Raw genomic sequence first — 458,467 nt, 5'->3', positions numbered from 1 at the left:
GGTTTTGGAAGGAAGCTCTGTCTGTAACGACGATCTGTTGTTTGAGGGACTTGTCCTTCATCTGACGGATGCGTTGGATTGATGCGCCTGACCGCACATCATCGGACATTATCTCGAGAAGCTGGTCTAAAAAGACGAATGTCTTTTTAGTTCTTTTATCGCTCACGGATGAGCGGCCCTTCGGGCCTATCCTCCGCGGGGGCGCCGGATTTCCGGCGACGCGCGCTTGCGCTACGAAGAACGAAAAGAAACATTCAGTCTTGAAAATGAGGACTGCCGACTTTGTTGGGTCGGTGGTCAGATCGTGTTGATGGCATCGGCCGGGGTTATACAAAAGGCCCGGTGTTTGTTCTCATAAAACCTGCGAAAGACGTTGCGAGGGACTTCCCGTAGACCGAAAGGTCGTCGGCGATCGTTCGCCGCCCCGTCCGGAGCGAAGCAGCGCAAGCTGCGGCAGCGTGAGGACAAGAAAGAGATGAACATCAGCAATGAGAACGATCAAGTGTCTTAAGGGCATTTGGTGGATGCCTTGGTATGCACAGGCGATGAAGGACGTGATACGCTGCGAAAAGCCGTGGGGAGCTGCGAATAAGCTTTGATCCATGGATATCCGAATGGGGAAACCCACCTTAGATATCTAGAAAATCATTCCGGTTGGAATGATTTGTCTGGAATTATTTGATCTCACGCCCCGTACCGCAGGTCTTCGACCTGCTGGGGCTGCGATGGCGCGCCGCATCAGCGGCGACGGCCGGTCGGCCTTGCGGTGCTTAGCACCGAATTCTTTTTCCACGTTGGTTTGGGAAATGAAATCCGAAGGAGCCACGCTCCTGAGGCAAGCGCGACTGCGCGTCGGCCATTTTTGGCCGCCCCGTCCGGAGCGAAGCGATCGAAGATCGCGACAGCGTGAGGACAAAACAGATCAGTCGGGTTGCCGATAGGCAACCGGAATGGTTTCTAGATATCGCTAAAAGGTATCTTAATCTGAATACATAGGGTTAAGAAGCGAACGCGGGGAACTGAAACATCTAAGTACCCGTAGGAAAGGACATCAATCGAGACTCCGCAAGTAGTGGCGAGCGAACGCGGATGAGGCCAGTGGCAATGATGAATGAAGCAGAACAGGTTGGGAAGCCTGGCGAGATGGGTGATAGCCCCGTATGCGTAGAACAGTCATTGTCCTTGAGTAGGGCGGGACACGTGAAATCCTGTTCGAACATGGGGCGACCACGCTCCAAGCCTAAGTACTCGTGCATAACCGATAGCGAACCAGTACCGTGAGGGAAAGGTGAAAAGCACCCCGACAAGGGGAGTGAAAGAGAACCTGAAACCGGATGCCTACAAACAGTCGGAGCCCGTTCTTCAAATTCTTCGAATTTGAGAACGTTTTTTATGTCTCGCGCCCCGTACCGCAGGTCTTCGACCTGCTGGGGCTGCGACGGCGCGCCGCATAAGCGGCGACGGCCGGTCGGCCTACGGGCGCCAATTGGCGTCGTTGTAGCGCGACCGCGCGTCGGCCATTATTGGCCGCCCCGTCCGGAGCGAAGCGATCTAGGATCGCGACAGCGTGAGGACAGAAGATACGGCGAACAAATGCGAAGCATTTGATGAGCGGGTGACGGCGTACCTTTTGTATAATGGGTCAACGACTTAGTGTATCTAGCAAGCTTAAGCCGGTAGGTGGAGGCGCAGCGAAAGCGAGTCTTAATAGGGCGATTGAGTTAGATGCATTAGACCCGAAACCGAGTGATCTAGCCATGAGCAGGTTGAAGGTTGGGTAACACCAACTGGAGGACCGAACCCGCATCTGTTGCAATAGATTGGGATGACTTGTGGCTAGGGGTGAAAGGCCAATCAAACTCGGAGATAGCTGGTTCTCCGCGAAATCTATTTAGGTAGAGCGTTGAATGAATACCCTCGGGGGTAGAGCACTGGATGGGCTATGGGGACTCACCGTCTTACTGATCCTAACCAAACTGCGAATACCGAGGAGTACTGTTCAGCAGACACACGGCGGGTGCTAACGTCCGTCGTGAAAAGGGCAACAACCCTGACCTCCAGCTAAGGTCCCCAAGTCATGGCTAAGTGGGAAAGGATGTGAGGATCCCAAAACAACCAGGATGTTGGCTTAGAAGCAGCCATCATTTAAAGAAAGCGTAACAGCTCACTGGTCTAAATAAGGGTCTTTGCGCCGAAAATGTACCGGGGCTCAAGCCATGCACCGAAGCTGAGGATGTGGATTTATCCACGTGGTAGCGGAGCGTTCCGTAGGCTGATGAAGGGAGACCCGTGAGGGCTCCTGGAGGTATCGGAAGTGCGAATGTTGACATGAGTAACGATAAAGAGGGTGAGAGACCCTCTCGCCGAAAGACCAAGGGTTCCTGCTTAAAGTTAATCTGAGCAGGGTTAGCCGGCCCCTAAGACGAGGCGGAAACGCGTAGTCGATGGGAACCACGTTAATATTCGTGGGCCAGGCGGTGGTGACGGATTGCACAAATCGTACATTCTTATTGGATTGAGTGTGCGGTGGAGCGGTTCCAGGAAATAGCCCCGTCGTGAGACCGTACCCGAAACCGACACAGGTGGTCAGGTAGAGTATACCAAGGCGCTTGAGAGAACTGCGTTGAAGGAACTCGGCAAATTGCACGCGTAACTTCGGAAGAAGCGTGACCCTTTGATACGCAAGTATCGGAGGGTGGCACAGACCAGGGGGTAGCGACTGTTTATCAAAAACACAGGGCTCTGCGAAGTCTTTAAGACGACGTATAGGGTCTGACGCCTGCCCGGTGCTGGAAGGTTAAGAGGAGATGTGCAAGCATTGAATCGAAGCCCCAGTAAACGGCGGCCGTAACTATAACGGTCCTAAGGTAGCGAAATTCCTTGTCGGGTAAGTTCCGACCTGCACGAATGGCGTAACGACTTCCCCGCTGTCTCCAACGCAGACTCAGTGAAATTGAATTCCCCGTGAAGATGCGGGGTTCCTGCGGTCAGACGGAAAGACCCCGTGCACCTTTACTATAGCTTTACACTGGCATTCGCCAAGGCATGTGTAGGATAGGTGGTAGGCTTTGAAGCAGGGACGCCAGTTCTTGTGGAGCCATCCTTGAAATACCACCCTTATCTTCGTGGATGTCTAACCGCGATCCGTGATCCGGATCCGGGACAGTGTATGGTGGGTAGTTTGACTGGGGCGGTCGCCTCCTAAAGAGTAACGGAGGCGCGCGATGGTGGGCTCAGACCGGTCGGAAATCGGTCGTCGAGTGCAATGGCATAAGCCCGCCTGACTGCGAGACTGACAAGTCGAGCAGAGACGAAAGTCGGTCATAGTGATCCGGTGGTCCCGCGTGGAAGGGCCATCGCTCAACGGATAAAAGGTACGCCGGGGATAACAGGCTGATGACCCCCAAGAGTCCATATCGACGGGGTTGTTTGGCACCTCGATGTCGGCTCATCGCATCCTGGGGCTGGAGCAGGTCCCAAGGGTTTGGCTGTTCGCCAATTAAAGCGGTACGTGAGCTGGGTTCAGAACGTCGTGAGACAGTTCGGTCCCTATCTGCCGTGGGTGTAGGAATATTGACAGGATCTGTCCCTAGTACGAGAGGACCGGGATGGACGTATCTCTGGTGGACCTGTTGTGGCGCCAGCCGCATAGCAGGGTAGCTATATACGGAATGGATAACCGCTGAAGGCATCTAAGCGGGAAACCAACCTGAAAACGAGTGTTCCCTATCAGAGCCGTTGTAGACGACAACGTTGATAGGCCGGGTGTGGAAGCGCAGCAATGTGTGAAGCTTACCGGTACTAATCGCTCGATCGGCTTGATCGTTCTCATTGTTCATGTTCATCGCAACGCGATGAACACGATCTTTTTGTCCTGACGCTGTCGCGGCTTCGCCGCTGCGCTCCGACGGGCCGCTTCGCGACGCAGGCAAGCTGCTGAGGGTCGTCCCTCGACAGGCATTGCGACTGCTGACTGACGAAGCGCCAATACAACAACAGACCTCACGTCCTTGTATCCTTGCTCCTGCATCGCGGGGGAAGGCCGAAGCCAAAGGCTTCGCAAGGCCGACCGGCCGCCGGCGCTCATGCGCCGCCCCGTCCGGAGCGAAGCGGCGCAAGCCGCGACAGCGTGAGGACAAAACAAACCCTTCCAGCTTCTCGAAAACATGCTGCATTTGGCCGACCTGGTGGCTATGGCGGGGTCCTTAACACCCGTTCCCATTCCGAACACGGCCGTGAAATGCCCCAGCGCTGATGGTACTTTGTCTTAAGGCACGGGAGAGTAAGTCGCTGCCAGGTCTGCCAAATGCAACATTGTTTATGTGTTCACGCTATCGTGGCCTTCGGCCACGCTGCACACGGCGCGCCGAACAATCGGCGACGCGCGGTCGCGCTGAGCAAAGAATATCTTCTCACAACAATACGGCGACTGCCGATAACAAGCCGCCGCAAAAGGCGGCTTTTTTGTTGCCGCAAACATAACGCGGGGTGGAGCAGCCCGGTAGCTCGTCAGGCTCATAACCTGAAGGCCGCAGGTTCAAATCCTGCCCCCGCAACCAACAAGACAAACAAACCCGTCGCAACAGCGGCGGGTTTTGTCGTTCTTCTAGACTCGCAAAGAGCTTGCCGCAGCGCATAAGGTCAATCGCGAAAACAGCCCAGTCACCCCGAGGACCGCACCCGAGCATAGCTTGTTTAATACCAGAGGAATGTCCTAGAGTATCCGTTTTGATCAAGCGTGTTTTGGCTTCTATTTTCCGTCCTGCTTGATGAGGGTGTTTGCGCGTTCGATGAGCTTCCTCAGTAAAGCAATTATTGCGACTTTGGCTGGCTTCCCGGCTTGGCGCATCGCATCGTATTTCTGCTTCATGTCTGGATTGAACCGGATTGCGACGAGTGCGGGCATGTAGAGCGCGTCGCGCAGGAATTTGCGTCCGCCCTGAATGAAGGCCTTGCCGCGCCATTGGCCCGATTGGCGTGTCATGAGGACGAGCCCAGCGAGACTGGCGATTTGTTTGCGGTCCATGGTCCCGATCTGCGGACACTCGATGAGGATGGTGGCCGCCACAAAGGACCGGAGACCTGGAATGGATTGGAGGATTTCCAGTGCGCGGGCCTGATCTCGTGACAGCCTGTCGGCGATCTCGGCGTCGATGGCTTTAAGCTGCCTGTCGAGTAGCGCCATTTGCGCTTTCGCCTGACGTCTGAGCAGACAGAGCGTCCGGGTGTCGAGCCGGTTCTTCAGCCACGTACGCGCCTTGATCATGGCGGTACGGGCAACCTGAAACTGTTTGAGACATAATTGTTGCTCAGAGACTGCACAGGCTTTCGCGCTGAATTAGAACGGGTTCGAAGGCTTCGGGGCGCGGGAAGTCGGGTGTGGTGGCAGCCTGCATGGCGGTGGCGACGATGTGCTTGAGGTCGATCCGGATTGTCGTGAGGGGAGGGATGGCGTATTTGACCTCGTCCATGTCGTCGCAACCGACGACTGAAACATCATGGCCAACGCGCCGCCCAGCGGCGTGGCAGGCTGCTAGCACGCCCATCGCGATAAGGTCGGAGAAGCATAGAAATGCGATCTCTCCTCTGTGTGTGGCAAGGAGTTCGGTGGCCTTGGCGAAGCCGTAGGCGCGTGAGGTGGGGCCGGGATGGAGGCCTGGAGGCGCGAGACCGGCCTCGATGATCTCGGCCACTGCGCCCGATTGACGTTGGAACGCGGCGCTCGTTTGCCGGCCACCGCCGATCCAGTGAAGGTTGCGGTGGCCGGCATCAATGGCTGCACGCGCGGAAAGGCGACCGCTGCGGACCTCATCCATGACGATCTGTGGGGCATCGAAGCCCTCTACCGAGCGAAAGAACAGGACGGTCGAGATGGCGAGAGTGTCGCCGACGCGCAGGATCGCGTCCAGATCTGTGCAGGTGGTGCCGTAGGCTGGGCAGAGTAGCAGCGCCTCGCAGCCGACCTGAAGCGCTTGGTGAAGGAAGTCGGCTTGACGCGCGCGATTCTCACGGGTGATGCCAAGAAGCAGGCGCTTGCCGCGGCTCTCAATTTCGGTCTCGGCCTCAAGGAGCATGTCGTTGAAGATAGGGTTGGTAAGATCGCCGAGACAGACGGCGACCTGGTTGGTGCGTGACATGCGAAGATCGGCCGCTGCCTGATTGTAGACATATCCGAGCGACGTGGCGGCGTTACGGATACGGGCGATCGTATCGGCCGGAAAGCGGGTGTCCCCGCGCAAGGCGAGCGAGACTGAACTGACCGAGAGCCCGGTTTCGCGGGCGATATCCTTTAGGGTGACGCGAGCGCGCATGGGATCTCCTTTCGCACGATTCTGTCTGAAGTGAGCGTTAAACGTCAAGTAGAACGTTTTAGTAAAACGTTCTAGTAAAACGATTGACTAGCGTTTTCTTCCGTGTCATCTTCCTTCCATGCTGGTCTTGAGGAGGCCACGCATTTCACGCTGGCCCCCGAGGGGCCGCACAATGTCTGGGAGGACACCATGAACAAAGCGATTTTCTCCGCTGCGATCCTCGCGGCTACCGGGTTCGGCCATGCAGCCGTTGCGCAGGACTGCAACTGGGTGCCCGAGCGCCCGGTGAGCGTCATCGTGCCGTGGGGCGCGGGCGGTACGACCGACGCCAATGCGCGCCAACTCGCGACCGCCTTGCAGGAGCGGTTCGGCGTTCCCTTCAATGTGGTAAACCGCACCGGCGGCAACGGCGTAACAGGTCATACTGCGATCTCTCGCGCGCGGCCCGACGGCTATACGATCGGCGCGGCGACGGTCGAGATCGATACGATGCATTGGTTCGGGCTGACGGATCTGACCTATGAGGACATCACGCCCATCGCACTGATGAACATGCCGGCGGCGGGTGTCATCGTGAACGCAGATAGCCCGTTCGAGAGCCTGACGGAGCTTCTGGATTACGCGCGCGAAAATCCGGGCGAGTTGACCGCATCGGGCACTGCTCTGGGGGGGATATGGCATCTGGCGCTCGCGGGAATGCTTGAGGCCGAGGGCATGGATCCTCAGGCGATCCGCTGGGTCCCCTCGCAGGGTTCGGCGAGCGCGTTGCAGGAACTGTTGGCGCACGGTGTCGACATGGTGACGCCTTCGCTGGAAGAGGGTAAGTCGCTGATCGATTCGGGTGAAGTGCGGGCGCTGGCCTATATGAGCGACACGCCGAGCGAGGCGTTTCCGGACGTGCCGCTGACGGCTGACGAACTCGACAGCGGATGGACGCTGGCGGCTTTCACCAGCATCTCGGGGCCGAAGGATCTGCCCGAGAACATCACCTGTAGTTATGAGGCCGCTCTGGAGGAAATCGTGGCGTCGGATCGCTGGACCGAATTCCGTGCGAGTCTCGGCGCGCCGGTCGTCTGGGGCGATGCCGCACAATTGAGATCGGTGATGGAGGCCTACGACGAGAGCCTGGGAGCCACGATTGAGGCCATCGGCATGAAGAAAAATGACTAAAATTCGCGTGACCAGCGATTTCGTGACAGGCGGGGCCCTGGTTCTTGCTGGCTCCGCCATGTATCTGGGCGCGCGCGGGTTCTCCGCGCCGCCCACCATGAGCTACGGCGCGGGGTTCTTTCCGAAGATCGTAGCCGGGGGCATGGCGATTTCCGGCTTGCTGATCGTACTGGCCGATTTGCGCGCGCGGCTGAGTGAGCAGGCCGCGTTCGATGTACGCGGGGCGGGGAGGGTCGCCCTGCTGGCCGCAATGATCGCGGCCTATGCGCTGGCGCTCAATCCGCTCGGCTTTCATCTGGCGACGGTCTGCCTTCTCTTCCTGGTGACGCGGTTTTACGGCGGCGGGTGGATCTCGGCGGGTGTGCTGTCAGTCGCGGCGACGCTGATCCTGCATTTCGTCTTCTATTCGGTGATGCGCGTCTCGCTCCCCTGGGGCGTGATGTTGCCCTTCGCGTGGTGAGGTGACGTCTTGGAACTGATGAACATCCTGAGGGGGCTGACCGACCCCACACTTCTGGCAACCATCGCTGTTTGCACGCTCTACGGTGCTCTGGTTGGCGCGCTGCCGGGGCTCTCGGCGACGATGGCGGTGGCGCTTCTGGTGCCCTTCACATTCTACATGGATCCGGTGACAGCGGTGGCGGCAATCGTGGCCACGACCACAACGGGCATTTTTGCAGGCGATATAAGCGGCGCGCTTTTGCGAATACCGGGTACGCCGGCTTCCGCCGCCTATGTCGCCGACAGTGCGACCATCGCGGAGCGGGGGCAGCCGCGTACGGCGCTGTTCGTGTCGCTTTTTGCCGGCGTCTGCGGTGGGATCATCGGGGTCTGCGCATTGGCGCTGGCTGCACCGCTCCTGGCGGATTTTTCCAAAAACTTTTCGAGCGACGAGATGTTCTGGCTCGCTGCCCTCGGCCTCAGCTGTGCCGTTTTCGTGGCCGATGCACCGCCCGCCAAGACCTTTGCGAGCTTGTTCATCGGCCTTGCCGTCGCTTGCGTAGGCATCGATATCGCGGTGGGCGAGCCGCGCTATACATTCGGTCTCTACGATCTGTTCGACGGGGTAGAGTTCATCTCGGCCATGATCGGGTTCTTCGCGTTGACCGAGTTGTTCAAGGCAGCGGCGGTGCGGCGCGATCCGGCGACCAGGATCCAAGCACCGAAGATGGAGCCGCTGGGTGAGGCTATTGGAAACGCATTGCGCGAAATTAAGGCACGATGGAAGAACATCGCGCGATCGGGTCCCATGGGCGTGTTAATCGGCGTGCTGCCGGGCGCGGGCGCGGATGTTGCTGCTTGGATCGCCTATGCGGTGTCCCGGAAGTTCTCGCGCACGCCAGAGAAATACGGGCACGGCCATGCCGAGGGACTGGTCGACGGGGGGGCCGCCAATAACGCGGCCGTCAGCGGCGCTTGGACGCCCGCTCTGGTCTTCGGGATACCGGGCGACAGCGTGACGGCCATCGCCATTGGCGTGCTGATGATGAAGGGCCTCAACCCGGGCCCAGACATCTTCGAGCGCAGTGGCGAGATCGTCTATACGCTTTTCGGCGCATTCCTGATGGCGAACATATTTATGATCCTCACCGGAGGCATCGCGATCCTGCTGGCGAGCCAGCTTCTTCGTATGCCCAAGCATATGCTGATGCCGTTGGTGCTGGCGCTTTCGCTGATCGGGGGATTTGCAGTCCTGAACTCGGTCTTCTCGATCTGGATCATCCTGGTTCTGGGGTTTGTGGGCTATGCGATGATCCTGGGCGGCCTGCCCATCGCGCCGGCAATCCTCGGGGTCGTTCTGGGCCCTGTGGTCGAGCAGAACTTCATGACCTCAATGATCAAATCGCAAGGCGCGCTAATGCCGCTATTCGATCGCAACATTTCCATGGTGTTGGGGGGCGCGACGATCTTGATATGGTCGCTCTGCCTCTATCGCGCGATCCGCACCATCCTCAAACCCAATGAAATCAATGACGCAAAGGACGACATCTCATGAGTAATGCCCTGAAGGAACGGATCGCCAGGGGCGAGATCGTGACCGCCGCATGGATCGATACCGGATCGCCGGAGGTTTGCGAGATCGTGGTCAACGCCGGCTGGGACGTGGTGGTCATCGACTGCGAGCACGGTGCGGCGCCACTTGAGGATGGATTGAGCCTCATCCGTGCGGTGCAGGCGGCGGGCGGCGAAGCGGTGCTGCGCGTGCCCGACGGCAGCGACACGACTTTGAAGCGCGCACTGGACCGCGGCGCTCGCTCGATTCTCGTGCCAATGGTCAATTCGGTGGAGCAGGCCAAGAGTATCGTGTATTCGTGCCTTTATCCGCCCAGGGGCGGGCGGGGCTATGCCGCGCCCATCGTGCGCGCCTCGCATTACGGCCGCTGGACCGACTACGCGAAGCAAGCGCATGACGACCTGCTGCTGATGGTGCAGTGCGAGCATGTCGATGCGGTCGCTCACGTCGCCGAGATCGGCGCGATCGATGGGATTGATATGGTCTTCGTCGGGCCGAACGACCTTTCTGGATCCCTCGGCCTTCTGGAACAGCTCGATCATCCTGATCTTCTCAAGTGCAAGGAAGAAGTCGAACGTGCTGGTCGCGAAAGCGGCGTGAAGCTTGGTACGATCCTGGGAGGCGGGCGGAATTACAGCCAAATCCGGGACGCGGGATACAGCTTCATCGTGGGGCCGGCCGATGTGGGGCTGCTCTATGATGCCGCGCGGGCCGCGCGTATTGAGATGGCGGACGATCTCGACCTTGTTGCTGATGCCGGCGGCACGACGCGCGACTACTGAGGGGAAGTACGAAGAGATAAAGAAGATCCTGAACGATCCGAACGATTACGTTTCGGAGATGCTTGACGGGCTGGTTGCGGCGCATCCCGAAACCTATCGGTCTGCGGGCCACCGCGTCATTGTGCACGCGGGCAAGAAGAGGCCGGGCAAGGTCGTTATCGTAACCGGCGGGGATCGGGACATCTGCCGGTCTTCACCGGCTACTTGGGGAACGGGTTGCTCGACGGTTGTGCGATTGGCAACGTCTTTGCCAGCCCCTCCGCCGAGCAGATGGCCAACGTGATCCGTGAAGTCGATGCAGGGGCGGGGGTTCTCTGCCTCTACGGGAATTACGGCGGCGACGTCATGAATTTTGACATGGCCGTCGAGACGCTCAAGTTCGGCGACCTCCGTACCACCGCCCATGCGGTGGCCGAGAAGCGACACGGCGTAGCAGGCATGATCTATGCCTTCAAGATCGCGGGCGCGGCGGCGGAGCGGATGGACGACCTCGACGAGGTCACGCGGCTCGCCGTCAAGGCCTCGTGCACGGTGCGTTCGATAATCTTCAAACGAGGAGAGGTTTACAGACCCTATGGGGTGTCCGCTTGACAAGGGGTCGCCTTCCGAAGGCCGCCTCGCCTCGGCCGCTCGGCCGCTCGGCCGCTCGGCCGCTCGGCCGCTCGGGCGTAAGCGTGTTTTCTTCCGTTGTTTCAGGCGCGGCCCTTTCCGTTGACATGAGTCAGCGCGCATATGCGCAGAAGCGCATAAATATCGGCTCATGCAAGAGCTACTGGTCGCCATCTCCGATCCGACACGCAGAGCGGCCCTTGCCGTGCTCTGGAATGATCAGGAACACCAGCATATATTCCCGGCAAGATCATGCCGACGCCTCGGCGCGGACGCCCCCGGTTTTACCTGAATGCCGATTGCATTGGACCTTGGCAATGCCCCTAGTGCGCCGCTGCAATTCCCAATATGGAACCGTCGTCGGGAATACGGTTCGTTCGTCCTTCGTCGTGACGGAAAAACGGAAGGAATGGGAGATCGCGCTCCGCCATTTCCCGGACGTGCCTGCTTCAGATGCCGATGAGGAAAGGCGCAGCAGCGTTTGGCGCCGGTCCACGTTTCCGTGAAACGGATCTAGCGCATCGGCCCGAAAACCGGAATCGATTTTCGGAAAGCACGATGCGTAGATTCAATAGGTTGGAGCATCCTTTGTGCGTCCGAATGGAGGCACAAAGGATGCTCTAGCGGAGCATTTCGAGCACCGACGCCAGGAACATGCGGGCGCCCGCGATGCTGTCTTCGGTCTTGACGAATTCGGCTTCGTTATGGCTCAGGCCATCACGGCAGGGGACGAAAATCATCGCCGAGGGGGCATGGCCCGCCATGAACAGCGCGTCGTGAAAGGCCCCCGAGACCATCGAAAGGGTCCTAAAACCGGCCTTTTGCGCCGCGACCTGCAATGCTGCAACCACGTCTTCCGCAAATGTCACCGGCGCCATATCCGCGGTTTTGCGGATGGAGGCGGAGACGCCCTCCGTTTCCGCGGCCTTCGCCAGTCGTTCCCGGACATCTGCTTCCAGCCGGTCGAGAACCGTGGCTTCGGGATGACGAAGGTCGATCGTGCAGGACGCCTGCGCGGGAATGGCATTGATGCTGCCGGGCGTCACCGTAATCCGGCCGACCGTGAAGCGGGCGCCGGCGTTTTCCGGCATCACGGTTGCATAAAGCGCTGCAAGCCCCGCCGAAAGTGCCTTCAGAGGATCGCGACGGTATTCGAGTGCGGTGGTGCCGGCATGCGCCGTCTGGCCTTCAAACGTTGCCTCCAGCCAGCGCGTACCCTGCACGCCGGTGACAATGCCGATGGGAATCTTCTCGCTTTCGAGCGATGGGCCCTGCTCGATATGAAGCTCAAGATAGGCGCCGACCGGAAATCCAAGCGCGCGGTGGCCGACGTCGGGCGCAAGCGCCTCAATAGTGGCAAGGCGCTCGTCATCGAAGCGGCTAGCATCATCGACGGCCTGCAGTTCCTGCCATGCGGCCGGGATTTTTCCCTCGACGAAAGCGCGCGATCCCATGCAGCCGGGCGAAAAACGGCAGCCTTCTTCGTTCGTCCAAGCCACTACCTCGACCGCGCGGGCCGGTTCGAACGCCGCATCGGCGAGACTTTCCAGCACTTCAAAGGCCGTCAGCGTTCCGAGCGCGCCGTCAAAACGGCCGCCAGCCGGCTGACTGTCGAGATGCGACCCGATCAGGAGCGGCGGAAGAGCGCTGTCCTTTCCCTCCATGCGGATGAAAAGATTGGCGATGTCGTCCTGAAAGACAGAGAAGCCGCGCGCCCTGGCCAATGCCGTGAGCAAAGCACGGGCTTCGCGGTCGCCCGTCGTCAGCGCCTGACGATTGACGCCTCCGCCCGGCGTCGCACCGACGGCCGCGAAGTCGTCGATGCGGGCCAGAAAGCGGTCGCTGTTGATTTCGGGTTTTCGGCTCATCGGGCGAAACCCTCCGCATAGGCAGCACTGTGGAAATCGATTTCCAGCCGCATCGCCTTGCCGAAGACGCCGCTCAGATGAACGCGCTCGCGTTCACCCAGCGTTTCTCCAGCCGCATCCAGTCGGTCCCGCAGCCATGTGGCTTGTGCCGCAAAGGTTTCATCGGTGTGGAGACTGATCCATTCTGCCAGAAGAGGATCGGACATCTTTTGCCGCTCAGCCTGTTTCGACCACGTCCAGTACATCCATTCGGCCGCGAACATGGCGACAATGGTGTCGATGAAGCCGCCATCACGGGCGATTGCGAGCATTCCCTCGCGGAACCGCGCCACCGCCGGATTGTTCAGATCAAATGCCGCCGGTGTGATCCCGCGTGCCGCGAAAGTCCGCTCGAAATAGGCGATCTGGTGGTTGGCAAGTGCGTCCAGCACACCGATCAGCCACCGCCGGTCAGTCATGGTCTCTGCCTTGGCCGTGGCATAGGCGAAAATCGAGATCGCGGTCTCGACGAAAGCGCCTTCGAAAACGAGATAGCGCTCGAACACGGCGTTCGGAAGGGCATCGGCCTTGATGTCCTCGACAAAACGGTGGGCGACCATCTCGTCGAAGACGGTCCTGTTCTCCCGCAGCACGAAATCGGAGAGCTTTTCCATGTCCCGTCTTCCTCAATCACGGCCCAGCGCTGGACGCGCAGCATCCATGAATGCCTTCACCCGTTCCGGGTCAACCGGGTTCCACCAGACGCCGCTTTCCTTCAGAGAGGAAGCCACGATGACGCCATTGGTGCGGGCGAGAATCTCAACGACATTGTCCTTGCTGACGCCCGAACCGACCATCAGCGGCAGATCGGTTGCCGAGCGTACCTCGTCGATCTCCTCTATGGTCGCCGCATTGCCGGTGCGCTGTCCGGTCGCGATCACGACGTCGGCATCGAAAAAGGCAAGATCTCGGGTCTGTTCGGGGATGGTTCTGTCGGCGGTAATGGCATGGGCGCCGTGCTTGACGTGGCTGTCGGCGAACACCTTGATGTGTTCGGCGCGCAGCAGCGAACGGTAACGCAGCGCCTCGCCCGCGCGTCCTTCCATGAAGCCTTCATTGGCGACGTAGGCATTGGCCCACTGGTTGACGCGGATGAAGCTGGCACTGCCCGCAAGCGCGATTGCCAGGGCCGGGATAGGCGCATTGGCAAGCACATTGATGCCCAACGGAACGCCGGTCGCCTGCTTGATCCGGTCGGTCACGACCGACATGAAGGCCGCCGTCTCGTGGCCGATATCCTCGGGTTTGGAAAACGGGATGTCACCGTGGTTTTCGATGACGAGACCATCGAGCCCGCCGCCGATCAGAGCGTCCGCATCGCGCATGCAGGCATCATAGATGCCATCGATCGATTGGCCCCTGTAGCGCGGCGAGCCGGGAAAGGGCGGGCAATGGACCATGCCAAGCAGAGCCTTGTCAGCCTTGAATATTTCCCGTATGGCGCTTGAAGTCCCACTTGATATTTTCTGCATAATTGTCTCCAGGAAGCTAAGAAATGCGTGCGTTTGTGATCGGCAATGCCGCCATTGATGAAACCATTTCAGTCGATGGACTGCCCGAGCCCGGCGTCTCCATTCTGGGGCGGATCGCAAGCCGCGATCTCGGCGGCAAGGGCACGAACCAGGCCGTCGTAATGGCGCGCGGCGGCCTTGCAACAACGCTGGTTTCGGCCACGGGTGAGGATTTTCGCTCCGCAACCATTCGCGAGCAGCTCGCCGAAGAGCCGGTGGACGCCCGGCTTGTCTGCCTCGGCGGCGTTTCGACCGACTTCTCGATGGTGCTCACCACGCCGGACGGGGAGAATTCCATCGTGACCACCACAGAGGCTGCCGAAGCCCTGCCGCTTGAGGCGGCCCTCGACGTCCTGGGCGAAGCGGCGCCAGGCGACTTTCTCGTGATGCAGGGCAATCTCGGCGCGAAGACGACCGAGGCGCTGCTCAGGTCCGGCGGCGAGCGCGGCATGGTGGTGGCCTTCAATCCGTCTCCGCTCAGACCGTATTTCGAATGCCTATGGCCCTTCATTGACATTGCCTTTCTGAACGAGAGCGAAAGCTTGAGCCTGACCGGAAGGACAGGACGAGACGCCGCCGAAGCGCTCCACGCCAGGGGTATCCGCCAGGCTGTCCTGACATCCGGCACCGACGGCGCCATACTGAGCACGGCCGGGGGCGCCGCCATTCATGTCCCCGCCGTCAAGACGAAAGCCATTGATACCACCGGCGCGGGTGACACCTTCATGGGGGCGGCGTTGGCTTCCTCGGCGCTCAGGGGCGGCGCGCTGGATGAACGCGCCATCTCCCACGCAGCCGCCGCTTCTGCGCTGACCGTGGCCCGGCGTGGAACCCGCCGCGCCTTTCCCAGTCGGGACGAACTTGCCGAAATTTTCGCCGGCTGAGGGGAGGAGCCGGCGGTTGGGAAGGCAAGTCCGTCCCGGTCGCGTCATCCCTTTTCGGCCAGCCAGCCGAGGATGTTCTTCCAAAGAATGCCGTAGCCTTCCCATTCGCAGAAGGCGGGCGACAGCCAGTGCGGACCGATATCCGAGGTCCAGACCGCACTTCGTCCCTTGCCGGCCTTGCCCGTTACCAGCAGCGGATGTCCGCCCTGGTCTTCCGGCAGGCGGGCGACGATTTCGATATCGTCCCGCTCACGCAGCTCGACCTCGTTCACACCCAGCATGACCGGCCATTCACCGGAAATGCCGGCAAGCATAGGATGATCCGCCATCAGAATATCGGGCGTCGTGCCTTCCGGGATTTCGACGCGGTCGTCCCAAGGCAGGCAGGTGACCGGCAACACGTCCTCGACGGCGGTCCGCCGCCAGCGGGCCTTGCCATCGATGCCTTGGAAGGAGAAATAGCCGCCGCACATCAGCAGTCCGCCGCCCTTTTCGACCCAGGCCTTGATCAGTTTCAGCCGATTGGGAACGGTCTTTGACTGCTGCCAGACGGCCGGCGGCAGAAGCAGCGTATTCGCACCGATGTCCGACAGGATGATGATGTCATAGGCGTCGAGCCCTTCCATTTCGAAGGGAAAATGGTCCGCGGCCTCGTGGGCGGGCATATAGGTCAGTTCGAATGCGCTGCCCTTCAGCGCATCGACGAGCGGCGTTGCGCCGAGATGGTAATGGACGCTGCCGAACTGGTCGAACCCCTTGTAGTGCGTTTCGGAGGTGACCCAGCTTTCGCCGACCAGAAGTACTTTCTTTGTCATTTCAATTCCGTCTTGTTTCGTTGTGATGCAAAGTCGGCATCGAACACGGCGCGCGGATTGTCCTTCATCAGTCGTGTAAGGACGTCGTGGTCAAGGCCGTGGCGTGCCAATCGGGGAAGGAAGTGTTTGAGGATGAAGGCATAACCATTCCCGCCGTAATGCGTCAGCATCATTTTCAGGAACACGTCGTGGGAGAGGAGGATGCGGCCTTCATGGCCGGCATCGACAAGCTTGACGATGGCGCGGGCACATTCCTCGTCGCTCGGGCACTGGACCTGCTGGTCGGCATAGAAGAAGTCCATGCCGATCATATCGTACTCCAGAAAAGCGCCGCGCGCGGCAAGCTCGCTCTGATAGGGGAAATCGTCATGCGACGGGTTCATGTGGCAGAGCACGGTGTGCTTGAGGTCCGCGCCTTCGGCCGCCGCTATATCCAGCACCTCGTGGCCGAGGCGGAACCACCCCGGCAGGTGCACCATCAGCGGCAGGCCGGTGCGCGCCTGCGCCTGGGCAGCGCCGCGAAGCGACTTGCGCTCGGCTTCGGTAAAGTCGCCGGAAACGCCGATCTCACCGATCAGGCCGATCCGGACATCCGTGCCGTCAACGCCCTCGACCGCCTCAACAACGATCTCGTCGGCGATCGCCTCGGCTGACATGCCCTCGAGCTTTTCGGGGTGGGAATCCTGCAGATAGTAGCCGGCGCCGATCACGATATTGAGCCCGGTCGCATCCGCAACCCGCTGCATGGCTTCCGGATTGCGCCCGATGCCCTGACAGGTCGGCTCTACGAGCGTGCGCCCGCCTGCATCGAAGAACGATTTCAGCTCCGTGATCGCAAGCTTCTCGTCATCAAGCGTGATGTTGTGCCTGTTGACGAAGGGATCCTGCCGCAGCTCGCTCAGGATCTCCATGCAGATGAAGCTGTCCGCCAGGTGCTGGCGTTCCGGTGTTTTCGGCGGGTTCCACCAGCATGTGCAGTCGTTCAGCACATGCTCGTGCATCAGCGTCACGCCCAGCGCCGAAGCGTTCACGGGGCCGTTGACGGTCATGACCTTGCCGGAGCCCGTATGGGCCTCGGATAGCTCGGTTGCAGACATTACTTGCTTCCCTTGCTCCGGCCGAAGCGGAAGTTCGCGCCGAATATCCGGGTATTGAGCCAGATCGCCAGCAGAATGATCGCGCCGGTCACAATCTGGGTGAAGAAGGGCGAGATATGCATCAGGATCAGGCCATTGCCGATGACGGCGATGGTCATCGTGCCGAGCACCGTGCCGAGGATCGTGCCGCGCCCGCCCATGAGCGACGTTCCGCCGAGAACGACGGCGGCGATCGCCTGGAGTTCGAACCCGACGGCCGCATTGGATGAACCGGAGCCGAGGCGAGCCGCCATCAGCAGGCCGGCAAGGCCGCAGGCAAGACCAGAAAGCACGTAGACCGACATCAGCACGAATTTCGCAGGCATGCCGACGCGACGGGCCGCTTCCAGATTGGAGCCGATGGCGACGACCTGACGGCCATAACGGGTCTTCGCGATGACGATGTAGCCGATGATGGCCACGATAACCGCGATGATAGCCGGAAAGGGAATGCCGAATAGCTCGCCACGGCCGAGAAACAGGAAGCCGCCCACATCGCGGATCGGGATCGAGTAGCCTTTGGTGAGATAAAGCGCGAGGCCGCGGAAGATCGAAAGCCCGGCCAATGTGACGATGAAGGCGGGAATGCCCTGATAGGAAACGAACCAGCCCTGGAACAGGCCGATCAGCGCCCCGAGCGCCAGCATTGCCACGATGGCGAGCGGCCACGGCATGCCCGCCGCGATGATCATCGCGACCACGGCGTTGATGACGGCGATCACCGAGCCGACCGAGAGATCGATGCCGCCGGTAATGATCACGAATGTCATGGCGATGGCGACAATCAGGATGGGAGCGGCCTGCCTTATGACATTCAGCAGGTTTCCTGCCGTCAGGAAGGTGTCGGTGCTCAAGGAGAAGAACACGACGCAGACGGCAAAGAAGAAGGCGATGGAGAGCACCTGGGCGTTCTCGCCGAGAAAATCGAGAAGCGGCGAGCCCTTGGCGCGTTCGGTGTAGGCGCTCAATGTTTTTGTCCCCCGACGATGAGTTGGACGAGGTCTTCAAGGCTTGTGTCGCCGATCATGCGTTCGGCTACCTTGGTGCCTTCATACATGACGGCAATGCGATCGCAGACGCGGAAGAGGTCCTGCAAACGGTGGGTGATCAGAACAACGGAGACGCCCTTGGCCTTGACGCGGTTGATGAGGTGAAGCACGGCTTCCACCTCGGCCACGGCCAGCGCCGACGTCGGCTCGTCCATGATCAGGACTTTCGGCTGGAACGAGGCCGCGCGCGCGATCGCGATCGCCTGACGTTGACCGCCGGAGAGCTTCTCCACCTTCGCGGAAAGGCGGGGGATTCGGATTTCCAGCGCCTCGAGCATCCGCTCCGCCTCGGCCGTCATTGTCTTTCGGTCAAGAAACAGCCCGTTGGAGATTTCGCGTCCGAGGAACAGGTTGCCGACGACATCGATATGGTCGCAAAGGCTTAAATCCTGGAACACCATCTCGATGTTGCGGTTTCGGGCATCGGCGGGACCGGTCAGAGCAACCGTTTCACCGGCAACCCTGATGGTGCCGCCGTCCGGAATATAAGTGCCCGAAATGATCTTGGTGAGGGTCGATTTGCCCGCGGCGTTGTCGCCGACGAGGCCAAGGCATTCGCCGGGGTAAAGGTCGAGATCGACCCCGCGCAGCGCCTGGTGGGAGCCGAAAGTCTTGGTGATGCCGCGCAGGGAAATGGTGGGTTCTTTTGATGGGCCGTCCGGCGAGCGGAGGGGGGTATCCCCTCCGCCGCCTGCAGCGCCAGCGTGCCGGAGATCAGACATCATTGAAAGATAGCGCGGTAAGGTTCTACATTGGTTTCGTCGACGATGGTGACGGGAACCGATATCGAAGCCTCGACATCATCGCCGTTGGCGATATCGTTGAGCGCCTCCACGGCGGCCGCACCCATCAGCGACGGATCCTGCTGGATAACGGCAACCAGGAAGCCATCATCGATGGCGTTGATCGCCTGTGCCGTAAGGTCCCAGCCGAAGATCTTGATGTCGTTCTGTTTGCCCTGGCTTTCGACAGCCGCAATCGCACCCATCAGGGCGGGTTCGCCGGTGGCATAGATCGCGGTGAGGTCGGGATTGGCGGTGATCAGGTTCTCGGCCGCCGACAGCGCGGTATCCTGAACGTTCTGACCATCAACGACGCCGACGATTTCAATGCCGTCTACGCCATCGATTGCGTCCTGGAACCCTTCCTGACGAACGTTCTGAATGTAGGAGTTCAAGGCGCCGACGATGCCGACCTTGGCCTTGCCGCCCATGTCCGCCTGGACGTATTCGAGGAAATAGGCGCCGATGTCCGCGCCGGCCTTTGCGTTGTCGACGCCGATCTGGGCCTTCTGCGGCCCATCGGGAAGGATCGCGTCGATGGCCACGACCGGAATGCCGGCCTCATCGGCCTGTTCGACGGCAGGCATGATGCCGTTGACGTCGATCGCGACGACCGCCAGCCCGTCAACGCCTTCCTGGATATAGGTTTCGACGGCATTGTTCTGCATCGCCGGGTCGTTGTTGGCGTTGTAGATCTGCAGCTCGACGCCAAGTTCCTTCGCCTTTTCCTCGGCTCCGCGATTGATGTCGTTGAAGAACAGGGCCTGCTGGTTGATCTGTACAAGCGCAAATGTCTTGTCGGCTGCTTCGGCGGCAGTTGACAGCGCGCTGGCGATGACACCGGCGGCAAGAGCCGTCGAAAGGAGTGTTCTCCGCGAAATTCTCGAAGTCATGTGTTCATCCTCTGGTTGGTTTATGTGCGTCGCGTTTTCTCGATCGCCGGCGGCGCGACGGAACTCCGCACGACGATTTCAACAGGCAGCAGTTCTTCCCGCTCAAGGGTTTCGGACTGCTGCCAATCGGTCTGAAGAAGAAGGGAGAGCGCACGCGCGCCAATGGCGCGCACCGGCTGGCGCACCGCCGTCAAAGGCGGTGCAAACAGGTGAAGCGGACCAACGTCATCGAAGCCGACGACAGACACGCGGTCGGGAATGCTTACGCCCTCGGAATAAAGCACCTCGATCATGCCGATGGCGATTTCGTCGGAACTGGCAAAGATGGCGGAGGCCGGAAGCTTCTCGTCGAGAAAGCGCCGCGCCGCATGGCGACCGGCCGCAACCGTGTATTCACCGCAATAGCGGCGGATCTCCGCCTCCTCGCCGAAACGCTCGCGGAGTCCTTGCTCCAGTCCCGCATGACGGCGAGCGGTAGAGATCATCTCCTCCGGGCCGCCAACGAAGACGACCTTTTTGTGGCCGAATTCGGCCAAATGTTTTCCCGCAAGATAGCCACCCTGGTGATTGTCGCAGAATAGCTTGGGAACGATGGCACCCGGCACGTCCTCATCGACGATGACGACCTTGCCCGTGCGGTTGATCAGATCAGCAAGCTCGCCGTCATCCGGATGGTTGGTCACGAAGATCAGCCCATCGACATGGTGGTGTTCGATGAGGCCGAGATATTTCATCTCGCGGCCCGGCCGGTTGAGCGTTGCATTGAGAGACACGGCGAGGCCGAGCTTGTCTGCTTCTTCCTCTATCGCGGCCACGAGCATGGCAAAGAACGGGTTGGAAATGTCCGGGATGACCAGGCCGATCATGTCGGACCGACCGCGACTCAAGCGCCTTGCGTGGGGATTTGGCACATAGCCAAGGTCGCGGATGGCGGTCTCGATGCGGCTGCGAGTCTCATCCGGCAGCACCAGCGAGCCGTTCAGGAGACGCGAAATCGTCGCCACGGAAACGCCCGCGGCCATCGCCACATCTTTAAGGCCCGGTGCCTTTGCCATTTCGTTCACCCTCGGAAGATCTTCGAGACCTTCTCATTAAGATTGTAAAGCGATTTACTAAACCGCTTTACAAGAAAAGCGCGACTACGCTGTTTTGTCAATCTGGTTTTTTTCCGGAGACCGCGAAATCAAAATCAGGGCGGTGCGAAGCGGAATGAAACACGGCCGACGACAAGAGTTCCGGCGCCTCGCGCGAAGCGTGCTTTACCATGTGCCAGCCAGACCATAGGGTCGGCGCATGCGGTATCTCGATATTGAATTTTCAGCGGATTTTCTGACGGCTGACCGGGACGGGGACGGTGCGCGGCTGACATTCACACGGCAGGAAAGAACCCTGTTGCAACATTTTACGGCCAATAGCGGGCGCCTGTTCAGCCGCAATGATCTGCTCTCCGCCCTCGGCGGGCAAAGCGAGACCATCAGCGACCGTCATGTCAATTTCCTGATAAACCAACTCCGGCGCAAGCTTCAGGACGCGCCGCGCACGCCCCGCTTCATTCGAACGCAGTATGGCGAAGGTTATGTCTGGATTGCGCCGCACGCGTCGGTGAATGCAGAGGATCCGGACGCGTTTCTGATTATCGGACCCGTCCGCGGCCTGAAGCGCGGCGGTGCGGAGGCGGGGGCGCTATCTCGCCGAGCTCCATCAGGCGTTTCAGGCGGCCCTCGGTTCCGAGAGGACGGTGATTGTTGCGGAGTCAGACAGGGTCGCAACACGGCATTTCAGCATCGAGGTGGTTTTTCATCGTCATGACGAGGTTCTACACGCCGCGCTGCTTCTAAGGCATGCCGGCCAGTTTATCGGCATGAAACGGCTCGATCATCGCGCAGGCAGCAATGCGGTCGGGATAGAGGACATCATGCAGGCCATCTGGTCGCATCTCGCTCTGCCGCCGCAAAGCGGCGGGCTGCCCGATGACCTGCCGCCATGGATCCGCCAGCACGGGCCGCGTCAGCACATTTGCCTGCAACCTTGTCGAGGGCCTCGGCAGCATCAACGGCGTCAGTCGCATCAATGGCTGGGAACGCAAGGGCCGCACGATCATCCTGTCGGGCATCGCGACGCCCAATATCGGTTCGTTCGACCTGCCGATCGATTCCTACCGCGACCGCGTCTACGGCAGCACCAAGGACGACATCCGATTTGTGATGGTTCGAGATTGAGTGCGATGGGAGAAGGAGGCATCGAAGCCTCCAGCGCCTCTCGTCGGCGTGCAGGGGCGTCCGGCTTCACTCCATCGCAAGAAGCGCGCTTGCGAGCGTCTGGTCGGCGACGAGGTGGGTCACGAGGCCGCCTTCGATCGCCGCGCGGGTCGCCTGCAGGCGGTCCGCGCCGCAGACGACGAGGAGCCGCTTGCGCGCGGCTTTGAGGTTGTCGATGCTTGCGGCGATGATGCGGTCCTGGGGCTCAAGCGGCATGTCGTTGCCCTTGGCGTCGATGTAGCGGCAGCAGTAGATGCCGACGCTGCCGGCTTTCCGCGCCGCCCGCAGCGCCGCTGGCGTCGCCATGCCGGCGGTGACGAGGTGCGTGTCGTCGGCGACATTGCCCACAGAGGCGATCGTGAGGTCGAGGTCGGCGAGGCGTGCCAGCTGCGTCCTGATCGTGGGTTCGCTGCGAAAGGCCTCGGCCAGCGCCATGGTCGAGACGATTCCCGGCGCATGCAGCGTGAAGCAGCTTGCGTCCAGCTTGTTGGCAACCTCGATGGCGCATATCTCGGAGGCCGGAACGCGGTCTGAGTCCTTGGAGCCGATCAGCTGGCACACTTCTATATCGCTCATCGGGGCGCGCGGCATGGCCTTCGCCATCGCCGCGATCGTCTCGCCCCAGGCGACGCCGATCCTGTCGCCGGCTTCTGCGACATCGAGCACCGCCATCGCCGCGACGCGGGCGACCAGAGGCAGGTTCTCGGCCCTGCCGCCGGCAGACGGCGCGGCTTCGCCGCTTGCCACATAGACATCCTCAAGGCCGTAGCGGGCGCAGAGGTCACGCGACAGCGTCGAGGCGGCGAGGAGCGCGCCGTCGACCTGGATTTCGACGATGCCCTTTTCGCGGCATTCGCGCAGCATGTTGACGACGGTCGCCCGCGAGATCTTGAAACGCCGGGCGATCTCGCCCTGCGTCAGGCCCTCGCCGTAATAGAGAAGGGCGACATTGGAAAGGAGCGCATCCTTTTCGCCGCCGGCCGAAGTGTGACGCTGCGCGTGTTTCATGAGCTAGCTGCTGACGTCCTTGTTTCCCGATTGCCCGTAGTTCTTTCGGAACCAGTTATAGCAGCGGGCCTGCTCTTCGGCAGACAATTCTTCAACGTCTCCGCGCAGCAGGGCGAAATGCGTGGTTTTCGCCGCCTCCTCCAGATACATGGCAATCGACGTGGCCTCTTTTGCAGAGGTTCCCATGGTGAACACGCCATGCGCCTTGACGAGCGCCGCCCAGCCGCCGTCCGCCGCTTCAACCACAGCACGGCCGGTATCAACCTCGCCCGGCGTCGCATAGCGCGAGCAGGGCACGTCCCGGCCGATCATGTGGGTGATCGGCGTGAGCACGGCAGGGATGCGTTCGCCGCGCGCGGCGAAGCTCGTTGCGTAAGGCGAATGGGTGTGGGCGATGCCGAACACATCGTCGCGATGACGGTAGATGTAGAGGTGGACCCCGGTGTCGACCGACGGCTTCATCACGCCGTCGACGATGTTGCCGTCGAGATCAACCACGACCATAGTCTCCGGCGTCAGTTTGGCGAACTTGACGCCCGACGGCTTGATGACGACGAGCCCGGTTTCCGGATCGCGCGCCGACACATTGCCGCCCGAGCCCACCACCAGGCCGGCTGCCGGCAGTTCGTGGTTCTGTTCGCAGACGATCTGCTTGAGCTCTTCCAGCATTATGCAGCCTCCTTGCCGGGAATACCGTGGGGATAGACGACGATCTTCAGTGATTTTTCCGCCTCTACCAGCATGCGAAAGGCCTCGGCGCTGTCTTCAATGCCGAAGCGGTGCGAGATCGCGTCATCCGCCCTGATCCGTCCGGCCTCCAGAAGGCGGATATAGCTGTAGGTGTCGCGGTGGTCTGAGGAATAGCGCGAGGTGACGGTGATCTGGTCGAAATAGGCCTTGTGGCCGTCCTGCACCCAGTCGGTTCCGGGCGGCAGCGGCGCGCCGAGATGCAGGCAACCGCCGGGTTCGACCAGCGCCATCGCCTGATCCCAGGCGGAGGGGAAGGGGGCAATGACGATCACGGTATCGGCGAGCCGGCCATTGTTGAGCGCTCGCATTTCGGCAACCGCATCGGCCGTCTTCGGGTTGATCGTATGGGTCGCGCCGAAGAACCGCGCCTTTTCCAGCCGCCACTCGGAAAAATCGAGCGAGACGACCTTGCCCGCGCCGAAAAGCGGCGCCATGTGGACAAAGCCCTGGCCCATGAACCCCGCCCCGACGACCGCCACAGTGTCGCCCGGCTGGATGTTGCAGACCTTCAGGCCCGACAGCACGCAGGACCAGGGCTCGATCGTCGTCGCCGCCTCGTTGGAAATGCTGTCGGGAAGCTTGTGGGCGTCCATGGCCAGATGCTGGGCCGTGACCCGGTAATATTCGCAGACCCCGCCCGGATCGAGCTTCATCGAGGAGTAGAACGGATCGCGGGTGAAATGACCGCGCAGCGACCAGTGGGAATTGACCCGGCCGACATGATGATTGACGAACAGACGGTCGCCGGGCTTGTAGTCGGTGACGCCTTCGCCGACCTTCACCACTTCGCCGACGGGCTCGTGGCCGAGCACCTTGGGCTGTGCCTTCTTGTACCATGCCATGGTCTCGCCGCCGCAGAGGCCGCAGGCCAGCGTCTTCAGGAGAACCTCGCCGGGGCCGATTACGGGAACGGGCCTGTCTTCCAGCCGGATGTCGTCGAGGGCGTGGTAGACGGCCGCTCGCATCATTGCGTTCATGGGTTCTCCTCCTTCAGGCTGTTGAGGGCGGTCTGCAGGGTGCGCATGGCTGACGAGATCAGCGCGTAGCGGCGGTAGACCGCGCAATATTGTTCGTGGATTTTGGGCCGGGCGCGATAGACGGTGGGCGTCTCCTCGCGCTTCGAAAGGGCAATCGCGTCGCCGAGGCCGGCGGCTGCGGCGCCCAGGCAGGCAGCGCCCCACAGGCCCTGGTCGGAGGCCGGCGAAACCTCGATATCCTGGCCGATCACATCGGCGATGATCTGGCACCAGACCGGGTTTCTCGATCCGCCGCCGGTCAGCTGCACCGGCGCCGGGGGCAGGCCGTCTTCCGCCTCGAAACAATGGCGAAGGCTCATCGCCGTGCCTTCCATGACGGCGCGGCCCATCTCGGCCTTGGTCGTGTCGGCCTTGAGGCCGTGGAACTGGGCGCGGATGTCGGGCGAGACGAAGGGCGCGCGTTCGCCGTTCAGATAGGGCAGAAAGGTCACGCCATTGGCGCCGGGGGGAACATCCTCGACGAGGGCGTTGAGCTTGCCGGCAATCTCGTCAGTTGATTCGCCGCCTAGGCTTTTGGGGTGAAGGGCGGTGAACCAGTCGAAGGCGGCTGCACCGGTTGATGGCGCGAGAATGCGGATGATCGCCTCGCTCGTCGGATGCAGCGCCGATGCGCCGACCGGCTTTTCGGTCGGGGTCACGTGATCGGTGAGAATGTTCACGACGGCCGTCGTGCCCAGGATCATCATTGTCTGGCCCGGCCGGTCGAGACCCATGCCGACAATCATCGCGGCAAGATCGAGTGTTCCCACCGAAACCGGGAGCCCTTCCGGAAGGCCGGTCCTTCGTCCGGCTTCGGCGGACAGTCTGCCGAGTTGCTCCGAAGCGTGCCTGGGGCGCGCAAGAATGCTGCCGAGATCATTGCATTCAAGCAGATCGATCTGGCGCGGGCCGTAGCTGCGGGTCTCGAAATCGATAAGGGGGATGGAGGCATTGGAGAAGTCGGTCGCGATTTCACCGGTGAGCCGGTAGCCGATCCAGTCGGCGCAAGTGAAGGCTGCCCGGGCGCACGCGGCAGCTTCCGGACGGTTTCGGCGCAGCCAGCGCCACAGCATGGCCGAGGTGCCGGGCCACAGGTCGGTGTGGCAGCCGAGACCGACGGCGCCCGCCGCGCCTCTTTGCGTCAGGGTCTCAAGATCGGCGGAGGCGCGGGTATCGTTCCACAGCATGGCGTTGCCGCACGGCTTGCCGGCTTCGTCCATCAGCCAGAGCCCGTCACCCTGGGCGCAGACCCCGAGCGCGGCAAAGGAGGCGCCTTCGCATTTCTCCGACAATTCGCTGAGGCACTCCGTCGTCAGCGTCCAGATCGTTTCCATATCCTGTTCGGCATGGCCCGGCGCGGGGCGCGACACCTTGTTGACGCGGGCAGCATCGGCCACGCATTCGCCCTCCGGCGTGTAGGCGGCGGCCTTGATTGCGGTCGTGCCGACATCCAGTCCTATTCTCAGTTCAGTCACGCATGCTCCTCCATAGATTTCTACAATTGAAATATTTCTTGACTTTTGTAAAGCCAATTGTTTTTGTTCCATGGACACTGCGGTGTCACGGAGTTCCAAGGGAGGAGAACATGAAGAAAATCGTCGCTGCGGCTCTTATGGCCGCTGCTGCAGGACTGTACGCCATTCCGGCTACGGCCCAGGAAGACGGTCTGTCGCTTGAAGGCAAGACCATCGGCGTCGCCGTCGTCGGCACCCAGCACTTCTGGGACCGCGAAGCCTTCAACGGCGCCACCACCACGGTCGAGGAACTTGGCGGCACGGTCGTTCCCGTCGACGGCGGCCGCGACAACCAGGTCCACGCCGACAACCATGATGTGCTCTTGAACCGCGGCGTCGATGCCGTGATCTCGATCCTCGGCGACGGTGCCGTCGAGCCGAAGTTCGAGGCGCTGAAGAGTGCCGGCATTCCCGTCTTCACCGTCGATCATCCCTCGCCCTATTCGACCAATAACACGACGTCCGACAATTACACGATGGGCACGACCATCGGCCGCTACATGGCGGATGCGATCGGCGGCAAGGGCAAGGTCGCCGTCTTCAACGCCTTCGAGGAATCGCTGCGCATCTGCGGCATTCGCACGGGGCTTTGGAAATATGTGCTGCAGGACTATCCGGAAATCGAGATCATCCAGCCGGAACTGGCCGAGGAATTCGCCAATGCGCCGGAGGATGCCCGCCGCCAGACGCTCGATCTCCTGAGCCAGTATCCGGAAGGCACGATCGACGCGATCCATGTCGGCTGCTGGGACCAGCCCGCGATCGGCATCGTACAGGCGCTGGAGGAAACCGGCCGCACCGAGATCAAGGTCACGGCACTGGACGGCGGTCCGGAGACGCTGGAAATCATGGCGGAAGAGGGCAGCCCCTTCGTCGCCAATGTGGCCCAGCAGCCCTATCTGATCGGGGCGACCTCGGCTGAAAACGTCGCGCGCTACTTCGCCGGCGAGGAACTTCTGCCGCAGACCTATGTGGATGTCATGCCGGTAAACGGTCCGGAAGAGGCCCGCCAGGCCTATGAGGACCTGGGTTACGGCAGCCTGAACTAGACTGCTTTCCTGATCAGCGCGGCCGCCCGCAAAGGCGTGGCGGTCGCCCCCTGAAAAGGCAGCGCAAAGAACAATCATATGCGAGGCGAAATGTCCGTTACTGCGTTTCGGCTGAAGGACATCGTCAAGGTTTTTCCCGGCGTCAAGGCGCTCGACGGCGCCAGTCTTGAAGTCCGGCCCGGTGAGGTTCACGGCCTTGTCGGCGAGAACGGCGCGGGAAAATCGACGATCATCAAGGTCCTGGCGGGCATCTACCAGCCCGAGGGCGGCACAATCGAGATCGGCGGAAACGTGCTCGATCCGGCGACCCCGGACAATGTGCATGTCGCCGGCGTCCGCTTCATCCATCAGGAACTGCATCTGGTTCCCCATTTCACGGTGACGGAATCCGTGTTCATGGGGCAGGAGATTGCCGGTCCGTTCGGCCTCGCACGGGGCGCCATGCGGCGCAAGGCCGAAACCTTCCTGCGCGATACGCTGGGCATCGAACTGCCCGGAAACCGGTTGATCCGCGATATCGGCCCGGCAGAGCGCAAGCTCGTGCAGGTCGCCCGCGCGCTGATCGACGGTCATGCGAAAGTCGTGGTGTTTGACGAGCCGACCGCTCCTCTTGCGAGCGAGGAGGTGCTGAAGGTGATGCATGCAATTGCCAGGCTGAAGAGCCGGGGAATCGCTATCCTTTACGTTTCGCACTATCTGAACGAGATCACCGAAATCTGCGACCGGGTGACGGTCTTCCGACAGGGGCGCGATGTCGGCCTGTTCGAGACGGTGACGGACGATATCGCGCCGGAGTTGGTCTCCGCCATGATCGGGCGGGAGCTCTCCGCCTTCTTCCCGGCCAATCGCCGCACCCCTGGCGAAATCGCGCTTCGTATCGAAGGTCTCGGCGACGGCCACGCCTTCGAGGGCATCGACCTTTCCGTCCGTCGCGGCGAGATCTTCGGCATAGCCGGTCTGATCGGCTCGGGCCGCGAGGAACTGGTCGACACGCTTTACGGGCTTCGCCGCGCGGAGGCCGGCACAGTCTCGCTTGACGGCAAGCCGATACAGTTGAAAACGGCGGCGCGGGCGGTCGAGCAGGGCTTCGTGCTGGTGCCGCGCGACCGTCGCCATGACGGGCTGGTGCTGTCGATGACGGTTGAGGAAAACGCGACACTGTCGACGCTCGACGAAAATGCCGCCTTCGGTCTTGTCGACAGGAAGAAGGCGCGGGCGAAGACCGAGGAACTGATCGGCGAACTCGATATCCGCCCGGCCAATCCCGCCGCCGTCACCCGTTTCTTGAGCGGCGGCAACCAGCAGAAGGTGGTTCTCGCCCGCTGGCTCGCCAAGGATGCGCGGGTCTTCATCTTCGACGAGCCGACTGTCGGCGTCGATGTCGGCGCGAAGGCGGAAATCTACCAGTTGATCGAACGGCTCGCCGAGGCCGGCGCGGTGGTTCTCATTTCCTCGTCCGATCCGGTGGAACTGGTCGGCGTCTGCGACCGCGTTGCGGTGATGATGCGCGGCGCGGTCAGCCGCACGATCGATCGCGAGGCGCTGCAGGTCGACCGCCTTGTTGCCGCAACCACGGGCGCGGACGAAAAACGGGAGGCTGCCCATGCTTAGCAGGTCCATCGCCCGCCACCGGCTGATGGCGGAGCTTGTCGGCTTTCTGCCGCTGATCATCTTTCTGGCGCTTCTGACCTATGTCGGGCTCAATGCGCCCAATTTCATGACGCTGTTCAATCTGAAGCTGGTGTTGATGCAGAGCCTGCCGGTCGTCCTGTTGGTGACCGGCCTTTCGGCGGTGGTCATGGCCGGCGGCGATGACGTGGTTTCCGGCGGCATCGATCTTTCGATCCCGGCGACTGCCGTGCTTTGCGCCGGCATCACGGCAGTCCTGCTGGCTTCGGGCCTGTCGCTTTTCGTTGCATCGCTTGCCGCCCTTGCCGCAGCGCTTGCCGCCGGCGCGGTCAACGCCGTCTTGATCACGCGTCTCAGGATGACGCCGCTCCTGACCACGCTTGCCATGTTCGTGGCGCTGGTCGGCATCAACAACATGGTGACGTCGCGGCGACGCATCAACCTGACCGACGGTCATATCGGCCTCTTGCGCGAGGACTTTGTCTTCGGCATTCCGCTCGGCATCGTGATCGTCGCACTCGTCGTTCTCGTCGCCTACCATCTCCTGCACCGCACCCGCTGGGGGCTCAACCTTCAGGCCGCCGGCGGCAGCCGCGACGCGGCGGAGATTTCAGGGCTCAAGGTCGACCGGCTGGTTGCCCAGTCCTATCTGCTCGCGGCCTTCATGGGCTTCCTGACGGGCTTCTTCGTGCTGGCGCGCGGCAATGGCTATTCGCCGGGCGTGGAAAACAATCTCATGCTGGAAATGGTACTGGCCAACTTCCTGGGGGCTGCCTTTTCGCCCCGCCGGGTGGTGACCATGTGGGGCGCGGTGCTCGGCGCCGTTCTGGTCGCAGCCATTTCGATCGGGCTGAAGACCATCGGCGTCAACGTCTTCTGGACCGACCTCGTCAAGGGCGCGCTGATCCTTGTGGTCGTGGCGCTGTCGGCAATTTCGCAAAGGGTGCAGTAATGGCAAGTGAAACCGCAGGCACGCCGCTCTGGCGCGATATTGTCGTCCGGTTCGGGTTCCTCATCGTCTTTGCGCTTTTCGTCGTGTTCTTCGCCGCCTGGAACCCGGTTTTCGTCCAGGGCCAGAACCTGATGAACATCATCGAGGGCTCGGCGATCTTGATGATCATCGCGCTCGGCATGACGCTGATCGTGGCGACCGGCGGCATCGATCTGTCCGTGGGCATCGCGCTCGATTTCGGCGCCGCCTTCGCGATTGTGGCCATGAAGAGCTTCGGCATTCACTGGTTCGGCGCGGCCTGTATCGGCATTGCCGGCGGCGCGCTGGTCGGGCTGTTGAACGCGGCGCTGGTGGTCGGTCTGCGCATCTCTCCGTTTCTGGCGACGCTCGGCACCTTCTTCATCGGCTCTTCCGTGCAACGCATCTTCACCAATGGCGGCGGGCCGATCTCCTATCGTCAGATGCCGGATGAGTTCCGAAGCCTCGCGCTCGGCGATGTCTTCGGCGTCCCTTCCGAGGTGATCATCGCGCTCGTGCTCGCGGCAATCTATTTCTTCGTGCTGGAGCGCTCCGTCTGGGGCCGGCGCATTCATGCCATGGGCATGCAGCGTTCGGCGGCCGTCGTTGCCGGCATCAAGGTCAACCGGATCCTGTTCCTATGCTTTGTCATGGCATCGGCCACCTGCGCGTTCGGCGGGCTGATTGCGGCGGCCAATATCCGCATGTTCACGCCGCTGTCGGGCTTTGCCTATCTGCTCGATGCCATTGCCGCCGTCTTCATCGGCGCGGCGCTTCACCCGCGCGGTCGGCCCAATATTCCGGGCACGGTGGCGGGCGTGCTGTTCCTCGGCGTGGTCACCAACGGGTTGAACCTGATGGGGCTGAACTTCAACACCAAGGACGCGCTGTCCGGCATCATTCTCGTTGCAGCGCTCGCGCTTGCCGTCGCCCAGCGCAACATGCGCAAGAGCTGAGGCCGCGGCGGCCCCGCTCAGGCGGGGCTTAGCCTCAAGCGATCGGCGGACGGTCGATGGAAAGCGCGGGCAGGGGGCGGTCCCATTTTTCCACCCGCACAAGGCAGGTATGGGCGATATTGCCCTGCGACAGGCCCGAGCAACCCTTGTCGATGGTGAGCGCATTGGGGTTGCCATGGACCTCGAGCAGAACGCCGTCGACGATCTGCGGATCGTACCAGGCCCCTGTCGGCAGAAAGACGCAGTCGGGCCTCAGCCCGTCATCGAAGCGAAGCCCTGCAAGGCAGGCGCCGCGTTGGTTGGAGAGGCAGATGATATCGCCTTCGGCCAGTCCGTTGGCGCGCGCCGTTTCGGGATGCAGATAGGCGGCCTCGCGGCCGTGCACCTTGTCGGAAAGGCTTTCCGAGCCGCGATCATTCTGCGAGTGCAGCCGCGTGTCCGGCTGGCCGGAGATCAACTGCAGCATGCCGTCTTCCGCCGCGCCGAGCCATTCGACCGGCGGCATCCATGTCGGGTGGCCGGGGCAGTCGGCAAGCCCCATGGCGGCAATCTTCTCGTTGAAAAGCGTGATCCGGCCGCTTTCGGTGGCAAGCGGAGAACCTTCCGGATCGGCGGCAAAGGCGGACAGGGCGATCCGCACCTCTTCCTCGTCCGGAATATCAAACCGGCCTTCCGCCTTGAACGTCTCGAAATCCGGCAACGCAAAGCCATGGGCCTCGGCCACCTTCCCGGCACGCTCCCAGAGGTGCTCCAGCCATTCGGCAGAGCTCTTTCCCTTGGTGAAGGCCTCGCCAAAACCCATCCGTTCGGCAAGGCGGGCGAAGATGTCGTGGTCGTCCAGTGCCTCGCCCATCGGTTCATCGAGCGCTGACATGTAAATAAGCGCGGGATCGCGCCGGTTCATCATGATGTCGTCGCGCTCCAGCGGCGTCGTGGCCGGCAGCACGATATCGGCGCGGCGCGCGGTTGCCGTCCAGCTGTGCTCGTTGACGATCACGGTTTCGGGGCGCTGCCAGGCTTTTTCCAGCCGGTAAAGGTCCTGGTGATGGTGAAACGGATTGCCGCCGGTCCACCAGACGAGGCGGATATCCGGATAGCTCCGTGTCCCGCCATTATAGGGATACTCCGATCCCGGATTGAGCAGCATGTCGGCAATGCGGGCGACGGGGATAAAGTCGCTGACCGGATTGATGCCCTGCGGCAGGGACGGCCAGGGGATCAGCCGCGTCGGGCGGCCGACCGGCGTGGTGCAGCCATAACCAAAGGCATAGCCCCCGCCCGGCAGGCCGATCTGGCCGATGATCGCGGCAAGCGCCAGCCCGGCCCAGATCGGCTGTTCACCGTGGTCGCCGCGCTGCATCGACCATGTCATCGAGATCAGGCTGCGTTTTTCGGTGAGCTCCAGCGCGGTCTCGCGGATCGTATCGGCCGGAATATCGCAGATATCCGCAGCCCATTCGGCCGACTTCGCCGTACCGTCCGTCTTGCCGGCGAGATAGTCGCGGAATGTGTCATAGCCGCTGGTGCAGCGCTTGAGAAAATCCTCATTCGCCCGTCCGGTGGCGATGATCTCCTGGCAGAGCGCCAGAATGAGCGCAGTATCGGTACCCGGGCGGATTGCCCACCATTCGGCCTTTTCAAGGTCGCCGCGCCGCGGCGAGACCGAGATCAGCCGCGTCTTTCCGTTGGCAAGGTTTTTAAGCCAGGGCGCAACCTCGTGGCGGGACGTGCCGGAGGAGGCGACCTGCGCGGTTCTGGGCGAAATGCCGCCAAAGGCGAGCATGATCTCGCAGGCCCCGCTGACGGAAGGCATGGCCGTCACCTCATCCTGAAAGGCCCGGTTGGAGAGCCCCATAATGTGCGGAAAAAGCACTTCGGCAGCCGCGTGCGAATAGGTTTCGCGCGCGCCGACAAAGCCGCCGGCAAGATTGAGAAAACGACGCATCTGGCTTTGGGCATGGTGAAAGCGTCCGGCGCTCGACCAGCCATAGGAGCCGCCGAAAATCGCGCCATTGCCATACGTTTCGCGCACCCGTGTCAGCTCGCCCGCGCAATGACGGAGCGCCTCGTCCCAGCTGACTTCGACATAGCGGTCGCCCGAGCGCCCCGCTCCGCCATCCCCTTCAAGCCAGCCCTTGCGGATGGCGGGTTTCATGACCCGGCTGTCGCGGTCGCGTGAGGCGCTGGCCCAGCCCTTGCCGATCCGCGAGGGCTGAGGATCGCCCTCGACAGGCAAAAGCGTGCCGGTTTCGCGGTCGATGCGGTAGCTTCCCCAATGGGCGGCCGTATAGGGCATGTGAACCTCACATTTGCGGGTCGAGAATGATCTTGATCTGCACCTCGTCGGGTTCCGGTCGTCGCTCAAGCGCTTCCTCGAAACGGTCCAGCGGATAGCGGTGCGTCACGCAGGCGTCTCCATCTACAAGACCCCGGCTCATCAAGTCCAGCGCCGTGCGATAGGTGAAAGGGGCCAGATGCCCGCCTCTTATGTCGAGCTCCTTGAACTCCCCGAAAATATTGAGGTCGACGGCGACCGGTTTCTTGTAGACGCCGAAGACGACAAGCCGGCCGGCCTTGCGCAGGAGTTCCAGGCCCAGCGTGAAGGCCTGAGTCTGGCCGGAGGCTTCGAGAAAGACATCGGCTCCCCGTCCATCCGTCAAATCCGCCAATGCCGTCTTCAACTCGGGGTCATCCGGGTGGAAAGCCATGTCGGCGCCAAGCGTCAGGGCAAGCCTGCGTTTGGCGGCGCCCGGATTGACGAGAATGAGCTTGCGCGGTGTCTTCAGCCGGGCCGCCTGCAGCATGCCCATGCCGATCGGGCCGGCGCCCGAGACGACGACCACGTCCTCAAAGCCGATATCGGCGCGCTCGACGCCGTGAATGGCGTTTGCCAGCGGCTCGGTAAAGCAGGCGGCCGCGTTGGAGAGGTTTTCCGGCACCTTGTGGATCATGGCGTCGGCCGGATAGATCATGTATTCCGCCCAGCCGCCGTCAAGCGTCGCGCCGATCACATCCATCGAGTCGGCGAGGTGGTAGAGGCCGCGCTGGCGGAAGAAATCATTGCCATAGGTGATGTTGAGTTCGGCCACGGCCCGGTCGCCGACCTTAACGCCATGCCGCTCGTCCGCGCCTTCGCCAAGCTCAACCACCGTACCCGTAAACTCATGGCCGGGCGTGAAGGGGAAGGGCAGCGACCAGGGACCGGAACCGTCCCACATCGCCCGGTCTGCCGCGCAGATGCCGCTTGCATCGACCCTGACCAGAACCTCTCCCGGCTTGGGCTTCGGCACTGCAATTCCCGTCTCCAAACAATGCTGATGGCCAAAGCCGAGGCACCGCACGGCCTTCATTGTCGTCATTCCATCCTCCCTTTTTCTTGCGGCTTCTCCCAAGCCGCGCGGCGGCGAATGTAGTGGCAAAGCCCGCCGACATAAACCGCTTGATTTTTACATTTGACTGAATTAATGACTTTTGTAAAGTTTGAAGGAGGAGCTCAGTGAGAAATTCCAAGTCCACCGAAGAGGTCGCTCTCGGCATTCGCCGCCGCGTTTTCGAGCATTCGATCCGCAATAATGGCGGCTATCTCAGCCAGGCCTGTTCGGCCGGCGAGCAGCTTGCCTGGCTTTACAATGAGGAACTCAATCTAGGCGCGCCGACGCTGCCGATGGTGCCGAAGCCCTTCGAAGGCGTGCCTTCGCCGCAAAATCCCGACTATCATACGGGTGCCGGCTATAACGGCCCGGCAACGCCGGAGTTCGACCGGCTGTTCATCGCGCCCGCCCATTACGCGCTTGTCGCCTACGCGACGCTGATCGAGGTCGGCCGCATGGCGCCCGAAGGGCTTGCCATGTTCAACAAGGATGGGTCCTCCGTCGAGATGATCGGCGCGGAGCATTCGCCGGGCATGGAGGTGCATAACGGCACGCTCGGCATAGGGCTTTCAACGGCGGCGGGGCTCGCCTATGGCCGACGCCGGCGCGGCGATAGCGGGCGCACGTGGGTGTTCATGTCCGACGGCGAAGTGCAGGAGGGGCAGACCTGGGAGGCTGTTCAGGCAGCGGCCTATCACGGCATCGACAATCTTTATGCGATCATGGACGTCAACGACCAGCAATGCGACGGGGCGATGAGCTCGGTCATGGATGTCGGCGATATCCGCACCAAATTCAACGATTTCGGCGCCGTCTGCGTGGAGATCGACGGGCATGATGTCGATGCGATGCGCGAGGCGGTAAAGGAGCCGCATGCGGGCAAGCCGCTGATCATCCTGGCGCGGACAAACCCGTTCAACGCCATGCCGATCCTGGAGGAGCGTTTTCCGCGGCTGCATTACGTGCGGTTCAAATCCGAAGACGAGCGCCAGCGCATGAATGTGTCGATTGCCAAAGACCTTGGCATCGAACCGATCGACTACGCACACTGAGGAGACGGGAAAATGGTAGAAATGGTATCGCGCCCCTATGCGGCGGCATTTGAAAAATTTGCCGCAGGCAATCCCGATATTCTGTGCCTTTCGGCGGATCTGACCTCGTCATGCGAAGTGGACGGGTTTCGCGACCGGCATCCCGATCAGTTCCTTTCGCTCGGCATGGCTGAACAGAACATGATGAGCTTTGCGGGCGGGCTGGGGCTTGCCGGCTTCAGGCCGTTCATCCACACATTCGGCGTCTTCATGTATCGCCGGCCCTATGATCAGTTGATGGCCTCGGTCGCCTATCCCCGCCGCAAGGTGCGGCTGATGGGCTTCCTTCCCGGCGTCACCACGCCCGGCGGCATGACCCACCAGTCGATCGAGGACATTGCGGTGATGCGGTCGATCCCGAACATGACCATCCTGGAAACCGGCGATGCGACCGAGGTGGAAAGCATCTGCGAGGCCGCCGACAGCATTGACGGGCCGGTCTGGTGCCGGGTGCTGCGCGGTTCCGTGCCGCGCCTGTTCGACACGCCCATCAAGGTCGGCGAGATGCGCGAACTGAGCGCCGGCGACGATGTTCTGGTGGTTACCGCAGGCATCACCACGGAAGAGGCGATGCGCGCGCGTTCGGCGCTGAAGAATGCCGGTCTTTCGATCCGCCATCTTCATCTCCACACGATCAAGCCGTTTGACGCGAAGGCATTGCTCGATCATGTCGGCTCGGTGCGCCACGGCGTGATCACGCTGGAAAACCATGTGACAGAAGGCGGCATCGGTTCGCTTGTCGCCGAGACCATGGCTGACGCCGGCGTCGGCAAGCGGCTGATCCGGTTGGGGCTCAAGGACACTTATGCCCATGGCGGCTCGCGCGCCTATCTGATGCGCTACTATGGCCTCGATGCGCTGGCGCTGGTGCGCGGCGTCGAGGATCTTGTGGGCGAAAGCTTCGGCATCGACGAAAGCGATCTGGATTCGGCCCGCGTCGAGGATGTCCACTCGCTGGTCAAGGCGGAGGCGCTTTAGCACCGGCCTAAAGCAGAGCCGGGCGGTTTCGCCCGGCTGCTCTTCGCCCATGCGGCGCTCTGACAGAGGCGACAGGAGCGTTGCGAACTGGTAGAAAGCGTGCATGGAGAAGACGCGCGACATACCGGTTTTCAGCCTGTTCGGAGAGACGACGCCGTTTCCGGATGTCGTTCATTGCGAGCGCTTTCGCGATCGCGCGCCGCTGCATGACTGGCATATCGGCGCCCATCGTCACGGGCAGATGGCGCAGGTCTTCATCATGCATCGCGGCGAGGCGATGATCCGGATCGACGAAGAGACGAGCCTTCTGGGCGACGGGCGGTTTCACTATGTCGCGCCGCAGGTGGTGCACGCGCTCACCATTGCCGGCGGCTCCGACGGCCATGTGATCTCCATCCCGGCCTTCGTGCTTTCAGGCATCGCCTCATCCTCCGCCGAGCTCGGCGAGCGTCTCGCCCGTCCCTTTTGCGGTGCGGCCGATCCGGCAACGCTTGGCATTCTCGGCGAGTTGACCGAGTGCTTCCGTGCCGCCCGGCCCTATCGCAATACGGTGCTGGTCGGCCTCACCCAGGCCTTTCTTGCCGCGATCGCGGCGGGGCAGGCCGATGCGCCTGATCCGGCCGCTTCGGGCTATGAGCGCCAGCGCCGCCGCCTGGATGCGCTGATGGCCGAACATCTTGGCGACCGCTGGCGACCGAAGGATTATGCCCGCGCGTTGTCCATCACCACCGGCCATCTGAGCCGCATTTGTCGGGAAACGGTCGGGCAGAGCGCCACGGATTACATCGAAAACGCCGTCCTTGCCGAGGCCTGCCGCCTGCTCGCCTTTACGCGCGAGCCCGTGGCCGAAATCGGCTACAGGCTCGGCTATCGCGATCCCTCCTATTTCTCGCGCCGGTTCAGGGTGTTGAAGGGGGTGACGCCGAGCGACTATCGCGAACGGTTTTCCACTGCGGCGGATTGAGCGTCAGACAATGCGGCTGAGGTTCTGCTGCATCTTCAAAAGCTGCGGAAGATAGGTCTCGACCAGCGTCTCGGCCGGCTCGGCGGTCACCGCCATGCCGGTGTTTAGCGCGGCGAGCGTCTGGCCGCGCCCATTGATGATGGGAACGGCGATCGAGCGCAGGCCGGTCTCCACTTCCTGGTCGATCAGGGCGAAACCGTCGCGTCGCGCCGCAGCGATCCGCTCCATGATCTCGTCGGGCGAGGAGAGGCTTGCCGGGGTGCGCGGGGAAAGATCCGCGCTTTCGATCCGCGCCCGCGCCTCCGCCTCGGGAAGGGCCGCAAGCAGGACGCGGCCCATGGAGGTGCAGTGGGCGGGTAGTCTGGAACCGGGCATCAGTCCGATAGACATCACCCGCCGCTGCGCCGCGCGCGCGACATAGACGATCTCGGTGCCGTCGAGGATCGCGACCGAGCAGGACTGGCCGATCCGCTCCGACAGCTGGTCGAGCCAGGGCTGGACAAGTTGCGGCAGCGGCAGCGCGTTGAGCGCGCTCATGCCGAGCCTCAGGGCCTGCGGCGTCAGCGCGAAATACTTGCCGTCATAGCTGGCATAGCCCTCGGCATGCAGTGTCAGCAGGCAGCGTCGCGCAGTGGCCCGGTCAAGTCCGGTTGCAGCCGATACCTCGGCGATGGAAAGCCGGGGCGTTTCCGCGCCGAAACAGGTGATGACGCGCAGGCCCTTGGCGAAGGAGGCAATGGTATCGGTCGGCCTGTCCATGGTCGGTCCTGTGTGCACAATGCGAACAACAGCCGCATTGTGCATGGCGCAGCCGTTCCCGGCAAGCGTCAGAAAGCTAGAGCCGGACGGGCTGGGGCGCTGCCAGGACGTGGCGTTTCAGCGTGGACACGGCGGCATCTTCGGGAGCGGCGGCTGCGATGCGGCACCAGGCGGCCCTGTAGAAGAGGTTGGCGGTCAGCAATGCAAAATCATGGGCCTCTTGCGACGGATCATCGGCGGCGACAAGTCGCGCGCGCCAGTCCTGCCAGGCGGACAGAAGTGTGATTACCTCCGTCTCGTCGCCGGCGAGCTCACAGATCAAGGCGGCAAAGGCGTCGGCCCCCGCGCCGCCGGCAAAACGCAGGCCGCGCGTTGCCGTTGTCAGCGCGTGAATGCCGTTCGCGCCTTCATAGATGGCGGTGATGCGGGCATCGCGCCAGACCTGCGACAGGCCGTACTCCGTCAGATAGCCATAGCCGCCGAGCACCTGGATGCCGAGATCGGCGGCGCGGATGCCGGCCTCGGAGGAAAACAGCTTGCACACGGGGGTCAGGAAATCGACGAGCGCCGGGCGGGCGCCAAGGGCCATTTCCACCAGCGCCACATGGCACATGGCGCGGCTGCCGAGGGCGAGCGCCCGTTGTTCGTCGAGCATCCGTCGCACATCGGCATGGTCCGAGAGCATGGCCGGGCTGCCATCGGGTTTGCGGCCCTGCTGGCGTTCGCCGGCATAGGCTGTCGCAATCGCCGAGGCCCGCGCGGCATGGGCGACGCCCTGCAGTGAAACGTCGATGCGCGCATGGTTCATCACCGTGAACATCGCCTTCAGGCCTTCTCCCTCGACGCCGATCAGTTCGGCCGGCGTGTCGTCGAACGCCATCTGGCATGTGGGCGAGGCGTGGAGACCGAGCTTCTCCTCGATTCGCGTGATCTTGATCGCGTCGCCGGCGCTGTTCTTGTCGCACAGGAAGAGGGAGAGGCCCTTCACCCCGTCCTCGGTCGCGCCCGTGCGGGCGAGAACGAGATGCAGTATGTTATCGGAAAGGTCCTGATCGCCGCCGGAAATGAAGATCTTCTCGCCGTTCAGCCGCCAGGCATCGCCGTCCCTGCGGCCCGTGGTGCGGATGCGGCCGAGGTCGGAACCGGCGCCAGGCTCGGTCAGGCACATGGTCGACAGCGTCTCTCCCGAGATCAGCGACGGGATCCAGTCCTGTTGCTGTTTTTCGGTGCCGAAGCGCAACAGCGTCTCGACGGCTGCCGGCACCAGGCTCGAGACCATTTGCAGCGCGTGGTTGGCGCCGGAGAAGATTTCCGAAACGGCGGATGCGATGACCGGCGAAAGCCCCATGCCGCCGAAATCTTCCGGCGCGGTGAGCCCCTGCCAGCCGCCGTCCGCCAGCTGGCGAAAGGCATCGGCGAAGCCTTCCGGCATCTTAACCCGGCCATCTTCCAGGCGGCAGCCCTCGGCATCGCCCGCGGCGTTGATCGGGGCGATCACCCCTTCGGCAAAATCGGCAAAATGGCCGATGATCTCGGAGGCGAGCCCCTCGTCCCAGTCGGGGAGACGGTCGGCGCGGGCGACATCGCGCAGCGAGAACAGGATATCGTCAACGGAAGCAGAAAACGGGATCATTTCAGGCCTCCACGCCCAGAAGACGCATGGCGTTTTCCTTCAGGATCAGCGGCCGCACCTCGTCGCGAAAGGCCGCCGTGTCGAAGGCGTCGAGCCATTTTTCCGGCGCGATCATCGGCCAGTCCGAGCCGAACAGCATCTTCTTTTTTAGCAAGGTATTGGCGTAGCGCACCAGGATTTCCGGGAAATATTTCGGGCTCCAGCCGGAGAGATCAATATAGACATTCGGCTTGTGCTGGGCGACCGACAGGCTCTCCTCCTGCCAGGGGAAGGAGGGATGAGCGAGAATGATCGGCATGTCGGGAAAATCGACCGCGACATCGTCGATATACATCGGATCGGAGTATTTCAGCCGCATGCCGTTGCCGCCTTTCATGCCGGAACCGACGCCGGTCTGGCCGGTGTGAAACAGCGCGGGCTTGCCGGTCTCTGCAATCGCTTCATAAAGCGGATAGGCCATCCGGTCATTGGGGTAGAAGCCCTGCATGGTTGGGTGGAACTTGAAGCCCTGGACGCCGTGGTTCTCGACCAGATCGCGGGCCTCCCGCGCGCCGAGCTTGCCCTTGGCCGGGTCGATGGAGGCGAAGGGAATGAGGATATCGCTTTCCTTGGCGCAGGCCTCGGCGACCTCGTAATTGTTGTAGCGGCGGTAGCCGGTCTCGCGTTCGGCATCGACGGGGAAGATTACCGCGGCGATGTTCATCTTGCGGTAGTGCGCGGCCGTTTCCGGAATGGTCGGCGGATGCGACCAGGGCGCGTTGAAATATTTCGCCATCGCCGACTGCAGATCGTCATAGCCGTCATCGGCGTGGCAGCCGCAGCTTTCTTCGGCGTGGGTATGGAAATCGATGGCGCGAACCTTGGAGAAATCAACCATGTCTTTGTCCTTCAGACCCGGATGAGGGCCGGGTCCTGGTTATCATAGAGCCGTTCGAGAAGTTCCGCACGGCGGGTGATGATCTTGCGCGTGTTGAGCGATCCCTTGTCGGTGACTTCGCCATCCTTCAGGCTCGGCGGTTCGGCGAGAATGATGGCGCGGGCGATGCGCCGGGCCGAACCCGTGGCCTTGCGCGCCAGAAGCCGAAGCTCCCAGTGGATTGCGGCCTGCAGATGCGCGTCGATGACCGCGCCCTCCGACGTGTTGCCGTCATGCACGGCATCGGGATTGGGAAAGATGAAAAGACCGATCTCGCCGCGGTCGTGGCCGCAGACGACGACGTCGCGCACCTGGCCCTTCAGCGCCTCCAGCGCTTCCAGGCGAAGCTTTCCGGCCTGCACCCAGGTGCCCGTCATCAGCTTGAAATCCTCGGAGACGCGGCCATCGAAATAAAGGCCCCGGTCGTAATCGTCGGGGTCGACGAAGCGCAGCGCGTCGCCGGTGATGAGGAAGCCTTCCTCATCGAAGCTTTCGGCTGTCTTCTCAGGGTCGCCGAAATAGCCGGGCATGACGTTGATGCCCTTGACCCTCAGTTCGCAGCGCATTTCCGCGTCGGGTATCAGTTTGACTTCGGTTCCGGGAAGCGGCACGCCGACCACCCCGGAACGGCCGATCTGCTCGTGCAGCATGATGGTTGCAGGCGCAGTCTCCGTCATGCCCCAGGAAGCGATCATCAGCGGCAGGCGACCCTGCACCTCCATCGCCATGTCTTCAAGCCGCGTCCAGATGTCCTGCGGCAGCGAGGCGCCGGCGTAAAACAGCATGTCGAGGTCGCTGAAGAAGGCTTCGCGCAGGTGAAGGTCCTTCTCCATGGCGTGGACCAGCATGGAAAAGCCAACCGGCACATTGAAGGCGAGATTACCCGGATGCATCTTGATGTTCTCGATGCTCGTGCCAATGTCGCGCGCTGTCGGTTTGCCGTGGTCGATATAGAGGCTGCCGCCATGGGCGAGCATCATGTTGACATTGTGCGAGCCGCCGAAAACGTGGTTCCACGGCAACCAGTCGCAAATGACCGGCGGACGCTCCTTCAGGAAAGGCAGGACCGAGGCCATCTGGCTCTGATTGGCGCACATCATCCGCTGGGTCGTCATCACCGCCTTGGGGTTGGAGGTCGATCCGGAGGTGAAAAGCAGTTTCGCCAGCGTGTCGGGCCCGACCCTGGCATGGGCGGCTTCCAGATCGACCGCCGGATCGCCCCGCATCAGGTCGGAAAAGGCAATCACGGCGCGCGGCGCGCCTTCGGTCCTTACCGCGACCACGGGAATATGATCGAACTCCGGCCGCGAAAGGGCGGCAGCGAACTTGCCGGCGTCATCGACGAAGGCGAGCGCCGGGTTGATCTTGGCGATCGCATAGGCGAGCCGGCCGTGGGCTTCCTCGATCAGAGAATATTGTTCGGCAAGCGGGGCCGTCGGAATGCCGGCATATTGAGCGGCAAACGACAGGAGCGCGTGATCGACGCCGTTGCCGGACATGATCAGGATCGGCCGTTCCGACCCGAAGCCGCGCGCAATAAGGCCCGCGGCAAGCGCGCGCACCATCTCCAGCACGTCCTGGTAGCCATGCTCGCGCCAGCCGTCGCCCGACCTTTCGGCGAGGAAGGTGCGGTCCGGCGCGTCCCGCGCCCATGTCTCCAGCCATTCGCCGGTATGGCGGACAACCGGGTCAAGCGGCACGTTGGATGTGGCCAAAAGCGTGCCGTCGCTGCGTGTTTCGATGTGCACCGAATGCGCGACCAGCGTCAGGTCCTTTGCGCGAGCTTCCATGTCTCATCCTCCCGAGGGTTTCCGGCAGACAAAGCCGCGGACCTCCTCTCCTCTCGATATGTTCGCTGACGGCGAAAGGCCTCCTCCGACCCTTCGCGCTTCTTCAAAGCGCGCGGCTCACCCGCTGGAGCAGGCTCAGGAGGAGCGCGCGCTCTTTCTCATCCAGGACGGGGCCGAACAGCGCGGCCTCATGCGCGGTCGCCACGGCGCGGGCCTTCTCCCATAATCGACGACCCTTCGGCGTGGCGCGCAGCGCATAGGTGCGCCTGTCACCGGGCACGCGGTTGCGCGAAATCAGGTCGTCGCCTTCCAGTGAATCGACCAGCACCACCATGCCCGAGCGTTCCAGCTTCAGGACCTGGGCAAGTTGAGACTGTGAGATATCCGGGTTTTCGACGACGACCGAGAGCGCCGAAAAGGTCGCGACCTTGAGGCCGAGCGGCTCCAGCACGCGATGCAGGTCCTCGCGGACAACGATGAAGCTCCGCTTCATGTTGTAGCCTATGAACGCGCGCAGCATGTCGTCGGTCGCGGCCGGCGCGTTGCGGTCGCCCTCTGCCGGGTCGTTTTTCTCTGGTCTTGCCATGTCTGTCCTCTCTCTCAGCCCGCGACGATGTCCACGAGCCAGAAGCTGAGCGCCGGAAATGCGATCAGCAGGATGATCCGCAACAACTCCGACAGGATGAAGGGTATGGTGCCGCCGAAGATGGTCTTCAGCGGTATGTGTTTCGCCATGGACGAGATGACGAAGAGATTCATGCCGACCGGCGGCGTGATCATCCCCACCTCGACCACCACAAGCGTGATGATGCCGAACCACAACGCCGTGTGCTCGGGGGTCAGGCCGAAGTCAAGCGCCATGACCGTCGGAAAGAAGACCGGCACGGTAAGCAGGATCATTGACAGGCTGTCCATCACGCAGCCCATGACGAGGTAGAAGAGCACGATCGCCAGCATCACCGTCATCGGCGGCAGGCCCGACTGCGCGAACCATGCGGCGATGTCGGTCGGCATGCGGCTCAGCGCCAGTGCCACGTTGAAGATATCCGCGCCGAAGACGATGGCGAAGATCATTGCCGAGGCTGCGGCGGTGTCGATCAGCGAGCCGATCAGGTCGCGGACTGTGAGACCTCCCGTCAGGACGCCGACCAGCAATGTCAGCACCACGCCCACCGATGCGCCCTCGGCAGGCGTGAAGAAGCCGCCATAGATGCCGCCGAGCACGACGACGAAGATGCCGACGATGTGCCAGATGCCGAGCACGGCGCGGAGACGCTCGCGATAGGGCACAGGGTCATGGTTCGGCCCCTGTTCGGGGAAGAGCCGGACGAACACCGCAATCGCGATGAAGAAGCCGATGACGGCGAGCGTCGCCGGAATGGTTGCCGCCAGGAACAGCTTGACGATGTTCTGCTCGGTCAGAAGCGCATAGATGATCAGCACTACCGAGGGCGGAATGAGGATGCCGAGCGTGCCGCCGGCGGCCAGCGAGCCGGCGGACAACGCGCCGGAATAGCCGTGCTTGCGCATTTCCGGGAGCGCCACGCGGGCCATGGTCGAGGCGGTGGCGAGCGAGGAGCCCGAGATCGAGCCGAACATGGCGCAGCCAGCGACCGCCGCCATGGCAAGCCCGCCGCGAAAATGCCCGATCCAGGCATTCGAAGCGCCGAAGAGTTTCGCGGAAATGCCGCTGCGGGTGGCGATGTGACCCATCAGGATGAAGAGCGGTACGATCGCCAGCTCATAGGACATGAACTTGTCGACCCAGGCGGTGTCGAGATAGAAGATGAGGCTCGAGGCGCCGCCGAGCAGGATGTAGCCCGCCGCGCCGACGCCGCCCATGGCAAGCGCGATCGGCATTCTGAGGAAGATCAGCGCCAGCAGGATGACGATCATGCCGAGCGCGATGGTCATCGGTTCCATCACGCGCCCTCCGTCATGGGATCGGTTGCGCGGCCGTTGACCAGATCGTCAATGCCAATGATGAAGGCGACGAGCGCCGAAAGCCCTGTTCCGGCGACGGCGGGCAGATAGATCAGCCACAGGGGAAAGCCGAGCAGCATGGTGCGGTCGCCATAGCCGTGGATTGTCTCCAGACCGTGGGTCAGCCGCCAGCAGATGACCGACCAGCCGAGCCCGAACAGAACGGTCCAGAAACCGTCGAGACGACGCTGGCCGGCGGCGGGAAGCCAGTTGGTGAACAGATCGACCATCACATGGCCCTTCGTGAACTGGCAGTAGGGTAGGAACAGCGAGGCGCAGGCCGCGCAGACGAGCTCGACCGCCTCGAAATCGCCGCGGATGCCGCCGAAGCCGAAAATGCGCATCAGCACGGAAAGCGTGACCATCAGCGCTGCAGCGAAGGCTGCGAGCCCGCCCGCGCCGGCCGCGACAAGGCAAAGCCGGTAGAGCCAGGCGAAGCGGGGGCGCGATGCCCCCCGCTTCGTGAGGCCGGATGGGGTTTTCTCCGCCATCAATCAGCCCTGGTCCAGCAGTGCGTTTGCGCGCTTAATGATAGCCGCGCCGTCATAGCCCTTGTCGTCGAGCTTCTTCTGCCAGTTGGCGACGATTGGCTCGGAGACCTTGCGCCATTCGGCGATCACATCGGCCGGGATCTCGACGATCTCGTTGCCATGCTCCCGGACAACCTTTTCGCCGCCGGCCTCCGCCTGGTCGAAGGAGGCGCCCAGACGTTTCGAGAGCGCGGGTCCGGAATGGTCGTCAAGCACCTTGCGGGCATCCTCGGGCATGGCCTCATAGGCGCGCTCGTTCATCACCAGCGAGAAGGTGTTGGTGTAGATGCCGCGCGCGCCGGGGGCGGGCATGGCGGAATAGCTGGTCAGTTCCTGCAGCTTGTAGGCCGGAACCACCTCGAAGGGCAGGCAGCAGCCGTCGATGACGCCGTTGGAAAGGCCGACCACCATTTCCGTGACGGGGAAGAACACCACCTCCGCGCCGAGCTCCGTCAGCATTTCGCCTGTCGACTGGTTGGGCGCGCGGAGCCGCATGCCGGCCATGTCGGCGGTCGAGGTGATACCCTTGTCGCGGGTGTGCAGCTTGCCGCCGGCATGCGTGTGAAAGGCGAGCGGTTTCATGCCCTTGTATTCGTCCTGACCGAATTCGCGCATCAGCGTGTCCATGGCAACGGAAGTCTTCTCCGCGTCCGTCACCATGAAGGGCAGTGCCATGGTTTCGGCCACCGGGAAACGGTCCGGCGTATAGACCGGCAGCGTCCAGGCGATGTCGACGATACCCTGACGGGCCTGGTCGGCAAGCTGCGGCGCCTTGCCGCCGAGCTGCATGGCCGGGTAGATCTGTACCTCGATCGCCCCGTTGGACGCCTCGGCGAGTTCCTTGGCCCAGGGCTCGAACACGTTTTTCTGCACCGGCGCCATGGCCGGCAGGAAGTGGTGCAGCTTCAGCGTCACTTCCGCCGCATGCGCCTGGCGCAGGAATACGGGGGCGGCCAGCGCCGTCCCCAATGCGGCAAGCGCCGTGCGGCGGGTCATTTTCAAACGATCAGTCATGACGGTTCTCCTCCCTAAAGACTGACTGGACGATATGCGCGTGCATTTCCGCCCGCCTCTCTCCCTGCCGGCGAAAAGCCGGTCTAGCGAAAGACAGGCGCGCGCTTCTGCAGAAAAGCGTTGAGGCCTTCCTCGGCATCCGCGCTCGTCTGCGATACGGCCGCGCACAGGCTTTCGGCAAAGAGCCCGTCCGCGCGCGGCATGTCTGCGATCCGGCTGATCGCCTGGATCATCATGTAATTCGAAAGCTGGGCGTTCTTCGCGATCTTGGCCCCTAGCCGGCGGGCCAGGGGCAATGCCTCGCCCTCGCCGACGCTGTAATGGGTGAGTCCCAGCATCATTCCTTCCTCGGCATTGTAGGCGCGTCCCGTCAGCATCATCTCGCGCATCCGGTCAGGGCCGAGAATGCGACCGACGCCGACTGTCGCGCCGCCGCCGACGAATATGCCGCGCATGCCTTCCGGCAGCTGGAAGATCGTCGAGGGTTCGGCGATGCGCACATGGGTGGCGGATGCAAGCTCCAGCCCGCCGCCGATCACCGCGCCGAACATGGCGGAAACGACCGGCAGGCCGGAAAACTGGATGCGCTCCATCACCCGGTGCCAGTTGCGCGAATGATACATCGTGCCTTCGGCGTCGCGGGCGACGTGTTCGGCAAGATCAAGCCCGGAGCAGTAGTGACCGCCCGCACCGGTGAGGATGACGACGCGGATATCCTCCGGCGGCTTGCTGAAAAACGCGTCCAGCGCGTCCAGCAGCGCATCGCACATGGCATTGCGCTTTTCGGGCCGGTTCATGGTCAGGGTCGCGACCGGGCCGTCGATCTCGACCGTCAGGATATCCGTGCTCGCGGAATGGGTGTTCATCATGCGTCCTGCTCTTGTTCGTCTCTATTTCGGCGGCATGCGGGCCGCGGCATCGAGCCTGATCACCGAACCGTTCAGCATCGGGTTTTCGACGATCTGCTCTACCAGCCGCGCATATTCATCCGGCAGGCCCATGCGGCTCGGAAAGGGCACGTTGGCGAGGATTTCGGCGCGAATATCATCCGGCAGGCCGGCGCTCATGCCCGTCTCGAAGAGGCCGGGCGCGATGGTCATGACGCGGATGCCGAAGCGGGCAAGCTCGCGGGCGGCCGGCAGCGTCATCGAGGCGACCCCGCCCTTCGAGGCGGAATAGGCCGCCTGGCCGATCTGCCCGTCCTCATGGGCAACCGAGGCGGTGTTGACGATCACGCCGCGCGCGCCGTCTTCGTCGATCGGGTCGGCATCGGCCATGGCACGGGCGGCAATATTCATCACGGTGTAGGTGCCCACAAGATTGACCCGGAGCGTGCGCTCGAACAGGTCGATCGTCAGCGATCCGTCGCGCGGCAGGATACGCGTTGCCGTGCCGATCCCGGCGCAGGACACCACGATCCGCGGCGCGCCGTGTTCACGGGTCACGTCCGCGAAAATCGCCTCGACAGCCGTCGCGTCGGAGACGTCTGCGCCATAACCGACGCCGCCGATTTCCGCTGCCGTTTTTTCGGCTGCCTCCGCTGACAGGTCGAGAACGACGACCTTCGCGCCGCGTGCGGCAAGCCTTTTTGCCGTTGCCTCGCCCAGGCCGCTCGCAGCCCCCGTGACCAGCGCCACTTCACCTTCGATCTTCATACATTCTCCTCAACTCCCGATCGCAAGTAGAGCCAGCTTTAAATTGTTTTGTCAATGAACAGTTTCGAAAATATCATATTTTTTGATGATCCGCATAAATGCACGATTAGTGCCATTCAATGCCGCTTTCGTGCATTTCCTGTCTCTCGTCGTCCCGCTAACGTCGAGGCAGCGAGGACGGAGGAGGTCTTTCATGAAAACGCAAGTCGCCATCATCGGAGGCGGGCCGTCCGGTCTGCTTCTGTCCCAGCTTCTGAACCGCCAGGGCATAGAAACAGTCGTTCTGGAGCGCGCCGGCCGCGATCACGTTCTCTCGCGCATCCGCGCCGGCATTCTCGAACGGGGCGCGGTCGAACTCTTGCGCGAGGCCGGCGTCGGCCAGCGCATGGACGTCGAGGGTATCGACCATGACGGCTGTGTGCTCTCAGACAATGATCTTCAAGTGCGCATCGATTTTGCCGGGCTCACCGGTCACAAGGTCATGGTCTACGGCCAGACCGAGGTGACCGCCGATCTCTACGCTGCGCAGGACGCTATGGGGACCCCGGTTTTCCATGGCGTGGAAGATGTGGTGATCGATGACCTCGATCAGGCGCAATCGACCGTGAGCTTCATCCATGAGGGCGAACGCAAGACGATCGCCTGTTCCTATGTCGCCGGTTGTGACGGATTTCACGGCGTCTCCCGCCGCACCATTCCCGCAGAGAAGCGCCGGGAATTCGAGCGTATCTATCCTTTCGGCTGGCTCGGTATCCTGTCGCGTACGCCGCCGGTGCATGAAGAACTGATCTACGCCAATTCCGATCGCGGCTTCGCGCTCGCCTCCATGCGCAGCAAGGCGCTGAGCCGCTACTACGTGCAGGTGCCGCTTTCCGACAAGGCCGAGGATTGGTCGGATGCAGCCTTCTGGGACGAACTGAAACGCCGTCTGCCGAGCGATGTCTCCGCACGATTGGTGACAGGACCGTCGATCGAGAAGAGCATCGCGCCGCTGCGCTCTTTCGTTTCGGAGCCGCTTCGCTGGGGCAATCTCTTCCTCGTCGGCGATGCGGCCCATATCGTGCCGCCGACCGGCGCCAAGGGTTTGAACCTCGCCGCCTCCGACGTCTGGTATCTCTTCCATGCGCTCGTCGAACGCTTCGGTTCCGGCTCTTCGTCGGGCATCGACGCCTATTCCGGCCGGGCGCTGCAACGCATCTGGAAGGCCATGCGCTTCAGCTGGCAGATGACCATGCTGCTGCATCGCTTCGATGACGAGGACGGTTTTGCCGCCGAGATGCGCAAGGCGAGCCTCTTGCATCTGTCACAGTCGGAGACCGCGCGACGGGAACTTGCCGAAAACTATGTGGGGCTGCCTTACTGAGGCGTCCTTGGGCCGGCGTCGATTTTATCGCCGGCGCCTTTTCTTCGTCGGCCCGGTTCCTCTGCAAGGAAGCCGGGCCGATATTCACGTGCAATGCGTCAAAGCCGCTCGAGGGCGACGGCAATGCCCTGGCCGACGCCAATGCACATGGCGGACAGCGCCTTCTCGCCCGGCTTCAGTTCCAGCATCGCGGTGCCGGTGATGCGCGCGCCGGACATGCCGAGCGGGTGGCCGAGCGCGATTGCCCCGCCGTTCGGATTGACGCGCGGATCGTCATCGGCAATGCCGAGGTCGCGCAAAGTCGCGAGCGCCTGAGATGCAAAGGCCTCGTTGAGCTCGATCACGGAAAAATCGCCGGTCTGAAGCCCGAGCCGGTGCAGCAGTTTGCGCGCCGCAATCGCCGGACCGAAGCCCATGATGCGCGGTGCGACGCCGGCGGTCGCGCCCCCGAGGACGCGGGCGATCGGGTTGAGGCCGTGCCTGACGGCGGCTTCCTCGCTTGCAAGGATGAGTCCCGCCGCTCCGTCATTGACGCCCGAGGCGTTGCCGGCCGTCACCGTTCCGCCGGCGCGGAAGGGCGTGGGAAGGCGGGCAAGCACCTCGACGGTCGTTTCCGGGCGCGGCTGCTCGTCGCGCGCGACGATCTTCGGCTCGCCCTTGCGCTGGGGGATGGAGACCGGCGTGATCTCCTGCGCCAGTCGGCCGCTGTCCATCGCGCGGGCGGCCTTTTGTTGCGAGGCGCAGGCAAAGGCGTCCTGGTCTTCTCGGTTGATCGAGAAGTCCTCCGCTACGTTTTCGCCGGTCTCCGGCATGGAATCGACGCCGTAGCGCGCCTTCATCTCGGGGTTCACGAAGCGCCAGCCAATGGTCGTGTCGTAGATTTCCGCATTGCGGGAAAAGGCCGTTGCGGCCTTCGGCATGACGAAGGGCGCGCGGGACATGGATTCCACCCCGCCGGCGATGATCAGCTCCGCCTCTTCGGCGCGAATGGCGCGCGTGGCGGTGATGACGGCATCCATGCCGGAACCGCAGAGCCGGTTCATGGTCGTACCGGGCACCTCCACCGGCAGGCCGGCAAGCAGCGTGGCCATGCGCGCCACATTGCGGTTGTCCTCGCCTGCCTGGTTGGCGCAGCCAAGGATCACTTCGTCGACGGCCGACCAGTCGGTCTTCGGGCTGCGCTCCATCAGCGCGCGGATCGGTACTGCGGCAAGATCATCGGCCCTGACGGTAGATAGCGCGCCGCCGAAACGGCCGATCGGGGTGCGGATATAGTCGCAGATATAGACGTCTTTCATGGATCACACTTCCGGTACGTTGAGGTCCACAACATCGCCTTCTACGTGAAGCGGCCCGCCGGTCAGCGCCTGCAGGTCGTCAAAGGACAGGGCGGCCAGTTTCTCGCGGAGAACGAAATGGCCGTCGGCGATGTCGATGACGGCAAGCGAGGTGTAGACCCGCGTGACGCAGGCGATCCCCGTCAGTGGCAGCGAGCAGCGTTTCACCAGTTTCGGCGCGCCCTTCTTGGTCACGTGATCGGTAACGACGGCGACGCGCCTTGCGCCATGAACGAGGTCCATTGCCCCGCCGACGGCGGGAACGCCGCCCTTGCCGGTCGACCAGTTGGCGAGATCGCCGTTCTCGGCCACTTCATAGGCGCCGAGAATGGCGACATCCAGATGGCCGCCGCGCACCATGGCGAAACTGTCGGCGTGGTGGAAGAAGGCCGTGCCCGGACGCAGCGTGATCGCCTTCTTGCCGGCATTGATGAGGTCCCAGTCCTCCTCGCCTGGTTCCGGCGCGGGCCCGAAATCGAGCACGCCGTTTTCGGTGTGGAAGATTGCCTGCCGGCCCTCCGGCTGGAATTTCGCCACCATTTCGGGAAAGCCGATGCCGAGATTGACATAGGCGCCGTCCTTGATGTCCTGGGCGGCGCGCCAGGCGATCTGGGCATTGGAAAGCTTGATATCGTCGACGGAAATCATGGGTAGACGGCCTCCTGCCGGGTGAGGAGTTCCTCCTGCGCAGGCGCGGCGACCTCGACGACCGAGGAGACGAAGATGCCCGGCGTGATCACCTGTTCGGGGTCAATGCCGCCGGGCGCGACGATGCGGCTCGCCTGGACGATGGTGGTTGTCGCGGCCATCGCCATCAGCGGATTGAAGTTGCGCGCGGCCATGCGATAGGTGAGGTTGCCGTGGGTATCGGCGGTCTCCGCCTTGATCAGGGCGAAATCGGCCTTCAGCCAGCGCTCCTGCACGTAGGGCCGTCCGTCGAATTCCTCTACCGGTTTGCCGTCCGCGAGTGCGGTGCCGCACGCGGTCGGCGTATAGAAGGCCGGTATGCCGGCGCCGCCGGCGCGGATGCGTTCGGCGAGCGTGCCCTGCGGCACCAGTTCCAGCTCGATCCTTCCGGCAAGATAGCGCTCGTTGAACACGGTGGCGTTTGAGGAGCGCGGAAACGAGCAGATCATCCGGCGCACGCGGTTCTGCTCGATCAGGGCCGCAAGCCCGACATGGCCGTTGCCGGCATTGTTGTTGATGACCGTGAGGTCCTTCGCGCCCTGGTCGATCAGCGCGTGAATGAGCTCGATCGGCGCGCCCGATCCGCCGAAGCCGCCGATCATGACGGTGGCGCCGTCGAAAATCGGGCGGACGGCGGCCTCAATCGTTGAAAGCGTCTTGTCCATAATGTCGACCTCCTATCGACCTTCAGGATTTTAGGGAGCAGGACGACGAAAGTCAGCCCAAAAGTTCACATCCTGAATTTTGTTCGTCTGATGATCGAATGCGTGCGTCAGGCGAACGGCCGCCTAGCATCGATCCCATCTCGTACCGGAGTATGGCGCGGGCCTTGCGCTCCTTGCCTGAGAGCGCCTGCTCGGCGGTGAAGCGGGCGGCAAGGTCTTCTAGCATTTCGTGGGTACGGCCCACGTTCAGCATCTCCATACGAATGACGCCGCACCAGCAGGCCGCGATTGGCAAGGAAGACGAGTAGCCTGCCACGCGGCCTTCGCCCCTGCTTTACTGCGCGCAGGCTTCAGCAAGATGGAGACTTTCCTCGCGGGCTCTCTGCCGGCTTTCGGACCATGTTTCATTCTTCAAATTATGACTAGTAATAATTCAGAAAAATAAGTTTGCAATATTGAATTATGAGAATGTATACTGATTACATAGAACAATATACATATATATATTAGTATAAATGTATATAGTTCGCAATCTTTATCAATTCGTGACGGCCACAGCGCGGCTGTTCCGGCGATCAAGGCGGGGGAATGAAATGTCTGCTAATTTTCGCAGTTCGACTGAGGGTCCTTTCAGCAACGGTCATGTTGCGCCTGGCGCGACAAAAGATGGCGGGCACAAGCCTCGCCCGCTTTCCCGTTTCCTGTCGGGCACGGCATTCACGACGCTGCTTCTGGCGAGCGGGGCGGCGCTTTACTGCGGCATGCCCCAGCAGGCCTCTGCCCTGGATCTCTACTGGAATGCGCCCGGGGACTCGGGGGCAGTGATTGGCGACGGCTCGCCCATCGTCGCCCTCGACGGCACATGGTCGGTCGGCGGAAACCTGAACTGGACGAACGCCGGCAACACCCAGCCAGGCGTGACATGGTCCAACGCCCCGGGCACCAATGCCCATTTCATCGGCCCGGCCGGGGCGCACCCCGTGATCGATATCGTCGGCAACATCAATTTCGACACGATCTATCTCGGCGCGCCGAACGGCGCCGGCGGCCATACGAATTATTACCTCATCCGGGGCACCGGCGCCTTCTACATGGCCCCGGCCGCAGGCAGCAACCACTCAACCCTCGTCGGCATGGTCCCGAACACTCAGAGCTTTGCCGTGCCGATCCACAACAGTCAGGACGGCAGTGTGACCGATCTCTACATCGAAAGCTCGGACGGCACGCTGGGCGGCGGCCTGATCACCTTCGTCACGGACATGCAATATACCGGCGCCACCCACATCAAGAGCGGCGCCCTCTCGATCGGCGGCTTGGATGCCTCTGGTCTCCCGGGACCCTATTACGACGCCTCGGTCAATGGCGACATCATCATGTCGAACAATGCCGGCCTTGCCCTTTATTCGGCGACAAAGGACCAGACCGTCAGCAATCGCATTTACACCGAAACCGCCAGCGATACCAACGCGCGGATTGATATCCGCAACGGCGGCTCCACCCACAAGCTGATCCTGACCAGCAGCAATCCCGACTATGTCGGTAAGGTGAATATTTCCGGCATTCTCTCCGGCACGGGCGGGTTCGGCGGTGCGGTGGATCTCATCTACAGCGGCTCACTCTACAACCGGCAGGGCAGCACGCTCACGCTCGGCACATCGGTTACGTTCACGAGAGATACGACGGGGATAACGGCCGATCTGGAAGAGGCCACCGCCGGCCAGCCCCTGTTCGTCACCAGCGGCGCGCTCGATGTTTCCCTGGCGTCGCTCACAGCCACCGTCCAGGGCAATGCGCCCGTCTACAATATCTTCCAGTATGGCGGCACGCTCACCCCGGCGCCCGGAACCATCTTCGCAAGTGCAACGGTTACAGGCCTGCCTCAGGGCAAAATGTATGAGCTCAATGCGGTTGATCCCAACGCTGTTGTGAATTCGCCGGGCATGATCCGGCTCATCACCTATGACAGCCAGACCGGCGAGACCGCGCAATACTGGAACGGCGGCGCACCCGCACCCGGCTATACCAGCAATCCGCTCACCGGCGGGTCCGGTACATGGATCGCGGGACTTGGAAACTGGGCCCAAATGGATGGCTCGAATTCAACCGCCTGGGCAGGGTCGGTCGGCTATTTCCAGGGCAACACGGGCGGAACGGTAACCGTTATCGGCTCGCTGGGTTTCGACAGGCTCGTGTTCTCGGCCCAGGAGTATCACCTGATCGCGGGAACGGGGGGCGCACTACAAATGTCGCCGCGCCTCCACACAGTCGGCGAAATCGATGTGGACACGGTGACGGCGACGATTGCCGTGGACATCACCGACGGCATGAACAGGGCGCCAGTGCCGGCGGCGGTGAACAGCCTGACGAAGGGCGGCACCGGCACGCTCGTCTTTACCGGCAACAAGACCTATTCGGGCGGCACCACGATCAGCGCCGGTACGCTGCAGCTCGGCGACGGAACGACGAACAGCACGATTCTGGCCGGCATCACGATTGCTGCCGGTGCTACCCTTGCCGTCAATCAGTCGGCAAGCCAGCCTACTCTGTCCTTTACCAATGTTCTGACAGCCGCCGCCGATAATACGAACCCTCCCATTTTCCATGTGATGGGAGCCGGACAGCTCGACTTTTCCAGCGACAGCAACACATTTCTAGGGCAGACGAATGTTACGGCGGGCACTTTCAATATGCTCGCCAACAGCGTGCTCGGAGGAACGGTGGCGCTGACCGGCGGCACGCTGAACGGCGGCGGCACGATCAACGGCAACGTGGCGGTGACCGGCGGTACGTTGAAAGGTACCGGCACGATCAACGGTGACGTGACGGTCAGTCAGACCGGGACGATCGCGGGCGATTATTCGACGACCCCGGCCCTGATGATCGTCGGCGCCTTGACGCTCGGCAACGGGTCGACGCTGAACGTGACGCTTGATCCGAATCCAGGCGCGAACCCGTCGCCAGCGCTGATTACAGTGACCACGCTGAACATGACCGCCGGCAATGTGGTTTTCATGCCGGCCAATCTCGTTGCCGGGCATCGCTACAATCTGATCCACTTTACCTCCTCCGCGACCGGTGCCGCAAGCCAGCTTACCCTCATGAACAACCCGAACAATTACCAGTTGCTCAGCGATCCGGTGGCAGGGCCCGGCTTCCTTTACATTCTGGCCCAGTCGGCCGGCGGTCAGCAGATCTTCTGGCATCCACGGGCGACCCCCGCCGATTTCGGCCACGATGGCACCTGGGATGCGGCCACGAGCACGAACTGGACGGATTCCACCGGTCAACCGCCTCATACCGTCTGGGTTCAATCCGATGTGGCGATGTTCACTGGAAATGCCGGTACGGTCACGGTCGACAGCACTGCGCCGATTAACGTCAACGGCATGCAGTTCACAGTAAGCGGATACGAACTTGTTGGTGCGAATGCCACCTCCGCGCTAACGCTCGACGCTACGCCCGGCGCTGTTTCGATCTCGGTCAGTGGAACAGCCCAGGATAACGCGAAGATCGGCGTTATCCTCGGTGATGGGGGAAATGCGGTACCGGTCGATGCCTCTGTTCAGCACGACCGGCGACTTTGTGGCCACGCTCGGCGGCGTCATCACGGTCAATACGGTGGGCGGCACGGCCTTGCCGATCGGCACGCAATACGCCCTGCTTTCTTATGTCGGCAATCGGCCAGCGCTCGATCTCTTGACCTTCGCGACGCCGAACGCGACCTATTCCCTTGCCGACCCGAACAACAACACAATTTGGCTGGTGGTCGGCAACCCACCGGACGAATTCTGGAACCCCGACCAGAACGAGGCTCCGAATTTGCTCGGCGGCGACGGCAGCTGGACCGCGACGGGCGGCCTTGCCTGGTCCGATGACGCGAACGGCACGAACCACCATGCCTGGGTTTCCGGCGGGGTTGCGCATTTCATCGAGCGGCCTGGAACGGTCGCGGTCGGGACAGGAACTCCGATCCTCGTGAGCGGTATGGAGTTCGATATCGGCCCATACAGCTTCACCGGGGGCGCTCTGACGCTGACCAGCGCCGCCGGCGGTCCGGTCAAGATTGATGTGACCGATGCAAGCGCAACGGTCACGATGGGCGTGGAACTCGCGGAGCTTGCCGCCGGCACGCAGGTGGAAAAGGACGGGCCCGGGACGCTGGAGTTGACAGCGGTCAGTTCCTATACGGGCCAGACGTCAATTTCGGCCGGAACGCTGATCTTGAGCGGCGCAACCATGCCGCTCCAGGGTGCGATTGATGTGGCCAACGTGGCGGGCGCCGCGCTCGCCGTCAATGCGACCCAGACAATGACGTTTGGCACCAGCAACGTGCTGACCTCGGGCGGAAGCCGCGCCCGGTTTAACATTCAGGCCGGCACCGTCGCATTCAACAGCCAGAGCCCGGGCTTCTCCGGCATTACCACCGTTTCCAACGGGGCCACGCTGACCGGGACCGGTGAACTGGGCGGTACCGTTCTCGTGCAGCAGAACGCCACGCTTGAGGCGCCGCTGCCCACCCAGCCGACGCTGACTGCGGGAACGACTTCGCTCTTCCTTCAGCCTGGTGCGAACCTGGCGGTAACCCTCAATGCCACGCCGCCTGCCCCCGGAACAGCGGCGCCGATCGCGACGGGGATCTTGAGTACCGGGACCAACAGGCTGATGGTGACCGTCCAGGGCGGAGGCAACCTGGCGGATGGCACCTATCCGCTGATCGACTATGCTACCACCTATAACGGCGACCCAAGTATGATCGATGTTTCGAGCGTGCCTGTAAACAACAATACATACCATCGGGCAATTGCCGCGTCGACTGCCGGCGGCTCCGGAACCCTGGTTCTGGCTGTCGGTCCGGATGCCTATTCCTACTGGAACGGTGTCCATCAGCAGCCGACGATGCCGCCCACGCCCAACGGCGCCGGCGGCCCCGGGACCTGGAATGCAGACATGACCAACTGGACGAACCCGCGGGGCGACGCCACGGGCCCTTGGGCGCAGGGTGGCTATGCCATTTTCGCAACCACGGGAGGGGCCGTCGACGTCGACAGTCGCGCGGCAGTGACCGAGTTCATCAAGGTCGCGGGCATGGAGTTCAATGCCGACGGCTATTCGCTTCGCCCGCAGGCCGGCACCGACAGCCTCGTCCTGATGGCGTTTCCGGGAACCAACGCTGCGTCCATCACCGTCGGTCAGGATGCCATGAACAACCCCTATACCGCGACGATCGGGGTTGCGCTTCAGGGTACGGTCGGGTTGACCAAGAACGGGCCCGGCACTCTCGGGCTGACCACGGCCAACAGCTATCAGGGAGATACGCTGGTCAATGAAGGCACGCTCGAGGTGACCGATGCAGGCGCCGTGCCGGGCGACATCTCCATCAGCCAGACGGCGACCTGGAACTGGGCTGTCACCGGTAACCAGAGCTTTGACGGCGTCATCTCTTCGATCGGCGCCGGCGGCGGCGGGACGTTCAACGTCAATGCAGGAATAAATGGCAGCCTGCAGCTGACGGCCGCGAACACCTTCACCGGGGTTACCAATGTGCCGCAGAATGTGACGTTGAACGTGACCGGACCGGCCGGATCGCCTGGAACTGCTGCTCTCCTTGGCACGATCAATGTGATGCGTGGCGGCACTCTGCAGGGGTATGGTGCCCTCGGCGACGTCCATATCCATACAGGTGGCAAGTATGTTTTCGGTGTTCCCGTGGGGAACAATCTGCCGCCTGCAACAACCTTGACGGCGCAGAGCCTGGCGATGGACGACGGGAGCACATTTGTCGTGGGGGCCGATTTCTCAACCAACTCTGTCGGCATGCTGACGGTAGCGAACGAGGTCCACCTCGATACCGGCACGATCTACGGCCAGATCAGCCACACGAAAGCGGACCCTGATCTCAGCGCCCTTCCCATCTACTATCCGGTTATCCAGGCCCCGCAAGGCTCGACCTACAATGCGGCATTTCAGGCGAACGGATCTACGTTTGAGTATTCGCTCAAACTCGTGGAACGCGCAGGCAATCCCGGCATTCTCTATCTGGAAGTCGGACCTGCCGGTGTGATGGAATTGTGCGCCGCGCTTCCTAGCGAGGCATGCGGGGTTGTTTCTTCGATCCGGTCGCTTGCCGGGCAGGAGAAGTTCTGGGCGTTGAGGAATATCCGTATTGACGAGGCGGAGGAGGTTCTGCCGCAGCTTTCGGGTGATGTCTATGCGTCGAGCGATGCGGCGATGGTTGCGGGCAGCCGGTATCTTCGCAATGCGACCGGCGAGCAGGTGCGCGGGTCGCTCGGCGGGGTTTCGACGGGAGCGGGGATTTCGGCGGTGAGCAATTACGCGGCCGAACCGAGCCCGGTCGCCACGCCCTTCGGCGCCTTCGAGGAGGACAATGGCGGCATCGGGGTCTGGGCCGCGGGCTACGGCGCGTGGTCGAGCATGGACGGCAGCGGCGTTGCCGCGAAGATGACGGATTCGGTCGGGGGCTTCTTCCTCGGCGCGGATGCGGCAGCCTTCGGTTCGATGCGCTTCGGCGCGGTCGCCGGCTTCGGCCAGTCGACCTACAAGGTCGATGCGCACAATGCCAAGGGCACGAGCGACGACTATACGTTCGGCCTTTACGGCGGCGGCGAATGGGGCGGCTTCGGCGTCGATTTCGGCACGGCCTATACCTGGCACAGCGTCTCGACCAACCGCAGCGTCTATGCCTCGACCTTCACCGACCATCTGTCGGGCAGCTATGACGCGGGCACGTTCCAGGTCTATGGCGGGCTCGGCTACGGCTTCGACGTGACCGACAGCTTCACGCTGGAGCCCTATGCGGATGCGGCCTATATCAACCAGCATTCGGACGCGTTTACGGAAACGGGCGGGATTGCCGCGCTGTCCTACCAGAGCCAGACGATGAACACCGGGTTTACGACGGTGGGCCTGCGGGGCGCGTGGGAATTTGACATCGGCGGTTACCAGAACCGGCTGTCGGCATCTGCCGGCTGGCGCCACGGCTTCGGCGATCTCGATCCGCAGGCGGCCTTCACCTTCGCGGGATCTGATCCCTTCGGCGTGACGGGCACGCCGCTTGCCGAGGACCAGGCGGTTCTGAGCATCGGCTGGGACACGCAGTTCTCCGATACGGTGAGCGTGGGCGTCAACTATACCGGCCAGTTCGCAGGCGGCAACCGAAGCCAGAACGTCACCGCAAAGCTCAATATCAGGTTCTAGCGGCTCAAGCGTGACGCGGAGCGGCGCCGGGCGGAGAGCCCGGCGCCGTTAAGCGAAAAGCTATCCTTCCTGCCGGCCGGTATTCCGCCGGAAAGGGCATTCATGATCAAGAATCCGGCCATGTGCCTTCACAGGGCTGTCCTGCAGCCGGCGGGGTTCTGCGCGCAAAACTTTCCTACATGTAGGATTGTATTGCGTGTAAGTTGAATATAATATCGTATAGGTTGCATCCTGCAGCCGCATGAACAGAAAGCTCAGCCCAGGAGGAAGGGTGACAATGAAGAATAACGGACTCCCGCTCTTTTACAGTGCGCCGCAAGTCCTGCGTTTCGAGGACCACAAGGATCTCGTGCTCGAACGCAAGCAGGACTTTTCCTTTGCCGCCAAGGCCAATGCGGTGCCGCTGTCGCCCGCTGAATTCGTCCCGGCGTCGCGCCATTACCCGATCGTTTTCGTCAAGGGCGACCCTCTGCCCGCCGCAGTCGCGGTGACCGGCCTCAAGGGGGGACAGAACCTCTTCGTCAGCGCGGACGGCAAGTGGAAGGAGGGGGCCTATATCCCCGCCTATGTCCGCCGGTACCCCTTTATCCTGATCCAGTCGGAGGACAAGAGCCAGACCGTGCTTGGCTTTGACGAGGGCTGTGACCGCATCAAGCCCGCCGATGAGGCGGAAAACGGAACGGCGCTTTTTGCCGAGGACGGCAAGGCCGGCGAGGCGACGGCGCCGATGATGGAATTCTGCAACAGTTTTCATCAGGCCAGCCTGCGCGGCAATGACTTCGCCAAAGCCCTCAAGGAGCAGGACCTTCTGGTCGACAAGCAGGTCAACATGTCGTTCGCCAACAAGAGCCACTACCGGCTCGACGGTCTTCTTGTCGTCGATGAGGAGCGGTTCCGCAACCTGCCGCAGGATGTGCTGATCGACTGGCACAAGAACGGCTTCAACGATGCGGTCGTGCTGCATCTGGCCTCGACCCAGAACTGGCAGGTACTGCTCGATCTCAATGAAAAGGCCTCGCCCGCCAAGGCGGCCTGAGCGGCTGGGTCATCCAGCCGGACCATTCGAATGAACCGGGACATCAAGGGGAAAGACATGACTATCATCAACAGGAAAGCTTTCGGCGCCGCCTTCGCGGGCGCCATGTTCTTAGCCACCGCGGCCGGCGCCCAGCAGCCGGAGCCGGTTGCGGCCTCCGACACGACCGTTTCCTACGGCGACTGGTCGCAGCACTGCATGCTCGTGCAGATCCAGAAGGCCGACGAGAAGGAGCCCGGGCCGCCGCAGCGCGTTTGCGAGGCAACCCAGACGCTCAATGTGCAGCAGCAGGAGGGCGGCCAGGTTCAGCGCATCCTGACGGTGGCCGTCGGTTCGTTGCCGGGCATGGATGCGCCGCGTCTCGTGGTGCAGACGCCCGCCAATGTCGATCTGCGCGCCGGCGTGACCTTTACCGTCGGCGGCGAGCCGGCCGGACAGCCGGTCAAGGGCGGCGCGGTTGGCTCGGCCGCGGCAGGCAAGGACATGATGATGACCTATGTGACCTGCGGACAGGTCTGCGCCGCCGACATGGAGCTTACGGCCGACCAGATGAAGGAGCTGAAGGTAGCCAAGGCCGCATCGGTCTCCTTCAAGATCATGAACGGCCAGGAGGTCGCGCTGCCGCTTTCGATGAAGGGGTTCTCCGCAGCCGTTTCGGCCGCTCCCCCCGTCAACTGACGGCGGAAGACCTTTCGGCAGGGGCTTCGCGGCAAGATGACCGGCGCGCGGCGCGGCCGTCTCGCTCCCGGCAACGCGGCTTCATTCTTTGGCGTAAGATGACCGGGGACGCATCGCAATTGCGGCTGCGTCCCCGGTCTTCGGTGCTGCCCCGAAAGCGACGACGCGGATAGCGCGCGCGACAATTCCGGCTCGTCTATAAGTGTGACCCGGCTCTAATAAAAGTATACGCTTACGTATTTGTGGAGTTGTCTCCGGCAAGGGTTCTGCCGACGATCTACTGGTTTATTTGAGAATGATTTTCCTTTGAACATAATGATGATTTATTATACATGTATAAAATGGGCATTTAGTGGAAATTAACATGTAATAAATCGAGTTAAATAATGTTAATATTTTATTTACATTTGGATTGATTGCAGAAAAAACAGGTTTTATTCTCAAGGGCGGGGATCGACTGTGTTGGTCGGATTCGTGATTTTGCTCTGCGGCAGTCATGTCTGCCGGAGCTGCCCAGGGGGATAACATGTTTGGTACACACCGCATCAATCACAGTGTTTCGCAGCAGGACATTGCCGCCGCAAAGAGCGGCTCGGCGCGGCGTCGCCTCCGGCGCTATCTGGCCGGCACGGCCTTCTCGGGCGCGGTGATCTTCGCGGCATCGGGCGTCTACCTCTCCGATGCAAGCCAGGTCTGGGCCGCGGATTGCGCATCCTCCGGCAGCGGCGGCAGCCTGACATATAACAATGTCGGCAATTGCACGCTGAACCTGGACAGCACGTTTACCTATGGCGGCCAGAGCTACACGGTTACCGTCAGCGGCAATTCACAGATCACGACGACCAATGGCAACCTCAATATCGGTTCCCCGGGTTCGTCCGGCGGCGGGGACATGACACTGACCATCCAAGGACCGGCGCAGTTCACCGTTGGCAATGGTGCCCCGACCTATGTGGGATTCGGGTCTTCGAACGGCGGAAGCGGCTATCTTCATGTGACGGGCGGCGGGCACGCAAATTTCAACGATGTGTTTCTCTCTTCCGGAAATCAAGGTAACGCAAACGGCAATATCCGGTTCGACGCTGGTGCGACTGTGAATATGGGAAATCTATCCATTTATGGACCGAATACTGCGGTTTTTAATGGCGGTAACACCTCAATAACAATGAGCAATTTCGGCTTTGCCAATAATTCAAGTCAGACACCTGGCCGGATCGTCGTAGAGCAAGGGGCTAGGCTCAACATCAACGGACAAACTTCTGACATGCAAACGACTGGCAGGCTGGTCGTCAGAGACGGCGGTAGCCTCTACGCTTCTACGCTGAGTCCAAATACACCCGGCAACAACCAGCTTTATATTGTGGTGGGCGACGAGAATAATTTGGACAGGAATGATGTCAGCCTGTTGCAGCCGCAGCATGCGCCAGGAGCGTTCAATGTCCAACGTTTGGCCAAATCCTCGGCAGGTTTTAGTTACATTCGTATGGATATCAATCACACTGGAACACAGCGAGACAATTATACAATTTCTACTGATGTATCTGACGATGCATCCGTAACAATATATAATAGTGGCGGGTTCACAACCTATACAGGTAACTACGGCTCGGGCTTTGGTGAATTCATTGCGCGTGGCGGAACATTTAATCTTCTCGGTAGCGTTTCTCGTATGGCTCTAGCGGGGCCGTCGGGGATACTTGGCGGCACAGGCCATATCACCAGTTTTTTCGGGATCACTAATGGCGGCACTTTGAGCCCGGGTGACCTGTCCAAGGGGGGAGTTGATGATCCCCACTATGGTACCTTGACATATTCTTCTTCTACTTCAGGCAGTGTTTTTAACGGTGTCACCCTGAAAATGGAGCTTGGCGTTACGGAAAGCGACCGGCTGAACTTCCAGGTTAACGGAGTTCAAATAACAACTTCACAACCAAACTATCTTGTTGTTGACTTCCGAGGTCAATATAATCGTGAATACACATTGATAGCACTGCAGAGCGGAAGTATTACTGGTAAGTTTGCAGATACTGTAAATGACTTCGTCACCAAGGGCGGTCAGGCGCTTTCTCCCAGCGACTATCTGATTTCCTATAATGGCGGCGACGGCAATGACCTGACGATCATCGTCTATGGCGCACCGGCCGGGCCGTTCACTTTCTGGAACGGGGGGACCGGCTCCAACCTGGCCGTTTCCGGCGGCGCCGGCGGCAACGGCACCTGGAACGCCGGGAACACGAACTGGGTCAATGACGGGCCGAACCCTTCGACAGGAACCTGGACTGCGAACGAGACGGCGGTTTTCGGCGGCAATAGCGGCACCGTGACGGTTGCCAGCAATGTCAGCGTCGACGGGATCGAATTCAGAACCGGCAATTACGTGCTGACGTCGAGCGGCAGCGCCATCACGCTTGCCTCGCAAGGGGCGGGCGATGTCGTGATTGATGTGAGCGGCAGGAATGTGATCGATGTCCCGCTTCTGGGCAATCCCGGCAACACGCGGCTGGTCGTCGACGGCGGCGGCGAACTGGTTTTGACCAATGAAAGCAATGGCTATACCGGCGGCACGCAGGTTCAGGCGAACAGCACGCTGACGCTTGGCGACCAGACCTGGGGCAATGGCAAAATAGCGGGCACGATCGGCGGCGTGCAGTCGGCGAAACTCAATGTCTTCACCGCGTCCGAAGTGGATTTCAGCAATCCGGTCAATCTGTTTTTGGGCGAGATCGATTTCAACGCGCCAAGCGGCGGGACTGGCATCATCAATCTGTCCGGCGTAAGCAGCAATTTCAGCGGGGCGGCCGCCGTGCATCAGGGGGCCGTGCTGAATATGGCCAACGGAACGCTCGGCGGCGATCTCGTGGTCAATCCTTCGGCCATTCTGTCAGGTACGGGTACGCTTGGCTCTGTCGAGATCCAGACGAACGGCACCCTTTCGCCGGGCGACTTCGGCTCGCCGTCAGATAACCAGTTGCAGCTTCATCAGAGTGGGGCGGGCAGGGTCGGCAGTCTGACCTTCGGCCCTGAATTGTTGATTGCCGGCAATGCCACAATGATCTTCGATGTCCATGTCGGCAATCATGATACAGTCAACGTTCAGGGCCTGTTTACCGCAGGCGGCAAGCTTCTGGTCTATTACAACGGTACCGACGGCACCGCATACACGCTCATCACCTATCAATCCTATTCCCCGAACGAGAATTTTCCCGGCGGTATCAGCGTTTACGACACCAACAAGCAGGCGTTCCTGGAAGACGGTCAGTACGAGTGGAGCCTGCACTATAACGGCACCAATACAGGCGTGCTGATCGTACAGGAAAAGCTGGATGACCAGGACTATTACTGGAACGGCGGTTCGGCCGGAAACCAGAACCCGACGGGCGTTATCAACGGTTCCGGCGGCGATGGCACATGGGACATCAATAACTCGAACAGGAACTGGGTCAGCCAGCAAGGCACGACTCCCAGTATCTGGGAGAATGGAAGGACCGCGCATTTTGCAACGCGCGGCGGCTTGGTCACTGTCGCCGCCACCAATATTTCGGTGGCCGGGATCTTCTTCGATACCGGCGGCTATACGCTGACGGGCAATTCGATCCAGCTCACGCCGGACGGCACGCGCGGCGAGACCGTGCCGAGGATCGACGTTGTCGGCGGTTCGACGGCGACGCTCGATCTGGTGCTTAATGCATCAAGCCTGCGCAAGACGGGCGGCGGCACGCTCGTTCTGACCAAATCCAATACCGCGATCACCGGCACGACCTCGATCGAACAGGGCACGCTGCAACTCGGGACCTCCGGCAATTCGCAGCCGGGCTCTGTCGCCGGGGCGATCACCGGCGGCGGGACGCTTGAACTCTACGCCGGTTCCTCAATCAATTTCACCAACAACATTACCGGGCTTCAGGGCGCCTTCAACATCCGCACCGGCAGTGTGACGATGTCCGGCAACACCAATGCAAACCTGGCGACGACAACCAGTTTCTATTCCACTGGCACATTCACGATTTCCGCCTCCAGCACCTATGGCGGCGGCCTCAATATCGTCAACGGCACTCTGATTGTGGGTAATAACGGCAATGTGGGGCAAGGCGGCAGCCTCGTCTCGGTGCAGTCGAACGCGTCGCTCATCGTCTCCAATCCGTTCAATGTCCGCGGAAGCCTTACTCTCGCCGGCGGATCCCGCAACGTGTTCCAGAACACCAGCGGGGTCGTGAATGTCGCCGGGTTCCTTAGCCTGGGCGGCAGCATCCTGAATGCCGGCGCGCTTTCCGGGTCCGGCGTTTATGTGCTCTATAACTACAGCAACGGTGTCAACGGCCAGTTCTCCTCCGGCAGCACTCTGCCGAGCGGCTCCAGCATCGACTATCTGACGTCCAATCAGGTCAGGCTCATCGTTCCGGGATCGAACGGCATGATCAGCCAGTACTGGGACGGGGCGGGTACGACCGTGAATTCCCTGGTTGGCGGCAACGGCATCTGGAACAACTCCAACAGGAACTGGGCGAATTCCCAGGGCAGCATTGCCTCGGAGACCGCATGGGTGAACAACAGCACTGCCGTTGCCATCTTCTCCGGGTCACAATCCGGCACGGTAACGGTCAACGGCGATCTCAGGGTCGCAGGCATGGATTTCCAGCGCGACGGCTATGTCCTGCGCTCAAACGGCTTCGGCGCCCTCACCCTTACCAGCGTCCGCGGCGCGCCTGTTTCCATCAATGTGAATGGTGGAACCGCAACCATCGCCGTGCCGCTTCAGGGCACGCCCGCGGGCCTGACCAAGACCGGCTCCGGCATGCTGGTCCTTTCGTCAGCCAACACCTATCAGGGCAACACCACGATCAGCCAGGGCACGTTGCAGCTTGGCGGTGCTCTGGGCAATGGCACGGTGGTCGGTTCCATCTCCGGCGGCGGCACGCTGGCCGTCTATGCGCAGTCGGGAACGGGCGTATCGTTCAACAACAACATCGACAGCCTGACCGGTCCGTTCAACATTACCGGGCCCGGCCGCGTTGACTTTGATCTCAATGACAGCGGCTATGGCGGCACGACGACCGTAACGAACGGTACCTTCAACCTCAGACAGGATATCGGCGGGACGGTCAATGTCTTCGGTGGTACGCTTGCCGGCGACAATGCCACGATCGGCGGTCCGGTAGCAATCGGCAACGGCAGCATGGCCGGGCGGCTTTCGCCCGGCGATGCCTCGTTTTCCGGCAACAGCTACGGTATCCTGACGATCAACGGCGATCTGACGCTGGCGGCCAATGCCACCAGCGTGTTCGGGTTCAGCCTCGCCGGCCAGGCGAACGCGCCCGCCAGCAACGACCTAGTGGTGGTCAACGGTACCATCAACCTCGGCGGCAGCGGGTTTGACGTCACGATCAACGACGACGAATATGGCGACTACACGCTGTTCCAGTACAGTCAGAGCTATACCGGGAATTTCGGCGCCAATGTGAGTGTGAAATTCGATACGACCGAGGTTCTGCAGCCGAGCCAGTATCGTATCTGCCCGATCAACCCGAGTTGCCGCACGACCACGACGGATACGATCTTCCTGACAATTCTGAACGCGCCTAGCGGGCCCGGGCTCTACTGGGACGGCGGCAACACCAATCCCGGCGACGGCACGATTGTCGGCGGTTCGGGCACCTGGCTGCCGGAGGCTTTCCCGAATGACCAGAGCTGGACCGGCCAGGACGGCATCAAAAGACACCCGTGGACTGACGACTATACGGCGATTTTCGAGGGGACGCTCCCGGGCACGGTGACGGTCAATACCGAGACCAGTCCCGGACAGTACGAGCCGATCAAGCTTGGCGGCATGCAGTTCAACACGGTGAATTATGATATTGTCGGCGGCCCGGACGATGTGTTTGCCATCGACAGCGAGATCATCATGTATGTGGAAGACGGCGTGACGGTCACCAACAACGTCGCCTACCAGGGCACGGGCCAGATCCACAAGGACGGCCCAGGCCTGCTTGCGGTCGCTCCCTACAAATTCGCCGGGAACTGGGTGATTGAAAAGGGAACCCTGCAAATCGGCGACGACAAGTTTCCCGGCTCTCTGCAACAGGATGCGGATATCCTCGATGAAGGAACGATCCGGTTTTATCGTTCAAGTGGCTACAACAAAACCGTCACCGGTTTGGGCATACTCCAGTTCAGTCTGTCAAACTTAGTCACTAGCCCCTTCACATTTAACGGCGACGGCAGTGCTTTCGCGGGCGAGATCCAGGTGCTCAGGGGAACTCTGCAGGTGCAAAATGCCCCAGGCCCAGCGCTGAACGGTGCAAGCCTTGTCGTCGGAGGAACCGACCCGCTGGCGCCGGGCGACCCGTCTCCTGCGGGACTCAATGTGTATTCGTCCATGACGATCTCCGGAGAGATCGATATCGGCGACCGTAATGACACGCTGCTCGGTTCACAGGGCTCCTCTTTGTCGATCTCCGGTATAGCTCTCTTGACGGCGTCAGGCGATGACGATGTCGATATCGGCAACGTCGAAGGCTCGATCGTTGATGCCGATATCAGGGGTACCCTGAGCGCCGCGGGTGGCGATATCCGGGTCGGCTATGCCGACAACACGAATGTGACAATGACCGCAAGCGGACAGTCGGGCCTCGTGGAAGCCAAGGGCGGATCGATCGTGATCGGCAATGGCAAGAATTCCATGGCCACCTCTGTCAGCGTTTCCGTGCAGGGCGGCGCGACGTTGAGCGCGGCGGAAGACATCCGCATTGGCGGGCTCTCCTCGGGCCAGCCGGGCATGGGTACGCTGAACATTGGCAGCCCGGCCGGAACGCCGGCGCCGCTGGCGGCCCCCGGCAATCTGTCCGCCCAGCAGCTCGTCTTCGGCGGCGGCACCGCCACTCTCGTGTTCAACCACTCCGGCGCACAGGCAGACGACTATGATTTCGATGTGAAACTGGCTGTCGATTCAAGCGGTGACGGACAGACGATCAGCGTGCTTGATGGCTTCACCTCGTTTTCGGGCGATGGCTCGGCCTATACGGGCGACGTCGACATCAGCGGCGGCACCTTCAATGTCAAGAGCACGCTTGCCGGCAATTTCAATGTCACCGGTGGCGTTCTGTCAGGGATCGGTCATCTGGGCAGCCTGAACAACATGGTCACGATCGGCGAGCCGTCCGGCACGCCGAAATCCGCCACGCTCTCGCCGGGAGACCTTTCGGTCAACGCCCCTCCCGCAGCAAATTACGGTACGCTGAACATTGTCGGCGATCTTTATCTGGACACCACGGCGGTCAGCCTTTTCGATCTCGGCAAGGCAGGCAGTTCAAACAATCCGGCCCTTGGCGGTCCCGAGAACGACCTTGTCACCGTGGACAGGGGGCTGACAGCCGGCGGCGCGCTGGATATCACCGTCACCGGCGGCTACGGCTATTACACCCTCTTCACCGCTGACAATCTCAACAACAGCGAGTTCGATCCGCAGAATATCACCGTTCTGCTCAACAACACGCCAACCGGCAGGTTCCAGATCACCTATCCGGGCAAAAAGAATGTTGTGCTCGAAGTCTATGACGTGCCGACCTATTCGGACCTTTACTGGAACGGAATTACACTCCAGCCATCAGTGCCGCCACAGGTTGTGGGCGGCGACGGAGACTGGTTTGTCAGCTATGCCCACACCAATTGGCTGAATCCGACGTTTAAGAAATCCTTCGACTGGAAATCGCCCAACAGGGCGATCTTCGACGGCGCGAGCGGCAAGGTCAAAATCAACACGGTCCCGAACGGCCAGTCCGAGCCGATTGTCGTAACCGGTATGCAGTTCAACAAATCGGGCTATGAGTTGACCTACACGACCTCGGCCACGACCGACGCGTTGACGCTGCTCACGCCCAACCAGAATCCCCCCCTAAACCCGGGCGTCCCGGAGGTCCCGGTCATCGCGGTCGACGACAGCCTCGCAACGAATGGGGGATGGGCCTCGATCGGCGTCGTTCTGAAGGGCACGGACGGCATGGAGAAGGACGGCGAGGGGACGCTGATCCTGACGGCCGACAATACCTATTCCGGCGATACGACCATCAGCGCGGGCACACTCCAGCTCGGTGACAGTTCCAAGGGGCTGGACGGCTCGGTTCAGGGCCTGATCAACGTGAAGACGGCCAATTCCACGACCCTTGCCGTCCAGGCCACGGGAACGCCGGAGATGAACAACGGGCTTGTCGGCCTGGGCGATTTCAATATCTCCGGTCCCGGCAGTCTCACCTTCTCCGGTGAAGGCGGCGCGTTCGGCGGCGACCTCTACGTCTTTGGCGGCGGCACGCTTGTCGTTACCGGCGAACTTGCCGGCGAGACGCTTTTGATCGGCGAGGGCAAGGGCGGCAGCGGCCAGCCTGACGGCTCGGTCACGCTGACGATGGGCGGCCGGTTGAAGATAGATGAGAGCATATCGCTCGCCGCGCTCCAGCCCCTCAGCCCCAGCGAAGTCGCGGTCCTCAATTTCGGCGCAGCCGCAACGGATGTCGCCGCTATGACGGGCGAGATCCTCGTTGGCACCGGACAAGGCAGCGTTTCCTTCAATTCCACCCAGTCGGCCATGGTCTTCAACCATGTATCCGAGCGGGTTACGCCACTCATATTGGACAACTTCAGACTGATTGGCACCCAGGGCGCCATCAATCACATCTCGGGCACAACGGTGTTCCAGGATGTCACCGCGTCACAGTTTACCGAGACCGTTACGATTTCGGGCGGCGTGCTTGTCCTTGAGTATGGGGGCGGCGTCTTTGGTGAGCCGACGATTTTGGGCGGCCCTGTCACGGTGCAATCCGGCGGCACGCTCGCCGGTGCAGGGAACATTGTCGGTCAGGTGACCGTCATGGGCCAAGGCGTGCTTGAAAACGAGCAGAATCTGAGTAGTCAGAATCCATACTCGCTCAGAGTTGCGAGCCCTCTTGCCATGGATGCGGATTCGATACTTCGCGTCTATCTCGACCCCGCGGCGGTAAACGCAAACACACCGCTTTTTGCCTCCGCCTCTCTTTCATTGCCATCGAGCGGTATGGTTGAGGTGGACGTGAACACTGTCGGCGGCAAGACGCTCGGGCAGGGCTACTATTTCCTGATTGATCCAATCACGCCCTATTCCGGCCCGCAAAACATCCTGACGCTCGCGCCGGGGAGCAAACCGACCTACGTCATCACTTATGCCAACGACAGTGGTCTGCCGGGCATATATCTGCACGTGACCTCCGGCACGGCCAGTCTTGGCGACTACTGGAACCCGACCATGAACGGGTCGGGCGCCAGCTATGGCGGTGACGGCACCTGGACGGCAAGCGGCGGAACCGACTGGACCAATGTCCCCGACAATGCCGCCGTCGTGAATTTCGGCGGCTGGGACAACAGCGGCGTAACCGCGATTTTCAAGGGGACGGGCGGCAATGTCACCGTCGACAGCGTTACGGATGGCCAGATCCAGGTGGCCGGGTTTAATTTCCAGGCCGGGCCCTATGTCCTGACCGCGGCGAACACGGCTGACACATTGATGCTTGTTGGCGCTGCCGTGACCGTGAACGTGGATCAGGCTGCCGGTTCGGCAACGCTCGCAGTGCCGCTGCACGGGACATCAGGCCTGATCAAGCAAGGCCCGGGCGAACTGAAGTTCACCGCCCGGAACAGCTATGACGGCGGAACGGCGGTTCAGGAGGGTTCGCTTGTCTTCGGCGACAATGCTGCCGTCGCCGGCCAGATCAGCATCGCGAACGGCGCCGTTCTCGCCGTCAATGCCACAGGCACGGTCACTTTCACGACGTCAAACGTCATTTCCGATGGTGGAGGCAGTTCGGCAACGCCGGCGGCGTTCAACATCGTTGCAGGCACAGCCGAGGTGAACAGCTCCAGCACCAGGTTCTCGGGCAATACCACGGCCATGAACGGCGGCACCTTGACCGGGACGGGCGCTTTGGGCGGCACTGTGACGGTGCAGCAAGGCGGCACGCTGAAAGGTACGGTTCAGACCGGGCCTCTTACGACCGGCGACAGTCTCGTCCTTCAGGCCGGCTCGACCCTCGACGTTACCCTCGACCCCAACGCGCCCAACACCACGGTACCGCTGTTTATTACCGGATCGCTGGATGTGGTGAGCGGCATCGTCGACGTTCATTCCACCACCGGGGTTGCCCAGGACATTCAGAAGGGCGAGTACTTCCTGATTTCCTATACGTCAAAGCCCAATGGCAGCGATCCGACAAAGCTCGTTCCCTCGTCCGGGAACTTCAAGATCGTCGACGTCAACCACGGTGTCTATCTGACGGCCGAGGAAGGCGTAACCGCCTATTGGCATCCGGTGCAATCGAGTCCTGCCGACTTCGGCGGGCCGGGAAACTGGACGGCCAATTCCGGCTCCAACTGGTCGGATGAAAACGGCGGCAACCTGGGCCCCTGGACAGCCGGCGCCACGGCGATCTTCAAGGGCGATGCCGCGGATGTCGCGGTCGACACGTCAGGCGGCGCGGCGGTCGAGATCGGCGGGATGACCTTCCTCGTTGATGGCTATGTCATAAAGGGTCTTGCCGGCAGTGATGAACTGACCTTCACGACCGCGCAGTCGAACATCTCTGTCACGGTTGGTGAGACGCCCGCCGATTCCGCTATCTCGGCAACCGTCGAATTGCCGATGACCGGCGCTGCCGGCCTGGTGAAAGACGGACCGGGAGAGCTCGTTCTTGATGCGATCAACACATATAATGGCGGCACGCATGTTCTGGAGGGTACGCTGACGACCCAACAGGCCGGTGCGGTGCCGGGCGACATAATAGTCGAGCAGGCGGCCATCTGGAACTGGGACGCCAGTGGCCCCTCTGCATTCCATGGAAACATCGAAGGTGCCGGCACGTTTAACGTCAATGTTCCAGGGAGCCTGCAACTGACCGCTGCAAACACCTTCACGGGAACGACGAACCTGGCTGCGAACATGACGCTGAATGTCACGGGTTCGCCGGGTTCGGAGTCTTCGGCCCAGCTTCTCGGCACGATCAACGTGGGCAACAAGGCGATCCTGGAAGGCATGGGGTCTTTCGGTGCGGTCCGGGTCGGGGACAAGGGAAAGATACGGTTCGGTGCGTATGACAATACGGGCGCGATGGCCGTTACGACGGTCAGCGCCGAGAGCCTGGACATTGTCGACGGCGGCAGCTTCGAGATCGCGGTCGACAGCAACGTTCCCGGCAGCGCCAGCCTGCTCAATGTCTCTGGAGCCGTGACCATTACCGGCACGGTGCAAGGGGATGTCAAACTGATCGGAGAACCCTTGCCACCAGCAGAATATACGGTCATCGCCGGCGGCCCCGGATCTTCTTATAGCACTCAGATTTCGGCGCCTGCCGGCACGGTTACAGCTCTCTACGGCTTCGAGACAGATCCGCAAAATCAGAACAACCTTCTCTTCACGGTGAAGCCGAACACCACGAAAGATCTGTGTGTCCAGCTCTCAAGCGATGCATGCGATATCGTCGGCACGATCAAGTCGCTTTCGAGTGATCGTGGTTTCGGGGCGTTGAGGAACATCCGTATTGACGAGGCGGAGGAGGTTCTGCCGCAGCTTTCGGGTGATGTCTATGCGTCGAGCGATGCGGCGATGGTTGCGGGCAGCCGGTATCTTCGCAATGCGACCGGCGAGCAGGTGCGCGGGTCGCTCGGCGGGGTTTCGACGGGAGCGGGGATTTCGGCGGTGAGCAATTACGCGGCCGAACCGAGCCCGGTCGCCACGCCCTTCGGCGCCTTCGAGGAGGACAATGGCGGCATCGGGGTCTGGGCCGCGGGCTACGGCGCGTGGTCGAGCATGGACGGCAGCGGCGTTGCCGCGAAGATGACGGATTCGGTCGGGGGCTTCTTCCTCGGCGCGGATGCGGCAGCCTTCGGTTCGATGCGCTTCGGCGCGGTCGCCGGCTTCGGCCAGTCGACCTACAAGGTCGATGCGCACAATGCCAAGGGCACGAGCGACGACTATACGTTCGGCCTTTACGGCGGCGGCGAATGGGGCGGCTTCGGCGTCGATTTCGGCACGGCCTATACCTGGCACAGCGTCTCGACCAACCGCAGCGTCTATGCCTCGACCTTCACCGACCATCTGTCGGGCAGCTATGACGCGGGCACGTTTCAGGTCTATGGCGGGGTCGGCTACGGCTTCGACGTGACCGACAGCTTCACGCTGGAGCCCTATGCGGATGCGGCCTATATCAACCAGCATTCGGACGCGTTTACGGAAACGGGCGGGATCGCGGCGCTGTCCTATCAGAGCCAGACGATGAACACCGGGTTTACGACGGTGGGCCTGCGGGGCGCGTGGGAATTTGACATCGGCGGTTACCAGAACCGGCTGTCGGCATCTGCCGGCTGGCGCCACGGCTTCGGCGATCTCGATCCGCAGGCGGCCTTCACCTTCGCGGGATCTGATCCCTTCGGCGTGACGGGCACGCCGCTTGCCGAGGACCAGGCGGTTCTGAGCATCGGCTGGGACACCGAGTTCTCCGACACGGTGAGCGTCGGCGTCAACTATACCGGCCAGTTCGCCGGCGGCAACCGAAGCCAGAACGTCACCGCAAAGCTCAATATCAGGTTCTGAGGCAGGTCGCCCGTGAGATACGAAGCCAAAATGCCGGGCGCAAAGCCCGGCATTTTATTGTCTGGTTATCCTTGTGACTGAGCGTTGTCAGAAGCGCAGGTTGAGGCGTCCGACCACGTTCTGGCTCTGATAGTCGGACGCGAACAGGCCGATATAGTTGACCTCGACGTCCAGGCTTTCATTGAGCGTGGTCTGCAACCCGACATTCAGGACTGCCTGGTTTTTGGCAATCGGCGCACCCGTGATATCGAACGAGGTGCCGCCGGCAAAGGCCAGCGCGCCGACGCCGGCGAGATCGCCGTAGCCGCTTCGCCACCCGGCCGATGCCACGACCTGCCCGGTGAAGCTCTCGCTCTCCAGTTCATAGCTGGTGCGCACGCCGAGCGTTGTAAAGCCGGTGCTCGTGTTGGAGCCGTTGCGGGTGAGCGCCGCCATGCCGCCGGTTTCGGTGAAGCCGTCGGTCTGCTGGTAGACATAGGCGGCATCGGCGAAGGGGCCGGCATCGAAGTTCGAGGCGAGTTCGAACATGTAGTCGACATCGCCGTAGACCTGGTAGGTTCCGGCGCCGTAATCCGCGCTCTCTTGCTCGCTGAGCCCCGGAATGGTGACCCGTCGATCGGCCGAGATTTCGTGCCAGGTATAGGCTGTGCCGAAATTGATGCCCCAGTTGTCGACTGCCCCGCCGCCGTAAAGGCCGAAGGTCCAGTCATTGCTGGTCGCCGAGGTGCCGCGGCTGCTGATATCATAGCTGCTGCTGCCGTAACCGGCGACCGCGCCGAAGCGCAACGTGTCGAAGACCGGGATGTCCGCGCCGATGAAGACGCCGCCGACATTGTTCTTCATTTCGGCCGTATCGCCGGTGGCCTTGTAATCGTTCCAGGAGCCGTAGGCAGTCATCCAGGCGCCGGTGCCGGGCGCGTCCTCAGCCAGTGTCTGACCCGTGCCGTCGACAGCGGCATAGTTGCTCGCCATGGACGGGGCGGGTTTCTGCGGATCGCGGTAGGTCTGGCGAAGCCGGGTATTGGTGGCGTCGCGCACATAGCGGCTGTCATCGACCATTGCCGAGTCAATCGAGGAATAGCCCTCGCCGGAAAGCTGGTCGAGCGACGGACCGAGCTGATCCTTGGGCAGACCCTTGATGATCTTCACCAGAGGATCATTGGGACCGAGAGAATTGATGCCGCCTGCCGTATTGCACTGGTTGGCGGTCAGCCCGGGAATGCACAGCGTGGTCCCGTTATTGGTCAGATCCTTCAGCGTCAGGAAGACAGTGTTGGCGGTATAGCCGATATCCGCGCCGACAAAGGCGGAGGTTGAAGCGACATCGGCATTGAAGCCGGCTGTTCCATCGCCGTCGCCATCGGTTCGCGTCACGCTGTCGGAGGAGGTGATGATCGTCACCGTGGTGCCGTCGACCACCGAGTTGCCCTCCGCGTCAACGGTGACCTGGCCGCCCGAAACGGTGACAGAACCGCTGGCGTCGAGCAGGTCAGCCTTGGTTTCCAAGCCGTCGGCGGTATTTTTCGAGACGACATTGGCGTAAAGACCGGACCCCGGCGCGAAGCTCAGCGTATTCATCGACAGCGTGTCGATGCTGTCAGTCGTGCCGGCCGTGATGCGGCCGCCCTTAATGGCCGCGACGCGATCAAGCAGGCCGTTGCCGCTCAGCAACCCGGTGCCGCTGACGGTCGTCTCCCCGCCGAGCTTGCCGGAGACCGACAGGCCGCCGTTGGTGACCGCGGTCGTGCCGGAGAAAGCCGAGCTGTCGGCGGTCAGCGTTGTTGTACCCGTGCCCGCCTGGTTGAATTGGCCGGCGCCGGAGAGTTCTCCGTTGAACACCCAATTGGCGGAGCGCATGACATCGACAATGGCATTCGTGTTGATGGCGATGTCGCCGACAAGCGAGCCGGTTGCTCCGCCATTGCCCAGTTGCAGCGTGCCGTCTTCAACGGTCGTCTTGCCGGTATAGGTGTTGTCATCGGTCATCACCAGTGTGCCGCTGCCGGTTTTCGTCAGGCTGCCGGTCTGGCCGGTCGCGTCGACGAAACGTCCGGTTGCGGTCAGTGTGTCGGCGCCGGCGGCAATATCGATCGTGCCGCCATTGCCGGTGAGCTGGAATGTGCGTGCCGTGGAGAAGCTCGATGCGGTCGAGAGCCGGCCGCCGTCGAGCAGCACGCCGCCGGTCGCCGCGCCGAGGTTCTGGTCCTTGCCGATGGAGACCGTGCCCTCACGGATGGCCGTGCCGCCGGAATAGGTGTTGTCGCCGGCAAGCGCGAGGGTTCCCGCGCCCGTTTTTTCCAGAACGCCGCCGCCATTGCCGGGTTCATCGGAAATGACGCCCGTGGCGGTCAGCGTGTCGCCGCCGTTTGCGACGTCGATCGTGCCGCCATGCTTGTCGACGGTCATCGACCGGCCAGTGGAAAATCCGGTCGTCGCCTTCAGCGTACCGCCTGCAAAGGCAATGCCTGCCGAGGACGCGCCGAGATTGGCGTCCTTCGAAACCGTCAGCACGCCGCCCGTCAGGCGGGTTCCACCCGAATAGAGGTTGTCGCCAGCAAGAACGAGTTCGCCCGCGCCGGTCTTGTTGATGCCGGCGGTGCCGTCGAGAACAGAATTGATCGTCGCCGTCGTCGCGGCGTTGGGGCCGACCGCGATTTCCGCCAGATTGTCGGCACTGGCGGAAACGAGCGTCAGCGTGTCGCCGGAAATCACGTAGTCGGGTTTGGCAAATTGAAGACCGCCGGCTTCAACCGGGTTTGCGCCGTTTTGGGTCTGGATGGTGACCACGCCGGCATTGCCGGTGAAGATCGCGATGTCGCCCTGTTTCCAGTCGCTGTGTGCCGTCGGCGGGTCGGCATCGCCCCAGTTTGTGTTGTTCGCGTCAAATGTGTTCCAGTTGCCGTTCCCGCCGGAAATGGGGTTCGTGCCGCTTGTGGTCAGGCCGTCCCAGTAGACGAAATCCGGGCCGGAGGGGCCGCTGCCCGCCAGATTCAGATAGACATGACCGACCGGCGTATAGGTAACATAACTGCCGGTCGGGATATTGCTGCCCAGCACAAACTGGTTGGCCGGGTTCGGGGCCGAAGGCGCCGTCGCTGAATTGATCAGGGCATAAAGCCCGCCAGGCGCGCCAACGGAATCGACCTTGATAGTGGTCGCGCCTACTCCGCCGAGCGTCAGTGTATTCGAGGTGAAGATCGGCGTGGTCGAGGGCCCGTTCAGGCCGACCTGGAGCGTGGTTCCCGTCTGGAAGGCGAGATCGCCTGCAATGGCGAGAACGCCGTTCTGGTCGCCGAAAAGCGTCGCGCCCGTATTGATCGCGACATTGCCGCCGACGCTGCCGGCGCCGCCGAAGTGGGCGGATGACGCGACCGTGGCGCCGCCGGTCAGGCCGCCGGCCTGGCCGCCATTGCCGAGGCGGAGCGTTCCTTCCGACACCGTCGTCAGTCCGGTATAGGATTTGGTGCCGGTGAAGACGAGCGTGCCGGCGCCGGTCTTTTCCAGCGTGCTGACCACGGCACCGGGCCCCGAAGCGCTGTAATTGTTGCCGTTGCCGATATCGACGGCGATCGTCGCGGTCTGGCCGCCATTGGTGACGGAGATCTGGCCGCTTCCGGCGGAATAGGGCGAGAGCGAGAGCGCGTTGCCGGCGCCACCTTCGATACTGTATTTGTCCACGGCGAATTCGAGCCGGTCGAAGGCCAGCGTTCCGCTCGCGGTAACCGTGCCGCCCGTACCGTCAAAAATGCCGACCGAACGGGCCCAGGCCGCAGCTTTCGTTCCGCTCTGATCAGTCCAGTTGCCCAGACCCTCGACCCAGGTGCCTGTCCCGCCGACAAGGCCGCCATCATAGGGCGCCGGCGCGCCGCCATTCCAGTATTGCGCAATTTCGTCGTTGTTATCGTAGACGAGAAGCCTAATCATTCCCGGGGTTTGAAAGGCGCCATGGCCGGGTTCTACAACGTCGAGCCGGTAATTTGTTCCGGGTGTTATGCCGCTGAATGTCGTTGTTTTGAAGATCGTTCCGGGCGCCGGGTTGAGCGCGCCGCCATACTGGAAGATATTGTAGACGGGCGCATTGCCCTGGACGGTGGCTGTGAGCGACGCCAGGGAAACATCGAGCGCGCCGCTGGTGACGAACAGGGGCTGGCCGGCGGTGGCCTCTTCCAGATCGGCCGTTATCCCCGTCGTATCTCTCGTGAACGTAACCGATGTGCCGAGCGTGAGCGTGCTGCCCTGCCGGTTGTAGAGTGAGCCGCTGTAGATGAGATCCACCGCACCGCCGAACCCGCCCGTGCCGGAGAGAATGCCGGAAATATTCACCTTACCGACATAGTCGGGATTGCTGCTGGTCAGGATCAGCTTGTGGGTGGAACCGCCGTTGCGGATATCAATCCGCGCGTTGGTATCGCTGGCGGTTTCGGTGTAAATGCGATTGCTGACGGTCTGGTCCTTTGTCGCCGAATAAAGGGCAAGGCCGGCATTGTTCGACATGATGATGTCGCCATTGACCGAGGCGTCGTAATAGGGTCCCGGGAGACCAGAGGCATCCAAGCCGCCGATCGAGAGGGCGCCGCTCTTGATGTGGGTGGCGCCGGTATATTGCATGTCCGTGACGAAGGTGATCAGGCCGCCGCCCAGCGTGCCGTCCGAGCTTTCGATGTAGAGATCGGTCACACTGCCGTCCTGACTGTCGTGGATCGGCACGGCAAAGCTCTGAGTGTTCGGGACCAGGCCGACGATGGTTGAGTGGTTGCTGCCCGCGGCCGGAGCCATGTAGAAGGCGCCTGTGCCCCGGATGAGGTAATAATTCGTATTGCCGCCGGCGCCGTTCGGCGCGCCGAGATAGATCGTGTCGAAATTGATGTTGCCGACGATATCGATCACGGGGTGAGCCCCGGCCGGGCCGATGAAATGGGCATTGGTGCCCGGGGCGTTGGACCATGTCACGCCTGGCTGGGTGTTGCCGGCGTTCGTCCAGTTCAGGTTTCCGCCGACCGACCATGTGCCGTCGAGGGCGACGATGGGCGAGCCGTCGCCAATCACTGCCCCCGAGGTCCCGGGCGCATTCCAGTAGAGATCCAGGGCAGAGGCCTGCTGGGGCATGCCGCAGTAAAGCGCCGCCCCGCTCGCCAGAAGCAGCGTCGTGAACGCCGTGCCCGACAGGAAACGAGCAAAAGCGCGCGCGTTCTTTTTGGGCGTCGGTCGAGCGGTTTTCGTTTCTGTCGATTCGATTGCATGGGACATTTCTTCCGATCCTCTCCATTTCAAGGCAGATCTGACGGGTTTAGAAGTCGATTTTCCGTCGCCTTTCATGGTTAAAATCGTATAAAATGGTTAACAAACTATTATATTTATAAATATAATCGAGTTATTACTTGAAATAGTAGAAATTTAATATTTTAAAAATTATATTATACGTAATTTATAAAATAATAAATTAGAAATTTAGATTTTATATAAATTATGAATGCCGAAATGCATCTGGGAATTGTTCGGCTGCAAACAAAAACGCCCCGGATCACTCCGGAGCGTCTGAGATGGTGCGGTATCGATCCTGTGATGCCTGTCGGCCCGAAACCGCGGCAATCGCGATTTCCCGTGAGCGTTCCCTGGCTCAGAGCTTCACAGTGACATTGCCCTTGCCTTCGAGGATCACGCCTTCGGCGGTTTCCGCAATGCCGGCATCCCCGGCGCTGGCTACAGAGGCGATGTTCTGCAAGCGCAGGCGCCACGGGCGGCTTCCATCTTCCGCCGTGATGGTCAGCGTGTCGCCCGTGCGGGACACGGCCAGTTCCTGCGCTTTCGCGCCCTTTTCGGCGAAGATCGTGGCTTTCGCCGTCTTGCCGTCTTCGAGCGCGTAGAGAGCAAAGAGCGCGCCTTCCGCATAGTCGTAGTCCGGCTTGTCGTCGACCGCGCCCCAGACGATGAGGCTTGAGGGGCGGACGTAAAGCGGCAGGCTCATGAAGTCGTGGTTTTCGATGCGCCAACTGCCGCCCTCGACCTCTTCTCCGGTGAGAAGATGCGTCCAGCGGCCTTTCGGCAGGTAGATTTCGACGTCACCCGATTTGTCGAGAACCGGCGCCACCAGAAGCTTTTCGCCGAGCATGTACTGGCGGTCGAGCACGTCGCAGGTGCGGTCTTCCGGAAACTCCAGCATCATGGCGCGCATCACCGGCAGGCCGGTCTTGGGCGCTTCGCAGGCAGCCTCGTAAATCGTCGGCATCAGGCGCATCTTCAGCTTGGTGAAGAAGCGCAGAACATCGACGGCTTCTTCGTCATAGAGCCACGGCACGCGGTAGGACTTGGAGCCGTGCAGGCGCGAATGGCTGGAGAGCAGGCCGAAGGCGCACCAGCGCTTGTAGACATCGGCTTCAGCCGTTGCCTCGAAGCCGCCTATGTCATGGCTCCAGAAGCCGAAGCCGGAAAGGCCGAGCGACAGGCCGCCGCGCAGAGACTCCGCCATGGATTCATAATCCGAATAGCAGTCGCCGCCCCAGTGAACCGGGAATTGCTGGCCGCCGGTGGTGGCGGAGCGGGCAAACAGCACCGCTTCGTCCTCGCCCTTCGTCTCCTGCAGGGCCTCGTAGACGACCTTGTTGTAGAGGAAGGTGTAGTAGTTGTGCATGGTCTCGGCGTCGGAGCCGTCATGATAGGCAACGTCGACCGGAATGCGCTCGCCGAAATCGGTCTTGAAGCAGTCGACGCCCTGGGCCACCAGATCCTTCAGATAACCGGCATACCAGTCGCAGGCTTGCCGGTTGGTGAAGTCGACCACGGCCTGGCCGGGCTGCCAGCGGTCCCACTGCCAGACGGAACCGTCCGGGCGCTTGATCAGGTAGCCGTTTTCCTTGCCCTCGTCGAAGAGCTTGGATTCCTGGGCGATATAGGGATTGATCCAGACGCAGATGTTGAGGCCGCGCTCCTTGTAGCGCTTCAGCATGGCTTCCGGCTCCGGGAAGGTCTCCGGGTCCCATTCGAAATCGCACCAGTGCAGGCCGCGCATCCAGAAGCAGTCGAAATGGAAAACATGCAACGGAATGTCGCGCTCTGCCATGCCGTCGAGGAAGCTGGTGACCGTTGCCTCGTCATATTCGGTGGTGAACGATGTCGTCAGCCACAGGCCGAAGGACCAGCGGGCCGGCAGCGCCGGGCGGCCGGTGAGCTTTGTATAGCGGTCGATAACGCCCTTGGGGTCCGGCCCGTCGATGACGTAATATTCGAGGCTTTCGCCCGGAACGGAGAACAGCGCCTTGTGAACCTTTTCCGAGCCGACTTCGAACTCGACGCGGCCCGGATTGTTGACGAAAACGCCCCAGCCGCGATTGGTAAGGAAGAAGGGGATGTTCTTGTAGGCCTGGTCGGTGTTGGCGCCGCCGTCGCGGTTCCAGATATCGACCATCTGGCCGTTCTTGACGAACTCGGTGAAACGCTCGCCAAGACCATAGATCTTGGTGCCGACGCCGAGGCTCAGACGTTCGAACATATGGGTGCGGTCATTGTCGTCGTGGTCGATGGCATGGCCGCCGGCCTTGTAGTCGGAACCGGTGATCAGTTTGCCGTCACGCAGGAATTCGAGGTTCCAGCGGCCGTTCATGGCGATGCGGGCGGTGAGGTTGCCGCTTTTCAGCGTGGCAAACTCGTCCGTGATCTCGATTTCCGGCGCAAAGCCTTCGTCCGGATAGAGGTCGAAATGCGGGCCCTTGTCGAGACCGCCGCGGAAGTGCTCGCTCTTCACCCCGATCATGCCTTCCATCGGCGCGGAGAGGGTGAGGATGATCAGCCGGGCATTGATCTGGTTGGCGCGGTCGTTCATCGGCCAGGTGGTGGCGCGGATGACGAGATTGCCGTCCTTCACGCGGGCATCGAAGACCTCGAGCGGCTGGTTGAGGTCGAAATTCTGGCGCACATGCCAGTTGCCGTCCATGATTTTCATGTGTGTATTCCTTTGAATTCTGGGAGCGGTGGCGGGGAGAGGCGCCATCGCTCACCGCAAGATCAGCCGGTCAGAGCCGGATGCCGGTCTCGCGATCGAAGATGTGGATGAGTTCCGGGGCGATCCGCATGTTCAGCGGCTCGCCGGGCGTCACGGCGGCGCGGTCGTTGATGACAACGGCGATCTCCGGGTCGCTGTCGGTGAACAGGAAGGTCGTCGCGCCCGTGGCTTCGGCGATCCTGAGCGGCAGGCTGAACTGGGCGTCCTGCGCCGAAACCAGCTCGAGATGTTCGGGTCTCAGGCCCACGGTCACCTTGCGACCGGCCTCAAGCTTGCCCGCATAGGGCAGAACGTCGCCGTCACCGAGTTCGAGCTTCAGGCTGTGGCCGTCCTCGCCCACAATTGCCGGCAGGAAATTCATCGCAGGAGAGCCGATGAAGCCGGCGACGAACTGGTTTGCCGGGCTGTCATAGAGTTCGAGCGGCGCGCCTTGCTGCTCGATCCGGCCTTCCTTCATCAGGACGACGCGGTCGGCCATGGTCATGGCCTCGATCTGGTCATGGGTGACATAGACCGAGGTTGCGCCGAGGCGATCATGCAGCGTGCGGATTTCCTTGCGCATGTGAACACGCAGCGCCGCATCGAGGTTGGACAGCGGTTCGTCGAAGAGGAAGGCCTTCGGATCGCGGATGATGGCGCGGCTCATGGCCACGCGCTGGCGCTGGCCGCCGGAGAGTTCGCGCGGATAGCGTTCCAGCAGGTTGGAAAGCCCCGTGGTATCGGCCACTTCGCGGGCTTTCACCTGGGCATCCTTCTTCTTCATGCCGTGGGTGCGCAGGCTGTAGGTCAGGTTTTCCTCGACCGTCATATGCGGATAGAGGGCATAGGACTGGAACACCATGGCGATGTCGCGCCGGCGCGGCGGCATGTCGTTCATCAGATCGCCGGCGATCTTCACCTCGCCGCCGGAGATCTTTTCCAGACCGGCCAGCGTGCGCAACAGCGTGGACTTGCCGCAACCGGACGGGCCGACAAGCGCGACGAACTCGCCCTTTTCGATCGTGAGGTTGACGTTCTTGAGGGCGTGGTAACGGCCGTAATACTTCTCGACCGCGTTGAATTCGATCTGGGTTGTCATTTCAAAGCTCCCGAGGTCAGGCCGGAGACGATCTTGCGCTGCAGCAGCACGAAGGCAGCGAGGATGGGGGTTACGTAGATCGAGGCGTAGGCCATGATCCGGTTCCAATCGACCGAGTTCGGACCCATGAAGGTGGAGAGACCGACGCTTGCCGGTTGCAGCTCGACGTCCTGGATCAGCGACTTGGAGTAAACGAATTCGCCAAAGGCCTGCATGAAGATCAACAGCGCGCTGACAAGGATGCCGTTGCGGGCAAGCGGCAGCACGATGTGGATGAAGGCGCCGAAGCGGGAATTACCGTCCACGAGGGCGGCCTCTTCAAGCTCCGCCGGCACGTTCATGAAGGTGGCGCGCACCAGCACGACGAAGAACGGCATGGCCTTGGCGGTGATCGCCACGATGACGGCGATGCGCGGGTAATCCAGCAGGCCGATCTGCGAGAAACCGACAAAGATCGGGGTGACCATCAGGGAGGCCGGCAGAACCTGAAGCATCAGCACGAGGAACAGGCCGACATCGACCCACACACTGCGGTAGCGGGCCAGGACATAGGCGCAGCCCGAGCCGAGCGTGGCGATGAACAGGACGGCGCAGCTGGCGATGATCAGCGAGTTCTTCAGATAGGTCGCCATGTGGCGCTCGACCCAGACGCCGGCAAAGACGTCCCATTGCGGGTTCGGCGGCACGAAGCTCGGCGGTGCGGCAAACATCGCCGTGCTGGTTTTCAGCGCGGTCACATACATCCAGTAGAGCGGGAAGAGATAGATGGCTGCCAATACCAGACCGCAGGCGATCAGCAGGGTGTTTCGGGTTTTCGGGGTCATCCGCGCACCTCATGGCGGGTCGAGCGCACATAGAAGACGGCCGCGATGATGACGAGTGTAATCATCAGCACCGAAACGGTCGCGCCGCGTGCGAAATCGTATTCACGGAAGGAAAGCTGCCAGGCCCAGTACTGGGCGACGTTCGAGGAATTGTTCGGGCCGCCATCGGTGATCGCGGCAAACAGGTCGAACTGCTGGAGGGTGAAGATCAGGCCGAGCGACAGAAGCGCACCGATCGTCGGGCGCATCATCGGCAGCGTGATCGTGTAGAAGCGGCGGAATGCATTGGCGCCGTCAAGGCTTGCGGCTTCATAGAGATCCTTCGGAATGGCGGCGAGGCCGACCGAAAGCAGGATCATGTTGAAGGCGGTGCCGAACCAGATATTGGTGATGATCACGCTCCACAGCGCGAAATCCGGAGACGATCGCCAGAAGATCGGGTCGTCAATGACGCCGATCGACTGCAGGAAGAAGTTGATCACGCCGAAGTCGCCGGCCAGAAGCCAGTTCCAGATCGCGCCGGTCACAAGACCCGGCATGACCCAGGACACGAGAAACAGGCCGCGCAGATAGGTCGAGCCCGGAAACTGCATGTTGAAGAACAGCGCTAGGAAGAACCCGAAGAGGAATTGACCGCCGAGCGAGCAGAGCACGAAGATCAGCGTGTTGCCGAAGATCGGCCAGGCCTGCGGATCGGTCAGCACCGCGATATAGTTGTCGAGGCCGACAAAGGGACGAAAGAAGGTGCCGAGACTGAAGATGTCCACTTCCTGAAAGCTCATGATCACGTTGTAGACCAGAGCCGAACCGGAAATCGCGATCAGAAAGATGAGCGGAATGCCCACCAATAACAGATCGAAACCACGGCCATCCCAGAGCGTTGAGAGCGCCTTGCGCATTGTTGAAGCTCCCTTGGGCGATTAAACGGATGAAACCCGGGATATCAGGCAAGCCGGCCCCGTCCACGCCCTTTTTGGGGCGTGGCGGGCTATCCCGGGTTTCAGGAAAGGCAGATTACTTTCCGGTGATCTTGTCGATCTGGGCCTGGGCCTGGTCAAGCGCCTGCTGCGGCGTCTGCGAACCGGCGAGTGCCGACTGCAGGGCCGTCTGGATGGCCTTGGAGATCTTCGGCCATTCCGGGTGCGGGCCACGCGGCTGGGCGTACTGCATCTGCTCCAGGAAGACCTGCAGCGCTTCGTCCTTGGCCTCGTTGCCAGTCGGCGGGATCTCGATATCATTGCGGGCCGGGATCTGGCCGAAGCGCTCGAACAGATCCTTGTCCTGCTCCGCGAAGAACTCAAGCGCCTTGAAGGCTTCTTCCGGGTGCTTGGTGGAGGAGAAGATCACCCAGTTATAGTCGCCCATGGCAGACGAACGCTGCGCATCTTCCGACGGGATCGGCAGGAGGGAAACGCCCCAGTCGAATTCCGCCTCGTCGGCCGTGCGGTTGATTTCCCAGGGGCCGGAAATCGCCATCGCCGCATTGCCTGCGTTGAAGGTTGCCGTCGACGCCCACTGCGTGCGCGATACGGTATCCGGCGATGCCAGGCCTTCATCGAGAAGCGTCTTGAAGAAGGTAAGCGCCTCGACGCCGCCCTCGCCGTTGATGTTGTCATAGCTGCCGCCGGCCATCTGCACGAAGGGCAGGAACTGGAAAGTCCCTTCTTCCGAGGCCTTGGCCGAGAAGGCGACGCCGTAAACATCGTTTTCCGGATCGTTGAGGATCCGGGCATCCTCGATCAGTTCGTCCCAGGTCTTCGGCGGCTCGTCAATGCCGGCTTCCTCGAGCATGTCCTTGTTGTAGTAGAGCGCGATCGTGTTGGTCGCCTTCGGGACGCCGTAGATGCGGCCGTCCCAGGTGGCAGACGCCATCGGGCCTTCGAAATACTCGTCGACATTGATGATGTCCGACTGTTCGATCATGTCCGTCAGGTCCAGGAGGGCGCCGTTGGCGGCCAGCATCGCCGTGTCGGGATTGTCGACGGCGAAGATGTCCGGTGCACGGCCGACCGAATAGGCGCGCATCGCCTCGCTCATCAGGTCGGCGAAGTTGACCTCGCGGTAGACCACGTCGATATTGGGTTCGCTTTCGTCAAATTCGCGAGCGAGATCCGGCGTCGGCTGGCCGGTCTTGTCGACGGTCCAGATATTCAGCGTGACCGGTTCCTGCGCAAGCGTCGGAACAGCCGTTCCAAGGCTCAGGGCAGCAGCGGATACACACAGCATTAGTTTGGCGCGATTCATAAATTGCCTCCCGTATAGGTTTTTCCGGCCGTCCTCGGCCGGCTTCGGCGGATTTCGTTTTCTGGCGACCCGGTACCGCTTCTCTTCAGTTCCCGCAGACGCGGCTCCCTTTCGCGGTCATTGACTTTTCAGTCCCGAAATCGCTAAAACACGCTCCGTAAACGTTTACGACAATAGACACGGACCTGTTCTGCTGTCAATAGAGGTACGAACCTCAAAATTGGAGAGACCATGACGGGCATTCGTCAGCTCGCGAACCACCTGCAACTTTCGATTGGTACGGTCTCGCGTGCGCTGAACGGCAAGGCGGACGTGAATGCGCAGACGCGCGAGCGGGTTTTGAAGGCGGCGGTGGAGCTCGGTTATGTGCCCAACCAGTCTGGCCGAAGCCTCAGGAAGGGGACGACAAGCACGGTCGGCCTGATCCTGACGCAAGGCAACAGCCTGGGCGAGAACAACGACAACTTCTTTTTCGGGGTGATCCACGGCCTGCAGGCCGCATTGAAGAAACACAAGCTCGATCTGGTGCTTCTTCTGTGCGCGCGCGACGAGGATCCCGACAGTTTTCTCCAGCGCATGGTGGCCCAGCGCATCGTTGATGCGGTGATCCTGACGGCGACCCGCACGCACGATGAACGCTTCGATATATTGAGGCGTGCCAACATGCCGTTCGTGACGCTCGGACGCAGTGAAAGCCTTGGCGACGCCTCCTGGATCGACCTTGATTTTGAGGGGATTGCCCGCAGTTCTGTTGCGCGTCTGTGCCGACGGGGCCACCGGCGCATTGCGGTGGCCGTGCCGAATGTGGATGCCAATCTCGGCCCGCTGTTCCTGGAGGGCTACCGGCAGGGACTTGCCGATTGCGGCCTGCCGTTCGACGAGAACATCGTCTTTCATGCCGAGACCAGCGAGGAGGGCGGCTATGATGTCGCCGGCAAGGTGCTGGCAACCGAGGACCGGCCAACCGCGATCCTGCTGATCGCCGAACTGATGTCGGTCGGCCTCTATCGCCGGTTGGGGGAGGCGGGACTGACGCCCGGCCGCGACCTTGCCGTGATTGCCGAGCGCGAAAGCCCCGTGGGGCGTTTCCTGCTGCCGCGACTCACCTGTTTCCGGCTTGATCTCGATGCTCTGGGGCGCATGCTTGGAGAAATGCTGCTCGCCAATCTGCCGGCCTTTGCCGAGAACTACAAGGACGTGCCGAGAGGCAAGATCTGGCCGCTGGAACTGGTCGAAGGGGAAAGCGATCCGCCGCTCAGGCGCGAAGAGCGGTCTCGGCCGACCGGTTGATGGCGCTTTGGCCGGTCACGACACGGGGGCTTGGCCGCAAAAGATCAACCTCTTTGGGAGAGCGGGTCTTGTCAAACCCGCGTCAATTGCCATGGTGTCTTCAGCATTTTGAAAAGACGAAAGGCAGGCTTCCAATGGCGAATATTGCATTTCTCGGTCTGGGCGTGATGGGCTATCCGATGGCCGGTCATCTGGTCCGGAAAGGCCATCAGGTGACGGTCTATAACCGCACGGCGGCAAAGGCGGAAAAATGGACCGGCGATTACGAGGGATGCACGGCTGAAACGCCGGCCGCCGCCGCGAACGGCAAGGACATCGTTTTCTGCTGCGTCGGCAATGACGACGATCTGCGCGAGGTCGTGCTTGGCGAGAACGGCGCGCTTTCGGCCATGAAGGAAGGTTCGGTTTTCGTCGATCACACCACTGCCTCGGCCGAAGTCGCGCGCGAGCTTTATGCGGCCGCGAAGGAAAAGGGCATTGCCTTTGTCGACGCTCCGGTTTCCGGCGGCGAATCCGGCGCGGTGAACGGCGTCCTGACCGTCATGTGCGGTGGCGACGAGGCCGATTTCGAGCGCGCGCGACCGGTGATGGAAAGCTATGGCCGTTCGGTCAGGCGCGTCGGCGAGGCCGGCAGCGGGCAGCTTGCCAAGATGGTCAACCAGATCTGCATCGGCGGTCTGGTGCAGGCGCTGTCCGAAGGCATTCACTTTGCCCAGAAGGCCGGGATCGATGTCGACATCGTGCTTGACATCATCACCAAGGGTGCTGCCGGTTCCTGGCAGATGGAAAATCGCGGCGCAACGATGAACGAGGGCAAGTTCGATTTCGGCTTCGCCGTCGACCTGATGCGAAAGGACCTCGATATTTGCCTGACCGAGGCCCGCCGCAACGGCGCGTCGCTGCCGGTCACGGCCCTTGTCGACCAGTTCTATGCCGATATCCAGAAGGATGGCGGCGGCCGCTGGGATACGTCGAGCCTTATCAAACGGCTGAAATAAGGGCACGAGGCAGCCTGCGACCGGACGGGGAAACCACGATGCTGATTGCGCAGATCACCGATACGCATCTTGTTCTCGGCGGGCGAAAGCTTGCCGGGCGGTTCGATACCGAGGCCGCATTCGACCGCCTGATGCAAAGCCTTGCCGATCAGCCGGTGAAGCCGGACCTGATCCTGTTTTCAGGTGATCTGTGCGAAGACGCGGGAGAGGCGGAATGCCTTCATATCGGCCGGGCGCTCCGGTCGCTCGGCATTCCGGCGCTGGCGGTTCCGGGCAATCACGATGCCCGCGCGCCGATGCTGAAGGGGCTTGAAGGCATGGTGGGGGAGACAGGCTCCGGGCATCTCTGCATCGAGGATGCCGCTCATCCCGTCACCATACTGGGCCTTGATACGCTGGTGGACGGCGCGCCGCAGGGCGCGCTTTGCACCGCGCGGCTCGCATGGTTGGAAGGCGCGCTGAGCCGGAACAGCGGTGAGGAGGTTCTGATCTTCATGCATCACCCGCCGATCGACACGGGCCAGCGCAATATGGATGCGATCGCGCTTGGCGAAGGATGTGCGCGTTTCGCGGAACTCGTTGCCGGGCATGGCGGCATCAAGGCGATTCTCTGCGGTCACATGCACCGGGCGATCACCGGCAGCCTTGCAGGCGTGCCGGTGTTCATTGCGCCATCCGCGTCGCACCAACTGGCGCTCGACCTGCGCGAAAACCAGCCCTACCGCTTTTCCGGTGATCCGGCGCAATACGCGCTTCACATCGTCGAGCCGGGAAAGTCAATCGTCAGCCATCTCGTAACGGTGTAGGCGGAAAGCTCAGGCCCCGCCGCGCGCCGCCCAAAGCGCTCCCCGGCGGATGATCTCGGTCACCTGCGGCACCTGCAGGTCGGCAAGCTCATGGCCGATGGAGCAGTAGAAGACGCGGCCCTTGTCCCAGCGGCGCTTCCACACGACGGGGATGACCGTGCCCTCGATCCACCAGAGATGGTCGCCGGAAAAGGTCGTGGTCGCGAGAACCTCGTTCGACGGGTCCGTCAGCATGTAATACTGCTCGGAGCGCAGCCGGAAGCTCCTGATGCCCGCGACGATCGGGTCGGCGGGTCGGCAGATGGTGACATCGTAGTCGATATAGTCCTCGCGCGGCTGCAGGTTGTCGGGCCAGCCGGGCGGGTGGGCGACGAACTGGCCGCCGATGAGGAAATGATAGGTCGGCCGATCGCGAAAGGCATCGCCCATATGACCGTGCCAGCCGGCAATGCCGCAACCATCGCCGATCAGCTTCAGCAGGCCGTCTTCCTGCGGCTTGGTCATCGTGCCGAATTCCTCGCGGTGGCCGGAGCGCGCCGATGACCAGATCGGGGTGATGAGGTCGACGCCGGCGAGGTCGCCCGGCCGTTCGAGCGGCTCCATCGTGTCGTAGACATCGACGCTGAAGCCGTTTTCCTTGAGCAGATCGGCATACCAGTCCGAGAATTCGCTCGGCGCGTGGCCTTCCCAGCCACCGACAAAAAGGACGGCCTTCATGTCTTTTCCTTTCGCATGAAATTGAGGATCGAGGCCATGTCGCGGGCGCCATAGCCGGCGCGCTCGGCCTCATTCAGTTTCTCGAGCGTCACAAGCCCCTGCGGCATGGCGGTGCCGAATTGGTCCGCAAGCGCCGCCGTGACTTCCATGTCCTTGCGGGCAAGGGCAACCGTAAACGTCACGTCATGGGCGGTTTCATTGAGATAGAGCGGGCGGCGGTATTTCAGCATCGGAGCCGCCGCCGCCGAGGCCTCGATCACGTCAAAGGCCGCTTCCGGGGCAATGCCCGCTGCCTCCGCAAGCGTCATGGCTTCGGCAAGCGTCTGGTTGATGCCGTGGATCAGGGAATTGACGGAGAGCTTCATCACCGCGCCGCGGCCGCTTTCTCCGAGTAAAATGGTCCTTTTGCCGAGCGCATCGAACACCGGAAGGAGCGTCGCGCCAGTTTCGGCGTCGCATCCGGCCATGATCAGCAGAGCCGCATCTTCGGCCGCCTTTGTCGCGCCGGAAACGGGCGCGTCGATCACTGTTGCGCTCTCGGGGGCCGTCAAAGCCAGGCGGGCGATATGATCGGGGCTCATCGTACCCATCTCGACAAACCATCGCGCGCGCTTGCCGGCAAACAGCCCGTCCTCGCCAAAATGCACCGTCTCGGAAGCGGCATCGTCCGCCAGCATGGTGATGACGACGTCAGCATCGTCCGCCAGTTCCCGCGGCGTTTCAGCCGCGCGCGCGCCGGTCTCCGTCGCAAAGCCCGTCGCCTTGCCGGCGGAACGGTTCCAGACGGTCACGTCATGTCCGGCGCGCACCAGATTGCGCGCCATCGCCGCGCCCATGCGGCCAAGCCCTGCAAATCCGATCCGCATCAGCCCGCCTTCTCGACCTCGAGGCCGGAAATGGCCTGGATCAGCCTGTCTTCGGATACCTCTTCGGCTGTGAAGATCTCGGTGATCCGGCCGCTATACATGGCGACGATCCGGTCGGAGACATGCAGCACCTCCGGCATTTCCGAACTGATGACGATGACTGCGTAGCCCTGACGGGCGAGCGCCCGGATGAGGTTGTGGATCTCCGATTTCGAGCCGACATCGATGCCGCGCGTCGGCTCGTCCACGATCAGGATATCGGGATGCATGGAGAGCCATTTGCCGATGACGATCTTCTGCTGGTTGCCGCCGGAAAGATTGCCCGCGAGTTGCCGCCAGCCGGGCGTGCGGATATCGAGCTTGTCGCGATACTGGTCGAAGATGGCGATCTCCGCGCCGTCCGAGACGAAAGGCCCGGCGGTTAGATCGCCGACCTGCGGCAAGGTCATGTTGTCGCGGCAGTTCATGCCGAGCACCAGGCCCTGGCCCTTGCGGTCTTCCGGCACCAGCGAGATGCCGTTCCTGATCGCGTCGATCGGCGAATGCAGCTTCACCGGCTTGCCCTGCAGCAGAATGCGCCCGCCGCTCGGCTCGCGAAGGCCAAAGAGCGTTTCGGCGATTTCCGTGCGGCCGGCGCCGACGAGGCCGTAAAAGCCGACGACCTCGCCCCTTCGGACATCGAAGCTGATATCGCGAAAAAGCCCGTTGCAGGAGAGGTTCTCGACAGCGAGCGCGACCTCGCCCAGCTGTACATGTTCGTGGTTTCGGGTGAGGTCGAGCGAGCGGCCGATCATCAGCCGGGTGATCTCGTCCTCGTTCGTTTCCGCCGTCACCAGCGTGCCCCGGCACTCGCCGTCGCGCAGGACGGTGATGCGGTCGGTGATGTTGAAGATCTCCTCCATGCGGTGGGAGATATAGATGATGCCGACGCCCTGGGCTTTCAGGTCGGCGATCACATCGAAGAGCACGACCTTTTCCGCATCCGTCAGCGATGCCGTCGGCTCATCGAAGATCACAGCCTTGGCGTCGACGGTCAGCGCGCGGGCGATTTCCACCATCTGCTGGTTGGCGATGGAGAGTTCGCCGACGCGGGTTTCCGGCGTAAACCCCGTCCTCAGCTTGTCGAGGATCGCCTGCGTGTCGTCATGCAATCGCTTCCAGTCAACAAGGCCGAACCGCTTCAGCGGCAATTCGCCGAGGAAGATGTTTTCCGCCACCGTGAGCTCGGTTGCGAGGCTGAGTTCCTGGTGGATGAAGACGACGCCCTTGGATTTCGCTTGCAGCGGCGAGGTCATCACCACCGGCTGCTCGTCGATCAGGATGCGGCCGCCGTCCGGCTGGTGAATGCCGCCGAGCACCTTCATCAGCGTCGATTTGCCCGCGCCGTTTTCGCCGACAAGCGCATGGACCTCGCCGGGGCGGATGTCGAGCGAGACGCCGTCGAGCGCACGCACGCCCGGAAAGGTCTTGACGATATTGTCGAGTCTCAGCGTCGGTTTGATGTCACTCATATCCTGAGCTCCCCTCTGCCCTTGCGGTTCAACTGGCGGTCCAGAAACAGGACGGCGATGAGAATGAGCCCGATGACCAGGTTGACGGTTTCGGTATCCGCGCCGATATAGCCGAGGCCCTTGCGCAGAAGCTGGATGGCGATGACGCCGCCGAAGGTGGAGAGGATCGAGCCCGAACCGCCGGCAAGCTTGGTGCCGCCGAGGACCACCGCAGTGATCGCCCACAATTCATAAAGCTCACCGTCATTGGGGTTCACCGAGCCGCTTTCGGAGTAGAACACCACGGCGCTCAATGCCGCGAGAAAGCCGATCAGGATGAAATTGCGCAGGAAATGCGGGCCGACGCGGATGCCGGCATTGATCGCCGCCTCGCGATTGTCGCCGATCGCATAGGCATTGCGGCCATGCACGGTCTTCGTCATCACCAGCCAGATGATGGCGGTGACGGCGAGGAAGAACCAGCTTGCGGTGTGGATGCCGAGAAACTGCGCTTCGGCGAAATCAACCAGTGTCCAGTTAAGATGCGAGGTCGGGTTCTCGCCGTTATACATGAACACGAGGCCGCGATAGCCGAGCATGGCGCCGAGCGTGACGATGAAGGCGTCAACGCCGGTTTTCCAGACGATGAGGCCGTTGAGCCCACCGAGGACGGCGCCCGTCAGAAGCGCCAGCGCCCAGGAGACCGGGATCACCCAATCGCCGAGGCTTGCAAAGATCGGCCATGTCATCGAATCCAGCATGACGATGCCGGCGAGCGCGAAGGTCGCGCCGACGGAAAGGTCGATATTGCCGTTGATCATGATCACCGTCATGCCGATGGCGATGATGCCGATCGGGACCGACTGCTTCAGAAGCAGCAGCATGTTGTCGAAATCCATGAAGGCGGTGTCCGACAGCGACAGGAAGTGCCCGGCGACGGAGAAGAAGATCAGCTCGACGAGGATGAAACCCCAGATCGCGCCCTGCTTGATGTATTTGCTGTAGCTCTGGCTGGTCATGGTCATCTCCTCACGCAATCGGCGACCAGAGACGGCCGCGCTTGGCGGCGATATCGAGCCAGACCGCAAGAATGATGATCACCCAGGTGACGACATACTGGACGTAGAACTGCAGGCCGGCGAGCAGAAGTCCATTCTGGATAAAGCCGAGGATCAGCACGCCGATGACGGTCTTGAACACGGTGCCGGATCCGCCGAGCAGCGACGCGCCGCCGAGGATGACGGCCGCCAGAACCTCCAGTTCCATCCCCTGGCCGACCGTGTTCTGGCTGCCGAGCGAGCGGCTGGCCTGGATGAGGCCGGCGGTCGCCACGCAGAAGGAGGAGATCAGATAGGTGAAGAACACGATACGGGCGCGCGGAATGCCGGAAAAGGTCGCCGCAACTCCGTTGCCGCCGACGGCATAGACCTTGCGGCCGAAGGGCGTCTTGGCAAGCAGCAGGGCAAGAATGATGGCCAGACCCGCGAAGATGACGATCGGGGAGGGGATGCCGAGAATGTCGCCCTGGCCGAAGACGGAAAACCAGGTGTGTTCCTTGTCGGCGATATCCATATTCTTGCCGCCGGAATAGGTCAGCGTCAGGCCGTAGATCGCCGACAGCATGCCGAGCGTGACGATCAGCGAGTTGAGCCGGAGGTAACCGATCAGGAAGCCGTTGAAGGCGCCGAGCGCCAGCGTCATCGCATACATCGCCGGAATGCCGAGAACCGGGCCGAGCCTGTCATGCAGGTCGAGCACGACAATGGTGGAAAAGGACATCATCGAACCGACGGACAGGTCGAGATTGCCGCCGATGACGACGAAGGTGACGCCGAGCGCGATGACGCCCAGAATGGCCGAGGAGCGGATCACGCCCAGAATATTGTCCGGCGCGACAAAGCGCTGGTTGATCAGGGCAAAGCCGATCATGAACACCACGAAGGCGATCAGGATCCCTTGCCGGGCCAGCAATGCGCCCACGTCTTTTCGCGTAAAATTCGCCACAAGCTCCTCCCAAAGCTTCGGTTACCAGGCCATTTCGGGCGTTATTCGCCCTTGTCTTCGCATGCGCGCTTCAAACGAGCGTCATGCCGCCGTCGATCATGACTACCTGCCCGGTCATGTAATCGCTGTCGGGCGAGGCGAGAAAGGTGGTCGTGCCGGTAATGTCGTCCGGCCGGGCCACCTTGCCGCGCAGAATGTCGGCGGAAAATTCGGCCATGGCCTGGCCGGGCTTTTCCGCCGCGCCAATCTCCATCAGATCGCGGTCGACCTGTTCCCACATTTCCGTTGCCACCACGCCGGGCGCAAATCCGGTTACGGTGATGTTGTGTTTGGCCAGATCGCGCGCGCCGGACTGGATCAGCGATATCACGCCCGCCTTCGATGCGCAGTAGGGCGCGACATTGTCGAAGCCCTGCCTGCCGGCGATCGAGGTCGTGTTGATGATCTTGCCGCCGGTCCTCTGGCTGATCATCTGCCGCGCCGCCTCCTGCATGCCGATCAGGCAGCCGAGACCGTTGACGGACATGATGAAATTCCAGTTCTCCTCGGTCACGTCGAGAAAATTCATCGGCCGGTTGACGCCGGCATTGTTGAACTTGACGTCGAGCTTGCCGAAGACCGAAACCGCATGGGCGATCATCGCGCGCACCTGTTCGCGCTTCGTCACGTCGACGATGGCATGGGTAACCCGCCCGCCGTTTCGCGCGGCGCGGTCCCGGTTCTGCTCCTCGACCGCCTTGAGGCTTTCGCCGTTGATGTCGGCAAAGCAGACATCCGCGCCCTCGTCGAGCAGCGCTTCGCCAATCGCGCGGCCGATACCGCGCGCCGCTCCCGTCACGATGCAGGAACGTCCAGAGACACGACCCACTGAGCCTCTCCCGTTATTTGATGTTTGGTTGATTTGGAAAAGGCGGGGGCGCGGGCCTTGCGCCCGGCCCCGCCGCAATCAGGGATAAGGCTTAGAACACCGGCTTGGTGAACTGGTCCATATTGTCCTGGGTGATCTTGGGCGTGTCGAAATAGTTGAGGAAGGGCACGTCCTTGCCGTCGAGCACGTCGATTGCCGTCTGCAGCGCGGCCTCGGCGTCATCGACCGGCGACTGGTAGATCGAGCCCCAGTAATCGCCGTTTTCCATGGCCTCGTAGCCGACGGAGAAGTTTGTCGCGCCGACGAAGATGATGCCGTCGCGGCCGGCGGCCTTGGCGGCGTTGAGCGCGCCGACGCCCATATTGTCGTCGCCGGCATAGACGCCGTCGATGTCGTCATATTTGACGAGGAAGGCTTCCATCACCTTCTGCGACTTTTCCCGGTTCCAGTCGCCGGGCTGCGTTTCCATCAGCGTCACGTTCGGGCAGACTTCCGGAAGGCGATCCTCAAAGCCCTTGGCGCGCTCGATCGCCGTCGTATAGCCCGGCTGGCCGGAGATCTGCACGATCTTGGCTTCATCGGCGATGCCCATGTCCTTGAACTTGTCGCACATGATCTCGGCCGAGCGCGCGCCCTGCGTGATGTTGTCCGGGCCGGAGAAGGAAGCGACGAAATCGAAGCCCGGCTCCGCGATGTTGGAATTGGTGACGATCACCGGAATACCGGCCTTGTGGGCCTTGCGCACGGCCGGAATGACGGCCTCGCCATTGGTCGGCCAGATGATGATGGCGTCGACCTTCTGCTGGATCAAGTCTTCCACCTGGGCGATCTGACGGGCGACGTCGCCGCCTGCGTCGAGGACAACGGTTTCGACGTCGGGGTTGGCGTCGGCCGCGTTGATGAAGGCCTGCTCATAGGTCGTCTGATAGCTGTCAACGCCGACATTGTTCTGCGTGATGCCGATCTTGTAGCTCTCGGCGGATGCGGCGCCTGCAAGGGCGAGCCCCGCAATCGCGGTCGTTGCGGCCAAGGTCAGCCTGGCTGAAAATCTCATATTCCGTTCCTCCCAAACGATAAAATGAATGCATTGCCTCGGCCCTCCGGCAACCGGTCGGGCCTCTCCCGGGCAATGGGCTTTCATACACCACTAATTCGGCGGCAATGGACCTGCCTAAAATATCCAGAATGAATTTTTAATTATCCGTATTGGATTTTTTAGCGATATTTCAGGATCGCGGTTTTGGACAAATAGAGAGGACAACAAATGGCATCGCCAACGAGGCGCAGACCGGAGCACGGTTTGCCGGGACAGATGAATCAGGATATCGCACAAAATATTCAAAATGGATATGGCGCTGCCGTGGCCGGCGGAGCGGAGGCAAAACCTTCCGTTTCCGCCGAGCTGGAGGCCGTCGTGCGGTTCATGGAAGATGTGCTGGTCGAGGTCGATGACGCCACCACGCCGAACGCCCCCAACCCCTATCTCAACATGTGCCTGCATCTTCTGCGCCGGCATCTGGAAGGGCGGATGGTGATCCCCTCGTCGATCATCGCGGCCTCCGGCGTTCCTTACGCGACGGCGACGCGCAAGCTCACCGAACTGCTGGAATCGGGCGCGGTCGAACAGCGCCCGCGTTCGAAATCCGGCAAGAGCGTTTCCCTGCACCCAAGCCCGGAAATGCTGGACAACTGGTGCCAGCTTGCCCGTCGCATCCATCGTCTGGCGGCCGTGCGTTTCGGCGCCGACGGCTTCACCCAGGAGAACGCGGACTATTATTTCGGCGGCTCGTACCAGCCTGGAAAGATGCTGATCGGCCCGCCGCAGGCGCTGCCGACGCCGATGAAGCTTTCGGGCGGCCTGCGCATCCTCGTCCATGGCGACCCGACCTTCATGGTGATGAGCAATCTGAAGCGCCAGTTCGAGCATCTGGTCGGCTGCAATATCCATCAGCGCGCCTTTTCGATCGACCGTCTGCGCGGCGAGGCGCTGCGCAATGCCGAACGCGCCGTCAGCCGCTACGATCTGATCGCCGTCGACCTGCCCTGGCTTGGCGAATTCGTCAAGAAGGGCGTTCTGCGGCCGCTGCCGTCCATCATGGATCTCGACAGGCTCGACCCCGGTGATTTTCACACGGCCGGCTGGCGCGCCGCTCATTGGGACGGCGTGGCCTATGGCGTGCCGAGCCAGACGACGCCCGAGCTGTTCTTCTATCGCCGCGACCTGTTCGCGGAAGCCGCCCTTGAGCCGCCGGAAACCACGGAGGCCGTACTCGAGGCTGCCGCCCGGCTGCACGAGCCGCGCATGGGCGTCTACGGCATTGCCTGGAACGCCGCGCGCGGAACGGCGCTCGGCCACACCTTCATGATGACCTGCGCCGATTTCGGCCAGCCGATCATCAACCTGAAGGAAATCGCCGGCGGTTTCGACGCCGACCATCTGGAGCGCGATGATCTTCATCCGACGATCGACACGCCGAAGGCGCTCGAAGCCGCGGAATATCTGCTGGCGCTGATGGAATTCTCGCCGCCCGACATCCTGTCCATGTCCTGGTACGAGCGCGTGCGGCCCTATGCCGAGGGCAAGGTGGCGATGGCCTATGGCTATACGCTTCTGGCGCCCTATTTCGAGCTCGATCCGCAATCGCCCGCCTTCGGCAATACAGGCTATCTGCCGCATCCGCACGGGCCGGGCGGCACGCCGATCGCGCCGGTCGGCGGCTACGTCTTCGGCGTTCCCGCCAACCTGCCGGAGGAGCGGGTGGACGAGGCTGTCGAGGCGCTGGTCGCCTTCACCTCGCCGGAAGCGCAGAAACTTTTCATCCAGAACGGCAGCCGCACCGCGCCGCGCTATTCCGTCGGTTCCGACCCGGAAGTGCGCCGCCTGTCGCCGATCTTCGAGAGCGTCGACCAGATGTCCTGGCGCGACGAGCTGCAGTTCTGGCCGCGCCCGCCGATCCCGGAAATTTCCGACATCATCCAGATTTGCGGCCATGAGCTGCACGACATGCTGCGCGGCATCGTCAGTCCGAAACAGGCCCTTTCGCGCGCTCAGACGCGCGCGGAAGAGGCCATGCGAAAACGCGTCACATAGGCTCTTTGCAAAGTCAAAGGGCCGGTCAACACGGGAGGAGAGACCATGGACCCCAATCGCCTCAAAGGCAAAAACATCCTGATCACAGGCGGCGCCCAGGGCATGGGCGCGACCAATGCCGAGCATTTCGCCGAGCAGGGCGCCAATGTCTGCATCGGCGATCTTGACCTCGAACTGGGCAAGGCACTCGCTGACAAGATCAACGCCGCCGGCAACGGCCAGGCGATTGCGGTGAAGATGGATGTGACGAGCCGTGATGACAATGAGGCGGCGGTTGCCGCCACCGTCGAGGCCTTCGGCATGATCAATGTCGGCCTGTTCAATGCCGGGGTCAACAAGCCGAAATTCTTCATGGACATCGATGAGGACAATTGGGACTTCATCATGAACGTCAACACCAAGGGCATGTGGCTCGGCATGCAGGCGGTGGCCCGGCAGATGATCAAGCAGGGCAAGCAGGAGCATGTCTACAAGCTGATCAATGTCGGTTCGGTCGCGTCGCGCAAACCGCTTTACGATGTCACCGTTTACTGCACCTCGAAATATGGCTGCCTGGCGCTCACCCATTGCGGCGCGGTCACGCTCGCCGAGCACAATATCACCGTCAACGGCTATGCGCCGGGCGTGGTCAAGACGCCGCTCTGGGCGCAGCTCGACAAGGATCTGGTCGAGATGGGTTTCAAGCAGAAGGAAGGCCAGGCTTTCGAAGACCTCGCGGAGAATGCTCTGGCGCTGAAAAAGGTCTCCTATCCCGACGACGTGAAGGGTACGGCCGCATTCCTCGCCAGCCACGACAGCGACTACATGACCGGCCAGATGATCCATATCGATGGCGGCTGGGTGATCCAGTAGCGCCGCGACGCCCCGATTTTCTGACCATCCATTTCAAACATGCGGGCAGGTGAAGGCCTCGCCCGACGGAGGATATTATGAACCGCGCACTGACACCCAATGTGCTCACCCCGCAGGACCTTCAGCCCAACTGGAACTGGGAGGGGCGGCTTCCCGCATGGGGCCATACGTCCGTCGATTTCGAACGCCGCGTCGATCATGACCGGCTGAGGCGCTACCGCCTGTCGCGCACCCGCCAGGCGCTGAAGAACAGCGATGCGGGCTCGCTGCTGCTCTTCGACGTCAACAATATCCGCTATGTCTCCGCCACCAAGATCGGCGAGTGGGAACGCGACAAGATGTGCCGCTTCTGCCTGCTGACGGGCGATGACGCGCCTTATGTCTGGGATTTCGGCTCCGCCGCCGTGCATCACCGCAAGTTTTCCGACTGGCTGGTGCCGGATCATTGCCGGGCGGGCGTCGTCGGCATGCGTGGCACCATCCCGCCCTCCTTCGGGCTGATGCGGAAATATGCCGAGGAGATCGCCGGTCTCATCCGCGATGCGGGCATGGCCGATATGCCGGTCGGCGTCGACTATGCCGAAACCGCCATGTTCGAGGCGCTGAAGGCTGCAGGCATCAACGTCGTTGACGGCCAGCAGATCATGCTGTCGGCGCGCGAGATCAAGAACTGGGACGAGATCCAGCTTCTCACCCAGGCCGCCAGCATGGTCGATGGCGTCTATCACATGATCTACGAGGAGCTGAAACCGGGCGTGCGCGAGAACGAGATCGTCGCGCTGTCCAACAAGATGCTCTATGAAATGGGCTCCGATGATGTGGAGGCGATCAACGCCATTTCCGGCGAGCGCTGCAATCCGCATCCGCACAATTTCACCGACCGGCTGTTCCGGCCCGGCGATCAGGCCTTCTTCGATATCCTGCAGAGCTATCAAGGCTACCGCACCTGCTATTACCGGACCTTCAATATCGGCCGCTCGACGCCTGCCCAGGTCGATGCCTATGTGAAGGCGCGCGAATGGATCGATGCGTCGATCGCGCTGATCAAGCCGGGCGTGACCACGGATGTGGTGGCCAAGGCATGGCCCAAGGCGGAAGAATTCGGCTTTCCGGACGAACTGTCCGCTTTCGGCCTTCAGTTCGGCCATGGTCTGGGGCTGGCATTGCACGAGCGCCCGATCATCTCGCGGGCGGTGTCGCTCGACAACCCCATGGAAATCCAGACCGGCATGGTGTTCGCGCTGGAAACCTATTGCCCGGCCGCCGACGGCTTCTCCGCCGCCCGCATCGAGGAGGAGGTCGTCGTCACCGACAAGGGGTGCGAGGTGATCTCGCTGTTTCCGGCAGAAGAACTGCCGATCGCCAACCGGTATTGAGGCGGGAAACGTCATGAGCGCTTCAGACAACAAGCATAATCGCGAGGACTATCTGCGCATGTACCGGCAGATGGTCCGCATCCGCACCTTCGAGGATAATGCCAACCAGCTTTATCTCTCCGCCAAGATGCCGGGGCTGACGCATATGTATTCCGGCGAGGAGGCGGTTGCCGTCGGCATCTGCGAGGCGTTGACCGACAGCGACCGGATCACCTCCACCCATCGCGGCCACGGCCATTGCGTTGCCAAGGGGGCAGAGTTCCAGGCGATGTTCTGCGAACTCCTCGGCAAGGAGGAAGGCTATTGCCGGGGCAAGGGCGGGTCGATGCACATCGCCGACCAGAGCCACGGCAATCTCGGCGCCAATGCCATCGTCGGCGGTTCCATGGGTATTGCCACCGGCTCGGCGCTCCGCGCCAAGCTGCAGAAATCCGACGACGTGACGGTCTGCTTCTTCGGTGACGGGGCAACGGCGCAGGGTCTTCTGTACGAGGTCATGAACATGGCGGCGCTCTGGAACCTGCCGGTGATCTATGCCTGCGAGAACAACGGCTATTCGGAGTATACGGCAACGGCCGAGATCGCGGCCGGCTCGATCACCGATCGGGCGCGGGCCTTCGGTATCGAGGCCTTCGAGGTCGACGGGCAGGATGTTCTCGCCGTCAACGAGCTGGCCCGCGAACTTGCCGCGCGCTGCCGTCGCGGCGAGGGGCCGTTCTTCATCGAGCTGCAGACCTATCGCTATCACGGTCACCATGTCGGCGACATCAACCGCGAATACTACCGTTCCAAGGCCGAGGAGAAGGAATGGAAGGAAAACCGCGATCCGATCGAGAAATTCTCGAAGTGGCTGACCGGTGAGGGGATTGCTTCGAGCGAGGAGCTTGAGGCCCTGAAGGCCGAGATCCGCGACGATGCGGCGGCCGCCGTCGACTATGCGCTGAAGGCGAAATACCCGGACGCGCACGAAGTCGACATGCACGTCTTTGCGGACTGAGGAGGAAAATCCATGCGAAAGATCACGCTTTCCCAGGCCGTGAACGAGGCGTTGGCGGAGGAACTGCGCCGCGACCCCACGACCTTCATCATCGGCGAGGATATCGCCGAGGCGGGCACGCCGTTCAAGGTGTTGTCGGGTCTTGTGGAGGAGTTCGGAACCGAGCGGGTTATCGATACGCCGATTGCCGAACCGGGCTTCATGGGGCTTGCCGTCGGTGCGGCGATGACCGGGGCGCGGCCGATCGTCGATTTGATGTTCGGCGACTTCCTGTTCCTGATCATGGACCAGCTTTGCAACCAGGCGGCCAAGATCCACTACATGTCCGGCGGCAAGCTCAACGTGCCGCTGGTGGTGCGCACCAATCTGGGGGCGACGCGGCGTTCTGCCGCGCAGCACTCCCAGTCGCTGCATGCGCTTGTTGCCCATATTCCGGGCCTGAAGGTGGCTCTTCCCTCGTCGGCCTATGAGGCCAAGGGGCTGATGAAGACGGCGATCCGCGACAACAATCCGGTCGTCATCTTCGAAGACAAGCTGATGTATAACGACAAGGCAGAGGTGCCGGAGGAGGAATATCTGATCCCCTTCGGCGAGGCCGCGGTCCTGCGCGAGGGCCGGGATATCACGCTGGTTGCCACCTCTTCCATGGTGCAGGCGGCGCTTGCCGCGGCCGACCTTCTGGCAAAGGAAGGCATTTCGGCGGAAGTCATCGATCCGCGCACCATCGTGCCGTTGGACGAGGAAACCATCCTCAACTCGGTGAAGAAGACGTCCCGGGCGATGGTGATCGACGAGGGGCACCAAAGCTTCGGCATCACCGGCGAGATCGCCAGCCGCATTTCCGAGAAGGCCTTCTATCACCTCGATGCGCCGGTCTTGCGCATGGGGGCGATGGATGTGCCGGTGCCGTTCTCGCCGGCGCTGGAGGATATCACCGTGCCGACGCCGGAACGGGTGGCGGAGAAGGCGCGGCTTTCTGTCCGCGGGGAGCTTTTCCATGCCGCATGATGTGATAATGCCCGCGCTCGGCATGGCGCAGGACACCGGCAAGATCGTCCGCTGGCTGAAGAAGAGCGGCGAGCCCGTTTCTTCCGGCGAGGCGATCATGGAGGTGGAGACCGACAAGGCGGTGATGGAGGTCGAGGCGGCTGCCGATGGCTTTCTGAGCGCCGTTTCGGCGGGTGACGGTGACGACGTGCCGGTGGGTTCCGTCGTGGCCGTGATCGTCGAGAGTGCCGACGACGTTCAGGAGGCCATGTCCGGCGAAGCGCCTGAAGCGAACGCAAAGGAGGACGCCGGAAAGGCCGGAGAGGAAACCCTGCCGGAGGGCGCGGAGATCATCATGCCCGCGCTTGGCATGGCGCAGGATACCGGGCTGATCGTCAACTGGTGCAGGGAACCGGGCGACAAGGTCTCCGCAAGCGATATCCTGCTGGAGGTCGAGACCGACAAGTCGGTCATGGAGGTCGAGGCCGGCCATGACGGCTATGTCGCCGCCATTCTGGCCGAGGCGAACGAGGCCGTTCCCGTCGGCTCGGTGATCGCGTTGATTTCGGCTGAAGAACCGGAAAGGCCGGTGCGGCGCAGCGCCAAAGCCGCGCCTCAGCCACAGTCGGCTCCTGCCGCAAAAGCGGAAGACGCGGCATCAGACAATAGCAAGGCACCGTCGAAGCCCAAGGCGCCAGCGAAACCCGTCGCCCCGGTCGAGGGCCGCATCCTTGCCTCGCCGAAAGCGCGGCGGCTTGCGCGGGAGCAGGGCCTTGATCTGGCGCGGCTTGCCGAGGAGGGCGTGGCCCAGCCCTATCATGCGTCCGACCTTGAAATCCTGCGCGGATTGGGGGCACGGGTAGGCACTTCGCCTGCTGCTGTCCCGGCGGCCGTGCCGCTGCATATCGAGGCGCGGGTTCCGGCCTCAGGCTTTTCGGCCCTTATGGACTGGCTTCGGAAGGAGACAGTCGATGCGCCGTCGTCGTCCCGGATCTGGCTCGGCTTCGCCTCCGCCGCCCTGCGCAGCGCCGACGCGAGGGACAGGATCGTTGCCGGCATCGAGATGCCGGGCGGGTCAATAATGCGCTTTGCCAATGCGGACCGCATGCGCCTTGGCGCGACACTCGAGGAAGCCGAAGAGGGTGATGCGGACATCATCCTGCGCGACCTGACGGGCTCCGCGGTGACCCGCGCCACGGCCCGGGCCGAAACAGCGCCGGTTTTGACCATCGGCCGCGACCGTGACGATTTCATTATCGGGCTCGACTATCACGACGGCCAATTGAGCGAGGCGGCGGCCCTTGCTTTCGTGACCGGTTTTGCCGGTCGTATCGACGAGCCGCTGCGCCATCTTCTTTGAACATCGGAGCCATGTGATGGACCATACCAATCTCTATATCGACGGAAACTGGCGCGAGGCCGCAAGCGGCGAGCGCTTCGACGTCGTCAACCCGGCCACCGAAGAGGTGATTGCCTCCGTCGCCTCCGCCGACATCGCCGATGCCGATCTGGCGCTTGATGCCGCCGAAAGGGCGATGGCCGAATGGCAGGCGAAAAAGCCGCGCGAACGCTCCGAGATCCTGCGCAGGGCCTGGGAATTGATGACCGCGCGACTGGACGATTTCGCCCGCCTGATCACGCTGGAAAACGGCAAGGCGCGGGCCGATGCCATGGGCGAGGCGACCTATGCGGCCGAGTTCTTCCGCTGGTTCGCCGAAGAGGCCGTCAGGGCCGACGGGCTGATCACCCATGCCCCGGCATCCGGCGCGCGCATCGTCGTGCAGCACAAGCCGGCGGGCATTTCGGTTCTGGTGACGCCCTGGAACTATCCGGCGGCCATGGGCACGCGCAAGATCGCGCCGGCGCTGGCGGCAGGCTGCGCGGTGATCATCAAGCCGGCAACGGAAACGCCGCTCACCATGCTGGCGCTGATGCCGCTTCTGGAAGAGGCCGGCGTGCCGAAGGGGCTGGTCAACGTCCTGCCGTCGAGACATTCCGGCCGGATTGTCGACCACATGCTGCATGATCCGCGCGTGCGCGTGGTCTCCTTCACCGGCTCCACCGGGGTCGGGCGCACCTTGCTCAAATCGGCTGCCGATCAGGTGGTCAAGCCGGCGATGGAGCTCGGCGGCAACGCGCCGCTGCTGGTGTTCGAGGATGCCGATATCGACAAGGCGGTCGCAGGCGCCATGCTGGCGAAGATGCGCAATCTCGGCGAGGCCTGTACGGCAGCGAACCGGTTTTACATTCATGAAAAGGTCAGCGCTGAATTCACGGAAAAATTCACGGCCGCCATGGCCGCGCTGAAACTCGGCAACGGCCTGGAAGATGGCATCGATGTCGGGCCGCTGGTCAACGCATCGACCCGGGACAAGGTCGCGGGCTTCGTCGAGGATGCCGTGGCGAAGGGCGCGAAAATCGAACTTGGCGGAACGCGGCCGAACGGCAAGGGGTTTTTCTATCCCCCGACCGTGCTGTCGAACGTCCCCGAAACCGCTGACTGCGTCCATCACGAAATTTTCGGTCCCGTCGCGGCGCTACAGACCTTCAGTGACGAGGAAGACGTGATCAGGCGCGCCAATGACACCGAGTACGGGCTGGTGGCCTATGTCTTCTCCGAGGACATGAAGCGCGCCATGGGCGTCTGCGAACGGCTGGAATACGGCATGGTCGGCCTCAATCGCGGCCTCGTCTCCGATCCGGCGGCCCCCTTTGGCGGGGTCAAGCAGTCCGGGCTCGGGCGCGAGGGCGGGCATGAGGGCATGCTCGAATTCATGGAAACCCAGTATATCTCGGCGGAATGGTGACATGAGCGACAAGGATTTCATCGCAAGCCCGGCCGTCGTGGCCTATGCCGGACGCAAGGGCGTCGACCTTTCCGATGTGGCCCGAAAATCGGGTCGCACCAATCTGGCGCGCGAGGATGTCGACCAGCATATGGACGGTTCCGCACCCGTTGTCGGGGGAGCCGCCAGCGCGGATGACCGACGGTACTGGGATATCGACCATGCGGCTTACGGCTCTGTCAGCGAAGAACCGGTGACGCGGATCGCAAGCCTGGCCGCCGACAATCTCTCGGCCGCCAACCGGATGATCCCGCAGGTCACCCATCACGACCGCGCCGACATGCGCGCTGTCGAGACCTTTCGCAAAAGTCTCAGGGCGGAGGCGGAGGCAAAAGGCCTCAAGCTGACTGCGCTAGCCTTTCACGTCAAGGCTTTGACGCTGACGCTGGCGGCCTTTCCGCCGTTCAACGCATCGCTTTCGGCGGATGGCAAGGCGCTGATCCGAAAGAATTATGTCCACATAGGCATAGCCGTCGACACCCCGCATGGGCTGATGGTGCCGGTAATCCGCGATGCCGACCGCAAGGGCCTCTGGCAGATCTCCGCCGAAATCGCCGATCTGGCGAGGCGGGCCGGCGAGCGCAAGCTTCGTCCCGATGAAATGGGCGGAGCCTCAATGTCGGTCTCCAATCTCGGCGGGATCGGCGGCACGGCCTTCACGCCGCTGGTCAACCCGCCGGAAGTGGCCATTCTCGGCATCGCGCGGGCCGAGACCGTTCCGGTCTGGGAGAACGAGGCCTGGCAGCCTGTGCTGATGGCGCCGCTTGACCTTTCCTATGATCACCGGGTGATCAACGGCGCGGATGCCGCGCGGTTCCTCAGCCATTATGCCCGGCTTCTTGCCGATCCGCGCCGGATGCTCCTTGCCTGAGGCGGAGGAGGCGTGAGCCTGTCCGGCGATGAAGGGGTATGGCGCAAGCGTACCGAATGACCCTGCCAAGGGGATTGTCTGGCGGGCCGGTCGTGTGGCTCAATACGCTCGGCGGATCGAGGCGGGGCCGGTGATTCTCTCCTGCCGGACGCGTCAAATGTTCCTGAGGAGGCGAGCGTGCCTGTAGATACGAATGAATTCAAGGCCGCGCTGAGGCGCGGTGAACAGAAGATCGGCCTGTGGCTCGGTCTCGGCGAGGCGACGACCGCGGAGCTTTGCGCCCAAGCGGGTTTCGATTGGCTGCTGGTCGATGGCGAGCACGGGCCGAACGATCTCCGATCGATCCTCGATCAGTTGCGCGTACTGGCAGCCTTCGATCCGGCGGTGGTGGTGCGTCCGCCCTCGGATGACCGGGCGCTCATGAAACAGTATCTGGATATCGGCGTGCGCAATTTCCTGGTGCCGATGATCGAAAGCGGCGCGCAGGCTTCGGAGGTCGTGCGCTCTGTACGCTATCCGCCCAAGGGCGCGCGCGGCATAGGGGCAGCTCTTGCCCGCGCCTCGCTCTACGATACCGTCTCCGACTACCTCTCCACGGCGAGCGACGAAATCTGCGTGCTGGTGCAGGTCGAAAGCCGCGCGGGGATCGCAGCCCTTGACGACATCCTGGCCACCGAGGGCGTCGACGGTGTCTTCGTCGGCCCCTCCGATCTGGCCGCCGACATGGGCTTTCCCGGACAGGTCGACGCGGCGGAAGTGCAGGAGACGGTCATCGATGCGCTGGAACGCATCAAGGCGTCGGACAAGGCCGCCGGCATTCTGATCGGCGATGCGGAACTCACGAAGAAATACCAGAAGATGGGGATCGAATTCCTCGCCGTGGGCACCGATGTCGGCGTCTTCATGACGGGGCTCAAGGCGCTGCGCCGGCAATTCTGAGGAGCCGTTTTCGCCGGATGCCTTGCGGCATTCGGGACTGCCTGCTCGGGTCCGGACCGGCTTGACGCTTGCCACGGGGCGGGCTCAGCCCGGCCGCGCACGGCCCTTGAAGTGTTTGGCGAGCAGGAACATCTCGACCGATTCCGAACGGGAGGCTGCGGGCTTGACGTGGACCACCTGCCGGAAGTTCTGCTTCAGCATGGTCAGGAGGTCGTGTTCGGCGCCGCCCTGGAAGGTTTTTGCCAGAAAATGCCCGCCCTCGGCCAGCGTTTCGACGGCGAAATGCGCCGCGACTTCGCAAAGATGCATCGTGCGCAGGTGATCCGTTCGCTTGTGGCCCGTGGTCGGCGCGGCCATGTCGGAGATCACGAGATCGGGCGGGCCGTCGAGCGCCGCGCGCAGGAGCGTTGGGGCCGCGTCGTCGAGAAAGTCCATCTCGAAGAACTTGACGCCGGGAACGGGCGCCATCTCAAGAAAGTCGATCGCGGCAACGCGGACGTCGGTATCCGTCGAATCGGTCACCTTGGCGGCGATCTGCGACCAGCTTCCAGGCGCCGCGCCAAGATCGATGATCCGGCGCGCGCCCTTCAGGATATGGTGCTTCTCGTCGATCTCGAGCAGCTTGTAGGCAGCGCGCGCCCTGAAACCCTCGGTCTTCGCCCGCTGAACATAGGGATCGTTGATATGCCGTTCGATCCAGCGCCGCGAAGAGGCCTTCAGCTTGGTCTTCTTGACCTTCTGGCCGATCTTGCGGCCCGTGCGGACCGGTTTTGCAGGTTGTCTGGCCATGGTCAGTCCTTGTTGTCGTTGCGGGGAGGTCGATTGAAGCCGCCCCGGCGTCTTTTCGAGCGCCACACGCCGTCGTGCATCATCATGTCGGTCAGAATGCCCTCGCGCAGGCCCCGGTCGGCAACCCGCATGCGCTGCGCCGGCCAGCGGCGGCGGATCGCTTCCAGAATGGCGCAGCCCGCGAGCACCAGATCGGCCCGGTCCGGACCGATGCAGGGATTGGCCGCCCGTCCCGCGAAATCCCAGGAGAGCAGCTTTTCCTGCATCGCCGTGACCTCATCGTCGGAGAGCCAGATGCCGTCTACCTTGCGCCGGTCATAGCGCGGCAGGTCGAGGTGGACGCCGGCAAGCGTCGTGACCGTTCCAGACGTGCCGATCAGGTGGAACCCGTCGTCATCAGCCCCGCCCTCGACCTCCGGACAGTGGAAATCGCCGAGCAGCGCGGTGACTTCCGCCACCATGTCCTCGAAGATCGCCGGCGTGACATGATGTCCGCCGTAGCGTTCAGACAGCGTCACGACGCCGACCGGCAGCGATGTCCAGTGCGAGATATGATTGGCGATGCGCGGGGAACGGTTCTCGCCAAGCCTGATGACGGCGATCTCGGAGGAGCCGCCGCCGATATCGAAAAGCACTGCGGCGCGCGTCTCCCTGCCGATCAGTGAGGCGCAGCTGGAAACGGCCAGGCGCGCCTCGGTTTCGCGATTGATGATCTCGAGTTCGAGGCCCGTCTCGCTTCGCACCCGCTTCAGGAAGGCGTCGCCATTGTCGGCCGCGCGACAGGCCTCCGTCGCGATCAGCCGCATGCGGCGCACCGACCGCCCCCTGAGCTTGGCGGCACAGAGCGAAAGCGCCTCGACCGCGCGGTCCATCGCTTCCGGCGAGAGGCTGCCGGTGGCCGCCAGTCCCTCGCCGAGCCTGACGATGCGCGAGAAGCCATCGACAACCCGAAACTGGTGATGACGCGTGGGCTGGGCAATCAGAAGCCTGCAATTATTGGTGCCGAGGTCGAGCGCGGCATAAAGCGTGTTGCCGCCGTGATGGTGTCCTCCGCCGGGTCTTGGGCCGCGCGGTGCCGGACGGGCATTGTCCTGAGAGGAGGGGGGAAACGCTGAACCGCTGAGGGCAGCCGGATTGCCGGCAGGGCCCGAGGCCGGGGCGTCGGTCCGCTTTGCGCCGCCTTGCGGGGGGGCTGCGGACTGCGCGCCCGCGTGCTGATGTTTGCATCCATCCACGCCGAGCGGACCGCGCGTATGGGCCTTGCGGCGGCGTCTGCGCTTCTTGTGGTTTCCTCCGGCGGCTCCGCCCTTGGAAGCTTCGCCCTTTTTATCCGCGCCGGTCGCCTGAGGGTCTGAACCCTGGCTGTCGCCGCCAGCCGAAATGACGCTATCGCTCCCGCCGCGTCGTTTGCCACGGCGGCGCTTGCGTTTGCGGGGACCGGCTTCACCCGGGGGCAGAGCCTGTTCTGCCGGCGCATTCACGCCGCTCTTCAGTGCGGGCACTCCGGCGGCGGCATTGCTGCTGCCCTTCCGGGATCGGCGACGGCGGGCACGCTTGCCCTCGCTGCCTTTTGTCAAGCGCGCCCCGCCATCAGACAGCCTGTCGCTGTTTTGGGGGTCTTCCACTTTTTCAGTTCCATCGCGCCGCGCAAGCCGTCACCGCCAGGGGCCGCTCGCAACATGGCGCTCAATTGTTTTTCAGTTGCCGCCATCATAGCAGCGGGGACAAGGAAGGCCAATGCCTTTTCTGTCTGCTGAAGGACGGAGCATGGCAGTGCGCCAGCCCGCGATTTTCCCCTGCCAGGGGACGGATGCTTTTCAATCGAAAGGAAATTTTCGAAAACCCCCTTGGCAAGCCGGGCCAATTCTGTTTATAAGCCCTCCACATCACCGGCGCCTCTGCCGCCGGACGTTGGGGAATAGGTTAACGGTAGACCCACGGACTCTGACTCCGTTAGTCCTGGTTCGAATCCAGGTTCCCCAGCCATTTGATTTCAAAACGCATTATCGGTTTGGATGCCAGAACAGAACGTGTCGGTTGGACGTTCGGTCGGGGATGACCTGTCCCCGCTTCGAGCTTCCTGATCTCGTTTTCGACTGGTTTGTGATCCCGTTTGTCGAACACTGAACGAGAACGGGTAAACCAACGTGCCCCTGTGCCATAGACAGCCGATGCGAGCGACGGTAAGGGGCCCTTATTCGATCTTCACAGGTTCGGGCGCCTGAACCTGGTTGTCGGGCCAGCCTTGCCGCGTGTGGCCGCGATGCGCGGTGTCGTGGACCAGGATCATGAGTTCAATCTCGCGCCGTCTCCGGCGCTCTGGTGAGGGCGGGAGACGGCTTATTGGAAGGGCTGGGCTCTGCCTTCAGCCATTGAGAAACCGGGTGATGGCAGAAATCTCATCAGGGCGGATTTCATGGCCGCCACCATGCATCGCCGACTGGACGTCCGCATTTTGCGCTTTGAAGTAGTCGATGAGCGCGGCCGAAAGGGCCGGCGGGCAGATCGGATCGCGTTCGCCGCCGGTCACCAGTATCTTGCGGCCGGAAAGTCCGGTATTGTCATCCGGCCGCCAGGGGATCAACGGATGCAGCAGGACGACGTGGTCGAAAAGTTCCGGCTCGCTGAAAAGCACCGAGGCCAAGATGTTGGCGCCGTTGGAATAACCGAGCGCGTAGACATCCCGCCCCGGGCTGGCCGCCTTGTGACCGGCGATGAAGCGCGTCATCTTCTCGGTGCGGCGGGCAAGGTCATCCATGTCATAGACGCCTTCGCCGGTGCGCCGGAAAAAGCGCAGCGCGCCATATTCGGAGACATCGCCGCGCGGCGAGACGATTTGAGCGCCGGGGATAAGTCCGTCCACCAGCGGCACAAATTGGTTCTCGTTGCCGCCCGTGCCGTGAAAGGTGAAGACCAGCGGCTTTCCGCTTTCGCCTTCCCTCGTATAGGCCTGATAGAGATTTTTGGTCATGGTTTCAAACCTCCGGCAGGCGGACGTCCGGTCCGCCGCCTTGAAAATGGCGTCAGTCTTCTATCGACGTGAGGATTTCCTCGATCTTGGCGCGGTGGCTCTCATACTGCGGGGGTAGCTTGAGCGCCTCGCCGAGATGGGCGGTGTCCTCATCGGCATCGAAGCCTGGCTCGTTGGTGGCGATTTCGAACAGCACGCCGCCCGGCGTGCGGAAGTAGATCGCCCAGAAGTAGTTGCGGTCGATGACCGGCGTGACGTTGTATCCGGTATCCATCAGCGCCTTACGGACTTCGAGCTGTGCGGCGCGGTCGTCCACCGCAAATGCAATGTGATGCACCGATCCGGCGCCCTGACGGGCCGCATTGGCGGAAGGCAGCGTCTCGATGTCGATGACATCGGCGCCGTTGCCGTTCGCGATGGCATAGCGGGTCCAGTCATCCTTGCTGTCGACCTTTTCATAGCCCATGAAACCGAGCAGTTCGGATGTCGCGCCGCTGTCCTTAAGGCGCAGGCTTGCGCCACGGAAACCGCGGATGGCTTGGGCTTCGGCGACATCGCCCTTCAGCCAGCCGGTACGGTCGTCATTGTCGACTTCCACCAGCGCGAAGGCGTCGTGATCGGGGCCGGCAAAGCGCAGCCGTTTTTCACCGAAGACTTCGCTTTCGGAGATTTCACCGACTTTCAGGGTCGAAAGCCGTTCTCTCCAGAACGGGAGCGAGCCTTTCGGAACCGCGAAAAGCGTCTCGCCGACTTCGCCCGTGCCGGGCTTGCCCCTTGCAATGTGTGGGAACGGGAAATAGGTCATTACCGAACCGGGGGTGCCGACTTCATCTCCGTAATAGAGGTGATAGACATCGGGAGAGTCGAAATTGACCGTCTTCTTGACCCGGCGAAGGCCGAGCGTCTTGGTGAAGAAGTCGCTGTTCTTCTGGGCGTCGCCCGCCATCGAGGTGATGTGATGCAGGCCTTTGATTTGCTGTAACATCATATTGTTCCTTTATACCTGCGAGGCCTACGGACCTCATTTCTGACCGTTAAGATGATGGCGACGGCCGCAAATTTGAACAGGAATAAAATTGCCGATATTATTGCAATAAGTGTAATAATGCGCGGATGAAGGATCTGAATGATATCCGTGTCTTCCTGAACGTTGCGGAGCTGGGCAGCTTTGCCGCGGCCGCCCGCGTCCTGTCGATGACCGCGCCCAGCGTCACGCGGGCCGTCAGTGCCTTGGAGGAACGGCTCGGCGTACAACTTTTCGTACGCACGACACGACAAGTCTCTTTGACATCGGCCGGCGCCGTCTATGCCGCCCGGATGCGGCCTCTGTTGCAGGCCTTCGACGATGCGGCAGAGGAAGTCCGCGAGCAGGAGGCGGCCGTCAGTGGCCATATACGGCTGAACGCGCCGCTCTCGCTTGGCCAGCAGGTTCTGCCGGATGTCCTTTCGGGGTTCAGGGCGGAAAACCCTGCAGTCAGCATGTCCGTCACCTTGACCGACAGTTTCGTCGACATCGTCTCAGCCCCTTATGATCTTGCCATCCGCATTTCGGGGCCGCCGGACGACAAGTCGACAATCTGGCGCAAGCTCTGTCCGATCCGGCGGGTGCTGGTTGCCTCTCCCGGTTACCTCGCGGCCAATGGAGCGCCACGGGATCCGGATGACCTTCAGCCCGCAAGCTGTCTTGCCTTCGATGCGGAGGCCATGTCGGAAAACTGGGAGCTTACCAATGGAGGCCGGCGGCGGCGCGTACGAGCCGGATCCGCGCTTGCCGGAAACAATGGCGAACTCCTGGCGCGGCTTGCCGAAAACGGGGAAGGGGTGGCGCTTCTGCCCTATTTCATCGTCGAGAGCGCACTTGCCGAAGGGCGGCTTGTTCAGGTGCTCGACGACTGGACGCCGAGTGAACTCTGGCTGACGCTCTACTACCCGCCCTATGAACGCCTGCCGATGCGCATTGCCCGGTTCTCCGACTTCTTCGAGGCCTATGTGACCCGCGTCAGGCTGCTTTGAGCGGTCGCGCAAAGGCTCGGGAAGGTCGTGTCGTTCACCCGAACCGGTTTCGCAGTCAAGGCTTTCCGAAAAGCCTGAAGGCATCTCCGGCAGGTTCTTCGTGATGCGCTCGTCCGCCGGTCGGCCGTTCTCGTCTACGGCCTGATGCTCCGGGGTGTGCATGATGCGGCCAACCCGGTATGGCCTGGCCCTGAGCATGCGCAGGACGCTCAACCACTGATCCGGCGCCAGCGACGTGCCGAAGGGGCCGGGCGCCGCACCGACAATGACGGGTTTGCTAGCGGATGCCGCGGGACCGAAAGCCGGTCGGCTATGCGATCGACAGATGCAGCACGATCTCGCGCCGGTGCGGGCGGTCGCGGTGTTCGAACAGGTAAAGTCCCTGCCAGGTTCCTAGCGCCGGCCTGCCGGCGGATACGGGAATTGCGAGCGAGACCTGGGTCAGCGCCGTCTTGATATGGGCCGGCATGTCGTCCGGGCCTTCCAGCCGGTGGACGAGATAGTCCATGGCCGGGTCGTCCGCGCGCGGCACGAGCCTCGAAAAATAGGCCGAGAGGTCGCGTTTGACGTCGGGATCGGCATTTTCCTGGACCAGAAGCGAGCAGGATGTATGGCGAACGAAAACGGTCAGAAGCCCGTCCTCTTCGGTGTTGGCGCGCACGAAACGGCAGGCCTCGTCGGTGAATTCATAAAGGCCCTGTCCGCGGGTCTGAACGGTCAGTCGGGTCTGGGGCATGTCTTTTCCTTTGTCGCGCCGGCCTTGCGAAAGACCGGCGCGAAACAGATCAGAGCGCCTTTTCGAGCTCGGGCAGGATCTCGAACAGGTCGCCGACGAGGCCGTAATCGGCCACCTGGAAGATCGGCGCTTCCTCATCCTTGTTGATGGCGACGATCACCTTGGAATCCTTCATGCCCGCCAGATGCTGAATGGCGCCGGAAATGCCGCAGGCGATGTAAAGCTCGGGCGCAACGACCTTGCCGGTCTGGCCCACCTGCCAGTCGTTCGGCGCGTAGCCGGCGTCAACCGCTGCGCGCGAGGCGCCAACGGCGGCGCCCAGCTTGTCGGCGACGGGCAGGATCACCTCCTGGAATTTCTCCGACGAGCCGAGCGCACGGCCGCCGGAAATGATGATCTTCGCCGAGGTAAGCTCCGGACGCTCGGATTTGGCGATCTCGTTCTTCACGAACGAGGAGAGGCCGGGGTCTTCCGCCCCGCCGACGGTCTCCACCGGCGCCGAGCCGTTGAGCCCGGCAGCGGCAAAGCCGGCGGTGCGCACGGAGATCACCTTCTTGGCGTCGAGCGACTTCACCGTCTCGATCGCGTTTCCGGCATAGGTCGGACGCTTGAACGTGTCCGGCGCAACCACCTCGATGATCTCGGAAACCTGCATCACGTCCAAAAGGGCGGCGACGCGCGGCAGCACGTTCTTGCCCGTGGTGGTGGCGGCTGCCATGATCACGTCATAGCCATCGGCAAGCGACAGGATGGTGGCCGAAAGCGGTTCGGCCAGGCTCTCTGCCAGCGCGTCGCTTTCCGCCAGCAGCACCTTGGAAACGCCGTCGATCTTGCCGGCCGCTTCGGCCGCCGCCGCGCAAGCCTTGCCGGCGACCAGCACATGGATGTCGCCGCCGATCGCTGCAGCGGCGGTAGCGGCCTTGGCGGTTTGTTCGGAGACAGTCGCGCCGTCATGTTCTGCAATGAGAAGAATGGTCATGGCGGTTTCTCCTTACAGCACGCCGGCTTCGTTTTTCAGCTTGTCGACCAGTTCGGCGGCATTCGCCACCTTGACGCCGGCCTTGCGGGTTTCCGGCTCCTCGGTCTTCAGCACGTCCAGACGGCGGGCAATGTCGACGCCGAAATCAGCCGGGGTCTTCTTGTCGACCGGCTTTTTCTTCGCCTTCATGATGTTCGGCAGCGAGGCGTAGCGCGGTTCGTTCAGGCGAAGATCCGTGGTGATGATCGCCGGCAGTCTGACCGTGATGGTCTGCAGCCCGCCGTCGATCTCGCGGGTGACAGTCGCTTCGCCGTCTCCGACGTCCAGTTTTGAGGCATAGGTGGCTTGGCCCCAGCCGAGAAGGGCGGACAGCATCTGGCCGGTCTGGTTGCTGTCATCGTCAATCGCCTGCTTGCCGAGAATGACGAGGCCGGGCTCTTCCGCCTCGGCCACCTGTTTCAGGAGCTTGGCGACGGCAAGCGGCTCGACGGTCTCGTCGGTGCCAATCAGGATGCCGCGATCGGCGCCCATGGCAAGGGCGGTGCGGATGGTTTCCTCGGCCTTGGCCGGGCCGATGGAGACGGCAACCACTTCCGTGGCAATGCCGGCTTCCTTCAGGCGGAGCGCCTCTTCCACCGCGATCTCGTCGAACGGGTTCATCGACATCTTCACATTGGCAAGCTCGACGCCGGTGCCGTCAGGCTTCACGCGTATCTTGACGTTGTAGTCGACAACCCGCTTTACCGGGACCAGAACCTTCATCTTCTTCCTCCTGGATCAGGGCCGGATGGCCTCAATCGAGACATTGGGGGCCGGAACGTGCATTCCGGCGTGGGTGAGATTGCGGTCTTTCGGCCGCGCTCGCTTGCCAATGGGCGACATGAATAATTTCATTTGCCTGCTTTGACAAAGAATCATTGCCCGAAACCGGGCAAATTTCTGCAAAATCAGCGGTTTTTTCCCGGTTCCCAAAGAATGTCGGACCTGCCGTCGTCATTGGCATGGCGGGCGGCAACGAAGAGGTAGTCGGAAAGCCGGTTGATATAGGAAAGGGCAGGGGCCCCGACTGCTTCCTCGCCCGAAAGCGCCACCATCGCGCGTTCTGCGCGGCGGCAGACGGTGCGGGCCATATGCAGGCCGCTCGCAAGCGGGCCGCCCCCGGGCAGCACGAAGGAGGTGAGCGGCGCAAGCCTCGCGTTCAGCCGGTCGATCTCGGCTTCGAGCCAGTCGACCTGGGCATCGACGATCCTCAGCGGTTCGTAGGAGAGGGCTTCGCCGGTCTCCGGCGTCGCCAGATCTGCGCCCAGATCGAAGAGGTCGTTCTGGATCCGCTTCAGCGCCTCGGCCAGCGGGCCCTCGTCTTCCGCCTCGAGCCGCACAAGGCCGAGCGCCGCGTTGGTTTCGTCCACATCGCCGATGGCGACAAGCCGCGCATCCGACTTCCTGCGGCGCGGGCCGCTCGCAAGTCCGGTCGTGCCGCCGTCTCCGGTGCGGGTATAGATCCTGTTGAGTTTGACCATGCTGTTCTTGAAATCAGTGTCCGGACTGGATGAGCCAGAGGGTGAACATGATGAGGACGATGGCGATCGCCTGGAAGGCGATGCGGCCTTGCATCATCTTGTTGGAGAATTCGCCGCTGCCACCCTTCATCATGTTGATGAGGCCGCGCACGAGAAAGAACACGACCAGCATCATCGCAATGATAGTCACGAATATGAAAAAGCTGGACATGGTTCTCCTCCGATGTACCCGGCGAAGCGGGAGGACGCATGAGACGACAAATTCGGCGCGCTTGCAAGGGCCTGGCAATTGGCAAACTGCGTTCAAACGGTTCAAAGGGCGGCAACGGCCTTTTTCAGATGAGCTTCGGCGCCCTGATCGAAGGCGACCAGATAAACCGCCTCGATGACGGATTGTTCGGCGCACGTCGCTGCGATCGTGCTTGCGGCGATGACAGCCGCCCTGTCGGCGGGAAAGCCGTATATTCCGGTCGAGATCGCGGGAAAGGCGATCGTGCGGCAGTCGTGCTCGGCGGCAAGCCTCAGCGCGGTGCGGTAGCAGCTTTCAAGAAGCGCCGCTTCCCCGCGCGCGCCGCCGCGCCAGACCGGGCCGACCGTGTGGATGACGTGGCGGGCGGGCAGACCGTGACCGCCGGTAATGCGCGCCTCGCCTGTGGGGCAGCCGCCAAGGCTGCGGCATTCGGCAAGAAGTCCGGGGCCGGCGGCACGGTGAATGGCGCCATCAACCCCGCCGCCGCCCAGAAGCGTGCTGTTGGCGGCGTTGACGATGGCGTCGACCTCAAGCGCCGTGATGTCGGCCCGGATCACGGAGATTCCATGCATTGCGTCGGCCTCCTTTAGCTCATGCGCCCCATCAGGCGGTAGAACCAGTCGGCCGGCATGACCCGTTTCAGGAAAGCGCCCTGCTTGGCGGGCGTTGTCACGAGGTAATGCGGTTTCGGCCGTTTCGCCCTCAGCGCCTTCAGCAAAACGGCATGCACGGCGTCCGGTTCCAGCTTGTGGCGGTTGGGCGGTCCGGAACCGTCGAGCCGGGCCAGCTGCTTGCGATAGTCCTCGGCATGGACCGAGCCCTCGATGTCGATGCTGGCCCTGATATGCTTCAACGCGTTGGCGGTGAATTTCGAGGCGATCGGCCCCGGCTCGATCAGACTGACGAAGATGCCGCTGCCCTCAAGCTCCATGCGCAGGGTAAGCGAGAGGGCTTCGAGCGCGTATTTGGAGGCGGAATAGGGTCCGCGAAAACGATAGGGGAGGAGGCCGAGGATGGAGGAGCATTGCACGATGCGGCCATGCCCCTGCCTGCGCATCACCGGAACGATCCGGCGGGTGAGGTCGTGCCAGCCGAAGACATTTGCCTCGAACTGGGCGCGCAGCACATCGGTTGAAACATCTTCCACAGCGCCGGTCTGGCCGTAGGCGCCGTTGTTGAACAGCGCGTCGAGCCTGCCGCCGGTGCGTTCCAGCACGGCCTCGACAAGGGCGGCAATCGAGGCCTCGTCGGTGTAGTCGAGATAGAGCGCCTCCAGACCATCGGCCTCAAGCGCCGCCAGATCCTCTGCGCGCCTTGCGGTGGCGAAAACGCGCCAGCCGTCTTTCGCCAGTGCGCGGGCGCAATAGGCGCCGATGCCGCTGGAACAACCGGTGACGATTATCGTGGATTCTTCAGTCAATTGACACTCTCCGGTACATGATGCCGTTCATCATCCTATATAAGGAAGCCAGGAGCGCCACAAATGCAGACGAACCGCCATTGGGAGCCAGAATGAAGACAGCGATCCGGATGACGTGGAAGGTTGCCTATGACGCGCTCTACCACTTCAGCGAGGATGACGGGTGGGCGATGGCAAGCCATGTGGCGCTGTCAACGCTGCTGGCGCTGTTCCCCTTTCTGATCTTCGGCACGACGCTTGCCGGCTTTCTCGGCGCCGACGAATTTGCCAATGTGGCGATCAATTTCATTGTCGGCGCCTGGCCGGAGGCAATCGCCGAGCCGGTGTCAAACCAGATTCGCGAGGTGCTGACCGTGCCGCGCGGCGGGCTTCTGACGGTCTCGGTTCTGGCGGCGGCCTATTTTGCTTCGAACGGCGTCGAGGCGGTCCGTCTTTCGCTCAACCGCGCCTATCGCGTCGAGGAAACGCGCAGCTGGTGGTGGCTGCGCATCAGGAGCCTCGGCTTCGTGTTTCTGGCGTCGATCATCTTCGCCTTCTTGAGCATCATGTTCGTGGTGGTGCCGATCGCGCTGCATTTCGCCGAGCGCTGGTTCCCCTGGCTCGAGGACGCGCTCAACCTTCTTTCCAACGCCCGCCTGCTCGGCACATTCCTGCTCCTGATGTTTGGGCTGGTGATTGCCCATCTTTTCCTGGCGGCCGGCAGAAGGCGGCTTGTCGACGTCCTGCCCGGCGTCATCCTGACGCTGGTCGTCTGGTCGATCTTCGCGTCCGGCTTTGCCTATTATCTCGGCACCTTCGCCCAGTACAGCGCGACCTATGCCGGTCTCGCAACGCCGATGATCCTGCTGGTCTTCCTCTATTCGATCGGCGTGATCCTGCTTCTGGGCGCGGAGGTGAACGCGGCGCTCTTGAAATACAAGGTCATCAAGCACGCGCCCTGGAGCCGGCATCACGCCCGCAAGGCGAAGCATTCAGAAACCGCACATGACCCGAATATCGGCCGGTGAGACGCCGTTTGCGCGCAGTTCGCAGAGCGCTGTGTCGCCGTTCGATTTCGAAAGCTTGCGCCCGTCCTCATCGAGCATCAGCCGATGGTGGCGGTAGATGGGAGCGGGCAGGCCGAGAAGCGCCTGCAGCAACCGGTGGACGGCGGTGGCGTGATAGAGGTCCATGCCGCGCACCACATGGGTTACGCCCTGGGCGGCATCATCGGTGACGACGGAAAGGTGATAGCTCGACGGCGCATCCGAGCGCGACAGCACGATATCGCCCCAGGCAGAAGGATCGGCCGGTACTTCGACAATGCCGTCCGCCGTCTCCTCCATCCAGAAAAGCGGCGCCTCCAGCATGTTGAGGGCTTCTTCCATGTCGAGGCGGTACGCATGGCGCATGCCCGAGGCCAGCATGTCCCGCCTTTCTTCTGGAGGGCGCCTGCGGTCGCGGTCGGGATAAAGCGGCGCGCCATCGGGATCGCGCGGCCAGACGGTTCCCGAAGCCTCGCTTTCGCCGACCAGCCGTTTCACCTCGCCGCGCGTCATGAAGGCCGGATAGACGAGGTTGCGGTCGATTAGCACTTGCAGCATGTTCTGGTATTCGGTGAAATGCTCGGACTGACGGAAGACCGGTCCGTCAAAGCCGATGCCGAGCCAGCGAAGGTCCTCGATCACGCCCCTTTCGAGGTCCGGCGTACAGCGGGCGCGGTCGATATCCTCGATCCTCAGCAGCAGCCTGCCGCCCGTCTCTCTCGCCTGCCGCTCGTTTTCGAGCGCCGAGAGCGCGTGACCCAGGTGCAATCGGCCGTTCGGGCTCGGCGCAAAGCGGAAAACGGGTCGATCGTGGTTCTGGTTCATGCGATGACGTTTCACCATTGAGGACTTCTTGAGAAGGGATAGGGTCGATTCAGCGCATCAGCAACAGAGCCGATCTTGATCGCGCCGTGGTCCGGTTATGCGAAAGCGCGCCGGCAATGGCAAGCATCGCGGCACAAAGCGGCGAAATCCCGCTCAGGCTGCGGCCCGGCGGTTTCGAGGGGCTTGCGGAGGTGGTCACCGGCCAGCTGATTTCCAAACAGGCGGCGGCCTCCATCTTCGCCCGCATCAAGACGGCCTGTCATCCGCTGACGCCGGAGACCTTTCTTGCGCTCTTACCCGAAACGCGCGCGGGCCTCGGCCTCACCCGCGCCAAGCAGGCAAGCCTTGAGGCGATTGCTCTGGCCATCCTTGACGGCCGTCTCGACCTTGCGCGCGTTGCCGACATGCCGAGCGAGGAGGCCATTGCCGCGCTCACGGTCCATCGCGGCATCGGGCCGTGGACGGCGGAGGTCTATCTGATGTTCTCCGCCGGACATATCGACATCTTTCCGGCCGGCGATCTGGCGTTGCGCGCCGCTGCCGCGCAGGCCTTCTCGCTTGGTCGCAGGCCCGACATCGACGCGCTGAGGACGCTTGCCGAGGACTGGCGTCCCTGCCGCGCCGTGGCAGCCCGAATCCTCTGGGCCTATTACGCCCGCGTCATGAAAAAAGACGTTCTTCCGGTGGGATAAAGAATTACCTGTCATTTACCCACTGCATTCGACGCCTCGATTTATCAGGCTTCACAATGCTGTAACAACAAGCCTAATATACAGGAGAAGGATGCCGAATCGATCAGGAGAGCAACTTGACGATTGCAGTCTCGCCTCAGGCCTTGCCGGCGCTTGTTCTGAACGCCGACTACAGGCCCCTGAGCTATTACCCCTTGTCGCTGTGGTCGTGGCAGGACGCGATCAAGGCCGTCTTTCTCGACCGCGTGAACATCATTGCCGAATATGATCAGGCGGTGTCCTCGCCAAGCTTTTCCATGCGCCTGCCGAGCGTGGTCTGCCTGAAAACCTATATCAAACCTTCGCGCAACCCGGCCTTTACCCGCTTCAACGTGTTCCTGCGCGACCGGTTTCAGTGCCAGTATTGCGGCACCCGCGACGAGCTGACCTTCGACCATGTGATCCCGCGCTGTCGCGGCGGCCAGACCACCTGGGAAAACGTCGTCGCCGCCTGCTCGCCCTGCAACCTGAAGAAAGGCTCGCGCCTGCCCAAGCAGGCCGGCATGATCCCCCACCAGAAACCGTTCCAGCCGACGGTCCAGGACCTGCACAACAACGGCCGCCTGTTTCCGCCGAACTATCTGCACGAAAGCTGGCTCGACTATCTCTACTGGGACAGCGAGCTGGAACCGTAGGCGGGCGGGTCGACGAATTGTTGTAAATGCACCCATAAAAGTCACAAAAAGGCGGGTTTTGGTTCCGATGTGAAGCATCGGATTCACCGGACGGGTGGCATATGCTGAGCGTTGCAATTGGAGGAAACTTTGCCGCTCAGGTCGCAGGGTGGAATGCTTATGGTCGCTTCAGCGCGATGACATTCGCTGGTACTGCCTCGGCGGCTGTAAATGCACCCATAAAAGTCACAAAAAGGCGGGTTTTGGTTCAGATGTGAAGCATCGGACTCACCGGACGGTGGCATACGCCGAGGATTGCAATTGGAGGAGAGGTTGCTTGGGGCCTGCCTTCCCTCCACTTTTTTGGAGAATCCGAGGAGCAATTGCAGTGCGCCAGCTACTCCGCCGGGATGCGATCCTCGCCGCTCGGCAGTTGAGTCTTGGAACTCCACGACGTGAGGCCCCGCAGGCCTGTTTGTCTGCAGCCTATTTCCTGAACAGATAGATCCGAATACCGTCGCCGAAGACGCCCTTGACCTTGCTCCAAGACGATATGATTTTCCGTGACTTCAACCATGTTACGAAATCGACGTTTACCTGTGTGTTCGCAAGTCTCGGCGCGCCCCAACCCGGTTTGATCTCAGGAAGCGGTGAGGGCATTGACTGCAGGATGTCCTGCACTTGCTCGACGTCGAACATCATGTGGAACCGGTTCAGCAGCGAGATTTGAGTTGCGGCGGGGCGGGAGCCCAATATCACAGCACGTACGGCATCGGCGTCTAGGTTGTCGATCTTGGTTCCCGTGCGCACCAGTATTTCGCCGACGAGTGCAGCTCGGGCGCGTAAGCTCGTGAAGATGCCAATGTCCATCGTTGCCAGAATTCTGAGCCGGTTCCCGTCGCCGATGTCGGCCTCCAGCAGCTTCTGCATGAAATCATCGTCCAGGTCGCATTCGTCCTGCACCTCTAGAAATTCGTCTATGTTGTTCTTAACGAAGGCTACACCCAGAGCGGGGCTGTCTGCTAGTCGGGACAAAGTCTCGGCGGAAAAGACCACCAGTTCTCGGTTAACCAGAGTTTTCATCTTCCCTGCGCCAACAGACTTCGGGAAAACCTCGGACTTGTATTGCAGCGACTGCACGTAAGCGTCATAGGCGTCATCGCTCAGGGTATCGTTCTCGAAGACGAACTCGCGAATCGAGCGGGCCTCTGGTTCGTCCGGCATCGGGTGTCCACGAAGCGCCGCGATCGTCGCGTCGCCGTTGAGAAAGTCGGTCAGCGCATCTGCGTTGTAGCTTTCGCCCCTCTGGAAGGCTAGGCAGTTCTCCCAAGTGGGGTCGATCTTGCCGATCTCAAAAAGCGTAACGTGAAGCTTGTCGGGAACGTCATCCAGGCTCGGTAGCGAGGTTGACTGCTGCTCCAAGAAACTCACCAGCGGCTCGAGTTCGAGATCCTCCCGGGTAACGACGCGACGCATTGCCTCGACGCTCTCGCGTCGATTTTCAGGCAGTTGGAGAAGGACGTTCTCAAGGTATTCGTCGAACTGACCATCAATCTTCTTCAACAGTGGTTCGCTGCCCGATTCCAAGATTAACGTGTAGTTCTGTTCAGCCGGCCCGCCTTCGTCTTCGATTTGGAGGAAAGTCCGGAGGATGAAGTTTATGTTGTTGATCGAGATTTCGTAGTACCCACCGTCGAACAGGGCCCGCACGATCCCTGGATATGCTTCAACGGCAAAGAGGTCGACTGTCTCCATTTCGAGCATTGTCAGACGTTCAGGAGGGATGTCGCCCCCTTGCTCAAGGATTGCGGCCAGGTTCTGCGCAACGAAGGCGGCCAATGCAGGATGCTTGCTGGCGAGCGACTTCAGCTCGACGTTTGTCGAATGGCCGATAATGCGCGCTATATGGGTCAAGTTCGCAGAACTTGCGAGTGCGGTGACGATGAAGTCCGGCCAAGTCCGACTAAGCCCAGCTATCAATTTTGCGACCGCCACCCCATGGGTATAATATGCTGACAAAAATTGCTCACAGCCTTCGAAATCGGAAGCGATGTAGTTCTGCAGTCTGGATATCTGCTTCGCATATGACGACGGGTCAGCGAGTAAGCCGTCTACGATCTTGATGTTTAAGACATAGTTCCGACTGAAGTCTTCGTCGCGCATAGCTGCTATGACCTCTCGCGGGTTGTCTATCTGAAAATTGGGCTCAGGATTTCTGAAACCGCGGATATGGATAAGGAACTTGTTGTCGTTCGGAGACAGGCGACCAGAATGGAAGAGCGACGTGTACTGGTAGTAAGTGTCATCCAGGTGCCCTTCCAGAACCAGGAAGCGAGCCAAGTCCGCCCTCTCGCCGAAGCCAGCGAAAAGGTTGTCCATTTCCTCCAGGTTCGAGACTGTCTAGAATTTTGTGCCCTGGCGCTGTTTCAGGACATAGGAAAACGTTCTTCGAACATGATTGCGAGCTGGCTTTTGACGGCGTGCCATTCTCGCACTGAACGCTTCCACTCGGTTGAGGTAGCATTGAGGGCCAGATAGATCAACTTGGCCGCTGCCTCATCGCTCGGGAAATGGCCGCGGGTTCTGACGGCGCGGCGGATTTTCGAATTCAGAGCCTCAATGGAATTCGTCGTGTAGATCAGCCTGCGCACCTCTGGCGGATAGTCGAGAAACGGGATGACCTCGTTCCAGGCCTTTCGCCAACTCGGCACGATCGCCGGATAACGCTTGGCGAGATCGCTGTCCTCGAACGTCGCCAGCGCTTCTTCCGCCGCCTCGACATTGACGGCGGTGTAAACCGTCTTGAGCGCCTTGGCGACGGCCTTGCGGTCCTTGTAGCTGGCGAAGTTCATGGAATGGCGCAGGAGATGGACGATGCAGGTCTGAACCTGTGTTCTCGGGAAGGCGGCCTCGATGGCCTGCGGAAAGCCTTTGAGACCATCGACGACGGCGATCAGGATGTCCTGGACACCGCGATTGCGCAGGTCGCCCAGCACGCTGGCCCAGAACTTGGCGCCTTCATTGGCCTGGAACCACAGGCCCAGCACGTCGCGCGTGCCGTCCGGCAGAATGGCCAGCGCCACGAACACCGCCTTGTTGGAGACCACGCCGTCGCTGCGGATATTGACCCGGATCGCGTCCATGAAGACGATCGGATAGCAGGGCTCCAGAGGGCGGTTCTGCCATGCCGTGACCTCATCCATCACGCTGTCGGTGATCGCGGAAATCAGGCCGGGCGAGGCCTCGACGCCGTAGATTTCCTCGATATGCCCCTGGATCTCGCGCGTTGTCATGCCCCGGGCATACATCGAGATGATCTTGCGGTCGAAATCGGGAAAGCGGCGCTGGTATTTGGCGATCAGCACCGGATCGAAGGTGCCGTTGCGGTCACGAGGAATGTCGAGGACCACCTTGCCGCTGTCGGTGGTCACCGTCTTGCTGCTGGAGCCATTGCGACGGTTTGCCGACTGGTTATGGCCTTCGGGCACAGCCTCAGCCCGTTCCTCATCAAGATGGACGTCCATCTCGGTGCTCAGGGCGCGTTCGGCCAGCGCTTTTGTCAGTTCGGACAGGATACCGTCCTTGCCGAAAAGATCACCGGGCGAGCGCCCTTGCATCAGGCGGTCCAAGAGTTCTTTGTCGATGCTCATACGTGGGTCTCCTCAAAGAGCAGTTACCACGCCAGAGCACAAAAATCAGGACAGTCCCTACCGGGGAGGTTTACGGATATAGCGGTAATCATTCATCCGTGTTCTGGCGAACGCCATGGCAGCCGCAGGCGCGCCGTGAAGCGCGAAGTCAGTCCAGAGCGTGCAACACAGGAACCGCGTATTGCCGATCGTGATTGCTGCTTTCTGAACAAAGTTGGCGCCAGCCTGAGCTGTCAATTCGGCAAGGCGGTCATCGCCATCAATGACGTGGTGGTAATAGTCGTGGTTTCCTGGGAACACGTGAATACGTGCCGGGTCGATATGACGCCCGAGATGCCGGAGCATTCTTGGCCATCTGGTCTTCGGCTTGTCCGCCAGATCTCCTGCGATGATCAGTGCATCCAATGCGCCGGAGGTTTCAGGAGGCAGCGCGGCGAAGGGATCGCGCCCTTCTCCAAGCCATTGGTCGAGATGTAGGTCGGCGGTGATCAGAACGGGCATGATGTTCACATTTGCAGGGCGAGAAGCGAGATGGAGCGGATAGGCAGGCAGATCATTCCAACTGCATGTCACACCGAAACCAATGACGGTCAACGTCCCGTTAACCACGGTTTACGGAACCTGGTTTGAGCGACCTCCGCCGCGGGCTTCAAACGGCCGCTGACGATGCGAATGGCATTCTGGTTTTCGCACTGCTTCTCAGTATTGCGGCGACGGCATCGTCCGGCCGGTCGACCAATCAGACAAAATGCGAAAACCTCAGATGGCCGCTCTTTCAGGGCTTGCGGCCGACCATGCGATGAGAATTTTCGAACCCGTTTCGAACATTCGAACGGCTGTTTCACATGCACGTCGGCAGGGTCTTTGGTTGTCGCCAAAACGACGTTTCATTTTTCGCATTAACTGAACGTATTCAATTATTTATGTGGACAAATCAGGACTTTCAAAGCGATCGATATTGGTGCTATCTCCGCCTCCTGTTTGAAGGTGGCCACCCCCTGGCCCCGAATATCCGCCCTCCACATCACTGCTCCTCAATATTCGTCCCGCCTAGCACCGTCAGTTTGAGTACCCATGACCCGCATACCCTTTGTCGAAGCCCGGTTCTTCGAGCCCCTCAATACCATCGAGGTCACACGTCGTATCGAAGAGCACCTTCGAAAGCTTCGGAAGGCAAAGCTCTCGCCGGAAGAACGGGAAAAGGAAGACTGGGAGAGAGGCACTGATACAGTCACCCGCGAAGATCATGCGCGCATCAGGCGCCGCGTCAACCGACTTGAACAGAACCGCCACAGAGCTTCCGGATTTTCGCATCTCAAGACCGATGACCGACAGCAGATCGAAATGCTTTCGAGCGGTGTTGAATTGCGCCGCATCGAAACCGAAACACAGGCCGACGAGATAGCATCCGCACTGCATACGGAAATGCCGTGGTTGGCCCCTGCTACAGAGCACGTCTGGCACGCAATGCGAACGCAAGTCCGCCGGGGTGATCCTGGTTTCCGGCTTCCACCGATGTTGCTGGTCGGCCCGCCTGGGATCGGCAAGAGCACCTGGGCACGCCGGACCAGTGCCGCTCTCGATGTGCCGCTGCGCACGATCGATGCCACCGTGGAACAGTCCTCGTTTTCCGTTGGCGGCGTGCAGCGCGGCTGGAGTTCCGCTCATGCCGGCAAGCCGGTTGCGACAATCATAAGGCACCTGGTCGCCAACCCAATCGTGGTCCTGGATGAGATTGAGAAGGCGACTGCGGCCGTATCCACCCGGGGAGAGCGGCACAGCATTGCTGACAGTCTGCTGCCCTTGTTGGAGCCGGAAACATCGCGACGATGGGAGTGCGGCTTCTATCAACTCCGTTTCGACATGCGCTGGATTGGCTGGATCCTGACGGCCAACAGCCTCGACGGGGTGTCGGAGCCGCTGTTAAGCCGGCTCGTTACAATCAACCTGACTGAGCTCGGCACGCCAGCTCTCACCGCCTTCGCCAGACAGGAAGGGCGGCGGCGTGGACTGTCGGAGAATTCGATCGAGATCATCACCGAAGTCATCGAGAGGTTTGCCGGCAGAAAACCGGCGCTGAGCCTCAGGTCAGTCATCCGAATGCTTGAACGAGCAGATAGGCTGGAAAACCAGCCGATGCTGCATTGATGACGTACGACGGCAAAGGGGCCGTCTGAAATGGAAGTCGGTCAGGTTTTTAGGGACATTCCTGCAACTTGCTGCCTGCCGGTTGGCCACGAAAACTCAACTCAGATCGCAACTAACGAGAAAAATTCAAAAATGATTCGACTCGAAATCAATCACTTAGTAAGATTGCTGCCGTCACGGAGCTTGCACGGCTCCACGAAGCTAGGACGTTTCATTATTGGTCCTAGTGGGGGACACCATCATTATGTTATTGGGCACCACCTGAAAAGCCGCCACAACTTTCGCTAGATACGTGCAATCAGAACGCGAGGGTTCCAGACTGTCAAGGCAACTTGGCTGTCGTGCTAGCTTTATAGGTAACGATGTCCCGAAACTATCCTAATAGACGATTGACCAGCCGTGTCCCGTACATCTGCCTCTCGCAGGCAGTCGTGCGCATTGGCAGTGTTTTCCGAGACCTTTGGGGCGCTCGTTCCGCAACGAACGAGGGTATTTCCCCTTGGGAAATGGGGGCTGCCATGTAGGAAGAATAGAAAAAGCCCGGATACGCCAATATCCGGGCCCGATCTAAATAGCCGGCTGGGCCGACCAATCGTTTCCAATATCTTTCTAGTCGATTTCCGCCCACCGGTCAACGTTTATCACTCGAAGTGCGCCTTCGAGCAGGGAAGCTTTGGCTTGAAAAATGACAACGACATACGAATGGAATGAACCGCGACCATCACGCGCATGCAAACCGATCCCCTCCGCATCTCACGGACATTTCGTGGTTGGACTGGTTATCAATGACAGCGATGCGGACCCCGGGCGGATTACCCGCTGCGGCAGTCTGGGGGAATACCGCACACGACTGCTCATGCTCGCAGATCCGGATACGGTTGATGTGCTCGAGCAGGTAGGCCCGATCGCCTGGCAAGACAGGAAAGGGAAGACGCATTCCCATTTCCTCGACCATGTCGCGATCAAGAGGGACGGGCGGCGCCTGGGATTTACGGACAAGCCGTACCGCCGGGTGCGCCCGGATTTCGAATATGAGATTTCCCAGGTTTGTGCCGAGGCCAAGCGACGGGGCATCATCGATGAACTCTATCTCGTCACCGAATATGCTCGTGATCCGATCGACCTTCACAATGCAGATCTCATGCGCGGCTGCCGGGATGATGAGCCTGAGGTCGACGAAATTGCCCTGGACGTCATCCTGAATATGACGGCGCCCCGCACTATGCGTGACCTGGTCCGTGAGATTGACCGGGGGCCACGTGGGTTTCGAGCGTTGGTTCGGCGCCTTCACTCGGGGCAACTCAAGCAAATCAAGAAGGAAAAGATCACGCTCGATACCTCTGTAGTGACAGGAGGTGTCGGAGATGAGTGACCCACAGAACGGAACCGTCTTTCGCTTTGAGTCCGGCACGCTCGGACGGTTCGGGCACAGGAAGATCAAATTTCTCCGTGCTGCAAACACCGGCTACCTGGTTGAATTTCTCCCTGACCCGGAAGCGCGGAACGTCCCGGAAACATTACGCGGAACGCGTCCTGATATCGAATTTGTCGGCAGAAAATTCCTGCCGCATTCCGAACTGTATGGCGGGCTCCTCGATGGGACTCTGGAGATCGATGAGGACGACCATGTCTTTATCGACCATTCTCAGAGGTTCAAGCCTGAGCTTGTGGCATCGCTGGCGGAACGGCCGGCGCAAGACCTAATCCTGCGGTACGCCAGCGTGACGCTCATGCGCGAAATCTGCGATGAGAAGGGCATAATCACGAAGACCAGACGCGAAATTCGCAAGATCGAAGCGGAGATTCTGACGCGGTTGCCGCATCGTATCGATGAGCTTAACGCCAAGGTCGACGGCCGCAGGCGCCATCCGTTTCGCCGCCGAAAGACACCGCAATACTCGACAACCGCCCAGACATTGCTCGAATGGGACAAGAAGCTTCGTGGCCAGGGCTTTTCCGGCCTTGCTGACAATCGTTATTTGTCGGGAAACAGACTGTGCAAGCTTCATCCTGTTGTCGCTCGCATCGTCAGGCAGAAGATTGATGAGCTGGTTACGCTTGAGCAAATTCCCATTGCGGCGGTTCACAGCGGCATATCAGACGCCGTCAAGCAAGAAAGGCAAGATCAGGAAGATGCTCTATCTCGGCGTGAGGCCGAGGGAGAGGATATTTCCGAGGCAGAGTGGGAGGCGTTGCAGAAGTTACGTCCCCCATCGGTCGGTACTGTCAGTAAATGGGTTGCATCACTCGCGCCGCTGGAGGCAATGCTTCGAGGTCGTGGCCCAGACTGGCTGCTAAGCAATTGCCTTTCAGTTGGTTTAGGCATGCAGGTCGAACGCGCCGGCCAGATCACCATGATCGATGAATACACGGCGGATGTCTTCGCGATTATTCCGTTTGCATTCCTCATATATTGGTTGGGCGAGCAAAAGGTCGCGGAACTCGGCATTGACGGCAGCAAACCCCTGCGTGTGGTCGTGTCTATCATGATTGATGCCTATACGGGCTGCATTCTGGGGCTACAGATCCGCGCCACGGCGGATCCCGATCTCGCCAAACGCACCATCATGATGTCGTTGATGGACAAGACGAAGATTGCGGCTGCTTGCGGGGCTGAAGGTGCTTGGGATCACCTGCTTCGTCCAGAAAAGATTCTGCACGATGCCGGAAGTGCCTACGTAGCGTGTAGCACTGATATGTTGTGCGCGTCATTGCGTATCGAAAACATGACCGCACCCAAGGCAAAGGCCTTCATTCGCGGTTTGATGGAGCGTGTATTCCGCACTCTGCACGAAACGCTGCTCGCCAAAATCCCCGGCAAGGCTTTCTCCGACACGGTCAAGCGCGGCGATTACGATGCCGAAGCTGAGGCTATTCTGACCCTGGATGACCTGATCCAGGTAATCACAATTTGGGTGGTCGACATCTACCATAACAGCAGCAACTTTGGTCGCGACGGGTTAACGCCGAACGATTTGTGGCGGCATGAAATGGCTTTCGGGAAGGGATGCCGCCCGGTCCCTGACCTGAAAACCATGACTCATGTTTTCGGCACGACACTAAAGCGGAAAGCACGGCAAACCGGCATCCGGGTCATGCATGCAGACTATTCCTCGAAGGATTTCATGAAGGAGTACCTGCGGAAGCCCAATCGCGATTTCAGGATCCGCTGGTGGGAAGAGGATATCAGCCAGATACAGGTCGAAATCCGGCCGAATGAGTGGATGCCGCTCGAAGTTATGGACCGGCGCGCGCGCGGGATCTCTGTCTACGAATGGGACCTTCTGCGCCGCCATGAATACCTGAAGAGAAATCCTGCGGACGACGAGGTCCGTCAAAGGGCCCAAAGCAGGATCGATGCGATGCTTGAGGAGAAGATCGCTACCAGTCGAAAAGTGGCGCGCAAAGCCCTGACCGCCGAGGAGGTCGCCCGCTGGGAAGAGGAGACCCTCAGGTACTACGTCACTCCCAGCACCGAGATCAGCAGCGATCAGTCACATGGCCTTTATGGGGCACGCGTTCGTCCCGCGACACAAGAACGTGCGGTGGTGCCTGAGGATGATCAGCCGCAACGGAAACCGACGCGGAAACAACCAGGAAGGCGCACCAAGCCCAACTGGCAATCTGGAACAACGGAGTAGAACAATGGCTGAACTTCACACCAGCAAAGCGCCCGTAACCGCTGACTGGATCCTCCAGCGCTACATGATGAGCCCTTGGGACAATAGCTTCTACGAGAGGCTCGGCTTCGTTCTAAAAAGGGACGAAACCGGTAAACTTTTGCCGGAGCCGAAGCGCTTTCAAAATGAATCTATGGGCATTGCGGTCACTGCTCCCGGACGAGAAGGCAAAACCTTCTTGGTGCAGCAGGTTCTGGAACGGCTTTTCGGCGAGGCGATTGATGTCGAAACTAGCAGCAGGCAAATTGCCTATTGCCGCTTGAGAACCGATGCGACCATCAAAAGCGCGTATATGGATATTTGCCGCTCCACCGGCTTCGAAGTCAAGAACCCGAAATTAACCCGAGCGGCTGCCAATGATCTGGCAATGCATCGTCTTAAGCTGGCAGGCGTTAAAATTGTGGTTCTGGACGAAGTCCACAACCTTCTGAGAAGCAAGTCCGAGCCGGTAAATCTGTTCCTGAAGACCCTGTTGCAGGACGGTGGCGGCGTATGCCTGATCGTCATCGGCACGGAAAAGCTGCGGAACTTCATTTATGATATGCCGGAAAATGAAGAGCTGGCCGGCCGGCTTCTTGACTTTCGGCTGGATCCGTTTTCGCGGAAACAGGCCATTGACCTGATAGCTCTTGCAGTAAGCAAATATGCAGAAAGTGCCAAGCTGAAGCTTGCGCGCAGCATTACCCGTGACGTCTATTTTCATGATCGGATTTATGACGGATGTCGAGGCAGCTATGGCCGCTGCATGCGCCTGATCGCAACATCCATAATCCAGGCGCTTGAACAAGGGGCTTCCTCGCTGGACCTTGCCGACTTCGAGGCGGTCTTCGATCTTCAATTCCTGCATTTCAACTCAGAAAACCCTTTCAGGGCCGACTATCAACCAAGCTCGGTGACTTCCAGTTCCGTTTCAGATTTAACGCAGTTGTCCGGAGACATGGATGACGGCAGCAGCCCTCCCAAAACGCGGGGCAGGAAGCGGAGGGGCAAGAAATGACGCTCCCCCTGTTGGAACCGCAACTTCCCTTTTATGACGACGAGCTCGCGCAAGGCTATCTTGCGCGGACGGGCCAGTTTCATACTGGCGCCAGTTTGTCGCAATTTCGCGGCTACTGGGATATTGGGGTAAAGGATATCCGCGACGGAACGGAAGATTTCGTACAAGCCCTATCGGCATTGTCCGGCGTTGAAGCCGAGCATATTCGGTATAACACTTTGGTCGCAAAACCTGATGGCAATTTCACGTTGCGCGGGGAAATCTTCAACCGTCCTTTTGTTCGACGTGGGTCGGTAACCGTTTGTCTTGAGTGTCTGGCTGACGACCATGCAAAGGCAGGCTGGAACCCGGGCTCTTTAAGGTTTCGGTGGCAATGGCTGCTGAGACCCTTTGTGTGCTGTGCGCTGCACCAAAGTCAGCTCGTTGAGTTCCGCCGTGTAGATAGCATTGATCTCTTCGATATCGAGCAGCTGCTCGCGCTAAATGACATTGAGCCCGGCGACGTTGCGACGCCCGGCGACAAAAGTCCCGGCCTTCTGCAACAGTACGTCTCTAGGCGGTTCTCCGCGACAGACAAGTGCGAAGATTGGCTGGGCACTCAGACTGTCTCCGGTGTTGTAAAGGCATCCGAAATGCTCGGAGCTCTTTTGGCGGACGGACCTACTGCGCCAATCAAGGAGTATGGGCCTTCCGATTGGGCTCGTGTTGGGGACATCGGCTTCAAGACTTACTCGGCAGGGACCGACACCATTCTGAGAGAGTTCAAACGACTTTGTACCGACTCCGGACGCAGTAGCGGCCGCGCAGGCCCTCAAGCGGCATACGGTTATTTCTTCAGGTGGCTGAAGAAGCGAAACATGGTCGACGGCATGGAGCCACTGCGGAGTATCCTCAGGACCGCTATCGTGGAAAACTTCGCGCTTGACGCAGGTGAGGTCGTGCTCGGAGAGACATTACCAGCGCGGCGGATGCACTCTGCCAACTCGCTTGCGAGCGCAACCGGTATATCGAAAAGCAGGATTTCCATGCTGATGCGCAAAGCCGGCATGCTCCCGGCCACAGCCAAAGGTGCCTCTCTCAACCGCTGGGCATTCCCGGCAGATGCAGCGGAAAAGGTGATCGCTAGAACTCAGGAGGCGGTAAGCTTGCGGCAGGTCCGAAAGATTCTCGGATGCAGCGTAACGCAGGCAGAAAGATTGGCGCATTCGGGACTTATCAGTCCGATCATTCCTGTAACAGAGGGACAGCATGGGATCCGTGCAGGAGGCTACGTCAAGGAGGAACTGGAGCAATTCCTCGCGAATATATGCAATAACTGCGGCGGAATAGATGACGAGGTCGAAGGTTATCTCTCGCTGTGGGGCGTAACTTGCGGAAGGTCATCTACAGAACAAATCCTTGAATTTCAATTAAAAGGAGAGTTCAGGCATACAAAGCTCCTAAAGGGTGTAAGCAGAATTGATCACCTACGCTTTAATAAAGATGAGGTGAAAGCTGTATTAGAGGAACTTGACCCGGATTTTACGATTTCTGCGGGCGAAGTGATCCGTATACTAGGGGTTCAGACCTACACACCGCGCCGGTTGGCTTCCCCAGAGCATGGCGGCCCCTGGTTGCATGAGGTTGACCAGACTGAATATCGGCAACGGAAGGGCAAGCTCCGTTTTTCACGCATCGAATTTCAAAAGTTTCAAGAGCGCTATATTAAGGCGGCGGCTATCGGCAGGCTGCTTGGCATCTCACACGTGGAGGTCAAGAAACTGATGGCGGATTCGGGAATCCTTCCGATTGCTGATCCTGTTTGGATGGGCGCGTGGTTCTACGAGCGAAAGGACCTATTGCGCCTCATCGATAATCTGGATGAAACCGCTTTCCCTATCTCGGAGCTAAAAAGCGCTGCACGTGAGTGGCCAAATCGATGATCGCTCGACCAGAAAGCTGCGAAGGGCCGAGTTTGGTGAATCAGATGCTTTCATCCGGTGAATCGGATGATGTCTATAAAAAGCGCAGCCATACTCGGATTCAATAAAAACAATCACATAGCGCGCAGAAATGTGCTTTTTATGGTGCTTTTAACAGCGGCATCGGTATTCGCGCCAATTTCCTCGTTGCGGGCGAGCGTCTTTCGGTCGCCGCGCTCGGCGGCTCCGGACGCAGCTTCACCGAAGTAGCGCGCAGGGGTCGTTCCGAGCATCCGCCTGAACATGGAGATGAATGCGCTGACGCTTTCATAGCCAAGATCGCTGGCAATGTTGGTAACCAGTTCGCCTTGCGCGAGGCGCTGAAGCGCCAGACCGATATGCAATTGCTGCCGCCAGCGAACGAATGACAAGCCGGTCTCGCGCTGAAACAGCCGGCTGAGCGTCCGGTTGCTCGCGCCGACGCGGGCGCCCCACTCATCGATGGTGAATCGCAGACCCGGATTTTCGATCATGGCCTCGGTCAGCCGCCGGAGCCTTCTATCGTTCGGCATCGGCAAATGGATCGGCTCAAGGGGTGCTGCGGCCAGTTCGTCGAGCAGTACCGATATCAGCCGCGTCTCGCGCCCATGATCCATTTTTTCCAGCGAAGTTTCAAAATCGAAGCGCAGGATCAATTCGCGAAGGAAGGGCTGGATGAACAGAATGCCGCAGTCCTGGTCAAGCGGAGCGGCCAGGCCCGGATCGATATACAGACTGCCGATCCTGATGTGACCATCCATTTTGCCGGCATGGGAGACGCCGCCGGGTATCCACAACGCGCAATGTGGCGGAACCGTCCAGATGCCGCCGGCGGCCTGAACCGTCAGCACGCCACTGAGGACGTACATCAACTGCGCTTTGTTATGCCGATGCGGCTCCGTTTCGCCGACGAAGGTCGCTTCGGTGATCAGGCTGAACACCGGACGGGCAATTTCATCCACCGTGTCGATGTCGGTCTGAGGAGGAAACTCCATCATATCATCCCGGTTGAGCGCATGCGGCCCCACATTATGGCACGCGCATATCGTAACTATCTCCCGAACGGCCGAGGGCGACGCCAACCACCATTGCCGTTCAGCCAGAGTGTTTTTCAAGCAGAGCCAGGCCTTTGGCCGTGGCTTGCGCCTCGTCCGGCGCGAACTGAACCGAAAAGCCTATCGCCTTGCTCACCGCCGCCGCGGCAACCCGTGCGGCACTGTTCATTGGAGCGTAACCCTCGATCACCACCAACCCAAGGCAATATTTCTTCATGCGATCTTTGATCCGCTTGAAGAACAGCGCTTTTTCCTTGCGCTCTTCGGGCGTTTCATCGTCGTGATCATGCTCGGCGTGGTCCGCGATCAGGACAAAATGCATCTGCCTGTCCAGCAGGCTCTCAAGCTGACCGTTCCTGTCATGCACTTCCTCGACCGACGAGTTTTCGTCCTCGTGCTCACGCAAGAAGACAAGAGGGAAACGGGAATCATCCAGCAACATTGTTTGGACCTTTCGTTGCCCATTTGCTCCGACTGACGACAGCATTGTTCGCGTCACCGGACCATTCCATGGGCGATAATGCGTCTTCCCTCATATCACCCGATGCGGTTCATCCGCTTTCGCGGACCTGCCATAAAATACGCCGATCCGGCCACAATCGTCCGAGAATTGCGCCATCCGGCACGTCGCCGCCATCGCCGGCGATCGAATGGCTGGTTCGAATGATATCTTGGCGGGATCGTTCGATGCGACGGCTCATCATCCCGTGTATCCAGGTCTCGTTCGCGGCTGAAAGAGCGACCCGAACAACCTGCCTGCCCGTGTGCATCTCCGCGACAGACAAGTGCGAAGATTGGCTGGGCACTCAGACTGTCTCCGGTGTTGTAAAGGCATCCGAAATGCTCGGAGCTCTTTTGGCGGACGGACCTACTGCGCCAATCAAGGAGTATGGGCCTTCCGATTGGGCTCGTGTTGGGGACATCGGCTTCAAGACTTACTCGGCAGGGACCGACACCATTCTGAGAGAGTTCAAGCGACTTTGTACCGACTCCGGACGCAGTAGCGGCCGCGCGGGCCCTCAAGCGGCATACGGTTATTTCTTCAGGTGGCTGAAGAAGCGAAACATGGTCGACGGCATGGAGCCACTGCGGAGTATCCTCAGGACCGCCATCGTGGAAAACTTCGCGCTTGACGCAGGTGAGGTCGTGCTCGGAGATCCTGTTTGGATGGGCGCGTGGTTTTATCATCGAAAGGACCTGTTGCGCCTCATCGACAATCTGGATGAAAAAGCTTTCCCTATCTCGGAGCTAAAACGCGTTGCCCGCGAGTGGCCAAATCGGTGATCGCTCGACCAGAAAGCTGCGAAGGGCCGAATTTGGTGAATCAGATGCTTTCATCCGGTGAATCGGATGATGTTTACCAAAGCTTCAGTCCTACTAGAATGCAATAAAAACAATCACATAGCGCGCATAAATGTGCTTTTTATGGTGCATTTAACAATTGTGAATGCACCCATATGGGCCAGTTCGATGGTCCTTTGACCTCCGAGACGCAGGCCAGGAGCATGGGCGCCAATCCGGCCGTGTTTCGCCGGACGGTGGCGGGACTGCGCGAGGCCGGTCTTGTCAAATCCGCAAAAGGCCACGGCGGAGGCTGGCAGCTTGCGCGGCCTCTGGACGAGATCCCGCTGCTCGCCGTTTAAAAGGCCTCGGGCGACCCGCCCTGTTTGCAATCGGGAACCGGAGCGAACATCCCGATTGCAAGGTGCAAGAGCGCGTCAACACGGCTCTTTCAGGCACAATGGAAAAGGCGGAAACGCTGTTTCTGTCGCAGTTCGCCCAGGCCCTCCTCCCAGGAGATCACCGGACTGTAGCCGAGTTCGCGTTCGGCCTTTTGGGTATCAAGCGTGATCTCGACCGCGCTGGTGGCATAGTCCTGATAGCTCAGCGGCCCGCCGAGCCGGCCGCCGCTCAGCCGGTGCAACCCGTCGCCGATACCGGCGATGATGCGGAGCGCGGCGCGCGGCACGCTCCTGCCGCCGGCTTCCAGGCCCCGGCTCGCCAGCAGGCCGGTCACGGTTTCGCGAAAGGTGCGGGCCGGTCCGTCCGTCACATGGTAGATTGCTCCACGCTCTCCATGGGCGAAGGCAAGATCCACGGCATGGCACAGATTGGCGACATGCAGGGTGGAGGAGCGATAGCCGCCGCCCGAGATCCAGGCGAAACTGCCGCTTTTCACGGCCTCGACCAGCACGGGAAGCGCTGTCGTGTCATCCCGGCCCCACACCATGCGCGGGCGCAGGATGACAACATGCTGGCCTTGAGCGGCGGCGTGCCGGGCGACCCTCTCCGCCTCAGCCTTCCCGGCTGAATATGCCCCGGCGGGACGGTCCGGATAAGGCGCCGTCTCGTCGACATTGCGCAGGGGACGGCCGTCCTGCAGCACGGAATCGGTGCTGATATGAATGGCCTTCTCGACACCGGCCGCGTTCGCCGCCTCCAGGACCCGACGCGTGCCATCCGGGTTTACTGAGGCGGCCGCAGACCCCGTTGTGTGATCGACATTGGCGGCGGCGTGGATGAGCCTGTCAGCGCCGGACATGAGCGGGGCCAGCTCGGCGGTCAGCATGTCGCCCAGAACCGGACGAGCGCCCCAGGATGCAATCCGGTCGGCAGCCTCCGGGCTGCGAACAAGACCGGTCACCGCATGCCCTCTGGCGACAAAGTGGCGCAGCAGGTTGCGCCCCACATAGCCTGCAGCGCCGGTGATGAAGACGTTTCCCTCAGCCATTGTCATATCCGATGCTGTCTTTGCCGAGGCCGGCGAGCGTTTCGATGTCGTCCAGGATTTCCGCGCGCGCGGCCGTGTCCCAGTCGTGCAGTTCGAGGTGTTGCTGGAATTTGAGGCCCTCGAGCGCCAGCCAGGCAAGCCGTGCAGCCCGGGGATTGCTCGCTTCGGCCAGCAAATGCGTGGAGAGCGCATTCTGGTTCCGCCGGAACTCGGCGCGCAGATCGGCATCCTGCATCAGCGCGGAGACGAGGCTCAGCACCGCAGGATTTCCCTCGGGCGCCGGCGGGCTGCGCCGAGCGGCCAGGATACGACCCTTGAGGGTCGCGTCGGCCTCGCCGGCAAATGATGCCGCACAGGCCGCGTTGAAGGCGTTGTCCGCCTTGATCGTGCGTTCCACCAGGGCCTCGACGAGATCGCGCTTGCTGGCATGCTCATAAAGCACGGTGGCTTTCGATACGCCTGCCTCCTTGGCAACTGCATCGACGGTCAGCACGCCGTCGCGTGCAACAACCCGCTCGACCGCGTCGAGTATCTTGCCCTGATCATGTTTTCTGGGACGCGCCATGGATCACCTGTTTATTTCCAACCGTTCGGAAATAAACAGGTGATGACTGGATGTCAACGAGCAATCTGCTCCGGTGGGCACATGGAAGCCGCGCGGCTTACAGCGTATCGCGCTTTCCGAAAATCGGGATCGACTTTTGGAAAGCACGATCCGTCGATGCAATAGGTTATGGCGTCCTTTGTGCGTCCGAATGGACGCACGGCGCTCCCGACCCTTGATGCCCGGTGCAAGGGACATCACTGAAAGCCTGAAGAGTTCAGCCGTAGGCCGTGGGGCTGGATGAGGATGCTGGCGCTCCGTCGGGTCAGGTCGGTTTGCCGGCAATGATCGCCCGCAATTGCGGTGCGATCTGGGGCGCGGCGGCAAGGCAGGGCCTTCGTTTCTTCGAAAGCTTGCCGGCAAAGGGATCATCGGCGATGCCGCCGGCCTCCCGCACCAGGAGCAGGCCCGCGACACAATCCCAAGCGCTGAGTTCGGGCTCGTAGAAGCCGAGATAGCTACCCTGCGCCACATGGGCGAGGCTGAGCGCGGCAGAGCCGTTGCGCATGAAGCTGCCGCCGTTTTGAAGGACTTCGGCGACGATCCTGCCGACAGCCTCTGCATGGTTTCTGGCGCCGGGTCCGATGGCGACGGTTCCGCCCGAAAAGGGGGTGGCCGCGTTGACGGAAATCGGCTGGCTGTCGCGCCAGGCGCCTTTGCCCTCCTCGGCCCAGTAAAGCGTGCCGGTTGCGGGGTGGGCGACGAGCGAGAGAACGGTGCGACCGGCCTCTGCAAGGGCGATCACCACCGACCAGCTATCCAGACCGTTGAGAAAGGGGCTTGTGCCGTCGATCGGATCGATGATCCAGCAAAAGGCGCTTGTGCCGGCCTTCATACCGTGCTCCTCGCCCAGAAACCCGTCATCGGGGAACATCTCTGCAATTCGCGAGCGGATGAAGTCCTCGACGGATCGATCCGCAACGGAGACCAGATCCTGGTCGTTCTTCTTGGTTTCTACGGCGAGGGTCTTGTAGCGGCGGAAGAAGTCGAGCGCGCGCGCGCCGGCCGCGGTGATGACGGTCTTGGCGGCGGCAAGCCTTTCGGCGCGGTCGGTCAGGGAAGGCATGGTCATGGAAGGGCGATGTCTTTTCGGATTACGGAGAGGCTCGGCAAGGTTCGGCGGCGCCGGCGGCGCAAGGCTGCTTTCATATCTGAGGAGCCGGCATGACGGCGGTTGAACCGCGTTCGACCAGATGAACGTCGACAATGATGGGATGCACGGACGTCTCGGGTTCAGTGATCCGAGCCAGGAGGCCGTTGACGGCGGCATCGGCCGTGCGCACAGGATCCTGCCGGACCGTTGTCAGGTCATAGGCGAGCCAGCCGGCCTCGGGAATGTCGTCGCAGGCAACAAGCTTGAGGTCGCCGGGAATGGATAGGGCGCTCAGATGGCGGATGGTGTCGATGAAGCCGAGCGCCAGATAGTCATTGGCGCAATAGATGCCATCGACGTCGATGGCGTCGGCGAGAAAGGCATCAGCGGCCGCGCGTCCGCCTTCATAATTCGGCAGGTCGCCGAAATATTCGCCGGCGATCTCGACATTAAGCCGCTCGCATGCCCGCCAGAAGGCGGAGCGGCGCAGGCCGATCGAGTGCGAACTGCGCCGCTGGCTCGCCAGCGCCACACGCCGGCATCCGGCATCGAAAAGCGCGCGCGCGGCCAGTTTACCCGCGGTTTCCGTGTCCATAGAAACGTTCAGCACCGTATCGGCAACGGGCCGCTTGTTGATCAGCACCAGTGGTACGCCGTGATCGGCGCATTGGCGGGCTATCTCGGCGGGCGATGCGTCATCGGTGACAATCGCGCCGGCGACATTGTAGTGCAGCATCATGTCGATATGGCGGGCGACCTTGCCGCCGCGCTCGGTCGGCAGCAACAGCGGACGATAGCCGGAAGCGACAAGGCTCGTCCCGAGTTCGGCCAGCAGTTGCGCCCGAAACGGGTTGTCGATGTCGGATACCACAAGTCCGACGAGGTTGGAGCGCTGGTGCGACAGGCTGCGTGCGAGGAAATTGACGCGATAGCCGAGCGCGGCGGCTGCCTCAAGCACCTTTTCGCGCGTTTGCGGGGCGACGCTCGCGCCGGGGGTGAAGGTGCGCGAGACGGCGGAGCGGTGGACGCCCGCAAGCCGGGCGACATCCTCGGCGGTCGGCGCCCGTCCGGGGCGGTTGTCATCGGTCATCGGCAAGCCGCCGACGAAGTGCTGATGCCAGAAGATCGGCCCGATCGAGATTGATCATCGGCGGGGCGATCTCGACGATCCGGTCGAAGATTGCGGGATCGTCGCCGAAATACTGCATCATCGGGGTGATCCCTCTCTCAAGGCATTGGGGAGCAAGGCGCGCATAATCCCGATAATGGATCTCGGCAAGCTGCGGCGCCAGATGGCCTTGCATCTCCTCCACACCTTGATAGCGTCCGGCACTGGCCTTGATATTGGCATCGGGCGCGGCCTGGCGCATCGCTTCCTGCAAAGACGGGTTCTCGGACCAGAAGAAACAGTCGCCAAGAAAATTCCGCGAGCGCACGAAATCGACCAGAACCTTCGCGTCGACGGTCTTGTTCTCGATATAGAGCCGCGCCCCGTATGATCTGGCAAGCGCGATCATCTCATCAAGCGTCGGCATGGTTTCCGCCGCATAAAAGGGCGAAAACCACGCGCCGGCGCTCAACGCCTTCAATTCGGCCAGCGTCCGCGCCCTGACCGCGCCGGTTCCGCTGGTGGTGCGGTCCAGCGTCGCATCATGAATGACCACGATTTCGCCGTCGGCGCTCATATGCACGTCGATCTCGACGTAGCGCGCGCCCTGATCGAAGCTCAACCGCGCGGCGGCCAGCGTGTTTTCGGGGGCGAAATGATTGGCGCCGCGATGGCAGACGATCTCGGTGGCCAAACCCGCGAAACGGTCGAAGCCGCGCATCAGTTCGGGCTGGTTGGTGCAAATGCCGAGCACCGGCAGTTTCATCAGCGCGTCCAGCACGGGCTTGCGCTCCTCGTGCCAGAGCACAACGCCCAGCCCCTCGTCCTTCGCGCGCTCAAGAAGCGCTGTGTCGACCTGGCGCTCAGGGCGTTCGCCACCGCCTTTCTCCCAGCAGAGATGAATGATGTCGGCCCGGGTTTCTGCCGCCCGTGAAAACGGGTCCGCGCCGAGCGGGACGAGGGTCGAAAGCGGAAACGGACAACCCGCATCGGCGAGCGAGCGGACTTCGTCCATGCTGAAACTGCCGAGCACGGCACGGTCAAAGCCGTTCGTAAGCAGATGGTTCCATGCGATGCGGCCCGCGCCCTCGGCCTTGAGCTCGATATAGAGCGCCTGGTCCAGACTTGCGGCAAGATCGAGCGTTTCGCCAAGGGTCGGGATATCCGGCGCGAGATCGCGCAGGCGTTCGAAGCGAAGATCGGCGATCGCGCGATCGATGCCGGCGATGCGCTTCAGTTTCGCGTCATGCGCGATCACCGGCACGTCGTCGGCCGTCAACTGCACGTCAATTTCCCACATCTCCGTGCCCAGTTCGGCCGCGACGCGAAAGGCGGCAAGCGTGTTTTCCGGCGCATGGGCCGAAGCGCCGCGATGGGCGATGCAGGCGGGCTCCCCCGTCGCGAGGGGCCAGGGTATGGTGTTCTCCGATCGTCTTGTCATATCGCCTGTCCCGACGCATCGAAGGCCAGCAGTTTCTCCGTCTCAAGCCCCCAGGAAACGGTTTCGCCGATCCTCACGTCGCTTCGCACCGGCTGGATCGAGCGCAGTACGGTCTTCTCGCCCAGCCTGACGTCAAACAGCATTTCGCGGCCCTGCGGTTCGATGAAGCTGACGGCGCCGGTTGCGATGTCGGGATGGCTGCCGCCGAAATGCTCCGGCCTGATGCCGAGAGCAATCCGCTCGCCTTGCGTGCGGCCCGCCAGCCGTTTCGGCAGCGGCAGGCGGATCGCGTCGTCTGTCGTCAAAGCGCCGTCGTCAATGCGTCCCTCGGCAAAGACGATCGGCGGATTGCCGAGAAAGCCGGCGACGAAACGGTTGGCCGGCGCCTCGTAAAGCGCGGTCGGGCGGTCAAGTTGCAGGATCCTGCCCTTGTCCATGATCGCGACCCGGTCGCACATCGACATCGCCTCGACCTGGTCGTGGGTCACCAGAATGGCGGTAATGCCGGTCTCGAGCTGGATGCGGCGGATTTCCGAACGCATTTCGAGGCGCAGCTTGGCGTCGAGATTGGCAAGCGGCTCGTCGAGCAGCAGCACGTTCGGACGGCGCACGATGGCGCGGGCCAGGGCGACGCGTTGCTGCTGACCGCCGGAAAGCTGGCCCGGCTTGCGCTCCAGCAGATTGTCGATATGGGCAAGGCCGGCGATCGCCTCGACCTCGCGCTTGATATCGGCCTTGTTCATGCGCCTGACGCTTAGCGGGAAAGCGATATTGTCGAACACGGACATGTGCGGATAGAGCGCGTAGTTCTGGAAGACGACGCCGACATTGCGCTTCTGGCTCGGAAGCGTCGAGACATCCTTGTCACCGAACAGGATCTTGCCCTTGTTGATGCGGTGAATGCCGCAGACGGCGAAGAGCGTGGTCGACTTGCCGCAGCCGGAGGGGCCGAGCAGGGCCATCATCTCGCCGGAGCGGACGGTAAGGTTCAGGTCTTCGATGACCGGCGTGCCGTCGAAGGATTTGGTGAAATCGGAAAGAGAGACTTGCATCAGCCTTTGGTGCCTCCACTGAAGATGTTCATCAGCGGCTTCTGGAACAGCACGAAGAGAACGATGACCGGCAGGGTGTAGAACAGCCCGACGGACTTGAAGAGATTGAAATTATAGGTGACGGAATCGGGATCGGAGACGGCCTCGAGATAGACCGAGAGCACTTCGATCTGGGCTGCCGGTGCGAGAATGCGCGGCAGAAGGTATTCGCTCCAGCCGTCTATGAAGACGAAGATGGAAAGCGCCATCAGGCCGGGCTTGACCTGCGGCAGGATCAGCCGCCACCAGACCGTGAAACGGCTGGCACCGTCCTGGACGCCGGCCATTTCGATCTCCCAGGGCACGGAATCGTAAAACCCCTTCATGATCCAGATGCCGAGCGGCAGCATCAGGCTGGCCTTCACCAGAATGACGCCGATGAGGGTGTTGTAGAGCCCGGCATATTGCAGCACCAGAAACACGCCGATCAGCAGCGTCACGGTCGGAAAGGCATGCATCACCATCAGCGATGACAGGAAAAACCGGCGGAACGGCAGGTTGAGCCGTGAGATCGCATAACCGGCCGTGGTCGACACGCCGAGCACGATCGCGACCATGCTGATCGTGAACAGGAAGGTGTTGAGCGTCGGCTTCCAGACATCGCCGGTCACATCCGGATTCCACAGAAACCGCCAGTGCTGCAGCGTGAATTCATGGGGCAGGAACGAACCCGGCGCCGAATTGGAAAAGGTATCGACCACGAGGAAAAGATACATGATCGCCAGCGGCGCGCTGAACAGCGCGAGGATACAGATGACAGGCCAGACAGTGTGGTTCTTGGTCATTCTAGAACTCGATCTTCGGTTTGCTGACCAGTTCGTTGAACCTGAACAGGCGCAGATAGAGGATGGAGAGGGCGAGACCGACAATGACGAGAATGAGCGCCATGGCCGCGCCCAGGCCGTACTGCAGGTTGCCGGTATAGTTGTTGAGGGCGGTGTGGAAGGCTTCCAGAGACCAGACGGTGGTCGTGCTTCCCGGCCCGCCATTCGTGGTCAGCCAGATCAGTTCGTAAGAGGAAAGCAGAGACAGCGTCTGGTAGGAAGTGACGAACAGGATCGGCCAGCGCATCTGCGGAAGGATGATCCGCGTCACCTGCTGCCAGCGGTTTGCGCCGTCGACCTCGCTTGACCAGAGCTGCTGGATGGGGATGGCCCTCAGAGCGCCGGAAAACAGGATCATGCCGAAAGAGGCGCCGACAAAGCCGTTGACGAGGATCACCGTTGCCCAGGCGGTCGGCACGGAACCCTTCATGTAGTTGAAGGCGGGAAGCCCGAGGTCCTCTGCGGCGACATAGAGAAAGCCGTTCTCCCAGGTGAACCATTTCCACATGATGGCGTAGAGCACGACCGGGGTGATGCGCGGCAGCAGCCAGAGCACGTTGAAGACGCCCCCGGCGCGACTTGGCAGGTAAAAGACGGCGATGGCGAGAAACAGGCCGACGAAAACGTTGAAGGCGAGCGTGGCGCAGACGTAGAACACGGTGTTGGCGACCAATCGCAGCGTGTCGGCGCGGGTGAAGAGGTCGATGAAATTGTCCCTGGTCCATGTCCAGCCGGTGTAGGAAGCCGTCGCGATCGTCTCGAGATCGGCCTTCGTTGCCGCCGGAAGGAAGGTCTGGAGCGCTGCCTCAAACTGGCCGCGATCGGGATAGCGTGTGTTGATCACCGAGCGTTCGAAGGGTTCGGTTGCAAGCTTCAGGTCGCGGATGCGCCGCGGCCGCGAGGGCAGGGATTTCAGATCGTCCTCGAAGGCGGAGGAGGCCGCATAGGTTTTGCCTGAAAGTCGGTCCTCGATTTCCGCGAGAAAACCGGGTTCGATATCGGCCGACGTCGCAGCCGCGAGCGTTTCGGCGTTCACCGTATAGCTTTTCTCGCCGAGGCCGGCACGCAGTTTCGGGTCGAGGTCGGTAGCCTCAAGCTTGCGCAGGACGGTTTCGGTGACGACATAGGCGCCGCCCGAAATGCCTGTGGATGTGCTCATATTGGTAAAGGCGAAGATGCCGGTCAGTGTCGCCGGCAGCAGGAAGAAGGCGATGAGCAGCAATACTGCCGGCGCCATCAGCACAAGGCCCAAACCATTGGCTCTGTTTTTCATTGTCTATGGTCCGTCAGGAAAGCAAGGGCCCCGGAGCCGGCGGGCGGCTCCGGGGCAGGGTCAATCAGCGCACGATGATCGCGTCGCCGAGCTGGCCGGTGACTTCGCTTTCGACAGTGTTGACGGCATCCTCCACCGAGGACGTGCCGGTCCACGAGGATTCGAGCCCGGCATACATGGCCTTCCAGACGACGCCGAAGTCGATGTCGTTCGGAACCGCCGTGGCATAGGGCAGAAGCTCGGTGGTGGCGATGCTGCTCCACCGGTCATTGGCAAAGACCGGAACCTTCGCCTCTTCCGAGCCGATTGCGACCTTGCCGGACTTGACGGCATGAAGCGCGGCGATGCGCGGCTCCGTGGCGATGGTGATCAGTTCGGAGGCGATGACGGCATCATCATCGGTGCCGGTGTTGGAGAGGAGGTAGACGAGCGGATGGCTGATCGTGTTGGCGCGGCCGCGTTCGTTGCCGGCGGGGATCAGGCTGTACTGGATCTCGCCGAAGAAGTCTTCAAGACCCCATTTGGCTTCCCATTCGGCCTTGTGCCAGGTGCCGCCGTGCCAGATGCCGACCTGATCGCTGGAAACTGCCTGGTGCCAGTCGTCCCATGTCGTGCCGAGATGCGTGGAGGAGACCACGCCCATATCGGCGGCGTCGACGAAGAACTGGTACATGTCGGTGAGCGCCTGTCGGTCGAGCACGAGCTTGCCGGTTTCCGGATCGACCATGTCGCCGCCGAAGCTGACATAGAATTGCCAGTAGTCTGTGCCGTTGTTGACGCGCGGCATGAAGCCGCGGCGCTCCGCGACGACGCCCTTGTCCTGCATCGCCTTGGCATCGTCGAGCATGTCGTAGAGCGTATATTCGCCGTCCTGAACGCGCTGCGGCAGGGCATCAATCTCCTCTTGCGAATAGCCGATTTCCGCCAGATGCGCGCGGGAGAAGAAGAACGGACGGGCTTCCGCATCCTGCGGCAGGCCCCAGACGACGCCGTCATAGCTGGCGATGTCGATCAGGTTCGGATAGATCTGGCTGAGCGGCCAGGCGTCGAAATCGACATAATCCTCGACCGGGCGCAGCAGGCCCGAGCGCGACCAGGGGCCGATGTCCTCATGGCCGGAGACGATAATGTTGGGCGCATTGCCGGCCTCGGCGGCGAGGGTAACGGCCTGCTTGAAGTCGTCCCAGCCTGACCATTCCTGATGCTCGACTGTGATGCTCACATCCTGGCCCGTCACCGCATATTCGCGCTCCAGAATGTCCGCGGCCATCTGGATCGCTTCCCAGCGATAGCTGCCGGTTTCGCCGGTGCCGCCGGACCAGACGGTGATGGTATAATCTTCGGCCAGGGCGCCGGAAGCGAAGCCCATTGCCAGTACGGAGCCCAGAAGGGCGGTTTTGGTTGTCTTGAGTATGCTCACGGGAAGCCCCTTCAATTCGTTCCAGCATGCATCATTGCACGCGCGTGCAATCAATAAGGGGATCGTGTGTCCGGCGCTTGAAACTTATATTACCGTTTTGTGTCGAAGGGCCGGCGATGAGGCTGCTGCATGGCAAGCCGGGAACCCGTGGTGGCGTGTTCCGCGCCTTTCGTCTTCTGCGGCAGCGCCTCTTCGCTGAACGGAAATTCAGGGCGATCGCGCCGGCTCACGCCGGGATATGCCCGCCTCATCGAGCAGCAGCGCTGAAGGTTTCCAGTGCGGGCCGATCTCGGCGTGGTAGCGGATGACGTCGCGCGCCACCTGCGCAAGTCCGGTTTCGCGGGCAAAGCACATCGGGCCGCCGCGCGTGCGGGGAAAGCCATAGCCGTTGACGAAGATGACATCGAGATCGCTGACACGCTGGGCGATGCCTTCCTCGACGATCTGGTAGCCGGTATTGACCAGCTGCCACATGCATCGGCGCAGGATTTCGTCATCGCTCACCGCGCGCCGCGTGATGCCCTTTTCCTTCGAAACCGCCTTGATCAGTTCCTCGACTTCCGGGTCGGGCGTTCCACGCCGCGCGCCCTCTTCGTAGAGATACCAGCCCTTGCCGGTTTTCTGGCCGAGCCGACCGGCCTCGAAAAGACGGTCTGCCGTGGTGAAGGGGTAGGGGGTCTGGGGTCCGCGCGCCTGGCGGATATGGTAGCCGATATCAAGGCCGGCAAGATCCATCACCGCCAACGGCCCCATGGCCAGCCCCCAGCGGGTCATGGCCGCATCGACCTGCCAGGGCAGCGCGCCCTCCTCGATCAGGATCTGTGCCTCGCGGTTGAAGTTGATGAACATGCGATTGCCGGCAAAGCCGTCGCAAACACCAACCAGAACGCTGTGTTTTCCAAGTTTCCGGCCGATCTCCATCGCTGTCGCGACCACATCCGGCGCGGTCTTTGCCGCCCGCACGACCTCCAGCAGCTTCATGATATGGGCCGGGCTGAAGAAATGCAGGCCGATGACATCCTCAGGCCGCGCGGTTGCGGCCGCAATGCGATTGACATCGAGCGTCGAGGTGTTGGTGGCAAGGATTGCGCCCTTCTTGCAGATCCTGTTGAGCGCGGCAAAGACGGCGCATTTCACCGGCATGGACTCGAATACGGCCTCGATGGCGAGATCGACGGAGGCAAGGCTTTCGAGCGCGATTGTGCCCGTAATCAGCGCCATCCGCACGGTTACGTCAGCATCGGAAATCCGGCCCTTGTCGCGTGATGCCTCATAGGTCTTGCGGATGGCGGCAAGGCCCGCATCCAGCCGGTCCTGCGCCTCCTCCACGAGGGTGACCGGCAGGCCGGCATCGGCAAAGCACATGGCGATGCTGCGGCCCATCGTGCCGGCGCCGATGACGCCGACGGATGCGACGGTCCGCTGCGGCGTATCCTTTGGCAGGTCGGCAATCTTGCGCGCCTCGCGTTCGGCGAAGAACAGATGCCGCATGGCGCGCGCTTCCGGCGTGGCGTTGAGGATCTGGAATGTGTCGCGCTCCCAAGCGAGCGCTTCGTCGATGGGCGTGTCATAGGCCTTGCGCACAGCTTCGAGCGCGGTCTTTTCCGCCGGCGCGCCCCGGCTGCGGCGCAGATGCCCTTCGGCAACCGCGTCAAGTTCATCCGGCGAGCCGGTCATCGCCATGTCGCGAACCCGGCGGCGCGGCAGGCCTTCGGCCACGGCCTTTTCGAGGCGGGTCAGCGCGTCAGCCTCATTTTCGAAAACGGTTTCGGCGACACCGAGCGCCACGGCTTCGTCGGCCGTGATCGTCCTGCCGGTGATAATAAGCTCCAGCGCCTTCGGCCCGCCGGTAAGCCGCGGCAGCTTCTGCGTGCCGCCGGCGCCTGGAATATTTCCGAGCTTGATTTCCGGGAAGGAGAACTTCGCGGCCGGCAAGGCATAGATATAGTCGCAGCCGAGCGCCAGTTCGAAGCCGCCGCCGAAGGCGACGCCGTTGACGACCGCGACGACCGGCTTTTCGCCTTCCTCCAGCATGGTGATCAGTTCGGTCAGGTAGGGATGCTTGCGGCCGGTGTTGAACTCGGTTATGTCCGCGCCGCCGGAAAAGACGCGGCCTGTCGCGGTAATCACGGTGACGGCGATGTCCGGATCGCCCTCGAAAGCGCGATGGGCCCCGGCGATCTGGCTGCGCAGTGCATGTCCGAGCGCGTTGACCGGCGGGCGGTTCATGCGGATGATGCCGAGCGCGCCGCGTCTTTCCTGCTCGATCAGCGTGTTGGTCATGGTCTTAATCTCCGCGTCAAAGGGCTGCTGCCGTTCCGAAAATCGCCGTCGCCTGATGCGACAGGGTGATCCCGTTGCCGTGGCAGAGCGCCGTTTCGGCATCGGCGATCTGGCGTTCCCCGGCTGTGCCGCGCAACTGCCGCGTGGCCTCGATCAGCGTGAACACGCCGTACATGCCGGGGTGGCAGAAGGAGAGCCCGCCGCCATTGGTATTGACTGGCAGCGGACCGCCGGGGGCGATGCGCCCGCCGGACACGAAGGCGCCGCCTTCGCCCTTGGGGCAGAAGCCGAGATCTTCCAGAAACAGGATGACGTTGATGGTGAAGGCGTCGTAGAGCTGGAGAACGTTCATGTCCTCCGGCTTAAGCCCGGCCATGGCAAAGGCGCGTTCGCCCGAATCGCGGGCGGCCGTCGTCGTCAGGTCCGGCATTTCGGACACGGCCCTGTTATAGGAGGCGATGCCGCCGCCGAGGAAATAGACCGGCTTGTTGGGCAGGTCGCGGGCCCTGTCCGCGCGGGTCATCACCACGGCGCCGGCGCCGTCGGTAAGGAGGCAGCAGTCGCGCAGGCTGAGCGGCTCCATCACCATGCGCGACGACAGGACATCCTCGATGGATAAAGGATCGCGCTCGAAGGCCTCGGGGTTCATCCGCGCCCAGGCGCGGGCGGCGACGGCAACCTCGGCAAGTTGCGCGCGGGTGGTGCCGAAACGCGCCATATGGGTGGCCGCCGCCATGGCATAGGCCGTCATCGGATAGCGCGGTCTGTGGGGGATTTCATAGGTCGGCTGCTCGGCGGCCGGCGTCATGCGGCCGGCATCCGAACGTAAGGTCGCGCCGTAGCAGATCAGCGCAACGTCGCACAATCCGGCCTCGAGCGCCATGGTGGCCGACAGGGCATGGGCAACGAAGCTGGAGCCGCCGGTATTGGTGCCGTCGATCCAGCGGGGTTTCAGCCCCAGATATTCGATCGTCGAGATCGCCGGAAAGGTGTGGCTCATATTGGCCGTGAACAACCCGTCGACATCGGACAGTTTCAGCCCGGAATCTTCAAGCGCCTCGTGAACCGCAAGCGCCTGGATATCCATGGCGTTGAAACCGGGTGCTTCGCCCAGTCCGGCCGTTCCGACGCCGACAATGGCGGCTTTGCCGCGTAAGCGCGTGGTCATGCGTTTGCCTCCCCGGCGGGGTCGAAAACGACGACATGGGCGCCGGTCTCGCCTTCGATCCGCGCCTTCACCCGCATACCGATCACGATGTCATCGGGATCCGTATCGGGAAGGCGGCTCATCATGCGCGGCCCATCGTCAAGATCCACAAGGACGAGCGCATGGCGCGTGGGGCGGGTATCGCCGGGCTTCGGGCGGCCGTAGAGGACCGTTCGGGAGTAGACGGTTCCAAGCCCCGAGGCGGGATGCCAGGCCAGCCTGAGCGAGCCGCAATGGGGGCAGATGATGCGGGGCATGAAGATCGCCCTGTCGCAGGCCTCACATGTCTGAAGCCAGAGCCGGCCATCCTCGACATGGGTCTGAAATTCGAGATCCGGCCCTGAAGCCGGCAATTGAGCCGTCATCGCTTTTCCTCCCTGAATGCGCGCCTGCCGCGATACGCTCTTCCCCGTTTCGGCAAAATGCAGTATTGTCTGCAATGCAGGCATATATTTTAAATTATAGTTAGCAAGCTTTGGCCCTTCTGGCAAGACGAGGAGCGTCCGGCGGCTTGCGTGAGGGTGGGTTCGGGCCTAGAGCCTCTCTGGTTATATTGAAAAGGAGCGGGGATGACCGAGTTCGATGCCGAGGATGAGAATGCCGGCGACCGCCATTTCGTGACGTCGCTGCAGCGCGGTCTTCGGGTCATTACGGCCTATCGGCCGGATGACCGGGCGCTCACCAATCAGGCGCTTGCCGAGCGGACCGGCCTGCCGCGGTCCACGGTCGCCCGGTTCACCCATACGCTGCACAAGCTGGGCTATCTCGTCCATCATGCGCGCTCCGCCGGCTACAGCCTGGCGCCGCGCGTTATCGAGCTCAGCCGGGCCGCGCTGGTCAGCACCGGCATCAACGAACTGGCGCGGCCGTCGATGGAGGCGCTGTCCGAGCTTGGGCCCTTCTCCGTTGCCCTTGGCGTGGCGAGCGACGGCGGCATTCGCTATCTCGATCTGGCCCGGCGGCCCGAGGCGATCGTGCTCAATCTGGATGTCGGCGCTCTGGTGCCGGTGCTGCAGACCGCAATCGGAAGGGCCTATCTTTCCGCGCTGTCCGAGGTCCGTCGTGCGGCCATGCTACGGCAGCTAAAGGCGGCAGATCCTGCGCTTTATGATGCGCAGGCGCCGCTTCTGGCCGCCGAGATGGAGCGGTATCAATCCGAAGGCTATGTGACCTCGTTTGGCTGCTGGTGGCCGGAACTCAATGCCGCGGCCACGACGATCCGCTTTGCAGAAGACGGCGATCCGCTTCTCCTTTCCATTTCCGGGCTCTCGTCTGCGCTCACGCCCGAAAAGGTGCGCGGCGAATACGCAGCGGCGCTGATGAACGCGGCGCGCGTCATTGAGGGCCGCATGAGGCGACGCTATTCGGAATAGATAACGCTCATTGTCTGCATTGCAGACGTATGTTTCAAAAATATGTTGACCCTTGGAAGTGTTTCGGGAATAGTCCGGCCGGGCAGACCAAGGGAGGAATGGTATGTTGAACAATGCTGCGTCCGGTTCGGAGGCCGGTCAGGAGGCCGCGGCAGGTGAGGGCGTCTTCGCTCAGCTCTCGGGGCTGATGAACCCGAAAAGCGTCGCCGTTGTCGGCGCGAGCAACAGGAGTGAGGGCTGGAGCGGCATGGCGGTCCCGGTGTTGCGCCGGCTCGGCTTTGCGGGGCGCATCTTCCCGGTCAATCCCAAATATGAAGAGCTGAACGACCTCAAATGCTACCCGTCGGTCTCGGCCATCCCCGAGCCTGTCGATGCTGTTCTCATCTTCGTGCCGCAGAAGCTGCTCCCGGATATTCTCGAAGATTGCGGCAGGAAGGGCGTGCGCGGTGCCGTCATTCTCGCATCGGGCTTTTCGGAGACCGGTGAGGAGGGGCGCGCCATGGAAGAGACGCTGCGCGAGATCGCCAACCGCAACCGGATCGCCATCTGCGGACCGAACTGCCTTGGCCTTGCCAATCTCGACAGCGGCTTCATGGGGCTGACGGCGGCGACCTTTCCCGAGGATATGTCAGCCGGCCGCACGGCGCTGATCTCCCAGAGCGGCCAGCTGTTGATGGTGCTTCTGGCGCGCGCCCATGATCAGGGCGTTCGCATGCGCTATCTCGTCTCCACCGGCAATGAGCTCAATGTCGAGGCGGCGGACTATGCGAGCTGGGCGCTCGATGATCCCGAAATTGCCTCGGTCTGCATGAATCTCGAAGGGCTGCGCACGCCGTCGCGCTTTCTGGCGCTGGCGGAAAAGGCTCAAGCGGTCGAAAAGCCGCTGATCGTGCTGAAGCTTGGCCGCAGCAAGCGCGCCGCGCGCACGGCGCTTGCCCACACAGGCAAGATGGCCGGCGCGTTTCGCACCTATGAGGCCGTGTTCCGGCAGAACAATGTGGTCTCCGTCGATGACCCGATGGAACTGGCCGAGGCAGCGGCACTCTTCGAAAAATGCCCTGCGCCGCGCGGCGAGCGCATTGCCGTGGTGACCTTTTCCGGCGGCTGGAGCGGCGTCATGGCGGATCAGTGCGAGGCGCTGGACCTGCCAATGGCGGATTTCACCGAAAAGACCGTCGAGGGCCTGCGCCCGCTTCTCGATTTCACCCCGCCGGTCAATCCGCTCGATCTGTCGGGCAATGTCAACAATCACCCCGAACGCTGGGGCCAGAGCCTGAAAATCGCCCTCGATGACGAGAATACGGACATTCTCGTCGTCTTCATCCACCAGGTGCGCGAAAGCTGGCGCGGACGGCTGATAGGCCCGGTGCTGGAACTGAGTGAAATGGCGGACAAGCCGATCATCGTCGTCTATGACGGCGGCAAGGTGGTGGAAGCGGGCTACGAACAGCTTGCCCGCGACGGACGCCTGCCGATCTATCGCGGCAGCCAGCAGATGCTGAAGGCGCTGAAACGGTTTACCGACTATCACAAGCGCGCGAAACGCCCTGCAGATCACGGCGCGGGGCCGCAAATTCCTGCAGATGCGGGCGCGCGCGTCGATGCATTGCTTGCCGGCGGCGGGCGGACGATGGCCGAGGATGTCGCCAAACAGGCGCTTCTTGCCTACGGCCTGCCCATGGTCGGTGAAGCCCTGGTGGGGAGCGAGGCGGAAGCGCTGCAGGCAGCCGAGGCGATCGGCTACCCGGTCGTGCTCAAGGGGCTGGCCGATGGCATGGAGCACAAAAGCGATGCCGGGCTGGTGCACCTGAAGCTTGGCGATGGCGATGCCGTGCGCCGTGCCTATGCCGATCTTGCCGGAAAGCTTGCCGGCCACACGCTGAACGGCAAGCCTGCGCCCTGTCTGGTGCAAAAAATGGTCGGCGGCGGCGTCGAAGTCATTCTCGGCATGCAGAATGATCCTGATTTCGGGCCAATGATCCTTGTCGGCGTTGGCGGCGTGATGACCGAGCTTTTGAACGATGTCGCGCTGCGCCGCGCCCCGCTCAGCCGCACCGACGTTGCCGAGATGATCGACGAAACCCGGCTTGGCCGGCTGCTTGCCGGTTATCGCGGGTCCCCTGTTGCCGATCGCGCGGCGCTGGAAGATGCGGTCCTGCGGCTTTCCGCCCTGTCTGTCGCCCATGCAGACGCCATTGAAAGCATCGATATCAACCCGGTTCTCGTCCTGCCGGAAGGCGATGGCTGCGTTGCCGTCGATGCGCTGATTGTCAAACCGGAGGATGAGGCGTGACCGATCTTCTCAACGCACCCGAGGACAGCGCGTTTCGCGCCGAGATCCGCGCTTTCGTCGAGGCTGAACTCGATCCCGCAACAAGAGCGAAAGTCTCGCGCGGCAGCCCGCTTGCGCGCGAGGATTTTCTGCGCTGGCACCAGAGCATGCACCGCAAGGGCTGGGTCGCGCCCGGATGGCCGGCAGAACATGGCGGTCCCGGCTGGTCGGCGCGGCAGCGGCTGATCGCCGATGAGGAAATGTTCCGGCTGCACACGCCGCCGCTGCCCGGATTCGGTTTGAAGATGATCGGCCCGATCCTCATCCGTTTCGGCAGCCGTGAGCAGCAGCAGCGTTTTCTGCCGCGCATCCTGTCGTGCGAGGACTGGTGGTGCCAGGGGTTCAGCGAGCCGGGTGCCGGGTCCGATCTCGCTTCGCTGCGCACGCGCGCCGTCAGGACCGATGGCGGCTGGCTGGTTTCCGGCTCCAAGACCTGGACCACCTATGCGCAATACGCCAACTGGATCTTCTGCCTCGTGCGCACCGATCCCGAGGTCAAGAAACAGCAGGGCATTTCGATGATGCTGATCGACATGGCAGCACCCGGCGTCTCGCGTCGACCGATCCGGCTGATGGATGGGACTGACGAGGTCAACGAGATCTTCCTCGACAATGTCTTCGTGCCCGATGACCTGGTTGTCGGCGAGATCAACATGGGCTGGACCTATGCCAAGGCGCTGCTCGAGCACGAGCGGCTGGGGATCGGCGGCATCGGGCGCTCGAAACATCTTCTGGCGCGCGTGCGGGAGATGGCCGAGGCGACCGGCCTCGGCGACGACCCGGAGATTTCCGCGCGGCTTGCCGCATTCGAGATCGATATCATGGCGATCGAGGCGACGACGCTGCGTCTTCTGGCCGCTGCCGAGGCGGGCCGCACGCTGGGCGCGGAAACCTCGCTTCTGAAGGTGAGGGGCACCGAAGTGCAGCAGGGGCTGACCGAGCTGATGCTGGATATCGCCGGCCCCGCCGCACTGCCGGAAAGCGCCGGCGACTGTGCCGACGCCCTGTTTGCCAATGTCGCTTACCAGTTCCTGAACTGGCGCAAGCTTTCGATCTATGGCGGCAGCAACGAAATCCAGCGCAGCATCCTGGCCGGCCAGGTCCTGGGTCTTTGAGGGGAACGCCGCATGATACGTTTTGAACTTCCGACAGAAGAGGCCTTGCTGCTGAAGGATACGGCGGAGCGCTTCGTCGCCGATCATTACGCTCTGGAGCAACGGGCAAAGGCCCTTTCGGCCGCGCCGGGCGATGTGCCGCGGCACTGGGCCGAAATGGCGGAACTCGGCTGGCTCGTGGCCTGCGTGCCGGAGGACGCCGGCGGCCTCGGCCTGACGCCGGCGCAGATCGTGCCGATGATGGAGGTGCTGGGCGCCGGGCTGATCCTGGAGCCGGTCGGCGCCGTGAGCCTCGGCTGCGCCGCCATGCTGGCCCGCGCGCTTTCTCCCGATGACGTGGCCGAAAGGCTTGCGCCTGTTCTTGCCGGCGAGGCGATCGAGGTCGTTGTCGCGGGTCGGGACGGCGCGCCGATCGCGGCCCGCCGGGAGGGCGGCAACCTCGTTCTTTCCGGTGCTTCTCCCGCCGTGATCGGCGCTGCCGCCGCGACGGCTTTCTGGGTCGTCGCGGAACTGGACGGATCGCGAATGCTGGTGCGTATCCCTGCCGAAGACGCGGCAGTGACGCCATGCCGGCTGGTCGATGGTCAGGCCGCAGCGCAGGTGGTTCTCGATGATGTGACTGTGCCGGCGGACGAGGCGATCTCCGGCTGCCATGCGGCGCTGGACTTCGGCGCCGATCTGGCGCTCGTGGGTGTGCTCGCCGAAACTTCCGGCGTGATTGACGCCCTGCACAAGGCGACGCTGGACTATGTCAAGATGCGCGAACAGTTCGGCCGGCCGATTGGCCGGTTCCAGGTTGTGCAGCACAAGATGGCCGACATGTTCATTGCCTGCGAGGAAGCTCGCTCCATGGTTCTTCTGGCCGCCGAGGCGATGGAAAGCAAGGACGCTGCATTCCGCGGAAAACTGGTCTCTGCCGCGCGGGTGAAGATTTCGGATGCGGCGCGCGCGGTGCTTCGCGATGCCGTCCAGCTTCACGGCGGGATGGGCGTCTCCGATGAACTGGCCGTCGGCCACTTGGTCAAGCGCCTTCTTGTCCTCACCCAGACCGGCGGCAACCGCGCCGCCCACCTCAAGCGCTTTGCCAAGGCGGCATGAGCGCCCGGTTCAGGCCGTGTTCGGATTGTCCGGCTGTGTTGCTGGGTCAGGCGATATCGCCTGACCCCGATTTTTCTTACAGCGTCATGCCGCCATCGACCACCAGAACGTGGCCCGTCACCATGCTGGCGCCGGCGCAGAGATAGAGCACGGCTTCGGCGATATCCTCCGGCTCCGAGCGGCGTTTCAAGACGGCGAGATCGCGGGCCCATTGCTTGCGCTCCTCCGGCCAACTCTCGGTCCAGGGCGTGCGGGTCTGGCCGGGGGCGACCGCGTTGACCCGCACTTCCGGCGCAAGGCCGCGCGCCAGGCTCCGGGTCAGGCTGACGAGCCCGGATTTGCTGGCGGCATAGGCGATCGAACTGCCCTGCTGGCCGATACCGGCGATCGAGGCCATATTGACGATCGCGCCGCGGCTCTGCTTCAGGGCGGGGGCGGCCGCATGGGCGCAGCGAAACGGGCCGATCAGATTGGTGCCGATGAGAAGCTGCCAGAAATCCTCCGTCATCCTGTCCAGATCGGAGGGCGGAATTTTGTCCTGCGTACCGGAGGTGCCGGCATTGTTGACGAGATAGTCAAGACCGCCCATGGCCTCGATGGCGGTGTCGACCATGGCTTCGGCATTGCCGGGGATCGAGATATTGCCGGGGGCCGCGATCACGTCCAGCCCCTGCGCCTCAAGTTCGTCCACCTTCTCCGGGCCGGCCGGATCGCCTTCCAGATGGTTGATCGCCACCTTTGCGCCCATTTCCGCCAGCATCGTCACCGTCGCCAGCCCGATGCCCGAAGCGCCGCCCGTCACCAGCGCGCGTTTTCCTGTCAGATCGGCTCTGATCATTCCTGTCCTCCCGTTGTTCTTGAAAGCATTTTCTTCAGCTGCAGAAGGCCGAGATCGCGTCGGTGCAGCAGATCCTCCACCGGTTCGTCGCCGTAATCGTAAAAGCCGGCGCCGGCGCGCACGCCGGTTCGTCCCGCATCGATCAGGCGGGCGAGGGCGGGGCTGTGTCCGGTGTTTTCCGGCGGCTGATAGGTGCGCGCGGCAAGGCCGTTGCGGATCATTTCAAGCCCGGTGTAATCCATCTTGCGCATATGGCCGAGCAGGGCCAGGCGATCGACCAGCCCGTGCCGGATCGAAAAATCGATATCTTCCGCGCTCGCCCACCCTTGGTCGATCATCCGCAGGCATTCGAGATTGAGGGCTGCCTGCAGCCGGTTCGCGACATATCCGGGCACTAGCCGGTCAAACACCAGCGGCGCCTTGCCGAAGCCCTCATAGAGCGCGCGCAATGCCGCGATAACCTGTGGCGCGGTTGACGGTCCCGGCGCGATATCCACCAGATCGACGATATAGGGCGGCGAATACCAGTGCGCGATCGCCGCGTTTTCCTGCCTCGCCGCCGGGATCAGCGGAAAGATATCAAGATAGGAGGTGTTGGACGCGATGATGGCCGAGGCGGGGGCGAAGCCGTCGATCTCCTCGAAAACGGCGCGTTTCACTTCGGCTTTTTCCACAACGGCCTCGACGATCAGATCGGCATTCGCGACAGCTTGTTCGATCGCGTCTGCGCGGAGCACGCGGTTGCGCGCAGCTTCGGCCTCATGCGTCGATATCGTGCCGGCCTCGCAAAGCGTGTTGCAGGCCGTGGCGATCAGGGCCGGCGCGCGCGCCAGCACCTCGGCAGAGGCATCATGCAGCGTCACCCGGCATCCGCCCAGCGCATGCACCAGCGCCAGCGCGTGGCCCATGGTGCCGGCGCCGATCACGGCAACTTTTTCTATCGCCATCGGGCCTCCCCTCCCTTTTGCCTTGTCCCTCGTCAGGCCGTGTTGCGCACGACCAGTTCGACGCCGAGGTCGAGGTTCTCCCGCTCCGCGTCGTCATGTCCGATCCGGTCCAGAAGATGCTCCGCCACGGCCTTGCCGATCTTTTCGTGCGGCGGGCGGATTGTCGTCAGCGGCGGGTTGGTGCAGGCCGCGATATCGAGATCGCCATAGCCCATGATGGCTATGTCCTCGGGGATGCGCAGTCCCAGCCGCGCCGCCTCGAACATCGCGCCGACGGCGAGCATGTCGCCGGAAAAGGCGATTGCCCGGGTGTCGGGCTGCCGTTCGAGAACCTGCCTGAGCGCGATGCCGCCTTCGGCGATATCGCGACCGTCCGCTGTCACGATAAGGGGCGTTTGTTTGCCGCCTTCGGCGAAACGCTCCGAAAAACCGTCGGCGCGGGCCGCCGCGCGAGGGTCGCTGGAAAGGATCGCGCCGACAAAGGCGACCCTCTCAAACCCGCGTTCGGCGAAATAGCGCCCGGCCAGTTGCCCGGCCCTGCGGTTGGAAAAGCCGATCGCGCTGTCGATCGGGCGCTCGTCATGGTCCCACATTTCCACCACCGGGCAGTTCGCTGCGGTCAGCATGGCGACGGTGCCGCGCGTATGATCGCGGCCGGTGACCACGAGCGCTGCCGGATTCCAACTGGCAAAGGCGGTCACGATCCGTTCCTCGCGCTCGATGTCATAGTCATGCTGGCCGATCATCATCTGATAGCCGGCCTCCTCGAGAATGGCCGACATCCGGTCGAGGGTCGCGGCGAAAAATGCGTTGGTCAGGCTCGGAACGATCACGCCGATCAGCGGCGAGCTTGTGCCCGCCAGGCTGCCGGCAATCCGGTTCGGGGCATAGCCCAGACGCTCCGTCGCCTCCCGAACGAGGGCGAGACGTTTTTTCGAGACGGTTTCGGGCGCCTTGAGCGCGCGCGACACGGTGGCAAGCGAGACGCCCGCGACTCGCGCAACCTCTTCCATCCTCACCCGCCTGCCGGCGAGCTGCATGTCGTCCTTTCGCGGCACGGCTCAGCACTCTCGGTTCGATTCTGTTCGTCAACGGCGATTTTAGCGACGGCCTCGTCAATTGCAAACGAATTCATTTTTATGTCTTTGATCGATATCTCTAGATAATTTGTATTGAAATAAAAGAAATAATATGGAATCACTCATTTTTGAAAGCGCTTTCAAATTGGGAGGAGAGAAGCGATATGTCGGAAAACGGTCAGGCCGCCATGAACGGCGCGCGCTATATCGCGGAATCCTTTGAGGCGCTCGGCGTCACCCATGTCTTCTTCATGGATGCGATCCTGCGCCCGACGCTGGTCGAGATGGAGGAGCTCGGCATCAAACGCATTCTGGCGCATTCGGAAAAGTCCGCCGTCTATATGGCTGATGGCTATGCGCGGGCGAGCAATCGCGTCGGCGTTTGCATGTCGCAGTCGGTGGGGGCTGCGAACCTGGCCGCCGGCCTCCAGGACGCCTATCTGCACCGCGCGCCGGTCGTGGCCCTGACCGGGCGCAAGGAGCCGATGCTGCGCTATCGCAACGCCTATCAGGAGGTGCCGCATGCGCCCCTGTTCCAGTCCGTCACCAAGGCCAGCATGGATGTGGCCGAGGCGCGCGAACTGCCCCATCTTCTGCCGCAGGCCTTTCGCATGGCAACGGACGGCTCGCCGCGACCCGTCCATCTGGACCTGAACGGGCTTGGCGGGGAAATTATCGAAAAGGGCATGGTGCCGTCTCCCGTTCTGCCCGATCCGGCGCTTGGGCGCCTGCCCACCCTTCGCCCGGTCGCTTCCAAGGCGATGATCGAGGCGGCCGCGGCGCGGCTTGCGCAGGCAAAACGACCCGTGATGGTCGTCGGCGCCGGGGCGATCCAGGTCGAGGCCCATGCCGAAATCCGCGCCTTCGCCGAAGCCTGCAAAATCCCCGTGGCGACCTCGCTTGGCGGGCGCACCATCGTGCCGACGACACATCCGCTGCATATCGGCACGGTCGGCACCTATTCCGCGCCGCCCGGAAACCGGCTCGTGCATGAAGCCGACCTGGTCATCTATATCGGCTGCCATGCGGGCGATCAGCCCACCAATAACTATACCGTTCCCGCGCAAGGGACCGCGATCATCCAGATCGATCTCGATGGCCAGGAGATCGGCCGCAACTATCCCGGCGTCACCGCGGTCTGGGGATGCCCGCGCCAGGCGGTGGCCGATCTTGCCGCGCATGTGACGCCGCAGACGGCCTGGGCGGACTTCGCCGCTCACGCAACGGCGGCGGTTGCCGAGTGGTGGCGCGGTATGGAGCCGGCAATGCGTTCGGACGCGGCGCCGCTCAGGGTGGAGCGGCTCTGCCGCGAGATTTCCGAAGCCCTGCCGGAAAATGCGATCCTGGTGGCCGATACCGGCTATTCCGGCATCTGGACCGCGACGATGGTGGACCTGCCGCATCCGGGTCAGAGCTATTTGAGGGCGGCCGGCTCGCTCGGCTGGGCCTTTCCCGCAGCCCTCGGCGCGCAATGCGGTGCGCCGGATCGACCTGTTGTCTGCTTTTCGGGCGACGGGGCGTTCTATTATCACTTGAGCGAACTCGAAACCCAGCGGCGCTGGAATATTCCGGTCGTGACCGTGATCAACAACAATTCCGGTTTCGGCCAGGGCACGCCGAAGGTCGCCTCGTTCTACGACGGACGTTCAGGGTCGCCGGAAGAGATCAACCGGTTCGGACCGACGGATTTCTGTGCGCTCGCCAGGGCCTTCGGGGTTGACGGTTATCGCGTGGAGCGGGCCGAGGATCTCGGGCCGGTTCTGAAAGCCGCGATCGCGGCCCGCAAGCCCGCGCTTGTGGACGTCGTAACCGACATCCATCCGCGCGCGCCCGAAGCCTGGTCGCCGAGTGCAGGCTGAGGTGGGGATGCCGCAGGTGGAGGGAGACAGGACCCCGGCGTGCCGCGCGGTGGCGCAATCGGTCCCGTTCTTGCGACGTTTGCATTTGGACTTTCTTCTGGTTATGTCTCACTTTCCGAGCCTCTCCGGGATGGAAACTGCCTTGGTCAGAAGAAGACAAGCACTGCCTGCCTCCAGCGGCACAAAAGACTACAGGATCAATTCCGGCCTTGCGCGCGGGTTGGCGGTTCTCAGGGCATTCGGCCCTGACAACAGGCCGATCGGCAACGCCGAGATCGCCGCGCGGGTCGGCCTGTCCAAGGCAACCGTCTCACGTCTGACGTTTACGCTAACGGAACTCGGCTATCTCAATTATGATGAGGAAGTCGGGCGTTACTCTCTGGGGCCGGCCGTTCTCACGCTTGGTTATGACGTCATGGCGCAGATGGAGATTCGCGATATTGCGCGGCCCTACATGCAGTCGCTTGCCGAATATGCCAATGCCAGCGTCTATCTGGGCACGGTCGACGGCAATGAGATCATCTATATCGAGGCCTGCCGCACCAAGGCCTCGATGGCCATCCGGCTTGGCGTCGGCTCGCGTATTCCGATGATCTGCACCGGCATGGGCCGGGCCTTTCTCGCGGCACTGCCGGAAAAGGAGAGGGAGGCGCAGATGCGTGCGGTCTCGGGAGACTACGGCGATGACTGGCCGACGGTGGAAGCCAAGGCGCGGGCGCAGATCGCCTTTGCGCAGGAGAACGGCTTTGCGCTGAGCGATGGCGACTGGATCGTCGAAGCCAACTCGGCCGGCGCCGTTGTGCGGCGATCGGATGGATATCCGGTCTACGGGATCAATGTCGGCGGCTTGCGCTCGATCGTCACCAATGAACGGCTGGTGCGCGATCTGGCTCCGCGGCTTCTGGACGTGGCCCGCGAAATAGAGCATGTCGCCCGCGGAATTCTCTGAAACGCTCGTTTCCCAGAGCTTCGGCCGCAACGGTCATTCCAGGCTTCGAAGAACAGCGCGAAATCACAATTCCGTTGGGGATGCGCTCGTCGCGCCGCTGCGCGGTTACATCGCAATCCTCGGTGTTGACGCCAATGCCGGCAGGCTTTCGGCCGGCAGGTTGACGAAGGTGCATCTGCCGATGCCGATGCATGCGCCCGAGATGATCGCTCCCTCCGAGGTCGACGGATGCCGAGCTCAAAAAAGTAACGAAAAAGAAGGGAATCGCGGCGTTCCGGACCATTTAAACGGGCAAGTCCTGTCGACATTTCCACACTTTTGAAATAGAATTTCAAAAGTGGCCGTTGTCCCAGGCCACGGGTGGCAGATCGGCGTGGTGGGAGAGCCTGGTCGATCGCTTCCCAGGAGGAGGAAAACGGGGCTGGGAGGAATTTATGAAGAAATTTGCAGCTTTCGCCTTCGGTCTCTCGATGGCGGTCACCACTCTTGCCGGCGCGGCGAACGCCGAGCCGATCGTCATCAAGATCGGGCATGGCTCGGAGGGGGACCTGCACCTGCCGGGCGCCGGTCGCACGGCCTGTGTTGCGGCGATGAAGGACTATCTCAACGTTGCTTCCGATGGGCAGCTCGACCTTGAGGCCTATCCTGACAGTTCGCTCGGCGATGCGCGTTCGATGATCGAGTCGGCACAGACCGGCGTGATTCAGATGGCCGGCGTTTATACGTCGATCATGGTTCCCTTCATGCCTGAAATCGCAATCACCCAGATCCCCTATGTATTTCCCGACAGTCTCACGGCCTGGCAGGTGATGGAAGGTCCGCTTGGGGATGCGCTCGCCGAGGGTTTCCTGGAGAAGACCGGTCTTCGGGTTCTGGCCTGGCCGGAAGGGGCGGGTTTCCGCAACATCTATTCCGAGAAACCGATTCACAGCGTTGCCGACATGAAGGGCATGAAGATGCGGGTGCCCGAGAACCCGGGACTTCTGGCGATGTTCCGCGCCTGGGACGCCAATACGGTGACGATCGGCTGGAGCGAGCTTTATACCGCCTTGCAGTCGGGTATGGCGGAAGGTCACGATACCGAGCTTTATTCGATGTATGCCTCGAAGCTCTACGAGGTGAACCCCTATGTCGCCATGACCCGGCACAGCTACAACCTTCATCCGATCCTGATCAACGAGGCGTTCTTCCAGTCGCTGTCGCCGGAAAACCAGACCCTGATGCTGAGAGCCGGCGATCTCTGCTCGCGCATGGGCAATGCCCAGTCCTATCTCAGCTCGCTGGTGATCCAGGAAGCGATGGAGGCCGAGGGCGCGGTGTTCTATTACCCGACCGCCGCCGAGCTTGCGGAATTCCGAGAACTCGCGCAGCAGCCTTACATCGATATGGTCCTGCGCAAGATGGGCGATGACGGGCAGGAATGGGTCGACCGCATCTTTGCCGCGACCAAGGAAGCTGAAAGCCAGCGCTGAGTTTGTCTGCTAGGGCAGGACTTGCGACGCCGCGACGACAACGATCAGGACGACCTGAGCGATGGCGGCGTCGCCGTCCCTGCGCGCGGATTGCGTGAGCGGGCCTGAGTGGGGCTGCCGCAATCCGCGCGCGGCTCCGGCGGCAGGGGGATCTACTCAATGAAAAAGCTTCTAATCGGATATCAGAGCGCCGTCGATGGCCTTGAAAAGGTCTGCATGGCCGTCGCGGTCGTGCTGACCGGATTGTTGTTTGTGATCACGGCCTACGAGATCATTGCCAACCAGCTTGTCGGAAACTCGCCGGTCTGGGTGGAAGAGGTCAGCAACCTGTTCTTCGCCTGGGCGGTTTTCATCGGCGCCGGCGTGATCGCGCGGCATGGCGGGCATATCGGCGTTGAAATCCTCTACGAGATGGTCGGACCTGTCCTGCGGTCTGTCTTAAGGGTTGCATATGCCGTCCTGACGCTCGTCGTCGTCTTTGTCATGGTCTATTTCGGCTGGAAGATGGCGCTGTTCGTGGGCCAGTACCAGACATCGCTCTATCTCGATATCTCGCTTTTCTACTTTTATCTCTCGGTTCCCGTCGGCGGTCTGCTGCTGGGGCTTTTCAGTGTCGCCGCCGCGCTTCCCGATCCGCGCGAGAAGGCAGATCTCACGCAAACCGCCGGAGTTTGACCCTTGATTGCTATCATTTTTGGCAGTTTCATCCCGATGCTTCTGCTCGGGGTCCCGATCGCGCTCTGTCTCGTGCTGATGACGATCTTCGTCTATGTCGATATCGGCGATCCGCGTCTGTTCCTGCAGATCCCGCAACGCATGTTCACCAGCACCGAGAACATGCTGCTGCTGGCGATCCCCTTCTTCATCATGGCAGGCGAGATCATGAACCGGGCCGGGATCACCGACCGGCTGATGACGCTGTCGTCCTCGCTGGTGGGCTGGATTCGCGGCGGCCTGGCCCACACCAATATCGTCTCCAGCATGTTCTTTGCGGGAATTACGGGGTCTGCGGTCTCCGACACCGTCGCCGTTGGCAGCATCATGGTGCCGGCGATGAAGAAGAATGGCTATGGCGAGGACTACAGCGCCGCCGTCACGGCGGCCAGCTCCGTCATCGGCCCGATCATCCCTCCGAGCATTCCGATGCTGATCTATGCCTCGGTGATGAACGTGTCGATTGCCGGCCTGTTTCTCGGCGGCATGGTGCCCGGTATCCTGGTGGCGCTGGCGCTGATGGTGACGGCCTATATCGTCGCAGTGCGCAAGGGGTATGGCGAGCGCGCGCCGTTCGTCGGCGTGGTCCGGTTGATCCTCGCCTTCGTGCGGGGCGCTCCAGCCCTGCTCCTGCCGGTGATCATCATGGGCGGCATTCTCGGCGGCTTCTTCAGCCCGACACAGGCATCCGCCGTGGCGGTCATGTATGGTCTGGCGGTCGGCTTCCTGTTTTACCGCAAGCTCAAGCTGTCGGATCTGGTCCCGATCCTGTCCCATACCGCCAAGGCCACGGCGATGATCATGTTCCTGATGGCCTGCGCCAAGACCTTCAGCTGGCTGGTGACCTATTTCAATCTGGTCGAGCATGTGACGATCGCCTTCGTGTCGCTGACGGAGAACAAGCTCGTCTTCCTGTTGCTGGTCAATATCATCTATCTCGTCATCGGCATGTTCCTGGACATGGGCTTCGCGATCATCGTCCTGGGACCGCTGCTGGCGCCGATCGCCTACACGTATGGAGTCGATCCGATCCATTTCGGCCTGATCACCTGCACCAATCTGACGATAGGATTGGCAACGCCGCCCTTCGGCCTTGTGCTTTTTGCCGCCTGCGGGGTGTCAAAGGTCAGCCTGTCACGCATAAGTCGGGCCATCCTGCCGTTCATCGCCGCCGAACTCGTGGTCCTGCTGCTGATCACCTACCTGCCGGCGCTGACCATGTATTTCCCGCGCCTGTTTGGGTATGCCTAACCCACATAGGACAAGTGGAGACCAGTTTTCCGTCCGGACGCGCGGAAAGACAAAAGGTCAGAGCGTTCCTTGCGCGCCCGAATGGTGCTCGCCGGGCGGTTCTCCGGGCGACCAGAAAAGCCGACAATGATCGCGGTCGCCCGGAGAGCGCGGCCTCCGGACGACCGCTGTCATAAAAGCTCGTCACAGGTTTGAATTTTCCGCATTCGGGCGCGGTGTGGCTGTGCGCTTTCATGCCGCCGTCAAGAAAGCCCTATAAGGTCAATCCCGTAATGGTATTAAATTACGAGGGATCTTTCATGACCAATATACCACCAATCAAGATGCCCGCCGACGCGTGGGACGAACTCAACTTTCCCCGGCCCGAAGAAAGCGATTTCGACCGGGTGGTCGAACGCGCGATCTCGCGGCGCGGCTTCCTCGGCGGCGTTGTCGCCTTCGGATCTGGCGCCGTAGCCATGAGCGCCGGCCTGTTGCCCAGCGGTGCGGCGGAAGCGGCAGCGCCGCAATCGCGCTTTCCGTTCACGCCGATCGCCGCCCAGACCGACTACGCCTTTCACGTGCCCGAAGGCTATAAAGCCAGGGTTCTGGTGAGCTGGGGCGATCCGCTTTATGACGGCGTGGCCGAATTCAACCATGAGACCGGCGGCTCGGTCGAGGAATCCGACAAGGTCTTCGGTGAGAACACCGATGGCATGGAGACCTTCGAGATCGGTGGTCACCAGATTCTCGCGGTCAACAACGAATATGTGAACAGCGATATCAACCTGCCGCATACCGAGGATGGCGTGCCGCAGAGCGCGGCCGACGTGCTGAAGCTGCAGAACCTGCAGGGCGTGACCGTGGTCGAGATCGCGGAAGGCGCGGACGGCTGGTCCGTGGTGCGCTCCAGCCCGTTTAACCGTCGCCTGCACCACAATGCGCCGATGGCGATTTCGGGTCCGGCCGCCGGCCATCCGCTCATGAAGACGGAAGCCGACCCGGACGGCCGCGCCGTGCTCGGCACGCTCGGCAATTGCGGCGCCGGCAAGACGCCGTGGGGCACCTATCTGACCTGCGAGGAGAACTTCAACGGCTATTTCGGCGCAACCGAAGAGACAAGCTACAGCGATGATGTCGCCGCCGGCTACGAGCGCTATGGCATGGCGGCCGAAAGCCAGTACGGCTACGAAAAGTTCGATCCGCGCTTCGATACGTCGAAAAACCCCAACGAGCCGCACCGCTTCGGCTGGGTGGTCGAAATCGACCCGACCGATCCCGACAGCACGCCGGTCAAGCGCACCGGGCTCGGCCGCTTCAAGCATGAAAACGCCGAGGTGACGCTCGCTCCGGATGGTCGCGTCGTGGTCTATCTCGGCGATGACGAGCGCGGCGAGTTCCTCTATCGTTTCGTCTCGACCAATCCCTATGTCGCCGGCGGCGATACCGACGGCCTGCTCGATGACGGCACGCTCTATGTCGCGAAATTCAACGACGACCAGACCGGCGAATGGCTGGCGCTGACGCCGGAAACCACCGGCATGGAAGAAGCCGACATCCTGATCTTCGCCCGCATGGCCGGATCGAAGGTCGGGGCCACGACCATGGACCGTCCCGAATGGGTCGCCGTCAACCCCTATGCCGTCGAGGCCTATTGCTGTCTCACCAACAACAAGAACCGCGGCGTCAAGGCCAATGCCGGCGGCGACGCCACGCCGGTCGGCGGGCCTAATCCGCGCGAGGCCAATAAATACGGCCAGATCGTGCGCTGGTATCCCGATGGCGACGACCACGCTTCCGATACCTTCCGCTGGGACCTTTTCGTCATGGCCGGCAATCCGGAGGTCCATTCGGACGCCTATGCCGGCTCGTCCAACATCAATAGCGGCAATCTGTTCAACTCGCCCGACGGCATGGCCTTCGACACCAGCGGCCTCGTCTGGATCCAGACCGACGGCGAGGACAGCAATGAGGGCGATTTCGCCGGCATGGGCAACAACCAGCAGCTTGCCGGCGATCCGGCAACGGGCGAGATCGTCCGCTTCCTGACCGGGCCGCGCGGCGGCGAGATCACCGGCCTGTGCTGGTCCGCCGACCGGCGCACCATGTTCGTCGGCGTCCAGCATCCGGGCGGCTCGTGGCCGGCGGAAGAGGGCCTTCCGCGCTCCTCGATCATGGCGATCAAGCGCGACGACAACGGCCTCGTCGGCTGACGACGCGGCGGTCGTAACCATGAAAAGGCATGGCGCGCGTAGCGCCATGCCGGTTCTCTCGCCGACTTGGGCCTGTCCTTCCTCCATGCGGTATTGATTGACGGCACGCTTCCGCCGGCGTTGACCGGACATCGCGTCGGTCATCTGCGGAAGGTCTCCGGCCGTTGTCCCGGCGGTTCGCTACCTTATCCGATCCTCGTCCTTCGCAAACACATAGACGCGCTCGGCTTCGACGCCGAGCGTGAGTCTCGTGCCGGCCTTCGCTATCGCGCTCCGTTCGACCTCCACCGTGCAGACTGTGTCGCCAATGGTGCCGTAGAGATAGCTCGAGCCGCCGAGAAACTCCGCGAAATCGACTGTGAACGGAAGACCTTCTTCGCTGTCGTCTCGGGGCTTCCAGTGTTCAGGCCGGATGCCGACCGAGACACGGGTTCCGTCCTCTGGTTTTGCCTCGAGTTTCGGACAGGGCAGGGCGCCGCCGGCGATTTCGATGCGGTCGCCCTTGATGACGCCGGTGAGGAAGTTCATTTTCGGCGAGCCTATGAAGCCGCCGACGAACATGTTGTCTGGGTCGTCATAAAGCGTTGCCGGTGACCCGACCTGCTCGATATAGCCGCCGCGCAGCACGACGATCTTGTCGGCAAGAGTCATCGCCTCGGTCTGGTCGTGGGTCACATAGATCATCGTATTGCCGAGCTCGCGGTGCAGCCGGGCGATCTCGATGCGCATGCCGACCCTGAGTTCGGCATCGAGATTGGAAAGCGGCTCGTCGAACAGGAAGATTTCCGGGTCGCGCACGATCGCCCGGCCGATGGCGACGCGCTGGCGCTGACCGCCGGAGAGCTGGCCCGGCCTTCGGTCGAGATAGTCGGTCAGCTTCAGGATATCGGCCGCCTGGCGCACCTTGGCCTCGACCTCCGCCTTCGAGCGTCCGGCGACCTTGAGGCCGAATCCCATATTCTGCTCCACGCTCATATGCGGATAGAGCGCATAGGTCTGGAACACCATGGCAATGCCGCGGTCGGACGGGTCCTCGTCGGTCACATCCGTGCCGGCAATCAGCACATCGCCGCTTGTCACCTCCTCAAGGCCGGCGATCAGCCTGAGCAGGGTGGACTTGCCGCAGCCGGACGGGCCGACGAAGACGACGAATTCGCCGCCCTCGATCTCCAGGTCGACATCATGGATCACCTGCACCGCGCCGAAGGATTTCGACACGCGTTTGAGGGATAGTCCCGACGGATTTCGATCGGGTTTCAGCGTTTCGGCCTGGCTCATCGTCATGCCTCCCTGCGCAGCCAGACCAGCATTTCGCCCGGCGCGCGATTGTCCCAGAGAAAATAGGGTATGGCTTTCAAACTGGCGCGATCTCGCGCAGGCGGCGTCGTCGAATAGAGCGCATCGGTCGGCTGGCTTTCGACTGTCGCCTCAATCCTGAGCGCAACCGTATCGTCAAGCCCTTCGGCCTGATCGAGGGACACGGGCGCTCCATCCTTGACGACATAGGCATTGAGCGGAGCCTTGTTGTCGGTTTCCTCTATACAGTAGACGAGAGGCCCGCGCTGAAGGGCGGCGCGGCCCTGATCGGGCGCGACTTTCGGATGGGCATAGAGCATTTCCGGCTCCATCTGAAGATCGAGCTTGACCGTGTCACCGGTCTGCCATTCGCGCCGGATGCGAAGATAGCCCTTCGCAGGCGATGCTTCCGACGTCTCGCCATTGATCGCCAGCGAAAACCCCTTGGCCCAGCCGGGAACGCGCAGCGACAGAGTAAACGCGGCGGGCGTTTGAGGCGCGAGCGTAACCGTGATCTGGCCATCCTTCGGATAGGCCGTTTCCTGCTTCACGCCGACCTTTGTTCCCGCGACCTCGATCTCGGCTGAATTCTCGCAATAAAGGTGCAGCGCCAGCTCATCCTCGGCCACGCCATAGAAATAGGTGCCGATCGAGGCCACCAGCCGGGAAATGTTCGGCGGGCAGCACGGGCAGCGGTGCCAGCGCCAGCGGTGGTGATTGCCATAGCTTTCCAGCGGATTGTCGTAAAAGAAACGCGTGCCGTCCTGCGACAAACCGGAAAGCGCGCCGTTGTAGAGCGCCCGCTCCATCACATCGGCAAAACGTGCGTCGGGCGCGCGGCCCAGCATGCGGCTTGCCCAGAACACCAGCGCGACGGCGGCGCAGGTCTCCGCATAGGCCGTTTCGTTCGGAAGGTCATAGTCGAAGGTCAGACCCTCATTGTCCTTGGACGGGCCGAAGCCGCCGGTGACATAGAGGTTCCGGTCGGTCAGGTGCGACCATAGCGCCTCAAGGGCCGGGTCAAGGCTGTCGTCCGAAAACTCGGTGGCGACGTCCGCCATGCCGGCATAAAGATAGGCCGCCCTGACCGCGTGACCGACGACTTCTCGCTGCTCGCGCACCGGCTTGTGGGCTTGGCAGTATTCGAGCGTGGTGAAGTGGAAATCCTCCGGCTTCTCGCCGCGTGCAATCGCTTCCTGATCGAAATATTTCGGCTCCCTGCCGCGCTGGTCGACGAAGAATTTCGCCAGATCGAGGTAGCGCTGTTCGCCGGTGACGCGACCGAGCTTGACCAGCGCCAGTTCAAGTTCCGGATGACCCGGATATCCGCGCTTCTTGTCGGCGTCTGGGCCGAAAGTTGCGTCGATGCAGTCGGCGTAGCGGCACATGATGTCGAGGAATTTGCGTTTGCCGGTCGCGTGGTAATAGGCGACCGCGCCCTCGATCAGGTGCCCGGCATTATAGAGTTCGTGGCGGTCGCGCAGATTGGTCCAGCGCTGACCCGGCTGGATGCGCTGATACCAGGAATTGAGATAGCCATCCTCGGCCTGCAATCTGCCATACGCATCGATGACGTCATCGACGCGCGCTTCGAGCTCTTCATCGCGCTTGCGGTTCAGCGCATAGGCCGCCGTCTCGATGCTCTTGCCGAAATCGGAATCCCAGAACATCTGCGTGGTGACGGTATTGCCGTGGTCGAAGGGGATGACGATGCCGGGATTGGGCCGGTCCGGGTCGACCTGTTCCAGCATGCGCGCCTCGATACAGCGGTCGAACAGCAGCTTGGCGGTCGTGGTCGCGACCACGTCTACGCGCGGGCCGAAGAAGCCGCCGACCTCTACCTGGTTGACGGATAATGGGCGGAATTTCGACTTCGGCTGAAGGGCATCGCCAGCGTTGAGAGGCTTGTTCATCTTGGTGTCCTTTCAAAAGGGCTTATTTCACCGCTCCGGCCGTGAGGCCGCGAATGTAGGAGCGCTGGAGAATGAGGAAGAGGATCATGCAGGGGATCATCATCAGCGTGACGCCCGCCTGCACCGCCCCCCAGTCAACCGAGCCGTAGCGGCCATAGCGCACGGCGGTCATCAGCACGGGGAGCGTGAATTTCGACTGGTCTGTCAGAAGCACAAGGGCGGCGAGAAACTCGTTCCAGGCATTCAGGAAGGCAAACAGGCCGACGGTGACGACGCCGGGCAGCACCAGCGGTCCCATGACCTGAACGAGCATGCGCACGCCTCTGACGCCATCCATGCGGGCAGCCTCCTCGATCTCCTTCGGGACTGCATCGAAAGCGTTGCGCATCATGAAGACGGAGAAGGGAAGCTGCAGCGTCGAATAGATGAAGACGAGCCCGATGAGCGTGTTCTGAAGCCCCATCTTGGCCAGAAGCAGGAACAGCGGCGTCAGGATCGACTGAAACGGGATCATCATCGTCGACAGGATGAGGACGAAGGCAAAGCCTTTGAACGGAAAGCGGTAGCGCGAGAAACCGTAACCGGCGAGGATTGCCACGAGGATGGTAAGCGCCGAGGTGCCGACGGCGACAAACAGCGAATTGCCCGAATAGTGCAGAACCGACTGGCCGAAATTTTCAAGCCGTTCATAGCTTGAGATGCTGAAGCCTTCGGTTGGCCAAGGCGGCAGGGGCGGCTGGGTGGATTCCGCCGGCGTGCGGAAGCTTGCCAGCACCACCCAGACCAGCGGCGCGAGAAAGAGCGCCGCAACCAGCGTCGCCGTTACGTGAAAGAGAAGGCGATGATAGCGGAAGCGGCCGCGGCGGGTGGCCGGCGCTGCTGCGCTCCGTGCAAGGGATGAAACGGCGGTCGACATCATTTGTCCTTTCGATCGCTGAGCAGCGTCAACTGCAGCACGCTGAGGACGAGCAGGATGACGAGCAGCACCATGGACAAGGCCGCGCCATAGCCCAGGCGGAAGGAGACGAAACTTTCGTTGAAGATCTTGTAGACGGCGGTCACCGTCTTGTTCTGCGGGCCGCCGCTCAGGATGATATAGAACTGGTCGAAAGCGAGCATCGAGCCTGAAACGCAGAGGATCAGCGCCAGCGCGAAGGGTTTGCGGATCAGCGGCATGGTGATGTAGCGGAAGCGTTGCAGCCATTTGGCGCCGTCAATGCGCGCGGCCTCCTGGTAATCCGCCGGGATCGACTGCAGGCCGCTCATCAGGATCACCATGAAGAAGCCGGCCATCTTCCAGACCACCATGACGATCACCGACCAGAAGGCCGGCGTGAAATTGGCGAGGATATTGACCCGGCCCTCCGTCAGGCCGAGGTCCTGCGCCAGCGGCGAGAACAGGCCGGTATCGACATTGGAAAGCCAGACCCACAGAAGCGCTGCGGAGGCAAAGCCCGTGACCACCGGCAGGAAATAGATTGTCCGGTAGGCGGAGACCGCGCGTCCCTGGCCCTGTACAATCAGCGCCAGCGCCATGGCGAAGCCCAAAAGCGCAATGGTGACGACGACCGTGTACTGGACTGTGAACCAGAGCGACGACCAGAAACTCTTGTCGAACAGCAGTCTCTCGTAATTGTCGAGGCCGATAAAGCGCGGCAGGCCCATGAGCGGCCATTTGTGCAGCGACATCCACACCGTCATGCAGAGCGGAACGATGAAGAACACGGTGACAAGCGCCAACGCCGGCAGAACATAGATCAGGCCTGTCCACTGTGAATGCCGTCGCCTTCGGCGCTTTTTCGGCGGGGGCGCGTCCGCGCCTGCCACTATCCCGTCAGACATGGCGAAAGTCCTTTCGCATCAAAGAGATGGCCACCGGCCCACAAGGGGCCGGCGGTTCTGCTTTCCTAAGCGCTGCTTAGCGGGACGAGTCGATGATCGACTGCATTTCGTCCTGGGCCTCTTCCATGGCCTCATCCACCTCTTCGCCGCTGTCGGCGTAGAAGGCGCGGTTGAGCATGGTGACCCAGGGGCCGTTCAGCGAATTGATCAGATCGTTGAAGACCGGGCTGTAGGGCGTCTTGCCCTTGGCCATGGCCTCGGCCGCGATCATGTAGCGGGCGTCCAGTCCTTCGAGCGCCTGTTCTGCGACATCGTCACGCACCGGCAGCGAACCGTTTTGCGCCAGGATCTTCTGGCCTTCCGGCGAATAGGCGAATTCGATGAAGGCCTGGATCGCCGGCATCTTGCTGTCCTCAGTCTTCGCCGAGACAACGATATTGTCGCCGCCGGCGAAAGACGACCAGCCGCCGTCCTTGCCCGGCAGATAGGTCACGCCGTATTCAAGGTCCGGATACTGGTTATTGAGCGCGCCGATGGCGAAAGACCCGGACGGCGTGATGCCGATATTGCCGCCGGCAAAGGCCGCGAAGAAGTTCGAGCCGGAATCCGTCTGCGAACCCGCCGGAACCAGCCCGTCCTCGACCATGCCGCGGTAAAATTCTATCGCATCCTTCATCTGCGGCGTCGTCACGGTCGCCTTCGCGCCTTCATCCTCGAACAGCGCGCCGCCGGATGCCCAGACGAGCGGCATGAAGGTGAAGATATTGCAGCCGCCGCAATTGCCGGAGAAATAGAAGCCGTACGTGTCATCGCCGAGAGCCGCGACCGCTTCCGCATCCTCGCGGATCTCCGCCCAGTTCGTCGGCGCCTTGTCGGGGTCGAGGCCCGCTTCCTCGAACAGGTTCTTGTTCCAGACCAGTACGGAGGCATCGGCCGAGAACGGCATGCCGTAGATCCTGCCGTCATAGGCGCCGACCGAAAGATGCGCCTTCGACAGATTGTCGTAATAGGGCAGCGACTTGGCGAACTCCGTCAGATCCTTGAGCTGGCCCGCCTGGGCGAAGGACGGCGTATAGATCAGGTCAAGCGAAAGCGCGTCCGGCTCCGATCCGCCGGCAGCGGCGATGGCATATTTCTGGACCAGTTCGTTCACCGGCACGATCTGCAGTTCGGCCTTGTCCTCGCCCTTGGCATTGAACGCGTCGACCAGTTTGGGCATGAATTCCGAGCCGTCGGAGCGAACCCAGAGCGAGAATGTTTCCGCCTGGGCCAGACCCGGCAGAGCGATGGCGGCGATGGCAGCGCCGCCTAGAAGAGCCTTCAGTTTCATGTCACTTACCTCCCGTTTGATATCCTATGACAGCCCGGGTTGGGCTGAGCTAACGTTTGCGCAGTATGCGCGATCTCCTCCCCTGGAGCCGGCCCTTCGGCCGGTCTGCCTTGTTGGCGGGGCGGGGTCCCGGCGCAGTCCTCAGTCCGGTCTTGCGCCGCAGGATTGTCTGACGACGAGCCTGCAGGGCGTCTCGCGCACGCCCGGCTCGACCTCCTTGCCGTCAATCATGTCGAGAAGCGCAAGACCCGCGCTTCTCCCGAGGCCCGGAAGGCCCATATCCACCGTGGTCAACGGCGGCCGCGTCGCCTTGGCAAAGACTTCCCAATTGTCGAAGCCGACAATCGCGATGTCGTCGGGCACGCGGATACCCATCAATGCGAAGGCGTCGATCACGCCGCGGGCGATCTGGTCGTTGCCGCAGAAGATCGCATCCGGACGCTCTCCGGCCTCGATCAGCGCATGCGCAGTGTCGTAGCCGTGCGCTTCCGTCCAGGCCGAGAAGATCGCCTTTCCGAAGGGGGCGAGCCCGGTCTCTTCCAGGGCGGCGCGCCACCCGGCTTCGCGCAGATGCGCGGCCTTGAAGTCCAGCGGCCCGGTGATATGCGCGATCTTCCGGCGTCCGAGGCCGATCAGGTGCCGTACCGCATCCTGCGCCGCGTTGGTGTCGTCCGGAACGAAGCTGACCGCTCCCTCCGGCGCGGCGGCATAGACATAAACGACCGGCATGCCGAGCGGCGGCAGGTCGATCGGCAGGCCGCGATCGATGCGCTTGCCGGTTATCACCAGTCCGTCGACCCGCTTTTCCTCCATGGCGCCGAGATTGAGTTTCAGGCTTTCGGGCTCGTATTTTCCGGCGCTGAGGAAAACCGAGACGCCCCGGTCTGCCATGGCGGCGGAAAGGCCGGCGGCCACCGGCAACGTGAAGCGTCCGTATGTGTCGTTCGTCAGAAGACCGAGCGTGAAGGAGCGCTGCTGGACGAGGCCGCGGGCGATCGAGTTCGGCCTGTAGTCAAGCTCTGCCGCGGCGGAGCGCACGCGTGCGCGCGTTTCTTCCGACATGCGGCCCGTGCCGTTGAGTGCGCGCGAGGCGGTCGTCACGCTGACATTGGACTTCGCCGCGACATCACGGATCGTGGCGCGCTGGTAAGCGCTTGCCGATTGCAGCTTCGAGACCCTGTCCGCCACGGTTCGTCCTCCCTGAGGCAAACAATTAAATACCATGAGCAAGCGTTTTCTCATTCGTGGTTTATCGTTTGCGCAATCAAGTTTGCACAGACATTGGAGACTGTCAAGCGAGGAATGCCGGCATCCGCAAACCGTCGCGCGGCAAGTCCGCTTCAAGCCGCGAGGTGTCGAAACGGTCTTGCCGCGCGACGGCAGACCGGGAGGTCATCGTTTCGCCTCTTGACAGAGCGCGCTGTTTGCTTTGCTATGATGTCAGACCAATTTAACAACCAATAACTGGGGAACGCCGAAAGGCTTCTTGGGGAGACCGGTCTGAAACGGGGCTTGCTCCGTCTGGCGCCACGCAGGGCATTGTCGTTGCGGGAACGGTTTCTCACGCCTTACCGGCAGCATGGCTGACGCATGAACGATGAAAAGCCCGCCATCATGCCGCTTGCACCGGTAAGCCGCGTGCGACAGGTCGCTGACGCGCTGGTGGACTATGTGTCGCGCTCCGGCTTGATGCCCGGCGACCGTATCCCGGCCGAACGCGAGCTGATGGCGGCGCTCGGCGTCGGGCGTTCGACCATTCGCGAGGTGATCCGGCATTTTCAGTCGCTCGGCGTGATGGAGACACGCAAGGGCAGCGGCACGTTTCTGCTCAAGCCGATCTCGTCGGCCACAATCCACATGCCGTTGTCCCTCAACGCGGTCAATCTCCGTGACGCTTTGCTGCAGACGCTGGAAGTGCGCCGCGGCATCGAGGCCGAGGCCGCCATGGCGGCAGCGCGGCGCCGCACCGCCGCGGACCTGAAGATCATCGAGGAAAAGCTCGACGCAATGGAGCGCGTGCACCTGTCCAAGGGCACGTCCGGGCCGGAAGACCTTGAACTGCATCTGGCGATCTACGATGCCACGCACAATCCCCTGTTCCGCCAGCTTCTGGAGCAGATGCGCGAGGCGTTCGAGAAATTCTGGGCCGAGCCCTTCGACCGCCCGGATTTCGCCCGCCGGTCCTTTCCCTATCACCGCACCTTGTTCAACGCCATCGTCGCCCAGGATACCGAGGCCGCGCGGCGGGAAACACTGAAGATCCTCGACGTCGTCGAGGAAGACATCAAGGAAATGTCCAAATGAATGACGGCCTCTCCCAAGCCGACGAAATCGCGCTGATCGGCGCCCATGACGAGGGTCATGCCTTCGGCGCCGTCGTTCCGCCGATCGTGCAGACATCGCTGTTCACCTTCGATAACTACGACGAGATGATGGACACCTATGCCGGGCGGAAGGAGCGTTTCGTCTATTCGCGCGCCGCGAACCCGACGGTCAGGGTGTTCGAGGAAATGCTGGCGCGCATGGAAAAGGCGGAGGACGCGGTGGGCTTTGCCAGCGGGATGGCGGCGATTTCGGCGGCGATCATCACTTTCGTTGAGCCGGGAGACCGGATCGTCGCCGTGCGCAATGTCTATCCCGATGCCTACCGGCTGTTCGGCACCATACTGAAGCGGATGAAGATCGAGGTCGAGTATGTAGACGGACTGGACCTTGAAGCGGTCGATGCGGCGCTGTCCGGCGCGAAGCTTTTCTATATGGAAAGCCCGACGAGCTGGGAAATGGAGGCCCACGATGTCGGCGCGCTGGCGGCGATCGCCAAAAAACATGGCGCGATCTCGGTGATCGATAATTCCTGGGCGAGCCCCGTTTTCCAGCAGCCGCTCACGCTTGGCGTCGATCTCGTTCTCCATTCGGCCTCCAAGTATATCTCCGGCCACAGCGATGTCGTCGCCGGCGTCGTCGCCGGTTCGAAGGAGATGGTCGGGCGGCTGCGCGGGGAGGCGCTGTCCTATCTCGGCGGCAAGCTTGCCCCCTTCGATGCCTGGCTTCTGACGCGCGGACTGAGAACGCTTGCCATCCGGATGAAGGCGCATGAGGCCTCCGCGCTTGAAATCGCCAGGCGGCTCGCCGCCCGCGAGGACGTCACCAGGGTCTGTCATCCAGGTCTGAAAAACCGGCTTCCGCCCGGGCTTTCGGGAACCTCCGGCCTGTTTTCCTTCCACCTTTCCGAGCGCATCGACATCAAGGCCTTCTGCGACCGGCTCTCGCTGTTCAAGCTCGGCGTAAGCTGGGGCGGTCATGAAAGCCTGATCGTGCCCGGAGAGGTGGTTCTGGCGCAGAAGGCGCAGCCGAATTCGGCGCGCGCTTTCGGCCTCGATCCGCGCTCCGTGCGCATTCATGTCGGGCTGGAGGGCACGGAAGCGCTCTGGCGCGACCTCGAGGCGGCCTTCGAGGCCGCAAAAAACTGAGACTTCAACGCATAGAAGCAAAAAGCAAGGGGAATGGAAATGAAGAAACTGCTCACAGCCACATGCCTTTCGGCGCTCATGGCGTCTGCCGCCCATGCCGAAACACTCACCCTGGTCGAGGTCATCACCAGCCCGGCCAGAACAGAAACGCTGGAATCGATCGTCGCGCGTTTCGAGGAAGCCAATCCGGGTACCGATGTCGAGATCATTTCGTTGCCCTGGGGCGAGGCCTTCCAGAAGTTCGCCACCATGGTCTCCGCCGGCAATATTCCGGATGTGGTCGAGATGCCGGATTCCTGGGTTTCGCTTTATGCCAATAACGGCATGCTGGAAAGCCTCGAACCCTATCTCGCCGACTGGGAATATACCGATGACCTGACGGACCGGGCGCTGGAGCTCGGTCGCGAGGTTGACGGCACGGCCTATATGCTGCCCTACGGCTTTTATCTGCGCGCCATGTTCTACAACAAGAACCTGCTGGAAGCCGCCGGCATCTCCGAGCCGCCGGCCACGCTTGCCGAATTCACGGAAGCCTCGGCGAAGATCTCCGAACTGGACGGCAAATATGGCTACTGCCTGCGCGGCGGCGCCGGCGGGCTGAATGGCTGGCTGATGTACGGCGCCGACATGGCCGGCTCCAACGTGTTCTTCGAGGAAGACGGCACCTCCACGGCCAATCAGGAAGGCTGGGTCGAGGGCTTCCAGTGGCTGATCGACCTCTATCAGAACGGCTACGCGCCGAAGGATTCGGTCAATTGGGGCTTCAACGAGATCGTCGCCGGCTTCTATTCCGGCACCTGCGCCTTCCTGGACCAGGACCCCGATGCGCTGATTGCCATTGCCGAGCACATGGACGAGAGCGATTACGGCGTGACGACCATGCCGAAGGGCCCGTCCGGCAAGACCTTCCCGACCATCGGTTATGCCGGCTGGTCGATGATGTCGGCCTCCGAGAACAAGGACCTCGCCTGGAAGCTGATCGCCACACTCGAGGGCCCGGAAGGCAATGTTGCCTGGAACAAGCGCACCGGCGCGCTTCCCGTGCAGAAGGCGGCCGAGGAGGATCCGTTCTATGACAGCCCGCAATTTGCCGGCTGGTTCGAGGAACTGAACGACCCGGATGCCGTGCCGACCGTGATGCCGACCTATCTCGAGGAATTCGGCTTCTTCAAGGATTCGTTGTCCATCTCGACCTCGCAGCAGGCCCTGCTCGGCGAAATCACCGCACAGGAAATGGCCGATGAGTGGGCCGACTACCTGACCAAGGCGCAGAAGAAGCACCTTGCCAAGTAGCGCATCCGCACGGCCGGCTGTGGGAGACCGCTGCCGGCCGTCGCCTTTCTTCGATCATTCAAAGGACAGACGATGACCGACGCGGTGAACAACCGTGCCAGGAAACCACTGGCGAAGCGGGCAAGCGCGTTTCTCGAGCCCTATCTCTACAGCGCTCCGGCACTCTTTCTGATCGCCGCGGTGATCCTGGTTCCGCTTGTCGTGGGCATTTCCTATGCCTTCCGCGATATCCAGCTTCTCAATCCGTTTTCTGGCGGCTTCATCGGGCTGGATCATTTTCAGGCGCTTGCCGGGGACAAGGCCTTTCGCCGCGCGCTCGGCAACACGCTTTGGTGGACCGGCGCATCCGTTTTCCTGCAGTTCGTCCTCGGTCTCATCCTGGCGCTCCTGCTCGACAAACCGTTTTACGGACGCGGACTGGTTCAGGCGCTGGTCTTCCTGCCCTGGGCCGTGCCGACCTTTCTCGCCGGCCTCAACTGGGCCTGGCTCTTCAATCCGGTCATCGGTCCGCTGCCGCACTGGTTTCATGCGCTCGGCCTGATGGCCGAACCGGAAAACATTCTCTCCGACCCGGCGCTTGCCATGTGGGGGCCGATCGCCGCCAATGTCTGGTGGGGCATTCCCTTCTTTGCCATCACCATGCTGGCGGCGCTTCAATCGATCCCGCGCGATCTCTACGAGGCCGCGGCCATCGACGGGGCGGGCCCGGTGCAGCGGTTCCTATCGATCACCTTGCCGTTTCTGGCGCCGACCATGGCGATCACCATCCTGTTGCGCACGGTCTGGATTGCCAATTTCGCCGATCTCATCGTGGTGATGACCTCCGGCGGGCCGGCAAACCGCACCCAGATCGTGGCGAGCTACATCTTCACCCAGGCCTTCCGCAAGCTCGATTTCGGCTATGCCTCGGCGATTGCGCTCGTGCTGCTGGTGCTGCTTCTGGCCTATGCCCTGCTGATCATCCTTTTGCGCCAGACATTGCTGAACAAGGGCTGAGACGATGCGACCGAAAAGAATAGCCCTCACGGCAGCCCACCGCCTCGCAATCCTCGCCTATGTCGCCTTTGCGCTGTTCCCGCTCTACTGGCTGTTGAAAGTGGCGGTAACGCCCAACAGGCTGCTCTACAGCGAAGGGGTCCGGATGTGGCCGTCGCGCATGACGTTCGAACATTTCGACTTCGTGCTGCGTCATTCCGATTTCCCGCTGTTCTTCAGAAACAGCGTCATCGTTTCCGGCTCCACCGCCATCGCCGTCACCATCGTTGCCTCGCTCGCCGGCTATGCGCTGTCGCGCTTTGCCTTCAAGACCAAATACTGGATCGTGGCGTTGTTGCTGATCACCCAGATGTTTCCGCTGGTCATGCTGGTGGCGCCGATCTTCAAGCTTCTGTCGCCGCTCGGGCTGACCGACACGCTGGCGGGCCTGATCATCGTCTATACCGCCTTCAACGTGCCCTTCGCCACCTTCCTGATGCAATCCTTCTTCGACGGCATTCCGAAGGACCTCGAGGAAGCGGCGATGATCGACGGGGCCACGCGGTTCAAGGCGTTTCGCCAGATCATCCTGCCGCTCACCCTGCCGGGCATCGCCGCCACGCTCGGCTTCGTCTTCACCGCGGCCTGGAGCGAGCTTCTGTTTGCCCTGATGCTGATTTCGGGCAACAGCGCGGCGACCTTTCCGGTCGGCCTGCTCACCTTCGTGTCCAAGTTCTCCGTCGACTTCGGTCAGATGATGGCCGCCGGCGTGCTCGCCCTCATACCCGCCTGCATCTTCTTCCTGGCAATCCAGCGCTATCTCGTCAAAGGCCTGACCGCAGGCGCCGTCAAAGGCTGAAAGGACTTCCAAAATGGCTTCCATCGATATATCGGACGTGCGCAAGAGCTATGGCAGAACCCCGGTGCTCCACGGCGTCGACCTCAACATCGAGGATGGCGAATTCGTCGTTCTTGTCGGCCCTTCCGGTTGTGGTAAATCGACGCTGTTGCGCATGATTGCCGGACTTGAGGAGATTACCGGCGGCGATATCGCCATTGCCGGCAGGCGGGTCAACGATCTGGCGCCCAAGGATCGCGATATCGCCATGGTGTTCCAGTCCTACGCGCTTTACCCGCATATGAGCGTCGCCGACAATATGAGCTACAGCCTGCGCCTGCGCAGAACGCCGCGCAAAACTATCAAGTCCGTTGTCGGCAGGGCGGCGACGACCCTCGGCCTCGATCCGCTTCTCGAACGCCGCCCGCGCGCGCTGTCCGGCGGCCAGCGCCAGCGCGTCGCCATGGGGCGCGCCATCGTGCGCGAGCCGAAGGCCTTCCTGTTCGACGAGCCGCTGTCGAATCTGGACGCGCGCCTGCGCGAGCAGATGCGCGCCGAAATCAAGCAGCTCCACAAGAATATCGGCGCCACCTCGATCTACGTGACCCACGACCAGATTGAGGCGATGACGCTTGCCGACCGGATCGTCGCCATGAATGGCGGCGTCGTCCAGCAGGTGGGAAGCCCGCTCGATCTCTACGACCGCCCCGTCAACCGCTTTGTCGCGGGTTTCATCGGCTCGCCCGGCATGAACTTTCTTGAGGGTCAACTGAGGCTGAAGGAGAACGGGCCGGTGCTGGCGCTCGATCGCGGCGTCGAGGTGGCGCTCCCGGTGCGCCCCGGCATGGAGGATGGCAGCGCCATGACGCTTGGCATCCGCCCGGAACATGTCGCGCGTTCGGCGGAAAGCGCTGCTGTCACCGCCGAAACCCAACTCATCGAGCCGACCGGTTTCGGCATCATTGTGCATCTCGATGTCGGAGGTCAGGATCTCAAGATGTTCACCCAGGACCGGGCCGCGCTTCAGTTCGATGGCGAGATCACGGTGTCGCTTCCGCCCGACCGTCTCCACTTCTTTGATCGGGACGGAGATCGCGTCTAGATCGGTTCCGCCTTTCATGGAAACGCGGAATCACGTTGCCCATTTGTTTTGACGCATTTTCGCGGGCGTCAGATGGTTCCATCCGATTGCGAAATGCCCTGGAAACGCTTTAGACCACGTCCGGGGGGCGCAGCCTGCATTTTTCGGCCGTGTCTGCGGTTTCGATCTGCAGTGTGGTATGGCCAATTTTGAAATGCTCTTGCAGCTCTTCTGGAAGCGAGGTGAGCAGGGGGCGGTGATAGCCCTCGGCGCAGACGATATGCGCCGTCAGCGCCGTTTCTGTGGTGCTGAGCGCCCAGATATGGAGGTCGTGGACCTCGTCGACGCCGTCGGCCCCTTCGAGAAGCCTGCGCACCTCGTCGATGTCGATGCCGGCGGGCACTGCGTCCATGGCAAGGCGGGTGGAATCGCGCAACAGGCCCCAGGTGCCGACCAGGATGACGATGCCGATAAGGAGGCTCACGGCCGGATCGATCCAGTCCCAGCCGGTGAAGCTGATGACGATAGCCGCGATGATGACGCCGACGGTCACGCCGGCATCGGCGGCCATATGAAGATAGGCGCCGCGAATGTTGATGTCCGATTTGCTGCCGGAGGCAAACAGAAAGGCGGTGAAGCCGTTGACCAGCACGCCGGCGGCTGCCACCCAAATCACCGTGCCGGTCTCGATCGGCTCGGGCGTGAAGAACCGGCCGATCGCCTCCCAGCTGATGGCGCCGACGGCGACGATCAGGATGATGGCATTTGCAAGGGAGGCCAGGATCGGCGCGCGCTTGAAGCCGTAGGTGCGGATGCCGCCCGGCGGTTTCGCCGCAAGCCAGATCGCGCCCCAGGCTAGCACGAGTCCCAGAACGTCGGAAAGATTGTGCCCGGCATCGGCCAGAAGCGCCAGCGACCCGGTGATGACGCCGAAAACCGCCTCCAGCGCCACATAGATGATGTTGAGGGAAATGCCGATGGCAAAGGCGCGGCCGAAGCTTTTCGGCGCATGGGAATGCCCGTGCCCGCCATGCCCCTCGTGGCCGCCGTGACCGTGCGCGTGATGATGCCCCGACATGCTTTGCTGCCTCCATGGTTGAGATGGAGATGAATGTAGAAGCTATAGCGGGGTGAGGATCAAGGGGACCGGGCGTGAAAAATACGCCCGGACTTCTGCCGTGACGCTACTGCGTCGTCCTGCGGACGCCCCAGAGCGCGATGGCCGCGATGATGACGCTGACGACGACGTTCCAGCCGGCAAAGGACAGGCCGAGCACGCGCAGCGCCGCCTCGTCGCATTTCGGGCCGGTCACGCGGTTGAGATCGGCCAGCAGCGAACTTGCATCGGTGGTCATGCCGGAAAGCGAGCCCGAGCAATCCGAAGGTCCTGCCCACCAGTGCCATTCGACGCCGGAATGATAGATGCCCATCACCATGCCCCAGACCATCAGCCCGGCGATGACGAGGAGCGCCAGTCTGCCGATGAGGCGCGGCAGAAAGCCGAAACGGACGGCAAGAAGCCCGACAATGCCGACGGGCACGCCGATATAATAGGGTTTACGCTCCAGAAGGCAGAGATGGCAGGGAATGTAACCGCCGATATGCTCGAAGCCGAGGGCAGATAGCACCGAGACGGCCATGCCGAGCGTCACCAGAACGAGGCTGATGACGAGGCGATTGTCTGTGATGAAGCGGGGGAGCATGGGATGAACCTAGAAGACGTATTTGACGAGGTAGAATCCGCCGAACAGCAGCACGACGAAAACGGTGAAGAGAATGCCGAGATATTTCTCGATGAAATCGCGAATCGGCACGCCGTAGCGGTTGAGCAGAAAGGCGATCAGGAAGAAGCGGAACGAGCGGCCGATGACGCTGACCAGGAGGAAGATGCCGAAATTGAGCCCGGTCGCGCCGGAAAAGATCGTCAGCACCTTGTAGGGGAAGGGGGTAATTGCGGCAAAGAGGACGCCCCAGCCGCCCCAGGTGTTGTACCATTCGGCGATCTGTTCGAAGGAGTGCTCCTTGCCGTAAAAGGCGAGGATCGGCTGGCCGACGGCCTCAAACAGGAACATGCCGATCAGGTAGCCGCCGATCGCGCCGAGGATCGAGGCCAGCGTGCAGATGAGAGCAATACGCACCCATTTCAGCGGTTTTGCGATCACCATCGGGATCATCAGCACATCCGGCGGGATGGGAAAAAACGAGCTTTCGGCGAAGGAAACGGCAAAGAGCGCGCGTTCGGCGTGGCGCGTCGCGGCAAGGGAGAGTGTCCAGTTGTAAAGGCGGCGCAACATGGGATGATCCGGAAATGATTGGCGATAGGGATTTAGAATATTGCCGGAGGATGGTAAATCCCGCGCCGCTTGTCCATTCTTCACTACGGCGTGATGCCGGCTTTTCGCATGATCCGGATCAAAATCCCGGTTGACGCAACGGCCGTACCCCGTATATTTCGCCCCAACCCGGTCTCGGCCGGCGGGCCCCTTTGGCGGAACTGGTAGACGCGCCTGACTCAAAATCAGGTTCCGAAAGGAGTGCTGGTTCGATTCCGGCAAGGGGCACCACTTTTTCTATTTTTTCAATAGAAATAATGACTTGGAGGAAGGGGTGCTTTCATTTCCCCTGAATACCCCCTCAAGGTCATGGGCAAGAAACTCCAATTCTCGCAAATCATGCGCTCGTGTCCCCGCGCCGGCCCCCGGTAGCCCCTGAAAGTTCCGGGTTGCCCCTGTCATCACCGCTTCATGCAATATCTCCTGTATCTATTCGTCTTTCACGCCTTTCAGAATTGCCGACATCCGGTCGACCAGTTCTTCCGGCACGTCGGACATCGGGCTTTTCGAGAAGCCGCAATCGCGCCCGAGAAGCCCAGCTGCGGCCTTCATGCGGGCGGGAAATTGCGGTCCGCGCACGATCTTCCAGAGGGGATAGAGGCGATTTTGAATCTTGAGCGCCTCGTCGTATTTTCCGGCCCGCGTCAGGTCCCACATGCGAACCGAAAGGCGGGGGAAAAGCGCCAGAATGGCAGAGATCGCGCCATCGGCGCCGAGCGCGAAACAGGAATGGAGCATTTCGTCGGTCGCGGCATAAACCATGCCGCGGTCGCCGCAGGCGATCCGCATGTCGTACATGGCCATGATGCCGCCGACGCTCTGTTTGACGCCGATGACATTTTCGATGTCGAGCAGCTCGGAAAAGAGTTCGGACGAGATCTCGTTTTGCGGCACGACGTTGTAGATGATGATCGGCAGGCCGACCGCCTCGGAAATTGCGCCGTAAAAGCGCTTGTTGCCGGCCGCGTCCGGCACCAGGACATTGTAGAATGTCGGCGTGACCATAAGCGCATCCGCGCCGGCCTTCTTGGCCGCCATAGCGGTTTCGATCGCCGCAGCGGTGGAGCAGCGGGCGACGCCGGCGACGATGGGAACGCCCGCACGGTTTTCCGATTTGATGATCTCGATCATCTGCACCAGCTCGGCATTTGTGAGGGCCGCGCCCTCGCCGGTGCTCCCGCCGGGCGAAATGCCATGGACGCCCGCATCCAGCAGGTAGCGAACCTCGCGGCGATAGAGTGCCGTATCGATCTCCTCGTCTCTGGTGAAGGTCGAGACGACGGGTGGAATGATCCCGTGGAATGATGTACCTTTTTTCATTATCTGTTGTCCTGTGGCCTTGCAGCTGGCTGTGTCAAATCGGTTCGGGGCTCCAGAAGAGGACGCCCGCCAGCGTCCTCTCCCGGTGGTTGCGTCAGAGGATGCCGAAGTCGGAAAGGGCTTTTCGAACAGCTTCGACTTCTTCTGGCGTGCCCGGGGTCAGGGGCAGGCGCGGCAGGCCTGCATCCCCGCCGGTCAGACGGATGGCCTCTTTCCAGAGGCATACCGGGTTCGTGCGACCGTTGATTCCCATGACCTTCAGCAACGGATAGAGCTTGCGCTGCATCGCCGCGGCCTCGGCAATATTGCCTGCCAGAAAAGTGTCGATCATCTTGCGAATATAGTCGCCGACTACGTGGGAAGCTCCGGATACGACACCGCCGATCCGCTTTTCGCCGCCTTGCGTGAAGGCTTCGAGAACCATGGTGTCGTCGCCATTATAGACGATGAAGTCTTCCGGCGTGGCGTTGAGGAAAGCGGTCATTTGTTTGGGATTGAGTTCTGCCTCCTCCTTGATGGCCACGATATTGTCGAGCGCTGCAAGCTTGCCGACCGTATCGGGGTCAATGTTGACGCCGGTGAAGATCGGAATGTTGTAGAGCATGATGTTGAGGGCCGGAAGCGATTCGGAAACCTTGACGAAGTGGTTGTGGATCTCCTGCTGCGCCGGCTTGGTGTAGTAGGGCGCTACGACCATGACCGTGTCGAAGCCCAGCTTCTCTGCTTCCTTGCCGAGCGCGATCGTTTCGATCGTCGAGGTGCAGCCGACGCCGGCGATCAGCGGAACGCGGCCGCCGACCGCCTTTTTGACCGTTTCGAGAATGGCGACCCGTTCGGCGAATGTCTGTGTGTGAAACTCGCCGGTGGTGCCTGACAGGATAAGCGAGTCGGCAAAGCCGTTGTCGACCAGATGGGTTGCGAGGGCCGCGAGTTTGCCGTGATCGACGCTCTGGTCTTCGCCGTAAGGGGTGACGAGCGGGATGAGAACGCGGCCGTAAGTGTCCTTGTTATACATTTCAGTCTCTTTCTGGAGTTTTCCAAACGATGGTTGTCCCGGTACGGGGGTGTCGTCGGTATTGCTTTTCCGTCATCTCCTTTCTTTTCGTGCTGCCGGTTCCTCGCGCCTTACTGCGAGCCCCGGTCGGTATTGGCGATCCCGCCGGTCGCGCCGGCAAGCTTGCGGGTTTGGCTGACGCCTCTGACGATCAGGGGCAGCACCCAGATGGCGATCGTGAAGAGGCCCAGTCCGGCGGCGATCGGGCGTTCGAAGAAGCCTAGGAAGTTCCCGTCGGCGATGATCATTGATGTGAGGAAGTTCTTCTCGACGAGCGGCCCGATCACGATGCCCAGGATAATTGGAGCGATCGGGAACCCCTTGCTCTCGAGAATGAAGGCGATCACGCCCATCGCCAGCATCACGCCGACACCGAAGACCGAGTTGTTGACCGCGTAGGAGCCGACGATGCAGAAGGCGAGAATGGAGGCGTTGAGATAGGTGCGCGACAGGCGGAAGATCGAGCGCGAAAAGCGTACGGCAAGCCATCCGAGCGGGATGATCAGCAGGTTCGCCAGCGCAAAGACGATCATGACCGCGTAGAAGTTCTGGGGATTGTTGACGAAGATTGTCGGGCCCGGATTCATGCCCTTCATCACCAGAACACCTACGGCAATGGCCGTGACAGCATCGCCGGGAATGCCGAAGACCATGGCCGGGATCCACGCCGAACTCAGCGCGGCATTGTTGGTCGCGGAGGCCTCTACCAGTCCTTCGGAATGTCCGGTCCCGAATTTTTCCGGCGTTTTCGAGAATTTCTTCGAGATGGCATAGGAAATCCAGGCGCCGAGATCGCCGCCGGCGCCGGGCAGAGCGCCGATCACCGTGCCGAACGCGCTGCCGCGAAGCACATTGAACTTATGACGCCAAAGCGTGCCCACCATACCGGCAAGAGGGTTGCCGATCTTCATGATCGGTTCGCGCTTGCCGGACTCGCTGGCCTTGTGCCGGAGGATTTCGGACAGGGCGAACATGCCGATCATGGCCGGTATGAAGCTGATGCCGCCCATCAGTTCCGTCCAGCCGAAGGAAAAGCGGGGCGTGGCCGTCAGCGGGTCGAGGCCGACGGTTGCGATGAACAGGCCGAGAAGCAGCGAAAGCGTACCCTTGACCTTGCTTCCCGAACTGATCAGCGCCGCGCATGACAGCCCCAGCATGGCCAGCCAGAAATATTCGAAACTTGAAAACTGCAGTGCGATCTTGCCGAGGGCCGGCGCGATGAAGAGCAGGGCGACAAAGCCGATCATGCCGCCAACCGAAGACGAGCAGATGGAAATGCCCAGCGCCTTCGCCGGCCGGCCGGCCTTGGTCATGGCATAGGCCTCGTCGACATAGGCAGCGGAGGCCGGGGTGCCGGGAATGCGCATCAACGCTCCGGGAATGTCGCCCGCAATGATGGCCATCGTGGTGCAGGCCACGATTGCTGCGATGGCGGGAACCGGATCCATGTAGAAGGAGAAAGGCACAAGCAGCGCCGTCGCCATCGTGGCGGTGAGGCCGGGAATGGCCCCGACGAAAAGGCCGAAAGTCGCTGCGGCGCAGATCACCAGCAATGTATAGGGCGTGATGACAAGTTCGATTGCTTCGAGAAAGACATGCATGGCCGTTTCTCCTCACCCGAGAATGCCGACCGGCAACGGAACGCGAAGTCCGTTGACGAAGAGGACGTAGATGAACATCGTCAGAAATGCTGCATAGAGGCTGCCGCGTACCAGGCCGCCGCCGCCGATGCGGATCATCAGCAGGATGAACAGGAAGGTAAGCGGCAGGAAGCCGACGGATTCCAGAAGCAGGGTATAGAGGCCAAGGCTCACCAGCACGGTGGCCGGAAACCAGGTGAAATCCTCGCGTTTGAACAGCACGGCCGCATGACGACGCAGCATCGCGATTTCCGCGCGTCCCTGAAACGCCAGGATGCCGCCCGCCAGAACGAAGGCGCAGCCGATGATGATGGGCAGGGTTCCCCCGCCGATCGTCATGCCGCCGAGCCCTTCCATCCGCGTTCCGGTGACAGCCAGAACCACGCCGCCGATCACAAAAAGCAATCCAAGGACGGTGTCCGGAACGCCGATGGCGACGCGATCTGCATTGTCGTCTTCTGGTGAGGTGTCACTCATGGCCTCACTCCTTTCCGTTGGTGTCGCGAGCAGACGGCCGAAGGCACTCCGGCCGGGATACGGCCGAAAAGAACCGAGTTTCAGATGTTGAATGGAGTGCCTTCGGCGGCGCGGTCCGGTCCGTCAGTCCTTGACGAGACCGGCGGCGTTCATGGCCTTGCCGAAGGCCTCGTCACGCTGGGCGAGGTAGTCGACGAAGGCGTCGCCGCCTTCCCACACGACGCCGTAGGAGCGCTTGGCCATCAGGTCGGCGAATGCGGGGCTGCTGACGACATCGGCCATGACCTCAATCAGCGTCGCGCTGACGTTGTCGGGGAGGTCGCTTGGCCCGCCGAGGCCTCGCCAGCCATTGATCGGAAAGTCGATACCGGTGCTTTCCTTGATGGTCGGCAGGTCCGGATGTGCCGGATCGCGCTCGGTGCCGAGGATCGACAGCGCCTTGAGTTCGCCGGCATCGATCAATCCCTGAGCCTCGGGAAGCTGGACGACGCCGACATCGATCGCTCCGGATGCCAGCAATTGCAGGGCAGGAGCGGCGCCTTCGGTCGGCACCCAGAATGCCCTGTCGCCGTCAAGCTCGTTCACCAGCGTGACATAGGCCAGATGATTGACTCCGCCCTGATTGGCGCCGCCGGCCCGGATCGCCGCGGCATTTTCCTCGATCGCGGCGGTAAGCGCGTCCATGCTGTCGAACGGGCCGTCCGTTCTGACGACCACGGCGGACGGGTCGGCGTTATAAAGGCCGAGCGGCGTGAAATCCTTGTAGGTCAGTTCGGATGTGCCGAGCCAATGGAACATCGACAGTTCCGTGGTGATAATGCCCAGCGTGTAACCGTCGGGATCGGCGTCGGCGATTGCCTTGTGGCCGATGACGCTGCCGCCGCCGGTGCGGTTGACGACATTGATCGGCTGGCCCAGCTCTTCTTCCATCAGCGTTGCCAGGATCCGTCCGGTGGCATCCGTTCCGCCGCCTGCGCCCCAGGGCACGATCAGCGTGATCGGCCGTTCCGGGTATTCGGCGCACGCTGCCGAAATACCGCCGACGACGACCACGGTCGTCGCCAGAAGCGTCTTCAGAATATTCATTGAATTCTCCTCCCAATCTTCCCTTTGGGTTACGAAAAGAGCCGACGAGGCCCTGCGGTCCAGAATCCCCTTTTGTTAGACGCGGGCAGCGACGCCGACGCCCGTCCACTCGGAAACGGTCCCGCCACATCGCAATGGCGTTGAACGTCAGATCAAACCTCCCTTTAGCAATACCGCATAATGGAACGCTGTACCGCGAAATAATGCTCTCACCAGAGACTAAGTCTGTCAACTTAAATCCCAAAAAAAAGAATCACGTTCCGAATAGTGGGATTTACGGCGTGAGGAAGATCGGTTATGGTGTCTCTCAATTTCTTCGTTTCTGAATCTATCTTGAGTCTGAAACGATTTAGATGTTCCGTATAGCAGGATTGAATCCCTTATTATGGCAAGCGGATTCAGGGAGCGCTTTTGGGGGTAATCATGAAAGACGATCAGACAGCACGGGGGAAAAGCAGAGGCGACGAGGGGTTGAAGTCGCTGTCGAAGGTGGTGCGCATCCTGGAGTGCTTTTCGGTCAACGACCGTGCATTGTCGCTTGCGACGATATGCCAGCGGACTGGGTTTCCGAAGAGCACGACGCACCGGCTTGTGGCTTCCATGCGGGAGGTCGGGTTTCTGGATCAGGACAGGGAACGTGACAGCTATCGCCTGGGGCTCCGTCTGTTCGAGTTCGGCGATATCGTGCTCGCCAATCTCGATGTGCGCCGAGAAGCCCGGCCGATGATGGAATCTCTTCAGCACATGACCGGCCAGACCGTTCATCTGGCTGTTTTCGATGGAATGCAGGCCGTTGTCATCCATCGTGTGGGGACCGGAAACGAAAGCCATACCAAAGCGGGCATGATCGAGAACGCGCCGGTGCATTGCACGAGCATCGGCAAGGCGATCCTCGCATTTCAGACGGAAGACGCCGTCGAGCGTGTGATTGCGGCGGGCCTGTCACGCTACACCGACCAGACAATGACCGATCCCGATGATCTGCGAAGGGCTCTGGCCGAAATTCGCGAGAAGGGCTATGCCGTGGACAATGAGGAGCATCAGCCAGGACTGCGATGTCTCGGCGCTCCGATCCACGATCAGAACGGCCGCGTATTCGCCGGCATCAGCGTCAACGGCCCGGCCTGGCAGATTCCCGAAAACGAAATCCCGGATCTGGCCAAGATCGTCGTCTATCAGGCGCGTGTGATCTCCCAGCGCCTTGGTTGGCACGACTGAGCGGCCGGCCGGTGTTTCGGCGCCTGCGGTTTGCCGGTATCGTCGCTCACGGTCTTTGCCGCGTCAGAGCCTGGGGCTCGATCATCACCCGCTATGCAGAGCGAGCACGCTGGAGCGCGCTATCAGGCTCGGTTGAACAAAGGTACGAACGGGCCAAGGGCCCTTGCGGCCCGCGCCGATCTGTCGGATGAGCAATTCCGCAGCATGACGGCCCATTTCTTCGACATGCTGGCTGACGGCGCTGATGGTCGGGGTCACCATCGTCATCCAGAGCGCATCGTCATAGGCCACCACCGAGACATCTTCTGGAACGCGCACTCCGTGCTTGCCAAGCGCCACGTAAAGGCGTTGCGAGACGACGCTGTTAGCCGAGAAGATCGCGGTGATCGACCTTGATTTCAGCGCGCCAACAAAACGGTCGAGCCCGGCGGTAATCTCTACATCCGAGGAGCCGAGCTTGAAGATGAGGTCGTCCGGCACGGCAAGTCCGCGCTCCGTGAAGGCTTCGCGCCAGCCCTCGATGCGCGCGCGCCCCGTCGTCCACTCGTCGTGATCGATGAGGAGTGCGATCCGTTCATGGCCGAAGCCGATCAGATGTTCGGTCGCCATCTTGCCGCCGGCCCGGTTGTCGCCTGCGACAAGGGCGTTGTCGTCGCTGACGGAGCGGTCGATCTGCAGGACCGGTCGGCCGAAATCGCGCACGCTCGCCACCGCTTCGGCCGAGACCGGCGTGATCGCGATTGCCGAAACACCCATGGCGATCAGCGATTTCACTGCCGCCTTCTGCTCCTTCGGATCGGCGCGATCGATGATCAGGATGACCTCATAGCCCTCTGCTCGCGCAACCTCCTGAAAACCGGTTGCAAGTTCGGCATAGAAAGGGTCCAGAATGCTCGAGACCACGAGGCCGATCTGTGTGCTGGAGCCCTGCCTGAGATTGCGGGCATTGAGGTCGGGCACATAGCCGATCTTCTGCGCCGCCGCGACGATGCGCGCCTTGACGTCTGCCGCGACATAGCCTTTGCCGCTGAGCGCGCGCGAGACGGTCGAGGTCGAAAGACCGACCGCCTCCGCGATATCGCCGATCGTGACGCGCTTATCTGCCATGGAGTACGTGCCTCATCAAAAATGCTCTTTTAGCGCGTTTTCTGGTATCTGTTGAAGTATTCATCAAGAGCGAAAAGACCGGTGCAGTCGCTGCGCGTCGTCAGCCGCCCCAAAACGCGTGAGAAACTGGTCAGGCCGACCCCATAATTTTCGCTGAGCAGTGCCTTGGCAGATCCGGGATAGCTCTGCTCCAGGGCCATATCTCCGGCAGTCAGCAGCAGTGAGAGCGCATCGGTCTCCTCGGTCGCCGCCCGCTCAAGCATGTCCGGAAACACATTGGCCATGAGACCGCAGAATCCGTCCGCACCGGCCTTGAACGAGGCCCGAAATGTTGCCACCTCGGCGTTCATAAGCTTCAGCCGGCTGCCGCCGACAATCTCGATCCGGCTCTTGATTCGCGCAAGATCGCAGCATGTATCCTTCAAAAAGATGAAGCGTCCGCTCTCAGCCGCACAGGCAAGAGCCCTGTCCGAGATCAGCCGCTTGTAGGGGCGGGGCGCCTCGTAGAGACCGAGATCGCCGCTGCTATCTGCGATGATTGCCTCAAGGCATGCGAGAAAAGCCTCGTCGCTTTCGCCCTCCGCGACCAGATGTCCGGTCAAAAGCACGGCGCAATCGACGCCGCCGATCGCCCTTACGCGCGCAATTGCCTCAGGCCAGCCTTCGCCTTCCTTGCAAAACACCGAGGCGGCGACGGGAACCCTTCCCGCAACCGCGCGGACAGCGGCCCTGATAACCGCGGCGCGCTCGGCATCGTTCATCGTGAGCGGTTCGGCAGAAAGTCCGGTGACCAGCAGGCCGGAAACGCCGCGCGCGACATAGAAATCGACGAGGCCCTGAATGGCATCAAAATCAATCTCCCCGTTTTCGAGAAACGGGGTGAGGAGAGGCGGCCAGATTTCGGGTTGGCGGGCCATGGTCAGATCCCTTCGGACAGGAGGTGAAGTTTGCGGTCGGGTTCGAATTCGAGAAGATCGAGGGTGATGATCTCGCCGGAGCGCGTGACGGCCAGCGTACGGATTTCGAAAGGTTCGAGGGCGAGCGAAAGCAGATGGCCGCCGGCAAAGTCAAGCCCAAGCCGGGCCGCGATCGGGCCGGACGTGTCGTTGACGAAGCGCATCACGGTCGTCGAGGGATCATCTTCCCAGGGTTTCAGCGCCGTCAGCCGCAGGCCGGGCGTTTCCTCAAGGCCGGAAATCAGCCCGCGCGTCGCGGGCATGTCTCCGGGATGGAAGCTTTCCATCATCACCCGGGGCGGCATGACCATCATCTCGGCGAGCCGGCTCGCCTCGTCCATATCATCGCCCGTCTGGGGCAGGAGCCGGACGCTGAAGCGCTGCAGGCCCTGATCCTGGTAGTTATAATGCTCGTTGTCACGCAGCTCGCGGGGATCATGCCAGGCAAAGACAGGGCTTCTCGCGGCGGTGATGCCGATATCGCCGTCGACGCAGTCATAGGCGTATTTGGCATTGTTGATCACGCTTATCCGCTTCCCATCCGCGCCGGCGACGCTGACCCAGCGCTGGCCGGGATATTCGAGACCGTCCGCGGGCCGCTCCACATAGCCATATTGCATCTGGTAGCGGGCCGTATCGGCCGAAACAGCCGTCGGGTAGCGCAGCTTCAGAAGGTGCAGTTCTTCATGCCAGTCGATTTCGGTGCGGATTTCGAGCGAGCGGGCATTGCTGTCGAGCACGAAGAGCTCGCTCAGGCGCGATCGTCCGAGGCGGGCATTGACCCGGATCGAGGCGCGAACGGGGCCGGCATCCTCGATGTGGATGCTCTCGACTTCGAACTGGCGGCCCTGGCCCACATAGGTCTCCACCCGGTGGCCCCAGGTGTCGGAACCATCGGCCGATACGACGGTATGGATGGCGCCTTTGGCAGGGGCAAGATCCTGCCCGTCGGCAAGAGTGACGAATTCGTCAAGCCAGCCGGTCTGCGGGTTGATCGTCACCCGCAGATGCGCGTTTTCGATGGTGGTGCCGTGAGCGCGTGCCTGGAACTGCGGTATGGCTTGCGGCGCATCGGTCCTGCGCACGCGATAGAGCTTGTGGCCAAAGGCCGGCACCCTGGCGGGGAAGGCAATGCGGGCGCGATAGCGGTCGCGGAAGATGTCTTCCTCGCGGATGGTGGCATCGGCCCTGATCTTCTGCCAGGGCGTTTCCTCGCCATCCTCGGCGCTGACAATCCAGTTGCCCGGCAGGAAGGATAGTTCCAGTTCCGCGGTGATCTCGGCTTCGAACGGATGCGGGTTGAAGACGATGAGCGGCTGTGTTTCCTCGTCTGCCGGTATGGCGACGTCGCGGGCCGCGATCTGCAGGGCGCGGTTGGTGACTCTGTCCGCCGTCGCGATCACGCCGCCAAGGGCATGGACCGCGTCTTCGCAGGCGGGAAGGATCGAGCTTCCGGGCAGGATGTCGTGGAACTGGTTGAAGAGCAGCGTCTTCCATGCCTCGTCGAGTTTTTCGCTGGGGTAGGAGACTCCCTGTGTGGCTGCGGAAAGCGTGGCATAGCGCTCCGCCTCCAGAAGGGCTGTTTCTGCCTTCAGATTCATCTGCTTGATCTTCGCAAAGGCCGCGTAGCACCCGGCGGCGTGGCGCTGCAGCTCGCCCTCGTGAACCGGCATGGGCTTGCCGCTGTTCCGGCGCTCCTCGAAAAAGCGGTCGGGGCCGGACATGATCAATCTGCCGAACCGGCCGTCTGCATCAAGCGCCTCGATGCTCTTCAGGTTTCGCCGGGTCGGGCCGCCGCCATGATTGCCGACGCCATAGAAGACCATGGCCTCGTCCTCAAGCGCTGCGCCGATCTTGCTGATGGCGGATTCCATATGCCGGTCGACGTTTTCCGCCGTCGTGCAGTATTCATGCGGGATCCGGTAGGCGGCAACCGAGGCGCCGCCCAGCCCTTGCCATTCAAACAGCGTGTGCGGCATGTCGATTTCGTGCGGGCCGGGGCGCAGGAAGCAGTAAGAGGCGATCCGGTGGCCGGCAAGCACCTGTGGCAGGGCCGCGGAGTGGCCGAAGGGGTCGGCATTGAGGCCGACATTGGCGATGCCCCCGAAATGCTCAAGCAGATAGCGCTGGCCGATCAGACCCTGGCGCACGAAGGATTCGAGATTCGGCAGATTGCAGTCCGGTTCGACCCACCAGCCGCCGACCATGGCGATGCGCCCGGAAACGACGAGGTCGCGAAGCCGGGAGAAAAGCTTGGGGTCGCTCTCGCGGATCCACTCCACGACCGCGACCTGTTCGAAGGTGAAGACGTAGTCCTCGAATTCCTCAAGAAGCGCGACGGCTGCTGTCAGCGTCGCGCGGGCCTCCTGATAGCCTTCTGTCCAGCGCCACAGCCAGACGGGATCGAGATGGGCATGGCCGACCATGTGAATGGCGGCAAAACGCGATTTCTGCTCAGACATTTTCGCTCTCCGCGACGAGTGTTTCCAGACGGGCGCAGATCAGGTGCATGGCAAGCTGGTGCATTTCCTGAATGCGGGCGGTCATCGTGTGGGGTGAAATGAAGGCGAGGCTGCAATCCTTCGCGATTTCGGCACCGTTCTGGCCGGTGAAGAGAACGGTTTTGGCCCCTTTTGCCCAGGCGGCGGCAAGTCCTGAACGGATGTTTTCCGACCGGCCACTGGTGGAAAAGGCAATGACGATATCCCGCGGTCCGGCAAGGGCCGTGACCTGGCGGGCGAAAACGGCATCGAAGGAGAAGTCGTTGCCGATACAGGTGAGCGCCGAAACGTCGGCGGAGAGGCAGGTCGCGGGCAGGGGGCGCCGGTTGGTTTTGTAGCGGCCGATCAGCTCGCCGCTGAAATGCAACGCTTCCGCGGCCGAACCGCCATTGCCGAACACATAGACGCAGCCGCCCGCACAGACGCTCTGCCAGATCGCGTCAGCGATGGCGATGATATCGGGAAGGCGAGTCCGCATTTCCGCGTCCATGGCAAAATGGGCCGCCATCTCCTCTTCCAGGCTTGCCGTCATTCTCTGATCCTCACCTTGACGCCCGTGGCGCTGCCGATTTCGTTCCATGCGACGGCGGCCGCCGAGGCGACGCCCGAATTGCGGCCGAAGCCCGTTTTGCGCACCGTCAGTCGTTGACCGACGCTGGCGGCCATGCTGCTGCCGACGAGCGCCATCGCGGGCGCGAAGAGCTCTCCATCGGCCTCGGTCACGCCGCCGCCGATCACCAGCAGGGCGGGATCGAACAGATCGGCCGCCGCGCGCACCGCACGGGCAAGCATGCCCATCGAACTCTGCCAGAAGGCAAGGGCCTCCTCGTCGCCGGCAAGCGCCGCATCGGCGACATTGCGCGCGGAATAGGGCCTCGGCGTCGCCATGCCCTTGGCTTTGGCCTCGGTATAGCGCTTGCCGATCGATGTTCCCGAGACATAGGCTTCAAAACACCCCGTCAGGCCGCAGTTACAGGTGCGGCCATCGTAAATCAGCGGGATGTGGCCGAGCTCCGACCCGTTGCCGGTGTGGCCGGTATAAAGAAAGCCATCGGTGATGACGCCGCAGCCAATCCCCGAAGACACGGTGATATAGGTCACGTCCCTCACCGCGTCGGGATTGTCCCAGAGCGCCGTGGCGATTGCGCCCGCCGCCGCGTCATTCTGCAGATAGGCCTTCGCGCCGAAGCTGGTTTCCATCTGCTCTGTCAGCGGTATGCGATCCCAGTCCGGCAGGTTGGGCGGGGACAGGACCAAGCCTTTTTCGAGGTCGAGCGGTCCGCCGCAGGCGATGCCCGTTCCCTCTATGGCGAGCCCGTTCCTTCTGGCGTGGGCCTCGGCTGCCCTGCCGAGCCGCTCGATCAGCGCCAGGCTCGGCGCCGCCCTGACCGGCGAGCGCTCGCGAGACTGAAAGGCGATTGCGCCATCGGCATGCACGAGGCCGACGGCGATCTTGGTGGCCCCGATATCCACCGCCAGGACGACGGGCGTCATAGTGTCTCTTTGTTCTGCCATATCACTTATCTGGTAACGATTGCATGTCCACATCATTGGCACGCGCCTCAAATTTAGTCAATACGTCAAAGAGAAGTCCCATAAAAGGCTAGTTTTAAGGCGGAATTTGCGGATAGAGCGTGAAATTTGGTGAGAGGCTTTGTTGACCAGCGAAAAATATGTGATATCGTTTGCAGGTCTTTTAGGGAGGAAACAATATGAACTTGCGTGCTCAATTGAAGCTGTCAACGCTGCTGGCCGCTGGCTTTGCCTGTGGTCTACCTGCCCTGGCGCAGGCGGAGGAATTGTCCGTTGTCTATCGCGAATCGCCCTATGTGTCGGCGGTCATGGAGGCGGCCAAGGCCGAATTCGAAGCCGAACACCCCGGCGACACGATCGAGCTCAACGCGATCAGTTCGTCGGCGCGCGACTACTACACCAAGGTTTCGCTGATGAACCAGTCGGCATCGACGGCGCCAGACATCATCTATGAGGATGGTTTCCAGATTACCGCGGATGCCGCCGCGGGCTATCTCGAGCCGCTGGACGAGCGGCTCTCCGGATGGGACGAGTGGGATCAGTTCTCCCAGATCGCGGTCCAGAACGGCAAGTCTTTCGTCGACGGCAAGGTTTACGGCATTCCGCTCGGCACCGACACCCAGGCCATCTGGTACAACAAGGACCTTCTCGAAAAGGCCGGAGTGGGGGCTGACTGGCAGCCGAAGACCTGGCAGGACATTCTCGATGCCGCGGCCAAGGTGAAGGAAAACCTCCCCGGCGTCGATCCGATCAATATCTATGTGACGAAGGCCGGCAACGAGGCGAGCACGATGCGGGGTCTCATGAACCTGATCTCCGGCACGCCGGGCGGGCTTTCGGCAACGCTTTTCGATCCGGAAACGCAGAAATGGGTCGTCGGCTCGAAGGGCTTCCGCGATGCGCTGGCCTTTCTGAAGACCGCCTATGACAACGGCTATCTCGTGTCCGATACCGATCTTCAGGATTCGAGCTTCCAGAACGTTCTGGTCGAACAGCGCGTGCCCGAGGGCAAGGTTGCCATGTTCATCGACGGCAACTGGATCTGGGCGCGCTGGATCGAGGGCGGCACCGCGCCCTGGGCGGCGTGGAACGAGACGCTCGGCATGGCCAAGATTCCGACGCAGAATGGCCAGGGCAACGGCTTCACCTCCATGTCCGGCGGCTGGACCATCGCCATGAGCCCGAAGACCGAGGACAAGAATCTCGCCTTCGATTTCATGACCACGGTCGCCAATTTCGAAAACAGCCTGACCTATGCCATTCGCGCCGGATCGATCGGCGTGCGCAAGGACGTCATCGCGGACGAGACCTATCTCGAAACCAATCCGACCGCCGGTTTCTTCTCCTCGCTGGTTGAGGTGACCAATTTCCGCCCGGCGCTGGAAATCTATCCGCAGGTCTCCTCCCTCATCCAGGAGACGATGGAGGCCGTGACGGTGGGCGGAGACAGCGTCGAAGACGCCGCCGGCCGCTTCGACCGCCAGCTCACCCGCCTTGCCGGCTCGTCGAACGTCGAAAAAGCGAACTGACATGGCGCAAGGGGCAAGCGGAACGAGCCAAGGGCCGGCAGCAGTGCTGATGCGCATTGTGCCGCTTGCCCCGGCCACCCTGATGATCGTCGCCTTCTTTCTGGTGCCGATCATCTGGGCCATCTACACATCCATGACCAATCTCGGACTGTCGGGCTATGCGGCCCGCAATCCGGCCTTCATCGGCTTCGAGAACTACTACTACCTGTTCACCGATCCGCGCACCTGGGCGGCGCTCGGGCGGACGGCGGTGTTCGTCGGCCTCTCCGTTGCCGGGCAGAACATTGTCGGCTTCTGCATTGCCTATGTGCGGCAAATGGCGACGCCCGCCATCCAGAGCCTTGCCTCGGTCATCGTCATCACCGCCTGGGTGGTGCCGGAAGTCGTTGCGGGCTTTCTCTGGTACACATTCCTGCGCGGCGACGAATCCGGCATGAACCAGATTTTCGATATTTTCGGCTTTGCCCACCAGCAATGGCTTCTGACGGCGCCGCTTGCCGCGGTGATCATCATCAACATCTGGCGCGGCTGTGCCTTCTCGATGCTCGTCTACTCCGCGGCGCTTCAGGATGTCTCGAGCGAAGTGCTTGAAGCCGCCGAGATCGACGGGGCAGGGCGCATGCAATCGATCTTCGGCGTCATCCTGCCGATCATCCGCCCGGTGATTGCCATCAATGTAGTGCTGACCACGCTCAACACGCTCGGCGTGTTCGGTATCATCTGGATCACCACGGCGGGCGGGCCCGGCACGCGCTCGGAAACGCTGCCGCTCCTGATGTACAATCAGGCCTATGATTTCGGCCTTATCGGCTACGGCTCGTCAATCGCCGTCCTGCTGCTCGGCTTCGGCGTCATCGCCTCCCTCATCTATGTCCGTCTGTTCAAAGTGGGAGAAGCGCGCAATGGCTAATCTCGCCAAGGCCAAGACCCGCGACCGGCTGGCCGCCGATATCGCGCTCACCTTCGTTGCCATCGCCTTCGTCGTGCCGATGGTGTGGATGGTGCTGGCCGCCTTCGATGCCGAGGCGACGCTTGCCATTCAACTGCCGGCCCGCTGGAGCCTGACGAATTTCGGCGCGATCCTGACGGAGGATGTCGCGATCCGGCCCTTCATGAACAGCGTCATCATTTCGGCCGGGACGTCCTGCCTGGTGGTCATCCTCGCGCTCTTCGCCGGCTATCCGTTGTCGCGCTACAGGCTGCGCTACGGAAAGCAGTATATCTACACGATCGTCTTTGCCAGCGCGCTGCCGATCACCGCCATCATGGTGCCGATCTATGTGATGTTCGTCCATATCGGCCTCGTCGATACGCTTGCGGGCGTCATCGTCTTCCGCACGGCGGCGGAGCTTCCCTTTGCGGTCTGGCTGATGAAGGGCTTTATGGATGCCATTCCGACCGATCTGGAAGAGGCGGCGTGGACGGAAGGGGCATCCCGCATGGAAGGCGTTGCCTATATCGTCGTGCCGCTCCTGGCGCCGGGGATCGCAACCATCTTCATTCTGTCCTTCATCGAGAACTGGGGCAATTTCTTCGTGCCCTTCATCCTGCTGCAAAGCCGCGACAATTATCCGATGGCCGTCTCGCTCTACAGTTTCTTCGGGGAATATGGGGAGGCCATGTATGGCCAGCTCGCCGCCTTCGCGCTGCTATATACGGCGCCCACGCTGCTCGTCTATTTCCTGATCCAGAAGCCGCTGCAAAAGGGCGGACTCCGGCTCGGCGGCGCGGTCAAGGCCTGAGGGAGACGTCATGCAGAAGAAACCCAATATCCTCTTCCTGTTTTCCGACCAGCACAGCGTGCGTGCGATGGGCGATTGCGCGGAGACGCCGGTCGAAACCCCGTCGCTCGATCGCCTGGCCGCGGGCGGCATGCGTTTCGACAATGCCTATTGCCAGAACCCGCTCTGCGTGCCCAGCCGGGCGAGCCTTCTGACCGGGAAATATTGCCGCACGACCGGCATTTACGACAACCGCCACATCCTGCCCGCCAACGGCCCAACGCTGGCGCGCGCGCTCGGCGACGCCGGATACCGCACGGCGCTTGTGGGCAAGACGCATTTCAACGGCGAGCAATTCCAGGGCTTTCAGGAACGCCCCTATGGCGATCTCTACGGCCAGGCTCACCAGCCGGATCCCGCCCGCCACCCAAACGAATCCGGTCTCGGCGATATTCTAGGCGATGCCGGCCCGTCGGGCATTCCGCTTGCCATGACGCAAACGGAGATCTGCGTCAGCGAGGCGGCCAAATGGCTGCAGGGCCATGCGGGACGACCGGGAGATGCGCCGTTCTTTCTGGCCGTCCATTTCGACAAACCGCATTTTCCGATCAACCCGCCGCGTCGCTTCTTCGAGCGTTTCGCGGGCAGGGTGGAACTGCCGGACTATGACCCCGACTGGCTTACCCGCGCGCCCGCCTTTGTGCAGAAAGCGGCAGCGGCGAGCGGCACGGCGCATCACCGGGGCGATGATGCGGTGAATGCCCGGGCGCTGGCTGCCTATTACGGTTGCGTCGAATGGGTCGACGATGCCGTCGGCCGGCTTCTGGATGTGATCGACTATCTCGGTCTCTTCGAGGATACGATCGTCATCTACGCCTCCGATCACGGTGAGATGGCGGCGCGGCGGGGGCTCTGGCAGAAGACCGTCTTCTATGAGGATTCCGCCCGTGTTCCGCTGATTATCCGCTGGCCCGGCGTGGCAGAGCCCGGGAGCCGGACGAATGCGCTTGCCGGACTGATAGACCTTTACCCGACCCTTTGCGCCGCGGCGGGGATTTCTCCGCCCGAGGGTTTGGAAGGCTTGGACCTCGCGCCGGTTCTTGCCGGGGGCGGGCCGCCGGAGCGGAACCTTTTCTGCGAGAGCGCCGTACTGAAGCAGCCGGACCACGCCGGTTGCATGCTGCGCCGCGGCGACTGGAAATACTGCCTCTACCTGGACGGCTGCGAGGAGCTCTACAACCTCGCCGATGATCCCGACGAGTGGAACGATCTCTCCCGGGCGCCGGGAGAGGCGGCGCTGAAGGCGGATCTGCGGGCGGCGGCCGAGGCCTTTTTCAGGCCGGAGGAGTTCGCCGTGCGCTATGCCGCCACCCCGCGCATGCCCTTCGAGAAGCATTTCTACCCTTATTCAAACCAGTTCATCACCGGCAATGGCGTTGTCTTCGACGCGCGGCCCTGACAGACGCGAAACAGCCGAGGAGGAAACCAATGGCCGGCTTTACCCTGAAAAATCTGAGCAAGTCCTACGGTGCGCTGGAAGTCATCAAGGGCATTGACCTTGAGGTGCGCGACGGCGAGTTCATCGTTTTTGTCGGCCCTTCCGGCTGCGGTAAATCCACGCTGCTGCGCATGATTGCCGGGCTGGAGGAGGTCAGCGGCGGCGATCTGTTGATCGGGGAGAAGCGCTGCAATGATATTCCGGCCAAGGCGCGCGGCATTGCCATGGTGTTTCAGTCCTATGCGCTCTATCCGCACAAAACCGTCTACGAAAACATGTCGTTCGGCCTCAAGCTCGCCAAGCGCCCGAAGGATGAAATCGACCGCAAGGTGCGCGCGGCGGCCGGCATTCTGCACATCGAGCATCTGCTGGAACGGCGCCCCAGTCAACTCTCGGGCGGTCAACGCCAGCGCGTCGCCATCGGTCGGGCGATCGTCCGCGACCCGCAGGTGTTCCTGTTCGACGAACCGCTGTCGAACCTTGACGCGGCGCTGCGCGTCCACATGCGGCTCGAGCTGTCGAAACTGCATGACGACCTTGGCACCACCATGGCCTATGTGACCCACGACCAGATCGAGGCGATGACGCTTGCCGACCGGATCGTGGTGCTTGACCATGGCGATGTGCAGCAGGTGGGCACCCCGCTGGAGCTCTATCACTTGCCGCAAAACCTGTTCGTTGCGGGCTTCATAGGTTCGCCGAAGATGAACTTTCTCGAAGGGACCATCGCCGCCGTGGAAGCCGACGCGATTATTGTGGAGGTTCCCGGATTTGCCCGGGTTTCCGTGCCGGTTCGCCCTGCTTCTGATACGCGCACCGGCGACGCGGTGACGATCGGCATCCGCCCGGAACATATCGACCCCGCTGGCGATGCTGGTGGTTTTGCCTGCGCTATCGAGGTTGCAGAGAATATTGGCGATCATGCCATGCTGCAGTTGCAGGGGGCAGGGGGGCAGTCGCTGATGGTGAAAGCAAGCGGTGATACGTTCTGGAGCCGCGGGGGCGCATACCCTGTTACCTTTCAGCCGGACGCTTTGCATCTCTTTGATGATAGAGGTACGGCGTTTTCCAGGATCAACCGTCCGAAAGTGTTGGGCGGCGTGGATGGATTTCGCTCAGCTTGAACACGAAGCCTCTATTGCGTTTGGCTGACGGGAGGTCTCTCTTGCAGCGCGGTACGGTCTTTTCAAAGCGTTGGAAAAAGCGGTGTGATGGCGGAGTGGAATCCGCAGTGTACCAATGCTTACTGCTTTCGAGTGCCTATGCGCCGTCATCGACATGCCGTCATGGATCGAACACGTCGCGGGCAAAGCCGGTTGTCGCCCGTTTTCCCAAACGGTTGCGGCCTGCCGAACGCCGGGGCCGCTTGCACTTGGGTTTATCTTTCCTCAAATTGGGGGGAGAGGGAATATGCGTCGGCAGTCATGCCGTCACCGGGGGAGACGCTTTTGCCAGAAGAGACCAGAACCAAGCCGGCAGGTGAGGATTTAGTCCCGCGCGATTTCTTTTCGAGCACCGATTACGGCCAGTGGCGGGAGGCCATGAGCCAGCTTTACGTGCCCACTCTGGATCAGGGGGCCGGTGATCCGTTTCGGGTTGAGGTGGACAGTTTCATGCTCGGGATCGGCACGCTGGGGCGCTGCATGAGCGTTCGGCAGGCCTTCGCCCGCAGCCGCACGCAGATCGGCCGTGACGGCATCGACAATTACATGGTTCAGATTTTCCGAAGAGGGCGGTGCCATGCCCGCGCGCCTGGCGGGGATATCACGCTTGACGCCGGCGACATCTGCATTTTCGACAATGCCGAGCCGCTTGATACCGTCAACGAGGACTTTGACCTCATGGCGCTTGCGGTTCCGCGCAACCGGCTTGCTCCGTTGCTGCATGATCCCGATGGGCTGCATTATCGTCGCGTCCGCCGCGACATGCCGCTCGCCCGCTTGTTCCGCTCGCACGTGACGGAAGTCTATCGCATGGCTCCCGCCATGCAGGCGCAGGATGGCCCCCGGGTTTTTTCGGCACTCGTTCATTTCCTCGCTGCCGTTATCAATGGAGGCAGCGATCTTACCTGTGACCAGAAGGCTCTGTTGCGGCACAGCCTGATGCAGGACGTGCGCCAGCATATCGATGACAACCTCGAGAGCGACAAGCTGACGGTTGAGGACATCGCCGCCCGGTTCGGCGTCTCGCGCACCCGCCTCTATGCCCATTTCGAACCCCATGGCGGGGTCGCTGCCTTCGTGCGTCAGCGGCGCCTGGCCGCAGCCTATCACAAGCTCACCGATCCGCTGGCGCCGCAACCCAATATCAACATCATCGCAACGGCGGTCGGGTTCCAGTCCGAAAGCGCCTTCATCAGGGCTTTTCGCCGACAATACGGAATGACGCCGGGGGAGGCTCGGCGGCAGCGACATGCAGCCGCGGCGCCGGTGACAACCTCACCCGCGACAAAATATGTCTGGTCCGAATGGTTCACGCGTCCCTGACGCCGACCGAACCTTGGTGCCGGAAAAGCCATTTCAGGACGTTCGGCATATGATTAGGGACGTGCGAGCGATACATGGCGTTTTCCTTCCTTTAGTCAGGAAATCGATCCACCGGGCAGCGATTCCCGGTGCTCCAGCGCATCGGCCCGAAAATCGGAATCGATTTTCGGAAAGCACGGCGCTCTAGGCAAACTCATGGCTATCAGGGGCAGACGATATGAATTGCCAGACTTTGGACAGGGGCGACGCCGCGCGTTTCCCACCGGATGCCGAATTGCATTTTGCGCATCCCTCCGGACCACGGGGCGTCGCCGCCGTTCTCGATTGCGTCGCCGCGCCTGGCGTCAGCCCGTCAGGTTTCACCGTCATCCCGTCGGCCCGGCGCCTCGGGCGTGCGCCTTTTACTGACGTCGAACGGACAGGCCGTGGCCGCGGGCCCACCTTCGTGCACCCATCAGAAACATGACTTTCAACGCCAGATTCCAGCCGTCAAGATCCAGCGCTTCCGGCCGAAAGACGTTGCGCCTTTTTACCTGTTCCTGTGGGCACCGACTACGTTTCGGGGCATCTTCCTGCGGGCGGTGTTATCAAGGAACGCCTGTTTACAATTGGCGCTGGCCTTTCAGGTTGTTCTGTTTTTTCTTTCTTGTCTTCCTGTTATTTTTATTACCAATGCTGTTTTACGATTTATTTCAGTAGAAATTCAAAAACGCCATTTCATAACCTATGAATATCAGAAAATACGAGCAGTAGGTTCTGCCGGCACCGGTCCTCAAGACCGGCCGAAGGCGGAACCGAAACTCGCTGTTTTGGGCGCATGGCGATGATCTGCATGAGAGCGTCGCTCGACCGGAGATCACTGCCATGCGCCGCTTTTCTTTTCAGGGCGCTCCGGTTCGTCCGTCCTCGGCTGTCGGGGCGGTCGCGGGCAGAGGCGTTCTTCCGGCAGCCGGTCCGGGGGAGCAGGTCAGGGGGCTGGCCGGCGCTTGCGCAACCCGCGCGCATCTGCGCGGAAACAACGGACGGCAAATCGCAAAAGATTGAATTTAATTTTCCAATCAACGCGCATTGAGGCGAACGGTTTTCTTGGATTGGGGGATCAACTTTTCTAGATTTCGCCACAGTTCGAAACACGAGAAAATGGTTTCCCAATGAAAAAGACACTTTTCGCCGCGCTTGGCGCCGCTCTCCTCCTGACCGCCGGTGCGCCCGCAAAGGCCGAGGAACAGGTGGAAATCCTCAACGTGTCCTATGATATCGCGCGCGAGCTTTACGCGACGATCAATCCGGCTTTCGCCGAGTACTGGAAAAACGAGAGCGGGCAGGATGTGACCATCAAGCAGTCCCATGCGGGCTCCTCCAAGCAGGCCCGCGCCATCCTTCAGGGGCTGAAGGCCGATCTCGTGACCTTCAATCAGGTGCTCGACGTGCAGATTCTCGCCGACAACGGCTTCGTCGCCGAGGACTGGCAGCAGGCCCTGCCGAACAATGCATCGCCCTATTACTCGCTGCCGGCCTTCCTGGTGCGCGAAGGCAATCCGAAGGACATCAAGGACTGGGACGATCTCGCTCGCGAGGATGTTCAACTCGTCTTTCCCAATCCGAAGACCTCGGGCAATGCCCGCTACACCTATCTGGCGGCCTATGCCTATGCGCTCGAAAAGTTTGATGGCGATGATGCCAAGGCGCGCGAATTCGTTGGCGATGTTCTGGGCAATGTCGCCGTCTTCGATACCGGCGGCCGCGGCGCAACAACGACCTTTGTCGAGCGCGGCATCGGCGACGTGCTGATCACCTTCGAGGCGGAAGTCGAAAACATCCGCGCCCAGTATGGCGAGGATGAATATCAGCGCGTCGTGCCCTCGATCTCGCTCCTGGCCGAGTTCCCGGTTGCCGTGGTCGAAAAGGTCGCCGAAGAACGCGGTACTGTCGACGTTTCCAACGCCTATCTCGAATTCCTTTACAGCAAGCAAGGCCAGGAAATCGTCGCCTCCTTCAACAACCGCGTCCACAATCCGGAAGTGAAGGCCGAATATGCCGACAAGTTCCCGGAGGTGAAGCTGGTGACGGTGGAAGAGATTTTCGGCGGCTGGGGTGAGGCCAACGAAACCCATTTCAGCGACGGCGGCGTGCTGGACCAGATCCAGGCAGCGCGGTAAATCGAACTTGGTGAGGAGCGCCGTCTGACACACTTGCAGGGCGGCGCTGTTCTGGCGTTCAGTGGCATATCGCACCCCGCTCCCGCCACGCGTCACCCTCGGGCTTGACCCGAGGGTCCAGGCAAGGCTTTCCGAGCGGCCTGGATGCTCGGGTCAAGCCCGAGCATGACACGTTGATAGATACGGGATCTGTCGAAAAGTCGATTGTCGGATGGCGGCTGATCTGTTTTACCGTTTTTGTGGCAAAGTCTTCTCCGGTGACCTGTCAACAGCGCACCGTCACACAGTAATTGCTAGAACCCTCGGCATCACCTTCCAAAGGCCATCATGACTTTCACCATGCCGATTGCAAACAGGCGCGCGAACCGCAGCGTCATGCCCGGTTTCGGGCTGACACTTGGCGTCACGCTGCTGTTTACCTGCCTGATCATCCTGCTGCCGCTGAGCGCCCTGTTCTTCCAGCTCGGGCAACTCGGGTTTGGCGATTACTGGCGTATTATCTCGTCGGACCGTACGCTTGCCGCCTTCCGGGTAACGATCTCGGCGGCGCTGACGGCAACGGTATTCAATGCCTGTTTCGGCCTGCTGCTCGCCTGGGTGATCGTGCGCTACAGATTTCCGGGCAAGCGCCTGCTGGATGCCTTGATAGACCTTCCCTTCGCATTGCCGACGGCCGTTGCGGGCATCGCGCTCGTCGCGCTCTACGACCGCAATGGCTGGATGGGCATGCTGCTGGCGGAGATGAACATCAAGGTCGCCTATACCTGGTGGGGCATCGCGATCGCCATGACCTTCACCTCCGTGCCTTTCGGGGTCAGAACCGTTCAGCCGGTCATGGAGAGCTTGCGCACTGATCTGGAAGAGGCCGCGCAGACGCTGGGCGCCAGCGACATTCAGGTCTTCCGCCACATCATCTTTCCCCAGCTCTGGCCAAGCTTCATCATGGGTGCTTCGCTTGCCTTCGCCCGCTCGCTGGGCGAATTCGGCGCGGTGATCTTCATCGCCGGCAACATGCCCTACAAGACCGAGATCGCCTCGCTCCTGATCATGATCCGCCTCGATGAATATGATTTCCCCGCCGCAAGCGCGATTGCCGGAACGCTGCTTCTGCTGGCGCTCGCGGTGCTGATTGCCGCCAACATCGCGACCGGTCGCGCCGGACGGCATCTGAAGAGGGGAGTCTGAGCAATGGCGACTGAGACCATGCATCCGCAGGTTCGCGCCCTGGTGCGCCGCCGCCGGGCGCGGCGTTTCGTGCTCGTCATCATCGCCGTTGCCTTTGCCGCGTTGGTGATGGGCCTGCCGAGCCTTGCGATCTTCGTCCGCGCCTTTTCCGAAGGGATCGGTGCCTATGTCGCCAGCATCAACGAGCCGGAAACGCTGCATGCGATAAGGCTGACGGTGATCACGGCGCTGATCGCGCTGCCGGTCAACATCGTCTTCGGCATCTCGGCCGCCTGGGCGATCACGCGGTTCCGCTTTCCCGGGCGTCGCGCGCTCGTCACCATTATCGAGTTGCCGTTTTCGATCTCGCCGATCGTGGCCGGTCTTTGCTATCTGCTCGTCTATGGCTCGACCGGGCTTGTCGGCGGGTTCCTCGACCAGTGGAACGTGCAGCTGATGTTCAATCTGACCGGCATCGTTCTGGTCTCGCTGTTCGTCACCTGCCCCTTCGTCGCGCGTGAACTGATCCCGCTGATGGAGATTACCGGGCGCGATCAGGAAGAGGCGGCGTTGACGCTCGGCGCAAATGGCTGGCAGACCTTCTTCTATGTGACGCTGCCCAATATCCGCTGGGCGCTGCTTTATGGCGCGATCCTGGCGAATGCCCGCGTCATCGGCGAATTCGGCGCGGTCAGCGTCGTTTCCGGCAATATTCGCGGAGAAACCATGACGCTGCCGCTGCAGGTCCAGCTTCTCTATGATGATTACAACGTGACAGGCGCCTTCGCCGCCGCCACCATCCTTGCCGTGATCGCCGTTCTCACCCTGATCCTGCGATCGGTGATCGAGGCGCGGCATCCACATGTGCACTGAGTTCAACCGGGAGACCGATCATGGGTCTTGAGATCGAAAACATATCGAAATCCTATGGCAGCAATCGTGTACTGGATGCCGTCAACCTGGATGTTGCCCCCGGCGAATTCGTCGCGCTTCTGGGGCCTTCGGGTTCGGGCAAGACCACGCTTCTGCGGATCATCGCCGGCTTGCAGTTTGCCGACAGCGGCAGGCTATCGATGGAGGGCGAGGACATTACCGGGCTGGAGGCGCGGCTGCGCCGCTTCGGCATGGTGTTCCAGAGCTATGCGCTGTTCGAGCATATGAGCGTCGCCGACAACACCGCCTTCGGGCTGAAGATGCGTCCGCGCGGGCGTCGCCCGTCACGCTCGGAGATCGGCGAACGGGTGAAAACGCTGCTCGACATGGCGGAGATCGGCCATCTGGCAGACCGTTATCCCTCGCAGCTTTCCGGCGGTCAGCGCCAGCGTGTGGCGCTTGCACGCGCGCTGGCCATCGAGCCGCGCCTGCTTCTGCTGGACGAGCCGTTTTCCGCGCTTGATACCAAGATCCGCAAGGGGTTGCGTTCGGCGCTGCTGGAGCTGCAACGGCGGGTGGGCATTTCCGCTATTCTGGTGACCCACGATCAGGAGGAGGCCTTCGAGATCGCCGATCGCATCGCCGTCATGTCGGAAGGCCGGATCGAGCAGTTCGGAACGGCGGAGGAACTCGTCCGCTCGCCGGCAAGCCCCTTCGTTGCGGAGTTTCTGGAAGGCATGGCGAACTACGAAAACCAGGGCGCCGGAATCTGATCGGCCGCCCCGCTCCCCTCAAAGCCCCAGCTCCTGCCACATCCGGTCGACGCTGCCCTTTACCGACTCCGACATCGTCAACACCGCGCCCCATTCGCGGCTCGTTTCCGGACCGATCTTGTTCGTTGCATCAAGGCCGAGCTTGCCGCCGAGCCCCGGTTTGGGCGAGGCGAAGTCGAGATAGTCCACCGGCGTGCTCTCCAGAATGAGCGTGTCGCGCGAGGCGTCGAAACGGGTGGAAAGCGCCCACATCACATCATCCCAGCGTCTGACATTGATGTCGGGATCAACGATGATGATCAGCTTGGTCATGTTGAATTGCGAGAGCATCGACCAGAGCCCCATCATCACCCGCCGGGCCTGTCCGGGATAGCGCTTGTCGATCGAGGCGACGATGGCGCGGTAGGAGCAGGCCTCCGGCGGCAGATAGATGTCGGTGATCTCGGGAAACTGCTGCCTGACCAGCGGGATGAAGAGCTCCGTCATCGCTTCGCCCAGCACGGAGGGTTCGTCCGGCGGGCGTCCGGTGAAGGTCGACAGGTAGACCGGTTTTTTGCGCATGGTGATGGCCGAAAGCGTGACGACGGGAAACCGCTCGACCGCATTGAAATAGCCGGTGTGGTCGCCGTAGGGACCTTCATCGGCCTCCTCGGTCACTGAGACCGTGCCTTCCAGCACGATTTCCGCATTGGCGGGCACGGAAAGCGGCTGGGTGAGGGCAGGGGCGATACGCGTCTTGCGGCCTCTGAGCACACCGGCGAAATCGAGTTCGCCCATGTCCTCCGGCAGCGGCATGACAGCGGAAAGGATCGTGGCCGGATCCGCGCCGATGGCAATCGCCACCGGCATGTCCTTGCCGTCTTTTTTCCACGAGCGGAAATGCTTTGCGCCGCCGCGCTGTTCGAGCCAGCGCATGATCAGACGATTCCGGCCGAGCACCTGCATGCGGTAGACGCCGACATTGGCGGGGCCGGCGCCCGCGCATTCGCGGGTGATCACCAGCGGCCATGTGACGAGCGGCGCCGGTTCGCCGGGCCAGCACCATTGCACCGGCAGGCGGCCAAGATCGATATCCGCGCCGCGCCAGACGATCTCCTGGCAGGGCGGACGGCTTTCTTCCTTCACGCCAAGCGAAAGCGCCGAGCGCAGAAGCGGAAGGCTTCCCATTGCATCCTTCAGGCTTGCCGGCGGATGGGGGGATTTCAGCTCGCTCAGAAGCGTGGCCAGTTCGCCGATTCCGCCTTCGGCCAGACCGAACCCCCATTCGATCCGCTCGCGCGTTCCGAAGAGGTTGGTGACGAGCGGGATCGCGCTGATTCTTCCGTTATCGTCCACCGGCTTTTCGAACATCAGCGCCGGGCCGCCTTTTGCGAGCACCCGCCTGTGGATCTCCGTGATTTCGTGTTTCAGCGCGACCGGCCTTGTAATCCGTTTCAGCCGGCCACGGCGTTCAAGCGTTTCGAGGAAGTCCTGGAGCCCGTCATAACGGTGCGGCGGCGTGTCTTTTTTCATGTTGTTTCATTGACGTTCGCAAAAGCTCGGGTCTTTGCGCTAGCTCAAATCGAAGCAGCCCCGCTGCCGATAGTTTGCAGCCATCGCGGCTTAACAAAAGGCAGAACTGATGAGATTCCCGCCAGCACTCGCAATCCCGTTCGATCTTGTGCCGGTTCCGATTGCCGAGCGCACCGCCAACATGCTGCTGCAGCGGCTGGTCCGCCGCCACCCCGGCCTGTTCGAACGTCTGGGCGAGCACAAGTCCAAGCGCTACGCCTTTCGGCCGATCGACCTGCCTTTCGTCTTCGTCGTCGCGCCCGCGGATGAAGAGGTGACCGTGCTGCGCGGCGATGCGGCAGATGGCGCCGATGCGTCCGTCGAAGGGCCGTTCTTCATGTTGCTGGCGCTGATGGAAGGCCGGCTGGACGGCGATGCGCTGTTCTTCTCGCGCGACCTGGCGATCTCGGGCGACATGGAAGCCATGCTGGCGCTGAGAAACGCGCTTGATGACTGCGACATCGACCTGCCGACCGATCTTTCGACGCTTGCCGGTCCCTTCGCCCCGGTCGTTGCCCGTACGGCGGCGCGTATCCGCGGCAAGGTTCTGTTCGAGGAGCCGCGTTCATGGAGCTGATCTGCCCCGCGGGGACCCCCTCCGCCTTTCGCGCCGCCGTCGATGCCGGCGCGGACGCCGTCTATTGCGGTTTCCGCGACGAGACCAATGCGCGCAACTTTCCGGGCCTCAATTTCTCGCGCGAGGAACTGGGCGAGGCGATCGCCCATGCCCACCGTCACGGCACGAAGGTTCTGGTCGCGCTCAACACCTTCATGCGCGCCGGGGCGGAAGATATCTGGTACGAGGGCGCGCGGGATGCCTCGAGGCTCGGCGCCGACGCCCTGATCCTGGCGGATATGGGGCTGATGGCCTATGTGGCGGAAAATCTGCCCGAGCAGCGCCTTCATGTCTCGGTGCAGGCCTCGGCCTCCAATGCGGACGCGATCAGCTTTTTGGTCCAGGCTTTCGGCGCCAAGCGGGTGGTGCTGCCCCGCACGCTGACGATTGGCGACATCGCCGGGATTTCGAGGGCCGTCAACTGCGAGATCGAGGTCTTCGTTTTCGGCGGGCTCTGCGTCATGGCCGAGGGGCGATGCTCGCTCTCCTCCTATGCCACCGGCAAGTCGCCGAACATGCATGGCGTCTGCTCGCCCGCAAGCCACGTGCGTTACCGCCGGGAGGGCAACGAGATGGTCTCCGAGCTCGGCGGTTACACGATCAACCGTTTCGGCCAGGGCGAGCCCGCCGGCTACCCGACGCTCTGCAAGGGCCGGTTCGATATCGGCGAGGCCTGTGGCTATGCGTTCGAGGATCCGGTCTCGCTCGATGTCATGAGCGAGATCGATGCGCTGCGCGCGGCAGGGGTTTCGGCGCTCAAGATCGAAGGGCGCCAGCGCGGCAAGGCCTATGTGGCCGAAGTCGTTTCAACGCTCAAGGCCGCGCTCGATGCCGAGCCGGAACGAAGGGCCGCGCTTCTTTCGGGGCTGCGCGGCCTGTCGGAAGGGCAGAAGACGACATCGGGCGCCTATGAGAAGAAGTGGCGATAAGGAGGAGATCGCATGACCAACACGCAACTCACGCTCGGCCCTGTCTATTATCTCTGGGACGGTCCCAAATGGCGCGACTTCTATTTCCGCATCGCCGACGAAGCGCCGGTCTCCCGCATCATTGTCGGCGAGACGGTCTGTTCCAAGCGCCAGCATTTCATCGATCCGCATATGGACGAAGTGATCGAACGACTGGAGGCCGCCGGCAAGGAAGTGGTGATCTCCACCTATGCGCTGGTGACGCTGATGCGCGAGACGAAGAAGTTGCGCGCAATCGCCGAAGAGACCGACCGGCTGATCGAGGTGAATGATCTCTCCGCCTTCATGTATCTCGACAGCAGGCCGCATACGGTTGGCCCGCTGGTCAATGTCTATAATGGCGCCACGGCGCGGCTGTTGAAGACGCGGGGCGCGACCGCGCTCTGCCTGCCGCCCGAATTGCCGATGAGCTCGATTGCGGCCATCGCCGGTGACGATCCGGGGATCGAACTCGAGGTCTTCGCTTTCGGCCGCGTACCGCTGGCGATCTCCGCCCGATGCGCCCATGCGCGCTCCAAGGGCAAGATCAAGGACAATTGCAGTTTCGTCTGCGGCGAAGAGCCTGACGGACTTGACGTGCGCACGCTCGATCGCCAGCCGTTCCTCAGCCTCAACGGGGTCCAGACCATGTCGCACACCTGCCAGTCGCTGATCGGCGAGCTGGACGAACTGCGGCGGGCGGGTATCCGGCGTTTCCGGCTTTCGCCCCAGGACTGCGATATGGCGGCGGTCGCCGAGGTGTATCGCGCCGCGCTCGACGGCCGGATCGATGCCAGGGAGGCAAAGGCGCGGCTTAACGCGATCTATCCGAATGTCCCGCTTTCCAACGGCTTTCTCTACGGTCGTGAAGGGGCGGCGCTGGTGGGATACGCAGCCGACGCCTGAAAGGCTCAGCCGGCCATCGAAGCGGCAAAAAGGGTCAGCCCCATCAGCATCACCAGCAGCGCGCCGCCGATCTCGATTACGCGGCCTATGGCCGTGGCGCGGCCGGAGCCGGGGCCGGCCAGCCTTATGGCGAGCCCTTTCGCGGAGACGGCGATGATGGCGAGCGCCGAGACCGTGATCGCCGTGCCGATCGCCATGGCGAAGACCGAGGCGATGCCGCCGAGGATCAGGCCGTTCAGCAGCGCGAAGGTGAGCACGATCAGCGCGCCGGAGCAGGGACGCATGCCGATGGCGAGAATAGCAGCACTTGCGCCCTTCCAGTCAAAATCCTTGGCCCCAAGCATTGACGGTTCCGGCATGTGGGCGTGGCCGCAGCCGCAATCGGGGCCGTGGACATGGTCATGGTGATCATGCGCCGCGTGATGGTGGTCGTCATGATTATGGTGGTCGGCGTGCCCGTGCCCATGATTGTGTCCGTGATGATCGCCGCCCGCTCCGGCAAGGGCCATCGTTTGCGTGCCGTGGCCGGAGAACAGCGGCCGCGACTTGGCGAACACGAGCCAAGCGCCGAAGCCGGCGACCAGCAGGAAGCTCGCCCGTTCCATGAACAGCGTGGCGTCGCCCATGGAAACGGCGGTGCCGCGCAACAGCAGATAGGCGGCCCCGACCAGAAGCACGGCCATGATCCCCTGGGCCAGCGACGAAAGCAGCGAAATGAGGATGCCGCGCTTCAGTTCCGTTTCGTTGGCGATCATGTAGGAGGAGATCACCGCCTTGCCGTGGCCGGGGCCCGCGGCATGGAAAATGCCATAGGCAAAGGAAAGCCCGACCAGGCCGAGCACCTTGACCGGATCATCGTGCATGGCCTTCAGAGCGCCGGTGAGCGCCCGGTAGAATTGCTGCTGGTAGTGATTGATGGTGATCAGAACGCCCTGGAAGGGACCGAAGGAGGAGGAGAAGGACGGTTCCGAGGCGCCGATGCCGAGCGGCGACTGGGCGGCGGCGAATTTCGCGCCGGCGACAAAGGCGAGGACCATCAGGACAACGGCGAAAAAGGGACGGGCTAGTCGCATGTGATATCCAGCTTGGTGGCAAACAGTTTGCTCATATCCGTGGGGTCATTGAAGAAGGCCGCCGTGAGACTATCGGCGTTTTCCGAGAGGATCTGGTCGGCGTCGGGTCTCAGAATGTTCTTCTTGCACTTGTCGAAGGCCGCCCCCTCGGTCACCAGATCGGTGTCGTTGCGAAAATCGATCGCGGTGTACATCGTCGGATCGTAGACGCCGAAAGTCAGATGACCCGACAGCGGCAGCGGCTTTTCCGGCTTTGCGGCGAAGAAGAGCAACAGCTGTCCGTCCGTCATGTCGGCATGGATAACGTCGGGCATGGCAAGCTTAACCTCCTCGCCGTTATCGGTGATCTGCGTATAGTAGTTGTATTCTGCAAGCGACTGCCGCACGGTTTCGCCGATCTCGGTCAGTTCGTCGCCGGTCAGCCGATTGTCCATGTTGGTGTCATAGTCGAGAATGACGGAGGACGAAAAAAATTCGTCGAACCGCCAGACATTCTGCAGCGCCGCGACATTGCCGTCCTGATCGGCAACCACTTCGAGCCGTGCATCGACGAAGACATGCGGATGCGCGAGCGCAGGGCCTGCAGCTCCGATCGTAACAAGGAGGCCGTAAAATGCGGCTTTCAATCTCAAGATCTGGTCCCCTGGATGGCGGCATTCTGCCGATCTTTGTCTTACTGAATCACAATTGAGTCAGAAACGTGCCGGCTCAGTGCTTTTCACAGTCGTTTTCCCGGAACCACTTCGACAGGAAGTCCACGAAGGAGCGAACCTTCACCGGCAGATAGCGCCGGTGCGGGAACACGGCGTAAATGCCGGAATGCTGCGGCAGATACTCGTCGAAGAGCGAAACGAGTTCGCCGCTGTCGATTGCCCGGCGGGCAACAAAGTCGGGCAGGAGCGCGATGCCAAGGCCCGACAGCGCTCCGCGCATGGTCACCATCGGCGAGTTGACCTCGATCGGCCCGTGGATCGGCACGCTGAAACCGGTGCCGTCCTGCGGATTGATGAAACGGAGCGTGTTGAAGGATTTCGGATTGGTGTCGACGATCACCGGGTGGTGGGCAAGGTCGGCGGGCTTGTCGAGCGGCTTTTCGAGGCTTGCCAGATAGGCGGGCGAGGCGCAGACCCGGTTGATCGAATCGGCGAGCTTGCGGGCGATCATGGTGGAATCCTCGAGCCGGGTGATCCGCACCGCGACATCGTAGCCTTCCTCGACGAGATCGACGAACCGGTCCTCGGCGACGATCTCAAGCGTCAGCTCGTTATGCGCCTTGGCGAAATCGATCAGGGACTGGCCGGCCGGCGCATCGACAAAGGTGCGCGGAACCGAAATCCGCAGTCTGCCGCGCAAATCCGTGTTGTTGGCGCGCACCGCGTCGGAGAGATTGTCGACCTCCTGAACAATCTCGGCGGCGCGGCGGAAATAGATATGGCCTGCCTCCGTCAGCGAGAACTGCCGCGTCGTGCGGTTCAGGAGCAGGGCGCCAAGGTCGTCCTCGAGCTCGCGCACATATTTGGAAAGCAGCGCCTTCGAGCGTCCGGTCTTGCGCGCGGCGGCGGAAAAGCCTTCGGCTTCGACCACATCGATGAAGGCGCGCATTCGCGTCAGGGTGTCCATGGCCGCTCCTGTTGGCTGGCGGGGAAATTTGTTTGAGCTTTGTCAAACAGATAGCACGAATGCGATCTTGGATAAGAGGATTTTGGGGTTCACCCACTTGATTTTCAAGAGTGATTTTAATATCTCTCCGCTTGCCCAAAGTCGCGCGTGCCTGTGGGTGTCCGCCGAACCCTCGAATGGTGAGGATCATCGGTAAGGTACCTGGAATTAACCCCTCCAGTCGCTTCTCCGGCCAACCGGTCAAGCGAGGACATCTTGAAGCAACGACGGTGCGGGCCTTTCTGGTGTCTCCCGGCTTTCCAACAGCCGGGGTACTAAAGAGGCACATACCATCATTGCCGGAAGTGCGGTCGGGATACCCTTCCAATCCAAGGCAGACAAAGCCGGATAAGCCGCAAGGCTTGTTCAATCTTGAGCGGTCGCCGCAAACGGTCCCCGGGGTCTCCACCGGCCGGGTTCGTGCGCGGGTCGATGCGCCCTTTGTCGACCCTAGCTTCAGGGTCATTGCTTCGAAAGAAGGGGGTTACCATGACCACCGAACGTATCGCGGAATTCTTCAAGACCCGCCGTCCCGAAGGCCCTTGCCTGGTCGTCGATCGCGAAATCGTGCGCGACAACTACACGGCATTCCGCCGGGCGCTGCCCGACAGCGCCATCTATTATGCGGTCAAGGCCAACCCCGCGCCGCAGATCCTTGAGCTTCTCGCCAGCCTCGGCTCCAACTTCGATTGCGCCTCCGTGGCTGAAATCGAAATGGCCCTTGAGGCAGGCGCCGGTGCCGACCGTATCTCCTTTGGCAACACCATCAAGAAGGAGCGCGATATTGCCCGCGCCCATGCGCTCGGCGTCAAGCTCTTTGCTGTCGATTGCCATGAGGAAGTCGAAAAGATCGCCCGCGCCGCCCCCGGCGCCCGTGTGTTCTGCCGCGTGCTGACCGATGGCGAGGGCGCCGAATGGCCGCTGTCGCGCAAGTTCGGCTGCGTTCCGCCGATGGCCGTCGACGTGCTGGTCTATGCCCATCAGCTGGGACTGGAAAGCTACGGGGTGTCCTTCCATGTCGGCTCGCAGATGACCAAGCTCGAAGCCTGGGATGCGGCTCTGGCGGATGCCAAGCGCGTCTTCGCCCAGCTTGCCAAGCAGGGCATCTACCTGCAGATGGTCAATATGGGCGGCGGCTTCCCGACCAAGTATCTGCGCGACGTGCCGACGGCGGAAGCCTACGGCCAGGCGATCTTCGCAGCCCTTTCGCGTCACTTCGGCAACCAGTTGCCGAAGACGATCATCGAGCCGGGCCGCGGCATGGTCGGCAATGCCGGCGTGATCAAGTCGGAAGTTGTCCTGATCTCGAAGAAATCCGACGATGACAAACATCGCTGGGTGTTCCTCGACATCGGCAAGTTCGGCGGTCTCGCAGAGACCATGGACGAAGCCATCCGCTACCCGATCCGCACGGATCGCGACGGCGACGAGATGGAGCCCTGCGTCTTGGCCGGCCCGACCTGCGACAGCGCCGACGTGATGTACGAGAAGACCATGTATCCGCTGCCGATCACGCTGACGATCGGCGACGAGGTTCTGATCGAAGGCACCGGCGCCTATACGACGACCTATGCCTCCGTCGCCTTCAACGGCTTCGAACCGCTCAAGTCCTACGTCATCTGAAGACCTCTTCGGATGACGGGTGTGAAGTGAGACTGCGGCCCTCCCTGCGGCCGCAGTCTCGGTAGCACGCCGGCGCGGCAGTCGCTGCCGGTCTTTTGAGGCTGTTTTTTAGGGGATTGGTCTGATGGCCCCTTTCTTTCAGGACACTGTTCTCGTCGTTGACGCACCGGCCTTCACCATCGGCGAGGAAGCCGGGTCCGATGCCGTCGCGCGGGAAAACCTTCTCGATCGCGCCATGGGGCCGATGCGCAGGAAGAAATCGTCGGAAAAGCTCCGCCGCAACCGGCTGCCGGCCGAAGGCCTGGCGCTTGTCGCCCGCGATGAGTGCGGCGTCCTGATCGGCACGGTCCGGCTCTGGCATGTCGATGCTGGCGTGGATGCTGCCGGTCGCGCCGTGCCTGCGCTGCTGCTCGGCCCGCTGGCCGTCGACCCCTGCGCAAACGGCAAGGGCGTCGGTTCGGCCCTGATGCGCGCGGCGATTGCTGCGGCTGAAGCCCGCGGCCACGGCGCGATCCTGCTGGTCGGCGATCCGGAATACTACCAGCGTTTCGGCTTTGCCGCCGAAAAGGCGGAGCATCTCGTCATGCCGGGCCCGTTCGAGCGCCGCCGTTTCCTCGGCCTTGAGCTGACGGAGGGTTTTCTTTCCGGCGCGGCGGGCCTTCTTGTCGCCACCGGCGGCAAAGCGCCCTCGGCTCGGGTCAAACCGCTTCGGCGGGCCGCCTGATCCATTTTTCCCGGATGCCAAAAGGCCCTCGCAGCATCGCCGCGAGGGCCTTTTTCCGTTGGTTTCTGAAGCGTCCGGTTCAGCCGGCCCGGCGACGATCGCTGACAGGCTGATAGGCAAGCTTTGCGTGGTATTTGCAATAGGGCGAGTTTTCCGGCGACTCGCAGCCGCAGAAGTAGAAGTCCTCCTGGGTGGGATCGCCGACCGGCCATTTGCAGGTCCGTTCCGTCAGGTCGGTCAGCGCGATCTTGCGCATGATCGGCACGACATTGTTGTCGGGCGCGGTCTTCTGCTCGGGCGCGGCCTCGGCCTCGGCGACGATCTCCTGTTTCAGCGCAGTGGCGCCGGCGGTACGCGGCGCACTCGGCGCCGATACCGGCGTTTCCGAAGGCTTGCGGCCGGCGGCGCGCGAGGCGAAGTTCGGCGCACGCGGCGGCGCGGTGTTGCGGGCTGTGGCGCGGGTGGCGGCAGACGGCGCCGAGCCGCCGCTCTTGGCGCGGCCCGGCAGCGCCAGACGGTGCACCTTGCCGATGACGGCATTGCGGCTCACGCCGCCGAGCTGATTGGCGATCTGGCTCGCGCTCAGCCCCTCGGACCAGAGTTGTTTGAGTTTTTCAACGCGCTCGTCTGTCCAGCTCATGGGTAATCTCCGGCTGTTTGCGGGCGGAATCGGTCGCCGTGCTCCGGAATGCCTCCGAAACAGGAAAGTGTCGCCAATCCGGGTGATCAGATCCGCCGCCTGCAGTTCTCTGTTGGGACTTAAGTTAGGCCCATGGCACTATCGTGGCAAGGCGACAGCGAATCGCCGGAATCCTTTTTCGCGGTTTTCCCCAACTTGGTGTTTTTCGAATTCATCATTTGCCGTGCGCGCCATCCTTCGGCGCCGCACCGCCTTTGTTGACATTGGGGTCGGAGATGACAATATATGCCAAGCCGCCGCCTGAGGCGGCATTTTTAATTTCTGCAACCGCCCCAGACTGAAACTGGCTGGCATATCGTCCTTGCCGGGAGCTTGATCACCATGTCCGCATCATCGCCGCTCTTCAACACATTCGCCAGAATACCGCTCCGGTTCGAGCGCGGCGAGGGCGTATGGCTTGTGACGGACAAGGGCGAGCGATATCTCGATTTCGCCGCCGGCGTCGCGGTCAATTCCCTCGGCCATGCCCATCCGCATCTGGTGGAGGCGCTTAAGGATCAGGCCGAGAAGCTCTGGCATGTCTCGAACCTCTACGAGGTCTCGGGCCAGGAAAGGCTCGCCGAACGGCTGACGGCCGAAACCTTTGCCGACAAGGTGTTCTTCAACAATTCCGGCGCGGAGGCGCTCGAGACCGCGATCAAGACCGCGCGACGCTACCACTTTGCCAAGGGGCATCCGGAAAAGATCGACATCATTACCTTCGAGGGCGCCTTTCACGGGCGCACGCTGGCAACCATCGCTGCCGGCGGCCAGGCCAAGTATATGGAGGGCTTCGGGCCGAAGGCGCCGGGCTTCGTCCAGATTCCGGCCGGTGATATCGACCTGCTGAAGGAGACGATCGGCGAGACGACCGCCGCGCTGATGATCGAGCCGATCCAGGGTGAGGGCGGCGTGCGCAGCGTCGACAAGGCGTTCCTCAAGGCATTGCGCGAGATCTGCGATGAACTGGGTCTGTTGCTGATCTTCGACGAGGTCCAGACCGGCGTCGGGCGGACGGGAACGCTGTTTGCCTACCAGCAGACCGGCGTCGAGCCCGATATCATGGCGATCGCCAAGGGGATCGGCGGCGGTTTCCCGGTCGGGGCCTGCCTTGCAAGCGACGAGGCGGCCTCGGGCATGGTGCCGGGTGTGCATGGCACGACATTCGGCGGCAATCCGCTGGCCATGGCCGTCGGCAATGCCGTTCTCGATGTCGTGCTGGAAGAGGGTTTTCTTGCCCATGTCCGCGAAATGGGCCTTCTGTTCCGCCAGGGGCTCGCCGAACTGAAGGACCGCTATCCCGACGTGATCGAAGAAATCCGCGGCGAAGGCCTGATGGTCGGCGTCAAGGCAAAGGTGCCGGCCGGCGAGCTTGCTGCGGCGATGCGTGACGAGAAGCTGCTGTCGGTGCCCGCCGGCGACAATGTCGTGCGCCTGCTGCCGCCGCTCACCGTCCGTGACGAGGACGTCCGGGAAGGGCTCGCGCGGCTCTCGCGCGCTGCGGCGAAGCTCTCGCCCGCCCGGTCCGCCTGAAGCATTAGAAAGAGTTAGTTCCATGTCCTCTCCGAGACATTTTCTCGACCTCTCCGCCGTTTCGGCATCCGCATTGCGGGACATTCTGGACGACGCGGCGACCCGCAAGGCAGCGCAGAAGGCGGGAACCGCCGACAAGCCGCTTGCCGGCAAGATGCTGGCGATGATCTTCGAGAAGCCGTCGACGCGCACCCGCGTATCCTTCGATGTCGGCATGCGCCAGCTCGGCGGCGATACGCTGGTGCTGTCGGGCAAGGACATGCAGCTCGGCCGGGCCGAGACGATCGGCGATACGGCCCGCGTGCTGTCGCGGTATGTCGACGCGATCATGATCCGCACGACAGACCACGCGCGGCTGCTGGAGCTTGCTGAATACGCGACCGTGCCGGTGATCAACGGGCTGACCGATGCAACCCATCCCTGCCAGATCATGGCCGATCTGCAGACCTTCGAGGAGCATCTGGGCCCGGTGGCCGGCAAGACCATTGCCTGGACCGGCGACGGCAACAATGTGCTGCACTCCTTCCTCGAGGGCGCGGCGCGGTTCAAGTACCGCGTCAACATCGCCGTGCCGCCCGGCTCCGAGCCTGACGGCCGCTTTGTCGACTGGGCGCGCAAGGAAGGGGCTGACGTGACCTTCTTCGAGGATGCCAAGGATGCAGTCGAGGGCGTCGACTGCGTGGTGACCGACACCTGGGTCTCGATGAACCAGGAGCACAAGGCGCGCGGACATAATGTGTTCCAGCCCTATCAGGTCAATGCCGATCTGATGAGGCGGGCCAATGACAATGCGATCTTCATGCACTGCCTGCCGGCCCATCGCGGCGAGGAAGTGACAGACGAGGTGATGGACGGACCGCAATCGGTCGTGTTCGATGAGGCCGAAAACCGGCTTCACGCCCAGAAATCCGTACTGGCCTGGTGTCTCGGAGCTATCGACTGAGCTGCCGGCCTCCCCCGCAAAGGGGGGAAGGAGACGAAATATGCAGGATCTGAAACAGCAACTCGGCGAACTCGGTTTCGCCGGAGACGACATGGTTGTGCCCTTCCAGGTGGATGCGCTCGATGTGCGCGGCCGCACGGTCCAGCTCGGACCGCTGCTCGACGCGATCCTGTCGCGCCATGACTACCCGGAGCCCGTTGCCCGGCTTCTCGCCGAGGTCGTCGTGCTGACGGCGTTGATCGGCACGTCGCTGAAATTTACGGGCAAGTTCACCGTGCAGACCAAGAGCGACGGCCCCGTCGATCTGCTGGTCGCCGACTTCTCGACGCCGGACGCGCTGCGCGGCTACGCCCGCTTCAGCGAAGAGACGCTGGAGGCGGCGGTTGCGGCCGGCAAGGCGGCGCCGGAGGACCTGCTCGGTCGCGGCGTGCTCGCCTTTACCATCGACCAGGGCAGTTTCATGCAGCCCTATCAGGGCATTGTCGAGCTTGACGGCAGTTCGTTGGAAATGATCGCCATGGGCTATTTCCGCCAGTCGGAGCAGATCCCGACGGCAGTCAGGCTCGGCGTTGCCAAGCTGCTTGATCGCGACGATGAAGGCCAGCCGCGCGAACGCTGGCGCGCGGGCGGCCTGGTGGCGCAGTTCCTCCCCGAGGAGGCGGGGCGCATGCGCCAGCCCGATCTGCACGGCGGCGACGGGGATGACGGCACGCTGTCTCATGCCCCCGATGACGCATGGGCGGAAGCGCAGGCGCTGGTCGAGACGATCGATCTCGACGAGATGACCGATCCGGAAGTCGGCGCCGAACGCCTGCTTTATCGCCTGTTCCACGAGCGCGGCGTGACGGTCTATCCGGCCCAGGGCGTCTACGATCGGTGCAGCTGCTCGCGCGAGCGCATTCTCGGCGTTCTCAAGGGCTTCACGGCCGAGGAGATCGACGACAGCATTGAGGACGGCAAGATCACGGTCACCTGCGAGTTCTGCTCGACGCCCTACGTCTACTCGCCGGAAGAAGTCCGGGAAGCCTGATCGAACCGCTCAGTTCACTAAATGATTGAAATGCGCCGGGCCTCAGCGTATCCCTAGAAAAACGCGAAAGGCTGACGGCGCATTTCCGTTGTCTGGTATTGCGCTGGCGAGTGGGTTGAAATGGGTTTCGGGAAATCAAAAAACAGGTTCTGTCGGCGGGACGAGGCGGCGCGCTGCGCTCTGCGGCGAATGGGCCGGCATGCGGCAGGCGAAGACCCGGTCAAGCGCCGGCAGATCGTGGAGGGCGCGCGGCAGGTGTTCATGAATGTCGGCTTCGATGCCGCCAGCATGAACGACATCACCCGCGCCGCGGGCGTTTCCAAGGGGACGATCTACGTCTATTTCGAAAACAAGGGCGAACTGTTCCAGACCATCATTCTCGAGGCCAAGCAGCGGATATTCGAGGATCTCAGGGCGACTCTCAGTGCGGAAGGCCCGGTTGACGATATACTGAAGCGCTTCTCCGCGCGCCTCGCCACCGGCATGACTTGCGAGGAGACGGTGAAGGCGATGCGGATCGCCATCGGCGTCGCCGAGCGCTTTCCCGAACTTGTGCGCGCCTTTTTTGGCGACCATCCGGACAATCTCGTGGACACGCTGACAGCCTTCGTTGTCGAACGGACCCGAACAGGCGAGCTTCGGGCCGACGATCCACGCGTTGCCGCCGTCCAGCTTCTCGAGCTTTCAACCGGGCATCTCTGGAAACGCCGTCTGTTCGGTCTGATGGAAGCGCCGCCCACCGAGGCGGAGATTTCGGAGATGGCGGAAAACGCCGTCACGCTCTTCCTGAGCCGCTATTCCGCCGGCATCTGAATTCCGCCAAATACGGTCAGTGGCCCGCGCCCCCGCCTGCATCCTCCTTCGGCTTGCGCACGACAAAAATGCAGAGGGTCAGGAAGGCAAACAGCACGGTCAGCAGCACGAAGACATCGATGAAGGCGAGCAGCCAGGCCTGTTGCGAGACCATCCGGCCAAGCTGCAGAAGCGCTGCCTTCTCGCCGTCAAGGCCGTGGCTGGAATAAAGCCCCTGAAGCGTGCCAACCCATTCCTGCGTCGTCCGGCTTGCCGCATCGACGCTTGCGGCAAGTCGATCGTAGTGGAAGTCGTCGCGCCGACTCAACAGGGTGTTGATGATCGCAAGCCCGACCGCGCCGCCGAGGTTCCGCGTCAGATTGAACAGGCCGGACGCGTTCTTGACGTCCTGCGGCGGCAGCGTGCCGAGCGCGATATTGGAAACCGGGATCATCGAGATCATCAGCGCCACGCCGCGTCCGGCCTGCGGCCAGAACAGTTCCCAATAGTCCCATTCGGCGGTGATATGCGTCATCTGCCAGGTGCAGAGCGCGAAGAGGCCAAGGCCGATGCCCATCATCACCCGCGGGTCGAGCTTGTTTTGCAGGATTCCGGCAACCGGTGCGGTCGCCATCATGAATGCGCCGGTGACGAACATCGTTTCGCCGATCATGAGTGCGTCATAGCCGCGAATGCGCGCCATATAGAGCGGGAAGAGATAGACGAGGCCATAAAGCCCGATGCCGAGCGAGAAGGAGAAGATCGACCCGACGGCGAAGTTGAAATTGCCGAATGCCCTCAGATCGACCACCGGATACCTGCTGGTGAAGGAACGGTAGAAGAAGGCGATGCCGGCGCCGACCATGATGACGAAGGCGTAGCGGATGACATCAGCCTGGAACCAGCCTTCGATATTGCCTTCCTCGAGAAAATACTCAAGCGAGCCGAGGAAGAGGGCCATGGCGATGAGCCCGAACCAGTCGAAGTGCTTGATGATCGAATAGTCGGGCCTGTCGAAGTCGATCAGCAGCCAGGCCCCGATCGTCACCAGTATGCCGGGCACGACATTGATCAGGAACAGCCAATGCCAGGAAAAGGCATCGACGAGGTAGCCGCCGACCGTCGGGCCGATGGTCGGCGCCATGGTCGCCACGAGACCCACAACGGGAATGACGGTCGAGCGTTTGGATGGCGGGAAGGCGGTGAATGCAACGGCAAAGACGGCCGGCACCAGGCCGCCCGACATGAAACCCTGCAAAGCCCGGTAGATGATCATCTGGTCGATCGAAGTGGCCGTGGCGCAAAGCGCGCTGCAGGCGGTAAAGGCGGCGGCGGAAACCGAAAACACCACGCGCGTGGAAAAGATCCGCGCCAGAATGCCCGACAGCGGTATCATGATCACTTCGGCGATCAGATAGGAGGTCTGCACCCAGGCGATCTCGTCCGCGCTTGCGGAAATGCCGGCCTGGATGTCGGTCAGCGCGGACGCGACGATCTGGATGTCGAGGATCGCCATGAACATGCCGAAGGCCATGATGACGAAGGCCGCCCATGTGCGGGCGCTGACGTGCTCCGAAGGCGCCTGTGGAGGTGTCGCCGGCGCGTTCTCGCTGCGGGCTGTGCTTTCGGCAATCTCTGTCATGGTTCACCTGTCCGGAGGGAGGACGCTCGGCCTTTGTCCGTTAGCGGTTGCCGGCGACGACCTTGCCGAGCGTGCCGTCGGGCGCGGTGCGGCTGTCGGCTTCGGCAGTGACCGAAAGACCGGCCTTCAGATAGCCCCGGTCGAGCATCTCCTGCGGAATGGAAATATGCACCGGAATGCGCTGGACGACCTTGGTGAAATTGCCGGTCGCGTTTTGCGGCGGCAGGAGCGCGAAGACCGCGCCCGAGGCCGGCGAGAAGGAAACGACCTTGCCGGTGAAGTCATCATCCTTGAAGGCGTCGACGCTGACATGAACCTCTTCGCCGATGCCTAGGCGATCAAGGTCCGTTTCCTTGAAATTGGCGACGATATAGAGGTCCTCTGTCGGCACCAGCGCGCCGAGGCGGGCGCCGGAGGAAACGAGGTCGCCGACCTGGACGTTACGGTTGCCGAAGACGCCGTCAAACGGAGCCCTGATCTCGGTGAAGGCGAGATTGCGCTTGGCCATGTCAACGGCAAGCCGGCGTTCCTTCAACGCCGCCTGCTGCTGGGCAAGCTGGGCCTCGGCGGTATTGATGTTCGATTTCGCCACCTCGATTGCGGCATTGGCGGCCTCGACCTGGGCCTTCAGCTGGTCGACCTGCGCCTTGGCATCGTCAAAGGCGGCGACGGTGGCAGCGCCCTTTTCCTTCAGCGTGTTGGCGCGCTCGAAGGCGCTCTTCGCATTCTCGATCTGCGGGTCGAGCGCGTCGCGATTGGCCTGAGCCTGATTAAGCTGGGCCTTGGCGCCGGCAATCTGCGCCTCGGTCGCCTTCAGCGCCACGTTCTGCGCGTTGAGCTGCGCTTCGGCCTGGGCGAGCGCGTTCTGGTAGTCGCCGTCATCGATCTTGACCAGAAGGTCTCCCTTGTTGACCTTCTGGTTGTTCGTGACAGCGACGCTTTCGACGTAGCCGGAGACCTTCGGCGAAATCGTCGCGATGTCACCCTCGATATAGGCATCGTCGGTGGAAACGATGAAGCGGCCCTCCGTCCACCATTGATAACCGAACCAGACGGCGCCGGCGATGACGGCAACGCCGATAACGGTAAAGATGATCCTGCGCGCGCCGCCCGACTTCTTTGCCGGAGCCTGTTCCGCAGCGGCGTGACTGTCCTCGTGATCATTGCTCATGCTGAAAGGCCTTTCTCGGCTGAACATGGGAGGGTGTCCAGCTTTGGCAATTGACAATTCGAACTGGCGAGTTCGATTTATGGCGATGCTAATGCGCCTCCCCCGCCGGCCTGTCAAGCCGAGAGACGCCAGGAACCCGGATCGGGACATCGGCGTTGATGACAGAAAAGCGTGAGCGCGCGGATATGGATTGCCGCGGCGAACCGATGTATTGAACAGCGCCATACCTGCAGCGAACGCCCGTGCGGGGCAGATGAGGAGAATTGAGTGACCGATCTATTGGCCCTCGCCGTCCAGCCCGAAGCCTGGGCAGCGCTTGTAACGCTGATCATCATGGAAGTCGTGCTCGGCATCGACAACCTCGTCTTCATATCCATCCTCACCAACAAGTTGCCGGCAAACAGGCGGCAGGCCGCGCGGCGGATCGGTCTCGGTCTGGCGCTGGTGTTCCGGCTGTTGCTGCTGGCGACCGTCGCCTTTATCGTGCAACTGACTGAACCGGTGTTTTCGGCCTTTGGCCATGATTTCTCCTGGAAGGATATCATCCTGATCGCCGGCGGCCTGTTTCTGGTCTGGAAGGCGACGAAGGAAATCCACCACAGCGTCGACCCCGAGGACGGGCCCGGCGACATTGTCGGGGGTGCGGTCAAGGCCGGCTTTTCGGCGGCGATTTTCCAGATTCTGCTGCTTGATCTGGTGTTCTCGATAGACAGCATCATTACCGCCGTCGGCATGACCGATCATCTGCAGATCATGGTGATTGCCGTCGTCGTCGCCGTCACGCTGATGCTGGTCGCCTCCGGTCCGCTTGCCCGCTTCATCGAGGCCAACCCCACCATCGTCATGCTGGCGCTTGCCTTCCTGCTGATGATCGGGATGACGCTGATCGCAGACGGGCTCGGTTTCCACGTGCCCAAGGGATATGTCTATGCCGCGATGGCGTTTTCGGGCCTTGTGGAGTTTCTCAACATGCTGGCGCGGCGCAAACGCAGGCTTGACCGCGCCGCTGGCGGCGAAAAGCCCGCCACGGAAGGCGGGTCGGCCGGCCATTGAGCCTGACGGCTTGACGGAAAGGGTTGAATATGGCCTAAGGCAGGCCAGACAGAGCCGCCTTGACTGACGGGCCATGGATGCCTTGCGGCTTCAGCGAATTTCAGCACTGGAAGAACTCTTTCGGCCGGATATGACCGTCACCCGATCCGGCCGGCAGCATGGACGAACACGATGAGCACAACCGGCCCCCGCCTGCGCATAGCGCCTTCTCCCACCGGCGAGCCGCATGTCGGCACAGCCTATACGGCGCTTTTCAACTATCTCTACGCCAAGAAGATGGGCGGCACCTTCATTTTGCGTATCGAGGACACGGACGCTTCGCGCTCGACGCCCGAATATGAGAAGAACGTGCTCGACGCGCTGAAATGGTGCGGGCTTGAATGGGATGAGGGCCCCGATGTCGGCGGCGACTATGGTCCCTATCGTCAGTCCGACCGCAAGGACATCTACAAACCCTTCGTCGACAGGCTGGTGGAAGAAGGCCATGCCTTCCACTGCTTCTGCACGCCCGAACGGCTGGAGCGCATGCGCGCCGGCCAGCGCGCCGAGGGCCGCGCCCCGAAATATGACGGGCTCTGCATGCATCTGAAGGCCGAAGAGGTGAAAGCCCGCATCGAGGCGGGCGAGCCCAATGTCGTACGCATGAAGATCCCGGAAGAGGGCGCGTGCAAGTTCACCGACGGCGTCTACGGCGATGTCGAGATCCCGTGGGATGCGGTTGACATGCAGGTTCTGCTGAAGGCCGACGGCATGCCGACCTATCACATGGCGAATGTCGTTGACGACCACCTGATGAAAATCACCCATGTGGCGCGCGGCGAGGAATGGCTGGCCTCGGTGCCGAAGCACATCCTGCTCTATACCTATCTCGGCCTGGAACCGCCGAAATTCTTCCATCTGCCGCTGATGCGCAATCCCGACAAGTCGAAACTGTCGAAGCGCAAGAATCCGACCTCGATCTCCTATTACTCGGCGCTCGGCTATCTGCCGGAAGCGCTGATGAACTTCCTCGGCCTGTTCTTCATCCAGATCGCCGAGGGCGAGGAACTGATGTCGATGGATGAGCTGATCGAGAAGTTCGATCAGGATAACCTCAACAAGTCCGGCGCCGTCTTCGACACGCAGAAGCTTGAATGGCTGAATGGCCGGTTCCTGCGCGAAACGCTGTCGGAAGAGGATTTTATCCTCCGCGTCGCCGCTTGGGCTTCGGAGAACGCAAGGCTGAAGGACGGGCTGAAACTCTCCCAGAGCCGGATCACCAAGCTTGGCGAACTCCCGGCGCTGATGGGCTTCCTGCTGCAGTCGGACATGGTGCCGGCGCCGGAAGCGTTTTCGAAGATCAAGAAGACCAATCCGGAAGAAATTCTGGAAATCCTCAAGGCCGTCCAGCCCGTACTGGAAAAGCTTACCGAATGGAACGCGACGACCGTGGAAGAGGCGCTGCGCCAGCTTGCGGATGACATGGACAAGAAGCTGCGCACTGTCGTCGCGCCGTTGTTCGTTGCCATGTCCGGTTCCTCGCGTTCGCTGCCGCTGTTTGACAGTATGGCAATCCTCGGCCGCGCCGTGGTGCGCCAGCGCCTGAAGAACGCCGAGGCCGTCGTTGCAGGCATGGTCGCAGAAGAGGCAAAGAAGTAAGATGAACAAGAAATCCGAAGAACTCTCCTCTGACGCCACGGAAGTGCGCGCGCAGAAGCTCGAAATCCTGCGCGAGAAGATCGGCGACGTCTATCCGGCCCATTTCCACCGCACGATCACCAATGCGGAATTGGCGGAAAAATACGCCGACCTTCCCGACGACACGATGACGGAGGATGTCGTCACCGTTGCCGGCCGCGTCTATTCCATGCGCAATTCCGGCATGTTCGTTGACCTGCGCGATGCCTCGGGCAAGATCCAGATCTTTTCCCATAAGGACACAACGCCGGAAGAGGTGCGGGAAATGTGGTCGCTGGTCGATCTCGCCGATATTGTCGGCGTCACCGGCGTCGTCCGCCGCACCAAGCGCGGCGAGCTGACCATCAATGCGCATGAGATCACCATGCTCACCAAGGCATTGAAGCCGATGCCGGAGAAATATCACGGGCTCGCCGATATCGAGACGCGTTACCGCCAGCGCTATCTCGACATCATGAGCAATGAGGATTCGAAGCTGCGTTTCATCCAGCGCTCGAAGATCCTCTCGGGCGTCCGCCGTTTCCTCGAAGGCGAGGGGTTCATGGAAGTTGAGACGCCGATGCTGCAGTCGATCTATGGCGGCGCGTCGGCCGATCCGTTCAAGACGCACCACAACGCGCTCGACATGGACATGTATCTCCGCATCGCGCCGGAGCTCTACCTGAAGCGTATTCTGGTCTCGGGGCTCACCGACAAGGTGTTCGAGGTCAACCGCAACTTCCGCAACGAGGGCGTCTCCACCCGGCACAATCCCGAGTTCACCATGATGGAGTGTTACTGGGCCTATGCCGATTACGAGGACATGATGGGCATTGTCGAGCGCATGTTCGAGACGCTCGCCATGACGCTCCATGACAGCGCCAAGGTCAAGTTCGGCGAGATCGAGCTGGACTTCACCGGTCCGTTCAAGCGGGTGCCGATGCCGGATGCGGTGAAGGAAGCGACCGGCATCGACTTCCTGTCGATCGCGACCGACGAGGAAGCCCGTGAGGCCGCTGAAGCGGCCGGCTTCGAGGTCGAGGGCGACTGGACCTGGGGCGAGTGCCTGGCCTTCATCTTCGAGGAGAAACTGGAAGAATCGCTGATCCAGCCCTGCCACGTCACCCACTTCCCGAAGGACATCTCGCCCTTTGCCAAGGAAGTGCCGGGCGAGCCGCGTCTGGTGGAACGCTTCGAGACTTATGTGAACGGCTGGGAACTCGGCAATGCGTTCTCCGAGCTCAATGATCCGGTCGAGCAGCGCCGCCGCATGGTCGAGCAGCTTGAGCAGGCCCATGCCCGTGGCGAGATGGAAAAAAGGCTGGACGACGATTTCCTCAACGCCATGGACCACGGCATGCCGCCGGCGGGCGGACTTGGCATCGGCATCGACCGTCTGATCATGCTTCTGACCGACGGTCCCTCGATCCGCGACGTCATCCTCTTCCCGGCCCGCCGCCACAAGGACTGAGGCTGAGATTGGCCCGAACGCCATCGTACCTTAGTTCTGATGGCGTTCGGGCGCGCGTTTACTTAAACGTTCAGCGAACGGTTTCCGCCAGGGTGCGCGCCAGTTCTTCCCTTGGCTTCAGATTACAATAGGCCGGACGGTCGCGCTCGAAACGCCAGCTTTCCGAAAGCGTTCCGGCGTCGAGCGGGTCAAATCCGAATGCGTTGTAGAGCGCTGCCACTTCGGCTTTTGCCGCTTCGTCATCACCTGCAAGCGGCAAGGCGAGGCGATCCGGCGCGCCTTCGGGGCGTGAGGCGGGTTCAACATCGATCATGCGTATGGCGTTGAAGGCCTTGACGACGCGCGCGCCGGGAAGCCTGGCTGCCAGAAGCTCACTTGTCGTTGTCTCGCCTTTGTCGAGTGCGTCGATATGGCCGTCACGCTCGAAATAGTAGTTCACGGCGTCGATCACGATCTTGCCGGCGAGCCTTTCGGCGGGCAGGGTATCGATCGCTGAAAGCGGAATGGCGATGACGACGGCGTCTCCGAATGCGGCGGTCTCATCGACCGTGCCGGTCTCACATCCGATTGCGCCCTGCAGGCTGAACAGGGTCTGCGGCCCCCTCGAATTGCTGATCATGACGGTATGTCCGGTTTCCACGGCCTTGGCGGCGATCGTGCGCCCGACATAGCCCGCGCCGATAATTCCGATCTTCATGGTTTTCTCCAATTGAGTTGGTGATACCTCCGTGTAATACGCTACCATTTGTTCTTAAATCGCTTTTACTGTTGTTCAGAAACAACTGAGAGGGGATAATGTTGGATCGGATCACCAGCATGGCCGTCTATGTCAAAGCGGCGGATCTTGGCTCGTTTGCAGCCGCTGCCGATGCTATGGGCATCTCGCCGCAAATGGTCTCCAAGCATATCCGTTTTCTGGAAGATCGTGTGGGCGCCACCCTCATTCATCGCACGACACGAAGACAGGACCTGACGGATACCGGGCGAGCCTTCTATGAACGGTGCAAGGTCATTCTGGCGGAGACGGAGGCAGCGGAAAATCTGGCCACCGACATGCATCGCCATCCCAGTGGCTTGTTGCGGGTCAATGCGCCGAGAACGTTTGGCGGGTTGGCGTTGCCGCCTGTAGTCAGCGCGTTTCTGGACCGCTATCCCGACGTTCAGGTGGAACTGACGCTGGATGATCGTTTTGTGGACCCGGTCGAGGAAGGCTACGATGTGACGATCCGCATCGGTGCGCCCGCCAATGCGGGGCTCAGTAGCGTGCCGCTCGGTTTTTATCATCTGATCGCCTGCGCGGCGCCGGCTTATCTGGCGCGTCACGGGTACCCTGAAACGCCGGAAAAACTCAGCGAACATCAGTGTCTGATCTTCGGGCAACGGGCGGGGAATACGCTCTGCCACTGGACATTCGCGCGGGACGGCCGGAGCCATGAGACGCGCGTCGATGGTCGCCTTTTCAGCAATGACTGGCGCGTGCTGATGCACGCCGCGCTTGAAGGACGGGCCATCGCCTTCGGGGCGGAAGCGATTCTCCGAGAGGAACTGAAGGCGGGCCGGCTGGTTCGGCTGTTTGAAGACTACGAGACGCCGAAACGCCCGGTTCATGCGCTCTATCTGGCCGGACGAAAACCGGCGGCCCGAGTGCGGCGCTTTGTCGAAAGCCTGGAAGCTGCGTTCGCCCCGAAGGCCTGATCGTTCGGGCTCGTCAACGGTCTGGAAGCCAACGGTTTCAGCATTACAAATCCGTCATTGTTCTTGTCTGCGAACCATTTACTTCCCACATTTAGATGGGACAATCATGGGAGGCTGAAATGGCTCAACTGAAGGACAAGGTGGCCATCATCACGGGCGGTTCCGGCGGGATCGGGATCGCCACGGCCAAGCGCATGACCGCCGAAGGCGCGAAGGTGCTGCTGGTCGACCTCGACGAGGATGCGCTGAAGGATGCGGTCGCCGAACTCGGTCATGACAAGGCGGCCTATGCGGTGGCCGACGTCACCGATCCGGAGCAGACGCAGGCCTATGTCACGGCCGCGGTCGAAAAGTTCGGCAAGCTCGATATCCTCATCGCCAATGCCGGCATTGAGGGCGTGGTCAAGCCGATTACCGATTACCCGATCGAGATGTTCGACAAGGTGCTGGCGGTCAATGTGCGCGGCATCTTCCTCGGCCTGAAATATGCCATGCCCGAGCTGAAGAAGACGAAGGGCAATGTGGTGATCATGTCGTCGGTGGCAGGCCTTGGCGGTACGCCGGATGTATCCGCTTATATCACCTCCAAACACGCGCTGGTCGGACTGATGCGCACCGCTGCCCTCGAGGGCGCGCGCGACGGCATCAGGGTCAATTCGATCCATCCCTCGCCTGTCGAAACGCGGATGATGCGTTCGCTGGAGGAAGGGTTTGCGCCAGGCCATGGCGGCGAGGCGAAGAAGGGGTTTGCCGCCAGCATTCCGCTGCAGCGCTATGCCGAACCCGACGAGATCGCCGATGCCGTGATCTATCTCGCCAGCGATCAGGCGAAATTCGTCACCGGCGTGCGTCTGCCCGTCGATGGCGGCATGACCGCCGACTGACAAAAAGCTCTCTCCCGCGACATTCCTGTCGTGATCAAGGCCCGGTCTGGACCAACAGGCCGGGCTTTCTCATGTCCGGTGTTTGAGCTGTGCAAGCGTCGGCTCGGCGGAAAGCAGGCGGCGGGTATAGGCCTCGCGCGGATTGTCCAGCACCTTGCGCAAGGGACCGGCTTCGACGACCCGCCCGGCATGCATCACCGCCACCCGGTCGCAGATCTCGTCGATGACGCCGATATCGTGGGTGATCAGCAGGATCGAGACGCCATGATCGGCCCGCATCCTCAAGAGCAATTTGAGGATCTGGGCCTGAACCGTGACGTCGAGCGCGGAGGTCGGCTCGTCGGCCACCAGCAGCTTCGGCCGCGTGATCAGCGCCCTGGCAATGGCGATGCGCTGGCGCTGCCCGCCGGAAAACTGATGGGGGTAGCGGTCAATGTCGCTCGCGCTCAGCCCCACCTCTTCCAGAAGCGCGGCGATCCTCTGCCGCCGCTTTGCTCCGCGCGGGGCGTTTTCCTCAAGGCCAAGCGGCTCGCCGATGATCCGGCCGACCGTGTGGCGCGGATCGAGCGAACCATAAGGGTCCTGAAACACCATCTGGAAATCGCGGCGCAAGGGGCGAAGCTCTCGCGCGGAAAGCGCGGTGATCTGATGGGCCCCGAAAAACACCTTGCCCGATGACGGCCGGTCGAGCGCCATGACAAGGCGGGCAAGGGTGGACTTGCCGGACCCGCTTTCCCCGACGATGCCGAGGATTTCGCCGGCCTCAAGGCTGATCGAGACATCGTCAAGGGCTGCAGTCCCGTCGGCGCCATAGCGGCGGCATAGGTTTTCAGCGCGCAGAAGCGGGGTCATGACAGGTCTCCCAGTCCGGCGCGCACGCGACGGGGCAGGGATGACAGGAGCTTCCTCGTATAGGCGTGCTGTGGCCGGCGAATAACGCCTTCCGCCGTCCCGGTCTCCATCACGCGCCCGCCCTGCATCACCATGACCCGGTCCGCCATGCGGGCGATCACGCCGAAATCATGGGAGATCAGCAACAGGCCGATGCCGAGCTCGCGCACCAGCTGATCGAGAATGTCGAGGATTTCCGCCTGGACCGTCACATCGAGCGCCGTGGTCGGCTCGTCGGCGATCAGCAGCGCCGGCTTCAGCGCCAGCGCGATGGCGATGCCGACGCGCTGTCGTTCGCCGCCGGAGAGCTCGTGCGGGTAGGACTTTAATCTGTCCCGGGCTCTGGCGATCCGCACCATTTCCATCAGGCGCAGCGCTTCGCTTCGCGCATCGCTGCGGGAAATTTCGCGATGAAGACGCAAGGCCTCGGCGATCTGGCTGCCGACGGTCATGGCCGGATTGAGCGCGGTCATCGGCTCCTGGAAGATCATGCCGATCTTCTCGCCCCGGACCGCGCTCATCTGCCGTTCGGAGAGCGAAAGCAGGTCATCGCCGAAAAGGCGGATTGCCCCGGAGGTCGAAGCGCCGCGCGGCAGAAGCCCGATCGTCGCCAGCGCCAGCATGGATTTGCCGGAGCCGCTCTCCCCGACAACGCCCAGCGTCTCGCCCCGAGAAAGGGAAAGGTCGACGCCGTGGAGCACCTGCTTTAGACCGTCGCGCGTCTGAAAGCCGACCGTCAGCCTTTCGATCTCCAGCATCATCGGCTGCTCCTTCGGCGCGGGTCGGCCAATTCGCCGAGTCCGTCGCCCAGGAGATTGAGGCCGAGAACGGCAAGCGAGATGGCAAGGCCCGGGGCAAGCGCCATATGCGGCGCGGTGGCAAGGTAGGTCTGCGCCTCCGCCAACATCCGGCCCCAGGAGGGCGTTGGCGGCGATACGCCGAGGCCGAGGAAGGAAAGCCCCGCTTCCGTCAGGATCGCAAGCCCCGTCTGGATGGCGAACTGCACGATGATCTGCGCCGCAATGTTCGGAAGCACATGTTCGAGCGCGATGCGCAGGCCGGATTTCCCGGCCATGCGGGCGGCGAGGATATAGTCGCGGGCGGCAATCTGCAGGGCGGCTCCGCGCGTGACCCGGGCGAAGACCGGCACCATGAAGAGGGCGATGGCGGTGATCGTCGTTGTCGGCCCGCCGCCGAGAACGGCAGCAAGCAGAAGCGCGGAAAGCACCGGCGGAAAGGCGAAGATCACGTCATTGACGCGCATGACCACGGCCTCGAGACGGCCGCGCATGGCTGCTGCCGCCGTGCCGAGCGCAGTGCCGAAAAAGCCGCCGATGAAAACGCCGGAAAAGGCGATGCTGAGCGAAGTCCAGGCCCCTGCCATGATCATCGAGGCCTCGTCGCGGCCGAAGTGATCGGCGCCCAGAAACCCGCCCGGACCTGGCGGTTTTAGCCGGGCCGGTATGTTGATCATCGCCGGATCGGCCGGCGTCCAGAAGCGGCTGAGAATTGCCGTCGCCACGAACAGCGCGGTGATCGCGCCTCCGACCAGAAGGGAAAGGGGAAGACGTTTCATCGCCTCAGCCTCGGATCGATGACGGCATAGAGCGCGTCGACTGCGAAGTTCAGCCCCATGACGATCGCCGCGAAGAAGAGAGCGACATTCTGCACCACGATCAGGTCGCGCTGGGCCAGCGCCTGATAGGCAAGCGTGCCCATGCCCGGCAGGGCGAAGACGTTTTCCACCAGCACCGTGCCGGCAATCAGCACGGAGATCTGCAGGCCGAGCATGGTGACGACCGGGATCAGCGCGTTCGGCGCCACATGACGCCAGAGCGCGTAGGCGGGCGTCGCGCCCTTGGCGCGGGCGGTGCGCACGAAATCCTCGCCGGTTAGTTCGATGACCGCTGTCCTGGTCACCCGCATCAGCACGGCGGCCTGCGGTATGGCGAGCGCGATCGCGGGCAGCGCCAGCGCGTTGAGAGCCGGAAGAATGCCCGCCTCCCAACCCGGAAAACCGCCGGCCGGAAACCAGCCGAAGGTCAGCGCCACGCCGAGGATCAGCAGCAACCCGATCCAGAAATTGGGCACGGCGATGCCGACCTGGGCAAAGAGCGTCGCAAGGAGATCGACCGGGCCATTGGGGCGGGCGGCGGCCAGCACGCCGAGCGGCACGGATACGGCGAGCGAGAGGAGAATGGCAAGGCCGGCAAGCGGCAGCGTGACGGCAAGGCGCTCGGCAATCAATGCGCCGACCGGCGTGGAATAGGTGTAGGAATTGCCGAGATCGCCCGTCAGCACGCCGAAGAGCCAGTCGAGATAGCGAAGGAGAAACGGCTGGTCGAGGCCGAGCTGGTGGCGAAGGGCTGCAAGCGTATCGGGTGCTGCCGATGTACCCAGCATGATCTCCGCCGGATCGCCCGGTACGGCCGCCATCACCGCGAAGATGAGGAAGGAAACGGCGAGAAGGCTTGCGAGCAGAAAGGCGAAACGGCGCGCCAGCCGTGCCGGCGCGCCCTTCCTGCGTTTTGAAAGTTCTGCGGCTTGCGCCAAGTCTATTCGCTCCAGCGGGCGTCCGTCACATCATTGGAGGGAACCGGCTCGTTCCGCCACATACCCTCAAGTCCGGCCTTCCAGATGCCGATCTTGGGCCAGGCATAAAGGAAGAGCGCGGGTACATCCTCGGCCAGGATCTCCTGGGCCTTGCGATAGCCTTCGAGCCGGGCGTTCTCATCCGTCGCGTTGGCGATGTCCGTCATGGTTGCGTCGAAATCGGGATTGTCATAATTGAAATAGTAGGGGTGGCGGGCATAGATGCCGATATCGAGCGGCTCGGCATGACCGATAATGGTCATGTCGTAGTTCGTATCCTTGAACACGTCCTTGATCCAGGTCGCCGGGAATTCGGAGGTTTCGATCGTCATCGTCACGCCGCCCTGCGCAAAATAGGCCTGCATGATTTCCGCCGCGCGCTCTGCATAGGTGCGGTTCGGCACCTTCATGGTGAAGGAGAGCCCGTCGCCATAGCCGGCCTCGGCCAGAAGCGCCTTTGCCTTCTCCGGGTCGTAGGGCAGAACGCCGGTCAGGTCTTCATGGCCGGCATCCGATGGCGAGAAATGGCTGCCGATCGGGGTGCCGAAGCCGGAATTGGCGGCCTCGACGATCGCCTGCCTGTCGAGCATCATCATCAGCGCCCGGCGCACGCGGGCGTCATCGAAGGGCGGCTCGGCATTGTTCATGCCGGCGACGACCTCCATGCCGGTGGTGCCGGGCACGACCTCGAATTCATCCTTCGTCTCGAACTGGCTGACGAGTTCGGGCGCGGTGAATTCCGGAATGGCGTCGACGCCGCCGGAATTGAGGGCTGCCGCCTGGGCCTGCGGATCGGCGATGAAGCGGAATGTGACGTTCTCGAGCGCCGGCTTGTCTCCCCAGTAATCGGGCCAGGCGGAAAGCTTCACCTCATTGCCCTTGCGCCATTCGGCGAAAGCGAAGGGGCCGGTGCCGACAGGGTCGGTGGCGTTTGTCTCGACGCTCGTCGGCTCCACCATCACGGCGGCGGGAAAGCCGAGCCAGTAGAGGAGGTCGAAGGCGGGCCGGGAGAGATGCAGCACAAGCGTATCGGCATCAGGCGTTTCCACGCTCTCGATCGCGCTGTAGAGCGCCTTTTGCGGATTGACGGAACCCTCGGCGAGGATGCGGTCGATCGCAAACTTCGCCGTCTCGGCATCAAAGGCCTTGCCATTGTGGAAGGTGACGCCGTCCTGAAGGTCGAATGTGTAGGTCAGGCCGTCATCGGAAACCGTCCAGGCATTCGCGAGTTGCGGCACGATCCCGCCGTCCTCGTTGATGGCGACCAGACCCTCGAAGACATTCTGCCAGACGACCTGGCCGATGGCGACGGGAGCCGCGGCTGTCGGGTCGAGTCCTGTCGGTTCGGTGCTCATGGCGAGCACGAGGTCCGTCTTCGCCTCGGCGAAGGCCGGCGCGCCGGCGATCAGGCCGGTGAAGACGGAGGCAGCAAGAAGGGCGCGGGCGCCGAAACATTTGTTCATGGTCTAAAATCCTCTCCCGTGGATCGAACTGGGAGGGTCTATACCGCGCTCGGAGACGAAGTGTAAACAGTTAACATGAAAAACGTTGTATGTGTAACGATAATCGTTTCACTGACATCCTCAGTCCCCCGGCTGAACGCGCCTGTCATGGGCGCGCAGGAAGGTCTTCAGGAAGTCCGCAAGGCGTTTCGCCGCGAAGGTCGGCGTCGGACCGTCGGGTCGGACCAGCCTGATGTCCGTGGAGATCTCGGCCCGTTTCTCGAAGGGGCGGACGACGAGCGCTTTTTCGCGGATTTCGCGCGCCACCGTCATGGCCGGCAGGATGAGGACGGCGGCACCGCTGCGCGCCAGTTCCTTCTGCAGTTCCAGCGATGAGGTCTCGAAGGTCGCGTCCATCGGCTCAAGCCCGGCGGCGCGCTGGCGCGCGTCAAAATCGCGGCGAATGCTGAAGGCGCGATCCGGCATGGCGACGGCATGGTCGCGTATGGCCGCGAGCGTCACCGTCGCCTCCGCGGCGAGCGGATGGTCGGGCGCCATCACCGGCTGGTGCAGAACGGGCAGTTCGATCAGCGTTTCCGTTTCGCCGTCCTTCGGCGAAAACATCGTCACCGCCAGATCGGTCTCGCCGGCGGCAACGGCGCGGATCGCGGCCTCGGCGGACGATACCGTGACCGCGATCGAGATCGCGGGGTAGAGCGCATAGAATTCGGCGAGCGCCGGGGCGAGGATCGCGCTGATCACCGCGCCGTTGACATGAAGCGAGACATGGCCGGCCTTCAGGTCGCGCAGGTCGTCGATCACCTGCCGGGCGCTTTCAAGGTCGCGTATGACGCCGAGCGTGCGTTCGGCAAGCAGGCTGCCTGCCGCAGTCAGCACGATCCCGCGCGCGCCGCGTTCCACCAGCGGCGCATCGAAATAGGCCTCGAGATTTTCGAGCTGGCGGCTGACGGCCATGGGCGAAACGCCAAGCGCCTCGGCGGCCTGGCGGATGGAGCGCGAGCGCACAAGTTCGTTGAAATAGATGATGGCCTGTAGCTGCATGCGTCCTTCCCGTTCGAATTTGCCATATGAGCCGGTCATCTGCCGGACCGCAAGCCCCGCCATGGCTGTTCCCGCGTTTTCGCGACCGGCATGGCTTGCAATTTGGTATCTGATTGGTATTAGTTTTGCGAAAGATGAATCGAGTGCGAGATGCAGGCGCTGTTTGATGACATTGATCTTTCGGGAACAGGCCCGCTTTACCGGCGGCTGAAGGCCGGTATTCGCGCGGCGATTGCCCGCGGCGCGCTCGAGGGCGGCGCCGCTCTGCCGCCGGAACGCGATCTTGCCGTGCGGCTCGGCGTCAGCCGGGTCACGGTTCGCCGGGCGATTGCCGAACTGACGGGCGAGGGGATTCTGAACCGCCGGCGCGGGGCGGGGACCTTCGTCGCCCGTCCCGCCGTCCGCATCGAACAGAAACTCAAGCGCCTGACATCCTTTACCGAGGATATCAAGGCGCGCGGCATGGAGCCGCATTCGTTCTGGCTGGAACGCGCGCTCCAGCCGGCATCGGCCGAAGAGGCTGAGGCGCTCGATATCGCGCCGGGCGCGCGCATCGCCCGCCTCAGCCGCATCCGCTTTGCCGACGACCGGCCGATGGCGCTCGAATACACGGCGCTTCCGGGCGACATTCTGGAGGCGCCGGCAGCCATCGGCCCGTCGCTCTACGCCGCGCTTACCGAACGCGGCATTCGCCTTCAACGCGCCGATGAGCGTATCACCGCAACCATTCTGAGCGATGAGCAGGCCGGGCTTCTGGAAGTTCCCGCCGGCGCGCCGGCCCTGGCGATCGACCGCACCGGATTTGATGCCGCCGGCCGCGCCATAGAATTCACCCGATCCTTCTACCGAAGCGATATCTACGACCTTGTCGCCGAGCTGACCTACTCCGAAGAGGGGTGAGGCGATGCAACAAAGAGACCTTGTGATGACCGACGAAACCCATATGCGCCGTGAGATCAACGAAATTCCGGCTGCCGCCGCACGGCTGCTCGATGGCAGCGGCAAGGCCTTCGCCGAGGCCGGCAGGGCGCTTGCGGCAAAAGATCCCGGTGTTGTCGTCACGGTCGCGCGCGGCTCCTCCGATCACGCGGCGCTGTTCCTCAAATACGCGATCGAGTTGACGGTGGGCGTGCCCGTCGCCTCGCTCGGCCCGTCGCTCGCCTCGATCTATGACGCGCCGCTGAAGATGGGCTCGGCTGCGGCGATCTCGATTTCGCAATCGGGCAAAAGTCCGGATATCGTCGCGCTTGCCAACGCCGCGCGGGCCGGCGGCGCGCTGACGCTTGCGCTGGTCAACACCATCGCCTCGCCGCTGGCAGAAGCGGCCGATCAGCCGATCGATATTGCCGCCGGACCGGAAAAGGCCGTCGCCGCCACCAAGTCCTACGTCAATTCGATCATCGCCGGGCTCGGCGTGCTTGCCGAATGGGCCGATGATGCGGGCCTCAGGAAGGCGCTGGGTCGATTGCCCGAGGATCTTGAAAAGGCGCTTGCCTGCGACTGGTCGCCGCTGACGGGTTTGCTGAAGGACGCGCAGTCGCTCTATGTGCTGGGGCGTGGCCCGAGCTTTGCCATCGCCAGCGAGGCGGCGCTGAAATGCAAGGAAACCTCCGAGCTTCACGCCGAGGCCTATTCCTCCGCCGAAGTGCTGCACGGGCCGGTCTCGCTGGTGGAGGCGCGTTTTCCCGTGATCGCCTTTGCCGCGCGCGACAAGGCGGAGGCCGCGATCGCCAAAACCGCATCCGGCATGGCGCAAAAGGGAGCGGCCGTGTTCCTGTCCTCGGACATGGCTGAAGGCGGGGCCGTGCGGCTTCCCTTTGTGGCGACCGGTCATCCGCTGACCGATGCGCTCGCCCTGATCGTGCCTTATTACAGCTTCATCGAGCAGCTTTCGCGCGCCCGCGGCTTCAATCCCGACCAGCCGGTCGCGCTCAACAAGGTGACGGAGACCGAGTGAGATGAAAAAGGCGGTTTGCGGCGCCAGGCTTTTCGACGGCGAGCGTTTTCACGATGGCATGGCTCTGGTCTTTTCGCAGACCGGCGTTGAAGGACTTGCGGCAGAGCGTCGTGTGCCGCCGGACGCGGAAATCATCCGCGCCGACGGGTTGATCCTGGCGCCGGGTTTTGTCGATCTCCAGGTCAATGGCGGCGGCGGGGTGCTGTTCAACAACGATCCGAGCCTTTCCGGCATCGAAACCATCTGCAGGGCCCACCAGCAATTCGGCACCACATCGCTTCTGCCGACGCTGATCACCGACACGCGCGAAACCGTCGAGAAGGCCGCTGCGGCGGGGCGGGCTGCGTTTGACGCGGGCGTGCCGGGCTTTCTCGGCCTCCATCTGGAAGGCCCGCATCTCTCGCTCGCCAGGAAGGGCACGCATGATCCGGCGTTGATCCGATCCATGGATGAAGATGATTGCGATTTCCTCGTCGCACATGCAGGCGCCTTCGGCGTGGCGCTCACAACGGTTGCCCCGGAAAGCGTCAGGCGCCAGCAGGTTGCCCGGCTTGTCGAAGCCGGGTTCACCGTCAGCCTCGGCCACACCGCGACAAGCTGCGCCACCGCGCGCGAATACCGCCTGGCGGGCGCGTCCATGGCGACCCATCTCTTCAACGCGATGAGCCCGCTCGGCCATCGGGAGCCGGGCCTTGTCGGCGCCGCTCTGTCCGATGGCGCGTTCTCCTGCGGGCTGATCGCCGACGGCTATCATGTAGATCCCGTGGCCATGGGGATTGCACTCAGGGCGAAGAAGGGGCCGGGTCGCATTTTTCTCGTGACCGACGCCATGTCGGTTACCGGAACGGATATGGAAAGCTTCACCCTCAACGGCCGCACGATCTACCGTCGCGACGGCCGGCTCACGCTGGAAGACGGCACGCTGGCCGGGGCGGATACCGACATGCTGACCTGCGTGCGCAATTGCCACAGGATGCTTGGCGTGCCCCTGGAGGAGGCCTTGCGCATGGCCTCGCTTTACCCGGCCGATGCCGTGGGCGCGGGCCGCAAGGGCCGGCTTGCCGATGGTGCCGATGCCGATTTCGTGCTGCTTGGCGAAGACCTTTCGCTGAAAGCCACCTATGTCGGCGGCGCATGCGTTTTCGCCGCCGGTTGATGACGCCTCAATCGAACACGATCGACGGACCCTTGCTGGTTTTGGCCGCAAGGCCGGCCTTGGTCCCCGCGGCGATGGCGCGATAGGCTTTTGCGTGCGGGCCGTCCGGTTCGCCGGCAACCACCGGTGTTCCGGCATCCGAGGTGGCGCGGATGTCCATCGCCAGCGGCACTTCACCCAGGAAGGGGACGCCGATCTTCTCGGCTTCCGCCTTCGCGCCCCCATGGCCGAAGATATGGTGTGTTTCGCCGCAATTCGGGCAGATGAAGGCGCTCATGTTTTCGACGATGCCGAGCACCGGCACGGAGACCTTGTTGAACATGGCGATCGCCTTGCGCGCGTCAATGAGTGCCAGGTCCTGCGGCGTGGAGACGACCACGCTCCCGGCAAGCGGCACCTGCTGGGCCATGGTCAGTTGCGCGTCGCCGGTGCCGGGCGGCATGTCGACGACGAGCACGTCGAGTTCGCCCCAGGCAACCTCGCGCAGCATCTGCATCAGCGCCGATTGCACCATCGGCCCGCGCCAGATGACGGCGGTGCCCTCGTCGACCAGAAAGCCGATCGACATCACCTTGAGGCCGTATTTCTCCATCGGCATGATGGTGCGGCCGGGCCCCTGCATCGGCCGCCCGGAAAGGCCCATCAACCGGGGAATGGACGGGCCGTAGATGTCGGCATCCAGAAGTCCGACCCTGAGGCCTTCCGCCGCAAGGCCGAGCGCAAGGTTGACCGAGGTGGTGGACTTGCCGACGCCGCCCTTGCCGGAGGCGACGGCGATGATGGAGCCGATGCCGGGAATTTCGGGCTTGGACTGGCCCTTTCCGCCGGCGCCCTCTTTCGGCGCATCGGGTTTCTGTCTGGCATCGGGGCGCTCGCCTTTCTGTCCGGCAGGCTTTTCGGCCGTCAGCGTCACCAGCGCCTGGCGCGCGCCGGGCAGCGCTTCGGCGGCCTTTTGCGCGGCAAGACGCACCGGCTCGTAGGCCTCAACCTTGTCGGCGGGAACGTTCAGCGAGAAATAGATCTTGCCGTCAGCGATGAAGATGTCGGAGACGAGGCCGCTGAAAGACAGGGGCTTGCCGTCGGCAAGCGTGACGGTTTCTAGGCTCTTCAGAACCTGTTCCTTGCTGATCGCGTTCATGGCTGCCTTCCTGTTCTCACTCAGTGCCTAGATAGTGGAGATTGCGCGAAACGCCAATGGCCAAGCCGCCCCGCTCGACTCGACGCCTTGTCCGAAAGGCAGTCAGTCGAAAAGCATGTCTCTCGTGGGGCGAGGAAGGGTGGGGGAGAAAAAAATAGAAACGCCGGGGCGAAAACATAGACTTTCAAAGCCCGTCGCGCCGGCGTTTCTATCGTTTTCAAGTCGCGCTCTTGGGCGCGTGTTTGTTTTCATCCCCTCTGGAACTGGAGAGAAGATGAACGAATACCTGAACCAATGCAAGCGGCTTTTTTGCGGGAAGAACAGGGATTTAGACTTGATCGCCCGTCAATGACGGCCAGAGCGTCTGTGTTGCGATGCACAAATTATTGACTCAGCTTATTTTTTGGGCCCGCAGCAGCGTAGCCGGGGGGCGTTCAGAAATCCGGATTTTTTTCTTCCAATGACAGTCCCGGGGGCTTTTTCGGAGCTTTTGTCCCGCCTGACGGCATGGGCAGAGCAAGATCGCTTGATTTCTCGGCTTTCGTTGGCTTTCCTCATTTGCACGACCGGGAAAGTCTGCGATTCTCGCGCGGGGGGCTCTCGCGAATGCAAAAGACCGCCACCACATGACAAGAGGAGCGCCGGTAGCGACAATGACTGCAGAGACCGTATTCGAAGGCCGTATTCTGGTGAATGACCGGACGACGCTCGGCGAGGGGCCGGGCTATGACCCGAACTCTGACCAGATCTGGTGGTTCGACATTCTCAACAGCAAGCTTCACCTGCTCAATGCCTCTTCACGGGACCGCCGGATCGTGTCGCTGCCGGAAATGGCGAGCGCCATGGCCGTGGTCGACGAGCGACGCCATGTCATCGCCATGGAGACCGGGCTCTATTTTCACGATGTCTCGACCGGTGCGCTCAGCCTGCATGCGGCCATCGAGCCGGACAATGCCGTCACCCGCTCCAATGATGCACGGGTGCATCAATCCGGCGCCTTCTGGGTCAGCACCATGGGCAAGGAGGCCGAAGACCAGGCAGGAGCGATCTACCATGTGCTCGCCGGCAAGGTGACGAAGATCTTCGACAAGGTGTCGATCCCCAATGCCATCTGCTTTTCGCCCGACGGCGCAACCGGCTACTTTGTCGACAGCCGCATCAACAAGCTGATGCGCGTGCCCGTCGATGCCGAGACCGGACTGCCCGAAGGGCCGGAAGAAGTGTTCATCGATACGTCGAAAATGCCCGGCGCCATGGACGGGGCGATCTGCGACGGTGACGGGCACATCTGGAACGCCCGTTTCGGCGCCGGAGTTCTCGACCACTATGACACTTCCGGAAAGCTCGTCGCCCGTTTCCAGCTGCCCGCCCGCCAGCCGACCTGCCCAGCCTTCATCGGCCGCGACGGCGGCTGGATGATGGTGACGTCTGCTTCCCGCGATGCCGATATCATCGAGGAACCGAATGCCGGCTTCACCTTCGCCCTGGTGACAGGCGCAAATCCGCGCTTCGATCCGGCCTACCGGGCGTTTTGAGCCCTCACATCAGCGAGCAGTATCGCAACGCGTCATAGATGGCGGCGTGAATGTTGCGGGCATGGATCGCATCGCCGATGCGGATGAGATCGAACCGGCCCTCGGCATTGGTTTGTGGAAGCGGCGGTTCGCGCGCGATCAGTGCTTGGTAGTCAACCGCGCCGCCATTGCGGGAAAAGGGCTTCAGCGCGCAATAGAGATCGTCCATCGCCATGGTGCCGTATTCGACCACGACCTGTGCCGCCGCGACTTCCTCGAAGATGCCCGGCGCGTAGTCGGAGGCAAGCACCGCCCTCAGCCCGTTGCCGTCGCGCCTTATCGCCGAAAGACGCTTGTTGATGGTGATTTCGACGCCATTTTCCGCAAAGCATCTCGCATAGGGCACATGGTTCATGCCGCCGACATCGGGCGCGAAGAAGCGCTCGGGCGTGACGATCCGAAGCGCTGCGCCGCTTTTGGCGATCATCTCGGCCGTCGTCAGGCCCGGGTGACCGCCGTGATCATCATAAAGCAGCACCGTGTCGGCGGGTTTCACCGTGCCGGCCAGGATATCCCAGCTTGAAACGGCAAGCGCTTCGCCCTCATCAAGCGGCGGCGACTGGGCAATGCCGCCGGTGGCGACCAAAACCAGATCCGGCTCTTCCGCCAGAACATCGTCTTCCTCCGCATAGACATTGTAGCGGATCGGGACATTCAGGCGTTCCAGCTCGGCGAGCCGCCAGTCGATGATGCCGATGAGCTCGCGCCGGCGTGGATTGCGGGTGAGAAGCCTGATCTGCCCGCCCGCTTCCCCGGCGGCTTCGAACACCGCGACATCATGACCGCGCTCGGCCAGCACCCGCGCGGCCTCAAGCCCTGCCGGCCCGGCTCCGACCACGACAGCCTTGCGCGGTGTTTCCGCCTTCGCAATCACATGCGGCATGGTCGCCTCGCGCCCGGTCGCCGCGTTGTGGATGCAGAGCGCCTCGCCGCCTTCATAGATCCGGTCAAGGCAATAGGTCGCGCCGACGCAGGGGCGGATCCGGTCCTCGACCCCGGCTTCGATCTTCGCGACGATATGCGGATCGGCGATATGGGCGCGCGTCATCCCGACCATGTCAAGACGGCCTTCGGCGACCGCATGGCGGGCGGTTGCGACATCGGCGATGCGGGCGGCGTGGAAGACGGGAAAGCGTGTTTTCTGACGGACGTCGCCGGCAAGATCGAGATGCGGGGCGGACGCCATGCCCTGGATCGGGATCACCTCGGTGAGCGGCGCGTCATGGTCGATATGGCCGCGAATGACGTTGAGAAAATCGACCGTGCCGCTGTCGACGAGCATCTGACAGATCGAAAGCCCTTCCGCGCGGGAAAGGCCGCCCGCCCGGTTCTCGTCGGCAACGAGGCGCAGACCGACGATGAAATCCGGACCACAGCGCTTGCGGATGGCCTCGAGCACCTGAAAGGTGAAACGCAGCCGGTTTTCAAGCGGGCCGTTATGGTCATCGTCGCGCTGGTTGGTAACCGGCGACCAGAAGCTGTCGAGGAGGTGGCCATAGGCCTCGATCTCGATGCCGTCGAGGCCGGCTGCCATCATCCGTTCGGCAGCGGCGGCGTAGTCCTCGACGATGCGGGCGAAGTCGAAATCCTCCATCGCCTTGGGGAAGGTGCGGTGGGCTGCCTCCCGCGTCGGCGAGGCGGAAAGGACCGGCAGCCAGTCGCCCATGTTCCAGCCGCTGGTGCGCCGGCCGAGATGCGTGAGCTGGATCATGACCGCACAATCGTGCTCGTGACAGTCTTCGGCAAGGCGCGCCATCAGCGGCACGATCTCGTCGCGCCAGGCATGGAGATTGCCGAAGGCCGCCGGCGAATCCGGCGCGACGACCGCCGATCCGGCCGTCATGGTGAGTGCGATGCCGCCCTTTGCCTTTTCCCGGTGATAGAGCCGGTAGCGCTCCGTCGGCAGTCCGCCCTCGCCATAGGCCGGTTCATGAGCGGTGGACATCAGCCGGTTCTTCAGCCTGAGATGTTTCAGTTGGAAGGGCTGGAGCAAGGGATCATTCTGCATGGCGGTCTCCGGCGTTCTCTTCGTCCATGCTACACGGAAATGAGGTTCATGCCCTGGCAAAAGCGCCGGGCGCTGTCCCGTGCGCGCCAAAAGCGGGGGACGGCATAATCCGCGAGCGTTTCAAAACGGCGCGAATCCCTTTAAGTATGCGTCATGAGCATCAGACAGCTTTCGGAAACCGTCATCAACCAGATTGCCGCCGGCGAGGTCATCGAGCGGCCGGCAAGCGCTGCCAAGGAACTGGTGGAAAACGCGCTTGATGCCGGGGCGACCCGCATCGAGATTGCGACCGCCGGCGGCGGCAAGGCATTGCTGCGCGTCACGGATAACGGCTCCGGCATGAGCCCGGACGATCTGTCGCTGGCCGTCAGGCGTCACTGCACCTCGAAGATTTCCGCCGATCTCACCGATATCCGCACGCTCGGCTTTCGCGGCGAGGCGCTGCCGTCGATCGGTTCGGTGGCGCGGCTTTCCGTTGCAAGCCGCACGAAGGGCGCTGCGGAGGGCTACCGGATCGAGCTTCACGGCGGAAAGCTTGCCGAGCCGCAGCCCGCGCCCGTCAATCCGGGCACGATTGTCGAAGTGCGCGACCTGTTCTTCGCCACGCCCGCCCGGCTGAAGTTTCTCAAGAGTGAACGGGCGGAAACCGGCGCGATCACCGAGGTGGTCAAGCGCATGGCGCTCGCCTTTCCGGCCGTCCGCTTCGTGCTTTCCGGCTCCGACCGCTCGACGCTGGAACTGCCGGCAACCGGCGATGACCGGCTTGCCCGCATCGCCCAGGTGCTGGGCAAGGATTTCCGGCCGAACGCGATCGAGATCGATGCCGTGCGAGAAGACGTCGGCCTCTCCGGCTTTGTCGGCGTGCCGACCTTCAATCGCGGCAATTCCGGCCATCTCTACGCCTTCGTCAACGGCCGCCCGGTGCAGGACAAGCTGTTGATGGGGGCCATCCGCGCGGCCTATGCCGAGACCGTGCCGAAGGGACGCTATCCGATGGCCGTCCTCTGGTTCTCGCTCGATCCGGCTCTGGTCGACGTCAATGTCCATCCGGCCAAGGCCGATGTCCGCTTTCGTGACCCCGGATTGGTCCGCGGGCTGGTCGTCGGAGCGATCCGCGAGGCGCTGACGAGGAGCGGCGACCGCGCGTCGTCCACCGGGGCGGATGCGATGCTGAGGGCCTTCAGGCCGGGCCTCGCGCCGCAAGGCGAACAGACAGGCGGTTTCGGCAGCGGCTTTGGCCGTCGCGATATTCGCCCGTCGAACGTGAACTGGTCGCCCGAGCGCTCGCCTTATCGGCCGGAAGGCTTTGCCGAAGGGGCCGCGCCCGCCTTTGCCGGAACTGCGGAGGCCGAAAGACCGCAAGAGGCCGCTCGCATGCTTGCCGGTTTCGATGCGCCCTCGGCGCGGTCGGAGGCCTTCGAGCCGTCGCGCGGCGAGGAGGCCACGCTCAGCCATCCTCTGGGGGCCGCCCGCGCGCAGCTGCATGAAAACTATATCGTCGCCCAGTCGGAGACCGGATTGGTGATCGTCGATCAGCATGCCGCCCATGAACGCCTTGTTTACGAGGCGCTGCGCAAGGCGCTCGCCGATCGCCGGCTGCCCTCGCAGGGCCTGTTGATCCCGGAGATCGTCGATATGCCGGAAGAAGACTGCGACCGGCTGATGCCGTTCGCCGAGGAGATGAGCCGCCTCGGCCTCGTCTATGAGCGCTTCGGGCCCGGCGCGATCGCGGTGCGCGAGACGCCGGCCATGCTGGGCGAGGTCAACGCCCCGGCGCTGATCCGCCAGCTTGCCGACGAGGCTGGCGAATGGGAAACGGCCGAGGGACTGCGGGCGAAGCTCGAGAGCGTTGCCGCCACCATGGCCTGTCACGGCTCGGTGCGTTCCGGCCGGCGCTTGCGCGTGGAGGAAATGAATGCTCTTCTCCGGCAGATGGAGGCGACGCCGGGCTCAGGCCAGTGCAATCACGGTCGCCCGACCTATATAGAGCTGAAGCTTTCCGATATCGAACGTCTGTTCGGGCGCTAGCACCGGCGGGCGAATTTCTGGAGATGAACTGTTGAATATCCTTGAAGGCAATGGCCGCGGCGAGGCGAAAATCCGGTATCTGGACGCCGATTTCGAAGTGGTCATACCCGGTACCCATGTGACCTGCGCGGTGACTGGCAAGCGGATTCCGCTGGACGAACTGCGCTACTGGAGCGTTGCGCGACAGGAAGCCTATGTTGATGCGCCTGCCGCCTTTAAGGCGGAGAAGAGGGCCGGAGCGCTGCCGACCGGCAGGGCCTGACCGGCGATCCACGAGGGACACCGCGTGCCGACGCTCATTTCCTTTGCCGGCCTGCCGGGCGTCGGCAAGACCACGATTGCCCGGCGTTTCGCGCAGGAACGTCCGGCGGTCTTCCTGCGCGTCGACGAGATCGAGGCCGTGCTCAGGAAGGACGACCCGGCGCGCGAGATCGGTCCGCTGGGCTATGAAATCGCCGCGGCGCTCGCCGTCTCGAACCTGAAGACCGGACAGGACGTTATCATCGATTGCGTCAATCCCTGGCCGTTGACCCGCGCCATGTTCGAAAAGGCGGCTTCAGAGGGCGGAGCCGGTTTCCTCGGCGTCGAAGTCATCTGCGCGGATGCGGCGCTCCATCGCGCCCGGCTGGAAAGCCGGACGAGGGATATTGGCGAAGGGCATGTCGAGCCGGGCTGGCAGGATGTGCTTGACCGTGACTATGCGCCATGGCCCGAAGCCGCGCTTGCGCTGGACACAAGCGCGCTTTCGGCCGACCGGGCGGCAGAGCGCATCTTGAAGAGGCTTCGACCGCTTTGCGCGAGCGGGGCGTAAGCGCCGGCAAATCGCCATGTGCGATGCAACGGAAACCGCTCGAAGGCGCGGAAGGCTCGCTTGCCTGCAAGGCGCGCATTCAGCCCGGAGCCCGTCCGGTGGAGGCGCGCACGACCAGTTCCGGTCGCCACAATTCCTGGACATCGTCCTTCTCCAGGCCGTTGATGCGGTGGATCAGCCGTTCGGCGACCCGTTTGCCCGCCGTGCGCAGCGACGAGCGTGTCGTGGTCAGCGGCACGGAGAACAGCTCGGGGCGCAGGAGCGGCAGCACGTCGTCATAGGAGATCAGCGAGATATCCCTGCCGAGCTGAAGGCCCGATTGCGTGACGGCGCGCACGATGCCGAGCGCCTGCACCATGCTGGAGCACAGCATGGCAGTCGGCGTCTCGTCGCCGGAAAGAAACCGTTCGGCCGCGCGCTGTCCGTCGGCCTCGGTCATCTGGGCGGAGACATGGAAGCGTTCATCAAGGCGGAGGCCCGCCTCCGAGAGCGCCTTGATGACGCCGTCGCGCCGGCGGATGGCAAAGCCGAATTTCTCGTCGCCGTTGATGAGGCCGATACGGCGATGGCCAAGCTGGAGGAGGAGACGCGTGGCGTCGTAAAAGGCTGCCTCATTGTCGACGTCGAGCGAGGGATAGGGGTGCGGCGGATCGAAGAAGCGGCCGTGGACCACAAAGGGCAGGCCGAAGGATTCCATCAGATCGATCCGGCTGTCCTGCTCGCGGATATAGGCCAGGCAAAGCCCGTCGACATAGCCGCTGGTTGCCAGGCTTCGCAGCGCGGAGACCTCGTCAGCGGGGTCAGACGGCATGACCACGAGGTGAAAGTCCTCCGCCTGGGCCTTTTCGCCCAGCCCGCTCAGGAACTCGCCGAAATGCAGGTCCGAAATCACCTGGTCGCCGATCGGCATCAACAGGCCGATCGAACCGGCCTTGCCGGTGGCCAGGCGCTGCGCCGTGCGGTTCGGCCGGTAGCCGGTCTCGCGCGCGGCCTTGAGCACCCGCTCGCGGGTTGCGGCATTGACCTCGGGATATCCGTTCAGGGCCCGGCTGACAGTCGTCGGCGAAAGGCCGAGCCGCGCCGACAATTGTTTCAGGTTCACTCCCGTTTCCTCCCCGGAGGCACGTAACACAAAAATAAGGTGTGAAACCTAGTGCGCTCCAAATCGTTCACCGGCAAGGATGGTTCCGCAGAAATCCGTTCGCCTCGCTTGCGCGCTCGCGCAAGAGAGCGTGTGTGGACTTCTTTGGCGTTTTCCAAAGCGGTTTGGCTTTTTTATCAAGCCTTGCCGGGGGAAGGGAAGACCCTTTCCGGATAGATTGTCAAGAAAACGTCGCTAAACGCGAAAAAACGGCAAAAATCGGACATGATTTGCGGAAAGGGGTTGACTCAGACCCGTCACACGAGAATTCTCTGGAGATGTCAAAGCGCTTTGGATAAAGTGCTGTCTGACAACCTAAGCCCTCGAGAGGGTTGAATGTGATGGGAGGTAAATCACATGCATAAAGTTCTGTTGACGGGCGTAGCCTCGCTCGCCCTCGTTGCCGGTGCGGCCCAGGCTGCCGATCTGAAGTTCGCCCCGGGCGAGGATTCCCGCTTCAACTGGGACAGCTTTACCCAGTTTTCCGATTCCCATGACCTGAGCGGTCAGACGCTGACGATCTTCGGCCCCTGGCTCGGCCCCGACAAGGATCTGATCGAGAGCGTTCTGGCCTATTTCGAAGAGGCGACCGGCGCCAATGTCGAATATTCCGGTTCGGACTCCTTCGAACAGCAGATCGTCATCGACACCCAGGCCGGCAGCCCGGCAAACATTGCCGTGTTCCCGCAACCCGGCCTTGCCGCCGACCTCGCGGCCAAGGGCTTCCTGACCGAGCTCCCGGCTTCCGCAGGCGAGTTCCTGTCGGAAAAATATGCCGCCGGTCAGTCCTGGGTCGATCTTTCGACCTATGAGGGACCCGATGGCGAGCCCGGCCTCTACGTCTTTCCCTACAAGGCCGACCTGAAGTCGCTCGTCTGGTACGTTCCGGACAATTTCGACGATGCCGGCTATGACGTTCCGGAAACCATGGAAGAGCTGAAGGCGCTCACCGAGCAGATCGTCGCCGACGGCGGCACGCCCTGGTGCATCGGTCTCGGTTCCGGCGGCGCCACCGGCTGGCCGGCGACCGACTGGGTCGAGGACATGATGCTGCGCACCCAGCCGCCGGAAGTCTATGACCAGTGGGTCACCAACGAAATTCCGTTCAACGATCCGCGCGTCGTCAACGCGATCGACGAATTCGGCTGGTTCGCCAAGAACGACACGTTCGTTGACGGCGGCGCGGCCGCAGTCGCCTCCACCGACTTCCGCGACAGCCCGAAGGGTCTCTTCGACAGCCCGCCGAAGTGCTACATGCACAAGATGGCCTCGTTCATCCCGTCCTTCTTCCCGGAAGGCGTCGAGCTCGGTCTTGACGCGGACTTCTTCTACTTCCCGGCTTACGAGGGCGAAGACCTCGGCAGGCCCGTTCTCGGCGCCGGCACGCTGTTCGGCATCACCGAAGACAGCCCTGCGGCTCAGGCCTTTATCGAATTCCTCGAAACGCCGATCGCGCATGAAGTCTGGATGGCGCAGTCCGGCTTCTTGACGCCCTTCAAGGACGTCAATCCGGAGGCTTACGCCAACGACACGCTGCGCGGCGAAGGCGAGATTCTGACCGAAGCCACGACCTTCCGCTTTGACGGTTCCGACCTGATGCCCGGCAAGATCGGCGCAGGCGCGTTCTGGACCGGCATGATCGATTATGTCGGCGGCCAGTCGGCAGAAGAAGCGGCGACCGAGATCCAGAACTCCTGGGATACCCTCAAGTAACGGTCGTCAAACCGGTTGCGTTTTGTCATAATGCACCGGGCCGTCTTCGGCCCGGTGCGCCACTCCTCGAAAATGAGATAGCGCGGTAGCGCACTGTTCCGAAGGCACGCATGGGCAAAACCTGCGCGCCTTGCGGCTGGGTTCGGTTCGCCTCGGGCGAGCGTCGAAAAGCTGAAAAGGCAAGAACAGAACGGTCCGGCGAACTCAGTTTCATATCCGTTCTAGGGAGACAAACGGCGTGGAACAGATTTTAAAAGCCTTGTTGGCTGTGGTCATCGGCGTTGCCGCTGCAGTGGCCTATTTCTACGGCTCCAACAAGTTACTCGACCTGATTTTTCCGTCACAGACCAAAGACCCCGCAGATGGTGCGCGCAATCTGCGCGTCTCGGGGATGATACGTCCCTGGCTGTTCCTCGGTCCGGCGCTTCTGTCGCTTGGCGTTTACCTCGTCTATCCGGTCGTTGCATCCGTCTGGTATTCGCTTCACGGCGCCTCCGGCGACACCTATGTCGGGCTTGCCAATTACCGCTGGATGTTCGGGGATTCCGAATTCCGCCAGTCGATGTTCAACAACATGCTGTGGCTGATCTTCGTGCCGGCGCTGTCGACCTTCTTCGGCCTGATCATCGCCTGGCTGACGGACCGCATCTGGTGGGGCTCCTTCGCCAAGATGATGATCTTCATGCCGATGGCGATCTCCTTCGTCGGCGCCTCGGTCATCTGGAAATTCGTCTATGACTATCGCGGCGAGGGCAGCGAGCAGATCGGCATTCTGAACGCGATCGTCGTGGCCATGGGCGGCGAACCGCATGTGTGGATCGCCATGCCCTTCTGGAATAATTTCTTCCTGATGGTCATCCTTTTGTGGATCCAGACCGGCTTTGCCATGGTGCTGCTGTCGGCGGCGCTGCGCGGCATTCCGGAAGAAACCATCGAAGCCGCCGTCATCGACGGCGCCAACGGGGTGCAGATATTCTTCAAGATCATGATCCCGCAGATCTACAACACCATCGCGGTCGTCTGGACCACGATCACCATCATTGTCCTGAAGATCTTCGATATCGTTCTCGCGATGACCAACGGGCAGTGGGATACGCAAGTGCTCGCCAATCTCATGTTCGACTGGATGTTCCGCGGCGGCGGCGATTTCGGCCGTGGCGCCACGATCGCCATCGTCATCATGGTTCTGGTCATTCCGATCATGGTCTGGAACATCCGCAACGCGCGCAAAGAGATGGAGGGCCGGTAAATGTATTCGCACAAGAAATCACCGCTTGTCTGGTTCTCGCATATCACCGTCCTTGTTCTCGTGGTGCTGTGGACCATCCCGACCTTCGGGCTGCTGGTCACGTCGCTGCGCGACAAGGACCAGATCGTCGCCTCCGGCTGGTGGACCTCGCTTGCAACCTCGACGCAGAACCTGATCTACCGCACGCCGGGCGAGGCCGGGCAGACGGAAGAGGGCGGCCTCTACATCAATACCGGCAATGCTCTGGAAGACGGCGCCGGCAAGGTTTCGCGCTTCGGCACCTCCTCGCTCAGTCCAGAGGAATACGAGGTCGGCCAGACCGTCGATCTCGATGACGGCATGCAGCTGACCGTCGAGGAGAACGGGGATTATCGCCTGACCTCGCCGGAACCCTTCGGCAGGCGCGGCGAGCGGATTTTCGTTACCGCCGAGATTCCGCCACGCTTCACGCTGGAAAACTACCGCAACGTGCTGACGGCGGAAGGTATCGGCCAGTCCTTCCTGAACTCGCTGACGGTTGCCATCCCCTCGACCATCATTCCGGTGCTGGTGGCGGCCTATGCCGCCTATGCGCTCTCGTGGATGAAGTTTCCCTTCCGCAACCTGCTTCTGGCCATCGTCGTCGGCCTGCTCGTCGTGCCGCTGCAGATGTCGCTGATCCCGCTTCTGAAGATGTATAATTACATCGGGCAGACATTCGATGTTCCGGCCAAGACCTATGTCGGCATATGGCTCGCGCATATGGGCTTCGGCCTGCCGCTGGCGATCTATCTGTTGCGCAACTACATCGCCGGCCTGCCGCGGGAACTGATGGAATCGGCGCGCGTCGACGGCGCGAACGACTTCACCATCTTCAACAAGATCATTCTGCCGCTCTCCTATCCGGCGCTCGCTTCCTTCGCGATCTTCCAGTTCCTGTGGACCTGGAACGACCTTCTGGTGGCGACCGTGTTCCTCGGCAATTCCGAGCAGACGATCGTGCTGACGGCGCGGTTGAGAGAGTTGCTGGGTTCCAGGGGCGGGAACTGGGAGATCCTGACGGCATCGGCCTTCGTGTCGATCATCGTGCCCCTGATCGTGTTCTTTGCCCTGCAGCGCTATCTCGTGCGCGGCCTTCTGGCCGGTTCGGTCAAGGGCGGCTGATGGCCGCCCTCGAGCGAAAACCGTGACATCAGGATACAGAAAAGAAAGACAATGACCGAACCCAATATCAACCAAGCGGACAAGGACTGGTGGCGCGGCGCCGTCATCTATCAGATTTATCCGCGTTCCTTCCAGGATTCCGACGGCGACGGCGTCGGCGACATCCGCGGCATTGCCGACCGGCTCGATTATATCGCCGGGCTCGGCGCCGATGCCATCTGGATCTCGCCCTTCTTCACCTCGCCGATGAAGGATTTCGGCTATGACGTGTCGAACTACAAGGACATCGATCCGATGTTCGGCACGCTTTCCGATTTCGATCAGATGATCGAGAAGGCTCATGATCTTGGCCTCAAGATCATGATCGACCTCGTGCTCTCCCACACGTCAGACCAGCATCCCTGGTTCATGGAAAGCCGTGCGAACCGCGACAATCCGAAGGCCGACTGGTATGTCTGGGCGGATGCGAAGCCCGATGGCTCGCCGCCCAACAACTGGCTGTCGATCTTCGGCGGCTCGGCCTGGCAGTGGGACTCGCGCCGGCTGCAATATTACATGCACAATTTCCTGGTCTCGCAGCCGGATCTGAACTTCCACAATCCGGACGTTCAGGATGCATTGCTCGACGCGGCCCGCTTCTGGCTGGAGCGCGGCGTCGACGGTTTCCGGCTCGATACGATCAACTTCTATTTCTGCGACAAGGAATTGCGCGACAATCCGGCGCTGGCGCCCGAACTCAGGAACGACAGCACGGCGCCCGCCGTCAACCCCTACAACTACCAGGAACATCTCTACGACAAGAGCCGGCCGGAGAACCTCGAATTCCTGAAGCGCCTGCGCGCGCTGATGGAGGAGTATCCGGCGATCGCCGCTGTCGGCGAGGTGGGGGACAGTCAGCGCGGTCTCGAGATCGTCGGTGAATATACTTCCGGCGACGACAAGATGCAGATGTGCTACGCCTTCGAATTCCTGGCTCCACAACAGGTGACGCCGAAGCGCGTGATCGAGTCGATCAATGCCTTCGACGCGGCCGCTCCGGAAGGCTGGGCCTGCTGGGCGTTCTCCAACCATGATGTGGTGCGGCACCTCACGCGTTGGGGCGCGGATGTCGCCGACCAGACGGCATATGCCAAGATGCTCGGCGCCCTTTTGATGACGTTGAAAGGTTCGATCTGCCTCTACGAGGGCGAGGAACTCGGTCTGACCGAAGCCGATATCGCCTTTGAGGACCTGCAGGACCCTTATGGCATCGAGTTCTGGCCGGAGTTCAAGGGGCGCGATGGCTGCCGCACGCCGATGGCGTGGCAGGCGGGCGCGGCCAATGCCGGATTTTCGACTGCGGAGAAAACCTGGCTGCCGGTTTCGGCCGATCACGTGATGAAGGCCGTTGACGTGCAGGCCGGCAATCCTTCCTCCGTGCTTGAGCAGTATCGCCGCTTCATCGCCTTCCGCAAGGCGCACCCGGCGCTTGCCAAGGGCGTGATCCGTTTCCTTTCATCGGGCGATGACGCCGTGCTGGTGTTCACGCGTGAAGGGGCAGGCGAAACGGTTCTTTGCGTGTTCAACATGTCGGCCGAGCCGGCAAAGGTCCGGCTGCCCGAAGGCGCATGGACCGCGTTTTCAACCGGCGACCACGGTTTCTCTGCCGAGGAGGACGGGACCATGGTACAACTTCCTGCCTGGGGCGGCTATTTCGCCCGCCAGAGCGCATAGGGGAAAAGGGGCGAAAGATGACTGGTGTTACCCTCAAGAAGGTCAAGAAATCCTATGGCAATGTCGAGGTGCTTCACGGCGTCGACCTCGACATCAATCCCGGCGAGTTCGTCGTCTTTGTCGGTCCGTCGGGTTGCGGCAAGTCGACGCTTCTGCGGATGATCGCGGGCCTGGAGGAAATCTCCGGCGGCGAGATTGCGATCGACGGGCAGGTCGTCAACCAGATTCCGCCCTCCAAGCGCGGCATTGCCATGGTGTTCCAGACCTACGCGCTTTATCCGCACATGTCGGTCTATGACAACATGGCCTTTGGCATGCGGATCGCCAAGGAAAGCAAGGAAGAGATCGACCGGCGCGTCAGGGCTGCCGCGGAGATGCTGCAGATCACGCCCTATCTCGATCGCCTGCCCAAGGCGCTTTCCGGCGGCCAGCGGCAGCGCGTGGCGATCGGCCGGGCGATCTGCCGCGATCCGAAGGTGTTCCTGTTCGACGAGCCGCTGTCGAACCTCGACGCGGCGCTGCGTGTCGCGACCCGTATCGAGATCGCCAAGCTCAACAGCAAGATGTCCGAGACGACGATGATCTACGTGACCCACGACCAGGTGGAGGCGATGACGCTTGCCGACCGGATCGTGGTGCTTTCTGGCGGCTATATAGAGCAGGTCGGCCCGCCGCTGGAGCTCTACGAGCGCCCGGCGAACCTGTTCGTGGCCCAGTTCATCGGCTCGCCGGCCATGAACATCATGCCCGCCAAGATCACCCGCACGGGCGAGACCACCGAGATCGAGCTCAAGGACGGCAAGCGCCTCGAAATTCCGGTCAAGACGCCGGAAGGGGATATGGGCAAGAGCGCCAGCTTCGGCGTGCGTCCGGAAGATGTGCGCGAGGCGGAGGACGGCGAGGACTTTCTGTTCGAGGGCAAGGTCTCGATCATCGAGGCGCTGGGCGAGGTCACGCTCATCTATATCGAGGGCGAACTGATCGACGAGGACCCGATCATCGTCAAGCTGCCCGGCATCCACGAGGGCAGGCCCGGCGATACGATGCGGTTTGCCGCCGATCCGGAAAAGCGCCATCTCTTCGACGAGAAGGGCCACAGCTACCTCTACCGCTGAACCCGAAAACGAATGGCCCGACTACAGCATCGGCCCGAAAATCGGAATCGATCTTCGGAAAGCACGATGCGTAGATTCAATAGGTTAGAGCGTCCTTTGTGCATCCGAATGGATGCACGGCGCTCTAAAAAGCCCCGCCGGCATAACCGGCGGGGCTTCTTCTTTCCGACGCAGGGAGGGGAGGAGTGCGACGGTAAAGAGTGGCGGGGCAATGCGCCCCGCCGCAGGGATCAGAACTTGTAACCGACACGGGCCATGACGCGGTTGGACGTGTAGTCCTTCGCCTCAAAGCCGGAGAGCGCGCCGTCGAAGTCCTTCTTGCCGAAGTCGGTATAGCGATATTCCAGACCGGCAAAGACGTTGTTGGAAAGGGCGTAATCCAGACCGGCGCCGACAGTCCAGCCGTTGAAGGCCTGGTCCTGGTTGAGACCGTTGCCGTCAACATAACCGTTGGCGATCGCCCAGCCGCCCGTTGCGTAGAGCAGGGCGTTGTCGAACGCGTAGCCGACGCGGCCGCGGACCGAGCCTTCCCAGTCCGAACCGGCCTTCACGCTGTAAGGCAGGCCGACATTGTAGGTCTGCTCATTCCAGTTGTAGTCCAGCTCGCCTTCGACACCGACGACGATGTTGTTGTCGAACTGATAGTTGTAGCCGGCGAAACCGCCGAGCTTGCCGCCGTCAAAGTCGTCGCTGCCGACCTGGGCGCCATTGTAGTGCATGTTGGCCGTTGCCCAGTCGTAGCCGCCGGTGCCGCCGAGGTAGAAGCCCGACCAGTTGAAGGTCTGCGGGATGACCTGCGGGGCGACATAGGGTTCGGCGGGCGCCGGCGTGGCGACGACATCGGCCGCTTCGGCGGAGGCGGCCATTGCGACGATCGCGGCGGAAGCGAGAAGAATTTTCTTCATTACAGTCTCCATCTTGTCCTTCGATGAGGGAGAAATGGTTCATGTGATCAATCGTTCAATTAAATTCCCCGAAAATGCATCAGATCGGCTGTCTCTGTTGCCGGAATGCTACACTTTGTCGGTCGCGCGATTGATTCCATGCCTCCCAAACGAAAAGGGTCGGGAAATTGTTTCCCGTGGCCCCCGATTAGAGATCGGGTATGGTGATTTAGTGGCAGCAAAGCGCAGGGATTGAGGCAGCCGATCACGGATTGAATCAGCGTGTTAACGATCTCGAGAGCGTGGGCGTCAAATGGCGCCCGGATGCGTGCGAGAACACACCACGCCCCTTCGTCGCGCCAGTCAGGTGCGATGCGGTGTGGGGCCTGGTGTCAGGCATGAGGATGGCCGGGGTATCGGGCGGGGTTGGTAACTTGTGCCCGGCGCAGCAGTGATGCGCCGGGCTAGCCGGTTTTCAGCCGAAGACGACACTTGCGCCTTCGTCGGCGGTGCCGACATGGTGGCGGAAGGGGGCGAAGAGTTCACGGCCCATGCCGAATTCATTGCCGGAGAGATCAGCGGTCGCGACCTCGCGGGCGTCGAACTCATCCGCCGGAACGAGCGCCTCAAGCGTTCCGTTCTCGGCATCGAGCCGCAGCATGTCGCCGTCGCGGATCTTGGCGATCGGTCCGCCATCCTTGGCTTCGGGGGTGACGTGGATAGCAGCCGGAACCTTGCCGGAGGCGCCGGACATGCGGCCGTCGGTGACGAGCGCCACCTTGTAGCCGCGGTCCTGCAGCACACCGAGCGGCGGGGTCAGCCGGTGGAGTTCGGGCATGCCGTTCGACTTCGGCCCCTGGAAGCGCACAACGGCAATGAAGTCGCGGTTGAGCTCGCCGGCCTTGAAGGCCGTCTGCAGTTCCTGCTGATCCTGGAAGACGATGGCAGGCGCCTCGATGACGCGGCGTTCGGGCTTCACGGCGGAAATCTTGATCACGCCCTTGCCGATATTGCCCTTCAGCATCTTCAGCCCGCCATTGGGCTGGAACGGCTTGTCATGGGTGGTCAGGACCTTCGGGTCGGCGCTCGGGCCGTTGCCGATCGGCTCGCGGCTGACGGTGCCGTTTTCGCCGAGCTTGACGTCGATCGCGTAGGCCTCCATGCCCTCGCCGAAGACGGTGCGGACATCGTCGTGCAGGAAGCCGGCGTTCAGCAACTGGCGGATGAGGTAGCCCATGCCGCCCGCGGCGTGGAAATGGTTCACATCGGCAAGTCCGTTCGGATAGACGCGCGCCAGAAGCGGCACGATGTCGGAAAGGTCGGAGATATCCTGCCAGGTGAGCTGGATGCCGCCGGCCCTGGCCATGGCGATCAGGTGCATGGTGTGATTGGTCGAGCCGCCCGTGGCGTGAAGGCCGACGACGCCGTTGACGATCGAGCGTTCATCGACCATCTGGCCGACCGGCGTGAACTCGTTGCCGTTGACGGTGATGGCGAAGGCGCGCTTGACCGCCTCTTTCGTCAGCGCCTCGCGCAGCGGCGTGTTTGGATTGATGAAGGAGGCGCCCGGCATGTGCAGGCCCATCATCTCCATCAGCATCTGGTTGGAATTGGCCGTGCCGTAGAAGGTGCAGGTGCCGGGCCCGTGATAGGATTTCGATTCCGATTCCAGCAGTTCCTTGCGGCCGACCTTGCCTTCCGCATAGAGCTGGCGGATCTGCGACTTCTCGTCATTGCCCTGGCCGGTGGTCATCGGACCTGCGGGAATGAAGATCGTCGGCAGGTGGCCGAAGGTCAGCGCCGCCATGGCGAGGCCGGGCACGATCTTGTCGCAGACGCCGAGATAGACGGCGGCATCGAACATGTTGTGGGAAAGCCCGACGGCAGCCGCCATGGCGATCAGGTCGCGGGAGAAGAGCGACAGTTCCATGCCCGGCTGGCCCTGGGTGACGCCGTCGCACATGGCCGGCACCCCGCCGGCGACCTGGGCGACGCCGCCGGCCTCGCGCGCGGCCTCGCGGATGGTCTGCGGAAAGGTCTCGAACGGCTGATGCGCCGAGAGCATGTCGTTATAGGCGGTGATAATGCCGAGATTGGGCACGCTGTCGCCGGACAGCGCCTCCTTCTCGGCGGGGGAACAGACGGCAAAGCCATGGGCAAGGTTGCCGCAGGACAGAACCGAGCGGTGCACGCCCTTGGAAATGGCCTGGCTGACGCGATCGAGATAGGCTTCGCGCGTGGGTTTGGATCGCTCGACGATGCGGGCGGTGATCTCTGCAATGCGGGGATCGGCGGTCATGGGCTTTTCCTGTTTTCTAAAGAAACGCGGAAGGCGCCCGGCAGAATTGTCAGGGCGCCCAGTAGATATTCACGGGGGAGGTGGCTCTCGAAAGGACGGCGCGGATGGGCATTTCCGTTTCGTCGTCGCCGGCAAGGGCCTTTTCCAGAACATCCATCTTTTCCCGGCCTTCGATGTGCAACACCAGAAGGCCGGCATTTTCGAGGCTCGAGAAGGTGAAGGTGAGGCGGGCCTCGCCGGCGCCTTCGGCATGCATGGACATCACGCCGGCCGGCGTCTTCATGTCGAGCGCGCGGCCAAGCGTATCGCCTCCTGGGAAGAACGAGGCCGTGTGGCCATCGGTTCCCATGCCGAGCACGACGACATCGAAGGGCAGGCTTGTCGCCGAAACCTTGTTGGTAACGATCTCGGCGGCTTCCTCTGCCGTTTCGACGTTCTGGTAAAGCGGAATGAAGCGCGCCGCGGCGGCCGGGCCCAGAAGCAGGTTTTCCTTCACCAGCTTGTGGTTCGAACGGGGGCTGTCTTCCGGGACGAACCGTTCATCGACGAGGGTGATCGTGACCTTTTCCCAGTCGATCCCGGCTTGGGAGAGTGCCCTGAAGAACGCCTTCGGCGTCGAACCGCCGGAAACGGCGATGGAGGCCGCTCCCTTTTCGGCGACGGCTTCGGCCAGCTTGTCGGCGACATCGCCGGCAAGACGGGCCGCAAGCCGGGCGCCATCGTCAAATGTGTGCATGTTCTTGGTCATGATGCTCTCGGCTGGTGTTTCGTCGCCTCACATGGGCTCGTGCCAGGTGCGGCCGTCCCGTTCGATCAGCGCGATCGACTTCGAAGGGCCCCAGGTGCCGGCGGTATAGCCTTGCACCGGTTGGTTGGTCTCTTCCCAGGCCTTCAGGATCGGATCGACCCAGCGCCAGGCGACCTCGACCTCGTCCCGGCGCATGAACAGCGTCTGGTTGGCGCGGATGACATCGAGCAGCAGTCGCTCATAGGCGTCCGGGTTGCGCACGTCGAAGGCTTGCGCGAAGCTCATGTCGAGCGCCACCTGGCGCAGGCGCATGCCGCCCGGGCCCGGATCCTTGATCATCAGCCACTGTTTCACGCCCTCATCGGGCTGCAGGCGCAGCACCAACTGGTTGGACGCGATGCGCCCGGCATTCGGCCCGAAGATCGAATGCGGGATCTGTTTGAAGGTGATGACGATTTCCGAAAGCCGGCTCGCCAGTCGCTTGCCGGTGCGCAGGTAGAAGGGCACGCCCGCCCAGCGCCAGTTGTCGATCTCCGCCTTGATGGCGACGAAGGTCTCGGTGTTGGACTCGCCTTCCAGTTCTTCCAGATAGCCCTTGACCGGCCCGCCCTTGGATGCGCCGGCGCGGTACTGGCCGCGCACGGTCAGATAGCCGGCATTCTCGTCGGTAATGGGTTTGAGCGAGCGCAGCACCTTGAGCTTTTCGTCGCGCACGGCCTCGGCTTCCATGGAATGCGGCGTTTCCATCGCCACCATGCAGAGCACGTTGAGGATGTGGTTCTGCACCATGTCGCGCAGGGCGCCGGACTTGTCGTAATAACCGGCGCGGCCTTCAAGGCCGACTTCCTCGGCAACCGTGATCTGCACATGGTCGATGTGATTGGCGTTCCACAGCGGCTCGTAGAGCGCATTGGCAAAGCGCAGCGCCATCAGGTTCTGCACCGTTTCCTTGCCGAGATAGTGGTCGATGCGGAAGACCTGTTCTTCCCTGAACACCTTGCCGATCATATCGTTGAGCTTGAGCGCCGAATCGAGGTCGCGCCCGAGCGGCTTTTCCACGACGATGCGGGTTTGCTTGGTGATCAGCTTGTGGTCGCGGATGCCGTCGCAGATCGGGCCGAAAATGCTCGGCGCCACGGCCATGTAGAAGGCGCGGACCCGGTCCTTGCCGTCTTCCAGCATCTTCTTCAGCGCGTCCCAGCCCTTGTTGGTCGTCGCATCGACCGGCACATATTCGATGCGGGCCAGGAACTTCCTTACCTGCTCGTCATCATATTCGCCGCGCTTCAGGTGCTCCTTCAGCGCCTGCTGTGCGTGCTTGCGGAAATCCTCGGACGAAAGCTCCGAGCGGGACGCGCCGATGATGCGCGTCGGCTCGGTGAACTGGCCGGCAATCTGCCTGTGGTAGAGCGCGGGTAGAAGCTTGCGCTCCGTCAGGTCGCCGGTGGCGCCGAAGACGACATAGTCAAAGGGTTCAACGGGGATCATTTGACTGCTCATGGTCAGTCCTCTCAATCGTCAACAGGGTTGGTGTCGTTTTATCAAATCGATTTAAAAATGCCAGTCCCATTCCGAAAAATCGGGTTTTTGTCTTTCCGGCCTGTCGGTCGCGCCGCATCCGGCTAGAACCGGTCGCGAAGCGCGAACCATGTCAGGGCGAGAAACAGCAAGGGTTTGCGAAGCGGACCGCCGCCCGGAAAGGATGGTATATCCAAATCCCGGTAAAGTTCCAGATCAAGCGAGCGCCCCGCAATCTCGTCCGCATAGAGTTTGCCGCAATAGTTTGACAGCATCACGCCATGGCCGGAAAAACCGCCGATCGAGGTGACGCCGGGCATGATATCGTGCACCAGCGGGCGGCGCGGCATGGTGATGCCGACGGAACCGCCCCAGGCATGGGTGATCTCGACGTCCTTCAGCTGCGGATAGATCTCGGCGATCTGCCGCCTGAGATGCCTGGAAATATTCTTCGGATTGTCGGCGGAATAAACCTCGCGGCCGCCGAACAGCATCTCGCCCGTCGGCGTCTTGCGGAAATAGCGCACCACGAAACGGCTGTCGTCGACGGATTCGCCGCCGGGCAGGATCTTGCGGTCCTTCTTCACGGGGGTCGTGGCGGCGATGAAGGAGCGGATCGGCATGATTTTCGAGGCCGTCTTCGGCTCGAGATGATCCTCGATATAGCCGTTGCAGGCAATCAGCACACGCTCCGCCGTGATCGAGCCGCGGGCGGTCTCGATCACGTTCTTGCCGTCGACGTGATCGATATTCTCCGCCTTGGTCATTTCATGAAGGCGAGCGCCGGCGGCGGCGGCGGCCCCGGCGATACCAACGAGGAGTTTCAGCGGATGGATATGGCCCGTGCCGATATCGCGGATACCGCAGAAGAAGCGATCCGATCCGAGCCGCTCTGCCGTCTCGGCCTTGCTCATGAAGGAGAGATGCGGATAATCGTAGCGCTCGGCCAGCGTCTCGACATGGCGTCGGTAGGTATATTCCATGCCGCGCTTGTGGGCGACGCTGAGCTGGCCCGGCTTGAAATCGATATTGACCTTGTGCTTGCGGGCGAAGTCGAGAAGGTGAGACTTCGCTTCCTCCGCTATGCGGAAGAAAGCCTGCGACCGTTCCGCGCCGAGCTTCGTCTCGAGTTCCTCCGGCCACCAGTGCTGCCCGGTGCCAAGCTGTCCGCCGTTGCGGCCCGAGGCGCCATCGCCGAAACGGGCGGCATCGATCAGCACCACGTCGACGCCGTCCTCGGCCAGCTGGCAGGCGGCCTGCAGCCCGGTGAAGCCGCCGCCGATGACGGCCACATCCGCCGTTGTCGAACCGTCAAGCGTCGGGTAGGTCGGGCGTTCGGGAAGCGTCGCCTGGTACCATGAAATTCCCGGGGCAATCGGGCTTTGCCAAACCATGTCTCCGTCGCTCCATTCTCTCGTCAAACCCTCGCCGGCCTCCATATCATACATGCAGCAGCAGGAATTCCCTCTCCCAGGGGCTGATCACCTGCATGAAGGTCTCGAATTCGCCGCGCTTTATGCCGGCATAAAGATCGATGAACTCGCGCGACAGCACGGGACCGAGCGCCAGTTCGCCCTCCATCAGCGCCAGCGCCTCCAGAAGGCCGCGCGGCAGGTCGATGACGCCCTCATTGGCGGTATCGGCCGTCGGGGCCGACGGATCGACCAGGTTCTCGATGCCGAGATAGCCGCAGGCAAGCGACGCGGCAAGCGCCAGATAGGGATTGGCGTCCGAACTCGGCAGCCGGTTTTCCACCCGCCGCGCCGCCGGGTCGGAAACCGGAATACGGAAGGCCGTGGTGCGGTTGTCATAGCCCCAGGCGGTGTTGACCGGACAGGCCATGTCCGGCGTCAGCCGCCGGTAGGAATTCACATAGGGCGCCATCATCACCAGCGTGGACGGAACATATTTCTGCATGCCGCCGATGAAATGGAAGAACTCCGGCGAGGGCTCGCCGTTTTCGAGCGAGAACACGTTGCGGCCCGTCTCTATGTCCACGACCGACTGGTGGATATGCATGGCCGAGCCCGGCTGGCCCTGCATGGGCTTTGCCATGAAGGTGGCGAAGGTGCCGTGCTTGGTCGCCGCCTCGCGAATGGTGCGCTTGAAATAGAACACCTGGTCGGCAAGCTCCAGGGGATCGCCATGGCGCAGGTTGATCTCGAGCTGGGCGGGGCCTTCCTCGTGGATCAGCGTGTCGATTTCCAGCCCCTGAGCCTCGCAGAAATGGTAAATGTCGTCGATCAGTTCGTCAAACTCGTTGATGCCGGCGATCGAATAGGCCTGTCCGGCGACGATCGGACGGCCCGAGCGGCCGACCGGCGGGGTTAGCGGCAGGTCAGGATCGTCATTCTTGGCAACGAGGTAGAACTCGATTTCCGGCGCCACCACCGGCCGCCAGCCGCGCTTCTCGTAAAGCTCGACTACGCGCTTGAGCACGTTGCGCGGCGTATAGGGCACCTCTTCCCCGTCGGCGCCGACGACATCGCAGATCACCTGCGCGGTCGGATCGGTCTCCCAGGGCACCGCCGTCAGCGTCGAGAGGTCGGGCACCAGTTTGAGATCGCTGTCGCGCGGTTCGTAACGGAAGCTGCCGCTCTCGTCGGGATATTCGCCGGAGATCGTGTGGCGATAGAGCGCGGAGGGGAGGGCAAGCGAGGTGTTGGAGGTGAATTTCGAGGACGGCATCATCTTGCCGCGCGGCACGCCGGCAAGATCCGGCGTGATGCACTCGATGTCCTCGATGCCGCGCAGCTTCAGCCAGCGGGCTGCGGCCTTCCAGTCCTCCACGCCGCGCGGCGGCGAGGGGGCTGCGGGCTTTGCGGGTTTCTTCGCCCGCTTGACCTTGCTTGTGTGCGTTCTGCTTGCGGCTTTGATCGTCGTCTTTTTTACTGGCATTTCACTCGCCGGTTTGTCATTGCGCGTGGGCGTATCATAACCACGGCGCGCGTCTTGGCGAGGGGGCATGTTGACTTTCTCTGCGCCGATGCAACCAGGGCCGCACGGGAACAGGCGGAAAATCATGGACGAATTCGATGTGATCATTGTCGGCGCAGGCGCTGCGGGGCTGATGTGCGCCGCGCGCGCGGGAAAACGGGGACGCAGGGTTCTTCTCGTTGATCACGCGAAGAAACCGGGCGAGAAAATCCGCATTTCCGGCGGCGGCCGCTGCAACTTCACCAATATCGGCGCCGGCCCGCAAAACTTCCTGAGCGAGAATCCGCATTTCGCCAAATCGGCGCTCGCGCGCTTCACGCCGGCGGATTTCATCGCGATGGTGGACCGCCACAACATCGCCTGGCACGAGAAGACACTCGGGCAGCTCTTCTGCGACGGCTCGGCGAAGGAGATCATCGCCATGCTGCTGGCCGAATGTCGGGCCGGCAATGTCGAGATCAGGCTGGAGACGGCCGTCGCCGCTCTTGAACATTCCGGCGATCGTTTCATGCTGTCGGTTGAGGGGAAGCGGGCCGCCGCACGGGCGATGGTGATTGCCACCGGCGGCAAGTCCATCCCCAAGATGGGCGCGACGGGCTTTGCCTACGAGGTCGCCGGGCGCTTCGGCATCCGCGTCGTCGAGCCGCGGCCTGGCCTTGTGCCCTTCACGCTCGAACCGGGCCTGCAGGCGGAATTGCAGCCGCTCGCGGGTATCGGCGTTCCGGTCGAGGTCGCATGCCGAACCGGGCGGTTTTGCGAGGCCATGCTTTTTACTCATCGCGGCCTTTCCGGTCCTGCAATCCTGCAGGTTTCCTCCTACTGGTCGCCCGGCGACGCGGTGAACGTCAGGATCAGCCCGGATATCGCCCTCGCTGACATGCTCACGGCGGCAAAGCGCGAAAACGGAAGGCAGGGCGCCGCGAGCGCGCTCGCGACCTGGTTGCCGAAACGCCTCGCGCACTATTTCACCGAGCGTGCCGGCGCGGCGGGCCATCTTGCCGATCTTTCCGACAAGGCGCTCGCCCACCTTGCGGCTTCGATCCAGGACTGGCAGTTCAAGCCCGCCGGAACCGAGGGCTACCGCACGGCCGAAGTGACGCTCGGCGGCATCGATACCAAGGCGCTGTCGTCAAGGACGATGGAGGCCCGGGCGGTACCGGGCCTCTATTTCATCGGCGAATGCGTCGACGTCACCGGATGGCTGGGCGGCTACAATTTCCAGTGGGCCTGGGCCTCCGGCGTCGCTGCCGGCGATGCGCTGTGAGAAGTCCTGCCGCCGACAGAATGAGCGTGCCGACGACCTGCCCTGATTTCCTAAGGAATGCAGGCAGGGTTTCGGAGAACCGGTCATAGTAATCGTCTTCGGATAGAGGCCGATACTCCTGGGAATAGTAAAGGTTCAGCAGCCGTCTGGCTCCGGTTCTGCGTGTCATGGCTATCACTCCTGTCGGTCATTCGACGGTCTTCGTGGACCGATCGGTGATCGGGCTTTCCTGTCGGGGAGGGCGGGAGGCTTCGCGCTCTCGCCGTGCGCTCCCTGTGGACTGCCTGAAAAATACCAGCGAAAATTGTCGTTTGAAACGCTCTGGAATGCAGGTTATTTTTCACTGATGAAAAGCATACCCTGGTCCTACTATCAGCTTTTCCTCGCCGTGATCCGCCACGGCGGATTGAGCGGCGCTGCGGCGGAGCACGGCGTCAGTCCCGCCACGGCCGGCCGGCACATGCTGGATCTCGAACGCCGCCTCGGGCGCGCGCTGTTCGTGCGCAGCCAGCGCGGCTACGGTCTCACGCCCGAGGGCGAAACCCTGAACGCGTTGCTGACGGGGGCGGACGGCAGCTTTCGCAGGATTGATGACTGGCGCGGCGAGGCGGCGGCGCCGCAACTGGTCCGCCTGGCGCTTGGCACGTGGAACGCGTTTCTGATTTCCGCGCATATCGGCGAGATCTGTCGCGAGGACGACCCGTTCCGCCTGCAATTGCTTGTCGGCGAAGCGCGCGCGAGCCTCGCTCACAGGGAAAATGACATCGGCATCCGATCCTTCGAACCCGAAGAGAGCAATCTGGCGGCGCAGAGACTCGGCTGTGTCGCCTATGCGCCGTTCAGGTCCAGGAACGCGCCGCCCTTGGCGCGGGAACGCTGGATCGCCGTCACCCGGGAGGAAGCGATCTCCGACTACCTCAGATGGCCGCACCAGGCCCGGCCGGCGGCCATTGCCCTGTTGGTAAGCCGTCCGCGGACGATGCTCGACCTCGTCGAGGCAGGCGCCGGCGTTGCCGTCCTGCCCTGCTTCATCGGCGATACCAATCAGCGCCTGGTGCGGGCGGGGCCGGTCATCGAGGAACTGGAGCATCTTCAGTGGCTCGTGCTCCATGATGACGATCGGCATCGGCGCGAGGTGCGGCGCGTGGCCGACCGGCTGGCGAGGTTCATGAAGGCGCGGGCGGCGCTTTATGCGGGCAAAAGGGCGGAGACCGACGGCTGAAAGAGCAAGAGCGGAATTCGATCATCCACGTTGTTAAAATGTCACAGCCACAGCGAAAGCCGGTATTCTCCGGTTTATCCGCAATGGCAGCGTTGTCACGGGTTGAACGCGGCAAACTCGATCAATTAAAAATTATGACTTAGAAATACTTAATAAAATCGCCCTAGGTTTGGGCAATAAACGGGTCAAAGCAGGGAATTCGGAATGCTTCATAAAAGAAACGGCGTGCGCAGAAATCTTCTTTCCGTCATGGTCTCGGCTGCGGCATTATCCGCTGTGGCAGCCTCGGCGAATGCCCAGGAACTCGCCATTGAGCCATCGGCCGGTACGCTGGGCATCGGGTTGACGGGCATCTACAAGCTCAACGAGAGCTTCGGGCTCAGCGGAACTGTCGCCGGTTTCAGCTACGAGCCTTCGGGCACCTATGAGGGCGCTGATTACGAGGGCACGTTCAAGGTGCTGACGGTCGGCGCCACGCTCGACTATTACGTCAACCAGTCTGATTTCCGTATCTCGGTCGGGGCGCGCTACACGGACGACAATGCCAAGGGCACGTTCTCAATGTACAATCCCTATCTTGACGTTGTGGAAACCGCCGAGGTCAAGCTGACGCCGGAATACGACTTCCAGCCCTATTTCGGCATTGGCTACAACGCCGATCTCAATGACCGGATATCGCTGGACTTCTCATTGGGCGCCTACTACATGGGCACGCCCGATGTTCAGGAAAGCTGGTCTGGCACGGTCTACCAGCCGCTGCAGGACAGCATCGACGATTTCCGCAATGCAGCCAAGGACTACAAGTTCTACCCGGTTGCCCAGGTCGGCCTCCGCTACCGTTTCTGACTCGGACATGCTCTGAAGTCCCCGTAATGGGTGCGGATCGGCTGCGCCCTTTCCGATAGCATCAAAGCGCAGGGGATTGTTATTCCAGCAGGTCGGCGGGCGTCTCGATCCGGCGGGCCAGCGCGGCAAGGGCATTGCCGCTGATCCTGACGGAGACCGGTTCCTCCTCGGCGTTCCGGTTCCAGCGCGTCAGCATGGCCTCGATCTGTCCGGAGCCGATATCGACATCGCCCGCGAGCCGTACCCGGCCGTCCGTCGTTTTCATGACCATTTCGTCCAGATGGATATTGGTGCCGGAAACGCTGCCCCGGCCCGAAACCGAGGTGAACGCGAAGGCTTCGCGCTTCAGCGGAGAGAATGCGAAATTGTTGCTTGTCGCGGCGGATTGCAGAATGTCGCCGAGATCGAGCCAGATCAGGTTGCCCTCACGCCCGGAAAACCTGAACCGGCCGCTCACGTCGTCATTTGCGCCCGCGCTCAGCGGCAACCGCGCTTCGTAGGACATTTCCAGGTCGAAATGATTGCTTTCAAGCGGAACGCTGAACCCCATCTGCCTGAAAAGAGGGGCCGAACGCACATTCTCCGCATTCATGCGGATCGTGGCGAAGCCATCGGTGCGCACGGCGAGATGCGCATAGAGGGAGCCGTCATCCAGCAGGCTGTCGGCAATGTCGAAGCTCGTCTGCGTGCCGGTGCGGATAATGCTGGCGGCAACGTCCCGAAGCGTCAGGTCCGACAGCCTGACACTTCCTGCCGAGACGCGCAGGTCGAGTTCCGGCAGCGGCAGGTTGTCGCCATCGCTCCCTTCATCGACCGGGGCAACCGCGTCGATCCAGGCCGCGAGCGAGGATTGCGCGTCGCGCAGAGAGATGTCCTGCAGCGCCATGGTCGCGGAAATCCCGACCGGCCCTTCCGGCGAAGACGGAACGATGTCGAGAACGCCGTTGCCCTTGGCCGCGCCGATCGTCAGGTCCACCGGGGAGAAACGCAGCGAGCCGCCGCTGCGCGAGACCTTGCCGTTCAGGGACGCATTGTCGACATTGCGCAACAGGCTCGATTCAACGCCCATCCTTGCCATCATCTCTTGCAGCGCGCTTGTGGAAAGCGAGAAGGTGCCGTTCAGCAGGTAGGGGCGGCTGCTGGAGGCCGTGCCGTCGAAGCGGATATCGGCGGTCTGGCTGGTGATGGAGAGATTGATCGGCGAGGCGTTTCCGGCGATCAGGTCCGCCGCCTTGCCGGCCTCCAGCGACAACGTCGTGTCGCGCTCGGCGAGGATCGCCGATCCGGAGAGGCTGGCTCTTCCGGAAAGGGTCGGCCAGTCCAGTTCGGCATTGACTCCCTTGATGACGCGCGTTTCCCCCTTCTCGGTAAAACCGAGCGTGCTGTTAGTCACCGAGAGCGGGCCGGGGCCGGCCGAGCGTCCGGGCGTTTCGTTGCCTCCGCGCAGATCTGCGATCGTCTGTCCCAGCGCGTTTGCCGGCGGCCCGATCGCTTCGTCCGGCTGCTCGAGTATGATAACCGCTCCGTCGAGCTTCAGATCGGAGAAGGACGGCCTGCCGGAAAGGGCGCCGATAAAGCCGAAATCGGCGACGAGCCGGGCACTGTTGCCGTAGATCAGCGGTCCGGTGCCGTCCGGCCGGGCTACGGAAACGGCTGTCGCCGTAATTCTCGGTCGCGGCCAGTAGCTGATGTCGAGATCGCCGCTGATGGTTGCTGGCGCGCCGAGCCAGCCGGACAGTTCGTCTTCCAGGTTATCGGCCATGGCTTGCGGCGTGATGATGACGGGGACCAGATAATAGACCGCAACGCCGGCGAGAAGGACGATGGCGAGCAGGATACGCGCCGGGCGCCCCATGCGCCTTTCCGATCGCTTGGATTTCTTGGGATTTCTCATCGGGGCGGGTCTTCGGTTGCTGAGAACATTGTGGGGCGATAGCGGAAAATCGGAGAAGACACAATCGCCAAGGCTAAGGGCAGGCGGAAGACGGCTGCGGTCTGGCCGAATATCAGCACGGGCGGGAAGGATAGCGTGCAGCGGATGCGTACGGCAATCAAAAGATGTTTTCTGCCGATCCCGCATCCGGGGAAAGGCTCCGCCTTCGCCCGCGCGGACCGGTCCGTTTCGAGTTAATTCGCCGTCAGCCATTGCATTCTGCCGGGCAGTGGCCTATATCACCGTCATCGACCATTGCTTGCGACGTTGTCCGAGGGCCGTATGGCTCCGTCTGATTTCCTCTCAAAATCGATCTAATTCCGCGAGGTATTGCGGAAATCACGACGATTGAAAGGAAATCGTTATGAATAATGGCACCGTCAAATGGTTCAACGCCACCAAGGGCTTCGGCTTCATCCAGCCCGATGATGGCAGCACGGACGTGTTTGTGCATATCTCTGCCGTGGAGCGCGCTGGTATGCAGTCGCTGAATGACGGACAGAAACTTCGCTACGACATTGTCCGCGATAATCGCTCTGGAAAGAGCGCGGCCGACAACCTTCAGGCGGCTTGATTTTTTGCTTTCCCGGTTGACCACGGATGTACTGGCAGCCGGATCGTGCAAGACGGAAATTCTTCGTCTATTCAAGCCCGACGTAATTTGTCATCGCTGTCGCTGACCACGGATGTACTGGCAGTGACAACAGAGGAGGTCGGGTTAGTCCCGGCCTTTTTGTTTTCGCGCCGCTCCTGCGCGTCCGGTTCCGGACCTGCGCGGCGGGCGGATGCGGAGAAACGGAAACTGGAACAAGGAGGTTTTCTTGCAGGTACTGGTAAGAGATAACAATGTCGATCAGGCGCTTCGCGTCCTGAAGAAGAAAATGCAGCGCGAAGGCATCTTTCGGGAGATGCGTGCGCGTCGTTCTTACGAGAAGCCTTCGGAAAAACGCAACCGCGAGGCAGGCGAGGCCGTGCGCCGCCTGCGCAAACTGAAGCGCAAGCAGCTGCAGCGCGAAGGACTGATCCCGTCGCGCAAAAAGCGGTAAGGGCTTGAAACGGGCAGCCGCCCAGGCTGCCGGCCCGCTATTTCTCCAGATTTAAGGAGACCCGTGCATGACCGCAACCAAAGATGAATTCTTCAAGCCCGGACGGATGTCGGCCTCCGACAAGGCATCGATTACCGACCGCACGGCAAAAGCGATCATCGCGGAAGAGGCAACGCAATTGCAGTCCAAGACCGAGCGCCTCAGGCGTTTGCGGCTGGAGCGCGAGGCGGCCGAACCGGCGCCCGCAAAGAAAAAGGCAAAGCGCTCCGCCTAAGGTGTGCGCATCCTTTCATTGCCTAAACGGCCTGCCTTCCGGCGGGCCGTTTCTCGTTTGCGGCGGACAATACCGTCGAAGACACAGTGTTCATCACCCGGAGAATTGAAGACGGCCGCCGCGGTGTGCACATAACGGGACAACAGGCGCCGCAACAGGCGTGTCATCCCTTGCGGGGTTCGCCCGTAGATGAAAGGTTTGCCTACCATGAAGAAAATCGGATTTCTGTCTTTCGGGCACTGGACGCCATCGCCGCAGTCCGGCACGCGTTCGGCGGAAGACGCGCTGCTCCAGTCGATCGATCTGGCCGTGGCCGCCGAGGAACTCGGCGCCGATGGCGCCTATTTCCGCGTCCATCATTTCGCCCGCCAGCTTGCCTCGCCCTTTCCGCTGCTCGCCGCGATCGGCGCGAAGACCAGTCAGATCGAAATCGGCACGGGCGTGATCGACATGCGCTACGAGAACCCGGCCTATATGGTCGAAGACGCCGGCGCCGCCGATCTGATTGCCGGCGGACGCCTGCAACTCGGCATCTCGCGTGGCTCTCCCGAGCAGGTGATCGACGGCTGGCGGCATTTCGGCCATATCCCGCAAGAGGGCGAGGATGATGCGGCGATGGCGCGCCGTCACACCGAGCTTTTCCTGGACCGTCTCGAAGGGAAGGGTTTTGCCGAACCCAATCCGCGTCCGATGTTTCCCAATCCGCCCGGCCTGTTGCGCATCGAGCCGCATTCCGAAGGCCTGCGCAGGCGCATCTGGTGGGGGTCGGCCACCAATGCGACGGCCGAGTGGGCGGCGCGGCTTGGCATGAACCTGCAAAGTTCGACGCTGAAGTTCGACGAGACGGGTGAGCCGTTGCACAGGCAGCAGGCCGACCAGATTCGCGCCTTCCGCGCTGCCTGGAAGGAGGCCGGCCACGACTGGAGCCCGCGCGTTTCCGTCAGCCGTTCGATCTTCGCGCTTGTCAGCGACATGGACCGCGCCTATTTCGGCCGCGGCGGCAACGAGCAGGACACGATCGGCTATCTTGACGAGAAGACGCGCGCCGTCTTTGGCCGCTCCTATGCGGCCGAACCCGACCGGTTGATCGAACAGCTCAAGGGCGACGAGGCGATCGCCGAGGCCGACACGCTGCTTCTGACGGTGCCGAACCAGCTGGGCGTCGCCTATAACGCCCATGTGATCGAGGCAATCCTGAAACATGTCGCGCCGGGTCTCGGCTGGCGTTGACGGCAAGGCCTGATCCCGTCGCCTGTCGAGGCGCGCCGCGTTCGAAAGCGCGGCGCGCCTTTTTTGGTGTGAAGACACAAAATGCCGTTTGCGAACTTATCAGTGCTTGCTGAAAAGCGTGTTCGAATCTACGCTCTTGTAAACAAAGGTAAAATGACACGAGAATTTTGCCTGTTTCCGGGTGGGGGCTCGGGGAGGACGCGGCATGCGTCACTTCGTGCATTGCGGAAAAAAGGGGTCATGAGTTGCAGTTCTTCGATTCGCTGTTCAATTACATCAATGATTTGACATGGGGCTGGGCGCTCGTGCCATTCCTCGTCGTGCTCGGCGTGTTTTTCACCATCGCCAGCGGCTTCGTGCAGTTCCGTTTCTTCAAGCGCATGTTCGGCGTCCTCTGGGGCGATGAGGACGGCGATCCGAGCAAGATCAGCGCCCGCGAGGCGCTTTTTGTTTCCGTCGGTGGGCGCGTCGGCGGCGGAAACATTGCCGGCGTCGCAGTGGCGATCACGGCCGGCGGTCCGGGCGCGGTGTTCTGGATGTGGGCCATCGCGCTCGTCGGCATGTGTTCCGGCCTGGTCGAGGCGACGCTGGCGCAGGCATTCAAGCGGACAACCGCGGAAGGGGACTATCGTGGCGGCCCGGCGCGCGCCATCATTCACGGGCTGGGCGAAAACTACCGCTGGCTGGCGATCATCTATGCCATCTGCCTGATCGCCTCCTTCGCCATCGGCTTCAATGCCTTTCAGGGAAACACCGTTGCCGGCGCCGCTGCCGACAGTATGGGGGTTCCGCGTTATGCGACGGGCATCCTGCTGGCCGCCGCCACCGGCTTCATCGTCTATGGCGGCATCCACCGCATCGCCAAGGCCTCCGACATCATCATCCCGATCATGGCCTTTGGCTATATCGCCATGGCCGTTGTGATCATCCTGATGAACATCACCGCGCTTCCGGGCGTGATCTGGGATATCGTCGCCAACGCCGTCGGCTTGCGCGAAGCGGTCGCCGGCGGCGTCGGCGCGGCGGTCGCCAACGGCCTGAGGCGCGGCCTGTTCTCCAACGAGGCCGGGCTCGGTTCCGCGCCGAACGTCGCCGCCACCGCCTATGTGCGCCATCCGGTCAGCCAGGGCATCACCCAGAGCTTTTCCGTGTTCATCGACACGATGATCATCTGCTCGTGCACGGCTTTCGTCATCCTGCTCGGCGATGTCTACCAGCCGGGCCAGGCGGATGTGGACGGCGTCATCCTCACCCAGCAGAGCATGGTCGACCATGTCGGCAACTGGGCGCAGTATTACCTGACGGTCGCCATTTTCCTGTTTTCCTTCTCATCGATCATCTACAACTACTATCTCGGCGAGAATGCACTGGCCTTCATGACGGAAAAGCCGAGCGCGGTGCATGTCCTCAGGATCGTGATCGTCGCGATCGTGTTTGTCGGCGCGGTCGCCCCCGGCGCTACGGCGGTTTTCAACTTCTCCGATCCGATGATGGGCATTCTGGCAGTGGTCAACCTGCTGGCGATGATGATGCTGTTCCCGATCGCGCTCAGGCTGATCAACGATTTCCGCGCGCAACTCGCCGCCGGGATCAGGCGTCCGATCTTCGACCCGAAGAAGTTCCCGGATCTCGACACCGACGAAACGGCCTGGCCGGACGCGAAATAACAACGGGCAAAGCCCGATCTTCAGAACGCGGCGGCGCAATGCCGCCGCGTTTGTTTTCAATGAGGCGGAGGAAGCTTCTCATGATGACACTGCCCTTTTTCATTTGCGCCGGCGCGCTTTTCAGCGCCTGGCGCGGGCACCGCGGCATTGCTGCGCTCTTGACGGTGATTGCGGTTCTGGTGCTCTTCGTCCTTTTCAGATTGCACGCGACAGACGTGCTCGACATCGACCTTTGAGGTGATCCATGCCTGTCCGTATTGCCCATCTTCTGAATGTGCTGGCGCTTCTCGCCATTTCCTTCGTTCTTCTGTTCGCCTTTTATGATCAGTTCGCAAACGGCGACCTGCCTTGCCCGTTGTGCCTGCTGCAGCGCGCCGGTTTCGTCATCGTCGGCACGGGTCTGGCACTCAATGTGTTGTTGGGCGTCGATGCCCGCCACTACGGGCTGATGCTTCTGGGGGCGGCTGCCGGCGGCGCGGCGGCGCTGCGGCAGGTGGCGCTGCATGTCGTGCCGGGAACGGGCGGCTATGGCGCGCCCTTTCTTGGCATGCATTTTTATAGCTGGGCCTTCGTGCTGTTTGCCGTCGTCGTCCTCGGCACGGGCGTCATGCTGGTGCTCGGCCCGTCTCGGGCTTCCGAGCGGGTGCAGCGCGGCGGGCTCGGCCTTCTCGCCGTCGCCCTGTTCGCGGTGATGACGCTGGGCAATGGCGTTTCCACGCTTGCCGAATGCGGCGTCGGGCTCTGCCCGGACAATCCGACAAGCTACGAGGCGCTGGATTCGCTCCTCGGCCGCTGAGCGGCATTGCGGGAAACGGCCGGTCCTGCCTCGTACCAGCCCTTCGTCCGGTTGACGATGGCGACGACGGAGAGCATGACCGGCACCTCGATCAGGACGCCGACGACCGTTGCCAGCGCCGCCCCCGAATTGAAGCCGAAAAGACTGATCGCGGCGGCGACGGCAAGCTCGAAGAAGTTCGACGCGCCGATAAGCGCCGAGGGGCCAGCCACGCAATGTTCCTCACCGGATGCGCGGTTGAGGAAATAGGCAAGGCCCGAGTTGAAATAGACCTGGATCAGGATCGGGACCGCCAGAAGCGCGATGATCATCGGCTGGGCCAGGATCTGTTCGCCCTGGAAGGAGAACAGCAGAACCAGCGTCGCCAGCAACGCCACCAGCGAGGCGGGCTGGATCTTCGCCAGCAGGGCATCGAGCCTTGCCGTCGAGCCGTCCTTGATCAGGCTCTTGCGGATGATCTGCGAGATGATCACCGGAATGACGATGTAGAGCGCCACCGACAGCACCAGCGTCGACCACGGCACGGTGATGGCCGAAAGCCCGAGCAGCAGCGCGACGATCGGGGCGAAGGCGACGATCATGATCGCGTCGTTGAGCGCCACCTGAGAAAGCGTAAAATGCGGCTCGCCCTTCGTCAGGTTCGACCAGACGAATACCATGGCGGTGCAGGGGGCTGCGGCCAGAATGATCAGCCCGGCGATATAGCTGTCGATCTGGTCTGCCGGCAGTAGCGGCCGGAACAGCCAGCCGATGAACAGCCAGCCGAGCAGGGCCATGGAAAACGGCTTCACCGCCCAGTTGACGAAGAGCGTGACCGAGATGCCGCGCCAGTGGCGACCAACCTCCGCAAGCGCCGAGAAGTCGATCTTCAGCAGCATCGGGATGATCATCAGCCAGATGAGCACGGCAACGGGCAGGTTGACGCGGGCGATTTCGAGCGCGCCGATCGCCACGAAGACGGAGGGGAAGAAATGGCCGAGCGCGATGCCGACGACGATGCAAAGCGCGACCCAGAGGGTCAGGTAACGTTCGAATGTGGACATGTCAGTCGGCCTTCCGGGCTTTCTCGGTGGCGCCTTCCATAGCGCCGATTTCCTTCAGCTTGCCGCCTGGGTCTTCCGGTCCGCCCCCATCCTTGTAGAGGTTGATGAAGGCCATGATCCGGCTTTTGAGATAGGTCGCGGTCTGGGCAAAGGCCCGCAGCTTCTCCTCGTGCGTACCCTCGACATGGCTCGGATCCTCGACGCCCCAATGGGCGCGCCGGCCGGGGCCGCGCATGATCGGGCATGCCTCGCCAGCCGCGCTGTCGCAGACGGTGATGATGAAATCGATTTCCGGCGCGCCGGCTTCGGTGAACTCGTCCCAGCTCTTCGAGCGGAACCCCTCGGAACGGTAGCCCATGGCCTTGAGCGTTTCCAGCGCCAGCGGGTTTGGCGCGTCCTTCGGATGGCTTCCGGCGGAAAAGGCGCGGAACCGGCCATTGCCTTCGCCGTTGAGGATCGATTCGGCCAGAATGGACCGGGCGGAATTGCCGGTGCACAGAAAAAGCACGTTCAGGGTCTTCTCGGTCATGGCATCACGTCTCCGTGGGGTGTGTTTCGCAGCAGGGCGCAAGATCCTCGATCAGCGGCGTGCAGAGATCCGGATTGCCGCCGCAGCAATCGCGCAGCAGAAAAAGCATGGCCGCGCGCAGCCGTTCGAGGTTGGCGCGGTAGATGATGGACCGTCCCTGTCTCAGCCCCGTGACAATGCCTGCCTGGGTCAGCGTGTTGAGATGGGCCGACATGGTGTTCTGCGGTATCTCCAGCCGGCGCGCGAGCTCGCCTGCGGCAATGCCCACCGGCTCTGCTTCAACGAGCAGGCGGAAGGCCTGTAGCCTGGTCGGCTGGGCGAGGGCGGCAAGCACCGCGATTGTTTCTGTGTTATCCATATATCCAGAATAATGGATATATTATGAAAGTCAATGATCTTCGACCGTTCGGATTTTAGGCGGGGTTGCCAGGCCGGGAGGATGAACATTATGGTCTGCCGGGACAAGGCGCTCGTCATGCGCTCAGTCGGGAGAAGCCTTTTGAAACAATGTCTGATGCTGGACGTGGATGGCGTCCTCGTTCACCCGCAGAACGGCAGGTCGTGGGCCGAAGACATGAAGCGGGATCTCGGCATCGATCCCGATCGGCTCGCGACCGATTTCTTCAATGCCCATTGGCCGGATGTCATTCTTGGCCGGAAACCGCTGCAGGATGCACTGGAGACCTGTCTTCCGGCACTGTCCGATGAGGTCTCGGCCGAAACCTTCATGACCTACTGGTTCGAGCGGGATTCGGCGGTGGACGTCGCGGTTCTGGAGGATCTGCGGGCACTGAAGCAAAACGGCCTGAAAGTCTATCTTGCGACCAATCAGGAGCACCAGCGCGCCCGCTATCTGATGGATGCGATGGGTTTCGCCGCCCATGTGGACGGCATCGTCTATTCAGCGGCGCTCGGCGTCAAAAAACCGTCTGCCGCTTTCTTCGCGCAGGCAGAGGCAAGAACGGGTTTCAGCGCGCATGAAATCGTGTTCGTTGATGATGCGAAAGCCAATGTCGACGCGGCGCGTGTTCGAGGCTGGACGGCCTGCCACTGGAGCGGCGCTGACCGGCTGATCGATCTCGTCGCCTGAGGGGCAAACCTCAAAGGCTCGTACGCGACCTGAGCGCAGCCACCAGCGTGCCCTCGTCCAGATAATCGAGTTCGCCGCCGACCGGCACGCCGTGGGCAAGCCGGGTTACCTTGATATCCATGCCTTCGAGTTGGTCGGTGATGTAGTGGGCGGTTGCCTGGCCTTCGACGGTGGCGTTGACGGCGATGATCAGTTCCTTGACCTCGCCCGCCTTCACCCGGTCAACGAGGGCTGCAATCGTCAGGTCGTCCGGCCCGATGCCGTCGAGCGGCGAAAGCGTGCCGCCGAGCACGTGATAGGCGGCATTCAGCGCCGCCGCGCGTTCCAGCGCCCAGAGATCGCCGACGTCTTCCACGACGATGACCAGGCTCTGGTCGCGCGTCGGATCGGTGCAGATGGTGCAGGGATCGGCGGTATCGACATTGCCGCAGGTCGAGCAGATCTTCACCTTGTCATAGGCATCCTGCATCGCGCCCGACAGCGGGCCCATTAACTGGTCGCGCTTCTTGATCAGATGCAACGCCGCGCGCCGCGCCGAACGCGGCCCAAGCCCCGGCACCTTCGCCAGAAGCTGGATCAGTTTCTCGATTTCGGGACCGGTGACTCGTTTTGCCATAAGGGCGCTTTAGCTGATTGCAGCGGTCAATGGAAACATTATCCGGCGCGGGAGCAAGCCCTGCTCGCAACTTCCACATTGTTTGGTGGTTCTCGCCGTGCCTAGGGCCTCACCCACGCAAACTCTGAGGGCAAGGCTAAGATCGGGAGTAACTTGCAGGCGCTGCTCCCTCGCCCGGCGCGTTCGCGCCACCCTCTCCCCACGGGGAGAGGGGGAGATTGTGGCACTTCTGAATACCCAACGAGCACTGTTATTAAACGCGAAGCGCCGCACCTTCTCCCCTGAGGGGAGAAGGTGGCCGAAGGCCGGATGAGGGAGGGCTCACGCAGACCGCAAAGACCCAAGCCGTTTCCGTCCTATCGCGTCGCAATCGCCGCAGCCGCGCCGCCGATCATGCCGGCGGAGATGCGGTTGGCGATCTTCATGGCGCGCGGGCTTTTCAGGAAACGCCGCGCCTTGGCGGCCATGAACACCCAGGAGAGATCGACAATTGCGAGCACGATCAGGAGCGTTGCCGTCAACTCGACCCAGCCGAGAAGCGTGACGCTGCCGAGATCGATGATGGTCGGCAGCAGCGCCACGTAGAACATCATGATCTTCGGATTGCCGAGCGTGACGCTCATGCCGGTCAAAAACATCTTCCAGCCGGATGAAGCGCTCGGCAGTTCCTCGCCGTCCGCCGCCGGATCGGCGGTCCACATCTTCCATGCCAGCCAGGCGAGATAGGCGACGCCCGCCCATTTGATGGCGATGAAGACTTCGTGGAAGGCAGACGCCACGGCGACCAGTCCGAAGACGGCCAGCGTCAGCCACAGCGCCTCGCCCAGCCACATCGCCGCCATGAAAGGCAGCACGTCGCGGTGTCCGCGCGACAGCACGCGGGCGACAAGGGCTGCCACGCTCGGCCCCGGGGAGCCGGCGGCAACAAAAAGCGTGATGGCGAAAAGGGCGAGCGCGCCGATGGTCATGGTCGAGATCCTAGAAAGGCAGCTTCATGCCGGGCGGGATCGGCAGGCCGGCGGTCAGTTCCTTGGTCATTTCCTCGGCCTTCTGCTCTGCTCGGTCCTTCGCGTCGCGATGGGCGGCGACGATCAGGTCCTCGAGCATTTCGGCGTCGTCTTCGGAGAGCAGCGTCGGATCGATCTTGATGGAGATCATCTCGCCCTTGCCGGTCATCTTCACATTGACCATGCCGCCGCCGGAAACGCCATCGACTTCCACGGCTGCAATGTCCTCCTGCAACTGCTCCATCTTGGCCTGCATTTCCTTCATCTTGCCCATCATGCCCATCAGGTCGCGCATGGAATTCTCCTCATTTTCTGTTCAAATTCAAAAGGTTGTGTGTCAATCGTCGAGATCGTCTTCGGGAAGGACGTCGCCATCCTCGTTGACGGCGGCGTCGGGCAGGCCGTCGGCGCCGCCTTCCGCAGTCTCCGTCTCTTCCGCCCGCACGCGCACATCGGTGATCCTGGCGCCGGGAAAGAATTTCAGGATCGAGGCCACTTCCGGATCCTCGCGGGCGTCGCGGAACAGCTTGTCCCGTGCCGCCGTTTCCGCCTCGACCAGCGTTGCCTCGCCCTTCTCGCGGCTGAGGCTGACGAACCAGCTTTCGCCGGTCCATTCGCGCAGCTTCGTGCCGAGTTCATTCAGAAAGGTCTGCGACGCGCCGTCTTCCAGATTGACCTCGAGCCGTCCGGGCTCAAGGCGCACGAGGCGGACGAAATTGCGGATCTGCGCGCGGATCAGCGGCGCGCGGTGTTTCGAGCAAAGGTCGGTAATGTCCTGCAGCGATTTGATGGCGGACGTCTTCGGCGGTTCCGGCGCGCTGGCCGCTGCCGGCTCGGGCGTCGGCTGCGGCTCCTCCTCCACCGATGCGGCCTCGCCGGGCTCCGGCTGCGGCGTCTCGGAGGTCTGCGGCCGCAGCATGGTGACCGTCGCGGACGGCCGTGAAGCCTGTTCGCCTGTCGCGGAGGCAGAGACCGCCCGGGCGCTCGTTCCTCCGCCGTTCCCTCCGTTCTGGGGCGTCGGCGCGGACGGGCGCGGCGGCGGGGTTTGCGCCTCGCCGCTCTCGAGCGCCAGCAGCCGGCGCGCGGCATCCTCGGGAGAGGGCAGGTGGGCAGCATGCGTCAGGCGGATCAGCACCATCTCGGCCGCGCCATAGGGGCGGGCAGCGTTCTCCGTCTCGGGAATACCCTTCAGGAGCATCTGCCAGATGCGCGACAGGGCGGAAACGGCAACGCTTTCGGCGAATTCGCGACCCTTGGTCCGTTCGATCTCGCTCAGCGAAACGTCATCAGCGCCTTCCGGCACATATTTGAGCCGCGTCACCAGATGGGTGAAATCGGCCAGATCATTGAGGACGACCACCGGATTGGCGCCCGATTCGTACTGCGCCAGAAATTCTTCGAGCGCTGCCTTCACGTCGCCGCGCACCACATGGCCGAAAAGGTCAACGATACGGGCGCGGTCGGCAAGGCCGAGCATGCCGCGCACGGCGGATGCCTCCACGTGGCCATTGCCGTGGGAGATCGCCTGGTCGAGCAGCGACATGCCGTCACGGGCAGAGCCTTCGGCCGCGCGCGCGATCATCGACAGCGCCTCATCCTCGATCGTCACGCCTTCCTTGGCGGCAATCGTGGAATAGAGCCGCACCAGGTCGGCAGCGGGAATGCGGCGCAGGTCGAAGCGCTGGCAGCGCGACAGCACCGTGATCGGAACCTTCCGAATTTCGGTGGTGGCGAAGATGAATTTCACATGCTCCGGCGGCTCTTCCAGCGTCTTCAGCAACCCGTTGAAGGCCTGGGTGGAGAGCATGTGCACTTCGTCGATGATGTAGACCTTGTAGCGCGCCGTCGAGGGCCGGTAGCGCACCTGGTCGATGATCTCGCGGATATCATCAATGCCGGTATGGGAGGCGGCGTCCATCTCGATCACGTCGACATGGCGGCCGTCCATGATCGCCTGGCAGTGCTCGCCGAGTTCCTTCAGGTCGATCGTCGGCTTGTCGACCGTATCGGTCTTGTAGTTGAGGCCGCGCGCCAGAATGCGCGCCGTCGTGGTCTTGCCCACGCCGCGCACGCCGGTCAGCATGTAAGCCTGCGCGATCCGTCCGGTCTCGAACGCATTGGTCAGCGTGCGCACCATCGGCTCCTGGCCGACCATCAGGTCGGAGAAGTCCTTCGGGCGATATTTGCGCGCCAGAACGCGGTAGCCGCTGCCGTCGGAAGCGGGTTTGTTCGGTTCAATGTCGGATGCGTCGTCGGCCATTGCCACTCATATCGGTTGTTGTCCGGCCGGCTTCAACGGCCGGCAGGCGGCAAGCATAGTCGAGACCCGGCGCGGGAGTCACGAAAGCCGCGGCAGTTTGGCAGAGCCGAAAGGAAAATGCACAGGAATTTTGGATGCCGGCGGCAGGTTCGCCTCAAGGAGCGGGCTCCTGGCAGACATCGACCCACTCGGCGCCGGTAATCTCGGCGATCCGCTCAGGCGCGATGCGCACGGCGGCGTTGCGGGCGCCGGCAGCGGGATAGACCACATCGAAGGCCTTGAGGCTGACATCGCAGTAAACGGCGATCGGCTCTGCCAGGCCGAAGGGGCAGACGCCGCCGACGGGGTGACCGGTAATCGCCTCGACCTCTTCAAACGGCAACATGCGCACCTTGCCGCCGAAGGCCACCTTGGCCTTCCTGTTGTCAATGCGGGCATCGCCGCGGGCAACCAGCAGGAAGCGTTCGTCCTTGACCGAAAAGGAAAGCGTCTTGGCAATCTGCGCGGGGGCAACCGCGTGGGCGGTTGCAGCCTCTTCCACCGTGGCGCTGCTTTCTTCCGTCTCGATGATCGCAATATCGGGGGCAGCTTCGCTCAGATGAGCGCGAACGCTGTCGATGCTCATGGGGACGTCTCCATCGGGCAAAGGAGAGGGTGGGAGACCGGCACGATGACCCGCGCGCAACTCGTTGGGGCTGCTTCCTTCCGGACCTGACCCGGTTGGCGAGTGGCACGTCCACCACCAGCCTCCCGGCCGCACATATCGTCAATTTGCAGTTTGAATGCAAGCAGCGCGCGGAAAAAACTTTGCCGAAGCCTTGCTTGCCCCGCGCTGTTTTGCGGTTGTTGCCTTGCGTCCGTTTGATAGACATGTCTGGATAGGGCGAAATTGAGAACCGGAACCGGTCCGGGGCAGGAATGAACAGGGACGACATGCAGGAATTCACGCTCGATGAACGTTTGCGGCGGGACAGCGCGCTGATTACCGCGCTGGGGCTCTCCGAACTGCGGCTGATGCGGGACGGGCGCTGGCCCTGGCTCCTGCTGGTGCCGCAGCGCCCTGATGTCAGCGAAATGTTCGAGCTGGCACCGCTTGACCAGACCATGCTGACCTTCGAGATCAACGAGGTGGCCAGGGCGCTGAAGGAGGCAACCGGCGCCGACAAGATCAACATTGCCGCCATCGGCAATATGGTGCGCCAGCTCCACGTCCATGTCGTCGCCAGGTTCGAGGGCGATGCGAACTGGCCCGGCCCGATCTGGGGCCATGGCACGGCTGAGCCTCTGGATGAGGACGAGATGACGGCATTGGCCCACAGGATCACGGAGGCGATGGCCCGGTCATGAGGTCGATTTTCGAAAAGGCGGGTCCGCATGACGATCCGAGCGCGCTGACGGCCTTCGCCGGTTGCCGGATCATCCGCGATTCCGAGCATCGGGCCGATGACAGCCTCATCACCGCGGCCCGCACGCCGGGCGCCCGCTTCATCGCCTTTGCCGGCGGCAGGCCGATCGTCAAGCACGAGCGCCACGTGCTCGATCCCTATTTCGCCCGCTACGAGATCCTCGACCTCTCGCCGGACCGGGAAAGCGCCGTTCTTCTCGGCCATGACCTCAATGGCGTGCCGCTGCTGTCGATCGAAGTCGGGCTGGATCCGGAAGCCTTGCCGGCGCACCTGAAGGCGAGCAGTGTAAGGGCGATCTATTCCGAAGGGCTTTTCGACGAGGAGACGCAAGGTGCAGTCGCGCTGGCCTCCAGCCTCAATGTCTGGGCCCGCAACCATCGCTTCTGCGGGCGCTGCGGCGCCAAGGCGGAAGGGGCCGCCGGCGGCTTCCGCCGTCAGTGCACGGCCTGCGGCCATATGATGTTTCCCCGCACCGATCCGGTGGTGATCATGCTGATCGTCGACGAGGAGGGCGACCGTGTGCTTCTCGGGCGCAATCCGAATTTTCCGCAAGGCCGCTATTCGTGTCTTGCCGGATTTCTCGAACCGGGCGAGACCGTCGAGGATGCCGTCCGCCGCGAGACGCTGGAGGAATCGGCCATCCGCGTCGGGGCCGTGCGCTACCACGCGTCCCAGCCCTGGCCGATGCCCTATTCGCTGATGCTCGCCTGCTATGCGAAGGCCGAGAGCTTCGAGATCCGCCGCGATGACGCGGAACTCGAGGACTGCCGATGGTTTTGCCGCGAGGAACTCGAAGCGATCGTCGAAGGCCGGCACGAAGGCGGCATCAACGCGCCGCCGGAAGGCGCAATCGCCTTCCGGTTGATGCGTGATTTCCTCGACTGGGTCTGACCGGTGGCCGGTTCGCGCTCGGAACGGCTGCTGGCGTTGCTGCAGGCATTGCGCTCCAGGCGCTACCCGGTAACAGGCGATGAACTGGCGCGCGAACTCGGCGTCAGCCTCCGGACGCTTTACCGCGATATCGCCAGCCTGAGGGCGCAGGGCGCGGCGATCGAGGGCGAGGCGGGCGTCGGCTATGTGCTGCGGCCCGGCTTTTTGCTGCCGCCGATGATGTTCTCGCAGGAGGAGATCGAGGCGCTGGTGCTCGGCAGCCGCTGGGTGGAAAAGGTCAGCGATCCGAAACTGTCTTCTGCCGCCAGCCAGGCGCTCGCAAAGATCGCAGCCGTTCTTCCGCAGTCGCTTTCCGAGACGATCGACGAGACGGCGCTGATTGTCGGCCCGCGCGCCGTGGCCGCGGAAACGGCCGATATCGCCGTGCTCAGAAGCGCGATTCGCGCCGAGAAGGTGCTGGAGATCGACTACCGTGATGAGCGGGATCAGGTGACCACGCGCGTCATCTGGCCGATCGGCCTCGCCTATTTCGAACGTGTGCGCATCGTCGTCGCCTGGTGCGAGATGCGTCAGGACTTCCGCCATTTCCGCACCGACCGGATCGCGGCTCTGAACGAGACCGGGCGGCGCTATCCGCGGCGACGGACCGTGCTTCTTTCCGAATGGCGCAGGCAGTTGCCGGGCGCATGATGCTGACGGAAACTGTCAGCGTCGACGCTTAGGGTCTCTCTTGTCGAAACACGAAACGGAGACCATCATGTCGGCCATCAATCTTGTCGTGCTTTATGTCGAAGACACTGGAAAAAGCGGCGCCTTCTACGAACGCCTTCTCGGGCAAAAGGCGAATGCGCTTTCGCCGGGCTTTACGGCCTTTCACATGCCGAACGGCCTGATGCTCGGGCTGTGGCGCAAATCCACGGCCAAGCCCGAGGCGGAGGGCGGCCCGGGGATGATGGAAGTCGGGATCATGACGTCGGAGCCCGGCGGCGTCGCGGCCTTCTTCGAGCGCGCGAAAGCCGAGGGCCACACGATCCTGCAGCAGCTGGTCACCGCCGATTTCGGCCCGACCTTCGTGATCGCCGATCCCGACGGCCATCGCATCCGCGTGTGCGAGCCGGATAGCTGACCGGAGAAGATGCAGGGCGGCGCTCCGGCGTCGCCCTTTGTGGTCTATTCGTCCCCAAGCGCCTGGAGATGCCGGCGCATGGGGTGGCCTTCATAGACGCCCAGAATGCGGACCTTCTCGGAGAAGAATTCCAGTTCCTCCAGCGCGCGCGCCACGGCCGGATCGTCGGGATGCCCCTCGATATCGGCGTAGAACTGCGTGGCGATGAACTTGCCGCCGATCTGATAGCTCTCCAGCTTGGTCATATTGATGCCATTGGTGGCGAAACCGCCCATGGCCTTGTAGAGGGCGGCCGGAATATTGCGGACATTGAAGACGAAGGTGGTGACGATCGTCCTGTCCGGCCCGTTGCGCTTCGCTCGGGTTTCCTTGTCGGAGAGGATGACGAAGCGGGTGATGTTGCTGTCGGAATCCTCGACATTCTCGGCGAGGATGTCGAGGCCGTAGAGCGAGGCGGCAAGGCGCGGCGCGAGCGCCGCCATCGTGCGGTCGCCCTTCTCCTTTACCAGCATTGCCGCGCCTGCCGTGTCGCCGGCGATCACCGGGTTCCAGGTGTTGCGGCGGATGATCTTGCGGCACTGGCCGAGCGCGTGGATATGGCTGTGGACGGTCTTTATCTCGTCCAGAGAAACACCCGGCAAAGCCATCAGCTGAAAGCGGATCGGCATGAAGTATTCGCCGACGATCGACAGCCTGGAATCGGGCAACTGGTAATGAATATCGGCGACGCGACCGGCAAGCGTGTTCTCGATGGGGATCATCGCCAGGTCGGCATCGCCGTTTTCGACCGCGAGAAAGGCGTCCTCGAAGGTCTTGCAGGGCAGCGGCTCCATATCGGGATACATGTCGCGGCAGGCCATGTCGGAATTGGCGCCGAACTCGCCCTGGAACGAGATGCGGTTGGTCTTCATGATCATGATGCGCCTCCCTTGCCTTCGAGGATCCTGCGCGCCTTTTCGAGGTCTTCGGGCGTGTCGACGCCGAGCGGCACGGTCTTCACGATCTCGACATCGATGCGCATGCCGTGTTCGAGCGCGCGGAGCTGTTCGAGCTTTTCGCGTTCTTCCAGGAAGGAGCGCGGCAGCGAGACGAACCGTTCGAGGGCCGAGCGGCGATAGGTATAGAGCCCGATATGGTGATAGAGCGGGCCTTCGCCCCAGGGGGCGGTGGCGCGGGTGAAATAAAGGGCGCGCAGCCGGTAGGCGCCGATCGGCGCGCCGACGACCTTGACCACCTGCGGGGCAGTTTTTTCGTAGTCATCGGTGATTTCCACCGCAAGCGTTGCGATATCGACATCGGGGTTCTCAAGCGGCCGGAGCGAAGCCTGGATGGTTGCCGGGTTCAGCGTCGGCAGGTCGCCCTGGACGTTGATGACGGTCTTTGCCCTCTTGTCCGGATCGACCTTCTTCAGCGCTTCGAAAATCCGGTCGGAACCCGACTGGTGCTGGCGGCCGGTCATGACCACCTCGTAGCCGGCCTGCTCCACCGCTTCGTAAACGCCCGGGTCGTCAACGGCGATGACAACGCGTCCCATGCCCGATTCGCGGGCGCGGTCGGCGACATGGATGATCATCGGCTTGCCGTCGATTTCGGCCAGCGGCTTGCCGGGCAGGCGGGTTGAGGCCATGCGAGCCGGGATAAGGACGATCGTTTCGTCGGTTTTGTTCATCGCCACTTGCAAGCTCTTCGTTTATTTGCCACTCACAAACCGGAGGAGCGGGATTCACGTGCCGATGCAGCGTTGCATCGCGGCACCAAAAGACATAGGTTCTTCCAGATTGCAAGGTGATCCGGTAGAGAGGCCGGGTGAAGGGGAGCTGCAACGCAATGAAATTCAATCTCAATATGGTCCTGGCGGCCCTGTTGGGGACGATCTTCGTCCTGATGACGGTGTCTTTCGTGTCCGAGGCGATTTTCGATCCGCGACCGCCTGAAAAAGAGGGCTATGTGATTGCAGTGCCCGAGACCGATGCGAGCGGCGCTCCGGCCAAGGTCGAGGAAACGCCGATCTCCGTGCTTCTGGCAAGCGCCACCCCGGATGCGGGAGAGCGCGTTTTCAAACGCTGTCAGGCCTGTCACACCGACACCGAGGGCGGGCCCAACAAGGTTGGCCCCAATCTCTGGGATATCGTGAACCGTCCGATCGCCACCCATGAGGGCTTCTCCTATTCCGCCGCGATGAAGGACTTCTCCAACGGCGGCGAGAAGCTCTGGACCTACGAGAATCTTGATGTCTTCATCAAGGCGCCGAAGAAGGATGTGCCCGGGACGGCGATGGGCTTTGCGGGCCTGTCCGACGACCAGGACCGCGCCGACCTGATCGCCTATCTCAGCACGATGTCGAACGACCCCGTACCGTTCCCGGAGCCGCCGTCGGATGAAACGGCGGATGCGGGGTCGGCGGCGGGCAATGGTTCCGGCGAGGCCGCTGCACCGGCCGAAGGCGGCGAAGCCGCACCCGCTGCAACGGACGGCGCCTCCGGCGATGCCGACGCAGGCCCCGCCAATGCCGAAAGCACGACCGCCGAGCCCGCGCCCGACGCCGAGGCGACGCCGCCCGGATCGGCGGAGAGCGAACAGCCGGCTTCCGGCCAGTAAGCGGCAACAGCAGGCGGGGCTTTCAGTCCCGCCTTTTTCTCGCTCAATAGCCGAGCAGCAAAACCCAGAAACTGACCGTCAGAACCCCGAGCGCCGTCGTCAGCGTGATCGTTGAGGCGGCGATGTTCTTGCCGGTCCCGAACTGGTTGGCGAGCACGAAGGCGTTGACGCCCGAGGGGGCGGCGGCCGTCAGGACGATGCCGGCGACCGTCGAATGCGACAGGCCCAGCGCCGTGGCGATGAGGAACACGGTTGCCGGCATCAGCACCAGCTTGATGAAGGTGATCGTCGAAAACAGGCCGACATTGCCAGCGACCTTGTACTGCGTCAGCGTCATGCCGATCGCAACCAGCGCGACGGGGGCCGCCATGCCGGCGAGCATGTTGATCACAGTTCCGACAGGGCCAGCGACCGGGATGGCAAAGAGATGCATCAGCGCGCCTGCCGCAAGGCCAATGACGATCGGGCTGGTGATCAGGTTGTAGCCGATCGTGGCGAACACCTTCGCCGGATTGCTGATCGCGCCCCCCTCGTGGGCCTTTGCCCGTTCGACCAGCACGGTCGCCGTCACCATCATCACCGGCATGTGGATCGCAAGCACCAGTGACAGCGCGACAAGGGCCGCATCGCCGGCCACATGGCTGACAAGCGGGATGCCCAGAAGCGCGATATTGGAAAAGGTCCCCGAAAGGCCGATGATTACGGCGGAAGCCGGGTCCCGATGGAAGACAATGCGGGAGATCAGCGCCGCTGCCGCCCAGGCAATGGCGACGCCGCCGAAATAGGCGATCCAGATCTTCACCGGTCCGGTATTCTGAAAATCGGCGCTGGCAATGGTGCGCAGGAGCAGAAGCGGCAGGCCGATCTTGAAGACAAAGCCCGTCAGCACGCCGGCATTGTCGGCGCTCATGTAGCGCAGGCGGACCGCCGCCCAGCCGATCAGGATAAGGGAGAAGATCGGGACGACATTGTTGAAGATTTCATACATGACGGGCTTTCGCAGCGGCAGCGTTCGGAAGGAGACCGCGAGGGAGAACCGCTGCGGCGAAAATGTTCCGCATCTGCGGGGGTGTCAAGCCTGGCGCGGCGCGCGCGGCGTCGGTCCGGCGTCTCAGCCCTTCAGCGCGGCGGCCGGAGGCTGGCGGTAGGCCAGCAGGGCCGGAAGCGCAGCAAGGATGGCGGCGGCGACGACAAGGAGCAGCGCGTTGCCGGCGTCAGAGCCGACGAAGGCGACGGGCATGTCGACCCCGCGCTCGGCCATGATCGATCGCGAGATCGCTCGCGCCGCAAGGAAGCCGGCGCCGTAGCCGATCGCGATGCCAAGGCCGATCAGCGAGAAGAGTTCGAGCCAGACGATGGAGAACACCGCGCTGCGGGGCGCGCCGAAGGCCCTGAGCGCGCCGATCTCGCGCCGGCGCTGGGACACGTGGATGACGGTCACCAGCATCAGCGCGGCAGCGACCAGCACCTGCGCGCCGATGGCGATCGCCGTCAGCACCTGCCGCGCATCGCCAAGCGTGGCGTAAAGGCGCGTCAGCACCTCGGCCGGGAAAACCGCCACGGTGCCGTCGGCCTCGCGGTATTCCTGGCGCAGCCGGTAGGCGTCGGCAATCGATTTCGGTTTCACCAGAATGGCGGGCAAGCCGGGTGTCTCGCCACGGTGCCAGTGCTCGTCGATGGGCGCTGCGGCCTCGGCGCCATGGTGATGTTCGTTCTCGTCGTGGTCCCCGGCGTCGTGTTCGCCGGAGGCGTGACCATGGTCGTCATCATGGGGGTCGTCCTCCGCATGCGCGTCGTGGTCGTCATCATGGTGATCAGCGGCCGCGACGATCGCGGCCGCGTTCTGGTGGTCATCATCGTGATCCGCTTCCGCATCATGATCATCGTCGTGGTCATGGTCCGCCTCGGTTTCATGCTCATGCCCGAGGCCGTGGATGTGCCAGACCGCCTGGATCGGTACCAGGATCGCGCGATCCCACGGCGTGCCGGTGGGTTCTGCCCTGCCGGTGACGTGATAGGCAAGCTCGGTATGGGTGTGGCCGCCGGTCTCCGCCGCGCCGTGCATCGGCTTGATTTCCGACCCGACGGCCAGATCAACGGCCGAGCCGATCACCGCGTCGCCCTCGTGGACGAATATCCCGCCTTCGGCAAAGCCCGGCACGGTTGCCTCGATGAGGGCCGTGGTGGTGCCGACGATCGGGTATCCGGCATAGGAATCGCCGAAGCCGATCGGCGCCGCCCAGGCAACGCGCGGATCGTCATTGAGTTCGGGCAGCAGGTCGCCATCCATCAGCGGCAGGTCGGAAGGCTGCAGGAAGACGGAGGAGAGCACCAGTTGCGTCTCGCTGCCGGGCGCGCCGACGACAAGGTCGAATTTCTCCGACGCCCGGGCAGACCCAAGCCGCAGCGCCCGCTCCTGCAGCGTGATGGTGACACCGAGCGCGGTGGCAAGGGCGATCAGAAGCACGATGACGATCGATCCGGCCCACAGGCGTTTCAGATCGGAGAAGATGAAGCGGAACATGGCTCAGCCCTTCCGTTCGTCAGAGGCGATCACGCCGGCGAGAAGCGAAATCCTGCGATCCATCGGCGCCACCAGACGCTCGTCATGGGAGACGATGATCAGCGTGCTGCCAAGGCTCTTCGCAAGCTCCAGAAGCAGTTCGCCGACAACCGCGCCAGCCTCGCTGTCGAGGCTTGCGGTCGGCTCGTCGGCGACGATGATGGCGGGCTCGCGCAGCAGAGCGCGGGCAACGGCGACGCGCTGCATCTCGCCGCGCGACATGGTCTCGATCTTCTGATCGTGACGGGCGATGCCGACGGTTTCAAGCAGCGCCTTCGCCCGCTCAAGACGCGACCGGCCGGCGGCATGGGCGAGGCGGGCGGGCAGAAGCACGTTGTCAAAGGCGGAGAGGCCGGGAAAGAGATGAAAGTCCTGCATCACGATGCCGATATTCTCGCCGCGCCAGCGGTCGCGCCTGCCTTCGGGAAGAGCGGCGAGATCGGTGTCGCCCCAGCTTGCATGGCCGGTCTTCAGCTTTTCCAGCCCGGTGATGATGTTGACGAACGTGCTCTTGCCGGAGCCCGAGGGGCCGGTGACGGCCACGCGCTCGCCGGGGGCGATTTCGAGGACGGGGATGCTGAGCACCGGCGCGGAGAGACCGGGAAAGGAAACGGCGACATCTTCGAGGCGAAGGGGCAACATGGGCGGCGGCTTTCGGAGTTGCGGGGCGCAGGGTCAGACGGTCTTGTAGCGCGCGTCCCTGAGGCGCAGCTGGCTGACGAAGCCGGTTTCGGGATCCACCCAGGAGCCGCGATCAAGCGTGCCGGTCACCTCGATCATCTGGTTCGGCTGGACGAAGGTCTGTTTTCTGTTGAGATAGACGACGACGATGTTTTCCGGCCAGTCGGCATCCGAAGAGCAGAAGGGGCAGAGCGCCATCGGAATTTCGGAGAGCACGAAGAATTGCGCCTCGGCCTTCAGCGGCGGCGCCATGAAGCCTCGTATGGAGACCTTTTCGCCGGTGAGGTCCTTGACCTTGTCGGAAAATTCGAGGCCGAGCGGGCTGAAGGAGCCGTAGAGCTCGTCGAAATTCAACTCGGCCGTGGCGGCAAGCCCGGGGCGGGAGGCCAGGCCGATGCCGAGCGCGCCGAGGGTTGCAAGCAGTCTGCGGCGGGAAAAGGGCAGAGTGGTCATCGGATCAGTTCTCCTGACAGGAAAGGACCGGGCGACGTCCGCCCGGACCCCAGCTGGTTGACAAAGCCTGCTCCAATCTCTGCCGTCATGTTCGGGCTTGTCCCGAGCACCTAAGCACGCCTCTACTCGACAGACGTCTCGGACGAGAAGTCATTTGAAATACAACTTCTTCCAAAACGCTACTCCGCCCGTGCGGAACCGTGGTTAGATCCTCGGAACAAGCCCGAGGATGACGCCCGTAGAAAGAATAGGTTCATCGGTAGTCTGAGGACCGGGCGTCGTCCGCCCGGTCCCGTCTCGAACGTGACGTCTACTGCTTCTGGCTGTTGCCGAGCGCGAAGGCATCGGCCAGCACTTCATAGACGTCGGACTGTTCCATATAGCCCTTGAAGCCTTCGGCGCCGGGGCCGGTTGCCTGCAGGAGAACGTCATCGACGGCGTGAACGCCGGTCGAGGCGTCGTAGGGCAGGTTGCCGGTGCGCAGAACCGCGCCGGGAATATCCTTGTAGGCCTCGTTGGCGACGTAGCGGCCGTTCTCGTCCTTCACGGCCGGCTCGAACGGACCGTCCATTTTCGGGCGGAAGGTCTCGTAATAGTCGGGGAAATTGTTGGCGAACATGGCGAGGCGACGCGAGACGTCGACCTTGTCCGGATAGCCGTCGCCGTTTTCGTCCGTATAGTTCGGGAAGCCGGCGTCGTCATAGGTCATGACCTTGTTGCGCATCTCGTCCGATTCGACTTCATCGTCAATGGTGCCGATCACCGAGAAGCCGTGGGTGTGGTCGCCGGTGACGACGATCAGCGTGTCCGGATTGGCGTTCATCCACTCCATGGCGGCGCCGACGGCCTGGTCGAATTCGATCATGTCGATGACGGCGCGGTCCCAGTCGAGCGGATGCGACATCTTGTCGACATTGGCGGCCTCGACCATCAGGAAGAAGCCTTCCGGGTTCTTGGAAAGCTGGTCGATCGCCGCCGTGGTCATGTCCACAAGGCCGGGCTGGTTCGGGAACTTGTCGACGCTGCCGGTCTTCAGGAACTTGCGGTCAAGCGTCGAATCCATGTTGCCGGTGTGGAACAGGCCGAGCAGCTTGCCGTTTTCCGACTTTTCGGCGGAAGCCAGTTCGTCGGCGGAGGTGACGACCGTGTAGCCGGCATCCCGGAACATGGCGACATAGTCGTTGTCGTCCTTGCGCTTGGAGCCGGGGACGTCCGACTTCAGGAAGTAGGCGGAACCGCCGCCGAGGACGACTTCCGGCTTCACGTCATAGAACATGCCAACGATATCGGCCTTGTCGGCGCGAAGGCGGGTGTGGGCAACGACGGCGGCCGGCGTCGCGTCTTCGATTTCGGCGGTGGAGACAACGCCGATCGACTTGCCGGTCTGGCGGCGCAGCGCCTCGGCAATGGTCTCGACCTTGGGGTCGTCCAGGCTGTCGGGCGTGCGGTCGGCATAGACGCCGAGCGCGTTGACGCGGGTCTTGTGGCCGGTCATGTAGGCCGACATGGTGTTGGCGCTGTCGGTCGCGACCGAATGGGTCGAGGACGTGCCGATCGTTGCCATGCGGTCGAGGTCGTCCATGCTGAGGCGGCCGTCGGCCTTGCCCTCGGTCATGCCCTTGGACATGATTCGGGCAGCCGAACGGTGGCCCATGGACATGCCGTCGGCGACGAAGAAGATGATGTTCTTGGCCTTCGGCGTTTCCGGCGTATCATAGACGGTCCAGGTGACGTCCTTCGTCTCGTCGCCGGCCTTGACGGAAACGGTGTAGTCGCCGGCCTCGCCGAGGGTGAGCTCGCGCAGGATCAGGGCGGAGCCGAGGCTTTCGTCGTTCTTGCCCTTTTCGTCGGAGACGAATTCGGCGTCAGCGCCGAAGACGTCCGCGTAGGCTTCGCCGTTGACGGTGACTTCGACGTCGCCCGCGTCATAGACCGAATCGAGTTCGACCTTGAAATCGAAGGGCGAGCCGACCAGGATGGTGGCGCGGTCGAGGGGATAGATCGTGGCGGCCTGGGCCGTGCCGGCAAGGCAGGTCGCGGCTGCGAGAAGTGCGAGACGTGCGCGCATGGAAACCTCTTGGTAAAGAGTGTGTGAAGATAGCTGCGCATCCGCGATAGTCCCGCGGCATTACATCTCGATGACGTTTTGACTGCGTTTTGATGACGCCCTGAAGCATTGCGGAAAGGCGCCTCGGTCTCAATGCCGGTTGCGCCGGCCGCGCGGCTTCAGATAGCGCCGGCGTCGCCGTTTCCAGGAGAAATGCAGGACGCGGGTCATGTACCAGAAGAGTGCGAGCGTGACCACGCCCGCCGCCAGGAAGCCGCTGGCATTGCCGACGATCTGGGCCACGGCGATGATGTTGTGGGAGAAGACCAGGCCGAGCAGCGTGTAGATCAGCACATAGAGCATCTGCCCGGGAATGGCGGCGGCAATGAACAGTTTCCAGCGCATGCCCGCCGCTCCCGCGACCGGGTTCATGTAGGGGCCGATCATCGCCAGAAGCCAGCGCGTGATGAAGATCGCGATGACGCCCCGGCGTTCCAGATAGTCGCGGGCGCGGTCGACGAGGCGCTGGCGCTTCGGCCCGCGCGCGGCAAAACGCTCGACATAGCCGGTGCCGCCGATCCGTCCGGCCCAGTAACCGACCTGGTCGCCGCTGCAGGCCGCCGCGACGCAGACCGCGTAGACCGCCCAGAAGGTCAGGTCGCCCGTTGAAACAAGCGAGCCGCCGAACAGCATGATCACGGCCGTCGGCAGCGGAATGCCGCAACAGGCCAGAAACACGGCAAAGCCGATCACGGGCACGCCGTAGACCGGCAGCAGCGCCAGAAGCTGCTCACTCATCGCGCTCGGCCTTTTCGTCCTCATAGTCATCGAGGGCGTGGGCGATCTCGTCCTCCAGTTCTTCAAGCGAGATGCCCTTGATGCGGGCGATCTGGCGGAGCATCATCCGCCGGCTGCGACTGTCGGGGACGAGGTCCAGCTCTTCAGCAAGTTCTTCCGCCGGGATGTCATAGACGATGGCGACATGGCCAAGCGTCATCCAGCCCTTGAGTTCAAGGTTCCGGTTTTCGGGATTGCGCCAGTAAAAGACGGAAAGGACGAACTGCAGGGCAAAGACGAGCGTGATGAAGCCGGTCAAGACGAATGCGACGCAGAGGCCCCGGTGACGCCTCCAGAGCGCAGAGAGTGGCGCTATCATCCTCCTGCCAGTCATCGTCATTGCCTTTCGCTTTTCTCAGAAGTGTCCCCAGATAGCCATTCCGGGGCGCGTGCACAACGCCCGCCGGCGGCCGCCGATTGCGCTCGATACGGGCTTTTCTTCTATCGTCTTGTCCGGCGATCCGCTATGACCCCATGACGTTGAAGCACGAAAGCCCACGGAGAAGAATGGATGAACGAAGAGATCCGCGTCCACAGAAACGACATTCCGGCCGAGGATGCCGCCCGCTACCACGGGGCGATCGCCATCGACACGGAAACGCTCGGGCTGGTGCCGCGTCGTGACCGGCTGTGCGTGGTGCAGATCTCGCCGGGCGACGGGACGGCGGACGTTATCCAGATTGACGCGGGCCAAAAGGAAGCGCCGAACCTTTGCGCCATGCTCGCCGATGGCTCGCGCCAGAAGATCTTTCATTTCGGTCGTTTCGATATCGCCGTCCTCTATTACACATTCGGCGTGACGACCGAGAACGTGTTCTGCACCAAGATCGCCTCGCGCCTGACGCGGACCTATACGGACCGGCATGGCCTGAAGGACAATCTGAAGGAGATGCTCGAGGTCGATGTATCCAAGGCGCAGCAATCCTCCGACTGGGCGGCGGAAACGCTCTCCGAGGCGCAACTCGCCTATGCCGCCTCCGACGTTCTCTATCTCCACCGCCTGCGCGACAAGCTGATGGAACGGCTGATGCGCGAGGACCGCATGGCGCTTGCCGGCGCCTGCTTCGATTTCCTGCCGACCAGGGCCAAGCTCGACCTTCTGGGGTGGGAGGAAACCGACATTTTCGCCCATAGCTGAAGAGGTTAACCGGTGTTGCATATCCGCAACAAATTCTCCGCCGGTCCTCTTTAAAGCCTCCTGGCCTGCACCCATATCAGACCTTGAGCGGCGTTTGCGCCGCATAATCAGGCCCGCCTCTCTGAGGGGGTTTTCTAGGTCATCGTCCTGTCGCTTCAAAAGGGCCGGGCGAGGAATGGAGGCAAGGACATGAATATCGAGAAATATTCCGAACGCGTGCGCGGCTTTCTGCAGTCCGCGCAGACATTCGCTCTCGGCGAAGGCCATCAGCAGTTCGGCGCCGAGCACCTCTTGAAGGTGCTGCTCGACGACGAACAGGGCATGGCCGCCTCGCTGATCGAGCGGGCAGGGGGCGATGCCAAGAAGGCGCGCCTCGCCAATGACGCGGCGCTCGCCCGGATCCCCAAGGTTTCCGGCGGGAACGGACAGATTTATCTCTCCCAGCCGCTGGCGAAGGTTTTCAACACCGCCGAAGAAGCGGCAAAGAAGGCCGGCGACAGTTTCGTCACCGTCGAGCGGTTGCTTCTGGCGCTTGCGATCGAGAAATCCGCCTCGACCGCGAAGACGCTGGAGGGCGCCGGCGTGACGCCGAACGGGCTGAACGACGCCATCAACGAGATCCGCAAGGGCCGCACCGCCGACAGCGCCAGCGCCGAGGAAGGCTATGACGCGCTGAAGAAATATGCGCGCGACCTGACGGCGGACGCCCGCGACGGAAAGCTCGACCCGGTGATTGGCCGCGACGACGAAATCCGTCGCACGATCCAGGTGCTCTCGCGCCGAACCAAGAACAATCCGGTTCTGATCGGTGAGCCCGGCGTCGGCAAGACGGCGATCACGGAAGGCCTTGCCTTGCGCATTGTCGATGGCGACGTGCCGGAAAGCCTGAAGGACAAGAAGCTGATGGCGCTCGACATGGGCGCGCTGATTGCGGGCGCGAAATATCGCGGCGAGTTCGAGGAACGGCTGAAGGCGGTTTTGAACGAGGTTCAGGCCGAAGCTGGCAAGATCATCCTTTTCATCGACGAGATGCACACCCTGGTGGGCGCCGGGAAGGCCGATGGCGCCATGGATGCGTCCAACCTGCTGAAACCCGCGCTTGCCCGCGGCGAGCTGCATTGCGTCGGCGCGACCACGCTTGATGAATACCGCAAGCATGTTGAAAAGGACGCGGCTCTTGCCCGACGGTTCCAGCCGGTGATGGTTGCCGAGCCGACGGTCGAGGACACGATCTCGATCCTGCGCGGCCTGAAGGAGAAATACGAGCAGCACCATCAGGTGCGCATCTCCGACAGTGCGCTTGTGGCCGCCGCGACGCTTTCGAACCGCTACATCACCGATCGCTTCCTGCCGGACAAGGCCATCGACCTGATGGACGAGGCATCAAGCCGCGTGCGCATGCAGGTGGATTCCAAGCCGGAAGAACTCGACGAACTCGATCGCCGGATCATCCAGCTGAAGATCGAGCGCGAGGCGCTGAAGAAGGAAACGGACACCGCGTCGAAGGACCGGCTTTCCAAGCTGGAGGGCGAACTCGCCTCTCTGGAGGAGGAAGCCGACACGCTGACGGCGCGCTGGCAGTCGGAAAAGAACAAGCTCAACAAGGCTGCCGATCTGAAGAAGCAGCTTGACGCGGCCCGCAACGAGCTTGCGATCGCCCAGCGCGGCGGCGAGTACCAGAAGGCCGGCGAGCTTGCCTATGGCACGATCCCGAAGCTGGAAAAGGAACTGGCCGAGGCCGAATCCGAGGACAATACGGTCACCGATTCCATCCTTCAGGAAGTCGTCACGCCGGACAATATCGCGCAGGTCGTCTCCCGCTGGACCGGTATCCCGGTCGACAAGATGCTGGAAGGCGAGCGCGAGAAGCTGCTCCGGATGGAGGACGAACTGGCCCGCTGGGTTGTCGGTCAGGGCGACGCCGTGCAGGCGGTCTCGCGTTCCGTTCGCCGTGCCCGCGCAGGCCTGCAGGATCCGAACCGGCCGATCGGCTCGTTCATGTTCTTAGGCCCCACCGGCGTCGGCAAGACGGAGCTGACGAAATCGCTCGCCCGCTTCCTCTTCGACGACGAGACGGCGATGGTGCGCATGGACATGTCGGAATATATGGAGAAACACTCCGTTGCCCGCCTGATCGGCGCCCCTCCCGGCTATGTCGGTTACGACGAGGGTGGCATGTTGACCGAGGCGGTGCGCCGCAGGCCGTACCAGGTGGTCCTGTTCGACGAGATCGAAAAGGCCCATCCGGATGTCTTCAACGTGCTGCTGCAGGTTCTTGACGATGGTCGGTTGACTGACGGCCAGGGCCGCACGGTCGACTTCCGCAACACGATCATCATCATGACATCCAATCTGGGCTCGGAGTTCCTGACCCAGCTCGGCGAAAATGAGGACAGTTCGGCCGCGCGCGAACAGGTGATGGAGGTCGTCCGGGGATCGTTCCGGCCGGAGTTCCTGAACCGCGTCGACGACATCATCCTGTTCCACAGGCTGCATCGCGAGGATATGGGCGCGATCGTCGATATTCAGCTCGGCAGGCTCGAAAAGCTGTTGTCGGATCGCAAGATCGAGATCGAGCTGACGCCGGAAGCCCGCGACTGGCTCGCCGAGAAGGGCTATGACCCGGCCTATGGCGCGCGCCCCTTGAAGCGCGTGATCCAGACCGCGGTCCAGGATCCGCTGGCCGAGAAGATCCTTGCCGGCGAGATCGCCGACGGCGCTCACGTCAAGGTCGATGCGGGCTCCGACCGGTTGCTGTTCACGCTCTCCGGGCGTTTGCAGGACGTCGCCTGATTACGGCAATCCGGACAAAGCAGCAAAAAAGGCCGCCTCCAGGGGCGGCCTTCACGCATTCCATGGACGCGCCGGCATTGAAGGCGGGCGCATCGGCCGTTTCGGCAGGCCCTGCGCAGGCCTTCTTTTCAACGCCTGCAAGCCAGCGCTGTCATCGGAACTGGGCGTCCCCAAGCCCGGAAACGGTGTTTGCGCATTCTTTCAGCGACTTCCCCCAAAAAAAATCCGGCCTGTGGACATGGTTAAAAAAGGCAATTCACTGAATCATTTAGGCCCTGCCCCTGAATCATTTTCCGAACGCGAAAGTGGCGGATGACGGCAAAGCCTCGGCCTGGGGGCTGGTGTTGGCGTTTGCGCGTTATACACTGATTTTAATAGATGATTCGAAATTAAGCCGGTGGGCGCATCGCGGGGAGGCCGGTCAGGAAACTGGCCGGAGCCGGAAGCGGGCAACCGGAAAAGGTGGTTCATGGGTCTTGGTCTTTTGGAAATTGAACGTTTGAACAATCCGGTCGACATGATCGAGTTCGTGGCATCCACGAATGACTGGAGTTTCGAGCGTTCGGGCGAGGATGAGATCGCGATGACGGTCGGCGGGCGCTGGGCCGATTATCACGTCTCTTTCTCGTGGATGAGCCAGCATGAGGCGCTGCACCTTGCCTGCGCCTTCGACCTGCGTGTGCCCGATCATCGCGCAACCGAACTGGTGCGTCTGCTTTCGCGCGTCAATTCCCAGGTTCTGATGGGCCATTTCGATTTCTGGCCGCATGAGAACGTGGTGGTCTTCCGCCATTCGCTGCTTCTGGCGGGCGGCGCGGAACCCACCAACCAGCAGGTCGAGGGCACGCTTTCCAACGGGCTTGATGCGTGCGAGAATTACTTCCAGGCCTTCCAGTTCGTCGTCTGGTCCGGCATGTCTGCCGAGGACGCTATGAAGGCGGTGATGTTCGAAACGGTTGGAGAGGCCTGATATGGCAGACCTCGGCGAAATCGAAGGGCTGGTGCTGGTCGGCGCAGGCAATATGGGTGGCGCTTTGCTTTCGGGCTGGGTCGCGGGCGGGGTGCGTCGCGAGGCGATCACGGTGATCGATCCGAATCCTTCCAACAGCATCAAGAGCCTGCTCGATCGCAGCGGCATCCGCCACCACGTGGCGCCGCCGGACAATATCAAGGCAAAGATCCTGGTTCTCGCCGTCAAGCCGCAGGTCATGTACGCCGTGCTCGACACGCTGGCCCCGGTGATAGACGAGAATACGCTGATCATCTCGGTCGCCGCCGGAAAGACGCTCTCCTATTTCGAGGAGCGGCTCGGAAAGCTGGCGATGATCCGCACCATTCCCAACACGCCGTCCATGGTCGGTCGCGGCGTCATCGGCGCCTTTGCCAATGGCCTCGTCACCGAGGCCGGACGCGAAAAGGCGGATACGCTTCTTGCCGCCGTCGGCCAGGTCGAGTGGGTGGAAAAGGAAGCCGATATCGACGCCGTCACCGCGATTTCCGGCAGCGGCCCGGCCTATGCCTTCTACCTGGTCGAGTGCATGGCCGAGGCCGGCCGCAAGCTCGGGCTTGACGAGGACCTTGCCATGCGGCTTGCGCGCGGCACGGTGATCGGCGCGGGCGCGCTGATGGACGGCTCGAAAGACGACGCCGGAACGCTGCGCAAGAATGTCACCTCGCCCGGCGGCACGACGGCGGCGGCGCTTGAGCACCTGATGGCCGAGGACGGCCTGCAGCCGGTCTTTGACCGGGCGCTGGAGGCCGCCTGCAACCGATCGCGCGAACTGGCGGGCTGAATGACGGACGAGATCACCTTTGACGATTTCCTGAAGGTCGATATCCGCGCCGGCACAATCATCGAGGCGGAGGTCTTTCCGGAGGCCCGCAAGCCGGCCTACAAGCTGAAGATCGATTTCGGCCCCGATATCGGCGTGAGGAAATCGTCCGCGCAGATCACCGTGCATTATACGCCCGAATCCCTTGTCGGCCGGCAGGTGATGGCGGTGGTCAATTTCCCGCCCCGCCAGATCGGGCCCTTCCGCTCGGAAGTGCTGACGCTGGGCATGGCCGATGCCAATGGCGACATCGTGCTGGCGGCAATCGACAAGCCGGTCGAAAACGGCGCGAAGCTTCACTGAACAATTCAGCACGGAATATGGATGGTTGCCCTGAGCCCGCCGAGCGGGCTTTCCGAGAGCACCACATTGCCGCCGTGTCCGCGCGCGATGTCGCGGGCAATGGCAAGGCCAAGGCCGGTGCCCGAGGAATCGAGGTTGCGGGCATTGTCGAGCCGCAGAAACGGCTTGAAGACTTCCTCCCTCATGTCCGGGGCGATGCCCGGCCCGTCATCGTCAAAGGAGATCGTCAGCCATTTCTCGCCGTGCTCGGCGGTGATTTCGAGCCGGTTGGCATGGCGCTTGGCATTGGAGGCAAGGTTTGCGACGAGGCGCGCGAAGGCATTGGGCCGCACCGTCACCGCATCATCGCCGACGATGACGTAGTCCAGCGACTTTCCCGACAGTTCGAAATCCTCCTTCTGGCGCTTGAAGAGGGCAGAAAGGCTGGCCGTTCCGGTGACCTCCTCGGCGTCGCCGCGGGCAAAGTCGATATAGCCCTCGAGCATTTTCTGCATTTCCTCGATATCGAGATTGAGGGCCTCGACCTCGGGGCTGTCGCCGATCAGGGCGAGCTGCAGCTTGAACCGCGTCAGAATGGTGCGCAGGTCGTGGCTGACGCCGTTCAGCATGGTGGTGCGCTGCTCGATCTGCCGCTCGATGCGCTCGCGCATCAGGATGAAAGCAAGGCCGGCGCGTCGGATCTCGATCGCCCCGCGCGGGGTAAAAGGGCGCGAGGAGCGGTGGCCCTTGCCGAAGTCCTCCGCCGCCTGGGTGAGTCTGAGGATCGGGCGGATCTGGCCGCGCAGGAACAGCGTTGCGATCCCGATCAGCACCAGCGAGGTGCCGACCATCCACAGGATGAAAATATGCGTGTTCGAGGCATAGGTCATCGAGCGACGGGCGAAGATCCGCAGTATGCCGTCGTCGAGCTTGATGCGGATCTCCACGAAACGTGAATCGCCGAGCGTATCGATCCAGAAGGGGCGGCCGATCTTGGCGGAGATCAATTCCGCCAAAACCTGGTCGAGCAGGCCGAAAAAGGGCTTCGGCAGGGGAGGGGGCAGCTTGCCGTCTGGTTCGATGGCGACCCTCAGCCCCATGTCGCTGTCGGCGATCGCGACAATCTCGTCCTGATAGTCGGGATCGGTGGTTTCGATGAGATCGATGATGGCGGCGATATCGCCCGTCACCGCGTCGGCGAGGCGGTGGGTGACCATCTGCCAGTGCCGTTCCATAAAGACGGTGGCGACGACGGCCTGAAGCAGCAGCATCGGCATGATGATGATCAGCAGCGAACGGGCAAAGAGGCCGCGCGGCAGGCGGTGATGGGTCCAGCGGGCCACTGTCTTGTAGGCGTAGTAGAGATGCCGGAGGCCCGGCAGCCGGACAAGGGCGCGATAGGCCGTGTGAAGTCTGTCGGCAAGTTTCCCGCACGCATCCTTCAGGCTTTGGCTGAGTTGTCTCAAGACCTGTTATTCCCGGTTCAGACGATAGCCGATGCCGCGCACCGTCTGCAGGTAGCGCGGGTTTGCCGGATCACTCTCGATCTTGCGCCGCAGCCGGTTGATCTGAACGTCGATCGTGCGCTCGTTGATCTCGGCGTCCGAGCTGACGAGATCATAGCGCGCGACGGTCTCGCCGGCCTTTTGCGCCAGCATCGACATGATGTCCTGTTCCCGCTCGGTAAGCCGTATCGGCGTCGCGCCCTTCTTCAATTCGCGGCGGCCGAGCGAAAACGTGTAGGGCCCGAACATGATCTGCTCGATCGCCGGCGTCTTCGGCGCCTGCGCCCGGCGCAGGATGTTGCTGATCCTCAGCAGAAGCTCGCGCGGCTCGAAGGGCTTGGGGAGATAGTCGTCCGCGCCCGCCTCAAGCCCCTCGATCCTGGCATCGGCCTCGGCCCTGGCGGTCAAGAGCAGCACGGGGATCGGACGGAGCCTGCTCAGGTCGCGCGTGAGCGAAACGCCGTCCTCGCCCGGCATCATCACGTCGAGCACTAGAAGGTCGAAATCGAGGCCCTCGAGCTTGCGCCGCGCCTCGGCCGCATCTCCGGCCGTTGAAACCCTGTAGCCCTGTTCGCCGAGATAGCGTTTCAGAAGCGTGCGGATACGGGTGTCGTCGTCGACGATCAATAGGTGGGGGGCGTCGTCTGCGATGTCCCTGGTCATGGTCGCTTTCCGTCATTGGAGGAGAGCAAGGCGCCGCACAAAGCCGCGGGATCGTCATTGCACATCCGCGACAGGAAGGTCTTCACGGCATCCCGCTCGGAGGCATCGAGTCCGCCGAAGGCTTTGCTGATGCGTTCGAGCTGCGGCGCGAGCAGTTCCTGACGCAGGCTTTCGCCTCTTGCAGAAAGGAACAGGCGGCGCTGGCGGCGGTCTTCCGGCCCCGTCGTCTGGCGCACATAGCCCGCATCGATCAGCTGCTTGAGAACCCGCGCGAGGCTCTGTTTGGTAATGCTCAGCGTCTCCAGAAGGTCGGCGACGCTCATGCCCGGTCGGCTGCCGACGAAATGGACCACGCGATGGTGAGCCCGCCCGAAGCCGATTTCGCCCAGAATCGCGTCCGGATCGGACGTGAAATCGCGGTAGGCGAAAAACAGAAGCTCTACGATCTCGAACGCGGCCTCGCCGTCATCGCGGACAGCCGGTTCTTCGTTTCTTATCGCTTCGCTCTTCGGCACGGAGCCCTGCGTCCTTTCGCCGTTTTGCATTTCCCGGCGGCCCCGGGGTTTTGCAATCAAATCAAGTCTGACATAGGTGTTGCAATAGGTTTAGTGCGGTTCACCGCGAAATGGAAGACGCGGCGGACGATCGGCAGATGGGAGACATTCAGACCATGGCACAGCTTCAGGCCGGGATCATTCCCGTCACACCCTTGCAGCAGAACTGCACCGTGCTGTTCGACCTGGAAAGCCGCGAAGGCGTGCTGGTCGATCCGGGCGGCGATGCCGAGGTGATCATCCAGACGATCGAGGAAAACGGCATCAAGCTGCAGGCGATCTGGCTGACCCACGGCCATCTCGATCATGCCGGCGGCGCGATGGACATGAAGGAACAGCTTGGGCTGGAGATCATCGGCCCGCATGAGGACGACAAGCCGATCCTCGAGGCGATCGAGGAAAGCGCCGAGCGCTTCGGCATGGCCGGCATGGTGCGCAATGCCTATCCCGACCGGTTTCTGACGGAGGGGGAGGTGCTCAGTTTCGGTGCGCATGAATTCGAGGTCTTCCACACACCCGGCCATTCGCCGGGGCATGTGATCTTCTTCAATCGCCGTCAGAAATTCGCCCATGTGGGCGATGTGCTGTTTCACGGCTCGATCGGTCGGACCGACCTGCCGGGCGGCGATCATCAGACATTGCTGAATTCGATCCGCACCAAGCTTCTGCCGCTCGGAGACGATGTCGGCTTCATCTGCGGCCACGGCCCCGGCGGGCGCATCGGCGAGGAACGGCGCACCAATCCGTTCATTCAGGGGCTTTGAGAGGGCCTGCTAGCCTGCAACGATCGTCTGATCCGTTTCGAAACCGGCGTCATCGGAAAACACGGCTTCGCCCGCCTCCATCCGCACACCGCCTTCGGCGAGCCGACGCAGAGCCGCCGGATAAAGCCGATGCTCGACGGTCAGGATGCGGGCGGCGAGGCTTTCCGCGTCGTCTCCCGGCAGGACCGGGACGGCGGCCTGTCCGATGATCGGGCCTTCATCCATGCCTTCGGTGACGAAGTGGACCGTGCAACCCGCGATCCGCATGCCGGCTTCGATGGCGCGCTGGTGGGTGTTGAGGCCCGGAAAAAGCGGCAGCAGCGAGGGGTGGATATTGATGATCCTGCCCTCATAGGCGCGGATGAAATCGGCCGAGAGCAACCGCATGAATCCGGCAAGGCAGATGAAATCCGGTTTCACCTCGGCGAGCAGGTCCAGCATGGCCCGCTCATGCGCGGCCTTGCTGTCGTAATCCTTGCGGGCGAGGGCATGGGCCGGAATGCCGAGCGTGCGGGCCTTTTCCAGGCCTTTCGCGTCCGGCTTGTCGGAGATCACGGCGACGATCTCGGCGGGAAAGTCATTCGCTTGCGCCGCCTCTGCGAGCCGCACCATGTTCGAGCCGCTTCCCGAGATGAAAACGGCGACGCGCTTCTTCGTCATAGGTTGATCATGCCCTGGTAGACCGTGCCGGCCATGTCGTCTCCGCGAGCAATGATGCGGCCGAGCGCGAAGGCCGTCTCGCCCTCGCGAGTCAGAACTTCGAGCACTGCGTCAAGGTCTTCCGGCTTGCACACGCCAATCATTCCGACGCCGCAGTTGAAAGTCCGCGTCATCTCCGCCGGCGCGACGCCGCCGGCGCGCGCCAGCCAGGAGAAGACGGACGGCACGGTGATCGCCTCGAGGTCGATCTCCGCCGACAAGGTCTTTGGCAGGACGCGCGGAATATTCTCCGGGAAACCGCCGCCGGTAATGTGAGCCAGCGCCTTCACCGCGCCCGTCTCGCGGATGGTGGCCAGAAGCGGCTTCACGTAGATGCGTGTGGGCTCAAGCAGCGCTTCGCCCAGCGTCTTGCCCGGCGCGAAGGGGGCCGGAGCCTGCCAGCCGAGACCGTTCATCTCGGCAACGCGGCGAACCAGCGAAAAACCGTTGGAGTGTACGCCCGAGGAGGCAAGGCCGAAGATCACATCGCCTTCCTCGAGATTTGCCGCCGGCAGAAGCGCGCCGCGCTCGGCCGCGCCCACGGCAAAACCGGCGAGATCGTAGTCGCCTTTGGAATACATGCCCGGCATCTCGGCCGTCTCGCCGCCGATCAGCGCGCAGCCGGCCTGACGGCAGCCCTCGGCGATCCCCTCGACGATGGTCGCGCCTTCTTCCGGATCGAGCGCGCCAGTGGCGAAATAATCGAGGAAGAACAGCGGTTCTGCGCCCTGGACAACCAGATCGTTGACGCACATGGCGACGAGGTCGATGCCGACCGTATCATGCTTGCCCGCCTCGATCGCGATCTTCAGCTTGGTGCCGACGCCGTCATTGGCGGCAACCAGGACCGGATCGGAAAAACCGGCGGCCTTCAGGTCGAACAGTCCGCCGAAGCCGCCGATCTCGCTGTCGGCGCCGGGCCGGCGCGTCGACTTGACCGCGGGCTTGATCATCTCGACCAGAAGGTTGCCCGCATCGATATCGACGCCGGCATCGGAATAGGTCAGTCCGTTCTTGCGGGTTTCGCTCGTCTTTCGGGGGTCGCTCATGGGGCCAGTCCTCATGCCAATTCGAAACGAGGGCATTGCACGGGTCGTTGCCCGATGCAAGCGGCAAGGCCGGACGCCCCTCCGGATATCACAATAAAGCCGGTTGTTGAGGTCCCAATGCAAGCTCTTCCTAGTGTTTTCCGCCGGTGGATATCGGGGAGGGGCCGTTTCCCGCCATTCTTCGGCCTTGACGCTGAGGTCGCAATGCCCAACAAACAGAGCGCGCCGGTTGCTTCTTCCGGAGAGAGGCACGACCGGGTTTATCAACAAGAACGGCAATTGCTTTTTCAAGGACCAAGCATTGCCTGCGACGGAGTGTGGTGGATGACGAGACGCATCAGCGGCGCGGGCCTCAGGCGACAGGTCATTTTCTGGCTTCTGTTCGCCGCCTTCGTGGCGCTCTTTCTTTATGTGTTCCGCAGTATCCTGCTGCCGTTCGTGGCGGGCATGGCGCTCGCCTATTTCCTCGATCCTGTCGCCGACCGGCTGGAAAAAATCGGGATGAACAGGCTGTGGGCGACGACCACGATCATGCTGACCTTCCTGATCGTCGTGATCGCGGTCCTGCTGCTCATCATTCCGCTTCTCGTCTCGCAGGCCTCCGAGGTGGTCCAGCAATTCCCGAAATACATCGCGGCGCTCGAGCACTATGTGCAGACCACCCAATTGAGCAAGCTGGTCGACTGGGCGAACGGCCAGCTGACCGATCTCAGCGAGAATGTCGGCAAGATGCTGTCAAGCGGCGCTTCCATCGCCGGTTCGCTGTTCGGCAGCATCTGGAGTTCGTCGATGGCCGTCGTCAACGTCGTCTCCTTCGTGGTGCTGGCGCCGGTGATCGCGTTCTACCTCCTGCTCGACTGGGACCGGATGGTTGCCAAGGTCGACCAGTGGATTCCGCGCGGCCAGGTCGACGACGTGCGGTATCTCGCCCGCGAGATCAACAGCGTGATTTCCGGTTTCGTGCGCGGACAGGGGTCGCTCTGCCTGATCCTCGGCGTCTACTACGCCGTGGCGCTTAGCCTTGCCGGGCTCAATTTCGGCGCGTTGATCGGTCTTTTCGCCGGCTTCATCAGCTTCATCCCCTATCTCGGCTCCACATCCGGCCTCGTGCTGTCCATGGGGGTCGCGATGTTCCAGTTCTGGCCGGATTTCTGGATGATCGCGCTGGTCTTCGGCATCTATCTGTTCGGCCAGTTCCTGGAGGGAAACGTGCTGCAGCCGAAGCTTGTCGGCGGCAGCGTGCGGCTTCATCCCGTCTGGCTGATGTTCGCCCTTTTTGCCTTCAGCGTGCTGTTCGGCTTCGTCGGCCTGCTCGTCGCCGTGCCGGTGGCCGCCGCCGTCGGCGTGCTGGTGCGCTTTGCCATCGACCGTTATCTCACCAGCGATCTTTACTGGGACGGGATCGAGCACCATGCCGACGAGCCAACGCCGGTGAAGGAAGAAGAAGGCTGAGCCGTGGCCAGGAAGAGCGAAACCGTGCAGCTGCCGCTGGCCCTCGGCCATGATCCGGTCGCGGATCGGGAGCACCTCCTGGTCTCCGCCTCGATCGCGCCAGCGGTCGATCTTGTCGACCGCTGGCCGGACTGGCGCGCGCCGGTGGTGCTTGTCGGACCGCCGGGCTCCGGCAAGAGCCATCTCGCCGCCATCTGGAAAGGGGTGAGCCAGGCGCGCGACGTGACGGACAATCTGCGCGGCGGACGTCCTGTGCCCTATCGTCAGGGCGCGTTCCTGTTCGAGGACGCCGACCGTGCGGGCTTCGACGAGACCGCGCTCTTCCATCTCATCAACACGGTCCGCCAGAACGGCGGCAGCCTGCTGATCACCGCGCGTGATCTGCCCGGCCTCTGGCCCGTTACGCTCGCCGACCTGCGCTCGCGGCTGCATGCGGCAACCGTGGTCGAGATCGGCGCGCCGGATGACGAGCTCCTCGAGCAGGTTATCTTCAAGCTGTTTTCCGACAGGCAGCTTGAGGTGGATCGACGCGTCGTGACCTACCTCGTTTCGCGCATGGAGCGGTCGCTCGACAGCGCCTGCCGGATCGTTGATGAGATCGACAGGCTCGCGCTTTCGCGCGGACGCCGGATCACGCGCGCTTTGGCGGCGGAGGTTCTCTCCCTGCGTGAAAATACAACAATGTGATCCTATCCCCTTTACGCCTGCGAAAAACACGAGCGCGCGCTTGCAAGCGCCCATAAACTGCGCAAGTCTTGCCGTCTGTCACAGTTTCGTTGCCAAATTCGGATAGTCCGGCAGGAAGAGCGGCGACGTCGCTGCGCTGCGCCAAGCCCTATGTCCGGGTCTATGAGAGGGAAGAGCTGAAATCATGGAAAATCTGTCGTCGCGCGTTGATGGTGTGAGCGATCTCGACGGTGCCGAGGATCTGAGCCGGAGTCCGGCGCGGTTCGTCAACCGTGAGTTTTCCTGGCTCCAGTTCAACCGACGGGTGCTTGAAGAAACGCTCAACCCGGCGCATCCGCTGCTGGAGCGCGTGCGCTTCCTGTCGATTTCGGCGGCCAATCTCGACGAGTTCTTCATGGTGCGCGTCGCCGGCCTCGAGGGCCAGGTGCGCCAGGGCGTGACCATGCTGTCCGCCGATGGCAAGACGCCGGCCGAGCAGCTTTCGGATATCCTGCGAGAGGTTGATAATCTGCAGATGGAACAGCAGGCGGCTCTGGCCGTGCTGCAGCAATACATGACCAATGAAGGCGTCGTGATTGTCCGCCCTTCGGTCTTGATGGACGAGGATCGCGCCTGGCTGACCAACGAATTCGAGCAGGGTATCTTCCCGGTTCTGACGCCGCTTTCGATCGACCCGGCCCATCCCTTCCCCTTTATCCCCAATCTCGGCTTTTCCATGGGCCTGCAGCTGGTCAGCCGCCACGGCCGAGAGCCGATGAACGCGCTCCTGCGCCTGCCGCCGTCCATGAACCGCTTCGTGCGCATGCCGGATCTCGACGGCGCGATCCGCTACATCACGCTGGAGGATGTGATCGGCATGTTCATCCACCGGCTTTATCCGGGCTACGAAGTGCAGGGCCACGGCACCTTCCGCGTCATCCGCGACAGCGATATCGAGCTCGAAGAAGAGGCCGAGGATCTGGTGCGCTATTTCGAGACGGCGCTGAAGCAACGCCGTCGCGGCTCGGTGATCCGCATCGAGACCGACTCGGAAATGCCTGCATCGCTGCGCCATTTCGTCATCCATGAGCTTGGCGTTCCAGAAGATCGCGTTGCCGTGCTGCCGGGGCTGCTGGCGCTCAACACGTTGTCGGAGATCACCAAGGCGCCGCGTCCGGACCTCCTGTTCAAATCCTTCAATCCGCGTTTTCCCGAGCGCGTGCGCGAGCATGTCGGCGACAGCTTCGCCGCGATCCGCGAGAAGGATTTCGTGGTTCATCACCCTTACGAATCCTTCGATGTCGTCGTCCAGTTCCTGATCCAGGCGGCCCGCGACCCAAACGTGCTCGCCATCAAGCAGACGCTCTACCGCACCTCGAACGACAGCCCGATCGTGCGCGCGCTGATCGACGCTGCGGAGGCCGGCAAGTCGGTGACCGCACTGGTGGAGCTGAAGGCGCGCTTCGACGAGGAAGCCAATATCCGCTGGGCGCGCGACCTTGAGCGCGCCGGCGTGCAGGTGGTCTTCGGCTTCATCGAGCTGAAGACCCATGCCAAGCTTTCCATGGTGGTGCGTCGCGAGGACGGCAATCTCAGGACCTATTGTCATATCGGCACAGGCAACTACCACCCGATCACGGCGAAGATCTATACCGACCTGTCCTACTTCACCTGCGATCCGAAGATCGCCCAGGACGTGGCGGAGGTTTTCAACTTCATCACCGGTTATGGCGAACTCGAGCAGAACATGAAGCTTGCCGTTTCGCCAAAGACCATGCGCCCGCGCATCCTCCAGCATATCGAGGAGGAGATCGAGCATGTCAGGAACGGCCTGCCGGGCGCGATCTGGATGAAGATGAACTCGCTCGTCGACCCGAAGATCATCGACGCGCTCTATCGGGCAAGCGGCGAGGGCGTGCAGATCGACCTCGTGGTGCGTGGCATCTGCTGCCTGCGCCCGCAAGTGCCGGGGCTTTCGGAAAATATCCGCGTCAAGTCGATCGTCGGTCGCTTCCTCGAACATTCCCGCATCTACTGCTTCGGCAATGGTCACGGCCTGCCTTCGGAAAACGCGCATGTCTATGTCGGTTCTGCCGACCTGATGCCGCGCAATCTTGACCGGCGCGTGGAGACCATCGTGCCGCTGACCAACCCGACTGTGCATGAGCAGGTGCTTTCGCAGATCATGCTGGGCAATATCATTGACAACCAGCAGAGCTACGAGATACTGCCCGACGGAACCTCGCGACGTGTGGAGCCGCGCGAGGGCGAGGAACCGTTCAACGCGCAGGAGTACTTCATGACCAATCCGAGCCTTTCGGGCCGCGGTGAAGCCTTGAAATCAAGTGCGCCGAAGCTCATCGCCGGGCTGTTGTCCGGCCACAATAAATAAGCCGGTAGTTTATGGTCGAATCAGAAGCACAGGGGCGCCTTCCGGGCATAAACCCTGTCTCCGTGGTCGATATCGGGTCAAACTCGGTTCGCATCGTCATCTATGAGGGCCTGTCGCGTGCGCCGACGGTGCTTTTCAACGAGAAGGTTCTCTGCGGCCTTGGGCGCGGCATCGCTGCAACCGGCAAGATGAACGAGGAAGGGGTCGAGCGCGCGCTCCGCGCGCTCAAGCGCTTCAAGGCCCTTGCCGTGCAGGCCCGTTCCGTCACCATGCATGTGCTGGCGACGGCGGCGGCCCGCGAGGCCGAGAACGGTCCGGCCTTCATCGCCGCGGCCGAAGAAATCCTCGGCCAGGAAATCCGCGTGCTGACGGGGCGCGAAGAGGCGCTTTATTCCGCCTACGGCATCATCAGCGGCTTCTATCAGCCCGATGGCATCGCCGGCGACCTCGGCGGTGGCTCGCTCGAGCTCATCGACATCAAGGACAAGACCTATGGCGATGGCATCACCCTGCCGCTCGGCGGCATCCGTCTGTCCGAACTCTCCGAAGGTTCGCTGACCAAGGCGCGCAATTTCGCCAAGAAGCAGGTGAAGAAGGTCGGCTTCCTCGAAAAGGGACGCGGCCGCACCTTTTACGCCGTCGGCGGCACCTGGCGTAACATCGCCCGCCTGCACATGGAGATGACCGGTTATCCACTGACCATGATGCAGGGCTACGAGATCGGCTATGAGGAAATGATGAGCTTCCTCGACCGGATCGGCGAGGACGAGGAACAGAAGGACCCGGCCTGGCAGGCCGTCTCCAAGAATCGTCGCATGCTTCTCCCCTTCGGCGCCATCGCCATGCGCGAGGTGCTGAGCATCATGGAGCCGAAATCCATCTGTTTTTCCGCGCAAGGCGTGCGCGAGGGATTGCTCTATTCGCTCCTCAGCGCCGACGATCAACAGCAGGACCCGCTTCTGGTCGCAGCCCGTCAGCTGGCGCTTCTGCGCGCCCGCTCGCCCAAACATGCAGCCGAAATTGCCGCCTGGACCGGTCTGATGCTGCGCCGTTTCGGCGTGGAGGAAACGCCGGAGGAAGCGCGCTACCGTCAGGCCGCCTGTCTTCTTGCCGATATCAGCTGGCGCGCGCACCCCGATTTTCGCGGACCGCAATCGCTGAACGTGATCGCCCATTCCTCGCTGACAGGCATCACCCATCCCGGCCGCGCCTTCATCGCGCTTGCGAATTATTACCGCTTCGAGGGCCTGCGCGATGACGACCACACCGATGGCCTTGGTTCCATCGCCACGCCGGAACTGATCGAGCGCGCCAAACTGCTGGGCGGCCTGCTGCGCGTCGCCTACCTGTTCTCCGCCTCGATGCCGGGGATTGTCGGCGCTCTCGACTTCCTGCCCGGCAAGGACAGCGACGTCGACCTCGAACTGGTGGTGCCGGCCCAATATGCCGATTTCATCGGCGAACGCGTCGAAGGCCGCATGCAGCAGCTTTCCAAGCTCACCGGCAAGAATCTGGGTATTGCGACGGTTTAGCGCTGGCCGTCAGGCCGGCACAGGTTCTGACAAGCCTACCCTTATTACGGACGTCATCCTCGGCCTTGTGCCGAGGTTCTAACCACGGCTCGGCCGGCGCGGCGTTGGCGTTTCCCATTGGATCTTATTTGGGCCGTTTTCTGGGAGACGCTTGTCGGGTAGACGCGTGCTTAGATGCTCGGCACAAGGCCGAGCATGACGGCGGAGAGCAGGGAGGCTTTGTCAACAAACTGAGCCGGCTATCTGGTCCGCCTCGCGCTTTCGAGGCAGGCGTTTCAGCGTCGCTCGGTTTCCTGCGTCTTCCTCATCGATGCCACTTCCCGCCGAAGCGCCTTCAGCTCCGACAGGATCATCTGCATTTCCGGCTCCCGCGCCTGGCGGTTTTCTTCCAGCAGTTCCTGCTCGTGCTCCTTCTGCATGGCCGAGACGATGATGCCGATGAAGAGGTTGAGCACGGTGAAGGCGGTGGAGAGGATGAAGGGCACGAAGAACAGCCAGGCATTGGGATAGACATCCATGACCGGGCGGACGATGCCCATCGACCAGCTTTCCAGCGTCATGATCTGGAACAGTGAATAGACCGATGCGCCGAGCGAGCCGAACCATTCGGGAAAGGCCTCGCCGTAAAGCTTCGTGGCGATCACGGCGAAGATGTAGAAGACCAGCGCCATCAGGACGATGATCGAGCCCATGCCGGGAAGGGCGGCCACGAGCCCGCCGATCACGCGCCTGAGCGACGGGATCATCGACAGCAGCCGCAAGGCGCGCAGGATGCGCAGCGCGCGCAACACCTGAAGCGGGCCGCTTGCGGGCAGGAGGCTGATTCCCACGATCGTCAGGTCGAAGAGGCTCCAGGGGTCGCGGAAGAAGCGCAGCCGGTGGGCATAAAGGCGCAAGGCGATCTCGATGACGAAGATGGCCAGCACGAGCCGGTCGAAAAACAGCAGCGCCGGCCCGGCAAAGCTCTGCATCACCGTCTCGGAGGTCTCGAAACCGAGCGTGATCGCATTGATGATGATGACCGTCAGGATAAAGGCTTCCCAAGGCCGGGATGTCGTCAAAGCCAGCACCCTGTCACGCATCTTGTCTCGTTCTCCGCACGCCTCGTTTCGGCAAACGAGATGGGGGAAGGCCCGCAATAAAGCAAGAGCGCCGCTCGCCCATCGGCAGTTGCGCGCGACCCGAAGACTTCACGAATGTGTGAACGTCATTGCCAGGGCCTTACATGGACCTTTCCGCGGTTCTCCCGCACACTGATGCCATCCTCAAAAACGGGGGAATGGCCATGCTTCGTCACCTTGCGATGCTCGTTCCTGCAGCCCTGATGCTCGCGGCGGCGAGCGCGGCAGCGCAATCGCGCCCGCCGGTCAGCCAGTGCCAGGCGATTGCCGAACGCCTGCCGGATGTGAAATTCGCAAGCTTCATGCCCGTTGCCTATGAGGCGCCGGAGGTGACGATCACCTTCATCGGCCATTCCACCTATCTGATCGAGACGCCGGAGGGGGTGAGGATCGCGACCGATTATTCCGGCTTCCTGCTTCCCGGCGGCCCGCCGGACGTGGCGACGATGAACAAGGCGCATGAGAGCCATTTCACGCTGAGCCCCGATCCCGGCATCGGCATGGTGCTCCACGGCTGGGGCGACGTGCCGGGCGAGGCGGCTGATCACGATCTTGTCGTCGGGGATACCTATATCCGCAACGTCACGACGGATATCCGCGCCTGGGGCAGTTTCGAGGAGGACGGCAATTCCATCTTCATTTTCGAGGTGGCGGGCCTGTGCATCGGGCACCTTGGCCATTTGCATCATGAACTGACCGACAGCCATATCATGGAGATCGGCCGGCTTGATGTGGTCATGGTGCCCGTGGACGGCGGGTTGACGCTCGGGGCGGAGAGCATGCGCAACGTCATCGAGCGGCTCTATTCCTCGATCGTTCTGCCGATGCACCGCACCGGCCCGCGCGTCAGGAGTTTTGCCGAAATGATGGGCGAGGGGTTCGAGGTCGTCTATTCCGACAGCCGCTCGCTGACGGTCTCGCTCAGGACGCTCTCCAGCCCGCCGAAAATCATCCTTCTGGAAGGCGTGTGGTAGGTTCTGTGGAACCGTGCCGCTCTTCGCCCCTCAAGCGCGCCTGGGCTTGAACCAAAACCGCTGCGCCCTTATAAGGCGCCCATTCCATCGTTGATAAGATCAAGGCAGGGCGGAGCTCATGGCGGGCCATTCACAGTTCAAAAACATCATGCATCGCAAGGGCCGGCAGGATGCGGTGCGTTCGAAAATGTTCTCCAAGCTGGCGCGCGAGATCACCGTCGCCGCCAAGATGGGCGCGCCCGATCCGGACATGAACCCGCGTCTTCGTCTGGCGATCCAGAACGCCAAGGCGCAGTCCATGCCGAAGGACAATATCGAACGCGCGATCAAGAAGGCCGCCGGCGGCGACGCCGAAAACTATGACGAAGTGCGCTATGAGGGCTATGGTCCGGGCGGCGTCGCCGTCATCGTCGAAGCGCTTTCGGATAACCGCAACCGCACGGCGTCGAATGTCCGTTCGATCTTCACCAAGGCCGGCGGCGCGCTCGGCGAAACCGGCTCTGTCGCCTTCTCCTTCGACCATGTCGGCGAGATCGTCTACAAGCCGGACGCCGGCGACGCGGACGCAATCATGGAAGCTGCCATCGAGGCGGGCGCCGAGGACGTGGTTTCCGACGAAGACGGCCACACGATCTACTGCGCCTTCGAGGACATCAACGAGGTCTCCTCCGCGCTGCAGGAAACGCTGGGCGAAGCCGACAGCGTCAAGGCCATCTGGAAGCCGCAGAACACCATTCCGGTGGACGAAGAGCGCGCCACGTCGCTGATGCGCCTCATCGAGAACCTCGAAGATGATGACGACGTGCAGAACGTCTATTCGAATTTCGAGGTCGATGACGAAGTCATGGCCAGACTTTCGGCCTGAGCCTTCAAGACTGGATTTGCGAAAAAGCCGCCGGGCAAGCGCCGGCGGCTTTTTCGCGTCAGGCCGCAGCCCTGGCCAGGCTCTCGCGCAATTCACCGAACATGGCGACGGATTTCAGCCGCGCCTCGACCGAATGCACAGGCACGGAAATGATCACTTCGTCGGGCCTGGTGTCGGCAATGAAGCCCTGCATTTTCGCCTTCGCCTTTTCCGGCCCGCCGACGACGGCGAACTGGAAGGTGTGCTCGATCGAGAATTTCTCCATTTCGGTCCAGAGGCCATCCATGCTTTTCACCGGTCTCGGCGTCTTGCCGCGGGCATTGCGGCGCAGCGCCACGAAGCTCTGCAGCGCGGAGGTGAAGTGGTAGTCGGCCTCCTCATCCGTATCCGCCATCGCCCCCATCACGCCGACGATCACATAGGGCTTTTCGCACTGGGCCGAGGGCTTGAAATTGGAGCGGTAGATATGGAGCGCGTCGAACAGCATGTCGGGGGCGAAATGCGAGGCAAAGGCATAAGGCAAGCCAAGGGCCGCCGCCAGATGCGCGCTGTAGGTCGATGAGCCGAGAATATAGAGCGGCACCTTCGCGCCGGCCCCGGGATTGGCGATCAGCCGCTGGCCCTCTTCAGGATCATCCATCAGCTTCTGCAGCTCGACAATGTCATTGGGGAAGGTCTGTGCCCCGGCCTCCAGATTGCGGCGCAGCGCGCGGGCGGTGTTCATGTCCGTGCCCGGCGCGCGGCCGAGACCGAGGTCGATACGGCCCGGATAGAGCGCTTCCAGCGTGCCGAACTGTTCGGTGATCACCAGCGGTGAATGATTGGGCAGCATGATGCCGCCGGAGCCGACGCGCAGCGTTTCGGTTGCCCGCGCCGCCTCGGAGATGACCAAAGACGTCGCGGCGCTGGCGATGCCGGTCATGCCGTGGTGCTCGGCGAGCCAGAAACGGGTGAAGCCGGAGGCCTCGGCCTGTCTGGCCATCTGCCGCGTGGCGTCAAGCGCTTGTGAAACCGTGCCGCCTTCGACGACGGGGCAGAGGTCGAGAATGGAAAATGCAGTCATCGGACAATCCTGTTCCGGAAAATGAGCGTTGTTCCACACTTAGGAATTAATCATCTGATTTGCAAAACCCGGCTAAAGGAACGGTTCTGCAATGGAAAAACGGGAAGGGAGCTTGCAGAAAGGTCAGGCATTCTGGCACGCGGCCTTCGGTTTGTTGACGAACCTATCCATTCTACCACGTCATCCTCGGCCTTGTGCCGAGGAGCTAACCACGTCACTGCATGAGCGGAGCATCTGCTTGGCAACTGGCTCACTTCACGCCTGTTTTCATTCGAAACGCTTGTCGCGGCGACGCGTGTTTAGATGCTCGGGACAGGCCCGAGCATGACGAGTGAGGGAATTGTGGCCTTTACCAAAAAAGGCCGGGCGCTTTCACGCCCGGCCTTGCTTGTTCTTCACCTTTTTGCGCGGGTTCAGACGCCGGAGCGGCCGTCCATGCCGATATAGGCGATGCGCAGCATGTTGGTGGCGCCGGGGGTGCCGAGCGGCACGCCGGCGGAGATGATGATCCGGTCGCCGGGCTTGCCGATACCCTCATCAACCACGATGCGGCAGGCGCCGTCGACCATGGTGTCGAGATCGGTCGGCTCGTCGGCCACCACGCAGTGCAGGCCCCAGACGACGGAAAGCCGGCGCGCGGTCTTGACCACCGGAGAGAGCGCGATGATCGGCACATTCGGCCGCTCGCGGGCGGCGCGCAGGCCTGTCGTGCCGGATGCCGTGTAGCAGACCATCGCCGTCAGCTTCAGCGTCTCGGCGATCTCGCGCGAGGCGAGCGAGATGGCGTCGGCGCCGGTCGCTTCCGGCTGCGGGCGCTGGGCATAGAGGATCTGCGGGTAAAGCTGCTCGCGCTCGATGGTGCGGGCGACGGAGGCCATGGTGGACACGGCTTCGACCGGATACTGGCCGGCAGCCGATTCAGCCGACAGCATGACGGCGTCCGCGCCTTCGAAGACGGCGGTGGCAACGTCGGAGACTTCCGCGCGGGTGGGAACCGGAGAACTGATCATCGATTCCAGCATCTGCGTGGCGACCACCACCGGCTTGCCGGCGGAGCGGCAGAGACGGATGAGCTTCTTCTGCAGGCCGGGAACGGTTTCCAGCGGCATTTCCACGCCGAGGTCGCCACGCGCAACCATCAGCGCGTCGCTCATCTCGATGATTTCCTCGATTCGCTCAATGGCCTGCGGCTTTTCGATCTTGGACATCAGGCCAACCTGGCCACGTGCGATCTTGCGCACCTCGGCAAGATCGTCGGGACGCTGGACGAAGGAGAGGGCGACCCAGTCGGCGTCGCCGGTTTCCAGAACGGCGTCAAGATCGGCGCGGTCCTTGTCCGTCAGGGCGCCGACACCCAGAAGCGTGTCGGGAAGGGAAACGCCCTTGCGGTCGGAGATCATCGTTCCGGCGATCACCGTGCATTCGATGCTCTTGCCGTCGCATTTCTCCGCGCGCAATTGCAACTTGCCGTCGTCGATCAGCAGGCGGTGGCCGGGCTCGACGGACTGCAGGATCTCCGGATGCGGCAGGAAGACGCGCTTCTCGTTGCCCGGCTCATCCTTGTCGTCGAGGGTGAACGTCTGGCCGATCTCGAGTTCGACCTTGCCGTCGAGGAACTTGCCGACGCGCAGCTTCGGGCCCTGCAGGTCGCAGAGAATGCCGATCGGACGACCGATGCGGGCCTCGACATTGCGGATACGCTTGATCAGCGTGCGCATCAGGTCATGGCTGGCATGGCTCATATTGATGCGGAAGAGGTCTGCTCCGGCTTCGTGGAGTTTCTGGATCTGCTCTTCTTCAGACGAGGCGGGGCCGAGCGTGGCGAGGATTTTAACTTTTCTGTTTCGTCTCATCAGTTCTGACTTTCTTGGGTGCTGGGCCTTGAGGAAAGCTGAACGGTCCAGCTCTCCTCCCGCCCTGTGTCGTATTCGCTAAATCCCATCTGCTGATAACCCCGCGTGAAACAGTCCTGGACTCCGGTAATCTCGAACTCCTCTTCTGCGACACACATGTTGGTGTAACCGGTCCAACGTCCGCTGCCGGACGCGTCCTCGGCGTAGAGATAGTAATAGCGCGATTGCAAGGGGCCGGGCACGACGGTTGCGCAGGTGGTGGCCGGGAGTTGCCACCATCCCTCCGAAATCCATCCTTCCTCACCCCGATAGCCGACCGCAACGCCCACGAGATTGGCGGTGTCGTTGCAGACCCTGAATTCGGCACGGGCCTGGTCGCTCGGCCAGAGCGTAGCCAGGAAAAGTCCGCCGAAAAAGAGGGCGAGGAGGGGCAGGTGCCGCGTCATGCTCTTGGGTGCATGAGGCGAGGCGCCGAAGGTGAGATGATTCGGTTTCAGTCGCATGTGCCAGATCTCGTTTTGCGTCACCGTGCGGAAGGCGCATTCAATCGATTTGCAGCCCTTATCATAAAGCCCCGCTGCAGGCGAGGCAAATGGCGCGGTTGCGGCTTGCCGATATGCCGACTCTATGCCATCACCCGCATTATTGTTAATTCTGCAGCCGATATCCATGCCGAAGATCAACGCCTACGCGAGAATAGCGGGTAAATATGACACGGGTTTGGTTCTGCTGGCCGATCATGCCATGGCGGACGTGCCCGGGGACTATGGCGCTCTCGGCCTTCAGCGCAGCGTTTTCGCTCGCCACGTGGCCTATGATATCGGCGTCGAGGCCCTGACCAGGGCGCTTGCCGCGCGACTTTCGGCGCCGGCGGTGCTGTCGACCTTTTCGCGCCTGCTGGTCGATCCCAATCGCGGCGAGGATGACCCGACGCTGATCATGCGGATATCAGACGGGGCAATCATTCCCGGCAATCATCCGCTCGCCCCGGGAGAACGCGAAAAGCGGCTTGCGCTTTTCCATCGTCCCTATCACGAGGCGGTCGAGCGGGCGATCGGGGAGGCGGAGGCGGCCTGCGGAAGGCCGCCGCTGGTCATCTCGCTTCATTCCTTCACGCCTTTCTGGAAAGAAACTGCACGTCCCTGGCACGCGGGCGTGCTCTGGGATGGCGATCCGCGCGCCGCGCGTCCGCTGCTTGCCGCGCTTTCGGCGATCGAGGGCGTGATCGTCGGCGACAACGAGCCCTATGACGGCGCCCTTAAGGGCGATACGATGAACCGGCACTGCATGTCCAAGGGCATCGCCCATGCGCTTATCGAGATCCGTCAGGACCTGATTGCCGATGACGCCGGTGTCGCATTGTGGGCGGACCGTCTCGCCCCCATCCTTGCGGATCTCGCGCAAGACGAGACACTGCATGCGCGCCGGCATTTTCCCTCGCGCGCATGACGCGGAAGAAAAGGAGGCAGAGATGATGACCCGACCGAGCGACGAGCAGCAACGCGATCTGGAGGCCGCGGCCTTTCGCCGGCTCGTCGCCCATCTGCGCGAACGCACCGACGTTCAGAACATCGATCTGATGAACCTTGCCGGTTTCTGCCGCAATTGCCTGTCCAATTGGTATCGCGAGGCCGCCGAGGAGCGGGATCTCCTGCTGTCCAAGGAAGACGCCCGCGAAATCATCTACGGCATGCCGTATGAGGAATGGAAGAAGCTCCATCAGCGCGAGGCGGGCGCGGAGCAGAAGGCGGCATTCGAACGGAGCAGGCCGAAGGAATAAGGGGCGGCGGCGAAGAACGAACTTGACCTTGCCGCCGGTTTTCGGCAGGCAGGAGCCCACGCATTTTCAGCGACACAATTTTCAGCGGCACAAGGAGTTGACCATGGCCGACGACGCACACGGCATTGCGCGCGATCAGCTGCGCTCGATCATCGAACGCATCGAACGTCTCGAGGAAGAAAAGAAGACGATCGCCGACGATATCAAGGATGTTTATGCCGAGGCCAAGGGAACGGGCTTCGATACCAAGGCCCTGCGCAAGATCATCGCCCTGCGTAAGAAGGACGAACAGGAGCGTATGGAAGAAGAGGCCGTGCTCGATACCTATATGATCGCGCTCGGCATGATTCGCGCCCCCGAGGACGAATAGTCCTCAGACGAGAAGGCGCGGCCGTTCTTGCAGCGGCCGCAATGTCCCTTCAAGACCCGTCGAGGACGAGCTTGAGCCCCGCGAGGAAGGCCATGGCGTACATGAAGGGATAGAATACCTCCATGCGCATGCGCTTGACCACCATCGCGCCGGCGATGGTGGCGATGACGGCGAAGGGCAGAAGGCTTGCCGATGCCGCAAGGTTCGGCGCGCCGAGCTCGCCCAGCGCATAATAGGGGCCGAGCTTGATCACGTTGACGATGGCGAAGAAGCGGACGCTGGCGCCCGTGTAGGACTTCGGATCGAGCTTCAGCGGAAGCGTGTAGATCTGGTAGGGCGGCCCGCCCGAATGCGAGATGAAGCTGGTATAGCCGGCGATGGCGCCCCAGAAAGTGGCCGCGACCGGCCTCTGGCCTTTCGCCGGCTTCTCGATCTTCTCGCCCGGCTTCCAGCGGTCGTAGAAATATTTCCCGGCGAAGGCGACGGTGGCAAGCCCGACGAGCATGCGTGTTAGCTCGAAGGGCACGGTCGAGAAGGTATACCAGCCGAGCACCGTGCCGATGAGGGCGCCGGGCAAAAGGGCCTTGAGGGTCGGCCAGTGTCCATGGCGTCGCCATGTCCACAGTGCGACCGCATCCATGACGATCAGGATCGGCAGCATGATGGCCGCTGCCGTCGCCGGCTCGACGACGAAGGTCAGGATCGGTACGCCGAGCAGCGCCAGCGCGCCGCCCATGCCGCCTTTCGTCAGGCCGACGAGAAGAACGGCGGGGATCGCCGCCGCATAAAAAATCGGATCGGGAAGCATGAAATCAAAGCACCTGTTGAAACTCCGCTCTAACGGATTTATCCGGAAATAGCGAGAGGGGCGCACCGCCTCCGACGCGCGGGAAGGGATTGAGGAATATGGATACGGAACAGGATCGTTGCCGGCTGGTGCTGATCGCGCCGGAGATCGCCGATATGAAGACGCAGGAGAAGGCCATCGCCGATGCGCTGCGCGGCGGGGACGTGGCCTCGGTCATTCTCCCGCAATATGGCGAGACGGCAGAAGCCTTTCAGAAACGCGCCGAACTGATCGTGCCGATGATTCAGAACTATGAAGCCGCCGCCATCATCGCCGGGGATACGCGGGTGGCCGGGCGGGCGAAGGCCGACGGCATCCATGTCGAAGGCGGGGTCGAGGCGCTTGCCGATGCCATGGATCGGTTTTCGCCGCGCATGATCGTCGGCGGCAGCGGCCCCAAGGACCGTCACCATGCGCTCGAGCTCGGCGAGTTGAACCCCGACTACGTGTTCTTCGGCAAGCTGGACGGCGACACGCATCCCCAGACGCACCCGAGGAATCTCGAGCTTGGCGAATGGTGGGCGTCCATGGTCGAAATCCCCTGTATCGTCATGGCCGGCAGCGAGCCGGCAAGCGTGATCGAGGCCGCGCTGACCTGGGCGGAATTCGTCGCCGTGGGCAAAGCCGTCTTTTCTGCGCCCGGCGGCCCGGCGGGCATGGTTGCCCAGATCAATGCCGCGCTCGACGAAAAAGCGCCACGGTTTGATTATTGAAGAGGTCATGACCGACCGCATCCGCATCACGCTCGCCGCTCTGATCCTCGCATTGGCGGTTCCCGGCGCCGCACTGGCGATTTCGGCACGGGAATTCGCGACCGATGCGAACCTGGTCGCGGGCGCTGCTGGCGATCCGGGGCGCGGCGGAACGCTGTTGCCGCCCGGGATGGAGGCTGACGGGCCGGCCGACGCCTACAATTTCGAATTTGCGCAACTGACGCCGGCGATGGAGGACGAGACGCCCGCGCCGCCGCAGCCGCCTTACGACGGGCCGGTGGACGATGCCTATGGCGCCTATCAGCGCGGTCTCGTCGATGCGGCCTATGAGGCGGCGATGGCGCGCGCCGGGCGTGGTGATCCGCGCGCCGAAACGCTGATTGCCGAGCTTGTCGAGCGCAAGTTGATCGCGGAGGGCCGGGCGGGCGAGCCCGGTGACTGGTACCGGATGGCCGCCGATAGCCAGGCTCCGTTTGCCCTCAACCGCTACGGCATGTACCTGCTCGGCTCTGACGATGAGGTCGAACAAGGAAAGGGACGGGACCTTGTCCGGCAGGCGGCCGAGGCTGGCGATCCGATTGCCGCCTTCAACCATGCGACACTCCTTGTGCAGGAAACGCCGGGGGCCGAAGGGCTGGAACTTGCCCTGCCGTGGTTTGAACAGGCGGCCGAGGCCGACGTCGCCGACGCGCAGTATGCGCTCTCCCAGATCTACCGCGCGCTTGACGGACTGCCTGCCGAAAAGCGCGCTCTCTGGCGTTACTGGCTGCGCCGTGCGGCCAATGGCGAACATGACACAGCCCAGCTCGAACTGGCGCTCGATCTCATAAACGGGACCGAGATGCCGCGCGATATCTCCGAGGGGGCCGAATGGATGCACCGCGCCGCGCTTGCGGGCAATCCCGCCGCCGCCAGCCGGCTTGCCTATCTATATCTCAACGGCATCGGCACGCCCGTCGACGAACAATCTGCCGCCGTTTTCTACCTCAGCGCGCGAACGGTCGGTCTGCGGGATGACGCGATGGAGGACATGCTCGCCTCGCTTTCTCCGGAGGCCCTGGAGCGGGCAAGGCTCAGGTCCCGGGCCATTGCGTTGCGATACTAATACGGGTCGAGGCGGTGCAATTCATTTCGTTTTCTATGTTATCCTCGCCAATTAACGTGTACGTTATAGAAAATCGGAGAGCATGAAATGCGACTGTCCCGTGCCGGTGGCGGGCGTGCTGGGGGAATGACTGCTTGTTGCAGCTTAGCTTTGTCGGACAGATGATTGGCAGCCTGGGACTGGGCGCCCTTATCGTTATGGGATACGGCCTGGTTCTGCGCCACTTTAGCGGGAAATGGTATGAGGACTATGCTAGCGCTGTCGTTCTCGCCTGCGGCGCCCTGGCCGCAATGACCAACCCGATCGTGCTCGAGTCCGGTTATATCTTCGATGCGCGTGCCGTGTTCATTGCGCTCGCAGGGCCTTTCGCAGGCCCGGGCGGAGCGGTCCTCGTCGCCGCCTGCACGGTCCTGCCGCGGATCATGATCGGCGGCGACGGCGTGACGGCGGGCGTCACCGGGATCATCATCGCGGCCGGCGCCGGAATCATCTTCAACTGGCTTTTTCCCAACAAGCGCACGCCGGCCGGTTTTCTGCTGCTTGGCTGTCTTGCCGCTTTGATGGTGCTCTCGCTGTTCATGCTCGAGTTTCGCACAGCGCTGGCGCTGATGGAGAGCATTGGCTTCACGCTGACGCTCGTGAATATTCTCGGCATCGTCCTTCTCGGATCTGCGCTCGAGGCCACCAAGCGCAGCGCCGACTATCTGCGCGACGTGGAGTTCAACGCCGAGCGAGACCCGCTGACAGGGCTTTACAATCGTCGGGCGCTCGGTCAGTTCGAAGGCAGCCTCGGCCAGTCGGTCTCGCCCGACAAACTGCATGGCTGCGTCGTCCTGTTTGACATCGACCGGTTCAAGTCCGTCAATGACCGCTTCGGCCATGCCCGGGGCGATGAGGTGTTGCAAAGGGTTGCGGCGACCGTGACGAGCCGCATGCGCCGTTCCGACTTCGTGGTCCGTTTCGGCGGCGAAGAGATCGCCGTGGTTCTGCTCTCGACCTCTGTCGATGATGCCTACCGGATCGCCGAGCATATCCGCGCGCTCGTCGAGAAACTGGTCTTTACGCATGAGGGGGAGACCTTCACGGTCACCGTCAGTGCCGGGATCGCCGCTTTCACGGTGGGGGAGACGAAGCTGGAAGAGGCGTTCGATTATGCCGATCGCGCGCTCTACCGGGCAAAGAATGCCGGGCGTAACCGCACCGAAACACTGTCGGTACCCGTTTCCCAAGCGGCTCCCGTGCGGGCAAATGCCTGACAGGCCTTGAATTCCGCACCGTTCTGTGGTCATGAACCCGCCAACAGCCTGTTTGCCGGCGGGTAATCCCGCGCCGGCGCAATAAACGAGGATTTCCGGTCATGGCCCGTTCAGCCCTTCTTAATGTCATGGTTCAGGCCGCGCTCAAAGCGGGACGGTCGCTGACCCGCGATTTCGGCGAGGTGCAGAACCTGCAGGTCTCTATCAAGGGACCCGCCGATTTCGTCTCCCAGGCGGACGTGAAGGCCGAAAAGATCGTCCGCACGGAGCTCATGCGCGCCCGCCCGACCTACGGCTTTCTCGGAGAGGAAGGCGGCGAGGAGAGCGGAACCGACGGCCAGCACCGTTGGATCGTCGACCCGCTCGACGGCACCACCAATTTCCTGCACGGCATTCCCCAGTTCGCCGTTTCCATCGCGCTGGAGCGTTCCGGCGAAGTGGTTGCGGGCGTGATCTTCAATCCGATCCTTGACGAACTCTACGTTGCCGAAAAGGGCGGCGGCGCGTTCTGCAACGACCGGCGCATCCGCGTCTCGGCCCGGCGTAACCTTGCCGATGCGGTGATCGGCTGTGGCGTTCCCCATCTCGGGCGCGGCCAGCACGGCAAGTTCCTGGTGGAGCTTCGCCATGTGATGGGCGAGGTTGCCGGCATACGCCGTCTCGGCGCTGCCTCGCTCGATCTCGCCTATGTGGCCGCCGGTCGCCTGGACGGCTACTGGGAAGAGGGGCTTTCGGCCTGGGACATGGCTGCCGGCCTGATCCTGGTGCGCGAGGCGGGCGGCTTCGTTTCCGACGGCAAGGGCGGGCAGCAATGCCTTGAAACCGGCAGCGTCGTTGCCGGCAACGAAATGATCCGGATTGCGCTTTACGACCAGTTGCAGCGCCGGCTTGAAAAATAAGGCGCGGCGCTTCCGGTGGACCGAGACCTGTTTTCGTCGCATCGCTCTTCAAATCGCCGGCTTTTTCGAATAGAGCTTTGATACCGGACCGGAGGCGTGCTTCGGGCCCGTTCGGCCGTGCAGCAATGCCGGGCCGCTGCCAGCGATGAGCGGAGGACAGGACGCAATGTCGGATTTCGAACTCGAACAGGACGATCGCCGCCAATCCCGGCCGCGCGGTTACGCCCAGAAGATGTCGAGCCCGATGACCTTCGTCTGGACCATGGTCATCTTCCTGATTCTGGTCGGCTTTCTCGTCGCCATCCTCTACCGTCAGGCTCACGCCTATTTCATGACCAATCCCGGGCTGAACGGCCTGATCCTCGGCGTCCTGCTGATCGGCGTGCTGATGGTGTTCTCGCAGGTGCTGGCGCTTCGCCGGGAGGTGACCTGGCTCAATTCCTTCCGCGCTGCGGGAAGTGCGGATCGAGTCGGTCGCGACCCCAAGCTGCTTGCGCCGATGCGCGCCCTGATCGGCAGCCGCCAGACCATGGCGCTTTCGACCTCTTCCCTGCGCTCCATCCTCGATTCCATCGCCACGCGGCTCGATGAACAGCGCGATACATCACGCTATCTGGTCGGTCTGCTCGTCTTCCTCGGACTGCTCGGAACCTTCTGGGGCCTGCTTGGAACGATCGGCTCCATCGGCGATATCATCCAGAGCCTCGATCCGAATTCCGGCGACAGCGCCGATGTGCTGGACGCCCTGAAGGAAGGGCTGGCCGGTCCGCTGTCGGGTATGGGCACGGCGTTTTCCTCCTCCCTCCTCGGCCTTTCCGGCTCGCTGGTGCTCGGCTTCCTCGACCTGCAGGCGGGGCGCGCCCAGAATCGTTTCTACATGGAACTGGAGAACTGGCTTTCGACCATGACCGACGTCACCTCGGACCTGACGCCGGCGCTTGAAGGCGTTGCCAGCGGCTCGTCCGAACAGTTCGAAATCCTTGCCGAGGAACTGAGGCGTATTGCCGAGGCGAACGGCGCGGGCGCAAGCTCCGTTCCCGCCATGGCGCAGCTTGCCGAGGGCATCCAGGGCGTCGTCAAGAACATGCGCAACGAGCAGCAGATGCTGCGCGACTGGATCGAGGCGCAGCATGAGGAATCGCAGGAGATGCGGCGCACGCTGCAACGCCTTACCGACAAGCTCGGGGACCGGTAGCCATGGCGCTTGCCCGCAACCGCCGATCCAACCGCAGCGTCGACTACTGGCCCGGTTTCGTCGACGCGTTGTCGACGCTGCTGCTGGCAATCATGTTCCTGCTGACCGTCTTCGTGATCGGCCAGTTTATCCTGACCCGCGAGATCTCCGGCAAGGACGAGGTGTTGAACCGGTTGAACAGCCAGATCGCCGAACTGACGCAGCTTCTGGCGCTGGAGAAAAGCAACAATCAGGATGCGAGCGACACGATCGCCGCGCTGCAGGCTTCGCTTGCCTCGGCCCAGGCCGAACGGTCGCGCCTGCAGGCTCTCCTGAGTGAGGGGGCCGGCGCCAGCGATGCCGCCGATGCGCGCATTTCCTCGCTTTCCGAGGACCTGGAGGCCGAGCGGCAGCTGACGGCCAAGGCGCAAAGCCAGCTCGCGCTGCTCAACCAGCAGATTTCCGCGCTTCGCGCCCAGCTTGCCGCCGTGGAAGAGGCGCTGGAGATTTCCGAGGCCAAGGACGAGGCCTCCCAGGCGCGTATCGCCGATCTCGGCCGCCGGCTGAACACCGCGCTTGCGCAGAAGGTGCAGGAGCTCAACCGCTACCGGTCGGATTTCTTCGGCAGGCTGCGGCAGATCCTTTCGGATCGCGAAAATATCCGCGTTGTCGGCGACCGCTTCGTGTTCCAGTCGGAGGTGCTGTTTCCTTCCGGCTCCGATGAACTGAATGATGACGGCCGGGCCGAGCTTTCCAAGCTGGCGACGGCGCTGCTGGAAATCGCGCCGGAAATTCCGGAGGACATCAACTGGGTTCTGCGCGTCGACGGCCACACCGATGACGTGCCGATCCGCCCCGGCGGCCAGTTCTCCGACAACTGGGAGCTTTCGACCGCGCGCGCGAACTCGGTGGTCCGTTATCTCATCTCGCAGGGCGTGCCGGCGACCCGTCTTGTGGCGGCGGGTTTTGCCGAATACCAGCCGATCGCGCCGGGCGATACGGCGGAAGCGCGCGCCCAGAACCGCCGCATCGAGTTCAAGCTGACCGAACGCTGAGGCAGCGGCCGCGCCATTGGCGCGCCGGGCTTGCCTTCAGGCGCTCTCTTTTCTATTCTGCGAACTCCGCAAGGGCGGCACGGCGCAAGTCGCCCAACCGCCGCGCTTTTGAGCGCTGTTCTTCCTGACAAGCGGACGAGGGTTCCTCCAGGAAGCATCCAAAGACGAACAGATGCTTGTTCAGGAGTGAGAAATGACCTTCGTTCTGCCCGCACGGGCTGCGCGCTGGCGGCCCGATAGCCGTCTTGTCGCGATCTTTCTGATGATCGGCGGCGTTGCCGCCTTCACTTTTGTCGATACGCTGACGAAAATACTGACGTCCCGGCACGAGCCGGTCATGCTTGTCTTCGTGCAATCCGGACTGGCTGCGGCAATGGTGCTGCCCATCGCGGCTTCGAAGGGCAGGGCGGGTTTCACCATCAAGTCGCCGCGCCTGCTGTTGATCCGCTCGGCGCTCGGCGTTCTGGTCAGCTTCCTGATCTTCACCTCGCTGTCGCTGCTGCCCTTCACGGTGGCTTCCTCGCTGTTCCAACTCGAGACCTTCTTCGTCATTCCGCTGGCGATCGTGCTGCTGAAAGAGAAGGCGGACTGGCGCCGCTGGCTGGCCGTTGCGCTCGGCCTTTCCGGCGCCTTCCTGATCCTCAGGCCGGGCAGCGAGGCCTTTCAGCTTGCCGGGCTCGTGGCGATCGCGGCGGCAATCGCGCTTGCTGCGAAGAATATCGTCCTGAAAATGCTGGCGATGAACGAGGCTTTCCTGCCGGCGCTGTTCTGGATGTATGCCTTGATGGCGGCGATCGCGGCCATTCCGGCGATGTTCTTCTGGTCGCCGATCGGGCTTGGCGATCTTGGGCTGCTGCTCCTGTCGGCAACGCTGGTCAATGCCAGCAATTATTGCATGCTGAGGGCCTTTTCCATGGCTGATGCCGTGGTGCTGACGCCCGCCCTGCACATGGCGTTGCCGCTTGCGGTGATGATGGGGCTGGTCGTCTTCGGCGAATGGCCGCAGCCGATCGTCTGGGCCGGCATCGCGCTGATTTTCGCCGCCACCTTCATGCCGACGGGGCGCAAACCTAAACCCTGAGGATCAGGCGCTTTCCTCGGTGGAAAACTGCAGGCGCGCCAGGCGGGCATAAAGCCCGTTTCTGGCGACGAGTTCCTCATGCGTTCCTTCCTCGACGATATGGCCCTCATCCATCACCAGGATCCGGTCGGCGGAAAGCACCGTCGCCAGACGATGGGCGATCACCAGTGTCGTGCGGCCCTGCATCAGCCCGCCAAGCGCCTGCTGCACCAGCGTCTCGCTTTCCGCGTCAAGCGCGGAGGTCGCCTCGTCGAGCAGCAGGACCGGCGCGTCGCGCAATACGGCTCGGGCAATGGCGATGCGCTGGCGCTGGCCGCCGGAAAGGGTGATGCCGCGTTCGCCCGCCATGGTGTCGTAGCCATCCTCAAGCCCTTCGATGAAACCCTCGGCCTGGGCGGCGATGGCAGCCGCGCGCACCTCGTCGCGGGTCGCATCCGGTTTGCCGAGCGCGATATTGTCGTGAATGCTGGCGGCAAAGATCGCGACATCCTGCGGCACGAGTGCGAAGCGGGCGCGCACGGCGTCCGGATCGGCTTCGCGCAGGTCGACGCCGTCCAGCCGGACTTCGCCCTGATCAGGGTCGTAGAAGCGCAGCAGAAGCGAGAACAGCGTGCTCTTGCCCGCGCCGGACGGCCCGACCACGGCGACCGTTTCGCCGGCCTTCACGGAAAGCGACAGACCGTTGAGCGCGCCGGCCTTGGCGCCGCCGGTCGGGTAGCGGAAGGAGACATTGTCCACGTCAAGCGCCCCGCGCGAGGGCAGGGGCAAGGCAACGGGTTTGGCCGGCGCCTTGATGGCGGACGGTTCCATGAGAAGCTCGCTCAGGCGCTCGGCCGCGCCGGCGGCCAGCGACAGCTCGCCCCATACCTCCGAAAGCTGGCCGAGCGCGCCGGCCGCGAGCACCGAATAGAGCAGGAACTGGCCGAGCGTGCCGCCGCTCATCGTGCCGGAGAGCACGGATTGCGCGCCGAACCAGAGGATCGCGGTGATCGAGCAGAACACCATGGAGATCGCCACAGCCGTCAGTCCGGCGCGCGCCTTCAGCGCGGCGCGGACGGCGGAGAAGGCATTCTCCACGCCGCGGCCATAGCGTTCGGCGGCCATGGCTTCCGCGGTGAAGGCCTGAAGCGTGCGGGTCGCGCCGATCGCCTCGCTGGAATAGGCGGTGGCGTCGGCAAGCTGGTCCTGGGCGGCGCGCGAGCGGGTGCGCACATTGCGCCCGGCGGCGATCAGCGGCAGGACCACCAGCGGGATCGCCACGATCACCAGCACGGAGAGGCGCGGCGAGGTGTAGATCATCATCGCCAGCGCGCCGAGCCCCATGATCAGGTTGCGCAGCGCGATCGAGGCGCTCGCGCCGAAGGCGGACTTGATCTGCACCGTGTCGGCCGTCAGACGGGAGACGATCTCGCCGGACTGGTTGATGTCGAAGAAGGCGGGCGACAGTCGGATGACGTGGGCGAAGACGTCGCGCCTCAGATCGGTGACGACGCGTTCGCCGAGGATCATCACGAAGAAATAGCGAAGCGCGCTGGAAACGCCGAGCGCCAGCGCCATCAGGCCGAGCACCAGGAAATAATTGTTGATGAGCTGTGCGTCATCGGCCGAAAAGCCATGGTCGATCACCCGGCGCACGGCAACCGGCAGGGCAAGTGTGACGAGCGACGCCGTGAGAAGGAACACCAGAGCGCCGGCAACGAGGCCGCGATAGGCGGCGATATAGGGCAGGATCGCTGTCAGCGGGCGGAGCTCTTCGGCCCTGCCGCCCTTCGTCTTGGCATTGCTGCTCACGGGAATTTCCTTCACTCTTGCGCCCGCCCGATATTGCGTCGGGCGGCTCTTGTTATTCGGCCCACGTTCCTGTATAGCGACCGCAACCTCATCGACAGCCGTGGGCTTTTTTAAGGTCGCACGGCTTTGTTTATTCAATAGGCCCGGCGGGCGCAATGGCAGCCGGCCTGGTAACGAACTTGCAGGAACGAGAGTTATGAAGGCTGATATTCATCCCGACTATCACATGATCAAGGTCGTCATGACGGACGGCACGGAATACGAGACCCGCTCCACCTGGGGCAAGGAAGGCGATGTGCTGAACCTCGACATCGACCCGACCTCACACCCGGCATGGACCGGCGGTTCGCAGCAGCTGCTCGACCGCGGCGGCCGCGTCTCCAAGTTCAACAAGCGCTTCGGCGGCCTCGGCATCTGATTTTCGATCAGATCACGGATTTTCGGAAACCCGGTCCTTGTGGCCGGGTTTTTTTGTTGGCGGACGCAGGCGCTCGTTCGGGTGCGTCGGAAATGAAAAAGGCCCGCCGAACGGATCGGCGGGCCTTTTTGATGTCTGTGCCGCCCCGCTGCCCAAGCAGCGGAGGACGGCGCCAGAAGCCTTGCAGGCTTAGAGAAGCTTGCCCATGACGACGGCGTTGTCGGCCATGCGGTTGGAGAAGCCCCATTCATTGTCGTACCAGGAGAGCACGCGCACGAGCTTGCCTTCCAGAACCTTGGTCTGCTGGGCAGCGAAGATCGAGGAGGCCGGGTCGTGGTTGAAGTCGCGCGAGACGAGCGGCTCGTCGGAATATTCGAGGATGCCCTTGAGTTCGCCTTCGGCGGCTTCCTTGATCGCGGCGTTGACTTCCTCGGCGGTAACATCCTTGGCCGGAACGAACTTCAGGTCGACGACCGAGACGTTCGGGGTCGGCACGCGGATGGCCGAACCATCGAGCTTGCCGGCAAGTTCCGGCAGGACGAGGCCGACGGCCTTGGCAGCGCCGGTGGAGGTCGGGATCATGGAGAGCGCTGCCGCGCGGGCGCGGTAGAGGTCCTTGTGCATGGTGTCGAGCGTCGGCTGGTCACCCGTATAGGAGTGGATCGTGGTCATGTAGCCGCGCTCGATGCCGAAGGCCTTGTTGAGCACATAGGCGACCGGCGCCAGGCAGTTGGTGGTGCACGAGCCGTTGGAGACGATCAGGTCGTCCTTGGTCAGCGTGTTGTGGTTCACGCCGTAGACGATGGTCTTGTCGGCGCCCTTGGAGGGAGCGGAAACCAGAACGCGCTTGGCGCCGGAGGCCAGCAGCATCTCGGCCTTTTCCTTGGCGGTGAAGATGCCGGTGCATTCCAGCGCGATATCGACGTCGCTCCAGGGCAGTTCCTTCGGGTCGCGGATGGCGGTGACGCGCATCGGGCCGAGGCCGGCATCGATCGTGTCGCCGTTGACGGTGACCTCGTGCGGGAAGCGGCCGTGCACCGAATCATATTTCAGCAGATGAGCGTTGGTTTCAACCGGGCCCAGATCGTTGATGGCGACGACTTCGATGTCCTTGCGGCCCGATTCGACGATGGCGCGCAGAACGTTGCGGCCGATGCGGCCGAAGCCGTTGATGGCAACTTTAACTGTCATGGTAGGGACTCCCTATTCGCGAGTAGATATATTTTACAAAGCTCAAAGCCGCCGGATGGCGCCCCGAGGGGCGGGCGTTCTCTCCTGAGACCGCCGGAACGAAAACGGCCATCGCGCGCCGGCAAGCCGGCTGCCCCGATATAAGCGTTTTTTGCCGGAAAATCAGCCTTAAACAGGCAGGATGACGTCATTTTCGGCAAGACACAGCCCGGTTTGGGCCGGGCTGTGCAATTCAATCCTTTGAAGTCGCTTATGCGCGCTTCTTTTCGACCGCCTCGACAATCGCCTCGGCGGTGATGCCGAAGTGCTTGAAGAGGTCAGAGCCCTTTCCGGAGGCGCCGTAGCCGTCCATGCCGATGAAGATGCCGTCTGTGCCGATGAAGGCGTCCCAGCCCATGCGGATCGCGGCTTCGACGCCGACCTTGATCGGCGAATTGCCGATGATGGCCTTCTGGTAGTCTTCCGGCTGTTCGAAGAACAGTTCCATGCAGGGCACGGAAACGACGCGGGTGGCAATGCCCTTGCCGTCAAGAACCTTCTGGGCTTCGACGGCGAGACCGACTTCCGAACCGGAGGCGAAGATGGTGACTTCGGCTTCATTGGCCGGGATCAGATCATAGGCGCCCGTGGCGCAGAGATTCTTCTCGGAATAATCGAGACGCACGGCCGGCAGGTTCTGGCGGGTGAGCGCGATGCCGGACGGCGCGTGCTGGCTTTCCAGCGCGAGCTGCCAGCATTCCGCGGTTTCCATGGCGTCCGCCGGGCGGAACATCAGCAAGTTCGGGATCGCACGCAGCGACGCCATCTGCTCGACCGGTTCATGGGTCGGGCCGTCTTCGCCGACGCCGATCGAATCATGCGTCCACACGTGGATGACGCGGATGCCCATCAAAGCGGCAAGACGCACCGAAGTGCGGCAATAGTCCGAGAAGATCAGGAAGCCGCCGGAATAGGGGATCAGCCCGCCATGGAGCGCGATGCCGTTCATGGCAGCCGCCATGGCATGCTCGCGGATGCCCCAGTGAATGAAGCGACCGGAGAAGTCGTCGGGCGTGATCGACGGCGTCTGGCTGGTGTTGGTGTTGTTCGAGCCGGTCAGGTCGGCGGAGCCGCCGATCGTTTCCGGGATCGCGCCGTTGATGACTTCCAGCGCATTCTGCGAGGATTTGCGCGAGGCAAGCGTCGGCTTTTCGTCGGCCAGCTTCTGCTTGTATTTCTGCACCGTACGGTCGAAGGAGCCGGGCAGCGCGCCGGAGAAGCGGCGGTTGAACTCGGCCTTGATCTCGGCCTTGGTGCCCTCGAGCCGCTCTTCCCATTCCACGCGCGACTTGGTCGAGCGCAGGCCGGCGACGCGCCATGCGTCGAGAATGTCTTCCGGCAGTTCGAAGGGAGCGTATTCCCAGCCGAGCGCCTTGCGGGTTTCGGCGATCTCGTCGTCGCCGAGCGGGGAGCCGTGGGCCTTGTTTGTGCCGGCCTTTTTCGGCGCGCCGTAACCGATGGTCGTCTTGCAGGCGATCATGGTCGGCTTGTCGGATTTCTGGGCTTCCTCGATTGCCGCGGCAACCTCGTCCGGATTGTGGCCGTCGATGTCAATCGTGTGCCAGTTGGCCGCGCGGAAGCGAGCGTGCTGGTCGGTCGAATCGGCGAGCGATACGGCGCCGTCGATGGTGATCGAGTTGTTGTCCCAGAAGAGGATCAGCTTGGAAAGCTTCAGGTGGCCGGCAAGCGTGATCGCTTCCTGGCTGATGCCTTCCATCAGGCAACCGTCACCACACAGCGCATAGGTGTAGTGATCCATCAGCGCGTCGCCGAACTCGTCGGCAAGCTTCCGTTCCGCAATCGCCATGCCGACGGCATTGGCAATGCCCTGGCCGAGCGGGCCGGTGGTCGTCTCGATCCCGGAGGCGTGGCCATATTCCGGGTGGCCGGCGGTCTTGGAGCCGAGCTGACGGAAATTCTTCAGGTCCTCGAGCGTCATGTCCTCATAGCCGAGGAGATAGAGCAGCGAGTAGAGCAGCATGGACCCATGGCCCGCAGACAGCACGAAGCGGTCGCGGTTCGGCCAGTTCGGGTTCTTGGGATCGAACCGCATGAACTTGGTGAACAGCACCGTCGCGACATCGGCCGCGCCCATCGGCAATCCGGGATGTCCCGAATTGGCCTTCTGCACGGCGTCCATGGAGAGGAAACGGATCGCGTTGGCCATCCGGTTGTGTTTTTCAAGAGAAGTCATGTGTTCTTCGCTTTTCTTGATTCTTGAGAGATTGCGTTGATCATTGGGAGCCCGGCCATCCGGCCGGTCGGCAGTGCTGCCGGCTAAACTACAGTGTTGCCCGAAGCAATCAAGGCGGCAAATCCGAAAGCGCCTCGCTGGACCTCGAGCCCGAAAACGCGAGGACACTACACCATTTCATTTTGGCCTGCCACAGCTTAACCAGCCTCGCTGCAATATGGTGCATGACTTGCCTCCGTTCAGCCGGTTTCGCGCTTCTAAATCGATTGATAAACGAGTTCTGTCCCTGTTTCATTGTTTTATGACAAATCCTCGGCCTGTCGCGCGCTCACAAATGCGTCCCTTTCGCCATTAAGGCCAGCGGCCTTTGCGAGCGGTCGGCCCTGCGTCAAGTTTCCACTTGACAATCATGGACCTCAGTTGACCTCGGCTGTTAACTCTCCCTAAGATCACGATGAAATTTCGGGCATCTTGGCGATTCGGAAGGCCGTATTTTCACCCTGTGGTGGCGGTCTTTCGGGGTGTTCATGCTATGCGCGTCTCTCTTTTTAGAGGAAAGGCAATGGTGGCGGAAACAAAGCGGCTGCAAAACGCGCTTGAAGCGCTTGAGAAGGCGCTTTCGGGCCTGGAGAGCGCCGTCGACGCCCGCACGGAAAAGCTCCAGAACCGTGAAGACCTCGAAAACGAGGTGCGGATCGTGCATGAGGACCGCGCAGGTCTTGCGCGCGAACTGGACCAGGCGCAGTTTCGGGCAAACCGGCTGGAGGAAGTCAACCGCGAAGTCTCCCGCAGGCTGGTCACGGCCATGGAGACGATCCGCTCCGTTCTCGACCACGAAAGATAGGCCGGAAAAGAGGAAGAGATGGCGCAAGTCACCGTCAATATTGATGGCAAGGCCTATCGCATGGCCTGCGAGGCGGGGCAGGAGGACCACCTGGTCGATCTCGCCGCCCGGTTCGATTCCTATATCGGCAATCTGCGCGGCCAGTTCGGCGAGATCGGCGACCTGCGGCTGACGGTGATGGCGGGCATCATGATCATGGACGAGTTGCACGACCTGCAAGCCCTCGTCGATGCCAATGCAGCCGAGCTTGAGGACCTGCGGGCCAAGGCGGGGTCCGCGGACAGCGCCCGCGCCGCCCATGACGACGAGATGGCGGCCGTGCTCGAAAATCTCGCCGATCGACTGACGGGCCTTTCCCGAAAGGTTTCTGGCGCCGACAAATAGCCGGTTCTCCGGAGGTCCGGCGACGCTTCCGGCGACTTCGGAAAAATCATGGCTGCGGCTTCTTTTCCCTCTGGCAGGCGGAAGGCCAGAGCCTTATATAAGGGGTACGGTCTGCGCTTCTCGACAGGAATCAACGAATCCCCGGGGCCTTACTCGATCCTAAGGGAGCTGTCCCTGACCTCGCTCGTGGGCTTGGTTATATGGCGCCCACCTACTTCTGTAGGCGCCCAGGATCCAACCGATTCCATCGGTCGCCGTGGACCGACTGTTTTTATGTGACGCAGGCAGGACATGCGTGTGAACGACGTGCCAGACAGCAAGCCGGACATGCGCAACCGCAGCCTCAGACGCCGGGATGCGCTGACGGCGGAAGAGCGCCGCGCGAAAAGCCTGGCGATCGCCACGCACGGTGCTGAGGCGCTTGCTCCCGAGATTTCCGGAAAACGCGTCGCCGGTTATCACCCCATCCGCTCCGAGGTCGATGTCGGCCTGCTCATGGCGTTGCTGGAAAAGGCCGGCGCGGCGCTGGCGCTTCCCGCCGTGATCGATCGCGAGACCATCGTCTTTCGCAGCTTTCGTTCGGGCGAGGCGCTCGTTGCCGGCGGCTTCGGCACCCGCGCGCCGGGCGAGCAGGCAGCCGAAGTCGATCCCGATATCCTGCTGGTGCCGCTTTCCGTCTTTGACGAGACCGGCAACCGCATCGGCTATGGCGCCGGCCATTACGACCGGGCGATTGCGCGCCTTGCCGGGCGCGGCAGAAGACCGCTTCTCGTCGGCATCGCCTTCGATCTTCAGGAAGTCCCTGCTGTTCCCGCCGAACCCCATGATGTGCCGCTCGACGCGATCATCACCGAAAGCGGTTTCCGGCGGACGGAAAACCGGGCCTGAACCGTCCTTTCCGGCGTGTTTTCGACAAAAACCATTTGCATGAAAGCCTTGGGGCGTTAGAGCCTGTCTGCACGAGTGCCGGAGCGCCGAGGGTTCCGGCATGCGCCGTACGGGACAGATTGGATTTTTCATGCGTTTGCTTTTTCTCGGGGACATGGTCGGCAAGACGGGGCGCAAGGCGGTGTGGGACCGCCTGCCGGGCCTCATCAGCGATCTGAGGCTCGATTTCGTGATCGTCAACGGCGAGAATGCCGCCGGCGGCTTCGGCATCACCGAGACCATCTTCCAGGAAACCATCAATGCCGGCGCCGATGTGGTCACCACCGGCAACCACGTCTGGGACCAGAAGGACGCGATCATCTTCGCCGACCGGCACGAGCAGTTCCTGAGGCCCGCGAACTATCCGGCCGGAACGCCGGGCAGGGGCTCGAGCATCCATTACGCCCGCAACGGCGCGCGCGTGCTCGTCGCCAACATCATGGGCCGCGTGTTCATGCATCCCGAGCTTGATGACCCCTTCAAGGCGGGCGAGGACATTCTCGGCGCCTGCCAGCTCAAGGACCAGGTGGACGCCATCGTCTTCGATTTCCACGCCGAAGCCACCAGCGAGAAGCAAGCTTTCGGCCATTTCGTCGATGGTCGCGCCAGTCTCGTTGTCGGCACCCACACCCATGTGCCGACCGCCGACTGCCAGATCCTCAACGGCGGAACCGCCTATATGTCGGATGCGGGCATGTGCGGCGATTACGATTCCTCGCTCGGCATGGACAAGGAGGAACCGCTTTCCCGGTTTGTCTCCAAGATGAACAAGTCCCGCTTCGAGGCGGCGACCGGCCCGGCGACCATCTGCGGCGTCGGGGTCGACATTTCTGACAGGACCGGCCTCGCCGAGAAGATTGCGCCGCTTCGCCTCGGCCCGAGGCTTTCCGAAACCGTTCCGGACTTCTGGCTTTAGCACCCGCGGCATAATGCGCATGTCATATTCGTACTGAATAAAGCGCTTTCGCCGGGGCGACAGCCTGCCTGACAGTCGCCGGCAGGACGAAAGCGGGACCAGCACGGCATGAACTTCCTCAATACGTTTCAGCTTTTTCCGATCCTCGACAGCGCGCTCAGCCTGATCATCGGCTTCATCTGCGGCACGGCGATCGGCGCGGAACGGCAGTATCGCCAGCGCAGCGCCGGCGTGCGCACCAATGCGCTGGTCGCCATCGGTGCGGCGGCCTTCGTCGATCTCGGCCAGCGGGTGGCGGGAGATGTCGAGGCGGTTCGCGTCATCTCCTACGTGGTCTCCGGCATCGGCTTTCTCGGCGCCGGCGTGATCATGAAGGAGGGCTATAATGTGCGCGGTCTCAACACGGCCGCTACGCTCTGGTGCTCGGCCGCCGCCGGCGCCTGTGCGGGCTCCGACATGCTGGCGGAAGCGGTGCTCGTTACGATCGTGGTGCTCGCCGCCAATACCCTGCTTCACCCGGTCGCCGACCGCATCAACCGCCTGCCGCTCAACCCGAACGCCGGCGAAGCCATGTTCGTCGTGCGCGTCGTCACCAGCCAGGACAGGATCTCCGCCGTGCGCCGCCAGCTCTTCGAGGAACTCGACCGCGCGCGCTATCCGGTGCGCGACATCGAGATCGAGGAGCGCGAGGATGGTCTGGTCGAGATCGGCGCCACCCTTGTGCGCACCGCCGTCATCCACTCCGAGATTGATACGCTTGTCGCCGGCATGGTCAGATGGCCGGGCGTTGCCAACGCCTATTGGGAGAACGAGGCGGCCGACTGAGCGGCTTCGGCGCGACAAAACGCGCGCGAGCGATGATTGCATCCAAGGCGTGTTTTTTCTGACATGATCGCGGCATTGTGGCATTCTTGCCCTTCCGTCCGGCCTGTGCCAGCGAAGGCCGACGTCTGCGTCGCAGCGGTTTCGACAAGGCGCGCCGCGCGAGACGGCGTTGTGGAGATCGACCGACGACAGGCGGGAGCTTTGCCCGGCAGGCCTCGCGCTTGACAAATGGAAAAGCCTGTTTTCAACATTGAACAAACGATTGTCTAGGCCGTAATAACAGCTCTGGAGGGGAATCGGATTGCCGGTTTCGAGCATGCGGCAGGGTCTCCGTTGACGGTGACCCGGCTTGACGCGTTTGAAAAAGGGAGGAAAACAATGTTGAAATGGACAAGCAAGCTTGTCGGCTGTCTCGCGGCGGCCGCTATGGCCTTGGCGGGAGGCGGCGCGCTGGCGCAGAGCGACTATCCGACCCGCCCGATCACATTCGTGGTTCCCTACGCGGCAGGCGGAGCGACCGATGTTGCCGTTCGCGTCATCGCGGAGGCGATGGCAAGGGATGTCGGCCAGAACATCGTCGTCGTCAACAAGGCGGGCGGGGGCGCGACCATCGCGGCGAAAAGCGTCGCGGAAGCGGCGCCGGACGGATATACGGTGCTTGTGGCGGTGGCGGCCAATCTGATCACCAATCCGATCATTCTGGATAATGTCGGCTACGACCCGATTGCCGATTTCGAGCCGGTATCCCTGCTCAGCGCCAATCCCGTCATCCTTGTCTCCTCGAAAGAGTCCGGTTTCACGACGCTCGGGGAGGTGATCGAGGCTGCCAAGGCGGATCCGGGCGTCATCCCGGTCGCGTCCTACGGCATCGGAACGCCCAGTCATCTCGCCATCGAGTTGCTCGAGGCGCAGGCGGGTATCGACCTGATCCATATTCCGTTCAACGGGGGCGCGCCGGCCCAGACCGCACTGATGGGCGGTCACGTGCCGCTGATGATGAATATTCTGCCCAGCGAGGTGGAGCCGCTGAAGGCCGGCGAGGTCGTCGGGCTGGCCATCGGACAGATGAAGGAATCCGCGTTCGCGCCGGGCGTGCCGACCTTCTCCGAGGCCGGCGTGAAGGATTTCGAGGCATTGACGTTCTTCGGCCTGGTCGTTCCCGCCGGAACGCCGGGGGAGATTGTCGAGCGGTTGAATGCCGCGGCCCAGATCGCCCTGACCGATGAGAACGTTGTCGCCACGCTTACCCGGCAGGGTATGGCGATATGGCCGACCACGGCTGAGGGCTTCGGTGAGATGATCGCGACCGAAACCACAAAATGGGCGCCGATCATCAAGGCCGCAGGCCTCAAGTAACCCGCGCGCAGGCGGATGACCGTCATCCGCGTCCGGGCGCGTCGGCGGATGAACGTCGCTGTTCTCCGATTGCCGGACGCGCCGAAGGGCAAAGCCGGATCATCAGGCGGTTCGTCTTATCCGCCTGATGATCCCAGACCCTGCGGCCGAAATCCGGCGGCGGGCCCCATCCACGGTTTCAGACAGGTTGTGACACCATGAGCGAAGCTCCGAATATCCTATTTGTCGTCGTCGATGAACTGACGGCCGATATCCTGCCGACATACGGCCACAAGGTCGTCAAGGCCCCGAACCTGACCCGCCTGGCCGAGCGCAGCGTGGTCTTCGACGCGGCCTACGCAAACTCGCCCATATGCTGCCCGAGCCGCGCCTCCATGATGTCGGGACGCCTTGCGCCCGCGATCGAGGCCTGGGACAATTCCACGCCGCTCGGTTGCGATGTCCCCTGCATTCCGCATTTTCTCGGCAATCTCGGCTATGACACGACGCTTGTCGGCAAGATGCATTTCATCGGCCCGGACCAGCTGCATGGCTATGAAAATCGGCTTACCACGGACATCTATCCCTCGGATTTCAGCTGGACCGCCAATGCGAAAATGCCCAGGACGGCGCCCAACATTGCCGGCGTGAGCATGCGTCCCATACTTGATGCCGGACCATGCAAGCGCAATCTTCAGATCGATTATGACGAAGAGGTTCAACTGCTGGCCGAGCAGTATATCTGGGACAAGGCGCGTGACCGGAAGGACAAGCGTCCCTTCTTCCTGACCGTTTCATACACCCATCCCCATCCGCCTTTCGATGCGCCGCAACCATACTGGGACATGTATGAGGATGCGGAGATCGATCTTCCGCGCGTCGGGCCGATCGACCCGGACAGGATGGATCCGTTGAGCCTGCAACTCTACTACAATCATCGCCGCCATGAGATGCCCGTTGCCGAGGAGAATGTGATCGCCGCCAGGCGGGCTTATTACGGCATGGTCACCTGGATCGACGAGCGCATCGGAAGGCTGCTCGACACGCTTGAAGACGCCGGCTTCGGCGACGACACGGTCATCGTCTTCACCTCGGATCACGGCGAGATGCTGGGCGAACGCGGCATGTGGTTCAAGATGTGCATGTTCGAATATGCCGAGCGGGTGCCGTTGTTTGTGTCGTGGCCGGAACGCTTTGCGCCGCGCCGGATCCGGCAGAACGTGTCGCTTGTGGACCTTCTGCCGACATTCATCGATTTTGCCCGCGGCAAACATGAAGAGCCGCTGCCGTGCGAGGAGACCCTTGACGGCCGTTCCCTGCTCCGTTTCCTGCAGAGCGGCGCCGATGCGAACTGGCCCGATCTGGTGATCTCCGACTTCAATGCCGGCGGCTCTCCGGCGCCGGTCAGGATGGTGAAGGAGGGCGCCTGGAAACTGATCCGGATCGGGACCCTCGCCAATCTCCTCTTCAATATCGAGGAAGACCCAGAGGAGCTGCGCGACCGCAGCGCCGACAAGGACGCCGAGGACATTCTTGCCCGTCTGTTATCGCTTTCGGAGCACGGCGGGTATGATCCGGACGTCATCGCACAACGCGTGCTGCTCAGCCAGGAGCGCCGACGTTTGATCCATACGGCCACGAAGGCGCGACGAGCGCCGGTAAGCTGGAACTGGAAGGTCCGGCCGGACGACGATGTGCGGTTCGTGCGCGGCGGCGGGCCGGTTTACGGCGAGGATCCCACGAAGGCGAGGGCCAGGCTCCCGCTCGCCAGTTATATCCCGGAGGAGGCCGAGATCACGGGCTAGAGCGCCGTGCGTCCATTCGGACGCACAAAGGACGCTCTAGCCTATTTTATCTACGCATCGTGCTTTCCGAAAATCAGACCCGATTTTCGGGCCGATGCGCTAGCGCACCGGTTGAACGAGAGGAGCATCAGGCGGCCGTGCCGGCGGCCTGATGCCTGAAGACAGGCATGCGTCGCAAGGCAAGCCGTGCCAGGGGGGAATATGTCTCGGGAGGAACATGATGCAGCGGCCGGATCAAGCTGATTTCATAGGCGGACTTCTCATGGCGGGCATCGGCGTCTTCGCCGCACTTTACGCCCGCCATTATGATTTCGGATCTGCCAGACAAATGGGGCCCGGCTATTTTCCGGTGATCGTCGGCTGGCTGATGGCCGCGCTTGGGGCGGCGATCGCGATACAGGCGGTCATCCGCGGCGGCGAGGGGCTGAAGCCTGCCCTGTTCCCGCCCGCGCTGGTCCTCGGCGTCGTGGTGCTGTTCGGCCTGATGCTGGACCGGGCGGGCCTGGTGCTCACATTGCTGCTGTGCCTGTTCCTGCTGACCTTTATGAGCCGGAACCTGACCCTGGCTGGCCGTCTCCTGGCAAGTGTTGCGATCACGCTCTTCAGCATGGCCATTTTCGTGGGAGGGCTCGGCGTCTATCTCCCGCTCTGGCCGGCGTTCCTCATCAATGGAGGCTGAGGTGGAACTCTTTTCCAATCTGTCGCTTGGCTTTCATATGGCCTTCAGCCTGACAGGGCTGCTTTACTGCTTTGTCGGCGTCTTTCTCGGAACGCTCATCGGGGTCTTGCCCGGCATCGGCGCCCTGACCACGATCTCGCTTCTGCTGCCGCTGACCTTCTATCTCGAGCCGCTTTACGCAATCGTGATGATCGCCGGCGTTTATAACGGCTCTGCCTATGGCGGTTCGACGGCATCCATTCTTCTCAACCTGCCCGGCACCCCGTCTTCCGTCGTCAGCTGTCTCGACGGTCACCCGATGACAAAGCAGGGGCGGGCCGGCGTCGCCCTGTTCATCACCACGATCGCCTCGTTTTTCGGGGCGATGTCGGGGCTCGTTCTGCTCGCGGCCTTCACGCCGGTGATTTCGTCCTTCGGCCTCATGTTCGGGCCGCAGGAATATTTTGCCGTCATGCTGCTCGGGCTGGTGGCCGCCAGTTCTCTGGCCATCAACGGCGCTTTGAAGGGGCTGTGCATGGTGGCGTTCGGCGTGTTGCTCGGCACGATCGGCACCGATGTGACCTCGGGCGTCATCCGCTACGGCTTTGGCATATCGCTGCTGATGGAAGGCTTTGGCCTTGTCGTGCTGGCGATGGGGGTGTTCGGCCTGGCCGAGATTATCGGCGGGGTTCACGGGCGAGAGGGGCGACGGGAGGTCCAAAGCGTTTCGCTGCGCTCGATGCTGCCCACGAAGCAGGACTGGCGCCGGTCGCTGCCGGCCATGGGGCGCGGCGCGGGCTTGGGCGGCTTTCTCGGAGCCCTGCCGGGCGTCGGATCGACGATCGCCTCCTTCATGGCCTACGCGCTGGAAAAGAAGGTTTCACGCACGCCGGAACGGTTCGGTCACGGGGCCATCGAAGGATTGTCAGGTCCGGAATCCGCCAACAACGCCGCAGTGCAGACGGCATTCATCCCGACCCTGTCGCTCGGAATTCCCGGAGACCCGGTCATGGCGCTGGTTCTCGGCGCGCTGATCATCAACGGTGTCCAGCCCGGGCCGCTGATGCTTTCCGAGCAGCCCGCCCTGTTCTGGGGGCTGATCGCCAGCTTTATTAACGGCAACATTCTGCTCGTTATCCTCAATCTGCCGCTTATCGGCATGTGGGTCGCCCTGCTGCGCATTCCCCAAAGCCTCTTGTTCCCGGCGATCGTCGTGTTCATGATCCTCGGCGCCTACAGCGTCAACAGCAATACCGGCGACATCTTTCTCCTGGCCGCTGCCGGCGCCCTGGGCTACGCGCTGTCGCTGCTTCGTTTCGAGCCGGCGCCGATGTTGCTGGGTTTCATTCTGGGGCCGCTGATGGAGGAGGAACTGCGGCGCAGCCTGCTTCTTTCGCGCGGGGACCCGATGACCTTCCTGCACCGCCCGATCAGCGGCGTCGTGCTTCTGATCTGCCTGCTGTTTCTCGCGCTGAATGTCTGGCGCGGCTATTCGCGCATGCGCAGAAAGATCGTGCACAAACGCAGCAAAGGGACGAGCGGGGAGACAGCGGCATGACGGGGAGGATGCGCGTCGCCGCATTTTTTGGGCTGCGATCCGCGATAATGACAAAGTTTCATCGCGGATACTGGAATTCGCTCTCCGGGTTCGGCTAACATACTGCCGGGTAAGTCTTGCTGCAGGGGAGCGCTTGAAAACGTGGCAAAAAGATCGGTTACGCTGGGTGATGTTGCCACGCTTGCACAGGTGGATGTTTCGACCGTGTCGAGGATCTTGCGCGGCGACGAGAGCCAGCGCGTCCGCGATGATACCAAGAAACGCGTTCTTGATGCCGCCGCCCGGCTCAAATACCGGCCAAACGCGCTTGCGCGCGGACTGAGAACATCGAAGAGCTCGACGATCGGGCTCGTGGTTCCCCAGCTCGAAAATCCGGTGTTTTCTGCGATGATCTATGGCGCGGAAGAGGTCTGTGCGCAGAACGGCTATTCGCTGATTATTTCTCACCGGGAGCTTGGCCGGGCCGGCAAATCCGTATCCCACCTGTCGCAGATGAACAGGGTTGACGGCCTGTTGGTCGCGAGCTTCGAAGACGACACGAAACTGAAGGCCGAGCTTCTTGAAGCGGATGTGCCGGTTGTCCTGATGAACAAGTCGCTCGATGGCGTATCGCCAAGCGTTATCTTTGACGGCTGCGCTGCCGCAAAGTCCGCCGTCCAGCATCTCATTGCGCTCGGCCACAGGAGAATAGCCCATCTGAGCGGCCGCGCCGGCGGCATGAATGCGCGGCAGCGCATCGAAGGATACAAGGAGGCGCTGGCAGAAGCGGGCATCGAATTCGACCCCGCTCTGGTTTCGGAAGCCGGCTACACCGTGGAGGGCGGGAAGGAGGCGATGCGGCGGCTGCTCGACCAGGATATGACCGCCGTCTTTGCCGCGACGCTGGTTTCGGCCGGCGGCGCCATGAAAGTCCTGCAAGGCGCGGGCAAGCGGATTCCCGAAGACGTGTCCGTCATATCCCTGCATGACGATGTTTTTGCCGAGTTGCTGACCCCCGAACTCACCACGGTGCCGATGCCGACGGTCGAGCTTGGCCGCATTGCCGCGACGCTGCTGATCAGGCGTCTCTCCGGAGACGAACAGGCCGACGTTGCGCCTTTGCCTCCCGGTGACATCAAGCTGAGGAAATCAACCGGACCGGCATCCGGCGCGCTTTCGTCCGGCAAGATGGCTGGCGCGCGGACAACGTAAAGGCGACGCCCTCGGGCTTTCGTGCGCGAAACAATCTGAAATTGTCGCCTTGCGGCCGGATGTGATTGACAGCAGCGGGGGGTGTCGCTAGTATCGCGTTGAACAAACGATTGTTCGTGAGGATATTGGCCCGTCGGCAAGAGGAAGCTGGCGGCGGAGGGGGGGATTTATGAGCAGGAATCTAGGCGGGGATGAACGGGATGCAATTGTCCCGGCGATGGCGCGAATCGTCGGGAGGGAGCATGTCTTGACCGACGAGGCGGCCCGTCGGGACTACGCCCATGACCGTCTGCCATATGCCAATTTCTGTGCGCGGGAGGGCCGGCTGGCCGGCGTGCTGCCGCGCCTGGTCGTCAGGCCCGGCACGCGGACGGAACTGGCGGAGATCGTCAAATTCGCCTTCGAGAACAAGGTGCAGATCATCCCGTTCGGGAACGGTTCCGGCGTGCTTGGGGGAGCCATTCCGATAAGCCGGGAGATGACGATTGATCTGCGTCGTCTCGACCGGATTTTGTCTTTCGATGCCGAGGATGCGATGGTCACGGTCGAGGCCGGCATGAACGGTGCGGCGTTTGAGCATGCACTCAACGAGAAGGGCTATACCTGCGGCCACTATCCGCAATCCATGGAAATTTCCACCGTCGGTGGCTGGGTCGCATGCCGGGGAGGCGGTCAGGCCTCGAGCCGCTACGGCAAGATCGAGGATATCGTGATCGGCCTTTCCGCCGTCATGCCCGATGGTTCGCCTCTCGTGGTGCGTCCGGTGCCGCGGCGCGCGGCCGGTCCCTCCGTCGCGGACATCCTGATCGGCGGGGAGGGAGGGTTTGGAATTGTCGACACCGTTACCCTGCGGATCTACAGGAAACCCGAGATCGAGAGCGGCGTGACCCTTGCTTTTCCGACGCTGGCGGCGGCGCTTGATTGCGCCCGGGAGATCATGCAGACGGAAATCCGTCCGCAGATCGCCCGAATTTACGACGAGGCCGAGAGCAGCGAACGGATGGAAGGCCTGTCCGGTTTCGACGATCATCCGATTCTTGCGATCTATGCCTTTTGCGGACAGGCGCCTCTGGCCGGCGCCGAGGAGGAAATGGCATTGGCCATCGCCAGGAGGCATGGCGCGATCATTGCCGACAATGAGCCTTACCGTCATTGGAAGAAGAACCGCTTCTTCGTCTATTCCCAGGTCTGGCAAGCCAAGGGCTATTACAACGACACGATAGAGATCGCCGCCAGATGGTCCGTCCTGCCGTCATTGTACGAGGCGATCAGGGCGAAGGTGAAGGAGATATATCCGTCGACCTATTTCGGCGCCCACTGGTCCCACATCTATCCCGAGGGCGCCTGCCAATACATGACGATGCGCCTGCCGCCAATGCCTTCCGGCGAGGCAATGCGCATTCATGCACGGCTCTGGGAGTGTGCCGAAACGCTGGCGCTGGACTATGGCGGAACCATTTCGCACCATCACGGCGTCGGCATCTTCCGCAATGCGTGGCTGGAACGCGAACTCGGCGGAGGCCTGAAGCTGCTGCAGTCGCTGAAGGCGGCGATCGACCCCGACAATCTTATGAATCCGGGGAAGGTCGGCATGAAGGCGCCCGACGGCGCCGTGAGTGTGCCCCATGGCTGACCGCTCCCCGGGCGCATCCGCTTTCGGCCTTCTGGGCATCGATCTCGGTGCGGGCTCCCTGAAATCGACCCTGATCGGGCTGGATGGCGCCGTCCTTGCCGAAAGCAGCGCGCCGATCAGAACAATGTCGCCCCGTCCAGGGTGGAGCGAACAGGCCCCGGGCGAATGGATGGAGGCTCTCGCCAGAACCACGCGGGAAATCGTGGGCCAGGCCGGAAATGCGGAAATCGGCGGTGTCGCGATCACCGCCGGCGCCCACACGCAGGTGCTGGAAGACGCCGGCGGCAACGTGATTCGCCCCGCCATTCTCTGGAACGACCAGCGCGCCGGGGCCGAGACGGAGGAGCTTCGCCGGCAGGCCGGAGCGGATATTCTTCGCATCGCCGGAAACAGCGTGAACCCGACCTGGACATTGCCGCAGATGCTCTGGCTGAAGCGCAACGAGCCCGATGCGTTCACGCGCTTCTCCAGGCTATACCTTGCGAAGGACTGGCTGAGAAAGAATCTCACGGGCACATGGGAGACGGACCCGATCGACGCCGTGGGCACGTTGATGGCATCCGCGGACGGAAAATCCTGGTCCGCCGAGCTTTGCGACATGATCGGCTGGCCGCTGCATACCTTGCCCCCGATCCGGCCGACGCTCAGCGTTTGCGGATGCGTGACCGTGCAGGCGGCCTCCCTCACGGGCCTGAAGCCCGGAACCCCCGTTGTTTGCGGGGCCTCCGACACCGCTGCGGAAACGTATGGCGCCGGAATGCTCGAGGAGGGGCTGGGCGTCGTCAAGCTTGCCACCGCCGCGACCGTCAGCCTGCTGTCGCGCCGCCCCCGGCCCGAGGCAACCGTGATCAACTATCCGCATATCGTCCCCGAGGCATATTATACGATCGCCGGCACCAATTCGTGCGCCTCGGCCCATGACTGGCTTCGGCGGATTTTGACCGATCAGCGATCGGGGGGCGAGGGGAGTGGCTTCGGCGATCTGGACAGGGAAGCGGCCAGCGTGCCGGCGGGCGCGGAGGGTCTTTTTTTTCACCCCTATCTCAACGGCGAGCGCAGCCCGCATTGGGACCCGCTCCTGAGGGCCGATTTTGTCGGTCTCGGCTTCAACCATTCGCGCGGGGCTCTGGTCCGCGCGCTTTACGAAGGGGTTGCCTATTCCCTGCGGGATTGCCTGAACGCCTTTTGCGCGCTCGGCCTGAACATGAAGGCCGCGCGTCTTATCGGCGGGGGCGCGAAAAGCCGGCTGTGGTCGCAGATCGTCGCGGATGTGCTGAACATCAGGATCGAGTTGCCGGCCAACGGCGACGCGTCTTTCGGCGCGGCTTTGATCGCGGGCATCGGCGTCGGCGTCTTCCCGGACCCCTATTCCGCCGCGCAGGTGATCGGCGTCAGGGATACGATCATGCCGGAACCCTCACGGGCAGCCTATTATGCCGAGGGTTTCAGGACCTATTGCGATATCCAGAAGGCGCTCGCCCCCATAAACCACAGACTCGCCGAACTCCGGGGCCTGGCCCCGGGCTGATGCCGGCGTTTTCACTTAACATGACGTCCATACGCCTTCCGGGAGGAGCGATCTCATGACACTGCGCAAATTCGGGTCTCCGCATCTTTATGTACAGGGGGCAGGCGCCCTTGACGAACTCCCGGCCGTTGTCGAACAAAGCGGCAGGATCCCGCTTCTCGTCGCCGATGGCGTCGTCCTTGGATTGTTCCGGGAACGGATTGCGGCATTGCTCGGTTCCGACGTCAGCTTCGCGGAATTTTCGGGCGAGTGCACCGCGGAGGAGATCGACAAGGTCGCAACGGAAGTCAGGTCGAAAGGCGCCGACGTCGTCATCGGGATGGGCGGCGGCAAAGCGATCGATGTTGCCAAGGGAGCCGCCTCGCTATGCGGCCTTCCGGTGGTCATCGTGCCGTCGATCGCATCCAACGACAGTCCGACATCGCGTCTTTCCGTGCTCTACACTGCGGAGCACGTGATCGACTCGGTGCGCATGATGCCGCGGAATCCGGAAGCCGTTATCGTCGACACGCAAATCATCGCCAGCGCTCCGGTCCGGTTTTTCGTCGCGGGCCTCGGCGATGCGCTTTCAAAGAGGTTCGAGGTGGAAGAGGCGGTCCGGGCGGGGGCGAGCAATTTTTTCGGGGGCCGGCAGACCCTGCTGGTCCAGCGACTCGCGGAGACGTGTTTCGAGATCCTGATCACCCACGGGCCCGGCGCGGCCAAGGCCGTGGAGGAAAACAGGGTGACCCCGGAACTCGAGGATGTTGTGGAAGCCGTCGTGCTGATGAGCGGGCTTGCCTTCGAGAATGGCGGGCTTTCGATCGCCCATTCGCTGACAAGGGGGCTTTCCGCCGTTCCCGCGCTGGCGGACAGGCTTCACGGCGAACAGGTGGCCTTCGGCCTTCTCGTTCAGCTTGTGCTGCAGGGCGGGCAGGAGGAGCTGCTCGCCAGGCTGGCGGCGCTTTATGCCGGCATCGGGCTGCCGACCTCTCTTGCCGCCCTCGGCGCCGGAAGAGAAGATGCCGCGATCATCGCGCAGACCGCCTGCGACAGCGCTCCCTATATCGGCAATTTCCGCTCTGCGGTCACGCCGGTCACGCTGGAACAGGCAATTCTGCGCCTCGCCACGTGACAGTGCTCGTTTCGGGGCTTGGCTGGCCGCTGTTCCCCAGGCTTCCTGCCCGGCTCGTCGGAGCCCCGCGAGGGTTCCGAGGCGGCCGACTGCGCCGCCGCCGGGACGCGACAGGACGCGCCGTTGCCTTTTTTGTATCTCCGGCGCGCGGCGTTTAGCCTGTTCGCTGGATTTTCAGGTGTCTGGCAGGGCAGCCGTGACGCCGAGGGATGGTATGCCCGCGCCGGCGCGTTCGGTCGGGGCTGATCGACCCGCCAAGTTCGCTTTGTCAGCCTTCTTCAACGCTTTGGTAACCAAAACAGGCGAGAATCCGGACAGTCACCAGTTGTTGAGTACCTGTTTAAGCGAGTAACACATGGTTCCGGTCACTGCCCTTAAGTCGAAGGCGGCGTCGCCAGCGCGCGCGTCATGGATTGACACCATCATCAAGGGCGATTGCGTAGCCGCTCTCGAAGCGCTTCCGGACCATTCGGTCGACGCGATCTTCGCCGATCCCCCCTATAATCTCCAGCTTGGCGGCGTTCTCCACCGGCCGGACCAGTCGAAGGTCGATGCCGTCGATGATGAATGGGACCGGTTCGCCTCCTTCGAGGCCTATGACGCCTTCACCACGGCCTGGTTGCTCGCCTGCCGCCGCGTGCTGAAACCAAGCGGCACGATCTGGGTCATCGGCTCCTATCACAATATCTTCCGCGTCGGCGCAAAGATGCAGGATCTCGGATTCTGGATCCTCAACGACATCGTCTGGCGCAAGACCAATCCGATGCCGAACTTCAAGGGCAGGCGGTTCCAGAACGCGCACGAGACGATGATCTGGGCGAGCCCGGATGCCGATGCGCGCGGCTATACCTTCAACTACGACGCCATGAAGGCGGCCAATGATGATGTGCAGATGCGCTCCGACTGGCTGTTTCCGATCTGCTCGGGCGGCGAACGGCTGAAGGGCGAGGACGGCAAGAAGGTGCATCCGACCCAGAAGCCCGAGGCGCTTCTGTCGCGCATCATCCTGTCATCGACGAAGCCCGGAGACGTCGTGCTCGATCCCTTCCTCGGCTCCGGCACCACGGCCGCCGTCGCCAAGCGCCTCGGCCGCCATTTCGTCGGCGTGGAGCGCGAGCAGGCCTATATCGATGCGGCAACCGCCCGCATCGCCGAAGTCGAGCCGCTCTCCGACGAGATGCTGGCGCCGACACCGAGCAAGAAATCTCTGCCGCGCGTGGCTTTTCTGTCGCTGATCGAAAGCGGACTTCTTTCGGCCGGCGACCGGCTGACCTCGCCAAAGGGCGACCTCGCGGCGCATGTAAGGGCCGACGGCACGCTTGCGAGCGGCACGGACAGCGGTTCGATCCACCGGCTCGGCGCCCGAATTCAGGGGGCGGAGGCCTGCAATGGCTGGACCTTCTGGCATTATGAGGAAGACGGAGAGCGCTACCCGATCGACCGGTTGCGCGGGCGTATCCGCGCCGCCATGGCCGGCACCTGATTGCGTAGCCTCTTATATTAGTACTTTGTCAACCATATATAGAGATTGTTTACCAATTTCGTTTATTGGTTGAGTTGTTCCCTGCAGCGGCGTAGCGGTTCGCGACCTCCGAACGACACGCGGCAATTTCCGGGCCTGGCATCCGCCGGGCCCGGTTTTGTTTTGGGGCGCTAAACGGTGATGCCGAAGCCGGCGAGATCGGTCTTCAGCGCATCCGCGCCGGTAAAGCGCACCGCCTGCCAGCCAGCGGCCTTCGCCCCTTCCACATTGACGGCCTTGTCATCGATGAACAGCGTTGCCTCCGGCGCAAGGCCGAACGTCTCGACATGGCGATCGAAAATGTCGCGGTCGGGCTTTGCCATGCCGACCTCGCCGGAGACGGTGATGCCGCGTCCTTCTTCCAGAAACGGATAGCGCGTGCGGCAGATGCGGAACGTGTCGGGCGCGAAATTGGTCAGAAGCGTCACGTCATGGCCGGCGGCGATCAGGGACTGGTAGAGCGCGACGGAATCCTCGTAGGCGTAGGGGATCATCTCGTCCCAGTGGGCGCGGAAGGCACGGATATTCTCGGCCTCTTCCGGATGACGGGCAATCGCTTCGGCCTCGGCCTCGGGCCAGGGGCGACCCCGGTCCTGCTCGTGGTTCCAGGCGTCGGTGCAGACCTCGGCAAAGAAGCGGGCGCGCTTTTCGGCGTCCGGGATGATGCGCGAAAACGGCACGAGCGGGTCGTAATGCACCAGCACATGGCCGATGTCGTAGACGATGTGGCGGATTTCAGTGGTCATGGTCTCTCCCTGCTGGCCTTGAATGCATCGGGTATAGCCTGCGTGATTGCCTTTTTCATTACACTGGGCAGCGCTTCTTCACCAAGGGCTGCGATCGCCGTCCAGCGTCCTCCCGATACCGGGCCTTCGGCACGTTCGGCGTGAAAGACGGCAAGCCTGAGTTCGAAATGGGTGAAGACGTGGACAACCTCGCCCTTTGCCGTCCAGTCGGCGGCAAAGGGGGCGGCATCCGTTCCGGTCTCGCCGTCGGCCCTGGCGGTCCAGCCGGTCGTCGGAACCTCCGCCATGCCGCCGAGGAGGCCCTTCTCCGTGCGGGTTCTGAGCAGGATCTTGCGATCGGCCGTCTCGGCAACGAAGGCCGCGCCGCGTCTCACGGGCCGCGCCGCCTTCGGCATCTTCAGGGGAAAACGCTGCGGGTCGTCATCGGCAAGCGCGGTGCAGTCGGCGTTCAGCGGACAGAGCACGCAGGCCGGTCGCTTCGGCGTGCAGAGCGTCGCGCCGAGATCCATCATCGCCTGGGCGAAGTCGCCGGGGCGTTCTTCCGGCGTCATCTCCTTCGTGCGGGAGCGGATTTCCGGTTTGGCCGAGGGCAGAGGCGTCTCGATTGCGAAAAGCCGGGTGACCACACGTTCCACATTGCCGTCGACCACGGCTTCCGGCCGGTCGAAGGCGATGGCGGCGATCGCCGCCGCCGTGTAGTCGCCGATGCCGGGCAGGGCCTTCAGGCCATCGAACGTATCGGGGAACCGCCCGCCATGGTGGCTTGCCAGCACTTCGGCGCATTTCTTCAGATTGCGGGCGCGGGCGTAATAGCCGAGCCCCGCCCATGCCGCCATGACGGCGTCCGTATCGGCTGCGGCAAGATCGTCCACGCGCGGCCAGCGGGCAAGGAACTTGTCGAAATAGGGTTTCACCGCCTGCACCGTTGTCTGCTGCAGCATGATCTCGGAAAGCCAGACGTGGTAGGGATCCGGCACGACGCCTTCAGCCTTGTCGGCGGGGCCGACGCGCCAGGGAAGGTCCCGGTGGTGGCGGTCGTACCAGGCAAGAAGCTTGCGGGCGAAATGATCCATGGGTCCTGACGTCAAGATGCATGCGGGGCTTTCACGGCTTATCGCGGAAGGCCGATGCCGGGCAAGTTCTCGGTGCGGAATCGCCTGCGCTTTTTTGCTACTCCCTGTTCATTGCGGAGCAAATTCTCTATTGTCCTTCCACCTTCAGCCGCATGAAGCGGCCGGTCCTGCGAAGGTTTGGAAATCATGCGCCCGTCCCGCCCGCGAAACGCCAGCCAGATCGCCGATGTGGCCAACAGCCTCATCGATCCGATCCTTGCGCGCCGCGCCGGCATTTCTACCGCGCTTCTGAGCGCCTGGGAGGAAATTGCCGGCGAGGCCTATGCCGAATTCTCGCGGCCGGAAAAGATCACCTGGCCGAAGCGCGCCTCCGAGAGCGAGGATGGCGGTTTCCGGCCCGGTTGTCTGACGGTTGCCTGCGAGGGCGCGCGCGTTCTGTTCCTCACCCATGCCCAGGGCGAACTCGTCCACCGGGTCAACGGCTTTTTCGGCTTTTCGGCGATCGATCGCATCAAGGTGGTGCAAAAGCCTGTGCAGCCGCCGGGCGGGCGCCGAAGAAGGCCGCCGGAGCTTTCCCCCGCCGAAGCGCGCGACCTGGAGGCGCGCCTTCAGGGTATCGAGTCGGAAAAGCTGCGCGCGGCGATCATGCGACTCGGCGCGGGCGTGATGAGCGAGAAACGCAGGAAGGAACAGGCCGGCGGCCGCGGCAAGGGATGAGGCAACACGCGGCGGTCACATCTGTTTGAAGGACGGGCTGACGGCTTGTACAACCTTGCCCCGGTCGCTAGTGAAGATGAGACGGGAAACCAGATGAGAGTAACCGAAAATGGCTGAATTCGAGATCACAAAGCGGACCCTTTTGCGCGGCGCTGCCGCCGGCGGCGCGCTGGCAGGACTGTGCCTTGCCCCCTCCGCCTTTGCCCAGAGCGGCAACGTGCCAGCAAGCCAGGGCAATGTCGACATGGAAAAGGCGCTGGAACCCGGCCCGCTTCCGGAAATTGCCATGGGCGAGGAAAACGCGCCGGTCAAGATTATCGAATATCTGTCGATGACCTGCCCGCACTGCGCCAACTACCAGGAAAACACCTTCCCGGCGATCAAGGAAAACTATATCGATACCGGCAAGGTCTATTACATCTTCCGCGAATTCCCCTTCGATCCGCGCGCCATGGCCGCTTTCATGCTGGCTCGCTGCGCGCCGAACGGCAAATATGTGCCCTTCATGGATATGATGCTGTCGCAGCTGAGAACCTGGGCCACCGCCGAGGATGGCAGCGCCGCGATGCTGCAGATGGCGAAACTCGCCGGTTTTACACAGGAAAGCTTCCAGGCCTGCTTGACGGACCAGAAGCTGCTCGATGAGATAAATTCGGTTAGAGAACGCGGGGCGGAAGAATTCGGCATCAGCGCGACGCCGACCTTCCTGATCAACGGCAAGAAATATTCGGGGGACATGTCGGTTGACACTATGTCGGCCCTTATCGACAGCATGCTCTGAAATACCGTTCGCTGATTTCTTGGCGCGCGCCGGCAAAGGTGCGCGCTTTTTTGTGCCTGGGTGTCGCCCGCGGGATGCCGGCTGATGAAGTTCGAGCGCCTGCGTCTTGTCGGTTTCAAGTCCTTCGTCGAGGCGAGCGATTTCGTCATCGCGCCCGGTCTGACGGGCGTCGTCGGACCCAATGGCTGCGGCAAGTCCAACCTTGTCGAAGCCCTGCGCTGGGTGATGGGCGAGAATTCCTACAAGAACATGCGCGCTTCCGGCATGGACGACGTGATCTTTTCCGGCTCCGGCAGCCGTCCCGCCCGCAATTCCGCTGAGGTCGGCCTGCACATCGATAATGCCGACCGCACCGCGCCGGCGGCCTTCAACGACAGCGACGAAATCCAGGTCTCGCGGCGAATCACGCGCGAGCAGGGGTCGCTCTACCGCATCAACGGCAAGGAGGCGCGCGCCAAGGACGTGCAGCTCCTTTTCGCCGATGCCTCCACCGGCGCGCGCTCGCCCTCGATGGTCGGGCAGGGTCGGATCGGCGAGTTGATCCAGGCAAAGCCCCAGGCCCGCCGGCAATTGCTGGAAGAGGCAGCCGGGATTTCCGGGCTCTATTCGCGCCGCCACGAGGCTGAACTCAGGTTGCGCGCCGCCGAGACCAATCTGGAACGGCTAGAGGATGTCACCGCGCAGCTTTCAAGCCAGATCGAAAGCCTGAAACGGCAAACGCGGCAGGCGACCCGCTACAAGTCGCTCTCCGCCGATATCCGCGCTCACGACGCCATCCTTCTGCATCTGCGTTGGGTCGAGGCGAAAAATACCGAGGCCGAGGCAACGAGCGCGCTCAACCAGTTGACCTCCGTCGTCGCCGAGCGGGCCAATCAGCAGATGGAGGCGGCGAAGACCCAGGCCGTCGCCGGCCTGAAGACGCCGGAGCTGCGCGATGCCGAGGTCAAGGCGGCGGCGACGCTGCAGCGCCTGCAGATCGCCCGTCGCCAGCTCGACGATGATGCCGCGCGGATGATGCGTCGCCGCGACGAGCTTTCCCGCCGCCTGTTGCAGCTTGCCGAGGACATCCGCCGCGAAGAGGCGATGATCGAAGACAACAGCGCGATCCTGGAGCGGCTGGATGCCGAAGAGGCCGAGTTGACCGAACTGCTCGACTTTTCCGGCGAGGACGTGGCGGCGGCGCGCGAGACCATGGAGGAAGCTGCTGCCAAGCTTTCGGAGAACGAAAGCGTTTTCGCCGCGCTGACGGCCGAGCGGGCCGAAGCCGCAGCCACGCGCGCCCAGCTTGAGCGCGCCATTGCCGATCTTGCCTCCCGTCGGGAACGGCTTGAAAGGCAGGTCAGCGAGGCCGACAGCGAGCTTGACGGCATATCCGCCAGGATATCCGCTTTGCCGGATCCGGCGGAAAAGCGCGAGGCCTTGGAAGCCGCCGAGATGAGCGAGGAGGAGGCCCATGGCGGCGAGGAAACGGCCGAGGAACACCTTGCCGAGGCGCGCCGCAACGAGGCGTTGACCCGCCAACCGGTGGAGCAGGCCAAGGCCCAGCTCTCCGAGATCGAAACAGAGGCGCGCACGATTTCGAAGATGCTGTCAGCCAGTGCGGCCGCCGGCGACTTCACCCCGCTTGCCGATCTTCTCAGCATCGAACGGGGGTTTGAGACGGCGCTTGGCGCCGTGCTGGGCGACGATCTGGAAACGCCCCTTGAGGCCGAGGCCCCGGCTCATTGGCACGGCAATGGCGACGGCGCGGACGATCCGCCGCTGCCGTCCGGCTGCCGGCCGATCAGCGAACTGGTCGAGGCGCCTGATGCGGTGATGCGGCGTCTCAGGCAGGTCGGCCTGGTGGAAGAGGGCGAGGGCGAGGCGATGATGGCGTCGCTTGTACAGGGGCAGGAACTGGTCACCCGCGCCGGCGCCGTGTTCCGCTGGGACGGGCACGTGAAGGGCGCGGATGCGCCGAGCGCTGCGGCCCTCCGCCTTTCCCAGAAGAACCGGCTGGCGACACTTGAAGACGAACGGCGCGAAGCGGAGGTCAGGCTGGAAGATGCCGAGCAGCGCCAGCAGCAGGCGGGCGAGGCGGTTCGAAACGCCGAGACGGGGCTTGCCGCCGCGCGCGAGAAGGTTCGCATGGCCGGGCGTCTGGTCGCTGACGCCCGCGCTGCCCTTGGCGAGGCCGAGCGGGCGTCGGGCGAACTGGTGCGCCGCCGTGACGTGGTGGCCGAGACCCGCAGCCAGCTTGCCGCCCAGCTTGAGGATGTTGCGGTGCGGGCGGAGGAGGCGGAAACGCAGCTAGCCAAGGCGCCTGATTTTTCCGCGCTGGAGCAACGTCTTGCCGCACAGGGGGCGGAAGTCGCGCGGCTGCGCGGCGAACTGGCCGAGGCCCGCGCCCGCCATGACGGGCTGATGCGCGAGAACGATGCCCGCAAGCGCCGCATCGTGGCGATCGGTCAGGAGCGGGCGAGCTGGCAGAACCGGGCGAAAGGCGCGGAGGCCCAGATCGCGACGCTGAGGGCGCGCGAGGACGAGGCCCGCGACGAACTGGAGGAACTGGAAGAAGCGCCGGAAGAACTCGAAGACAAGCGCCGTCAGTTGATCCGCGAGCTCGAGGCGGCCGAGGAGGCGCGAAAATCAGCCGCAGACCGCCTCGCCGAGGCCGAGGAGGCCCAGCGCGAGGCCGATCGCCATGCCGCCAAGGCGCTCGCCGATCTTGCCGAAGCGCGCGAAAAGCGCGGCCGCGCCGAAGAGCGGCTGGTTTCCGCGCGCGAACGGCGCGAGGCGTCCGAGGCGCGTATCCGCGAAGTGCTGGAAGTCGCGCCGCACGAGGCTTTCCGCTTGACGGGCCTGGCGCCGGACGCCGACCTGCCGGACCCGCTCGCCGTGGAACGGGCGCTGGAGCGCCTCAAGGTCGAGCGCGAACGGCTTGGTGCGGTCAATCTGCGCGCCGAGGAGGAGCAGGCGGAGCTTTCCGGCAAGCTCGAGGAACTGGTGCGCGAGCGCGACGATATTCTCGATGCCATCCGCAAGCTCCGCGGCGCCATCCAGAACCTCAACCGCGAGGGCCGCGAACGGCTGCTCGCCGCCTTTGACGAGGTCAACGAGCAGTTCCAGCGGCTGTTCGTGCATCTGTTCGGCGGCGGCATGGCGGAATTGCAGCTGATCGAATCGGATGATCCGCTGGAGGCCGGGCTTGAAATCCTCGCCCGCCCGCCGGGCAAGAAGCCGCAGACGATGACGCTTCTCTCGGGCGGCGAGCAGGCCCTGACGGCGATGGCGCTGATCTTCGCCGTATTTCTCACCAATCCGGCGCCGATCTGCGTGCTGGACGAGGTCGACGCGCCGCTCGACGACCACAATGTCGAGCGCTACTGCAACCTGCTCGACGAAATGGCTGCGACCACCGAGACCCGCTTCGTCGTAATCACCCACAATCCGATCACCATGGCGCGCATGGACCGGCTTTTCGGGGTGACAATGGCCGAACAGGGGGTCTCGCAACTGGTCTCTGTCGACCTCAGGACGGCGGAGAGATTGGTGGAGGAAGTCTGACCGCGACCCGGCCGGCATCCGCCTCGGGGTTTTTTCTCTTTTGTCCAATTCTCATTTCGGCTGCGATGCTCTAACGTCCGGCAAAAGACAGAGTGAAGACGGGCAGCTTGCCCGGCAACCGGGCGGACGAATGGCGAACTGGGTTTACGGTTTCGGTTTCAGCGAGGCGGAAGAACACGAGATTGACCGGGATCGACTGGGCGGCAAGGGCGCGAGCCTCGCCGAGATGGCGCGCATGGGATTGCCCGTGCCCCCCGGACTGACCGTGGTCTCCGACGTCTGCCGTTATTTCTACGAGCACGGCAAGACCTTTCCGGACGGACTGAAGGACGAGGTCTCGGAAGGTTTGGCGAAGGTCGAACGGGCGACCGGCAGGCTCTTCGGGCGCAGCAAGCATCCGCTGCTTCTGTCGGTGCGTTCGGGCTCAAGGGTCTCGATGCCCGGCATGATGGACACGGTGCTCAATCTCGGCCTCAATGACGAGACGGTTCAGCTTCTGGCCGAAGACACCGGCGATGCCCGCTTTGCCTGGGACAGCTATCGCCGCTTCATCCAGATGTATGCCGATGTGGCGCTGGGGCTCGATCAGGAATTCTTCGAGGAGCTCCTCGAGGACCGGCTGTCCGAGCTCGGTCATGCCTATGAGACGCAACTGACGGCCGGCCAGCTGGAAGACGTGGTCGCAAGCTACAAGGAATTGCTTGAGGAGGAGCTGGGCTCGGCCTTTCCGCAGGACCCCTATGAACAGCTCTGGGGCGCGATCTCGGCGGTCTTCTCAAGCTGGACCAGCGCCAGGGCGACGACCTATCGCGCGCTGCACAACATCCCCTTCGAATGGGGCACGGCCGTCAATATCCAGGCCATGGTGTTTGGCAATCTCGGCAATGATTCGGCCACGGGCGTGGCCTTCACCCGCAACCCCTCGACCGGCGAGAAGGCGCTTTACGGCGAATTTCTGGTCAATGCCCAAGGCGAGGACGTGGTTGCCGGCATCCGCACGCCGCAAAGCGTGACCGAACCCGGCCGCATAGCCTCGGGCGGCGAGAAGCCGTCTCTGGAAAAGCTGATGCCGGAGGCTTTCGGCGCGCTCGAGACCGTTTCGGCGAGGCTCGAGCGTCATTACGGCGACATGCAGGACATGGAATTCACGATCGAACGCGGCAGGCTCTACATGTTGCAGACGCGCGCCGGCAAGCGCGCGGCGGGCGCGGCGATGAAGATCGCCATGGACATGGCCGACGAGGGGCTGATCACGCGCGAGGAGGCGATCATCCGCGTCGACCCGGCAACGCTCGACCAGATGCTGCATCCAACCATCAGGCCGGGCTACAAGGGCACCCAGATCGGATCCGGCCTGCCGGCGTCGCCCGGGGCGGTCACCGGCGAGATCGTGTTCACCGCCGAGGCGGCGATCTCCGCCCATGCGGAGGGCCGCAAGGTCATCCTCGTGCGCACCGAGACGAGCCCGGAGGATATTCACGGCATGACGGCGGCGATCGGCGTGCTGACCACGCGCGGCGGCATGACAAGCCATGCGGCGGTGGTGGCACGCGGCATGGGCGTGCCCTGCGTGACCGGCGCGGGCAATATGCGCGTCGACCGCTTCGCCAATATTCTCCACGGGTTGAACGGCGCGATGCTGCATCCCGGCGACACGGTGACGATCGACGGCGCCACCGGCCGGGTGATGAAGGGCGCGGCGCCGACGCAGAAACCGGCGCTGTCGGGCGATTTTCAGCGGCTGATGGAATGGGCCGACGCGGTGCGCCGCATGAAGGTGCGAACCAATGCCGATACGCCGGGCGATGCCCGCGCCGCGCGCGATTTCGGCGCGGAGGGCATCGGGCTCTGTCGCACCGAACACATGTTTTTCGACGGCGGCCGCATCCGCATGATGCGGCGGATGATCCTGGCGGAAACGGAGGAGGGCAGGCGCGAGGCGCTCGACCAGCTCCTGCCCATGCAGCGGGCCGATTTCGAGGAACTCTTCACCATCATGCACGGCCTGCCGGTGACGATCCGGCTGCTCGACCCGCCCTTGCACGAGTTCCTGCCGAAGACGGCTGACGAGGTGGCGGATGTGGCCGAGGCGCTCGGCATGGAGACCGATAAGCTACGCCACAGGCTCGACGCGCTCTACGAATTCAATCCCATGCTCGGCCATCGCGGTTGCCGGCTGGCGATCTCCTATCCGGAGATTGCCGAGATGCAGGCCCGCGCGATCTTCGAAGCCGCGATCGCGGCTGCCCGCGCGACCGGAGAACCGGTCGTCCCGGAGATCATGGTGCCGCTTGTGAGCCTGCGCGCCGAGCTTGAATATGTGAAGGGGCGAATAGACGACGTCGCCCATGCGGTGATGGAAGAGAGCGGCATGGCGATTTCCTATCTCGTCGGCACGATGGTGGAACTGCCGCGCGCGGCCTTGAGGGCGCACGAGATCGCCGAGACGGCTGCCTTCTTCTCGCTGGGCACCAACGACCTGACGCAGACGACCTTCGGGCTTTCGCGGGACGATGCGCCGGGCTTTCTCGGAACCTACCAGAAGAAGGGCATCATCGAGCGTGACCCGTTCATTTCGCTCGATTTCGACGGCGTGGGAGAACTGATGCGGCTTGCCACCGAGCGCGGCCGGCAGACCAAGCCGGATCTTCAGGTCGGCATTTGCGGCGAACATGGCGGCGATCCGGTGTCGATCCGCTTCTGCGAAGGTCTCGCGCTCGACTATGTTTCCTGCTCGCCTTTCCGCGTGCCGACCGCGCGGCTTGCCGCGGCCCAGGCGACCGTCAGACAGGCCGAGGAGAAGGGCAAATCTCAGCCCTGAAGCCGGTAGCGACCGGCAATAAGAGGCGGACCGTCCGTCAAAACGCTGCCGCGCTCGACCAGCGCCTCAAGGTGGGCGAGCACGGAAAGCGCGGCTGCGCCGTGCAGTTTCTCGCTGGTGGTGCGGTAGATTACCTTGACCATTTCGGTGATCGTCTCGTCGCCGGCCGCAAGGCGCTCGAGGATTGCCCGTTCGCGCATCAGCCGGTGCGAGCGGATGCCGCGGACAAAGCCGTGGGCGTCGGTGACCGGCCCGCCATGGCCCGGCAGATAGACGCTCTCCGGCCGCGCGAGAAGCTTTTCGAGAGAGGTCATATAGTCGCCCATCGATCCGTCGGGCGGCGCGACGATGGTGGTCGACCAGCCCATCACATGGTCTCCGGATAAAAGGTAGGGCGTCCCTTCCAGCGCGAAGGAGAGGTGATTGGCGGTGTGGCCCGGCGTGTGGACGGCCTGCAGCACGAAGCCGTCGGCTTCGAAGCGCCCGCCGTCGGCCAGCGTGATATCCGGGGCGAGCGCCGTGTCGGAGTTCTCGGCAAAGGGGTTCTCCTCGCCGTCGTGCAGGGGGCGGGCGGCGCGGTGGGGCGAGAAGGCGAGGATCGGCGCGCCGGTTTCGGCCTTCAGGCGGTGGGCCATCGGCGTGTGGTCGAGATGGGTGTGGGTAACGGCAATCCCGGCGACCCTTCGCCCGTCGATCGCCTTCATCCAGATGTCGAAATGTCCCGCGATGTCCGGACCGGGGTCGATGATCGTGAGGGACCTGTTGCCGATCATGTAGCCGTTCGTGCCGTGCGCGGTGAAGGGCGAGGGGTTTTCCGCCGTCAGCCGAAAAATGCCGTCCGCGATCCGGACAGCGCAGCCATAGGCCGGGTCGAATGCCTGTTGCGATTGCGCCTCTCGCATTGTCACTTTCCTCCCGCAGCGTTCCGTGGCCGCCGATGCCCCCTATCTGACATCGAACCGGCAAATTGCAAGGCCGCCGAAGCCGGCTTCAGACTTTCCGGGCGGCAAAAACACTGACCTTCGTCCGATTTAGCCGTTGTCGCCCGGCAAGAGCTTTGATAAGAGGCTTGTCGTTCCACGGCGCAGGCGCGCTGCGAGGACATGCTGGGGTGTAGCCAAGCGGTAAGGCACCGGTTTTTGGTATCGGCATGCGCTGGTTCGAATCCAGCCACCCCAGCCATTTCGGTCTTCAAGTCGTTGAAATTTAATATTGTTCCGTGTTTATCACTCGGCTCTCTCGCTGCCGTGTCACACAATGCTGTATCGCAAACGGCATCAGGCTGCTTCGGACGGGGTCGAAGCCCATGCCTGTAATCGCCCATGTTTCCCTTCCAGGGTAACGAATGCCGTCATGGGACAATCTCCAGTTCGGCAACCTTGTCGCCGCTGAGGACGAAGACGTAGCGCAGGTCCACCGGGCTGCCGGGAAAGTTGCCGACGAGGTGGCTGGTGATGACGATGCGCCCATCTTCTTCGGTCATCGAGAAAGGCTCGACGGTGTAGGTGTATTTCGTCGAGGCATTGGCCATCCACTGCCGGATGGCATCGCGGCCCGTGTATGAATTGCCTTCATCGATGACGGTGGCGTCTTCCGTGAAGCATTCCGAAATCGCCTGCGCATTGCCCTTCTTGTCGGCTGAGAAATAGGTTTCGATGACCTTCGGCAATTCGATACTCATGGTGGTTCTCCTTTTACGTGGGTTGAAACAAAGGCGCAGGTTCAGCGCCGGCTGCCGACGTCGCCGCTCGAGCTCTTGGTCCTGGCGGAAACCTGGACCTTCGGTACGAAAGTGAGCGCGGCCACAGCGTCGACAGGCTCGGGATCGGCAAGTTCGCCGCGTCCCTCGAAAGAGGCGTCGAGCAGGTTGCGAAGCGACCTGTTGGTCTCCATCGGCAGGAAGGAGATCATGCACACTTCTTCCAGCGAGGCGCGCTCCGCCACTTCGATGAGCTTTTCCTTCAGATCCTCGCGGGTGTAGCTGATGATGTAGTTGTGGTCCTGATCGAGGGTGTAGAGCTTGGGCTCGCGCATGCTCGCGGGCACGTCGCTGTCCTTGAAGTTCCAGAGGAACTTGGCTGGACCACCAACCACCGGGCCGCCGAAGATCAATTGCTTGGCGATCAGCGCATCAAGGATGCGGTAAGCCTGCGCGGTTTGTTCGGCACTGATGTAAACCTGATAATACTGCATTTTTTCCACTCGGTTGCTGTTCGACCTCAATTTATGGCTTTGACGGCGTACGGATAAGCGGGATAAAGTGAGACGAGGAATTGCGGATTTCGGGATAATGGCGATCTACAAGCTGAGTGATTTCGACGCTGTTCTTGCGGTCAGCCGCAGGGGCTCGTTTCGCGCCGCAGCCCTCGATCTCGGCATGTCGACGAGCGCGCTCAGCAACGCGATTGCAAAGCTGGAAGAGCATCTGGGCGTGCGCCTGTTCAACCGCACGACGCGCAGCGTTTCGCTGACGGATGCCGGGCGCAAGTTTGTCGATCAGATGAGCCCGGCGCTCAGGGACATGCACCAGGCGCTCGATACCGTGCGCTCGCAACAGGAGACGCCGACCGGCGTGTTGCGCATCAACACATTCGTGACCGCCGGCCGCGAGATCCTGTCGCCGCTGATCCTGGAATTCATGCGACGGTTTCCGGAAGTCCGGATCGATCTTGTGACCGAGGGCAATCTTGTCGATATCGTCGCCGGCGGTTTCGATTTCGGAGTGCGCAGCGAACCGCTGGTGCCGACCGACATGATCGCCATTCCGCTCGGGGCCCCGCGGCGCTACGCCGCTGTCGGCGCGCCGGCCTATTTTGAGAGCCGCTCGCTACCGCTGCATCCATCAGACCTGATGGCGCATGATTGCATCCGCACCCGTCTGCCCAACGGCGCCATGTTGCGCTGGCAGTTCGAATCCGAGGGGCAGCCGGTGCATGTCGATGTGCATGGCCCAATCACCCTGGATGAGGCCAGTCTCGCGCGGCTGGCGGTTCTGGAAGGGGTCGGTATCGGTTTTTTCATGGAATCGGATGTGCGTGAAGACGTCGAGGCCGGCCGGCTGGTGCGGGTGCTTGACAGGTGGACGCCGCCACTTTCGCCGCTCTGCCTCTATTATCCGAGCCGGCGCAATCCGCCGGCGGCCTTCAAGGTGTTCATCGATCTCGCGCGCGAACTGGCGCGTTCGGCGCGCGGCCGGTGACATACCGCCCGGCCGCGCGGCGGTCAGGTCCGGAGAATTCAATCAAGCCGCGTCCACCCGACAGCACGCGTTTCCGGACGGAAGACCGATACCCACTTTCCTGGAGCGCTCAAGCGTTTGGTCAACGCCTCCGCATCGGGAGAGACGTCCTCCCAGAACATGTCCTGTTTGAAGTGGTCGAGATGGGCCATCAGGCCCGGCCCGAAACGGATCGGGATCAGCCTTCGCTGGCCTCTGAAAAGATCGTCCAGCCCCGGCACAAGATCACATGCTTCGGGATCGAGCGGAATGAGCCCCGGATGCAGGGTGAGCTGTCTCTGCCCCTCCGGCGAAAGCAGGCATCTGAGCCGGGTCAACTTTCTTCCGGGGCAGATTGTGGGCACGGCGAAGAACCATTGCATGTCCGCCGTGCCTGGGTTTCGGCTGTCGCAAGCCGTTGGCGAAGGCCCTCCGAACCGCGCATGTCGATGGCGATGGAACGTTGGGCAGGCAGGGCGGCGCAAGAGGGCCGCTGCATGGCCGATCGCGTTCTTGCGGCCATCCTGCTGCTCGCGACCCTTGTCTACGGCATGATCGTCTTTTCCTGGACGCGCTCTATGCAAGTCGCACGATCAGCGCGTCGCGCGGCGGCACGGCGAGCCTGCCGTCTCTCAACGAGGCTTCGCCGTCGCCCCAGAACACCTCGGCGCTGCTCAAGGCCCGGCCGTCGCCATCGGAAAGCCTCGCCGTCTGATGCCGGCGCGTGGCGTTGATGACCCACAGATAGCGCCCGGAATCACTCTCATGAAGGCGTATCTGCAGGGCCGGATTGGTGCACAGCGTATGCCGCGTCTTGCCGGTGAAGGCGAAGCAGCGGGCGAAATAGCGCTTTCCCGCCTCCGACTGGTCGCGATAGTAGCCAACTGAGGGATGGGTGCCGACGAGCAGCGTGCGGCCTTTCCCGCACGTGTTCTCGACGACCGCGATCCGGCCGTCGTCAAACCGCGCCAGCTCACGGCCCTCCGTCACGCTATAGGATTGAAGGAAGCCGCCGCCGGTGGTCGAGACGCCATCGAGCATGAAGCGAATGCGGTTGCCGATATCCGGCATGAACTCCACCTCGTCCTCCCGCACGCCGAAAACGGCGTCGAGCCCGTTATTGGGCTGCACCGTGCCGACCTTGCCGCGATCGCCGAAATAGCCGGGGCAGGCTTCCGACACCAGCGTGCCGCCGGCTTTCACCCAGTCGGCGAGCTTTTTGGCGTTCTCGCTTGTCAGCATGATGGGGTAGGGGAAGTAGAGCGCGTCATAGGTGCCGATATCCTCGATATGCACCCAGTCGGCCTGGATGCCATTGTCGAAGAAGCCGCGATAGGCGCCCCACATGGCTTCCCTGTAGGTCTCGTAATTGCCCTCCCGGCTCAGCAGATAATCCCAGGCCTGCGCCTCAGGCGCGACCAGAATGCCGACCTCGCCCTTCACCGGCTTTGCCGCCAGAAGCGGCTTCTGTTCCGGCGCGTTGGTCCACTTCGCGATCTTCGAGGCCATGTCGGAGCGCGGCGTGCGCGAACCATCCATGCCGTAGGAGCCGAAGGCGCCGAACAGCGGGCCGTCGAGCAGCGGCCGATAGCGCAGGTTCAGCATGCCGCGCGCGCCGCCGGCAAACGACGTCAGCGACCACACCCGGATATCCTCGGGCTCGGCAACGCGGCCATCCTCCTTGTCGCGACCGACGACCTGCGGCTGCATCCACAGTGGACCGCCTTGGCGTTCGGCGTGCCAGAAGGGTTTGCCGCGCGCGGCGGCGCGGTTGAGATCGGCGGCGTAGAAGCTGCGCCAGGACTGGTTGCCCTTGCGCGCATGGACGAAGGTATAGCCATAGACCTCGACCTTGGAGGCGGCGAGCCAGTCATCCGACCCGCGCGCGGCCATGTCGGGGATCGCCCCGGCGACGCCGTGGGCGGCGATCAGGCAATCCTGATCGACGGCGCGGATGGTGTCGATGCGAAACTGCATCTGGCCGTAGTAATTCTCGCGCTTGAAATCGAGCCAGTCGAGGCATTCGGGATAGGGCGCGATCTGGCGCGGCGGCTCGATATCGTCCCATTCGGCGTAGGAATAGCGATACCAGGCCTTCGCCAGCGTATCGAGATCGCCGTATTTTTCCTGCAGCCAGACGCAGAAGGCGGCCTTGGTGTGCGGGTTGTAGTCGACGGAGGGCGCATAATTGCACTCGTTCCAGACGTCGTATCCGAGAAGGCCGGGATGGCCCTTGTAGCGCTCCGCGAGCGCGGTCAGGAAGGCGCCGGCCGCCTCCTTCACTTCCGGGCAGTTCATCGTCAGCGATCCCGCGCCGCCGCCATTCGGCGCAAAACCGCCGGTGGCAGCCGACACGCCCATGATCGCCGGAAGCTCGCTGCCATCGGCGCGCATCTGGCGGGCATGGGCATATTTGCGATAGGCCCAGTCCGGCACGGTATGGGTCAGTTCGGCGATGATCGTCTTGATGCCGTTTTCGGCGGCGAGGTCCATCTGGCGGTCATACTCCTCCCAGTCGTAGAAGCCGGGCCGCCGCTCGATCGCGCTCCACATGAACCAGTGGCGGAAGACGTTCAGCCCGTCCTCTGCCGCGACGCCGTAATCGCGCTCCCAGTCCTCGCGCGGCGGGTTCGACTTGCGGAAATAGACCGCCCCGAACGGCGTCTGCATCGGTATTTTCGTCATGATGTCCTCATCATATTATCTCGGAAGGGCGGCGGCTTTGACCTGTGCCTGCCCCGACTTGCGTCAGAGGGATGTGACGCCGACCGGGGTTGGCTTCACCGCAGAGCCCCCAAACCTTCTCGCCCCGGAGGGGAGAGATGTCGCGAAAGCGACAGTGAGGGGGAAGAGTATCCCCTTGAACGCCCTCACGTTTTGAAACGCTGCTTCACCCTCACTGCCCCTTTCGGGGCATCTCTCTCGCAGGCGGGAGAGAGTTTTGGGAGCAAGCCGCAAAGCAGGATGCGATTAACCTGCGCCTGAGGGCGGAAATCGCCGGCTCACAACCCCGCAAGCGCCTCCAGCGTCCGGATCAGCGCCGAATGGTCCTTGTCGCCGTCGCCCCGGGCGATCGCGGCATTCATCAGTTGCTCGGTCGAGGCCGCGTTCGGCAAAGCGAGGCCGATATCGCGGGCGGCGTTGACGGCGAGCGCCATGTCCTTGCGGTGCAGGCAGATGCGGAAGCCGGGATCGAAGGTGCGCTCGATCATCCGTTCGCCATGGACCTTCATGATCGTCGAGCCGGCGAACCCGCCCATCAGCGCCTCGCGCACCTTGGCCGGGTCCGCTCCCGCCTTCTTGGCGAACAGCAGGCCTTCCGCGACCGCTTCGATGGTCAGGCCGACAATGATCTGGTTGGCGACCTTGGCGGTCTGGCCATCGCCGACCGGGCCGACATGGGTGATGGTCTTGCCCATCGCCTCAAACAAGGGCCTGCCGCGCTCGAAATCGGCTTCCGAGCCGCCGACCATTATCGTCAGCGCCGCGTTCTTGGCCCCGACCTCGCCGCCGGAGACCGGCGCATCGAGATAGCCGCAGCCCTTTGCCGCGACCCTTTCGGCAAACGTCTTGGTCTCGACCGGGGAGATCGAGCTCATGTCGATGACCATCTTGCCCTTGGAAAGGCCCTCCGCGACGCCGTTCTCGCCAAAGAGGACGGCCTCCACATCCGGCGTGTCCGGCACGATGGTGATGATGATGTCGGCGGCTTCCGCGACGGCCTTCGGCGTATCGCAGGCCGTGGCGCCCTTTTCGACGAGGAATTCCGAGACCGGCTTCACTCGGTTGATGTAGAGCGCGTGGCCGGCGTCGATGAGATGCGCCGCCATGGGACGGCCCATGAGGCCGAGGCCGATAAATCCGATTTTCATGTGCTCACTCCTTAGCGCCAGGGCTTCATCCAGCCGAGGCCTTCGCTTGTGCCGGCCGAAGGTTTGTATTCGCAGCCGATGAAGCCGTCATAACCTTCCGCGTCCAGCATATTGAAAAGATAGGGATAATTGATTTCGCCCGTGCCCGGCTCATGGCGGCCGGGATTGTCGGCAAGCTGCACATGGGCGATCTTCGCCTTGAGCCGCCTGTAGGTCTCGGCAAGGTCGCCCTGCATGATCTGGGTGTGATAGATGTCGTACTGGATGAACAGGTTGTCCGAGCCGACGGCATCGAGAATCCGCTCGGCGTGATCCGTGGTCGAAACGAAGAAGCCCGGAATGTCACGCAGGTTGATCGGCTCCAGCAGCAGCTTGATGCCGGCTTCGTCGAGACGCGGCGCGGCGTATTTCAGGTTTTCGACCAGCGTTTGCTCGAGCGTTTCGGGCGCAACGCCGTTGGGCGCGATACCGGCGAGGCAGTTGATCTTGGAGCAGCCGAGCGCCTTGGCATAGGAAATCGCCTTGTCCACGCCCGCCTTGAACTCCTCCACCCGGTCCGGCAGGCAGCCGATGCCGCGCTCGCCGCCGGCCCAGTCGCCGGCCGGCAGGTTGAACAGCGCCTGCTTGACGTGGGCCGCCTTCAGCGCGGCGGCAATGTCTTCCTCCGGAAAGTCATAGGGGCCGACATATTCGACGGCCGGAAAACCATCCTTTGCGGCTGCGGCGATGCGGTCGAGGAACGGCAGGTCGGCGTAGAGAAACGAAAGATTGGCGGCGAATTTCGGCATTCGAAAACTCCTCAGGCAATAAATCTGGTTCGGTGCAGCATGCGCTTGTTGCGCGGGTCCGGATTTGGAACGGCGGAGATCAGGCTGCGGGTGTAGTCCTCCTCCGGCGCGGTGCATATCTGTTCGGCGCTGCCGAGCTCCACCAGCTTCCCCCGATGCATCACCGCCACCCGGTCGCAGAAATAGCGGACCACCGAGATATCGTGGGCGATGAAGATGTAGGAGAGATCGAGGCGCTTCTGCAGGTCGAGCAGCAAATCGAGGATCTGCGCCCGGATCGAGACGTCGAGCGCCGAGGTCGCCTCATCGGCGATGATCACCTTCGGATCGAGCGCCAGTGCACGGGCAATGCCGATGCGCTGCCGCTGACCGCCCGAAAACGCATGCGGATAACGCTCCATCGCGGAACGGTCGAGGCCGACGAGTTCCAGCAGGTCGCCGACCTTCTGCTCGATCTCCCGGCCCGACAGCTTGCCCTGCACCACCAGCGGGTCGGCCACCACCTGCCGCACCGTCATGCGCGGATTGAGCGAGGCGAAGGGGTCCTGGAACACCAGCCGGACCTGGCTGTGAAAATTGCGCAGCCCCTGCTTGTCGAGCGTCGTCACCTCGGTCTCTGTGCCATCGCCGGGGCGGTAGGTGACCGAGCCGGAGGTCGGGTCGAGGACGCGGAGAATCAACCGGCCCATCGTGGTCTTGCCCGAACCGCTCTCACCGACGATGCCGAGATTTTCGCCGCGCTTCAGGTCGAATGAAACATCATCCACGGCTTTGAGGATAAAGCCCTTCTTGCCCGCGCCGGCGCCGAACACCTTGGTGAGGTTGCGCACCGACAGCACCACGTCATCCTTCGCCGCCTCGCGAGCTTCATCCGCCACGCGCGGCTTTTCCAGCCGCACGGTCGAGGACAGGAGCTGGCGGGTATAGGGGTGTTTCGCGTTGTAGAAGATTTCGTCCACCGGGCCGCGCTCGACGATCACGCCGAAGCGCATCACCGCCACCTCGTCGGCGACCTCGGCGACGACGCCGAGATCGTGGGTGATCAGCAGCATGGCCATGCCGCGTTCCACCTGCAGACGCTTGATCAGGTCGAGGATTTCGGCCTGGGTGGTCACGTCGAGCGCCGTCGTCGGTTCATCGGCGATCAGGATATCGGGATCGCAGGCGAGCGACATGGCGATCATGGCCCGTTGGCGCATGCCGCCGGAGAACTCAAAGGTGTAGCGGTCGATCATCGCCTCCGGGTTCGGGATTTCCACCTGCGACAGCAGGCTGATCGTCTCCGCCCGCGCTTCCGCCTTGCTCATGTTGCGATGGAGCCGCAGCGCCTCGATGATCTGGTCGCCGATCGTGTGGACCGGCGAGAGCGAGCTCATCGGCTCCTGGAAGATCAGCGATATGCGGCCGCCGCGGATCGCGCGGATTTCCTTGCCCTCATCCGGCAGCGCGTGGATATTGACAGGTTTGCCATCGGTATTGAGCACGATCGTGCCGCTGGTGATGCGCGCCGCCTTGTCGACGATCTTCAGCAGCGCCCGCGCGGTCACCGACTTGCCGGAGCCGCTCTCGCCGACCAGCGCCAGCGTCTTGCCGCGGTGCAGATCGAAGGTGACGTTGCGCACCGCATGCAGGATGTGCTGGCGCAGGTGAAAATCGATGGAGAGGTTCTTCACCGATAGCACCGCGTCGCCGAAGCCCGGATGATCGTGAACGATGGTCTGGGGTGTGGTCATGGTCATCGCCTCAGCTATCGTAGGGATCGGCGGCATCGCGCAGGCCGTCGCCGAGGAAGTTGAAGGAGAGCACCGCGATCACGACCGCGCCGGCGGGCCAGATCAAGAGCCACGGGGCCGTCGAGATGGTGCGGATGTTCTGCGCATCCTGCAGCAGCACGCCCCAGGAGACGACCGGCGGCTTCAGCCCGACGCCGAGGAAGGACAACGCCGTTTCGGCCACGATCATGGTCGGCAGCGCCAGCGTGACGACGGCGAGGATATGGCTCGTCAGCGACGGCAGGATGTGGCGGAAGATGATGCGGCGCTCGTTGGAGCCGTCGAGCCTGGCGGCGGTGACGAAGTCGTCGCCCCGAAGCGCGAAGAAGCGTCCGCGCACCTCGCGGGCAAGCGAGGTCCAGCCGAGGAGCGATACGATCAGCGTGATCAGGAAATAGACCTTGAGCGGCGCGAGCGACACCGGAATGGCGGCGGCAAGGCCGAGCCAGAGCGGGATGGTCGGCATCGCCGAGATGATCTCGATGATGCGCTGGATCAGAAGATCCACCCAGCCGCCGTAATAGCCCGACAGCGCGCCCATCACCACGCCGAGGATCAGGCTGATGCACACCCCGATCAGGCCGATCGACATCGAGACCCGCGTGCCGTAGATCACCCGGCTGAAGAGATCACGGCCGAGCTTGTCGGCGCCGAGCAGGTAGAACGGGTCGTTCGCCTTCAAGGGGCCCACCAGATGCAGATCGGAGGGAAACAGCCCCCACATCTTGTATTCCGGCCCGCGAACGAAGAAGCCGATCGGCACCACCTTGCTGTCATCAACGACGAAGGAGCGGCGCAGCGACGCCTGGTCCACCGTGACGCTGTAGCCCTTCACATGTGGCAGGAATTTCCTGTCGCCGTTCTCGTCCTCGACGAAGAAGGAAATCGTCTGCGGCGGGGCGTAGGAATATTGCGGGCGGGCGGATTGGGCCAGGTTAGGCGCGAGGAACTCGGCGAAGATGCCGATCAGGTAAAGGCTCAGAATGACGATCCCGGCAATGATCGCGAGCCTGTCCTTGGCGAATTTGTGCCAGATCAGCGTCCACTGGCCGGCCGCCGCGTCGGTATCGCTGGTGACGCCCTTTTTCAGCGGCGTGATCGCGGGACGATCGAGCCCATGATGGTGCGTCGGCTCATGCAGCGCGGTTTCCTGGAAAATGTTGTCGCTCATTGGTCAAACCTTATCCGGGGATCGAGCATGGCGAGCAGGATGTCGGACACCAGCATGCCGATCAGCGTGAGAACGCCCATGAGGAGAATGAAGGATCCGGCGAGATACATGTCCTGCGAGATCAGCGCGCGCAAAAGCAGCGGCCCGGCCGTCGGCAGGTTGAGAACGATCGCGGTGATCGTGACGCCCGAGATCAGGTTGGGCAGCACCCAGCCGATCGCCGAGACGAAGGGGTTGAGGGCGATGCGCACCGGATATTTGATGAGCGCCTTGGTCGGGTGCAGACCCTTGGCGCGGGCGGTGATGTAATAGGGCTTGTTGAGCTCGTCCGTCAGGTTGGCGCGCAATATCCGGATCAGCGAGGCGGTGCCCGCCGTGCCGATCACCACGACCGGGATCCACAGATGCGCCAGAAGGTCGACAAACTTGCCCCAGGACCATTCCGCATGGGCATATTCCGGCGAGAACAGCCCGCCGACGCTCTGGCCCATCACCTTGTAGGAAAAATACATCAGCGTCAGCGCCAGGATGAAGTTCGGGATCGCCAGACCGAGAAAGCCGAAGAAAGTGAACACGTGGTCGCCAAGCGAATGACGCTTGACCGCCGAATAGATGCCGATCGGCAGCGACACCGCCCAGACGAACAGCAGCGAGGCGACCGAGACGGCAAGCGTTGCGCCCATGCGCTCCCAGATCAGTTCGCTGACCGGCCGCTTCCACTCGAAGGACTGGCCGAAATCGCCATGCAGCAGAATGCCGGAAATCCACTTGTAGTACTGGACATAGATCGGATCATCGAAGCCGTAGATTTCCCTCAAGCGCGCGATCTCCGTCGGATCGAAGGCCTGGCCGCTGTCGCTCATCGAGGCGATCAGCGAGGTGACATAGTCGCCCGGCGGAAGCTGGATGATGACGAAGGCAATGATGGAAATGCCGAACAGGGTCGGGATCATGTATATGATCCGCATGATGATATAGCGCAGCATCAGCGTCCTCCCGTCCGTGCTGTCCTTGTGGTTTCAGACACTATCATGACCAGTGGACCTCGACCGTTTCCAGAAGGTCGATTTCGGGAACATCGACCTCCACCGTGTCGCCCGTTGTCCGGTATTCGGCCGTCTTGCCGGCGATCAGCAATTTCGCGTCCCGGACGGACCGACCCTTGGGGATCGCGACCGAGACCGTGTGCGGGCCAACGGGATAGATCGATCGCGTCGGCCCCTTGAACATCATCGGATTGGTGAGGTTGAACAGCAGAACGGCGAGCGTGTCGCCGCTCTCGCGCACCGCGATATCCAGCACCGAGTGCCCGGAAACGCTGACACGCGGCGTGCCGCCCATCGCCCAGCGCACGGCATTTTCGATCAGCCGCTGGTGGTCGGCGGCGAGCACCTCCCAGAAGATGCTGCCGATATTCCACGGGATATAGACCGTGCGGCCGCCGGCCTCGGTTTCGCGGGTGACGACCGCGGCGCCGCGCGGCTCCTCGCGGGGGTAGACTTCCTCCATCGGCAAATCCGGAAAGTCCGGAATGCTGAGGAGCGGCGTCTCGGTGCCCGCAACGGTTTCGACCTCTGCAAGCTTGGTGCCGCCGATGATCCGCCCGGCGCCTTCATAGCCCTGCGTGAGCGGGTGGTCGCCGGAAAGGACGATATAACTGTTCTTGACCGGCCCGCGCGCCAGCGCTGTTCGCTTCACCCCGAACACGTCGCCAAGCGCGAATGCGTCGCGCGCATTGCCGCTTTCATCGCGCATCGCCGTTTCATGGGCGGCGATCAGGCTGCCGCCGCGCGCGGCATAGTCGCGCAGGAGCGCGCATTGGGCATCGGACAGGTTGGAGGCATTGGCGAGAATGACCAACTTGAAGCGATCCAGGCTTTCCGCCGTCATCGCCTCGTCGGAGAGGAATTCGAAGGGCAGCTTCGCCTCGATCAGGGCATGATAGAAGCCGAGATCATCGCCCTCGGCCTGCCGGCGCTCGTCGCGCGCCCAGTTCTTCAGCGTCGTGGTGGGGTCGATGATCGCGATCTCGGCGGTCGGCGTCGTTGCCTCAAGCATCGCCTGGAGCTTCTCGTGCTTTTCGAAACCGGTGGCGACGGGGGCGACCCAGCGCTCATCCGGCACCACGCCGTTGAACTTGGTAAACCAGGGCAGCATGCCGTGGGTGACGCCATTGGCGATCCAGCTTTCGATTTCCGCCCCGGCAGTGACGGAATCCTTCCAGCGATATTGCTCCTCCGGCCCGATCGAGGTGATCAGCACCACAGGGCGGTCGCGGAAGGTGGCGCGCATCCGCTTGGCGTTGCGGCCGGCAAGCCAGATCGGCTCCAGCCCGCGCCGGCCCTGATGGTCGACGACCAGAAAGGGGCAGTGTTTCTCGATCAGGCCGATATCGAATTCCATCAGCGATTCACCGCCCATATTGGGAATGAAGCTGGCATGCGGGCGGATCGCCTTGACGTCGTTGTCCCAGGCGATGACCATCCGGGTCAGCACATCGCGGCGCCAGCCGGACCACGCCCGCCATGCGGGATCGTTGACGTCGCTCACCATCGGCAGATCGAAGCCGGTGGCGCCCTTGAAGCGGGTCCTGCAGCTCTCGCAATAGCAAACGCCATGGCCTTGCCAGCGATTGGCGAAGATCGCGTCGATATCGTAGTCGCGGGTGATTTCCTTCACCACGTTTGGCATGAAGACGTTGTTGTAATCGCCATAGGCGCAGGTGACCCAGACATCGGGAAAGGCCCAGTGGCGGCGGGGATTGCCGTCCTTGTCGACCGCGATCCATTCGGGATGCGCCTCGGCGGCATCCTGATGAATGGCGTGCGGATCGACGCGGGCCATGACATGCATGCCGAGCGATCGCGCGCCATCGACGAGGCGACCGAAAGGATCGCTGTCGCCGAGATATTTGCTGACATAATGCAGCGGGATCTTGGAGGGATAAAAGCCGATATAGCCGCCGGCGGAAAGGCAGACCGCGTTGGACCGGGTGCGTTGGAACACATCGATCCAGAAGTCCGGTTCGAACTTGACCGGGTCGTTCTCGACCAGCGTGAGCTGGGTCCAGCGGGTGGCGGTCTTATACCAGTCCGGCGTTCTGAGACTGGCGGCTGCGATCGGGTCGATGGGCTTCATGTGTCGGTTCCGTTAGGTAAGGCGGGGCTGGTGCCGGCCCGTGGAGGAACGGGCCGGCCCTTGGTCGGTCGAAGGTGACAGAGGTTTCTGCCGATCAGTTCTTGAAGAATTGCTCCGGCGCCGATGGACCGGGCGTCGGCCAGCCGAACGAGTTGGGCATGACCGGCATGGTGTTGACCATGTCGTTCTTGATCACACCGTAACCATCCGGGGGCAGGCTGACGCCGAAGACGAGGAACTGGTCGGCGGCATTGTTCAGCAGTTCCAGCATGATTTCGTGCTGCTTGTCCTGATCACCGGTGGCCAGCAGTTTCTTGTAGAGCGCCTGCTGCGCCTTCACATCTTCCGGCGGCTCGATGGCGGCGTCATTGTCCGGCTGGTTGAAGTGCAGGGCCCAACCCTGGGCATAGAGCGCATTGGTGTTGAACGGCACGAAGTAGCGCGGATCGAGCATCGCCGCGACGCCGCTGTTTGCGCCGAACTGGTGGGCCGTTGCATCGAACTCGCGGCCATGGCGCACGCGGGTTTCCCAGAGCGAGCGGTCCATGGTGCGGATCTGCGCATCGATGCCGACATCGCGGAAGTTCGGTATCGCAAGCTGGAACATGTCGAGGAAGGTGGTGCGCACCTGATCGATCTCGAAGATGATCGTCACGCGCCGGCCCTCGGAATCGAGCCGAAAGCCTTCGCTGTCCTTGTTGGGCAGGATCTCGTCCAGGATCGCATTCGCCTTTTCCGGATCGTATTCCGTGTACTGCTTGGCGAGCCGCTCGACGTAAAGGGGATCGCCTTCCACGATCGAGGGTTGCGCCGGCGCGCCCTGGCCGACGAAGACCGCCTCGATCATCGACTGGCGATCGATCGCGTGGGACAGCGCCACGCGGAAATCGCGATTGTTGTAGAGCGCGTTCTTGACCGGATCGGTGTGGTTCAGGTTGAGCTGGAAAACCATCACATTGGCCGCGGTTTCCTTCAGCGTGTAGAAGTGGAAATCGCCGCTTTCCTGCGCATCGTAGAGCACCGGCTTGTTGGCGGGCGTTGCGATATACTGGTCCATCATGTCGATCTCGCCCTGCAGCGTCTTCAGGAGAAGCACTTCCGGATCGCCGACCATCTGGTAGTTGATCTCATCGAAATAGGGCAGTTGCGTGCCTTCGGTATCGACCTTCCAGTAATAGGGATTGCGCACGGCAACGGCCCGTTCGGTGTCCTCGCCGGGCGCGATCGTGAACTTCCAGGCATTCAGCGTCGGACGGTTGGAGTTCTGGAAGAAGTCATTGTCCTGCTGCACGCCGCATTCGCGCTGGAACAACGCCACCCAGCTTTCATAGCCGCGCTCCTTGGCGAGTTCGTTGGCATCCGGATTGTACTTGATGTGGAACTGCTTGAGGTAATGCTTCGGCGTGCGGGTGATCTGGTCCTGCTGCGCCCAGGCGAGTTGCTGGGCGAAGAAGCCGTTCGGCTGCGCGAATTTGACCTTGAAGGTCTGGTCGTCGACCACTTCCAGTTCGGCAACCGAGCCGTCGGCGGAATACCAGAAAGCCTGATCGCCGATGGTCAGTTCGGGGTTCTGGAAAACGTCCTCATACCAGAACTTTACATCCTCGGTGGTGTAGGGCTCGCCGTCCGACCACTTCATGCCCTTGCGCAGGGTGAAGGTATATTCGGTGGAATCCTCGTTGACCTCGAAGGATTCGGCGACATTGGGCGTGACGCCGGACCAGTCGGGCGTGAAGCGCACCATCGGCTCATAGCCCTGATAGCGCACCAGCATGGACAGCGACCCGCCGCCGACCAGCGCATGGTTCCATGTGCCGCCCTGCCTGCCCGGCTGGTCGCGGGGGGTGATCACCAGCGGGTTTTCCGGCAGGCGCTCGGCAAGCGGGGGAAGATCGCCGGCCTGAACCGCTTCTTCCAGATTGGGCGACTTGTATTCCATTTCAGCCCAGGCGGGCAGCGCCAGCAGAGCGGCAAACGCCGTCCCTGCCGCGAGAAAAGCTCTGCGGCTCAAATTCCTCATGGATTTTCCTCCTACTGTCGATGCTCCGTTATCCTTCATCGACTAACAACTAGCTTGAAATAGAAGTTTTGTTATGTAAAGCGTTAGGTTCAGGTTTTTTTGAATCGTGGCATCGCGCGCCCTTTCGGGCCATAATGCCGCATGAATGTGAGGAGCCCCCGTGTCGCGCGTAACGATCCAGACCATCGCCGATGAAACCGGACTTTCGAAATTCGCGGTGTCGCGCGCGCTTTCGGGCAAGAGCGGCGTCAGCGAGGCCACGCGGCTGAAGGTCAACGAGACGGCCGTGCGCCTCGGCTACCGCAAGACCGCGTCCAGCAGCCGCGTGCTCGGCGTCGTCTTCGATGATAACGATATCACCAACACCGAACTCCATATGCAGATCCAGAACGGCGTCCAGCGCGAGGCCCAGTTGCTTGGCTATGCCCTGCGCATTCGCAGCACGCGCAACGGCATGGAACTCGAGGCGCTGGCGGAGGAGTGCAGCGGCATTCTGATTGTCGGGCTGCACAGCCAGGAGAACCTCAAACGATTGCATCATGCCGACATTCCGATCGTGCGCAACAGCTGGCTGGAGCCGCTGGAGCCTGTCGATCAGGTCGGCGCGACCGACCATGAGGCCGGTTCCGCCGTCGGCCGTTTTCTCCTGAAGCTCGGGCATCGCCGGATCATCTATGTTCACGGCGATCCGAGCTATAGGGGACGCATGGAACGGCTTTACGGATTGCGCGAGGTCTGCGAACGCGAGCCCGGCGTCGTTCTGCATGACCTCATTACGGAAGAGGGGCGGGATTTCGGAGAGGCCTTCGACCGGCTGGCGGCGGCGGATGAAAAGCCGACCGCCTTTTTCTGCGCCCATGACGGTCTGGCGCTGACGGTGATCTCCGAGCTTCTGGCGCGCGGCTACCGGATCCCGCGTGATGCGTCCGTGGTCGGCTTCGGCGACTACTCCGCTGCCCAGCAGATCCTGCCGCAACTGACCACGGTGAAGGTGCCGGGCGTCGACATCGGCAGGATGGCAACACGGGTCCTGCACCAGCGCATCACCAACCAGGATTTTCCCGACTGTCCTCTGCGTCTGCATGTTCCCTGCCGCATCATCGAGCGGCAGTCGACCGGGCCGGCTCCCGCCTGACGGTTCCGGCAGGCCGTGCGCCTGTTTCCGGCTGGCGAAACGCCGTGTCTTGAAAGGTGCGGAGCAGGCTCCGCGCCCGCTAGACAGGGTCGCACCCGCATTTCAAGGAGAGGAAAAGGCATGTCCGGGACGATCAGGCGCAGGGATTTTTTTCTGAAGACGCGCGATGGCGTGCGCATTGCGATCCGAGAGGTGTTCGATGCGGCAGCAGGCACGCCGGCGCGCCCGATGATCCTGATGCACGGGACCCGCATTCCCGGGCTTTCTGAATATGATCTCGATGTCCCGCACGGTTCGCTTGCCGCCGATCTCGCCGCGCGCGGCCATCGCTGCTACATCGTCGATGCGCGCGGCTTCGGCCGGTCCGAGCGTCCGGCGGAGATGGACCTGCCGCCGACGCCGACGAAGCCGCTTGTGCGCACGCTCGAGATCGTCCGCGATCTGGAGGCGGCGGTCGACCACCTTTGCGCGGTATCGGGCTTTTCCTCGGTCGGCCTGTTCGGCTGGGGCGTCGGCGGCACCTGCGTCATGGCCTTTGCCGCTCTGTGGCCGGAAAAGGCGAGCCACCTCGTTCTCTACAACATGGTCTACGGCGCCGCCGGCGGGCATCCGAAATTCTGCCACGGCTCGCAATGGGAGGATCCGGCGCGACCGGGCCATTTCAACCGGCCGCATTTCGGCAACTACACCTTCAACGCGGTCGACATGCTGACCCGCGACTGGGACCGGCAGATCCCGATCGAGGACAAAGCCGCCTGGCGCGATCCGGCGATCGTCAGGGCCTTCGAACAGGCCCTGATCGACGGCGATCCGACGGCGAGGGACCGCGATCCCCCAACCTATCGCAGCCCCAACGGCATGCTCGAGGACCTTTTCCTGATGGGCATTGGCCATAGGCTCGTCAACGCTAACCAGGTCTATGCGCGGGTCATGATCGTCCGGCCGGAATTCGATACGCTCAGCCAGAAGGACGATATGGATGCCCTCGTCGGCGACCTGATCAATGCCGGGGAGGTGTTTTACTGGGAGCCGGGCGGCACCACGCATTACATCCTTTTCGACCGGCCCGAGCACGGGCGCGATGCTATGCTTGCGGAAATGGAGGCATTTCTGGCGCGGTGAGGTATTTCGTCAGGCGAAACGGACTCCGCGCGCCGTTTCCATCTCAGGTCGCGGTTGCTAGGCAAGGCTATCGGGAGAAGAGCGAACCGCCACGAGGGAGACGGTACGGTTCGCGTGTTTTGGAGGAAAACATGAAAACAGCAGATATCATTCTTGGAACGACCGCCCTGGGGCTGTCGGTAGCGGTATCGCCATTCGCCGCCTTCGCCGCGAACTGCCCGGACGGCTATCCCGCAAAGCCGATCCAGATGCTCGTCGGCTACGGCGCGGGCGGCGGCTCGGATGCGATTGCCCGCTCCATCGCTGCCGAGCTGGAGGCGCAGCAGGGCTGGACCGTTATTGTCGACAACAAGCCGGGCGCCGGCGGCGGCGTGATGTCGGCGACGCTCATGAACATGAAGCCCGACGGCTATTCCGTCGGCGTGGCGGCCACGGGCACGGTGGCGCTCAACCCTTACGAGAATTCGGACACACCCTATACCTACGAAAGTTTCGACTATCTGGGCACGGCGATGCAGATCAATTACGGTCTGGTCTCGCTCGTCGACCGCCCCTACCAGACGCTGGACGAATTCATCGCCTTCGCAAAAGACAATAACGGCGCGACGATTTCCGTCGGCGGCAAGAGCCAGGAAATCCTGGTCGACCAGCTGGCCAAGCATTACGACGTCAACCTGATCGCGGTTCCGAGCAAGGGTGCGGCGGATGCGCTGCAGTCCGCGCTTGGCGGCCATGTGGACGCCACCACCCAGGGCACCCAGCATGTCCAGCAGATAAAGGCCGGGGCGATGAACCAACTCGCGTCGCTGACCGATGCCCGCACGCCCTATGCACCGGACTCCCCGACCCTGATCGAGGGCGGGCTTGACGCGACGATCGAGGGACAGACGATCTTCATGGTGCCCAAGGGCGTTGATCCGGCGATCAAGACCTGCCTGGAAGAAGCGCTGGACGAGGCCGTCAATTCCGATGGCTACGGCGAACTGATGACGCGTCTCGAGAACGAGCCGCTGAACCTGGGTCCCAAGGGAACTACTGACAAGATCGCGAAAAGCGCCCAGTTCTACAAGGCGTATCTCGGCAAGTAACCTGGAGCGCCGTGCGTCCATTCGGCCGCACAAAGGATGCTCTAACCTATTGATGCGCTAGCAAAAAGGGACGCTGTTCAATGTATTTTGAACGCCTGATCGGGGGAGCCAGCATCGTTTTCGGCGGCTTCCTCCTTTTTTTCCTGATTCCGTTGCAGGTCACGAGCCAGCCGGGGCCGATTGATCCCTCGCTGTTTCCGAAGATTGCGGCATGGCTGTTCATTTTTCTCGGCCTTGTCCAGCTTCTCGCCAGGGCGCAGCCGACAAATTTCAGCTGGTATGAGTTCGCGCGTCTCGCGGCTCTCGCGGCCCTGGTGCTCGCGGCCGCCTTCGTCATGCCGCTTGCGGGTTTTCTCCCGTCGGCAATTGCGCTGATGGCGGCCGTATGCGCCTTCATGTTCGAGCGCCGGTATATGTGGCTGGCCACGACAATTGTGCTGGTTCCGGCAGGAACGTGGTTCGTTTTCGTGATCGTGATGGGTCGTCCATTGCCATCGCTGCCCTTCTGAAAGCAATGCTATGCCTGACTTGACCACGATTATCGGCGGGCTGACCGACGCCCTGACCCTCACCAACCTGCTCTACATCATCCTCGGCGTGGCCGTCGGCCAGATCGTCGGGGCAATTCCCGGCATGACGCTGCTGATGGCGCTGGCGATTGCCATTCCGCTGACCTACACGCTCGATACGCTCACGGCGCTTGCCTTTCTGATCAGCGTCAACAAGGGCGGAACGGTGGGTGGCGCCATCCCGGCGATCCTGATCAACACGCCCGGCACGCCCGAGTCAGCGGCGACCGCGCTTGACGGCCACCCCATGGCCAAAAAGGGCAAGCCGATGAAGGCGATGAAATACGCGCTCTACTATTCCGTCTTCGGCGATCTTTCGAGCGACATCGTGCTGATCACGATCTCGGCGCCGCTCGCCCTTGTGGCGCTGCGCATGGGGCCGATCGAGATCACCGCACTGATGATCCTCGCCTTCACGGTCATCACGGGCCTGGTCGGCACTTCGATGACCAAGGGGCTGATGGCGGCGGCGCTCGGTTTTCTGTTCGCCTCGGTCGGCATTGATCCGGCCATGGGCACACCGCGCTTCACCTTCGGCATGCTCGATCTCTATGACGGCCTGCCGCTGACGGCGATGTCGATCGGGCTTCTCGCCGTTTCGGAAATCTTCCGCCAGATCGCAGCCACCACGCGCGCCACGCGCACCGCCTCGCCGATCCGCGTACGCTCGGACAATCCGGAAGACAAGGGCGTGACGCTGAGCGAGCTTCTGGCCAACAAATATGTGGCGATCCGCGCCTGGGCGATCGGCACGGTCATTGGCGCCATTCCGGGGCTCGGCTCTGCAACGGCCGGCTTTCTGTCCTACTCGGTCACCAAGCAGCAGGCGAAGGATCCGGAGAGTTTCGGCAAGGGTGACCCGCGCGGCATCGCGGCTTCGGAGGCGGCCAATTCGGCGGTCGTCGGCGCCAATCTCATTCCGCTGCTGACGCTCGGCATTCCCGGCAATATCGCCGCCGCCCTCCTTGTCAGCGCCTTCATCATCCACGGCGTGCAGCCCGGTCCGCTTCTGTTCGAGGAGCAGGGAAGGTTGATCTACGGGCTCTTCGGCGCCATGCTGATTGCCAATTTCTGCAATCTCGGCGTCGGCCAGATCGGCATGCGCATCTGGTCGCTGGCGATCGCGGCGCCCAACTCCGTGGTCTATCCGACGGCCCTGCTGCTCTGCACCACCGGCGCCTACGTCACCACGGGCGGCATGTTCGGCATCTACATCATGCTGGCCTTCGGCGTGATGGGCTATTTCATGCAGCAGTTCGGCTTTTCCGTGGTCGCCTTCATCATCGGCTATGTGCTGACGCCGGAGCTGGAATCGAAACTGGTCCAGTCGATCCTGATCAGCCGGGGCGATCCCTGGATCGTGCTGCAGCATCCGATCGCGCTCGTCCTTCTGGCGCTGTCGGTCGTCTCTATCGTCTTTCTCGGTCCGAGAAAGCGGAAGAACAAGGATCCCGAGCCGGTGGAGGACTGAGCGCTCCGATCCTCGCTCAAGGACGTTTCGATGCGCCCGGCGGAGTTCCTCCCCGGGCGCATTCGCGTTTCGGCCGCGTGTGTCTGCGCCGGACCGGGAGCGATGGTGATGGTCATTCGCATTGCGCATCATGTCACGCCGAAGAAGAAAGCCGCGCAGGTGATCCGGAGATCATCTGCACGGCTCCGACCTGTCCATGCGTGCCGGGGCGGGTTCAGGCCGGCCGGACCCTTCCGAGACCGCGCCGGTTGAGGATGAAGGCGGCGATGATGACCGGCGCCATGATCGCCAGCCCGGCAGCCAGAAGCTCCAGATCGCCGAACCCCGGAACGGCTTCGCCCGGAAGCGCGATCAGCACCGCGCCGACAAGCAGCGGAAGCCGCAGCACCCAGACATAGGGACGGTCGGAAAAGACCGGACCGATGCCCATGATGTAGCCCTGGACGCCGCTTGCGAACATCCACACGCCGAAAAGGGCAAGGCCCGAGGAGAGAAGGATGCTCTGCCAGCCCGCGTGCCCGATCAGCGCCGGATCGAACACGAAGAAGAACGGGATGAAATAGACGATGCTGCCGATCTTCATCGCTTCGAAACCGGTGCGCATCGGCGGGGTCTTGGCAACCGAGGCGGCGGCGAAGGCGCCGAGCGCCACCGGCGGCGTGATGAAGGACAGCATGCCCCAGTAGAAGATGAAAAGATGCGAGGCCATCGGGTCGAACCCGACCTGGATGAGCGCCGGGGCCAGCATCACGGCCAGAAAGATGTAACAGGCCGTCGCTGTCATGCCCGTGCCGAGGACAAGGCTGGTCAGCGCGCCCATGATGAGCAGAAGCAGGGGCGAATCGCCGGCAATGCTCAGAAGGTCGTTGACGAGCGTTCCGGCAAGCCCGGTCATCGACAACCCGCCGACGATCATGCCGACGGCGGCAAGCGTTGCTGCGAGCGTGGCGAAGAGACGCCCGAGGCTGTCGATGAAATGCAGCAGTTCCTTGCGTCCCCAGCGATCGGACCTGGAGACGATCTGGTTCACGGCCAGAAGCGCCGCCGTCGCATAGAACGGCGCGTATTGTTCGTTTTTCAGAACGAGCAGCATGACCGTCAGCAGCGCGAAGGCGAAGACATGGTGCCAGCCTTCCTTGAGCGTCTGTTTCAGGTCCGGCAGTTCTTCGGCGGAAAGCCCGCTCAGACCCTCGCGCGCGGCGCGCGCGTCGATCTGGATGAAAAGGCCGAAGAAATAGAGCGCGGCGGGAATGGCGGCGGCAAGGGCGATCGTCGCATAGGGCACCTGCAGAAAATCCGCCATGACGAAGGCGGCCGCGCCCATCACCGGGGGCATCAGCACGCCGCCGGTCGAGGCACAGGTCTCGATGCCCGCGGCGACCGTGTCCTTCATGCCGACCTTGCGCATGGCCGGAATGGTCATCACGCCGGTCGTCAGCACATTGGTGACCACGCTGCCGCTCAGCGACCCCATCAGGCCGCTGGAAAGGATTGCAACCTTGGCCGGACCGCCGCGCACATGCCCGAGAAGCGCGAAGGCGAGGTTGATGAAGAAACGCCCGGCGCCGGTATGTTCAAGCGCCGCGCCGAAGACGACGAAGCCGAAGACGAGGTTCGCGAAGGCCTTCAGCGGGATGCCGAGAATGCTTTCAAGGCTCATCGCGTGATAGGCCGCCACATATCTGAACGGGGAACTGAAGGCCGAGATCGGTCCCGGCAGCTTGTCGGCAAACAGCGGATAGGTCGAGAAGAAAAGGACGATCATGCCGAGGATCAGCCCGCCCGCCCGACGGCCCGCGTCCAGCATGACCAGCCAGAGAGCCGCGCTGGCAAAGACGGCGGCGGATGGCGGCGACATTTCCCAGCCGAGGAGCACGATGTCGTAGGCATGGAAAATGAAATAGCAGAGCGTCACGAATGTGATGGCCGCAAGCGCCCAGTCGAGCACGCCCGGCGTCTGCGGGCGAGGGGAGCGAAAACCGGGTAACAGAAGAAAAACCATCGGGATCGCGAGCGCCAGCACCGCGTAGAAATACTGGTTCTCCAGCAGGGTCATATGAAAGCGCGACCCGAGGTTGAAGGTCTGGTTTATGCCCAGGAGCAGAAGCAGGACCGTCAGGACGCGCACGACGGCCGATGTCAATGAGGCGCGGCGGCGGGCTGAAACCGCCTCGCCTCCCTGCGTGTTGTTGTCTATGACCGGCATGCGCGACTACCTGAAATAGGCCGGAAAACCGGCCGCTTCGAGCGTATCGGCACGCACTTTCATCCACTTTTCGCTGAAATCGTCGCCGCTCTCGCCATTCATCTTGCTCCAGGCCTCCTGCAGGACCTTCGCGCGGGCGACAAGATTGTCATTGTGCTTCTGGTCCTCGTCGGTCCAGACGCCGGCTTCCCTGTAATATCTGACAGCGGCCTCGTTGAACGGCACGACCCAGTCGAACACTTCCGAATCGGCCGCCCACCCGGACGTGCCGGATTGCATCTTGCTGTAGACCGGCGCCTGCAGGTCGATCGCCTTGGTGACATTGTAGACGAGGTCCGGCGAGGCCGTGTAGGTGATCAGCGCCGGATAGGGAACGCCGGCGCATTCCAGCGGGTGCTCCGCATCGATGTCGACGCCGACGGTCGCCTTGCGCTGGCCGAAATGCGGGTTGACGGCCTGAAGGCGGTTCCAGCCTTCGGTATCTGAGAAGGGCATTGGCAGCCATTTGAGGCCCTGCGGCGAGGCCGCCGCCTGCTCGAGAACGCCGCTGCCGCTGGTAACGGCCGTCATCGCGTCGATCTGGCCGTTGGTAAAGGCCTGCCATGCGCCGCCATAGCTCGGCTGCTCGACAAGTTCGACATCATCGACAGTGAGCCCGCCGAAGGCGAGGAACGCCCGGACATTGGACTGCAGCGACGGCGAACTGACGACCCATCCGATCTTCTTGCCCTTCAGGTCCGCGATGCTGTTGATATCCTGATTGGCGGCGACGCCCATGGCGACGCCGTTGTCCGCGCCGGCGAGGATCACGGCCGTCAGCTTCTGCGGTCCGAGATCGGGCGTTGCGTAGCTCAGCACGCCTTCGAAGGCATAAAAGGCGTCGCTTCCGGCCAGCGCGAAGGGTACGCGGCCTTCCCGGGCAGGCGCGATGCGCGAAAGGTCCGTGCTCGCCGGCAGAACGCGAAGCGAGATGCCGTAGGCATCTTCAAGCGCCTTGCCGACGGCTATAGACTGGTTATAGCCGAGGCTGCCGGTGTCGAAGCTCGTCCACACCAGCGTCTTCGGCAGGGTGACGGTGTCGTCCTGCGCCATCGCCCCGCCTGCGAAAAGGCAGATGACGCCAAGCGCCAGGCTTGCTAGTTTTCTCATGGAATGTCCTCCTCCATCCTTCAAGATTTCGCGGAAGCGCGCCCCGGACGGCAGGCCCGCCTGGCCATGACCGCTTGGGCCGTTCGCCGCCGGTGACTGAAATGCGCATGGTGTCCGGTGTGCCGTGCCGGCAATGTCGCCAGCCATTTCGGCCCAACTCCTCTATCACGCAAACTAAGGCCAATGCCGCAGCGCATAAATTTCAAAGGGTCTGCGTTTCGCTTGACGAAATGCTCCTGCCTGGCGCACGGATTGCGCTAGAGCATCGGCCCGAAAATCGGAATCGATTATCGGAAAGCAAGATGCGTAGATTCAATAGGTTAGAACGTCTTTTGTGCGTCCGAATGGACGCGCAGCGCTCTAGGTCAGGCCTTCAAGCCATTCCACTTCCCCCTCATGAAATGCGGCGAGTTCATCCGGCCGATCGTCGCCGAGGAGGTTCTGGTTGACGTCGATGCCCCGGCTGGCCTGAAGATAGGACAGGAAACAATAGGACGGCCTGAAGGCCCGCAGCTTGTCCCAGTCGATGGGCGGGATCTCCGCCGGATTGACCGGGCGCAGGATATCCCGTTCGAACAGGACCTCGAAGCTTGAGAGTTTCCAGGTTCCGTCCTGACGCACCGCGCGGGAGAAGTAGCGGCAGAAGACGTGAAAATCGATCTGGACATCGCCGAGCGTCGCCCGGTTGAAGATCATGGCCGGGCTCTCGATTGTGGCCCTGTCGCCTTTCACCTGGGCAAAGGCCGGAAACACCCAGTGCTTGCCGTTGCCGACCTTTTCCATGAATTTGCGCGTGGCCTCGACATAGGCGTCCCCGCCATGGCCGTCATACCAGCTGGTGCGCACATAGGCGTCGTCGTGAAAGCAGTCCCGCATCACCTCGAAGCGGCGCTGGTCGCGGGCAAACCGCTCGCGGCGTGCAAGGTCGTAGAGCTCCTCGCGATCGAGCATCGCCGTCAGGCGTTTGTTGGTGTCTGGCTGCATGGATCCCCTCCCTCGCATTGTGAATGGCCGACCCCTCAGGCGGCCGGATAGCCAAGGATCGCCTTGACCTCCAGATATTCCTCGAAACCGAACAGACCGAACTCGCGGCCATTGCCCGACTGTTTATATCCGCCGAACGGCAGGCTGCGGTCAAACGGCGCGCCGTTGAGATAGACGCGGCCGGCGCGGATTTGATTGGCAACCACACGCGCATGGTCAAGGTCTTTCGATTGGACGAAACCGGCAAGGCCGAAAGGCGTGTCATTGGCAATCTCGACGGCTTCGTCCTCGCTGTCATAAAACATCATCGAAAGCACAGGCCCGAAGATTTCCTCGCGCGCGATGCGCATTGAAGGCGTGACATCGGCGAACACGGTCGGCCGGACGAAATAGCCGGCATTGCATTCGGCCGGACGGCCGGGGCCGCCGGCGACGAGCGTCGCGCCTTCCTTAATGCCGGAGGCGATCAGCGCCTGAACCTTGTCGAACTGGGTCTGGCTCACGAGCGGGCCCATCGTCGTTTCGGGGGCCATCGGATCGCCGAGCCTGATCTCTGAGATCGCCTCGCAGGCGGCTTCGATGGCCTCGTCGCGATGCCGGCGCGGCACCAGCATGCGGGTCGGCGACTGGCAGTTCTGGCCGCCATTGGTGTTGCAGGCATGAACGCCGGCCTTCACCGCCGCCGGAAGATCGGCGTCGGGCAGGATGATGTTGGCCGATTTGCCGCCAAGCTCCTGCGCGACGCGCTTGATCGTTTTCGCGGCCAGCTCGGCGACGCGGATGCCGGCATTGGTCGAGCCGGTGATCGAGACCATGTCGACATCCGGGTGGCGGGCGATTGCCTCTCCGACGGTCGGTCCGTCGCCGTGGACGAGATTGAAGACGCCGGCGGGCAGTCCGGCGTCATCGATGATTTCGGCAAGCGCCGTGGCGCTGAGCGGGGCGATCTCGCTGGGCTTCAGCACCATGGTGCAGCCGGTCGCAATTGCCGGGGCGACCTTGGAGGCGATCTGATTGAGCGGCCAGTTCCAGGGCGTGATCAGACCGCAGACGCCGATCGGTTCCCTGCGGAGGATGCCGGTCTCTTCTCGGCGCTCGAAGCGGTAATCCGCCAGCACCCGGATAACCTCCTCGAAGTGGAAGAGCGCGACCGTGGCCTGACGTTCGATCGAGAAGGTTATCGGCACGCCCATTTCCATGGTCATCAGCCGTGCAAGCTCGGGCAGGCGCGCCCGGAAGCCCTCGATGATACGCCCGAGAATGAAAAGGCGTTCCTCGCGTTCGCTCTGCGACCAGACGGCAAAGGCGCGGCGTGCGGCTTCGACCGCCATGTCGACATCCTCGGCGCTGCCAAGGCTGACAACGCCGATCTCCTGTTCGTTGGCCGGGTTGATAATCGGTATGGACCTTGCGCGCGCCGGTCGCCGCCAGCATCCGTCGATCAGAAAATCCAGAGCATTCATCCTGCCGCTTCCCTCCTCCGGTAAGTGCTGGAACTCTATCCGGCGGCTGACGCGCCGCAATGGGGTCGCGCAGCCGTTTCGTCTCGCGGAACGAAACCGTCGTCCTTTTGCCGAAAGGCCGCGCCGGCGCTAGAACCACCGAAGAGCATATTGGGAGACCGGAGAAAAATGCGCCGTTACTTCGAAGACTTTGCCATTGGCGAGACATGGACAAGCAGAACCATCACCTTGTCCGAGGACGAGATTATCCGCTATGCCCGCGAGTATGATCCGCAGCCCATGCATGTCGATCCCGAAAAGGCCGCGGAAGGGCGCTTCGGCGGCCTCATCGCCAGCGGATGGCAGGTCGCGGCGCTTTCCATGCGGCTCTTCGTGGAAGCGGGCGGCTATGGCGAAACGCCTATGGTCGGCCTCGGCATCGAGCAGTTGCGCTGGCGGCGTCCGGTGCGTCCGGGCGACAGGCTGACCACGACCCGCAAGGTGATTGCGACAGAGCCGCACCAGCGCCGACCGGAATTCGGCGTTATCAAGACCGAGGTGACGGTGACCAATCAGGATGGCGAAGCCGTGATGACGATGATCGCGCTCGGACAGGTGCCCTGCAGGCCCCGGGCAGAATAGGGAACGCTTCTGGGCAGGGCCCTAGCGCATCGGCCCGAAAATCGGAATCGATTTTCGGAAGCACGATGCTCAGATTCAATAAGTTAGAGCGTCCTTTGTGCGTCCGAATGGACGCACGGCGCTCTATAGGTGCCGCCCTTCATCGACCGGGATGACGATGCCCGTCGAACTGGTCATGAGCGTGACGCAGGCGATGACGGCGCGGGCCACATCGTCGGCGCTGGTGATCTTGGCAAGCGGCGTCTGCTTCGCCGTCGCCTCCAGCCGCGCGCGCGGACGTCCCGGCACGAAGTCGGTATCAACGCCGGCGGGTGATACGGAAAACACCCGGATATCCGGCGCTAGCACCTTCGCAAGCCCGATCGTCAATGCGTCGAGCCCGGCCTTTGCCGCGCAATAGGCGAGATTGGAGCCGACGCCGGTGCGCGCGGCGATCGAAGAGATGTTGACCACAACGGCATCCTCCCCGCGCGCGAGAAGCGGCCTGAAAGCCCGGGTGACGGCAAACGGGCCGCGCAGGTTGATCCGCGTGATCCTGTCGAACATCTCGTCGGTCAGGCCGTCAAGATCATTGGCCGGCACGGCTTCGGTCGCGCCGCCATTATTGACCAGTATATCGACATGGCCGAAAGCCTTTTCGACTGCCCGGGCGGCCTCGGCGATGGTATCGCTCGTCTCGAGCGCGATCCGCAGCGCAATGTGATTTTCGCCGGGAAGCGATGCGACCAGGTCTTCGGCAGCCGCGCTTCGGCTGTGATAGCCGGCGACGATGGTGGCGCCGAGATCCGCGAGGCGGATCGCCGAGGCGCGACCGATGCCGCTTGTCGCACCCGTGACCACGGCGATGCGTCCGCTCAAGGGAGGGGCCTGTTCGCTCATGGCGTCTTATCCCAGTAGGGCTTGCGCAGTTCCTGCTTCAGCACCTTACCGCCGCTGTTGCGCGGAAGCGTTTCGCGGAGCTCTACCGCCGAGACCTTCTGCATGCGCCCCAGCCGGTCATTGACCCAGTCGCGCAGCGCCTCCGGCTCGATCGTCGCGCCCGGTTTCGCGACCACGAAGCCGAGCGGCGTCTCGCCCCATTTCTCGCTCGGGACCGCGATCACGGCGGCCTCTATGACATCGGGATGGGCGAGCAGCTTTTCCTCTAGGTCCGAGGCATAGATATTGAAGCCGCCGGAAATGATCATGTCCTTCTTGCGATCCAGCAGGACGAGGAACCCGTCCTCGTCGAACATGCCGATATCGCCGGTGCGGTGAAAAAGCCGGTCCTCGGCGTCGCGCCAGTAGAAGGCGCGGTTTGCCTCCTCATTGCGGAAATAGCCCGACATCATCATCGCCGAACGGCCGACAACCTCGCCGCGCCCGCCGGGCGGCACGTCCTTGCCGTCGTCATCGATGATGCGGATGATGTTTCCCGCTGCCGGCTTGCCCACGGTATGCGCCTTTTCGGGGTGGCGGGCGGCATCGAGAATGCAGGTGCAGCCGCCTTCCGTCAGGCCGTAGACCTCGAAGAAATCGCCCGGCCATTGTTCGGTGATGGCGCGCTTTGCTGCAGCCGGAAGCGGCGCGCCGGTGCACTGCTTGACCCTGAAGGACGACAGGTCGCGCTTGCCGAAGCTCGTCGCTGCCAGAATGCGCTGATACTGGACCGGCACCAGCATGGTGTGGGTCGCGCCGTATCGCTCGGCAAGCGCAAGATAGGTTTCCGCGTCGAATTTCGGCATCAGCACGACATGGCTTGCGTGGAACAGCGCCGAAAGCATGGGCATCAGCGTGGTGTTGGAATAAAGCGGCGTCGCCAGAAGCATCGTGCTTTCGGGGCCAAGCCCGAAAAGCGTCCGCGCCGCCTGCCGGTATCGCATCGCGTGCGCGTGAACGATGCCCTTGGCCCTCCCGGTGGTGCCGGAGGAGTAGATGATATTGAACGGCGCCTCGGGCGCCGGGATCACCGGGGCCGTCAGCGGCTCCGTTCCGGCGAGAAAATCGCGCGGCACGCCGCCTGCCGGCGTCGCCTCGAGCGGGATGATGCGCGCGGTCATCTCCGCCGGCAACAGATCTGCATAGCCATCCTGCACGAAGATGAGCGCGGGGTCGCAGTCTTTCAGCATGCCGGCAAGCGCGTCGCGGTGTGCCGAGGCGGGCAGGGGCACGGCCGTACCGCCCGCCGCGATGATGCCGAGATAGGCTGTCGTCAGCCCCAGGCCGGCCGTTCCCAGAAGCGCTATCCGCCCGACCGCGCCGTCGCAATGCTGGGTGATCGCGCCCGCAACGGCCAGCACGGCGCTGCGGAGTTCTGCCTGGCTCATCGTTTCGCCGTTGCAGGTCAGCGCCGGCGCCTCCGGCTGCTCAAGACCGTGGCGCAGGATAGCGGCAACGAGTTCGCCTTCCTGGTGCGCAGCCGGCTTGCTGGCCTCGTTCATCAACTGTCTCCCGGATCGTTTTCGATGAGTACGATATGGCGGGTGGCGATGGCGGGCTTTTCGGAGCCCTCCAGCTCGATCACGGCGTCGTTGACGATCCGCGTTCCCAGCGCATGCGGCTCGGCGGCGACAAGCGTGAGGGCGAGCCGGATACGGCTTTCCACCGGAACGGGGGCGATGAACCGCATCCGGTCATAGCCGTAGTTCAGCCCGCGCCCGCGCGCCCTGATCTGGTAGATCTCGCGCTGGAGCGCCGGCTGTAGCGAGATGATGAAAAGACCGTGGGCAATGGTCTTGCCGCCGGGCATCTCGCGCGCGGCACGCTCCACATCCACATGGATCCAGTGATCGTCGCCCGTCAGCCGGGCATAGTCGTCGATTGCCTCCTGTGTCACGGTCATCCAGGCCGAGCGGCCGAGCAATTGTCCCTCATGGGCAGCGAGATCACGGGCGTGGTCAACGATCAGCATCAGTTTTTTCCTTGTTGCGGGCACGCCCGATGGTTTCGGCGCATTCGGCATTGACGGCCAGAACCACTTTGCCGATCTGCCTGTTTTCATCCATCAGCTGATGGGCGGACCTGACGTCGGCGAAGGCGAAGACCTGATGGATCCGGGTCGTCATTTCACCCGTTTCCAGAAGCGGCCAGACATCGCGGACCAGTTCGGCGGCGATCCGGCCCTTGTAGGCGGGCGGACGCGGACGAAGGGTCGAGCCGGTCAGCGTCAGTCTCCGCCGGACGATCTGGCGGATATTGACCTCGGCCGTCTCGCCGAGATGACTGGCGATAAAGACAAGCCGTCCATCCGGCCTCAGAAGGTCGAGCTGCCGTTGCGTGTACGGCCCGGCCTGCGCATCGAGGATCACGTCGAACCCGTCGGTGAGCGCCCTCAGTTCGGCGTCCCAGGCACCCTTGTAGCTGACGGCATGGTGCGCGCCTGTCTGAAGGCAGACGGACAATTTCTCCTCCGTGCCGGCGGTCGCGAAAACATGGGCGTTGCGCAATTTGCGAGCGATCTGGATCGCGGCCATGCCGACGCCGCTGGTGCCGCCCTGCACAAGCAGGCTCTCGCCTTCGCCGAGTCGTCCAAGCCAGATGATGTTGTTCCAGGCGGTAAAATAGACTTCCGGCAGCGATGCGGCTTCGACAAAGCTCAGCCCGCGCGGAACCGGCATGCACTGGAGCGCAGGCACGACGCAATATTCGGCGTAGCCGCCGCCATTGGTCAGCGCGCAGACGGCATCGCCGGGAGAGAGCCCGGCCACGTCCGGGCCAACCGCGTCGACAATGCCCGAGACATCAAGGCCGGGGATCGGGGAGGCGTCCGGCGGCGGCGGATAGAGCCCACGCCTTTGCTGGATATCCGGCCGGTTGACGCCCGCCGCGTAAACCCGGATCCGGACTTCGCCCGCTCCGGGATCGGGGAGGGGTCGTTCGACGATGTCGAGCACGTCCGGTCCCCCCGCGCCGTTGAATTCCACCACCCGCATTACGCTCACGTCCCCCCTTTTGGCCATCACGCCGTCGCCTGTCTCCTCCGCTCGTCAGTCTTTCCAGTTATGGACAACCGGATTGGACAACCTGCCGAGCCCCTCGATCTCGATATCGATCGTGCCGGCCAGTTTGTGCATGTTTACCGAGCGGTGGCCATTCGGAAAATTGCCGACACCTTTCGCCGAGGTGCCGAAGCAGAAGACATCGCCGGGCTCCAGGGTGAAGAAGCGGCTGGCTTCGGCGATGACCTCGGCGACCTTGAAGCGGTAACTCGCGGTGCTGTCGACGGCGAAGGGTTCTCCGTCGAACCAGCCCTTCACCGCAAGCGCGTCCGGGTTTTCAACTTCGTCGGCCGTGGTGATGAAGGGGCCCATCGGCCCGAATGTGTCGGAAGCCTTGGAGCGGGTGTGGTAGACGAAATAGACATCGCGGTCGTCCTCGCCATGCCGGTCGCGCCAGGCAAGGTGATGCGGCCGCAGAAGATCGGGCTCGCGTGTCGTCGCGATCGAATCCATGCCGAACTTCATGCCGTGGGAGGTGACGTCGTTGATGATGGTGAAGCCGAAGATCGCGTCCTTCGCCTCCTCGACCGATATCCTGCTGCAGCGTTTACCGATGACGGCGGCAAGTTCCAGTTCCGGTATGGTCTCGCCGTAATAGTCTTCCATGATGATCGGCTTGTTGTGGCCGGTCAGGCAGGACGGCGCCTTCAGGAAAAAATTCGGCACGCCCGGATCGCGATGGGCGGACTTGCGGATGCCCATATTGTTGAAGGCGACGCCGAGGATCTTGGAAGGTCGGGGCTGCGGCGGCAGCCAGTCGATCGAAGCCTCGTCAAGCGGGGACGCTTCGCCTTTCTCAAGCGCTTCGCGCGCCCGGGCGATTTCGGCTTCACCGCCCTCGATGAAGCAGTTCAAGTCCGCGGGCGCCGATCCGAGCCCGGCGCTTTCGTAAAGCTCCGCCAGAAGAACGGTCGCGTCGCCCTTTCTGATGGCGAGAACAGGCTTTCCCTGATGGTTGATGGTTGCAAGTTTCACGGCGGTCTCCTTCGCGTGCGCGGGCTTTCTGGTTCTTCAAAAGTCGTGTTCCGGCGCCCGTCCGCGACACGAAAGGGATGGCGTGATCGTTCGGATCATCCGTCGGTTATGCCGTTCTCAGGCGGGGTCGAGGCCGACCAGTTTCGCCGGATTGTCGCGCACCATCAGGCGTACCTCTTCCTCGGTGAAGCCGAGGGCGAGCAGAAGCTTGATCGCCTGGCGCAGCCCTTCCACGGGCGAGGGATTGTCGACCTGACCGAGATCGGAGCCGATCGAGGAATGCGCGACGCCGGCGGCCAGAACATGCTCTTTCAACTCCTGCGGCGAAAATACGTTGAAGCGCGAATCCACGTAGAGGCAGGCCGATTGCTCTATCACGGCGCCGAATTCGGCCATTTCGGTGATGTCCTCATAGGTGAAATGCAGCCCGTACATAGGGTGATTGACCAGAAGGCGCTTGACGCCGCGCTTGCGCGCTTCCCTGAATAGCTTCCAGATTTCCCAGACATGCAGGTGGCCGGAGGACAGGATGGCATCGAAGGCGGCGATCGAATCGAGGATCTCCTTTACCGGGTCGAGGATCTCGCCGTAAGCGTCGACGACGGTGATGCCGGGGGACGCCTTGAGCTGAACATTGGAGGCAAGCCGTGTCTTGCGATGGGAGCTGCGGATGTGATTGGCCGATTGCGCGGTCGGCATCCAGACCAGCCGGGCGCCCTGGTTGAGCTGGGCATCGACGACGAAGGGATTGAGCCCGCCGGTCGTGTTGTTCAAAACCAGCCCGCCGAACATGGCCACGTCCAGATGGCCGAGCACGCGTTCCATGATCGGCAGGAACGGCGCGACGGAATAGTGATGATCCTTGAACATGATCCCGCGCATGCCGGCGGCGGCGGCCTGTTCCACCGCCTGGAAATGATCGAGCTGACGGGCCATCGTCGACGGTCCGGAATGAACGTGAAGATCGACCGCTCCCTTCATCAGTCCGTCGACGACGGCGTCGTCGATCGTTGAGATCAGGGCGCGCGCCTCCGCGCGATTGTTCGCCGTTGCCATGCAGTTCTCCTTCCTTCGAACAAGACGGGTATAGGGCTTGACAACGCGCGCCCTCAACTTGCAAACCCGATGTGTTCCGGCAGGCGAAATGCCGGCCTCTGGGAGGAGATATTGTGAGCATCCGGTCGATCGAGCGCGGACTGCGCGTGCTGCAGGAAATGAACCTGCAGCCCTACACCTCCATTGCCCATCTGCATGAGCGTACGGGCCTTCCCAAGCCAACGCTGGTCCGCATCCTGCGCACGCTTGAACTGGCCGGATATGTCGAGAACGATCCGCGCGTCGGCGGCTACCAGCTCAGCGCCCTCGTCGCCTCGCTGAGTTCCGGTTACCACAAGGAGCCAATGGTGGTGGAGGCCGGGCGGCCCTGGGCCGTGGCCGTGACCCGCAAGCACCAGTGGCCCGTCTCTATCGCGCTGCTCGATCGTGACGCCGTGGTGGTGCGCATGAGCACCGTTCCCGACAGTTCGGTCTCGCCCTTTCACAAGACCGTCAACATGCGCCTGCCTTTGATCACGCGCGGGCTCGGTCTTGCCTATCTGGCGTTCACGCCCGAAGAGGAGCTGGAACTGATCATCCGCATGCTGAGAACGTCCGGCGACCCGGAAAACGAACTGGCGCGGCATCCCGACAAGATCAGCCGGTTGGTGGCGATGACGAGGATGCGTGGTTATGCGACCCGCGCAGCCCATGTGGAGCCGCGCAATTCCGACACGATCGCGGTGCCGGTTTTCAATGATGGCGGCCGTGTGGTGGCAAGTCTCGGCCTGACCTATTTCCGCTCGGCCTTCGCCTCCCAGCAGGAAGCGCACGAGCGCTACTCCGCCGTGCTGAAGACGGCATCGGAGGAAATCACGCGCGATCTCGCGCGCCTCAATCGCAGTACGCTTGCATGATGTGTTGCATGCCTCAGAACGGCCGAGATTCGTTCTGCCGGCGGCTCGCCGGCCTTTTCCTGTTGATCCTTCTCGCCGGCTGCCAGTCCGGTTTGCGCGCTCCCTCCTCGTCGGACAGCAGCGGCGCGGCGGCTGCCGTCCGCAGTCGCCTGGAGCGGGAGAGCGGCGGCCTCTACAGGAACGCCGTCCTGTCGCGCGACCTGGCCGCGATTGGCGACCGGCTTTCGGAGGCGTCGGGCGGCATGCCCGTCACCGTGCTTGTTCTGGATACCACGATTGCCAACGCCTATTTCGCTCCGGGCGGATACATTTACCTGACGCGCAAGCTTCTGACGCTGACTGGCGATGAAAGCGAAACCGCCGCCGTGATCGCCCATGAGATGGCGCATATTCTCTCCGGGCACGCGGAGGCCCGGGCGCGTTTCGGGGTCGGTGCGGCGGTCTCCAGCGCGGATATCCGGCAGGCGATCGGCAACAGCGACGACGTGCGCGCGCTTCTCGCAAAAGGCAGTGCCAGCATCGCTGCCTTTTCCCGGCAGCAGGAGCTTGAGGCCGATGCCCTGGCAATCGGTTTGCTGGCGCAGGCCGGATATGATCCCGCTGCACTTGCCCGTTTCCTGAAGGCCATGCAGGCCTACGAACGGGCAGGGCCCGGCGGAGAGACCTTTGTCGCCTCCCATCCGGCCCCGTCCCTGCGGGTGGCGCGTGCCGAAAGGCTGGCGGAGGCGCGCACGTCATCCCCCCCGGGGTGATGACGGACTAGAGCTTGGCATTTCGAACACGCTCTAACCTTTTGTTTTTCCGCTCTGCGTTTCCTTGCCTCCGGACGGAAAACGGGTCTCCACTTTTTCTGGATGCGCTTTAGGCTGTTGCGAATCAGAGATACTGTTCCGGGCCCCTGCCATCCGAATGTTCTATCCCGCCACGAGAAGGGACGGGCCGCTGGATAAGTCCACGTTCACATTTCGACCGCTTCCCACTGCCGCAGTGTCTGGGCAATGCATGTATTTTGTGCGCCAAAGCTTACTTGAATTGCGTCAAGATGCCGACTTGTATGCAACCTGAAATGGTGGCTGAAAAAGAGGCGGTCTCGAGGTGGGACATTTTGTCGCACTCTGAAACCGACCGTGGTCAGCGAACTCGGATTTCGGTCTCGCGTTTTCAATCATTCGATTGGCCACCACGGCGAAAAGTGCCCGTATTGCGGGCGTTCTGTCTTTGATGCAAGTCAATTTCGCAAGTTTATTCTTTCAAAAACACAGGCTTATAATTTCGCAAATAATTCATCTGGCGTTCATAAAAACTGGCATAGGTCACTTGCTCAAAGCGCGAGTTTGGATTACTCACCCCCGCAAAAGTGGCAGGTCACAAGACGCCACGCGGGTCTCCACAACAATAAACACGCGCCTGAAAATTTTGCGAAATTGCATCTTAACGGTGTGATAGCGCTAGCAAATGGCAGCATTGAAGGAGCAGTCTCATGGACGCAATCATTGTCGACAAGCATGATGGTTCTCAGCATCGTCAGTCGGTCCTTAATCTTCAACTTGACGAGGCGTCTGTTGTAAAACTCCCGATCGCTCCGGAAAGCCTCGTTTCGTTCGAGCAGAACGGCGATGACCTCGTCATTGTCACTGCCGCCGGCGAGACCATCGTCATTGGCGATTTCTTCGTCGACTTCGATGACGAGCGTAACGAACTGGTCCTCGTTGACGATGACGGTATCGCCTGGTGGGGGCAGTATTCCGGCCCGTGGAGCGATTTCGCCTTCGCCGAGATCGGCGCAAACGGCGCATCGCCCTTTCCCTTCGGAGCTCTTGGCGGACTCGGCGCCGCGTCTGCAGGCGGTCTGGCCTTTTCAGGCGGCGGTGGCGAAGAAGCGGCCGCCACCGAATTCCCGGTTCTTGATGTCGAAGCCGTCGCCGACAATCCGGCCGCCGGCCATGTCACCGTCAGCGGTCGCAGCTCCGGGGACTATGTCGTGATAAGCTATCCGGACGAGAACGGCGAGACGGTCGTATCCGATCCGATTCCCGTCAAGGACGACGGCAGTTGGACCCACGATATCCCGCGTGAGGGAATTGACGAGGGTGATGTCGATTTCGTCGGGATCGTCACGGACGAAAACGGCAATCCTGTTGTCGATGGTGACGGCAACCCGATTTCCGACACGGAATCGGCAACCTTCGACCGCACCGCCCCCGAGGTCGGCGTCGTCATCACCGACAACGGCCATGATGGCGAACTGGTGCTGACCTTCTCGCCGGATACGGATCGCGCGAGCTTCGACCCGGCTGCCGATCTGGCGCTGGAGAATGCCGATCTCGGCACGGATGGCGCATGGTCGGAGGATGCCGACGGCAATCAGGTCTGGACGGTCACGATCACGCCGACGGGCAATGGCGAGGTGACGGCCACCGTCGCCGACGGTTCCTACACGGATACGGCCGGCAATGACGGCTCTGAAGGCACGGACAGCGAGCGCTTCGATGTCGACGGTCCCTCCGTCGTTGTCGATATCGTCAACGAAGGCCAGACCGGCACGGTCACCTTCACCTTCTCCGAAGCCGTGACCGGCTTTGAGGCCGGCGATGTCTCCGTTGCCAACGGCTCGCTCTCGAACCTCGTCAGGATCAACGACACCACCTGGACGGCGACGGTGACCCCGGCCGCGACCGGCGATGTCACGGTTTCCGTGGCCGACGGCTCCTACACCGACCTTGCCGGCAATGCCGGCACGCAGGGCTCGGATGTCGAGGCCTTCGACCGCACGGCCCCGACGGTCGGCGTCGTCATCACCGACAACGGCCAGGACGGCGAACTGGTGCTGACCTTCTCGCCGGATACGGATCGCGCGAGCTTCGACCCGGCAACCGATCTGGCGCTTGAGAATGCCGATCTCGGCACGGATGGCGCATGGTCGGAGGATGCCGACGGCAATCAGGTCTGGACGGTCACGATCACGCCGACGGGCAATGGCGAGGTGACGGCCACCGTCGCCGACGGTTCCTACACGGATATGGCCGGCAATGAGGGCTCTGAAGGCACGGACAGCGAGAGCTTCGATGTCGACGGTCCCTCCGTCGTTGTCGATATCGTCAACGAAGGCCAGACCGGCACGGTCACCTTCACCTTCTCCGAAGCCGTGACCGGCTTTGAGGCCGGCGATGTCTCCGTTGCCAACGGCTCGCTCTCGAACCTCGTCAGGATCAACGACACCACCTGGACGGCGACGGTGACCCCGGCCGCGACCGGCGATGTCACGGTTTCCGTGGCCGACGCCTCCTACACCGACCTTGCCGGCAATGCCGGTGCGCAGGGTTCGGATGTCGAGACCTTCGACCGTACCGCCCCCGAGGTCGGCGTCGTCATCACCGACAACGGCCAGGACGGCGAACTGGTTCTGACCTTCTCGCCGGATACCGACCGCGCGAGCTTCGACCCGGCAACCGATCTGGCGCTTGAGAATGCCGATCTCGGCACGGATGGCGCATGGTCGGAGGATGCCGACGGCAATCAGGTCTGGACGGTCACGATCACGCCGACGGGCAATGGCGAGGTGACGGCCACCGTCGCCGACGGTTCCTACACGGATACGGCCGGCAATGAGGGCTCTGAAGGCACGGACAGCGAGAGCTTCGATGTCGACGGTCCCTCCGTCGTTGTCGATATCGTCAACGAAGGCCAGACCGGCACGGTCACCTTCACCTTCTCCGAAGCCGTGACCGGCTTTGAGGCCGGCGATGTCGCCGTTGCCAATGGCTCGCTCTCGAACCTCGTCAGGATCAACGACACCACCTGGACGGCGACGGTCACGCCCGAAAAGGCCGGGGGCGATGTCACCGTCACGGTTGCCGACGGGAGCTATACCGATACGGTGGGCAATCTCGGCGCCGAAGGCGCGGATACCGAGGGCTTTGCCCGCACCGCGCCGCTCGCCAATGACGACGATATGAGTCTGACGCTTGCCGGCGACGACTTCAAGAGCGACGGGAACTTCAACATCGCCTTCGTTCTCGACTTCAGCGGCAGCGTCAACAACACCGAAGCCCAGGCCATGCTGAGCGCGGTCAAGACGGCGGGTCAGGCCTTCTTCGAGGGCACGACCGGCGACGTGCAGATCCAGCTTGTGGCATTCTCGTCGGACGCGCGTTCCTCCGTGTCGTTCACGAGCTATGATGCCTTCGCCGCCCAGGTCGACGCATGGTCGTCGAGCCGTCCCTATAATGGCGGGACCGACTATACGGCCGGGATTCAGAAGACGATGGAGACCTACGCGCCGCTTGACGGGTATGACAACCGCGTCTTCTTCATGAGCGACGGCGAACCCACCGAGCAGACGCAGCAGCACTGGGGCAATAATGGCTGGCAGGTCGACCATTCGCTGACCGGCGCCACTGCCGCCGCCTGGGATGATTTTGTCGCGGACAACGATATCACGGTGCAGACGGTCGGCATCGGCCAGGGCATCAGCGTGGAACGCCTGCAGGATGTCGATCAGGCCGACGGCGATAATCACGTCGTGGAGGTCTCGAACTTCGACGTTCTGGTCGACTCGCTGCTCGATCTGCTCAAGGAGGTCGATGTGTCCGGCAACGTGCTGCATGGCGCCGACGGCGTCGCGGGCACGGCGGATGACGATCTTCTGGGGATCGACGGCGGACGCATCCTGTCGATCGCGGTCGATGGCGAGACCTACACCTATGATCTGAACGGCATCACCGACAGCCACGGCGTTGCCGCGGGCAACGGGTCCATCCTCAACGTGGAAACCGACCAGGGCGGCAAGCTGATCTTCGACTTCGAGACCGGCGACTGGACCTACAAGGCCGACGCCGAGACGGGCGCCGGGCTGGAAACCTTCGACTATGTCCTGACGGATGACAGCGGCGATACCAGCGCGGCTTCCCTGACGATCGACGTTCAAAGCGATATGTCCGGCGCCGCCGCGCGCGGCATGGCTTTCGACAATGGCGAGGCTGAGGACCTTTCCGTCGAAACGCTCGGCCTTGCCGCCCTCGATGCAGAGCCGACAGGCGAGGATGCCGCTCCCGAGGATGCGGCGGAGGACATCGGGATCGCCAGTCTCGTCTATGAGGATACGAACGAAAGCCTTGATGCCTATCTGCCCGAGGAAAGCCACGCGAGCGCGGCGACCGACGGCGGATCCATCGCCGATGCCGGCACGTTCAGCGTTGATCTCGACGAACTCGACCATCACACCATGCTGGTGGGGTGAGCCCCCGGTCTCTGTAGACAAGGCATTTGCAGCAGCCGGGACGATGCCCCGGCTGCAGAATCCCGTTCCTGAAAGCCGTGCACGCCGATGAATATCCACATCAACAAAGATCGCGATCAAGGCGGCGAGGCCGGGCTTGAAGCCGGGGCCGTTTCGGCCCGGTGGATCGAGGCGCTGCTGGCGGTCGCCGCTCACTACCGGATCGACTGTTCGCCGGAACAGCTACGGCTCGCCGATGCATGGGACGGCCACGACGACAGGAAAGGGCGGTTCGGCAGGCTTGCGCGCCAGGCCGGCATGGCCGTCAGGTTCATCGACACGGATATCAGGAAGATCACGCAGATGCGCCTGCCGGTCATTCTGGTCTTCAAGGATGGCCAGGTCGCGGTCGCAGGCAAGCGCAATGGGGAACACTTCGCGCTGACCTTTTCTGGCGATGGCGGTCTTGCCTCCGATACCGCAATCGGGGCGCTTGCAGATCGCATCGAACTTGTTGCGGTCGTTCGTCCGGCCGGCGGCATGCCGGACGGGCGGATCGACGCCTATATCGAACCTTACAGCAAGCACTGGCTGCGTTCGATCGTTCTGTCCGATTTGAGGCCCTATGTCTCGATCATGCTGGCGTCGCTTGCGGCCAATGTCCTTGCGCTCGCCAGCGTCATCTTCTCCATGCAGGTCTATGACCGGGTGGTGCCCGCACAATCCTATCCGACGCTGTTCGTGCTCGGCGGCGGCGCGCTTATCGCTGTCATATTCGCTTTCGTGATGCGCCAGATGCGCATGAAGATCACCGATGTTCTGGGCAAGCGCGCCGACCTGCGCATCTCAGACAAGGTGTTCGGCCATGCGCTGAGGGTCAAGAACACGGCCCGTCCGCAGGCGACCGGCACCTTTATCGCCCAGCTTCGCGAGCTGGAGCACGTGCGCGAGATGATGACCTCGTCGGCGATTGCGGCGATTGCGGACATTCCCTTCTTTCTTCTGTTCTGCGCGATCTTCTGGTGGGTCGCCGGCAATCTGGTCTGGGTGCCGGCCGTGGCCGTCGTGCTTCTGATTGCGCCCGGCATCCTGTCTCAAAAGAAGCTGCACCGGCTTGCCAAGGCCAATATGCGCGAATCCGCGCTGCGCAACGCCATGCTGGTCGAGGCCGTCCAGGGGCTTGACGATATCAAGCTCTTGCAGGCCGAGGACCGGTTCCAGAACCACTGGAACCACTACAATGCGGTCAACGCCGACAGCGGCATGAAGCTGCGCGACCTCGTCGGCACGCTCGGCAACTGGACGCAAACCGTTCAGGGCATGGTTTATATCGCCGTTGTCGCGGCCGGCGCGCCGGCGGTGATGTTCGGCGACATGACGACGGGCGCGCTGGTTGCCGCCGCCATGCTGTCGACGCGCATGCTGGCCCCGCTTGCAAGCGTGACTCAGATTCTCAATCGCTGGCAGCAGGCCAAGATCACCGGCGAAAGCCTCGACAAGATCATGATGCTGCCGGTCGATCATCCCGATAATGCAAAGCGCATTCACAAGCCGGTTATCGAGGGCGACTTCCACTTCAAGAATGCGGTCTTTGCCTACGAGAAGGAGCCGGTTCTGACCATCGACGAACTGAAGATCGCGGCAGGTTCGAAGATCGGCATCATCGGACGCAACGGCGCCGGCAAGTCGACCCTGCTGCAGGGCCTTTCGGGGCTGATGGAACCGCGCTCGGGCACCGTGCTGGTCGATGGCGTCAATATCGGCCATGTCGATCCCGCGGACCTTCGTCGCCACATTGGTCTTGCCGGCCAGAATGCGCGGCTGTTTTACGGCACGGTCCGAGAAAACCTATGCCTCGGCGCGCCCAGTGCCCGCGACGAGGAGCTGATTGAGGCCCTCGAGCGCACTGGCGCCTGGGAATTTATTCGCGCCACGCCCGAGGGCCTCGATCGGCAGATACAGGAGGGCGGCATCGGCCTTTCCGGCGGCCAGCGTCAGGCCCTCATCCTTTCGCGTCTGCTGTTGCGCGAACCGTCCGTTGTCCTCCTCGACGAGCCCACCTCGGCGCTTGATGAGACGGCCGAGCAGAAGGTGCTCGCGGCCCTTGGCGCACTTGGCGCGGGCACCACGCTGCTCGTCGCGACGCACAAGCCGTCGGTTCTCACCCTCGTGGACCGGTTGATCGTGGTGTCCAACGGCCGGATCATCATGGACGGCGCGCGCGACAACATCCTCGCGCGCCTGCGCAATGGCGAGGCGACCGCCGCAACCAGGCGCAGGGAGGGCGCGAAGTGACCTCGAGCGCTTATGATGATCTGATATCCGGCGATGAGATGAGCGCCAGCGGCGCGAGCCGGGTCGTGCTTGTGCTGACGCTCGTCCTCGGCGCCTTCTTCGCCTGGGCCTATGTTTTTTCGGTCGAGGAAGTGTCCTCCGGGCCGGGAACGGTCGTGCCGCTTTCGCACGAACAGATGATCCAGTCCTTCGACGGCGGTATCCTCGCCGAACTCGATGTCAGCGCCGGCGACATCGTCGACAAGGGGCAGGTGCTCGCGCGGCTCGATCCGACCCGCGCCCAGGCCGAATACGACGAGACCGCGGCGCGCTATCGGGCCTCGCTCGCGCAGGCCGCGCGCCTTCAGACCGAAGTGACCGGCGCCGAAGTCGTGCACTTTCCCGAGGCGCTGGATGGCTATCCAGAGCTCAGGGCCTCCGAGGAAGCCTTGTTTGTCGCGCGTCAGGGCAGCTACCGTGAATCGCTCGCCGATATGGAAGCGGACATGGCGCTGATCGACGAGCAGCTCAGGCTGACGGCGCCTCTGGTGGAGACGGGGGCGGCGAGCAAGGTCGAACTGATCAGGCTGAAGCGCGATCGCGGCGATATCAAGCTGAAGATGGACGACCTGCGCGCCAGATACGTCATCGAAAGCGGCGAGAAGCCGGCCGAGGCGCAGGCTGAGGTCCAGTCCCTTCTGTCGACGCTCCACGGGCTTGAGGACACGATCGATCACACGACGATCCTTTCGCCGGTTCACGGGATCATCAAGGACGTCGCGGTGACGACGATCGGCGGCGTCGTGTCTCCGAACGGCGCGGTCATGACCATCGTGCCGCTCAATGACCAGTTGCTGATCGAAGCCCGTATTTCCCCGCGCGACATTGCCTTCATTCATCCGGGACAAGAGGCTCTGGTGAAGATCACAGCTTATGACTATTCGGTCTATGGCGGGCTCGAAGGCACGGTCGAGAGCATTTCGCCCGACACGATCCGCGACGAGATCAATCCGGAAAATCTCTACTATCGCGTCTATATCCGCACGGCCTCGGACGCGCTCGAGAACGCTTCCGGCAAGCGCTTTCCGATAACGCCCGGCATGATCGCCACCGTCGATATCAGGACAGGCGAGAAGACCATCTGGGACTATCTCGTCAAACCCCTCAACCGGGGCCGGGAAGCCCTGCGCGAGCGCTGACCGCCCGCCTGCGGGAAGGCCTCGACATCAATCCAAAACCCAAAAGGAGACAGAAATGCTGAAGATGATTTTCACCGCGGCGCTGGCCGGCCTCATCACCTCGGGCGCTGCGTTCGCCGGAATGCTGGACGTGCACAATCCGAAGATGCGGTTCGAAAGCGTGGCGCCGTCGCTGACGGAGCTTGACGCCTATTTCGTGCGGAACGGCAAGCCGGTAACCGTCGATCTCGTCCGCCAGGTGGAAATCGGCGTCGGCCAGGACAAGGTCGCCGCGCTTCTGGGCGAACCGATCAAGGTAACGCGTCGCGGCAACAAGGCGACCTGGGATTACAACCTCAAATTCGTGACGGCCGATGATGGCGAACTCGTCTGCCAGTACAAGGTTCTGTTCGGCAATGCACAGCAGGTTGACGAGACCGTCTGGCGCAGGCCGCAATGCCGCGAACTGATGGTCAGCCGCAACTGAGTTGTAGGGTTGCATTTTTCCGACTATGTTACCATAGGTAATGATTCGTCGCTTTCCCGCAGCAATCTGTGCCTGTGTTCCGCTCGGGGGCAAAATCGCAGATGTGAGACATATGCCTTGAGGAACGCCTCAGCGCATCATGATGTGGAAATGCAGTGAAAAATCGGAATAGGCACTGTGCGGCGACCGCCGCACAGATGTTGTCGTTCGCGCTTCTTCTGAGTCTGTCGACCGCCCTTGCAGGCTGCTCGACAGCCGGAAGCGGACGGCCATCGGTCTCGTTTGAAGACAGAACCGGCGCGATCCGGGAGGAGCGGCCGGAGGTGGAGCAGCCTGCGGATATAGCCGCTGCGGGTCAGAGCCTCGACGGGCTGGTAAGGGTTGCGCTCTACCAAAGCCCGCAGATGCTGGAGCGCGCGGCGACCATCCGCGAGGCGACGGGCAATATCAAGGTGGCCAAGGGCGGTTATCTGCCGATGGTCAGCGGCGGCGTCACCGGCGGCGTCGGCGATGCCGACGGTCCGTCCTTTGTCCTGTCGGCAAACCAGATGCTGTTCGATTTCGGCAGGACCGACCGCAAGGTCGCACGCGCCGATATCGCGGCGCAGGAGGCCGTGCTGCAGTTTCAGAGCGATGCCGACGCCGTCCTGATGGATGTTCTTGAAGCCTATGCCGAATTCAGCCGCTACCGCGACAATGTCGCTATCGGCGAGGAAAGGGTGAAGCGCCTGAGTGCTTTGAGCGATCTCATCGGGCAGCGCGCGACGGCAGGCGCGACCACCCAGTCGGACGTGCTGGCGGCGGCCAACAGCCTCGAGCAGGCCCGCCACGACCTTCTCGAGACGAAGTCGGAGCGCGACAGGGCGGCCAACCAGCTTCGTGAATATGCCGGGCCTGCCGCGGTGAGCCTGAAGGCCGAACTGCTGGACGCGCTCGGGACCTGCACGCCATCGACGACGATCGCCGGCAGCCTGCCCGACATAGCGCTGGCGAACCTGAAGGTCGCGCAGGCGACGCTTGACTATGAGGATGCCCGGAAGGCGCGCCTGCCCGGAATCGCCGCCGAGGCCTACGGTCGCCAGCCGCTCTATGATGAAGGGTTTCGCGTCGGGGTGAACTTCAACGTCCTGCCGACCCTGTTTCAGGGCGGCGCCATCGAGGCGGGCCGTCAGGCCGCAGAAGAGGCCGTGGCGGTCGCCAAGGCCAGTCTCGATACGACGCGCAGAAAGGCGACGCTGGAAGCGCTCGATGCCGGGACCGAGATGGCCAATGCGCGCGAACTGATTGCGTCCTCCGGGACGCAGACCCGGCTTCTCGACGAAACCAGAACGCTTTACAGAAGCCAGTATTTCGATCTGGGAACCCGCAATCTGACTGATCTCCTGAATGCGGAAGAAGATTATTATGACGCGCTTGTCGCGCGCAGCGACAGCGAGCGCGATCTCGACGTCGCCCTCCTGCAGTGCCATCTTGTCAACGCCACTTTGCGCGCGGCGCTGGGCCTTTCGCAGTTTACGCTGTACGGCTTTCCCATCGACGGCTTCGCAATCGATGTCGGCGGGGAGCCGGCGTCAATCGGCGAGGCAGGTCCGTCCGACGCGTCCTGACGCCACCGCTTGTCGAAGGGCGACATGCCGGCGATGGTGCGCCGCGGCCGGCTTTTGGTCGGACCAATATCTTGCGACTCGCCCGGCGGTCATTATCTCCCGCGCGTTCCTGAACCGGAAAGGGTTTGAAAAAGAGTGAAGTCCACCGCGCCTCTTTTTCTGCGTGCGTCTTGACAGACAGACGGCTTTCTTGTCTGGTCTGTCCAGATGGAGGCGCGACGCGCTTCGGACGATCCCTGTTCCGGGCTTTCGCGCGACTTTCCCTGCAATACGGAGGAGAGACTGCATGGTGAGGTTTGCGGCCGTGGGCATCGACCACGGGCATATTTTCGGACAGGTCAAAGGGTTAATCGCGGCCGGCGCGGAGTTTGTCGGCTATTGCGAGCAGACGACGGTGCCGGCGCTGATCGAAACCATGCGGGAAACCTATCCCGATACCCCCGTTCTGGACCGGGATGCGATCTTCGACGATCCCGAAATCGACGTCATCTGCATTGCCGCGGTTCCCGCAGACCGGGCTGATCTGGCGATCCGCGCCATGGAGGCGGGCAAGGATGTGATGGTCGACAAGCCGGGGGTGACCACGCCGGAGCAGCTTGAGGCCGTGAAGGCGGCGGTTGCCGGGACCGGACGGATCTTTTCCATCTGTTTTTCCGAGAGGCACTGCGTGCGTTCCGCCGTCAAGGCCGGCAAGCTGGTGCGGGAAGGCGCAATCGGCACAGTCGTGCAGACGCTCGGCATGGGGCCGCACCGCAAGCAGTTCGACACGCGCCCGGACTGGTTCTTCAGGCCGGAGCGTTTCGGCGGCATCATCGTCGACATCGCCTCGCACCAGATCGACCAGTTCCTGTTCTTCACAGGCGCGCGGAAGGGCGAAGTCGTCGCTTCCAGCATTGGCAATTTCGGCACCCGGGAAGCCGCCGAATTCCAGGATTTCGGCGAAGTGCTGCTGCGCAGCGACCGCGCCTCCGGCTATATCCGCGTCGACTGGTTCACGCCCGACGGTCTGCCCACATGGGGCGATGGCCGCCTGACCATTCTGGGAACCGACGGCTATATCGAGCTTCGAAAATACGTCGATATCGCCGGCCGGGACGGCAAGGATCATCTCTTCCTCGTCAACAAGGCGGGCGTCGAATATATCGATTGCTCGCAGGAGCCGATCGAATATTTCGGCCGTTTCATCGCTGACGTGCGGGACAGGACCGAGACGGCGATGACCCATGACCATGTTTTCGAGGTCTGCCGCCTGTCCCTTGATGCCCAGGCCAGGGCTGCCGACATTTCCCCGCGATAGACGGGTTCAGGAGAGACGACTGCCATGACAAGGAAATTTCGTGTCGCCGTGATCGGCGCGGGCATTGCCGAGCGCCATCTCACCGGTTTCGGATGGAATGCGGACCTGTTCGAGGTGCCGGTGCTCTGCTCGCTCGACGAGGATCGCGGCCGCGGCCTCTGCGAGAAATACGGCATTCCCGAATATGTCCAGAACGCCGAAACCCTGTTTTCGCGCGACGACATCGATATCATCGACATCTGCACCCCGCCGCACAGCCATTTCGATCTCGCCCGCCGGGCGCTCGAGGCGGGCAAGCACGTCATCTGCGAAAAGCCGCTGTTCGGTTCGGTTGCCGATGTCGACGCGATGGCCGAGATCGCAAAAGCGACCGGCCGCACGATCATGCCGATCTTCCAGTATCGCTATGGCATGGGCCTGCAGAAACTGAAGCGGCTGGTGGAGCTTGGCCTGACCGGACGCGCCTTCATGACCACGATCGAGACCCATTGGTGGCGCGCGCCGGACTATTTTGCCGTCGACTGGCGCGGCAAGTGGAAGACCGAGCTCGGAGGCGGCCTCGTCGGCCATGCCATTCATGCCCATGACATGCTGAATTACATCCACGGACCCTGCGACGAGGTCTTTGCCTATGGCGCGACGCTCAACAATGAGATCGAGACCGAGGATACGATGGCGCTCGCCGTCAGGATGAAGAACGGTTCGCTCGCGGCGCTTTCGATGACGCTCAACTCACATAAGGAGATTTCGCGCCTGCGCTTCTGCTTCGAGAATGTGACGGCGGAGAGTATCCACGAACCCTATACGATGGGCCGCGACCCCTGGCGCTTCATCGCGAAGGACGAGGCGCACCAGAAGCTGGTGGAGGCGGCATTCGCCGAAATGCCGAAAACCGAGGACGGCTACACCCGCCAGTTCGAATTGTTCTATCATGCGCTTGCGGAAGGCGGCGCGCCGCCGGTAACACTTCAGGACGCGCGCAATTCTCTGGAGCTGGTGACGGCGGCCTACCATTCCGACCGGAGCGGTCTTCCTGCGTCGATGCCGATCACGGCAGACCATCCGCTCTACCGGTCGTGGCTGCCTGAACTGGGATAGTCCGACCGTGGCGGAGAACCGAGAGGGCGAAGAAGAAGGCACGGGCGGCGGCCGCAAGGTGCGCCTGCTCGCCGCCAAGCGGCTCTATCAGGTCGTCGCGCGACGGATCGCGCGGATGATCGAGGAGAATCAGGGCCGCCCCGGCTGGCACCTGCCATCCGAACGCGAACTCGCCGAGCAACTGGAGGTCAGCCGCACGGTCGTGCGCGAGGCCGTCATCGCGCTTGAAATGCGCGGCATTGTCGAGGTTCGCGGCCGCGCCGGCATCGTCGTGCTGCCGGCCCATGTCAACGCGCTGTCCTTCGACGCGCTCAACACCGATATCGGTCCCGGTCCTTTCGAGCTTCTGGAGGCACGGCTGGCGCTGGAGTCGAGTGCGGCGGCTCTCGCGGCCGAACGAGCCACGCGCTACGACATCATGGAGCTTGAGGAATGCATCGAGCGCATGCAGCTCGAGACCGACGAGGTGTTCCTCAACGAGAAAGGCGACCGTGAATTTCACCTGACCATCGCCAACATGACCGGCAACGCGATCATCCTGTCGATGATCCAGGCGCTCTGGGACCAGCGGGACACATCGCGCATGTGGAGCCGGGTGCATCGTCACATCCATGCGCCGAAGGTCCGCGCCTTGTGGATCGGCGATCACTACGCCATCGTGGCCGGCCTGAAGATGCGCAACGGCGAGGCCGCGCGCCACGCCATGGAACGTCATATCAACAATGTCACGGATGAGCTCCTGCGGGCCGATGAGCTTGGCCGCTTCTCATCCGGCGAAGCGGAAGAATGAGGAGGTGTGAGCGCCCATGCTGAAGGGTTTCGAGCATGTCGGCATGACCGTCAGCAACATCGACAAGAGCCTGAATTTCTACGTCGATCTGCTCGGCCTGAAACTGGTCGTCCGTCGCTCCGGCGACGAGCGCTCCGATGGCGCGCCGATCGACCGGCAGAGGGCCGGCCATCAGCTCTGCTTTCTGGATGCCGGCAACGGCATGCTGGAGATCATGGGGCCTGCGACCGGCGCGCTCAAGGCCGAGGATGTCGCCGCCGGACGCGCCGGCCTTCGCCACCTGACCTTTCGTTTCGACGATGTCGAGGCGCTTTACGCAAGGCTGGAGGCGGCCGGCGTGGAAATGGTGGAAGCCCCGCGCCAGGCCTATAACCGCGACATCATCAGCAAGGTTGCCTTCTGCCGCGATCCCGACGGCATCCTGATCGAGCTCGTCGAGCGCTGAGCTTTCCCTAGCGCATCGGCCCGAAAATCGGAATCGATTTTCGGAAAGCACGATGCGTAGATTCAATAGGTTAGAGCGCCGTGCGTCCGAATGGACGCACGGCGCTCTAAATGCATGTGCCGGCCCCGGGGCGCGGGACCGGCCGTTTTCGCCGTGCGGGCTGCCAGATGCCCTCAGAGCATGCCGGCGGCGCGCGGCAGCCAAAGGCTGAGGCTCGGGATGAAGGTGAGCGCGAGCAGCATGGTGATCAGGATCGCCATGAAGAACCAGGTCTCCCGGATCATCTCCGACAAGGGTATCCCGTTCAGTGCCTTGATGATGAACAGAAGGATGCCGTAGGGCGGGGTGATCAGCCCGATCATCATGTTGAAGACCAAAACGATGCCCAGATGATTGAGGTCGATGCCGAGCGCTGCCGCCGTGGGGATGAACAGCGGGGTGACCACCAGCATGATCGTCGAGACATCGAGGATGCAGCCGAGCAGGAGGTAGAGGATGTTGAGCAGGATCAGAAACTGCCAGGTCTCCAGCTGGAAGCTCTCGAACAGGTGGAAGACGGCCTGGGGCACGCGCTCGACGGTGATCACGTAATTGAAGATGAAGGCGCCGCAGAGCACCATGGTGACGACCGCCGTGGTCTTCATGCTGGCGACGACCACGTTCCAGAAGGAACGCAGGCCGAGCACCCGATAGGCGAAGACCGCCAGAAGAAGGGCGTAGAGCGCCGAAACGGCGGCTGCCTCGGTCGGGGTGAAGATGCCCGAATAGATGCCGCCGAGCAGGATGATCGGCATCAAGAGCGCCGGGAAGGCGCGGATGATGATCAGCGGCAGGGCGCGGAGCGGCACGGCCTGTTCGATCGGGAAGCCGCGGACCTTGGCCATGATGCCGACGGCGACCGCCATGACGGTGCACATCAGGATCGCCGGCACGACGCCGCCGAGGAAGAGTACGCCGACCGACGTCGATGAGATCAGCGCATAGAACACCATCGGGATCGACGGCGGGAAGATCGGCCCGACGACCGCGGAGGCGGCCGTCAGCGCGCCGGCGAACCCGCGCGGATAGCGGCCCTCCTTCATCATCATCTCGGTGATGATCTTGCCGACGCCGGCGGCGTCCGAAATCGCCGATCCGCTCATGCCGGAAAAGATCAGACTGGTGAAGATGTTGACCTGGGCCAGGCCGCCGGGAAGCCGGCCGACGACCGCGAGCGCGAAGTCCAGCAGCCTGTCGGAAATCTTGCCCTCGTTCATCACATTGGCGGCAAAGATGAAGAGGGGCACGGCAAGCGCGACGAAATTGCCGAACACACCATTCAGAACGTTCTCGGCGGCAAGCCCGACATCGCGGCCGGCGAGAAACAGGTAGAAGATGCTGGCGACGATCATCGAGATGCCGAAGGGCAACCCGGTGATGGTGATCGTCACCATGATGACCAGCATGACGATCAGCGCATGCTCGGAAAGAAATGCCATGTCAAAAGTCCCCCGTCAGATCTCTTCGGTCCATTTCGGCCCGAAAAGACGCATGAGCCGCCAGATCGCCTGCACGGTAAAACCGAACAGGAACAGCAGGTAGCAGCCATAGACCAGGTTCATCGGAATGCGGAGAACCGAGCTCTTCTTGCGTGTCAGAAAATCGAGATAGTCCCAGGTATAGGGGATCAGCAGGGCGAAGGCGGCGATGAGCATGACCATGGAAAACATGGTGAAAAGCCGCCGCGTGCGCTCCGGGACGATGTCGTAGACAACGTCGAAGGAGACGTGCTCGCGGATCGGCACGCAAAACGCCGCCGCCCAGAAGACCGCCCAGACGAAGGCGATCATGGTGAATTCCTCGATCCACAGAAGCGGCCGGTTCATCACGTAGCGGTAGAAGATCTGGATGATGAAGCCGACAAAGGCCGAAAGAAAGAACAGGGCGCCGATCGTGTCCGCGACGCCTTTTAGAAAAATGCCCCACTTTCGCAGGGCATTGGCTTTGTCTCGGGCCGCCATTGCGGATCACTCGGCCAGCTGGTTGATCTGTTCGATCCAGCCTTCGGGCCAGTCCGCCGCGCGCGGCGAATTCATGTAGGCCTCCTGGACATGGGCGCGGAACGCGTCGACATCCGGCGTCGTGACGACCAGGCCTTCGCCTTCGAAGAAGGCAACGAGGTCCTGTTCCACCTTCACGCGCTCGGCATTGTTCCAGTCGCAGGCCGCCGTGGCGGCCTTGGTGACGGCTTCCTTCTGCGCATCGTCCAGTTCATCCCAGAAGATGTTGGAGACGGAGAAGTTGATCGCGTCGACAAGATGCGAGGTGAGCGTGATCTGGTCGGTGACTTCGTAGAATTTCGCCGCCTCGACGGTCGGCAGCGGGTTGTCCTGGGCATCGATCGTGCCGGTCTGGAGGCCGAGATAGACCTCGCCGAAGGGCAGCGGCGTCGGGTTGGCGCCGAGCGCCTGGCCGAGGAACAGCCATGCATCCGAGCTTGGCATGCGCAGCTTCACGCCGGCAAGATCGTCCGGGGTCTGGATGTCCATCTCATCGCGCAGGTTCAGCTGGCGCGTACCAAGATAGCAGGCGTCGAGAAGCTTGATGTCCATTTCGTCGGAGACAGTCTGCTTGAACTCCGTTCCGATATCGCTTGCCAGGAAGGCGCGGTAGTGTTCCGGGCTCTGGAACAGGTAGCCGGCCGTCAGAAGGCCGTATTGCGGCAGAGCGTCGGCAATCAGCTGGTACGACACATAGGTCATTTCCGCGTTGCCGCGCTGCAGCGCGTCGAGATCGGCGCCCTGGCCGAACAGCGAGCCCGAATCATAGATCTGCACGTCGAAAGCGCCCGGCATCTCCTTTTCGATTTCTTCAGCGAAGACGTGCAGCGCCTTGGTGTGCAGGTCGGTCGGCACGCTCGGCACGGTCATCTTCAGTTCGATCGGATCCTGGGCCAGGGCGGGCGCCGCGATGAATACGGAGCACAGCAGAGCCTTGGCGATAAGTGACTTCTTCAAAATCATTCCTCCCTAAACGTCAGGTCAGCCGGGCTCCTCATGTAGCAAAATGTCCCGGCGGGTAAAATGGACTTTACGGGTTTCGATCACTGATGTAAATACTGATTGTATCAGTTGTCGGATAAAGCATCTGACCAATATGCGGAAAGGAATATCATGCTGGCGGACAGTGATCTCAGAGGCGTTGTGGGGGCGTGCGTCACGCCGGTGACGCCCGAATTTGAAATCGACGTTCAGCGCCTCAAGTCGCATATGGAATTCGTGCTTGCCGAAGGCTGTTCATTCGTTTCCGAATTCGGCACGACGGGCGAGGGGGCTTCCTTCTCGACCCGTCAGAAGGCGGCCGCCTTGCGCGCGCTCGCCGCAGCCGGAATGGATATGAAACGCCATATCCCGGGCGTTGTTGCCTCTGCCGTCGATGAGGCCGGCGGCATGCTTGCGGCGATCGCGGACGTCGGCGCACGCGCGGCGCTGGTGATCCCGCCCTATTATTACACGCCGTCCTCGAACGAGGCGGTTGCCGACTTCTATGAGGCGATGATCAGGCGGGCCGGATCGCCGGATATCGAGATCGTGCTTTACAATTTCCCGCACTTTTCCGGCGTCACATTCGACGTGCCGCTGGTCGAGGTCATGCTGGAGCGGTTCGGAGAACGCATCATCGGCATCAAGGATTCCACCGGCAACCTTGCCGACGGCCTGAAGCTGATCGAGGCTTTTCCGCAATTGTCGATCTTCACCGGCGATGACCGGATCCTGCCGGAAATGGTTGCCGCCGGCGGCGCTGGTATGATCGGTGGTATGACAAATCCCTATCCCGCTGATACAGTAAGGCTCTATTCCGGGCCGGTTACCGATGCGTTGCGCGTTCGGGCCAGTCGGCGGATCGAGGCCGTGGATGCGCATGGCGGCGCCACGGCGTTGAAGGCGCTGGTTGCGGAAATGCGCGGCGACGATGCCTTCCGCCGAACGGTGCCGCCGCTTTCGCCGGCCGGTTCGGACGTCATGCAGAAGGTTCGCGTCGCGGACGAGCCGGTTGCCGGATGAGACGCATGCTTCGGCGTGGTGGGAAAGCAAGGAGGAACGGGCGTGATGAAACAGGGTGCGGCCGAGGCCGGTCAGGCGGGCGTCAAGGACGCCGCCTACGACCTTTTTCAGGATGCGCTGATGAGCGGGCAGCTCAGGCCCGGCCAGATGGTCTCCCAGCGTGCGCTGGTGGACATGCTGAACCTTTCGATCGGCGCGCTGCGCGAGCTTCTGCCGCGGCTTCAGGCCGAGGGGCTCGTCAGCGTGCTGCCGCAGCGCGGCATCCTGATTCCGGCGATCGACCTGTCGATGATTCGCAACACGTTCCAGATGCGCGCGGCCCTTGAGCGCGAGGCGGTGATCCACGCGGTCAGGGAGATGTCCGACACCGTGCTTGAAAGTCAGCGGAAGCTGCATATGGATATCGTCGAGGCGGTGAAAAAGGCGCCGACGCCGGAGCTTCTGGCGCGCGGCCAGGAGATCGATACCGGCTTCCACAACCTGCTGATCTCCGCCACCGACAACGAGCTTTTGCGCAATGCCTACAACATCAACGCCATCCGCATGCGCCTGATCAAGCTCGACCGGATACGGCTCAACGAGACCGTGCTGCCGGAAGCCTTCGGCGATCACCTGGCGGTGATCGACGCCATCCAGAAACGCGACCGAATCGCCGCCATCGATGCGATGGACAAGCATGTGCGCAATGCCCGAAACCGCGCGCTTCAACTTTGAGATCATTCACGAAATCCGGGGAGCAGAGAGATGCTGAAACCCTTGAACCTGCGCGTTGCGGCCCTTGAGGACGCAAGCGGGCTGAACGGCGAATTGCCGCGGTTTTCGTGGACCCTGAGCGGCGATGCGAAGGCGCAACAGGCCTTCCGGGTGGTCGCGGGCAGCAACCTTGATGACCTGGCGGAGGGGCGGGGCGACCTCTTCGACAGCGGCAGGCGAGAGGGCAGTTGGCCGGGGATGGTCTGGGACGGCGCGCCGCCCGCCTCCGACCGCGCCGTCTGGTGGTCGGTCGCGCTTTGGGACGAGGACGGGCAGGGTTCGGGTTTCGCTCCGCCTGTCCGTTTTTTCACCGGGCTTCGGGCCGAGGACTGGGAAGCGGAGTGGATAGCGCGCTATTTTGTGCTGCCCGCCGGCCGCGACGTGCCGCAGGGCAACCGCTACGACAACCGGTTTCAGGCGCGGCCTGCCGATTATCTGCGCCGGGCCGTGGCACTGGACGAAAAGCCGGTGCGCGTCCTTGCCTATGTGACGGCGCTCGGTCTCTACGAGTTTTTCATCAACGGCGCCCGCGTTGGCGACCATGTGATGGCGCCGGGCTGGACGGATTACCACACCCGCGTCGAATACCAGACCTTCGATGTGACGGACATGTTCGCTGCCGGCGAAAATGTTATCGGCGTGATCCTCGGCGAGGGCTGGTATTCCGGTCGCATCGGCCACAATCAGCGTCGCGCCGGCAATCACTATGGCGGCCGCCCGGCCTTCAAATGCCAGATCCACCTGCAATATGCCGATGGGCGCGTGGAGAAGATCACCAGCGATGGAAGCTGGCAGACAGCGCAAGGCCCGATCCTTTACAGCGATTTCCTGGCCGGTGAGGCCTATGATGCGCGCCTCGAGATCGAGGGCTGGGACAAGGCCGGTTTCGATGCGGCCGCCTGGCAACCGGTCGAGGCCTTCATCCCCGAGCCCGGCGCGCCGCTCATTGATGCACAGCGCGTGCAGCCCGCCCGCGAGGTGGCGCGGTTCGAAGGTCGCTTCCTCCACGAAAAGGGCGGCATGCGGATCTATGATTTCTCGCAAAACCTTGCCGGCTATGCCGAACTCAGGGTGAAGGCTCCGGCAGGCACCGTCTTCCGCCTGCGCTTTGCCGAGCGGCTGGCCGAGGATGGCGCGCTCTACCTCGACAATATGCGCTACGCGGTGAACGAGGATATCTACATCGCCGGGGGCAAGGGCGAGGAGGCGTTCAAGCCGCGCTTCACCTTCCGGGGCTTCCAGTATGCGGGTCTCGTCATCGAGGGCGCGGCGGAGAGCGAGCCGGAAATCACCGCGATCGCCATCCAGACCGACACGCCGGTGCGCGGCAGGATCGAAACCGGCAACCCGCTGGTCAATCAGCTTCTGTCGAATATCGTCTGGGGCCAGCGCGGCAATTTCCTTTCCGTTCCCACCGATTGCCCGCAGCGCGACGAGCGCTATGGCTGGTCGGCGGATGCACAGGTTTTCTGGCGCACGGCCGGCTACAACATGGATGTCGAGGCCTTCCTCAACAAATGGATGGTGGATCTTGCCGACGGACAGTCGCCGGAAGGGGCCTTTCCCGATGTCGCGCCGACCAAGCCGCTCAATCCCTATCGGCTGACCCCCCAGCCCGGCGCGCCCGGCTGGGGCGATGCGCCAATCATCATGGCCTGGCATCATTTCATGCGCTATGGCGACCGGGATCTCCTTGTCGGAAATTATGATCGTTTCGTGGCATGGATGGACTATATCGAGGCCGCCAATCCGGACGGCCTGCGCATCAACCGCAACAACAACAATTACGGCGACTGGCTGAACGTCGGCCCGAAGACCGATCCCTTCCTGGTGGCGAGCGCCTACTGGGTGCATCTCGCCGATCTGATGGAGAAGATCGCGAGCGTGACCGGGCGGGACAGGGCTCGCTGGACGGCATTGGGCGCGCGCCTGCGAAAGGCCTTTGTCGAGGCTTATTGGCGCGACGGCAGGCTGATCTCCGATACGCAGACGGCCTATCTGCTGGCGCTCGACTTCGCCATCCTGCCCGAGGCCCTGCGCGGGGCTGCGGCCTCTCGTCTCAAGGCGCTTTTCGAGGCGGCGGACTGGCACCTGCAGACCGGCTTTCTTGGCGTGCGCCATGTCTGCCCGGTGGTTGCCGATCATATCGGGCCGGCGCGCGCGGTCGATCTGCTGCTGAAGGAAACCTATCCCTCCTGGGGCTTTTCGATTGCCCACGGAGCGACGACGATCTGGGAGCGCTGGGACGGATGGACGCCGGAAGGCGGCTTCCAGAGCCCGAACATGAACTCCTTCAACCATTATGCCTATGGCGCGGTCGGCGAGTGGATCTGGTCGCGCCTTGCCGGCATCGACTGGAGCGAGGCGGGACCGGGCTACGCCCACGTCATGGCGCGCCCGGTTTTCGACCGCCGCATCGGCCACGTGACGGCAGCCTACGAGGCGCGCACGGGCACGGTGGAAAGCCGCTGGCGGATCGACGGAGAGAGCGGCGCATGGGAACTGGTCCTGCCGCCCTCCGTCACGGCGGATGTCGAGCTGCCCGAGGGGCTTGGCGCCGTGACAGTCGACGATGCGCCGTTTGCGGGGCGTCATCTTCGCCTCGCTTCCGGCGCGCACCGCTTCCGTTTCGTCCTTCCCGGCTGATCTTTTTTCCGAGCGCCGCTTCTGTCCGCGCGATGGCGGCAAGCGCAGGGTTCGAAAACTTGCCGCATGCAAGCGAACCCCGGAGAGGCCGAGTTTCGACTTGCATTCGGTCAATTCCTGTGGTGTAAATTTAAAACGGAATGACGTTTCAAAAAAAATGGTTCGCATGTTTGAATTTGCGGCCAAGCTGGAACGGATGACGTCGGACAAGGCCCGCCGGGAGGAGCGGTGGGTCGGCTGAACGACGGGACGGTGGCTGCCGTGCGTTCCAAAAGGGAGGGGTTATGGTTGTTTCTCGCAGGACTTTCTTGACGGTTTCGGGCGGCTTGGCGCTTGGCGCCGGCTTGCCGGCTGCTCCGGCCTGGGCGCAGCAAAAGAGCATCCGCCACTTCTGGTGGGGCAATCCGGAGCGCGACAGGCGCACCTTCGCCTATATCGACTGGTTTCAGCAGGCCCACTCCGATATTGCGGTGTCCGGCGAAACCATCGGCTGGGGAGATTACTGGGCCAAGATGGCGACGCAGACGGCCGGCCGGAACATGGCTGACATTGTGCAGATGCCTTATATCTACCTGCACGAATATGTTCAGCGCGGCGCGCTCGTCCCGCTCGATGACTATCTCGGAAACGGCATCGATGTGGGCTTCTATGACGAAGGCGCGCTCGATAGCGGCATGGTCGACGGGATGCTCTATGGTATCAATATCGGCGCGACGAGCCAGGTTATTCCCTATAACCAGCGCGTTTTTGACGAGGCGGGCGTTGCGTTCGACAGGTTCGGCTGGACGACGGATACATTCGCCGATGCCTGCCAGAAGATTACGGATGCGACGGAAGGAGCCGTCACCGGCAGCGAGGATTTATCGCTTTATATCGAGAATTTCGAGGTCTGGGGCCGCGAAAATGGCCATGATCTCTATTCGAAGGACGGCGAGCTTCAGGTGACGGCCGAGGACGTCGGGTCCTATTGGCGGTTCTGGACCGACCTGCGCAAGGCGGGCATTATCGAGGGCCCGAACGCGACGGTGCGTGTCGACAAGCCGATGAGCGATCTCGGCATCGTCAGCGGCACCACGGCGACCACCTTCCGTTATGCCAATCAGGCCGTGGCCGTTCAAAGCCTGATGCAGGACCCCGTCGGTCTGGCAATGGTGCCGCGCCGCGCCGGCATGGCATACGGACAGTATATACTGCCGTCGATGTACCTCTCGATTTCCCGCGATGCCGAGAATATCGATGCCGTGCTTGCCTATATCAATGACTGGGTGTCGAGCCCGGATGCCATCCGGGTACTGGGTATCGATCGCGGTATTCCGCCGAGCGCCATGGGACGCGACGCGCTGATGCCGGTGCTCTCCGATACCGAAGCCAAGGTCGTCGATTATTACGCCGGCATTCAGGGCAAGGTCGGACCCGTGCCCAATCCTGCGCCGAAAGGGGTCGGAGAGGTCAGGGACAGTTTCATGCGGACGGGCACAGATGTCGTCCTGGGCTACGTTTCGCCCGAAGACGGAGCCGCGCGCTTTGTGGAGGACGCGACGGCTATTCTTGAGCGCGCGCGTATGTGAGCGCGCGTTTACCCGAAAAAAACTGCCTGACCCCGCGGCGTTCCGACGCCTTTCTCACTGGGTCATCGTTGCCATGAAAAGGAGGAGTTTATGGCCGTTTCACGTAGAAAATTTCTGACCACCACGGGCGGACTGGCGCTGGCCGCCGGCCTGCCGCTGCCGGCCCTTGCCCAGGACCGCAGCATCCGCCATTTCTGGTGGGGCAATCCCGAGCGCGACAGGCGGACCTTTGAGGTGATCGAGGTCTTTGACAAGAACCATCCTGGCATTTCCGTGTCGGGCGAGACCATCGGCTGGGGCGACTACTGGACCAAGATGGCCACCCAGACCGCGGGCCGCAACATGGCCGACCTGGTGCAGATGGACTACCGCTTCCTGTTCGAATATGTGCGTCGCGGCGCGCTGCAGGAGCTCGATCCCTTCATCGGCAACGGCCTTGATCTCTCGAATTTCGACAAGGGGCCGCTGCAGGGCGGCATGGTCGACGGCAAGCTTTACGCCCTCAATATCGGCTCCAACAGCCAGGTTTTCGTCTACAACGAGACGATCTTCGAGGAAGCCGGTGTTGCCGACACGGATGTGATCAACTGGACCTGGGACCAGTTCGCCGATGTCTGCAAGACGATCACCGAGGCGACCGGCGGCAAGGTCAAGGGCTCCGACGACTGCTCGGTGGTTCTCGAAGTCTGCGAAGTCTGGATCCGTCAGAACGGCAGCAGTTTCTTCGGGCCCGAGGGCGACGTCACCGTCACGCCGGATATCATCGCGGATTACTGGCAGTTCTGGCGCGATCTGAGAGACGCCGGCGTCCTTCGCTCCGCAGACAAGTCGCTTGATGCCAACCTGCCGATGTCCGACGTCGGCATCGTCGCAGGCGATACCGCGATCTCCAATTTCTGGTCGAACCAGATCGTCGGCGTTCAGGCGCTGATGCAGGACCCGGTCGGCGCCGCCATGGTGCCGCACAAGGAAGGCGGCGATCCCGGCCAGTTCATCAAGCCTTCGATGTTCATGAGCCTGACGCGCGACAGCGAGGATCCGGAAGCCGCGATCATGTACATGAACGACTGGATCAACAATCCGGAGGCGACCAAGATCCTCGGCCTGGAACGCGGTATCCCGGCCAATCCGGACGTCCGTGCGGCGCTGGCGCCCGACTTCACGCCGGCCGAAAAGGTCTCGGTGGATTACTTCAACGCCATCCAGGACAAGGTCGGCCCGCTGCCGCCGCCCGAGCCGAAGGGCGCCGGCGAAGTGCGCGATGCCTTCATCCGCGCCGCCACCAATGTGGTGCTCGGCGACATCGCGCCGCAGCAGGCGGCCGAAGTGTTCGTTGACGATGCCCAGGCGATCATCGATCGCGCCCGCTGATCAAGGACCGGTCCCCGCTTTGCGTCGGGGACCGGCTCTTCACGTCTGAAAGAGTGGTTCGATGAAGAATACGAAAGCGCGCAACGCTTCCGGGTACATGTTCCTGGCGCCCTGGCTGATCGGGTTCTTCCTGCTCGCCATCGGTCCGATCCTGGTCTCGCTCTATCTGTCATTCACGCGCTATGACATGGTCGGCGACCCGCGCTGGACCGGGCTCGACAATTACATCTACATGTTCACCCGCGACCGCCGGTTCTGGAAGACGCTGGAAGTCACCTTCCATTATGTGGTCTTCGCCGTTCCGCTCCGGCTGATCATGGCGCTCGGCGTCGCCATGCTGCTCGACAAGGGGCTCAGGACGATCGGACTATATCGCGCGATCTTTTACCTGCCGTCTCTGCTCGGCGCGTCCATCGCGATTGCGATCCTGTGGCGGCAGCTGTTTTCGATCGACGGCGTGGTCAACCAGGTGCTGGCCGTCTTCGGCATTCAGGGCATCGGCTGGATCACCAATCCCTCAACCTCGATCTACACGTTGATCGTGCTGGCGATCTGGCAGTTCGGCGCGCCGATGCTGATCTTCCTGGCAGGGCTGCGCGGCATTCCGAAGGATCTTTACGAGGCGGCGGATATCGACGGGACGCCGCGCTTCCGCAAGTTCTACGCCATCACCCTGCCGATGCTGGCGCCGGTCGTATTCTTCAATCTGGTGCTGCAGATCATCGAGGCGTTCAAGATCTTCTCGCCCGCCTTCATCATCTCGAACGGCACTGGCGGGCCGGCCGACAGCCTTCTGGTCTACACCGTCTATCTCTTCAACGAGGCCTTCAAGTTCTTCCGCATGGGCTATGCCTCGGCGCTTGCCTGGGTGCTGCTGGTGATCATCGGCCTGTTCACCGCGCTTGCCTTCGCGACCTCGAAATATTGGGTGCATTATGAAAATGAACGCGACTGAGGCCGCGCTGGCCGAGACGGAACTGGAGGCCGAGCGCGACGAGGCGGCCCGCGTCGCGCATGAATACCGGCTGGCGAAGAACAAGCGGGCGCGGCGGGCGCGGCTGTTCAAGCATATCTTCCTGATCGTGTTCTCGTTCATCATGCTCTATCCGCTGCTCTGGCTTCTGGCGTCTTCGCTGAAGCCGGAAAACGAGATCTTCGGAAGCCTCGGCCTCTGGCCGTCAACCTTCAACTGGAGCAACTACACCGGAGGATGGGAGGCGCTGCCCGTTTCCTTCTCGATCTTCTACCGCAACTCGACCATCGTCACGGTGCTGTCGGTCCTCGGTAACCTGTTTTCCTGCTCTTTCGCGGCCTATGCCTTCGCGCGGCTGGAATTCACCGGAAAACGGCTGTTCTTCGGGCTGATGATGATGACGCTGATGATCCCCTATCACGTCGTCCTGATCCCCCAATATGTGATGTTTCTGAAGCTCGGCTGGGTCGATACCTACCTGCCGCTGATCGTGCCGCGCTTCCTGGCGTCCGACGGCTTCTTCATTTTCCTGATGGTGCAGTTTTTCCGGCAGATCCCGCGCGAGCTTGACGAGGCGGCGCAGATCGATGGCTGTTCGGCCTTCAAGATTTACTGGGCCGTGATCCTGCCGCTGTCGCTGCCGGCGCTGGCAACATCGGCCATCTTCTCGATGATCTGGGTCTGGGAGGACTTCCTGGCGCCGCTGATCTATCTGAATGACATCAAGAACTACACCGTGCCGCTGGCGCTCAGGCTGTTCATCGACCAGGAGGGCAAGTCCGCCTTCGGGCAGATGTTCGCCATGTCGGTGCTGTCGCTGGTGCCGGTGGTGATCTTCTTCATCGCCTTCCAGAAACTCATCGTTCGCGGCATCGCGACATCGGGCATGAAGTAAGTGGGAGCTGAACAAAATGGCTGAACTCAAACTCAGAAAAGTCGGCAAGTCCTACGGCACGCTGTCGGTGATGCACGACCTCAACCTGGAAATCCATGACGGCGAGTTCCTCGTCCTCGTGGGCCCCTCGGGCTGCGGGAAGTCGACGCTCCTGCGCATGATCGCGGGTCTTGAGGAGATTACCGATGGCACGATTGCCATCAACGGCAAGGTGGTGAATGACCTTCCCGCCTCCAAGCGCGAGCTTTCCATGGTGTTCCAGTCCTATGCGCTCTATCCGCATATGAGTGTCAGGAAGAACCTCGCCTTCGGTCTGCAGAACCTGAAGATGGACCGCGCCGAGATCGATCGCCGCGTCGACGAGGCGGCGCGCATCCTGCAGATCGAGCCGCTTATGGCCAGAAAACCGCGCCAGCTCTCCGGCGGACAGAAACAGCGTGTCGCGATCGGTCGCTCGATCGTGCGCGAACCGCAGCTCTTCCTCTTCGACGAGCCTCTGTCGAACCTCGATGCCGAGCTTCGTGTGCAGATGCGCGTCGAACTGGCAAGCCTTTACGAGCGGCTGAAGACGACGATGATCTATGTGACCCATGACCAGGTGGAGGCGATGACGCTTGCGACCCGGATCGTGGTGCTGCGCGCCGGCAAGATCGAACAGGTCGGGACACCGGAAGAACTCTACACGAGACCCGCAAACCTTTTCGTCGCCGGCTTTATCGGTTCGCCGAAGATCAACATGATCGAGGCGACGGTTACTGGCTCCGGCTCCGAACGCAGGCTTGATCTCGATGATTTCGGAACCCATCCGCTGCCGCCGGGGCTTTCCGAAGACCATGGCCGCGTCACGGTCTGCGTGCGGCCTGAGGCGATCAAGCCGGAGAGCGGCGCGATCCAGACAGAGGGGCGGGTGCGCATCATCGAATATCTCGGTAGCGAAACCATCGTTCACGTCGATCTTCCATCCGGCAAGACGCTTATTTTCCAGACCCATCAGATGGAAAGGCATCGCGTCGGCGAGACGGTCCGCGTCGGTTTCGATCCGGGCGATCAGCATCTCTTCGATGCGGACGGCCAGCGCATCAACACTGAGGAGGCGCTCTTCGTCTGATAGCCGACATGCCGGGCTGGCCCGACCCGGCTGCGGAAGATGGTCACCGGCTCGCTGCCCGGCGCATGCGAGGCTTCGGAGGCGAGTCTTCTTCCGCAGGTTGAGGTATTTTGTCGCTGCACGGTCTCTGAGGCTAGGCAGGGGGACAGGTAGACACTAAAAGCTCTGCGTCCCCGAATTGACAAAAGGCATTGCCCGGCATTGCGACGAGCGGCATTGGACGGATGCGACAGGTGGTGGAGGACTTGCAGTGAAAGACAACAGGCCGAAAACGGAGAATGTGGCCGCCGTCCTTAAGGTTTTTGCGGTGCTGGAGACGCTGGCGGAAAGCCGCAGCGCCGCCCTGGCAGAGATCGCCCATTGCGCCATGACCTCGAAAAGCACCACGCACCGCCTGCTGCATACGATGATGGAGCTCGGCTATGTGGCGCAGGATGAAGACAGCGAACGCTACGAACTGACGCCGCGCCTGTTCAGCCTCGCCGCCCAGACGATGAAAAGCCAGGCCGACATCCTGCGCGTTGCCGACAAGGCCATGGGCCGGCTGTCGCGCGCCACGGGGGAATCGATCAATCTCGGCATCCTCGACGGGCGCGAGCAGCGCGTCGTCTATATCCACCAGTATGATTCAACCTACAGCCTGTCGATGAACTCCACGCTCGGCAAACGCAATCCGTTGCATTCGACCTCGCTTGGCAAGGCGCTTCTTGCCTTCCGCGACGACGAGGAGATCGCGGAAAGGCTGGCGGAAATGCAGATGGAAGTGACCGCCCCCAACACGATAACCGACAAGGCGGTGCTGCGCGAGGAGCTCCTCGCGGTCCGCGCCGGCGGCTATGCGGAGGAGATCGAGGAGAGCGAGGCGGGCGTGCGCTGCATCGCCGCACCTGTGCTCAACCATGTGGGCAAGTCGATTGCGGCAATCAGCATCGCCTTCCCGCTTTTTCGCTTCGACGAGGCCCGCAAGGATGACTATGTCGCGCTCTTGAAAACGGCGACCCATGACGTCTCGCAGGCACTCGGTTACGTCGCCGAAAGCGCCTGACGCCATTCAGGCGAGCGGGGGCTTCGCTCCCGCTCCTGCCGGCATTGCCCTACAGGTATTGCCGGAGATATTCGCTGAGGCAGAACATCGCCATCGCCTGGCCGTAGGGCATGGAGGTAAGCTTGATCTCCCGGTAGTGGTCGAGGTCCGCGCCGATCGCGGTGCCGAAGGAGACGTTCAGCAACTCGCCGTCATCGCTGATATTGTCGACCACGCCCTTGACGGCGCGTTCTGCCGTTTCGAGGTATTCCGGGCCGATCAGGCGCATCCGCACGCCTTTCAGGAGGCCGTAGGCAAAGCCAGCGGCGGCTGACGCTTCCTCATAGCTTTCAGGATCGTCGATCAGCGTGTGCCAGAGGCCCGACGGGGCCTGTGTCTCCTTCAGCATGCGCGCCTGGCGACGATAGGTGGCGATCAGGTGGCGGGCGACCGGATCGCTTTCCGGAAGCGTGAGCATGTCGATAAATTCGGGAATGGCGATGGTCACCCAGCTGTTGCCGCGCGCCCAGAGCGCATTGGCGAAGCTGTGGTTCCCGTCAAAGGTCCAGCCGTGATACCAGAGCCCGGTCTTGCGGTCGGCAAGATACTGGGTGTGGATCAGGAACTGGTATTTCGCCTCCTCGATATAGTCGGGCCGGTCGAGCACGAGACCGATCTTGGCGAGCGGCAGCACGGTCATCATCAGCGTGTCGTCCCACATCTGCTGGTGGTTGACCGAATTGTAGACGATGTGCTGGATGCCGCCGTCCTCGGTTCTCGGCATGTCATGCATCACCCATTCGGCCCAGCTCTCCAGGTAGGGACGCCAGACCGGATTTCTCGTTTCTTCGTAAAGATGGGCGAGCGTGAGGAAGGGCGCGACCGTATTGACGTTGCGCGTCGGCGTGCCCTCGGCCAGACGATCGGAGAACCAGCGGGTGATGATGTCGAGCGCCAGCGCGCTGCCGGTCATCTCCCGGTATTTCAGCAGGCCGTAAAGGCCGATGCCGTGGGTCCATTCCCAGCCGGCCCAGCCCTTGGTGTCGATCACCCGACCGTCCTCCAGCCTCAGCAGGAATTCGCCTGTCTCGTCCTTGATGTTGACGAGATTGTCGGCAAGCTTTTCGATCAGCGCGCAGACCGCGTCGCGCTCGATGAAGTGTTCCTTGCGCCGAAGAAGCGGATCCATTCAGTCCTCCCGGATTTCACATGCCTCATTCCCTCGCCTCACAGAGCATAATTGGCCGGAGGCGGCAACGCCGCAGCGCCTGAAATGCGTCCTGCGAAGAACAAAAAGACCGGGCGCATCCCGTCTGCGCCCGGCAAGTCATGCAGGAGGATGGAAGAGGCGCTTCAGGTTTCGACGCTCGGATAGTCCTTGCCGCGCCAGTGTTGCAGCTTTGCGGCCATTTCCCGCTGGAACGACAGCGGGCCGCTCCTGTTCATATAGGGTTCGTCATAGATGCCGATGAAGAGCGTCAGGTTGAGGAAGAAATGCGCGCCCATCTCGAACAGCGCCTGATAGTCATGGTTGACCAGCGCCTCCCGCTCTTCATGGGTCAGGCTGTGCACCGTCGAGGCTTCCACGTCATTGCCCAGAAGCTTCGGGCCGATCGACTGTTCCCAGGTGGCGACGAAGGTGCGCGGTTCGTCGATATAGCGCTGCAAGAGTTCCGGGTCGCGGTCGACCGTATAGAGGAACTTGTTGACGTAATATTTGCTCATGCCGCGGCCTCCTTGGGATACCAGGTGAAATAGGCTTCCATGGTGTGGAACAGGTCGAGATTGTCGACATAGTCCGCCCCTTCCGGGCCGGCCACGCCAAGCATCAGGATGAAGTTCAGGAAGCCATGGGTGGCATTGCCGCTCTGGGCCATGCTCTCATGGGTGACGTTTTCGAGAATAGCGTCGATATCGCCGCTCTTCAGCCATTCGATCGCCTGCCGGTCGAATTCCGGATCCGGCCCCGTTTCCATGAATTGGCGCGGGCCGCCGAGCTCGAGCGACAGATGCCCCGTGCCGATCGCGGCGACGCGTTTGTCGGACGGGTAGTCGTCGATCGCCTTGCGGATCGCGCGGCCGACTTCATAGAACCGCTTCGGGGTGTGCAGGGGCGGCGCGAAGATGTTTGTGTAGATCGGCACGACCGGCAGATCATTCTGCGGCCTGACGGTGATGATCGGGCAGATGATCGAATGGTCGATCTTCAGCTCGTTGGAAAAGGCGAAATCGAAGTTCTGGTTCATCAGGTGCTGGTGCATGAAGCGCGACATGGGCTCGTCGCCCTCAAGCACATATTTCGGAATGCCGAATTCGCGCTCTTCGTTATAGAAGGTCGCGTCATAACGCTCCGCCTTGCCGATCAGGAATTGCGGGCAGTTGTCGAGGAAGATCTGGTGGAAATGATCGGAGCCGATCATCACAAGAACATCCGGTTCCGCCTTTGCCAGCGTCTCCCGGTAAGCCTCGATCTTGCGCTTCCATGTCGGCGCCTCGGGCATTTGTTGTTCGGGCGGCGCCGTGGTCGCCTTCAGATAGAAGGGATGGTGGGTCGACGCCAGTGTTGCAACGAGTTTTGCCAATGCTCTCTCCTCTTGCGGATGTCCTCTCGCGCCCGCGCGCCCTCAATCAAGGGTTATCGCGGGTGCCATTTCCTCGTTTCCGGCCGGGCCTCAGTCGCCGAACAGCGAGCGGGCAATCCCGGCCTTTTCGAAAATGTAGTCGCGGCTTTTTTCCAGTTCGCCGCGCAGATGGGCGATGTCCGCGCCGACGAGCTTGCCCTGCCATTTGCGCACCTTGCCCGCCACCAGCACGCTGTCGACATTCGAGCGCTCCATCAGGGTGACGACCGTGCCGGGCACATTATTGAGCGGCGCGACATTGAGCGCCTCGGCGTCGAGCAGGATGATGTCGGCATCCTTGCCCGGCGTCAGCGAGCCGGTGCGGCGGTCGAGCTTCAGACCCTCCGCGCCGCCTATCGTGGCCGCGCGGATCGCCTGGCGGGCGGTCAGAAGGGCGGGGTACTCCTCGCCCGCCAGCGCCTTTTCATTGGCGAACATGCGCTGCATGGTGACCATGGCGCGCATCTGGGTGAAGAAATCCGCGGTCATCGTGCATTCCACGTCGGTGGAGAGCGAAAGGCTCATGCCATAGTCGATGGCCTTCTGGATTGGCGGCGTGCCGTGGCGCATCTGCATCTCGATCGGCACGGACAGCGAGATATGGGCCCCGGCGTCGCGGGCATATTTCCAGCCGTCATCCGACATGCCGGTCATGTGGATGAAGATATTGTCCTCGCCGAACGCGCCGTTTGCGCCAAGCCCGTCGAAGGTCGGCTGCATGCCGAACGTGCCGACGACGTGGAGGGCGATCGGCAGGTCGAGGTCGCGCCCGACCTTCCAGGATTGCTCGTGGAAGGGCAGGTAGATCTCGCCGCCCATGATCATGGTCAGCAACTGGTCATCGGAGGAGAAATACTGCTCGCGCAGCCGCGCCGCGTCGCCCGGATATTGCGCGTCATCGCCCCAGCCCTCGAAATAGCCGAAGACGGAACGGCGGCCCGAATCCTTCAGCGCCGAGACCACGGCATCCGAATGGGCGGGAGAGTGGTGGATCTGGCTCACATCCATCACCGTCGTCACCCCGGCATCGAGCTGCGACAGCGCGCCGAAGAGTTCGTTGATGTAGACATCCTCCGGTCGGTAGACGAGGGAGAAGGACTGCAGCACGGTCTCGTAGTAATTCTGGGCGTTCGCCGGCAGGCCGTCATTGATGAGGATGGCGTTTGCGAGCTGGCCGCGCAGCGCGGTCTCGAACTGATGGTGATGCGTGTCGATGAAGCCGGGCATGACGATCTTGCCGGAAGCATCGATGACGATGGCGTCATCCGCCGAAATGGTCTCGGCAATCTCGATGATGCGCGATCCCTCGATCAGGATATCGCCCTTCTCGAAGTCGCCGACGCTGTCATCCATGGAGAGGATGATGCCGTTCTTGATCAGCGTGCGCTGGCCTTCACGGCCGCATGCTTCCGGTACACCCTCGGCAACAGGCGTGGCGTACGCCGATACGCCCATGCCGCCGCCCGTGGGTCCGAAGTTCGGGTAGGGCAGATGGCGTCTGGAAATGTCACAAAGCCTGCACATGGTTTCTCCTCCCTTGAACCTGCGCGGAAAACCTGTCCCTCGGTCAGGTTCCCATTGTCGATTGCAGAACCGGATACCGGCTCATGGCATGCGCGATATGCGATGCCGCTTCCCTGAGCGCGGGCAGTCGTTCCGCGATCATGCTTTCGGGCGTCACCATGCCGGTGTAGCCCGAGGTGTTAAGCGCCGCGATCGTGCGGCCTTCGAAATTCCTGATGGGAACCGCAAGCGCGGTGATGCCGTAGTCGAGCTGGTCGACGGTCGTCGCATAACCATCCGCGCGGACGGCCATGATCTTTTCGCGCAGGACAACGGGGTCGGTGACCGTCTTGGAGGTCAGCGCCTCAAGCTTGGCGGTCTGAAGATAATGTTCCAGCGCTTCGTCGGACTGTCCGGCGAGAAGCACGCGGCCGAGCGAGGTGGCGCCTGCCGGATAGCGCGCGCCGATGACGGCGGCGGCGCGGCGGGCGCGCTGCACAGAGACATGGGCGACATAGATCACATGATCGCCGTCCAGCGTGCCCACAGAAGACGCGTCGCCGAACTGTTCGACCAGCGCCCTCAGATTGGGCTGCAGCACCTCGTCGATATGAGCGGAGAAATAGAAGGCCGAACTCAGCGTCATCACCTTGGGACGCAGGTGAAAATGCTTGTTGGTCTGGCCGACATAGCCGAGCGTCTGCAGCGTGATCAGGCTGCGGCGGGCGGCTGCCGGCGAAAGGCCGACGCGGCGCGCCACCTCGCTCAGCGTCATCTCGGAATGGGCGGCGTCGAAGCATTCGAGGATCGCAAGCCCCTTGGCAAGCGCCTCCACGAATTCGGCAGGCCTGTCGCTGTCTTCGACGAATTTCAGAATTTCAGCCACGTCAGTTTTCCTCAAGAACAAGATCCCTAAGGCGCCAGAGTGGGTGAGCCGCTTAATGAAAACAAGGCTCATTCCCTCCGTACGGGACCTGATCTTCCTCCCGATGAAGGCGGCTTGCCGATCCTCCTGACCGGGCATTGCGCTTTCAACTTGACGCTAGACTAATTGCTCTCTACGATTTCGGCAAGAGGAAATTATTTCGCATACCGAAAAGGGAGTTTGTTGTGCGAATTGGAAAACAAGACGGCGCCTTCACTGCAATTGCTGAATCCGATGCAGACAGCATCACCGTGCGCGGCCATGACCTGTGCAACGAACTGATCGGCAAAATCGATTTCAGCGACTATTTCTGGCTGCTCGTGACCGGTGAAAAGCCGAATGCCGCCCAGCGCCGCATGATGGATTCCTGCCTTGTCGCCATTGCCGAGCATGGTCTCGTCCCCAGCGTCCAGGCCGCGCGCATGACGCTTGCCGCGGGGCCCGATGCCTGGCAGGGCGCGATGGCGGCCGGCATTCTCGGCATGGGCAGCGTGGTCGCCGGCTCTTCCGAACAGGCCGGTCGTTTTCTCGTATCCGTTGTCGAAGCGGCCGACCGGATTGACGGCGACATTGAGAAGGCGGCGACGGAGGCCGTGACCCAGCTCAAGGCCGAACGCCAGAAGGTGCCGGGCCTTGGCCATCCCCAGCATTCGGCCGGTGATCCGCGTGCCAACAGGCTGCTTGCGATCGCCGACGAGGAGGGCATTGCCGGCCGCTATATCGAAGCGCTTCGCGTGCTTGCGGATGTCGCGCCGAAGATCGTCAACCGTCCGCTGCCAATCAATGTGTCCGGCGCCATCCCGGCAACAATCCTTGATGCCGGCTGGCCGGTCGACGCGTTGAAGGCGGTGCCGATCCTCGCCCGCACAGCCGGTCTTTCCGCGCACCTTCTGGAAGAGAGCCGGCGTTCCATCGGTTTCATCATGTCGCACAAGGCGGATCTTGCGATCGAATATGACGGCGAGAAACCCAAGAACATGAACGCGGAATAGGGAGAAGCCGAGTGGTCAAGATTCTCAAGAATATCAGGGTTGTCGAACTCGGCACCTATATCACCGGGCCGGCCGCCGCCATGCATCTCGGCGATCTCGGCGCCGATGTGATCAAGGTGGAGCGTCCGGGAGCAGGCGATCCCTTCCGCGCCTTCAAAGGCGGTCTCTATTCGCCGCATTACCAGACCTATAATCGCAACAAGCGTTCGATCGCGATCGATACCAAGGAACCGGACGAACTGGCGTTTCTGCGTGATCTCGTCTCGACAGCCGATGTTTTCATCCAGAACTTCAGGCCCGGCGTTGCCGAACGTCTGGGCGTTGGCGAAGCTGACCTGCGCAAGGTCAAACCCGATCTGATCTATTGCGCGATTTCCGGTTTCGGCCAGTCGGGCCCGGCGCGCGACCGCCCGGCCTTTGATACCGTGGCCCAGGCGGCCAGCGGTTTCCTGCGGCTTGTGACGCCGCCGACCAATCCGCGGGTCATCGGCCCCGCGATTGCCGACGCGCTCACCGGGCAATATGCGGCGATGGCGATTCTCGCCGCGCTTCTGGAGCGCGCAAGCACCGGCAAGGGCCGCCGCATCGATATCTCGATGCTGGAGGCCATGACCCATTTCAACCTCGACAGCTTCACGCATTATTTCGCCGTGGATGAGATCATGGGCCCGCTCTCTCGGCCGACCGTTTCGCAGAGCTACACATTCGAGTGTTCGGACGGCAAATGGGTGGCGATCCACATGTCCTCGCCGGCGAAATTCTGGGAAGGGCTGTTGAAGGCGACAGGGCAGGAGCAGCTTGCCGACGACCCCCGTTTTGCCGAGCGGCTGGAGCGCATCCAGCATCAGGACGACCTCATCGAGATCCTGACGCCCGTCTTCAAGTCGATGACGCGCGACGCATGGTGCGAAAAGCTGCTTGAGGAAGGGGTACCCCACGCGCCGGCCTATGATTCCGATGAAGCGCTCGATGATCCGCAGGCGCAGCATCTGAAGATCGCCGTCGAGATGGATCACCCCGAAAAGGGGAAGACCAAGACGGTGCGACCGCCCTACAGCTTCGACGAGCAGGTTGAGACAGACATTGTCGCGCCGCCATTGCTTGACCAACACGGTGCGGAAATACGCGCCGAGATTGCCCGCCGCAAGGCGGGCTGACGCGCGCATTTCGTCGCGGACAGAGGGAGGAGGTGACCGGCATGCAAGAGACAGAAGAGACGGTTCCGGCAGCAGCCGTGATGGAGGCCAGCAAGGCCATGCTGCAGAAAAAACTGTTCGCCATCTTCACCGAAGCGACCAACGGCATGGGGCCGGTTTTTGAAAACATGGAGGCCCATCTCGCCTATCAGGTCGGGCTGGAACGGGACGGCGTGCTCTATGCCGCAGGCCCGCTGTTCTCCGATGACGGCGAGCGCTGGGCAGGCGAGGGCATGGTGGTCATCCGCGCCGAAAGCGTGGAGGCGGCAACGGAGATCGCGCGCAACGACCCCATGCACAAGGCCGGAGCGCGGCGTTTCAGGGTGCGCCCCTGGATGATCAACGAGGGCCGGGTTTCCGTCCGGCTCGACTATTCGACGCAGACATTCGTGATCGACTGAACGCATCTTTCGGGAGGAGAAAACATGCGTAATTTTCTGAGACTGACGACCGTCGCCATGGTGGCGATGCCGTCTGCGCTGTTCGCGCAGGAAACCATCAACCTGACGGTGGCCTCCAGCCATCCGACGGTGATCCCGTGGGTGGGCATGATCCAGACCCACTTCATGGCCAAGACCGATGAGATCCTCGCCGAGACCGGCGATTACAGGATCAACTGGAACGAGGCCTTTGGCGGCCAGCTCTACAAGGCGAATGCCACGCTGTCTTCCGTCGAGGAAGGCATCACCGATATCGGTTGGGTCTTTTCGCTGCTGGAACCGGCGAAGCTGCCGCTCAGCCAGGCGACGAGCTATGCGCTGTTCTCCACCGCCAATCCGCAGCTTCAGCTGGAGGTGATGGAAGACCTGATGGAGAACAACGAGGCCTTCCGCGAGGAGTGGGAACAGTACAATCTGAAGGTTCTGGGGCTCACCGGAACCGACATGTACGACATCTACACCAAGGAGCCGATCGAGGGCATCGCCGATATCGAGGGCATGAAGATCTCCGCCCCCGGCGTGCTCGGCACCTGGCTGCGCGGAACCGGCGCCAATGCCGTCGACGGCGCGCTGACCACCTTCTACACGGACATCCAGACCGGCGTTTCCGACGGCGTGCTGACGCTTGCGCTCGGCGCGAAGCCGGCGAAGCTCTATGAGGTCGCGCCCTATCTCAACCGCTTTGACGCGGCCGTGTCCTTCTCCGGCGCGCTCGCCATCAACCGCGATATCTGGGACACGCTGCCGACGGAAGTCCAGGACGCGATGATCGAGGCCGGCAAATATTACACGGCCGCCCACGGCAAGCAGTTGCTGGAAGGCCATGAGGCGGCCCTTCAGGCGATGGTGGAACTCGGCGCCGACCAGAACCCGCCGGTGACCCTCGTCGAAATGCCCGAGGAGGAACGTGAGGCCTGGGTTGCCATGCTGCCGGACCTTGCCGGTGAATGGGCGGATAACCTGGAAGCGCAGGGACTTCCCGCACGCGAATTCCTGAGCGCCTATATGGACGGTCTGCGCGAACGCGGCGAGACGCCGATGCGCGACTGGGACCAGTAGGGCGGCCCGATGTCATCCACCACCGAAAGCGCCCGTCATCCTGACGGGCGCCCCCCGAACGCCCTCGGGCGGGCCTGGCACATGCTTGTCGATGGCCTGGCGGCGCTTGGAACCGTGCTCATTCTGGTACTGATGCTGGTCATCTCCGCCGACATCTTCATGCGTAACCTCTTGGGCTCGTCGCTGCCGCTGGTCTCCGAACTTGGCGCTCTGCTGCTGGTGATGATCGTCTCGCTGCAGCTTGCCACCACCATCCGCGCCGACAGGCTCGCCCGTACCGAGATCTTCTTTCCCGCCTTCAGGTTGAAGCGGCCCGTGGCCGGCAGCCTCCTGTCGGCGGCTTTCAATCTCACCGGCGCGGCGATGATCGGCCTGATCGCCTGGTCGAGTTTCCTGATCCTGCAGAAGGACTGGGCGTCCGGCGAATATATCGGGGTAACCGGCATTGCCACCTTGCCGGTCTGGCCGTTTCGCGCCTTCATCGTCCTCGGCGTCAGCGTCGCCGCGCTCGAATTCCTCGTCCGCGCCTTGAGCGATCTTGTCGCCTGCCGAAATGCCGGAGACCATCCATGAGCCCGCTCGAAATCGGAGGCCTGGCGATCGCCGGCCTGCTTGTCCTGATCTATGTCGGCATGCCGATCGGCGTCAGCATGCTGTTCGTGTCCTTCATCGGCGTTGCGGCCATTCGCGGCGAAGCGGTCTCCATGCGCATGCTCGGCGCCGTCGCCAACAATTCGCTCCGGGAATATCTCTACGCCATCGTCCCACTCTTTGTGCTGATGGGCCTTCTGGTGACGATCTCGAAGGTCGGCAAGGACACATTCGATGTTTTCCAGCGGCTGATGGGCCGGATCACGGCGGGACTCGGCATCGCCACGGTCTTCGCCAATGCCGTGTTTGCCGCGATCACCGGCGTTTCCATCGCGTCTGCCACCGTGTTCAGCCGGGTCGCGGTGCCGGAGATGACGCGCCACGGCTATACGGCCAAGTTCGCCACCGGCGTCGTTGCCGGCTCCTCCGTGCTGGGCATGCTGATCCCGCCCTCGCTGCTGATGATCGTCTATGCGGTTCTGGCCGAGGAATCGGTCGGACGGATGTTTCTTGCCGGCGTCGGTCCGGGTCTTCTTCTGGCGGTTGCCTTTTCTGTCACCATCTTCCTTCTGGCATGGTTGAAGCCTGATTTCGTCTTCACGCCGGAAAAGCCGGAAACCCACGACGCGGAAATCGGCTGGTTTTCGCTCGCGCGCAAGGCAGTGCCGATCATCTTCCTCATGCTGCTCGTGCTCGGCGGGCTCTATGGCGGCTTCCTCAACCCGACCGAGGCCGGCGCCGCAGGCGCGCTCGGCGCCCTCTTGATCGCGCTTCTGCGCCGCTCGCTGACGCCGCGCTCCTTCTGGCGCCTTCTGGTGGAAACCGGGCAGATCACCGTTTCGGTGCTGTTCCTGATCCTTGCGGCCACCTTTTTCAGTCGCATGCTGGCGCTTTCGGGCGTCCCGCGTTTCCTGGCGGAGACCATGCTGTCGGGGCCGATCGGCCCTTATGGCTTCCTGCTGCTCTACCTGCTCCTGATCGTCGTGCTCGGCTGCCTGATCGATTCCATCTCGATCATGCTGATCCTGCTGCCGATCGCGCTTCCGGTCGCGGAAGCCGCGGGCTTCGACCTGATCTGGTTCGGCGTCCTGACCGTGGTGGCCGTCGAGGTCGGGTTGCTGACGCCGCCTTTCGGCCTTTCGGTCTACATCATCAAATCCGCGATCAACGACCGGTCGCTGAAGGTCTCGGACATTTTCAGGGGCGCTCTACCTTTTATCGGCGCCATGCTGGTCTCGCTGGCGCTGATCGTCGCATTCCCGGCGATCGCCACCTGGCTTGCCCGCCTTTGATCCCGAGGCGCTGCCGCAATCTTCGGCAGTGCCAGACAACGCATCCGGAAGGAGAACCGCCGGCCTCTTTTTGACAAAGGTGAATTTAAGGGAGATTATGTCTGCTCTCTATTATGAGATGCACAGTAAAGGCGCTCTCCCATGCTGGCGACTCCGATCGTGCAGTTCGGCACCAGCCGATTTCTCCAGGCCCATGCGGACCTCTTCATTTCAGAGGCGCTGAAGGACGGAAGGGCGCTCGGCCCCATCACGGTCGTGCAGACGTCGGGGGATCCCGGCCGGGCGAAAAGGCTGAAAGCCCTGGCCATGAAAGCCGGTTTTGACGTGCGGGTGCGCGGTCTCATTGAGGGCGCGCGCGTCGATGATGTCCGCACCGTCACCAGCGTCAGCAAGGCCCTGTCGACGGATCTCGATCGTCCGGAGGTCGAGCGGGTGTTGCGCGACGAGGCGGAGATCATCCTCTCCAACACCACCGAGCACGGGTTTCTGCCCCGACCGGCGGACAACGGCTCGACCTTCAGCCAGGCCATGTCCTTTCCTGCCAAGCTCGCCCACTTGCTGTTTTCGCGCTTTGCGGAAAATGCGCGGCCCTTGCAGGTCATGCCCTGCGAACTGCTGCACAAGAACGGCGCGGCGCTGAAGGCGCGCGTCCTGCCTGTTGCCGAACGGCTTTCGTCCGAATATGCGCGTTGGCTGGAGACCAGGGTGCTCTGGGTGAATTCGCTCGTCGACCGGATCGTCTCGGAACCGCTGGAACCGGCAGGCGCGGTGACCGAGCCCTATGCGTTATGGGCGGTCGAAGCCTGCGTCGGGCTGACGCTGCCCTGCGCGCATCCGGCGCTGAAGGTCGTCGGCGACCTTGACGACGTCGAGACCATGAAGCTCTTCATCCTCAATCTCGGCCATACCTACCTTGTCGAAAACTGGAGGCGGGCGGATGCGCCACAATCCTTCGTGCGCGAACGCATGGATGACGCGACGATCCGCAAGGACCTCCTCGATCTCTATACGGACGAGGTGCTGCCGGCCTTCGCCGCGGAGGGACGCGGCAGGGAGGCGGATCGGTATATCGACGAGACGCTTGACCGCTTGGCCAACCCCTATCTCGACCACAGGCTCGCCGACATCGCCCGCAACCATAAGCAGAAGGTCGCGCTTCGCATCGGTGGCTTCCTCGCCTTTGCCAACCGCGCCGTGCCCGGATACCGGGCGCCAAGGCTCGAGGCCATTCTCGCCCGCCACGCGGACTGAAACTTCTTATCGCTCGTTGCCGAAATACTTACGGCTCAGCTCCGTGACAAAGCCGTTTTCCTGCAAGGCGAGAAGGCGCACAGTGACCGGATAGATCAGCGTGTCCTGGCCATAGGGCAGGGCGAAGCCGAACTTGTCCGGCGCAAAGAGCCGCCCGACCACATCAAGGCCAAGGCCCGGATTCTGCGCCTTGTAATATTCCAGCACCGGAGCGTCGGCCACCAGCGCGTCGACTTCGGCGCTGCGCAAGCCATCGACCGCCTCCTCAATCCCGCCATAGGTGATGAAATTATAGCCCTGCCGGCGGGCCAGGGTCTCCGCGGTCGAGCCGCGAAAGACGCCGACCGTGCGGCCCGGCAGATCATCAGGGCCGGTGATGCTGCCGGTGATCGCGATATTGGTCATAACGCTGGTGACGGAGGATGTGACATAGGCAACCACGGCGATGCCGATGACGAGCCAGAAGGCGGCGAACAGACGGCCGATCCAGCCGAACAGCTTGGTGCGGCTGGGAAGCGAACCCTTCGTGACCACAAGCATGACGGCATAGAAGCTTTCCGCCACGCCGTCGCGCCAGCGGCGGGGGAAATTCTTGTCGAAATGGCGATCGAAGAAGGTGAGCCCGATGGTGCCGAGGATGATGAACACGAGGAGCCAGGCGTAATAGCGCAGGTAGCCGGCCTCGGCGAGGCCATTCCAGATATTCGCGAGCGAGGAGGCGGAGCGGTCATCGACCATGACCCTGAGGCCGGAATCGAACCAGGGCTGGGTGAAATCCACCACCTCGGCGCGGTCCTCGGTGATGGAGATGGCGCCGACGGCAACATCGAGCTCTTTCGCCCGCACGGCGGCGAGAAGGTCGGCGACGGTCGGGTATTCGACATAGGTTGCCTTGATGTCGAGCCCTTCGGCGATCTCCTTCCAGAGTTCCGCGGCCATGCCGGTAAAGCGGCCATCCTCGTCACGCGTGACGAAGGGCGGTGTGGTGCGGTAGCCGACGCGGACTTCGCGCGGCATTTCCGCCTCCTGTGCCCATGCGCCGGACTGCGGTCCCGCAACGGGGCCCGATAGCGAAAGCAAGAGGCCAAGCAGGATGCTGAAGCCCGCCGCCACAATCCGCGCTCTCCCGGTACTCGACATGTCTCGTTTGGTCCTTTCCGTTTTTACCGGCTGTCCGCTGTAGCTCAAAATGAGAAATGCAATGAATATCAGGAAATGTACCGCGCCTTGAAGGAGGTGTGTCCGGCCGCTGGAAAACGTGACGATGCTGACAGCGAGGATGACGATCAGAAGCAGCATATTGGCCGGTTCGAGGCCGAGTTCGAGATCGAGACCGAGCAGACTTGAGATGACCAGCATGATCGGCACGGTCAGGCCGATGGTAGCAAGCACCGAGCCAAGGAAGATGTTGACCGAGGACTGGAGCCTTCTGTTCATGGCCGCGCGCACGCCGCCGATCCCCTCCGGAGTCGTCACCAGGATCGCCATCAGGATGCCGCCGATGGTCGCCGGCGCTCCAAGCGTCTCGATCACATAGTCGACGGGCCTTGCGAACTGCTCGACGAGGAAGACGACCGGAATGATGTAGCAGAACAGCAGCAGGACATGCAGAGCCGTTGGCGCATCGGAGGGCTCGTGCGTCTCGTTTCCTCCTTCTTCTTCTGTCGGCTGGGAAAAGTAACCGCGATGCCGTCCGGTCTGGATCAGCAGGAAAATGACATAGAGCCCGGCCGCCATGGCTCCGACCATGACCTTCTGCAGGCCTGTCAGCGTCGGCCCGGCGGTCGAAAGCGTCAGGTCGGGCAGGATCAGGCTGAAGGCGGCAAGGGGAATGATCACGCTCAGATAGGCGTTGGCGCCCTGCAGGTTATAGGTCAACTCCCGGTGGCGCAGCGCGCCGAGGAGAAGCGAGATGCCGACCATGCCGCCCATGATGATCATCACCACGGAAAACAGCGTGTCGCGCACAAGGGCCGGATTGTTCTCGCCATGCAGCATCACGGCGGTGATGCTCATCACTTCGATGCCGGTGATCGAAAGCGTCAGCACCAGCGTTCCGAGCGGTTCGCCGAGGCGTTCGGAGAGCGCTTCTGCATGGCGCACGACTCCGATCGCCGTGGCGAGGATGACCGAGAACAGCCAGGCCATGAGCGGCACGAGATGAAAGGGATTGGCGAGATCGGCGAAGAGTCCGTCTTCGAAGATGAGGACGACAAGGCAGGTCAGAAGCGTAAGGCCGAGAACGCGTTCGCGACGGAGAATGCGCCCGAGGGGCGGGTAAGGGGCCTTTTTCGAGGCGGCTTCTGGCGTCGGCAAGCGCTGTTCTCCTCTCGTGGGCCCAGCATCGAGAGGATCAGGATGCGCCCGCCACATCTTTCGATTGCCATGATATCGCCATCATTTCAACTGTCTCGGATGGAGACGCGCTAGTATTCCTTCTCGTAGAAGATGCCGCCGCTCGCCTCGCCGCGCGATCCCGCGGACCCCTTGACGATAAAGTTTCTGCCGATGTCGATGTTGACGCTTGCCCGCGTGCCGGCATCGCGGCTCTGCTCGACTTCGACATAGGTATTGCTATTGAGATACTTGCCGACGCTGACGGCGGTATTGCCTGTCGAGTCGGTCGTCACGTCGAGATTGTCGATGCCGAGGACGTCGCGGATCGAGCCGAACAGCGACTGGTTGGTGCCGCCGGTCAGCTGGATCACCGCATCGGCGAGCTGAGCGATCTGCAGGGCCGAGAGGTTCGACGAAGACTGGTTGAACAGAAGCTGGGCGAGGATCTCGTCATCGGGCAAAGCGGGCGTGGAACTGAGGCTTACCTGGGGATCGGTTGCAACGCCGGAGAGCGAGATGGTGATCGCCGTCGAGCCGGCCGTCGTCTGCGCCTGCAGATCGATGAGCGGAACGAGCGCGCCGCCGAAGGTGATCCGCCCGCGATCGAAATCGAAGCGCCGGTTGAGGATCGACAGGCGGCCTCGGATCAGGTCGAAGCCGCCGGTGATGACCGGATCGGCCGTGGTGCCCGAAACCCGGATCGTCCCGCCGAGTTCGGCGTCCACGCCGCGCCCCCTGACGAAGATGGCGTTGGGGGCGGCGATGGTGATGTCGAGATTGAAGGCCGAGCGGGCATCGGTCGCCTGCTGCGGCGAAAGCTCGGCGGCCTGCCTTAAAACGGCCGCCGAGGCGTATTCGTGCACGATGTTGATGTCGGCGATCGACGCCGGCAACCGGTCCGGGATGACGATGGCGGTTCTGCCGAGATCGAGCCGGCCGGCGAGCGTCGGCTGGCCGAGAAGCGGCCCCTCGAGGGTCAACGCGCCATTGGCCGTCGTCGTCAGAAGGCGGCCGTCATTGATCACGGCATTGTCGGCCTCAAGCCTCAGTGAAGACTGGAAATCGCCGGAAAGCGCGATACTGCCGCTGATGGTGACGGTTCCGCCGGCGGCCAGCCGTCCGGTAATGCCCTCGACCACCAGCCTGTCGCCGGAGGCGGAGACGCGGCCGCGGATATTGTTGATCGCCAGATTGCGTCTCAGATCCGTCACGCTGTCGATATTGACGTCGATGCCGCCGGAATAGGACGGCGCCTGCACGCTGCCGCCGATGGTCATGTTGACGTCCGCATTGCCCGAGACCGCGTAGCCGGCATTGGCGGCGACGACCGAGACGAGCGCGAGCGGCAGCCGTCCGTTGACGGCAATGTCGAGCGGCATATTGCCGGAAAGACCGACTGAACCGGTCGCTCGGGCCGAAAGGCCCTGCGCGTTGGTCAGCGTCGTGTCGGTGGTGACGCGGTTGCCCTCGTAGCGCCCGGAGGTGGTGATGGTGAAGGTCTGCCCGCCGATCGCGGCATTCTGCGCCACATTGGCGTTGTTCCACGACAGCTCGTAATTGGCCGTCGGGCTCGCAAGCGAGCCGCCGGTGGTCACCGTTCCGGAGATCGTGCCTTGCGCGCCGAGGCTCGGCACGAAATTATTGGCGATCGCGGCGTTGACGCCGGAGATATCGACCCTGAGGTCAAGGCGATCGCCGATGCTGCCGCCGGCGCTGATCGTTCCGCCGCCGATGCCGATACGCAGGTTCTCTATACTGGCGGCGCCGTCGGCGATCGTGATCTTCGCCGGCGCAGCCAGGTTGAGGGCGAGCGACATCGGCGAACCCTCGAGTCGCGTCAGTTCGATTTCCATCGTCTCCGCGCGCGTCACCCTTGCCGCCGCGTTCACCGGCTGGCCGTCATAGCGGGCGGAAAGGTCGAAGCTTGTCGTCGTGCCCTCATTACGGGCCGAAAGGGAAATGTCGCTGACATTCTGCCCGCTCGCCGAGACCGATCCGACGGTGATCGTGCCGTTTGCCTTCAACTCGGCAAGGTCGGAGACGGTCATGTCTGTCTCGATATTGCGCGCCGTGACCGTCGCGGCGGAAAGCCGTTCGCCCGAGGCATTGAGCGACAGGCCCAGCTTGTTATCTGCATTGTCGAGCGCAATCCGGCCGGATATGTCTCCGGAGGCCTCCTGGCCGGCGAGCCCGGCGAGAAGCTTCAGGTCGGGAAAATCGAAATCGATGCCGCCGGCCGGCAGGTAGCTTTCGTTTAGCGTCAGGTCGCCGGAAAGCGTGTTGCCGCCGACCGCGCCGTCGATCCCCGAAATCTCGATCTGACCGTTCGATGAGGCGACATTGGCAGCAAGCGAAAGCGGTGCACCGGCATAGGTGCCCTTTGCCGAAACCGTGCCGGACGGCGCGGCAGGATCGGCCTTGCCTTTCAGCGACAGCGAGAAATCCTTCAGCGTTTCGCCGGAAAGCACCAGGTTATCGGCGTTCACCGTCGCCGCGATATCGGGGGCAGAAAGCGCGCCGGTGACCGATGCCTCGATTTCCGCCGCGCCGCCGACCTGCGGGGCAAGCGTGCCAAGCTCGGAGAGGGCCGCCTTCAGCGTGGCGTCGATCGTATCGCCGGAAAGGGCGACATTGCCCGTTGCGCTGACGAGGCTGTTTTCGATCTTGAGGTCTGAAAGTGTATAGTCTGCGGTCGCAAGATCCGCCGAAAAGCCGGTTTCGATCCGGGTCATGCCGCTGATCATGTCCGACGCGGGCGCGGGCAGGGCATCGGCGAGAACAAACAGGCGCGCATCGCCCGAAGCCTGACGGCCATCCAGATCGTAGGAAATCGAGGTCGTGCCGCCGATGCTGCCGCTTTCGAGTTCGGCAGAGGTGATTTCGATCGTCGAGCCGGACAGCGAGACCGGCGCGGACAGCGAAATAGGTGTCTGAACGAGCTGGTTCAGGTTCTCGTTGTCAAACGAGATGTCCTCGACTGTCAGCGAGGTGTCGATCGCACCGCTTCGACTGGCAAGGTCGAGACCGGTTCCGCTGGCGACAAGGGCAATGCCGCCGGCGCTCACCTGCGGCATCGACAACCGGTCGAGCGTTACGGAGGCCTGCAGGTCGGCGTTGTCGGCTGCGCCCGTCAAAGCCAGCGTGGCATTTTCGATCGCGAGGTCGAGCGCATCTTCGCCGAGCGGCCAGGAGAAGGGCACCGGTCCGTCCGTGCCGTTCAGGGTCGCCTTCAGGTCGTTATTGCCTTCCGGATCATAGGCGCCGGAGGCGACAAGCGCGAAGCTTCCGGTGGTGACATTGCCTTTCGAGATGGCGATCCGGCCGGACGGGAAGAGCGTGACTGCGAGGTCGATTTGGGTCGTGCCCTCGACCAGGCTTGCAAAAGCCTCGGGCGCAAGCGGCGCGAACTGGCCGCTGCCGGAAACCGTGACGGTTCGTTCGCCGGCATCGTCGAGCCGGTGGCGGATATCGATCTCGCCGAGCGCCGCGCCGGAAAGTTCCGCCGTCACCTTTCCCTGCCAGTCCGAAAGCGGGCCGTCGCCGTCAACCGCGATATTGAGCGCCGGCGCGCCGGGCAGTTGCATCAGCGTCGCCACGATGCCGCCTTCCGGCTCGTTCACCTCCGCCGCGAGATCGAGACGGTTCTCACCCGGCGCATAGGCAAGATCCGCACGCACATAGGTTTCGGGGCGGGCCCGGTGTTTGGCGTTGAGCGATGCCGAAATCGTATCGGCAAGCGCGGCAACGCTGCCTTCCGCCGAAAGCGGATAGTCCTCGCCGAGCACGGGCGCGGCGATATCGATCTGAGGGAAGTCGAACCGGTCGATCTCGACGCCGATCGGCAGAGAGAAGCCGCCGCCCTGGCTCTTCTCCTCCGGCGCGGCGTCGGCGGCGACCGGCAGGCGCTCAAGCGTTACCGATTGCGCGGAGAGGTTCCCGGCCTTGAACCGGCCGCTGAAAAGGGCGAGCGGCGACCAGTCGAGTACGACATCCTCGACTGTCGCATAAGGCCCGTTGATATCCGAAACCGAAACGGATTCGACGGTGAAATGGCCGGTCAGCGGCGCGCTGACCCTTCCTACATGCACGGCGAAATCGGGTGAGGCGATCCGCTGGGTCACCTGTTGGACGGCGAAATTCGCGCCGAAACCGGTGAACCCCACCAGGATGACGGCGGCAAGCGCGATCAGGATCACGCCGGCGATGAGGCCTGCGACCAGCCTGGTCAGAAATCGAAGCGTTGCCGTCACTGTTCTCATCGTCTGGCGGTTTCCCTTGCTGATGCCCATTCATAATCTGGGGCAGTCTATACGCGATGGAAGGGGACGAATACAGCGTCTAAAGCGTTGCCGACCCGCACAATTCCGTGCGGCATCCGAAATGGCGGATCAGAAGCTCTGGCCGATCCCCGCATAGATGCCGAACCTGTCGCCGCCGGGGTAGCGGTCAAGCGGCAGGGCAACGTCGAGGCGGATCGGACCGAAGCCGGTCAGGTAGCGCACGCCAATGCCGGCGCCGGCGCGGATATCGCTGAAATCGGGGAAATTGTCGGCGGACACATCTGCGGCATCGATGAAGGGCACGACCTGGATGTTCTCGGTAACGCCGATGCGCGCCTCCAGTGTCGCCTCGACATAGGAGCGTCCGCCGGTTTCATCGCCATTGGCATTGCGCGGCGAGATCGACTTGTAGGCATAGCCGCGCACGCTGCCGCCGCCGCCTGCATAAAAGCGCTGGTTGGCCGGGATGTCTTCCAGGCTGTCGCCGCCGACGATCGTGCCCGCGCCGAGCCGGGCGGCAAGCGTGAAGCGGTCATCCTCGCCGGCGGAAAAATAGGTCGATCCGACGGCACTGAAGGACGAGTAGACCGTGCCGTTGAGGAAGTCGTAGGCCGGTTCGGCGGTGGTGATCAGATAGATCCCCTCTGTCGGATTGAGCGCATCATTGCGGGTATCGCGGTCGAAACCCACCGGCAGCGAGAAGGTCAGATAGTCCTCGGTGCCGAAGGCATCCTCGATATGGGAATATTCGGTGGTCGAGCCGAGCGTGATCGTGTTGTAATCGTTCTGCTCGTAACTGTAGGTGACGGACCCCGCCACCGTCTTGGCGTTGTAGGGATCGGGGTTTTCCGTGCCGGCGGCAAGACTTGCGGTGAACATGCCGGACGGGTGGAACAGACCGGGCCTGGTAAAGGTTATGCCGCCGGCATAATCGAGCGAATCGAGCGTGTCTGTCACGCCGATCCGCGAGACGCCGGCCTCCAGCCTCAGCCCTTCCGCATGGCCGAACAGGTTGCGGTGGCCCCAGTAGCCCTCAAGTCCCAGACCGTCGATCGAGGAGACCGTCGCGCCGAAGCCGAAATAGCGGAACTTGCCGTCCTTGACGGTTATGGTCGTCGGCAGCTGGCCGTTTTCGTCAAGCGTATCTCCGGTGTTGATGACGACGGAATCGAAGGTCTTCAGCGTGCGCAACCGGTTTGCTGCATCGGTGAGTTCCTGCGGCGAATAGGGCTCGCCCGCCTTGAGCCGCGAATAGGTGCGGATGAACTCGGGGTCCACCGCATCCGCCCCCTTGATCGCGATCGGACCGAGATCGGCTTTCGGTCCGGCTTCGGCGTCGATCAACACGTTGATGGTCGCGTTCTCGTGGTTGGCGATGACCTCGCGCTTGGTGATCCTGGCGAAGGGGTGACCGTCATCCTTGAGTTTTGAGACGATGTCCTGCGCCGCCGACAGAATGGTCGTCGAATAGGCCGGCGTTCCGATGACGAGGCCGAGCTTTGCGGGATCGAATTCCGGCGGCGCATCCTTGATGTCGATGTTGGCGAAGGTGAAGCGCGGTCCCGCCTCGATGTTCACCGTGACGGGAACCGGATTGACGCGGTCGAAATTCGGCAGGCCGACAATGTCCTCGATGTTCTGGCCCTCGATGCTGATATTCACCAGCCCGCCGTAATAGGCCCGCTCGAACAGCGAACCGACGAGGATCTGCAGATCGTCCCGCGCCTTGACGAGAAGACCGAGATCGCCGTCGACCGGCTGGTTCTCGCCATTGACGAGCTCCGAGCGGTTGCGCAGGAAGCGCTCCAGCCCGTCATCGCCGCCGGTGACGGAGAAGGTCACATGATAGCGCACCGGATCCTGAACGTTGTCGATCTCTTCCTCGCGCTCGCCCCAAAGGTGGACGCCAAAAAGGGAAAAGGCGCGCGCCTCGCCGACGCCCGACAGCGCCACCGCGAGCATTGCCGCGGACAGCAAAAGCCCGGCCTTCAGAGAGGCGCGGGTGCCGGTATTTCGCCGGTTTGGACGGGTGATCATGGTGTACTCTATACGATGCCGCTGATCCGCTGAATGGTTTTACGCGTCAGCATAGTAGCACGGGAGCAGGCCGTGCATCCCGCCAAAATCCAAAAGCCGGCAACAGCGTTAACCGAATCTTTCGGAAGCGCGATTGTCGGCCAGATATCGGGATAAGCCGCATTGCCGCTGCCTTCGGGCACGGCTCACAAGAAAACGGTGACCGTCTCCGCAGTCGCAGACGGTCACGCGTATGGTGCCTTACCGCGGGCAGTCGTCCACATATTCGCGGCCATAGCGGTCGCGGTAGTAGCATTTGCCCGGCTGGTTTTCGACAGCACGACCGACGAGCGCGCCCGCGCCCGCGCCGATGGCGCCGCCGAGAAGCGCGCCGCCGAGGCCGCCGCCGTCAATGGCCGTGCCGATCAGCGCGCCGCTGCCGGCGCCGATGGCTGCGCCTTCCTGCGTGGGGGTGCAGGCCGTGGCCGCAACCGAAAACACACTGATCAGAAGTCCTGCGATTACTTTGTTCATGATTCCCTCATCACCATTTGGTCGCGCTACGACCGGACGCTCCCCCGGGGTGCCGTGCCCGCCGCCGCTCTCCTTGTCGCGACCGTTCGACCGGCCGCTTCTGAAAATACATATCCGAATAGCGCCGATGCGGGAAGCGAAAAAGCGCCTTTCCGCCGCCGCCGGATATTTCCGGGGTAGCGGATTAATGTGTCGGTGCAGGGATTTGTTCCCGCCGCCGGAGCGAATATCAGAAGCCTGCCGGATAATGTCGATCACTTGACCTTGATCAAGATTTGCCCCGAACGGTTGCGTGTAGAAGCAGTTTGGAATAATTCAAACGAAGGGCCTATTGCCGCACCCGGGTCAATTCCGGGGCTTTGCGGCTTGACGTTGCGCAAACTTCGTCAAATCCTTGCGGAAAACAAAACGGCCTGTCGGTGGAGCACTTGAGCGATGGATTTCGAAGCATTTTTCAAAAGCGAACTTGCGGGACTGCATGAAGAGGGCCGTTACCGCGTCTTCGCGGAACTGAAACGGCATCGCGGTGAATTCCCCCGTGCGTCCCGCTTCAAGGACGGCGCAGCCTCGCCGGTCACGGTCTGGTGTTCGAACGACTATCTCGGCATGGGCCAGTGTCCCACCGTGATCGCCGCCATGCAGGAGGCGATCGAGGCTTGCGGGGCAGGGGCCGGCGGCACCCGCAATATTTCCGGCACCAACTATTACCATGTGAAGCTCGAGGAAGAACTCGCGGACCTGCACGGCAAGGAAGCGGCGCTCATCTTCACCTCCGGCTATGTGTCCAACTGGGCGACGCTCGGCACGCTCGGCCAGAAGATCCCCGGCCTCATCATCTTCTCGGACGCGCTCAACCACGCCTCGATGATCGAGGGCATCCGCCACGGCAAGAGCGCCCGCGTCATCTTCAAGCACAACGACCTCAACGATCTGGAGGCCAAGCTGAAGGCGGCCGATCCGGACGCGCCGAAGCTGATCGCCTTCGAATCGGTCTACTCGATGGACGGCGACATCGCGCCGATCAGGGAAATCTGCGATCTCGCCGACAAATACGGCGCGATGACCTATCTGGACGAGGTTCACGCCGTCGGCATGTACGGTCCGCGCGGCGGCGGCGTTGCCGAGCGCGAGGGCCTGATGGACCGTCTGACGATCATCGAAGGCACGCTCGGCAAGGCCTATGGCGTCATGGGCGGTTATATCGCCGGCTCGCAGGCCGTCGTCGATTTCGTCCGTTCCTTCGCCTCCGGTTTCATCTTCACCACCGCGTTGCCGCCGTCGCTGGCTGCGGGCGCGGTCGCCTCCATCCGCCACCTGAAGGTCAGCCAGATCGAGCGCGAACGTCACCGCGAACGCGTCGCCACGCTCCGTCGCAAGCTTGATGCGCAGGGCATCCCGCATATGGAAAACAACAGCCATATTGTGCCGGTGATGGTGGGCGATGCCTCGAAATGCAAATGGATTTCCGACATCCTGCTCGATGATTTCGGCATCTATGTGCAGCCGATCAACTATCCGACCGTGCCGCGCAAGACCGAGCGCCTGCGTTTCACCCCGACGCCGCTCCATACCGATGAGGATATGGACCATCTGGTGGCGGCGCTGCATTCGCTCTGGTCGCAATGCGCGCTGGCGCGCGCCGTCGCGTAATCGCCCATCATCGGGAATTCACTTGACTTGGGCCTCGGCTTTCCGGATCAAACAGGCAATGCTGTTTCTGGTCCGGAGGGCTTCTCATGGAACTTTCGCAACGCGTTGACGCCGCAATCGACCGGGCTCTCGATGAGGCGCGCGTCGTCGGGACCGTCGTCATGGTCTGGCGCGATGGCCAGCCGGTCTATGAGCGCGCGGCTGGCTTTGCCGATCGCGAGGCCGGCAAACCCGTTTCCGCCGACACGATCTTCCGCTACGCCTCCGTCACCAAACCCTTTGTCGCCGCCGCCGCTCTGGCGATGATCGATGCCGGGAAACTGTCGCTCGACGATCATGTCAGCGACCGCCTGCCGTGGTTCCACCCCCCGGGCCCCGACGGCCGGCAGGCCGAGATCACCATCCGTCAGCTTCTGACGCATACGGCCGGGCTCACCTATCGCCCCGGCGCAGGCATTCTCTCGGTTCATGATCCGATCACGGTTGGCATCGAGAATACCGAGCTGACGCTCGAGGACAATTTCTCCCGCCACAACACCGTTCCACTGGCCTACAAGCCCGGAACCGCCTGGGAGTACTCGATCGCGATTGACATTCTCGGCGCCGTGCTTGCGGAAGTGGAGGGCAGCTCGGTCGAGGAAGCGCTGAACCGGTATGTTCTACGGCCGCTCGGCATTTCCGACACCACCTTCTGCGTGACGGACCGCGATCGCGTTGCCGTGCCCTATTTCAATGCCGACCCCGTTCCCCAGCCCATGGGCGAGCCGCAACGCGTTGCCTTTGCGCCCGACCGGATCTACACCTTTTCGCCGGCGCGGATCTTCAACCCCCGCGCCTTCCAGGGCGGCGGCGGCGGCATGGCGGGAACCGCGGGCGACGTGATCCGGCTTCTCGAGATGGTTCGCAAGGGCGGCGACGGCGTGCTGAAGCCGGAGACGGCGGCAGCCGCGATCCGCAACCAGATTGGCGACCTCAATGTGCGTCCGGGCGTGAAATTCGGCTTCATCGGCGCCGTTACCGAAGATGCCGCGCTCGACAATTCGCCCCTGCCGAATGGCGCGGTTTCCTGGGGCGGGGTCTATGGCAATCGCTGGTGCTTTGATCCGGAAACCGGCACGGTTGCCGTCGCCATGACCAACACGGCGCCGGAGGGTTGCGACGGCGCATTCCCCTTCGATGTCTGGCGGGCGGTCTTCGGCGGCTGATCCGCCGGCGGCATTCGGGCGTAGTTCCTTCCGAAAAGGGAGAGACAGATGCCAGGAACTGACATGACCAGCCTCGCCGAGGGCTATCGCGCGCTCGTCATCGGCGCCTCAGGCGGCATCGGCAGCGCCTTTTGCACGGCGATCGAGGCGGATCCGCGCTGCGGCGGCCTTGAAGCGCTGTCGCGGCGCGCGGACGGGCTGGAGATCGCCGACGAGGCGTCCGTGGCCGAGGCGGCGCAGCGCTTTTCCGGTCAGTCGTTCGACCTCATTGTCTGCGCCACAGGCGCGCTGCATATTGATGGCGTCGGCGCGGAAAAGACCATCAGGGCGCTCGATGCCGAGGTCATGGCACGGCAGTTTTCCGTCAACGCCATCGGTCCGGCGCTTTTGCTCAAACACTTTCTGCCGCTGATGACACGTGACCGGAGGGCCATCTTTGCCTGCCTTTCCGCGCGCGTCGGCTCGATCGGCGACAACCATATCGGCGGCTGGATGTCCTACCGTGCATCGAAAGCCGCGCTGAACCAGATCCTGCGCACCGCCGCAATCGAGGCGCGGCGGAAAAATCCGCTTCTGTCGATTGCCGCCCTTCATCCGGGGACGGTGGCGACGCCGCTTTCCGAACCCTATGCCGGCAGCAATCGACGGGTCGCGGCTGAAGAGGCCGCCGGAAACATGCTCTCGGCGCTGAACGGAATCGCCGAGGGAGAGACCGGGATATTCCTCGCCTATGACGGCAGCCGCATCGAATGGTAGGGGTTATGACCTGACAAGGCCTGCGGCCCTGCGGCGGGCCTCCGCATCGGCAGCGTAGATGTCGTCGATACCGGCGGCGGCGGGCAGATGCGTGAGGCTGTCCATGACGGCTTCCGTGATCTCCGCCATCTCCAGAAAGCCGCAGCGCCCGTCGATGAAGGCTTCCAGCGCCACTTCCTTCGCGCCGTTCAGCACCGCACCCTGGAGCCCGCCGCGCGCCATGGCAACCCGCGCCAGGCGAAGGGCGGGAAAGCGAGTTTCGTCCGGGGCCTCGAAATCGAGCCGCGCAAGCCTGGCGAAATCGAGCCTTTCGACCGAAAGCGCCGGACGGTTCGGATAAGAAAGCGCATAGCCGATCGCCGTGCGCATGTCCGGCGCGCCGAGCTGGGCCAGAACCGAGCCATCGGCATAGCCGACCATGGAATGGATGATCGATTGCGGATGGACGATCACCTCCACCTGTTCCGGTCTCAGCGCGAAGAGATGCATGGCCTCGATCATTTCCAGCGCCTTGTTGAACATCGAGGCGCTGTCGATCGAGATTTTCAGACCCATCGACCAGTTGGGATGGGCGCGCGCCGTCGCCGCATCGACATGGCGCATTTCCTCAAGGCTCTTTGTGCGGAACGGGCCGCCGGACGCGGTGATGATCACCCGTTCCAGCGCCCGGCGCTGGTTTTCCTCGAACACCTGAAACACGGCGGAATGCTCACTGTCGACAGGCACCATCGTGCCGCCGCCCGCGGCAATCGCCTCCATGAACAGCGGACCGGCGGAAACGAGGCATTCCTTGTTGGCAAGGGCAATGTCGGCGCCGGCCTTCGCGGCCTCCAGCGTCGGCTTCAACCCCGCCGTGCCGACGATTGCCGCCATGACCATGTCATTGTCCATGCGCGCGGCTTCAGACAGTCCGCTTGTCCCGGCGGCAGGCGTGACGCCCGATCCGGACAAGGCTTCCTTCAGCGCCTTGTAGCGGCTCTCGTCGGCGGTAACGGCCATGCGCGCGCCGTGATCGATGGCCTTTTTCGCCAAAGCCTCGACATTGGCATTGCCGGTAACCGCGGTCAGTTCGAAACTGTCGCGCCCGCCGAGCTGTTCGATCACGTCGAGCGTGTTGAGCCCGATCGACCCGGTCGCGCCGAAAATGGCGATGCGTCGCGTAGACATGCGTTTTATGCCGTTTCCTCGTTATTTCTGAACTAGCCTCTAACGGTTTTTCATCGCCGGCGACAGGGAAAAGAACATGTTTCGCCCGATCCCGAACTTGGCGTGGCAAAGGGGTTGGCACTGGAAATGAGCGGCCCGAGGGACTATCAAGTGGTACGGACTTTCGCGAGCGGCCTGCCGTTCGCCCGGAAAATGAGCAAGGGAGCGCGAAATGGCTGATAACATAAGGCGCATCGGGGTTGTCGGCGCCGGCGCCATGGGCTGTGGTGTCGCCCATGTCTGCGCGGTCGCCGGTTATGACGTGCACCTGATCGACAGCGAGCGTGAGCAGATCGAGCGCGCGCTGGCGACGATCAACGGCAATCTCGCCCGCCAGGTCAACTCCGGAAAGATCACGGACGAGGATCGCAAGAAGGCACTGGCGCTGATCAGCGGCTCGACGGACCTGCAGGACCTCGCCTCCGTCGACATGGCGATCGAGGCGATCACCGAGGATGAGGCGGCCAAGCGCGCGCTCTACGCGAAAATCTGCCCGATCCTGAAGCCGGAAGCCCTGCTGGCGACCAATACATCGGCCTTTTCCATTACCCGTCTTGCGGCCGCGACCGACCGGCCGGAACGCTTCATGGGCGTGCATTTCATGAACCCGGTTCCGGTGATGGAACTGGTCGAGCTGGTGCGCGGCATTGCCACCGAGGAGGTGACGTTCGAAACGGCGAAGGAATTCGTCCGTTCGCTCGGCAAGACGCCGACGGTCTCGGAGGATTTCCCGGCGTTCATCGTCAATCGCATTCTCCTGCCGATGATCAATGAGGCGATCTATGTGCTCTATGAGGGGGTCGGTTCGGTGGACGCGATCGACGTCGCCATGAAGCTCGGCGCGCGTCACCCGATGGGACCGCTGGAACTTGCCGATTTCATCGGCCTCGACACCTGCCTTGCCGGCATGCAGCTGCTGCATGAAGGGTTGGCCGACAACAAGTACCGGCCGTGCCCGCTGCTCGTCAAATATGTCGATGCCGGCTGGCTCGGCCGCAAATCGGGCCGGGGCTTCTACGACTATCGCGGCGAGGAACCCGTGCCGACGCGGTGATCCGTCGCCTTTTCGAGGCCTGAGGCGGGCGCGCAGCAATCCCTGTCGCCGGAAAGCTCTTGAAGGATAGGGCAGTCCGGGCGATGGTCGCCGTGGCAGGTTTCGGCGAGGTGCTGCAGCGTCGCCTTCAGGCTCGCGAGCCTCTCGAGCTTGGCGTCGATCTCGGTGATCTTGGAAAGCGCCAGCGCCTTCACCTCGGCGCTTTCGCGGGCGTCGTCGTCATAAAGAGACAGCAGCAGCCGGCATTCTTCGACAGAGAAGCCGAGGTCGCGCGAGCGGTGGATGAAGTTCAGCCGGTGCACATGGTTGCCGGAATAATCCCGGTATCCATTGGGCGCACGGTCGGCGACGACAAGGCCGATTTCCTCGTAGTAACGGATCGTCTTGGGCGGCAGGCCCGATTGCCGTGCGGCTTCGCCGATATTCATCAGCTCTCTCCTGCTCTCTGTTTTCCATAATCTGATGCTGCCATCAGGATTCTTCAAGCCTCGCGATATTGCTCCCGACCGCGATGCCATGGCATGAACAGCCTCCCTGCGGAAAACGGAGAATGGATCATGGACGTCACCGGTGGCTGTTTTTGCGGCAATGTGCGCTTTTCGGCAAGCATCGATCCCGAGGCCGTCGTTGTCTGCCACTGCAACCAGTGCCAGCGGCTTTCCGGCTCGCCCTATCGGGTCTCTGTCCTTGTCGCGGGCGAGGATGTCGAGGTCCTCAGCGGCGTCCTGAGGGAGTACTGGAAGATGGCCGAGAGCGGCGCCAAGCGCGCGCAGGCCTTTTGCGAAACCTGCGGCGGGCCGGTCTTTTCCCATGGGGAGGGAGAGGCCGCCGGAGAATTCGCGCTGCGCTGGGGCCTGATCGACCAGCGCGCCGACCTGCCGCCGAAACGGCAGATCTGGTGCGAGGAGGCGGCCCCGTGGGTCAATGAGATTGCCAACCTGCCGGGCGCGGCGCGGGAGTAGCCTCACCCTTTTTCCAGCGCGGTTCGCACCATCGCAGAAAGATCCTCGTCGCCGTGGCCGTCCGCGATGCAGGTCCGGTAGCTCTCGACTGCGGCATTGATGGCGGGCGTGTCGATGCCGAAGCTTTTGGCCACTTCGGCGAAAAGCGTCGCGTCCTTGAGTGCGCCTTTTGCCGGAAAACCGATGCTCTTGTCCTCGCCCAGAATGCGCGGCGCGCGGAATTTGAGCGCCGGCGAGCCGCCGGGACTGGTCAACAGCACGTCGAGCATGGTCTCGACCGAAAGACCGGCCTTCTTGCCGGTGAGGAGCGCTTCCTTCAGCACTTCCCAGTAGCCGCAGAGCATCATGTTATTGACGATCTTGGCGGCAGCGCCCGCGCCGAGCGCGCCGGTATGGTGGATGCGGTCGGAAAGCGCTTCGGCGACCGGGAGATAGCGCTTGAAATCGATCGTGGCGCCGCCGACATAGACGCCCGCCGTGCCTTCGCGCACGAGTTCCGGGCCGCCGGAGATCGGCGCGTCGATGGCGCTGCCGCCCTTGGCCTTGATCTTTTCCGAAAAGCGCCGCAGCGTGTCCGGCCGCACCGTCGATGTCTCGACCACGAGCTTGCCCGGCAGCGAGGTTTCGACAAGCTTCGACAGCACCGAGTCCACCGCTCCGTCATTGATCAGGGAGGTGATGATGATGTCGGACTTGAAGGCGAGCGAGGCGAGGTTGAGGGCGATCTCGGCGCGGTTCCTGTCGGCGAATTCATCCGTCACGCCGCCGCGCGACCACAAGACGAGGCGAAACCCTCTTGCCGCAAGACGGTCGGCGATCGCGCTTCCCATCCGCCCGATGCCGCAAATGCCGATGACTTCCTTCTCGCTCATCGCCTCACGCCGCCTTTGCCTGGTGATATTCCTTGATCGCGATCATCCTGATCTCCGGCGCGCGTTCGCTCTCATAGTTCAGCGAGAAACCGTCCTGCGCCAGAAACACCGGATCGCCGTCGAGGTCGCGGGCGATGTCGCCGCGATGCGAGGAGACGAATTTCTCAAGGTCTGCGGGCTTTTCCGCCGAAATCCAGCGGCAAATCGAAAACCGTGCCATCTCGAAGGAGACCGGCAGGCCGTATTCCGCCTTCAGCCGCTCCTTCAGGACGTCGAGCTGCAGCGCGCCGACCACGCCGACGATCGCCGGCGAGCCGTCTTCCGGGGTGAAGAGCTGCACCACGCCTTCCTCGGCCATCTGCTGCAGGGCCTCCTTCAGCTTCTTCGCCTTCATCGCGTCTTCAAGCCTGACGCGGCGGAGAATTTCCGGCGCGAAATTCGGGACGCCCTGGAAAACGAGCTGTTCGCCGTCGGTCAGCGTATCGCCGATCCTGAGCGCGCCGTGGTTCGGGATGCCGACCACATCGCCGGCATAGGCCGTGTCGGCAAGCTGGCGCTGCGAGGCGAAGAAGAATTGCGGCGCCGTCAGCCCCATCTGCTTGCCGGTGCGCGAAAGCCGCGCCTTCATGCCGCGTTTCAGTTCGCCCGAACAGACGCGCACGAAAGCGATGCGGTCGCGGTGGTTGGGGTCCATGTTCGCCTGGATCTTGAAGACGAAGGCGCTCATCTTCGGGTCGGTGGCTTCCACGGTGCGCACATCGGCGACCTGCGCGCGCGGCGGCGGTCCGAATTCGGACAGCGCGTGGATGAGGTCGCGCACGCCGTTGTTTCTCAGCGCCGAGCCGAAATAGACCGGCGTCATATGGCCCTCGAGGAAAGCCTCGCGCGAAAACGCCGGATAGCCGTCAATGGCGAGCTCGGCCATCTCCGCCCAGTCTTCGCGCTCATGCTCGGGCAGTCTTTCGGCGACCACTTCCGGGCCGTTGACCTTGGTCAGCTCCCGCTCGCTGTCGCCGTAACGCACCGCGCTGTCGCGCAGGTGGTAGGTGCCGACGAAGCTCTTGCCCTGGCCGATCGGCCAGGTCATAGGCACGGGATCAAGCGCCAGCTTTTCCGCCACTTCGTCGATAATCTCGAACGTATCGCGGGCCTCGCGGTCCATCTTGTTGACGAAGGTGATGATCGGAATGTCGCGCATGCGGCAGACTTCGAAGAGCTTCAGCGTGCGCGGCTCGATGCCCTTGGCCGCGTCGATGACCATGATGGCCGCATCCACCGCCGTCAGGGTGCGATAGGTATCGTCCGCAAAGTCCTCGTGGCCGGGCGTGTCGAGCAGGTTGAAGACCGTGTCCTCATACTCGAACGTCATCACCGAGGTGACCACCGAAATGCCGCGTTCGCGCTCGATCTTCATCCAGTCGGACCGCGTCTGGATGCGGTCCTTCTTGGCCTTCACCTCGCCGGCAAGCTGAATGGCGCCGCCGAACAGCAGCAGCTTTTCAGTGAGCGTGGTTTTACCGGCGTCCGGGTGCGAGATGATCGCGAAGGTTCGGCGGCGGGCAACCGCCTCGGCAAGCGTTTCGGGCATCGATGCAATATCCTGTTGATGGGGGCCTATCTAGCGATTTGAGGGCCAAGATGCAATTGACCTGTTTGTGAGGCATGGCAAGGATGCGGGCGAGATAATTGCGATGCGCGAGACGCAAAATCGCAAACGGATTTGGGAGGCTGCCTCTCCGTCCTCTCTGGCGTCATCCTCGGGCTTGACCCGAGGATCCAAGCACATCTCCACGCGACGGGCGTGTCGCGGCCCGGCTTTTGATGCAAGCCGCAGGTTCCGCTCGCGACAAAGGTGGTTGGATGCTCGGGTCAAGCCCGAGCATGACGGAGGAGAGGAGAGACGGGCCAAAAACACGATGGAAAAGAAAGCAAAATGACACTGAAGCTGAAACGCCTGGAACACGCAGAAGGCATCGCGCCGCCGGCCTATGAGACGACGGGGTCCGCCGGCATGGATATCCGCGCCGCCGTGCCAGAGGCCGAGCCGCTGGTGCTCAAGCCCGGCGCCCGCGCGCTGGTGCCGACCGGCTTCATCTTCCAAATTCCGGACGGTTTCGAAGCACAGGTCCGCCCGCGCTCCGGCCTCGCCTTCAAGCACGGCATCACCTGCCTCAACACGCCCGGCACCATCGACAGCGACTATCGCGGCGAGGTGAAGGTGTTGCTGGTCAATCTCGGGACCGAGGATTTTGCCATCGAGCGCGGCATGCGCATCGCCCAGGTCATCATCGCGCCGGTGACGCAGATGCCGGTGACCGTGGTTGACGACCTGACCGAGACGGCGCGCGGGGCAGGCGGCTTCGGCTCGACGGGCGTGTGATGTCCGTCGCTCACGGCGCGGCGGCAATCAGCGCCGCGCCTCCAACACCATGCGAGCGGCAAGGCCTGCGAGGACGGTTCCCATCAGATAGCGCTGGATGCGCGACCAGAGCGGCCGGTTTGCCAGAAAGACGGCAATGGCGCCTGCGCCAAGCACGATCAGCGTGTTCACCGCAAGGCTGACGGCGATCTGCGCAAAGCCCAGCACAAGCGTCTGCATCAGGATATGCCCGCGTTCAGGGTCGATGAACTGTGGCAGCAGTGAAAGGTAAAGCACCGCCGATTTCGGGTTCAGGAGATTGGTGGCCAGCCCCATGACGAAGAGTTTGCGGATGCTGTCCGATGGAAGCCTGCGCACGGCAAAGGCCGGCTGAGCGCCGGGCCTGACCGCGTTCCAGGCGAGGTAGAGCAGGTAGCAGGCCCCCAGGAACCGGATGGTGTCATAAGCGAAAGGGACTGCCATCAGCAGAACCGTCAGGCCAAACGCCGCCGAGAGCATGTAGATGACGAAGCCGAGCCCGACACCGGCAAGCGAGACCAGTCCGGCCGCGGGACCCTGACAGATCGATCGCGAAATCAGGTAGATCATGTTGGGCCCCGGCGTCATCACCATCGCAAGGGCGATGAACATGAAGGCCAGAAGGTGGTGTGGTTCGGGCATGGCGGCTTCCTCGCAATGCTTCCGTTTGTAGCGGGAAGCGTCGGGATAGCAAGACCGGCAACGCGGGATGCAGGGCCTCATTTGCGGTTTTCGTTTCTCGGCCAATGCGCTAGTCTCTCGCGTGCAAGGACGGTGAGCCTGCAATCTTTCGTTTTTGGGAGGCTTGCCCATGGATATGATGGAAGCGTTTCAGCGTGTCGGGCTGGCGCTCGCGATCGGGCTTCTGGTGGGGATCGAGCGCGGCTGGCAGGAGCGCGAGATGGCCGATGGCGAACGCGCCGCCGGTATCCGCACTTTTGCGCTGGTTGGCCTGCTCGGCGGGCTTGCCGGTTATCTTGGTTCCGTTTCGGGGCCGGTCTTGCCCGCGGCATTCGGCCTCGGTCTGATGGCGGCTTTTATCGTTTTCTCCTATAGCGCCGCCACGCCGCGCAATGACTTTTCCGTCACCGGCGTGATCGCGGCGCTCGTGGTCTTTGCCCTCGGCATCGTCTCGGCGACGGGCGATATGCGCCTGGCGGCCGCCGGCGGGGTGGTGACCACGGTGTTGCTTGCGGCACGACACAGTCTCCACGGCTTTCTCAAGACCATGACCTGGGTGGAACTGCGATCGGCGCTGGTGCTTCTCACCATGAGCTTCGTTGCCCTGCCGCTCCTGCCGAACCGGGCGATCGATCCCTGGGGCGGCTTCAATCCCTTCACCGTCTGGCTGATGACGATCATGATCGCCGCGCTTTCCTATGCCGGCTATGTGGCGATGCGGGTCGCCGGCCCGGAACGGGGCATCCTGTTTGCGGGCGCCACCGGCGGGATCGTCTCGTCGACGGCGACGACGCTCTCCTTTGCCCATATCTCCACCGCCGAAGCCGCGCTATCGCGCCAGCTGGCAGGGGCAGCGTCGATTGCCGGCGGGCTGTCGCTGGTGCGCTGTTTCATCATCGGCTCGGCCGTAGCGCCCTCTCTGATCGTGCCGCTTGCCGCAGCGCTGGCACCAGGCCTCCTCGTCTTCGTCGCGGCGAGCCTGATCCTGATCGGGCGCAATCGCGCGGTTGACGCCAAGGCCGGGATAGAGCTTTCCAACCCGTTCGAACTCGGCGCGGTGCTGCGCTTCGGCGCGCTGCTCGGCGCTGTCGGCTTCATCGCCAGGGTGCTGGTGCATTTTCTCGGGCCGGACAGCATCACTGTGATTGCCCTCGTCTCCGGCATTCCCGATCTCGACGCCATCACGCTGTCCACCGCCCACATGGCCGGCAATGCGCTCCCGGTTCAGACGGCCGCCTTTGCCGTTCTGATCGCGGCTGCCTCAAACCTCATCACCAAGGTGGTGCTCGCCCTTGGAAGCGGCACGCGCGTCTATGGCCGCCTCTTGGGGCTGGTCACGCTTGCGGTGATGGTCGTCGGCGGGGCCGGTTTCTGGCTGTTTGTCAATTTCGCGGGGTAGAGGCCGACGAAACGGCGATGCCGGGAATGGGATTTCCTGAAATCTCTCAAGGTTGGAATGACATTCCTGAACCGGGCTGCGGATCGCTGTTTCGTGCCTCGAATTTTCCTTTGCCGGACCCTACCTAGAAGTTAACTCATTCAGGGAGCAACCACCATGGAACAGAACGGCAAACCCGGACGCGGGAAGGTATATTCCTCTATTCTCGACACGATCGGTGACACGCCGATCGTCCGTCTCGACAAGCTGGCGAAGGAGAAGGGCGTGAAGGCCAATCTTCTGGCCAAGCTCGAATTCTTCAATCCGATCTCCTCGGTCAAGGACCGTATCGGCTTCGCCATGATCGACGCGCTGGAAAAGGCCGGCAAGATCACGCCCGGCAAGTCCGTGCTGATCGAGCCGACGTCCGGCAATACCGGCATCGCGCTCGCCTTCGCGGCCGCTGCCAAGGGCTACCGCCTGATCCTCACCATGCCGGAATCGATGTCGATCGAGCGCCGCAAAATGGTGGCGCTGCTCGGCGCCGAACTGGTGCTGACCGAACCGCCGAAGGGCATGAAAGGTGCCGTCGCCAAGGCCGAGGAACTGGCCGCCGAGATCGAGAACGCCGTCATTCCACAGCAGTTCGAGAACCCGGCCAATCCGGACATTCACCGCAAGACGACGGCGGAGGAAATCTGGAACGACACGGACGGCGCTGTCGATTTCTTCGTCTCCGGCATCGGCACGGGCGGCACGATCACCGGCGTCGGCCAGGTGCTGAAGCAGAAGAAGCCCGAGGTGAAGGTCGTGGCCGTCGAGCCGGCCGCCTCTCCGGTGCTCTCCGGCGGTTCGCCGTCGCCGCACAAGATCCAGGGCATCGGCGCCGGCTTCGTGCCGGGCGTGCTCGATACCTCGGTCTATGACGAGATCGTTCAGGTCGAAAACGACGATGCCTTCGCGCTTGCCCGCGAAGTGGCCCGCGTCGAGGGTCTGCCCGTCGGCATCTCCTCCGGCGCCGCGCTGAAGGCCGCGATCGAAGTCGGTTCGCGTCCGGAAAACGAAGGCAAGAACATCGTCATCATCATCCCGTCCTTTGCCGAGCGCTATCTCTCGACAGCGCTGTTTGAAGGGCTTGGGGCGTAAGGAAGCTTCTGTTTTGATGGAAGGCGCGTGGCGAGATCTGCGCGCCTTTTTCTATGCAGAGTGAGTGTATTGCCCGCTCTTCGCCCGCTTCCCCTGCCTGAGTAAAAGTCGATGGTGGCTGGTTTTGCTCCGAATACTCTCTCCCGCTGGCGGGAGAGATGCCCCGAAAGGGGCAGTGAGGGTGAAGCAGCGTCTCTAATCGCAAGGGCATCCGAGGGGATAGACTCCCCCCTCACTGTCGCTTTCGCGACATCTCTCCCCTCCGGGGCGAGAAGACTGGGGGCTATGCGGTGGATGCTGCCCAAGGAAGGCAGAGTCGTGCCGGCTTCTCGACTGAGGCTGCTCGCTTACATATCATGCAGCACATAGGCTGCCTTTACCGCGGCGGAGGCGCGGTTTTCGACGCCGAGTTTTACGTAGATCGTTTCCAGATGCTTGTTCACCGTACGCGTCGAAAGGCCGAGAATGTCGGCGATGTCGCGATTGGTCTTGCCCTTGGCGATCCACAGCAGCACTTCGGATTCACGCATTGTCAGGGGAAAGTGCTTTCTCAGCGTCTCGTCGTCGCTGACCGGATTGGCGGGGGTGACGCGGAACAGGTATTCGTCCGCGCCGGTCTTTTCCAGGAATGTGAGCTGGAACAGTGTCTTGCCGTTTGCGCTGATCGGCAGCATCGGCTGGCTGCCGGGGGCTGCTTCCGCATTGCCTTCCGCAAGCCAGGCGGCGATCCGTCTGCCGACGATCTTCATGTCCGGCGAACCGCCGGCTGCCTCGCCGATCAGCCTGCCGGCCTGAGGCGTCATCCAGCGCGGCATGCCGTCCGGTCCCGCGGCAAGCAGATGGCGGCCGGTTGCGTCGAGCGCCACGCGCGCGCTCTGGGCCGATCGGGCATTGGCGAGATGGACGCGGATGCGGGCCCTCAGTTCATCGATATTGATTGGCTTGGTCAGGTAATCGACGCCACCCGATTCCAGCGCGTGGACAATGTGCTCGGTCTCCGAAAGACCGGTCATGAAGATGACGGGGCTTTCGGCTGCCGGTCCCGTTTTCAGCCGCCGGCAGGCCTCGAACCCGTCCATCTTCGGCATCACCGCGTCCATCAGCACGATATCGGGCGTGATACGCGCGACGATGCTGACCGCGCTTTCGCCCGAGGTTGCGATCAGAACGGAATAACCGCTGTCTTCCAGCGCCTCGGTCAGGAAGCTCAGCGCCTCTGGACTGTCGTCCACCAGAAGTACGATTTCCTGTGCGGCGTTCTCAGCCATCTTGCGCGGTATCCTTCCCGGCGGCGCCGGACTTGAGCCTGTTCAGATAGGCGACGAGGCCGTCCAGGTCGAAACGGGCGACAAAGACGGAGGCCTCGGTCGCGAAAGACCGGTAGCCGTCTTCCGCCGAAAGCAATGCCAGCTTTTCCCGGACGCCACGGTGATAGCCGATCTCGGCGAGCCGGATCAATTCATCAAGCTGCGAATCCGGCGGCGTTTGCAAGACGTCAGGTATTTCGGGCGCGGCGCTCGTGCTTTCGTCCGGCGTTTCCCGCCAGGTGAGGCCGAGATGCAGCGCCAAAACGTCGCGCAGGCGCTTGAGATTGAGGGGCTTCGACAGCGTGTCGTTATGGCTGTCATCCCCATGGCCGATGATGGCGTCGTCGCCGATATTGGCCGAGAGCATTACGATGGGTTTCGTCATACCGGCATCGCGCAGGCGGGTGGCAAGCTGCCAGCCATTCATCCCCGGCATTCGGATGTCGAGCAGGAAGATGTCCGGCGTCGTGTCTTCGAGCAGGCCGAATACCGTCTCTCCGTCTTTGGCGAGCATGACGTCGAAGCCGAGCGGCAGGAGAATGTCGCGCATCATCGCGCGATGATCGGCATTGTCGTCAACGACCATGATTGTGCGGCGC

The 458,467-nt window shown here is 62.5% G+C and carries 390 protein-coding genes, 4 tRNA genes, 2 rRNA genes, 2 other RNA genes and 3 pseudogenes (1 of these 401 cut by a window edge); 205 read left to right on the top strand and 196 right to left on the bottom strand.

The window, feature by feature from the left end; genetic code table 11:
* The first annotated feature begins 496 nt into the window (after positions 1 to 496).
* From JET14_RS17765 to JET14_RS17755, 3 genes are all read left to right on the top strand, one after another.
* Positions 497 to 3,826, top strand: a 23S ribosomal RNA gene (locus JET14_RS17765).
* Between the two features lie 357 nt (positions 3,827 to 4,183).
* Positions 4,184 to 4,299 (top strand): 5S ribosomal RNA (gene rrf / locus JET14_RS17760).
* A 183-nt stretch (positions 4,300 to 4,482) separates the two neighbouring features.
* A tRNA-Met gene (locus JET14_RS17755) sits at positions 4,483 to 4,559 on the top strand.
* 191 nt (positions 4,560 to 4,750) lie between these two features.
* On the opposite strand, the gene JET14_RS17750 is transcribed toward JET14_RS17755, so the two are convergent.
* Both JET14_RS17750 and JET14_RS17745 read right to left on the bottom strand, forming a co-directional pair.
* Positions 4,751 to 5,266: a transposase gene (locus tag JET14_RS17750; protein WP_200335255.1), complete on the bottom strand. Its 516-nt coding sequence runs from the start codon at positions 5,264 to 5,266 to the stop codon at positions 4,751 to 4,753.
* A 43-nt stretch (positions 5,267 to 5,309) separates the two neighbouring features.
* Complete coding sequence (locus tag JET14_RS17745) at positions 5,310 to 6,311, bottom strand: LacI family DNA-binding transcriptional regulator (RefSeq protein ID WP_200335253.1); 1,002 nt, start codon at positions 6,309 to 6,311, stop codon at positions 5,310 to 5,312.
* Positions 6,312 to 6,500: 189 nt separating this feature from the next.
* Here JET14_RS17745 and JET14_RS17740 point away from each other — a divergent pair, with 189 nt between their 5' ends.
* From JET14_RS17740 to JET14_RS17720, 5 genes are all read left to right on the top strand, one after another.
* Positions 6,501 to 7,481, top strand: coding sequence for a Bug family tripartite tricarboxylate transporter substrate binding protein (locus JET14_RS17740; RefSeq protein WP_200335251.1), 981 nt, complete (start codon positions 6,501 to 6,503; stop codon positions 7,479 to 7,481).
* Positions 7,474 to 7,941, top strand: a complete 468-nt coding sequence (locus JET14_RS17735; RefSeq protein ID WP_200335249.1) for a tripartite tricarboxylate transporter TctB family protein — start codon at positions 7,474 to 7,476, stop codon at positions 7,939 to 7,941. Before JET14_RS17740 ends, JET14_RS17735 begins: the two co-directional genes overlap by 8 nt.
* 18 nt (positions 7,942 to 7,959) lie before the next feature.
* Positions 7,960 to 9,477, top strand: a complete 1,518-nt coding sequence (locus tag JET14_RS17730) for a tripartite tricarboxylate transporter permease (RefSeq protein ID WP_200338150.1) — start codon at positions 7,960 to 7,962, stop codon at positions 9,475 to 9,477.
* Positions 9,474 to 10,277 carry an HpcH/HpaI aldolase family protein gene (locus tag JET14_RS17725; protein WP_200335247.1) on the top strand — a complete coding sequence of 268 codons (804 nt, stop codon included), beginning with the start codon at positions 9,474 to 9,476 and terminating at the stop codon, positions 10,275 to 10,277. Before JET14_RS17730 ends, JET14_RS17725 begins: the two co-directional genes overlap by 4 nt.
* A 216-nt stretch (positions 10,278 to 10,493) precedes the next feature.
* Positions 10,494 to 10,868, top strand: coding sequence for a dihydroxyacetone kinase subunit DhaK (locus JET14_RS17720; protein WP_246750365.1), 375 nt, complete (start codon positions 10,494 to 10,496; stop codon positions 10,866 to 10,868).
* Positions 10,869 to 11,506: 638 nt separating this feature from the next.
* Here JET14_RS17720 and JET14_RS17715 read toward each other — a convergent pair.
* The 3 genes from JET14_RS17715 to JET14_RS17705 are packed head-to-tail and all read right to left on the bottom strand — an operon-like array spanning position 11,507 to position 14,265.
* Entirely contained in the window at positions 11,507 to 12,754 is a 1,248-nt protein-coding gene (locus tag JET14_RS17715) for a Zn-dependent hydrolase (RefSeq protein WP_200335246.1), read from the bottom strand.
* The gene (locus JET14_RS17710; RefSeq protein WP_200335245.1) at positions 12,751 to 13,407 is read right to left on the bottom strand and encodes a TenA family protein; all 657 of its coding nucleotides are present in this window, start codon (positions 13,405 to 13,407) and stop codon (positions 12,751 to 12,753) included. The genes JET14_RS17715 and JET14_RS17710 overlap by 4 nt, the downstream gene beginning before the upstream one ends.
* A 12-nt stretch (positions 13,408 to 13,419) precedes the next feature.
* The gene (locus JET14_RS17705) at positions 13,420 to 14,265 is read right to left on the bottom strand and encodes a BtpA/SgcQ family protein (protein WP_200335244.1); all 846 of its coding nucleotides are present in this window, start codon (positions 14,263 to 14,265) and stop codon (positions 13,420 to 13,422) included.
* Positions 14,266 to 14,288: 23 nt separating this feature from the next.
* Here JET14_RS17705 and JET14_RS17700 point away from each other — a divergent pair, with 23 nt between their 5' ends.
* The gene (locus JET14_RS17700; RefSeq protein ID WP_200335243.1) at positions 14,289 to 15,188 is read left to right on the top strand and encodes a PfkB family carbohydrate kinase; all 900 of its coding nucleotides are present in this window, start codon (positions 14,289 to 14,291) and stop codon (positions 15,186 to 15,188) included.
* Positions 15,189 to 15,232: 44 nt separating this feature from the next.
* Here JET14_RS17700 and JET14_RS17695 read toward each other — a convergent pair whose 3' ends face one another.
* Genes JET14_RS17695 through JET14_RS17670 form a run of 6 tightly spaced genes read right to left on the bottom strand, consistent with a single transcriptional unit; the run spans position 15,233 to position 20,918 of the window.
* Positions 15,233 to 16,003, bottom strand: a complete 771-nt coding sequence (locus tag JET14_RS17695) for a glutamine amidotransferase (protein ID WP_024706333.1) — start codon at positions 16,001 to 16,003, stop codon at positions 15,233 to 15,235.
* Positions 16,000 to 17,100: a phosphotriesterase family protein gene (locus tag JET14_RS17690; RefSeq protein ID WP_200335242.1), complete on the bottom strand. Its 1,101-nt coding sequence runs from the start codon at positions 17,098 to 17,100 to the stop codon at positions 16,000 to 16,002. Before JET14_RS17690 ends, JET14_RS17695 begins: the two co-directional genes overlap by 4 nt.
* The gene (locus tag JET14_RS17685) at positions 17,100 to 18,107 is read right to left on the bottom strand and encodes an ABC transporter permease (RefSeq protein ID WP_200335240.1); all 1,008 of its coding nucleotides are present in this window, start codon (positions 18,105 to 18,107) and stop codon (positions 17,100 to 17,102) included. The genes JET14_RS17690 and JET14_RS17685 overlap by 1 nt, the downstream gene beginning before the upstream one ends.
* The gene (locus JET14_RS17680; RefSeq protein WP_024706336.1) at positions 18,104 to 18,913 is read right to left on the bottom strand and encodes an ATP-binding cassette domain-containing protein; all 810 of its coding nucleotides are present in this window, start codon (positions 18,911 to 18,913) and stop codon (positions 18,104 to 18,106) included. The genes JET14_RS17685 and JET14_RS17680 overlap by 4 nt, the downstream gene beginning before the upstream one ends.
* Positions 18,910 to 19,863, bottom strand: a complete 954-nt coding sequence (locus JET14_RS17675) for an ABC transporter substrate-binding protein (protein ID WP_200335238.1) — start codon at positions 19,861 to 19,863, stop codon at positions 18,910 to 18,912. Before JET14_RS17675 ends, JET14_RS17680 begins: the two co-directional genes overlap by 4 nt.
* A gap of 20 nt (positions 19,864 to 19,883) precedes the next feature.
* Positions 19,884 to 20,918 carry a LacI family DNA-binding transcriptional regulator gene (locus JET14_RS17670; protein ID WP_200335236.1) on the bottom strand — a complete coding sequence of 345 codons (1,035 nt, stop codon included), beginning with the start codon at positions 20,916 to 20,918 and terminating at the stop codon, positions 19,884 to 19,886.
* A 238-nt stretch (positions 20,919 to 21,156) separates the two neighbouring features.
* On the opposite strand from JET14_RS17670, the gene JET14_RS17665 reads away from it, so the two are divergent.
* Positions 21,157 to 21,672 carry a winged helix-turn-helix domain-containing protein gene (locus tag JET14_RS17665; protein ID WP_200335234.1) on the top strand — a complete coding sequence of 172 codons (516 nt, stop codon included), beginning with the start codon at positions 21,157 to 21,159 and terminating at the stop codon, positions 21,670 to 21,672.
* Between the two features lie 161 nt (positions 21,673 to 21,833).
* The gene (locus JET14_RS17660) at positions 21,834 to 22,082 is read left to right on the top strand and encodes a hypothetical protein (protein ID WP_200335232.1); all 249 of its coding nucleotides are present in this window, start codon (positions 21,834 to 21,836) and stop codon (positions 22,080 to 22,082) included.
* A gap of 66 nt (positions 22,083 to 22,148) precedes the next feature.
* On the opposite strand, the gene JET14_RS17655 is transcribed toward JET14_RS17660, so the two are convergent.
* From JET14_RS17655 to JET14_RS17640, 4 genes are read right to left on the bottom strand one after another with little or no spacing between them, the layout of a single operon-like run.
* On the bottom strand, positions 22,149 to 23,129 hold the full coding sequence (locus tag JET14_RS17655) for a sugar-binding transcriptional regulator (protein ID WP_200335230.1): 981 nt from the start codon (positions 23,127 to 23,129) through the stop codon (positions 22,149 to 22,151).
* A gap of 3 nt (positions 23,130 to 23,132) precedes the next feature.
* Entirely contained in the window at positions 23,133 to 23,798 is a 666-nt protein-coding gene (locus tag JET14_RS17650; protein WP_200335228.1) for a class II aldolase/adducin family protein, read from the bottom strand.
* A complete protein-coding gene (locus JET14_RS17645; RefSeq protein WP_200335226.1) occupies positions 23,798 to 24,856 on the bottom strand; it encodes an alcohol dehydrogenase catalytic domain-containing protein in 1,059 nt (352 codons plus the stop codon). Before JET14_RS17645 ends, JET14_RS17650 begins: the two co-directional genes overlap by 1 nt.
* The gene (locus JET14_RS17640) at positions 24,853 to 26,370 is read right to left on the bottom strand and encodes an FGGY-family carbohydrate kinase (protein WP_200335224.1); all 1,518 of its coding nucleotides are present in this window, start codon (positions 26,368 to 26,370) and stop codon (positions 24,853 to 24,855) included. The genes JET14_RS17645 and JET14_RS17640 overlap by 4 nt, the downstream gene beginning before the upstream one ends.
* A gap of 110 nt (positions 26,371 to 26,480) precedes the next feature.
* Here JET14_RS17640 and JET14_RS17635 point away from each other — a divergent pair, with 110 nt between their 5' ends.
* The 4 genes from JET14_RS17635 (at position 26,481) to JET14_RS17620 (ending at position 31,013) form a co-directional block, all read left to right on the top strand.
* A complete protein-coding gene (locus JET14_RS17635; protein WP_200335222.1) occupies positions 26,481 to 27,458 on the top strand; it encodes a sugar ABC transporter substrate-binding protein in 978 nt (325 codons plus the stop codon).
* A gap of 90 nt (positions 27,459 to 27,548) precedes the next feature.
* Positions 27,549 to 29,069: a sugar ABC transporter ATP-binding protein gene (locus JET14_RS17630; protein WP_200335220.1), complete on the top strand. Its 1,521-nt coding sequence runs from the start codon at positions 27,549 to 27,551 to the stop codon at positions 29,067 to 29,069.
* Positions 29,062 to 30,039, top strand: a complete 978-nt coding sequence (locus tag JET14_RS17625; protein ID WP_200335218.1) for an ABC transporter permease — start codon at positions 29,062 to 29,064, stop codon at positions 30,037 to 30,039. Before JET14_RS17630 ends, JET14_RS17625 begins: the two co-directional genes overlap by 8 nt.
* Positions 30,039 to 31,013: an ABC transporter permease gene (locus JET14_RS17620; protein ID WP_200335216.1), complete on the top strand. Its 975-nt coding sequence runs from the start codon at positions 30,039 to 30,041 to the stop codon at positions 31,011 to 31,013. The genes JET14_RS17625 and JET14_RS17620 overlap by 1 nt, the downstream gene beginning before the upstream one ends.
* Before the next feature lie 34 nt (positions 31,014 to 31,047).
* On the opposite strand, the gene JET14_RS17615 is transcribed toward JET14_RS17620, so the two are convergent.
* Both JET14_RS17615 and JET14_RS17610 read right to left on the bottom strand, forming a co-directional pair.
* Positions 31,048 to 33,309, bottom strand: a complete 2,262-nt coding sequence (locus tag JET14_RS17615; RefSeq protein ID WP_200335214.1) for a molybdopterin-dependent oxidoreductase — start codon at positions 33,307 to 33,309, stop codon at positions 31,048 to 31,050.
* Positions 33,310 to 33,316: 7 nt separating this feature from the next.
* A complete protein-coding gene (locus tag JET14_RS17610; RefSeq protein WP_200335213.1) occupies positions 33,317 to 34,303 on the bottom strand; it encodes an alcohol dehydrogenase catalytic domain-containing protein in 987 nt (328 codons plus the stop codon).
* Positions 34,304 to 34,509: 206 nt separating this feature from the next.
* On the opposite strand from JET14_RS17610, the gene JET14_RS17605 reads away from it, so the two are divergent.
* From JET14_RS17605 to JET14_RS17595, 3 genes are all read left to right on the top strand, one after another.
* Positions 34,510 to 35,436 (top strand): transketolase, encoded by a 927-nt coding sequence (locus JET14_RS17605; RefSeq protein ID WP_200335212.1) that lies wholly within the window; start codon positions 34,510 to 34,512, stop codon positions 35,434 to 35,436.
* A 12-nt stretch (positions 35,437 to 35,448) separates the two neighbouring features.
* Positions 35,449 to 36,453, top strand: a complete 1,005-nt coding sequence (locus tag JET14_RS17600; protein WP_200335211.1) for a transketolase family protein — start codon at positions 35,449 to 35,451, stop codon at positions 36,451 to 36,453.
* A gap of 103 nt (positions 36,454 to 36,556) precedes the next feature.
* Positions 36,557 to 37,417 (top strand): helix-turn-helix domain-containing protein, encoded by an 861-nt coding sequence (locus JET14_RS17595; protein WP_200335210.1) that lies wholly within the window; start codon positions 36,557 to 36,559, stop codon positions 37,415 to 37,417.
* 3 nt (positions 37,418 to 37,420) lie between these two features.
* On the opposite strand, the gene JET14_RS17590 is transcribed toward JET14_RS17595, so the two are convergent.
* The 10 genes from JET14_RS17590 to JET14_RS17545 form a co-directional block, all read right to left on the bottom strand.
* Complete coding sequence (locus tag JET14_RS17590) at positions 37,421 to 38,176, bottom strand: IclR family transcriptional regulator domain-containing protein (RefSeq protein WP_200335209.1); 756 nt, start codon at positions 38,174 to 38,176, stop codon at positions 37,421 to 37,423.
* 76 nt (positions 38,177 to 38,252) lie between these two features.
* Positions 38,253 to 39,809: an acyl-CoA dehydrogenase family protein gene (locus JET14_RS17585; protein ID WP_200335207.1), complete on the bottom strand. Its 1,557-nt coding sequence runs from the start codon at positions 39,807 to 39,809 to the stop codon at positions 38,253 to 38,255.
* A 1-nt stretch (position 39,810) separates the two neighbouring features.
* Complete coding sequence (locus JET14_RS17580) at positions 39,811 to 40,686, bottom strand: amidohydrolase family protein (protein WP_200335205.1); 876 nt, start codon at positions 40,684 to 40,686, stop codon at positions 39,811 to 39,813.
* A gap of 11 nt (positions 40,687 to 40,697) precedes the next feature.
* The gene (locus JET14_RS17575; protein WP_200335203.1) at positions 40,698 to 42,515 is read right to left on the bottom strand and encodes a feruloyl-CoA synthase; all 1,818 of its coding nucleotides are present in this window, start codon (positions 42,513 to 42,515) and stop codon (positions 40,698 to 40,700) included.
* 103 nt (positions 42,516 to 42,618) lie between these two features.
* Positions 42,619 to 43,101 carry a MarR family winged helix-turn-helix transcriptional regulator gene (locus tag JET14_RS17570; RefSeq protein ID WP_246750364.1) on the bottom strand — a complete coding sequence of 161 codons (483 nt, stop codon included), beginning with the start codon at positions 43,099 to 43,101 and terminating at the stop codon, positions 42,619 to 42,621.
* A 14-nt stretch (positions 43,102 to 43,115) separates the two neighbouring features.
* On the bottom strand, positions 43,116 to 44,438 hold the full coding sequence (locus tag JET14_RS17565) for a TRAP transporter large permease (RefSeq protein WP_200335201.1): 1,323 nt from the start codon (positions 44,436 to 44,438) through the stop codon (positions 43,116 to 43,118).
* Positions 44,438 to 44,989 (bottom strand): TRAP transporter small permease, encoded by a 552-nt coding sequence (locus tag JET14_RS17560; protein ID WP_200335199.1) that lies wholly within the window; start codon positions 44,987 to 44,989, stop codon positions 44,438 to 44,440. Before JET14_RS17560 ends, JET14_RS17565 begins: the two co-directional genes overlap by 1 nt.
* 3 nt (positions 44,990 to 44,992) lie before the next feature.
* Positions 44,993 to 46,042, bottom strand: coding sequence for a TRAP transporter substrate-binding protein (locus JET14_RS17555; RefSeq protein ID WP_200335196.1), 1,050 nt, complete (start codon positions 46,040 to 46,042; stop codon positions 44,993 to 44,995).
* 83 nt (positions 46,043 to 46,125) lie between these two features.
* On the bottom strand, positions 46,126 to 46,908 hold the full coding sequence (locus JET14_RS17550) for a crotonase/enoyl-CoA hydratase family protein (RefSeq protein WP_200335194.1): 783 nt from the start codon (positions 46,906 to 46,908) through the stop codon (positions 46,126 to 46,128).
* A gap of 24 nt (positions 46,909 to 46,932) precedes the next feature.
* Positions 46,933 to 47,697: an SDR family NAD(P)-dependent oxidoreductase gene (locus JET14_RS17545; protein WP_200335192.1), complete on the bottom strand. Its 765-nt coding sequence runs from the start codon at positions 47,695 to 47,697 to the stop codon at positions 46,933 to 46,935.
* Between the two features lie 193 nt (positions 47,698 to 47,890).
* On the opposite strand from JET14_RS17545, the gene pobA reads away from it, so the two are divergent.
* Positions 47,891 to 49,060, top strand: a complete 1,170-nt coding sequence (pobA, locus tag JET14_RS17540) for a 4-hydroxybenzoate 3-monooxygenase (protein ID WP_200335191.1) — start codon at positions 47,891 to 47,893, stop codon at positions 49,058 to 49,060.
* Between the two features lie 98 nt (positions 49,061 to 49,158).
* On the opposite strand, the gene pcaF is transcribed toward pobA, so the two are convergent.
* The 4 genes from pcaF to JET14_RS17520 are packed head-to-tail and all read right to left on the bottom strand — an operon-like array spanning position 49,159 to position 52,008.
* Positions 49,159 to 50,358 carry a 3-oxoadipyl-CoA thiolase gene (gene pcaF, locus JET14_RS17535; RefSeq protein ID WP_200335189.1) on the bottom strand — a complete coding sequence of 400 codons (1,200 nt, stop codon included), beginning with the start codon at positions 50,356 to 50,358 and terminating at the stop codon, positions 49,159 to 49,161.
* A gap of 3 nt (positions 50,359 to 50,361) precedes the next feature.
* Entirely contained in the window at positions 50,362 to 51,045 is a 684-nt protein-coding gene (locus tag JET14_RS17530; protein WP_200335186.1) for a 3-oxoacid CoA-transferase subunit B, read from the bottom strand.
* A complete protein-coding gene (locus JET14_RS17525) occupies positions 51,042 to 51,749 on the bottom strand; it encodes a 3-oxoacid CoA-transferase subunit A (protein WP_200335184.1) in 708 nt (235 codons plus the stop codon). The genes JET14_RS17530 and JET14_RS17525 overlap by 4 nt, the downstream gene beginning before the upstream one ends.
* A 52-nt stretch (positions 51,750 to 51,801) precedes the next feature.
* On the bottom strand, positions 51,802 to 52,008 hold the full coding sequence (locus tag JET14_RS17520; protein WP_200335182.1) for a hypothetical protein: 207 nt from the start codon (positions 52,006 to 52,008) through the stop codon (positions 51,802 to 51,804).
* A gap of 334 nt (positions 52,009 to 52,342) precedes the next feature.
* Here JET14_RS17520 and JET14_RS22800 point away from each other — a divergent pair, with 334 nt between their 5' ends.
* The 5 genes from JET14_RS22800 (at position 52,343) to JET14_RS17500 (ending at position 73,282) form a co-directional block, all read left to right on the top strand.
* On the top strand, positions 52,343 to 55,624 hold the full coding sequence (locus JET14_RS22800; RefSeq protein ID WP_246750363.1) for a beta strand repeat-containing protein: 3,282 nt from the start codon (positions 52,343 to 52,345) through the stop codon (positions 55,622 to 55,624).
* A gap of 109 nt (positions 55,625 to 55,733) precedes the next feature.
* The gene (locus JET14_RS17515; protein WP_348648109.1) at positions 55,734 to 58,964 is read left to right on the top strand and encodes an autotransporter domain-containing protein; all 3,231 of its coding nucleotides are present in this window, start codon (positions 55,734 to 55,736) and stop codon (positions 58,962 to 58,964) included.
* 277 nt (positions 58,965 to 59,241) lie between these two features.
* Entirely contained in the window at positions 59,242 to 60,000 is a 759-nt protein-coding gene (locus JET14_RS17510; RefSeq protein WP_200335178.1) for a SapC family protein, read from the top strand.
* Positions 60,001 to 60,057: 57 nt separating this feature from the next.
* On the top strand, positions 60,058 to 60,678 hold the full coding sequence (locus JET14_RS17505; protein ID WP_200335176.1) for an invasion associated locus B family protein: 621 nt from the start codon (positions 60,058 to 60,060) through the stop codon (positions 60,676 to 60,678).
* 1,981 nt (positions 60,679 to 62,659) lie between these two features.
* Positions 62,660 to 73,282, top strand: a complete 10,623-nt coding sequence (locus tag JET14_RS17500; RefSeq protein ID WP_200335174.1) for an autotransporter domain-containing protein — start codon at positions 62,660 to 62,662, stop codon at positions 73,280 to 73,282.
* A gap of 87 nt (positions 73,283 to 73,369) precedes the next feature.
* On the opposite strand, the gene JET14_RS17495 is transcribed toward JET14_RS17500, so the two are convergent.
* The 6 genes from JET14_RS17495 to JET14_RS17470 form a co-directional block, all read right to left on the bottom strand.
* On the bottom strand, positions 73,370 to 78,529 hold the full coding sequence (locus JET14_RS17495; RefSeq protein WP_200335172.1) for an autotransporter domain-containing protein: 5,160 nt from the start codon (positions 78,527 to 78,529) through the stop codon (positions 73,370 to 73,372).
* 370 nt (positions 78,530 to 78,899) lie between these two features.
* Positions 78,900 to 81,218, bottom strand: coding sequence for an alpha-xylosidase (gene yicI, locus JET14_RS17490; protein ID WP_200335170.1), 2,319 nt, complete (start codon positions 81,216 to 81,218; stop codon positions 78,900 to 78,902).
* A gap of 70 nt (positions 81,219 to 81,288) precedes the next feature.
* Positions 81,289 to 82,356, bottom strand: a complete 1,068-nt coding sequence (locus JET14_RS17485; RefSeq protein WP_200335168.1) for an ABC transporter ATP-binding protein — start codon at positions 82,354 to 82,356, stop codon at positions 81,289 to 81,291.
* Positions 82,353 to 83,180 (bottom strand): carbohydrate ABC transporter permease, encoded by an 828-nt coding sequence (locus JET14_RS17480; protein ID WP_183487966.1) that lies wholly within the window; start codon positions 83,178 to 83,180, stop codon positions 82,353 to 82,355. Before JET14_RS17480 ends, JET14_RS17485 begins: the two co-directional genes overlap by 4 nt.
* Complete coding sequence (locus JET14_RS17475) at positions 83,177 to 84,079, bottom strand: carbohydrate ABC transporter permease (protein ID WP_200335166.1); 903 nt, start codon at positions 84,077 to 84,079, stop codon at positions 83,177 to 83,179. Before JET14_RS17475 ends, JET14_RS17480 begins: the two co-directional genes overlap by 4 nt.
* A 115-nt stretch (positions 84,080 to 84,194) precedes the next feature.
* The gene (locus JET14_RS17470; RefSeq protein WP_200335164.1) at positions 84,195 to 85,424 is read right to left on the bottom strand and encodes an ABC transporter substrate-binding protein; all 1,230 of its coding nucleotides are present in this window, start codon (positions 85,422 to 85,424) and stop codon (positions 84,195 to 84,197) included.
* Positions 85,425 to 85,655: 231 nt separating this feature from the next.
* On the opposite strand from JET14_RS17470, the gene JET14_RS17465 reads away from it, so the two are divergent.
* From JET14_RS17465 to JET14_RS17455, 3 genes are all read left to right on the top strand, one after another.
* Positions 85,656 to 86,714 carry a LacI family DNA-binding transcriptional regulator gene (locus JET14_RS17465; RefSeq protein ID WP_200335162.1) on the top strand — a complete coding sequence of 353 codons (1,059 nt, stop codon included), beginning with the start codon at positions 85,656 to 85,658 and terminating at the stop codon, positions 86,712 to 86,714.
* Positions 86,715 to 86,848: 134 nt separating this feature from the next.
* Positions 86,849 to 87,712, top strand: a complete 864-nt coding sequence (locus JET14_RS17460) for an NAD(P)-dependent oxidoreductase (RefSeq protein ID WP_246750362.1) — start codon at positions 86,849 to 86,851, stop codon at positions 87,710 to 87,712.
* A gap of 38 nt (positions 87,713 to 87,750) precedes the next feature.
* Positions 87,751 to 88,518, top strand: a complete 768-nt coding sequence (locus tag JET14_RS17455; protein WP_200335159.1) for a phosphodiesterase — start codon at positions 87,751 to 87,753, stop codon at positions 88,516 to 88,518.
* 9 nt (positions 88,519 to 88,527) lie between these two features.
* Here the strand turns inward: JET14_RS17455 and JET14_RS17450 are convergent, their stop codons facing one another.
* The 7 genes from JET14_RS17450 to JET14_RS17420 all read right to left on the bottom strand — a co-directional run bounded on the left by JET14_RS17450 (position 88,528) and on the right by JET14_RS17420 (position 95,517).
* On the bottom strand, positions 88,528 to 89,235 hold the full coding sequence (locus JET14_RS17450; protein ID WP_200335158.1) for a ThuA domain-containing protein: 708 nt from the start codon (positions 89,233 to 89,235) through the stop codon (positions 88,528 to 88,530).
* A complete protein-coding gene (locus JET14_RS17445) occupies positions 89,232 to 90,101 on the bottom strand; it encodes an NAD(P)-dependent oxidoreductase (RefSeq protein ID WP_200335157.1) in 870 nt (289 codons plus the stop codon). The genes JET14_RS17450 and JET14_RS17445 overlap by 4 nt, the downstream gene beginning before the upstream one ends.
* Complete coding sequence (locus JET14_RS17440) at positions 90,101 to 91,612, bottom strand: sugar ABC transporter ATP-binding protein (protein WP_200335156.1); 1,512 nt, start codon at positions 91,610 to 91,612, stop codon at positions 90,101 to 90,103. Before JET14_RS17440 ends, JET14_RS17445 begins: the two co-directional genes overlap by 1 nt.
* Complete coding sequence (locus JET14_RS17435) at positions 91,609 to 92,610, bottom strand: ABC transporter permease (RefSeq protein ID WP_200335155.1); 1,002 nt, start codon at positions 92,608 to 92,610, stop codon at positions 91,609 to 91,611. Before JET14_RS17435 ends, JET14_RS17440 begins: the two co-directional genes overlap by 4 nt.
* 10 nt (positions 92,611 to 92,620) lie before the next feature.
* Entirely contained in the window at positions 92,621 to 93,595 is a 975-nt protein-coding gene (locus tag JET14_RS17430; protein WP_200335153.1) for an ABC transporter permease, read from the bottom strand.
* 70 nt (positions 93,596 to 93,665) lie between these two features.
* Positions 93,666 to 94,463, bottom strand: coding sequence for an SDR family oxidoreductase (locus JET14_RS17425; protein WP_200335152.1), 798 nt, complete (start codon positions 94,461 to 94,463; stop codon positions 93,666 to 93,668).
* A 91-nt stretch (positions 94,464 to 94,554) separates the two neighbouring features.
* Positions 94,555 to 95,517, bottom strand: coding sequence for a sugar ABC transporter substrate-binding protein (locus tag JET14_RS17420; protein ID WP_200335151.1), 963 nt, complete (start codon positions 95,515 to 95,517; stop codon positions 94,555 to 94,557).
* A 306-nt stretch (positions 95,518 to 95,823) separates the two neighbouring features.
* Between JET14_RS17420 and JET14_RS17415 the strand changes: the two genes are divergently transcribed.
* From JET14_RS17415 to JET14_RS17375, 9 genes are all read left to right on the top strand, one after another.
* Positions 95,824 to 97,554, top strand: coding sequence for an ABC transporter substrate-binding protein (locus JET14_RS17415; protein WP_246750361.1), 1,731 nt, complete (start codon positions 95,824 to 95,826; stop codon positions 97,552 to 97,554).
* A gap of 45 nt (positions 97,555 to 97,599) precedes the next feature.
* Positions 97,600 to 98,406 carry an SDR family NAD(P)-dependent oxidoreductase gene (locus JET14_RS17410; RefSeq protein ID WP_200335149.1) on the top strand — a complete coding sequence of 269 codons (807 nt, stop codon included), beginning with the start codon at positions 97,600 to 97,602 and terminating at the stop codon, positions 98,404 to 98,406.
* 77 nt (positions 98,407 to 98,483) lie between these two features.
* The gene (locus JET14_RS17405; protein WP_200335148.1) at positions 98,484 to 99,782 is read left to right on the top strand and encodes a M24 family metallopeptidase; all 1,299 of its coding nucleotides are present in this window, start codon (positions 98,484 to 98,486) and stop codon (positions 99,780 to 99,782) included.
* 13 nt (positions 99,783 to 99,795) lie between these two features.
* Positions 99,796 to 100,779: a thiamine pyrophosphate-dependent dehydrogenase E1 component subunit alpha gene (locus JET14_RS17400; protein ID WP_200335146.1), complete on the top strand. Its 984-nt coding sequence runs from the start codon at positions 99,796 to 99,798 to the stop codon at positions 100,777 to 100,779.
* 12 nt (positions 100,780 to 100,791) lie between these two features.
* Positions 100,792 to 101,787 carry an alpha-ketoacid dehydrogenase subunit beta gene (locus tag JET14_RS17395; RefSeq protein WP_200335144.1) on the top strand — a complete coding sequence of 332 codons (996 nt, stop codon included), beginning with the start codon at positions 100,792 to 100,794 and terminating at the stop codon, positions 101,785 to 101,787.
* Positions 101,777 to 103,126 (top strand): biotin/lipoyl-containing protein, encoded by a 1,350-nt coding sequence (locus JET14_RS17390; protein ID WP_200335142.1) that lies wholly within the window; start codon positions 101,777 to 101,779, stop codon positions 103,124 to 103,126. Before JET14_RS17395 ends, JET14_RS17390 begins: the two co-directional genes overlap by 11 nt.
* A 16-nt stretch (positions 103,127 to 103,142) precedes the next feature.
* A complete protein-coding gene (locus JET14_RS17385; protein ID WP_200335140.1) occupies positions 103,143 to 104,573 on the top strand; it encodes an NAD-dependent succinate-semialdehyde dehydrogenase in 1,431 nt (476 codons plus the stop codon).
* 1 nt (position 104,574) lies between these two features.
* Entirely contained in the window at positions 104,575 to 105,483 is a 909-nt protein-coding gene (locus tag JET14_RS17380) for a 2-oxo acid dehydrogenase subunit E2 (RefSeq protein WP_200335138.1), read from the top strand.
* Between the two features lie 177 nt (positions 105,484 to 105,660).
* Complete coding sequence (locus JET14_RS17375; protein WP_200335137.1) at positions 105,661 to 106,422, top strand: aldolase/citrate lyase family protein; 762 nt, start codon at positions 105,661 to 105,663, stop codon at positions 106,420 to 106,422.
* Between the two features lie 84 nt (positions 106,423 to 106,506).
* On the opposite strand, the gene JET14_RS17370 is transcribed toward JET14_RS17375, so the two are convergent.
* Both JET14_RS17370 and JET14_RS17365 read right to left on the bottom strand, forming a co-directional pair.
* Complete coding sequence (locus JET14_RS17370) at positions 106,507 to 107,211, bottom strand: RlmE family RNA methyltransferase (protein ID WP_036237256.1); 705 nt, start codon at positions 107,209 to 107,211, stop codon at positions 106,507 to 106,509.
* A gap of 2 nt (positions 107,212 to 107,213) precedes the next feature.
* On the bottom strand, positions 107,214 to 108,836 hold the full coding sequence (locus JET14_RS17365; protein WP_200335136.1) for a Ppx/GppA phosphatase family protein: 1,623 nt from the start codon (positions 108,834 to 108,836) through the stop codon (positions 107,214 to 107,216).
* Positions 108,837 to 109,123: 287 nt separating this feature from the next.
* Between JET14_RS17365 and JET14_RS17360 the strand changes: the two genes are divergently transcribed.
* A tRNA-Gln gene (locus tag JET14_RS17360) sits at positions 109,124 to 109,197 on the top strand.
* 379 nt (positions 109,198 to 109,576) lie between these two features.
* On the opposite strand, the gene JET14_RS17355 is transcribed toward JET14_RS17360, so the two are convergent.
* Both JET14_RS17355 and JET14_RS17350 read right to left on the bottom strand, forming a co-directional pair.
* On the bottom strand, positions 109,577 to 110,182 hold the full coding sequence (locus JET14_RS17355) for an alpha/beta hydrolase (protein ID WP_200335135.1): 606 nt from the start codon (positions 110,180 to 110,182) through the stop codon (positions 109,577 to 109,579).
* 52 nt (positions 110,183 to 110,234) lie between these two features.
* Entirely contained in the window at positions 110,235 to 111,167 is a 933-nt protein-coding gene (locus tag JET14_RS17350; protein ID WP_200335134.1) for a ring-cleaving dioxygenase, read from the bottom strand.
* 128 nt (positions 111,168 to 111,295) lie between these two features.
* Between JET14_RS17350 and JET14_RS17345 the strand changes: the two genes are divergently transcribed.
* Positions 111,296 to 112,195, top strand: a complete 900-nt coding sequence (locus JET14_RS17345) for a LysR family transcriptional regulator (protein ID WP_200335133.1) — start codon at positions 111,296 to 111,298, stop codon at positions 112,193 to 112,195.
* Positions 112,196 to 112,505: 310 nt separating this feature from the next.
* Here the strand turns inward: JET14_RS17345 and JET14_RS17340 are convergent, their stop codons facing one another.
* The 7 genes from JET14_RS17340 to JET14_RS17310 all read right to left on the bottom strand — a co-directional run bounded on the left by JET14_RS17340 (position 112,506) and on the right by JET14_RS17310 (position 117,100).
* Positions 112,506 to 112,931: a secondary thiamine-phosphate synthase enzyme YjbQ gene (locus JET14_RS17340; RefSeq protein WP_200335132.1), complete on the bottom strand. Its 426-nt coding sequence runs from the start codon at positions 112,929 to 112,931 to the stop codon at positions 112,506 to 112,508.
* A gap of 49 nt (positions 112,932 to 112,980) precedes the next feature.
* Positions 112,981 to 113,910: an electron transfer flavoprotein subunit alpha/FixB family protein gene (locus JET14_RS17335; protein WP_200335131.1), complete on the bottom strand. Its 930-nt coding sequence runs from the start codon at positions 113,908 to 113,910 to the stop codon at positions 112,981 to 112,983.
* 12 nt (positions 113,911 to 113,922) lie between these two features.
* The gene (locus JET14_RS17330; protein WP_200335130.1) at positions 113,923 to 114,672 is read right to left on the bottom strand and encodes an electron transfer flavoprotein subunit beta/FixA family protein; all 750 of its coding nucleotides are present in this window, start codon (positions 114,670 to 114,672) and stop codon (positions 113,923 to 113,925) included.
* Between the two features lie 185 nt (positions 114,673 to 114,857).
* Entirely contained in the window at positions 114,858 to 115,430 is a 573-nt protein-coding gene (locus JET14_RS17325) for a cob(I)yrinic acid a,c-diamide adenosyltransferase (protein WP_200335128.1), read from the bottom strand.
* Between the two features lie 13 nt (positions 115,431 to 115,443).
* A complete protein-coding gene (locus JET14_RS17320) occupies positions 115,444 to 115,641 on the bottom strand; it encodes a twin transmembrane helix small protein (protein WP_024708460.1) in 198 nt (65 codons plus the stop codon).
* 101 nt (positions 115,642 to 115,742) lie between these two features.
* The gene (locus tag JET14_RS17315; RefSeq protein ID WP_200335126.1) at positions 115,743 to 116,252 is read right to left on the bottom strand and encodes an O-acetyl-ADP-ribose deacetylase; all 510 of its coding nucleotides are present in this window, start codon (positions 116,250 to 116,252) and stop codon (positions 115,743 to 115,745) included.
* Positions 116,253 to 116,266: 14 nt separating this feature from the next.
* Complete coding sequence (locus JET14_RS17310; protein WP_200335124.1) at positions 116,267 to 117,100, bottom strand: SDR family oxidoreductase; 834 nt, start codon at positions 117,098 to 117,100, stop codon at positions 116,267 to 116,269.
* A gap of 92 nt (positions 117,101 to 117,192) precedes the next feature.
* Between JET14_RS17310 and JET14_RS17305 the strand changes: the two genes are divergently transcribed.
* Positions 117,193 to 118,107 (top strand): YihY/virulence factor BrkB family protein, encoded by a 915-nt coding sequence (locus JET14_RS17305; RefSeq protein WP_200335122.1) that lies wholly within the window; start codon positions 117,193 to 117,195, stop codon positions 118,105 to 118,107.
* Here the strand turns inward: JET14_RS17305 and gluQRS are convergent.
* A complete protein-coding gene (gene gluQRS, locus JET14_RS17300; protein WP_246750360.1) occupies positions 118,072 to 118,968 on the bottom strand; it encodes a tRNA glutamyl-Q(34) synthetase GluQRS in 897 nt (298 codons plus the stop codon). The two genes, JET14_RS17305 and gluQRS, sit on opposite strands and share 36 nt — an antisense overlap.
* A gap of 98 nt (positions 118,969 to 119,066) precedes the next feature.
* On the opposite strand from gluQRS, the gene JET14_RS17295 reads away from it, so the two are divergent.
* Positions 119,067 to 119,642: a DNA-3-methyladenine glycosylase family protein gene (locus tag JET14_RS17295; RefSeq protein WP_246750359.1), complete on the top strand. Its 576-nt coding sequence runs from the start codon at positions 119,067 to 119,069 to the stop codon at positions 119,640 to 119,642.
* Between the two features lie 116 nt (positions 119,643 to 119,758).
* Positions 119,759 to 120,316 carry an HNH endonuclease gene (locus JET14_RS17290; protein ID WP_024708466.1) on the top strand — a complete coding sequence of 186 codons (558 nt, stop codon included), beginning with the start codon at positions 119,759 to 119,761 and terminating at the stop codon, positions 120,314 to 120,316.
* A gap of 465 nt (positions 120,317 to 120,781) precedes the next feature.
* On the opposite strand, the gene JET14_RS17285 is transcribed toward JET14_RS17290, so the two are convergent.
* From JET14_RS17285 to JET14_RS17275, 3 genes are read right to left on the bottom strand one after another with little or no spacing between them, the layout of a single operon-like run.
* Positions 120,782 to 122,674: a hypothetical protein gene (locus JET14_RS17285; protein WP_200335120.1), complete on the bottom strand. Its 1,893-nt coding sequence runs from the start codon at positions 122,672 to 122,674 to the stop codon at positions 120,782 to 120,784.
* Between the two features lie 47 nt (positions 122,675 to 122,721).
* Complete coding sequence (locus JET14_RS17280; RefSeq protein ID WP_200335118.1) at positions 122,722 to 123,945, bottom strand: IS256 family transposase; 1,224 nt, start codon at positions 123,943 to 123,945, stop codon at positions 122,722 to 122,724.
* Positions 123,946 to 124,002: 57 nt separating this feature from the next.
* Positions 124,003 to 124,446, bottom strand: coding sequence for a metallophosphoesterase (locus tag JET14_RS17275; protein ID WP_246750358.1), 444 nt, complete (start codon positions 124,444 to 124,446; stop codon positions 124,003 to 124,005).
* 573 nt (positions 124,447 to 125,019) lie between these two features.
* On the opposite strand from JET14_RS17275, the gene JET14_RS17270 reads away from it, so the two are divergent.
* The 5 genes from JET14_RS17270 to JET14_RS17250 all read left to right on the top strand — a co-directional run bounded on the left by JET14_RS17270 (position 125,020) and on the right by JET14_RS17250 (position 132,692).
* Positions 125,020 to 126,093, top strand: coding sequence for an AAA family ATPase (locus JET14_RS17270; protein WP_200335116.1), 1,074 nt, complete (start codon positions 125,020 to 125,022; stop codon positions 126,091 to 126,093).
* 766 nt (positions 126,094 to 126,859) lie between these two features.
* Positions 126,860 to 127,465, top strand: a complete 606-nt coding sequence (locus JET14_RS17265) for a hypothetical protein (protein WP_200335114.1) — start codon at positions 126,860 to 126,862, stop codon at positions 127,463 to 127,465.
* The gene (locus JET14_RS17260; protein ID WP_200335112.1) at positions 127,458 to 129,734 is read left to right on the top strand and encodes a hypothetical protein; all 2,277 of its coding nucleotides are present in this window, start codon (positions 127,458 to 127,460) and stop codon (positions 129,732 to 129,734) included. The genes JET14_RS17265 and JET14_RS17260 overlap by 8 nt, the downstream gene beginning before the upstream one ends.
* A 4-nt stretch (positions 129,735 to 129,738) precedes the next feature.
* On the top strand, positions 129,739 to 130,770 hold the full coding sequence (locus JET14_RS17255) for an ATP-binding protein (protein ID WP_200335110.1): 1,032 nt from the start codon (positions 129,739 to 129,741) through the stop codon (positions 130,768 to 130,770).
* Positions 130,767 to 132,692, top strand: coding sequence for a TniQ family protein (locus JET14_RS17250; protein ID WP_200335108.1), 1,926 nt, complete (start codon positions 130,767 to 130,769; stop codon positions 132,690 to 132,692). Before JET14_RS17255 ends, JET14_RS17250 begins: the two co-directional genes overlap by 4 nt.
* Before the next feature lie 113 nt (positions 132,693 to 132,805).
* Here the strand turns inward: JET14_RS17250 and JET14_RS17245 are convergent, their stop codons facing one another.
* The 3 genes from JET14_RS17245 to JET14_RS17235 all read right to left on the bottom strand — a co-directional run bounded on the left by JET14_RS17245 (position 132,806) and on the right by JET14_RS17235 (position 134,466).
* A complete protein-coding gene (locus JET14_RS17245) occupies positions 132,806 to 133,705 on the bottom strand; it encodes an AraC family transcriptional regulator (RefSeq protein ID WP_200338147.1) in 900 nt (299 codons plus the stop codon).
* A gap of 100 nt (positions 133,706 to 133,805) precedes the next feature.
* Positions 133,806 to 134,207, bottom strand: a complete 402-nt coding sequence (locus JET14_RS17240; RefSeq protein WP_200335106.1) for a hypothetical protein — start codon at positions 134,205 to 134,207, stop codon at positions 133,806 to 133,808.
* Positions 134,208 to 134,316: 109 nt separating this feature from the next.
* Positions 134,317 to 134,466, bottom strand: coding sequence for a hypothetical protein (locus tag JET14_RS17235; protein ID WP_200335104.1), 150 nt, complete (start codon positions 134,464 to 134,466; stop codon positions 134,317 to 134,319).
* 364 nt (positions 134,467 to 134,830) lie between these two features.
* Between JET14_RS17235 and JET14_RS17230 the strand changes: the two genes are divergently transcribed.
* Positions 134,831 to 135,049, top strand: a complete 219-nt coding sequence (locus JET14_RS17230) for a hypothetical protein (protein ID WP_200335102.1) — start codon at positions 134,831 to 134,833, stop codon at positions 135,047 to 135,049.
* A gap of 173 nt (positions 135,050 to 135,222) precedes the next feature.
* Positions 135,223 to 135,408, top strand: a complete 186-nt coding sequence (locus JET14_RS22795; RefSeq protein ID WP_246750357.1) for an Rrf2 family transcriptional regulator — start codon at positions 135,223 to 135,225, stop codon at positions 135,406 to 135,408.
* A gap of 89 nt (positions 135,409 to 135,497) precedes the next feature.
* Here the strand turns inward: JET14_RS22795 and JET14_RS17220 are convergent, their stop codons facing one another.
* The 13 genes and pseudogenes from JET14_RS17220 to JET14_RS17165 all read right to left on the bottom strand — a co-directional run bounded on the left by JET14_RS17220 (position 135,498) and on the right by JET14_RS17165 (position 149,205).
* Positions 135,498 to 136,496: an NAD-dependent epimerase/dehydratase family protein gene (locus JET14_RS17220; protein ID WP_200335100.1), complete on the bottom strand. Its 999-nt coding sequence runs from the start codon at positions 136,494 to 136,496 to the stop codon at positions 135,498 to 135,500.
* Complete coding sequence (locus tag JET14_RS17215; protein WP_200335098.1) at positions 136,489 to 137,061, bottom strand: TetR/AcrR family transcriptional regulator; 573 nt, start codon at positions 137,059 to 137,061, stop codon at positions 136,489 to 136,491. Before JET14_RS17215 ends, JET14_RS17220 begins: the two co-directional genes overlap by 8 nt.
* A gap of 304 nt (positions 137,062 to 137,365) precedes the next feature.
* The gene (locus tag JET14_RS17210) at positions 137,366 to 138,172 is read right to left on the bottom strand and encodes an inositol monophosphatase family protein (RefSeq protein WP_200335096.1); all 807 of its coding nucleotides are present in this window, start codon (positions 138,170 to 138,172) and stop codon (positions 137,366 to 137,368) included.
* 73 nt (positions 138,173 to 138,245) lie between these two features.
* On the bottom strand, positions 138,246 to 139,283 hold the full coding sequence (locus tag JET14_RS17205) for a LacI family DNA-binding transcriptional regulator (RefSeq protein ID WP_200335094.1): 1,038 nt from the start codon (positions 139,281 to 139,283) through the stop codon (positions 138,246 to 138,248).
* A complete protein-coding gene (locus JET14_RS22985) occupies positions 139,273 to 140,022 on the bottom strand; it encodes a glycerophosphodiester phosphodiesterase (protein ID WP_348648108.1) in 750 nt (249 codons plus the stop codon). The genes JET14_RS17205 and JET14_RS22985 overlap by 11 nt, the downstream gene beginning before the upstream one ends.
* Positions 140,017 to 140,742, bottom strand: a pseudogene (locus JET14_RS22980) (glycerophosphodiester phosphodiesterase); the annotation flags it as partial. The pseudogene JET14_RS22980 and the gene JET14_RS22985, both read right to left, overlap by 6 nt.
* Positions 140,739 to 141,794 carry an ABC transporter ATP-binding protein gene (locus JET14_RS17195; protein ID WP_200335090.1) on the bottom strand — a complete coding sequence of 352 codons (1,056 nt, stop codon included), beginning with the start codon at positions 141,792 to 141,794 and terminating at the stop codon, positions 140,739 to 140,741. The gene JET14_RS17195 and the pseudogene JET14_RS22980, both read right to left, overlap by 4 nt.
* On the bottom strand, positions 141,794 to 142,618 hold the full coding sequence (locus JET14_RS17190) for a carbohydrate ABC transporter permease (RefSeq protein ID WP_200335089.1): 825 nt from the start codon (positions 142,616 to 142,618) through the stop codon (positions 141,794 to 141,796). The genes JET14_RS17195 and JET14_RS17190 overlap by 1 nt, the downstream gene beginning before the upstream one ends.
* A 1-nt stretch (position 142,619) precedes the next feature.
* On the bottom strand, positions 142,620 to 143,930 hold the full coding sequence (locus tag JET14_RS17185) for a carbohydrate ABC transporter permease (RefSeq protein WP_200335088.1): 1,311 nt from the start codon (positions 143,928 to 143,930) through the stop codon (positions 142,620 to 142,622).
* A gap of 64 nt (positions 143,931 to 143,994) precedes the next feature.
* Entirely contained in the window at positions 143,995 to 145,350 is a 1,356-nt protein-coding gene (locus JET14_RS17180) for an ABC transporter substrate-binding protein (RefSeq protein ID WP_200335087.1), read from the bottom strand.
* A 207-nt stretch (positions 145,351 to 145,557) separates the two neighbouring features.
* Positions 145,558 to 147,633 carry a 3-hydroxyacyl-CoA dehydrogenase NAD-binding domain-containing protein gene (locus JET14_RS17175; RefSeq protein WP_200335086.1) on the bottom strand — a complete coding sequence of 692 codons (2,076 nt, stop codon included), beginning with the start codon at positions 147,631 to 147,633 and terminating at the stop codon, positions 145,558 to 145,560.
* A gap of 16 nt (positions 147,634 to 147,649) precedes the next feature.
* Positions 147,650 to 148,801: an acetyl-CoA acetyltransferase gene (locus JET14_RS17170; RefSeq protein ID WP_200335085.1), complete on the bottom strand. Its 1,152-nt coding sequence runs from the start codon at positions 148,799 to 148,801 to the stop codon at positions 147,650 to 147,652.
* Complete coding sequence (locus JET14_RS17165) at positions 148,798 to 149,205, bottom strand: Zn-ribbon domain-containing OB-fold protein (protein WP_200335084.1); 408 nt, start codon at positions 149,203 to 149,205, stop codon at positions 148,798 to 148,800. The genes JET14_RS17170 and JET14_RS17165 overlap by 4 nt, the downstream gene beginning before the upstream one ends.
* A gap of 204 nt (positions 149,206 to 149,409) precedes the next feature.
* Here JET14_RS17165 and JET14_RS17160 point away from each other — a divergent pair, with 204 nt between their 5' ends.
* From JET14_RS17160 to JET14_RS17145, 4 genes are all read left to right on the top strand, one after another.
* Positions 149,410 to 150,213 (top strand): IclR family transcriptional regulator, encoded by an 804-nt coding sequence (locus tag JET14_RS17160; RefSeq protein WP_200335082.1) that lies wholly within the window; start codon positions 149,410 to 149,412, stop codon positions 150,211 to 150,213.
* A gap of 103 nt (positions 150,214 to 150,316) precedes the next feature.
* Positions 150,317 to 152,506, top strand: coding sequence for an acetate--CoA ligase family protein (locus JET14_RS17155; RefSeq protein ID WP_200335080.1), 2,190 nt, complete (start codon positions 150,317 to 150,319; stop codon positions 152,504 to 152,506).
* Positions 152,503 to 153,660, top strand: coding sequence for an acyl-CoA dehydrogenase family protein (locus tag JET14_RS17150; RefSeq protein ID WP_200335078.1), 1,158 nt, complete (start codon positions 152,503 to 152,505; stop codon positions 153,658 to 153,660). Before JET14_RS17155 ends, JET14_RS17150 begins: the two co-directional genes overlap by 4 nt.
* Positions 153,661 to 153,672: 12 nt before the next feature.
* Complete coding sequence (locus JET14_RS17145; protein WP_200335077.1) at positions 153,673 to 154,758, top strand: acyl-CoA dehydrogenase family protein; 1,086 nt, start codon at positions 153,673 to 153,675, stop codon at positions 154,756 to 154,758.
* A 76-nt stretch (positions 154,759 to 154,834) separates the two neighbouring features.
* On the opposite strand, the gene JET14_RS17140 is transcribed toward JET14_RS17145, so the two are convergent.
* Genes JET14_RS17140 through JET14_RS17130 form a run of 3 tightly spaced genes read right to left on the bottom strand, consistent with a single transcriptional unit; the run spans position 154,835 to position 157,601 of the window.
* Positions 154,835 to 155,596 carry an SDR family NAD(P)-dependent oxidoreductase gene (locus tag JET14_RS17140; RefSeq protein WP_200335076.1) on the bottom strand — a complete coding sequence of 254 codons (762 nt, stop codon included), beginning with the start codon at positions 155,594 to 155,596 and terminating at the stop codon, positions 154,835 to 154,837.
* A complete protein-coding gene (locus JET14_RS17135) occupies positions 155,593 to 156,543 on the bottom strand; it encodes a 3-hydroxyacyl-CoA dehydrogenase family protein (protein ID WP_200335075.1) in 951 nt (316 codons plus the stop codon). Before JET14_RS17135 ends, JET14_RS17140 begins: the two co-directional genes overlap by 4 nt.
* 32 nt (positions 156,544 to 156,575) lie before the next feature.
* Positions 156,576 to 157,601 (bottom strand): LacI family DNA-binding transcriptional regulator, encoded by a 1,026-nt coding sequence (locus JET14_RS17130; protein WP_200335074.1) that lies wholly within the window; start codon positions 157,599 to 157,601, stop codon positions 156,576 to 156,578.
* A gap of 185 nt (positions 157,602 to 157,786) precedes the next feature.
* On the opposite strand from JET14_RS17130, the gene JET14_RS17125 reads away from it, so the two are divergent.
* The 7 genes from JET14_RS17125 (at position 157,787) to JET14_RS17095 (ending at position 166,059) form a co-directional block, all read left to right on the top strand.
* Entirely contained in the window at positions 157,787 to 159,481 is a 1,695-nt protein-coding gene (locus JET14_RS17125) for a thiamine pyrophosphate-binding protein (RefSeq protein ID WP_200335073.1), read from the top strand.
* Between the two features lie 142 nt (positions 159,482 to 159,623).
* A complete protein-coding gene (locus JET14_RS17120; protein ID WP_200335072.1) occupies positions 159,624 to 160,430 on the top strand; it encodes an IclR family transcriptional regulator in 807 nt (268 codons plus the stop codon).
* Positions 160,408 to 160,752, top strand: a complete 345-nt coding sequence (locus JET14_RS17115) for a hypothetical protein (RefSeq protein ID WP_200335070.1) — start codon at positions 160,408 to 160,410, stop codon at positions 160,750 to 160,752. Before JET14_RS17120 ends, JET14_RS17115 begins: the two co-directional genes overlap by 23 nt.
* Before the next feature lie 112 nt (positions 160,753 to 160,864).
* On the top strand, positions 160,865 to 161,902 hold the full coding sequence (locus tag JET14_RS17110; protein WP_200335068.1) for a TRAP transporter substrate-binding protein: 1,038 nt from the start codon (positions 160,865 to 160,867) through the stop codon (positions 161,900 to 161,902).
* Positions 161,903 to 162,061: 159 nt separating this feature from the next.
* Entirely contained in the window at positions 162,062 to 162,577 is a 516-nt protein-coding gene (locus JET14_RS17105) for a TRAP transporter small permease (protein ID WP_200335067.1), read from the top strand.
* A 3-nt stretch (positions 162,578 to 162,580) separates the two neighbouring features.
* Positions 162,581 to 163,867, top strand: coding sequence for a TRAP transporter large permease (locus JET14_RS17100; RefSeq protein ID WP_200335066.1), 1,287 nt, complete (start codon positions 162,581 to 162,583; stop codon positions 163,865 to 163,867).
* Between the two features lie 299 nt (positions 163,868 to 164,166).
* Positions 164,167 to 166,059: a PhoX family protein gene (locus JET14_RS17095; protein ID WP_200335065.1), complete on the top strand. Its 1,893-nt coding sequence runs from the start codon at positions 164,167 to 164,169 to the stop codon at positions 166,057 to 166,059.
* 180 nt (positions 166,060 to 166,239) lie between these two features.
* Here JET14_RS17095 and JET14_RS17090 read toward each other — a convergent pair whose 3' ends face one another.
* The 6 genes from JET14_RS17090 to JET14_RS17065 all read right to left on the bottom strand — a co-directional run bounded on the left by JET14_RS17090 (position 166,240) and on the right by JET14_RS17065 (position 173,628).
* Positions 166,240 to 167,337, bottom strand: a complete 1,098-nt coding sequence (locus JET14_RS17090) for an ABC transporter ATP-binding protein (RefSeq protein WP_200335064.1) — start codon at positions 167,335 to 167,337, stop codon at positions 166,240 to 166,242.
* A gap of 2 nt (positions 167,338 to 167,339) precedes the next feature.
* Positions 167,340 to 169,268, bottom strand: a complete 1,929-nt coding sequence (locus tag JET14_RS17085; protein WP_200335063.1) for a glycoside hydrolase family 127 protein — start codon at positions 169,266 to 169,268, stop codon at positions 167,340 to 167,342.
* Positions 169,269 to 169,290: 22 nt separating this feature from the next.
* Positions 169,291 to 170,184, bottom strand: a complete 894-nt coding sequence (locus tag JET14_RS17080) for a carbohydrate ABC transporter permease (protein ID WP_200335061.1) — start codon at positions 170,182 to 170,184, stop codon at positions 169,291 to 169,293.
* Positions 170,184 to 171,110, bottom strand: coding sequence for a carbohydrate ABC transporter permease (locus tag JET14_RS17075; protein WP_200335059.1), 927 nt, complete (start codon positions 171,108 to 171,110; stop codon positions 170,184 to 170,186). Before JET14_RS17075 ends, JET14_RS17080 begins: the two co-directional genes overlap by 1 nt.
* A 76-nt stretch (positions 171,111 to 171,186) precedes the next feature.
* Complete coding sequence (locus JET14_RS17070; RefSeq protein ID WP_432443090.1) at positions 171,187 to 172,434, bottom strand: ABC transporter substrate-binding protein; 1,248 nt, start codon at positions 172,432 to 172,434, stop codon at positions 171,187 to 171,189.
* A gap of 147 nt (positions 172,435 to 172,581) precedes the next feature.
* A complete protein-coding gene (locus tag JET14_RS17065) occupies positions 172,582 to 173,628 on the bottom strand; it encodes a LacI family DNA-binding transcriptional regulator (protein WP_246750356.1) in 1,047 nt (348 codons plus the stop codon).
* A gap of 402 nt (positions 173,629 to 174,030) precedes the next feature.
* Between JET14_RS17065 and JET14_RS17060 the strand changes: the two genes are divergently transcribed.
* The 6 genes from JET14_RS17060 (at position 174,031) to JET14_RS17035 (ending at position 180,118) form a co-directional block, all read left to right on the top strand.
* Entirely contained in the window at positions 174,031 to 174,744 is a 714-nt protein-coding gene (locus JET14_RS17060) for a FadR/GntR family transcriptional regulator (protein WP_200335052.1), read from the top strand.
* A complete protein-coding gene (locus tag JET14_RS17055) occupies positions 174,741 to 175,910 on the top strand; it encodes a PLP-dependent transferase (protein WP_200335050.1) in 1,170 nt (389 codons plus the stop codon). The genes JET14_RS17060 and JET14_RS17055 overlap by 4 nt, the downstream gene beginning before the upstream one ends.
* 39 nt (positions 175,911 to 175,949) lie before the next feature.
* A complete protein-coding gene (locus JET14_RS17050) occupies positions 175,950 to 177,203 on the top strand; it encodes an ABC transporter substrate-binding protein (RefSeq protein ID WP_200335048.1) in 1,254 nt (417 codons plus the stop codon).
* 72 nt (positions 177,204 to 177,275) lie between these two features.
* Positions 177,276 to 178,199: a carbohydrate ABC transporter permease gene (locus JET14_RS17045; RefSeq protein ID WP_200335046.1), complete on the top strand. Its 924-nt coding sequence runs from the start codon at positions 177,276 to 177,278 to the stop codon at positions 178,197 to 178,199.
* A gap of 4 nt (positions 178,200 to 178,203) precedes the next feature.
* A complete protein-coding gene (locus JET14_RS17040) occupies positions 178,204 to 179,037 on the top strand; it encodes a carbohydrate ABC transporter permease (RefSeq protein ID WP_200335044.1) in 834 nt (277 codons plus the stop codon).
* Between the two features lie 13 nt (positions 179,038 to 179,050).
* The gene (locus JET14_RS17035) at positions 179,051 to 180,118 is read left to right on the top strand and encodes an ABC transporter ATP-binding protein (RefSeq protein WP_200335042.1); all 1,068 of its coding nucleotides are present in this window, start codon (positions 179,051 to 179,053) and stop codon (positions 180,116 to 180,118) included.
* 109 nt (positions 180,119 to 180,227) lie between these two features.
* Here JET14_RS17035 and JET14_RS17030 read toward each other — a convergent pair whose 3' ends face one another.
* The 3 genes from JET14_RS17030 to JET14_RS17020 form a co-directional block, all read right to left on the bottom strand.
* Entirely contained in the window at positions 180,228 to 181,175 is a 948-nt protein-coding gene (locus tag JET14_RS17030) for a cation diffusion facilitator family transporter (protein ID WP_200335040.1), read from the bottom strand.
* Between the two features lie 106 nt (positions 181,176 to 181,281).
* Positions 181,282 to 181,800 (bottom strand): disulfide bond formation protein B, encoded by a 519-nt coding sequence (locus JET14_RS17025; protein ID WP_200335038.1) that lies wholly within the window; start codon positions 181,798 to 181,800, stop codon positions 181,282 to 181,284.
* Positions 181,801 to 181,809: 9 nt separating this feature from the next.
* Positions 181,810 to 182,391 (bottom strand): YqaA family protein, encoded by a 582-nt coding sequence (locus JET14_RS17020; RefSeq protein ID WP_138747133.1) that lies wholly within the window; start codon positions 182,389 to 182,391, stop codon positions 181,810 to 181,812.
* Positions 182,392 to 182,576: 185 nt separating this feature from the next.
* On the opposite strand from JET14_RS17020, the gene JET14_RS17015 reads away from it, so the two are divergent.
* A tRNA-Leu gene (locus JET14_RS17015) sits at positions 182,577 to 182,661 on the top strand.
* Between the two features lie 198 nt (positions 182,662 to 182,859).
* On the opposite strand, the gene JET14_RS17010 is transcribed toward JET14_RS17015, so the two are convergent.
* The 5 genes from JET14_RS17010 to JET14_RS16990 form a co-directional block, all read right to left on the bottom strand.
* Positions 182,860 to 183,750 (bottom strand): dihydrodipicolinate synthase family protein, encoded by an 891-nt coding sequence (locus JET14_RS17010; RefSeq protein ID WP_200335036.1) that lies wholly within the window; start codon positions 183,748 to 183,750, stop codon positions 182,860 to 182,862.
* Positions 183,751 to 183,844: 94 nt separating this feature from the next.
* A complete protein-coding gene (dapA, locus tag JET14_RS17005) occupies positions 183,845 to 184,765 on the bottom strand; it encodes a 4-hydroxy-tetrahydrodipicolinate synthase (RefSeq protein ID WP_200335034.1) in 921 nt (306 codons plus the stop codon).
* 110 nt (positions 184,766 to 184,875) lie between these two features.
* Positions 184,876 to 186,405 (bottom strand): tripartite tricarboxylate transporter permease, encoded by a 1,530-nt coding sequence (locus JET14_RS17000; RefSeq protein ID WP_200335032.1) that lies wholly within the window; start codon positions 186,403 to 186,405, stop codon positions 184,876 to 184,878.
* Between the two features lie 12 nt (positions 186,406 to 186,417).
* Positions 186,418 to 186,921, bottom strand: coding sequence for a tripartite tricarboxylate transporter TctB family protein (locus JET14_RS16995; RefSeq protein ID WP_200335030.1), 504 nt, complete (start codon positions 186,919 to 186,921; stop codon positions 186,418 to 186,420).
* Between the two features lie 123 nt (positions 186,922 to 187,044).
* Entirely contained in the window at positions 187,045 to 188,007 is a 963-nt protein-coding gene (locus JET14_RS16990) for a tripartite tricarboxylate transporter substrate binding protein (RefSeq protein ID WP_200335028.1), read from the bottom strand.
* Between the two features lie 423 nt (positions 188,008 to 188,430).
* Here JET14_RS16990 and JET14_RS16985 point away from each other — a divergent pair, with 423 nt between their 5' ends.
* The gene (locus JET14_RS16985; protein ID WP_045680305.1) at positions 188,431 to 189,225 is read left to right on the top strand and encodes an IclR family transcriptional regulator; all 795 of its coding nucleotides are present in this window, start codon (positions 188,431 to 188,433) and stop codon (positions 189,223 to 189,225) included.
* A gap of 84 nt (positions 189,226 to 189,309) precedes the next feature.
* On the opposite strand, the gene JET14_RS16980 is transcribed toward JET14_RS16985, so the two are convergent.
* From JET14_RS16980 to JET14_RS16960, 5 genes are read right to left on the bottom strand one after another with little or no spacing between them, the layout of a single operon-like run.
* Positions 189,310 to 190,332 carry a LacI family DNA-binding transcriptional regulator gene (locus tag JET14_RS16980; RefSeq protein WP_200335026.1) on the bottom strand — a complete coding sequence of 341 codons (1,023 nt, stop codon included), beginning with the start codon at positions 190,330 to 190,332 and terminating at the stop codon, positions 189,310 to 189,312.
* A 29-nt stretch (positions 190,333 to 190,361) separates the two neighbouring features.
* A complete protein-coding gene (locus tag JET14_RS16975; protein ID WP_200335024.1) occupies positions 190,362 to 191,249 on the bottom strand; it encodes a dihydrodipicolinate synthase family protein in 888 nt (295 codons plus the stop codon).
* Between the two features lie 2 nt (positions 191,250 to 191,251).
* Positions 191,252 to 193,750, bottom strand: a complete 2,499-nt coding sequence (locus JET14_RS16970) for an alpha-mannosidase (RefSeq protein ID WP_200335022.1) — start codon at positions 193,748 to 193,750, stop codon at positions 191,252 to 191,254.
* Positions 193,743 to 194,321 (bottom strand): D-sedoheptulose-7-phosphate isomerase, encoded by a 579-nt coding sequence (locus JET14_RS16965; protein WP_200335019.1) that lies wholly within the window; start codon positions 194,319 to 194,321, stop codon positions 193,743 to 193,745. Before JET14_RS16965 ends, JET14_RS16970 begins: the two co-directional genes overlap by 8 nt.
* Positions 194,318 to 195,283, bottom strand: a complete 966-nt coding sequence (locus JET14_RS16960; RefSeq protein ID WP_200335017.1) for an ROK family protein — start codon at positions 195,281 to 195,283, stop codon at positions 194,318 to 194,320. The genes JET14_RS16965 and JET14_RS16960 overlap by 4 nt, the downstream gene beginning before the upstream one ends.
* 218 nt (positions 195,284 to 195,501) lie before the next feature.
* Between JET14_RS16960 and JET14_RS16955 the strand changes: the two genes are divergently transcribed.
* The 11 genes from JET14_RS16955 (at position 195,502) to JET14_RS16905 (ending at position 207,525) form a co-directional block, all read left to right on the top strand.
* The gene (locus tag JET14_RS16955) at positions 195,502 to 196,851 is read left to right on the top strand and encodes an extracellular solute-binding protein (RefSeq protein WP_200335015.1); all 1,350 of its coding nucleotides are present in this window, start codon (positions 195,502 to 195,504) and stop codon (positions 196,849 to 196,851) included.
* Between the two features lies 1 nt (position 196,852).
* Complete coding sequence (locus JET14_RS16950; RefSeq protein WP_200335013.1) at positions 196,853 to 197,761, top strand: carbohydrate ABC transporter permease; 909 nt, start codon at positions 196,853 to 196,855, stop codon at positions 197,759 to 197,761.
* Complete coding sequence (locus tag JET14_RS16945; RefSeq protein WP_024708646.1) at positions 197,754 to 198,593, top strand: carbohydrate ABC transporter permease; 840 nt, start codon at positions 197,754 to 197,756, stop codon at positions 198,591 to 198,593. Before JET14_RS16950 ends, JET14_RS16945 begins: the two co-directional genes overlap by 8 nt.
* Positions 198,594 to 198,603: 10 nt before the next feature.
* Complete coding sequence (locus tag JET14_RS16940; RefSeq protein WP_200335011.1) at positions 198,604 to 200,031, top strand: sulfatase-like hydrolase/transferase; 1,428 nt, start codon at positions 198,604 to 198,606, stop codon at positions 200,029 to 200,031.
* Between the two features lie 29 nt (positions 200,032 to 200,060).
* Positions 200,061 to 201,194: an ABC transporter ATP-binding protein gene (locus tag JET14_RS16935; protein ID WP_200335009.1), complete on the top strand. Its 1,134-nt coding sequence runs from the start codon at positions 200,061 to 200,063 to the stop codon at positions 201,192 to 201,194.
* Between the two features lie 87 nt (positions 201,195 to 201,281).
* Positions 201,282 to 202,556: a helix-turn-helix domain-containing protein gene (locus JET14_RS16930; protein WP_200335007.1), complete on the top strand. Its 1,275-nt coding sequence runs from the start codon at positions 201,282 to 201,284 to the stop codon at positions 202,554 to 202,556.
* 392 nt (positions 202,557 to 202,948) lie between these two features.
* Entirely contained in the window at positions 202,949 to 203,383 is a 435-nt protein-coding gene (locus JET14_RS16925) for a hypothetical protein (RefSeq protein ID WP_200335006.1), read from the top strand.
* A gap of 324 nt (positions 203,384 to 203,707) precedes the next feature.
* Positions 203,708 to 204,715, top strand: a complete 1,008-nt coding sequence (gene cysP, locus JET14_RS16920) for a thiosulfate ABC transporter substrate-binding protein CysP (protein WP_200335005.1) — start codon at positions 203,708 to 203,710, stop codon at positions 204,713 to 204,715.
* A 327-nt stretch (positions 204,716 to 205,042) separates the two neighbouring features.
* On the top strand, positions 205,043 to 205,900 hold the full coding sequence (gene cysT / locus JET14_RS16915) for a sulfate ABC transporter permease subunit CysT (RefSeq protein ID WP_200335004.1): 858 nt from the start codon (positions 205,043 to 205,045) through the stop codon (positions 205,898 to 205,900).
* Between the two features lie 18 nt (positions 205,901 to 205,918).
* Complete coding sequence (cysW, locus tag JET14_RS16910; protein ID WP_200338146.1) at positions 205,919 to 206,752, top strand: sulfate ABC transporter permease subunit CysW; 834 nt, start codon at positions 205,919 to 205,921, stop codon at positions 206,750 to 206,752.
* A gap of 20 nt (positions 206,753 to 206,772) precedes the next feature.
* Entirely contained in the window at positions 206,773 to 207,525 is a 753-nt protein-coding gene (locus JET14_RS16905; RefSeq protein ID WP_200335003.1) for an ABC transporter ATP-binding protein, read from the top strand.
* An 18-nt stretch (positions 207,526 to 207,543) separates the two neighbouring features.
* Here JET14_RS16905 and JET14_RS16900 read toward each other — a convergent pair whose 3' ends face one another.
* Positions 207,544 to 209,037, bottom strand: coding sequence for a UbiD family decarboxylase (locus JET14_RS16900; protein ID WP_200335002.1), 1,494 nt, complete (start codon positions 209,035 to 209,037; stop codon positions 207,544 to 207,546).
* A 106-nt stretch (positions 209,038 to 209,143) separates the two neighbouring features.
* Here JET14_RS16900 and ubiT point away from each other — a divergent pair, with 106 nt between their 5' ends.
* The 3 genes from ubiT to ubiV are packed head-to-tail and all read left to right on the top strand — an operon-like array spanning position 209,144 to position 211,545.
* Positions 209,144 to 209,653, top strand: a complete 510-nt coding sequence (gene ubiT, locus JET14_RS16895) for a ubiquinone anaerobic biosynthesis accessory factor UbiT (protein WP_200338145.1) — start codon at positions 209,144 to 209,146, stop codon at positions 209,651 to 209,653.
* Positions 209,644 to 210,621, top strand: a complete 978-nt coding sequence (gene ubiU, locus JET14_RS16890) for a ubiquinone anaerobic biosynthesis protein UbiU (RefSeq protein WP_200335000.1) — start codon at positions 209,644 to 209,646, stop codon at positions 210,619 to 210,621. Before ubiT ends, ubiU begins: the two co-directional genes overlap by 10 nt.
* 12 nt (positions 210,622 to 210,633) lie before the next feature.
* The gene (ubiV, locus tag JET14_RS16885; protein ID WP_200334998.1) at positions 210,634 to 211,545 is read left to right on the top strand and encodes a ubiquinone anaerobic biosynthesis protein UbiV; all 912 of its coding nucleotides are present in this window, start codon (positions 210,634 to 210,636) and stop codon (positions 211,543 to 211,545) included.
* Positions 211,546 to 211,550: 5 nt separating this feature from the next.
* On the opposite strand, the gene JET14_RS16880 is transcribed toward ubiV, so the two are convergent.
* The 3 genes from JET14_RS16880 to JET14_RS16870 form a co-directional block, all read right to left on the bottom strand.
* Complete coding sequence (locus JET14_RS16880; RefSeq protein WP_200334997.1) at positions 211,551 to 212,618, bottom strand: nickel/cobalt transporter; 1,068 nt, start codon at positions 212,616 to 212,618, stop codon at positions 211,551 to 211,553.
* Positions 212,609 to 213,250 carry a DUF1007 family protein gene (locus JET14_RS16875; protein WP_432443045.1) on the bottom strand — a complete coding sequence of 214 codons (642 nt, stop codon included), beginning with the start codon at positions 213,248 to 213,250 and terminating at the stop codon, positions 212,609 to 212,611. The genes JET14_RS16880 and JET14_RS16875 overlap by 10 nt, the downstream gene beginning before the upstream one ends.
* Before the next feature lie 76 nt (positions 213,251 to 213,326).
* A complete protein-coding gene (locus JET14_RS16870) occupies positions 213,327 to 214,238 on the bottom strand; it encodes a LysR family transcriptional regulator (protein ID WP_200334996.1) in 912 nt (303 codons plus the stop codon).
* A gap of 528 nt (positions 214,239 to 214,766) precedes the next feature.
* Between JET14_RS16870 and odc2 the strand changes: the two genes are divergently transcribed.
* Positions 214,767 to 215,900, top strand: a complete 1,134-nt coding sequence (gene odc2, locus JET14_RS16865) for an ornithine/lysine decarboxylase (RefSeq protein WP_200334995.1) — start codon at positions 214,767 to 214,769, stop codon at positions 215,898 to 215,900.
* Positions 215,901 to 216,024: 124 nt separating this feature from the next.
* A complete protein-coding gene (locus JET14_RS16860; protein ID WP_200334994.1) occupies positions 216,025 to 216,624 on the top strand; it encodes a GNAT family N-acetyltransferase in 600 nt (199 codons plus the stop codon).
* A 79-nt stretch (positions 216,625 to 216,703) separates the two neighbouring features.
* Here the strand turns inward: JET14_RS16860 and JET14_RS16855 are convergent, their stop codons facing one another.
* Complete coding sequence (locus JET14_RS16855) at positions 216,704 to 217,264, bottom strand: GcrA family cell cycle regulator (protein ID WP_200334993.1); 561 nt, start codon at positions 217,262 to 217,264, stop codon at positions 216,704 to 216,706.
* Positions 217,265 to 217,645: 381 nt separating this feature from the next.
* On the opposite strand from JET14_RS16855, the gene JET14_RS16850 reads away from it, so the two are divergent.
* The 4 genes from JET14_RS16850 (at position 217,646) to JET14_RS16835 (ending at position 221,622) form a co-directional block, all read left to right on the top strand.
* On the top strand, positions 217,646 to 218,836 hold the full coding sequence (locus JET14_RS16850) for an aspartate aminotransferase family protein (protein ID WP_200334992.1): 1,191 nt from the start codon (positions 217,646 to 217,648) through the stop codon (positions 218,834 to 218,836).
* A 22-nt stretch (positions 218,837 to 218,858) separates the two neighbouring features.
* Entirely contained in the window at positions 218,859 to 219,779 is a 921-nt protein-coding gene (argF, locus tag JET14_RS16845; RefSeq protein WP_200334991.1) for an ornithine carbamoyltransferase, read from the top strand.
* Positions 219,780 to 219,819: 40 nt separating this feature from the next.
* On the top strand, positions 219,820 to 220,809 hold the full coding sequence (locus JET14_RS16840) for an Hsp33 family molecular chaperone (RefSeq protein WP_200334990.1): 990 nt from the start codon (positions 219,820 to 219,822) through the stop codon (positions 220,807 to 220,809).
* A 189-nt stretch (positions 220,810 to 220,998) separates the two neighbouring features.
* Positions 220,999 to 221,622: a TetR/AcrR family transcriptional regulator gene (locus JET14_RS16835; RefSeq protein ID WP_200334989.1), complete on the top strand. Its 624-nt coding sequence runs from the start codon at positions 220,999 to 221,001 to the stop codon at positions 221,620 to 221,622.
* A 16-nt stretch (positions 221,623 to 221,638) separates the two neighbouring features.
* Here JET14_RS16835 and JET14_RS16830 read toward each other — a convergent pair whose 3' ends face one another.
* Together JET14_RS16830 and JET14_RS16825 are read right to left on the bottom strand one after the other, a co-directional pair.
* Positions 221,639 to 223,243, bottom strand: a complete 1,605-nt coding sequence (locus JET14_RS16830; protein ID WP_200334988.1) for a DHA2 family efflux MFS transporter permease subunit — start codon at positions 223,241 to 223,243, stop codon at positions 221,639 to 221,641.
* A 40-nt stretch (positions 223,244 to 223,283) separates the two neighbouring features.
* Positions 223,284 to 224,414, bottom strand: coding sequence for an HlyD family secretion protein (locus tag JET14_RS16825; protein WP_200334987.1), 1,131 nt, complete (start codon positions 224,412 to 224,414; stop codon positions 223,284 to 223,286).
* Positions 224,415 to 224,747: 333 nt separating this feature from the next.
* On the opposite strand from JET14_RS16825, the gene JET14_RS16820 reads away from it, so the two are divergent.
* The 3 genes from JET14_RS16820 to lysS all read left to right on the top strand — a co-directional run bounded on the left by JET14_RS16820 (position 224,748) and on the right by lysS (position 228,594).
* Positions 224,748 to 225,467, top strand: coding sequence for a TerC family protein (locus JET14_RS16820; RefSeq protein WP_432443089.1), 720 nt, complete (start codon positions 224,748 to 224,750; stop codon positions 225,465 to 225,467).
* 171 nt (positions 225,468 to 225,638) lie between these two features.
* The gene (gene gltX / locus JET14_RS16815; protein ID WP_200334985.1) at positions 225,639 to 227,105 is read left to right on the top strand and encodes a glutamate--tRNA ligase; all 1,467 of its coding nucleotides are present in this window, start codon (positions 225,639 to 225,641) and stop codon (positions 227,103 to 227,105) included.
* Between the two features lies 1 nt (position 227,106).
* Complete coding sequence (gene lysS / locus JET14_RS16810) at positions 227,107 to 228,594, top strand: lysine--tRNA ligase (RefSeq protein ID WP_200334983.1); 1,488 nt, start codon at positions 227,107 to 227,109, stop codon at positions 228,592 to 228,594.
* Positions 228,595 to 228,664: 70 nt separating this feature from the next.
* Here lysS and JET14_RS16805 read toward each other — a convergent pair whose 3' ends face one another.
* Complete coding sequence (locus JET14_RS16805; RefSeq protein ID WP_200334981.1) at positions 228,665 to 229,291, bottom strand: NADPH-dependent F420 reductase; 627 nt, start codon at positions 229,289 to 229,291, stop codon at positions 228,665 to 228,667.
* 98 nt (positions 229,292 to 229,389) lie between these two features.
* Here JET14_RS16805 and JET14_RS16800 point away from each other — a divergent pair, with 98 nt between their 5' ends.
* Positions 229,390 to 230,289: a LysR family transcriptional regulator gene (locus JET14_RS16800; protein ID WP_246750355.1), complete on the top strand. Its 900-nt coding sequence runs from the start codon at positions 229,390 to 229,392 to the stop codon at positions 230,287 to 230,289.
* Between the two features lie 119 nt (positions 230,290 to 230,408).
* Positions 230,409 to 231,173 carry an SDR family NAD(P)-dependent oxidoreductase gene (locus JET14_RS16795; RefSeq protein ID WP_200334979.1) on the top strand — a complete coding sequence of 255 codons (765 nt, stop codon included), beginning with the start codon at positions 230,409 to 230,411 and terminating at the stop codon, positions 231,171 to 231,173.
* Positions 231,174 to 231,242: 69 nt separating this feature from the next.
* Here the strand turns inward: JET14_RS16795 and JET14_RS22975 are convergent, their stop codons facing one another.
* The 6 genes from JET14_RS22975 to JET14_RS16765 all read right to left on the bottom strand — a co-directional run bounded on the left by JET14_RS22975 (position 231,243) and on the right by JET14_RS16765 (position 237,160).
* Positions 231,243 to 232,025, bottom strand: a complete 783-nt coding sequence (locus JET14_RS22975) for an ATP-binding cassette domain-containing protein (protein WP_200334977.1) — start codon at positions 232,023 to 232,025, stop codon at positions 231,243 to 231,245.
* Positions 232,022 to 232,822: an ABC transporter ATP-binding protein gene (locus tag JET14_RS22970; RefSeq protein ID WP_348648074.1), complete on the bottom strand. Its 801-nt coding sequence runs from the start codon at positions 232,820 to 232,822 to the stop codon at positions 232,022 to 232,024. The genes JET14_RS22975 and JET14_RS22970 overlap by 4 nt, the downstream gene beginning before the upstream one ends.
* Positions 232,822 to 233,640: an ABC transporter permease gene (locus JET14_RS16780; RefSeq protein WP_200334973.1), complete on the bottom strand. Its 819-nt coding sequence runs from the start codon at positions 233,638 to 233,640 to the stop codon at positions 232,822 to 232,824. Before JET14_RS16780 ends, JET14_RS22970 begins: the two co-directional genes overlap by 1 nt.
* A complete protein-coding gene (locus JET14_RS16775) occupies positions 233,637 to 234,617 on the bottom strand; it encodes an ABC transporter permease (protein WP_432443044.1) in 981 nt (326 codons plus the stop codon). The genes JET14_RS16780 and JET14_RS16775 overlap by 4 nt, the downstream gene beginning before the upstream one ends.
* Positions 234,618 to 234,619: 2 nt before the next feature.
* Positions 234,620 to 236,119, bottom strand: a complete 1,500-nt coding sequence (locus tag JET14_RS16770; RefSeq protein WP_200334971.1) for an ABC transporter substrate-binding protein — start codon at positions 236,117 to 236,119, stop codon at positions 234,620 to 234,622.
* Positions 236,120 to 236,239: 120 nt separating this feature from the next.
* Positions 236,240 to 237,160 carry a LysR family transcriptional regulator gene (locus tag JET14_RS16765; RefSeq protein ID WP_246750354.1) on the bottom strand — a complete coding sequence of 307 codons (921 nt, stop codon included), beginning with the start codon at positions 237,158 to 237,160 and terminating at the stop codon, positions 236,240 to 236,242.
* A gap of 150 nt (positions 237,161 to 237,310) precedes the next feature.
* Here JET14_RS16765 and JET14_RS16760 point away from each other — a divergent pair, with 150 nt between their 5' ends.
* From JET14_RS16760 to nagA, 3 genes are read left to right on the top strand one after another with little or no spacing between them, the layout of a single operon-like run.
* Positions 237,311 to 238,060: a GntR family transcriptional regulator gene (locus JET14_RS16760; RefSeq protein ID WP_200334969.1), complete on the top strand. Its 750-nt coding sequence runs from the start codon at positions 237,311 to 237,313 to the stop codon at positions 238,058 to 238,060.
* Between the two features lie 25 nt (positions 238,061 to 238,085).
* Entirely contained in the window at positions 238,086 to 239,117 is a 1,032-nt protein-coding gene (locus JET14_RS16755; protein WP_200334967.1) for an SIS domain-containing protein, read from the top strand.
* Position 239,118: 1 nt separating this feature from the next.
* Positions 239,119 to 240,273 carry an N-acetylglucosamine-6-phosphate deacetylase gene (gene nagA / locus JET14_RS16750; RefSeq protein WP_200334965.1) on the top strand — a complete coding sequence of 385 codons (1,155 nt, stop codon included), beginning with the start codon at positions 239,119 to 239,121 and terminating at the stop codon, positions 240,271 to 240,273.
* Positions 240,274 to 240,280: 7 nt separating this feature from the next.
* Here the strand turns inward: nagA and JET14_RS16745 are convergent, their stop codons facing one another.
* Positions 240,281 to 241,411: an Mrp/NBP35 family ATP-binding protein gene (locus JET14_RS16745; protein ID WP_200334963.1), complete on the bottom strand. Its 1,131-nt coding sequence runs from the start codon at positions 241,409 to 241,411 to the stop codon at positions 240,281 to 240,283.
* 653 nt (positions 241,412 to 242,064) lie between these two features.
* Here JET14_RS16745 and JET14_RS16740 point away from each other — a divergent pair.
* The gene (locus tag JET14_RS16740; RefSeq protein WP_200334961.1) at positions 242,065 to 242,946 is read left to right on the top strand and encodes an SMP-30/gluconolactonase/LRE family protein; all 882 of its coding nucleotides are present in this window, start codon (positions 242,065 to 242,067) and stop codon (positions 242,944 to 242,946) included.
* A gap of 4 nt (positions 242,947 to 242,950) precedes the next feature.
* Here the strand turns inward: JET14_RS16740 and JET14_RS16735 are convergent, their stop codons facing one another.
* A complete protein-coding gene (locus tag JET14_RS16735) occupies positions 242,951 to 244,993 on the bottom strand; it encodes an NADH:flavin oxidoreductase (protein WP_200334959.1) in 2,043 nt (680 codons plus the stop codon).
* Between the two features lie 153 nt (positions 244,994 to 245,146).
* On the opposite strand from JET14_RS16735, the gene mutL reads away from it, so the two are divergent.
* The 3 genes from mutL to JET14_RS16720 are packed head-to-tail and all read left to right on the top strand — an operon-like array spanning position 245,147 to position 247,832.
* Positions 245,147 to 247,021, top strand: coding sequence for a DNA mismatch repair endonuclease MutL (gene mutL, locus JET14_RS16730; RefSeq protein WP_200334957.1), 1,875 nt, complete (start codon positions 245,147 to 245,149; stop codon positions 247,019 to 247,021).
* 31 nt (positions 247,022 to 247,052) lie between these two features.
* Positions 247,053 to 247,283: a DUF2093 domain-containing protein gene (locus JET14_RS16725; RefSeq protein WP_200334956.1), complete on the top strand. Its 231-nt coding sequence runs from the start codon at positions 247,053 to 247,055 to the stop codon at positions 247,281 to 247,283.
* 24 nt (positions 247,284 to 247,307) lie between these two features.
* Entirely contained in the window at positions 247,308 to 247,832 is a 525-nt protein-coding gene (locus JET14_RS16720; protein ID WP_200334955.1) for an AAA family ATPase, read from the top strand.
* 79 nt (positions 247,833 to 247,911) lie between these two features.
* Here JET14_RS16720 and JET14_RS16715 read toward each other — a convergent pair whose 3' ends face one another.
* Positions 247,912 to 248,934 (bottom strand): LacI family DNA-binding transcriptional regulator, encoded by a 1,023-nt coding sequence (locus tag JET14_RS16715; protein ID WP_200334954.1) that lies wholly within the window; start codon positions 248,932 to 248,934, stop codon positions 247,912 to 247,914.
* Between the two features lie 396 nt (positions 248,935 to 249,330).
* Here JET14_RS16715 and JET14_RS16710 point away from each other — a divergent pair, with 396 nt between their 5' ends.
* The 5 genes from JET14_RS16710 to JET14_RS16690 all read left to right on the top strand — a co-directional run bounded on the left by JET14_RS16710 (position 249,331) and on the right by JET14_RS16690 (position 255,906).
* Positions 249,331 to 250,686: an ABC transporter substrate-binding protein gene (locus JET14_RS16710; protein WP_200334953.1), complete on the top strand. Its 1,356-nt coding sequence runs from the start codon at positions 249,331 to 249,333 to the stop codon at positions 250,684 to 250,686.
* A gap of 238 nt (positions 250,687 to 250,924) precedes the next feature.
* Positions 250,925 to 251,935: a carbohydrate ABC transporter permease gene (locus JET14_RS16705; RefSeq protein WP_200334952.1), complete on the top strand. Its 1,011-nt coding sequence runs from the start codon at positions 250,925 to 250,927 to the stop codon at positions 251,933 to 251,935.
* Positions 251,936 to 253,078: a carbohydrate ABC transporter permease gene (locus JET14_RS16700; RefSeq protein ID WP_200334951.1), complete on the top strand. Its 1,143-nt coding sequence runs from the start codon at positions 251,936 to 251,938 to the stop codon at positions 253,076 to 253,078.
* 51 nt (positions 253,079 to 253,129) lie between these two features.
* Positions 253,130 to 254,791, top strand: coding sequence for an alpha-glucosidase family protein (locus JET14_RS16695; RefSeq protein WP_200334949.1), 1,662 nt, complete (start codon positions 253,130 to 253,132; stop codon positions 254,789 to 254,791).
* Positions 254,792 to 254,808: 17 nt separating this feature from the next.
* Positions 254,809 to 255,906 carry an ABC transporter ATP-binding protein gene (locus tag JET14_RS16690; protein WP_200334947.1) on the top strand — a complete coding sequence of 366 codons (1,098 nt, stop codon included), beginning with the start codon at positions 254,809 to 254,811 and terminating at the stop codon, positions 255,904 to 255,906.
* Positions 255,907 to 256,136: 230 nt separating this feature from the next.
* Here JET14_RS16690 and JET14_RS16685 read toward each other — a convergent pair whose 3' ends face one another.
* From JET14_RS16685 to JET14_RS16660, 6 genes are all read right to left on the bottom strand, one after another.
* A complete protein-coding gene (locus JET14_RS16685) occupies positions 256,137 to 256,823 on the bottom strand; it encodes an outer membrane protein (RefSeq protein ID WP_432443043.1) in 687 nt (228 codons plus the stop codon).
* 442 nt (positions 256,824 to 257,265) lie between these two features.
* Positions 257,266 to 259,089 carry a phosphogluconate dehydratase gene (gene edd / locus JET14_RS16680; protein WP_200334943.1) on the bottom strand — a complete coding sequence of 608 codons (1,824 nt, stop codon included), beginning with the start codon at positions 259,087 to 259,089 and terminating at the stop codon, positions 257,266 to 257,268.
* A 49-nt stretch (positions 259,090 to 259,138) separates the two neighbouring features.
* Positions 259,139 to 259,837, bottom strand: a complete 699-nt coding sequence (pgl, locus tag JET14_RS16675) for a 6-phosphogluconolactonase (RefSeq protein ID WP_200334941.1) — start codon at positions 259,835 to 259,837, stop codon at positions 259,139 to 259,141.
* Positions 259,838 to 259,864: 27 nt separating this feature from the next.
* Positions 259,865 to 261,337 carry a glucose-6-phosphate dehydrogenase gene (gene zwf / locus JET14_RS16670; protein WP_200334939.1) on the bottom strand — a complete coding sequence of 491 codons (1,473 nt, stop codon included), beginning with the start codon at positions 261,335 to 261,337 and terminating at the stop codon, positions 259,865 to 259,867.
* A gap of 122 nt (positions 261,338 to 261,459) precedes the next feature.
* Positions 261,460 to 262,749 carry an NAD(P)/FAD-dependent oxidoreductase gene (locus JET14_RS16665; protein ID WP_200334937.1) on the bottom strand — a complete coding sequence of 430 codons (1,290 nt, stop codon included), beginning with the start codon at positions 262,747 to 262,749 and terminating at the stop codon, positions 261,460 to 261,462.
* 46 nt (positions 262,750 to 262,795) lie between these two features.
* Positions 262,796 to 264,253, bottom strand: coding sequence for a glutamine synthetase family protein (locus JET14_RS16660; protein ID WP_200334935.1), 1,458 nt, complete (start codon positions 264,251 to 264,253; stop codon positions 262,796 to 262,798).
* Positions 264,254 to 264,377: 124 nt separating this feature from the next.
* Here JET14_RS16660 and JET14_RS16655 point away from each other — a divergent pair, with 124 nt between their 5' ends.
* The 3 genes from JET14_RS16655 (at position 264,378) to JET14_RS16645 (ending at position 267,624) form a co-directional block, all read left to right on the top strand.
* Positions 264,378 to 265,556 (top strand): NAD(P)/FAD-dependent oxidoreductase, encoded by a 1,179-nt coding sequence (locus tag JET14_RS16655; RefSeq protein WP_200334933.1) that lies wholly within the window; start codon positions 264,378 to 264,380, stop codon positions 265,554 to 265,556.
* Between the two features lie 346 nt (positions 265,557 to 265,902).
* Positions 265,903 to 266,778: a LysR family transcriptional regulator gene (locus JET14_RS16650; RefSeq protein WP_200334931.1), complete on the top strand. Its 876-nt coding sequence runs from the start codon at positions 265,903 to 265,905 to the stop codon at positions 266,776 to 266,778.
* A 204-nt stretch (positions 266,779 to 266,982) separates the two neighbouring features.
* Complete coding sequence (locus JET14_RS16645; RefSeq protein ID WP_200334929.1) at positions 266,983 to 267,624, top strand: hypothetical protein; 642 nt, start codon at positions 266,983 to 266,985, stop codon at positions 267,622 to 267,624.
* Positions 267,625 to 267,703: 79 nt separating this feature from the next.
* On the opposite strand, the gene JET14_RS16640 is transcribed toward JET14_RS16645, so the two are convergent.
* The gene (locus JET14_RS16640) at positions 267,704 to 269,479 is read right to left on the bottom strand and encodes an AsmA family protein (protein ID WP_200334927.1); all 1,776 of its coding nucleotides are present in this window, start codon (positions 269,477 to 269,479) and stop codon (positions 267,704 to 267,706) included.
* Between the two features lie 442 nt (positions 269,480 to 269,921).
* Here JET14_RS16640 and JET14_RS16635 point away from each other — a divergent pair, with 442 nt between their 5' ends.
* The 7 genes from JET14_RS16635 (at position 269,922) to JET14_RS16605 (ending at position 274,570) form a co-directional block, all read left to right on the top strand.
* Positions 269,922 to 270,131 (top strand): cold-shock protein, encoded by a 210-nt coding sequence (locus tag JET14_RS16635; RefSeq protein ID WP_024707586.1) that lies wholly within the window; start codon positions 269,922 to 269,924, stop codon positions 270,129 to 270,131.
* A 247-nt stretch (positions 270,132 to 270,378) separates the two neighbouring features.
* Entirely contained in the window at positions 270,379 to 270,603 is a 225-nt protein-coding gene (gene rpsU / locus JET14_RS16630; RefSeq protein WP_024707585.1) for a 30S ribosomal protein S21, read from the top strand.
* Between the two features lie 67 nt (positions 270,604 to 270,670).
* On the top strand, positions 270,671 to 270,877 hold the full coding sequence (locus JET14_RS16625) for a hypothetical protein (protein WP_024707584.1): 207 nt from the start codon (positions 270,671 to 270,673) through the stop codon (positions 270,875 to 270,877).
* A gap of 207 nt (positions 270,878 to 271,084) precedes the next feature.
* On the top strand, positions 271,085 to 272,107 hold the full coding sequence (locus JET14_RS16620; protein ID WP_200334925.1) for an LLM class flavin-dependent oxidoreductase: 1,023 nt from the start codon (positions 271,085 to 271,087) through the stop codon (positions 272,105 to 272,107).
* Between the two features lie 245 nt (positions 272,108 to 272,352).
* Positions 272,353 to 273,774 carry an alanine/glycine:cation symporter family protein gene (locus JET14_RS16615; protein WP_200334923.1) on the top strand — a complete coding sequence of 474 codons (1,422 nt, stop codon included), beginning with the start codon at positions 272,353 to 272,355 and terminating at the stop codon, positions 273,772 to 273,774.
* An 80-nt stretch (positions 273,775 to 273,854) separates the two neighbouring features.
* Positions 273,855 to 274,010 carry a DUF5993 family protein gene (locus tag JET14_RS16610; protein ID WP_183486362.1) on the top strand — a complete coding sequence of 52 codons (156 nt, stop codon included), beginning with the start codon at positions 273,855 to 273,857 and terminating at the stop codon, positions 274,008 to 274,010.
* Positions 274,011 to 274,018: 8 nt separating this feature from the next.
* Positions 274,019 to 274,570, top strand: coding sequence for a disulfide bond formation protein B (locus tag JET14_RS16605; protein ID WP_200334921.1), 552 nt, complete (start codon positions 274,019 to 274,021; stop codon positions 274,568 to 274,570).
* On the opposite strand, the gene arsB is transcribed toward JET14_RS16605, so the two are convergent.
* The 3 genes from arsB to JET14_RS16590 are packed head-to-tail and all read right to left on the bottom strand — an operon-like array spanning position 274,537 to position 276,500.
* Positions 274,537 to 275,613, bottom strand: coding sequence for an ACR3 family arsenite efflux transporter (arsB, locus tag JET14_RS16600; protein WP_200334919.1), 1,077 nt, complete (start codon positions 275,611 to 275,613; stop codon positions 274,537 to 274,539). The two genes, JET14_RS16605 and arsB, sit on opposite strands and share 34 nt — an antisense overlap.
* A 1-nt stretch (position 275,614) precedes the next feature.
* Positions 275,615 to 276,142 carry an arsenate reductase ArsC gene (locus JET14_RS16595; protein WP_200334917.1) on the bottom strand — a complete coding sequence of 176 codons (528 nt, stop codon included), beginning with the start codon at positions 276,140 to 276,142 and terminating at the stop codon, positions 275,615 to 275,617.
* Positions 276,143 to 276,146: 4 nt separating this feature from the next.
* Positions 276,147 to 276,500: an ArsR/SmtB family transcription factor gene (locus JET14_RS16590; RefSeq protein ID WP_200334915.1), complete on the bottom strand. Its 354-nt coding sequence runs from the start codon at positions 276,498 to 276,500 to the stop codon at positions 276,147 to 276,149.
* Positions 276,501 to 276,641: 141 nt separating this feature from the next.
* On the opposite strand from JET14_RS16590, the gene JET14_RS16585 reads away from it, so the two are divergent.
* Positions 276,642 to 277,232: an HAD family hydrolase gene (locus tag JET14_RS16585; RefSeq protein WP_200334913.1), complete on the top strand. Its 591-nt coding sequence runs from the start codon at positions 276,642 to 276,644 to the stop codon at positions 277,230 to 277,232.
* A gap of 10 nt (positions 277,233 to 277,242) precedes the next feature.
* On the opposite strand, the gene recR is transcribed toward JET14_RS16585, so the two are convergent.
* The 6 genes from recR to ffs all read right to left on the bottom strand — a co-directional run bounded on the left by recR (position 277,243) and on the right by ffs (position 281,866).
* Complete coding sequence (gene recR / locus JET14_RS16580) at positions 277,243 to 277,848, bottom strand: recombination mediator RecR (protein ID WP_200334911.1); 606 nt, start codon at positions 277,846 to 277,848, stop codon at positions 277,243 to 277,245.
* A gap of 356 nt (positions 277,849 to 278,204) precedes the next feature.
* Positions 278,205 to 278,816, bottom strand: coding sequence for a LysE family translocator (locus JET14_RS16575; protein WP_200334909.1), 612 nt, complete (start codon positions 278,814 to 278,816; stop codon positions 278,205 to 278,207).
* A gap of 10 nt (positions 278,817 to 278,826) precedes the next feature.
* Positions 278,827 to 279,150 carry a YbaB/EbfC family nucleoid-associated protein gene (locus tag JET14_RS16570; RefSeq protein WP_183486346.1) on the bottom strand — a complete coding sequence of 108 codons (324 nt, stop codon included), beginning with the start codon at positions 279,148 to 279,150 and terminating at the stop codon, positions 278,827 to 278,829.
* Positions 279,151 to 279,192: 42 nt separating this feature from the next.
* On the bottom strand, positions 279,193 to 281,115 hold the full coding sequence (locus JET14_RS16565) for a DNA polymerase III subunit gamma/tau (RefSeq protein WP_200334907.1): 1,923 nt from the start codon (positions 281,113 to 281,115) through the stop codon (positions 279,193 to 279,195).
* A gap of 154 nt (positions 281,116 to 281,269) precedes the next feature.
* The gene (locus JET14_RS16560) at positions 281,270 to 281,740 is read right to left on the bottom strand and encodes a YbaK/EbsC family protein (protein ID WP_200334905.1); all 471 of its coding nucleotides are present in this window, start codon (positions 281,738 to 281,740) and stop codon (positions 281,270 to 281,272) included.
* A gap of 29 nt (positions 281,741 to 281,769) precedes the next feature.
* Positions 281,770 to 281,866, bottom strand: an RNA gene (gene ffs / locus JET14_RS16555) — signal recognition particle sRNA small type.
* 182 nt (positions 281,867 to 282,048) lie between these two features.
* On the opposite strand from ffs, the gene JET14_RS16550 reads away from it, so the two are divergent.
* From JET14_RS16550 to JET14_RS16535, 4 genes are all read left to right on the top strand, one after another.
* Positions 282,049 to 282,462, top strand: coding sequence for an HIT family protein (locus tag JET14_RS16550; RefSeq protein ID WP_200338140.1), 414 nt, complete (start codon positions 282,049 to 282,051; stop codon positions 282,460 to 282,462).
* Positions 282,459 to 283,412: an NAD(+) diphosphatase gene (gene nudC / locus JET14_RS16545; RefSeq protein WP_200334903.1), complete on the top strand. Its 954-nt coding sequence runs from the start codon at positions 282,459 to 282,461 to the stop codon at positions 283,410 to 283,412. The genes JET14_RS16550 and nudC overlap by 4 nt, the downstream gene beginning before the upstream one ends.
* Positions 283,413 to 283,415: 3 nt before the next feature.
* On the top strand, positions 283,416 to 284,102 hold the full coding sequence (locus JET14_RS16540; RefSeq protein ID WP_200334901.1) for a helix-turn-helix transcriptional regulator: 687 nt from the start codon (positions 283,416 to 283,418) through the stop codon (positions 284,100 to 284,102).
* Between the two features lie 67 nt (positions 284,103 to 284,169).
* On the top strand, positions 284,170 to 284,538 hold the full coding sequence (locus JET14_RS16535; protein WP_200334899.1) for a VOC family protein: 369 nt from the start codon (positions 284,170 to 284,172) through the stop codon (positions 284,536 to 284,538).
* Between the two features lie 44 nt (positions 284,539 to 284,582).
* Here the strand turns inward: JET14_RS16535 and JET14_RS16530 are convergent, their stop codons facing one another.
* Together JET14_RS16530 and JET14_RS16525 are read right to left on the bottom strand one after the other, a co-directional pair.
* Entirely contained in the window at positions 284,583 to 285,455 is an 873-nt protein-coding gene (locus JET14_RS16530) for a prephenate dehydratase (RefSeq protein ID WP_200334897.1), read from the bottom strand.
* A complete protein-coding gene (locus JET14_RS16525) occupies positions 285,452 to 286,207 on the bottom strand; it encodes a 3-deoxy-manno-octulosonate cytidylyltransferase (protein ID WP_200338139.1) in 756 nt (251 codons plus the stop codon). The genes JET14_RS16530 and JET14_RS16525 overlap by 4 nt, the downstream gene beginning before the upstream one ends.
* A gap of 158 nt (positions 286,208 to 286,365) precedes the next feature.
* Between JET14_RS16525 and JET14_RS16520 the strand changes: the two genes are divergently transcribed.
* Positions 286,366 to 287,136, top strand: a complete 771-nt coding sequence (locus JET14_RS16520; RefSeq protein ID WP_200334895.1) for a c-type cytochrome — start codon at positions 286,366 to 286,368, stop codon at positions 287,134 to 287,136.
* A 43-nt stretch (positions 287,137 to 287,179) separates the two neighbouring features.
* On the opposite strand, the gene JET14_RS16515 is transcribed toward JET14_RS16520, so the two are convergent.
* From JET14_RS16515 to JET14_RS16485, 7 genes are all read right to left on the bottom strand, one after another.
* Complete coding sequence (locus tag JET14_RS16515) at positions 287,180 to 288,124, bottom strand: AEC family transporter (RefSeq protein ID WP_200334894.1); 945 nt, start codon at positions 288,122 to 288,124, stop codon at positions 287,180 to 287,182.
* Positions 288,125 to 288,247: 123 nt separating this feature from the next.
* On the bottom strand, positions 288,248 to 289,660 hold the full coding sequence (locus JET14_RS16510; RefSeq protein WP_200334893.1) for an ABC transporter permease: 1,413 nt from the start codon (positions 289,658 to 289,660) through the stop codon (positions 288,248 to 288,250).
* Positions 289,661 to 289,663: 3 nt separating this feature from the next.
* On the bottom strand, positions 289,664 to 290,341 hold the full coding sequence (locus tag JET14_RS16505) for an ABC transporter ATP-binding protein (RefSeq protein ID WP_200334892.1): 678 nt from the start codon (positions 290,339 to 290,341) through the stop codon (positions 289,664 to 289,666).
* Positions 290,342 to 290,374: 33 nt separating this feature from the next.
* Positions 290,375 to 290,833, bottom strand: coding sequence for a hypothetical protein (locus JET14_RS16500; RefSeq protein ID WP_200334891.1), 459 nt, complete (start codon positions 290,831 to 290,833; stop codon positions 290,375 to 290,377).
* 310 nt (positions 290,834 to 291,143) lie between these two features.
* Entirely contained in the window at positions 291,144 to 292,901 is a 1,758-nt protein-coding gene (locus JET14_RS16495) for an alkaline phosphatase (protein WP_200334890.1), read from the bottom strand.
* A gap of 129 nt (positions 292,902 to 293,030) precedes the next feature.
* Positions 293,031 to 293,678, bottom strand: a complete 648-nt coding sequence (locus JET14_RS16490; protein ID WP_200334889.1) for a DedA family protein — start codon at positions 293,676 to 293,678, stop codon at positions 293,031 to 293,033.
* Complete coding sequence (locus JET14_RS16485) at positions 293,671 to 294,051, bottom strand: hypothetical protein (RefSeq protein WP_200334888.1); 381 nt, start codon at positions 294,049 to 294,051, stop codon at positions 293,671 to 293,673. Before JET14_RS16485 ends, JET14_RS16490 begins: the two co-directional genes overlap by 8 nt.
* A 177-nt stretch (positions 294,052 to 294,228) precedes the next feature.
* Here JET14_RS16485 and JET14_RS16480 point away from each other — a divergent pair, with 177 nt between their 5' ends.
* The 5 genes from JET14_RS16480 to JET14_RS16460 all read left to right on the top strand — a co-directional run bounded on the left by JET14_RS16480 (position 294,229) and on the right by JET14_RS16460 (position 299,783).
* Complete coding sequence (locus JET14_RS16480) at positions 294,229 to 294,855, top strand: ribonuclease D (RefSeq protein ID WP_200334887.1); 627 nt, start codon at positions 294,229 to 294,231, stop codon at positions 294,853 to 294,855.
* Positions 294,856 to 295,044: 189 nt separating this feature from the next.
* A complete protein-coding gene (gene clpB / locus JET14_RS16475; RefSeq protein ID WP_200334885.1) occupies positions 295,045 to 297,648 on the top strand; it encodes an ATP-dependent chaperone ClpB in 2,604 nt (867 codons plus the stop codon).
* Between the two features lie 469 nt (positions 297,649 to 298,117).
* On the top strand, positions 298,118 to 298,618 hold the full coding sequence (locus tag JET14_RS16470; protein WP_138747376.1) for a YbjN domain-containing protein: 501 nt from the start codon (positions 298,118 to 298,120) through the stop codon (positions 298,616 to 298,618).
* Between the two features lies 1 nt (position 298,619).
* Positions 298,620 to 299,441, top strand: coding sequence for a pyrroline-5-carboxylate reductase (gene proC / locus JET14_RS16465; RefSeq protein ID WP_200334884.1), 822 nt, complete (start codon positions 298,620 to 298,622; stop codon positions 299,439 to 299,441).
* Positions 299,442 to 299,783 carry a tRNA-binding protein gene (locus JET14_RS16460; RefSeq protein ID WP_200334883.1) on the top strand — a complete coding sequence of 114 codons (342 nt, stop codon included), beginning with the start codon at positions 299,442 to 299,444 and terminating at the stop codon, positions 299,781 to 299,783.
* Between the two features lie 5 nt (positions 299,784 to 299,788).
* Here the strand turns inward: JET14_RS16460 and JET14_RS16455 are convergent, their stop codons facing one another.
* The 3 genes from JET14_RS16455 to JET14_RS16445 form a co-directional block, all read right to left on the bottom strand.
* Positions 299,789 to 301,144 carry an ATP-binding protein gene (locus JET14_RS16455; RefSeq protein ID WP_200338138.1) on the bottom strand — a complete coding sequence of 452 codons (1,356 nt, stop codon included), beginning with the start codon at positions 301,142 to 301,144 and terminating at the stop codon, positions 299,789 to 299,791.
* A gap of 90 nt (positions 301,145 to 301,234) precedes the next feature.
* Positions 301,235 to 301,930, bottom strand: a complete 696-nt coding sequence (locus tag JET14_RS16450) for a response regulator (RefSeq protein WP_200334882.1) — start codon at positions 301,928 to 301,930, stop codon at positions 301,235 to 301,237.
* The gene (locus tag JET14_RS16445; protein WP_024706538.1) at positions 301,927 to 302,475 is read right to left on the bottom strand and encodes a MarR family winged helix-turn-helix transcriptional regulator; all 549 of its coding nucleotides are present in this window, start codon (positions 302,473 to 302,475) and stop codon (positions 301,927 to 301,929) included. Before JET14_RS16445 ends, JET14_RS16450 begins: the two co-directional genes overlap by 4 nt.
* Before the next feature lie 125 nt (positions 302,476 to 302,600).
* Here JET14_RS16445 and JET14_RS16440 point away from each other — a divergent pair, with 125 nt between their 5' ends.
* A complete protein-coding gene (locus JET14_RS16440) occupies positions 302,601 to 303,248 on the top strand; it encodes an MBL fold metallo-hydrolase (protein WP_200334881.1) in 648 nt (215 codons plus the stop codon).
* A 9-nt stretch (positions 303,249 to 303,257) separates the two neighbouring features.
* Here the strand turns inward: JET14_RS16440 and purN are convergent, their stop codons facing one another.
* Together purN and purM are read right to left on the bottom strand one after the other, a co-directional pair.
* The gene (gene purN, locus JET14_RS16435; RefSeq protein WP_200334880.1) at positions 303,258 to 303,908 is read right to left on the bottom strand and encodes a phosphoribosylglycinamide formyltransferase; all 651 of its coding nucleotides are present in this window, start codon (positions 303,906 to 303,908) and stop codon (positions 303,258 to 303,260) included.
* On the bottom strand, positions 303,905 to 304,996 hold the full coding sequence (gene purM / locus JET14_RS16430; RefSeq protein ID WP_200334878.1) for a phosphoribosylformylglycinamidine cyclo-ligase: 1,092 nt from the start codon (positions 304,994 to 304,996) through the stop codon (positions 303,905 to 303,907). Before purM ends, purN begins: the two co-directional genes overlap by 4 nt.
* 324 nt (positions 304,997 to 305,320) lie before the next feature.
* Between purM and JET14_RS16425 the strand changes: the two genes are divergently transcribed.
* The 4 genes from JET14_RS16425 (at position 305,321) to ppx (ending at position 311,038) form a co-directional block, all read left to right on the top strand.
* Positions 305,321 to 306,448, top strand: coding sequence for an AI-2E family transporter (locus JET14_RS16425; RefSeq protein WP_200334876.1), 1,128 nt, complete (start codon positions 305,321 to 305,323; stop codon positions 306,446 to 306,448).
* 3 nt (positions 306,449 to 306,451) lie between these two features.
* A complete protein-coding gene (gene hdaA, locus JET14_RS16420; protein WP_200334873.1) occupies positions 306,452 to 307,135 on the top strand; it encodes a DnaA regulatory inactivator HdaA in 684 nt (227 codons plus the stop codon).
* A gap of 184 nt (positions 307,136 to 307,319) precedes the next feature.
* Positions 307,320 to 309,506, top strand: coding sequence for an RNA degradosome polyphosphate kinase (locus JET14_RS16415; RefSeq protein WP_200334871.1), 2,187 nt, complete (start codon positions 307,320 to 307,322; stop codon positions 309,504 to 309,506).
* Positions 309,507 to 309,517: 11 nt separating this feature from the next.
* Positions 309,518 to 311,038, top strand: a complete 1,521-nt coding sequence (gene ppx, locus JET14_RS16410; protein WP_200334869.1) for an exopolyphosphatase — start codon at positions 309,518 to 309,520, stop codon at positions 311,036 to 311,038.
* Positions 311,039 to 311,313: 275 nt separating this feature from the next.
* On the opposite strand, the gene JET14_RS16405 is transcribed toward ppx, so the two are convergent.
* Entirely contained in the window at positions 311,314 to 312,120 is an 807-nt protein-coding gene (locus tag JET14_RS16405; protein WP_200334868.1) for an ion transporter, read from the bottom strand.
* A 203-nt stretch (positions 312,121 to 312,323) separates the two neighbouring features.
* Here JET14_RS16405 and JET14_RS16400 point away from each other — a divergent pair, with 203 nt between their 5' ends.
* Together JET14_RS16400 and JET14_RS16395 are read left to right on the top strand one after the other, a co-directional pair.
* Complete coding sequence (locus tag JET14_RS16400; RefSeq protein ID WP_200334867.1) at positions 312,324 to 313,133, top strand: MBL fold metallo-hydrolase; 810 nt, start codon at positions 312,324 to 312,326, stop codon at positions 313,131 to 313,133.
* Positions 313,134 to 313,251: 118 nt separating this feature from the next.
* Positions 313,252 to 313,998 (top strand): YebC/PmpR family DNA-binding transcriptional regulator, encoded by a 747-nt coding sequence (locus JET14_RS16395; RefSeq protein WP_200334866.1) that lies wholly within the window; start codon positions 313,252 to 313,254, stop codon positions 313,996 to 313,998.
* A 58-nt stretch (positions 313,999 to 314,056) separates the two neighbouring features.
* On the opposite strand, the gene JET14_RS16390 is transcribed toward JET14_RS16395, so the two are convergent.
* From JET14_RS16390 to JET14_RS16380, 3 genes are all read right to left on the bottom strand, one after another.
* Positions 314,057 to 315,061, bottom strand: a complete 1,005-nt coding sequence (locus tag JET14_RS16390) for an LLM class flavin-dependent oxidoreductase (protein WP_200334865.1) — start codon at positions 315,059 to 315,061, stop codon at positions 314,057 to 314,059.
* 413 nt (positions 315,062 to 315,474) lie between these two features.
* Complete coding sequence (gene pyk / locus JET14_RS16385) at positions 315,475 to 316,914, bottom strand: pyruvate kinase (protein WP_024706526.1); 1,440 nt, start codon at positions 316,912 to 316,914, stop codon at positions 315,475 to 315,477.
* Positions 316,914 to 317,417 carry a DUF1036 domain-containing protein gene (locus JET14_RS16380; RefSeq protein ID WP_200338137.1) on the bottom strand — a complete coding sequence of 168 codons (504 nt, stop codon included), beginning with the start codon at positions 317,415 to 317,417 and terminating at the stop codon, positions 316,914 to 316,916. The genes pyk and JET14_RS16380 overlap by 1 nt, the downstream gene beginning before the upstream one ends.
* 166 nt (positions 317,418 to 317,583) lie before the next feature.
* On the opposite strand from JET14_RS16380, the gene JET14_RS16375 reads away from it, so the two are divergent.
* The 3 genes from JET14_RS16375 (at position 317,584) to JET14_RS16365 (ending at position 319,064) form a co-directional block, all read left to right on the top strand.
* The gene (locus tag JET14_RS16375; RefSeq protein WP_200334864.1) at positions 317,584 to 318,363 is read left to right on the top strand and encodes an N-formylglutamate amidohydrolase; all 780 of its coding nucleotides are present in this window, start codon (positions 317,584 to 317,586) and stop codon (positions 318,361 to 318,363) included.
* A gap of 25 nt (positions 318,364 to 318,388) precedes the next feature.
* Entirely contained in the window at positions 318,389 to 318,694 is a 306-nt protein-coding gene (locus JET14_RS16370) for a DUF1244 domain-containing protein (RefSeq protein ID WP_200338136.1), read from the top strand.
* 103 nt (positions 318,695 to 318,797) lie between these two features.
* Positions 318,798 to 319,064, top strand: coding sequence for a DUF2312 domain-containing protein (locus JET14_RS16365; RefSeq protein ID WP_024706522.1), 267 nt, complete (start codon positions 318,798 to 318,800; stop codon positions 319,062 to 319,064).
* Positions 319,065 to 319,113: 49 nt separating this feature from the next.
* Here the strand turns inward: JET14_RS16365 and JET14_RS16360 are convergent, their stop codons facing one another.
* Positions 319,114 to 319,872: a sulfite exporter TauE/SafE family protein gene (locus tag JET14_RS16360; RefSeq protein WP_200334862.1), complete on the bottom strand. Its 759-nt coding sequence runs from the start codon at positions 319,870 to 319,872 to the stop codon at positions 319,114 to 319,116.
* A 98-nt stretch (positions 319,873 to 319,970) separates the two neighbouring features.
* Here JET14_RS16360 and JET14_RS16355 point away from each other — a divergent pair, with 98 nt between their 5' ends.
* The 7 genes from JET14_RS16355 (at position 319,971) to JET14_RS16325 (ending at position 327,194) form a co-directional block, all read left to right on the top strand.
* Positions 319,971 to 320,624, top strand: coding sequence for a thiamine phosphate synthase (locus tag JET14_RS16355; protein ID WP_200334860.1), 654 nt, complete (start codon positions 319,971 to 319,973; stop codon positions 320,622 to 320,624).
* Between the two features lie 7 nt (positions 320,625 to 320,631).
* Positions 320,632 to 321,729 carry a tetratricopeptide repeat protein gene (locus tag JET14_RS16350; protein ID WP_200334859.1) on the top strand — a complete coding sequence of 366 codons (1,098 nt, stop codon included), beginning with the start codon at positions 320,632 to 320,634 and terminating at the stop codon, positions 321,727 to 321,729.
* A gap of 134 nt (positions 321,730 to 321,863) precedes the next feature.
* On the top strand, positions 321,864 to 322,985 hold the full coding sequence (locus tag JET14_RS16345; protein ID WP_200334858.1) for a diguanylate cyclase: 1,122 nt from the start codon (positions 321,864 to 321,866) through the stop codon (positions 322,983 to 322,985).
* 101 nt (positions 322,986 to 323,086) lie between these two features.
* On the top strand, positions 323,087 to 323,884 hold the full coding sequence (locus JET14_RS16340; protein ID WP_200334857.1) for an inositol monophosphatase family protein: 798 nt from the start codon (positions 323,087 to 323,089) through the stop codon (positions 323,882 to 323,884).
* A gap of 166 nt (positions 323,885 to 324,050) precedes the next feature.
* The gene (locus JET14_RS16335) at positions 324,051 to 325,079 is read left to right on the top strand and encodes a flagellar motor protein MotA (RefSeq protein ID WP_200334856.1); all 1,029 of its coding nucleotides are present in this window, start codon (positions 324,051 to 324,053) and stop codon (positions 325,077 to 325,079) included.
* A 2-nt stretch (positions 325,080 to 325,081) separates the two neighbouring features.
* The gene (locus JET14_RS16330; protein WP_061449704.1) at positions 325,082 to 326,113 is read left to right on the top strand and encodes a peptidoglycan -binding protein; all 1,032 of its coding nucleotides are present in this window, start codon (positions 325,082 to 325,084) and stop codon (positions 326,111 to 326,113) included.
* A 193-nt stretch (positions 326,114 to 326,306) separates the two neighbouring features.
* Positions 326,307 to 327,194, top strand: a complete 888-nt coding sequence (locus JET14_RS16325; RefSeq protein WP_200334855.1) for a DMT family transporter — start codon at positions 326,307 to 326,309, stop codon at positions 327,192 to 327,194.
* Positions 327,195 to 327,197: 3 nt separating this feature from the next.
* Here JET14_RS16325 and JET14_RS16320 read toward each other — a convergent pair whose 3' ends face one another.
* Positions 327,198 to 328,985, bottom strand: a complete 1,788-nt coding sequence (locus tag JET14_RS16320) for an ABC transporter transmembrane domain-containing protein (RefSeq protein ID WP_200334854.1) — start codon at positions 328,983 to 328,985, stop codon at positions 327,198 to 327,200.
* 196 nt (positions 328,986 to 329,181) lie between these two features.
* Here JET14_RS16320 and rpmE point away from each other — a divergent pair, with 196 nt between their 5' ends.
* Entirely contained in the window at positions 329,182 to 329,403 is a 222-nt protein-coding gene (gene rpmE / locus JET14_RS16315) for a 50S ribosomal protein L31 (protein WP_018066325.1), read from the top strand.
* A gap of 189 nt (positions 329,404 to 329,592) precedes the next feature.
* Here the strand turns inward: rpmE and gap are convergent, their stop codons facing one another.
* Both gap and tkt read right to left on the bottom strand, forming a co-directional pair.
* Complete coding sequence (gene gap / locus JET14_RS16310) at positions 329,593 to 330,594, bottom strand: type I glyceraldehyde-3-phosphate dehydrogenase (protein ID WP_200334853.1); 1,002 nt, start codon at positions 330,592 to 330,594, stop codon at positions 329,593 to 329,595.
* A 250-nt stretch (positions 330,595 to 330,844) separates the two neighbouring features.
* Entirely contained in the window at positions 330,845 to 332,827 is a 1,983-nt protein-coding gene (gene tkt, locus JET14_RS16305; protein WP_200334851.1) for a transketolase, read from the bottom strand.
* A gap of 562 nt (positions 332,828 to 333,389) precedes the next feature.
* Between tkt and JET14_RS16300 the strand changes: the two genes are divergently transcribed.
* The 15 genes from JET14_RS16300 to JET14_RS16230 all read left to right on the top strand — a co-directional run bounded on the left by JET14_RS16300 (position 333,390) and on the right by JET14_RS16230 (position 349,028).
* Positions 333,390 to 333,671 (top strand): DUF4164 domain-containing protein, encoded by a 282-nt coding sequence (locus JET14_RS16300; protein WP_200334850.1) that lies wholly within the window; start codon positions 333,390 to 333,392, stop codon positions 333,669 to 333,671.
* A gap of 18 nt (positions 333,672 to 333,689) precedes the next feature.
* Complete coding sequence (locus tag JET14_RS16295) at positions 333,690 to 334,055, top strand: cell division protein ZapA (protein ID WP_200334849.1); 366 nt, start codon at positions 333,690 to 333,692, stop codon at positions 334,053 to 334,055.
* 105 nt (positions 334,056 to 334,160) lie between these two features.
* A non-coding RNA gene (gene ssrS, locus JET14_RS16290) (6S RNA) lies at positions 334,161 to 334,322 on the top strand.
* Positions 334,323 to 334,382: 60 nt separating this feature from the next.
* Positions 334,383 to 334,943: a 5-formyltetrahydrofolate cyclo-ligase gene (locus tag JET14_RS16285; protein WP_200338135.1), complete on the top strand. Its 561-nt coding sequence runs from the start codon at positions 334,383 to 334,385 to the stop codon at positions 334,941 to 334,943.
* 130 nt (positions 334,944 to 335,073) lie between these two features.
* Entirely contained in the window at positions 335,074 to 335,898 is an 825-nt protein-coding gene (locus tag JET14_RS16280) for a TIGR00282 family metallophosphoesterase (RefSeq protein ID WP_200334848.1), read from the top strand.
* 108 nt (positions 335,899 to 336,006) lie between these two features.
* On the top strand, positions 336,007 to 336,723 hold the full coding sequence (locus JET14_RS16275) for an MgtC/SapB family protein (RefSeq protein WP_200334846.1): 717 nt from the start codon (positions 336,007 to 336,009) through the stop codon (positions 336,721 to 336,723).
* 378 nt (positions 336,724 to 337,101) lie between these two features.
* Entirely contained in the window at positions 337,102 to 338,079 is a 978-nt protein-coding gene (locus JET14_RS16270) for a Bug family tripartite tricarboxylate transporter substrate binding protein (RefSeq protein ID WP_036236999.1), read from the top strand.
* A 197-nt stretch (positions 338,080 to 338,276) separates the two neighbouring features.
* Entirely contained in the window at positions 338,277 to 339,863 is a 1,587-nt protein-coding gene (betC, locus tag JET14_RS16265) for a choline-sulfatase (protein ID WP_200334844.1), read from the top strand.
* Between the two features lie 262 nt (positions 339,864 to 340,125).
* Positions 340,126 to 340,542: a tripartite tricarboxylate transporter TctB family protein gene (locus tag JET14_RS16260; protein WP_200334843.1), complete on the top strand. Its 417-nt coding sequence runs from the start codon at positions 340,126 to 340,128 to the stop codon at positions 340,540 to 340,542.
* A 1-nt stretch (position 340,543) separates the two neighbouring features.
* Positions 340,544 to 342,079 (top strand): tripartite tricarboxylate transporter permease, encoded by a 1,536-nt coding sequence (locus JET14_RS16255; RefSeq protein ID WP_246750352.1) that lies wholly within the window; start codon positions 340,544 to 340,546, stop codon positions 342,077 to 342,079.
* A gap of 141 nt (positions 342,080 to 342,220) precedes the next feature.
* Entirely contained in the window at positions 342,221 to 343,270 is a 1,050-nt protein-coding gene (locus JET14_RS16250; RefSeq protein WP_246750351.1) for a LacI family DNA-binding transcriptional regulator, read from the top strand.
* Positions 343,271 to 343,517: 247 nt separating this feature from the next.
* Positions 343,518 to 344,903, top strand: coding sequence for an FAD-binding oxidoreductase (locus tag JET14_RS16245; protein ID WP_200334841.1), 1,386 nt, complete (start codon positions 343,518 to 343,520; stop codon positions 344,901 to 344,903).
* A complete protein-coding gene (locus tag JET14_RS16240; RefSeq protein ID WP_200334840.1) occupies positions 344,896 to 346,431 on the top strand; it encodes a xylulokinase in 1,536 nt (511 codons plus the stop codon). The genes JET14_RS16245 and JET14_RS16240 overlap by 8 nt, the downstream gene beginning before the upstream one ends.
* A gap of 55 nt (positions 346,432 to 346,486) precedes the next feature.
* The gene (locus tag JET14_RS16235; RefSeq protein WP_200334839.1) at positions 346,487 to 347,545 is read left to right on the top strand and encodes a glycerol dehydrogenase; all 1,059 of its coding nucleotides are present in this window, start codon (positions 346,487 to 346,489) and stop codon (positions 347,543 to 347,545) included.
* 355 nt (positions 347,546 to 347,900) lie between these two features.
* On the top strand, positions 347,901 to 349,028 hold the full coding sequence (locus JET14_RS16230; protein WP_200334838.1) for a site-specific DNA-methyltransferase: 1,128 nt from the start codon (positions 347,901 to 347,903) through the stop codon (positions 349,026 to 349,028).
* 170 nt (positions 349,029 to 349,198) lie between these two features.
* Here JET14_RS16230 and JET14_RS16225 read toward each other — a convergent pair whose 3' ends face one another.
* Together JET14_RS16225 and mutY are read right to left on the bottom strand one after the other, a co-directional pair.
* Positions 349,199 to 349,813 carry an HAD family hydrolase gene (locus JET14_RS16225; protein WP_200334837.1) on the bottom strand — a complete coding sequence of 205 codons (615 nt, stop codon included), beginning with the start codon at positions 349,811 to 349,813 and terminating at the stop codon, positions 349,199 to 349,201.
* A complete protein-coding gene (gene mutY, locus JET14_RS16220) occupies positions 349,810 to 350,886 on the bottom strand; it encodes an A/G-specific adenine glycosylase (protein ID WP_200334835.1) in 1,077 nt (358 codons plus the stop codon). Before mutY ends, JET14_RS16225 begins: the two co-directional genes overlap by 4 nt.
* Positions 350,887 to 351,072: 186 nt before the next feature.
* Here mutY and JET14_RS16215 point away from each other — a divergent pair, with 186 nt between their 5' ends.
* From JET14_RS16215 to ppdK, 4 genes are all read left to right on the top strand, one after another.
* Complete coding sequence (locus JET14_RS16215; protein WP_200334834.1) at positions 351,073 to 351,603, top strand: DUF721 domain-containing protein; 531 nt, start codon at positions 351,073 to 351,075, stop codon at positions 351,601 to 351,603.
* 109 nt (positions 351,604 to 351,712) lie between these two features.
* Positions 351,713 to 352,384, top strand: a complete 672-nt coding sequence (locus JET14_RS16210) for a DsbA family protein (RefSeq protein ID WP_200334833.1) — start codon at positions 351,713 to 351,715, stop codon at positions 352,382 to 352,384.
* A gap of 84 nt (positions 352,385 to 352,468) precedes the next feature.
* Positions 352,469 to 355,930 carry a chromosome segregation SMC family protein gene (locus JET14_RS16205; RefSeq protein WP_200334832.1) on the top strand — a complete coding sequence of 1,154 codons (3,462 nt, stop codon included), beginning with the start codon at positions 352,469 to 352,471 and terminating at the stop codon, positions 355,928 to 355,930.
* A 130-nt stretch (positions 355,931 to 356,060) separates the two neighbouring features.
* On the top strand, positions 356,061 to 358,751 hold the full coding sequence (gene ppdK, locus JET14_RS16200) for a pyruvate, phosphate dikinase (RefSeq protein ID WP_200334831.1): 2,691 nt from the start codon (positions 356,061 to 356,063) through the stop codon (positions 358,749 to 358,751).
* Here ppdK and JET14_RS16195 read toward each other — a convergent pair.
* The gene (locus JET14_RS16195; RefSeq protein WP_200334830.1) at positions 358,742 to 359,653 is read right to left on the bottom strand and encodes an MBL fold metallo-hydrolase; all 912 of its coding nucleotides are present in this window, start codon (positions 359,651 to 359,653) and stop codon (positions 358,742 to 358,744) included. The genes ppdK and JET14_RS16195 overlap by 10 nt on opposite strands.
* Positions 359,654 to 359,858: 205 nt before the next feature.
* Between JET14_RS16195 and JET14_RS16190 the strand changes: the two genes are divergently transcribed.
* A tRNA-Gln gene (locus JET14_RS16190) sits at positions 359,859 to 359,933 on the top strand.
* Between the two features lie 169 nt (positions 359,934 to 360,102).
* Here JET14_RS16190 and JET14_RS16185 read toward each other — a convergent pair.
* Together JET14_RS16185 and JET14_RS16180 are read right to left on the bottom strand one after the other, a co-directional pair.
* A complete protein-coding gene (locus JET14_RS16185) occupies positions 360,103 to 360,432 on the bottom strand; it encodes a nuclear transport factor 2 family protein (protein WP_200334829.1) in 330 nt (109 codons plus the stop codon).
* A gap of 41 nt (positions 360,433 to 360,473) precedes the next feature.
* Entirely contained in the window at positions 360,474 to 360,944 is a 471-nt protein-coding gene (locus JET14_RS16180; protein ID WP_200334828.1) for a hypothetical protein, read from the bottom strand.
* A 97-nt stretch (positions 360,945 to 361,041) separates the two neighbouring features.
* Between JET14_RS16180 and JET14_RS16175 the strand changes: the two genes are divergently transcribed.
* Positions 361,042 to 361,950 carry a LysR family transcriptional regulator gene (locus JET14_RS16175; RefSeq protein WP_200334827.1) on the top strand — a complete coding sequence of 303 codons (909 nt, stop codon included), beginning with the start codon at positions 361,042 to 361,044 and terminating at the stop codon, positions 361,948 to 361,950.
* 38 nt (positions 361,951 to 361,988) lie between these two features.
* On the opposite strand, the gene JET14_RS16170 is transcribed toward JET14_RS16175, so the two are convergent.
* The 9 genes from JET14_RS16170 to JET14_RS16130 all read right to left on the bottom strand — a co-directional run bounded on the left by JET14_RS16170 (position 361,989) and on the right by JET14_RS16130 (position 374,729).
* Positions 361,989 to 362,306, bottom strand: coding sequence for a hypothetical protein (locus tag JET14_RS16170; protein WP_200334825.1), 318 nt, complete (start codon positions 362,304 to 362,306; stop codon positions 361,989 to 361,991).
* Positions 362,307 to 362,544: 238 nt separating this feature from the next.
* Positions 362,545 to 364,653, bottom strand: coding sequence for a beta-galactosidase (locus tag JET14_RS16165; RefSeq protein WP_200334824.1), 2,109 nt, complete (start codon positions 364,651 to 364,653; stop codon positions 362,545 to 362,547).
* A 317-nt stretch (positions 364,654 to 364,970) separates the two neighbouring features.
* Positions 364,971 to 365,840, bottom strand: a complete 870-nt coding sequence (locus JET14_RS16160) for a 2-hydroxy-3-oxopropionate reductase (protein WP_200334823.1) — start codon at positions 365,838 to 365,840, stop codon at positions 364,971 to 364,973.
* 11 nt (positions 365,841 to 365,851) lie between these two features.
* Positions 365,852 to 366,628: a hydroxypyruvate isomerase gene (gene hyi / locus JET14_RS16155; RefSeq protein ID WP_200334822.1), complete on the bottom strand. Its 777-nt coding sequence runs from the start codon at positions 366,626 to 366,628 to the stop codon at positions 365,852 to 365,854.
* Between the two features lie 11 nt (positions 366,629 to 366,639).
* A complete protein-coding gene (locus JET14_RS16150; RefSeq protein ID WP_200334821.1) occupies positions 366,640 to 368,361 on the bottom strand; it encodes an ABC transporter ATP-binding protein in 1,722 nt (573 codons plus the stop codon).
* Positions 368,362 to 368,371: 10 nt separating this feature from the next.
* Positions 368,372 to 369,571 carry an ABC transporter permease gene (locus JET14_RS16145; RefSeq protein WP_200334820.1) on the bottom strand — a complete coding sequence of 400 codons (1,200 nt, stop codon included), beginning with the start codon at positions 369,569 to 369,571 and terminating at the stop codon, positions 368,372 to 368,374.
* Positions 369,568 to 370,557 carry an ABC transporter permease gene (locus JET14_RS16140; protein WP_200334819.1) on the bottom strand — a complete coding sequence of 330 codons (990 nt, stop codon included), beginning with the start codon at positions 370,555 to 370,557 and terminating at the stop codon, positions 369,568 to 369,570. The genes JET14_RS16145 and JET14_RS16140 overlap by 4 nt, the downstream gene beginning before the upstream one ends.
* Positions 370,558 to 370,600: 43 nt before the next feature.
* Positions 370,601 to 372,709, bottom strand: coding sequence for a family 10 glycosylhydrolase (locus tag JET14_RS16135; RefSeq protein ID WP_200334818.1), 2,109 nt, complete (start codon positions 372,707 to 372,709; stop codon positions 370,601 to 370,603).
* Between the two features lie 94 nt (positions 372,710 to 372,803).
* The gene (locus JET14_RS16130; RefSeq protein ID WP_200334816.1) at positions 372,804 to 374,729 is read right to left on the bottom strand and encodes an ABC transporter substrate-binding protein; all 1,926 of its coding nucleotides are present in this window, start codon (positions 374,727 to 374,729) and stop codon (positions 372,804 to 372,806) included.
* A gap of 160 nt (positions 374,730 to 374,889) precedes the next feature.
* On the opposite strand from JET14_RS16130, the gene JET14_RS16125 reads away from it, so the two are divergent.
* The 5 genes from JET14_RS16125 (at position 374,890) to JET14_RS16105 (ending at position 380,114) form a co-directional block, all read left to right on the top strand.
* Positions 374,890 to 375,864: a LacI family DNA-binding transcriptional regulator gene (locus JET14_RS16125; RefSeq protein WP_200334813.1), complete on the top strand. Its 975-nt coding sequence runs from the start codon at positions 374,890 to 374,892 to the stop codon at positions 375,862 to 375,864.
* A gap of 120 nt (positions 375,865 to 375,984) precedes the next feature.
* Positions 375,985 to 376,986: an alpha/beta hydrolase gene (locus JET14_RS16120; protein WP_200334811.1), complete on the top strand. Its 1,002-nt coding sequence runs from the start codon at positions 375,985 to 375,987 to the stop codon at positions 376,984 to 376,986.
* Positions 376,987 to 377,117: 131 nt separating this feature from the next.
* Complete coding sequence (locus JET14_RS16115; RefSeq protein ID WP_200334809.1) at positions 377,118 to 378,074, top strand: tripartite tricarboxylate transporter substrate binding protein; 957 nt, start codon at positions 377,118 to 377,120, stop codon at positions 378,072 to 378,074.
* A gap of 80 nt (positions 378,075 to 378,154) precedes the next feature.
* Entirely contained in the window at positions 378,155 to 378,583 is a 429-nt protein-coding gene (locus JET14_RS16110) for a tripartite tricarboxylate transporter TctB family protein (RefSeq protein WP_200334807.1), read from the top strand.
* Positions 378,584 to 378,593: 10 nt separating this feature from the next.
* Complete coding sequence (locus tag JET14_RS16105; protein WP_200334805.1) at positions 378,594 to 380,114, top strand: tripartite tricarboxylate transporter permease; 1,521 nt, start codon at positions 378,594 to 378,596, stop codon at positions 380,112 to 380,114.
* A gap of 214 nt (positions 380,115 to 380,328) precedes the next feature.
* Here the strand turns inward: JET14_RS16105 and JET14_RS16100 are convergent, their stop codons facing one another.
* From JET14_RS16100 to JET14_RS16085, 4 genes are all read right to left on the bottom strand, one after another.
* Complete coding sequence (locus JET14_RS16100) at positions 380,329 to 382,320, bottom strand: TRAP transporter permease (RefSeq protein WP_200334803.1); 1,992 nt, start codon at positions 382,318 to 382,320, stop codon at positions 380,329 to 380,331.
* A 6-nt stretch (positions 382,321 to 382,326) separates the two neighbouring features.
* The gene (locus JET14_RS16095; protein WP_200334802.1) at positions 382,327 to 383,469 is read right to left on the bottom strand and encodes a TAXI family TRAP transporter solute-binding subunit; all 1,143 of its coding nucleotides are present in this window, start codon (positions 383,467 to 383,469) and stop codon (positions 382,327 to 382,329) included.
* A gap of 360 nt (positions 383,470 to 383,829) precedes the next feature.
* The gene (locus JET14_RS16090; protein WP_200334801.1) at positions 383,830 to 384,453 is read right to left on the bottom strand and encodes a nuclear transport factor 2 family protein; all 624 of its coding nucleotides are present in this window, start codon (positions 384,451 to 384,453) and stop codon (positions 383,830 to 383,832) included.
* A gap of 35 nt (positions 384,454 to 384,488) precedes the next feature.
* Complete coding sequence (locus tag JET14_RS16085; protein WP_200334800.1) at positions 384,489 to 385,916, bottom strand: aldehyde dehydrogenase family protein; 1,428 nt, start codon at positions 385,914 to 385,916, stop codon at positions 384,489 to 384,491.
* A 168-nt stretch (positions 385,917 to 386,084) separates the two neighbouring features.
* Here JET14_RS16085 and JET14_RS16080 point away from each other — a divergent pair, with 168 nt between their 5' ends.
* On the top strand, positions 386,085 to 386,537 hold the full coding sequence (locus JET14_RS16080) for a MaoC family dehydratase (RefSeq protein ID WP_200334799.1): 453 nt from the start codon (positions 386,085 to 386,087) through the stop codon (positions 386,535 to 386,537).
* Between the two features lie 123 nt (positions 386,538 to 386,660).
* Here the strand turns inward: JET14_RS16080 and JET14_RS16075 are convergent, their stop codons facing one another.
* The 6 genes from JET14_RS16075 to JET14_RS16050 all read right to left on the bottom strand — a co-directional run bounded on the left by JET14_RS16075 (position 386,661) and on the right by JET14_RS16050 (position 392,545).
* Positions 386,661 to 387,416, bottom strand: a complete 756-nt coding sequence (locus tag JET14_RS16075) for an SDR family NAD(P)-dependent oxidoreductase (protein WP_200334798.1) — start codon at positions 387,414 to 387,416, stop codon at positions 386,661 to 386,663.
* Positions 387,413 to 388,957 (bottom strand): class I adenylate-forming enzyme family protein, encoded by a 1,545-nt coding sequence (locus JET14_RS16070; RefSeq protein WP_200334797.1) that lies wholly within the window; start codon positions 388,955 to 388,957, stop codon positions 387,413 to 387,415. Before JET14_RS16070 ends, JET14_RS16075 begins: the two co-directional genes overlap by 4 nt.
* Positions 388,957 to 389,427 carry a MaoC family dehydratase gene (locus JET14_RS16065; protein ID WP_200334795.1) on the bottom strand — a complete coding sequence of 157 codons (471 nt, stop codon included), beginning with the start codon at positions 389,425 to 389,427 and terminating at the stop codon, positions 388,957 to 388,959. The genes JET14_RS16070 and JET14_RS16065 overlap by 1 nt, the downstream gene beginning before the upstream one ends.
* Entirely contained in the window at positions 389,414 to 390,475 is a 1,062-nt protein-coding gene (locus JET14_RS16060; RefSeq protein ID WP_246750350.1) for an NAD(P)H-quinone oxidoreductase, read from the bottom strand. Before JET14_RS16060 ends, JET14_RS16065 begins: the two co-directional genes overlap by 14 nt.
* A gap of 27 nt (positions 390,476 to 390,502) precedes the next feature.
* Positions 390,503 to 391,489: a fumarylacetoacetate hydrolase family protein gene (locus JET14_RS16055; RefSeq protein WP_200334793.1), complete on the bottom strand. Its 987-nt coding sequence runs from the start codon at positions 391,487 to 391,489 to the stop codon at positions 390,503 to 390,505.
* A 117-nt stretch (positions 391,490 to 391,606) separates the two neighbouring features.
* The gene (locus JET14_RS16050; protein ID WP_246750349.1) at positions 391,607 to 392,545 is read right to left on the bottom strand and encodes a DUF6282 family protein; all 939 of its coding nucleotides are present in this window, start codon (positions 392,543 to 392,545) and stop codon (positions 391,607 to 391,609) included.
* Between the two features lie 113 nt (positions 392,546 to 392,658).
* Here JET14_RS16050 and JET14_RS16045 point away from each other — a divergent pair, with 113 nt between their 5' ends.
* The 11 genes from JET14_RS16045 (at position 392,659) to JET14_RS15995 (ending at position 407,835) form a co-directional block, all read left to right on the top strand.
* A complete protein-coding gene (locus JET14_RS16045) occupies positions 392,659 to 393,441 on the top strand; it encodes an IclR family transcriptional regulator domain-containing protein (RefSeq protein ID WP_200334790.1) in 783 nt (260 codons plus the stop codon).
* Between the two features lie 8 nt (positions 393,442 to 393,449).
* Positions 393,450 to 394,193 carry a M48 family metallopeptidase gene (locus JET14_RS16040; protein ID WP_200334789.1) on the top strand — a complete coding sequence of 248 codons (744 nt, stop codon included), beginning with the start codon at positions 393,450 to 393,452 and terminating at the stop codon, positions 394,191 to 394,193.
* Positions 394,194 to 394,921: 728 nt separating this feature from the next.
* Positions 394,922 to 398,680, top strand: coding sequence for an Ig-like domain-containing protein (locus JET14_RS16035; protein WP_200334788.1), 3,759 nt, complete (start codon positions 394,922 to 394,924; stop codon positions 398,678 to 398,680).
* A gap of 87 nt (positions 398,681 to 398,767) precedes the next feature.
* Positions 398,768 to 400,954 (top strand): type I secretion system permease/ATPase, encoded by a 2,187-nt coding sequence (locus JET14_RS16030; protein ID WP_200334787.1) that lies wholly within the window; start codon positions 398,768 to 398,770, stop codon positions 400,952 to 400,954.
* Positions 400,951 to 402,132 (top strand): HlyD family efflux transporter periplasmic adaptor subunit, encoded by a 1,182-nt coding sequence (locus JET14_RS16025; RefSeq protein ID WP_200334786.1) that lies wholly within the window; start codon positions 400,951 to 400,953, stop codon positions 402,130 to 402,132. The genes JET14_RS16030 and JET14_RS16025 overlap by 4 nt, the downstream gene beginning before the upstream one ends.
* A gap of 55 nt (positions 402,133 to 402,187) precedes the next feature.
* Positions 402,188 to 402,598 carry an outer membrane protein assembly factor BamE domain-containing protein gene (gene bamE, locus JET14_RS16020; RefSeq protein WP_200334785.1) on the top strand — a complete coding sequence of 137 codons (411 nt, stop codon included), beginning with the start codon at positions 402,188 to 402,190 and terminating at the stop codon, positions 402,596 to 402,598.
* A gap of 323 nt (positions 402,599 to 402,921) precedes the next feature.
* Positions 402,922 to 404,205 carry a TolC family protein gene (locus JET14_RS16015; protein WP_210342047.1) on the top strand — a complete coding sequence of 428 codons (1,284 nt, stop codon included), beginning with the start codon at positions 402,922 to 402,924 and terminating at the stop codon, positions 404,203 to 404,205.
* Positions 404,206 to 404,491: 286 nt separating this feature from the next.
* Positions 404,492 to 405,502, top strand: a complete 1,011-nt coding sequence (locus JET14_RS16010; protein WP_200334781.1) for a Gfo/Idh/MocA family protein — start codon at positions 404,492 to 404,494, stop codon at positions 405,500 to 405,502.
* Positions 405,503 to 405,526: 24 nt separating this feature from the next.
* On the top strand, positions 405,527 to 406,600 hold the full coding sequence (locus JET14_RS16005; RefSeq protein ID WP_200334779.1) for a Gfo/Idh/MocA family protein: 1,074 nt from the start codon (positions 405,527 to 405,529) through the stop codon (positions 406,598 to 406,600).
* A gap of 7 nt (positions 406,601 to 406,607) precedes the next feature.
* A complete protein-coding gene (locus tag JET14_RS16000) occupies positions 406,608 to 407,390 on the top strand; it encodes a FadR/GntR family transcriptional regulator (protein WP_024706943.1) in 783 nt (260 codons plus the stop codon).
* Between the two features lie 16 nt (positions 407,391 to 407,406).
* Positions 407,407 to 407,835 carry a VOC family protein gene (locus JET14_RS15995; RefSeq protein WP_200334777.1) on the top strand — a complete coding sequence of 143 codons (429 nt, stop codon included), beginning with the start codon at positions 407,407 to 407,409 and terminating at the stop codon, positions 407,833 to 407,835.
* 173 nt (positions 407,836 to 408,008) lie between these two features.
* Here the strand turns inward: JET14_RS15995 and JET14_RS15990 are convergent, their stop codons facing one another.
* The 3 genes from JET14_RS15990 to JET14_RS15980 are packed head-to-tail and all read right to left on the bottom strand — an operon-like array spanning position 408,009 to position 410,831.
* Complete coding sequence (locus tag JET14_RS15990; protein WP_200334775.1) at positions 408,009 to 409,313, bottom strand: TRAP transporter large permease; 1,305 nt, start codon at positions 409,311 to 409,313, stop codon at positions 408,009 to 408,011.
* A 15-nt stretch (positions 409,314 to 409,328) separates the two neighbouring features.
* On the bottom strand, positions 409,329 to 409,835 hold the full coding sequence (locus tag JET14_RS15985; protein ID WP_200334773.1) for a TRAP transporter small permease: 507 nt from the start codon (positions 409,833 to 409,835) through the stop codon (positions 409,329 to 409,331).
* 6 nt (positions 409,836 to 409,841) lie between these two features.
* A complete protein-coding gene (locus tag JET14_RS15980) occupies positions 409,842 to 410,831 on the bottom strand; it encodes a sialic acid TRAP transporter substrate-binding protein SiaP (protein WP_246750348.1) in 990 nt (329 codons plus the stop codon).
* 156 nt (positions 410,832 to 410,987) lie between these two features.
* Here JET14_RS15980 and JET14_RS15975 point away from each other — a divergent pair, with 156 nt between their 5' ends.
* The 9 genes from JET14_RS15975 (at position 410,988) to kdgR (ending at position 422,237) form a co-directional block, all read left to right on the top strand.
* On the top strand, positions 410,988 to 411,878 hold the full coding sequence (locus JET14_RS15975; RefSeq protein WP_200334771.1) for a dihydrodipicolinate synthase family protein: 891 nt from the start codon (positions 410,988 to 410,990) through the stop codon (positions 411,876 to 411,878).
* A gap of 45 nt (positions 411,879 to 411,923) precedes the next feature.
* Positions 411,924 to 412,592, top strand: coding sequence for a GntR family transcriptional regulator (locus JET14_RS15970; RefSeq protein WP_200338132.1), 669 nt, complete (start codon positions 411,924 to 411,926; stop codon positions 412,590 to 412,592).
* Positions 412,593 to 412,622: 30 nt separating this feature from the next.
* Positions 412,623 to 415,277: an alpha-L-rhamnosidase gene (locus JET14_RS15965; protein ID WP_200334770.1), complete on the top strand. Its 2,655-nt coding sequence runs from the start codon at positions 412,623 to 412,625 to the stop codon at positions 415,275 to 415,277.
* Between the two features lie 284 nt (positions 415,278 to 415,561).
* Positions 415,562 to 416,845, top strand: a complete 1,284-nt coding sequence (locus JET14_RS15960) for an ABC transporter substrate-binding protein (RefSeq protein WP_200334769.1) — start codon at positions 415,562 to 415,564, stop codon at positions 416,843 to 416,845.
* A gap of 90 nt (positions 416,846 to 416,935) precedes the next feature.
* Entirely contained in the window at positions 416,936 to 418,216 is a 1,281-nt protein-coding gene (locus JET14_RS15955; RefSeq protein WP_200334767.1) for an ABC transporter substrate-binding protein, read from the top strand.
* A gap of 61 nt (positions 418,217 to 418,277) precedes the next feature.
* A complete protein-coding gene (locus JET14_RS15950; RefSeq protein ID WP_200334765.1) occupies positions 418,278 to 419,171 on the top strand; it encodes a carbohydrate ABC transporter permease in 894 nt (297 codons plus the stop codon).
* Between the two features lie 142 nt (positions 419,172 to 419,313).
* Positions 419,314 to 420,084, top strand: coding sequence for a carbohydrate ABC transporter permease (locus JET14_RS15945; RefSeq protein ID WP_246414095.1), 771 nt, complete (start codon positions 419,314 to 419,316; stop codon positions 420,082 to 420,084).
* Between the two features lie 16 nt (positions 420,085 to 420,100).
* Entirely contained in the window at positions 420,101 to 421,192 is a 1,092-nt protein-coding gene (locus JET14_RS15940; protein WP_138748120.1) for an ABC transporter ATP-binding protein, read from the top strand.
* A 250-nt stretch (positions 421,193 to 421,442) separates the two neighbouring features.
* Positions 421,443 to 422,237, top strand: coding sequence for a DNA-binding transcriptional regulator KdgR (kdgR, locus tag JET14_RS15935; RefSeq protein ID WP_200334762.1), 795 nt, complete (start codon positions 421,443 to 421,445; stop codon positions 422,235 to 422,237).
* A gap of 49 nt (positions 422,238 to 422,286) precedes the next feature.
* Here the strand turns inward: kdgR and JET14_RS15930 are convergent, their stop codons facing one another.
* The 5 genes from JET14_RS15930 to JET14_RS15910 all read right to left on the bottom strand — a co-directional run bounded on the left by JET14_RS15930 (position 422,287) and on the right by JET14_RS15910 (position 427,226).
* Positions 422,287 to 423,405 (bottom strand): glycoside hydrolase family 88/105 protein, encoded by a 1,119-nt coding sequence (locus JET14_RS15930; protein WP_200334761.1) that lies wholly within the window; start codon positions 423,403 to 423,405, stop codon positions 422,287 to 422,289.
* A gap of 164 nt (positions 423,406 to 423,569) precedes the next feature.
* Complete coding sequence (locus JET14_RS15925) at positions 423,570 to 423,941, bottom strand: hypothetical protein (protein WP_200334760.1); 372 nt, start codon at positions 423,939 to 423,941, stop codon at positions 423,570 to 423,572.
* Positions 423,938 to 424,798 (bottom strand): extradiol ring-cleavage dioxygenase, encoded by an 861-nt coding sequence (locus tag JET14_RS15920; RefSeq protein ID WP_200334759.1) that lies wholly within the window; start codon positions 424,796 to 424,798, stop codon positions 423,938 to 423,940. Before JET14_RS15920 ends, JET14_RS15925 begins: the two co-directional genes overlap by 4 nt.
* Positions 424,799 to 424,888: 90 nt before the next feature.
* Positions 424,889 to 426,361: an amidohydrolase family protein gene (locus JET14_RS15915; RefSeq protein ID WP_200334758.1), complete on the bottom strand. Its 1,473-nt coding sequence runs from the start codon at positions 426,359 to 426,361 to the stop codon at positions 424,889 to 424,891.
* 43 nt (positions 426,362 to 426,404) lie between these two features.
* The gene (locus JET14_RS15910) at positions 426,405 to 427,226 is read right to left on the bottom strand and encodes an IclR family transcriptional regulator domain-containing protein (protein ID WP_246750347.1); all 822 of its coding nucleotides are present in this window, start codon (positions 427,224 to 427,226) and stop codon (positions 426,405 to 426,407) included.
* Between the two features lie 224 nt (positions 427,227 to 427,450).
* Between JET14_RS15910 and JET14_RS15905 the strand changes: the two genes are divergently transcribed.
* The 7 genes from JET14_RS15905 to JET14_RS15875 all read left to right on the top strand — a co-directional run bounded on the left by JET14_RS15905 (position 427,451) and on the right by JET14_RS15875 (position 434,086).
* Complete coding sequence (locus JET14_RS15905) at positions 427,451 to 428,257, top strand: citryl-CoA lyase (protein ID WP_200334754.1); 807 nt, start codon at positions 427,451 to 427,453, stop codon at positions 428,255 to 428,257.
* A gap of 11 nt (positions 428,258 to 428,268) precedes the next feature.
* Positions 428,269 to 429,414 carry a CaiB/BaiF CoA transferase family protein gene (locus JET14_RS15900; RefSeq protein ID WP_200334752.1) on the top strand — a complete coding sequence of 382 codons (1,146 nt, stop codon included), beginning with the start codon at positions 428,269 to 428,271 and terminating at the stop codon, positions 429,412 to 429,414.
* Between the two features lie 41 nt (positions 429,415 to 429,455).
* Positions 429,456 to 429,854: a YciI family protein gene (locus tag JET14_RS15895; protein WP_246750346.1), complete on the top strand. Its 399-nt coding sequence runs from the start codon at positions 429,456 to 429,458 to the stop codon at positions 429,852 to 429,854.
* Positions 429,855 to 429,878: 24 nt separating this feature from the next.
* Complete coding sequence (locus tag JET14_RS15890; RefSeq protein ID WP_200334750.1) at positions 429,879 to 430,952, top strand: C4-dicarboxylate TRAP transporter substrate-binding protein; 1,074 nt, start codon at positions 429,879 to 429,881, stop codon at positions 430,950 to 430,952.
* Between the two features lie 9 nt (positions 430,953 to 430,961).
* Positions 430,962 to 431,525, top strand: a complete 564-nt coding sequence (locus tag JET14_RS15885; protein WP_200334749.1) for a TRAP transporter small permease subunit — start codon at positions 430,962 to 430,964, stop codon at positions 431,523 to 431,525.
* Positions 431,522 to 432,835, top strand: coding sequence for a TRAP transporter large permease (locus JET14_RS15880; protein WP_200334748.1), 1,314 nt, complete (start codon positions 431,522 to 431,524; stop codon positions 432,833 to 432,835). Before JET14_RS15885 ends, JET14_RS15880 begins: the two co-directional genes overlap by 4 nt.
* Positions 432,836 to 432,976: 141 nt before the next feature.
* Positions 432,977 to 434,086, top strand: a complete 1,110-nt coding sequence (locus JET14_RS15875) for a mannitol dehydrogenase family protein (protein WP_246750345.1) — start codon at positions 432,977 to 432,979, stop codon at positions 434,084 to 434,086.
* A 6-nt stretch (positions 434,087 to 434,092) separates the two neighbouring features.
* Here the strand turns inward: JET14_RS15875 and JET14_RS15870 are convergent.
* The 5 genes and pseudogenes from JET14_RS15870 to JET14_RS15850 form a co-directional block, all read right to left on the bottom strand.
* A pseudogene (locus JET14_RS15870) lies at positions 434,093 to 435,079 on the bottom strand (transporter substrate-binding domain-containing protein); the annotation flags it as partial.
* Positions 435,080 to 435,265: 186 nt separating this feature from the next.
* Positions 435,266 to 436,348 (bottom strand): annotated as a pseudogene (locus tag JET14_RS15865) (calcium:proton antiporter); the annotation flags it as partial.
* Between the two features lie 164 nt (positions 436,349 to 436,512).
* Positions 436,513 to 440,682, bottom strand: coding sequence for a translocation/assembly module TamB domain-containing protein (locus tag JET14_RS15860; protein WP_200334747.1), 4,170 nt, complete (start codon positions 440,680 to 440,682; stop codon positions 436,513 to 436,515).
* A gap of 129 nt (positions 440,683 to 440,811) precedes the next feature.
* Positions 440,812 to 442,740, bottom strand: coding sequence for an autotransporter assembly complex protein TamA (locus tag JET14_RS15855; protein ID WP_200334746.1), 1,929 nt, complete (start codon positions 442,738 to 442,740; stop codon positions 440,812 to 440,814).
* A 240-nt stretch (positions 442,741 to 442,980) separates the two neighbouring features.
* A complete protein-coding gene (locus tag JET14_RS15850) occupies positions 442,981 to 443,253 on the bottom strand; it encodes a YMGG-like glycine zipper-containing protein (protein ID WP_024709701.1) in 273 nt (90 codons plus the stop codon).
* Positions 443,254 to 443,688: 435 nt separating this feature from the next.
* Here JET14_RS15850 and hemA point away from each other — a divergent pair, with 435 nt between their 5' ends.
* The 3 genes from hemA (at position 443,689) to JET14_RS15835 (ending at position 446,864) form a co-directional block, all read left to right on the top strand.
* On the top strand, positions 443,689 to 444,903 hold the full coding sequence (gene hemA / locus JET14_RS15845) for a 5-aminolevulinate synthase (RefSeq protein ID WP_200334745.1): 1,215 nt from the start codon (positions 443,689 to 443,691) through the stop codon (positions 444,901 to 444,903).
* 86 nt (positions 444,904 to 444,989) lie between these two features.
* Positions 444,990 to 446,108, top strand: a complete 1,119-nt coding sequence (locus JET14_RS15840; protein ID WP_200334744.1) for a serine hydrolase domain-containing protein — start codon at positions 444,990 to 444,992, stop codon at positions 446,106 to 446,108.
* Between the two features lie 48 nt (positions 446,109 to 446,156).
* Positions 446,157 to 446,864 carry an SDR family NAD(P)-dependent oxidoreductase gene (locus JET14_RS15835; protein ID WP_246750344.1) on the top strand — a complete coding sequence of 236 codons (708 nt, stop codon included), beginning with the start codon at positions 446,157 to 446,159 and terminating at the stop codon, positions 446,862 to 446,864.
* Between the two features lie 3 nt (positions 446,865 to 446,867).
* On the opposite strand, the gene dxr is transcribed toward JET14_RS15835, so the two are convergent.
* The gene (gene dxr / locus JET14_RS15830) at positions 446,868 to 448,031 is read right to left on the bottom strand and encodes a 1-deoxy-D-xylulose-5-phosphate reductoisomerase (RefSeq protein ID WP_200334743.1); all 1,164 of its coding nucleotides are present in this window, start codon (positions 448,029 to 448,031) and stop codon (positions 446,868 to 446,870) included.
* A 211-nt stretch (positions 448,032 to 448,242) separates the two neighbouring features.
* Here dxr and JET14_RS15825 point away from each other — a divergent pair, with 211 nt between their 5' ends.
* Positions 448,243 to 449,124: a 3-hydroxybutyryl-CoA dehydrogenase gene (locus JET14_RS15825; RefSeq protein WP_024708940.1), complete on the top strand. Its 882-nt coding sequence runs from the start codon at positions 448,243 to 448,245 to the stop codon at positions 449,122 to 449,124.
* Here the strand turns inward: JET14_RS15825 and cueR are convergent.
* The gene (gene cueR / locus JET14_RS15820; RefSeq protein WP_200334741.1) at positions 449,091 to 449,552 is read right to left on the bottom strand and encodes a Cu(I)-responsive transcriptional regulator; all 462 of its coding nucleotides are present in this window, start codon (positions 449,550 to 449,552) and stop codon (positions 449,091 to 449,093) included. The genes JET14_RS15825 and cueR overlap by 34 nt on opposite strands.
* Positions 449,553 to 449,681: 129 nt before the next feature.
* Here cueR and JET14_RS15815 point away from each other — a divergent pair, with 129 nt between their 5' ends.
* The gene (locus JET14_RS15815; RefSeq protein WP_200334739.1) at positions 449,682 to 450,086 is read left to right on the top strand and encodes a GFA family protein; all 405 of its coding nucleotides are present in this window, start codon (positions 449,682 to 449,684) and stop codon (positions 450,084 to 450,086) included.
* A gap of 2 nt (positions 450,087 to 450,088) precedes the next feature.
* On the opposite strand, the gene JET14_RS15810 is transcribed toward JET14_RS15815, so the two are convergent.
* Both JET14_RS15810 and JET14_RS15805 read right to left on the bottom strand, forming a co-directional pair.
* On the bottom strand, positions 450,089 to 450,958 hold the full coding sequence (locus JET14_RS15810) for an NAD(P)-dependent oxidoreductase (RefSeq protein ID WP_200334737.1): 870 nt from the start codon (positions 450,956 to 450,958) through the stop codon (positions 450,089 to 450,091).
* Positions 450,959 to 450,962: 4 nt separating this feature from the next.
* Positions 450,963 to 452,546: a peptide chain release factor 3 gene (locus JET14_RS15805; RefSeq protein WP_200334735.1), complete on the bottom strand. Its 1,584-nt coding sequence runs from the start codon at positions 452,544 to 452,546 to the stop codon at positions 450,963 to 450,965.
* Between the two features lie 345 nt (positions 452,547 to 452,891).
* On the opposite strand from JET14_RS15805, the gene dut reads away from it, so the two are divergent.
* Positions 452,892 to 453,338: a dUTP diphosphatase gene (gene dut / locus JET14_RS15800; RefSeq protein ID WP_200334733.1), complete on the top strand. Its 447-nt coding sequence runs from the start codon at positions 452,892 to 452,894 to the stop codon at positions 453,336 to 453,338.
* A 27-nt stretch (positions 453,339 to 453,365) separates the two neighbouring features.
* Here dut and JET14_RS15795 read toward each other — a convergent pair whose 3' ends face one another.
* Positions 453,366 to 453,998, bottom strand: a complete 633-nt coding sequence (locus tag JET14_RS15795; RefSeq protein ID WP_200334731.1) for a LysE family translocator — start codon at positions 453,996 to 453,998, stop codon at positions 453,366 to 453,368.
* A gap of 169 nt (positions 453,999 to 454,167) precedes the next feature.
* On the opposite strand from JET14_RS15795, the gene JET14_RS15790 reads away from it, so the two are divergent.
* Together JET14_RS15790 and cysK are read left to right on the top strand one after the other, a co-directional pair.
* Positions 454,168 to 455,436, top strand: coding sequence for an MgtC/SapB family protein (locus JET14_RS15790; RefSeq protein WP_200334729.1), 1,269 nt, complete (start codon positions 454,168 to 454,170; stop codon positions 455,434 to 455,436).
* A 156-nt stretch (positions 455,437 to 455,592) separates the two neighbouring features.
* The gene (cysK, locus tag JET14_RS15785; protein ID WP_200334727.1) at positions 455,593 to 456,561 is read left to right on the top strand and encodes a cysteine synthase A; all 969 of its coding nucleotides are present in this window, start codon (positions 455,593 to 455,595) and stop codon (positions 456,559 to 456,561) included.
* A 347-nt stretch (positions 456,562 to 456,908) separates the two neighbouring features.
* On the opposite strand, the gene JET14_RS15780 is transcribed toward cysK, so the two are convergent.
* Positions 456,909 to 457,829 carry a response regulator transcription factor gene (locus JET14_RS15780; RefSeq protein ID WP_200334726.1) on the bottom strand — a complete coding sequence of 307 codons (921 nt, stop codon included), beginning with the start codon at positions 457,827 to 457,829 and terminating at the stop codon, positions 456,909 to 456,911.
* Positions 457,822 to 458,467, bottom strand: the 3' end of a protein-coding gene (locus tag JET14_RS15775) for a hybrid sensor histidine kinase/response regulator (RefSeq protein WP_200334725.1). Its footprint extends 2,756 nt past the window's final position; 646 of the gene's 3,402 nt are visible here — the last part of the coding sequence; its start codon lies off the right edge, out of view; it ends in the stop codon at positions 457,822 to 457,824. Before JET14_RS15775 ends, JET14_RS15780 begins: the two co-directional genes overlap by 8 nt.

The sequence above is a fragment of the Martelella lutilitoris genome, from assembly GCF_016598595.1.
GTDB classification, from domain to species: Bacteria; Pseudomonadota; Alphaproteobacteria; order Rhizobiales; family Rhizobiaceae; genus Martelella; species Martelella lutilitoris_A.
Note: the sequence above shows the minus strand (reverse complement) of the source record. Positions and strands in the feature narration are given on the sequence as shown.

Coding starts and splice junctions, on each gene's coding strand:
- JET14_RS16635 (WP_024707586.1), top strand. CDS start 269,922: ATGAATAATGGCACCGTCAAATGGTTCAACGCCACCAAGGGCTTCGGC.
- JET14_RS17170 (WP_200335085.1), bottom strand. CDS start 148,801: ATGACCACGCGCTTACGCGGCAAAGCCGCCATTGTCGGCGTCGGAACG.
- JET14_RS17050 (WP_200335048.1), top strand. CDS start 175,950: ATGAAGAAACTGCTCACAGCCACATGCCTTTCGGCGCTCATGGCGTCT.
- dxr (WP_200334743.1), bottom strand. CDS start 448,031: ATGTCTACGCGACGCATCGCCATTTTCGGCGCGACCGGGTCGATCGGG.
- JET14_RS16945 (WP_024708646.1), top strand. CDS start 197,754: ATGGCTAATCTCGCCAAGGCCAAGACCCGCGACCGGCTGGCCGCCGAT.
- JET14_RS16365 (WP_024706522.1), top strand. CDS start 318,798: ATGGCCGACGACGCACACGGCATTGCGCGCGATCAGCTGCGCTCGATC.
- JET14_RS16135 (WP_200334818.1), bottom strand. CDS start 372,709: ATGAAGCCCATCGACCCGATCGCAGCCGCCAGTCTCAGAACGCCGGAC.
- JET14_RS17745 (WP_200335253.1), bottom strand. CDS start 6,311: ATGCGCGCTCGCGTCACCCTAAAGGATATCGCCCGCGAAACCGGGCTC.
- JET14_RS17735 (WP_200335249.1), top strand. CDS start 7,474: ATGACTAAAATTCGCGTGACCAGCGATTTCGTGACAGGCGGGGCCCTG.
- arsB (WP_200334919.1), bottom strand. CDS start 275,613: ATGTCCACATTCGAACGTTACCTGACCCTCTGGGTCGCGCTTTGCATC.
- JET14_RS17275 (WP_246750358.1), bottom strand. CDS start 124,446: ATGCCCGTTCTGATCACCGCCGACCTACATCTCGACCAATGGCTTGGA.
- JET14_RS16860 (WP_200334994.1), top strand. CDS start 216,025: ATGGCCCCTTTCTTTCAGGACACTGTTCTCGTCGTTGACGCACCGGCC.
- JET14_RS17545 (WP_200335192.1), bottom strand. CDS start 47,697: ATGAAGATCGAAGGTGAAGTGGCGCTGGTCACGGGGGCTGCGAGCGGC.
- lysS (WP_200334983.1), top strand. CDS start 227,107: ATGAACAAGAAATCCGAAGAACTCTCCTCTGACGCCACGGAAGTGCGC.
- JET14_RS15915 (WP_200334758.1), bottom strand. CDS start 426,361: ATGTGCAGGCTTTGTGACATTTCCAGACGCCATCTGCCCTACCCGAAC.
- JET14_RS17260 (WP_200335112.1), top strand. CDS start 127,458: ATGAGTGACCCACAGAACGGAACCGTCTTTCGCTTTGAGTCCGGCACG.
- JET14_RS16520 (WP_200334895.1), top strand. CDS start 286,366: ATGAAATTCAATCTCAATATGGTCCTGGCGGCCCTGTTGGGGACGATC.
- JET14_RS17325 (WP_200335128.1), bottom strand. CDS start 115,430: ATGGTCAAACTCAACAGGATCTATACCCGCACCGGAGACGGCGGCACG.
- JET14_RS16850 (WP_200334992.1), top strand. CDS start 217,646: ATGTCCGCATCATCGCCGCTCTTCAACACATTCGCCAGAATACCGCTC.
- JET14_RS16560 (WP_200334905.1), bottom strand. CDS start 281,740: ATGAGCATCGACAGCGTTCGCGCTCATCTGAGCGAAGCTGCCCCCGAT.
- JET14_RS17305 (WP_200335122.1), top strand. CDS start 117,193: ATGAAGACAGCGATCCGGATGACGTGGAAGGTTGCCTATGACGCGCTC.
- JET14_RS16105 (WP_200334805.1), top strand. CDS start 378,594: ATGCCTGACTTGACCACGATTATCGGCGGGCTGACCGACGCCCTGACC.
- JET14_RS15975 (WP_200334771.1), top strand. CDS start 410,988: ATGCTGGCGGACAGTGATCTCAGAGGCGTTGTGGGGGCGTGCGTCACG.
- JET14_RS17455 (WP_200335159.1), top strand. CDS start 87,751: ATGCTGATTGCGCAGATCACCGATACGCATCTTGTTCTCGGCGGGCGA.
- JET14_RS16830 (WP_200334988.1), bottom strand. CDS start 223,243: ATGACAGAGATTGCCGAAAGCACAGCCCGCAGCGAGAACGCGCCGGCG.
- JET14_RS17190 (WP_200335089.1), bottom strand. CDS start 142,618: ATGACCAAGAACCACACTGTCTGGCCTGTCATCTGTATCCTCGCGCTG.
- JET14_RS16390 (WP_200334865.1), bottom strand. CDS start 315,061: ATGACTGCATTTTCCATTCTCGACCTCTGCCCCGTCGTCGAAGGCGGC.
- JET14_RS16995 (WP_200335030.1), bottom strand. CDS start 186,921: ATGAGTGACACCTCACCAGAAGACGACAATGCAGATCGCGTCGCCATC.
- JET14_RS16080 (WP_200334799.1), top strand. CDS start 386,085: ATGCGCCGTTACTTCGAAGACTTTGCCATTGGCGAGACATGGACAAGC.
- JET14_RS17510 (WP_200335178.1), top strand. CDS start 59,242: ATGAAGAATAACGGACTCCCGCTCTTTTACAGTGCGCCGCAAGTCCTG.
- JET14_RS17555 (WP_200335196.1), bottom strand. CDS start 46,042: ATGACTGATCGTTTGAAAATGACCCGCCGCACGGCGCTTGCCGCATTG.
- odc2 (WP_200334995.1), top strand. CDS start 214,767: ATGACCACCGAACGTATCGCGGAATTCTTCAAGACCCGCCGTCCCGAA.
- JET14_RS17095 (WP_200335065.1), top strand. CDS start 164,167: ATGACCAATATACCACCAATCAAGATGCCCGCCGACGCGTGGGACGAA.
- JET14_RS16150 (WP_200334821.1), bottom strand. CDS start 368,361: ATGACCACACCCCAGACCATCGTTCACGATCATCCGGGCTTCGGCGAC.
- dut (WP_200334733.1), top strand. CDS start 452,892: ATGACACTGAAGCTGAAACGCCTGGAACACGCAGAAGGCATCGCGCCG.
- JET14_RS16335 (WP_200334856.1), top strand. CDS start 324,051: ATGTCGGATTTCGAACTCGAACAGGACGATCGCCGCCAATCCCGGCCG.
- JET14_RS22795 (WP_246750357.1), top strand. CDS start 135,223: ATGGGCCAGTTCGATGGTCCTTTGACCTCCGAGACGCAGGCCAGGAGC.
- JET14_RS17280 (WP_200335118.1), bottom strand. CDS start 123,945: ATGAGCATCGACAAAGAACTCTTGGACCGCCTGATGCAAGGGCGCTCG.
- JET14_RS17660 (WP_200335232.1), top strand. CDS start 21,834: ATGACCTGCCGCCATGGATCCGCCAGCACGGGCCGCGTCAGCACATTT.
- JET14_RS17615 (WP_200335214.1), bottom strand. CDS start 33,309: ATGCCCTATACGGCCGCCCATTGGGGAAGCTACCGCATCGACCGCGAA.
- JET14_RS16625 (WP_024707584.1), top strand. CDS start 270,671: ATGACCGCAACCAAAGATGAATTCTTCAAGCCCGGACGGATGTCGGCC.
- JET14_RS15950 (WP_200334765.1), top strand. CDS start 418,278: ATGAAGAATACGAAAGCGCGCAACGCTTCCGGGTACATGTTCCTGGCG.
- JET14_RS16645 (WP_200334929.1), top strand. CDS start 266,983: ATGCTTCATAAAAGAAACGGCGTGCGCAGAAATCTTCTTTCCGTCATG.
- JET14_RS17680 (WP_024706336.1), bottom strand. CDS start 18,913: ATGATGTCTGATCTCCGGCACGCTGGCGCTGCAGGCGGCGGAGGGGAT.
- JET14_RS16655 (WP_200334933.1), top strand. CDS start 264,378: ATGGACGAATTCGATGTGATCATTGTCGGCGCAGGCGCTGCGGGGCTG.
- JET14_RS16115 (WP_200334809.1), top strand. CDS start 377,118: ATGAAAACAGCAGATATCATTCTTGGAACGACCGCCCTGGGGCTGTCG.
- JET14_RS17230 (WP_200335102.1), top strand. CDS start 134,831: ATGGTCGACGGCATGGAGCCACTGCGGAGTATCCTCAGGACCGCCATC.
- JET14_RS17000 (WP_200335032.1), bottom strand. CDS start 186,405: ATGCATGTCTTTCTCGAAGCAATCGAACTTGTCATCACGCCCTATACA.
- JET14_RS17650 (WP_200335228.1), bottom strand. CDS start 23,798: ATGCTGGAAGAGCTCAAGCAGATCGTCTGCGAACAGAACCACGAACTG.
- JET14_RS17480 (WP_183487966.1), bottom strand. CDS start 83,180: ATGACCCCGAAAACCCGAAACACCCTGCTGATCGCCTGCGGTCTGGTA.
- JET14_RS16770 (WP_200334971.1), bottom strand. CDS start 236,119: ATGAACAAATGTTTCGGCGCCCGCGCCCTTCTTGCTGCCTCCGTCTTC.
- JET14_RS16340 (WP_200334857.1), top strand. CDS start 323,087: ATGGCCCGTTCAGCCCTTCTTAATGTCATGGTTCAGGCCGCGCTCAAA.
- ubiU (WP_200335000.1), top strand. CDS start 209,644: ATGGAGCTGATCTGCCCCGCGGGGACCCCCTCCGCCTTTCGCGCCGCC.
- recR (WP_200334911.1), bottom strand. CDS start 277,848: ATGGCAAAACGAGTCACCGGTCCCGAAATCGAGAAACTGATCCAGCTT.
- JET14_RS16400 (WP_200334867.1), top strand. CDS start 312,324: ATGCTTCGTCACCTTGCGATGCTCGTTCCTGCAGCCCTGATGCTCGCG.
- JET14_RS15945 (WP_246414095.1), top strand. CDS start 419,314: ATGCTCTATCCGCTGCTCTGGCTTCTGGCGTCTTCGCTGAAGCCGGAA.
- mutL (WP_200334957.1), top strand. CDS start 245,147: ATGAGCATCAGACAGCTTTCGGAAACCGTCATCAACCAGATTGCCGCC.
- JET14_RS16825 (WP_200334987.1), bottom strand. CDS start 224,414: ATGAGCAATGATCACGAGGACAGTCACGCCGCTGCGGAACAGGCTCCG.
- betC (WP_200334844.1), top strand. CDS start 338,277: ATGAGCGAAGCTCCGAATATCCTATTTGTCGTCGTCGATGAACTGACG.
- JET14_RS15930 (WP_200334761.1), bottom strand. CDS start 423,405: ATGGATCCGCTTCTTCGGCGCAAGGAACACTTCATCGAGCGCGACGCG.
- JET14_RS16500 (WP_200334891.1), bottom strand. CDS start 290,833: ATGACCACTCTGCCCTTTTCCCGCCGCAGACTGCTTGCAACCCTCGGC.
- JET14_RS17045 (WP_200335046.1), top strand. CDS start 177,276: ATGACCGACGCGGTGAACAACCGTGCCAGGAAACCACTGGCGAAGCGG.
- JET14_RS17115 (WP_200335070.1), top strand. CDS start 160,408: ATGTCGCCCGCGGAATTCTCTGAAACGCTCGTTTCCCAGAGCTTCGGC.
- JET14_RS17085 (WP_200335063.1), bottom strand. CDS start 169,268: ATGAACAAGCCTCTCAACGCTGGCGATGCCCTTCAGCCGAAGTCGAAA.
- JET14_RS17695 (WP_024706333.1), bottom strand. CDS start 16,003: ATGACAAAGAAAGTACTTCTGGTCGGCGAAAGCTGGGTCACCTCCGAA.
- JET14_RS16070 (WP_200334797.1), bottom strand. CDS start 388,957: ATGAACGAGGCCAGCAAGCCGGCTGCGCACCAGGAAGGCGAACTCGTT.
- JET14_RS17435 (WP_200335155.1), bottom strand. CDS start 92,610: ATGACCAGCCAGAGCTACAGCAAATACATCAAGCAGGGCGCGATCTGG.
- JET14_RS17665 (WP_200335234.1), top strand. CDS start 21,157: ATGCGGTATCTCGATATTGAATTTTCAGCGGATTTTCTGACGGCTGAC.
- JET14_RS17515 (WP_348648109.1), top strand. CDS start 55,734: ATGGAGTTCGATATCGGCCCATACAGCTTCACCGGGGGCGCTCTGACG.
- JET14_RS15860 (WP_200334747.1), bottom strand. CDS start 440,682: ATGAGAACAGTGACGGCAACGCTTCGATTTCTGACCAGGCTGGTCGCA.
- JET14_RS17255 (WP_200335110.1), top strand. CDS start 129,739: ATGGCTGAACTTCACACCAGCAAAGCGCCCGTAACCGCTGACTGGATC.
- JET14_RS16050 (WP_246750349.1), bottom strand. CDS start 392,545: ATGGCAACGGCGAACAATCGCGCGGAGGCGCGCGCCCTGATCTCAACG.
- JET14_RS17080 (WP_200335061.1), bottom strand. CDS start 170,184: ATGTCGACCGCCGTTTCATCCCTTGCACGGAGCGCAGCAGCGCCGGCC.
- JET14_RS16460 (WP_200334883.1), top strand. CDS start 299,442: ATGACGGACGAGATCACCTTTGACGATTTCCTGAAGGTCGATATCCGC.
- JET14_RS17690 (WP_200335242.1), bottom strand. CDS start 17,100: ATGTCTGCAACCGAGCTATCCGAGGCCCATACGGGCTCCGGCAAGGTC.
- JET14_RS15890 (WP_200334750.1), top strand. CDS start 429,879: ATGCGTAATTTTCTGAGACTGACGACCGTCGCCATGGTGGCGATGCCG.
- JET14_RS16935 (WP_200335009.1), top strand. CDS start 200,061: ATGGCCGGCTTTACCCTGAAAAATCTGAGCAAGTCCTACGGTGCGCTG.
- JET14_RS16060 (WP_246750350.1), bottom strand. CDS start 390,475: ATGGCCAAAAGGGGGGACGTGAGCGTAATGCGGGTGGTGGAATTCAAC.
- JET14_RS22985 (WP_348648108.1), bottom strand. CDS start 140,022: ATGCGCGGCTTCGACCGTTTCGCGGGTTTGGCCACCGAGATCGTCTGC.
- gluQRS (WP_246750360.1), bottom strand. CDS start 118,968: ATGGTGAAACGTCATCGCATGAACCAGAACCACGATCGACCCGTTTTC.
- JET14_RS17410 (WP_200335149.1), top strand. CDS start 97,600: ATGGACCCCAATCGCCTCAAAGGCAAAAACATCCTGATCACAGGCGGC.
- JET14_RS17185 (WP_200335088.1), bottom strand. CDS start 143,930: ATGAAAAACAGAGCCAATGGTTTGGGCCTTGTGCTGATGGCGCCGGCA.
- JET14_RS15970 (WP_200338132.1), top strand. CDS start 411,924: ATGAAACAGGGTGCGGCCGAGGCCGGTCAGGCGGGCGTCAAGGACGCC.
- JET14_RS16685 (WP_432443043.1), bottom strand. CDS start 256,823: ATGGAGACTGTAATGAAGAAAATTCTTCTCGCTTCCGCCGCGATCGTC.
- JET14_RS16550 (WP_200338140.1), top strand. CDS start 282,049: ATGCAGGAATTCACGCTCGATGAACGTTTGCGGCGGGACAGCGCGCTG.
- JET14_RS16965 (WP_200335019.1), bottom strand. CDS start 194,321: ATGACGGCAAGCCTGGAAGAGGAGATGGCGGCCCATTTTGCCATGGAC.
- pgl (WP_200334941.1), bottom strand. CDS start 259,837: ATGACCAAGAACATGCACACATTTGACGATGGCGCCCGGCTTGCGGCC.
- JET14_RS16800 (WP_246750355.1), top strand. CDS start 229,390: ATGTTGGATCGGATCACCAGCATGGCCGTCTATGTCAAAGCGGCGGAT.
- JET14_RS16760 (WP_200334969.1), top strand. CDS start 237,311: ATGCAGGCGCTGTTTGATGACATTGATCTTTCGGGAACAGGCCCGCTT.
- mutY (WP_200334835.1), bottom strand. CDS start 350,886: ATGGATCATTTCGCCCGCAAGCTTCTTGCCTGGTACGACCGCCACCAC.
- JET14_RS16840 (WP_200334990.1), top strand. CDS start 219,820: ATGCAGGATCTGAAACAGCAACTCGGCGAACTCGGTTTCGCCGGAGAC.
- JET14_RS17385 (WP_200335140.1), top strand. CDS start 103,143: ATGGACCATACCAATCTCTATATCGACGGAAACTGGCGCGAGGCCGCA.
- JET14_RS17560 (WP_200335199.1), bottom strand. CDS start 44,989: ATGGCGGAGAAAACCCCATCCGGCCTCACGAAGCGGGGGGCATCGCGC.
- JET14_RS16640 (WP_200334927.1), bottom strand. CDS start 269,479: ATGGGGCGCCCGGCGCGTATCCTGCTCGCCATCGTCCTTCTCGCCGGC.
- JET14_RS17505 (WP_200335176.1), top strand. CDS start 60,058: ATGACTATCATCAACAGGAAAGCTTTCGGCGCCGCCTTCGCGGGCGCC.
- JET14_RS16380 (WP_200338137.1), bottom strand. CDS start 317,417: ATGCGACTGAAACCGAATCATCTCACCTTCGGCGCCTCGCCTCATGCA.
- JET14_RS17635 (WP_200335222.1), top strand. CDS start 26,481: ATGAAGAAAATCGTCGCTGCGGCTCTTATGGCCGCTGCTGCAGGACTG.
- JET14_RS17125 (WP_200335073.1), top strand. CDS start 157,787: ATGTCGGAAAACGGTCAGGCCGCCATGAACGGCGCGCGCTATATCGCG.
- JET14_RS17220 (WP_200335100.1), bottom strand. CDS start 136,496: ATGGCTGAGGGAAACGTCTTCATCACCGGCGCTGCAGGCTATGTGGGG.
- JET14_RS16355 (WP_200334860.1), top strand. CDS start 319,971: ATGGATACGGAACAGGATCGTTGCCGGCTGGTGCTGATCGCGCCGGAG.
- JET14_RS22975 (WP_200334977.1), bottom strand. CDS start 232,025: ATGACCCCGCTTCTGCGCGCTGAAAACCTATGCCGCCGCTATGGCGCC.
- JET14_RS17075 (WP_200335059.1), bottom strand. CDS start 171,110: ATGTCTGACGGGATAGTGGCAGGCGCGGACGCGCCCCCGCCGAAAAAG.
- JET14_RS15840 (WP_200334744.1), top strand. CDS start 444,990: ATGGAACTTTCGCAACGCGTTGACGCCGCAATCGACCGGGCTCTCGAT.
- cysP (WP_200335005.1), top strand. CDS start 203,708: ATGAAAAAGACACTTTTCGCCGCGCTTGGCGCCGCTCTCCTCCTGACC.
- JET14_RS17165 (WP_200335084.1), bottom strand. CDS start 149,205: ATGACGGCTCAATTGCCGGCTTCAGGGCCGGATCTCGAATTTCAGACC.
- JET14_RS17730 (WP_200338150.1), top strand. CDS start 7,960: ATGAACATCCTGAGGGGGCTGACCGACCCCACACTTCTGGCAACCATC.
- edd (WP_200334943.1), bottom strand. CDS start 259,089: ATGACCGCCGATCCCCGCATTGCAGAGATCACCGCCCGCATCGTCGAG.
- JET14_RS16110 (WP_200334807.1), top strand. CDS start 378,155: ATGTATTTTGAACGCCTGATCGGGGGAGCCAGCATCGTTTTCGGCGGC.
- JET14_RS16470 (WP_138747376.1), top strand. CDS start 298,118: ATGGGTCTTGGTCTTTTGGAAATTGAACGTTTGAACAATCCGGTCGAC.
- JET14_RS17475 (WP_200335166.1), bottom strand. CDS start 84,079: ATGCGCAAGGCGCTCTCAACGCTCTGGGATGGCCGTGGTTTCGATCTG.
- JET14_RS17750 (WP_200335255.1), bottom strand. CDS start 5,266: ATGATCAAGGCGCGTACGTGGCTGAAGAACCGGCTCGACACCCGGACG.
- JET14_RS17195 (WP_200335090.1), bottom strand. CDS start 141,794: ATGCAAGTCTCTCTTTCCGATTTCACCAAATCCTTCGACGGCACGCCG.
- JET14_RS17320 (WP_024708460.1), bottom strand. CDS start 115,641: ATGTCCAGCTTTTTCATATTCGTGACTATCATTGCGATGATGCTGGTC.
- JET14_RS16590 (WP_200334915.1), bottom strand. CDS start 276,500: ATGGATAACACAGAAACAATCGCGGTGCTTGCCGCCCTCGCCCAGCCG.
- JET14_RS16215 (WP_200334834.1), top strand. CDS start 351,073: ATGCGCCCGTCCCGCCCGCGAAACGCCAGCCAGATCGCCGATGTGGCC.
- JET14_RS16960 (WP_200335017.1), bottom strand. CDS start 195,283: ATGACGCCCGTCGTCCTGGCGGTGGATATCGGGGCCACCAAGATCGCC.
- JET14_RS16985 (WP_045680305.1), top strand. CDS start 188,431: ATGAAAGACGATCAGACAGCACGGGGGAAAAGCAGAGGCGACGAGGGG.
- JET14_RS17700 (WP_200335243.1), top strand. CDS start 14,289: ATGCGTGCGTTTGTGATCGGCAATGCCGCCATTGATGAAACCATTTCA.
- JET14_RS16695 (WP_200334949.1), top strand. CDS start 253,130: ATGACCGAACCCAATATCAACCAAGCGGACAAGGACTGGTGGCGCGGC.
- JET14_RS17105 (WP_200335067.1), top strand. CDS start 162,062: ATGAAAAAGCTTCTAATCGGATATCAGAGCGCCGTCGATGGCCTTGAA.
- JET14_RS15825 (WP_024708940.1), top strand. CDS start 448,243: ATGGCTGATAACATAAGGCGCATCGGGGTTGTCGGCGCCGGCGCCATG.
- JET14_RS17675 (WP_200335238.1), bottom strand. CDS start 19,863: ATGACTTCGAGAATTTCGCGGAGAACACTCCTTTCGACGGCTCTTGCC.
- JET14_RS16700 (WP_200334951.1), top strand. CDS start 251,936: ATGTATTCGCACAAGAAATCACCGCTTGTCTGGTTCTCGCATATCACC.
- JET14_RS15955 (WP_200334767.1), top strand. CDS start 416,936: ATGGCCGTTTCACGTAGAAAATTTCTGACCACCACGGGCGGACTGGCG.
- JET14_RS17010 (WP_200335036.1), bottom strand. CDS start 183,750: ATGAAAAAAGGTACATCATTCCACGGGATCATTCCACCCGTCGTCTCG.
- JET14_RS17090 (WP_200335064.1), bottom strand. CDS start 167,337: ATGAGCCAGGCCGAAACGCTGAAACCCGATCGAAATCCGTCGGGACTA.
- JET14_RS16480 (WP_200334887.1), top strand. CDS start 294,229: ATGAACGAAGAGATCCGCGTCCACAGAAACGACATTCCGGCCGAGGAT.
- JET14_RS15790 (WP_200334729.1), top strand. CDS start 454,168: ATGGATATGATGGAAGCGTTTCAGCGTGTCGGGCTGGCGCTCGCGATC.
- JET14_RS15985 (WP_200334773.1), bottom strand. CDS start 409,835: ATGGCGGCCCGAGACAAAGCCAATGCCCTGCGAAAGTGGGGCATTTTT.
- JET14_RS17370 (WP_036237256.1), bottom strand. CDS start 107,211: ATGGCCAGACAACCTGCAAAACCGGTCCGCACGGGCCGCAAGATCGGC.
- JET14_RS17335 (WP_200335131.1), bottom strand. CDS start 113,910: ATGACCATTCTTCTCATTGCAGAACATGACGGCGCGACTGTCTCCGAA.
- JET14_RS16690 (WP_200334947.1), top strand. CDS start 254,809: ATGACTGGTGTTACCCTCAAGAAGGTCAAGAAATCCTATGGCAATGTC.
- JET14_RS16300 (WP_200334850.1), top strand. CDS start 333,390: ATGGTGGCGGAAACAAAGCGGCTGCAAAACGCGCTTGAAGCGCTTGAG.
- JET14_RS16980 (WP_200335026.1), bottom strand. CDS start 190,332: ATGGCAGATAAGCGCGTCACGATCGGCGATATCGCGGAGGCGGTCGGT.
- JET14_RS16510 (WP_200334893.1), bottom strand. CDS start 289,660: ATGTTCCGCTTCATCTTCTCCGATCTGAAACGCCTGTGGGCCGGATCG.
- JET14_RS16350 (WP_200334859.1), top strand. CDS start 320,632: ATGACCGACCGCATCCGCATCACGCTCGCCGCTCTGATCCTCGCATTG.
- JET14_RS16185 (WP_200334829.1), bottom strand. CDS start 360,432: ATGAGTATCGAATTGCCGAAGGTCATCGAAACCTATTTCTCAGCCGAC.
- JET14_RS16065 (WP_200334795.1), bottom strand. CDS start 389,427: ATGCTGATCGTTGACCACGCCCGTGATCTCGCTGCCCATGAGGGACAA.
- JET14_RS16195 (WP_200334830.1), bottom strand. CDS start 359,653: ATGCGAGAGGCGCAATCGCAACAGGCATTCGACCCGGCCTATGGCTGC.
- JET14_RS16905 (WP_200335003.1), top strand. CDS start 206,773: ATGGGTCTTGAGATCGAAAACATATCGAAATCCTATGGCAGCAATCGT.
- JET14_RS17600 (WP_200335211.1), top strand. CDS start 35,449: ATGGTAGAAATGGTATCGCGCCCCTATGCGGCGGCATTTGAAAAATTT.
- JET14_RS17585 (WP_200335207.1), bottom strand. CDS start 39,809: ATGATCCCGTTTTCTGCTTCCGTTGACGATATCCTGTTCTCGCTGCGC.
- JET14_RS16030 (WP_200334787.1), top strand. CDS start 398,768: ATGAATATCCACATCAACAAAGATCGCGATCAAGGCGGCGAGGCCGGG.
- purN (WP_200334880.1), bottom strand. CDS start 303,908: ATGACGAAGAAGCGCGTCGCCGTTTTCATCTCGGGAAGCGGCTCGAAC.
- JET14_RS16605 (WP_200334921.1), top strand. CDS start 274,019: ATGCCTGTCCGTATTGCCCATCTTCTGAATGTGCTGGCGCTTCTCGCC.
- gap (WP_200334853.1), bottom strand. CDS start 330,594: ATGACAGTTAAAGTTGCCATCAACGGCTTCGGCCGCATCGGCCGCAAC.
- JET14_RS16160 (WP_200334823.1), bottom strand. CDS start 365,840: ATGAAAATCGGATTTATCGGCCTCGGCCTCATGGGCCGTCCCATGGCG.
- JET14_RS17110 (WP_200335068.1), top strand. CDS start 160,865: ATGAAGAAATTTGCAGCTTTCGCCTTCGGTCTCTCGATGGCGGTCACC.
- JET14_RS16175 (WP_200334827.1), top strand. CDS start 361,042: ATGGCGATCTACAAGCTGAGTGATTTCGACGCTGTTCTTGCGGTCAGC.
- JET14_RS17645 (WP_200335226.1), bottom strand. CDS start 24,856: ATGAACGCAATGATGCGAGCGGCCGTCTACCACGCCCTCGACGACATC.
- JET14_RS17445 (WP_200335157.1), bottom strand. CDS start 90,101: ATGCGGATCGGATTTGCAGGGCTTGGCCGCATGGGCGCGGCGATGGCG.
- JET14_RS17145 (WP_200335077.1), top strand. CDS start 153,673: ATGATACGTTTTGAACTTCCGACAGAAGAGGCCTTGCTGCTGAAGGAT.
- cysT (WP_200335004.1), top strand. CDS start 205,043: ATGACTTTCACCATGCCGATTGCAAACAGGCGCGCGAACCGCAGCGTC.
- JET14_RS17235 (WP_200335104.1), bottom strand. CDS start 134,466: ATGAGCCGTCGCATCGAACGATCCCGCCAAGATATCATTCGAACCAGC.
- JET14_RS16505 (WP_200334892.1), bottom strand. CDS start 290,341: ATGTTGCCCCTTCGCCTCGAAGATGTCGCCGTTTCCTTTCCCGGTCTC.
- JET14_RS17590 (WP_200335209.1), bottom strand. CDS start 38,176: ATGGACAGGCCGACCGATACCATTGCCTCCTTCGCCAAGGGCCTGCGC.
- JET14_RS16795 (WP_200334979.1), top strand. CDS start 230,409: ATGGCTCAACTGAAGGACAAGGTGGCCATCATCACGGGCGGTTCCGGC.
- JET14_RS16370 (WP_200338136.1), top strand. CDS start 318,389: ATGACCCGACCGAGCGACGAGCAGCAACGCGATCTGGAGGCCGCGGCC.
- JET14_RS17740 (WP_200335251.1), top strand. CDS start 6,501: ATGAACAAAGCGATTTTCTCCGCTGCGATCCTCGCGGCTACCGGGTTC.
- JET14_RS16040 (WP_200334789.1), top strand. CDS start 393,450: ATGCCTCAGAACGGCCGAGATTCGTTCTGCCGGCGGCTCGCCGGCCTT.
- JET14_RS17405 (WP_200335148.1), top strand. CDS start 98,484: ATGAACCGCGCACTGACACCCAATGTGCTCACCCCGCAGGACCTTCAG.
- hemA (WP_200334745.1), top strand. CDS start 443,689: ATGGATTTCGAAGCATTTTTCAAAAGCGAACTTGCGGGACTGCATGAA.
- JET14_RS17295 (WP_246750359.1), top strand. CDS start 119,067: ATGGCAAGCATCGCGGCACAAAGCGGCGAAATCCCGCTCAGGCTGCGG.
- JET14_RS15875 (WP_246750345.1), top strand. CDS start 432,977: ATGCTGGCGACTCCGATCGTGCAGTTCGGCACCAGCCGATTTCTCCAG.
- JET14_RS16490 (WP_200334889.1), bottom strand. CDS start 293,678: ATGAGTGAGCAGCTTCTGGCGCTGCTGCCGGTCTACGGCGTGCCCGTG.
- pcaF (WP_200335189.1), bottom strand. CDS start 50,358: ATGAAAGACGTCTATATCTGCGACTATATCCGCACCCCGATCGGCCGT.
- JET14_RS17530 (WP_200335186.1), bottom strand. CDS start 51,045: ATGATTTCCGTCGACGATATCAAGCTTTCCAATGCCCAGATCGCCTGG.
- cueR (WP_200334741.1), bottom strand. CDS start 449,552: ATGAATATCGGCGAAGCCGCACGGCAATCGGGCCTGCCGCCCAAGACG.
- tkt (WP_200334851.1), bottom strand. CDS start 332,827: ATGACTTCTCTTGAAAAACACAACCGGATGGCCAACGCGATCCGTTTC.
- JET14_RS17575 (WP_200335203.1), bottom strand. CDS start 42,515: ATGGAAGCTCGCGCAAAGGACCTGACGCTGGTCGCGCATTCGGTGCAC.
- JET14_RS15795 (WP_200334731.1), bottom strand. CDS start 453,998: ATGCCCGAACCACACCACCTTCTGGCCTTCATGTTCATCGCCCTTGCG.
- JET14_RS17465 (WP_200335162.1), top strand. CDS start 85,656: ATGACGGGCATTCGTCAGCTCGCGAACCACCTGCAACTTTCGATTGGT.
- JET14_RS16205 (WP_200334832.1), top strand. CDS start 352,469: ATGAAGTTCGAGCGCCTGCGTCTTGTCGGTTTCAAGTCCTTCGTCGAG.
- JET14_RS16870 (WP_200334996.1), bottom strand. CDS start 214,238: ATGGACACCCTGACGCGAATGCGCGCCTTCATCGATGTGGTCGAAGCC.
- JET14_RS17250 (WP_200335108.1), top strand. CDS start 130,767: ATGACGCTCCCCCTGTTGGAACCGCAACTTCCCTTTTATGACGACGAG.
- JET14_RS17340 (WP_200335132.1), bottom strand. CDS start 112,931: ATGCCCCAGACCCGACTGACCGTTCAGACCCGCGGACAGGGCCTTTAT.
- JET14_RS17620 (WP_200335216.1), top strand. CDS start 30,039: ATGGCAAGTGAAACCGCAGGCACGCCGCTCTGGCGCGATATTGTCGTC.
- clpB (WP_200334885.1), top strand. CDS start 295,045: ATGAATATCGAGAAATATTCCGAACGCGTGCGCGGCTTTCTGCAGTCC.
- JET14_RS17160 (WP_200335082.1), top strand. CDS start 149,410: ATGACCGAGTTCGATGCCGAGGATGAGAATGCCGGCGACCGCCATTTC.
- JET14_RS16900 (WP_200335002.1), bottom strand. CDS start 209,037: ATGAAAAAAGACACGCCGCCGCACCGTTATGACGGGCTCCAGGACTTC.
- JET14_RS17715 (WP_200335246.1), bottom strand. CDS start 12,754: ATGAGCCGAAAACCCGAAATCAACAGCGACCGCTTTCTGGCCCGCATC.
- JET14_RS16210 (WP_200334833.1), top strand. CDS start 351,713: ATGGCTGAATTCGAGATCACAAAGCGGACCCTTTTGCGCGGCGCTGCC.
- JET14_RS17495 (WP_200335172.1), bottom strand. CDS start 78,529: ATGTCCCATGCAATCGAATCGACAGAAACGAAAACCGCTCGACCGACG.
- JET14_RS17380 (WP_200335138.1), top strand. CDS start 104,575: ATGAGCGACAAGGATTTCATCGCAAGCCCGGCCGTCGTGGCCTATGCC.
- JET14_RS16515 (WP_200334894.1), bottom strand. CDS start 288,124: ATGTATGAAATCTTCAACAATGTCGTCCCGATCTTCTCCCTTATCCTG.
- JET14_RS16975 (WP_200335024.1), bottom strand. CDS start 191,249: ATGGCCCGCCAACCCGAAATCTGGCCGCCTCTCCTCACCCCGTTTCTC.
- JET14_RS17595 (WP_200335210.1), top strand. CDS start 36,557: ATGGAGAAGACGCGCGACATACCGGTTTTCAGCCTGTTCGGAGAGACG.
- JET14_RS17395 (WP_200335144.1), top strand. CDS start 100,792: ATGCGAAAGATCACGCTTTCCCAGGCCGTGAACGAGGCGTTGGCGGAG.
- JET14_RS16530 (WP_200334897.1), bottom strand. CDS start 285,455: ATGATCATGAAGACCAACCGCATCTCGTTCCAGGGCGAGTTCGGCGCC.
- JET14_RS16275 (WP_200334846.1), top strand. CDS start 336,007: ATGAACTTCCTCAATACGTTTCAGCTTTTTCCGATCCTCGACAGCGCG.
- nudC (WP_200334903.1), top strand. CDS start 282,459: ATGAGGTCGATTTTCGAAAAGGCGGGTCCGCATGACGATCCGAGCGCG.
- JET14_RS16620 (WP_200334925.1), top strand. CDS start 271,085: ATGAAGAAAATCGGATTTCTGTCTTTCGGGCACTGGACGCCATCGCCG.
- cysW (WP_200338146.1), top strand. CDS start 205,919: ATGCATCCGCAGGTTCGCGCCCTGGTGCGCCGCCGCCGGGCGCGGCGT.
- JET14_RS17350 (WP_200335134.1), bottom strand. CDS start 111,167: ATGTTACAGCAAATCAAAGGCCTGCATCACATCACCTCGATGGCGGGC.
- JET14_RS17440 (WP_200335156.1), bottom strand. CDS start 91,612: ATGAGTGACATCAAACCGACGCTGAGACTCGACAATATCGTCAAGACC.
- JET14_RS17175 (WP_200335086.1), bottom strand. CDS start 147,633: ATGACCAACACGCTGATCGAGCAGGAAAGACGCGGCGCGCTCGGCATC.
- dapA (WP_200335034.1), bottom strand. CDS start 184,765: ATGTATAACAAGGACACTTACGGCCGCGTTCTCATCCCGCTCGTCACC.
- JET14_RS16970 (WP_200335022.1), bottom strand. CDS start 193,750: ATGTCTGAGCAGAAATCGCGTTTTGCCGCCATTCACATGGTCGGCCAT.
- purM (WP_200334878.1), bottom strand. CDS start 304,996: ATGAGCGACCCCCGAAAGACGAGCGAAACCCGCAAGAACGGACTGACC.
- JET14_RS16010 (WP_200334781.1), top strand. CDS start 404,492: ATGGTGAGGTTTGCGGCCGTGGGCATCGACCACGGGCATATTTTCGGA.
- JET14_RS16660 (WP_200334935.1), bottom strand. CDS start 264,253: ATGCCAGTAAAAAAGACGACGATCAAAGCCGCAAGCAGAACGCACACA.
- JET14_RS16740 (WP_200334961.1), top strand. CDS start 242,065: ATGACTGCAGAGACCGTATTCGAAGGCCGTATTCTGGTGAATGACCGG.
- zwf (WP_200334939.1), bottom strand. CDS start 261,337: ATGAGCAGTCAAATGATCCCCGTTGAACCCTTTGACTATGTCGTCTTC.
- pyk (WP_024706526.1), bottom strand. CDS start 316,914: ATGAGACGAAACAGAAAAGTTAAAATCCTCGCCACGCTCGGCCCCGCC.
- JET14_RS17390 (WP_200335142.1), top strand. CDS start 101,777: ATGCCGCATGATGTGATAATGCCCGCGCTCGGCATGGCGCAGGACACC.
- JET14_RS17625 (WP_200335218.1), top strand. CDS start 29,062: ATGCTTAGCAGGTCCATCGCCCGCCACCGGCTGATGGCGGAGCTTGTC.
- JET14_RS16285 (WP_200338135.1), top strand. CDS start 334,383: ATGCGCAACCGCAGCCTCAGACGCCGGGATGCGCTGACGGCGGAAGAG.
- JET14_RS17450 (WP_200335158.1), bottom strand. CDS start 89,235: ATGAAGGCCGTCCTTTTTGTCGGTGGCTGGGAAGGCCACGCGCCGAGC.
- JET14_RS15805 (WP_200334735.1), bottom strand. CDS start 452,546: ATGCCCGAAACGCTTGCCGAGGCGGTTGCCCGCCGCCGAACCTTCGCG.
- JET14_RS16835 (WP_200334989.1), top strand. CDS start 220,999: ATGGGCCGGCATGCGGCAGGCGAAGACCCGGTCAAGCGCCGGCAGATC.
- JET14_RS17155 (WP_200335080.1), top strand. CDS start 150,317: ATGTTGAACAATGCTGCGTCCGGTTCGGAGGCCGGTCAGGAGGCCGCG.
- ppdK (WP_200334831.1), top strand. CDS start 356,061: ATGGCGAACTGGGTTTACGGTTTCGGTTTCAGCGAGGCGGAAGAACAC.
- JET14_RS17025 (WP_200335038.1), bottom strand. CDS start 181,800: ATGCTCCCCCGCTTCATCACAGACAATCGCCTCGTCATCAGCCTCGTT.
- JET14_RS16445 (WP_024706538.1), bottom strand. CDS start 302,475: ATGCAAAACGGCGAAAGGACGCAGGGCTCCGTGCCGAAGAGCGAAGCG.
- JET14_RS17060 (WP_200335052.1), top strand. CDS start 174,031: ATGAACGATGAAAAGCCCGCCATCATGCCGCTTGCACCGGTAAGCCGC.
- JET14_RS17550 (WP_200335194.1), bottom strand. CDS start 46,908: ATGAACACCCATTCCGCGAGCACGGATATCCTGACGGTCGAGATCGAC.
- JET14_RS17470 (WP_200335164.1), bottom strand. CDS start 85,424: ATGAATCGCGCCAAACTAATGCTGTGTGTATCCGCTGCTGCCCTGAGC.
- JET14_RS17485 (WP_200335168.1), bottom strand. CDS start 82,356: ATGACAACCCAGATCGAATTCAACGCGGTCGAGAAGTATTACGGCCGT.
- JET14_RS16495 (WP_200334890.1), bottom strand. CDS start 292,901: ATGCGCGCACGTCTCGCACTTCTCGCAGCCGCGACCTGCCTTGCCGGC.
- JET14_RS16395 (WP_200334866.1), top strand. CDS start 313,252: ATGGCGGGCCATTCACAGTTCAAAAACATCATGCATCGCAAGGGCCGG.
- JET14_RS16375 (WP_200334864.1), top strand. CDS start 317,584: ATGCCGAAGATCAACGCCTACGCGAGAATAGCGGGTAAATATGACACG.
- JET14_RS16140 (WP_200334819.1), bottom strand. CDS start 370,557: ATGCTGCGCTATATCATCATGCGGATCATATACATGATCCCGACCCTG.
- JET14_RS15815 (WP_200334739.1), top strand. CDS start 449,682: ATGGACGTCACCGGTGGCTGTTTTTGCGGCAATGTGCGCTTTTCGGCA.
- JET14_RS17020 (WP_138747133.1), bottom strand. CDS start 182,391: ATGTTGCGCCGCCTTTACAACTGGACACTCTCCCTTGCCGCGACGCGC.
- JET14_RS15880 (WP_200334748.1), top strand. CDS start 431,522: ATGAGCCCGCTCGAAATCGGAGGCCTGGCGATCGCCGGCCTGCTTGTC.
- proC (WP_200334884.1), top strand. CDS start 298,620: ATGGCAGACCTCGGCGAAATCGAAGGGCTGGTGCTGGTCGGCGCAGGC.
- JET14_RS17345 (WP_200335133.1), top strand. CDS start 111,296: ATGAAGGATCTGAATGATATCCGTGTCTTCCTGAACGTTGCGGAGCTG.
- JET14_RS22800 (WP_246750363.1), top strand. CDS start 52,343: ATGTCTGCTAATTTTCGCAGTTCGACTGAGGGTCCTTTCAGCAACGGT.
- JET14_RS17040 (WP_200335044.1), top strand. CDS start 178,204: ATGCGACCGAAAAGAATAGCCCTCACGGCAGCCCACCGCCTCGCAATC.
- ppx (WP_200334869.1), top strand. CDS start 309,518: ATGGTCGAATCAGAAGCACAGGGGCGCCTTCCGGGCATAAACCCTGTC.
- JET14_RS16240 (WP_200334840.1), top strand. CDS start 344,896: ATGGCTGACCGCTCCCCGGGCGCATCCGCTTTCGGCCTTCTGGGCATC.
- JET14_RS16145 (WP_200334820.1), bottom strand. CDS start 369,571: ATGAGCGACAACATTTTCCAGGAAACCGCGCTGCATGAGCCGACGCAC.
- JET14_RS16930 (WP_200335007.1), top strand. CDS start 201,282: ATGGCGGAGTGGAATCCGCAGTGTACCAATGCTTACTGCTTTCGAGTG.
- JET14_RS16280 (WP_200334848.1), top strand. CDS start 335,074: ATGCGTTTGCTTTTTCTCGGGGACATGGTCGGCAAGACGGGGCGCAAG.
- JET14_RS15810 (WP_200334737.1), bottom strand. CDS start 450,958: ATGAGCGAGAAGGAAGTCATCGGCATTTGCGGCATCGGGCGGATGGGA.
- JET14_RS17725 (WP_200335247.1), top strand. CDS start 9,474: ATGAGTAATGCCCTGAAGGAACGGATCGCCAGGGGCGAGATCGTGACC.
- JET14_RS17400 (WP_200335146.1), top strand. CDS start 99,796: ATGAGCGCTTCAGACAACAAGCATAATCGCGAGGACTATCTGCGCATG.
- JET14_RS16235 (WP_200334839.1), top strand. CDS start 346,487: ATGACACTGCGCAAATTCGGGTCTCCGCATCTTTATGTACAGGGGGCA.
- JET14_RS22970 (WP_348648074.1), bottom strand. CDS start 232,822: ATGCTGGAGATCGAAAGGCTGACGGTCGGCTTTCAGACGCGCGACGGT.
- JET14_RS16575 (WP_200334909.1), bottom strand. CDS start 278,816: ATGACCATCGGCGCGCTCGCCCTTTTCGCCATCACGCTTTTTGTTGCC.
- JET14_RS16295 (WP_200334849.1), top strand. CDS start 333,690: ATGGCGCAAGTCACCGTCAATATTGATGGCAAGGCCTATCGCATGGCC.
- JET14_RS15850 (WP_024709701.1), bottom strand. CDS start 443,253: ATGAACAAAGTAATCGCAGGACTTCTGATCAGTGTGTTTTCGGTTGCG.
- ubiV (WP_200334998.1), top strand. CDS start 210,634: ATGACCAACACGCAACTCACGCTCGGCCCTGTCTATTATCTCTGGGAC.
- JET14_RS16225 (WP_200334837.1), bottom strand. CDS start 349,813: ATGACCACTGAAATCCGCCACATCGTCTACGACATCGGCCATGTGCTG.
- JET14_RS16230 (WP_200334838.1), top strand. CDS start 347,901: ATGGTTCCGGTCACTGCCCTTAAGTCGAAGGCGGCGTCGCCAGCGCGC.
- JET14_RS16165 (WP_200334824.1), bottom strand. CDS start 364,653: ATGACGAAAATACCGATGCAGACGCCGTTCGGGGCGGTCTATTTCCGC.
- JET14_RS16485 (WP_200334888.1), bottom strand. CDS start 294,051: ATGACTGGCAGGAGGATGATAGCGCCACTCTCTGCGCTCTGGAGGCGT.
- JET14_RS17030 (WP_200335040.1), bottom strand. CDS start 181,175: ATGTCGGGGCATCATCACGCGCACGGTCACGGCGGCCACGAGGGGCAT.
- JET14_RS16085 (WP_200334800.1), bottom strand. CDS start 385,916: ATGAATGCTCTGGATTTTCTGATCGACGGATGCTGGCGGCGACCGGCG.
- JET14_RS17580 (WP_200335205.1), bottom strand. CDS start 40,686: ATGGTTGATTTCTCCAAGGTTCGCGCCATCGATTTCCATACCCACGCC.
- JET14_RS16880 (WP_200334997.1), bottom strand. CDS start 212,618: ATGCGACTAGCCCGTCCCTTTTTCGCCGTTGTCCTGATGGTCCTCGCC.
- pobA (WP_200335191.1), top strand. CDS start 47,891: ATGAAAACGCAAGTCGCCATCATCGGAGGCGGGCCGTCCGGTCTGCTT.
- JET14_RS16270 (WP_036236999.1), top strand. CDS start 337,102: ATGTTGAAATGGACAAGCAAGCTTGTCGGCTGTCTCGCGGCGGCCGCT.
- JET14_RS17565 (WP_200335201.1), bottom strand. CDS start 44,438: ATGGAACCGATGACCATCGCGCTCGGCATGATCGTCATCCTGCTGGCG.
- JET14_RS16820 (WP_432443089.1), top strand. CDS start 224,748: ATGGAAGTCGTGCTCGGCATCGACAACCTCGTCTTCATATCCATCCTC.
- JET14_RS17525 (WP_200335184.1), bottom strand. CDS start 51,749: ATGGACAAGACGCTTTCAACGATTGAGGCCGCCGTCCGCCCGATTTTC.
- JET14_RS17240 (WP_200335106.1), bottom strand. CDS start 134,207: ATGTTGCTGGATGATTCCCGTTTCCCTCTTGTCTTCTTGCGTGAGCAC.
- JET14_RS16405 (WP_200334868.1), bottom strand. CDS start 312,120: ATGCGTGACAGGGTGCTGGCTTTGACGACATCCCGGCCTTGGGAAGCC.
- JET14_RS17285 (WP_200335120.1), bottom strand. CDS start 122,674: ATGGACAACCTTTTCGCTGGCTTCGGCGAGAGGGCGGACTTGGCTCGC.
- JET14_RS16955 (WP_200335015.1), top strand. CDS start 195,502: ATGAACTTGCGTGCTCAATTGAAGCTGTCAACGCTGCTGGCCGCTGGC.
- JET14_RS16765 (WP_246750354.1), bottom strand. CDS start 237,160: ATGCAGCTACAGGCCATCATCTATTTCAACGAACTTGTGCGCTCGCGC.
- JET14_RS15995 (WP_200334777.1), top strand. CDS start 407,407: ATGCTGAAGGGTTTCGAGCATGTCGGCATGACCGTCAGCAACATCGAC.
- JET14_RS16565 (WP_200334907.1), bottom strand. CDS start 281,115: ATGGCCGACGACGCATCCGACATTGAACCGAACAAACCCGCTTCCGAC.
- JET14_RS17215 (WP_200335098.1), bottom strand. CDS start 137,061: ATGGCGCGTCCCAGAAAACATGATCAGGGCAAGATACTCGACGCGGTC.
- JET14_RS17035 (WP_200335042.1), top strand. CDS start 179,051: ATGGCTTCCATCGATATATCGGACGTGCGCAAGAGCTATGGCAGAACC.
- JET14_RS17420 (WP_200335151.1), bottom strand. CDS start 95,517: ATGAGATTTTCAGCCAGGCTGACCTTGGCCGCAACGACCGCGATTGCG.
- JET14_RS17245 (WP_200338147.1), bottom strand. CDS start 133,705: ATGGAGTTTCCTCCTCAGACCGACATCGACACGGTGGATGAAATTGCC.
- JET14_RS17210 (WP_200335096.1), bottom strand. CDS start 138,172: ATGACCATGCCTTCCCTGACCGACCGCGCCGAAAGGCTTGCCGCCGCC.
- hyi (WP_200334822.1), bottom strand. CDS start 366,628: ATGCCGAAATTCGCCGCCAATCTTTCGTTTCTCTACGCCGACCTGCCG.
- JET14_RS16360 (WP_200334862.1), bottom strand. CDS start 319,872: ATGCTTCCCGATCCGATTTTTTATGCGGCGGCGATCCCCGCCGTTCTT.
- JET14_RS17520 (WP_200335182.1), bottom strand. CDS start 52,008: ATGGAGATGCTGAACGTGGGCCGTACCCACGAAATGCTAGAAGACCTT.
- JET14_RS16090 (WP_200334801.1), bottom strand. CDS start 384,453: ATGCAGCCAGACACCAACAAACGCCTGACGGCGATGCTCGATCGCGAG.
- JET14_RS17135 (WP_200335075.1), bottom strand. CDS start 156,543: ATGGCGATAGAAAAAGTTGCCGTGATCGGCGCCGGCACCATGGGCCAC.
- JET14_RS16260 (WP_200334843.1), top strand. CDS start 340,126: ATGGCGGGCATCGGCGTCTTCGCCGCACTTTACGCCCGCCATTATGAT.
- JET14_RS15835 (WP_246750344.1), top strand. CDS start 446,157: ATGCCAGGAACTGACATGACCAGCCTCGCCGAGGGCTATCGCGCGCTC.
- JET14_RS16805 (WP_200334981.1), bottom strand. CDS start 229,291: ATGAAGATCGGAATTATCGGCGCGGGCTATGTCGGGCGCACGATCGCC.
- JET14_RS17270 (WP_200335116.1), top strand. CDS start 125,020: ATGACCCGCATACCCTTTGTCGAAGCCCGGTTCTTCGAGCCCCTCAAT.
- argF (WP_200334991.1), top strand. CDS start 218,859: ATGTCCTCTCCGAGACATTTTCTCGACCTCTCCGCCGTTTCGGCATCC.
- JET14_RS16940 (WP_200335011.1), top strand. CDS start 198,604: ATGCAGAAGAAACCCAATATCCTCTTCCTGTTTTCCGACCAGCACAGC.
- JET14_RS16710 (WP_200334953.1), top strand. CDS start 249,331: ATGCATAAAGTTCTGTTGACGGGCGTAGCCTCGCTCGCCCTCGTTGCC.
- JET14_RS16610 (WP_183486362.1), top strand. CDS start 273,855: ATGATGACACTGCCCTTTTTCATTTGCGCCGGCGCGCTTTTCAGCGCC.
- JET14_RS15965 (WP_200334770.1), top strand. CDS start 412,623: ATGCTGAAACCCTTGAACCTGCGCGTTGCGGCCCTTGAGGACGCAAGC.
- nagA (WP_200334965.1), top strand. CDS start 239,119: ATGAAAAAGGCGGTTTGCGGCGCCAGGCTTTTCGACGGCGAGCGTTTT.
- JET14_RS16035 (WP_200334788.1), top strand. CDS start 394,922: ATGGACGCAATCATTGTCGACAAGCATGATGGTTCTCAGCATCGTCAG.
- JET14_RS16650 (WP_200334931.1), top strand. CDS start 265,903: ATGAAAAGCATACCCTGGTCCTACTATCAGCTTTTCCTCGCCGTGATC.
- JET14_RS16665 (WP_200334937.1), bottom strand. CDS start 262,749: ATGGTTTGGCAAAGCCCGATTGCCCCGGGAATTTCATGGTACCAGGCG.
- JET14_RS17315 (WP_200335126.1), bottom strand. CDS start 116,252: ATGCATGGAATCTCCGTGATCCGGGCCGACATCACGGCGCTTGAGGTC.
- JET14_RS15925 (WP_200334760.1), bottom strand. CDS start 423,941: ATGAGCAAATATTACGTCAACAAGTTCCTCTATACGGTCGACCGCGAC.
- JET14_RS17705 (WP_200335244.1), bottom strand. CDS start 14,265: ATGCAGAAAATATCAAGTGGGACTTCAAGCGCCATACGGGAAATATTC.
- JET14_RS16595 (WP_200334917.1), bottom strand. CDS start 276,142: ATGACCGAGAAGACCCTGAACGTGCTTTTTCTGTGCACCGGCAATTCC.
- JET14_RS16100 (WP_200334803.1), bottom strand. CDS start 382,320: ATGCCGGTCATAGACAACAACACGCAGGGAGGCGAGGCGGTTTCAGCC.
- JET14_RS16120 (WP_200334811.1), top strand. CDS start 375,985: ATGTCCGGGACGATCAGGCGCAGGGATTTTTTTCTGAAGACGCGCGAT.
- bamE (WP_200334785.1), top strand. CDS start 402,188: ATGCTGAAGATGATTTTCACCGCGGCGCTGGCCGGCCTCATCACCTCG.
- JET14_RS16525 (WP_200338139.1), bottom strand. CDS start 286,207: ATGAACAAAACCGACGAAACGATCGTCCTTATCCCGGCTCGCATGGCC.
- JET14_RS15885 (WP_200334749.1), top strand. CDS start 430,962: ATGTCATCCACCACCGAAAGCGCCCGTCATCCTGACGGGCGCCCCCCG.
- JET14_RS15990 (WP_200334775.1), bottom strand. CDS start 409,313: ATGGCATTTCTTTCCGAGCATGCGCTGATCGTCATGCTGGTCATCATG.
- JET14_RS16950 (WP_200335013.1), top strand. CDS start 196,853: ATGGCGCAAGGGGCAAGCGGAACGAGCCAAGGGCCGGCAGCAGTGCTG.
- JET14_RS16095 (WP_200334802.1), bottom strand. CDS start 383,469: ATGAGAAAACTAGCAAGCCTGGCGCTTGGCGTCATCTGCCTTTTCGCA.
- JET14_RS15960 (WP_200334769.1), top strand. CDS start 415,562: ATGGTTGTTTCTCGCAGGACTTTCTTGACGGTTTCGGGCGGCTTGGCG.
- gltX (WP_200334985.1), top strand. CDS start 225,639: ATGAGCACAACCGGCCCCCGCCTGCGCATAGCGCCTTCTCCCACCGGC.
- JET14_RS16855 (WP_200334993.1), bottom strand. CDS start 217,264: ATGAGCTGGACAGACGAGCGCGTTGAAAAACTCAAACAACTCTGGTCC.
- JET14_RS16325 (WP_200334855.1), top strand. CDS start 326,307: ATGACCTTCGTTCTGCCCGCACGGGCTGCGCGCTGGCGGCCCGATAGC.
- JET14_RS15855 (WP_200334746.1), bottom strand. CDS start 442,740: ATGATCACCCGTCCAAACCGGCGAAATACCGGCACCCGCGCCTCTCTG.
- JET14_RS15940 (WP_138748120.1), top strand. CDS start 420,101: ATGGCTGAACTCAAACTCAGAAAAGTCGGCAAGTCCTACGGCACGCTG.
- JET14_RS17570 (WP_246750364.1), bottom strand. CDS start 43,101: ATGGCAAGACCAGAGAAAAACGACCCGGCAGAGGGCGACCGCAACGCG.
- JET14_RS16755 (WP_200334967.1), top strand. CDS start 238,086: ATGACCGACGAAACCCATATGCGCCGTGAGATCAACGAAATTCCGGCT.
- JET14_RS16450 (WP_200334882.1), bottom strand. CDS start 301,930: ATGACCAGGGACATCGCAGACGACGCCCCCCACCTATTGATCGTCGAC.
- JET14_RS17710 (WP_200335245.1), bottom strand. CDS start 13,407: ATGGAAAAGCTCTCCGATTTCGTGCTGCGGGAGAACAGGACCGTCTTC.
- yicI (WP_200335170.1), bottom strand. CDS start 81,218: ATGAAAATCATGGACGGCAACTGGCATGTGCGCCAGAATTTCGACCTC.
- JET14_RS16570 (WP_183486346.1), bottom strand. CDS start 279,150: ATGCGCGACCTGATGGGCATGATGGGCAAGATGAAGGAAATGCAGGCC.
- JET14_RS16415 (WP_200334871.1), top strand. CDS start 307,320: ATGGAAAATCTGTCGTCGCGCGTTGATGGTGTGAGCGATCTCGACGGT.
- JET14_RS16440 (WP_200334881.1), top strand. CDS start 302,601: ATGGCACAGCTTCAGGCCGGGATCATTCCCGTCACACCCTTGCAGCAG.
- JET14_RS16425 (WP_200334876.1), top strand. CDS start 305,321: ATGACGAGACGCATCAGCGGCGCGGGCCTCAGGCGACAGGTCATTTTC.
- cysK (WP_200334727.1), top strand. CDS start 455,593: ATGGAACAGAACGGCAAACCCGGACGCGGGAAGGTATATTCCTCTATT.
- JET14_RS16075 (WP_200334798.1), bottom strand. CDS start 387,416: ATGAGCGAACAGGCCCCTCCCTTGAGCGGACGCATCGCCGTGGTCACG.
- JET14_RS17670 (WP_200335236.1), bottom strand. CDS start 20,918: ATGGCAAAGGCACCGGGCCTTAAAGATGTGGCGATGGCCGCGGGCGTT.
- JET14_RS17630 (WP_200335220.1), top strand. CDS start 27,549: ATGTCCGTTACTGCGTTTCGGCTGAAGGACATCGTCAAGGTTTTTCCC.
- JET14_RS16330 (WP_061449704.1), top strand. CDS start 325,082: ATGGCGCTTGCCCGCAACCGCCGATCCAACCGCAGCGTCGACTACTGG.
- JET14_RS17330 (WP_200335130.1), bottom strand. CDS start 114,672: ATGAAGGTTCTGGTCCCGGTAAAGCGGGTTGTCGACTACAACGTCAAG.
- JET14_RS16180 (WP_200334828.1), bottom strand. CDS start 360,944: ATGCAGTATTATCAGGTTTACATCAGTGCCGAACAAACCGCGCAGGCT.
- JET14_RS17140 (WP_200335076.1), bottom strand. CDS start 155,596: ATGATCAGAGCCGATCTGACAGGAAAACGCGCGCTGGTGACGGGCGGC.
- JET14_RS17055 (WP_200335050.1), top strand. CDS start 174,741: ATGAATGACGGCCTCTCCCAAGCCGACGAAATCGCGCTGATCGGCGCC.
- JET14_RS16735 (WP_200334959.1), bottom strand. CDS start 244,993: ATGCAGAATGATCCCTTGCTCCAGCCCTTCCAACTGAAACATCTCAGG.
- JET14_RS15895 (WP_246750346.1), top strand. CDS start 429,456: ATGCAAGAGACAGAAGAGACGGTTCCGGCAGCAGCCGTGATGGAGGCC.
- JET14_RS16780 (WP_200334973.1), bottom strand. CDS start 233,640: ATGAAACGTCTTCCCCTTTCCCTTCTGGTCGGAGGCGCGATCACCGCG.
- JET14_RS16535 (WP_200334899.1), top strand. CDS start 284,170: ATGTCGGCCATCAATCTTGTCGTGCTTTATGTCGAAGACACTGGAAAA.
- rpmE (WP_018066325.1), top strand. CDS start 329,182: ATGAAGGCTGATATTCATCCCGACTATCACATGATCAAGGTCGTCATG.
- JET14_RS17205 (WP_200335094.1), bottom strand. CDS start 139,283: ATGACCGATGACAACCGCCCCGGACGGGCGCCGACCGCCGAGGATGTC.
- JET14_RS16745 (WP_200334963.1), bottom strand. CDS start 241,411: ATGAACGCGATCAGCAAGGAACAGGTTCTGAAGAGCCTAGAAACCGTC.
- JET14_RS17355 (WP_200335135.1), bottom strand. CDS start 110,182: ATGACCAAAAATCTCTATCAGGCCTATACGAGGGAAGGCGAAAGCGGA.
- JET14_RS16005 (WP_200334779.1), top strand. CDS start 405,527: ATGACAAGGAAATTTCGTGTCGCCGTGATCGGCGCGGGCATTGCCGAG.
- JET14_RS16130 (WP_200334816.1), bottom strand. CDS start 374,729: ATGAGGAATTTGAGCCGCAGAGCTTTTCTCGCGGCAGGGACGGCGTTT.
- JET14_RS16990 (WP_200335028.1), bottom strand. CDS start 188,007: ATGAATATTCTGAAGACGCTTCTGGCGACGACCGTGGTCGTCGTCGGC.
- JET14_RS17460 (WP_246750362.1), top strand. CDS start 86,849: ATGGCGAATATTGCATTTCTCGGTCTGGGCGTGATGGGCTATCCGATG.
- JET14_RS17655 (WP_200335230.1), bottom strand. CDS start 23,129: ATGAAACACGCGCAGCGTCACACTTCGGCCGGCGGCGAAAAGGATGCG.
- JET14_RS15780 (WP_200334726.1), bottom strand. CDS start 457,829: ATGGCTGAGAACGCCGCACAGGAAATCGTACTTCTGGTGGACGACAGT.